479 protein-coding genes, 11 tRNA genes, 27 pseudogenes, 1 riboswitch and 1 other annotated feature (2 of these 519 running past the window's edge) are annotated in these 450053 nt (G+C 55.6%); of the genes and pseudogenes, 335 read left to right on the forward strand and 182 right to left on the reverse strand.

The window, feature by feature from the left end; genetic code table 11:
- A protein-coding gene (locus tag J4859_RS00570) for an O-acetylhomoserine aminocarboxypropyltransferase/cysteine synthase family protein (protein WP_212331715.1) crosses the window boundary here: on the forward strand, positions 1–887 show its 3' portion. The gene continues 433 nt to the left of window position 1, outside the view; only the last 887 of its 1320 coding nucleotides appear in the window; its start codon lies off the left edge, out of view; it ends in the stop codon at positions 885–887.
- Between the two features lie 18 nt (positions 888–905).
- Here the strand turns inward: J4859_RS00570 and nth are convergent, their stop codons facing one another.
- Entirely contained in the window at positions 906–1640 is a 735-nt protein-coding gene (nth, locus tag J4859_RS00575) for an endonuclease III (protein WP_212331717.1), read from the reverse strand.
- A gap of 178 nt (positions 1641–1818) precedes the next feature.
- On the opposite strand from nth, the gene glgB (J4859_RS00580) reads away from it, so the two are divergent.
- From glgB (J4859_RS00580) to J4859_RS00635, 12 genes are all read left to right on the forward strand, one after another.
- A complete protein-coding gene (gene glgB / locus J4859_RS00580; RefSeq protein ID WP_212331720.1) occupies positions 1819–4023 on the forward strand; it encodes a 1,4-alpha-glucan branching protein GlgB in 2205 nt (734 codons plus the stop codon).
- A gap of 28 nt (positions 4024–4051) precedes the next feature.
- Positions 4052–6517, forward strand: coding sequence for a glycogen/starch/alpha-glucan phosphorylase (locus tag J4859_RS00585; RefSeq protein ID WP_212331723.1), 2466 nt, complete (start codon positions 4052–4054; stop codon positions 6515–6517).
- Positions 6518–6571: 54 nt separating this feature from the next.
- On the forward strand, positions 6572–7714 hold the full coding sequence (locus J4859_RS00590; RefSeq protein WP_212331726.1) for a glucose-1-phosphate adenylyltransferase: 1143 nt from the start codon (positions 6572–6574) through the stop codon (positions 7712–7714).
- Between the two features lie 2 nt (positions 7715–7716).
- Complete coding sequence (gene glgD / locus J4859_RS00595) at positions 7717–8823, forward strand: glucose-1-phosphate adenylyltransferase subunit GlgD (RefSeq protein ID WP_212331728.1); 1107 nt, start codon at positions 7717–7719, stop codon at positions 8821–8823.
- Positions 8824–8873: 50 nt separating this feature from the next.
- Positions 8874–10340: a glycogen synthase GlgA gene (gene glgA / locus J4859_RS00600; RefSeq protein ID WP_249113698.1), complete on the forward strand. Its 1467-nt coding sequence runs from the start codon at positions 8874–8876 to the stop codon at positions 10338–10340.
- Between the two features lie 125 nt (positions 10341–10465).
- On the forward strand, positions 10466–13684 hold the full coding sequence (locus J4859_RS00605) for a 4-alpha-glucanotransferase (protein ID WP_249113699.1): 3219 nt from the start codon (positions 10466–10468) through the stop codon (positions 13682–13684).
- Between the two features lie 113 nt (positions 13685–13797).
- The gene (gene mfd / locus J4859_RS00610) at positions 13798–17268 is read left to right on the forward strand and encodes a transcription-repair coupling factor (RefSeq protein WP_212331737.1); all 3471 of its coding nucleotides are present in this window, start codon (positions 13798–13800) and stop codon (positions 17266–17268) included.
- A gap of 118 nt (positions 17269–17386) precedes the next feature.
- Positions 17387–18133: a septum formation initiator family protein gene (locus J4859_RS00615; RefSeq protein ID WP_212331740.1), complete on the forward strand. Its 747-nt coding sequence runs from the start codon at positions 17387–17389 to the stop codon at positions 18131–18133.
- Positions 18134–18139: 6 nt separating this feature from the next.
- Positions 18140–19126, forward strand: coding sequence for a phosphatase (locus J4859_RS00620; protein WP_212331743.1), 987 nt, complete (start codon positions 18140–18142; stop codon positions 19124–19126).
- Positions 19127–19199: 73 nt separating this feature from the next.
- Positions 19200–19284, forward strand: a tRNA-Leu gene (locus J4859_RS00625).
- Between the two features lie 168 nt (positions 19285–19452).
- Entirely contained in the window at positions 19453–21168 is a 1716-nt protein-coding gene (locus J4859_RS00630) for a UTRA domain-containing protein (protein ID WP_212331746.1), read from the forward strand.
- The gene (locus tag J4859_RS00635; protein ID WP_212331749.1) at positions 21161–22189 is read left to right on the forward strand and encodes a transketolase family protein; all 1029 of its coding nucleotides are present in this window, start codon (positions 21161–21163) and stop codon (positions 22187–22189) included. Before J4859_RS00630 ends, J4859_RS00635 begins: the two co-directional genes overlap by 8 nt.
- Before the next feature lie 59 nt (positions 22190–22248).
- Here J4859_RS00635 and J4859_RS00640 read toward each other — a convergent pair.
- Positions 22249–22323: transfer RNA gene (locus J4859_RS00640), tRNA-Glu, on the reverse strand.
- A 453-nt stretch (positions 22324–22776) separates the two neighbouring features.
- Here J4859_RS00640 and J4859_RS00645 point away from each other — a divergent pair.
- The 3 genes from J4859_RS00645 (at position 22777) to J4859_RS00655 (ending at position 25541) form a co-directional block, all read left to right on the forward strand.
- The gene (locus J4859_RS00645) at positions 22777–24003 is read left to right on the forward strand and encodes an iron-containing alcohol dehydrogenase (RefSeq protein WP_212331752.1); all 1227 of its coding nucleotides are present in this window, start codon (positions 22777–22779) and stop codon (positions 24001–24003) included.
- Between the two features lie 796 nt (positions 24004–24799).
- Complete coding sequence (locus tag J4859_RS00650) at positions 24800–25189, forward strand: ATP-binding protein (RefSeq protein ID WP_212331755.1); 390 nt, start codon at positions 24800–24802, stop codon at positions 25187–25189.
- The gene (locus tag J4859_RS00655) at positions 25155–25541 is read left to right on the forward strand and encodes an ATP-binding protein (RefSeq protein WP_212331758.1); all 387 of its coding nucleotides are present in this window, start codon (positions 25155–25157) and stop codon (positions 25539–25541) included. Before J4859_RS00650 ends, J4859_RS00655 begins: the two co-directional genes overlap by 35 nt.
- A gap of 213 nt (positions 25542–25754) precedes the next feature.
- On the opposite strand, the gene J4859_RS00665 is transcribed toward J4859_RS00655, so the two are convergent.
- The 4 genes from J4859_RS00665 to J4859_RS00680 form a co-directional block, all read right to left on the reverse strand.
- The gene (locus J4859_RS00665; RefSeq protein WP_212335466.1) at positions 25755–25991 is read right to left on the reverse strand and encodes a hypothetical protein; all 237 of its coding nucleotides are present in this window, start codon (positions 25989–25991) and stop codon (positions 25755–25757) included.
- Positions 25992–26565: 574 nt separating this feature from the next.
- Positions 26566–28038 carry a glycoside hydrolase family 1 protein gene (locus tag J4859_RS00670; protein WP_212331764.1) on the reverse strand — a complete coding sequence of 491 codons (1473 nt, stop codon included), beginning with the start codon at positions 28036–28038 and terminating at the stop codon, positions 26566–26568.
- 23 nt (positions 28039–28061) lie between these two features.
- Positions 28062–29948, reverse strand: a complete 1887-nt coding sequence (locus J4859_RS00675; protein WP_212331767.1) for a PTS beta-glucoside transporter subunit IIBCA — start codon at positions 29946–29948, stop codon at positions 28062–28064.
- 742 nt (positions 29949–30690) lie between these two features.
- Positions 30691–31389, reverse strand: a complete 699-nt coding sequence (locus tag J4859_RS00680; protein WP_212331770.1) for a hypothetical protein — start codon at positions 31387–31389, stop codon at positions 30691–30693.
- 143 nt (positions 31390–31532) lie between these two features.
- Between J4859_RS00680 and J4859_RS17325 the strand changes: the two genes are divergently transcribed.
- On the forward strand, positions 31533–31640 hold the full coding sequence (locus tag J4859_RS17325) for an IS3 family transposase (protein WP_212335040.1): 108 nt from the start codon (positions 31533–31535) through the stop codon (positions 31638–31640).
- Positions 31641–31886: 246 nt separating this feature from the next.
- Here J4859_RS17325 and J4859_RS00690 read toward each other — a convergent pair whose 3' ends face one another.
- Both J4859_RS00690 and J4859_RS00695 read right to left on the reverse strand, forming a co-directional pair.
- Entirely contained in the window at positions 31887–32087 is a 201-nt protein-coding gene (locus J4859_RS00690; RefSeq protein WP_212331773.1) for a hypothetical protein, read from the reverse strand.
- A gap of 270 nt (positions 32088–32357) precedes the next feature.
- A complete protein-coding gene (locus J4859_RS00695; RefSeq protein WP_212331776.1) occupies positions 32358–33893 on the reverse strand; it encodes a Mur ligase family protein in 1536 nt (511 codons plus the stop codon).
- A gap of 71 nt (positions 33894–33964) precedes the next feature.
- Here J4859_RS00695 and J4859_RS00700 point away from each other — a divergent pair.
- From J4859_RS00700 to nagB, 6 genes are all read left to right on the forward strand, one after another.
- Positions 33965–34040 (forward strand) — tRNA-Val (locus J4859_RS00700).
- Between the two features lie 69 nt (positions 34041–34109).
- Positions 34110–34280 (forward strand): hypothetical protein, encoded by a 171-nt coding sequence (locus J4859_RS15865; protein WP_249113700.1) that lies wholly within the window; start codon positions 34110–34112, stop codon positions 34278–34280.
- 30 nt (positions 34281–34310) lie between these two features.
- Positions 34311–34514, forward strand: coding sequence for a hypothetical protein (locus J4859_RS15870; protein ID WP_249113701.1), 204 nt, complete (start codon positions 34311–34313; stop codon positions 34512–34514).
- Positions 34515–34608: 94 nt separating this feature from the next.
- On the forward strand, positions 34609–34839 hold the full coding sequence (locus J4859_RS15875) for a hypothetical protein (protein ID WP_249113843.1): 231 nt from the start codon (positions 34609–34611) through the stop codon (positions 34837–34839).
- A gap of 26 nt (positions 34840–34865) precedes the next feature.
- Complete coding sequence (gene rdgB, locus J4859_RS00710; protein WP_212331778.1) at positions 34866–35495, forward strand: RdgB/HAM1 family non-canonical purine NTP pyrophosphatase; 630 nt, start codon at positions 34866–34868, stop codon at positions 35493–35495.
- Between the two features lie 145 nt (positions 35496–35640).
- A complete protein-coding gene (gene nagB, locus J4859_RS00715) occupies positions 35641–36375 on the forward strand; it encodes a glucosamine-6-phosphate deaminase (RefSeq protein ID WP_212331780.1) in 735 nt (244 codons plus the stop codon).
- 194 nt (positions 36376–36569) lie between these two features.
- Here the strand turns inward: nagB and J4859_RS00720 are convergent, their stop codons facing one another.
- Positions 36570–37649, reverse strand: a complete 1080-nt coding sequence (locus J4859_RS00720; protein WP_212331782.1) for a Xaa-Pro peptidase family protein — start codon at positions 37647–37649, stop codon at positions 36570–36572.
- A 197-nt stretch (positions 37650–37846) separates the two neighbouring features.
- On the opposite strand from J4859_RS00720, the gene J4859_RS00725 reads away from it, so the two are divergent.
- The 6 genes from J4859_RS00725 to J4859_RS00750 all read left to right on the forward strand — a co-directional run bounded on the left by J4859_RS00725 (position 37847) and on the right by J4859_RS00750 (position 43177).
- On the forward strand, positions 37847–38137 hold the full coding sequence (locus tag J4859_RS00725; RefSeq protein ID WP_212331784.1) for a Veg family protein: 291 nt from the start codon (positions 37847–37849) through the stop codon (positions 38135–38137).
- An 81-nt stretch (positions 38138–38218) separates the two neighbouring features.
- On the forward strand, positions 38219–39103 hold the full coding sequence (ispE, locus tag J4859_RS00730; RefSeq protein ID WP_212331786.1) for a 4-(cytidine 5'-diphospho)-2-C-methyl-D-erythritol kinase: 885 nt from the start codon (positions 38219–38221) through the stop codon (positions 39101–39103).
- Positions 39104–39180 (forward strand) — tRNA-Pro (locus J4859_RS00735). It abuts the gene before it with no gap.
- A 451-nt stretch (positions 39181–39631) separates the two neighbouring features.
- Positions 39632–39793, forward strand: coding sequence for a hypothetical protein (locus J4859_RS00740; protein ID WP_212331788.1), 162 nt, complete (start codon positions 39632–39634; stop codon positions 39791–39793).
- A 148-nt stretch (positions 39794–39941) separates the two neighbouring features.
- Positions 39942–40829 (forward strand): MurR/RpiR family transcriptional regulator, encoded by an 888-nt coding sequence (locus tag J4859_RS00745; RefSeq protein WP_212331790.1) that lies wholly within the window; start codon positions 39942–39944, stop codon positions 40827–40829.
- Positions 40830–41692: 863 nt separating this feature from the next.
- On the forward strand, positions 41693–43177 hold the full coding sequence (locus tag J4859_RS00750; protein WP_212331793.1) for a transposase: 1485 nt from the start codon (positions 41693–41695) through the stop codon (positions 43175–43177).
- Positions 43178–43344: 167 nt separating this feature from the next.
- On the opposite strand, the pseudogene J4859_RS00755 reads toward J4859_RS00750, so the two are convergent.
- From J4859_RS00755 to J4859_RS00765, 3 genes and pseudogenes are all read right to left on the reverse strand, one after another.
- Positions 43345–43800, reverse strand: a pseudogene (locus tag J4859_RS00755) (transposase); the annotation flags it as partial.
- A gap of 60 nt (positions 43801–43860) precedes the next feature.
- Positions 43861–44628, reverse strand: a complete 768-nt coding sequence (locus tag J4859_RS00760; RefSeq protein WP_212331797.1) for a hypothetical protein — start codon at positions 44626–44628, stop codon at positions 43861–43863.
- Positions 44629–44943: 315 nt separating this feature from the next.
- Positions 44944–46932 (reverse strand): PRD domain-containing protein, encoded by a 1989-nt coding sequence (locus J4859_RS00765; protein ID WP_212331800.1) that lies wholly within the window; start codon positions 46930–46932, stop codon positions 44944–44946.
- Positions 46933–47124: 192 nt separating this feature from the next.
- Between J4859_RS00765 and J4859_RS00770 the strand changes: the two genes are divergently transcribed.
- From J4859_RS00770 to J4859_RS00795, 6 genes are all read left to right on the forward strand, one after another.
- Positions 47125–47508 (forward strand): PTS sugar transporter subunit IIB, encoded by a 384-nt coding sequence (locus J4859_RS00770; protein WP_212331803.1) that lies wholly within the window; start codon positions 47125–47127, stop codon positions 47506–47508.
- On the forward strand, positions 47505–48791 hold the full coding sequence (locus J4859_RS00775; RefSeq protein ID WP_212331805.1) for a PTS transporter subunit EIIC: 1287 nt from the start codon (positions 47505–47507) through the stop codon (positions 48789–48791). The genes J4859_RS00770 and J4859_RS00775 overlap by 4 nt, the downstream gene beginning before the upstream one ends.
- Positions 48792–48859: 68 nt before the next feature.
- A complete protein-coding gene (locus J4859_RS00780; RefSeq protein WP_212331808.1) occupies positions 48860–49198 on the forward strand; it encodes a PTS lactose/cellobiose transporter subunit IIA in 339 nt (112 codons plus the stop codon).
- A 39-nt stretch (positions 49199–49237) separates the two neighbouring features.
- Positions 49238–50767 (forward strand): glycoside hydrolase family 1 protein, encoded by a 1530-nt coding sequence (locus J4859_RS00785; protein ID WP_212331810.1) that lies wholly within the window; start codon positions 49238–49240, stop codon positions 50765–50767.
- A 23-nt stretch (positions 50768–50790) separates the two neighbouring features.
- Positions 50791–51051 carry an HPr family phosphocarrier protein gene (locus tag J4859_RS00790; RefSeq protein WP_212331812.1) on the forward strand — a complete coding sequence of 87 codons (261 nt, stop codon included), beginning with the start codon at positions 50791–50793 and terminating at the stop codon, positions 51049–51051.
- Between the two features lie 70 nt (positions 51052–51121).
- Positions 51122–52600 carry a glycoside hydrolase family 1 protein gene (locus J4859_RS00795; RefSeq protein ID WP_249113702.1) on the forward strand — a complete coding sequence of 493 codons (1479 nt, stop codon included), beginning with the start codon at positions 51122–51124 and terminating at the stop codon, positions 52598–52600.
- A gap of 484 nt (positions 52601–53084) precedes the next feature.
- Here J4859_RS00795 and J4859_RS17330 read toward each other — a convergent pair.
- A pseudogene (locus tag J4859_RS17330) lies at positions 53085–53507 on the reverse strand (transposase); the annotation flags it as partial.
- 2 nt (positions 53508–53509) lie between these two features.
- Here J4859_RS17330 and J4859_RS16585 point away from each other — a divergent pair.
- Positions 53510–53641, forward strand: coding sequence for a hypothetical protein (locus J4859_RS16585; protein WP_256436783.1), 132 nt, complete (start codon positions 53510–53512; stop codon positions 53639–53641).
- 8 nt (positions 53642–53649) lie between these two features.
- Here the strand turns inward: J4859_RS16585 and J4859_RS00805 are convergent, their stop codons facing one another.
- The 7 genes from J4859_RS00805 to J4859_RS00835 form a co-directional block, all read right to left on the reverse strand.
- Positions 53650–53862, reverse strand: coding sequence for a hypothetical protein (locus J4859_RS00805; protein WP_212331816.1), 213 nt, complete (start codon positions 53860–53862; stop codon positions 53650–53652).
- A 36-nt stretch (positions 53863–53898) separates the two neighbouring features.
- On the reverse strand, positions 53899–54279 hold the full coding sequence (locus tag J4859_RS00810; RefSeq protein WP_212331818.1) for a hypothetical protein: 381 nt from the start codon (positions 54277–54279) through the stop codon (positions 53899–53901).
- A gap of 128 nt (positions 54280–54407) precedes the next feature.
- Positions 54408–54584, reverse strand: coding sequence for an integrase core domain-containing protein (locus J4859_RS00815; protein WP_212331255.1), 177 nt, complete (start codon positions 54582–54584; stop codon positions 54408–54410).
- A gap of 527 nt (positions 54585–55111) precedes the next feature.
- The gene (locus J4859_RS00820; RefSeq protein ID WP_212331821.1) at positions 55112–55573 is read right to left on the reverse strand and encodes a hypothetical protein; all 462 of its coding nucleotides are present in this window, start codon (positions 55571–55573) and stop codon (positions 55112–55114) included.
- 91 nt (positions 55574–55664) lie between these two features.
- Positions 55665–56141: a hypothetical protein gene (locus J4859_RS00825; RefSeq protein WP_212331824.1), complete on the reverse strand. Its 477-nt coding sequence runs from the start codon at positions 56139–56141 to the stop codon at positions 55665–55667.
- A gap of 72 nt (positions 56142–56213) precedes the next feature.
- The gene (locus J4859_RS00830) at positions 56214–56498 is read right to left on the reverse strand and encodes a hypothetical protein (protein WP_212331827.1); all 285 of its coding nucleotides are present in this window, start codon (positions 56496–56498) and stop codon (positions 56214–56216) included.
- 147 nt (positions 56499–56645) lie between these two features.
- Positions 56646–57122 (reverse strand): transposase, encoded by a 477-nt coding sequence (locus J4859_RS00835; RefSeq protein WP_212331830.1) that lies wholly within the window; start codon positions 57120–57122, stop codon positions 56646–56648.
- Positions 57123–57575: 453 nt separating this feature from the next.
- Between J4859_RS00835 and J4859_RS16590 the strand changes: the two genes are divergently transcribed.
- The 11 genes and pseudogenes from J4859_RS16590 (at position 57576) to J4859_RS00890 (ending at position 66090) form a co-directional block, all read left to right on the forward strand.
- Positions 57576–57701 carry a hypothetical protein gene (locus J4859_RS16590; protein WP_256436784.1) on the forward strand — a complete coding sequence of 42 codons (126 nt, stop codon included), beginning with the start codon at positions 57576–57578 and terminating at the stop codon, positions 57699–57701.
- Positions 57702–57735: 34 nt separating this feature from the next.
- A complete protein-coding gene (locus tag J4859_RS16595; RefSeq protein WP_256436785.1) occupies positions 57736–57885 on the forward strand; it encodes a transposase in 150 nt (49 codons plus the stop codon).
- A gap of 74 nt (positions 57886–57959) precedes the next feature.
- Positions 57960–58841, forward strand: a pseudogene (locus J4859_RS00840) (transposase); the annotation flags it as partial.
- Between the two features lie 363 nt (positions 58842–59204).
- A complete protein-coding gene (gene rhaB / locus J4859_RS00845; protein ID WP_212331838.1) occupies positions 59205–60674 on the forward strand; it encodes a rhamnulokinase in 1470 nt (489 codons plus the stop codon).
- Positions 60675–60731: 57 nt separating this feature from the next.
- A complete protein-coding gene (locus J4859_RS00850) occupies positions 60732–62000 on the forward strand; it encodes an L-rhamnose isomerase (protein WP_212331841.1) in 1269 nt (422 codons plus the stop codon).
- A gap of 29 nt (positions 62001–62029) precedes the next feature.
- Positions 62030–62863, forward strand: a complete 834-nt coding sequence (rhaD, locus tag J4859_RS00855; RefSeq protein WP_212331843.1) for a rhamnulose-1-phosphate aldolase — start codon at positions 62030–62032, stop codon at positions 62861–62863.
- A 1299-nt stretch (positions 62864–64162) separates the two neighbouring features.
- Positions 64163–64453: a hypothetical protein gene (locus J4859_RS00860; protein ID WP_212331845.1), complete on the forward strand. Its 291-nt coding sequence runs from the start codon at positions 64163–64165 to the stop codon at positions 64451–64453.
- Positions 64454–64635: 182 nt separating this feature from the next.
- Positions 64636–65259 (forward strand): annotated as a pseudogene (locus J4859_RS17335) (transposase).
- A gap of 18 nt (positions 65260–65277) precedes the next feature.
- Positions 65278–65430: pseudogene (locus J4859_RS00880) on the forward strand (transposase); the annotation flags it as partial.
- Positions 65431–65561: 131 nt separating this feature from the next.
- Positions 65562–65831: a type II toxin-antitoxin system RelB/DinJ family antitoxin gene (locus J4859_RS00885; protein ID WP_212331851.1), complete on the forward strand. Its 270-nt coding sequence runs from the start codon at positions 65562–65564 to the stop codon at positions 65829–65831.
- Positions 65800–66090, forward strand: a complete 291-nt coding sequence (locus J4859_RS00890; RefSeq protein WP_249113704.1) for a Txe/YoeB family addiction module toxin — start codon at positions 65800–65802, stop codon at positions 66088–66090. Before J4859_RS00885 ends, J4859_RS00890 begins: the two co-directional genes overlap by 32 nt.
- A gap of 376 nt (positions 66091–66466) precedes the next feature.
- Here the strand turns inward: J4859_RS00890 and J4859_RS00895 are convergent, their stop codons facing one another.
- The gene (locus J4859_RS00895; RefSeq protein WP_212331853.1) at positions 66467–66820 is read right to left on the reverse strand and encodes a 2-oxoacid:acceptor oxidoreductase family protein; all 354 of its coding nucleotides are present in this window, start codon (positions 66818–66820) and stop codon (positions 66467–66469) included.
- Positions 66786–67058 carry a 2-oxoacid:acceptor oxidoreductase family protein gene (locus J4859_RS16610; RefSeq protein ID WP_212331856.1) on the reverse strand — a complete coding sequence of 91 codons (273 nt, stop codon included), beginning with the start codon at positions 67056–67058 and terminating at the stop codon, positions 66786–66788. The genes J4859_RS00895 and J4859_RS16610 overlap by 35 nt, the downstream gene beginning before the upstream one ends.
- Before the next feature lie 556 nt (positions 67059–67614).
- Here J4859_RS16610 and J4859_RS00905 point away from each other — a divergent pair.
- The 5 genes from J4859_RS00905 to J4859_RS17340 all read left to right on the forward strand — a co-directional run bounded on the left by J4859_RS00905 (position 67615) and on the right by J4859_RS17340 (position 70253).
- On the forward strand, positions 67615–67782 hold the full coding sequence (locus tag J4859_RS00905; RefSeq protein ID WP_212331859.1) for a hypothetical protein: 168 nt from the start codon (positions 67615–67617) through the stop codon (positions 67780–67782).
- Between the two features lie 493 nt (positions 67783–68275).
- On the forward strand, positions 68276–68788 hold the full coding sequence (locus tag J4859_RS00910) for a transposase (RefSeq protein WP_256436900.1): 513 nt from the start codon (positions 68276–68278) through the stop codon (positions 68786–68788).
- 10 nt (positions 68789–68798) lie between these two features.
- Complete coding sequence (locus J4859_RS00915) at positions 68799–69386, forward strand: transposase (RefSeq protein ID WP_212331865.1); 588 nt, start codon at positions 68799–68801, stop codon at positions 69384–69386.
- 571 nt (positions 69387–69957) lie between these two features.
- Positions 69958–70140 carry a hypothetical protein gene (locus J4859_RS00920; RefSeq protein WP_212331868.1) on the forward strand — a complete coding sequence of 61 codons (183 nt, stop codon included), beginning with the start codon at positions 69958–69960 and terminating at the stop codon, positions 70138–70140.
- Positions 70131–70253 (forward strand): transposase, encoded by a 123-nt coding sequence (locus J4859_RS17340; RefSeq protein ID WP_371812272.1) that lies wholly within the window; start codon positions 70131–70133, stop codon positions 70251–70253. The genes J4859_RS00920 and J4859_RS17340 overlap by 10 nt, the downstream gene beginning before the upstream one ends.
- Before the next feature lie 606 nt (positions 70254–70859).
- On the opposite strand, the gene J4859_RS00925 is transcribed toward J4859_RS17340, so the two are convergent.
- The gene (locus tag J4859_RS00925; RefSeq protein ID WP_212331871.1) at positions 70860–71822 is read right to left on the reverse strand and encodes a diacylglycerol kinase family protein; all 963 of its coding nucleotides are present in this window, start codon (positions 71820–71822) and stop codon (positions 70860–70862) included.
- Positions 71823–71826: 4 nt separating this feature from the next.
- Positions 71827–72906, reverse strand: a complete 1080-nt coding sequence (locus J4859_RS00930) for a LacI family DNA-binding transcriptional regulator (RefSeq protein WP_212331874.1) — start codon at positions 72904–72906, stop codon at positions 71827–71829.
- Positions 72907–73495: 589 nt separating this feature from the next.
- On the opposite strand from J4859_RS00930, the gene uxaC reads away from it, so the two are divergent.
- The 8 genes from uxaC to J4859_RS15890 all read left to right on the forward strand — a co-directional run bounded on the left by uxaC (position 73496) and on the right by J4859_RS15890 (position 84781).
- On the forward strand, positions 73496–74917 hold the full coding sequence (gene uxaC, locus J4859_RS00935; RefSeq protein ID WP_212331876.1) for a glucuronate isomerase: 1422 nt from the start codon (positions 73496–73498) through the stop codon (positions 74915–74917).
- A 3-nt stretch (positions 74918–74920) separates the two neighbouring features.
- Complete coding sequence (locus J4859_RS00940; protein ID WP_212331891.1) at positions 74921–76438, forward strand: tagaturonate reductase; 1518 nt, start codon at positions 74921–74923, stop codon at positions 76436–76438.
- 8 nt (positions 76439–76446) lie between these two features.
- Positions 76447–77931: a UxaA family hydrolase gene (locus J4859_RS00945; protein WP_212331893.1), complete on the forward strand. Its 1485-nt coding sequence runs from the start codon at positions 76447–76449 to the stop codon at positions 77929–77931.
- Between the two features lie 30 nt (positions 77932–77961).
- Positions 77962–79554, forward strand: a complete 1593-nt coding sequence (locus J4859_RS00950) for a glycoside hydrolase family 28 protein (protein ID WP_212331895.1) — start codon at positions 77962–77964, stop codon at positions 79552–79554.
- 380 nt (positions 79555–79934) lie between these two features.
- Entirely contained in the window at positions 79935–81494 is a 1560-nt protein-coding gene (locus J4859_RS00955) for an MFS transporter (protein ID WP_212331897.1), read from the forward strand.
- A 79-nt stretch (positions 81495–81573) separates the two neighbouring features.
- Positions 81574–83715 carry a pectinesterase family protein gene (locus tag J4859_RS00960; RefSeq protein ID WP_212331899.1) on the forward strand — a complete coding sequence of 714 codons (2142 nt, stop codon included), beginning with the start codon at positions 81574–81576 and terminating at the stop codon, positions 83713–83715.
- 14 nt (positions 83716–83729) lie between these two features.
- Entirely contained in the window at positions 83730–84401 is a 672-nt protein-coding gene (locus tag J4859_RS00965; RefSeq protein WP_249113705.1) for an SGNH/GDSL hydrolase family protein, read from the forward strand.
- Between the two features lie 227 nt (positions 84402–84628).
- Positions 84629–84781: a hypothetical protein gene (locus J4859_RS15890; protein WP_249113706.1), complete on the forward strand. Its 153-nt coding sequence runs from the start codon at positions 84629–84631 to the stop codon at positions 84779–84781.
- Between the two features lie 1059 nt (positions 84782–85840).
- Here J4859_RS15890 and J4859_RS00975 read toward each other — a convergent pair.
- A complete protein-coding gene (locus J4859_RS00975; protein WP_212331903.1) occupies positions 85841–86617 on the reverse strand; it encodes a radical SAM protein in 777 nt (258 codons plus the stop codon).
- A 179-nt stretch (positions 86618–86796) separates the two neighbouring features.
- Between J4859_RS00975 and J4859_RS00980 the strand changes: the two genes are divergently transcribed.
- The 13 genes from J4859_RS00980 (at position 86797) to J4859_RS01040 (ending at position 98673) form a co-directional block, all read left to right on the forward strand.
- The gene (locus tag J4859_RS00980) at positions 86797–87627 is read left to right on the forward strand and encodes a biotin--[acetyl-CoA-carboxylase] ligase (RefSeq protein ID WP_212331905.1); all 831 of its coding nucleotides are present in this window, start codon (positions 86797–86799) and stop codon (positions 87625–87627) included.
- 175 nt (positions 87628–87802) lie between these two features.
- On the forward strand, positions 87803–88402 hold the full coding sequence (locus J4859_RS00985; protein ID WP_212331907.1) for a MarR family winged helix-turn-helix transcriptional regulator: 600 nt from the start codon (positions 87803–87805) through the stop codon (positions 88400–88402).
- Position 88403: 1 nt separating this feature from the next.
- The gene (locus J4859_RS00990; RefSeq protein ID WP_212331909.1) at positions 88404–89375 is read left to right on the forward strand and encodes a beta-ketoacyl-ACP synthase III; all 972 of its coding nucleotides are present in this window, start codon (positions 88404–88406) and stop codon (positions 89373–89375) included.
- 75 nt (positions 89376–89450) lie between these two features.
- Positions 89451–89699 carry an acyl carrier protein gene (locus J4859_RS00995; protein WP_212331911.1) on the forward strand — a complete coding sequence of 83 codons (249 nt, stop codon included), beginning with the start codon at positions 89451–89453 and terminating at the stop codon, positions 89697–89699.
- 45 nt (positions 89700–89744) lie between these two features.
- Positions 89745–90689 (forward strand): nitronate monooxygenase, encoded by a 945-nt coding sequence (locus tag J4859_RS01000; RefSeq protein WP_256436787.1) that lies wholly within the window; start codon positions 89745–89747, stop codon positions 90687–90689.
- A complete protein-coding gene (locus tag J4859_RS01005) occupies positions 90677–91609 on the forward strand; it encodes an ACP S-malonyltransferase (protein WP_212331913.1) in 933 nt (310 codons plus the stop codon). The genes J4859_RS01000 and J4859_RS01005 overlap by 13 nt, the downstream gene beginning before the upstream one ends.
- The gene (gene fabG, locus J4859_RS01010; protein WP_212331915.1) at positions 91609–92382 is read left to right on the forward strand and encodes a 3-oxoacyl-[acyl-carrier-protein] reductase; all 774 of its coding nucleotides are present in this window, start codon (positions 91609–91611) and stop codon (positions 92380–92382) included. The genes J4859_RS01005 and fabG overlap by 1 nt, the downstream gene beginning before the upstream one ends.
- Before the next feature lie 52 nt (positions 92383–92434).
- Positions 92435–93682 (forward strand): beta-ketoacyl-ACP synthase II, encoded by a 1248-nt coding sequence (gene fabF / locus J4859_RS01015; RefSeq protein ID WP_212331917.1) that lies wholly within the window; start codon positions 92435–92437, stop codon positions 93680–93682.
- 3 nt (positions 93683–93685) lie between these two features.
- Positions 93686–94204 carry a biotin/lipoyl-containing protein gene (locus tag J4859_RS01020; RefSeq protein WP_212331919.1) on the forward strand — a complete coding sequence of 173 codons (519 nt, stop codon included), beginning with the start codon at positions 93686–93688 and terminating at the stop codon, positions 94202–94204.
- Between the two features lie 15 nt (positions 94205–94219).
- A complete protein-coding gene (locus J4859_RS01025; protein WP_212331921.1) occupies positions 94220–94648 on the forward strand; it encodes a 3-hydroxyacyl-ACP dehydratase FabZ family protein in 429 nt (142 codons plus the stop codon).
- Positions 94649–94653: 5 nt separating this feature from the next.
- Entirely contained in the window at positions 94654–95994 is a 1341-nt protein-coding gene (accC, locus tag J4859_RS01030; RefSeq protein ID WP_212331927.1) for an acetyl-CoA carboxylase biotin carboxylase subunit, read from the forward strand.
- The gene (gene accA / locus J4859_RS01035) at positions 95987–97717 is read left to right on the forward strand and encodes an acetyl-CoA carboxylase carboxyltransferase subunit alpha/beta (protein ID WP_212331929.1); all 1731 of its coding nucleotides are present in this window, start codon (positions 95987–95989) and stop codon (positions 97715–97717) included. Before accC ends, accA begins: the two co-directional genes overlap by 8 nt.
- Positions 97717–98673: a DegV family protein gene (locus J4859_RS01040; RefSeq protein ID WP_212331932.1), complete on the forward strand. Its 957-nt coding sequence runs from the start codon at positions 97717–97719 to the stop codon at positions 98671–98673. Before accA ends, J4859_RS01040 begins: the two co-directional genes overlap by 1 nt.
- Before the next feature lie 68 nt (positions 98674–98741).
- Here the strand turns inward: J4859_RS01040 and J4859_RS01045 are convergent, their stop codons facing one another.
- Positions 98742–99638, reverse strand: coding sequence for a glycyl-radical enzyme activating protein (locus J4859_RS01045; protein WP_212331935.1), 897 nt, complete (start codon positions 99636–99638; stop codon positions 98742–98744).
- A 211-nt stretch (positions 99639–99849) separates the two neighbouring features.
- Between J4859_RS01045 and J4859_RS01050 the strand changes: the two genes are divergently transcribed.
- A complete protein-coding gene (locus J4859_RS01050) occupies positions 99850–102222 on the forward strand; it encodes a glycyl radical protein (RefSeq protein WP_249113708.1) in 2373 nt (790 codons plus the stop codon).
- 83 nt (positions 102223–102305) lie between these two features.
- Here the strand turns inward: J4859_RS01050 and J4859_RS01055 are convergent, their stop codons facing one another.
- The 3 genes from J4859_RS01055 to J4859_RS01065 all read right to left on the reverse strand — a co-directional run bounded on the left by J4859_RS01055 (position 102306) and on the right by J4859_RS01065 (position 104153).
- Entirely contained in the window at positions 102306–103064 is a 759-nt protein-coding gene (locus J4859_RS01055) for a DeoR/GlpR family DNA-binding transcription regulator (RefSeq protein ID WP_212331941.1), read from the reverse strand.
- A 501-nt stretch (positions 103065–103565) separates the two neighbouring features.
- Positions 103566–103949, reverse strand: a complete 384-nt coding sequence (locus tag J4859_RS01060) for a hypothetical protein (protein WP_212331944.1) — start codon at positions 103947–103949, stop codon at positions 103566–103568.
- Between the two features lie 12 nt (positions 103950–103961).
- A complete protein-coding gene (locus tag J4859_RS01065) occupies positions 103962–104153 on the reverse strand; it encodes a hypothetical protein (protein ID WP_212331947.1) in 192 nt (63 codons plus the stop codon).
- A gap of 212 nt (positions 104154–104365) precedes the next feature.
- On the opposite strand from J4859_RS01065, the gene J4859_RS01070 reads away from it, so the two are divergent.
- The gene (locus J4859_RS01070; protein WP_212331950.1) at positions 104366–105046 is read left to right on the forward strand and encodes a transaldolase family protein; all 681 of its coding nucleotides are present in this window, start codon (positions 104366–104368) and stop codon (positions 105044–105046) included.
- Between the two features lie 169 nt (positions 105047–105215).
- The gene (locus J4859_RS01075) at positions 105216–106628 is read left to right on the forward strand and encodes an MATE family efflux transporter (protein ID WP_212331952.1); all 1413 of its coding nucleotides are present in this window, start codon (positions 105216–105218) and stop codon (positions 106626–106628) included.
- A 464-nt stretch (positions 106629–107092) separates the two neighbouring features.
- Here the strand turns inward: J4859_RS01075 and J4859_RS01080 are convergent, their stop codons facing one another.
- Positions 107093–107488: a hypothetical protein gene (locus J4859_RS01080; RefSeq protein WP_212331955.1), complete on the reverse strand. Its 396-nt coding sequence runs from the start codon at positions 107486–107488 to the stop codon at positions 107093–107095.
- A 149-nt stretch (positions 107489–107637) separates the two neighbouring features.
- Between J4859_RS01080 and J4859_RS01085 the strand changes: the two genes are divergently transcribed.
- Genes J4859_RS01085 through J4859_RS01095 form a run of 3 tightly spaced genes read left to right on the forward strand, consistent with a single transcriptional unit; the run spans position 107638 to position 109577 of the window.
- Positions 107638–107793, forward strand: a complete 156-nt coding sequence (locus J4859_RS01085; RefSeq protein ID WP_212331958.1) for a hypothetical protein — start codon at positions 107638–107640, stop codon at positions 107791–107793.
- A gap of 40 nt (positions 107794–107833) precedes the next feature.
- A complete protein-coding gene (locus J4859_RS01090) occupies positions 107834–108400 on the forward strand; it encodes a hypothetical protein (protein ID WP_212331961.1) in 567 nt (188 codons plus the stop codon).
- Positions 108401–108425: 25 nt separating this feature from the next.
- The gene (locus J4859_RS01095) at positions 108426–109577 is read left to right on the forward strand and encodes a DUF3810 domain-containing protein (protein ID WP_212331964.1); all 1152 of its coding nucleotides are present in this window, start codon (positions 108426–108428) and stop codon (positions 109575–109577) included.
- A 75-nt stretch (positions 109578–109652) separates the two neighbouring features.
- Here the strand turns inward: J4859_RS01095 and J4859_RS01100 are convergent.
- Together J4859_RS01100 and J4859_RS01105 are read right to left on the reverse strand one after the other, a co-directional pair.
- Positions 109653–109826 (reverse strand): annotated as a pseudogene (locus J4859_RS01100) (IS3 family transposase); the annotation flags it as partial.
- A gap of 279 nt (positions 109827–110105) precedes the next feature.
- Positions 110106–110321 (reverse strand): annotated as a pseudogene (locus tag J4859_RS01105) (hypothetical protein); the annotation flags it as partial.
- 222 nt (positions 110322–110543) lie between these two features.
- On the opposite strand from J4859_RS01105, the pseudogene J4859_RS01110 reads away from it, so the two are divergent.
- Positions 110544–110807, forward strand: a pseudogene (locus J4859_RS01110) (hypothetical protein); the annotation flags it as partial.
- Positions 110808–110846: 39 nt separating this feature from the next.
- Positions 110847–111764, forward strand: a complete 918-nt coding sequence (locus J4859_RS01115) for a DMT family transporter (RefSeq protein WP_212331987.1) — start codon at positions 110847–110849, stop codon at positions 111762–111764.
- 91 nt (positions 111765–111855) lie between these two features.
- On the opposite strand, the gene J4859_RS01120 is transcribed toward J4859_RS01115, so the two are convergent.
- Entirely contained in the window at positions 111856–112317 is a 462-nt protein-coding gene (locus J4859_RS01120) for a hypothetical protein (RefSeq protein WP_212331988.1), read from the reverse strand.
- Between the two features lie 501 nt (positions 112318–112818).
- Between J4859_RS01120 and J4859_RS16615 the strand changes: the two genes are divergently transcribed.
- The 8 genes and pseudogenes from J4859_RS16615 to J4859_RS01150 all read left to right on the forward strand — a co-directional run bounded on the left by J4859_RS16615 (position 112819) and on the right by J4859_RS01150 (position 116722).
- Positions 112819–112950 (forward strand): hypothetical protein, encoded by a 132-nt coding sequence (locus tag J4859_RS16615; RefSeq protein WP_256436788.1) that lies wholly within the window; start codon positions 112819–112821, stop codon positions 112948–112950.
- 15 nt (positions 112951–112965) lie between these two features.
- Positions 112966–113067 (forward strand): annotated as a pseudogene (locus J4859_RS17345) (TIGR00730 family Rossman fold protein); the annotation flags it as partial.
- Positions 113068–113135: 68 nt separating this feature from the next.
- Positions 113136–113273 (forward strand): hypothetical protein, encoded by a 138-nt coding sequence (locus J4859_RS15900; protein ID WP_249113709.1) that lies wholly within the window; start codon positions 113136–113138, stop codon positions 113271–113273.
- A 144-nt stretch (positions 113274–113417) separates the two neighbouring features.
- Positions 113418–114278: a transporter substrate-binding domain-containing protein gene (locus J4859_RS01130; protein ID WP_249113710.1), complete on the forward strand. Its 861-nt coding sequence runs from the start codon at positions 113418–113420 to the stop codon at positions 114276–114278.
- A gap of 31 nt (positions 114279–114309) precedes the next feature.
- Complete coding sequence (locus J4859_RS01135) at positions 114310–114963, forward strand: amino acid ABC transporter permease (RefSeq protein WP_249113711.1); 654 nt, start codon at positions 114310–114312, stop codon at positions 114961–114963.
- Positions 114956–115732, forward strand: a complete 777-nt coding sequence (locus J4859_RS01140; protein ID WP_212331992.1) for an amino acid ABC transporter ATP-binding protein — start codon at positions 114956–114958, stop codon at positions 115730–115732. The genes J4859_RS01135 and J4859_RS01140 overlap by 8 nt, the downstream gene beginning before the upstream one ends.
- Positions 115729–116367 (forward strand): GIY-YIG nuclease family protein, encoded by a 639-nt coding sequence (locus J4859_RS01145; protein WP_212331994.1) that lies wholly within the window; start codon positions 115729–115731, stop codon positions 116365–116367. The genes J4859_RS01140 and J4859_RS01145 overlap by 4 nt, the downstream gene beginning before the upstream one ends.
- 85 nt (positions 116368–116452) lie before the next feature.
- Positions 116453–116722 carry a DUF1292 domain-containing protein gene (locus tag J4859_RS01150; RefSeq protein ID WP_212331996.1) on the forward strand — a complete coding sequence of 90 codons (270 nt, stop codon included), beginning with the start codon at positions 116453–116455 and terminating at the stop codon, positions 116720–116722.
- A 14-nt stretch (positions 116723–116736) separates the two neighbouring features.
- Here J4859_RS01150 and J4859_RS01155 read toward each other — a convergent pair whose 3' ends face one another.
- Complete coding sequence (locus tag J4859_RS01155) at positions 116737–117471, reverse strand: HAD family hydrolase (RefSeq protein WP_212331999.1); 735 nt, start codon at positions 117469–117471, stop codon at positions 116737–116739.
- Between the two features lie 241 nt (positions 117472–117712).
- Here J4859_RS01155 and tatA point away from each other — a divergent pair, with 241 nt between their 5' ends.
- The 22 genes from tatA (at position 117713) to rplL (ending at position 134627) form a co-directional block, all read left to right on the forward strand.
- Positions 117713–118060, forward strand: a complete 348-nt coding sequence (gene tatA / locus J4859_RS01160; protein WP_212332000.1) for a twin-arginine translocase TatA/TatE family subunit — start codon at positions 117713–117715, stop codon at positions 118058–118060.
- A 63-nt stretch (positions 118061–118123) separates the two neighbouring features.
- Positions 118124–118591: a transcription elongation factor GreA gene (greA, locus tag J4859_RS01165; protein WP_371812123.1), complete on the forward strand. Its 468-nt coding sequence runs from the start codon at positions 118124–118126 to the stop codon at positions 118589–118591.
- Positions 118592–118677: 86 nt separating this feature from the next.
- Positions 118678–121011, forward strand: coding sequence for a lysine--tRNA ligase (lysS, locus tag J4859_RS01170; protein ID WP_212332002.1), 2334 nt, complete (start codon positions 118678–118680; stop codon positions 121009–121011).
- A gap of 243 nt (positions 121012–121254) precedes the next feature.
- Positions 121255–123861, forward strand: a complete 2607-nt coding sequence (locus tag J4859_RS01175) for an ATP-dependent Clp protease ATP-binding subunit (RefSeq protein WP_212332004.1) — start codon at positions 121255–121257, stop codon at positions 123859–123861.
- Positions 123862–123998: 137 nt separating this feature from the next.
- Positions 123999–125099: a DNA integrity scanning diadenylate cyclase DisA gene (disA, locus tag J4859_RS01180; protein ID WP_212332016.1), complete on the forward strand. Its 1101-nt coding sequence runs from the start codon at positions 123999–124001 to the stop codon at positions 125097–125099.
- Between the two features lie 20 nt (positions 125100–125119).
- Complete coding sequence (ispD, locus tag J4859_RS01185; protein ID WP_212332019.1) at positions 125120–125899, forward strand: 2-C-methyl-D-erythritol 4-phosphate cytidylyltransferase; 780 nt, start codon at positions 125120–125122, stop codon at positions 125897–125899.
- A gap of 7 nt (positions 125900–125906) precedes the next feature.
- A complete protein-coding gene (gene ispF / locus J4859_RS01190; RefSeq protein ID WP_212335055.1) occupies positions 125907–126386 on the forward strand; it encodes a 2-C-methyl-D-erythritol 2,4-cyclodiphosphate synthase in 480 nt (159 codons plus the stop codon).
- A gap of 121 nt (positions 126387–126507) precedes the next feature.
- A complete protein-coding gene (gene cysS, locus J4859_RS01195) occupies positions 126508–127983 on the forward strand; it encodes a cysteine--tRNA ligase (RefSeq protein WP_212332022.1) in 1476 nt (491 codons plus the stop codon).
- Positions 127984–128084: 101 nt separating this feature from the next.
- Positions 128085–128639 (forward strand): NYN domain-containing protein, encoded by a 555-nt coding sequence (locus J4859_RS01200; RefSeq protein WP_371812124.1) that lies wholly within the window; start codon positions 128085–128087, stop codon positions 128637–128639.
- 21 nt (positions 128640–128660) lie between these two features.
- Positions 128661–128735 (forward strand) — tRNA-Thr (locus J4859_RS01205).
- A 230-nt stretch (positions 128736–128965) separates the two neighbouring features.
- Positions 128966–129049: transfer RNA gene (locus tag J4859_RS01210), tRNA-Tyr, on the forward strand.
- Between the two features lie 2 nt (positions 129050–129051).
- Positions 129052–129127: transfer RNA gene (locus J4859_RS01215), tRNA-Thr, on the forward strand.
- A gap of 15 nt (positions 129128–129142) precedes the next feature.
- A tRNA-Met gene (locus tag J4859_RS01220) sits at positions 129143–129219 on the forward strand.
- 88 nt (positions 129220–129307) lie between these two features.
- Positions 129308–130498 carry an elongation factor Tu gene (tuf, locus tag J4859_RS01225; RefSeq protein WP_212332026.1) on the forward strand — a complete coding sequence of 397 codons (1191 nt, stop codon included), beginning with the start codon at positions 129308–129310 and terminating at the stop codon, positions 130496–130498.
- A 211-nt stretch (positions 130499–130709) separates the two neighbouring features.
- Complete coding sequence (gene rpmG, locus J4859_RS01230) at positions 130710–130859, forward strand: 50S ribosomal protein L33 (protein WP_212332028.1); 150 nt, start codon at positions 130710–130712, stop codon at positions 130857–130859.
- A 15-nt stretch (positions 130860–130874) separates the two neighbouring features.
- Positions 130875–130950 (forward strand) — tRNA-Trp (locus tag J4859_RS01235).
- A gap of 69 nt (positions 130951–131019) precedes the next feature.
- Positions 131020–131418, forward strand: a complete 399-nt coding sequence (secE, locus tag J4859_RS01240) for a preprotein translocase subunit SecE (protein WP_212332031.1) — start codon at positions 131020–131022, stop codon at positions 131416–131418.
- Positions 131419–131421: 3 nt separating this feature from the next.
- Positions 131422–131973, forward strand: coding sequence for a transcription termination/antitermination protein NusG (nusG, locus tag J4859_RS01245; protein ID WP_212332034.1), 552 nt, complete (start codon positions 131422–131424; stop codon positions 131971–131973).
- 88 nt (positions 131974–132061) lie between these two features.
- On the forward strand, positions 132062–132490 hold the full coding sequence (rplK, locus tag J4859_RS01250; RefSeq protein ID WP_212332036.1) for a 50S ribosomal protein L11: 429 nt from the start codon (positions 132062–132064) through the stop codon (positions 132488–132490).
- Between the two features lie 119 nt (positions 132491–132609).
- Positions 132610–133317 carry a 50S ribosomal protein L1 gene (gene rplA, locus J4859_RS01255; protein WP_212332037.1) on the forward strand — a complete coding sequence of 236 codons (708 nt, stop codon included), beginning with the start codon at positions 132610–132612 and terminating at the stop codon, positions 133315–133317.
- A 146-nt stretch (positions 133318–133463) separates the two neighbouring features.
- Positions 133464–133601: a sequence feature (ribosomal protein L10 leader region), on the forward strand.
- 48 nt (positions 133602–133649) lie between these two features.
- Positions 133650–134171 carry a 50S ribosomal protein L10 gene (gene rplJ, locus J4859_RS01260; protein WP_212332039.1) on the forward strand — a complete coding sequence of 174 codons (522 nt, stop codon included), beginning with the start codon at positions 133650–133652 and terminating at the stop codon, positions 134169–134171.
- 81 nt (positions 134172–134252) lie between these two features.
- Positions 134253–134627: a 50S ribosomal protein L7/L12 gene (rplL, locus tag J4859_RS01265; RefSeq protein WP_212332042.1), complete on the forward strand. Its 375-nt coding sequence runs from the start codon at positions 134253–134255 to the stop codon at positions 134625–134627.
- Between the two features lie 126 nt (positions 134628–134753).
- On the opposite strand, the gene J4859_RS16620 is transcribed toward rplL, so the two are convergent.
- The 4 genes from J4859_RS16620 to J4859_RS01280 all read right to left on the reverse strand — a co-directional run bounded on the left by J4859_RS16620 (position 134754) and on the right by J4859_RS01280 (position 137335).
- The gene (locus J4859_RS16620) at positions 134754–134888 is read right to left on the reverse strand and encodes a hypothetical protein (protein WP_256436790.1); all 135 of its coding nucleotides are present in this window, start codon (positions 134886–134888) and stop codon (positions 134754–134756) included.
- Between the two features lie 374 nt (positions 134889–135262).
- Positions 135263–135988 (reverse strand): hypothetical protein, encoded by a 726-nt coding sequence (locus J4859_RS01270; RefSeq protein ID WP_212332045.1) that lies wholly within the window; start codon positions 135986–135988, stop codon positions 135263–135265.
- A 65-nt stretch (positions 135989–136053) separates the two neighbouring features.
- Positions 136054–136566, reverse strand: a complete 513-nt coding sequence (locus J4859_RS01275) for a hypothetical protein (protein WP_212332048.1) — start codon at positions 136564–136566, stop codon at positions 136054–136056.
- Positions 136567–136600: 34 nt separating this feature from the next.
- The gene (locus J4859_RS01280; protein ID WP_212332051.1) at positions 136601–137335 is read right to left on the reverse strand and encodes a hypothetical protein; all 735 of its coding nucleotides are present in this window, start codon (positions 137333–137335) and stop codon (positions 136601–136603) included.
- Positions 137336–137599: 264 nt separating this feature from the next.
- On the opposite strand from J4859_RS01280, the gene J4859_RS01285 reads away from it, so the two are divergent.
- Positions 137600–138955, forward strand: a complete 1356-nt coding sequence (locus tag J4859_RS01285) for an IS3 family transposase (RefSeq protein WP_212332054.1) — start codon at positions 137600–137602, stop codon at positions 138953–138955.
- 69 nt (positions 138956–139024) lie between these two features.
- Here the strand turns inward: J4859_RS01285 and J4859_RS01290 are convergent, their stop codons facing one another.
- The 3 genes from J4859_RS01290 to J4859_RS01300 all read right to left on the reverse strand — a co-directional run bounded on the left by J4859_RS01290 (position 139025) and on the right by J4859_RS01300 (position 140029).
- Positions 139025–139387: a hypothetical protein gene (locus J4859_RS01290; RefSeq protein WP_212332057.1), complete on the reverse strand. Its 363-nt coding sequence runs from the start codon at positions 139385–139387 to the stop codon at positions 139025–139027.
- A 79-nt stretch (positions 139388–139466) separates the two neighbouring features.
- On the reverse strand, positions 139467–139766 hold the full coding sequence (locus tag J4859_RS01295) for a hypothetical protein (RefSeq protein WP_212332061.1): 300 nt from the start codon (positions 139764–139766) through the stop codon (positions 139467–139469).
- Positions 139763–140029 (reverse strand): hypothetical protein, encoded by a 267-nt coding sequence (locus J4859_RS01300; RefSeq protein ID WP_212332063.1) that lies wholly within the window; start codon positions 140027–140029, stop codon positions 139763–139765. Before J4859_RS01300 ends, J4859_RS01295 begins: the two co-directional genes overlap by 4 nt.
- Before the next feature lie 1235 nt (positions 140030–141264).
- On the opposite strand from J4859_RS01300, the gene J4859_RS01305 reads away from it, so the two are divergent.
- From J4859_RS01305 to J4859_RS01315, 3 genes are all read left to right on the forward strand, one after another.
- On the forward strand, positions 141265–141456 hold the full coding sequence (locus tag J4859_RS01305; protein ID WP_212332066.1) for a helix-turn-helix domain-containing protein: 192 nt from the start codon (positions 141265–141267) through the stop codon (positions 141454–141456).
- A gap of 219 nt (positions 141457–141675) precedes the next feature.
- A complete protein-coding gene (locus tag J4859_RS01310; protein WP_212332069.1) occupies positions 141676–141852 on the forward strand; it encodes a hypothetical protein in 177 nt (58 codons plus the stop codon).
- On the forward strand, positions 141819–142001 hold the full coding sequence (locus J4859_RS01315) for a hypothetical protein (protein ID WP_212332072.1): 183 nt from the start codon (positions 141819–141821) through the stop codon (positions 141999–142001). Before J4859_RS01310 ends, J4859_RS01315 begins: the two co-directional genes overlap by 34 nt.
- Positions 142002–142344: 343 nt before the next feature.
- Here J4859_RS01315 and J4859_RS15905 read toward each other — a convergent pair.
- Positions 142345–142523, reverse strand: a pseudogene (locus J4859_RS15905) (transposase); the annotation flags it as partial.
- A 937-nt stretch (positions 142524–143460) separates the two neighbouring features.
- On the opposite strand from J4859_RS15905, the gene J4859_RS01325 reads away from it, so the two are divergent.
- Both J4859_RS01325 and J4859_RS01330 read left to right on the forward strand, forming a co-directional pair.
- Entirely contained in the window at positions 143461–146913 is a 3453-nt protein-coding gene (locus J4859_RS01325; RefSeq protein WP_249113712.1) for a DNA-directed RNA polymerase subunit beta, read from the forward strand.
- Between the two features lie 2 nt (positions 146914–146915).
- Positions 146916–151379 (forward strand): DNA-directed RNA polymerase subunit beta', encoded by a 4464-nt coding sequence (locus J4859_RS01330; RefSeq protein ID WP_212332084.1) that lies wholly within the window; start codon positions 146916–146918, stop codon positions 151377–151379.
- Positions 151380–151558: 179 nt separating this feature from the next.
- Here the strand turns inward: J4859_RS01330 and J4859_RS01335 are convergent, their stop codons facing one another.
- Positions 151559–151855, reverse strand: coding sequence for a flavin reductase (locus J4859_RS01335; protein ID WP_212332088.1), 297 nt, complete (start codon positions 151853–151855; stop codon positions 151559–151561).
- Positions 151819–151956 (reverse strand): hypothetical protein, encoded by a 138-nt coding sequence (locus J4859_RS01340; protein WP_212332091.1) that lies wholly within the window; start codon positions 151954–151956, stop codon positions 151819–151821. Before J4859_RS01340 ends, J4859_RS01335 begins: the two co-directional genes overlap by 37 nt.
- A 778-nt stretch (positions 151957–152734) precedes the next feature.
- On the opposite strand from J4859_RS01340, the gene J4859_RS01345 reads away from it, so the two are divergent.
- Both J4859_RS01345 and J4859_RS01350 read left to right on the forward strand, forming a co-directional pair.
- A complete protein-coding gene (locus tag J4859_RS01345) occupies positions 152735–152935 on the forward strand; it encodes a hypothetical protein (RefSeq protein ID WP_212332094.1) in 201 nt (66 codons plus the stop codon).
- Positions 152936–152980: 45 nt separating this feature from the next.
- Positions 152981–153130, forward strand: coding sequence for a hypothetical protein (locus J4859_RS01350; RefSeq protein WP_212332097.1), 150 nt, complete (start codon positions 152981–152983; stop codon positions 153128–153130).
- A gap of 728 nt (positions 153131–153858) precedes the next feature.
- Here the strand turns inward: J4859_RS01350 and J4859_RS01355 are convergent.
- On the reverse strand, positions 153859–154182 hold the full coding sequence (locus J4859_RS01355) for a hypothetical protein (RefSeq protein ID WP_212332100.1): 324 nt from the start codon (positions 154180–154182) through the stop codon (positions 153859–153861).
- Positions 154183–155162: 980 nt separating this feature from the next.
- Between J4859_RS01355 and J4859_RS01360 the strand changes: the two genes are divergently transcribed.
- Together J4859_RS01360 and J4859_RS17350 are read left to right on the forward strand one after the other, a co-directional pair.
- The gene (locus J4859_RS01360; RefSeq protein ID WP_212332103.1) at positions 155163–155930 is read left to right on the forward strand and encodes a sugar transferase; all 768 of its coding nucleotides are present in this window, start codon (positions 155163–155165) and stop codon (positions 155928–155930) included.
- Between the two features lie 707 nt (positions 155931–156637).
- On the forward strand, positions 156638–156910 hold the full coding sequence (locus J4859_RS17350; protein WP_212332106.1) for a transposase: 273 nt from the start codon (positions 156638–156640) through the stop codon (positions 156908–156910).
- Between the two features lie 276 nt (positions 156911–157186).
- On the opposite strand, the gene J4859_RS16625 is transcribed toward J4859_RS17350, so the two are convergent.
- The 3 genes from J4859_RS16625 to J4859_RS01375 all read right to left on the reverse strand — a co-directional run bounded on the left by J4859_RS16625 (position 157187) and on the right by J4859_RS01375 (position 158536).
- Entirely contained in the window at positions 157187–157309 is a 123-nt protein-coding gene (locus J4859_RS16625; protein WP_256436792.1) for a hypothetical protein, read from the reverse strand.
- Positions 157306–157572 carry an AbrB/MazE/SpoVT family DNA-binding domain-containing protein gene (locus J4859_RS01370; RefSeq protein WP_212332109.1) on the reverse strand — a complete coding sequence of 89 codons (267 nt, stop codon included), beginning with the start codon at positions 157570–157572 and terminating at the stop codon, positions 157306–157308. The genes J4859_RS16625 and J4859_RS01370 overlap by 4 nt, the downstream gene beginning before the upstream one ends.
- Before the next feature lie 637 nt (positions 157573–158209).
- Positions 158210–158536, reverse strand: a complete 327-nt coding sequence (locus tag J4859_RS01375) for a class I SAM-dependent methyltransferase (RefSeq protein ID WP_212332111.1) — start codon at positions 158534–158536, stop codon at positions 158210–158212.
- A 249-nt stretch (positions 158537–158785) separates the two neighbouring features.
- Between J4859_RS01375 and J4859_RS16630 the strand changes: the two genes are divergently transcribed.
- On the forward strand, positions 158786–158920 hold the full coding sequence (locus tag J4859_RS16630; protein WP_256436793.1) for a hypothetical protein: 135 nt from the start codon (positions 158786–158788) through the stop codon (positions 158918–158920).
- A 132-nt stretch (positions 158921–159052) separates the two neighbouring features.
- Here J4859_RS16630 and J4859_RS01380 read toward each other — a convergent pair whose 3' ends face one another.
- The 4 genes from J4859_RS01380 to J4859_RS01395 form a co-directional block, all read right to left on the reverse strand.
- On the reverse strand, positions 159053–159304 hold the full coding sequence (locus J4859_RS01380) for a hypothetical protein (protein ID WP_212332114.1): 252 nt from the start codon (positions 159302–159304) through the stop codon (positions 159053–159055).
- Positions 159288–159767 carry a hypothetical protein gene (locus tag J4859_RS01385; RefSeq protein ID WP_212332115.1) on the reverse strand — a complete coding sequence of 160 codons (480 nt, stop codon included), beginning with the start codon at positions 159765–159767 and terminating at the stop codon, positions 159288–159290. Before J4859_RS01385 ends, J4859_RS01380 begins: the two co-directional genes overlap by 17 nt.
- A gap of 698 nt (positions 159768–160465) precedes the next feature.
- Positions 160466–160645: a hypothetical protein gene (locus tag J4859_RS01390; RefSeq protein WP_212332116.1), complete on the reverse strand. Its 180-nt coding sequence runs from the start codon at positions 160643–160645 to the stop codon at positions 160466–160468.
- 291 nt (positions 160646–160936) lie between these two features.
- On the reverse strand, positions 160937–162877 hold the full coding sequence (locus tag J4859_RS01395; RefSeq protein ID WP_212332120.1) for a transcription antiterminator: 1941 nt from the start codon (positions 162875–162877) through the stop codon (positions 160937–160939).
- Between the two features lie 248 nt (positions 162878–163125).
- Between J4859_RS01395 and J4859_RS01400 the strand changes: the two genes are divergently transcribed.
- The 4 genes from J4859_RS01400 to J4859_RS01415 all read left to right on the forward strand — a co-directional run bounded on the left by J4859_RS01400 (position 163126) and on the right by J4859_RS01415 (position 167954).
- Positions 163126–163605 carry a PTS sugar transporter subunit IIA gene (locus J4859_RS01400; RefSeq protein WP_212332121.1) on the forward strand — a complete coding sequence of 160 codons (480 nt, stop codon included), beginning with the start codon at positions 163126–163128 and terminating at the stop codon, positions 163603–163605.
- Positions 163602–163925, forward strand: a complete 324-nt coding sequence (locus tag J4859_RS01405) for a PTS fructose transporter subunit IIB (RefSeq protein WP_212332124.1) — start codon at positions 163602–163604, stop codon at positions 163923–163925. Before J4859_RS01400 ends, J4859_RS01405 begins: the two co-directional genes overlap by 4 nt.
- 55 nt (positions 163926–163980) lie before the next feature.
- Positions 163981–165072 carry a PTS fructose transporter subunit IIC gene (locus tag J4859_RS01410; protein WP_212332127.1) on the forward strand — a complete coding sequence of 364 codons (1092 nt, stop codon included), beginning with the start codon at positions 163981–163983 and terminating at the stop codon, positions 165070–165072.
- Positions 165073–165206: 134 nt separating this feature from the next.
- A complete protein-coding gene (locus J4859_RS01415) occupies positions 165207–167954 on the forward strand; it encodes a glycoside hydrolase family 38 C-terminal domain-containing protein (RefSeq protein ID WP_212332129.1) in 2748 nt (915 codons plus the stop codon).
- 787 nt (positions 167955–168741) lie between these two features.
- Here the strand turns inward: J4859_RS01415 and J4859_RS01420 are convergent.
- From J4859_RS01420 to J4859_RS01435, 4 genes are all read right to left on the reverse strand, one after another.
- Positions 168742–168879: a hypothetical protein gene (locus tag J4859_RS01420; protein WP_212332130.1), complete on the reverse strand. Its 138-nt coding sequence runs from the start codon at positions 168877–168879 to the stop codon at positions 168742–168744.
- A gap of 440 nt (positions 168880–169319) precedes the next feature.
- Positions 169320–169967 carry a transposase gene (locus J4859_RS01425; RefSeq protein WP_212332132.1) on the reverse strand — a complete coding sequence of 216 codons (648 nt, stop codon included), beginning with the start codon at positions 169965–169967 and terminating at the stop codon, positions 169320–169322.
- 45 nt (positions 169968–170012) lie between these two features.
- Entirely contained in the window at positions 170013–170252 is a 240-nt protein-coding gene (locus J4859_RS01430; protein ID WP_212332133.1) for a hypothetical protein, read from the reverse strand.
- The gene (locus J4859_RS01435) at positions 170252–170422 is read right to left on the reverse strand and encodes a hypothetical protein (protein WP_212332134.1); all 171 of its coding nucleotides are present in this window, start codon (positions 170420–170422) and stop codon (positions 170252–170254) included. The genes J4859_RS01430 and J4859_RS01435 overlap by 1 nt, the downstream gene beginning before the upstream one ends.
- 638 nt (positions 170423–171060) lie before the next feature.
- Here J4859_RS01435 and J4859_RS01440 point away from each other — a divergent pair.
- The 3 genes from J4859_RS01440 (at position 171061) to J4859_RS01445 (ending at position 173584) form a co-directional block, all read left to right on the forward strand.
- Positions 171061–172440, forward strand: a complete 1380-nt coding sequence (locus tag J4859_RS01440; RefSeq protein WP_249113713.1) for an ATP-binding protein — start codon at positions 171061–171063, stop codon at positions 172438–172440.
- A 144-nt stretch (positions 172441–172584) separates the two neighbouring features.
- Positions 172585–172716, forward strand: coding sequence for a hypothetical protein (locus J4859_RS16635; RefSeq protein ID WP_256436794.1), 132 nt, complete (start codon positions 172585–172587; stop codon positions 172714–172716).
- 619 nt (positions 172717–173335) lie between these two features.
- Entirely contained in the window at positions 173336–173584 is a 249-nt protein-coding gene (locus J4859_RS01445; RefSeq protein ID WP_249113714.1) for a putative quinol monooxygenase, read from the forward strand.
- A gap of 756 nt (positions 173585–174340) precedes the next feature.
- Here J4859_RS01445 and J4859_RS01450 read toward each other — a convergent pair.
- Positions 174341–174604 carry a hypothetical protein gene (locus J4859_RS01450; protein WP_212332142.1) on the reverse strand — a complete coding sequence of 88 codons (264 nt, stop codon included), beginning with the start codon at positions 174602–174604 and terminating at the stop codon, positions 174341–174343.
- Positions 174605–174791: 187 nt separating this feature from the next.
- Positions 174792–174887, reverse strand: a pseudogene (locus tag J4859_RS15910) (IS5/IS1182 family transposase); the annotation flags it as partial.
- Positions 174888–175684: 797 nt separating this feature from the next.
- Between J4859_RS15910 and J4859_RS01455 the strand changes: the two are divergent.
- The 6 genes from J4859_RS01455 (at position 175685) to J4859_RS01480 (ending at position 181361) form a co-directional block, all read left to right on the forward strand.
- The gene (locus J4859_RS01455) at positions 175685–176344 is read left to right on the forward strand and encodes a YveK family protein (RefSeq protein WP_212332149.1); all 660 of its coding nucleotides are present in this window, start codon (positions 175685–175687) and stop codon (positions 176342–176344) included.
- A 1-nt stretch (position 176345) separates the two neighbouring features.
- Positions 176346–177050 (forward strand): CpsD/CapB family tyrosine-protein kinase, encoded by a 705-nt coding sequence (locus J4859_RS01460; protein WP_212332150.1) that lies wholly within the window; start codon positions 176346–176348, stop codon positions 177048–177050.
- Between the two features lie 344 nt (positions 177051–177394).
- On the forward strand, positions 177395–179386 hold the full coding sequence (locus tag J4859_RS01465; protein WP_212332152.1) for a DUF4012 domain-containing protein: 1992 nt from the start codon (positions 177395–177397) through the stop codon (positions 179384–179386).
- 165 nt (positions 179387–179551) lie between these two features.
- Positions 179552–179767: a hypothetical protein gene (locus tag J4859_RS01470; protein ID WP_212332155.1), complete on the forward strand. Its 216-nt coding sequence runs from the start codon at positions 179552–179554 to the stop codon at positions 179765–179767.
- A gap of 292 nt (positions 179768–180059) precedes the next feature.
- Positions 180060–180503: a hypothetical protein gene (locus J4859_RS01475; protein ID WP_212332157.1), complete on the forward strand. Its 444-nt coding sequence runs from the start codon at positions 180060–180062 to the stop codon at positions 180501–180503.
- A 492-nt stretch (positions 180504–180995) separates the two neighbouring features.
- Positions 180996–181361 carry a hypothetical protein gene (locus tag J4859_RS01480; RefSeq protein ID WP_212332158.1) on the forward strand — a complete coding sequence of 122 codons (366 nt, stop codon included), beginning with the start codon at positions 180996–180998 and terminating at the stop codon, positions 181359–181361.
- Positions 181362–181614: 253 nt separating this feature from the next.
- Here the strand turns inward: J4859_RS01480 and J4859_RS01485 are convergent, their stop codons facing one another.
- From J4859_RS01485 to J4859_RS01520, 9 genes and pseudogenes are all read right to left on the reverse strand, one after another.
- Complete coding sequence (locus tag J4859_RS01485; protein WP_212331378.1) at positions 181615–181791, reverse strand: hypothetical protein; 177 nt, start codon at positions 181789–181791, stop codon at positions 181615–181617.
- Positions 181792–182234: 443 nt separating this feature from the next.
- Entirely contained in the window at positions 182235–182417 is a 183-nt protein-coding gene (locus tag J4859_RS01490) for a hypothetical protein (protein ID WP_212332167.1), read from the reverse strand.
- 17 nt (positions 182418–182434) lie between these two features.
- The gene (locus tag J4859_RS16640) at positions 182435–182560 is read right to left on the reverse strand and encodes a hypothetical protein (RefSeq protein WP_256436795.1); all 126 of its coding nucleotides are present in this window, start codon (positions 182558–182560) and stop codon (positions 182435–182437) included.
- A gap of 229 nt (positions 182561–182789) precedes the next feature.
- Positions 182790–183131, reverse strand: coding sequence for an HAD hydrolase family protein (locus J4859_RS01495; protein WP_212332169.1), 342 nt, complete (start codon positions 183129–183131; stop codon positions 182790–182792).
- A gap of 257 nt (positions 183132–183388) precedes the next feature.
- Positions 183389–183541, reverse strand: a pseudogene (locus J4859_RS17355) (HAD family hydrolase); the annotation flags it as partial.
- Positions 183542–183688: 147 nt separating this feature from the next.
- Positions 183689–184342, reverse strand: coding sequence for a Crp/Fnr family transcriptional regulator (locus J4859_RS01505; protein ID WP_212332172.1), 654 nt, complete (start codon positions 184340–184342; stop codon positions 183689–183691).
- Positions 184343–184384: 42 nt separating this feature from the next.
- Positions 184385–184666, reverse strand: a complete 282-nt coding sequence (locus tag J4859_RS01510; protein WP_212332175.1) for a hypothetical protein — start codon at positions 184664–184666, stop codon at positions 184385–184387.
- Positions 184667–184714: 48 nt separating this feature from the next.
- Positions 184715–184945 (reverse strand): heavy-metal-associated domain-containing protein, encoded by a 231-nt coding sequence (locus J4859_RS01515; RefSeq protein WP_212332177.1) that lies wholly within the window; start codon positions 184943–184945, stop codon positions 184715–184717.
- A gap of 40 nt (positions 184946–184985) precedes the next feature.
- Positions 184986–186893, reverse strand: a complete 1908-nt coding sequence (locus J4859_RS01520; RefSeq protein ID WP_212332179.1) for a cation-translocating P-type ATPase — start codon at positions 186891–186893, stop codon at positions 184986–184988.
- An 848-nt stretch (positions 186894–187741) separates the two neighbouring features.
- On the opposite strand from J4859_RS01520, the gene J4859_RS01525 reads away from it, so the two are divergent.
- Positions 187742–188164: a hypothetical protein gene (locus tag J4859_RS01525; RefSeq protein ID WP_212332181.1), complete on the forward strand. Its 423-nt coding sequence runs from the start codon at positions 187742–187744 to the stop codon at positions 188162–188164.
- A gap of 6 nt (positions 188165–188170) precedes the next feature.
- Positions 188171–188407: a hypothetical protein gene (locus tag J4859_RS01530; protein ID WP_212332184.1), complete on the forward strand. Its 237-nt coding sequence runs from the start codon at positions 188171–188173 to the stop codon at positions 188405–188407.
- Positions 188408–188771: 364 nt separating this feature from the next.
- Here the strand turns inward: J4859_RS01530 and J4859_RS01535 are convergent.
- The 3 genes and pseudogenes from J4859_RS01535 to J4859_RS17360 all read right to left on the reverse strand — a co-directional run.
- Positions 188772–189339 (reverse strand): annotated as a pseudogene (locus tag J4859_RS01535) (transposase).
- A gap of 92 nt (positions 189340–189431) precedes the next feature.
- Entirely contained in the window at positions 189432–189602 is a 171-nt protein-coding gene (locus J4859_RS01545; protein ID WP_212332193.1) for a hypothetical protein, read from the reverse strand.
- Positions 189603–189745: 143 nt separating this feature from the next.
- A pseudogene (locus tag J4859_RS17360) lies at positions 189746–189886 on the reverse strand (ISL3 family transposase); the annotation flags it as partial.
- Between the two features lie 1395 nt (positions 189887–191281).
- On the opposite strand from J4859_RS17360, the gene J4859_RS01555 reads away from it, so the two are divergent.
- From J4859_RS01555 to J4859_RS01570, 5 genes are all read left to right on the forward strand, one after another.
- The gene (locus tag J4859_RS01555) at positions 191282–191752 is read left to right on the forward strand and encodes a hypothetical protein (protein ID WP_212332195.1); all 471 of its coding nucleotides are present in this window, start codon (positions 191282–191284) and stop codon (positions 191750–191752) included.
- 81 nt (positions 191753–191833) lie between these two features.
- Entirely contained in the window at positions 191834–192022 is a 189-nt protein-coding gene (locus J4859_RS01560) for an antitoxin VbhA family protein (RefSeq protein ID WP_212332198.1), read from the forward strand.
- Entirely contained in the window at positions 192012–192668 is a 657-nt protein-coding gene (locus tag J4859_RS01565; RefSeq protein ID WP_212332201.1) for a Fic family protein, read from the forward strand. Before J4859_RS01560 ends, J4859_RS01565 begins: the two co-directional genes overlap by 11 nt.
- A 43-nt stretch (positions 192669–192711) precedes the next feature.
- Positions 192712–192957 carry a hypothetical protein gene (locus J4859_RS15915; protein WP_249113715.1) on the forward strand — a complete coding sequence of 82 codons (246 nt, stop codon included), beginning with the start codon at positions 192712–192714 and terminating at the stop codon, positions 192955–192957.
- Entirely contained in the window at positions 192918–193433 is a 516-nt protein-coding gene (locus J4859_RS01570; RefSeq protein ID WP_249113716.1) for a type I restriction endonuclease, read from the forward strand. Before J4859_RS15915 ends, J4859_RS01570 begins: the two co-directional genes overlap by 40 nt.
- Positions 193434–193435: 2 nt before the next feature.
- Here J4859_RS01570 and J4859_RS01575 read toward each other — a convergent pair whose 3' ends face one another.
- The 3 genes from J4859_RS01575 to J4859_RS01585 all read right to left on the reverse strand — a co-directional run bounded on the left by J4859_RS01575 (position 193436) and on the right by J4859_RS01585 (position 194579).
- Positions 193436–193837: a transposase gene (locus J4859_RS01575; RefSeq protein WP_256436901.1), complete on the reverse strand. Its 402-nt coding sequence runs from the start codon at positions 193835–193837 to the stop codon at positions 193436–193438.
- 9 nt (positions 193838–193846) lie between these two features.
- Positions 193847–194068 (reverse strand): transposase, encoded by a 222-nt coding sequence (locus J4859_RS17365; RefSeq protein WP_371812273.1) that lies wholly within the window; start codon positions 194066–194068, stop codon positions 193847–193849.
- 217 nt (positions 194069–194285) lie between these two features.
- Positions 194286–194579 (reverse strand): hypothetical protein, encoded by a 294-nt coding sequence (locus tag J4859_RS01585; RefSeq protein WP_212332209.1) that lies wholly within the window; start codon positions 194577–194579, stop codon positions 194286–194288.
- 625 nt (positions 194580–195204) lie between these two features.
- On the opposite strand from J4859_RS01585, the pseudogene J4859_RS17370 reads away from it, so the two are divergent.
- Positions 195205–195318, forward strand: a pseudogene (locus J4859_RS17370) (hypothetical protein); the annotation flags it as partial.
- A 91-nt stretch (positions 195319–195409) separates the two neighbouring features.
- On the forward strand, positions 195410–195604 hold the full coding sequence (locus J4859_RS17375; RefSeq protein WP_371812134.1) for a hypothetical protein: 195 nt from the start codon (positions 195410–195412) through the stop codon (positions 195602–195604).
- Between the two features lie 746 nt (positions 195605–196350).
- Here J4859_RS17375 and J4859_RS01595 read toward each other — a convergent pair.
- From J4859_RS01595 to J4859_RS01605, 3 genes are all read right to left on the reverse strand, one after another.
- Positions 196351–196587, reverse strand: a complete 237-nt coding sequence (locus J4859_RS01595; protein ID WP_212332184.1) for a hypothetical protein — start codon at positions 196585–196587, stop codon at positions 196351–196353.
- 6 nt (positions 196588–196593) lie between these two features.
- Positions 196594–197016 (reverse strand): hypothetical protein, encoded by a 423-nt coding sequence (locus J4859_RS01600; RefSeq protein WP_212332181.1) that lies wholly within the window; start codon positions 197014–197016, stop codon positions 196594–196596.
- Positions 197017–197270: 254 nt separating this feature from the next.
- Entirely contained in the window at positions 197271–197414 is a 144-nt protein-coding gene (locus J4859_RS01605; RefSeq protein WP_212332213.1) for a DUF151 domain-containing protein, read from the reverse strand.
- Between the two features lie 394 nt (positions 197415–197808).
- Between J4859_RS01605 and J4859_RS01610 the strand changes: the two genes are divergently transcribed.
- The 3 genes from J4859_RS01610 (at position 197809) to J4859_RS01620 (ending at position 198915) form a co-directional block, all read left to right on the forward strand.
- Positions 197809–197979, forward strand: a complete 171-nt coding sequence (locus J4859_RS01610) for a hypothetical protein (RefSeq protein ID WP_212332134.1) — start codon at positions 197809–197811, stop codon at positions 197977–197979.
- Positions 197979–198218: a hypothetical protein gene (locus J4859_RS01615; RefSeq protein ID WP_212332133.1), complete on the forward strand. Its 240-nt coding sequence runs from the start codon at positions 197979–197981 to the stop codon at positions 198216–198218. Before J4859_RS01610 ends, J4859_RS01615 begins: the two co-directional genes overlap by 1 nt.
- A gap of 202 nt (positions 198219–198420) precedes the next feature.
- On the forward strand, positions 198421–198915 hold the full coding sequence (locus J4859_RS01620) for a transposase (protein WP_212332215.1): 495 nt from the start codon (positions 198421–198423) through the stop codon (positions 198913–198915).
- Positions 198916–199664: 749 nt separating this feature from the next.
- On the opposite strand, the gene J4859_RS01625 is transcribed toward J4859_RS01620, so the two are convergent.
- Positions 199665–200348 (reverse strand): DUF4230 domain-containing protein, encoded by a 684-nt coding sequence (locus tag J4859_RS01625; protein WP_212332217.1) that lies wholly within the window; start codon positions 200346–200348, stop codon positions 199665–199667.
- Positions 200349–201736: 1388 nt separating this feature from the next.
- Between J4859_RS01625 and J4859_RS01630 the strand changes: the two genes are divergently transcribed.
- From J4859_RS01630 to J4859_RS01640, 4 genes are all read left to right on the forward strand, one after another.
- Positions 201737–202318 carry a transposase gene (locus J4859_RS01630; RefSeq protein ID WP_212332219.1) on the forward strand — a complete coding sequence of 194 codons (582 nt, stop codon included), beginning with the start codon at positions 201737–201739 and terminating at the stop codon, positions 202316–202318.
- A 568-nt stretch (positions 202319–202886) separates the two neighbouring features.
- Entirely contained in the window at positions 202887–203030 is a 144-nt protein-coding gene (locus J4859_RS01635) for a hypothetical protein (protein ID WP_212332221.1), read from the forward strand.
- A gap of 29 nt (positions 203031–203059) precedes the next feature.
- Positions 203060–203182, forward strand: a complete 123-nt coding sequence (locus tag J4859_RS16645) for a hypothetical protein (protein ID WP_256436798.1) — start codon at positions 203060–203062, stop codon at positions 203180–203182.
- 688 nt (positions 203183–203870) lie between these two features.
- Positions 203871–205370, forward strand: coding sequence for an RNA-binding domain-containing protein (locus tag J4859_RS01640; RefSeq protein ID WP_212332224.1), 1500 nt, complete (start codon positions 203871–203873; stop codon positions 205368–205370).
- Positions 205371–205454: 84 nt separating this feature from the next.
- On the opposite strand, the gene J4859_RS17380 is transcribed toward J4859_RS01640, so the two are convergent.
- Entirely contained in the window at positions 205455–206090 is a 636-nt protein-coding gene (locus tag J4859_RS17380; protein ID WP_371812137.1) for an alpha/beta hydrolase, read from the reverse strand.
- A gap of 250 nt (positions 206091–206340) precedes the next feature.
- Between J4859_RS17380 and J4859_RS01650 the strand changes: the two genes are divergently transcribed.
- Positions 206341–206775 (forward strand): hypothetical protein, encoded by a 435-nt coding sequence (locus J4859_RS01650; RefSeq protein WP_212332229.1) that lies wholly within the window; start codon positions 206341–206343, stop codon positions 206773–206775.
- Positions 206769–207386, forward strand: a complete 618-nt coding sequence (locus tag J4859_RS01655; protein WP_249113846.1) for an aldo/keto reductase — start codon at positions 206769–206771, stop codon at positions 207384–207386. The genes J4859_RS01650 and J4859_RS01655 overlap by 7 nt, the downstream gene beginning before the upstream one ends.
- Positions 207387–207409: 23 nt before the next feature.
- On the opposite strand, the gene J4859_RS01660 is transcribed toward J4859_RS01655, so the two are convergent.
- Both J4859_RS01660 and J4859_RS01665 read right to left on the reverse strand, forming a co-directional pair.
- Positions 207410–207946 carry an HAD hydrolase family protein gene (locus J4859_RS01660; RefSeq protein WP_212332233.1) on the reverse strand — a complete coding sequence of 179 codons (537 nt, stop codon included), beginning with the start codon at positions 207944–207946 and terminating at the stop codon, positions 207410–207412.
- Positions 207947–208248: 302 nt separating this feature from the next.
- A complete protein-coding gene (locus J4859_RS01665; protein ID WP_212332235.1) occupies positions 208249–209499 on the reverse strand; it encodes an ATP-binding protein in 1251 nt (416 codons plus the stop codon).
- 363 nt (positions 209500–209862) lie between these two features.
- Between J4859_RS01665 and J4859_RS17385 the strand changes: the two genes are divergently transcribed.
- A complete protein-coding gene (locus J4859_RS17385) occupies positions 209863–209985 on the forward strand; it encodes a DUF4256 domain-containing protein (RefSeq protein WP_212332237.1) in 123 nt (40 codons plus the stop codon).
- Between the two features lie 83 nt (positions 209986–210068).
- On the opposite strand, the pseudogene J4859_RS17390 reads toward J4859_RS17385, so the two are convergent.
- The 3 genes and pseudogenes from J4859_RS17390 to J4859_RS01680 all read right to left on the reverse strand — a co-directional run.
- A pseudogene (locus J4859_RS17390) lies at positions 210069–210281 on the reverse strand (LemA family protein); the annotation flags it as partial.
- A 148-nt stretch (positions 210282–210429) separates the two neighbouring features.
- Positions 210430–210672 (reverse strand): annotated as a pseudogene (locus J4859_RS17395) (hypothetical protein); the annotation flags it as partial.
- An 8-nt stretch (positions 210673–210680) separates the two neighbouring features.
- Positions 210681–210774: transfer RNA gene (locus J4859_RS01680), tRNA-Ser, on the reverse strand.
- Positions 210775–211026: 252 nt separating this feature from the next.
- Between J4859_RS01680 and J4859_RS01685 the strand changes: the two genes are divergently transcribed.
- The 5 genes from J4859_RS01685 to J4859_RS01700 all read left to right on the forward strand — a co-directional run bounded on the left by J4859_RS01685 (position 211027) and on the right by J4859_RS01700 (position 213991).
- A complete protein-coding gene (locus tag J4859_RS01685) occupies positions 211027–212232 on the forward strand; it encodes an ATP/GTP-binding protein (protein WP_212332238.1) in 1206 nt (401 codons plus the stop codon).
- A gap of 112 nt (positions 212233–212344) precedes the next feature.
- On the forward strand, positions 212345–212797 hold the full coding sequence (locus J4859_RS01690; protein WP_212332239.1) for a hypothetical protein: 453 nt from the start codon (positions 212345–212347) through the stop codon (positions 212795–212797).
- A gap of 267 nt (positions 212798–213064) precedes the next feature.
- Entirely contained in the window at positions 213065–213367 is a 303-nt protein-coding gene (locus tag J4859_RS01695; RefSeq protein ID WP_212332241.1) for a hypothetical protein, read from the forward strand.
- 97 nt (positions 213368–213464) lie between these two features.
- Positions 213465–213587: a transposase gene (locus tag J4859_RS16650; protein WP_256436800.1), complete on the forward strand. Its 123-nt coding sequence runs from the start codon at positions 213465–213467 to the stop codon at positions 213585–213587.
- 143 nt (positions 213588–213730) lie between these two features.
- Positions 213731–213991, forward strand: coding sequence for a hypothetical protein (locus J4859_RS01700; RefSeq protein ID WP_212332244.1), 261 nt, complete (start codon positions 213731–213733; stop codon positions 213989–213991).
- Between the two features lie 166 nt (positions 213992–214157).
- On the opposite strand, the gene J4859_RS01705 is transcribed toward J4859_RS01700, so the two are convergent.
- Positions 214158–214571 (reverse strand): hypothetical protein, encoded by a 414-nt coding sequence (locus J4859_RS01705; RefSeq protein ID WP_212332247.1) that lies wholly within the window; start codon positions 214569–214571, stop codon positions 214158–214160.
- A 152-nt stretch (positions 214572–214723) separates the two neighbouring features.
- Here J4859_RS01705 and J4859_RS01710 point away from each other — a divergent pair, with 152 nt between their 5' ends.
- The 8 genes from J4859_RS01710 (at position 214724) to J4859_RS01745 (ending at position 223375) form a co-directional block, all read left to right on the forward strand.
- Positions 214724–215716 (forward strand): SIS domain-containing protein, encoded by a 993-nt coding sequence (locus J4859_RS01710; protein ID WP_212332250.1) that lies wholly within the window; start codon positions 214724–214726, stop codon positions 215714–215716.
- Positions 215717–215763: 47 nt separating this feature from the next.
- On the forward strand, positions 215764–216579 hold the full coding sequence (locus J4859_RS01715; protein WP_212332253.1) for a PfkB family carbohydrate kinase: 816 nt from the start codon (positions 215764–215766) through the stop codon (positions 216577–216579).
- 144 nt (positions 216580–216723) lie between these two features.
- Positions 216724–218370, forward strand: a complete 1647-nt coding sequence (locus tag J4859_RS01720; protein ID WP_212332255.1) for a peptide ABC transporter substrate-binding protein — start codon at positions 216724–216726, stop codon at positions 218368–218370.
- A 138-nt stretch (positions 218371–218508) separates the two neighbouring features.
- Entirely contained in the window at positions 218509–219495 is a 987-nt protein-coding gene (locus J4859_RS01725) for an ABC transporter permease (RefSeq protein WP_212332257.1), read from the forward strand.
- A 3-nt stretch (positions 219496–219498) separates the two neighbouring features.
- Positions 219499–220491 carry an ABC transporter permease gene (locus J4859_RS01730; RefSeq protein WP_212332260.1) on the forward strand — a complete coding sequence of 331 codons (993 nt, stop codon included), beginning with the start codon at positions 219499–219501 and terminating at the stop codon, positions 220489–220491.
- 5 nt (positions 220492–220496) lie between these two features.
- Positions 220497–221576 (forward strand): ABC transporter ATP-binding protein, encoded by a 1080-nt coding sequence (locus J4859_RS01735; protein WP_212332262.1) that lies wholly within the window; start codon positions 220497–220499, stop codon positions 221574–221576.
- Positions 221576–222517, forward strand: a complete 942-nt coding sequence (locus J4859_RS01740; RefSeq protein ID WP_212332264.1) for an ABC transporter ATP-binding protein — start codon at positions 221576–221578, stop codon at positions 222515–222517. The genes J4859_RS01735 and J4859_RS01740 overlap by 1 nt, the downstream gene beginning before the upstream one ends.
- Positions 222518–222541: 24 nt before the next feature.
- The gene (locus J4859_RS01745; RefSeq protein ID WP_212332266.1) at positions 222542–223375 is read left to right on the forward strand and encodes a GntR family transcriptional regulator; all 834 of its coding nucleotides are present in this window, start codon (positions 222542–222544) and stop codon (positions 223373–223375) included.
- A 172-nt stretch (positions 223376–223547) separates the two neighbouring features.
- On the opposite strand, the gene J4859_RS01750 is transcribed toward J4859_RS01745, so the two are convergent.
- The gene (locus tag J4859_RS01750; RefSeq protein ID WP_212332268.1) at positions 223548–224195 is read right to left on the reverse strand and encodes an IS30 family transposase; all 648 of its coding nucleotides are present in this window, start codon (positions 224193–224195) and stop codon (positions 223548–223550) included.
- Between the two features lie 390 nt (positions 224196–224585).
- Positions 224586–224828, reverse strand: a complete 243-nt coding sequence (locus J4859_RS01755) for a hypothetical protein (protein WP_212332270.1) — start codon at positions 224826–224828, stop codon at positions 224586–224588.
- A 476-nt stretch (positions 224829–225304) separates the two neighbouring features.
- Between J4859_RS01755 and J4859_RS01760 the strand changes: the two genes are divergently transcribed.
- Complete coding sequence (locus tag J4859_RS01760; RefSeq protein WP_212328833.1) at positions 225305–225481, forward strand: hypothetical protein; 177 nt, start codon at positions 225305–225307, stop codon at positions 225479–225481.
- An 845-nt stretch (positions 225482–226326) separates the two neighbouring features.
- Here the strand turns inward: J4859_RS01760 and J4859_RS01765 are convergent.
- The gene (locus J4859_RS01765) at positions 226327–226818 is read right to left on the reverse strand and encodes a hypothetical protein (protein ID WP_212332272.1); all 492 of its coding nucleotides are present in this window, start codon (positions 226816–226818) and stop codon (positions 226327–226329) included.
- Between the two features lie 515 nt (positions 226819–227333).
- Here J4859_RS01765 and J4859_RS01770 point away from each other — a divergent pair.
- Genes J4859_RS01770 through J4859_RS01830 form a run of 13 tightly spaced genes read left to right on the forward strand, consistent with a single transcriptional unit; the run spans position 227334 to position 241494 of the window.
- Entirely contained in the window at positions 227334–228233 is a 900-nt protein-coding gene (locus J4859_RS01770; protein ID WP_212332274.1) for a glycosyltransferase family 2 protein, read from the forward strand.
- A 3-nt stretch (positions 228234–228236) separates the two neighbouring features.
- Entirely contained in the window at positions 228237–229136 is a 900-nt protein-coding gene (gene rfbA, locus J4859_RS01775) for a glucose-1-phosphate thymidylyltransferase RfbA (RefSeq protein ID WP_212332276.1), read from the forward strand.
- 4 nt (positions 229137–229140) lie between these two features.
- A complete protein-coding gene (gene rfbB / locus J4859_RS01780; RefSeq protein ID WP_212332278.1) occupies positions 229141–230160 on the forward strand; it encodes a dTDP-glucose 4,6-dehydratase in 1020 nt (339 codons plus the stop codon).
- 12 nt (positions 230161–230172) lie between these two features.
- Positions 230173–231639, forward strand: a complete 1467-nt coding sequence (locus J4859_RS01785) for a sugar nucleotide-binding protein (protein WP_212332280.1) — start codon at positions 230173–230175, stop codon at positions 231637–231639.
- Positions 231640–231642: 3 nt separating this feature from the next.
- The gene (locus J4859_RS01790; RefSeq protein WP_212332282.1) at positions 231643–233046 is read left to right on the forward strand and encodes a glycosyltransferase; all 1404 of its coding nucleotides are present in this window, start codon (positions 231643–231645) and stop codon (positions 233044–233046) included.
- Positions 233033–234451, forward strand: a complete 1419-nt coding sequence (locus tag J4859_RS01795; RefSeq protein WP_212332284.1) for a hypothetical protein — start codon at positions 233033–233035, stop codon at positions 234449–234451. Before J4859_RS01790 ends, J4859_RS01795 begins: the two co-directional genes overlap by 14 nt.
- The gene (locus tag J4859_RS01800; RefSeq protein ID WP_212332285.1) at positions 234444–235379 is read left to right on the forward strand and encodes a glycosyltransferase; all 936 of its coding nucleotides are present in this window, start codon (positions 234444–234446) and stop codon (positions 235377–235379) included. Before J4859_RS01795 ends, J4859_RS01800 begins: the two co-directional genes overlap by 8 nt.
- Positions 235376–236146: an oligosaccharide flippase family protein gene (locus J4859_RS01805; protein WP_212332286.1), complete on the forward strand. Its 771-nt coding sequence runs from the start codon at positions 235376–235378 to the stop codon at positions 236144–236146. The genes J4859_RS01800 and J4859_RS01805 overlap by 4 nt, the downstream gene beginning before the upstream one ends.
- Complete coding sequence (locus J4859_RS01810; RefSeq protein WP_212332287.1) at positions 236116–237390, forward strand: hypothetical protein; 1275 nt, start codon at positions 236116–236118, stop codon at positions 237388–237390. Before J4859_RS01805 ends, J4859_RS01810 begins: the two co-directional genes overlap by 31 nt.
- Positions 237383–238786 (forward strand): oligosaccharide flippase family protein, encoded by a 1404-nt coding sequence (locus J4859_RS01815; RefSeq protein WP_212332288.1) that lies wholly within the window; start codon positions 237383–237385, stop codon positions 238784–238786. Before J4859_RS01810 ends, J4859_RS01815 begins: the two co-directional genes overlap by 8 nt.
- Before the next feature lie 59 nt (positions 238787–238845).
- Positions 238846–239685 carry a phosphorylcholine transferase LicD gene (locus J4859_RS01820; RefSeq protein ID WP_212332289.1) on the forward strand — a complete coding sequence of 280 codons (840 nt, stop codon included), beginning with the start codon at positions 238846–238848 and terminating at the stop codon, positions 239683–239685.
- An 11-nt stretch (positions 239686–239696) separates the two neighbouring features.
- Entirely contained in the window at positions 239697–240419 is a 723-nt protein-coding gene (locus J4859_RS01825; RefSeq protein WP_212335059.1) for a 2-C-methyl-D-erythritol 4-phosphate cytidylyltransferase, read from the forward strand.
- A gap of 7 nt (positions 240420–240426) precedes the next feature.
- Positions 240427–241494, forward strand: a complete 1068-nt coding sequence (locus J4859_RS01830) for an NAD(P)-dependent oxidoreductase (protein WP_212332290.1) — start codon at positions 240427–240429, stop codon at positions 241492–241494.
- Positions 241495–241763: 269 nt separating this feature from the next.
- Here the strand turns inward: J4859_RS01830 and J4859_RS01835 are convergent, their stop codons facing one another.
- The 3 genes from J4859_RS01835 to J4859_RS16655 all read right to left on the reverse strand — a co-directional run bounded on the left by J4859_RS01835 (position 241764) and on the right by J4859_RS16655 (position 242944).
- Entirely contained in the window at positions 241764–242216 is a 453-nt protein-coding gene (locus tag J4859_RS01835) for a transposase (RefSeq protein WP_249113860.1), read from the reverse strand.
- A gap of 418 nt (positions 242217–242634) precedes the next feature.
- Positions 242635–242784, reverse strand: a complete 150-nt coding sequence (locus tag J4859_RS01840) for a transposase (RefSeq protein ID WP_212332293.1) — start codon at positions 242782–242784, stop codon at positions 242635–242637.
- 34 nt (positions 242785–242818) lie between these two features.
- Positions 242819–242944: a hypothetical protein gene (locus J4859_RS16655; protein WP_256436784.1), complete on the reverse strand. Its 126-nt coding sequence runs from the start codon at positions 242942–242944 to the stop codon at positions 242819–242821.
- A 452-nt stretch (positions 242945–243396) separates the two neighbouring features.
- Here J4859_RS16655 and J4859_RS17400 point away from each other — a divergent pair, with 452 nt between their 5' ends.
- Together J4859_RS17400 and J4859_RS17405 are read left to right on the forward strand one after the other, a co-directional pair.
- Entirely contained in the window at positions 243397–244236 is an 840-nt protein-coding gene (locus J4859_RS17400) for a transposase (RefSeq protein ID WP_212332295.1), read from the forward strand.
- Positions 244136–244387 (forward strand): annotated as a pseudogene (locus J4859_RS17405) (transposase); the annotation flags it as partial. The gene J4859_RS17400 and the pseudogene J4859_RS17405, both read left to right, overlap by 101 nt.
- 1039 nt (positions 244388–245426) lie before the next feature.
- Here the strand turns inward: J4859_RS17405 and J4859_RS01855 are convergent.
- Together J4859_RS01855 and J4859_RS01860 are read right to left on the reverse strand one after the other, a co-directional pair.
- The gene (locus J4859_RS01855; RefSeq protein ID WP_212332297.1) at positions 245427–246161 is read right to left on the reverse strand and encodes a GntR family transcriptional regulator; all 735 of its coding nucleotides are present in this window, start codon (positions 246159–246161) and stop codon (positions 245427–245429) included.
- Between the two features lie 31 nt (positions 246162–246192).
- Positions 246193–246582: a hypothetical protein gene (locus J4859_RS01860; protein WP_212332298.1), complete on the reverse strand. Its 390-nt coding sequence runs from the start codon at positions 246580–246582 to the stop codon at positions 246193–246195.
- A gap of 105 nt (positions 246583–246687) precedes the next feature.
- On the opposite strand from J4859_RS01860, the gene J4859_RS01865 reads away from it, so the two are divergent.
- The 8 genes from J4859_RS01865 to J4859_RS01900 all read left to right on the forward strand — a co-directional run bounded on the left by J4859_RS01865 (position 246688) and on the right by J4859_RS01900 (position 252491).
- Positions 246688–247383 (forward strand): ribulose phosphate epimerase, encoded by a 696-nt coding sequence (locus J4859_RS01865; protein ID WP_212332299.1) that lies wholly within the window; start codon positions 246688–246690, stop codon positions 247381–247383.
- A gap of 148 nt (positions 247384–247531) precedes the next feature.
- Positions 247532–247960 (forward strand): PTS sugar transporter subunit IIA, encoded by a 429-nt coding sequence (locus J4859_RS01870; RefSeq protein ID WP_212332300.1) that lies wholly within the window; start codon positions 247532–247534, stop codon positions 247958–247960.
- Between the two features lie 15 nt (positions 247961–247975).
- The gene (locus tag J4859_RS01875; RefSeq protein ID WP_212335061.1) at positions 247976–248470 is read left to right on the forward strand and encodes a PTS sugar transporter subunit IIB; all 495 of its coding nucleotides are present in this window, start codon (positions 247976–247978) and stop codon (positions 248468–248470) included.
- A gap of 46 nt (positions 248471–248516) precedes the next feature.
- Complete coding sequence (locus tag J4859_RS01880; RefSeq protein ID WP_212332301.1) at positions 248517–249368, forward strand: PTS sugar transporter subunit IIC; 852 nt, start codon at positions 248517–248519, stop codon at positions 249366–249368.
- A 12-nt stretch (positions 249369–249380) separates the two neighbouring features.
- On the forward strand, positions 249381–250253 hold the full coding sequence (locus J4859_RS01885; RefSeq protein ID WP_212332302.1) for a PTS system mannose/fructose/sorbose family transporter subunit IID: 873 nt from the start codon (positions 249381–249383) through the stop codon (positions 250251–250253).
- 101 nt (positions 250254–250354) lie between these two features.
- Entirely contained in the window at positions 250355–251047 is a 693-nt protein-coding gene (locus tag J4859_RS01890) for a triose-phosphate isomerase (protein ID WP_212332303.1), read from the forward strand.
- Positions 251048–251119: 72 nt separating this feature from the next.
- Positions 251120–251584: a YjbQ family protein gene (locus J4859_RS01895; protein WP_249113719.1), complete on the forward strand. Its 465-nt coding sequence runs from the start codon at positions 251120–251122 to the stop codon at positions 251582–251584.
- A 31-nt stretch (positions 251585–251615) separates the two neighbouring features.
- Positions 251616–252491, forward strand: a complete 876-nt coding sequence (locus J4859_RS01900; RefSeq protein ID WP_212332305.1) for a class II fructose-bisphosphate aldolase — start codon at positions 251616–251618, stop codon at positions 252489–252491.
- Between the two features lie 963 nt (positions 252492–253454).
- On the opposite strand, the gene J4859_RS01905 is transcribed toward J4859_RS01900, so the two are convergent.
- The 4 genes and pseudogenes from J4859_RS01905 to J4859_RS01925 form a co-directional block, all read right to left on the reverse strand.
- Positions 253455–253769, reverse strand: coding sequence for a DDE-type integrase/transposase/recombinase (locus tag J4859_RS01905; protein ID WP_212332307.1), 315 nt, complete (start codon positions 253767–253769; stop codon positions 253455–253457).
- A 307-nt stretch (positions 253770–254076) separates the two neighbouring features.
- Entirely contained in the window at positions 254077–254259 is a 183-nt protein-coding gene (locus J4859_RS01910; RefSeq protein ID WP_212332309.1) for a hypothetical protein, read from the reverse strand.
- A gap of 452 nt (positions 254260–254711) precedes the next feature.
- Positions 254712–255173 (reverse strand): annotated as a pseudogene (locus tag J4859_RS15935) (transposase).
- A gap of 14 nt (positions 255174–255187) precedes the next feature.
- Positions 255188–255535 carry a transposase gene (locus J4859_RS01925; RefSeq protein WP_212332312.1) on the reverse strand — a complete coding sequence of 116 codons (348 nt, stop codon included), beginning with the start codon at positions 255533–255535 and terminating at the stop codon, positions 255188–255190.
- 299 nt (positions 255536–255834) lie between these two features.
- Between J4859_RS01925 and J4859_RS17410 the strand changes: the two are divergent.
- The 19 genes and pseudogenes from J4859_RS17410 to J4859_RS02015 form a co-directional block, all read left to right on the forward strand.
- Positions 255835–256017, forward strand: a pseudogene (locus J4859_RS17410) (transposase); the annotation flags it as partial.
- A gap of 103 nt (positions 256018–256120) precedes the next feature.
- Positions 256121–256225: a hypothetical protein gene (locus tag J4859_RS17415; protein WP_371812144.1), complete on the forward strand. Its 105-nt coding sequence runs from the start codon at positions 256121–256123 to the stop codon at positions 256223–256225.
- A gap of 461 nt (positions 256226–256686) precedes the next feature.
- Positions 256687–256863: a hypothetical protein gene (locus J4859_RS01935; protein ID WP_212332314.1), complete on the forward strand. Its 177-nt coding sequence runs from the start codon at positions 256687–256689 to the stop codon at positions 256861–256863.
- 76 nt (positions 256864–256939) lie between these two features.
- Positions 256940–257161: a hypothetical protein gene (locus tag J4859_RS01940; RefSeq protein ID WP_212332315.1), complete on the forward strand. Its 222-nt coding sequence runs from the start codon at positions 256940–256942 to the stop codon at positions 257159–257161.
- 152 nt (positions 257162–257313) lie between these two features.
- Positions 257314–257622 (forward strand): integrase core domain-containing protein, encoded by a 309-nt coding sequence (locus J4859_RS01945; RefSeq protein WP_212332316.1) that lies wholly within the window; start codon positions 257314–257316, stop codon positions 257620–257622.
- Between the two features lie 46 nt (positions 257623–257668).
- Positions 257669–258028 (forward strand): transposase, encoded by a 360-nt coding sequence (locus J4859_RS01950; protein WP_249113847.1) that lies wholly within the window; start codon positions 257669–257671, stop codon positions 258026–258028.
- A 443-nt stretch (positions 258029–258471) separates the two neighbouring features.
- The gene (locus J4859_RS01955) at positions 258472–259131 is read left to right on the forward strand and encodes a sugar transferase (RefSeq protein ID WP_212332317.1); all 660 of its coding nucleotides are present in this window, start codon (positions 258472–258474) and stop codon (positions 259129–259131) included.
- Positions 259132–259156: 25 nt separating this feature from the next.
- Positions 259157–261577, forward strand: a complete 2421-nt coding sequence (locus tag J4859_RS01960; RefSeq protein WP_249113720.1) for a glycosyltransferase — start codon at positions 259157–259159, stop codon at positions 261575–261577.
- Positions 261564–262601, forward strand: coding sequence for a glycosyltransferase (locus tag J4859_RS01965; RefSeq protein WP_212332325.1), 1038 nt, complete (start codon positions 261564–261566; stop codon positions 262599–262601). The genes J4859_RS01960 and J4859_RS01965 overlap by 14 nt, the downstream gene beginning before the upstream one ends.
- Positions 262598–263614: a capsular polysaccharide synthesis protein gene (locus tag J4859_RS01970; protein WP_212332326.1), complete on the forward strand. Its 1017-nt coding sequence runs from the start codon at positions 262598–262600 to the stop codon at positions 263612–263614. Before J4859_RS01965 ends, J4859_RS01970 begins: the two co-directional genes overlap by 4 nt.
- Before the next feature lie 69 nt (positions 263615–263683).
- Entirely contained in the window at positions 263684–264388 is a 705-nt protein-coding gene (locus tag J4859_RS01975) for a WbqC family protein (protein WP_212332332.1), read from the forward strand.
- A gap of 3 nt (positions 264389–264391) precedes the next feature.
- Positions 264392–265699, forward strand: coding sequence for a hypothetical protein (locus tag J4859_RS01980; protein WP_212332334.1), 1308 nt, complete (start codon positions 264392–264394; stop codon positions 265697–265699).
- A gap of 83 nt (positions 265700–265782) precedes the next feature.
- On the forward strand, positions 265783–267081 hold the full coding sequence (locus J4859_RS01985) for a hypothetical protein (RefSeq protein ID WP_212332335.1): 1299 nt from the start codon (positions 265783–265785) through the stop codon (positions 267079–267081).
- Positions 267065–267697 carry a VanZ family protein gene (locus J4859_RS01990; RefSeq protein WP_212332336.1) on the forward strand — a complete coding sequence of 211 codons (633 nt, stop codon included), beginning with the start codon at positions 267065–267067 and terminating at the stop codon, positions 267695–267697. Before J4859_RS01985 ends, J4859_RS01990 begins: the two co-directional genes overlap by 17 nt.
- A 39-nt stretch (positions 267698–267736) precedes the next feature.
- The gene (locus tag J4859_RS01995; protein ID WP_212332337.1) at positions 267737–269221 is read left to right on the forward strand and encodes a flippase; all 1485 of its coding nucleotides are present in this window, start codon (positions 267737–267739) and stop codon (positions 269219–269221) included.
- Between the two features lie 53 nt (positions 269222–269274).
- Positions 269275–270282 carry a glycosyltransferase gene (locus J4859_RS02000; protein WP_212332338.1) on the forward strand — a complete coding sequence of 336 codons (1008 nt, stop codon included), beginning with the start codon at positions 269275–269277 and terminating at the stop codon, positions 270280–270282.
- Positions 270283–270313: 31 nt separating this feature from the next.
- Positions 270314–271432, forward strand: a complete 1119-nt coding sequence (locus J4859_RS02005; protein ID WP_212332339.1) for a DegT/DnrJ/EryC1/StrS aminotransferase family protein — start codon at positions 270314–270316, stop codon at positions 271430–271432.
- Positions 271433–271545: 113 nt separating this feature from the next.
- Positions 271546–272289, forward strand: a complete 744-nt coding sequence (locus J4859_RS02010) for a DapH/DapD/GlmU-related protein (RefSeq protein ID WP_212332340.1) — start codon at positions 271546–271548, stop codon at positions 272287–272289.
- Positions 272290–272308: 19 nt separating this feature from the next.
- Positions 272309–273691 (forward strand): acetyl-CoA carboxylase biotin carboxylase subunit family protein, encoded by a 1383-nt coding sequence (locus tag J4859_RS02015; RefSeq protein ID WP_212332347.1) that lies wholly within the window; start codon positions 272309–272311, stop codon positions 273689–273691.
- Between the two features lie 19 nt (positions 273692–273710).
- Here J4859_RS02015 and J4859_RS16660 read toward each other — a convergent pair whose 3' ends face one another.
- Entirely contained in the window at positions 273711–273839 is a 129-nt protein-coding gene (locus J4859_RS16660) for a hypothetical protein (RefSeq protein ID WP_256436802.1), read from the reverse strand.
- A 467-nt stretch (positions 273840–274306) separates the two neighbouring features.
- On the opposite strand from J4859_RS16660, the gene J4859_RS02020 reads away from it, so the two are divergent.
- From J4859_RS02020 to J4859_RS02065, 10 genes are all read left to right on the forward strand, one after another.
- Positions 274307–274804 (forward strand): hypothetical protein, encoded by a 498-nt coding sequence (locus J4859_RS02020; protein ID WP_212332349.1) that lies wholly within the window; start codon positions 274307–274309, stop codon positions 274802–274804.
- Positions 274791–275459, forward strand: a complete 669-nt coding sequence (locus tag J4859_RS02025) for a hypothetical protein (protein WP_212332351.1) — start codon at positions 274791–274793, stop codon at positions 275457–275459. Before J4859_RS02020 ends, J4859_RS02025 begins: the two co-directional genes overlap by 14 nt.
- Before the next feature lie 458 nt (positions 275460–275917).
- Positions 275918–276760: a class II fructose-bisphosphate aldolase gene (locus J4859_RS02030; RefSeq protein WP_212332353.1), complete on the forward strand. Its 843-nt coding sequence runs from the start codon at positions 275918–275920 to the stop codon at positions 276758–276760.
- A gap of 45 nt (positions 276761–276805) precedes the next feature.
- Entirely contained in the window at positions 276806–277726 is a 921-nt protein-coding gene (locus tag J4859_RS02035) for a carbohydrate kinase family protein (protein ID WP_212332355.1), read from the forward strand.
- Positions 277727–277774: 48 nt separating this feature from the next.
- Complete coding sequence (locus tag J4859_RS02040; protein ID WP_212332357.1) at positions 277775–278245, forward strand: PTS sugar transporter subunit IIA; 471 nt, start codon at positions 277775–277777, stop codon at positions 278243–278245.
- 52 nt (positions 278246–278297) lie between these two features.
- Positions 278298–278597 (forward strand): PTS sugar transporter subunit IIB, encoded by a 300-nt coding sequence (locus J4859_RS02045; protein ID WP_212332359.1) that lies wholly within the window; start codon positions 278298–278300, stop codon positions 278595–278597.
- A gap of 64 nt (positions 278598–278661) precedes the next feature.
- A complete protein-coding gene (locus tag J4859_RS02050) occupies positions 278662–279969 on the forward strand; it encodes a PTS ascorbate transporter subunit IIC (RefSeq protein ID WP_212332360.1) in 1308 nt (435 codons plus the stop codon).
- A gap of 60 nt (positions 279970–280029) precedes the next feature.
- On the forward strand, positions 280030–280431 hold the full coding sequence (locus J4859_RS02055) for a hypothetical protein (RefSeq protein WP_212332362.1): 402 nt from the start codon (positions 280030–280032) through the stop codon (positions 280429–280431).
- Positions 280432–280473: 42 nt separating this feature from the next.
- On the forward strand, positions 280474–281088 hold the full coding sequence (locus J4859_RS02060) for an AAA family ATPase (RefSeq protein WP_212332364.1): 615 nt from the start codon (positions 280474–280476) through the stop codon (positions 281086–281088).
- A gap of 858 nt (positions 281089–281946) precedes the next feature.
- Positions 281947–282711 carry a GntR family transcriptional regulator gene (locus J4859_RS02065; protein ID WP_212332366.1) on the forward strand — a complete coding sequence of 255 codons (765 nt, stop codon included), beginning with the start codon at positions 281947–281949 and terminating at the stop codon, positions 282709–282711.
- A gap of 418 nt (positions 282712–283129) precedes the next feature.
- On the opposite strand, the gene J4859_RS02070 is transcribed toward J4859_RS02065, so the two are convergent.
- Complete coding sequence (locus J4859_RS02070; RefSeq protein WP_371812147.1) at positions 283130–283498, reverse strand: transposase; 369 nt, start codon at positions 283496–283498, stop codon at positions 283130–283132.
- 304 nt (positions 283499–283802) lie between these two features.
- Here J4859_RS02070 and J4859_RS02075 point away from each other — a divergent pair, with 304 nt between their 5' ends.
- The gene (locus tag J4859_RS02075) at positions 283803–284063 is read left to right on the forward strand and encodes a hypothetical protein (protein WP_212332370.1); all 261 of its coding nucleotides are present in this window, start codon (positions 283803–283805) and stop codon (positions 284061–284063) included.
- A 228-nt stretch (positions 284064–284291) separates the two neighbouring features.
- Positions 284292–284606, forward strand: a complete 315-nt coding sequence (locus J4859_RS02080) for an integrase core domain-containing protein (RefSeq protein ID WP_212332372.1) — start codon at positions 284292–284294, stop codon at positions 284604–284606.
- 292 nt (positions 284607–284898) lie between these two features.
- Here J4859_RS02080 and J4859_RS02085 read toward each other — a convergent pair whose 3' ends face one another.
- Positions 284899–285303, reverse strand: coding sequence for a hypothetical protein (locus J4859_RS02085; protein WP_212332374.1), 405 nt, complete (start codon positions 285301–285303; stop codon positions 284899–284901).
- A 167-nt stretch (positions 285304–285470) separates the two neighbouring features.
- Between J4859_RS02085 and J4859_RS02090 the strand changes: the two genes are divergently transcribed.
- Positions 285471–285632, forward strand: coding sequence for a winged helix-turn-helix transcriptional regulator (locus J4859_RS02090; RefSeq protein WP_256436803.1), 162 nt, complete (start codon positions 285471–285473; stop codon positions 285630–285632).
- Here the strand turns inward: J4859_RS02090 and J4859_RS02095 are convergent.
- Positions 285629–286771 carry an acyltransferase family protein gene (locus J4859_RS02095; protein WP_212332376.1) on the reverse strand — a complete coding sequence of 381 codons (1143 nt, stop codon included), beginning with the start codon at positions 286769–286771 and terminating at the stop codon, positions 285629–285631. The two genes, J4859_RS02090 and J4859_RS02095, sit on opposite strands and share 4 nt — an antisense overlap.
- A 182-nt stretch (positions 286772–286953) precedes the next feature.
- Between J4859_RS02095 and rpsL the strand changes: the two genes are divergently transcribed.
- The 29 genes from rpsL (at position 286954) to map (ending at position 305198) form a co-directional block, all read left to right on the forward strand.
- On the forward strand, positions 286954–287328 hold the full coding sequence (gene rpsL / locus J4859_RS02100; protein WP_212332378.1) for a 30S ribosomal protein S12: 375 nt from the start codon (positions 286954–286956) through the stop codon (positions 287326–287328).
- Positions 287329–287371: 43 nt separating this feature from the next.
- Positions 287372–287842 carry a 30S ribosomal protein S7 gene (gene rpsG, locus J4859_RS02105; protein ID WP_212332381.1) on the forward strand — a complete coding sequence of 157 codons (471 nt, stop codon included), beginning with the start codon at positions 287372–287374 and terminating at the stop codon, positions 287840–287842.
- A 29-nt stretch (positions 287843–287871) separates the two neighbouring features.
- On the forward strand, positions 287872–289974 hold the full coding sequence (gene fusA / locus J4859_RS02110; RefSeq protein ID WP_212332383.1) for an elongation factor G: 2103 nt from the start codon (positions 287872–287874) through the stop codon (positions 289972–289974).
- Between the two features lie 39 nt (positions 289975–290013).
- Entirely contained in the window at positions 290014–290322 is a 309-nt protein-coding gene (gene rpsJ, locus J4859_RS02115) for a 30S ribosomal protein S10 (protein WP_212332385.1), read from the forward strand.
- Positions 290323–290600: 278 nt separating this feature from the next.
- Positions 290601–291221, forward strand: a complete 621-nt coding sequence (gene rplC / locus J4859_RS02120; protein WP_212332387.1) for a 50S ribosomal protein L3 — start codon at positions 290601–290603, stop codon at positions 291219–291221.
- Between the two features lie 37 nt (positions 291222–291258).
- Positions 291259–291885 (forward strand): 50S ribosomal protein L4, encoded by a 627-nt coding sequence (gene rplD / locus J4859_RS02125; RefSeq protein WP_212332389.1) that lies wholly within the window; start codon positions 291259–291261, stop codon positions 291883–291885.
- A 1-nt stretch (position 291886) separates the two neighbouring features.
- On the forward strand, positions 291887–292204 hold the full coding sequence (gene rplW, locus J4859_RS02130; protein ID WP_212332391.1) for a 50S ribosomal protein L23: 318 nt from the start codon (positions 291887–291889) through the stop codon (positions 292202–292204).
- A 152-nt stretch (positions 292205–292356) separates the two neighbouring features.
- Entirely contained in the window at positions 292357–293193 is an 837-nt protein-coding gene (rplB, locus tag J4859_RS02135) for a 50S ribosomal protein L2 (protein WP_212332393.1), read from the forward strand.
- A 21-nt stretch (positions 293194–293214) separates the two neighbouring features.
- Positions 293215–293478, forward strand: a complete 264-nt coding sequence (gene rpsS / locus J4859_RS02140; protein ID WP_212332395.1) for a 30S ribosomal protein S19 — start codon at positions 293215–293217, stop codon at positions 293476–293478.
- A 14-nt stretch (positions 293479–293492) separates the two neighbouring features.
- Positions 293493–293849, forward strand: a complete 357-nt coding sequence (gene rplV / locus J4859_RS02145; RefSeq protein ID WP_212332399.1) for a 50S ribosomal protein L22 — start codon at positions 293493–293495, stop codon at positions 293847–293849.
- Between the two features lie 4 nt (positions 293850–293853).
- A complete protein-coding gene (gene rpsC / locus J4859_RS02150; RefSeq protein ID WP_212332401.1) occupies positions 293854–294564 on the forward strand; it encodes a 30S ribosomal protein S3 in 711 nt (236 codons plus the stop codon).
- On the forward strand, positions 294564–294977 hold the full coding sequence (gene rplP / locus J4859_RS02155) for a 50S ribosomal protein L16 (protein ID WP_212332403.1): 414 nt from the start codon (positions 294564–294566) through the stop codon (positions 294975–294977). The genes rpsC and rplP overlap by 1 nt, the downstream gene beginning before the upstream one ends.
- A 3-nt stretch (positions 294978–294980) precedes the next feature.
- Positions 294981–295196: a 50S ribosomal protein L29 gene (gene rpmC, locus J4859_RS02160; protein WP_212332404.1), complete on the forward strand. Its 216-nt coding sequence runs from the start codon at positions 294981–294983 to the stop codon at positions 295194–295196.
- Positions 295197–295212: 16 nt separating this feature from the next.
- Positions 295213–295479, forward strand: coding sequence for a 30S ribosomal protein S17 (rpsQ, locus tag J4859_RS02165; RefSeq protein ID WP_212332405.1), 267 nt, complete (start codon positions 295213–295215; stop codon positions 295477–295479).
- Positions 295480–295558: 79 nt separating this feature from the next.
- Positions 295559–295927, forward strand: coding sequence for a 50S ribosomal protein L14 (rplN, locus tag J4859_RS02170; RefSeq protein WP_212332406.1), 369 nt, complete (start codon positions 295559–295561; stop codon positions 295925–295927).
- 12 nt (positions 295928–295939) lie between these two features.
- Positions 295940–296257 carry a 50S ribosomal protein L24 gene (gene rplX / locus J4859_RS02175; protein WP_212332407.1) on the forward strand — a complete coding sequence of 106 codons (318 nt, stop codon included), beginning with the start codon at positions 295940–295942 and terminating at the stop codon, positions 296255–296257.
- A gap of 146 nt (positions 296258–296403) precedes the next feature.
- Positions 296404–297384 carry a D-2-hydroxyacid dehydrogenase gene (locus tag J4859_RS02180; RefSeq protein ID WP_212332408.1) on the forward strand — a complete coding sequence of 327 codons (981 nt, stop codon included), beginning with the start codon at positions 296404–296406 and terminating at the stop codon, positions 297382–297384.
- A gap of 208 nt (positions 297385–297592) precedes the next feature.
- A complete protein-coding gene (locus tag J4859_RS02185; RefSeq protein WP_212332409.1) occupies positions 297593–298582 on the forward strand; it encodes an alcohol dehydrogenase catalytic domain-containing protein in 990 nt (329 codons plus the stop codon).
- A gap of 297 nt (positions 298583–298879) precedes the next feature.
- Positions 298880–299440, forward strand: a complete 561-nt coding sequence (gene rplE / locus J4859_RS02190; protein ID WP_212332410.1) for a 50S ribosomal protein L5 — start codon at positions 298880–298882, stop codon at positions 299438–299440.
- A gap of 83 nt (positions 299441–299523) precedes the next feature.
- Positions 299524–299709: a type Z 30S ribosomal protein S14 gene (locus J4859_RS02195; RefSeq protein ID WP_212332411.1), complete on the forward strand. Its 186-nt coding sequence runs from the start codon at positions 299524–299526 to the stop codon at positions 299707–299709.
- An 87-nt stretch (positions 299710–299796) separates the two neighbouring features.
- Positions 299797–300195 (forward strand): 30S ribosomal protein S8, encoded by a 399-nt coding sequence (gene rpsH / locus J4859_RS02200; protein WP_212332413.1) that lies wholly within the window; start codon positions 299797–299799, stop codon positions 300193–300195.
- Between the two features lie 29 nt (positions 300196–300224).
- A complete protein-coding gene (gene rplF, locus J4859_RS02205; RefSeq protein WP_212332415.1) occupies positions 300225–300764 on the forward strand; it encodes a 50S ribosomal protein L6 in 540 nt (179 codons plus the stop codon).
- Positions 300765–300817: 53 nt separating this feature from the next.
- Positions 300818–301186, forward strand: a complete 369-nt coding sequence (gene rplR / locus J4859_RS02210; protein ID WP_212332417.1) for a 50S ribosomal protein L18 — start codon at positions 300818–300820, stop codon at positions 301184–301186.
- Between the two features lie 10 nt (positions 301187–301196).
- Positions 301197–301718 (forward strand): 30S ribosomal protein S5, encoded by a 522-nt coding sequence (rpsE, locus tag J4859_RS02215; RefSeq protein WP_212332419.1) that lies wholly within the window; start codon positions 301197–301199, stop codon positions 301716–301718.
- Between the two features lie 2 nt (positions 301719–301720).
- Positions 301721–301912, forward strand: coding sequence for a 50S ribosomal protein L30 (rpmD, locus tag J4859_RS02220; RefSeq protein ID WP_212332421.1), 192 nt, complete (start codon positions 301721–301723; stop codon positions 301910–301912).
- A 10-nt stretch (positions 301913–301922) separates the two neighbouring features.
- Positions 301923–302372 carry a 50S ribosomal protein L15 gene (gene rplO / locus J4859_RS02225; protein WP_212332423.1) on the forward strand — a complete coding sequence of 150 codons (450 nt, stop codon included), beginning with the start codon at positions 301923–301925 and terminating at the stop codon, positions 302370–302372.
- The gene (secY, locus tag J4859_RS02230) at positions 302366–303652 is read left to right on the forward strand and encodes a preprotein translocase subunit SecY (RefSeq protein ID WP_212332424.1); all 1287 of its coding nucleotides are present in this window, start codon (positions 302366–302368) and stop codon (positions 303650–303652) included. Before rplO ends, secY begins: the two co-directional genes overlap by 7 nt.
- Positions 303653–303681: 29 nt before the next feature.
- Positions 303682–304308 (forward strand): adenylate kinase, encoded by a 627-nt coding sequence (locus J4859_RS02235; RefSeq protein ID WP_212332426.1) that lies wholly within the window; start codon positions 303682–303684, stop codon positions 304306–304308.
- Positions 304305–305198, forward strand: a complete 894-nt coding sequence (map, locus tag J4859_RS02240) for a type I methionyl aminopeptidase (protein WP_212332428.1) — start codon at positions 304305–304307, stop codon at positions 305196–305198. The genes J4859_RS02235 and map overlap by 4 nt, the downstream gene beginning before the upstream one ends.
- Before the next feature lie 333 nt (positions 305199–305531).
- Here the strand turns inward: map and J4859_RS02245 are convergent, their stop codons facing one another.
- Entirely contained in the window at positions 305532–305885 is a 354-nt protein-coding gene (locus tag J4859_RS02245; protein WP_212332430.1) for a hypothetical protein, read from the reverse strand.
- Positions 305886–305901: 16 nt separating this feature from the next.
- Between J4859_RS02245 and J4859_RS02250 the strand changes: the two genes are divergently transcribed.
- Positions 305902–306222, forward strand: coding sequence for a hypothetical protein (locus J4859_RS02250; protein WP_212332432.1), 321 nt, complete (start codon positions 305902–305904; stop codon positions 306220–306222).
- Between the two features lie 315 nt (positions 306223–306537).
- Here J4859_RS02250 and J4859_RS02255 read toward each other — a convergent pair whose 3' ends face one another.
- The 3 genes from J4859_RS02255 to J4859_RS02265 form a co-directional block, all read right to left on the reverse strand.
- Complete coding sequence (locus J4859_RS02255; protein ID WP_212332433.1) at positions 306538–306846, reverse strand: transposase; 309 nt, start codon at positions 306844–306846, stop codon at positions 306538–306540.
- Positions 306847–306935: 89 nt separating this feature from the next.
- Positions 306936–307121, reverse strand: a complete 186-nt coding sequence (locus J4859_RS02260) for a transposase (protein ID WP_371812275.1) — start codon at positions 307119–307121, stop codon at positions 306936–306938.
- A gap of 16 nt (positions 307122–307137) precedes the next feature.
- Complete coding sequence (locus J4859_RS02265; protein WP_212332437.1) at positions 307138–308001, reverse strand: MurR/RpiR family transcriptional regulator; 864 nt, start codon at positions 307999–308001, stop codon at positions 307138–307140.
- A 323-nt stretch (positions 308002–308324) separates the two neighbouring features.
- Between J4859_RS02265 and J4859_RS02270 the strand changes: the two genes are divergently transcribed.
- The 8 genes from J4859_RS02270 to J4859_RS02305 all read left to right on the forward strand — a co-directional run bounded on the left by J4859_RS02270 (position 308325) and on the right by J4859_RS02305 (position 314079).
- Positions 308325–309182: a class II fructose-bisphosphate aldolase gene (locus tag J4859_RS02270; protein ID WP_212332439.1), complete on the forward strand. Its 858-nt coding sequence runs from the start codon at positions 308325–308327 to the stop codon at positions 309180–309182.
- Positions 309183–309198: 16 nt separating this feature from the next.
- Positions 309199–309624: a PTS sugar transporter subunit IIA gene (locus tag J4859_RS02275; RefSeq protein ID WP_212332441.1), complete on the forward strand. Its 426-nt coding sequence runs from the start codon at positions 309199–309201 to the stop codon at positions 309622–309624.
- A gap of 22 nt (positions 309625–309646) precedes the next feature.
- Positions 309647–310138, forward strand: a complete 492-nt coding sequence (locus tag J4859_RS02280) for a PTS sugar transporter subunit IIB (protein WP_212332442.1) — start codon at positions 309647–309649, stop codon at positions 310136–310138.
- Between the two features lie 41 nt (positions 310139–310179).
- Positions 310180–310998, forward strand: coding sequence for a PTS mannose/fructose/sorbose/N-acetylgalactosamine transporter subunit IIC (locus J4859_RS02285; RefSeq protein WP_371812150.1), 819 nt, complete (start codon positions 310180–310182; stop codon positions 310996–310998).
- A complete protein-coding gene (locus tag J4859_RS02290; protein WP_212332446.1) occupies positions 310995–311873 on the forward strand; it encodes a PTS system mannose/fructose/sorbose family transporter subunit IID in 879 nt (292 codons plus the stop codon). The genes J4859_RS02285 and J4859_RS02290 overlap by 4 nt, the downstream gene beginning before the upstream one ends.
- A 79-nt stretch (positions 311874–311952) precedes the next feature.
- On the forward strand, positions 311953–312315 hold the full coding sequence (locus J4859_RS02295; RefSeq protein ID WP_212332447.1) for a hypothetical protein: 363 nt from the start codon (positions 311953–311955) through the stop codon (positions 312313–312315).
- Positions 312312–313307, forward strand: coding sequence for a ribokinase (locus tag J4859_RS02300; RefSeq protein WP_249113723.1), 996 nt, complete (start codon positions 312312–312314; stop codon positions 313305–313307). The genes J4859_RS02295 and J4859_RS02300 overlap by 4 nt, the downstream gene beginning before the upstream one ends.
- Positions 313308–313887: 580 nt before the next feature.
- Positions 313888–314079, forward strand: coding sequence for a hypothetical protein (locus J4859_RS02305; protein ID WP_212332449.1), 192 nt, complete (start codon positions 313888–313890; stop codon positions 314077–314079).
- A 131-nt stretch (positions 314080–314210) separates the two neighbouring features.
- On the opposite strand, the gene J4859_RS02310 is transcribed toward J4859_RS02305, so the two are convergent.
- The gene (locus tag J4859_RS02310) at positions 314211–314390 is read right to left on the reverse strand and encodes a hypothetical protein (protein WP_212332451.1); all 180 of its coding nucleotides are present in this window, start codon (positions 314388–314390) and stop codon (positions 314211–314213) included.
- A 127-nt stretch (positions 314391–314517) separates the two neighbouring features.
- Between J4859_RS02310 and infA the strand changes: the two genes are divergently transcribed.
- From infA to truA, 9 genes are all read left to right on the forward strand, one after another.
- On the forward strand, positions 314518–314736 hold the full coding sequence (infA, locus tag J4859_RS02315; RefSeq protein ID WP_212332453.1) for a translation initiation factor IF-1: 219 nt from the start codon (positions 314518–314520) through the stop codon (positions 314734–314736).
- A gap of 80 nt (positions 314737–314816) precedes the next feature.
- Positions 314817–314930, forward strand: a complete 114-nt coding sequence (gene rpmJ / locus J4859_RS02320; RefSeq protein ID WP_212332459.1) for a 50S ribosomal protein L36 — start codon at positions 314817–314819, stop codon at positions 314928–314930.
- 14 nt (positions 314931–314944) lie between these two features.
- On the forward strand, positions 314945–315316 hold the full coding sequence (rpsM, locus tag J4859_RS02325) for a 30S ribosomal protein S13 (protein WP_212332461.1): 372 nt from the start codon (positions 314945–314947) through the stop codon (positions 315314–315316).
- A 10-nt stretch (positions 315317–315326) separates the two neighbouring features.
- Positions 315327–315725 carry a 30S ribosomal protein S11 gene (gene rpsK, locus J4859_RS02330; protein ID WP_212332463.1) on the forward strand — a complete coding sequence of 133 codons (399 nt, stop codon included), beginning with the start codon at positions 315327–315329 and terminating at the stop codon, positions 315723–315725.
- A 15-nt stretch (positions 315726–315740) separates the two neighbouring features.
- Positions 315741–316334 carry a 30S ribosomal protein S4 gene (gene rpsD / locus J4859_RS02335; protein WP_212332465.1) on the forward strand — a complete coding sequence of 198 codons (594 nt, stop codon included), beginning with the start codon at positions 315741–315743 and terminating at the stop codon, positions 316332–316334.
- Positions 316335–316357: 23 nt separating this feature from the next.
- A complete protein-coding gene (locus J4859_RS02340; protein WP_212332466.1) occupies positions 316358–317299 on the forward strand; it encodes a DNA-directed RNA polymerase subunit alpha in 942 nt (313 codons plus the stop codon).
- Between the two features lie 36 nt (positions 317300–317335).
- The gene (rplQ, locus tag J4859_RS02345; protein WP_212332467.1) at positions 317336–317863 is read left to right on the forward strand and encodes a 50S ribosomal protein L17; all 528 of its coding nucleotides are present in this window, start codon (positions 317336–317338) and stop codon (positions 317861–317863) included.
- Between the two features lie 90 nt (positions 317864–317953).
- On the forward strand, positions 317954–320377 hold the full coding sequence (locus tag J4859_RS02350) for an ATP-binding cassette domain-containing protein (RefSeq protein ID WP_212332468.1): 2424 nt from the start codon (positions 317954–317956) through the stop codon (positions 320375–320377).
- Between the two features lie 13 nt (positions 320378–320390).
- A complete protein-coding gene (truA, locus tag J4859_RS02355; RefSeq protein WP_371812153.1) occupies positions 320391–321194 on the forward strand; it encodes a tRNA pseudouridine(38-40) synthase TruA in 804 nt (267 codons plus the stop codon).
- Here truA and J4859_RS17420 read toward each other — a convergent pair.
- The 3 genes and pseudogenes from J4859_RS17420 to J4859_RS02370 all read right to left on the reverse strand — a co-directional run bounded on the left by J4859_RS17420 (position 321157) and on the right by J4859_RS02370 (position 322005).
- On the reverse strand, positions 321157–321477 hold the full coding sequence (locus J4859_RS17420) for a transposase (RefSeq protein ID WP_371812154.1): 321 nt from the start codon (positions 321475–321477) through the stop codon (positions 321157–321159). The genes truA and J4859_RS17420 overlap by 38 nt on opposite strands.
- Positions 321462–321836 (reverse strand): annotated as a pseudogene (locus J4859_RS02365) (transposase); the annotation flags it as partial. The pseudogene J4859_RS02365 and the gene J4859_RS17420, both read right to left, overlap by 16 nt.
- Positions 321837–321867: 31 nt before the next feature.
- Positions 321868–322005, reverse strand: a complete 138-nt coding sequence (locus tag J4859_RS02370; RefSeq protein ID WP_212332474.1) for a hypothetical protein — start codon at positions 322003–322005, stop codon at positions 321868–321870.
- A gap of 725 nt (positions 322006–322730) precedes the next feature.
- Between J4859_RS02370 and J4859_RS02375 the strand changes: the two genes are divergently transcribed.
- The 3 genes from J4859_RS02375 (at position 322731) to J4859_RS02385 (ending at position 325669) form a co-directional block, all read left to right on the forward strand.
- Positions 322731–323654: a putative manganese transporter gene (locus J4859_RS02375; protein WP_212332476.1), complete on the forward strand. Its 924-nt coding sequence runs from the start codon at positions 322731–322733 to the stop codon at positions 323652–323654.
- Between the two features lie 45 nt (positions 323655–323699).
- Positions 323700–324437, forward strand: a complete 738-nt coding sequence (locus J4859_RS02380; RefSeq protein WP_212332478.1) for a hypothetical protein — start codon at positions 323700–323702, stop codon at positions 324435–324437.
- 239 nt (positions 324438–324676) lie between these two features.
- Positions 324677–325669, forward strand: a complete 993-nt coding sequence (locus J4859_RS02385) for a glycosyltransferase family A protein (RefSeq protein ID WP_212332480.1) — start codon at positions 324677–324679, stop codon at positions 325667–325669.
- Positions 325670–325681: 12 nt separating this feature from the next.
- Here J4859_RS02385 and J4859_RS02390 read toward each other — a convergent pair whose 3' ends face one another.
- Positions 325682–326794 (reverse strand): glycosyltransferase, encoded by a 1113-nt coding sequence (locus J4859_RS02390; RefSeq protein ID WP_212332482.1) that lies wholly within the window; start codon positions 326792–326794, stop codon positions 325682–325684.
- Positions 326795–328617: 1823 nt separating this feature from the next.
- Here J4859_RS02390 and J4859_RS02395 point away from each other — a divergent pair.
- A complete protein-coding gene (locus tag J4859_RS02395; protein WP_212332484.1) occupies positions 328618–329610 on the forward strand; it encodes a glycosyltransferase in 993 nt (330 codons plus the stop codon).
- Positions 329611–329732: 122 nt separating this feature from the next.
- On the opposite strand, the gene gltA is transcribed toward J4859_RS02395, so the two are convergent.
- From gltA to J4859_RS16670, 5 genes are all read right to left on the reverse strand, one after another.
- Complete coding sequence (gene gltA / locus J4859_RS02400; protein WP_212332485.1) at positions 329733–331142, reverse strand: NADPH-dependent glutamate synthase; 1410 nt, start codon at positions 331140–331142, stop codon at positions 329733–329735.
- Entirely contained in the window at positions 331130–331972 is an 843-nt protein-coding gene (locus J4859_RS02405) for a sulfide/dihydroorotate dehydrogenase-like FAD/NAD-binding protein (RefSeq protein WP_212332486.1), read from the reverse strand. The genes gltA and J4859_RS02405 overlap by 13 nt, the downstream gene beginning before the upstream one ends.
- Before the next feature lie 168 nt (positions 331973–332140).
- The gene (gene pth / locus J4859_RS02410) at positions 332141–332716 is read right to left on the reverse strand and encodes an aminoacyl-tRNA hydrolase (RefSeq protein ID WP_249113724.1); all 576 of its coding nucleotides are present in this window, start codon (positions 332714–332716) and stop codon (positions 332141–332143) included.
- Between the two features lie 302 nt (positions 332717–333018).
- A complete protein-coding gene (locus tag J4859_RS16665; protein WP_256436805.1) occupies positions 333019–333237 on the reverse strand; it encodes a hypothetical protein in 219 nt (72 codons plus the stop codon).
- Between the two features lie 32 nt (positions 333238–333269).
- On the reverse strand, positions 333270–333554 hold the full coding sequence (locus J4859_RS16670; protein WP_212332488.1) for a nitroreductase family protein: 285 nt from the start codon (positions 333552–333554) through the stop codon (positions 333270–333272).
- Positions 333555–333829: 275 nt separating this feature from the next.
- Between J4859_RS16670 and J4859_RS02425 the strand changes: the two genes are divergently transcribed.
- The 4 genes from J4859_RS02425 (at position 333830) to J4859_RS02440 (ending at position 338551) form a co-directional block, all read left to right on the forward strand.
- Positions 333830–334855, forward strand: coding sequence for a MurR/RpiR family transcriptional regulator (locus J4859_RS02425; RefSeq protein ID WP_249113849.1), 1026 nt, complete (start codon positions 333830–333832; stop codon positions 334853–334855).
- A gap of 30 nt (positions 334856–334885) precedes the next feature.
- Positions 334886–335806 carry an N-acetylmuramic acid 6-phosphate etherase gene (murQ, locus tag J4859_RS02430; protein ID WP_212332489.1) on the forward strand — a complete coding sequence of 307 codons (921 nt, stop codon included), beginning with the start codon at positions 334886–334888 and terminating at the stop codon, positions 335804–335806.
- A 64-nt stretch (positions 335807–335870) separates the two neighbouring features.
- Positions 335871–337355, forward strand: coding sequence for a PTS transporter subunit EIIC (locus tag J4859_RS02435; protein ID WP_212332490.1), 1485 nt, complete (start codon positions 335871–335873; stop codon positions 337353–337355).
- A gap of 122 nt (positions 337356–337477) precedes the next feature.
- Positions 337478–338551, forward strand: coding sequence for a MupG family TIM beta-alpha barrel fold protein (locus J4859_RS02440; protein WP_212332491.1), 1074 nt, complete (start codon positions 337478–337480; stop codon positions 338549–338551).
- Positions 338552–338750: 199 nt separating this feature from the next.
- On the opposite strand, the pseudogene J4859_RS02445 reads toward J4859_RS02440, so the two are convergent.
- Positions 338751–339077, reverse strand: a pseudogene (locus tag J4859_RS02445) (IS30 family transposase); the annotation flags it as partial.
- A 129-nt stretch (positions 339078–339206) separates the two neighbouring features.
- Here J4859_RS02445 and J4859_RS02450 point away from each other — a divergent pair.
- The 3 genes from J4859_RS02450 (at position 339207) to J4859_RS16675 (ending at position 340576) form a co-directional block, all read left to right on the forward strand.
- The gene (locus tag J4859_RS02450; RefSeq protein WP_212332493.1) at positions 339207–339416 is read left to right on the forward strand and encodes a hypothetical protein; all 210 of its coding nucleotides are present in this window, start codon (positions 339207–339209) and stop codon (positions 339414–339416) included.
- A 162-nt stretch (positions 339417–339578) separates the two neighbouring features.
- Positions 339579–339812 carry a hypothetical protein gene (locus tag J4859_RS02455; protein ID WP_212332495.1) on the forward strand — a complete coding sequence of 78 codons (234 nt, stop codon included), beginning with the start codon at positions 339579–339581 and terminating at the stop codon, positions 339810–339812.
- Positions 339813–340453: 641 nt separating this feature from the next.
- On the forward strand, positions 340454–340576 hold the full coding sequence (locus J4859_RS16675) for a transposase (RefSeq protein WP_256436806.1): 123 nt from the start codon (positions 340454–340456) through the stop codon (positions 340574–340576).
- A gap of 1089 nt (positions 340577–341665) precedes the next feature.
- Here J4859_RS16675 and J4859_RS02460 read toward each other — a convergent pair.
- The 10 genes from J4859_RS02460 to J4859_RS02505 form a co-directional block, all read right to left on the reverse strand.
- A complete protein-coding gene (locus J4859_RS02460) occupies positions 341666–341806 on the reverse strand; it encodes a hypothetical protein (protein WP_212332496.1) in 141 nt (46 codons plus the stop codon).
- Positions 341807–342108: 302 nt separating this feature from the next.
- Positions 342109–342300: a hypothetical protein gene (locus J4859_RS02465; protein WP_212332504.1), complete on the reverse strand. Its 192-nt coding sequence runs from the start codon at positions 342298–342300 to the stop codon at positions 342109–342111.
- Positions 342301–342721: 421 nt separating this feature from the next.
- The gene (locus J4859_RS02470; protein ID WP_212332506.1) at positions 342722–343783 is read right to left on the reverse strand and encodes a galactitol-1-phosphate 5-dehydrogenase; all 1062 of its coding nucleotides are present in this window, start codon (positions 343781–343783) and stop codon (positions 342722–342724) included.
- 662 nt (positions 343784–344445) lie between these two features.
- Positions 344446–345807, reverse strand: coding sequence for a PTS galactitol transporter subunit IIC (locus tag J4859_RS02475; protein ID WP_212332508.1), 1362 nt, complete (start codon positions 345805–345807; stop codon positions 344446–344448).
- A 181-nt stretch (positions 345808–345988) separates the two neighbouring features.
- Complete coding sequence (gene gatB / locus J4859_RS02480) at positions 345989–346273, reverse strand: PTS galactitol transporter subunit IIB (protein WP_212332510.1); 285 nt, start codon at positions 346271–346273, stop codon at positions 345989–345991.
- A complete protein-coding gene (locus tag J4859_RS02485) occupies positions 346270–346734 on the reverse strand; it encodes a PTS sugar transporter subunit IIA (protein WP_212332512.1) in 465 nt (154 codons plus the stop codon). The genes gatB and J4859_RS02485 overlap by 4 nt, the downstream gene beginning before the upstream one ends.
- Before the next feature lie 263 nt (positions 346735–346997).
- Positions 346998–349091 carry a BglG family transcription antiterminator gene (locus J4859_RS02490; protein ID WP_212332514.1) on the reverse strand — a complete coding sequence of 698 codons (2094 nt, stop codon included), beginning with the start codon at positions 349089–349091 and terminating at the stop codon, positions 346998–347000.
- Between the two features lie 40 nt (positions 349092–349131).
- Positions 349132–350028: an aldose 1-epimerase family protein gene (locus tag J4859_RS02495; RefSeq protein WP_212332516.1), complete on the reverse strand. Its 897-nt coding sequence runs from the start codon at positions 350026–350028 to the stop codon at positions 349132–349134.
- An 11-nt stretch (positions 350029–350039) separates the two neighbouring features.
- Positions 350040–350975 (reverse strand): hexose kinase, encoded by a 936-nt coding sequence (locus J4859_RS02500; protein WP_212332525.1) that lies wholly within the window; start codon positions 350973–350975, stop codon positions 350040–350042.
- Between the two features lie 38 nt (positions 350976–351013).
- Complete coding sequence (locus tag J4859_RS02505; RefSeq protein ID WP_212335082.1) at positions 351014–351865, reverse strand: class II fructose-bisphosphate aldolase; 852 nt, start codon at positions 351863–351865, stop codon at positions 351014–351016.
- Positions 351866–352198: 333 nt separating this feature from the next.
- Between J4859_RS02505 and J4859_RS02510 the strand changes: the two genes are divergently transcribed.
- A complete protein-coding gene (locus J4859_RS02510) occupies positions 352199–352972 on the forward strand; it encodes a DeoR/GlpR family DNA-binding transcription regulator (protein ID WP_212332529.1) in 774 nt (257 codons plus the stop codon).
- Positions 352973–353298: 326 nt separating this feature from the next.
- On the opposite strand, the gene J4859_RS02515 is transcribed toward J4859_RS02510, so the two are convergent.
- The 5 genes from J4859_RS02515 to J4859_RS02535 all read right to left on the reverse strand — a co-directional run bounded on the left by J4859_RS02515 (position 353299) and on the right by J4859_RS02535 (position 354751).
- Positions 353299–353673, reverse strand: coding sequence for a hypothetical protein (locus J4859_RS02515; protein ID WP_212332530.1), 375 nt, complete (start codon positions 353671–353673; stop codon positions 353299–353301).
- Between the two features lie 6 nt (positions 353674–353679).
- Positions 353680–353826: a hypothetical protein gene (locus J4859_RS02520; RefSeq protein WP_212332531.1), complete on the reverse strand. Its 147-nt coding sequence runs from the start codon at positions 353824–353826 to the stop codon at positions 353680–353682.
- A 281-nt stretch (positions 353827–354107) separates the two neighbouring features.
- Entirely contained in the window at positions 354108–354311 is a 204-nt protein-coding gene (locus J4859_RS02525) for a transposase (RefSeq protein WP_212332533.1), read from the reverse strand.
- Positions 354278–354466: a transposase gene (locus tag J4859_RS02530; protein WP_212332535.1), complete on the reverse strand. Its 189-nt coding sequence runs from the start codon at positions 354464–354466 to the stop codon at positions 354278–354280. The genes J4859_RS02525 and J4859_RS02530 overlap by 34 nt, the downstream gene beginning before the upstream one ends.
- 51 nt (positions 354467–354517) lie before the next feature.
- Positions 354518–354751, reverse strand: a complete 234-nt coding sequence (locus tag J4859_RS02535) for a transposase (protein ID WP_212332536.1) — start codon at positions 354749–354751, stop codon at positions 354518–354520.
- Positions 354752–354921: 170 nt separating this feature from the next.
- On the opposite strand from J4859_RS02535, the gene J4859_RS02540 reads away from it, so the two are divergent.
- The 3 genes from J4859_RS02540 (at position 354922) to J4859_RS02555 (ending at position 356892) form a co-directional block, all read left to right on the forward strand.
- A complete protein-coding gene (locus J4859_RS02540; protein ID WP_212332537.1) occupies positions 354922–355530 on the forward strand; it encodes a transposase in 609 nt (202 codons plus the stop codon).
- Between the two features lie 559 nt (positions 355531–356089).
- Positions 356090–356272: a hypothetical protein gene (locus tag J4859_RS02550; protein WP_212332538.1), complete on the forward strand. Its 183-nt coding sequence runs from the start codon at positions 356090–356092 to the stop codon at positions 356270–356272.
- Between the two features lie 443 nt (positions 356273–356715).
- Complete coding sequence (locus tag J4859_RS02555) at positions 356716–356892, forward strand: hypothetical protein (protein WP_212332539.1); 177 nt, start codon at positions 356716–356718, stop codon at positions 356890–356892.
- Between the two features lie 90 nt (positions 356893–356982).
- Here the strand turns inward: J4859_RS02555 and J4859_RS02560 are convergent.
- Positions 356983–358397 (reverse strand): annotated as a pseudogene (locus tag J4859_RS02560) (ISL3 family transposase).
- Between the two features lie 480 nt (positions 358398–358877).
- Between J4859_RS02560 and J4859_RS02565 the strand changes: the two are divergent.
- The gene (locus J4859_RS02565; protein ID WP_212332543.1) at positions 358878–359432 is read left to right on the forward strand and encodes an IS3 family transposase; all 555 of its coding nucleotides are present in this window, start codon (positions 358878–358880) and stop codon (positions 359430–359432) included.
- Positions 359433–359446: 14 nt separating this feature from the next.
- Here J4859_RS02565 and J4859_RS02570 read toward each other — a convergent pair whose 3' ends face one another.
- Together J4859_RS02570 and J4859_RS02575 are read right to left on the reverse strand one after the other, a co-directional pair.
- Positions 359447–359605, reverse strand: coding sequence for a hypothetical protein (locus J4859_RS02570; protein ID WP_212332545.1), 159 nt, complete (start codon positions 359603–359605; stop codon positions 359447–359449).
- Between the two features lie 71 nt (positions 359606–359676).
- The gene (locus J4859_RS02575) at positions 359677–361044 is read right to left on the reverse strand and encodes an ATP-binding protein (protein ID WP_371812276.1); all 1368 of its coding nucleotides are present in this window, start codon (positions 361042–361044) and stop codon (positions 359677–359679) included.
- 271 nt (positions 361045–361315) lie between these two features.
- Between J4859_RS02575 and J4859_RS02580 the strand changes: the two genes are divergently transcribed.
- The 4 genes and pseudogenes from J4859_RS02580 (at position 361316) to J4859_RS02595 (ending at position 364884) form a co-directional block, all read left to right on the forward strand.
- Positions 361316–362536, forward strand: a complete 1221-nt coding sequence (locus J4859_RS02580) for an MFS transporter (RefSeq protein ID WP_212332549.1) — start codon at positions 361316–361318, stop codon at positions 362534–362536.
- 420 nt (positions 362537–362956) lie between these two features.
- Positions 362957–363354: pseudogene (locus J4859_RS02585) on the forward strand (heavy metal translocating P-type ATPase); the annotation flags it as partial.
- A 114-nt stretch (positions 363355–363468) separates the two neighbouring features.
- Complete coding sequence (locus J4859_RS02590) at positions 363469–364017, forward strand: HAD family hydrolase (RefSeq protein WP_371812278.1); 549 nt, start codon at positions 363469–363471, stop codon at positions 364015–364017.
- A 618-nt stretch (positions 364018–364635) separates the two neighbouring features.
- The gene (locus J4859_RS02595) at positions 364636–364884 is read left to right on the forward strand and encodes a hypothetical protein (RefSeq protein ID WP_212332555.1); all 249 of its coding nucleotides are present in this window, start codon (positions 364636–364638) and stop codon (positions 364882–364884) included.
- A 182-nt stretch (positions 364885–365066) separates the two neighbouring features.
- Here the strand turns inward: J4859_RS02595 and J4859_RS02600 are convergent, their stop codons facing one another.
- From J4859_RS02600 to J4859_RS02615, 4 genes are all read right to left on the reverse strand, one after another.
- Positions 365067–365342, reverse strand: coding sequence for a hypothetical protein (locus J4859_RS02600; RefSeq protein WP_212332557.1), 276 nt, complete (start codon positions 365340–365342; stop codon positions 365067–365069).
- The gene (locus J4859_RS02605) at positions 365309–365632 is read right to left on the reverse strand and encodes a hypothetical protein (RefSeq protein WP_212332559.1); all 324 of its coding nucleotides are present in this window, start codon (positions 365630–365632) and stop codon (positions 365309–365311) included. Before J4859_RS02605 ends, J4859_RS02600 begins: the two co-directional genes overlap by 34 nt.
- A gap of 73 nt (positions 365633–365705) precedes the next feature.
- Positions 365706–365897 (reverse strand): helix-turn-helix domain-containing protein, encoded by a 192-nt coding sequence (locus J4859_RS02610; RefSeq protein ID WP_212332561.1) that lies wholly within the window; start codon positions 365895–365897, stop codon positions 365706–365708.
- Positions 365898–366233: 336 nt separating this feature from the next.
- Positions 366234–366476 carry a hypothetical protein gene (locus tag J4859_RS02615; protein ID WP_212332563.1) on the reverse strand — a complete coding sequence of 81 codons (243 nt, stop codon included), beginning with the start codon at positions 366474–366476 and terminating at the stop codon, positions 366234–366236.
- Between J4859_RS02615 and J4859_RS02620 the strand changes: the two genes are divergently transcribed.
- The 9 genes from J4859_RS02620 (at position 366468) to J4859_RS02655 (ending at position 375412) form a co-directional block, all read left to right on the forward strand.
- Positions 366468–366761: a hypothetical protein gene (locus J4859_RS02620; protein ID WP_212332564.1), complete on the forward strand. Its 294-nt coding sequence runs from the start codon at positions 366468–366470 to the stop codon at positions 366759–366761. The two genes, J4859_RS02615 and J4859_RS02620, sit on opposite strands and share 9 nt — an antisense overlap.
- A gap of 459 nt (positions 366762–367220) precedes the next feature.
- Complete coding sequence (locus tag J4859_RS02625; protein ID WP_212332566.1) at positions 367221–367403, forward strand: hypothetical protein; 183 nt, start codon at positions 367221–367223, stop codon at positions 367401–367403.
- Between the two features lie 440 nt (positions 367404–367843).
- Positions 367844–368020: an integrase core domain-containing protein gene (locus tag J4859_RS15945; protein ID WP_249113725.1), complete on the forward strand. Its 177-nt coding sequence runs from the start codon at positions 367844–367846 to the stop codon at positions 368018–368020.
- A 348-nt stretch (positions 368021–368368) separates the two neighbouring features.
- Entirely contained in the window at positions 368369–368572 is a 204-nt protein-coding gene (locus J4859_RS02635; protein ID WP_212332569.1) for a hypothetical protein, read from the forward strand.
- 3 nt (positions 368573–368575) lie between these two features.
- Positions 368576–369277: an SAM-dependent DNA methyltransferase gene (locus J4859_RS02640; protein ID WP_212332571.1), complete on the forward strand. Its 702-nt coding sequence runs from the start codon at positions 368576–368578 to the stop codon at positions 369275–369277.
- A gap of 101 nt (positions 369278–369378) precedes the next feature.
- Positions 369379–370881 (forward strand): Eco57I restriction-modification methylase domain-containing protein, encoded by a 1503-nt coding sequence (locus tag J4859_RS02645; RefSeq protein ID WP_212332573.1) that lies wholly within the window; start codon positions 369379–369381, stop codon positions 370879–370881.
- A gap of 1 nt (position 370882) precedes the next feature.
- On the forward strand, positions 370883–374023 hold the full coding sequence (locus J4859_RS02650; protein WP_212332574.1) for a GIY-YIG nuclease family protein: 3141 nt from the start codon (positions 370883–370885) through the stop codon (positions 374021–374023).
- Positions 374024–374638: 615 nt separating this feature from the next.
- Entirely contained in the window at positions 374639–374773 is a 135-nt protein-coding gene (locus J4859_RS16680; RefSeq protein WP_256436807.1) for a hypothetical protein, read from the forward strand.
- 12 nt (positions 374774–374785) lie between these two features.
- The gene (locus J4859_RS02655; protein WP_212332576.1) at positions 374786–375412 is read left to right on the forward strand and encodes an IS30 family transposase; all 627 of its coding nucleotides are present in this window, start codon (positions 374786–374788) and stop codon (positions 375410–375412) included.
- A 1544-nt stretch (positions 375413–376956) separates the two neighbouring features.
- Here J4859_RS02655 and J4859_RS02660 read toward each other — a convergent pair.
- The 3 genes from J4859_RS02660 to J4859_RS02670 all read right to left on the reverse strand — a co-directional run bounded on the left by J4859_RS02660 (position 376957) and on the right by J4859_RS02670 (position 380439).
- Entirely contained in the window at positions 376957–377952 is a 996-nt protein-coding gene (locus J4859_RS02660; protein ID WP_212332578.1) for a ribose-phosphate pyrophosphokinase, read from the reverse strand.
- Entirely contained in the window at positions 377952–379361 is a 1410-nt protein-coding gene (glmU, locus tag J4859_RS02665; protein WP_212332580.1) for a bifunctional UDP-N-acetylglucosamine diphosphorylase/glucosamine-1-phosphate N-acetyltransferase GlmU, read from the reverse strand. Before glmU ends, J4859_RS02660 begins: the two co-directional genes overlap by 1 nt.
- 358 nt (positions 379362–379719) lie before the next feature.
- Complete coding sequence (locus J4859_RS02670; RefSeq protein ID WP_212332582.1) at positions 379720–380439, reverse strand: GntR family transcriptional regulator; 720 nt, start codon at positions 380437–380439, stop codon at positions 379720–379722.
- A gap of 223 nt (positions 380440–380662) precedes the next feature.
- Here J4859_RS02670 and J4859_RS02675 point away from each other — a divergent pair, with 223 nt between their 5' ends.
- The 4 genes from J4859_RS02675 to J4859_RS02690 all read left to right on the forward strand — a co-directional run bounded on the left by J4859_RS02675 (position 380663) and on the right by J4859_RS02690 (position 384354).
- Positions 380663–382069, forward strand: a complete 1407-nt coding sequence (locus J4859_RS02675; RefSeq protein ID WP_249113726.1) for a glycoside hydrolase family 1 protein — start codon at positions 380663–380665, stop codon at positions 382067–382069.
- A 37-nt stretch (positions 382070–382106) separates the two neighbouring features.
- On the forward strand, positions 382107–383570 hold the full coding sequence (locus J4859_RS02680; RefSeq protein WP_212332584.1) for a PTS sugar transporter subunit IIC: 1464 nt from the start codon (positions 382107–382109) through the stop codon (positions 383568–383570).
- A gap of 97 nt (positions 383571–383667) precedes the next feature.
- Positions 383668–383970: a PTS sugar transporter subunit IIB gene (locus tag J4859_RS02685; RefSeq protein ID WP_212332586.1), complete on the forward strand. Its 303-nt coding sequence runs from the start codon at positions 383668–383670 to the stop codon at positions 383968–383970.
- A gap of 42 nt (positions 383971–384012) precedes the next feature.
- Positions 384013–384354 (forward strand): PTS lactose/cellobiose transporter subunit IIA, encoded by a 342-nt coding sequence (locus J4859_RS02690; RefSeq protein ID WP_212332588.1) that lies wholly within the window; start codon positions 384013–384015, stop codon positions 384352–384354.
- A 209-nt stretch (positions 384355–384563) separates the two neighbouring features.
- Here J4859_RS02690 and J4859_RS02695 read toward each other — a convergent pair.
- From J4859_RS02695 to J4859_RS02720, 6 genes are all read right to left on the reverse strand, one after another.
- Positions 384564–384638 (reverse strand) — tRNA-Gln (locus tag J4859_RS02695).
- Between the two features lie 73 nt (positions 384639–384711).
- Complete coding sequence (locus tag J4859_RS02700) at positions 384712–385647, reverse strand: peptidoglycan-binding protein (protein WP_371812158.1); 936 nt, start codon at positions 385645–385647, stop codon at positions 384712–384714.
- A 90-nt stretch (positions 385648–385737) separates the two neighbouring features.
- The gene (locus J4859_RS02705) at positions 385738–386778 is read right to left on the reverse strand and encodes a polyprenyl synthetase family protein (RefSeq protein ID WP_212332589.1); all 1041 of its coding nucleotides are present in this window, start codon (positions 386776–386778) and stop codon (positions 385738–385740) included.
- Positions 386779–386780: 2 nt separating this feature from the next.
- The gene (gene galE, locus J4859_RS02710) at positions 386781–387836 is read right to left on the reverse strand and encodes a UDP-glucose 4-epimerase GalE (RefSeq protein ID WP_212332590.1); all 1056 of its coding nucleotides are present in this window, start codon (positions 387834–387836) and stop codon (positions 386781–386783) included.
- A gap of 223 nt (positions 387837–388059) precedes the next feature.
- The gene (locus tag J4859_RS02715; RefSeq protein ID WP_212332591.1) at positions 388060–388308 is read right to left on the reverse strand and encodes a hypothetical protein; all 249 of its coding nucleotides are present in this window, start codon (positions 388306–388308) and stop codon (positions 388060–388062) included.
- 51 nt (positions 388309–388359) lie between these two features.
- Positions 388360–388518, reverse strand: a complete 159-nt coding sequence (locus tag J4859_RS02720) for a hypothetical protein (protein ID WP_212332592.1) — start codon at positions 388516–388518, stop codon at positions 388360–388362.
- Between the two features lie 329 nt (positions 388519–388847).
- Between J4859_RS02720 and J4859_RS02725 the strand changes: the two are divergent.
- Positions 388848–389222 (forward strand): annotated as a pseudogene (locus J4859_RS02725) (winged helix-turn-helix transcriptional regulator).
- A gap of 148 nt (positions 389223–389370) precedes the next feature.
- On the opposite strand, the gene J4859_RS02730 reads toward J4859_RS02725, so the two are convergent.
- The 5 genes from J4859_RS02730 to J4859_RS02750 all read right to left on the reverse strand — a co-directional run bounded on the left by J4859_RS02730 (position 389371) and on the right by J4859_RS02750 (position 392754).
- Entirely contained in the window at positions 389371–389673 is a 303-nt protein-coding gene (locus J4859_RS02730; RefSeq protein WP_212332593.1) for a hypothetical protein, read from the reverse strand.
- Between the two features lie 71 nt (positions 389674–389744).
- Entirely contained in the window at positions 389745–390143 is a 399-nt protein-coding gene (locus J4859_RS02735) for an FAD/NAD(P)-binding oxidoreductase (RefSeq protein ID WP_212332594.1), read from the reverse strand.
- Between the two features lie 19 nt (positions 390144–390162).
- The gene (locus J4859_RS02740; RefSeq protein WP_212332596.1) at positions 390163–390549 is read right to left on the reverse strand and encodes an FAD/NAD(P)-binding oxidoreductase; all 387 of its coding nucleotides are present in this window, start codon (positions 390547–390549) and stop codon (positions 390163–390165) included.
- A gap of 435 nt (positions 390550–390984) precedes the next feature.
- Positions 390985–392211, reverse strand: coding sequence for an IS1634 family transposase (locus J4859_RS02745; RefSeq protein ID WP_212332598.1), 1227 nt, complete (start codon positions 392209–392211; stop codon positions 390985–390987).
- 60 nt (positions 392212–392271) lie between these two features.
- Entirely contained in the window at positions 392272–392754 is a 483-nt protein-coding gene (locus tag J4859_RS02750; protein WP_212332599.1) for a hypothetical protein, read from the reverse strand.
- Positions 392755–393179: 425 nt separating this feature from the next.
- Here J4859_RS02750 and J4859_RS02755 point away from each other — a divergent pair, with 425 nt between their 5' ends.
- Positions 393180–394136, forward strand: a complete 957-nt coding sequence (locus tag J4859_RS02755) for a 2-hydroxyacid dehydrogenase (RefSeq protein ID WP_212332600.1) — start codon at positions 393180–393182, stop codon at positions 394134–394136.
- A gap of 69 nt (positions 394137–394205) precedes the next feature.
- On the opposite strand, the gene J4859_RS02760 is transcribed toward J4859_RS02755, so the two are convergent.
- The 4 genes from J4859_RS02760 to J4859_RS02775 form a co-directional block, all read right to left on the reverse strand.
- Positions 394206–394343, reverse strand: a complete 138-nt coding sequence (locus tag J4859_RS02760) for a hypothetical protein (RefSeq protein ID WP_212332601.1) — start codon at positions 394341–394343, stop codon at positions 394206–394208.
- Positions 394344–394401: 58 nt separating this feature from the next.
- Positions 394402–394569, reverse strand: coding sequence for a hypothetical protein (locus J4859_RS02765; RefSeq protein ID WP_212332602.1), 168 nt, complete (start codon positions 394567–394569; stop codon positions 394402–394404).
- A 151-nt stretch (positions 394570–394720) separates the two neighbouring features.
- Positions 394721–395185, reverse strand: coding sequence for a DNA-3-methyladenine glycosylase (locus tag J4859_RS02770; protein ID WP_212332603.1), 465 nt, complete (start codon positions 395183–395185; stop codon positions 394721–394723).
- A 105-nt stretch (positions 395186–395290) separates the two neighbouring features.
- Positions 395291–395722: a TIGR04076 family protein gene (locus tag J4859_RS02775; protein WP_212332604.1), complete on the reverse strand. Its 432-nt coding sequence runs from the start codon at positions 395720–395722 to the stop codon at positions 395291–395293.
- A 169-nt stretch (positions 395723–395891) separates the two neighbouring features.
- Here J4859_RS02775 and J4859_RS02780 point away from each other — a divergent pair, with 169 nt between their 5' ends.
- Positions 395892–396527: a histidine phosphatase family protein gene (locus tag J4859_RS02780; protein WP_212332605.1), complete on the forward strand. Its 636-nt coding sequence runs from the start codon at positions 395892–395894 to the stop codon at positions 396525–396527.
- Between the two features lies 1 nt (position 396528).
- Here the strand turns inward: J4859_RS02780 and J4859_RS02785 are convergent, their stop codons facing one another.
- The 3 genes from J4859_RS02785 to J4859_RS02795 are packed head-to-tail and all read right to left on the reverse strand — an operon-like array spanning position 396529 to position 399095.
- Complete coding sequence (locus J4859_RS02785) at positions 396529–397311, reverse strand: SDR family oxidoreductase (protein WP_212332607.1); 783 nt, start codon at positions 397309–397311, stop codon at positions 396529–396531.
- A 7-nt stretch (positions 397312–397318) separates the two neighbouring features.
- Complete coding sequence (locus J4859_RS02790; RefSeq protein ID WP_212332615.1) at positions 397319–397924, reverse strand: SOS response-associated peptidase family protein; 606 nt, start codon at positions 397922–397924, stop codon at positions 397319–397321.
- Positions 397925–397964: 40 nt separating this feature from the next.
- Entirely contained in the window at positions 397965–399095 is a 1131-nt protein-coding gene (locus J4859_RS02795; RefSeq protein ID WP_212332617.1) for a GTP-binding protein, read from the reverse strand.
- A 191-nt stretch (positions 399096–399286) separates the two neighbouring features.
- Here J4859_RS02795 and J4859_RS02800 point away from each other — a divergent pair, with 191 nt between their 5' ends.
- Complete coding sequence (locus tag J4859_RS02800) at positions 399287–400132, forward strand: HAD family hydrolase (protein WP_212332619.1); 846 nt, start codon at positions 399287–399289, stop codon at positions 400130–400132.
- Between the two features lie 124 nt (positions 400133–400256).
- Here the strand turns inward: J4859_RS02800 and J4859_RS02805 are convergent, their stop codons facing one another.
- Positions 400257–400820, reverse strand: a complete 564-nt coding sequence (locus J4859_RS02805; RefSeq protein ID WP_212335090.1) for a ferritin family protein — start codon at positions 400818–400820, stop codon at positions 400257–400259.
- A gap of 355 nt (positions 400821–401175) precedes the next feature.
- Here J4859_RS02805 and J4859_RS02810 point away from each other — a divergent pair, with 355 nt between their 5' ends.
- Positions 401176–401619 carry a Fur family transcriptional regulator gene (locus J4859_RS02810; protein WP_212332621.1) on the forward strand — a complete coding sequence of 148 codons (444 nt, stop codon included), beginning with the start codon at positions 401176–401178 and terminating at the stop codon, positions 401617–401619.
- Between the two features lie 127 nt (positions 401620–401746).
- A complete protein-coding gene (locus J4859_RS02815) occupies positions 401747–402274 on the forward strand; it encodes a PTS glucose transporter subunit IIA (protein WP_212332623.1) in 528 nt (175 codons plus the stop codon).
- 82 nt (positions 402275–402356) lie between these two features.
- Here J4859_RS02815 and J4859_RS02820 read toward each other — a convergent pair whose 3' ends face one another.
- Both J4859_RS02820 and J4859_RS02825 read right to left on the reverse strand, forming a co-directional pair.
- On the reverse strand, positions 402357–403535 hold the full coding sequence (locus tag J4859_RS02820) for a phosphoribosylaminoimidazolecarboxamide formyltransferase (RefSeq protein WP_212332625.1): 1179 nt from the start codon (positions 403533–403535) through the stop codon (positions 402357–402359).
- A gap of 9 nt (positions 403536–403544) precedes the next feature.
- On the reverse strand, positions 403545–404186 hold the full coding sequence (locus J4859_RS02825; RefSeq protein WP_212332627.1) for an IMP cyclohydrolase: 642 nt from the start codon (positions 404184–404186) through the stop codon (positions 403545–403547).
- Between the two features lie 83 nt (positions 404187–404269).
- A riboswitch (ZMP/ZTP riboswitch) is annotated at positions 404270–404354 on the reverse strand.
- Between the two features lie 174 nt (positions 404355–404528).
- On the opposite strand from J4859_RS02825, the gene J4859_RS02830 reads away from it, so the two are divergent.
- The 6 genes from J4859_RS02830 to J4859_RS02855 all read left to right on the forward strand — a co-directional run bounded on the left by J4859_RS02830 (position 404529) and on the right by J4859_RS02855 (position 410442).
- Entirely contained in the window at positions 404529–405365 is an 837-nt protein-coding gene (locus tag J4859_RS02830; protein WP_212332628.1) for a bifunctional hydroxymethylpyrimidine kinase/phosphomethylpyrimidine kinase, read from the forward strand.
- A 270-nt stretch (positions 405366–405635) separates the two neighbouring features.
- Positions 405636–406385, forward strand: a complete 750-nt coding sequence (locus J4859_RS02835; RefSeq protein WP_212332630.1) for a DeoR/GlpR family DNA-binding transcription regulator — start codon at positions 405636–405638, stop codon at positions 406383–406385.
- An 87-nt stretch (positions 406386–406472) separates the two neighbouring features.
- Complete coding sequence (pfkB, locus tag J4859_RS02840; protein ID WP_212332632.1) at positions 406473–407381, forward strand: 1-phosphofructokinase; 909 nt, start codon at positions 406473–406475, stop codon at positions 407379–407381.
- A gap of 73 nt (positions 407382–407454) precedes the next feature.
- Positions 407455–409449, forward strand: coding sequence for a fructose-specific PTS transporter subunit EIIC (locus J4859_RS02845; protein ID WP_212332641.1), 1995 nt, complete (start codon positions 407455–407457; stop codon positions 409447–409449).
- A gap of 89 nt (positions 409450–409538) precedes the next feature.
- Entirely contained in the window at positions 409539–409931 is a 393-nt protein-coding gene (locus tag J4859_RS02850; RefSeq protein ID WP_212332643.1) for an acylphosphatase, read from the forward strand.
- Positions 409932–410022: 91 nt separating this feature from the next.
- Positions 410023–410442, forward strand: a complete 420-nt coding sequence (locus J4859_RS02855; protein ID WP_212332645.1) for a peptide deformylase — start codon at positions 410023–410025, stop codon at positions 410440–410442.
- 367 nt (positions 410443–410809) lie between these two features.
- Here the strand turns inward: J4859_RS02855 and J4859_RS17425 are convergent, their stop codons facing one another.
- The 3 genes from J4859_RS17425 to J4859_RS02870 all read right to left on the reverse strand — a co-directional run bounded on the left by J4859_RS17425 (position 410810) and on the right by J4859_RS02870 (position 411555).
- A complete protein-coding gene (locus tag J4859_RS17425; protein WP_371812280.1) occupies positions 410810–411022 on the reverse strand; it encodes a transposase in 213 nt (70 codons plus the stop codon).
- A complete protein-coding gene (locus J4859_RS02865) occupies positions 411023–411277 on the reverse strand; it encodes a hypothetical protein (RefSeq protein WP_212332647.1) in 255 nt (84 codons plus the stop codon).
- A gap of 62 nt (positions 411278–411339) precedes the next feature.
- A complete protein-coding gene (locus J4859_RS02870; RefSeq protein WP_212332649.1) occupies positions 411340–411555 on the reverse strand; it encodes a transposase in 216 nt (71 codons plus the stop codon).
- Positions 411556–412031: 476 nt separating this feature from the next.
- Between J4859_RS02870 and J4859_RS02875 the strand changes: the two genes are divergently transcribed.
- On the forward strand, positions 412032–412517 hold the full coding sequence (locus J4859_RS02875) for a flavodoxin (RefSeq protein WP_212332651.1): 486 nt from the start codon (positions 412032–412034) through the stop codon (positions 412515–412517).
- Between the two features lie 77 nt (positions 412518–412594).
- Here J4859_RS02875 and J4859_RS02880 read toward each other — a convergent pair whose 3' ends face one another.
- The gene (locus J4859_RS02880) at positions 412595–413215 is read right to left on the reverse strand and encodes a hypothetical protein (RefSeq protein ID WP_212332652.1); all 621 of its coding nucleotides are present in this window, start codon (positions 413213–413215) and stop codon (positions 412595–412597) included.
- Between the two features lie 29 nt (positions 413216–413244).
- Positions 413245–415044, reverse strand: a complete 1800-nt coding sequence (glgB, locus tag J4859_RS02885; protein WP_212332654.1) for a 1,4-alpha-glucan branching protein GlgB — start codon at positions 415042–415044, stop codon at positions 413245–413247.
- Between the two features lie 203 nt (positions 415045–415247).
- On the opposite strand from glgB (J4859_RS02885), the gene J4859_RS15950 reads away from it, so the two are divergent.
- From J4859_RS15950 to J4859_RS02900, 4 genes are all read left to right on the forward strand, one after another.
- Positions 415248–415388 (forward strand): hypothetical protein, encoded by a 141-nt coding sequence (locus tag J4859_RS15950; RefSeq protein WP_249113727.1) that lies wholly within the window; start codon positions 415248–415250, stop codon positions 415386–415388.
- Complete coding sequence (locus J4859_RS02890; RefSeq protein ID WP_249113728.1) at positions 415385–416446, forward strand: aminotransferase class I/II-fold pyridoxal phosphate-dependent enzyme; 1062 nt, start codon at positions 415385–415387, stop codon at positions 416444–416446. Before J4859_RS15950 ends, J4859_RS02890 begins: the two co-directional genes overlap by 4 nt.
- Positions 416447–416475: 29 nt before the next feature.
- The gene (proC, locus tag J4859_RS02895) at positions 416476–417258 is read left to right on the forward strand and encodes a pyrroline-5-carboxylate reductase (RefSeq protein ID WP_212332656.1); all 783 of its coding nucleotides are present in this window, start codon (positions 416476–416478) and stop codon (positions 417256–417258) included.
- Positions 417259–417390: 132 nt separating this feature from the next.
- Positions 417391–418260 (forward strand): putative ABC transporter permease, encoded by an 870-nt coding sequence (locus J4859_RS02900; RefSeq protein WP_212332657.1) that lies wholly within the window; start codon positions 417391–417393, stop codon positions 418258–418260.
- Positions 418261–418354: 94 nt separating this feature from the next.
- Here J4859_RS02900 and eno read toward each other — a convergent pair whose 3' ends face one another.
- Complete coding sequence (gene eno / locus J4859_RS02905; RefSeq protein ID WP_212332659.1) at positions 418355–419644, reverse strand: phosphopyruvate hydratase; 1290 nt, start codon at positions 419642–419644, stop codon at positions 418355–418357.
- Positions 419645–419835: 191 nt separating this feature from the next.
- On the opposite strand from eno, the gene J4859_RS02910 reads away from it, so the two are divergent.
- From J4859_RS02910 to J4859_RS02925, 4 genes are all read left to right on the forward strand, one after another.
- Positions 419836–420306, forward strand: a complete 471-nt coding sequence (locus tag J4859_RS02910; protein WP_212332661.1) for a dCMP deaminase family protein — start codon at positions 419836–419838, stop codon at positions 420304–420306.
- 373 nt (positions 420307–420679) lie between these two features.
- Entirely contained in the window at positions 420680–421084 is a 405-nt protein-coding gene (locus tag J4859_RS02915; RefSeq protein WP_212332663.1) for a PTS sugar transporter subunit IIA, read from the forward strand.
- Positions 421085–421141: 57 nt separating this feature from the next.
- Entirely contained in the window at positions 421142–422368 is a 1227-nt protein-coding gene (gene nagA / locus J4859_RS02920) for an N-acetylglucosamine-6-phosphate deacetylase (RefSeq protein WP_249113729.1), read from the forward strand.
- Positions 422369–422494: 126 nt separating this feature from the next.
- Positions 422495–423805 (forward strand): glutamate-5-semialdehyde dehydrogenase, encoded by a 1311-nt coding sequence (locus tag J4859_RS02925; RefSeq protein ID WP_249113730.1) that lies wholly within the window; start codon positions 422495–422497, stop codon positions 423803–423805.
- On the opposite strand, the gene J4859_RS02930 is transcribed toward J4859_RS02925, so the two are convergent.
- Positions 423802–425646, reverse strand: coding sequence for an elongator complex protein 3 (locus J4859_RS02930; RefSeq protein WP_212332665.1), 1845 nt, complete (start codon positions 425644–425646; stop codon positions 423802–423804). The genes J4859_RS02925 and J4859_RS02930 overlap by 4 nt on opposite strands.
- A 1243-nt stretch (positions 425647–426889) precedes the next feature.
- Here J4859_RS02930 and J4859_RS02935 point away from each other — a divergent pair.
- The 6 genes and pseudogenes from J4859_RS02935 to J4859_RS02960 all read left to right on the forward strand — a co-directional run bounded on the left by J4859_RS02935 (position 426890) and on the right by J4859_RS02960 (position 429240).
- Positions 426890–427129 carry a hypothetical protein gene (locus J4859_RS02935; RefSeq protein WP_212332667.1) on the forward strand — a complete coding sequence of 80 codons (240 nt, stop codon included), beginning with the start codon at positions 426890–426892 and terminating at the stop codon, positions 427127–427129.
- Positions 427130–427276: 147 nt separating this feature from the next.
- Positions 427277–427684, forward strand: a complete 408-nt coding sequence (locus J4859_RS02940) for a transposase (protein WP_212332669.1) — start codon at positions 427277–427279, stop codon at positions 427682–427684.
- A gap of 33 nt (positions 427685–427717) precedes the next feature.
- Positions 427718–427879, forward strand: a pseudogene (locus tag J4859_RS16685) (ISL3 family transposase); the annotation flags it as partial.
- Between the two features lie 40 nt (positions 427880–427919).
- Positions 427920–428111, forward strand: coding sequence for a transposase (locus J4859_RS16690; RefSeq protein ID WP_305852696.1), 192 nt, complete (start codon positions 427920–427922; stop codon positions 428109–428111).
- Between the two features lie 108 nt (positions 428112–428219).
- Positions 428220–428990, forward strand: a complete 771-nt coding sequence (locus J4859_RS02955; RefSeq protein ID WP_212332675.1) for a bifunctional 2-polyprenyl-6-hydroxyphenol methylase/3-demethylubiquinol 3-O-methyltransferase UbiG — start codon at positions 428220–428222, stop codon at positions 428988–428990.
- Between the two features lie 64 nt (positions 428991–429054).
- On the forward strand, positions 429055–429240 hold the full coding sequence (locus J4859_RS02960; RefSeq protein WP_212332677.1) for a hypothetical protein: 186 nt from the start codon (positions 429055–429057) through the stop codon (positions 429238–429240).
- Positions 429241–429255: 15 nt separating this feature from the next.
- On the opposite strand, the gene J4859_RS02965 is transcribed toward J4859_RS02960, so the two are convergent.
- From J4859_RS02965 to J4859_RS02975, 3 genes are all read right to left on the reverse strand, one after another.
- Complete coding sequence (locus J4859_RS02965) at positions 429256–429549, reverse strand: IS3 family transposase (protein WP_212332679.1); 294 nt, start codon at positions 429547–429549, stop codon at positions 429256–429258.
- A 984-nt stretch (positions 429550–430533) separates the two neighbouring features.
- Entirely contained in the window at positions 430534–430752 is a 219-nt protein-coding gene (locus tag J4859_RS02970) for a hypothetical protein (RefSeq protein ID WP_212332681.1), read from the reverse strand.
- Positions 430753–431671: 919 nt separating this feature from the next.
- A complete protein-coding gene (locus tag J4859_RS02975; protein ID WP_212332683.1) occupies positions 431672–432880 on the reverse strand; it encodes an NADP-dependent isocitrate dehydrogenase in 1209 nt (402 codons plus the stop codon).
- 107 nt (positions 432881–432987) lie between these two features.
- Here J4859_RS02975 and J4859_RS02980 point away from each other — a divergent pair, with 107 nt between their 5' ends.
- Positions 432988–433464: a hypothetical protein gene (locus J4859_RS02980; protein WP_212332685.1), complete on the forward strand. Its 477-nt coding sequence runs from the start codon at positions 432988–432990 to the stop codon at positions 433462–433464.
- A gap of 503 nt (positions 433465–433967) precedes the next feature.
- Here the strand turns inward: J4859_RS02980 and J4859_RS02985 are convergent.
- Positions 433968–434246, reverse strand: a complete 279-nt coding sequence (locus J4859_RS02985; protein ID WP_212332687.1) for a hypothetical protein — start codon at positions 434244–434246, stop codon at positions 433968–433970.
- A gap of 572 nt (positions 434247–434818) precedes the next feature.
- Here J4859_RS02985 and J4859_RS17430 point away from each other — a divergent pair.
- Together J4859_RS17430 and J4859_RS02995 are read left to right on the forward strand one after the other, a co-directional pair.
- Positions 434819–434899, forward strand: a pseudogene (locus J4859_RS17430) (hypothetical protein); the annotation flags it as partial.
- 339 nt (positions 434900–435238) lie between these two features.
- A complete protein-coding gene (locus J4859_RS02995) occupies positions 435239–435412 on the forward strand; it encodes a hypothetical protein (protein WP_212332689.1) in 174 nt (57 codons plus the stop codon).
- Positions 435413–435550: 138 nt separating this feature from the next.
- Here J4859_RS02995 and J4859_RS15965 read toward each other — a convergent pair whose 3' ends face one another.
- The 5 genes from J4859_RS15965 to J4859_RS17435 all read right to left on the reverse strand — a co-directional run bounded on the left by J4859_RS15965 (position 435551) and on the right by J4859_RS17435 (position 438668).
- Complete coding sequence (locus J4859_RS15965; protein WP_249113732.1) at positions 435551–435727, reverse strand: integrase core domain-containing protein; 177 nt, start codon at positions 435725–435727, stop codon at positions 435551–435553.
- A 584-nt stretch (positions 435728–436311) separates the two neighbouring features.
- On the reverse strand, positions 436312–436698 hold the full coding sequence (locus tag J4859_RS03005) for a hypothetical protein (protein WP_212332693.1): 387 nt from the start codon (positions 436696–436698) through the stop codon (positions 436312–436314).
- Positions 436699–436885: 187 nt separating this feature from the next.
- A complete protein-coding gene (locus J4859_RS03010) occupies positions 436886–437170 on the reverse strand; it encodes a hypothetical protein (protein ID WP_212332695.1) in 285 nt (94 codons plus the stop codon).
- A gap of 954 nt (positions 437171–438124) precedes the next feature.
- Positions 438125–438448 carry a hypothetical protein gene (locus J4859_RS03015; protein ID WP_212332697.1) on the reverse strand — a complete coding sequence of 108 codons (324 nt, stop codon included), beginning with the start codon at positions 438446–438448 and terminating at the stop codon, positions 438125–438127.
- A 73-nt stretch (positions 438449–438521) separates the two neighbouring features.
- Complete coding sequence (locus J4859_RS17435) at positions 438522–438668, reverse strand: helix-turn-helix domain-containing protein (RefSeq protein ID WP_212335098.1); 147 nt, start codon at positions 438666–438668, stop codon at positions 438522–438524.
- 486 nt (positions 438669–439154) lie between these two features.
- Here J4859_RS17435 and J4859_RS03025 point away from each other — a divergent pair, with 486 nt between their 5' ends.
- Complete coding sequence (locus J4859_RS03025) at positions 439155–439487, forward strand: IS30 family transposase (RefSeq protein WP_212332698.1); 333 nt, start codon at positions 439155–439157, stop codon at positions 439485–439487.
- 183 nt (positions 439488–439670) lie between these two features.
- On the opposite strand, the gene J4859_RS03030 is transcribed toward J4859_RS03025, so the two are convergent.
- Entirely contained in the window at positions 439671–440093 is a 423-nt protein-coding gene (locus tag J4859_RS03030; protein ID WP_212332707.1) for a hypothetical protein, read from the reverse strand.
- Between the two features lie 1589 nt (positions 440094–441682).
- Here J4859_RS03030 and J4859_RS03035 point away from each other — a divergent pair.
- A complete protein-coding gene (locus J4859_RS03035; RefSeq protein ID WP_212332709.1) occupies positions 441683–443680 on the forward strand; it encodes a heavy metal translocating P-type ATPase in 1998 nt (665 codons plus the stop codon).
- A gap of 59 nt (positions 443681–443739) precedes the next feature.
- On the opposite strand, the gene J4859_RS03040 is transcribed toward J4859_RS03035, so the two are convergent.
- The 4 genes from J4859_RS03040 to J4859_RS03055 all read right to left on the reverse strand — a co-directional run.
- The gene (locus tag J4859_RS03040) at positions 443740–444555 is read right to left on the reverse strand and encodes a tRNA (guanosine(46)-N(7))-methyltransferase TrmB (RefSeq protein WP_249113733.1); all 816 of its coding nucleotides are present in this window, start codon (positions 444553–444555) and stop codon (positions 443740–443742) included.
- 1346 nt (positions 444556–445901) lie between these two features.
- On the reverse strand, positions 445902–447578 hold the full coding sequence (locus tag J4859_RS03045; RefSeq protein WP_212332711.1) for a putative manganese-dependent inorganic diphosphatase: 1677 nt from the start codon (positions 447576–447578) through the stop codon (positions 445902–445904).
- 179 nt (positions 447579–447757) lie between these two features.
- Positions 447758–448774, reverse strand: a complete 1017-nt coding sequence (locus J4859_RS03050; RefSeq protein WP_212332713.1) for an asparaginase — start codon at positions 448772–448774, stop codon at positions 447758–447760.
- Between the two features lie 33 nt (positions 448775–448807).
- On the reverse strand, positions 448808–450053 hold the end of the coding sequence (locus tag J4859_RS03055; RefSeq protein WP_212332715.1) for an RNA helicase. 1337 nt of this gene lie beyond the right edge of the window; only the last 1246 of its 2583 coding nucleotides appear in the window; the start codon falls outside the window, past its right edge — the gene reads right to left on this strand; it ends in the stop codon at positions 448808–448810.

Genomic DNA, 450053 nt, shown 5'->3' on the forward strand with positions numbered 1-450053 from the left:
ACGATATCGACGCGTTCGTTAAGGCGACGGATGAGAAGACGAAGCTCTGGTACGTCGAGACAATCGGCAACCCGTTGGTCGACGTCGCGGATGTCCCGGCGCTCGTTGAGGCCGCGAACTCGCTGCCGTCCAAGGTGCCGGTATTCGTCGACAACACCTTTGCGACGCCGTACCTGTATCGCCCGGCAGAGGACGGGGCGGCGGTTGTGATCGAGTCTTTGACCAAGTGGATCGGCGGACACGGTGCAGCCCTCGGCGGCGCAGTCATCGACGCAGGCAGCTACGATTGGAAGGCCCAGGCGGACAAGTATCCGACGATCGCCGGACCGGACCCGTCCTACCACGATATGGTCTTTGCCGATGCGGCCCCGAAGAATCCGTTCTCGACGCGTGTGCTTGCCAACAAGCTGCGTGACTTCGGCCCGACGCTCTCCCCGTATGCGGCGCAGGTCATCGCGCTCGGTGCAGAGACCCTCTCGCTGCGCGTTCAGCGCCAAAGTGAAAACGCGCTCGCAGTGGCAAAGTATCTGAAGGACAGTCCGAAGGTCAGCTGGGTCCGCTATCCCGGCCTGGAAGATGATCCTACCCACGATATTGCGAAGCGGCTCCTGCATCATGGGTACGGTGGCGTTGTCGTCTTCGGCGTCAGGGGCGGCCGTCAGGCAGGCCTCAATGTGGTGAACAACGTGAAACTCTTCACACACCTGGCTAACGTCGGTGACGCAAAGTCCCTGATCATCCATCCGGCTTCCACCACGCACTCTCAGCTGACCCCTGAGCAGCTGAAGGAGGCGCACCTCTCAGAGGATCTGATCCGCCTTTCCATCGGAATCGAGAACATCGACGACATTATCGCCGACCTCGACCAGGCGCTGGCAAAGGCGTAACCGATCAGGCGACACAACCTAGTGCTGGTTTACGGCATTTCGCTTGCGCGAGCGAGATGCCGTTTTCTTTGAGGCGTGCTTGCCGTGCTTGCGGAACCGGTCGGGATTGCCAAACGAGGGGCATAGATCCGCCAGGGGACACCCGTCACAGTGCGGGTGCTGCGAGCTGCAAGTTTCACGCCCGAAGTGGATCCACTGCTCATTGACGGGGCTCCAGAGCTCCTGAGGGATGAGCTTCAGCAGATCCTGCTCTGCTGCCAGTGGCGTCGAGGCTTTGGTGAACCCTAGGCGCGTTGCGATACGGAAGACGTGGGTGTCGACCGCGATACCCTCGGTAATGTGGAAGGCTCTGTTCAAGACGATGTTGGCGGTTTTTCTGCCGACGCCCGGAAGTGACGTGAGTTCCTCCATCGTGTGGGGGACCTGCTCGTTGTAGTCGGAAACCAGGATCTGGGCCGTCTCAACGCAGTGCTCAGCTTTTGTGCGCCAGAATCCGATAGAGCGGATGACCGTCCCCACCTCAGCGGGATCGGCTGGCGCTAAGGAGGCGGGATCGGGCCAACGCCTAAAGAATTCGGGGGTCACTTTGTTGACGGAGGCGTCGGTTGACTGCGCGGAAAGCATGACACAGATCAACAGCGTGTAGGGATCCGTGTACTGGAGTGCACTCCTGACATCCCCGTAGAGAGCCTGCATGCGATGGCAAACTTCGATCGCTCTCGCACGCTTAACGGCGAATGACTCCTTAGACATAATTTACTCCTTCTGATAAACGGGAGTATGGTAGTTTATCTTCTAAATAAGATACGGTGACACAGGCTCACTATACCCGTTTAGAAGTCTCGTTACCCTCCGCTCGGGCAACATCTGCGCGGCGAGGGCGTCAAAGAGACGTAAGATAAATCGAGGCTCTCGAAAATGAGGAGGGTTTATGGCTCTTGAGACAAAGGATCCGACATATGTGATCAGCTCGGATGACTTGTATCTGATGGCTCAGGGAAACTGGTATCGCAGCTATGACAAGTTGGGGGTGCACCCCGCTACTCAAGATGGGCAGGATGGCTACAATTTTGCGGTATGGTGCCCCGACGTTGTTTCCGTCTCCGTCGTCGGAGAATTCAACAATTGGGATCCTAACGCCGACCACCTCTATGAGACGAAGACCGGTGGAGTTTGGACCGGCTTTATCCCAGGAGTACATCAGGATCAGTGCTATAAATACGCGATTGAGCCGCAGCAAGGGGCAGAGCTCATCCATAAAGCGGACCCGTATGCCTTCCATGCGCAGTGCCCACCCAACACCGCCTCGGTGACGACCGATATCAGCACCTATACCTGGAAAGACGACACCTGGATGAAGCGGCGCCACAAGCGCGTCATGCTCAAAGAGCCGCTCAACATCTTTGAAGTCCATCTGGGCTCCTGGAAGCGCCACGATGATGGACTTGAGGGTAACCATACGCAGCCGCCTGAGGGCGAGACCGCTGGCGGGTCATATCTGACCTACGACGAGCTCTCGGTCGAGCTCGTAGACTACGTCAAGAAGATGGGATACACCCACATTGAGCTGCTCCCGGTGATGGAGCACCCGTTCGATGGCTCCTGGGGCTACCAGGTCACCGGCTACTATGCCCCGACTTCACGCTATGGCTCCCCGACGGAGTTCATGCACTTTGTCGACGCCTGCCACCATGCGGGCATCGGCGTGATCCTCGACTGGGTTCCTGGTGGCTTCTGCAAGGACGCCCACGGCTTGGGACGCTTCAACGGCCAGAAGCTGTATGAGGAGAAGGAGCACCCCAACTGGGGTACCTACAAGTTCAATCTGGGCCGCGGTGAAGTCAGGACCTTCCTGATCTCCAACGCGCTCTATTGGATCGCTGAATACCATGCGGACGGCCTGCGCATGGATGGCGTGAGCTCCATGCTCTACATGAACTTCGGTATCGATGACCCGGCGCAGAAGCGCTACAACTCAAAGGGCACCGAGGAGGACCTGCAGGCTTCTGACTTCATCCGTAAGACCAACTCCGCGGTGGGACGCTACTATCCTGACGTTATGATGATCGCCGAGGAGTCCACGGCCTGGCCGCTCGTCACCTATCCGCCTGAGGTCGGAGGCTTAGGCTTCAACTTCAAGTGGGATATGGGCTGGATGAACGACACCCTGCACTACTGCCAGACCGACTTCCCGTACCGTCCAAAGAACCACCGGATGCTGACGTTCTCGATCATGTACACCTTCAACGAGAACTTCATTTTGCCGCTCTCGCATGACGAGGTCGTGCATGGCAAGTGTTCACTGATCGGCAGGATGCCGGGAGACTACTGGCGCCAGTTTGCCGGTATGCGTGCCCTGGCGCTCTACCAGATGACCCATCCGGGCGGCAAGCTCAACTTCATGGGTAACGAGATCGCCCAGTGGATCGAGTGGCGTGAGTATGAGGGCATCCAGTACTTCCTGACTGAGCAGCACGAGGCGCACAGAAAGCAGCAGGTCTTCATCGCGGCACTCAACCATCTGTTCACGAGCGAGCCTGCGCTGTATCAGCGCAACTATGACTCCGCAGGCTTTGAGTGGATCGACGCGGACGACGACAAACAGTCGCTCATCTCCTTCATCCGCAGAGGTGACGACCCGAAGGACGACCTCGTTATCGTTATCAACTTCGACGTCGCAGCGCATGAGGACTTCCGCATCGGCGTCCCGCGCTCCGGCATCTACAAGGAGATCTTTACGAGCGATGCGGAGAAGTATGGCGGCTCCGGCATCCACAACACCGGCAAGCTCAAATCTGAGGATGAGCCCTGGAACGGGCAGGACAACTCAATGGTCCTGCGTGTTCCGGCACTCGGCGGTATCGTGCTGAAGCGCACTGGTGACCTCCCGAAGCCCAAAAAAACTGTCAGGAAAACAGCGGCCAAAAGGGCCGGAACCGCAGCGAGAGCTGCAAGAAAGCAGAAGACCACAGCGACAAAAACTACCTCAACGAAAAAGCAGACTGAATCTTCGACGCGCTCTGGTGTATCCTCAACAAGGAAGACAAGAAGTGCAGCGGGTACGGCTGGCACAAAAAAGTCTTCCAAGACGAAATCACCCAAGACCGCGCGCCCCAGCAAAGGCAGTAAGGCTTAAGCTGCGCTGGTATAGAAGAAAGGTAGTTATGGCAAATCTCTTCAAAAGCAACAAAGCTCCTAAAGAGCCTGTAAACACGCTGTTTAAGAGCAAGCAGGATTTCATTGATCAGCTGCGGGATATGTGTCAGACCGAGCGGTCACGCACGTTTGAGGAGTGCACCGATCGCGAGCGCTTCCTGTGCTTAGCTCGTCTCATCTCGCAGAAGGCGCGCCACATTGAGGGTAGCTGCTGTGAGAAGGCCACGAAGCAGGTGTACTATTTCTCCCTCGAGTTTTTGCTTGGCCCGCTCCTGGACAACTATCTGATCAATTTCGGAATCCGCGGCTTTGTTGAGGATGCCCTGAAAGATATGGGGACAGACCTTGAGACGCTGTGCTCAAAGGAAGCTGACCCGGGTCTCGGCAACGGCGGCTTAGGACGTCTGGCAGCATGCCTGCTTGACTCCATGGCTGCCCTGGGGATCTATGGCAACGGCAACGGTATGCGCTACCACTATGGTCTTTTCCGTCAGGAGATTGTCGGCGGCCGACAGGTTGAGGAGACTGACAACTGGCTGCAGTACGGCTTCCCCTGGGAGGTCAGGAAGCTGGAGAGCAAGATCGTTGTGCGCTTCGGCGGTGAGGTTATCCGCCACCAGGAGGGTGGCCACTACTGGTACACCTGGGAAGGCGGACAGAAGGTCGACGCGGTGCCGTACGATGTGCCGATCGTGGGCTACGGCGGAAAGACCGTCAACAAGCTCCGTATCTGGGGCGCAAAGCCGCACACGCCTGACTTCGATCTGGACGCCTTCAACGCCGGCGACTATGCCAAGGCCTTCAAGTCCCGCTCGGATGTCGAGGCTATCTCGACGATCCTGTATCCGAACGATGCGGGAGAGCACGGACGCCTGCTGCGCTTAAAGCAGGAGTACCTGTTCGTCTCCGCAGGCATTCAGTCGATCCTCAGATACTATGAGAAGCAATATGGGGATGCCTGGAAGGACCTGCCCGACCACGTACGCATCCACACGAACGATACACACCCTGCACTGTGCGGGCCTGAGCTCATGCGTATCCTCGTCGACGAAAAGGGGCTCGACTGGGACAGCGCGTGGGATATTGTGACCCACACCGTGTCCTATACCAACCACACGATCATGCCTGAGGCGCTCGAGAAGTGGCCGATCAGCATGCTGCGCGCTCAGGTTCCGCGTACCTACATGTTCATCGAGGAGATCGACCACCGCTACCGTGAGAGTTTCCCGCACGACGCGCCGAACTGGAAAGACCAGCTCCAGCGCACCTCGATCCTGTGGGATGGCCAGTGCCGGATGGCGAACCTGTCCGTCATCTGCTCGTATTCTGTCAACGGCGTCTCCGCGCTCCACACCGAGATCCTGGAGACCTCGACGCTGAAGGACTTCTATGATCTGAACCCGGAGAAGTTCAACAACAAGACCAACGGCGTATCACACCGCCGGTTCCTGGGTGAGGCCAACCCGGCCTACTCAAAGCTGATCACCGATGCGATCGGTGACACGTGGATGGCTGATGCCAACGAGCTCGAGAAGCTGATCCCCTATGAGCAGGACGAGGGCTTCCTGAAGCAGGTCCATGAAGCAAAGCAAGCGATGAAGGTGCGCCTGTCGAACTACATCGCCAAGACCATCGACGTGAAGCTCGACCCAAACAGCATCTTCGATGTACAGGTCAAGCGGTTCCATGCCTACAAGCGCCAGCTTTTGAACATCTTCAAGGTGCTTGACATCTACAACCGCCTGCTGAATGATCCGGACTATAAGCCGCAACCGACGTCGTTCATATTCTCAGGTAAAGCAGCACAGAGCTACGATTTTGCAAAGGAGGTTATCCGTCTTATCAATTCCGTCGCAGATGTGATCAACCACGACGATCGTGTGAACGACACTATCCAGGTTGCATTTGTGCCAAATTTTGCGGTTTCCAATGCACAGCTGATCTACCCGGCCGCTGATATCTCAGAGCAGATCTCCACCGCTGGCACCGAAGCTTCCGGTACCTCAAACATGAAGCTCATGTACAATGGTGCGATTACGCTTGGGACCTATGACGGCGCGAACATCGAGATCGCAAAACTGGTAGGAGACGAGAACATCAAGATCTTCGGTCTCAGAACTGAGGAAGTGAACGACCTGAGGGCTTCCGGTTACTATGCGTGGGATGAGTACAACGCAGACCGTAACCGGTTGGGCAGGGTAGTCGACGAGCTGGTCGATGGCACGCTCAGCCACCTCTCCGGCAACTTCGAGAGCATCCATGACTACTTGATGGTCAACAACGACCCCGACCTTGTCCTGAAGGATTTCCACTCCTATGTGGATGCGTGGGAAGAGCTTTCCAACGATTATCCAGACACGATCAAATGGAACCGTGCGGCCCTCCACAATACCGCTAAGGCCGGATATTTCTCTTCTGACCGTACTATCCGGGAATATGCGCGCGATATATGGCATATAGATATTGAGGAGTAATGTTTTTCCATGCACTGAAAAGTGCTGAGTAAAGCTGAAAGGGGAGAAGTCAGCATGAGTAAGAAAAATGAATGCTTAGCTATGCTTCTTGCTGGCGGGCAGGGTTCCAGGCTCAAGGCTTTGACCAAAGAGGTCGCTAAACCTGCTGTTTCGTTTGGCGGAAAGTTCCGCATCATCGACTTCGCGCTGTCCAACTGCGCCAATTCCGGTATCACGACAGTCGGTGTCTTGACCCAGTATCGCCCCTATCTGTTGCACTCCTACATCGGATCCGGTGAGGCATGGAATCTCGACGTCAGAAACGGCGGCGTATCCATCCTTCCACCGTTCGCGACCCAGTCAGGTGGCGCGTGGTACGAGGGCACCGCAGATGCAGTGACGCAGAACCTCGGTTACATCGAACACAACGATCCTGACTACGTGCTGATCCTCTCTGGCGACCAGCTCTATCGCATGGATTACAACGATATGCTTGAGAACCACAAGCGCCATAACGCCGATCTGACGATCGCCGTTATGCCGGTAGCCTGGGAAGAGGCTCCGCGTTTCGGTATCCTTACGACTGACGACGATGAGCGCATCCTGAAGTTCACCGAGAAGCCGGCGCATCCGGATTCCAACCTGGCCTCCATGGGCATCTACATCTTCAACAAGGACCTGTTGGTTGAGACCTTAAAAGAGGATGCAAAGGATCCAAACTCCTCGCATGACTTCGGCAAGGACATCATCCCGAAGCTCTTAAACGAGGGCAAGCGCCTGTATACCTACCGCTTCGAGGGCTTCTGGCGTGACGTGGGCACCATCGCCTCCTTCCACGAGACGAACATGGAGCTTCTGGGCTCTGAGCCAGCCTTCGATCTGTACGATCAGGCTTCCCCGATTATGTCCAACACCGTCCCGATGCCGCCGCACTACGTCGGTTCCGACGGCTCCATCGATGACTGCATCGTGGACAATGGCTGCCAGATCTACGGAGCAGCGAAGCATTCAGTGCTTTCAAGCGGTGTCTATATTGGGCCACACGCGGTGGTGCAGGACTCAGTCCTGCTCCCGAATGCCCGCGTTGAGCGTGGTGCGCAGGTCGTGAACGCGATCCTCGGCGAGCGTGCGGTTGTCAAAGAGGACACCGATTTCGGTAGTAGTGACGAAGATACAGCAGTCGCCGGAAACGATGCTGTATGTGGAAAGGAGGAGTAACCGTGCCTAAGGTAGTTGGTTTAATCACTTCCAATTATTCAGTCAAAAATCCGAGCCCATTCGTAGAGGGCATTCGGCCGGTTGCCGCCGTCCCGTTCCTTGGCAGATATCGCATGCTGGACTTTACGCTGTCCAACATGGTGAATGCCGGTATCCGTACGGTCGGTCTCATTATGCCGGATAACTATCGTCCCATCATTGACCACGTCGGCGCAGGCAAGGACTGGGGGCTTGACCGCAAGAACGGCGGCCTCTTCCCGCTTCCGGGTTCCTCCTTCGGCACCAGCCGTATCGGCGTAGGAGGTCGCTTCCTCATCCGTGATTTTGAGTCGAACCGTGAGTTCTTCGAGCGTTCCAACGCCGACTATGTGATCCTTTCAAGCTGCAACTTCGCCTATACGACCGACTTGAACGAGCTCGTGAAGTCACACATTGACTCCGGCGCTGACATCACCCTGGTGGCCTACCGCTCCATCGAGGATTCCAAGGACGTCAACGCAATCGTGACCGACGACGACGGAAACTTCGCCGGTCTCAAGAGCGGCTGCGCCTTCGGTGAGACCGCCTTTATGGACCTGGCCGTCGTGAACGGACCGGTCTTGAGAGAGCTCCTCGACTGGTACAAGAACGTCGATCACCTCGATCTGTTCGAGGCAATGACGCAGGACCTCTCCATGGTCGATAGTAAGCTCCACGAGTATCAGGGCTACGTCGCCCCGATCTTCTCAAAGGCGGCTTACTTCAAGCGCTCCATGGAACTGCTTGACCCGAAGGTCTCCAAACAACTCTTCCAGCCGGACTATCCGGTCATGACAAAGGCGCACGACACCACGCCGGCCAAGTATGAGCCGGATGCCCATGTCTCCAACTGCCTGGTTTCCTCAGGCTCCAAGATCTACGGTACCATCAAGAACTCAATCATCGGCCGCGCCTGCGTCATTGAGCCGGGAGCTTCCGTCACCAATGCGATCCTGGTCCGCAGCGTCCATGTTGGAGCTGGCGCCCACATTGAGAACGCGATCATCGACCGCAGCAACGATATCGCTGAGGGCACTGAGATGCGCGGTACGCCTGAATCGGTGTTGGTGCTTCCAAAAGGCAACGACTAGAACAACAAGTAGGCGTAAGCGATACGTTCTCAAAACAAATGGAAGATAAGATGGGTGATTCAAGACAACTCAATGTACTCTTTGCCTCTTCCGAGGTTGTTCCGTTTGTGAAGACAGGCGGATTGGCGGATGTGGCAGGCTCACTTCCGCGGGCCCTCAAGGACGCCGGATGCAATGTGTCGGTGATCATGCCGAAGTACTCTCGCATCCCGGATGAGTACAAATACAATATGCAGCACATCTGTGAGTTCTACGTGCCGCTGAGCTGGAGGAACGTCTGGTGTGGCATCGATAAACTCGCCTACAACGGTGTGGACATCTACTTCGTTGACAATGAGGGATATTTCAAGCGCGACGGTATCTACGGATACTTTGACGACGGGGAGCGCTTCGCGTTCTTCTCCAAGGCGATCCTCGAGTGCCTGCAGTACGTCCCTGAGCTCAACAACATCGACATCCTGCACTGCAATGACTGGCAGACTGCGTTAGCCCCGGTCTTCCTGTGTGAGTTCTACCATGGGGTCGGGAACTACGACAACATCAAGACGGTCTTCACCGTCCACAATGCGAAGTTCCAGGGCCAGTTCTCCAACCGGATGCTCAACGATGTCCTAGGGCTCGGCGGTATCCCGGCTGCGGCAGATCAGCTCTACTGCGACCGCGACTCGATCAACTTTATGAAGGGCGCGCTGTGCTACGCAGACAGGCTCACGACGGTGAGCCCGACCTACGCTTGCGAGCTGCAGATGCCGTTCTACGGCGAAGGCCTTGACGGTATATTTCGCAGAAGGTCCAATGTGCTCTCCGGCATTCTCAACGGTATCGATACCCAGGCCTGGAACCCCTCCAGCGATTCGCAGATCGCCGCCTACTACTCTATCTACGATATGAGCGGCAAAGCGGAGTGCAAACGTGCGCTGCAGGAGGAGCTCGGCCTCAGACAGGATCCGTTGCGGCCTCTGGTCGCGATGGTCGGCCGTCTGACCGAGCAGAAGGGCATCGGGTTGGTCCGGTACGCAATGGACTACCTGATGAGCCGCAGTGTCCAGATCGCCGTCCTCGGCACCGGCGACAAGGATCTCGAAGATTCGTTCAAGTACTTCGATTGGAAGTACGGCGACATGATGTCTGCCCGTATCACCTTCGACAGCGCGTTGAGCCACCGCATGTATGCAGGTGCGGATCTCTTCCTGATGCCTTCTGAGTTTGAGCCCTGTGGCCTCTCTCAGATGATCGCAATGCGTTACGGCACCCTGCCGGTTGTCCGTGAGACTGGCGGCCTTAAGGATACCGTGAAGCCGTACAACAAATACACGGGCGAAGGAACCGGCTTCAGCTTCGCCAATATCAACGGCGATGAGATGGTGGGAGCCCTAATGGACGCCTGCGAGGTATTCTGGACTGACCAAGACGCGTGGAAGAAACTCCAATATCAAGCCATGACTCAAGATTTTAGTTGGAGAAGAGCTGCAAATGACTATGTAGGCTTGTATCATAGTCTCCACCCGGAAGTATAGAGGTAAAATATTTTCCGGAATTCATTCGGAGAGAAAGTTGAGTCAGTTTGCGCGTTCAACACACGAGCTCTAATGCGTATTTCCGCAATCCTGTCGGTGCTGTCCCTGTGGGCAGCACCGTTTACTTGTCTCTAGACATTTGGGATGACCCCAACGCCACAGCCCAGATCCGTACCTGGGTCGACGAGCGCGGAGAGACGCTGATTGATATGGATAGACATCAGGAGGGCGATCGCCTGCATTTCACTGGCACGATCACTCCTGATACGCCGGAGCTTCTTTGGTATTACTTCAAAATCAAAGCCGGAGATGGTGGGACGTGCTATTACGGCACGCTCAATAACGCTACAACTGGAGAAGGCATACTCTATGGGCATGAACCTTCCAGCTGGCAGGTAACGGTGTATCTGACCCGGCAGGTCAGACCAAAGTGGTGGTTAAACGGAATTGTCTACCAGATTTTCCCGGACCGGTTTAACCGCGGGAAGGATTGGAAGGCGCGTGTCCAGAAGGGACTCGTCGAGGACTGTAAGGACCGCAAAGGCCCCGGCCACTATCTTGTCGAGGATTGGAACCAACCGGTCCGCTATCAAAAAGATGGGGATGGGCGTGTCACCAGTTGGGATTTCTATGGGGGTACCTTGGAAGGCATCACCGAGAAGCTCGACTACCTGGCGGCGCTCGGTATCACGGTTCTCTACATCAACCCGATCTTTGAGGCCTCATCCAACCACCGCTATGACACCGCGAACTTTATGAAGATCGACCCATTGCTGGGCGACGATGAGAGCTTCGAGCGTCTGTGCTCCGAGGCTGCCAGATACGGCATCTCGATCATGCTGGATGGCGTATTCAACCACACCGGCTGCGACTCGGTCTATTTCAATAAGTACGGCAACTACCCGGATGTCGGCGCCTACCAGAGCGCTGACTCCCCCTACCGCAGCTGGTACCAGTTCGATGAGAACGGCAACTATGCCAGCTGGTGGGGCAACGGGGATCTGCCTGACGTCAATGAAAAAGACCCCGGCTACCATGAGCTGATCTGCGGCAAAGACGGCGTAGTCCGCCACTGGATGCGCCTCGGCGCCCGGGGATGGCGGCTCGATGTCGCCGACGAGTTGCCGGAATCCTTCATCCAGGACATCTACAGCGCGGCTAGAGCTGAAAAATCTGACGCCTGCGTGATCGGCGAGGTTTGGGAGGATGCCTCCAATAAGATCTCCTATGGATATCAGCGCCACTACCTCTTAGGTAACGAGCTTGACTCCACAATGAACTATCCCTTCAGGGGAGCGGTGCTCGACTTCCTGCTGAACAAGGTCGGTGCCCCGGAGACCGTGCAGCGTTTTGAGCAGCTGTTCGAAAACTATCCACACGACGCTTTCTACGGCGCCCTGAATCTGCTCGGAAGCCATGATCGGTCGCGTGTACTCACGCTTTTGGGTGGGGCGCCGAACCCGGATTCGATGGACGACAATGCGAAGTTCAACTTCCGTCTCAGCGACGGTCAGCTGAGCCTAGCGAAGAGTCGCCTGTGGGCTGCGGCGTTGATGCAGATGACGATGCCGGGTGTGCCGAGCGTCTACTACGGAGATGAGGCAGGCTGCCAGGGCTATACCGATCCGTACAACCGTGGGACCTTCCCCTGGGATCGCATCGATCGGGACTGCTTCAACATCTACCGCAACGCGATCGGCCTGCGCAAGACGCTCCCGGTTCTCACGAGCGGTGACTTCAAGCCCTTCGCAATCAACGACAACGTCTTCGGCTACACCCGCTACAACGACGACTGCTGCGTGATGGTCCTCGTCAACGCAAGCCTGAGCGAGCGTGCGGACTTCACCGTCGATATGCGCTACGACCTCGTCGATGACGTCGTGAGCGGCAAGAACGTCGAGGTAAAGGACGGCAAAGTCCAGGTCGGCATGTGGCCGCTGGGCACCGTGGTCCTCTATTTCCGTAAAGCCTCGACGCTGGCAAAGCCGCTTGAGCCCGGCGCCGGTGTCCTGTGCCACATCACCTCGCTTCCCAACAAAGCGGGGCACCAGGGCACGCTCGGCAAAAATGCACGGCGCTTCGTCGACTACCTCGCCGACACGGGGGTGCGCTATTGGCAAGTCTTGCCGGTGAGTCCCTGTGATCAATACGGGAGCTCGTATGCGGGACTTTCCGCCTTTGCGGGCAACACCGCGCTGGTTGAAGGCGGGGAGAAGGAGCTTAAGAAGCAGGCTGAGCGTATCAGCTGCCTTGACCCCGGCTTCAGGGACTTCTGCAAGCGTGAGGAAGTCTGGCTCACGCCCTATGCGCTCTTCAGGGCAATCAAACACCTGTGCAGAGAGCTTCCCTGGCAGAAGTGGCCTAAGAAGTGGCGCACCTATGATCCGGAGCTTGAGCACGATCCGAAGCTCAAAGCCGAGGTGGCAAAACACAGGAAGCGCCAGTACATCTTCTCCCGTGAGTGGGGGGATCTCCACCGCTATGCCAACAGTAAAGGCATCTCCATCATCGGTGACATGCCGATGTACGTCTCGCTCGACTCCTCCGACGTGTGGAGCCACCCTGAGTACTTCATGTTGGATGAGGACGGCTATGCCGCGGAGATCTCCGGCTGCCCACCTGATCAGTTCAGTCAGGAAGGGCAGGTCTGGGGCAACCCCTGCTACAACTGGCAGAAGCTGAAAGAAGACAACTACGCCTGGTGGCTCAACCGCCTGCACCATGCAAGCAGGCTCTACGATTACGTACGGCTTGATCACTTCCTGGGATTCTCGTCCTACTACACGATCGCAGAGGGTAAATCCGCTACCGAAGGGCAGTGGAAGTATGGCCCGGGAGCGGATCTGTTTATCCGCTACTGCAAAAAATACGGGCCGCTCAGTGCTATCGCGGAGGATTTGGGGAATATAACCCCTGCGGTGAGAGCACTGCTCGCCCGCACCGGATTTGCCGGTATCGACGTTATCCAGTTCAGCGATGAGGACGTGCGGCAGGGCTACACTCCAGCGCACCACAAGATCAGCTACACTGGCACCCACGACACGCAGACGCTCAGGGGCTGGGTCACCACCTGCTTTCCAGATGCGGATGCCGATGAGCTGACCGCTCAGCTGACTGAGCGGGTACTCAAGAGTGACGCTCCGGTCGCGATCATGCCCCTGCAGGATGTCTTGGGGCTCGGCGATGACGCGCGTATGAATGTGCCGGGTGTCGCCGAAGGCAACTGGGCATGGCAAGCTACCTGGGAACAGATTGACGGTGCCAAAGATCATCTGACTGAGTTGATCGAAGCATCGGGGCGTTCGACACACAAGCGCGAAGGCGCACCATCGGACGAACAGTGACTGTTTGGTATGGAGCCACAAACCGAAAGGCTTGTGGCTCTCGTGCCCCTGTCGGCCGTGAGAATCCGGCTCTAGAATATCTATGGAACCCTTAAGTGAGGTAATTCTTCTCTATGTTTATTAACCGTGTGGCGAGAAAGCTCTATACGGCTCCTGAACTGCGCAAAATCTTGCCGGATTTTGATCACGGAAACGACGTGACCCTCTCGGTCGGACAGAGCGCCCGACCTTTGGTCTTAGCTGCTCTCTGGTCGCGCAGTCCCCGCCCTACGCTCTTAGTTGTTTCAGGGGAGGAATCCGCGGAGCGCAGTGCCCACGCCCTCGCCGCTTGGCTCGGTATGGAAAACGTGCTGCGCTACCCCGAGCGCCCGGACTATCCCTGGTCTGACAGAGCGCCGGACATGGCGCTGATTGGCAAACGTTGCCAAGCGGTTGACGCGCTCTCCGAAGGCAAGCCCTGCGTCGTGGTGGCAAGCGCGAGTGCCCTGATGCGCCGCGTGCCGCCTAAAGGCTCAGGCTACTTCGCTTCGAGCACCTTTAAGGTGGGCGACGTGGTACCTCTCGAAGAGGTCTCACCCTTGCTGGTCGGTATGGGCTACGCGCAGGAGCGCGATGTGGATGCCCCAGGTGAATTCTACGTGCATGGGGACAGCGTCGATGTCCATCCCGCTCAGGCGACTTCGCCGGTGCGCCTGGAGTTCTTCGGGGATGAGATTGACCGCATCCGTCGCATGGTGCCTTCAACCGGTCAGACGATTGGTGAGCTCAAAGAGGTCACGATCCTGCCGTGTCGGGAGATGGCGTACTCGCCTAAGCGCATCGCCCGCGCCACTGAGAAGCTCTATGCGCAGGCGCAGATGAATACGAAGGTGGCGGAGGATCTTGAGCTGATCAAGCAGGCCTCGAGCGCCCCTGCGCTTGACTGCTATATGCCGGTGCTCTATGGGGGATCTGCCTCTCCTTTGGAGTTCATCGCGACCGACACCTTGGTGTGCCTCGCTGAGCCGCGGGCGCTCTTCGATAACTGTCAGCGAGCCTTCGACGATATCACCTCCGCCGCGCAGAGTGCGGGCGAGCATATCGAGGGGCTGTATACGGCTCCGCGTGAGATGGACTTCGGCAAGCAGCAGCGCCTGTCCTTTGCTTCGATCCTGCAGCAGAAGACACGCTTGAGTGCTACGCTTCGAGTCCATCATCCCAATATCGCGGGATCAGACACGAAGCTCATAGGCTCAGTGCGCCAGATGCTCAACGATAAGATGTCGGTGATCTTCGCGGTGCCTGACCGTGGGGCACGCGAAGCGTTGGAACTTACCTTCAACGACGAATCCATCCCCTTTATCGAGTCTTTGGGCGCCGATCCGAAGAACAGAGTTCCTGTCCTGGATCCCATGGCGAACACCGATGTGGTGCCGCTGCCGGAAGCTGAAGTCACCTTCTTTGACGCGCCGGTCCCGGCGGGCATCATTATTCCCACCGCCAAGTTGGGCGTGCTTTCGATCTCCGACCTGACGGCCCATATGGCCAAGCACCATCACCGCGTGCGCCGGATCGACCCGACGAGCGTGACCTTCCCATTTAAGCCGGGCGACTACGTCGTCCATGCGACGCACGGTATCGCCCTCTTCAGCAAGATCGTGCGTCAGGAAGTTGCGGGCAAGATGCGCGACTATTTCCTCTTGCAGTACGCCGGAGGGGACAAGCTCTACGTGCCGCTCGAGCAGGTAGACCGCATCACTCGCTATGTGGGACCCGACGGGGAAGCCCCACGGCTCACCCGGCTCAACACCGCTGACTGGTCACGGGCGACTGGTAAGGCGCGCAAGAGTGCCAAAAAGCTGGCCTTCGACTTGGTCGATCTCTACACCCGCCGTGCCTCGGTTGCTGGATTCGCTTTCGGTCCCGATACTCCGGCCCAGGAAGAGATGGAGTCAAGCTTCCCCTATGAGCTGACGCCGGATCAGAAGTCAGCGATCCAGGACATCAAAGCGGACATGGAATCCCCCAAACCGATGGACCGTCTTCTATGTGGGGACGTGGGGTTCGGGAAGACCGAGGTCGCGCTGCGCGCGGCCTTCAAGTGCTGCACCTACAAGAAGCAGGTCATGGTCCTCTGTCCGACGACGATCCTGGCTGAGCAGCACTTCCAGACCTTCTACGAGCGCTTCACGCCCTTTGACCTCACAGTCAAGGTCCTGAGCCGGTTTGTCACGCCGGCCCAGCAGAGAAAGACTCTGAAAGGCTTTGAGGACGGATCGGTGGACGTGCTGCTCGGAACGCACCGCCTACTCTCCAACGATGTGAACCCCCACGATCTGGGATTGGTCATTATCGACGAGGAGCAACGCTTCGGCGTGCAGGCAAAGGAGCAGCTCAAGAATCTCCGTGAGCAGGTCGATGTGCTGACCCTCACCGCTACCCCGATCCCGCGCACGATGCAGATGGCGATGAGTGGGGTGCGCGACATGTCGCTGATCATGACGCCGCCACTGGGAAGAAAGCCGGTCAAAGTGAGCGTCTCTGAGTGGGACCCTGATGTGGTGAGTGCGGCGATCAGGCGTGAGATCCAGCGCAAGGGACAGGTGTACTATGTCTCGAACCGTGTGCAGACGATCGACGATGCGGTCGAGCGCGTGCGCCAGGCGGTGCCGGAAGCGCGCATCGGTGTAGCGCACGGAAAGATGAGCCCCCGTGAGGTTGAGGATGTTATGATGCGCTTTGAGGAGCACGAGATTGACGTGCTTGTCTCAACCACGATCATCGAGTCCGGCATCGATAATCCCCACACCAACACTCTGATCATCGAGGACTCACAGCGCTTAGGATTGGCTCAGCTCTATCAGCTGAAGGGTCGCGTGGGCCGTGGCGGAACGCAGGCGTACGCCTACTTCATGTTCCCCGGAGCGGTGTCGCTCACCCCTGAGGCACAGGACCGCCTGACCGCGATCAATGAGTACCAAGATTTGGGAAGCGGCATGCGCGTCGCAATGCGCGACCTCGAGATCCGTGGCGCAGGTTCACTGGTGGGAGCCGAGCAGCACGGCAACCTTTCCTCGGTGGGTTTCGACCTCTTCACCCAGATGCTGGGTGAGGCGGTGAGCGAAGCGCGCGGAGAGGCGCCCTCGATGGATCAGGACGAAATCACGATCAATCTGCCGGCCGACTTCTATCTGGCTGAGGAGTACGTCCCGGCAATCGATAAACGTGTCCTCATCTACCGGCAGTTGGCTTCCGCACAGGAGCTGCGCGTCGTGGACGAACTGCAGGAGCATACCGAACATGGATTCGGGGCACTCCCGACAGCCGGAAAGAACCTCTTCGACCGGGCTCGGATCCGCATCCGTGCACAGCGCATGGGGATCTCGGCGATCTCGCTGATATCAGGCAGATTGGTCTTTCAGGGCATCGAAGTCCCACGGAACAAAGCGCGGGATTTACGGGCAAAGCACGCGCTCTACTACGCCAAAAGCAAACTGCTCCGCTATCCCTTCCACAAGGAAAGTGAGGACCTCCTCCCCGCCGCTTTGGGCATATTGGAAGACATTGGCGGAGGAGACGACGAGGACGAAGAGGCAAGCGCGTAGAATGCTTGCGGAGATCATCTCCACATACCCGTTCCTGATATACAGTAAGTAGGCACAGGCTGTAGACAAACACTAAACGAAGCAGGCAGCTATGAGTTTTAATGGGGATACAAACACGATGAGGCTCCCGCACCTGTCAGCCCAAAGCCGCAGTGATCGCAATGCGGTCTCCCGGCTCAGAGCAGAGGGTGGCACACAGAAGGAAATAGTTGGTTGGAGGCCCGCGGTTTTTGTGGGACCCAACAATCATGGAGTTCGGCTGTCAGGTGACCGCACGAGGTCTGTCCGACGTCCCCGTGAGCGGACGTCTGCCCGCGATGTTGATCCTGAGGTAGCTGAGCGTCGCTCACGTCGGCGTGAGCGTGCTGCCCAGCACCACGCGATGCAGGTGCAGACTCAAGACGGGACACGACGGGATACCAGAGGCGCCTCGCGGTCACGCACCCATCGGAGATCCTCACCGTCATTTTCTGAGATTGCCTCTCAGCACAAGGGGCTTGTCGCCCTCATTATCGCCGCACTGGTAGCTCTTTCGCTCTACGGGCCGTTGCAGGGTTGGTATGTCGCGCAGCGCCGGAATCAGGATCTCCAAGCACAGTTGGATGCGTTATCTGCTTCCAATGAGGATCTGCAGGCAGACGTAGAGGACCTGCAGTCAGAAGAGGGCATCGAAGACGAAGCCAGGCGGCGTGGCTATGTCCAGGAGGGGGAAACCCCAGTGGCGATTGAGGGCTCCCAAGGCCAAGACGCTTCAGACAACAGTGTGCAGGATAATTCCCTGGCGGACGGTCAGGCAACCCGCGCTCAGACGAATATCGGAACGGATATCTTGGACTTTATCTTCCAGTATCACTTTCAGGAGTGAAGGGCTATGAGAATCGCGGCCATAGACATCGGTACCGTGACAGCGCGCCTGGCGGTCGTGGAGCAGCTTGGAGCGGAGCCCCCGCAGCTGTTAGTCAAGCTCTCTAACATCTGCAATATGGGCGAAGGCGTCGCGAAGATCAGCAAGCTGGCTCCGGCGGCGATTGACCGGGTGCGTGCCTGCGTCGAGGACTACGTGGCTCAAGCTCGCAACTATAAGGCAGAATCCATCGCTTGTACACTGACCAGTGCGGCCCGTGATGCTTCAAACTCTGATGAACTCTTGGATGCGCTGAAGCAAGCCGGGGTAGCGCCCACGGTGATACCCGGTACCCTTGAGGGGCGCCTGGCGTTGCTCGGGGTCGCTCAGGATTTCCCTGATCAGGAGATTGCTGTAATCGATTCCGGGGGAGGCTCAACAGAGTTCTCGAAAGGCTGCCTCGATACGCACAACCACGAACTTTCTGTCGCTGACGTTATCTCCGCCCAGGTAGGAGCGCGTCGTTTGACTGAACTCTTTCTTTCAGAGGAGGCCCCCGACCCTGAGGCGATCTCACGGGCGCGTGACTTCTGCGATCAGGCCTTCAGAGGCGCGGTTGATACGTTGCGCAAATACCTGCCGCGTGCGCAGGTACCGGTGTTGGTTGGCGGCAGCGCAACGTCCCTGGTTGCAATGCGCGAAGCGCTTGACCCTTACGACAGCCGGAGGGTACATCTCTCAACGCTGACCCGTAGGGATATCGAAAAACAGATCAAGCGGTTGGCGGGAATGACAGTAGCAGAGCGTGCCCAAATCAAAGGGCTGCAAGCAAAGCGAGCCCCGGTGATCCTAGGCGGGTCCCTCGCGATCAGCGAGGCGCTCTCCTGCGGCGGCTTTGAGTCCGCCCGCGTCAGCGAACGGGACCTTCTGTGGGGACTTTCGCTCGTCTGCCTCGATGAGGCTCAAAGCAAACCCGAACCGCTCAAGTGGGCTCCGACGCTGCAGTCGCTGTAGAAATTCCGCCGTTTTGTTCGTCTGTGCTTCACCCAAGGCGCACACTTGCGCTATTCTTAAGCAGTGCGCCTGTGGGGGCGTGGTGAAATTGGCATACACAAGAGACTTAAAATCTCTCGCTGCAAAGCTTGTGGGTTCGAGTCCCACCGCCCCTACCAGCTTCTATTGTGTATAGAGCGCACTTCCCAAAGCCGGAGATATTGCGAACTTTAGCCGTGAGGCCCACGTGGAGCTGTGTTCACGCTATCATTTTCTGCAAGTTGTACAGAACCTGTCCTGTCCATAAGTTGTCTCTTCGAGAGACCAACCGGTAAGGGAGTGTTCGTATGGAAACAGAAAATATCGGAATACAGTCACACACTGTACCCGCCTTTGATCAACAGACTCCATCCAGCACAGCCTCAACGACGTTGAGAGCAAGCAATGAGAGCCAATTGCTGCATGAACTGCTTGCGCATGTGCTGAAGGATCGGATCATCTCAGGGGAGTGGCCTGCTGGCAGTCGCATCATGAGTGAGCATGCCCTCCAGGAGTGCTATGGAGTCTCTCGGGGCACGGTACGCCGTGCCTTGGCGCAATTGGTGCAAGAGGGGCTTTTGGTGCAGAGAAAAGGCAAAGGGACGTTTGTGACCCGCTCTGGCGTCGCCCATCCCGCCAGCGCCCGCCCGCTTTCGTTTGCCCGTGCCCTGAAAGAGCAGGGCTATGACTTTGTGACGCGCGTGCTGACCAAAGAGGTCCTCCCGGCACCAGCAGAGGTGACCAAAACCTTAGGTTTGGCTCAGCGTACCCCCGCGCTGTTCATGCGCCGCGTGAGATATGTTCAGGACCGCCCAGTGGTGTGCCAGGAGAGCTGGGAAAATCTCAACGCGTGCCCTGACCTGTCGACGCATGACTTTGAGCACGAATCGCTGTTTGATGCGGTGGAGAGAAGCTCGGGTCATACCATCGCTGCTTCACAGATTAAAAGTACCGCTCAGAAGGCTGGGCGTGAGCATGCGGGCTACCTGGGTATTGCACCTGATGAACCGGTCCTAGTCCTCGAGCAGGTTATCAGCCTGGACAACCATGTACCGATCGAGTGGAGCCTTACCTGGCTCTGTGGCGGACAGGGCGTGTTCGGGGTGGCCTCACAGCAGGAAATCAGCCCGGTAAAGGTACCGCACGCCGCAATGCCGCAACCTGCCGCAGAAGAGGGTCTCTCAAAAGAGAAAGAACAGGAACTGCGCCTTGCAGCCCTCGATATCAGGCAAGCTGTTGTCAACACCGCCCATCGCTATCGCGACCTCGCCTTCCACTTCGGTGGAGCGTTGAGCGCCGCTGAGATCTTTGCGGCCCTCTTCTTGGATGTCATGCACACCGGCCACGACGGAACACCGTGGGAGCAGCGTGACCGCTTTGTGCTCTCTAAGGCACACGCGGCGATCGGGCTGTATCCCGTGCTCCTCAAAGCAGGCTTTATCAGCCAGAAAGACATTGACCGCGGGCTCTTCGGAAAAGATGCGGTCCTCTTCAAGCATCCGCAGCGGGACCCGAGCCGAGGCCTTGAGACTTCTGGAGGATCTCTCGGTATGGGCTTAGGCTATGCTGCAGGATTGGCGTTGGCTCTCCGCAAGAAACAGCCAAAAGTACGGGTCTTCTGCCTGGTCGGTGATGGGGAGTGCAATGAGGGAAGCATCTGGGAGGCAGCCTCCTTTGCAGGGCACTACAAGCTTTCCAACCTCGTGTGTATCGTCGATGCAAACGGCATGCAGTTGGACGGTACGACGGCGAAGGTCTCAGATTCTGGACCGCTGGCGGCAAAGTTTGCAGCCTGCGGGTTTGAGGCTCTCGACGTCGATGGCCAATCGGTGCAGGAGCTGCATCGGGCCCTAACGCATCCACATACGCTTCCGCTGGCGCTGATCGCCCACACCACCAAAGGTGAGGGCTTGAGCTTCAGCGAAAACAAGGTGGAATGGCATGACCACAAGCTGGACGAGGGTCTCTTCGAGCAGGCCTGCGCAGAGATAGAGCGGCAACGGGAGGCAATCGAGCATGCTTAGTGTGGATACAAAAGAGTCGACCATGGATACTGCCCAGGCCCGGGCGCTCGACGCACTCGATGCCCGCGCCGTATTCGGCTCCACAATGGAAGAGCTGGCCAGACAGTATGAGGACCTGCGCGTCGTGGTATCCGACTATGGGAGACGCCTCGAGTTGGGTAAGCTGCAGGCACAGCATCCCGATATGGTGGTCCAATGCGGCATCGCGGAGCAGAACCAGATTGAGATCGCCTCAGCCTTAGCTAACGAGGGGTCACTGGTCTTTGCGGCTTCCTATGCCCCCTTTATCACAGCACGGGTGCTTGACCAGATACGGGTGAATTTGGGGATGATGAAAAGCCCGGTGATCCTGGTTGGATTGGGCGGTGGCTTTAGCTCAGGGGAGTTGGGAACCTCCCATATGGGTCTTGAGGATATCGCTGATCTGAGAGCGATCCCTGGTATCTCGGTGATTGCCCCCTCTGACAACGCCCAACTTAGCCTGGTCCTGAAGGATCTGGCACGGCATCCCCGTCCCTGCTACGTGCGTATCACTACCGGGCATGATGCAATAGCCGCCTCAAGCGAGGGGACTCGGTTTGGCTTCGGCAAAGCCCGTACCCTGAAGGCATTCGATACAGGAAAGCCCCACAGTGTCGCCATCCTTGCCACCGGTACGTTAGCCGGAAGCGCGCTCCGCGCGGCACATCAGCTCACAGACCAGAGTATAAACGTCTGTGTTACGGAAGTCGCTACGATCAAACCGCTGGATACTGCAGCGATCGCCTCGCTTACTCACGGTGTACGGTTGATCGTCACGGTTGAGGAGCACAGCATCATCGGCGGGCTGGGAGGGGCTGTCGCCGAATATCTTGCTGGCATCCCCGCAGGAGCACCGCTGCTGCGCCTCGGTGTGCCGGACACCTATCTGGAAGCGGATGTTCAGGAACATCTTCTAGAGCGCTGTGGCCTTACTGCTGATGGCATCGCACAGGCAATCAGCGCTGCTTTGGTCAAACAGAGCGCCCCTTCACTCCGATAATCGGAAGAAAAATGACCCCGGCAGATCAGAGATCTACCGGGGTCATTTGCGTTCGAAAATGGTGCCCCCAACGAGATTCGAACTCGTGTCGCCGCCTTGAAAGGGCGATGTCCTAACCGTTAGACGATGGGGACCGCGAAACAGAGTATACCAGAGTAGTGGACACAAACGAAGTGCGACTCAGCCGAAACTGAAGTTCCACAGACAGTTTCCCGTCTGTGGCACACGCGTATCCGGAATCTACTGTGATAGCAACAAGGGACAGTAGTTCCCACCGCACGGCAGCGCGAACGGTAGCGAAAGCCTCCGATATGTATACAGAAATGTGGTCATTTACCTGGTCTTATATATAGGTAAGATTCATATTATAGCGGACCCTATGCCAAAGCTCTATCCCACAACCGCTCGCCCAATAACGGAATAGAGGTGCATAAATCACCTGGGGTGGGATAAATAATAGTACTGGTGAGGATCTTGTGCATAGAACGTTATGCGCCTGGTCCTCGATTAGAGAGGCGCCGATCGCAGCGAGACGTATCGGCGTAAAGCCGTTGCACATGCAGCGGGTACGAAAGGATGGGCTGTATATGGGCCGTTATACCAATCCACGTGATATCTATTTTGGAGAGGGCTCTCGTCACGAAGTAAAGAATCTTAAAGGCAAGAAGGCATTTGTTGTCTCTGGCGGACACTCTATGCGTCGTGGGGGCTTCCTGCAGGAGCTGCAGAAGGACCTCGAGGATGCCGGCTTTGAAGTAAAGCTGTTTGAGGGCGTTACGTCTGATCCTTCTGTCGATGTTGTTATGGAAGGCGCCAAGGCAATGCAGGAGTTTCAGCCTGACTGGATCGTTGCAATCGGCGGTGGCTCCCCGATTGACGCTGCTAAGGCTATGTGGGTCTTCTACGAGTATCCTGATGAGAAGTTCGACAACATTCTTCAGCCGTTCAGCTTCCCTGAGCTCCGCCACAAGGCTCACTTCTGTGCAATTTCCTCTACGTCCGGCACCGGCACTGAGGTGACTGCATTCTCCGTCATTACTGACTACAAGAAGGGTATCAAGTACCCGCTGGGTGACTTCCAGATCACCCCGGATGTCGCAATCGTCGACCCTGAGCTCACCTACAGCATGCCTGCAAAACTCGCTGCCCACACCGGCATGGATGCACTGACGCACTGCATTGAGGCGTATGTCTCAACCGCCGCTTCTATGTTCACCGATGCAGACGCACTGCACGGCATTCGTGAGGTCACCGAGTGGCTGCCGAAGAGCTACACGGGCGATCATGAGGCTCGTCAGCATATGCACGGAGCACAGTGCCTCGCTGGTCTGGCATTCTCCTCTGGCCTGCTCGGCATCACCCATTCCATGGCCCACAAGACTGGTGCAGCCTTCAGCGGCGGCCACATTATTCACGGTGCTGCTAACGCAATGTATCTGGGTAAGGTCATTCAGTGGAACTCTCACGACAGCCGTGCGAAGGAGCGCTACGGCTACATCGCCAAGGAGATCCTGCATCTCCCGGGCGACACCGACGATCAGCGTGTCGCGAACCTCGTCCAGTATATCCGTGGTATGAACGATAAGATGAACATCCCTCAGGCAATTGACAACTACGCTGAGGGCGGCGTTAAGGCTGACGCAACTGGCAAGCCAGTCATGGTCTCTGAGAAGGAGTTCCTCGAGAAGCTGCCGAAGATCGCTGAGAACGCTGTCGGCGACGCCTGCACGCCTGAGAACCCGCGCAAGACTGATGCTGCTGACTTCGAAAAGCTGCTCAAGTGCTGCTACTACGATGAGCCGGCCAACTTCTAATTGAAGCTAGAGTATAAGCGCTAAACAAAAGGAAGGAATCCTCGTGGCAATGTCATTAAGTTAAGACATTGAAATTTGGAAACTGATCTTTTTAGGAATCGAATCATTTAGATTCGATTCCTTTTTTACAAAACTCGCTGTTAGACCATGATTGACCTGACGCCCCTGTCCTTCCAATAGCTCCAGAAGGGCTGCTCCATGTCTATGAGCGCACGCCTGGTATAGAACATACCTGCCTCCTGCAAGCTGGCCTGAGAGTATATCCTTCTTCTCCCGCTCAGAATGCCTTGCCTGCTCTATCCACAGGAAGCAGGCAAGACAAGTGCCCCAGCCACTTCGTAGAAGACCCCATGGGAAAAAGCAGGAACTCGCGCAGCCTTCGCTGCATCGCATTGACGAGGCTAAGCTCGCTGTGCACGGCCTTCTTCGCCACGCTCGCCGTGTGCTTGATGAGCCCTGTCCATTATATTGACAGGGCTCACCCAGCTGCCGCGGGGTGGCGGAGCGCATATTCCAGTCGTATGCGTTCGAGGAGCAGGCATTCAATGCGTGGCCTCGCAGTGCTGAGGCTCTCGCGCAGATACGGGAGCGCCCGGCTCGAGAGGGCATGCGGGATGGCGCTCGCATCCGGCAGGAGGTCGCCGCGCTACCGCGACATAAAGCCGGTCCTGAGGTCGGGGCAGGATTCGGCAGCGGTGCAGCAGCCAGCGCACGAGGAAGGCGGATGCCTCCGCGGAGAGGACTGGTACGGAAGGGATGGTGCACGATGAACATCGGATAGCAGACGCGCAGGAAGATGAGGGACATGGGAGCGGACGGGCTGCTCGAGGCGCTCCTTGCCCAGGACGATTCCGTCTGCATGGGGATGCCCCTCGAGCAGAAGATGCAGATGGCGGTCGGTAAGGCGCATGCAGGATATGTCGCCGACAAGATCTACAACCTCGTGAAGAGGGCGAACCTCAGATATCCGCAGGCAGACGTGCGCCGCATCGACTATGCAAAGGAGCGCGGGCTCGACCGCGTGCTCTCAGGCGAGCTCGCGACCTGTGGGTTCGCCACGAGAGGCCAGGACGTCGTGCTCTTCGGGCCTGCAGGCACGGGAAAGACCTATCTCGCCTGCGCGCTTGCAAAGGAGGCGTGCGCCTGGAAGGATGCGCACGAACTACATCAGGTGCCCCGACCTTAAGGAGGCCTGGAAGAATGCGCAGGAGCGTCCGGGAGGGGTCGCGAAGGCCGTGAGGAAATACGGGGCCTTCCAGGTCCTCGTCCTCGACGAATGGCTGCTCAGCAGGCCGGACGACGGCTTTTGCCGCTTCCTGCTCGAGATCTTCGAGCTGCGCTACGACGAGAGGTCGACGATCTTTTTGCACCCAGTACCGGCAGAAGGACTGGCATGCCCGCCTCGGCGCGGATGTGACTGCCGAGGCGGGCATGGGCCGCATCGTCCACAAGACGGCATGGGTCGACATGGGAGAGATGAACATGCGTGCTGCTGCCAGGGCTGCAGCATCTTCCGGTCCCAGATCCTGATGCAGTGAGCTGAGCCCTCATGAGGGGGCGGTGCTGCATGGCACTGCCCCCGGTGCCGATTCGCGACGCAGCCGGTGCTCAGCCGCAATAATCACTGGTGCCTACACGCGCAAATGCTCGACCTTCTGAATGAGTTCGCCGTTGCAAAAGCTATGAACACACAGGACAAAGTAAAGGCGGTATACAGAAAGTTTGACCTACTGATCAATGATGAATGGCTGCTAAGGCTGCTTCCGGAGGCTAAGGTGTATAATCTCCTTGAAATCATCGAGGCCTGCAGCCGCAAAGGGGCTATGATTCTTTGCACCCACTACGACACAGATGACTGATACCTCAGGATTGACTGTGACCGTGGAGAAGATGAAGACTGCGCTGTTGCTGAAGCCATCCTTGACCGGATTATTCACAACAAGTATTCGATCGATGTTCAAGGCAGAGTATCCATGCGCAAACGCCATGCCTTCTCAGAGTCATAATAAAGCGGTGGTCAATGCCTATCATAGTTAAGTAAGATTATGGCTGTTCTGCTTGGGTCGGCAAGAAATGCTTACTCAGGCAGAACTGCCGCTACTGATCTCTTGTCCATGACAAGTGATCTAAATCTCCGCTAAAGGTGATCTATTCGGCCGTGCAAAGTGATCTTCTCAAGCGGAATATACAAAGATCTGTGCCGATGCCTGGAAGCGGGATATCGGCGGGGCTGGATTGCTTTCTGCGAGCTCGTCCAGAAAAAGTACAACAGCTCATACGATGACACCTCGCTTCCCCTGAGGTCTGCAGGCTCATCTCGAATATCAAGGTATATGTCGAAGGAGTGTTCCACAGCCTTCCGAAGGCCCATATACAAGTCGTATGCCGACTCGTTCAACTAAAGATACAGCCACAGGGATTCTTTTGATGCTTGGTGCCGATCTCCTCCACGGGATGTGCCTCACACACATCCCGCTCGCAGACATCGCAACCACATCCACGGTGCAGCCAAAGTTGTCTAAGCAGCTTACAGTTCATGGAGCCTAGCTGTGCCGCAAGTCCTTAGTCATTTTCTAGATAAGCGGTGGGGATTTCGGTACCAAAGCTTAACAACTTCTGATACCAGTAATAGGAGTCTTTTAACGTCCTTGTGTAGCTACCATTACCGTTATCATCCAAATCCACATAGATTAAGCCATAGCGCTTTGACATTTGTGTCGTTGACGCCGAAACCATATCTGTTGACCCCCACATCAGATAGCCCATTAAGTCAATACCATCATTTTGGAGGGAAAGAAGCATTTGCTTAATATGCTGACGCAAATAATCTATCCGATATTGATCATGAACGTAATTATTTGAAGTTAAGGCATCTTTAGCACCCAAACCATTTTCTACAATAAACAGTGGCTTTTGATAACGATCAAATAGATTAATCAAGATAATTCGTAGACCGACTGGATCAATCTGCCAGCCCCATTCACTTTCAGGTAAATATTTATTGTAAACACCTGTCGTACGGTTAGCTTTAGTAATTTTCAATCCTGTCGTATCATATGCTGTGCAGACTGATGAGTAGTAGGAAAATGCAACAAAGTCAGCTGTATTAGCTTCAAGCAAAGCTTTATCTTCTTGAGTGATCGGGATGTCCACACCTATTTTTTTCATATGATCCAATAAAACTTTAGGATAAGCACCTCGAACTTGAATATCACTAAAATTATAGTTTTCGCGCATAGTCTCAGTGGCTTTAAACATATTTCGAGGGTCGCTATTGTAAGGGTAGACCATCGTACTAGTAATCATGCTACCAACTTTAGCTTCAGGATAATTCTTATGAATGTAAGCAGTAATCTTAGCTGAAGCAATAAATTGGTTATGCATTGCCTGATAAATTACTTGCGTAAAATTTTGATCAGGAAAACGATCTTCTACTAATCCTGCTGACGAGAAGGGGTGCCGAACAATGCTGTCGATTTCATTGATCGGAATCCAATATTTAACTAAATTATGATAACGATCAATAACTGTTTTAGAAAATTTAACGAAGTAGTCTGCTACCTTCTTGTCGAACCACGCATCATACTTCAACACGAGATTTAAAGGCATTTCATAATGCGATAAAGTTACGATAGGTTGAATGCCATAATCTTTCATTGTCTTAAACAATGAATCGTAGTATTCTAACCCCTTTTGATTAGGTTCAGAATCATCCCCATTCGGATAAATTCTGGTCCAAGCGATAGAAATTCTAAAGGCATTAATGTGTGCTTTAGCTAGTAACTTTAAGTCGGAGGGGTAGCGATGGTAAAAATCTACGCCGTGACGCTTGCCCCATTTTTTAGTGGAATGATCCTTGATAGCCTGATTTAATTCTGCAGTCGACATGCTATTGACTCTTTTATAATCATTCAAGTCTTGATGCGGATTGTATCTCTCACAATCAGCGATCGACATACCCTTGCCATCCTCATTCCAGGCACCTTCGACCTGATTAGCAGAAGTAGCAACACCCCACATAAAATCTTGCGGCACTGTATAACATTTCATATTAGCACCTACGCTAAGACCATAACATTATCGCCGGCTTTAACTGATTTAGTCATCTCTTTGTCTTGTAATGAGGGTAAAACTTCTAAGAAGTCCTTACTATTTAAGACAATCATAATGACAGTTGGATCATAACCTGCTTTTTTGATTTCATCAATATCAAAGTCAACTAGTTCTTGTCCCTTCTTAACATGATCACCTTTATTAACTAATTGTTTAAATCCTGTACCTTTCATTTGAACAGTATCAATTCCAATATGAATCAATACGTCAGCATCATTATCTAAATGTAATCCAATTGCATGGTGAGTTTCAAAAGTAGCTGTAACGATACCGTTATCTGGTGCAAAGATTTTACCTTCACTAGGAATAATAGCAATACCTTTACCCATCACTCCACTAGCAAAAGTAGGGTCATCAACCTTGGAAACATCTTTCAATGTACCATTAGCTGGACTATGTAATTCATGCTTTTGATGATCTTGTTTAAAGTTCTCTTTTTCTTTAGCTGCTTTCTTAATTTGATCCTCGTCAACTGGATCTTTGAATCCAATGATCCAAGTTGCAATAAAGGTTGCAATACTAGCAATTACAATTATATAAATTGCTTGAATAACAAAGTTTTCAGTCTTTGAAATCCACATTGGTAAGCTCAAAAATGCTGGAGTTACATAAATAAATGCTTTTAACTTTAAGAAACTTGCAACAACACCAGCAATAGCACCACCAATCATGGCACCGTACATTGGCTTCTTTAAACGAAGGTTAACACCAAACAAAGCTGGTTCAGTAATACCACCCAAGTAGGCAGTAGCACTTGATGAAAGAGCTAATGATCTTAATTTTTGATTTTTTGTCTTTAAACCAACTGCTAATGAAGCGGCAGCTTGTGACATGTTAGAACATAAAGCGACAACACGAATGATCGGATCAAATCCCTGCGTTGCAACTAATTGAATACTAATTGGACTCAGAGCTTTGTGGATACCGATAGAAACCAACCAAGGATAGGCAGCAGCCAAAATAGGAATAGCAACCAATCCTGCATTGTGGTACAACCACATTGCAATAAATCCAATACCTTGTGAAATCCAGTTTGAAATAGGTCCAAGAACTATGAATGTCAACGGTCCCATGATTAGCATAGTTAACATTGGTTCCAGGAAAACTTTGACCATTCCTGGTGTAATCCTACGTATAAACTTATAAACATAAGACATAATCCAAACTGACAAAATAGCCGTAATTAAAGTTGATGAGTATTGAATCAAAGGTACGTTAACGCCTAAAAAATGAAATGGCTTTTCAGCATTAACGATTTGCACCCATAAGGGATGCTCAGTTACTAAACCTAGAAAAGCGCCAAGCATTTGATTTGTGTTAAAGACCTTGGCAGCTGAGAAACCAACGTAAACAGGCATAAAGTAATATCCTGTGTCAAAGATCAAGTTAAGCATCTGGTAAGTTTGACTTTCATCTGACAAACAGCCAGTGATTGTCAAAATTAAAAGCAAAACCTTTCCCATACCAGCACCAGCCAGTAATGGAATAGCTGGCGCAATTGATCCAGTAATTACACTGATAATCGTATCAAAAATATTGCCCTTTTTCTTTGACTTGTTATCAGTAGAATCGGTATTGCTATTATCCAAATGGAGTAATTGCATTAAATCATCGTAAACATCTTCAACTGTATTACCGATAACTAACTGATATTGCCCGCCCTTTTTAACTACCTGTAAAACACCATCAATATTTTCGGCTTCACTATCGTTAGCTTTACTTTCATCTTTTAGAACAAAACGCAAACGTGTTGAACAGTGAACAACGGAGCTAATATTGCTTTCACCACCAACAGCCCTAATGATTTGCTCACACATTTTTTTATATTTCATTTCTTATTCCTCTCATCCTGTGCAATCTTATCGAATTGGCTGAAGTAGTGAGACACAGAAGCTCTATTCCTCCCGAGTCCCTGGCTTTCGCAACCTTACCATTGTAGGCTTATGCAGTCTCAGCTATGCCGCTCATGTACCATTTTCTTCCAGCGTGTCGTAGCTAAGCGTATAGTGGATCCGCCTGCTGTTGTAGAACTCGACGAACTTTGCGATAGCGTCCCTAAGCTCTGGCAGGCGTGCTGTATTTTGTCTGCCTTTAGGCATTCGCTCTTGAGGGTCTTAAACCGGTGCTTCGCCAGAGCGTTGTCCCTCCATCTCGCCCTGCCGTCCATGCTCTGGGATATTCCCTCTGGATGTGAGCAGGAAGACGTATTCCTTAGAGTCGGAAGCGCTCCTATGATGCCTTTCTAATTGTCAAGTCGTTTTGAGCATGCGACTCTGGGCAATGATGTCATAGTACAGCTCGCGCACTATGTATCGCTTGACGCATCGTATCGCCTCGAGCTTGGAATGCCCCTTAGACATCTTGCGGGCCACCTCAGCGCGAGTCCTGTCGTCCGTCCTCAGCCTTCCTGGTGCAGCGATGTGTATCGCGCTGTTCGCTGCCCTGCCAGCGCCCCTGTTGAGCCTGTGGAGTGTCGTGAGCCCCAACGACGCAGGACGCGCTGCCACCCCGCACAGCAATCGCGAACGACGACTCGTTGCTTGAGCCTCTCCGGATTGTCCCCCACTCTGATCATCAGCTGGACAGCGCCCTGCGAGCTGGCGCACTTCTCCTCGAGCAGGAGCGGCGCCACCTCCTCGAGGATGGCCCCGATGGCTGCATCGAGCTCGCCCACCTCGTCGAGATCCTGGTAGCGACTGGCGAGTGACTTGAGGGCGATGCGACCGGTGAGCGCGGGGCCACGCTAGCCGGACGCGCCCGGCCTTGATGCAGCGTGACCTGGGGACGAGGCGGGCGGTTGTCATCGCGCACTACTGGTCTCGCACAGCGTTGGGGGGCCGAGACGATCAGGGAGCGGATCTGCTCGATTGCGGCCTTGTGCGCCTTCAGTGCGGATGCCCTCGCCCTGGTCAGGACCCGCAGGCTCTCGACCATGTCGTCCCTACCCTTCAGCGTCGCGCACCACACCTCGCTCCTGGCGGCCTTATGCGCCATCGCGGCGTCGTCCTTGCCCCTGCTGCGCCTGACGAAGCGGTCGGGGGTGCTCACCTCGACGACCTGCACGTGCTCGCGCGAGAGGTGCTTAAAGCAGCTCCGGCACCGTAGGTCCCTGTGCACTCCACGCCGAAGCGGGCCACCTCGCCGCCTCGAGCGGGTCCACGCGAGCATCTCGGCGCACCCCCGCCTGCTCCTCGGGAAGAAGGTACGCTCGACCTCCGTCCCGCCGGTGTCGACGCCAATGTAGATGACCCTTTCCACCTGTCCTTGTTGCATGGGCGACTGCGATCCCACCTTGGCGGCGGGCCTCTGGCTCGCCCGCCTTTTACACCACTTTACGGACACGACCAACTTCTGAAGACGGAGATGTTCAGGAAGCGCAAGTGGGATAGCGTGACCCTTAAGGAGCTGGAAAACGCATCGACCGCTACATCGTCTGGTACAACACGACAAGGCGCAAGCGCTCGCTTAAAGGAGTGAGCCCGATGGAGTTCAGGCAGAGCCTCGGCCTCGCACTGGCAGCTTAGGTTTGTAGGTGGAATGGTACGGAAAGCAGTTACCACCCTCATCTGGCGCATTCCTCTGTCCTGATTGGCAGCTTCTAGATTGCCATTAACACGCTGCGGTGCTTGAGGGAGCACTGTCTCGAATGAGCCTGCCCCATCGTGGCCGGCCAGGCTCTTTGCGAAGTGTTTGCCGACGGCGCGCAACAACTTAAGCCTTAACGCTATCGCCTCACATGCGCGCTGGCACATGAACCAGGCGCTGTACACTCACCCGCCGCATCTCTTTGCACACCTGTGCAGTGTGAGCCTGCCAGCCAGGCACTGGGTAAGCTCCATCCACTGGGATGCTGCTGGCTTCGACTGCGCGAGCAGCTTGCCTGTCCCTGCTGTGAGTGAGCACCCGTGCCTGGTGAGCTGCAGGCATGTGGCGGACTTGTCGGCCTGCAATGTTAGCTTCTCGGCTATCATGCGCTTGAGATCGGCGGTAAGCGCGACCTTCTCCTTGCGGGTCAGCTACTTTGCTAGTTGTCGTATCGTGTCGAGCATGCGGGGCCTTCTTCAGGTCGGTTTCTTAGTCGAACCCGATTGTAGGGTGACCCCGTGACATCTTTTCGCTTCCCTATATCTACAGTGGTCTAACAGAGTCTAACTTAATGACATTGATCCCCGTAGATTCCTTCCTTTTTTATTGCGCGTTAACGAGCGAACAGTTGTAGGTGATAGCGAGGGCCTGTGAACTTAGGAGTGGCGTTTCACAGCGTCGTTGAAGAGGTCTGCATCGAGCGGGGCAGGTACCAGTTTGCCTTTGATGTGCTCAGCGCCTTCAGTCCCCCGTGCCAAGAGGCATACGAGGGTGGGCTGGTCGCACGAGTAGGCGAGATCGACGGCCCGCTGCACCGCATGTGCGCGGTCAGGGATGATCTCATAGTCAGCTCCTGCCGGGGTCGCCTCTGCCATTGTCCTACAGATGTCTTCCACCTTTTCATAACCCGGGTCATCGAGCGTGTAGATCAGTTTGTCCGCGTAGGGTGCTGCAGCCTTGGGCAGCTCGTAGCGCCGTTCGACTGCTTTGTCGCCAGTGGCCCCAAAGACCGCGATCACCTTGTAGCCCGGGAATTCCTTCTTCACATTGGGGAAGAACTTCTCAAAAGACATCTTGTTGTGCGCAAAGTCGACGATTCCCATCACCTGGCGGCCCGGGGTGGGGATAAGCTCCATCCTGCCGGGGACCTTCGTGTGGGCGAGGCCTTCAGCGACCTGCTCATAGGGGATATGCAGATACTCGCAGATCGCGATTGCGGCAAGCGCGTTATCGACGTTGAAGAGGCCGGGCATCACCAGTTTGATCGGGTCCTTCCAGCTGGGGGTGGTACACACGAACTGGATGCTTCCGAATGAGGATTGAATGTCGCGCGCTGAAACAGTCGCCGTTGAGTCCGTGGTGCTGAAGGTCAGTACTTGCGTACACTCGTGGGAGCGCGCCAGGATACGGTCCGCATGGTCCGAGTTGAGGTTGACGACCGCCGCCTGTGCATGGTCAAAGATCTTGAGTTTGCTCTGGAAGTAATCCTCCCAAGTGGGGTGCTCTAAAGGGGAGATGTGGTCATACCCAATATTGAGGAACGCGCCGACATCGAGACTTAAGTTATCCACACGGTTGTATTTGAGCGCCTGGCTTGAGATCTCCATTACCGCATAGGGAAGGCCGCTGTCACGCATATTTGCGATGTGGCGCCAGAGGTCCGGAGACTCCGGGGTGGTGTTGACCGCTTCCTCCTGCACGATCCCGTCGAAGTATTCGACCGAGCCGATTAAACCGCAGGTGGGATGCTGAGATCCCGCTTCAAGCACCGAGCGCACCATGTAGCCTGTGGTCGATTTGCCTTTGGTGCCGGTGATACCGATGGTGGTGAGCTCCCGGTCAGGGTGTCCGAAGGCCGCAGCGCTGACGTCTGCCATTGCGGGACGCAGCTGGTTGGTGACGAGCGCGGGAAGCGTCGGCTCTATCGCCTTGAGCTCGTCTGCGCGTTCCTCATCGCACAGATACGCTACAGTACCTGCCTGTTTGGCGGCGCTCAGATAGTTGCTCTTGAACTGTGCACCCTTACAGATAAAGAGGTGGTGGGGCTTAACGACGCGGGAGTCACAGTCGGCTCCGGTGATGGTCAGCGCCGCCTCTTCTGCAGTAAGGGGCTCACTGACCGGAGAAAGGGAGCCCTTCTCCTGCAGCAGACGGGAAAGGTCTGCCAGTGTAGGTGTCTTTGCAGTGTTCATAGTAATGAGTATATATACTTATGCGCGTGGATGACCTGAAACTTAGACTGTGATACACTGATTCCTCGTACGGGCGTTTGGCGCAGTGGTTAGCGCAGGTGCTTTACACGCACAAGGTCGGGGGTTCAAATCCCTCATCGCCCACCATATGATCTGATGAGAGGTTGGAAGCCACGTACGGCTTTCAACCTCTTTTGCTATGAGGGGGACCAATACATGGATAGTGGACGCTCCTACAACCGTGCCGCAGACGAGACACGTACGGTGACCATCACCCCAAAGGTGCTAGACAATCCTGCAGGAGCCTGTTTCACTGCGACCGGAAAGACCAAGGTTCTGTATACTGCAAACTTTGAGGCAGGCGTACCTCGCTGGCGGGAAGGGTAGGGCTTAGGCTGGGCCACCGCTGAGGTCGCGATGCTGCCGGCGGCCACCAATACCCGGACCTGGCGCGAGCACCTCAAACGGAAAGGGCGCTCCATGGAGATCGAGCGGTTGATTGGCAGAAGTCTGCGCAGCGCTGTGGATATAAAATCCTTCAGGAAGAACACGATTACGCTGGACTGTGACGTCCTGCAGGTGGATGGAGGTACGCGGACCGCTTCGATAACTGGAGCCTGAGTGATACTGAACCTGGCACTTCAGAAGGAAGTCGCCGCCGGAGCGGTGAAGCCTGGGGCTTTTGGTACAGGTTGCGGCAATCTCGTTGGGAAAGGTGGGTGGGAAGCTGCTGTGCGATCTGGACTATTCGCAGGACAGTCAAGTCGATGTCGACCTCAACGTGGTAGAGCAACCCAACGGCGGCATCGTGGAGATCCAAGACACCGGGGAGCGCTCACTGCTTACGCGTTCGGAGCTCACTTCCCTCCTCGATATGGCCGAACCTGCTCTCATAAAACTCCCTGAGAAACAGCGCGAGGTAGTCGCTGCCGCAGGCGTACAGTAGGGGTGAGAGACATCAGGAGGAACAAAATGAAGAGCGGATATACCCCAAACAACACGATTGTCGTGGCAACCGGAAACCTCCATAAGGTCACTGAGATTGAGGCGATTCTGGGCCCGATCCTGGCCGACAAACACTTTGTCGCGCTGGGGGAGCTGGGTGACTTCCCGGACCCTGAAGAGAATGGGACGAGCTTCGACGAGAATGCCTTGATCAAGGCACACGCCGCCCTCGATGAGACTGAATTTACCCAGGCGATTGCGGATGATTCGGGTCTGTGCGTCGACGCCTTAGATGGTGCGCCAGGAATCTTCTCTGCCCGCTGGGCCGGAGAGCACGGTGACGACAAAGCGAACAACGAGAAGCTCAAGCGTGCGATGCAGGAGGTACCTGACGGTAAGCGCCAGGCTCACTTTCACTCCTCAGTGGTCTTGGTGACCCGCGGTGAGGATGGGGAGGAGGATCTCTTCGGCGAGGGCGACTGTGTTGGCACGATCGGATACGAGTGCCGCGGTATGCACGGCTTTGGCTACGATCCACTCTTTCTACCGACGGATGCGCCGGGGAAAACTATGGCGGAACTGACACCGGAGGAGAAGAACACAGTCTCCCACCGATTCCACGCCCTGGTGGATTTGGCCCAGAAGCTCAAGGAATAGGCTAAAGAGACGGGTTTGCCTCTCGAACTCGACGAAATTGGTATTAAAAAGTGGAAACTTGGTTTATCGTGTTGCTTCGGATGTGAGCTCTCTATAATCAAAATTGATATGAGAGACGCCCACTAATTTCGTGAGAGGGGCAATCATGCGCGTCATTCGTTGCAAGGATTATCACGATATGAGCCGCAAGGCCGCCAACATTATCTCCGCTCAGGTCATCCTGAAGCCGGACGCAATCCTCGGCCTGGCAACCGGTTCTTCCCCAATTGGAACCTATCAGCAGTTGATCGATTGGTACAAGAAGGGGGACATTGATTTCTCCCAGGTCCACACCTATAACCTGGATGAGTACCGTGGCCTTACGTATGAGGATCCCCAGTCCTATCACTACTTTATGCGTAAGAACTTCTTTGACTCCGTGAACATTGATCTTGCCAATACCCATGTGCCTGACGGCGCGGATTCCGACATCGAGCATGCCTGCACAAGCTATGACGCAATGGTCAAAGCGGCAGGGTACGTTGACCTGCAGCTTCTGGGCATCGGACGCAACGGTCACATCGGTTTCAATGAGCCGGATGAGGTCTTCAGCAAGGGCACGCACTGCGTCGATTTGACCCCGAGCACGATTGAGGCTAACTCCCGTCTCTTTGATTCCCCTGATCAGGTGCCAAGACAGGCTTATACGATGGGCATCCAGACGATTATGCATGCCCGTCGCATCATCCTGGTTGCCTCCGGCACTGAGAAGGCTCAGGCGGTCAAGGATATGATTTACGGTCCGGTGACGCCGAAGGTACCGGCCTCAATCCTGCAGCTTCACACTAACTGCACCGTCGTCGCAGATGCTGCGGCACTGTCCCTGTGCCCCAATAGCTAAGTTTCTTCTGCGTATAAGGATTTGATCTCACACAGTGGATTCAACTCCCAGGTTCCGAATGCAAGCCTGGGAGTTTTCTACTGCAGAAGCCAGGTAGCCTCTCTCTTGACGCAATGAGTTAAAAAAGCCAATCTCACATTGAATGTGGGATTGGCCCTGAGATCCGAGGACAGTCTGAAGACCTATCCGTAGGGTTAGTCAACAGAGACGATCGTGAGGTCCTTCGGATAGGAATTGAGTACCTCGCAACCATGGTCAGTGACGAGGACTAGGTCCTCGATTCTGACACCGAAACGGCCGGGGATGTAGATGCCCGGCTCAATCGAAAAGATCTGGCCCGGCTCAACCGGATCAGTGTGAGTGGAGGACACATCCCCTGGCTCATGGTCGGAAAGGCCGATCTGGTGCCCTAAACGATGCGTAAAGTACTGCCCATACCCGGCATCGGAAATAATAGAGCGGGCACAATCGTCTAGTTCAGCGAAGGTGACGCCTGGCGCCACTAAACTCTCCGCAGCCTCATTTGCTCTGCGCACGGTCTCATAGGCCTTCTCTTGCTCATCCGTTGGTTCGGCGGTAAAGAAGGTGCGGGTCATATCGGAGCAGTACATATCCTTCTTGCAGCCGACATCGAAGAGTATCATATCACCAGGCTTGAGCTTGGTATTATCCGGCATATGATGGGGGTCAGCGCTATTGGCTCCAAAGCTCACAATCGGACTGAAGGAGTGGTTCTGTGCGCCGAGTGAGCGATAGGTCCCTAAGAGCCCCTCAGCGATCTCCTGCTCGGCCACGCCGACACGAATCTGGCCCTGCAGCCAGCCCATCGCTTTATCGTTGATGCGGGAGGCGTCACGCATCAAGTTCCGCTCTTCCTTATCCTTGTGGGATCGTGTGTCATCTACGGCGAAGGAAGCGAGGATGAACTGCTTTGCGACGTGGTTGTTGATCAACGGCAGCGTCCAGCGGGCTGGAAACATTTTATCCAAACCCAAGGTCTCATCCCTGTGTATGTGCTTTACCACGGCGGGCAGCGGGTTGTCCGTATCATCGTGAACCTCGATGCGGTCGCAGTACTGCTCAGCTGAAGGGAACAGCTTGTTGACAAAGAGAGTGCAGTCATCGGGGCTGATATAGAGGGCCAAAAAGCGCTCATAAGGCTCAGCGTAGTAGCCCGTAAGGTAAAAGATCGACAGTGGGTCGGCGATGATGGCCTGCCGGCAACCCTTTGTTGCAAGGTTGTCGAGTACGCGTTGAACACGATTCTGATACATAGTGTTCCTTCCTCTGCAGAGCCAGGTAGTTTCTCTGCCGCCGTAACTATATACCCGTTGCAGCGGGGTCCTACTTTGTGCATAAGAACCTTTAAAATCTCCTATAAATATGGAGAAATAGTGGGTAGGTGTAAACTAACAATTTGTGAAAAAATCAAACTTTTAGATAGAGCTCACTCGCACTCAAGGAGGTCGCTATGGATATCGACATGCCGCCAATCAATCGTGTCGATCAGATTCGTGAAAAGCTAGCTACCTTAGAAGGCAAACGCATCAAGGTACGCGCAAATATGGGACGCTCACGCATCAACGAGGGCACTGGTGTATTGGTACAGGTCCATCCCTCGCTGTTCGTCGTGGAGGTCGAAGAGCGCCGCGGCCGCAAGAGCCGTCAGTCCTACCAGTACGTTGACATTCTGACCGGCAGCGTAGAGGTCTTTGATGCAGATACCGGTGAGAAACTGTTCAACTACTCTGCCGAAGAATAAACCGCTGTGAAGGGTACCCCGGAAGCTGTGTAGCGACTTCAGGGGTATTTTTCTTCTGCCTGCACTTCGAAGGGCCCTCTGATGAGAAACCTGTTTGCCCCTGCAAAAATCAACCTCTATCTCGGCGTCCACACCGAGCGCGATGAGCGTGGCTATCACCGTGTCGATTCAGTAATGACAACACTGGATTTCGGTGATGAGATAACTATCGAGCCGTCAGATTCGCTGACGCTTAAGTTCAGCCCGGCGATCCAGGCCGCCACTGAGAAAACGACAACCTATCGGACGGTTGAGGCGTTGGGGAAGGCCTTCCAGCGTCCGACCAATTTCGAGATTCACGTGAAGCGCGGAATCCCCGAGCGCAGCGGTTTGGGCGGCTCTTCCACCGATGCTGGGGCAGTATTGAAGGCAATCTGTATGGGCTGGGGTATTGGCCCGCTTGACCCCCGTGTAGTTAAAGTTGCGCAGCGTGTAGGCGCGGATATCCCCTTCTTCCTAAGCCCACACACGAGCTATCTGGCAGGGACAGGGGATACCTTAGTAGAGCAGTTTGAGGCGCCGAAACTTTCGGTCGTAGTAGTGAGACCACCGATCCATGGATCCCATGCGCAGGAAGCCTACCAGGAGTTTGATCGGCACCCTGAGAAAGCCGGGGATCTCGAAGTGATGCTCGAAGCGTTGCGCGCGCATGACACGGCACGGATTATGGAGAACATCTCAAATAATCTGCAGACGGCGTGTGAGCGGCTGGAACCGGACCTTGCAGCGGTCGTGGTGTGGCTCAATCAACAGGAAGGTGCAGTCAGTGCCGCAGTCAGCGGATCAGGTGCCTGTTGCTTTGCTCTTTGTGAGAAAGATGAAATGGCAAAAGAGATTGCTGATAAAGCGCACAAAGTTCAGCATTGGTGGTCAAAATCTGCTAAAGTAGTCGACGCAGACAGTTTTGGAATAGGATGTCTGTCATAACGGGTTGTGGCTCAGCTTGGTAGAGCGCTCGGTTCGGGACCGAGAGGTCGCTGGTTCAAATCCAGTCAACCCGACCAGAAATGTTTGAAGCCAGAGGCGGTGAGCCTCTGGCTTTCGTTTTATACATAAGCACTACCCAAAATATGAGGGGAAATACGCGTATATCAGGTGCTCAAAGATCTAAGGCTCAATGCTGTATAGTCCGCTACGGCCTCGCAGATAGATACGTAATGCTCTCGTGGGTGAAATAAAACATAGGGCGACCATTGACTGCTGTAAGGCTCACTGTCAACGCTTAAACCTCTATGTGCCTATACGCTCTGATGGAGCATGTAGACGGCCTTTTATTAGACTCTGTTAGACCACTGTGGGTATAGGGAAGCGAAAAGATGTCACGGGGTCACCCTACAATCGGGTTCGACCAAGAAACCGACTTGAAGAAGGCCCCGCATGCTCGACACGATACGACAACTAGCAAAGTAGCTGACCCGCAAGGAGAAGGTCGCGCTTACCGCCGACCTCAAGCAGATGATAGCCGAGAAGCTAGCATCGCAGGCCGACAAGTCCGCCACATGTCCGCACTGCGGATGTCCTGAGTCCACCAGGCGCAACGGCGTCTACCACACCGCCCAGAGAGGCTACGTGGGTATGCCGATTGCGTTCCCTAAGCACTGGGAACAGGCGACATGACCTCATATCCACAGTGGTCTAACAGAGTCTTTTATTATGACAAGGCCTTACCCGAAGCCGTACTTGCGGCATTACAATCATGGGAGAGTGTACACGATAGATGGGGATGGGTAGTGACATGCAAGAGGGCAAAACCGTAAGCAGTTTGATGCTGGCAAATTATGATACGTTGACTGCTTCCGAAAAGCGTATTGCGGATTATATGTTGCACCATACGGCCGAGGCCACCACGCTCAATGCCTCAGAGATCGCCGAGCGCTGCTCCACGTCGAATACGACGGTCACGCGCTTCGTCAAAGAGCTGGGCTTTGAAAGCTTCTCACAGCTCCGTTTGAATCTCGCCCGTGAGACGGCCCGTGAAACCGTACCGCAGAGCGATGATGTGTCGTTTAGCAGCTTTGAAAGTTCGGTCAGACTGGTGCTGCGCAACAAAATTGCCGAGCTGAACGAAACTGTCGTAAACCTCGACGTCGATGCCTTAAAAGATGCTGTCCAGGTTATCGTGCATTCCGATAACGTGTTGGTTGCGGGCGTCGGCACTTCGCTTTCCTTTGCCCAAATGTTTGCCCTCAAACTCTCACACGTGGGGGTTAAGGCGGTTTCTAGTGCTAGCATCGACGCGGAGATGGTTTTGGCGCAGCTCTACTCCACAGAAGACTGCATCATCTTCGTCTCCAATTCCGGAAGTTCTCGTCGGCTCAGTACCCTGATGGGCATTGCTCAGGATGCTTCGATCAAGACCATCGCTATTACCGGAAACGGGGAGTCCCCGATCGCACAAGCAGCGGATATCTCCATCTCTGTCGTGAGACGTGACCGTATGCTTACCCCTGATTTTGATTCTTCCCACAATGCGCTTAACTTCATCGCCGACGTAATCGTGACCTTGCTCTTCCATATGAACCAGGACGCAAGCGAATATATCCGGCTGTTCCACAAGACCTTCGGCGAGGAGAAGAACGAAATGGGTGAGGAACAGGGCCAGTCTGAACAGGGCGTATCCCCACTCCGAGTGCAACAGGAAAATACGAGCTAGCCGTCCAGGCGCGACCTATGATGATGCTTGCAAAGACATGCATCATTGGAGGCACGATGGACGGCTACAGCCATCTTAGCATCGAGAAGCGCGAGGACATCATGGTTTGCTGGAAGGGTCACGAGAGGGTCAGCCAGATGCGAGGGAGCTTGGACGGGACAAGTCGACCATATCCCACAAGATCAGGCGCAACGGATGGGACGGCCCTGCCGCGCATCGAGCGCGCAAAGGGGTGCTCGAAAGATTGCTGGCGCCAGGTGGGGCACGACCAGCTCTGCCATACATCGAAGATAAGGGCGGATGGCTGGAGCGGCAAAGCTTGCCGGCCTCTCCTCGTTTTGCGGGCTCGTCTAAAGAAAGTACGACAGAGCGGACGGGGATGCATCCCTTCCCATGGTCCACAGGGTGATATCCAACTTCAAGGCCTACGTTGAGGGCGCCTTCCATGGCCTTCCCAAGGCCCACATGCACTCCTTGCGGACTCGTTCAGCTAAAGATACAGCCACAGGGATGTAAGGGATGGTTGCATGGAGCTGCTGCACGAGATGTGCCTTATCCATGTCTTGCTCTTCGGCATCGCAGCCACCGCGACGGTCCAGCCGAAGATGCCTTCGATCTTGCCTTAAGCCGCTTACAGTTCAGGGAGCCTAACTATGCTGGAGGTACTCAGCCATTTTACGTTAATAGGAACTGGGCTAAATCAGCCCTGATCTCTATAAATTCATCTGCCGACTTTCAGCAGGTGGTGAAAACACCTTGAAAATACGCTGTTTGTGCCATATGCAGTACTACTTTGTGTTGATTGAGAACTATATCTGAGGTGTATTTATTACGTAGATTACGTATATATGTGAGGTGTTGTAATGAGTATTCCAGAAGCTATTAAACAGAAGAGGCCTACCCAGTTTGGGGCGGTGGAGATCCGCTGTATCGGCGGTCATTACTATACATATCTTGTCTCCTCCAGATGGAATGCTGTGAAGCAGCGTCCTCAGAAAGTGACCGGACACAGCATCGGAAAAATTACCGAAGCGGACGGATTCATTCCGAACGCAAACGGCCTTCGTCTGATGCAGTCCATGAGGCTTACTCTGAATGTCGCTCCTTGCGTCAAGAACTATGGCGCTTATGAAATGTTGCAGCAGCTCTCGCCTGATCTTAACAAACAGCTAAAGAAACACTTTCCGGATACGTTCCGAGAGATAGAGACCATCTCGCTTCTGCGTCTTGTGGACAGTATCTCCTGTGTCAGGATGATCCAACCTATGTTCCTTGATTCCTACATGAGCGATATATGTGCAGATATCGCCGTCTCAAAGAACTGCGTAAGAAGGTTTGTGGCTGAACTCGGTTCGAAACAGGACCAGCTGGACGAATTCATGCGAGATCAGGTCATGCCTGTCTCGACACTTCTGTTCGATGGGACATCTATCTTCATGCGCGGTGCGGATTCACTTGCAGACAAAGGTCATAATCCTAACCATAGCCTGGATCCACAGGCAAGGATTGTGTATGTTTTTGAAAAGGATTCCCACCGGCCGGTATTCTGTCGTGTGGTACAAGGATCCATCGTCGATAAGACGGCCTTTATGGATACCGTGCAGGCTGCAGGATGCAGGAACTGCATCATCATTGCCGATAAAGGCTTCTACTCCAAGAAGAATGTTTCGGCACTGCTGAGTGCCGGAATGAAGTATATCCTTCCGCTTCGTAAAGACACCGTCAATGTCGAGACTACGTTTTACGAGAACAACGATGACAACAAGTGGGACGATGTCTTCACCTACAACAAGCGAGCCATATGGTATCGGAAGAAACCAAGCGGCAACAAGGGAAACTTCATCTACACGTTCCGCGATGATTCCAGGAAGGCAGAACTTGTAGGCCACTGTGTCGAGCGTGTCAAGAAGGACTATGGCGAAGAGAAGCACACGCCCAAAGATGTCATCCGGCAGACCCGGATGGGATATTTCTCGTTCTGCAGCAACCTTGATCTTCCAGCGAAGGAGATCTATCTCGACTACAAGAAGCGATGGGACATCGAGCAGTGCTTCGACTATCTCAAGAACAGCACTATTTCAAGTGCTTCCCATGCACACACGGATGATTACTTTCGTGGCTGGGCATTCCTGAACCACATCAGCCTGCTGTACTACTATGGTCTGCTGAACGCTCTCAGAAACGCAGGGCTTACGGATAAGTTTTCTGCGGAAGATGTCCTGAAACTCACAAAGAACATTTACCGTGTGGATAACGGAGACAAGCAGGGGTTCAAGGTATCCGCAATCCAGAAGAAGACAAAGAACGTGCTGGATAAGCTCGGCGTCGACTTATTACGTAAAATTTGAGGTTACAGTGTTACAGATAGGGTATCTTTCATCATGGCAGTATGAGCTGAGAAACCAATACGATTTGAATAAACTCTGTTAGATAGTTACTGCAGATGATTCATAGAGTCCTGCAATGCCGATTCCTTCATCTGGAGATATAGGACAAAATAGGCTCTTCGCTGTTTCTAGTGGGTAGCGCATGCCAGCTGCCTCTGGGCTGTGAAGTCCAGACGGCTTAGCCTGAGGAAGATCATCGTCCTGAAGTAGGCGATGCTCCTGAAGCCCCTGGCGATGCTGCGAACGGACTGGACGACCGAGTTGAGGCCTTCGAGGAACGAGTTGGTAGATCCCCTCTTCCACCAGTTCAGGATCCCCTCCCGCTCCTTCCTGAGGGTCCTCGCCACGCTCTTCATCTCGGCCACGGCAGAGTGCATCATCCACGAGCAGAGGCGCTCCAGGGCCCTGGCTGCCGATTGTCTGTCTGCGCATGAGTACACGTCCTGCAGCGCCTCTGCTATCTGGCAGGCGCGTGCCTCCCTGAGATGGGTCTTCGCGGGGTCGAGCTCCTCCCTCTTGGCGAGCTGGCGCTTTGTGAGCGACTCCTTCTTCTTCAGCCATACGTACTTCGTCTGGGCAAGCTGCCTTGTGCTTCTCGGCGGACTCGCGCCTCTCTTGGCACCTCACAGGGTCTGTCGCCCTCATCAGGAGCTGCACCACATGGAAGCTGTCCCACGCTCTGTGTGGCCTGGGGCATCTGCGCGGCGACCCCCAGCGAGTATGCCCCGGCCATGTCGCGTATGACCTCCTGGACCTTTGACCTGTCCCCTCCTGTGCTCCTTAAGCTCGGCGCAGAGCCTGCCTAAGGCCCCTTGTCCCTGCCTTGCGTGACGGCTATGGCACGCTGGTGGTCGAGGTTGGCCATGATGCTGATGTAGCTTTGGTTGCACCTTTTGGCGGTGTCGTCTGTACCCACACGCACGACATCCGAGTAGTCGGCGGCATCCCTCGCCTCGTCGACGGCCTTGCCCAGCAGCCTCCATATGCGCGTGGGCTGTCTCGTGCATCAGATACGCTATCGCCGCCACGGTCATTCCCGAGAGCGCCATCACGATCACCTGCGCCTTAAAGAGCGCTGTGAAGTGCGAGTTCGGCCGCACCTCCCAGGGCATCCTTGTGGCATGCACGCCGTCTTTGGGGCAGTCGGCCCTCGGCACGGCGCAGTGCACGATTGTCTCGTATTGCCAGATGCTAAGATGCCACAAGGTCCTCTCGCGCGTGTCACAGGTGCCGCACTTCCTGTGGCATACGGGGCTCACCACCACCTGGCCCTTCCTGTGCGCGACCCTCACATGGAGCTCGTCCTGCGCTTCCTCGCGCTCCTTAAACCAGACACCCGTGACCTCCCATTCGTCCTTAAGTCCCATCGACCTCTTAAAGAGCCTTGCCAGCATGCCTGCCTGAATATCCATATCGCGCCTCCAGAACGCAGCCTCCTGTCGGGGAAAATCCTACCGTTTAAAGGCCACGCCCTCAAGGGGATGCAGATATGCTACCCACCATAAGTAGCGAAGAGCCACAAAATGACTCCGATTATGTCTGGAATTCCTCAATGTGATATGCCTCATGCATATCCTACTCTTGGGTATCGTTGCTGCCATCGCTTTGCGGTAGAACCTGGCAGAGAAGCTTATAGTTCACGAGCATAGCCATGCCGCATGCCCCTCGTCAATCAACAGAAATCTAATATAAAGATACAGAGTCGTTAGCCCTGAATGGTACACGGATTAGTCTATTAGGGCATCAAGGAACTCTTCAAGAGTATCTGACTTCAGAGCGTGTGACATCACGCTAGTTGATGAGAATCGATCGACTAGGAAGTCGAATATGGGGCGGAACTGCTTCATGTCTTGTTGGGCTAGCCCTATAAGAAGGACGATATTTACACTGCTCCTGCCCCATGGAATCGGCGTGTCATTGTGCAGAATGCAAACGAACGAAGTACTGGGAAGGAGACTGATGCTATGTGGGATGGCAAGACCATCGACGAATGAGGTTGATGAAACCTTTTCGCGTAGTATGATATCCTCGATGAACGTTGCATCTATGAGTCCACACTGCTGTGCAATGCTGCCTAGATAGCGGATACAAGCTTCCGGTCCGTCGAAGTCGACATTTCGGACGAAGCAGCCTGGTTTGATGAGATGTAGGAGAAACTCCTTTGCATTGCGTGCTAGTTTTTCTGACTTTATTAGTTCGATTTCCTCACGAATGACGCGGATATCACGTATACCGAGAAGTGGGCTCACGAGCACCTTATGGGGGTGCATATATGGGATGTCGGTCGTCGTGATGAGCAGATCGGAATCGATGGGATAGGAAAGGAATGACCGGATGCCTCCTGTTCCTTCGATGATGAGGTCTTGACCGAACGAGCGCTCGATAGTGTTGATGAACTGCTGCCCAAAATCGTGGTATTGCTCTACAACGATTGAGCAGCTGATGAAGTCATGTATCCGTTCTGTACGCTCTATATAGGCGCCCATATGGAACGCAATGAAGGCTATCTCGTTTTCGGAAAGCTCTATGCCGTAAGCAGACTCGATTTGATGTGCAAAGTACACTGCCATGTCATAGACGGGTGCATAGCTCTTCTTGATTTGAGGTCCGATCGGATTTGCTATGCCGACATGATAGATTGCGCGCTGATAGGCGTTGTAAACATGCATAGCAAGCTGCAGATTGAACTCTTCTGTGAAGGCTGGTATGCCATAGCGCTCGCAGAGGTCTGTGCCGGCTGAGATGACACAGTCGAGGAAGGGCCTGTCGGTTATGCGTGCTACAGTATCGAAGTCGAGCTTGTCATAGTCGTATCGGTCGATGGACAGAGCAACTAGCAGAATGACCTCCTGAAAGTCGCGGTTGGGCATCGCAATGCCATATTCGTGTTCAAAAAGGGCGCTCATCGCTTCGGCGCATCGTAGGATGGCGGATTTCTGGGAAGAGTGTCGAAGCAGCTCAGGTATATCTGCAAACTCGTCAGTATCTTCGAGGGAATTGTGATCTTGGAGCCTAATTAGGATGATCAGGACATGAATCAGCAGGTTTTGGAGTGCATAGTTGTTGAGAAGCAGTCCGGAATCCTGACAGATTTTTACCAACCTTGCTAGCATATAGCTGCAGTCGATGTTGGGGAACATCGCCTCGATAGTGTGTTCAGAGCTGAAAAAGCCAGTTGCGTTGCTCCGTGCAAGATAACCCAGCACGCGTCTCTTATCGGTCTCCGTACCCTCGAGTGACAGACGGAAATCCTGTTCTATGAGCTTAATGTTGAAGCGCATCAGTATGGTCCGCATCTTCGGCATGACCTTTGTGAGAATGGTTGACTCGCTTACTGCAAGGCTATTCGCTATATCGAATATTGACAGTGTCTCCTTGCTTGAGATAAGCCTGACCACGATATCGCGTGCCCGACTGTCATTGTCGGCTGGGCTTGTTCGAACGGTGCCGTCAGGATCATCTGTTGGTGCGCTACCTTTATGAGACGATTCCCCAGTCAGCCGGTATCCAAAGGATGAGGATTCTATATCGTAGCGGGGGGTAAGCTCGTGAATGTAGTTGCGGATTGTTCGTTCGGTCGTGCCAAGCATCCGGGCAAGCGTCGCAGCTGAAACCCAAGAATCTGCAGTCGAAAGAAGGGCAATCAATCGGTTTTGCCGGTCCAGCTTTTTCGACATGTAGGTGCTCCCGGGATAGTCGTGTATCTCTGCGTACAAGTACCGCAGTCTTCATCTTAACATCTAGTTTCGTTCAACCGCAGACTAGGTGCGTATCTAGAATCTTCAGGGGATCAGGAAAAACCGGAGGATGTATTTAAGCGCTGAACGGTACTTTTCCGTTGGGCGGAAATTTCGAGAGTGGAACATGGCTGTGTATCTCCGTATCTTGAGCATCAACACAGGGGCCCAATGTTCGATGTACATCATGAACGAGCCGGAGTACTAAGGAGATGCGTTATGGCTGTGCAAGAAGGAACGATAAGGATTCTGCTTGCCTGCGGTATTGGAGCCTCAACTGGCTTCATGGCGGCGAACATGCGCAAGATGGCAAAGAAGAAGGGCCTGAACGTCTCGGTCCATGCAGTTAGCAAATCTGAAGTGATGGAGTTTGCGGACAAGATCGACGTTCTGTTACTGGGTCCGCACTTCTCTGGAGAAGTGCCTGAGTATCAGGAGAAACTCAGTCCTTATGGCGTTGTGGTTTCCTCTATCAATCCCAAATACTATGGCTCGCTGGATGCGGAGCACATCTTGGAAGATGCTGTCAAGCTTTATGGGCAGAGGGGTGCATGATGAGCGAATCAGGAACAGCTAAAACTGAAAGCAAGTTGCAACAGGCCATCGAAACCAAGGTTGTACCTGCACTCAACAAGGTGACATCGAATTATTGGTTTAGTCTCGTTGCCGATGCCGTTCTAATCATTGTACCTTTCTCTATGGTAAGCGCTGTACCGAGTCTCTGGTCGGTCATACGCAAGTTTCTCCTTCCGGATTCTCCCGATCTTACGCCAATCACCACTTACTCCTTTGGCCTCATCGGCCTTTTCGTCTCCTTCATCATCCCTTATAACTGCATGGTGAAGGAGGGGCGCAAGGAACGGAGCCTCATTGCCGGCTTCACGGGGCTAGGTACGTTCATGCTGTGTATGAAGGCCCAGACCACTGATGTGGGAACCGTCTTTACGATGGCACAGTTCGGAGCAGGCGGTATGTTCACCGCTATGTTCCTTGGGCTCATCATTGCGTTCATCTACAAAATTTTTGCTACTCGTTCGTTCTTCGGCGAGGATTCCCTCATCCCTGATTTTGTACGCAACTGGTTCGATAATATTATCGCTATCCTTATTAGCCTCTTCCTCGGATGGATTGTCACCTATCTTGCAAACGTCAACATCTTCTCTCTCATCACTTATGTCATGAGCCCGCTGACCTATTTCGCCCAGACGCTCCCTGGCGTCATCTTCATGACCTTTATCATGGACTTCTTCTATTTCTTTGGTGTCTCCGGCTGGGTCTTTACGCCAGTCACCCGCACCATCCAGCAGATGGGCATGGCTGAAAATATGGCTGCCGTGGCAGCCGGTGGCGTCGCTACCAATATCAATGCCTATGGTTTCACCCGTTACACCATGATTGGTGGTGAAGGTGCAACACTTCCGCTCGCTTTCTACTTAACCTTCCTTTCGAAGAGCAAGAAGAACAAGCTCGTGGGTAGGGCTACGTTCGTTCCGGTTCTCTTCAATATCAATGAGCCGATCTGGTTCTCAACAGTCGTTGATAATCCCTACATGCTTGTGCCGACGATTCTGGAATCGATTATTCTCCCCGCCAATGCTTGGATTTGGCAACACTTTGGATGGGCTGGCTGCCACTTCGTGAACTTCGATGCCAATCAGCTTCCGACTGCTGTTTCTGCATTCTTCATGTCAGGTGGCAACTGGGGCAATGTCGTGCTTGTGCTTGTAAATCTCGCACTTGCAGCAATCATCTGGTTCCCCTTCTTCAAGGTATATGACAAGCATCAATGCGAAATCGAAGCTAAAGAAGAGCAGGAGATTAGAGCGCAAGAATCGTAATACGGCAAAGACGCTGGCTTGCCTCTTGTGGGGCCAGCGTTTGCTCTTTCCAAAGAGACGAGTATTCCATGGAAGAAGAAACAGACTTGCTTACTCAGGTAGCCTTCCAAGTCATCCTGAATGCAGGCGATGCACGCAATACTCTCGACAAAGCGCTGGATGCTGCAGCTGAATTCAGGTTTGATGAGGTGCGGCAGATGATCGAGGATGCTGAGAGTCTCATAACGAAAGCCCACAATGCACAGACTGGTCTCATCCAGCGTCAGGCAGCAGGAGAGCAATTTCCGTATTCGCTTCTGTTTGTCCACGCACAGGATACGCTCATGACCATCGATTCGGAGATTCATTTCCTGAAGCGTCTCCTGCCCACGCTCGAGGCTCTCCATGTAGCAGCTATTAACCATTGAGATACATCTGATAACGCTATTCTCATGAAAGGATATTCTATGTCACAGCATGAATCTGTATTTCCCGAGGGCTTTCTATGGGGTGGTGCGACGGCTGCCAACCAGATAGAAGGTGCTTGGAATGAGGATGGACGCGGTCCTGCGGTCTCGGACTACGCAATTCTGCTCAACAAGGAGATGCGTGAGCGCGAGCATATCGTCGAAGGCGGCCCTCTTAATGCGGTGACACGTCAGTCCCTTTCCGAACGTATGGCCCACCCCGAAAAGTATGATTTCCCCAAGAGGAGGGGCATCGATTTCTATCATACCTATGCAGCCGACATTGCTCTTCTGGCTGAGATGGGTTTAAAGGTTTTCCGCATGTCCATATCTTGGAGCAGGATATTCCCGAACGGTGACGATCTGGAGCCCAATGAGCTCGGATTGGCGTTCTATGATAGGGTCTTTGATGAATGCCATAAGCATGGTATTGAACCGATGGTTACGCTCTCTCACTTTGACATGCCGCTTAACCTTGCAGTGAAATACAACGGCTTTGCGTCCCGCCATGTTGTCGATGCGTTCGAACACTTTGCTGAAACGCTGTTCAAGCGATATAAGGGGAAGATTCGCTATTGGATGACCTTCAACGAAATCAATCATGTGTATGCTAATCCTTGTACCTGTGATGGCGTTATTTGGGATGAGCTTCCGGACGGCGGCAACCCCTATGCGGGACGCTGGCCCAAAAAGTTCCAGATCGCTCACAACCAGCTAGTGGCAAGTGCGCGTGCTGTCATCAAGTGCCATGAGATTGATCCCAAAGCCAAGATTGGCAACATGCTCTGCAGGCTCGAGAACTATGCAGAGACATCGAAGCCTGAAGACGAACTGCAGGTGCTCTTTGAAGACCACTTCAACTGGTTCTTCACGGATGTCCAGGCAAGGGGAGAATATCCCTATTACATCAAGCGCTTCTTCAAGGACTATGGCGTTCATCTTGAAGTAGAGCAGGGAGATCTGGAGACCTTGAAGCGGGGGGCAATCGACTACATTTCTATCTCCTATTACATGACCTACATTATGCGCTACAAGGGAAAGATTTCGCCCGAGCCCTCAGGCCAGCTCCTCACGGTAATAAAAAATCCGTACCTTGAGCAGACTGCTTGGGGCTGGCCAATCGATCCAATCGGCCTGCGTATCACGCTAAATCATATCTATGATCGCTATCACCTGCCAATCTTCATCTCGGAAAACGGCTGTGGCCTCTATGAGCAGCCAGACGAGAATGGGCGCGTAATCGATGATGCTCATATTGAATATATGAAAGCGCATGTCGAACAGCTTGCCGAAGCCATCAGAGATGGAGTTGATGTCTTCGGGTATGCTTGGTGGGGACCGATTGACGTCGTATCGTCTGGGACCTCTGAGATGTCCAAGAGATACGGGCAAATATATGTCGATCTTGACGATTATGGGAAAGGAACCGGTAAGCGTCTCCGTACAAAGTCGTTCTACTACTACAAGAAGCTCATTGAGAGTAATGGGGCTGATTTGGAGAACGATATTCCTGAAGACTTTACCGTATAGCACACATCCACGATGGGAGGCTCATGAAATCCTGCACTGTCGTCGTGCATGATGTGCTTGGTCTTCATGCGCGGCCCGCTGCGCAGCTTGTCGAAGAGACATCGAGATTCGTATGCGATATAGCGCTTTGCCGGTACGGTGATGAAGCTATCATACAAGCAAATGCCAAACGGATATTCGATGTACTGAAACTCGATATCAGACGAGGGGAACGAATCGAGTTCATTGCTGATGGACTAGATGAAGATGCTGCCATTACTGCTCTTATAAAGCTCTTTGCTTGACCTGCAATCAGCCCCTTCTGGCTTCTCTGGCCGGAAGGGGCTTTGATGATGAAGAGAAAGATGGACGGAGATGTACCAGACAAATCAGATGGACTGTCTAAAGAATTTGGCTGCTAAGCCATTCGAGGGCTTTCCTGATGGCTTTCTTTGGGGAGCTGCTCTAAGCGCAAAACAGTATGAGGGAGAAGAGGGAAGAGGAACCACAGTTGCGGATTTACAGGAGTATGATTCAGAAAATACCAAAGGTGCACGAGGGGATTTGAGTTTAGATGAGATTGAGGAGCGGCTGGACCACCCAGAACGTTTCTGCTTTCCGAAAAAGCTTGGAATCGAGGGATTTAAGAGGTTTGAAGAGGACCTTTCGCTTCTCGGCACATTGGGCCTTAAGGCATTCCGATTCTCTCTAAGTTGGTCACGGATATTTCCGAATGGAGACGACAGGGTCCCAAATGAAGCTGGACTTGCATATTACGATAGGGTGATAGACTGCGCATTATCGCATGGCATGCAGCCAATTGTCACCATCTATCATGATGACATGCCAGTATCGCTTGCGCTCCGATATAATGGTTTCTTAGCTTCTGAGGTTGGCGATGCCTATATGCGTTTCGCAGAGCTTGTTCTCGATCGCTATGGCAGCAGGGTGCATTGGTGGATTCCCTTTAACCAGCCGAACCTGACCAGAATCAGTCTTTCATCTCTAGGCGTAGTCAAAGATCGAGTGCAGAATCTGGAAGAGGCTAAGGTGCAGGCATTGCATAATAAGCTGGTACTTGGCGCCCGGGTGGCCGCATATGGACGGGGCAAGCATCCTGATATTCATTTTGGCGCGATGCTGGCAGATTTTCTGGTTGACCCTCTTAGCTGTAAGCCTGATGATGTTCTGCTGGCAACTCAGAAGAATGAAGTTACCATGTATGCGTCAGCAGATATACAGTTGAGAGGCGGCTATCCAAGGTACTATTGCAGATTATTGGCCGACAGAGGCATTGAGTTACGCGTTGCACAACAGGATCTGGACATTCTGTCTGAGAATAAAATGGACTTCCTTGCAGTGAGTTATTACAACTCGAATGTAGTGGAAGCTGGTACGAATAGCATAGCAATTGGTGATGCTCTTCCGAATCCATATCTTGAAGCCACTCCTTGGGGTTGGACTATAAATGAGAAAGGGCTACTAGATCATTGCCTTAAGTATTGGGATCGATATGGAGTGCCCATAATGATTGCGGAGAATGGCATAGGGGAAGTCGAGACTCTCGGTATTGGTCGAACTGTGCATGACGGCTATCGGATTGACTACATGAAACGGCATCTGCTGAAGCTTGAAGAGGCGCTGCGCCAAGGGGTGGATATCTTTGCCTACTGCTGTTGGTCTCCTCTGGACATGGTCTCTTCGGGAACCAGCGAGATGAAGAAGCGTTATGGTCTCATCTTTGTCGACCAGGATGAATATGGAAATGGCACACATGACAGATACCCCAAGGACTCCTATGCTTGGTATAAGAAGGTTGTTGGAAGCAACGGCAAGGTTTTACATCTTGTGTAGAGGTAGATGCCCTTTCCCAGTATCATCCGTTAATCTACTTGTATTGTGAGGATATCGTCAGTTATCTGCATGTCTGTAGAACTAAATAAAAGAATGCATAGAGTGCTGTTTCTTGCGCTTAAAGGTACTCCGCTGCTTAAAGATAAGATAAAGTAGCCTCGATGGGACAAAGCTGAAAGAACCCTATTCCCTGAAGCCATGTGGGATAGGGCCCTCTGCCCCGCTGTAGCGGTCGTGTCGAGAATGACGCTCCTATGCTGTGTCAAGCCATTTTCAGGTTCGCTAACTTGCTCTTCATGAATGCGGAGTACCTATCGCGAATCTCGTAATGCTTGCTGGCCTCGCGCTCGATCTTACTTATGCGGATGTGGTCGGTGCCGAGTGCGGCGGCGACCTCTTCCTGCGTCATCGCGGCTTCGGCCCTTTTCGCCCTGAGCGACCTTTTGTCCTCGTGGGTGTTAGCTGTTGGGTTCATCAGTGCGCAATAGACTTCCCGGGCGATGTATCTCTTGAGGCATCTGATTGCCTCGCGCTTCGATGTGCCCTCGGCCATCCGCTTCGCGACATACTCCTGCGTGCGCCCATCGTACTTCATCCGGTTGAGAGCAATGGTGTGCAGGGCCCTGTTGGCCTGCCTGTTACCTCCCCGGTTGAGCCTGTGCCTGACGATCTTGCCGCTCGACGCCTCTATCGGCAAGGCGCCGCAAAGCGAGGCGAGTGCCGCTTTTGAGCGAAGCCTTTCGGGGTTGTTGCCCGCGGCGCCGCCGAGCGCCACAGCCGTCGATCTCCAGCAGGGCCGGCGCGTTGTCGCGCACCAGGTCGGATATGAGCGCCTCGAGCTCGTCGGCCCGTTGCTTGGCGTCGATCCACGTCTTCGCGAGAACATGGAGCGAAGTGTGCAGCGCATCCGTGACGGCACTGCCGGTTGCGGACCTTTTCCTGGCGAGCGACTTCATCATCGCCGAAACGCTCATCTTTTCGTACTTCGACCTTATGGGCTCCGGCGCGATGTTGACTAGACACAGCAACCAGGATTTCTAGGTAGACAGTCAGCATTTGGGGAGTACCTCCAATGGCGTGTTGAGCTTCTCGAAGAGCTCGACACGCCTCTTCTTGCAGTTGCAGGCCATCCAGACACCATGGCGCTTGGCAGCCTTGACCTTGCGGGCCTCGACGAGCATCTCGGGGAGCGAGATGCCGAGCTCCGAGACCTCCTGGTGGACGAGGGCGCTCACGAGCAGGATGAACGCCAGCCCCTGCATCCTGTGGTAGTCCTGCTGGCACAGGGTATGCGCGTCTTAGCCGTTCTTGAAGTAGTCGAAGTAGGTCTTAATCGCCCAGCGCTTCTTGTAGAGCGCGAAGACCTCCTCGGCAGGCGTGTCCTGCAGGCTTGTCTGCAGGACGCTCACGCCCATCAGGTCCTTGGCCTTTAGGAAGCCCTCCTGGGTGTAGGTCCTGTCGCCGCGCTTCATGTGGCAAAGGTAGTTCACCTTCATCAGCCCAGCCTCGGCGGTGTTACGGAAAACGAGGACGCGCCTGCTCCCAACACGGCACTGCTTGAACTCGACGCTCGCCGACTTGCGCCCCTGCTCCCAGACGAACGCGCCGGGGAGGGCCAGGCCCGAGGTTGCCTGTCTGCAAGCCGAGAGCCCCTTGGAGAGCGGGATGAGCCCTGTCAATATAATGGACAGAGGAATCTCAGATTTTTTATGCGGTCTGCATCGCCTTTGGATCGTACGCAAGGCCTCTCTCGAGGCGCTCGAAGAACTCCTGCATCACCTCTGCCGGTACGCGATCTCCTATGGACTTATGCGGGCGGAAGCGGTTGTAGTACGACTCGATTAAACTCGTGTGCCTTGTGCTTGGTCGTGGATGCATCGAAGAGGCGCTTATGGTAGTACCATTCGTTCTTGAGCGTGGCGAAGAGCGATTCGGCGAGCGCATTGTCGTGACAGCTTTCGGTTCTCCCCACGGAGAGCCTCACGTCGGGTACGGCTGAGCAGGCGGCCAGCTTTGAGCTTATGTACTGGCTGCCTGGGCTGCTTAGAATATGGCCCCTTTGGCCACGTATCCGCGCGAATATGCCATCTTCAGGGCAAAGACGACAAGGCCTGCCCTCATGTTGTCCTGTATGCTTCAGCCCACCACCATGTGTGTGCACAGATGGTGCACGACGGTAAGATATATAAAGCCTGCCGTGGTCCTGCGATAGGTTATATCACCCACGAGCTTGGCTGTCGGGACGGGACACGAAAAGCCACGCCGGGTGAGGGCAGCGCGCTCGGGGGTATCAGGTGCGGGCAGCGTCGTCTTCTTCGATGCATTGGATCAGATACCGCAGATGCCCAAGCTCGACCATGCACCTGCGCACGCGGTAGCGGGTCGTCACTGTAAATTTTGCGTAACTTTGGATCTCCTGTGAGCTTGGATCAGACCTAGCAAAAGCTAAAGCGCCTGTCGCTTTCCTCCCATATCGCGCAGATAGCTTCCTTAAGGGGACCCCACGGGTCCTCACCGCCTTTGGCCTTGAGCCATCTGTAGAAGTGAGCCCTGCTCACCTCCAGTACGCGTGCCATCATCGAGACGCTGTAGGTTGCCCTCTTCTCCAGCATGAGCTAAAACCTGTCCTTCGTCAGAGGCTTCCGGCGAAGAAGGCTGCCACTTTTTTAGGAACTTATTTTCGCTTTCGAGCTCGTGCATGTGCCTGTTTACTGCGTCGAGCTGCTTGTGCTCGTCTATCCTTTCCTGGGTGACCCTTCCGGTCTTTGAGTGCTTGATGATCCAGTCGTTTAAGGTCTTGTCGTTGGCCTCAAGCTTCGCGGCGCATCCTTTGATGCTCTTCTTAGGGTTGGCCTTACGTGCCTTCCTGTAGTAGTCGATAGCCTCGAGGCGGTACTCCTCAGTGTAGTGCCTGGGTGTTTCCGGCTTCGTGCGGGACTTTGCCTTCTCTATCTCGCTTGCGCTTAGCGACATCTCATCTCTTCAATCTGTTGACTGTGCTGGGTGGGTATCTGGACAGAGCATATCTGTTGTTAGTCCCTGAATCCCACTGTCTACCAAAAGATTACAGCTCAGGATGATGTAGTTTGAGCCGCCGGCGGTGAACAGGGCCAGGTTCTCCTCGCTGTAGAAGCCCCTGTCCACCAGGAACAGCAGATCGTGCAGGTCGGCCTGGTCCACGAGGTCGCCTACGCACACCCTGTCGGCGGCACCCCCCCTCGTAGAAGCGGGACATGAAGGGGATGGCGGTGTTGACGTCTAAGGCCATCAGGAGGTTGGCCTGCTCCTCGCCGAGCTTTACGAACTTGTATCCCTTGTCGGCGAGGTCCCCCTCCCAGGAGCGCGTGCCTATGGCGTGGCCGTCGATGGCGATCTGCCCCGAGCACCTGTCGATCAGGGCCTGCTCGAAGGACAGGACTTGAGCCCCTGCCTCCTCCCCAGGTCCCCATAAGAGGCACTCGAGCGCGTCGTAGCTAAGCCTGAGGCACGCACAGCGCAGCTGCAGCGCGCTCATCTCGTAGAGTGGCGCCACGTCGCGCATGTAGATGAAGCCCTGCACGAAGTGGATGAGGGCGATGGCATATATGCGCTCAGCGTCGCAGGCCGAGAAGTGCTAGCGCAGCATGGCGAGCGTCTTCTTCGAGTTCGCGAGCGCCACCGCCCACTCGCCGAAGTCGAGCGCCGAGACCTCCTCGTCGCGCAGGGACCCCGCATTGGGGACGAGCTCGCGCGCAAGGTCGATCTTTCCCACGCAGCGCCCCATCCTGTTGCGCCACTTCCCGTCGGGGCGCTTCTCGCATGCGTACTCGTAGACGTAGTAGCCGCCGGAGATGGCCTTGACCATCGTGTGCTGCGGCCTCATCGCCCTGATCTCGGCCGGCAGCGAGTATTTTCCCATGTCTGCTCTATTCACCACCTGAACTACTACCTATGCTATATCACCTCCGATAAGGAATGGGCCCTAAGATAAAAAAGAAAGGCCCACGTAAATGGGCTTTTCTTTGCAGAGGCAGCATGTGGAACAGGCCGACATCTACCTAGATATTCAAAAGGTTGTGTCCAGGGACTTCGCAGCGCTGGATGCCGCCGTCGGAGTCCTTACGCATAGCTCTCTTAAGTCCAGCAGTGCCCTGACGGCTTCGGACCACCCATCCCTCGACTTTAGGATACAGGTACCGTGCCCCGCTGCCGCGTTCCGCGCGGTGGTCCCCGCGTCTATGGCGTCGTTTTTGCTGGAGCCCCTGCGCCTCTTGTCGCGCTTGGACCGCAGGATCTCCATGACAGTGTAGCCGCGCTCACGCAGGTAAGAGCAGATCCCAGCGCCGTATAAGGCTGTACCCTCGATACCGACGAGCGCGCAGCGGCCGGCGTCGCTGATGGTGTGGGCGAGCGATCGGTAGCCGGCGCCGTCGGCGGCAAACCCGCCCTCGTAGACGAGCCTGCCGAGCGCGCCCAGCACACACAGCACGTGCGCCTCCTTGTGCGTGTCGATGCCGGCGTAAACGACAGACGTGCCTTCCATGCAGCTTCCCTGTCTTCACCGGGCACCCCGCCGGTGGGCCAGACATAACACTGAAAGGGGCGCTAGAATCAGGCTGTTCGGCCTGCTGGCAGCGCCTATGCTCCTGTGAAGTCATGGCGGGCCTTCGGGATGCCCGCGGCAGGGCGCGGCAAGTCATTTCAAGGTCAGTCCTTGTGACGACGGTTGGTGTATGGGCCAGCGCCCTGTCGCAAGCTACTACGATGGGAGTATGCGCTCCCACGGTCGACTTTGCGCGAGTGTTGGCGCAATTGCAACCGCGATATCATTATCAGTGTTGGTGTAAGCACCTGACTGCCTGAAGGGCATTCCTGCGGGAAAGAAGGAGGCCTGCGTCCTGGAATTTGGAATCGCAACATAACAGGTCTATGGAAAGGACAAAGACCAAAGGACAGCATAGCAAAGCAGGCCGTGTGCGCGGCCGCGGCGGCAGAGATGCCGAAGCTGGCAGACGGATCAATCAACCTCCAGGAGCTCTTCTGCCAGCTCGCCGAGATGGTGGTAAACGCCGTGATGGACGCCGGAGACGAAGGAGATATGCTCGGCCCGTGGCAACAGTAGGAACGCATAGCGTTCGAGGACGCTCAACACCTGTGTGGGAACACTGAACCTCAAAATCCCCAGGTTCAGGGGCGCAAGCTTCTTCCCCGACGACATCCTCGAGCACTACCAGAGGATGGACAGGGCGCTCATAGCCGCCGTGACCGAGATGTATGCGATGGGCACGAGCACCAGGAAGGTCTAAAGGATAGCCGAGAGGATGGGCACAAGACAGGCTCTCGAAGGACCAGGTGAGCAGCATAAGCCAAAAGCCTCGATGCCGATGTCGAAGAGCTGCTGGAACGTCCCCTGAAAGACCTTGACATGCCCTACATCTGGCTCGATGCTACCTACGTGAAGTGCAGACGGGAGGGCCATGTCTCTCCACGGCTATCGTCACTACCATAGGCTGCGATGCTAACGGCTGGAGGTACATCTTGGGGCCTTGCCGTCGTGGATAGCGAGTCGTACGGCTCCTGGAAGGGGTTCTTGGAGAAGATGCGCGACAGGGGTGTCTCGGGCGTGCAGCTCGTGACATCCGATGCCCATGAAGGCCTCAGGCAGGCGATATCGGAGGTGTTCCTGGGAGCTGCATGGCAAAGATGCGCCGTTCATCTCATGAGGAACTGCATAGCCGCCGCAGGCTCCAGGAGCCTGAAGAAGAGGGTGGCAAGGATCATGGCTCCCATCTTTCGTGCCAAGGACACCAACCAGGTGCGCGCCCTTTTCCACCTCGCGGCTAAGATGCTTGAGAAGTGCTGCCCCAAGGCGGCAGAGATCTGGGCGGATGCCGAGGTAGATGCCCTTGCCTACCTGGACTTCCCTGCATCCCACTGGAAGCGCCTGCGCACCGACAACCTACAAGAGCGCACCAACCACAAGATCAAGCGCCGCACGAAGGTCGTGCAGGTGTTCCCCTCGCAGAGGTCGCTCATGAGGCTTGTGGGATCGGTCCTCGCAGAGCAGGACGAGATATGGGCAGGCGAGCGCTACTTCTCTGAGAAGGTCATCGCAGAGCTCTTCGAGAAGCGCAGACCTTCTCTGCCTCCCACGCCGGAGAGGCTGGCAGAACTCAGGGAGCTCTCCAGGAAGTATTACGAGATTCGCGATAGGTACTCCGCATTCATGAAGAGCAAGTTAGCGAACCTGAAAATGGCTTGACACAGTATAGGAGCGTCAATTCCGACACGACCGACCAACGAGAACGCCAACGGCCTTCTCAGGGACTGGTTTTCGAAGGGCAAGAGCCACGACGATGTCGACGAAGACGAAGCGCAGAGGACATACGATTCACTCAACCAAAGATCGCGCAAGCGTCCGAAATGGAAGTATCCCTGGGAGGTCTACCATCACCAGTCGTTGCACTTGCTCTGAGGATTCGCCGCTGTTTACCCGGTGTTCATCAGAATTTATGTAAATATTAGTGAATAAAAATGAATACCGCAAAACGAATGTTTATAGAAAATCATTAACGTTCACACTACTCTGTACTTAGACAGCGATTCTCGGACTAAGGGGTGTGTGATGGATACAATACCTGAAAATTGCTACGCTGCAATTGATCTCGGAGCCTCAAGCGGACGTGTGCTCCTAGGCTGGTTTGACCAAGGCATGCTGAAGCTCCAAGAGGTTCATCGCTTTGATAACCTGCAGCAGCGATTGCATGGGCACCACTGTTGGAATATCGATGGGCTCTTTTCTGAGATCGTGAAAGGGCTTGCCCTCTGCAAATCCAAGTACGGAGTAGTGCCAAAGAGTATCGGTATCGGCACCTGGGGCGTTGACTTTGTCCTTTTGGATAAGGACGACCACATGCTCGGTGATGCGGTGGCCTATCGCGACTCCAGAACCGATGGTATCTATCCGGTAGCCGATGCGATCATGTCCGCCTCCGAAGTCTATGCGCGCACCGGTATCCAGCGCCAGACCTTCAACACGCTCTATCAACTGTTAGCGCTGTCAAAGGAGCATCCAGAACAGCTCGAGCAAGCCTCGACGTTCCTGATGATCCCGGATTACCTGAACTTCCTTCTGACCGGCGTCAAGCTCAATGAGTATACCGACGCTTCTACCACGGGCATGCTCGACGCCCGCATCGGTGATTGGGATAAGGACCTTATCTCCCAGTTCGGTATCCCCACCGACATCTTTCAGATTCCGTCTATGCCAAGCACCGTCGTTGGAGCGCTTACCGACGATGTTGCAAGCGACGTCGGCTACCAAACTACTGTTGTTCTGCCTGCTACACATGACACTGGATCTGCGTTCTTGGCGGTACCTGCCCGTGATGAGAAAGCCGTGTTCCTGTCTTCTGGGACCTGGTCGCTGATGGGCGTTGAGAATAAAGAGCCTATCACGACCGAGCAGGCGCGCGGCCTGAACTTCACCAATGAGGGTGGGTATGAGCGCAGATACCGCTTCCTGAAGAACATCATGGGCCTCTGGATGATCCAGAGCATCCGCCGTGAACTCAACGGCGTAAACTATGTCCAAGCCGGAGACGAAAAGGCTCCCAAGATAGCGCCGCAGCATACCTATGGCTTCGGAGAGCTCTCCGAGATGGCACGTCAGTCTGAGAGCTTCACCTCTGGGGTGAATGTGAACGACGAGCGTTTTCTATCACCAGACTCGATGATCGATGCGGTCAAGAGCTGGTGCAAGGAGTACGACGAAGCCATTCCTTCAACAACCGGGGAGCTTCTGCAGGTGGTCTACCGTTCGCTTGCGCATACGTACGCAATGACGGTGGATGAGCTGAAGCGGACTACCGGTAAGGAATTCACTTCAATCAACATCGTGGGCGGTGGTTGCCAGGACACCTATCTCGATGAGTTGGCCTCTAAGGTCTGCGGCATGCCCGTCTTTGCGGGACCGGTGGAGGGCACGAGCCTCGGCAACCTTGAAGTGCAGATGATCCGGGCTGGTGAGTTCAAAGATCTTCAAGAGGCGCGCGATTGCGTCGCGCGTTCGTTCAGTGTGAAACAGATTGGCTAGAGCAGCTCCGTACAAACAGAGCTTGAAAATAGGCTGCATGTGTGAGAGGAGAAAGTCATGGCAGATGTAGAGAAACAAGCGTATGAGCTCGCAAAAGGCAAGTACGCCGAGCACGGTATCGATGTAGAGGCAGCGATGGACAAGCTTTCAAAGAAGGCAATCTCCATGCACTGCTGGCAGGGCGATGACGTTATGGGCTTTGACCAGCCGGAAAACGCAGCCTCAGGTGGCATCCTGACGACCGGCAACTATCCGTACCGCGCCCGCAACTTCAAGGAGCTTACGGAGGACTTCGAGAAGGCTGCAAGCCTCATCCCAGGTAAGAAACGCATCAACCTGCACGCAAGCTATGCGGTCTTCACCGATGAGAACCCCTGGGTTGACCGTGACCAGATCGAGTACAAGCACTTTGAGCCCTGGATCATGTGGGCAAAGAAGAACGGCTACGGTATCGACTTCAATCCAACCCTCTTCTCCCATCCGATGGTCAAAGAGGGGCTGACGGTCTCCTCACCAGAGAAAGAGGTGCGTGACTTCTGGATTCGTCACTGCATCGCCTGCAGAAAAATCGCTGAGCGCATCGGCGAAGAGATGGACGATATGGTCCTCAACAACTTCTGGATCCCCGATGGCCTGAAGGATTATCCGGCTGACCGCTATGGCCTCCGCAAGCGCCTTAAGGATTCCCTGGATGAGATCTACTCCTTCGAGACCCCGCACGTAATCGACTCCGTTGAGCAGAAGGTCTTCGGCATCGGCCTTGAGGGCTTCACGGTCGGCGATCAGGAGTTCTACGTCTCCTACGCGGCAAAGAAGGGCGGCAACATTGTGCCGCTGATCGACCTCGGCCACTTCAACCCGATGGAGAACGTTCCTGAGAAGCTTTCCTCACTGGCACTGTTCTTCCCGTATCTTGCGCTGCACGTCACGCGCTCAATGCATTGGGATTCCGACCATGTGACGCTCTTCGACGACACGATGCGTGAGCTTTCCTACGAGATTGCTACAATTCCAGGCGCCTGGGGCAAGTCCCGTATCGGTATGGACTTCTTCGACGCCTCTATCAACCGTGTTGGCGCTTGGGCGGTCGGTATGAGAACTATGGAGAAGAGCCTGCTGTATGCGCTGCTCCAGCCTGCAAAGGAAATGAAGCACCTACAGGATACCTACCAGTTCTCTGAGAAGATGATGGTGTATGAGGCCGCCAAGACGATGCCGTTCGGTGCGGTGTGGGACAAGTACTGCCGTCGCCAGAATGTCCCGGCAGACTCGGATGTCTGGGCTGAGGTCAAGAAGTACGAGGATGAAGTGATGTCTCAGCGCTAATGCTGATTCGAGTGTGAGAGGACTTTACGATGTCGATTGAGGAGCTTGATTTTGTCAAGGGCTTCTGCAGAATGTGCGATGACGGATTCAAACAGGGCTGGCATGAGCGCAACGGTGGAAACCTCACGTATCTGATGGATTCAGACGAGGTTACAGCCGCAAAGCCTGACTTCCTGGAGCCGCATGGGTGGGTTGATCTGGGAATGCAGGAGACGAGCCTTGCGGGCCGCTATTTCCTGACGACCGGTTCTGGCAAGTACATGCGCAATGTGCTTGAGGATCCTGCGCACAATATCGGCATCGTAGAGATCAACGATTCCGGCACCGCATACCGGATTGTCTGGGGCCTGCTCAACGGCGCAAAGCCGACCAGTGAGTTCCCGACTCACTGTATGAACCATGCGGCCAGACTGGAAGTCGATCCGTCGAATCGTGTGATCTATCACTCCCATACCCCGGGCATCATCGAGATGAGCAACTTGGTCGAGCTTGACGACCGGACCTTCTCCCGTATCCTGTGGAAGATGATGACGGAGTGCGTCGTGGTCTTCCCGCAGGGCGTCGGCGTGGTGCCCTGGATGGTACCAGGTGGCGTCGATATCGCGAAAGCCACGAGCAAGCTGATGAAGAAATATCCCGCTGCCGTGTGGGCACAGCATGGCCTCTTCGCCTCCGGCTCTGACTTTGATACTGCCTTCGGCCCGGCGCATACGATCGAAAAGGCGGCAGAGCTCTACATCGCTTCCCGTGCTGCAAACGGTGGATCGGATAAGTTCCTGAACGCGATCACCGATCAGAACCTGAAGGACACTTGCTGTGACTTCCACGTCCAGATCAATCAGGACTTTGTCGACTGCAGATAACGACATAGATAAGCCAGACATAGGAATCTGATCGCAGGGCCCACGTGCATCAAAGCACATAGGCCCTGTACCTTAATAGCTAATCTAACCGTCAAGCACATGAGGGCTGATGCAGGCCGGCCGGCTAGCCCAGGTGATACAACTTTCCATGCCAAAGGGAGCTGTGCCCTGGAGCCTACTGGGCTCTGTGTTTGGTGACAACCTCTTCGGCTAGCCTTCAAGGAGAAAGTGGAACCGTCAGGATCCATGGTACGCAAAAGTCCCTTCCACACCCGCAGTGCCAAGGCCGAAGATACCAAGATCTGCCGGCCTAAGAAGGCCACAGTCGAGTGTTGCTGCTGTAAGCACATAGGCTTTGCTACCTTCGCTAAGCTAAGTGCCAAGATGGGAGTGTCCTGACTGCAGGCGCACGTACAGCTCGCTTACAGGGACAGTCTTTAAGCACACCAGGCACACACCCTGCCGAAGTAGGTATCACCCATCAGGCTCATGCGCTACAGTGTGCCCCTTAACTGCAAGAGACAAAGCGCTCAGATATCGCATCAAAAGCGCCTGGGGATGGTGGCATTGGGTCTTTCGTCCTCAAGGAAGTGCCTCTGGATCGACAAGGCCTACATCGCTGATGCGCACCTCTCCTGCGCCTTCGGGCAGGCGAGCAAGTATGCCCTGTCGGCGGGTTGGCACAGACGTCCACACGAGCCCCTATACCGTAGTCTGTGGCCACAAGCCGTCCACGGAAAGGATCAGAAGACCTTGCGGCCACTGAGCTGAAGGCACAAGCGCGCCCACAGTAGGGTTGATGAGGGATTCAGGGGCTGTCACTGAATCCTACAAGGCCAGTTGTGCGCGATCCGCACTATCTGGACAGCATGGCGCTTGTGGACAATCTCTGCTTTTGGCTCAAGAGATACCTGTGGCACCTCACAGGGATGTCCAAGGCCAACATGCAAAAGCTACCTCAACTGGTAGGTCTAGCTGTTTTGTGCCAAACAGGCAAGGCACAGATGGGTTGAAACTGCAAGGGCACCATATGCTTGTGGCCGATGTGGGTCTTCGCAGCTCGGCATGGGTCTAGCAGCCCTCATTTGCTTGACTGTTAGGCTAGGGAAACGATGATTAATTCGGCTCGATGAGGTCGCTGAGGCTGTACGCTGTATGCCGCCGGCTTAAAATGGGCTCTTCGCTACTTATGGTGGGTAGCATATCTGCATCCCCTTGAACACGTGGCGCCCGGACGGTAGGATTTTCCCCGACAGGAGGCTGCGTTCCTAAGGTGCGATATGGATGCTTAAGGCAGGGATGCTGGCAAGGCTCTTTAAGAGGTCGATGGGGCTTAAGGACGAGTGGGAGGTCACGGGCGTCTGGTTTAAGGAGCGCGAGGGAGCGCAAGATAAGCTCCATGTGAGGGTCGCGCACAGGAGGGGCCAGGCGATGGAGTGTCCCGTCTGCCACAGGAGGTGCGCTACCTACGACACGCGCGAGAGGACCTTGTGGCATCTCGACATCTGGCAATACGATACGATCGTGCACTGCGCGCTGCCCAGGGCCGACTGCCCCAAAGACGGTGTGCATGCCGTGAGGATGCCCTGAAAGGTGCGGCCGAAGACGCACTTCACCGCGCTCTTTACGGCGCAGGTGATAAGTGATGGCACTCTTTGGCATGAGCGTCTCCGCGATAGCGCATCTGATGCACGAGACAGCCCACGCGCATATGGCGTCTGCTGGGCAAGGCCGTGACCGAGGCGAGGGATGCCACCGACTACTCGGATGTCGTGCGCGTAGGCATAGACGACACCGCCAAAAGGCGCAACCAAAGCTACATCAGCATCATGGCCAACCTCGACTGTCAGCGTGCCGTGGCCGTCACGCAAGGCAGGGACAAGGGGGCCTTAGGCAGGCTCTGCAGCGAGCTTAAGGAGCACGGAGGGGACAGGTCAAAGGTCCAGGAGGTCACGCGCGACATGGCTTAAGGCATACTCGTTGGGGGGCGGCGCCAAGATGCCCCAGGCCACACAGAGCGTGGGACAGCTTCCATGTGGTGCAGCTCCTGATGAGGGCGACAGACCCTGTGAGGTGCCAAGAGAGGCGCGAGTCGGCGAAGAAGCACAAGGAAGCTTGCCCAGACGAAGTACCTGTGGCTGAAGAAGAAGGAGTCGCTCACAAAGCTCCAGCTCGCCAAGAGGGAGGAGCTCGACCCTGCGAAGACCCATCTCAGGACTGCAAGGGCCTGCCAGATGGCAGAGGCGCTGCAGGACGTCTATTCATGTGCTGACAGAAAATCGGCGGCCAGGGCCCCAGAGCGCCTCTGCTCGTGGATGATGCACTCTGCCGTGGCCGAGATGAAGAGCGTGGCGAGGACGCTCAGGAAGGAGCGGGAGGGGATCTTGAACTGGTAGAAGAGGGGATCTACCAACTCGTTCCTCGAAGGCCTCAACTCCGTCGTGCAGTCGGTCCGCAGCATCGCCAGGGGCTTCAGGAGCATCACCTACTTCAGGACGATGATCTTCCTCAGGCTAGGCCGTCTGGACTTCACAGCCCAAAGAAAGCTCGCATGCGCTACCCACTAGAAACAGCGAAGAGCCTCAATTTAGCATGGAGATTAATGCTAAACTACAGAGCAACATTACCACTATGTTGGCATTTGTATGGGTACACTATAGCATATGTAAAGCATTATGCTCTATTTGGGGGTGAGAATATGGCGTCTACAGTAATGGTAAATATCCGTATGGACCCAGAGACCAAAAAGGGTATGGAAGAGACTTGCCGTGATCTGGGCATGAGCATGACCACAGCGTTCGTGATCTATGCGAGAAAGGTGGCACGTGAGCACCGCATCCCTTTTGAGGTATCGGTAGATCCCTTCTACTCGGATGAGAACCAGGCACACCTTCGCCAGGCAAAGGTAGACCTCGATGCAGGCCACAGCATCGTCCATGAACTGGCAGCAGACGATGGCGCTGAATAAAGTCTGGGCCCCAGAAGCCTGGGATGACTACATATGGTGGCAGACGCAGGACAAGAAGACGCTCAGGCGGATAAACGCTCTCGTGAAGGATATCGAACGCAATGGCGTGTCCTCGGGCACAGGAAAGCCTGAACAGCTACGAGGCGATCTTTCTGGGTTCTGGTCAAGACGCATCGACTCACAAAACCGCCTGGTCTATCGCGTCGTCGGCGCTAATCTTGAGATTGCCCAGTGCCGTTCGCACTACGGAGATCACTAAGCAAATCATTTTTACGATGATCTTGTATCCAGATAAAACCTTATCGAGCTAATCCGTATTGGGCGCCTTCTTGAGCTGTTAGTCAGAAGCCGGAAATTTGCGAAAGCGTGGCATCGATGGCACCAAGCGCCTCGTCAACTAGGGGCGACATGCAGACGTGGTAAACTAACATCAATTGCGGCGTGTGGCTTCGGCCCACACCTGGAAGAGCCCGATGTGTCGGGCTCTTCTTATATCAAGGCAGCTTACATGAATGCATGACATGACAAGGCCCAGCCCGCCGTGTGCCGGACTGGGCCTCTTGATGCTTCTATGAGCTGCTTTGTGCTATCCCTCTACGACAGCACGGCCGCGACGGAAGGCTTCGATGTTCGCCTCAATCGTCTTGGGGGCACGCAGCGCCTGATGGCAGACTCCCAGGCTTCCTCGTCGAGGGGAAGCATCGTTGAGAGGGCGCCGACAAGCACGACATTGGTCGATTCCGACCCCCCCCTGCTGCACGTGCGATGACGCCAGCATTGATCTTCTTGGCTCCCAGAGCATCGAGCCTTGCTTCCACATCGTCCGGCATCTTGAACGTGCCGATGGCTACGGAGACCGGCGCAATCGTCTCGTCATTCACGATCACGGTGCCGCCCTCCTTCAAGTACTGCCAGGCACGAAGTGCCTCTATTGCCTCGAAGGCAACTATTGCATCAGCGCAGCCTGGATCTGCCCATCGAGTCCACATGGCTTCCCACGCGGATGACCGTGGAGACGGAGCCGCCTCTCTGGCTCATGCTGTGAATCTCGGAGATCTTCACGTCGAGATCAGCCTCTGCTGCTGTCATGGCCAGGATATTGCCTGCCAGGATCGTGCCCTGGCCGCCGACACCGACGAGCAGGACGGTACGGGTGCCTTCAAGCTCTACCTGCTTGCCGGTAAGCTCGACAGAGGAGCTCTTGGTAGATGCTGTTGCGTGCGGCATAGCTACTCTCCTCATATATTCTTTCTGCCACTTCTCGCGCAGTGGCCGCGCTCTTTTCCTGTAGATGTGAATATGGGATAAAGGGCGTGCATGGATCGCAGGGTGCTTGGCGTGTTCTGCTGGAGTTTGGCTCTTGCAGACGGCTGGTGCCTTTGGCCCGCAGCTGGACGCGAATTAGGCAGGATGTCGTTAGGCGATGGATGTCCCCGTGAGGTTGCGCCTGCAAAGACCAGAGGAAAACCTTAGCCCCTCAGTCAAGTAAGAGGTAGGAGGTAGCTGCATGGTATATATCGGCATAGACATCGCTAAGCGCTTCTATGTGCTGTCAGCCGTGAGTGAGGATGGAGGGACCCTCATCGAGTCACTCAGATTTGCCAACAGCGCCGGCAGGCTTCAAAAAGCTGCTCGAGCGGCTGAAGAAGGCCGGTATCGGTCCAGAGGGCAGCCTGGCTAGTATTGAGGCCACGGGGCACTACTGGGTTGTTCTGCTTAACTTCATGGCCGCTCATGGCTATGACGCTGCGCACGCTCAAGACCGATGCGATCGGTGCAGCCCATGATCGCAGAGCTTATGCGCTACAAGCGCTATGAGCCCTGCGCACTGGACGAGCGGAGAGCTGCTTGCGCTTGGGCGCACTACCGCGCGTCGCTTGCCGAAGAGCTCGACTATGCTCAAAAACCGCGCCACAGCCATCCTCGACGGCCTGTTCAGCGGCTCGTTTAGGCCCACCTGGGGAAACGATGATTGATTCGCCTCGATGAGGTCACTGGGGCTGCACGCTGTATGCCACCGGCTCAAAATGTCTCGAACCACGCAGTGCCCATACCCACATAGATGCCTATCTGTCTTCTGGATATGGTATAGCTACATCCACACATTCCAGCATATCCAAGAGGAAGATATGGATAGCCAGATGAGCTTTTAGGACCTTAAATCCTAAGGTCTGAGGAGAAAGATCAGACGAGAAGCACTCCTGGAGCGGATGGATGCGATCGTTGTGTGGGACAGCTGGATTGCACTGGTAGATACCAGCTACCGCTGACAGGCTCTTGTCAGGCATGTGCGCGCTGCAAAGACAAAGCTTTAGATAATATGAAGTGACCTCACATTAGTAGCAACGTGGATTTGCCGCTATACGATAGGTGTTTAACATAAAGTAAGCTGGTTTACCACATACAAAAGGAGATCACTAATGAATAGAGTACTCAAAATCGCAATGGATGTCCATAGTTCGAATTACACTTTGTGTGCAATGGAGCCTGTGGTTGGGGCAGAGGACAGGGTCTTTTCCAACATCCAGGTACCCCCTGATTATAAAAACGTTCTCCAATTTATTGAGAACCTTAAAAAGAAACTTGGCCTTACCGATACTTATTCTGTTGAATGCGGCTACGAAGCCGGATGTCTTGGATACTCCTTATACCATCAGCTAACGAACGCCGGTGTAAAATGCGTCATTCTTGCGCCGAGCACAATGCTAGCCCCTCAGGGCAAGCGGGTGAAGACGGATGCACGTGATGCCAACATGATCGCCCAGTGTCTTTGCTATGGCGGATATCTTGCGGTTCATGTTCCCACCGATAAGGATGACTCTGTAGAAGAATATCTCCGTATGAGGGATGACCACAAACTGGCACTCAAGAAGATCAAACAGCAGATCAATGCTTTCTGCCTGCGTCATGGCTTCTTCTATGATGGCAACAAATGGACAATCAAGCACTGGAGCTAGCTGAAGACACTTGGAACTGGATGATCTGCTGCGTAAGACCCTCGACGAGTATCTGGCATCCTATAAGGAACACTCATCAAAGATAGAACGCTTCGACAAACGGATCGAGGAACTTGCTGGCGATGATGATTACAAGGAAAGTGTCAAAAAGCTTGGCTGTCTTCTCGGTATAAAGACTCATACGGCACCTTCACTGATTGTAGAAACCGGCGATTTCAGTCGTTTTGCCAAAGGCAATACCTACGCTGCATTCCTCGGGCTTGCGCCGGGAGAATCTTCCAGTGGAACAAAGATCCAACGTAGCGGAATTTCAAAAGCTGGCAACAGTCATCTTCGTACGCTTCTCATTGAAGGGGCCAGAGGAATCTGCAAGGGACAGATCGGACATAAATCCAAGGAACTGCGCTGCAGGCAGGACGGGAATACAGCTGATGTCATTGCATATGCTGACAGAGCAAACACAAGACTTCGAAGCAAGTATTACCGGATGATCCGCCATGGGAAAAAAAGAAATGTAGCGGTTGCTGCAGTTGCCAGGGAACTTGCCTGCTTTATATGGGCAATGATGACAGGCACTATCGCTTTCAGAGAAGCCTAAAAGAAGGCAGCATGAGTAACATCTGGTCCATTTGTCTGTCAAGGGTGCTATGCACCGCTTACGCGGCAAGCCCTGTGACAGCCATCTGTCCATGATGTCTATGGGCAGCCAAGGCATAAATCCACAGGAATCTGCGGATTCATGCAGTAATAAACAAGATAAATACCTGACAGCATCTGGAGGGAGCTGTGATCACTGTAAGGTTTAAGCCATCCGCGTCCATCCTATGTTGGCACTGGAAACAGTAATCCACGCTTTTAGATCGCAGGGCTCACGGCAAAACCATTAGCCTGTTGGTAGCCAATCCACGTATAACAGAGTGGCCACATGCCGGGAACTGTTAAATCAGAGCTCTTTCCAGATGCTGTCAGAGAAACACAAATGTGGCCAGCCAGGGGGGGAGGAAAATTTCCTGAAATTGCCTCTTGACAACGGTCACTTCATAACAGGATGTATCTGTTACAGGTCATGCTTGCTCTCTTAAGACGAGAGAACCTAAAGATGCTATCCTGGATTGCCACTCCTGGCAGCGCTTCTGTGCACGCAGACCTCATGCAGGAGCAGGTGCCAGATGCAACGACGAGCGCGAAGATGCGCCATAGCCTTAAAGCGGGAGGAGTTCGGCAAGGCTTGTGCTTTACGCCTGAACTTAGAACTTAAGAAGGCAGGGATCACGGTACAAGGCGGCTCCATTGTGGATGCGACCTTCATCTGGGCCTTAAAGTTCCACAAAGAACAAGGACCATACGCGTAACCCTTAAAGCGCACCAGTCTAAGAAAAGGGGAGCCTGGCGTATCGGATACAAGGCGCATATCGGCGTAGACGCCGGTAGCGGCCTTGTGCATGCTGTGGAGACGACCGCTTAGAATGTATCCGACATATCCTGTGGCACACGTACTCGTAAGGGAGTATGACAGGTTCTGCTATGCAGATTCCGGCTATACCGGTATAGCGAAGCGCCCTTAAGGTCACAGCAGACCCACACCTCTCATCTATGCGCTAAAGCGTTGCTAAGGAAACCTTCGACCATAAAGGGTCTTGCCTGTGCGCTCGCATCCGAGAAGGGCATCGAGTCCAGGAAGGCATCCGTTCGCTCAAAGGTAGAGCATCCCTTCCTTATCGTGAAGCGCCGCTTCGGCCCCTTAAGGAAGCGCTACAGGGGGATAGAGAAGATGCCTGCACACTCAAGTCTTTCTCGTCCTTGCAAACCTTACCCATGTGCATCTTTTACCGGCAGGCTGCACCTCCCGGCTCCCAGCGTCGCTTGATCCGTCTTGGAGCCTCTGCCGGATACGGTGCATGGGGCAGGATAAATGCCAAGATGGCGGCTCCTGCACGTGCTAGATGAGCATCCTTCCCTGCCTTTCCCGCATGCCGGCCTAGAAAAGTCGTGTGGTCGGTCCCCTCTGGCACGTCATGGGCATTAATCATCGTTTCCCTAGCTGATGCATAGATGTTGGTTCCCTATACCTCTAGCGGTACCGCTTAGGTTCTGAGGGAGAGAGGATCGAAAGCTCATGGGGGAGCACATCGACCGTGAACCGTGAGCCGGCCAAGGGTTCCCCATCCACTTGGCAAGGAGGCTTGATCCCCAGAAAATCCGCCTCAAGATGCTCAAGCCGTTGCAAGTGCACGGTGTGGGAACGTGTATGGCCCCCGAAGCGTGCGAAGCAGAAGAGCTGCAGGAAGTGAGGAATGTTAGCATACTTCACGTTGAAGCAGGTATCGAGCTTCCCGTCGTCGATGTGTGCCTTCGGGCAGATGCGGAATCCTCCTCCGTAAGTCGGGCCGTTCTGCACAGCGAAGATCAGGATGGGGTAGCGATGGGGAGGCTGATGGTCAATCGATACATTGCAGACGATACCGTTTCTGCCGGTGGCGATGAGACGCAGACCTGAGGTAGCAAACAGGTGGGCCCCTCTAGCTGAGGTGTGCTCTTCTCGACGCTTAATCGTGTCCAGGCCAATCGCTGCATCGGTGCCAAAGGAGAGCGTTTCGATAAAGCAAGCGTGCTCACCGAAGTCGGTTTTCACTTCTCCTAAGTCAATCAGTTTTACCGTACTTGCATAGAGTTGCTGTAAGGCGTTGATCGGCTTATTGATGTACATGCCGATAGAGCGCGCAAAATCATTGCCGGAACCCATAGGGATTAAGCCTAAGGCAGGGCGGTGATCACGTGGAAGTTGCATCAAACCTGCGACGATCTCGTGCACGATTCCGTCTCCGCCCAGTGCGATCACACTGTCATACCTTGCAGCCTTCGCGACAAGTCTTTCAGCCTCATGTGGGCCTTGCGTAAGTACGATGTGCGGAGGCGTGAGCTCCGTGTGCTGATCGAAGTACTGTCTTATAGTGGTAAGCGCTTCAGCGCCCTTGCCACTGTGGGCGGCGGGGTTAGCGATGAGAAGGCTATGTTCAAAAGTGAATGAAGGCATAACGCTAATGGAGAGTGTGCTTCAGATCTGTGGACTGTCTGAGGCGCAAGGTCGTAGGGGTATAGATCTGCTGTTTTTGGCCATTGGGGTCCGCGATACGTTTGACGACGAGCTTTGCAGCCTCTTTACCCATCTCTTCTGGATCGGTCTCGTAGGTTGAGATGCCCTTGCCAAAGGTGGCGGACCAGTCCCACCCCATACGGCGGGCCCAGCCCCAGTCATCGGGGCCGCACAGGCCTATAGGGTCGGGGATTGTAAGGTTCATCTCGCGGATTGCATTGTAAGTGGCGATCATCGTTACAGTGTTTGTGGCGAGGATGCAGCAGGTCTCCAGTTTCCCGTCGTCCCCTTTGAGCTTCTCTATGAGCTTCTTGATGGCGATACCCGCACTGTTGGCATCCCAGGGGTCCACGATGTAGACATCCTCCATCGGCCTCTCCACACCGAAAGCCTCATTGTCGCACTGCACAAAAGCGTTGAGTCTGGTCTCTCGTGGTGAGTTCTCTTCGTAGGGCTGGGTGAACATCGCGATGTGTCGGTAGCCCTCGTTGTGTGCGTGCATCAGAAGGTCGATGGTTGGCTTGCTGTACGGGGCGAGCACAATATCAAAGTTGTGGTCCCTGATAAAGCGGTCGATCAGTACGATCGGGGTGCCTGCATTTGAGAGCTCGATCAGGTTGCGGTTATCCTCGGTGGTGGTGTTGACAATCAAGCCGTCCACCTGGTGCGACATCAGTGATTCCGTCAGCCTAAGCTCGGTTTCGGGTGAATCCTCTGCATCCGCGAAGATCGGGTTATAGCCTGCATCGCGCAGGCCCATGCTGATACCGTGGAGAAGCGAGGTCGCAAACGGCGTGGTGATGTTTGCGATAACGACACCGATGAGGTAGGAGCGCTGGGTCTTGAGCGAGCGCGCCACCGCACTGGGATGATAGTTAGAGAGGTGAATGGCCTTTTCGATGCGTTTGCAAGCAGCTGCGCTGATCATGTTCTGTTTGCCGTTGATGTAGCGAGACACGGTCGTTTTAGAGACGCCGGCTGCGATTGCGATATCGGAAATCGTGGTCTTCTTTCTTGCGGGCATACTGCTCCTCAGCCAATATTTGGTAACGGTCACATTGTTAGGGAGTCCTACTTAAAAAAGCAAGTGCAAATATGTGAGCGGTTAGAATATGCAGATGCATTGGGCGCCAGCAAGCTTTGGCATATACGCTTGAACGATAGTGCCCAAAGTCTATAGGGTGGTATACAGAAGCTCTTGTTCAGCACGGTAGGCAAGGGGATAGCGAAGACCGCGTGCAGCATCCATGCCCCGGTAAGGGCTGCCCGATCGCAGTGTGTGCTGTACTGTACGATGCAATCTATGCAGTGGAATTCTGGACAGAGCGCTGCGAGGTGTGCGGAAACTTCAGGTGGTTGAAACCTTGAAATAGATGTGAATATGAAACCGTTTGCATATACGGAGCCTCCACACTCGGGTGCCTCAGAGAGCACTGACACTAGTATTTCGGTTTTTTAAAGAAAATATCTTGCAAAAAACAAGGTACTTGGTATACGTTCAAAGTGTCAGAACTGACGTGTCAGTTTTCATCGGTCAAAGCAAGTGTAAAATAGAGCAAATGGAAACGGTTCCATAAAGGTACGAAACATCCACAAAAAAGGAGCGTGTGGGGATGAAAGAGTTTCTGAGCGACAAGGATTTCCTTCTTTCGACCAAGACAGGCGAGCAACTATTCCACGATTACGCACAGGGTATGCCGATCGTTGACTACCACTGCCACATCTCACCGAAGGAGATCTTTGAGGACAAGCAGTTCTCTTCGATCACCGAGGTCTGGCTGGGTGGCGATCACTATAAGTGGCGCCTGATGCGCGCAAACGGCGTGGACGAGCGCTATATCACCGGTGACGCTCCTGCCCGTGAGAAGTTCCAGAAGTGGGCTGAGACCCTTGAGCGCTGCATCGGCAACCCGGTCTATGAGTGGAGCCACCTGGAGCTCAAGCGCTTCTTTGGCTACAGTGGCATCCTGAATGGCAAGACCGCTGAGAAGGTGTGGAACCTCGCTCATGAGAAGCTCGCAACTCCGGAGTTCTCCTGCAGAAATCTCATCCGTCGCTCCAACGTCCGCCTTATCTGCACGACCGATGATCCTGCTGACTCCCTTGAGTGGCACAAGAAGATCGCGGCAGACAAGAGCTTTGATGTACAGGTGATCCCGGCAATGCGTCCGGATAAGGCTCTGGGCATTGAGAAGAAGGGCTTCGGAGCCTACGTCGGCAAGCTCTCAAAGGTGGCAGAGATGCCGATCAATTCCTTTGAGGACTTCAAGGAGGCCCTTTCAAAGCGCTTTGACTTCTTCAATGAGATGGGTTGCAAAGCATCCGACCATGCGCTCGACTATGTAGTCGACGTGCCGGCAACCGGTGAGGAGCTGGAGAATATCTTCCAGGCCCGTCGCGCCGGAAAGCAGGTATCTGAGCGTGACATCCTCAAGTACAAGACGGCATTCATGAAGTTTGCAGCGTCTGAATACGTCCGCCTTGATTGGGCGATGCAGATCCACTTCGGCTGCAAGCGCGACAATAACACCGCGATGTTCAAGCGGCTTGGCCCTGACACTGGCTATGACTCCATCCGCAACGGTCAGTCTGCGGCCGATCTGGCTGACTTCCTGAACGACGTTAATGGGACCTGCGGGCTGCCTAAGACGATCCTCTACAGTCTGGATCCGAACGACACTGAGATGATCGACACCGTGATCCAGTGCTTCCAGGAGGCTCCGATCCCGGGCAAGCTTCAGAATGGTTCCGCCTGGTGGTTCAATGACTGCGAGCAGGGTATGCGCGCCCAGATTACGACGCTCGCCAATGAGGCAGTCCTCGGAAACTTTATCGGTATGCTCACCGACTCTAGAAGCTTCCTGAGCTATCCGCGCCACGAGTACTTCCGCCGTGTCCTGTGCAGCCTGTTCGGTGAGTGGGTTGAAGACGGCAAGTATCCAAACGACCAAGAGGCGCTCAAGAGGATCATCAAGGACATCTCCTACAACAACGCTGTCCGTTACTTTGGCTTCAAGCTGGATGAGGAGAAATAACCGATGGAAAATCTGAGCTACGAGTTACTCAAGCGGCAGGGTTATCGGGGATATCTTGTTCCTCAGGATGCACCTGAAAAGGTACTCCAGATCGGTGAGGGCAACTTTCTGCGCGCCTTTGTAGATTGCTATTTTGATCTTGCCAATGAGAAGAGCGGTTGGAACGGCAAGATCGTGATGATCCAGCCGATCAAATCCTCACCGCGCTTCTCTGACGAGTTCAACAAGCAGCAGGGCCTGTACACGGTGCTGATACGCGGTAAGCTGGACGGCAAGACCTACAATGAGCCGAGGATCATCTCTTCCTGCAGCCGCAGCCTCTATCCATTCCGTCACGAGGATTACGAAGAGCTCCTTGATGTTGTCGAATCAGATGACCTGGAGATCGTCGTCTCCAACACCACTGAGGCAGGCATCGCCTATGATCCAAGCTGCAAACCGGACGATGAGCCGCCTGCGAGTTTCCCGGCAAAGCTGGCACAGCTGCTGCATGTGCGCTGGTCAGCCCATAAGGCGCCGGTGATCATCCTCTCCTGCGAGCTGATTGACCACAATGGAGCGGAGCTCTTGAAGATTGTGAAGCGCTACTGCGCTGACTGGGGGTGGGAAGACGAATTTATCTCCTGGCTCGAGAACGACTGCACCTTCTGCACGACGCTCGTTGACACCATTGTCCCGGGCCGCATCCGTGATCCGAAAGAGGCTGAGCAAGTCACTGAGAAATTAGGTTATGAGGACCCGTTTCTCAGCGTGCGGGAGCCCTTCCAGATGTGGGGCATCCAGGGCGATGATAAACTCGCGGAGAAATTGCCCTTCATCCAGGCAGAGATCCCAGGGGCGTTTGTAACTGACGATGTGACCCCGTACAAGAAACGGAAAGTCCGTATCCTGAATGGCGCCCACACCGGCTTTGCCCCGGGCGCTTGGCTTGCCGGCTTCAACATCGTGCGTGACTGCATGCACGACGAGGTCGTGAGCGGGTTCATGAAGTCAGTGTTGCACGACGAGATCATTCCGGTCCTCACCACAGATCTGGATAAAGATGACCTGGAGAAGTTCGCTTCTGAGGTTGAGGACCGCTTTGACAATCCATATATCGACCACCAGCTGCTCTCCATCTGTCTGAATTCGACCGCTAAATGGCGTGTCCGTGATCTTGTCAGCCTGAAGGATTATGTTGAGCAGAAAGGGAGACTCCCGACGTGTCTGACCATGAGCCTGGCAGCATTGATCGCCTTCTACACCACCGGATACAAGAGGTCGGATGACAGGGGCTTGGAGCTTGAACGCGCAGATGGCACCGGCTATACAGCGCAGGATGATCCGGCAGTCCTTAAGTTCTATGCCGAGCATCACGCCGACAGCGACGGGGATCTAGTGAAAGCCGTGCTCAGCAACCAGGACTTCTGGGGCGAGGATCTCACCACGATTGCCGGACTTCAGGATCAAGTCACCAAGGATCTTTCCTTCATCAGAGCAAACGGCACGGAGCAAGCCTTCGCGCAGTGCTTACAGAAATAGGTTTTCACATGAAATCATTACTGCGCATTAAACCTCAGGACAGTGTCGCCGTAGCGTTGAAGCCCCTGAGAGCGGGCGAGACAGTACAACTAGATGGTACGACGGTCCAGGTTAAGCAGGATATACCGCAGGGCCACAAGATTGCGCTGGTGCCCATAAAATCTGGTCAAGATGTTATCAAATACGGCGTTGTCATCGGACGTGCGACAGAGGACATCCAGCCTGGCTACTGGGTGCACACGCACAACATGAAGACAAACCTCGACGGGGAAGTGCACTACACGTATAAACCGAGTTTCCCTGAGCTACCGAAGGTGAGGCCAGAGACCTTTATGGGTTACCGTAGGTCTGATGGTCGTACGGCTACCAGAAACGAGATCTGGATTATCCCGACGGTAGGCTGCGTCAACGAGATCGGGCTCAGTCTGGCGAGACGCTGCCAGGATCTGGTGGGGGGCGCCGTTGATGGGATCTTTGCCTTCACGCATCCCTTTGGTTGCTCGCAAACCGGCAACGACCTTGAGACCACCCGTAAGCTGTTAGTCTCCCTTTCCCGCCATCCCAACGCCGGTGGCGTATTGTTCCTGTCACTCGGCTGTGAGAGCTGCACTCACCAATCAGTGCTCGACGAGCTTGGGGACTACGACCCTGAACGGGTGAAGTTCTTAACCTGCCAGGATGTGACTGACGAGCTCGAGAGCGGGCGCAAGATCATCGCGGGGCTCGCAAAGCGCATCGGAAGATGCGAGCGTGAGCCGATTCCAGTCTCTGAGCTTGTCATCGGTATGAAATGCGGCGGCTCTGACGGCCTGTCTGGCATCACCTCAAACCCCGTGATCGGCCATGTGAGCGACATGGTGGTCGAGTGCGGCGGATCTACAGTCTTAACTGAAGTCCCGGAGATGTTCGGCGCCGAGAGCTTCCTGCTCAATCGCTCTATCAACAGAAAGGTGTTCGACGAAGCAGCCGGCATGATCAACGGCTTCAAGGACTACTTTATCAGCCATGGGGAAAAGACGAGCGACAACCCGAGTCCCGGTAACAAGCAGGGCGGCATCACAACGCTCGAGGATAAAAGCTGCGGTTGCGTGCAGAAGGGTGGCACCGCTCCGATCATGGATGTACTCCCGTATGCAGGTATCGTCCACACCAAGGGCCTGAACCTGCTCTGCTCTCCCGGTAACGATATGGTCTCCACTACCGCGCTCTGCGCGGCGGGCTGCCACCTGATCCTGTTCTCAACCGGCCGCGGCACCCCGTTTGGGGCACCGGTGCCGACGCTTAAGGTCTATTCCAACTCAGCGCTTATGAAGAAGAAGCTGAACTGGATGGACTTCAATGCCGGCGTAGTCGCTGACGGTAAGCTCTCTATTGAGCAAGCAGGGGAAGAGCTCTACAAACTGGTACTTGAGGTAGCGAGCGGTAAAAAGACCTCTGCGGAACTTCGAGGAAGCCGCGATATCAGCATTTGGAAAGACGGAGTCGTGCTGTAGGCGAACGCCGGCTCTCTGTTTGGAGGAAACATGCAGGCAAGTGTTATCTGGAGGAATGCGCGTGCCGCCATCATTGAACTCAATGATGGCGGGTTCTTTGAGACGGACAGCACCTGGGACATTGAGGTCAATGGTAAGGAGGCCGGCACAACCGAGCGCATTGAAACCTTTATCTCAGACTTGACACCGGGCATCCGCAACGTCGTAAAGTTCACCCACGATAGGGAAACAGTCGAGGTCGGCGTCACGACTCCGGACGAGACCGCTACGATCAATGTGCGTGACTGCGGCGCCAAGGGTGACGGAAAGCACGATGACACGGTCAATATTCAGGCGGCGATCATGGCATGCCCGAAGGGCGGCCGTGTGCTGGTGCCTGCAGGTACCTACCTGGTGAAGTCCCTGTTCTTGGTGAGTGACATCAACATCGAGCTTCGGAAGGATGCACACCTACTCGCCAGCATCGACAGAAAGACGCTTGCCTATATTCCGGGCACGCTGCACGGTGAAGCCGGGAAGGGCTATACCCGAAGCGATCTGTATCCGCTAGGCCGCTGGGAAGGCGTCTCAGTCAACACCTACTGCTCGCTGATCACCGGACTCTCGGTGCACAATGTGAGCCTGTACGGCGAAGGAACCATCGATGGCCAGACTGACTTCGGCGACGATAACTGGTGGCACGATTTCAAGAATCTCTACCGTCCGGAAGAGGGCAGGGAGATTGCCCGTCCGCGTATGGTATTCCTGTCCCAGTGTTCCCATGTTTCACTGGCCGGCATTCACGTCCAGAATGCTCCGGCGTGGAACTTACACCCCATCCTGTCAGACCATATCGACGTCCTGTGCCTCAAGATCTCCGGTCCAAAGAACTCTCACAACACCGATGGGTGCAACCCGGAGAGCTGCAGCTTTGTGCGGATCATGGGCGATGAGTTCTCAGTCGGAGACGACTGCATCGCAATTAAGAGTGGCAAGCTCGGCATCGACGAGCAGCTGCGTCCTGCCACGCACGATATCCTGATCGCGCACTGCCTGATGCACGATGGGCACGGAGCCGTGGTCCTCGGCAGCGAAGCCGCGGGCGGTATCAAGGATGTTATGGTCCGTGACTGCGAGTTTGTGCGCACCGATAGGGGGTTGCGTATCAAGACTCGCCGTGGCCGTGGTGAGAAAGCGATCAATGAGGGAATCACCTTCAAACATATCCGCATGGACCATGTACTGACCCCGTTTGTCGTGAATGCCTTCTACTTCTGTGATAAGGACGGAAAGACTGACTATGTCCAGTCCAGAAAGCCGTTGCCGGTCGATGAACGTACCCCGGGCTTTGGACCTTTAACCTTCAGCGATATCAAGGCCACCAACTGCCAAGCTGCCGCTTCCTATATCACCGGCCTGCCCGAGCGCAAGATTCCGAGCCTGACCTTCGAGGATGTCGATATCTCCTTCGATCCGGATGCCGAGCCGTCAAAGCCCGCTATGGCCTCAGGTGTTGGTCCGATGGCGAAACAGGGGCTTATCGTGCAGAACGTCCATGACCTGGTGCTGCACAACGTTTCAGTGACGGGTCAGATCGGCGATGCTGTACAGGCGGAGAAGGTGGACAACATCATGAGACGCTAGAGTTCATTCAGCTCTCTGGGAGGCCCCTCCTCGCGGAACTTCTCCTTAATCCATCATATGAAATCGGTTTCATAAAATAGCAGGAAAACTCTTTCTGATCCCTTTGAAACTGATTCCATCAACCGTTTACCGGAAGATACACGAAGGGATCAGGGGATCAGTTGACGCATCGAAGCGATGCTCTTATAAATGAAAGTGCAGATAAAACCGGTTCTTCAACCACTTCATTCGATAGATAGAAGCTTTCTCTATCAATGTTTGAGTCTCTAAAATTCGGTGCAGCATGAGGGACAAAAAGCTCTGAAGAGAAGAAGAAAACGGTTTCATTAAATGTTCGGGAATGCGGGGCTTAACCGATTGGGGAGGAGCGAGTTAGGTATATGAGTAAGATCGGTAAGAAGAGGAAGATCACTAACTGGACGCGAATAGGCTTTGGCTTTGGTGGCATGGCCAACTCCGGTGCATTGACCTTCACACACAGCTACATGGTCATGTTCCTGTCTACACAGGTCGGCCTTTCAGCTGCTGAGGCGGCAATCATCGCATCAGTTGCGCTGTATCTGAACGCTTTTCTGCAGCCGGTCATGGGCTTCATCGCAGATAACTTCTATACGACAAAAGTTGGGCGTAAGTTCGGTCGTAGACGTTTCTGGATCCTGATCGCTATCCCAATGATGGTTGCAGAGCCGTTCATCTTCGTCGTGACGCCGTTCGGTGTGCCATACTATCTGACGCTCTACATCATTTACAACATCGCCTACTCATTCGTCGCAAGCAACCTCGCACCACTGACGATTGAAATGACCGATGACTACAAAGAGCGCTCACTGCTCACCGGTTACAAGCACATCTTCGGTAACGTCTCCGGTTTCGTGATGGCACTGCTCGTCGGCTTCGGCTTTGGTATGTTCGGTGAGGATAACGCTATCTCCTACTTCGTTATCGCTACCATCAACGCAACGATCATGGTTGTCTCCTGCATCATCGTTTACTGCTCCACTTGGGAACGTACGCCGGATGAGGTTGCAGATGAGACCATCACCAACCTTGGTCAGGCGATCAAGAAGTTCTTCATCGACCTCTTCTCCACGTTCCGTAACCGTTCATTCCGTCAGGTTCTTAGCGTTATCCTGAGCATGAAGATCGCTGCTGCCTGCTGGTCTGCCTGCTTGTCCTTCTTTATCGTCTACGTTCTCGGCATCGCAAAGTCCTATGAGGCCGTTATGGAGATGCCGGGCAAGATCGTCGCAATCGTCTTCACTGCTGTGTGGGTCGCATGGATGGCCAAGAAGGGCTTCCACACCCCGTGGACTGTCTCTACCCTTGGCGCTGCAGCCTGCATCATTGCCTTCAACTTCTTCGGCTTCGGCCGTGTCTTTGGTGGCTTCGATGTCTCTGTCGCAATGATCGCGTACCCAATCATCTTCGCAATCTGGAAGTTCTTCTACATCGGCTTCCAATATCTGCCTGATGTGCCTCTGAACTATGTCCCTGATATTGACGAGCTGATCACGCTCCGTCGTCGTGAGGGCATCTACAGCTCTGCAAACCACTTCGTCATTCAGATCGCTTCCGCACTGGCCTCCAGCATCTGGGCTGCTGTCATCGGTGCTTCCGGATTCATTTCCACCTCCGGTAGCCAGGCTGCAGACGTTGTCCAGCCGATCAGCGTTCCTATCTCCATCTGCGCTTACATGCTCATCGGTTGCGCCGGCTTCTTCATCCTTGCCTGCATCCTGGGCGCCAAGCTTCATCTGGACAAGAAGCAGTGCGACGTTATCACCGACGAGGTCAAGCGTGTCCGTGAGGGTGGCTTGATGGAGGACGTTAAGCCCGACGTCAGGAAGCTCTGCGAGCAGCTCAGTGGTATCCCGTATGAGAAGTGCTTCGCTCACAACAACATTGGTTACCAAGAGGAAGGCATTACTCCTGCTCAATGATGTGAGTGCGCACCGTATACAAGCCCGTGTCGTCGATGATGGCGCGGGTTTTTATTACAGAACCTAAGGAGCACTGAGTATGGCAGCATCAAGTTTCCTTGAAGTATCTCCCGCCGGTGAGGCCCCATATAACACGATCAACGCAGCGATCAATGCGTTGATCGAGGTGGCGCCCGATGAGACCCAGCCGGCCACCATCCATCTCAATCCCGGCACCTATCACGAGCGCGTTGAGATCAAGCGTCCGAACCTGACGCTTGAAGGTGAGGTAGCCAACCAGGTTACGATCACCATATCCTATGGGGCTAACGATCAGATGCCCGACGGCAGCAAGCGGGGTACCTTCCGTACCTTCACGGTCTTTGTCGATGCAGACAATGTGACCCTGCGCAACCTGACGATCGAGAATGAGGCAGGCCCGGGGAAGATCGTGGGCCAGGCTTTGGCGCTCTACGCCGATGGGGACCGGCTGGTCGTAGAGAACTGTCAGCTGATGGGGCACCAGGATACCCTCTTCTGCGGCCCGCTTCCTCCCAAGGAGGTCAAGCTCGGCGGCTTCATTGGGCCGAAGGAGTTCGCTGCGCGCATCGTCGGCCGGCAGTACTACCGGCGTTGCCTCATTGAGGGGGATGTCGACGTTATCTTCGGTGGGGCCTGCGCCTACTTCGACGGCTGTGAGATCCGTTCCCTCTCTCGTCATGAGCCCGTCAACGGCTACGTGACCGCACCTTCAGCGCCGGAAGGGGAGCCCTATGGCTTTGTCTTCCACGGCTGCTCCTTTACCGGTGAGGGCGTGGAGCCGAAGACCGTCTACCTTGCGCGCCCCTGGCGTGACTGGGGCCAGACGGTCTTGATCAACTGCTGGATCGGCCCCCATATCCGGGACGACGGATGGTGTGACTGGAACAAGCCCCACGCCCGTGAGTGCTGCCTCTTTGCAGGTTATGACCTGACCGGACCGGGTAGCGACACCTCTTCCTGGGCGAGCTTCGCAAAGGTCTTGACCCCTGAGCAAGCTTCTCACTATACCCGCCAACAGGTGCTGGCAGGCAACGATGGCTGGGATCCGCTCGGTGGCGCAGAGGAGGCAACCGAGACTGAGTCTCTCTCCGACAATGGTCGCACGCTGCACATCGGACAGTACTATGAGGACGAAGCGAGCATGCATAAGCGATTTGCGGAACAAGCCCGTCAAGATGCCTTCACAGGGACGACCAAGCAGGAGTTTGAGGATTGGCAGCAAGCAGCCCGCACCAAGCTCTCCGATCTTCTCGGTACCCGTAAGCTCACAAAGGCAGCGCTCCAAGTCAAGAAGCTCAGCCACACTGAACTCTCCGGGGGAATCGTGCGCACCAAAGTGTTACTGCAGGTTGAACAGGATGTCTGGATGCCGGCTTACCTGCTGCAACCAAAGCATCCTCGCACTGCTCCAGATGGGAAGATGGAGTGCTTCATCTGCCCCAATGGCCATCAGGGCGCCGGCGCAGCCTCCGTAGCAGGCATCATGGGCGTGCCTGCGGTTGACAGTGCCATCAGGATCTTCAACTATGATTACGGTTTAAGGCTTGCACGGATGGGCTACTTCGTTGTCTGTCCCGAAGCCCGCGGTTGGGGAGAGCGCCGTGACTACAGAGGGCAGGGAGACGATGAGCGGGAATTCCTGCAGGGAACCTGCCTCAATCAGGCACGCATGGCAGAACCGCTGGGCTTAAGCGTCTTAGGCCTTTTGAGCTGGGATCTGATGCGCCTGGTTGACTACCTGCTCAGCCGTGGGGATATCAGTGAGCAGACACTCGGCTGCTTCGGCTTCTCCGGTGGTGGCATGCAGACGCTCTACTTCACCGCACTGGACGAGCGCATCAAGAAGGTCTTTATCTCCGGGTATTTCTACGGGGTAAAAGATTCACTGCTGCACCTGAACGGCAACTGTTCCTGCAACTACGTACCGAACCTCTGGCGCTCGTTCGATGTGGGCGACATTGTAGGGCTCATCGTGCCACGCCCATTGATGGTGCAGAGTTGTCGTGAGGACCATCTGAATGGACCGCGGGGCCTCAAGAACGTCGAGGAGCAGCTTGATATCGTGCGTTCACTCTACAAGCTCGAGGGCGCTGAGGCCAATGTCAGCTGGGAGATCTGCCCCGGTGAGCACCATCTTGGTATCGCCCATCTCGCAGACGATGTGGCCTGGCTCGATGACAGAGCTAAACAGTCAAGATGAAAAGGGTGATAGACATGAGCCTTAAAGGAGAGAAAATCGCGTGCTTTGGAGATTCAACCACCTGGGGTGATAACGGAATCGGCACCGGTGGCAACCAGATCTCCTGGACGACGCAGATCAAGCCGCTTGTGAAAGCCTCTGAGGTTACCAACCTCGGCGTCAAAGGTTCCCGCATGGGTATCAAGGCGGACAGAACGGATAGTTTCGTCGAGCGCTGGCAGAGGGGCATCGACCTCTCCGGTGATGTGATCGTCGTCTTCGGTGGTGTCAACGACTTTGAGCGTGCGGTCCCGCTGGGCAAGATGGGATCTGAGGATCCGCATACCTTCTACGGGGCGGTGAATACATTGGTGACCGGCATCGTCGGACGTTACCCCGAAGCGCAGGTTGTATTCCTGACTCCGTGCAAATCAGGTGGTGTTGTCCGCAAGGGACTCCCTCCCTTCTACCAGAAGAATGAGGTAGGGGAGTACGAGGAAGCTTATGCTGACACTGTGCTCGAAGTCTGCGCACACTACGCAGTGCCGACCATTGACCTCTTCCGCACCAGCGGCATCTCGCCCCTGATTCCTGAGCAGCAGAAGCTCTACATGCCAGATGGGCTGCACTACTCCTGTGCCGGATACGGCAGGCTTGCACACCGCATTGCTGCGGGACTCAACGCGCTCACTTACTTTGAGGACTAGCTGAGAGTAATATACCTATATTAGAAAGAGCCGGGTACGTGCATGCGTACTCGGTCTTTGCTGTCTGTCTCCTAAATGATAGTGCGGACGTTGGGTACCTCAAACCTTCTCTGCGATACGGCGGACCAAAGCGAGTTTGTTCCACTGATCTTCTTCGGTGAGGACATGGCCCCCTCGGTAGAGGAGAAACCACATTGGGTGGGAAGGTGCAGCTGCTCTAAAGGCAGATGCTGCTCCACCTCATGGATCCGTTCGATCACTGCATTTTCGCCCTCCAACTTCCCGTCTTTAGAGGTGATGAGGCCGAAGACGACGGTGTGGTGATGCTCGGCAGCCTCTGCCAGTGTGAATCCCCCGGCACGGTCGGTGTCGTATTCTAAGAAGAATCCGTCATAGTTCAGCTGGAAGGGATAGGGTGCGACCGGGTCGTAGCCGCCGGAGCTGAATCAGGTGCCGCGGAAGTTGCTGCGACACACGTGTGTCGCGGTTGTCATGTCCTTTGGTTTTGCTTCAAGCGCAGCGTCGATCAGATTGACACAGCTTGCTTTCAGAGCGTCGAAATCGATGCCGGAGTGTCAGCAGGCTGTGCGTTTCTGCTTGTCGCAGAGCTCTCCTCCAGGTGGCGTCATCAGATTGCAGATAGCAGCATCCGAAGTCATAGAAGGCTTTCGCGTGTCGATGAGCGGGGACGATATCACGCAGGAGATCCGCTTCGGATTGGTAGCGCTCAATCGGCTCGTAAGTTGCCTTGCTGCGTGCGCGGGGGATCAGGTGCAGCATTGTAGGTGAGGGGACCGTTCGTTTTGTGGGGTAACCATCCGCAATTGTCTGCAAGTGCGGGAAGGCACCGGGGAAGGGATGGTCCGAAGTCGACCTTGCCAGTGAAGGTGAGCTGGGTCCCTTAGGCTTCAGCTCCCTTGAACTCGACAGACCAGTTCTTCGTGTCGATACGTTCGACGCCCTCGAGTGCCTCACGGAAGTTCAGCTGCCACATCGCGCGGCGGAATTCTCCGTCAGTGACGGTGTGAAGGCCCGCTTTCTTTTCCTTGCTGACAAGTTCGGTAATTCACTCATCCTCCACCTTGATGAGTTCTTTACAGCTGAGCTTTTCTGCTGCAAAACTGCCCGTGCCTGTTTCAGGCGCTGGGGACGTAGAAAGCCGCCGACAGTATCAAAAGTATGAGATGGCTCTTGGAGTTTCATGAGGTCGTGCCCTTTCGCTGTGGGTTTGTTCGATCCCAAAGTGTGACACGAACCTAAGTTTAAAGATACTATCTATATGCTATGTCTAGATATAGCTTGAGGCTATAGCAAAGGGTGAGACCTCTATCACAGTATGGATTTTCAGGCCAGCCTTACTGCAGGGAGAGCCTTGGCGCTGTGACCCCACCGCCAGGCAGGACATAAAAATAGCGGGGAACACGTCCTCGCTATTCTCACTAGTATGAAACGCTGCAGGCGATACCTGAGTCTTTAACCTGTTTCGCAATCTTATCGAGTACATCTTTAGGTGCCTTTTCCAAACTGGGTGCCGGCGTGTCACGCGCAATGGTGTAGACCGTGACCCCGGAAGGCTTGATCTCTTTGAGGGCCTCAAGCCAGGGCCGAACGAATCTTTGGGAGGTGTTATCGAAGTTTCGTCCGTTGTAGGTACCCCGCAGAAAGATCGTCTGGATGATTGCATGCCCATTAAAGGAAGCAAAGGTCTGGATCTGATGATGGATATCGTAGGCCACCTGTGGGCGGTCGAGCATCCTGATGTATTGGGGATCGACGGTGTCGAGCTTCAGGATATTGTCGTCCACCTTCAGCAATGCTCTGTGCACCTCAGGCCTTCCGGCGCAGGTACCGTTGGAGAGCACCGCTATCTTAGCTGAGGGGGCATACGCATCTCTGAGCTTGATTGCGGCATCGACCGCCTCCGGAAAGATGGGGCTTTCAGTCGGTTCTCCGTTGCCGGCAAAGGTCAGGACATCCGGAGTGATGTTCTGACCTTTGAGGTCTTTGAGTTTCTGCTCCAAGGCCTGTCTAAATTCATCGAGGTCAACATAGGTGTCGTCCGTTTTGCGCGACTCGTTAAACCCGTTTTCGCAGTAGATGCAGTCAAAGGTGCAGATTTTCCCTGTTGAGGGCATCAGGTTCAATCCGAGTGAGATGCCTAAACGGCGGCTGTGGACCGGGCCGAAGACAGGGCTGTCATTAAGAAACGTACTCATAGTTCCTTCCTGTATTGGTTGGGCAACAGTATCGAGCGCAACGCTCGCCTCTTCGTTGCTATAAACTTACACACTAGGCTACTTATCGGTAGAAGCGCAGAGAGTTCCCAGAGTTGTTACTTCAGCTTTAGAAGCGCTCTGTCACACGTAATGTCCGCATGCCAGCATAGAGGTGAGCTATGTCAGAACTGCTCAAAGTTGTCGAGGTAACAGATTCCACAAACGACGATGTGGCAGAGCTTGGCCGCCGTGGTGCTCCCCACGGCGCCGCTGTCGCCGCACACCGACAGCGGCGGGGCAGAGGACGGCGTGGCCACACCTGGGTCTCTCCCGCAGGCGGCCTCTACCTCTCGGTCCTGCTGCGCCCGCAGGTTTCCCCAACCTACTGGAGTGTGTTGCCTTTAGTGGCCGGGACGTTCGTGCTGCAAGAGCTTGGGTGTCTTTCAGCACAGAACTTAGCGCTTAAGTGGCCCAACGATCTGGTGATCGTGCCTGAAGGTGCCGATCCGCAGAAACTGGCGGGCATCCTCGTGGAACGTAAGCAGGATACGCATGGCCAGGATTATGCCGTCGTCGGTATCGGCATCAACCTCACCCATCCTGACCACGAGATCATTCGGCCTGAGCTGGTGCACGACGGGCAGGCGCATCCCTTATCCACCGGCTATCTCGAAGATTGTTTGGCCCACTCAGCAGATGTATCTGATCTCGAGGTATTTGATCAGCTGGCAGAGCGGGTACGCAGCGCAATTGTGGCCGGCTGTGACCGGTGGGTGCATGCGCTTACTGTAGATGCAGGCGTGGATCCCCTCGAGCCCCTCAAAAATATATATGAGGAGCATCTCTATCTGATACACCGGAAAGTGAGGGTGTACATTCCCGACAATAAGGTAGCTGAAACCGGTCAGTTTTTAGGGGTCGATGGATGGGGAAAAGCGCGGATACAGCGAGGCGACGGTACCTATCTGGCGCTGCTGCCCGAGCAAGGATCGCTGCGGAGTAGCACATAAAATATTTACCATACGTTTGAATGTGGAGCGTCTGTGTAAATACCGAGGAAGCAATATATCGTATACGGTGCATGTATTGCCCCCGAAGATTATTTAGTTAGACTAAATAAATGAAAATTTAAGAAGATGAGTGAGCACTTCTTTGGATGACTCACGCGTGTCAGGTGAGGCTTAAATGAGCAAGAGCATCGGGAGACATGCACAGGTGGTTATGCCGGCAAGCATTCCTGAGAGCGCTGACTCGACTGAGGAAAAGCATGTCGACGTAAGCGACGAGGCGGCTTTTATCGCCGAGATATCCCGCCTGCTCTCCCGTACCTATGACGTAATCGACAGCCTCGAAGACATTGTGCGTAAGTCGCATGGCATCGACCTCACGGTAAGTGAGCTGAACACGATCGAAATCGTGGGCCACACCGTGCTCCACGACAAAGGGGAGATGAGTGTCTCACAGCTCGCTGATTGCTTGCACGTGACTGCGCCGAGCGCTACTGCGGCAGTCAACCGTCTCGTGCGTAAGGGCTATCTGGCAAAACAGAGAAACAGAGAGGATGCCCGGCGCATCAATATCGTCCTGACGCGGGCAGGTGAGCGCGTCTTTCGTCTGCATGCAATATTCAATCGGCGGATGGAAGAGGAAGTCTCGCGGGGATTAACGCCTGACGAGCGTACAATGCTGCTCAAGGGTATAGCACGCCTCGAGCACTTCTACACCACGGTTCAGCAGGCAGAGGAAGAGCGCCTGAAGACCTCCAAATACGAGGGGAAGCGGTAGCGTGAGTTATACGATTATAGGAACAGGCTCCGCACTTCCCCAACGCGTCGTATCAAACGATGAGCTTTCCACCTTCTTGGATACCTCCGATGAATGGATCCGCACGCGCACCGGTATTGTCACGCGACACGTAGCGGCCACCGAGACCCTCGATGAGCTCGCGGAGGCGGCGTGCAAGCGCGCTTTGGAATCTGTCGGGGTCACGATCGACACAATCGACCTGATCGTGTGCTCAACTACCTCTGCCGACCATCTGATGCCGGCGGAGGCTTGCGCAATCGCCGAGCGCTTAGGCGCCCACGGCCCCGCCTTCGATGTCAGTGCAGCCTGCTCAGGCTTTGTATATGCGCTCGATGTCGCCGACGGTTACTTTGCGCGGGGACGTGCCAAGCGTGCGTTGATCGTCTCTGCGGAGAAGATGACGCGGATCATGGACTGGACCGACCGCTCCACCTGCGTACTTTTCGGAGACGGTGCGGGCGCCGTTGTCGCGCAGGCACAAGGGGAAAGCCCCCTGTGGACACGTCTCACGTGTGATCCCAATGTCGCCGCCCTGGAGGTTCCGGGTGTGGCAGGCAACTGCCCTTTTGATCAGGGCCGTGTGGATGCCCGACCCAGCGTGCTCTCTATGAAGGGGCCCTCCGTCTTCCATTTTGCGGTCAGCCACGTGGCGCGTGAGCTTCAGTGCATGGAACAGGAAACTGGCATCCCTTTAGATCAGATCGACCACTTTATTTTCCATCAGGCCAATGAGCGGATTCTCGACGCAATCGCAAAGAAGCTCTCCATCCCCAATGAGAAGATTGCCCATACGATTGCCGAAACCGGGAACATCTCAAGCGCCTGTATTCCGTATGCACTTGATCAACTCAATCGAGCCGGAAAGCTCAAGACAGGGGAGCTTATCGTGCTCGTCGGTTTCGGGGCCGGGCTCGATATCGGTTCGACACTTATCCGCTGGAAGACAAGCTAGAGGCCTCCGGTGTCAAGTGATAGTAGGTAAATCGCGCCCAGGAAGGGTAGGGCGCCGTCTAAAGGAGAACAAACCATGGCAGAAGAATCAACATTCGATCGCATCGTCAGCATCCTGAAGGATCAGGAGGGCCTCGACAACGTCGACCTTAAGCCGGACACCAAGCTCTCTGAGGTTGGCCTGGACTCCATGTCAACCGTTGAGGCAGTTATGGCGTGCGAGGACGAGTTCGGCATCGAGATCGACCCTGAGGCTAATCCTCAGACCGTTCAGGAGTTCGTCGACCTCGTAGACGAGCAGCTGAAGGACAAGGACAAGGACTAAGCCTCAGTAGTTTTAGGACGGGAAAAGCTTAAGGATTGCGCGACTATGATCAAAACTCCTCTGTGTGACCTTCTAGGGATAGAAAAACCCATTTTTCAAGGCGGAATGGCATGGATCGCTGACGCGGGGCTTGCCAGCGCGGTATCGAATGCGGGTGGCCTCGGCATTATCTCCGCAATGAACGCGAATGCGGACTGGCTGCGAGGACAAATCTGTGAGTGCAAGCGGCAGACCGACAAGCCGTTCGGCGTCAACATTATGCTTCAGAGCCCGTTTGCCGATGGGGTGGCGAAGGTCGTCGTCGAGGAGAAGGTTCCAGTGGTCGTCACCGGAGCCGGCAATCCGGCAAAGTACATGAAGGATTGGGAGGCCGCGGATATCAAGGTGATCCCGGTTGTCTCCTCCGTCGCACTTGCGCGGCTCCTGCAGCGGGTAGGGGCCTGCGCGGTTGTGGCGGAAGGTGGCGAGTCCGGCGGTCACATCGGCGATGTCTCGACGATAGTGCTGGTGCCGCAGGTCGTTGACGCCCTGAAGATTCCGGTCATCGCCGCTGGCGGTATCGCGGATGGCAGACAGGTTGCCGCCGCCTTGATGCTCGGCGCCGTAGGCGTCCAGGTCGGCACACGCTTCCTCGTCGCCAAAGAGTGTAGTGTCTCTAAGGAGTACAAGAAACGTATCCTCAAGGCCAACGACCTCTCGACGATCGTCACGGGCCGCTCAATGAACGGCGCGGTCCGCTGTCTCAAGACCCCGTTCTCCCAGCGCTTCCTGAAGGCAGAGAGAGAGGGCGCGAAGCCGGAAGAGCTAGCCCGGATGGGCGCAGGATCTCTGCGCAAAGCCGCGGTGGACGGCAACTACCAGGACGGCAGCTTCATGGCAGGTGAGGTTGCGGGCATGGTGAAGAAGGAGCAGACCGCACAGGAGATCGTCGATGATCTGATGAACGGCGCTGAAGCCTGCCTGAAGGGGGCTTCCAGATGGCTCGCATAGCATTTCTGTTTGCGGGGCAGGGATCCCAGAAGCCGGGCATGGGCAAAGCGCTCTATGACTCGAGCACGGCGGCGCATGACTTGTTTGACAAGGTAGAGGCAGTGCGCCCCGGTACGATCCACCAGTGTTTCGAGGGGACGGCCGAAGAGCTCAAGCAGACGATCAACACGCAGCCCTGCGTCTTCACGACCGATCTTGCCTGCGCCTATGCGGTGCAGGAGAGAGGGATTGTCCCTGAGACCGTCGCAGGACACTCCCTAGGTGAGATCGCTGCGGATACTTTCTCCGGCATCTTCACGCTTGAGGAGGGCGTCTCCTTTGTTATGGAGCGCGCCCGCCTGATGCAGCAGTGCTCAGAGGAGCATCCCGGTGCGATGCGCGCGGTGCTTAAGCTCAATGCTCAGCAGGTCGAGGAGCTTGCCCGTGAGGCAGGCGATGAGGCGTGGCCGGTCAACTACAACAGCCCCCAGCAGACTGTTGTAGCGGGGTCAGCTGAGGCCTGCAAGAAGCTCGATCAGCTCGTGAAGGAAACCGGGGGCAGAAGCCTTCCGCTGAAGGTCTCCGGTGCTTTCCACAGCCCCTATATGAGTGAGGCAACGGCCGGGCTCAAGGCATACCTGAAAGACCATGCCCCGCACAGCCCCAAGATCGAGACCTACGCCAACTACACCGGCGAGAGCTATGACACCGATCCTGAGGTTATCGCTCACACCGTGGCCAACCAGGTCTCCCACCCCGTGAAGTGGACCGGTGAGCTCCATGCGATCCGTGACGCCGGCATCGATACCTTTATCGAGGTCGGTCCGGGGCACACCTTAACGGGACTCGTAAAGCGGACACTCAAGGATGTCGCGACTTACAACGTGGAGACTGTGGAGCAACTGGATCAGGTTGTGGCAGCGCTGAGGGGGGACGAATAGTGGCAGATCAGGCAACAGGGACCCTTGAGCGGGACGCCTCAAGACGTGTTGCGCTCGTGACCGGTGGCTCCCGCGGTATCGGCAGAGCCTGTGCGCGCTCACTTGCCCGTGAGGGTTTTGATATCGCAATCATCTATGCCGGCAATAGAGAAGCTGCGGCAGACTGTGTGCAGGAACTTAGCAAGCTCGGCGCTACCGCGAAGGCCTATCAGTGTGATGTCGCGAATTCCGCTCAGGTCAACGACACCGTCAAAGCAATCATCGCAGATTTCGGTCCGGTCTGGGCCCTCGTTAACGATGCAGGTATCAACCGTGATGGCCTCTTGGCACGCATGAAGGACGAGGACTTTGACGCGGTTATCGACGTGAACCTCAAAGGTGCCTTCAATATGATCCGAGCGCTGAGTAGGAACTTTGTCCGCCTGCGCGGTGGCCGCATCATCTCGATCAGCTCCGTAGTCGGACTCTCCGGCAATGCCGGCCAGGCTAATTATGCCGCTTCAAAAGCCGGTTTGATCGGCTTGACCAAAGCGGTGGCCAAAGAGTTGGGCCACCGCGGTGTGACGGTCAATACGGTCGCTCCGGGCTTCATTAAGACGGATATGACGGACAAGCTGCCCGAGAAGACCGTCAAAGCGTACCAGGCTCAGATTCCCATGAATAGACTGGGAAGCGTCGACGAGGTGGGAGACGTTGTGGCGTTCCTCGTATCGGATGCCGCCAGCTATATCACCGGCGAAGTCATCCGCGTAGACGGTGGACTGAGCATGTAGCAGCACTCGTGCAAACAGCCAAACTATTCAGGTTTTGGAGGGGATATACAGGATGAAGCGCAGGGTAGTCATCACCGGTATGGGGGCAATCACCCCTGTAGGTCTTACGGCTCCCGAAACATGGAAGTCGCTGGTGGCAGGAAAGGTCGGTATCGGCGAGATCAAATCGTTTGACACGACTGATTTCCGCGTAAAGGTCGCGGCAGAAGTCAAAGGATTTGATCCGGTTGCCGCACTGGGCCGTGTGGAAGCAAACCACAACGATCGCAATGTACAGTTCGCGATGGTCGCCTCTGATGAGGCAATGAAGGATTCTGGACTCTCAGCGCCGGGCGCGATCGAGCCTGAACGCTTGGGCGTCTATGTAGGCTCCGGTGTCGGCGGCATTGGCACGACCGAGCAGCAGATGAAGCGCTTGATTGAGGATGGCCCCCGCAAGATTTCCCCGTTCTTTGTGTCGATGATGATCGCGAACATGGCAGCCGGCCAGGTTTCCATCCGCCACAAGGCAAAGGGCCCGACGCTTCCGGTCGTTACGGCCTGTGCAACGAGCACCAATGCGATCGGTGAAGCTTTCCGCGCAATCGGGGGCGGCTATGCTGACGCAATCCTCGCGGGTGGCACGGAAGCCGCTGTTGTTCCGGTGTCAATCGCGGGCTTCACGAATTGCCGTGCGCTCACGACCAACCCGGATCCGACTACGGCCTGCCGTCCGTTCGATAAGAACCGCAACGGGTTTGTTATGGGCGAAGGCGCCTGCATTCTGGTCCTTGAGGAACTCGAGCACGCTCGCAAGCGCGGCGCGCACATCGTGGCGGAGATCGCCGGCTACGGAAATACCGCAGATGCGTATCACATCACAAGCCCCGATCCGGATGCCGCCGGTATCACCCGCGCGATCAAACTCGCGGTTGAAGAAGCTGGCTTGGATCCGAAAGAGGGCCTCTACATCAATGCCCACGGCACTTCGACGAAGCTCAACGATTCCTCTGAGACCAAGGGCATCAAACAGGCACTTGGGGATGAGGCAGCGCATGCGGCACACGTTTCCTCGACTAAGTCGATGACCGGCCACATGCTCGGCGCCACCGGTGCGCTGGAGGCTATGGCTTGCGCCTGCGCGCTGAGGGACAGTGTGATCCCGCCGACCATGGGCCTCAAAGATTCTGATCCAGCATGCGATCTTGACTATACGCCAGGACAGTCAGTGAGCTTCGACGGACGCTGGGCGCTCTCCAATACCCTTGGATTCGGCGGCCACAATGCAGTCATAGCGCTGAAACGCTACGAGGAGGATTAATAGATGGATACCTCAATCGATAGACTCGATAAGATTGCGGCTATGATGCAACAGCGTGGCGTTGCGCGTGTCCGCATCGAAGAAGGGGATGCCTCCATCGAGTTGGAGGGACCCGGAGCATTTCCCGCTCCCGTAGCGCCTGCTGTACCTGTATCGACACAGCCTGTTGCTGCTGCAACGCCGGCAGGCGCTGCTCCGCAGGCTGCAACTGCAGCTCCGGCTGCCCCTGCGACCTCTGATGCGTCTCCGGACACGGGAGACGGCGAAGCGCCGCTTGATATGACCAAGGTTATCTCGGTGAAAGCCCCGATGGTCGGCATTTTCTATGCTGCACCCTCTCCGGGAGCTAAGCCCTTTGTACAGGTAGGCGACAAGGTCAAAAAGGGCGACGTCCTCTGCGTTATCGAAGCGATGAAAGAGATGAAGGAAGTCACCGCTCAAGCAGACGGCGAAGTCGTCGATATCTGCGTCTCAGACGGCGAGCTCGTTGAGTACGGTGCCGTTCTGATGAAGCTGTACTAGGGGGGAATGGTCGCGATGAACAAAAAGGAGCTTGAGACAATCCTCCCCCACCGTCCACCGATGCTTTTGCTCGATGATGCGACGGTCGAAGGGGATCACGCAATCGGTCATGTCACGATCACCGGTGAAGAGTTCTTTGTCCAGGGACATTTTCCGGGCAACCCGATTGTCCCCGGCGTCATCCAGTGCGAGATGCTCGCGCAGAACTGCTGCGTCCTACTTGCGGATGACCCCCACGCACACGATTCGATCCCGATGTATGCCGGGCTAGATACGGTGAGATTTAAGCACCCGATCCGTCCCGGTGACACGGTGACGCTCGACTGCACCCTGACCCGTTCCCACGGGATCTTCCATTTTGCCCATGGGGAAGCGCGCGTGGGTGACAACGTGTGCTGCACCGCTGATATGTCTTTTGCCTTGGTACCGAAGAAACAGGTCTAACGCTCATGTTCCAGAAGATATTGATTGCTAATCGTGGTGAAGTCGCGGTCCGTATCATCAGAGCCTGCAAGGAGATGGGGGTCAAGACAGTCGCCGTCTACTCAACAGCGGACGCTGAGGCGCTCCATGTGGCCCTTGCGGATGAGGCGTACTGCATCGGCGGCCCGAGACCTCAGGACAGCTACCTCAATATGAATGCCCTGATCACTGTTGCCCTTGAGGCGGGTGCCTCTGCGATCCATCCGGGCTACGGATTCCTCTCAGAGAACGCAGAGTTTGCCCGCGAATGCCAAGAGCACGGGCTGGTCTTCATCGGCCCGAGCCCTGAGGTGATGGAACTCATGGGCGACAAGGATGAGGCCCGCAAGACCGCAAAGAAGGTTGGCGTGCCGATTGTTCCAGGGTGTGAGCTGCTGAAGTCGCCTGAGGAAGCCGAACAGGAGGCGAAGCGCATCAGCTGTCCGGTTCTGATTAAAGCCCGCGCCGGCGGCGGTGGTCGCGGTATCCGTAAGGTTATGAAGCCCGAAGATGCCCCGGATGCCTTTGAGCAGGCGAGGGCGGAAGCCCAGTCTGCCTTCGGTGACGGTGAATGCTACATGGAGAAGTTCATCTCTCCAGCGCACCACATTGAGGTACAGATCTTAGCCGACAACTATGGCAACGTCTTTTCGCTGGGCGAGCGCGAGTGCTCGGTGCAGCGCAGAAACCAGAAGCTCCTGGAAGAGAGCTCGAGCCCTTGCCCGGAGCTGACTCCAGAGATCCGTGAGCACATGTATGAGTGTGCGCGCAATCTGGCTAAGGAGACTGGCTACTCCGGACTCGGCACCATCGAGTTCCTCTTCTCTGACAGCGGAGAGTTTTGGTTCATGGAGATGAACACGCGGCTGCAGGTTGAGCATCCGATCACGGAGTTTGTGACGGGTATCGATCTGGTGAAGTGGCAGATGAGAGTCGCCTCCGGCGTCAAGCTGGACACATGGAAGCAGGAAGATATCCACATCAGCGGCCATGCGATTGAGTGCCGTATCAATGCGGAGACTGCAGACTTTATGCCTTCGTGCGGCGAAATCACGATGTTGCACGTCCCGAATGGCCCTTGGGTCCGCTTCGATTCCGCTCTGTATGTCGGCTCTATCGTGCCACCCTACTACGATTCCCTGTTGGGGAAGCTCGTTGTCTACAGTCCCACCCGTGCCGAAGCCATCAGAAAGATGCGCTCTGCATTGGGTGAGCTCGTGATTGACGGCGTCGACTGCAACGCGGATCTGCAGCTCGATATCCTCTCGAATGAGGAGTTTTTGTCCGGGAACTACCATACGAATCTGATGGAGCATCTCTATGCGTGAGCGGCCAAATAGTACCAACGAACTGGAAGGTCCGATAACTGAGGTCCCGGTCGATATGCCTCAGCGCACCATGCTGGTGCGCTGCCCCCATTGCCGGCATGCGATCGACGCCCAGAAGCTCTCTGAGAACCTGGATGTGTGCCCCCGCTGCGGACAGCATATGCGTATCGGAGCGCGTCGGCGCATCGGGATCACAATCGACCAGGGAAGCCTCAAAGAGTGGGATGCGGATTTCACCACGGAGGATATCCTCCACTTCCCCGATTATCCCGATAAGCTTAAAGCTGCCCGGGAGCGTTCCGGAGGGGAGCGCGAAGGCGTCGTCACTGGTGAGGCGACGATCGTCGGGGAGCGTTGTGCCCTCTTTGTTATGAACGGCGACTTTATGATGGGGTCGATGGGAGCGGTTGTCGGTGAGAAGATCACCCGCTGCTTTGAGCGCGCGACGAAGGAGAAGCTTCCGGTTGTCGGCTTCACCGTCTCCGGCGGTGCCCGCATGCAGGAAGGCCTGACCTCCCTCATGCAGATGGCAAAGGTCTCCGACGCAGTGCGTGAGCACAGCGAAGCCGGCCTGCTCTACATCGCGGTCTTGACCGATCCTACCTCCGGCGGCGTCACTGCAAGTTTCGCGATGGAAGCAGACATCACATTGGCAGAGCCCAATGCCCTGGTGGCCTTTGCAGGACCGCGCATCGTCGAGCAGACCACGCACAAGCGCCTGCCGCAGGGGTTCCAGCGCTCTGAGTTTCAGTTGAAGCACGGCTTTGTCGATGCGATCATCGAACGCAAAGACCTTCCCCTGACCCTCGGTTATCTCCTGTACCTGCATGATGGAGAGGCCCTGGACTCCGACAAGGAGGCACCGAAGTGCTCGGCGGCCTTCCCGGATGAGCCACGTTGGCCGGCTCCGCGCCACCTGCAGGCACCGCTCAAAGAGGGCGCCTCTGCCTACGATAAGGTGAAGCGAGTCCGCGCCAATGACCGACCTTCGATCCCCACGATCGTGGAGCAGGTTTTCCAAGGCTTCTTTGAGCTGCACGGTGACCGTGAGTTCGGTGATGATCCGGCAATCGTCGGCGGCATCGGCCTTCTGGAGGGCAAACCGGTGGAGGTCATCTGCACTGACCGTGGGCGCGGTATCCGTGAGCGCCTCGAGCGCAACTATGGATCCCCTGAGCCTGAGGGCTACCGTAAAGCGCTGCGGCTTATGAAGCAGGCGGAGAAGTTTCACCGTCCGGTCGTCTACCTGATCGATACTTCGGGCGCCTACCCCGGTATGGAGGCAGAGGAGCGCGGCCAAGGTGCCGCAATCGCGGATAACCTGGTCGCAATGGGCGGCCTTAAGACCCCTGAGCTCGCCGTCATTATGGGCGAAGGCGGTTCCGGCGGTGCTTTGGGCCTCGCCGTGACGAACAAGGTTTTGATGCTTTCCGACGCGGTGTATTCGGTGGTCAGCCCTGAGGGTTGCTCCTCGATCCTGTGGAAGACCCCGAAGCGTGCGGATGAGGCGGCGGAAGCCTTGGGCATTACGGCAGACTTCCTGCAGCACATAGGCATCGTGGATGGGGTGATCGACGCGACGGGGTTAGGCACTCCGGAGTTCGCCGATACCTTCAGAGCGCGCATTGAAAGAGAACTGAGCGATCTGGAATCAATGGATTCTGATCAATTGATAGAGCAGCGTCACGATAAGTTTCGCGCTATCGGGAGGAACAGACAATAATGGGAGAGAAGAATGCATCGCCCGATGCAACTACGAGACGGGAAAACACGCCTGCTGAGGTGAATGCTGACGCACAAGTCACGCAGGGGACATCAGATAGACGTCCCATTGCGATTCTCTGTGACACTACAGCTCCACTGAGCAGAAAGGTGGCAGATGAGCTCGGCGTTACGTTGATACCGATGCACTATCTGGTCGATGGGGTTCGGCTCGCCGAGAACTATGAGGGGGAGAATGGGGACTACGATACCCTGTTCCGCAATGCCCGTATCCTCGGGACCGAAGCGGTCTATCAAAACGTCTTTGCGAAGCGCTTCTCGAAGCTTTTGGAGGCCGGATCTGACATCCTGTGCCTTACGATCAGCTCACGGCTCTCCGGAACCTATCGGAGCGCCCGGGCTGCGGAGGAGCAGCTGGTGCACGAGGGAGCCGAGGCTTCCCGCATGGCAATCGTGGATTCTTGGACCACCTCAGGTGGCTTGGAGTTCCTGGTCCGCCGCGCCCATGAGCGGGTTGAGCGGGGTGAGAGCCTCTCAGAGATCGCCGCAGGGCTGAAAGAGGACCGGAAAGACCAAGGCATCGTCTTTACCGTACCGGACATAGACGTGCTGCGTCGCAGCGGACGCTTAGGCGCGACCCGCGGGGCTGTGGTTGGTAAGCTCGACCGCTATCTGATCATGGCACTCAAAGAGGGCGGCATCGAGGACATCGATGTGGCGCACGGTATGCGCAGCACCGCCCGGGCGCTGGCCAAGCAGGTGCCCCATGAGCTTGCAAACAACGGATTGATTGTAACCGGGTACGGCGAGGCGACTGAGGTCAGCGACACATTGGTGAGCATCCTTCACCACCTGTATCCGGATGCCAACGTCGCCGTGCGCGACGGCAATCCGGTGGTGTCGCTGCACCTCGGCGTGGGTTCCATCTCACTGGCCTGGAGAGGCTATAAGAGCTGAGCGATATGCCTCTCTGCTCGAGAGGCATATCGGGCAAAGCATGAATTGTGGAGAGCTCGGCTGTGACATTAGAAGAAGCAGTCGAGCCCTTTTGCTGTAAAGATGCGCTGATAGTCTTTGAGATTCTCAGCTCTGAGAGGCTGCTGTCCCTCTAAGGCATAGTTGCGGTTGAGGAAATGGTATTTCTTCTCCCCAAGCTGGTGGAAGGGGAGGAGCTGTACCCGTGTAAAGTCAAGCTTCACCAGGAGATCAGAGAGACCCTGGGCATCCTCGAGGGTGGCGTTGAAGCCGGGAATGACCGGGATACGGGGCAGAATTGGGATCTGATGATCATGTGCCCAGCGCAGGTTCTTGAGGATCAGTTCATTCGTGACACCGGTTCCGACTCTGTGTTTGGCGGGGTCGTATTGTTTGACATCAAAGAGCAACAGGTCAAACTGTGGAGCCAGCTCGTGGAAGACCTCCTCGGGTGCATAGCCAATTGTCTCGATTGCGAGGTTGATTCCGTGTGCCTTGAGCGCCGCAAGCAGTTCCCGCAAAAAATCGGGTTGCGCCATCCCCTCGCCGCCGGAGATCGTGACGCCGCCGTGGCTCTCGTCGTAGAAGTCCTTATCCTGTAGGCAGACGTCGACCACCTCCTGTACGCTTTTCTTTTCCCCCTCGCTGGTCAGGGCACGGCCGGGGCAGCCTTTGATGCACTTGAGGCATCCGTCGCACTTTTTCTCATCGATATACACGTGGTTGTCCTCAAAGCGTACTGCCTGTACGGGACAGGTGTGGACACAGGTTCGGCAGTGCAGGCACTTCGATTCGTCGTAGAGCACCTCTACTTTGGAGAGCTGTGATTCAGGGTTTGCGCACCACCTACAGCGCAGCGGGCAGCCTTTCAGAAAGACCGTGGTGCGGATTCCTGGTCCATCGTGGATCGAAAACTTCTGGATGTTAAAGATGATGCCCTCAGTCATATACGTTCTCCTGATCGGTCTGTGAGTGGTTGCTGTATCCAGTATAGAGTATTACGAACGAAACAAAAGTAAACTTTATTAGAAAATATATGCACATCATATTGAAAAATATGATACAGTGTAGTCAAGAAAGAAAGAGAAAAGGCTTTTGTATGAAAGGTGAGTGACAGCCATGGAGAATGCGGAGCATTTTGGAAGGTTGACGCCCCGGATGCGGCACTTCCGGGAGGCGGTTCTCGATGAGAGACCGTATATCGATGAGGAACGGGCACTGCTGGCCACACAGACCTACGAGGAGCACCGCGATCTGCCGAGAGTGCTCCTGCGTGCGTACATGCTGAAGAACATCCTGGACCACATGACCATCTACATTGAGGACGATACCTTGATCGTCGGCAATCAGGCGACCAAGAACCGCAATGCCCCGATCTTTCCGGAGTACACAATGGAGTTTGTGCTCGATGAGCTCGATACCTTCGAGAAGCGCGATGGGGATGTCTTCTACATCACGGACAAGACGAAGCAGGCCCTGAGAGGGATTGCCCCTTTCTGGAGGAACAATACCTTGCGTGACCGCGGGGAAGTGCTGCTTCCGGATGAAGTCAAGGTCTTTATGGAGACCGGTTTCTTCGGTATGGAAGGCAAGCTCAATGCCGGGGATGCGCATCTCTCCGTCAATTATCCGCGCCTGCTCAAAGAGGGGCTGCGCGGCTACGAGGAGCGCGCAAAGCGCTACCAGGCTGACCTTGACCTGACCCAGCCAGAAAGCATCGACAAGAACGTCTTCTACAAGGCGGTGCTTGTCGTGATCCAGGCGGTCAAGGACTTCGCGCACCGCTATGCCGTACTGGCGGCTGACAAGGCTCAGAGCGCCACCGGACAGCGCAAGCGGGAGCTCGAGGAGATCAGCCACAGCTGTGACACGGTGCCTTACGAGCCGGCGCACTCCTTCCGCGAGGCGATCCAGTCGGTGTGGTTTATCCAGCTCATCCTGCAGATCGAGTCGAACGGACACTCTCTCAGCTATGGGCGCTTTGACCAGTACATGTTCCCGTACTATGAGCACGATCTGGAGTCGGGGACCCTCACCAAAGATCAGGCGCTCGAGCTGCTCGACAACCTGTGGATCAAGACCCTCACGATCAACAAGGTGCGCAGCCAGGAGCATACCTATAGCTCCGCAGGTTCCCCGATGTATCAAAACGTCACGATCGGGGGCCAGACGCCGGACAAGAAGGATGCAGTCAATGCAATGTCCTTTTTGGTCCTGCAGTCAGTCGTACAGACCCGCCTGACGCAGCCGAACCTCACGGTGCGCTACCACAAGAATATCGACAAGCACTTTTTCGATGAGTGTATCGAGGTGATGCGTCTGGGCTTCGGTATGCCTGCCTTCAACAGCGATGAGATCATCATCCCCTCCTTCATCGCCCACGGCGTCAAAGAGCAGGATGCCTACAACTACTCTGCAATCGGCTGCGTCGAGACTGCTGTGCCGGGCAAGTGGGGCTACCGCTGTACCGGCATGAGCTATATGAACTTCCCGCGGATCCTGCTCGTCGCGATGAACAACGGTGTCGACCTCACGAGTGGCAGACGCTTTGCGAAGGGGTATGGCTACTTTAAGGATATGAAGTCCTACGATGAGCTGATGCAGGCCTGGGACAAGACCGTCCGTGAGATCGCTCGCTACTCCGTGATCACAGAGAATGCGATCGACAAAGCCTCTGAGCGCGACGTCCCGGATGTTCTGTGCTCGACCCTTACGGATGAGTGCCTCGCCCGTGGCAAGACCATCAAGGAAGGCGGTGCGGTCTACGACTTTATCTCCGGCCTGCAGGTCGGTATCGCGAACATGGCGGACAGCCTAGCTGCGATCAGGTATCTGGTCTTCGAGCAAAAGAAGATCACCCCGGCCGAGCTCTGGGGCGCGATCCTCGACAACTTCACGTCGCCGAAGAACCAGAAGATCCAGGACATGCTGATCCACGACGCCCCCAAGTACGGCAACGACGACGACCGTGTCGATCAGCTTGTCGTTGACGCCTATGACTCCTACCTCGACGAGATCAAGAGATACCCGAACACCCGCTACGGCAGAGGCCCGATCGGCGGCATTCGCTACGGCGGCACCTCCTCGATTTCCGCAAACGTGGGGCAGGGTATGGGGACCATGGCGACACCGGACGGCAGGCGTGCACATGAGCCTCTGGCGGAAGGCTGCTCACCGGCGCACGGCTGCGATACGCATGGGCCGACCGCAGTTTTCAAGTCGGTCTCAAAGCTCCCAACTGAGAAGATCACCGGAGGAGTGCTGCTGAACCAGAAGATGGCACCCGCGATGCTTGCGACGGAAGAGAACCGGCAGAAGCTTGAGATGCTGATCTCGACCTTCTTCAGCCGCCTCAACGGCTATCACGTACAGTACAACATCGTGGATCGCGCAACGCTGCTCGATGCACAGAAGCATCCTGAGAAGCACAAAGATCTGATCGTGCGTGTTGCCGGCTACTCTGCGTTCTTCAACGTCTTGTCCAAAGCCACGCAGGACGACATTATCGCCCGTACTGAGCAGACCTTGTAAGACACAGAACAGTATCGGGCGAAACAGACAGCCGCATCCCCGATTTGAGAGGGTGCGGCCGTTGTTTAGAGGCTCTGACACAATCACTCTACCGTGATGAGGTCACATCCATGGGCTTTGAGGGTGTGCGCAGTATCCGGCTCGATGCGGCTGTCGGTGATAACCGTCGTGGGTCGGGAAGACACATTGAGCGGTACCGAACCGTGTTGGTAGAACTTCTCGCTCTCCGTGAGTATGATGAGCCGGTCGCACTGCTTTGCCATGTCACGCACCGCCTGAGCCCGCAGCTGATTGTTGTTGGTGAAGCCGGTGCGCTCGCTGTATCCGTCGGTCCCGATAAAGAAGGAGTGCACGAAGTAGTTCTGTGCGCACTGGCTGACAAGCGGTCCGGTCATCACCTGAGCGTCCTTCTCATAGATGCCGCCCAGACAGACAATATTGATATTATTGTAGTGGCGGATGAAGTCGGCGATAAAGGCACTGTTGGTGACGATCGTGACGTCGTGCTTTGTCTGGGCGAGCTCTTCGGCGAGCAGCGCACAGCAGGAGCCGGATTCGATCATCACGGTTTCTCCGTCGTGGACGAGCGTAGCGGCCCGTTTCGCGAGCTTGCACTTCGTATCGTAGTGGTAAGCGATGCGGCCTGCGACGTTGTCCCTGGACCTCAGGCGGGCAATTCCGTGCTCGCGCTGTATCAAGGTCTTCTCCTCAAGCTCGTTTAGGTCTTTCCGGATCGTGACGGGGGAGACCCCGAGCTGCTCTGAGAGGTCTTTGACCTCCGCCTCGCCCTCCTGTGCAAGAATCTCAAGGATCTGATTCAACCGTTTTGTTTTTGCAGACATCTCTCTACTTCCGATCGCAGTGTCACGTTTTCTATATTTTCTGTGCTCAGTATAGACGAATCGGTCTGCTCTTCTTTCAAAGAAAAATTATGAACGTTGCATATGAAATATTATTTTTGGCGGATTGTCAAGCTGAGTACAACATCTCCCTAAAGACCTTGTTGGCTGTCCTGTATTTCAGGGCCTTCCTCGCCCTGTCACAGATCAGCTCCACTGTATGCTGCACCTCCTCGTTCGTGACCTTGCCGAAGTCGCTGCCCTTAGGGGAAGAACTTGCGCAGGAGCCCGTTGGTGTTCTTAACTGTTGGCTTCTGCCATAGATGGTGAGGGTCGCAGAAGTAGAACTGCACGCCTCAAAGGGCATCTGTAACATCTGTATGCCCTGCGAGCTGCTTGCCCCACTTAGGCGTGAGCGTCTCGAGCGGGCGTCCCTGCAAAAGCCCGAAGGCGGCCTTAGAGACGCTCCCGCTGTCGTGGTGGCTCTTTCCGCGGCAAGCAGCCTCACTGCCCTGTCGGCAAGCACGAGCAGGCACACGGGTCCCGCTGCCACGAGCGTGTCGTCTGCCCACTCGCCGAGGCGAGACCTCTCATCGGCCTCTTGGGCCTCTCCTTTACGCTGTGTAAGATCTCGATCTTGCCCCTCGTCTTAGGCCTCTTGCTGCGCAGGTGGTGCCGCATCTTGCCTTCGGGGCCGGTTTCCGGCAGCTCGAGCGTGGTGACTATGGACCTCACGGTAGAATAGTCGAGAGGCTCAACGGTGCACCTGCCGCCACCCTCGAGCCTGAGATGTCGTCTATCTCCTCCAGGGACCAGTGTCTGTCCATGATGAGCAAGCGCACCTTCTGCGTAAGCGCAGGGTCTGAAAGCCGCCTTTTCGCCCTGCATCTCCTGCGGCGCTCATCCGCCCTCCTTTTGGGCAGCACATACCCTAAAGTGGCCGTGCCGGCCATTCCTCTTGAGCTTGTGGCAGATGCTGGAGCTGTCCCTGCCGATCTTTCCCGCGATATAGCCGATGGAGCTTCCCTTGTGCCACACAGCTCGGCTATGCAGTCCCTCTCCTGTGGGCTTGAGATGCTTGTAGTGGCACATTCCTTCCAGCTTTCGACGTTGATGTGGACAACCAACATCGTAGCCTTCCGGAGTGTGCCACGCTTGCATCCAGCGGGTCATTGTGTTGCACTTAGAATGCTAATCCACCTTTCAAAAAAGGATGTAAATTCATCGCTGGATGTGATACATTACGTACAGAAGGATATTTTATTACTAACGAAAGGATCTATAGAGGGGAAAGGTCTTTTGAAATGAAACTTTTGATTGATGATGCACACATTGATGAGATCAAACGCATAGAGGACCTCTATCCGATTGACGGGGTGACGACCAACCCGACGATCCTCTCCAGAGTCCACCAGGATCCGGTCAAGACGCTCACTGAGATCAGAGAGCAGATCGGTAAGGACGGTATCCTCTTCGTACAGGCTGTTCCCGACGATGCGGAGGGCATGGTCCGCGATGCCCGTGCGATCGTCAAGGCCTTCGGTGAGAGCACCGTTGTGAAGATCGCTTCAACCCCGCAGGGCTTCAAGGCGATCAAGCAGCTGACCGCAGAAGGCATCCACACCTGCGGCACTGTCGTCTACACTCCGTTGCAGGCCTTTCTCGCGGCAAAGTCCGGCGCAGACTACGTCGCGCCCTACATCAACCGTATCGACAATATGGGCTATGACGGTGTGGCTACCGCAGAGCAGATCCAGGACATCCTCGAGGTCAATGCGCTGGACTGCGAGGTACTCGCGGCTTCCTTCAAGAACAGCCAGCAGGTGCTTGAGCTTGCCCAGTACGGCGTCGGCGCTGCAACTGCCGCGCCGTCCGTGATTGACAGCTTCGTTAAGAATGCCGCCATCGACGCAGCGGTGGACCAGTTCAGGAAGGACTTTGATTCCCTGGCTCCAGGGAAGACCATGGCAGATCTACTGCAGTAGTCGTCGCTACGATCAATGGTTCTTTTTCGCCACCTCACACCGCGCCGGGGTGGCGTTTTTATGGTGAGAGTTTCTCTTGAGGGATATAAGCCCAGGAAACACCAATATACCTGCAGTGCATAGCGGATATTCAGTGGGTACCTGCATCCTTCGCGGTAGGATAAAAAGCATGAAGAATATCATTAAAGCAGCAACTGCCAAAAGCTCAGAGCAGATCTATAGAGAGATGACGGAGGGCCCAGTCGGTCCTGTTATTATCAACCAAGCCTGGCCAGCTATCTTGTCAAACATGGTCACTGAGGCCTACAACCTCGTCGATACCTACTTTGTAGGGCAGCTAGGTACCGCTGCCTCCGGCGCGATCGGGGTCTCTTTTGTCGCAATGGTCGTGATTCAAGCTGTCGGCTTCTATTTCGCGCAAGGCACCGGTACGGCGATGTCCCGCTACCTTGGCGCTAAGGAAGACGAAAAAGCCAATGTGTTGGCCTCCACCGGCTTGGTGTGCACGATTACGATTGGCCTAGCGATCGCAATCCTCGGCAATATCTTTGATGAACAGATCTGTCTGATTGCCGGAGCAACACCTACGATTTTGCCCTATGCCAGGACCTTCATCAGCATTATCTTCTTAGGTGCTCCTTGGATGTGCTCGGCGCTGATGCTCAACATGCAGATCCGTTTCGAGGGCGAAAGCCTCTCTGCGATGATCGCAATGGTCGCAGGCGCTATTATCAATATCTTCCTGAGCCCGGCGTTGATCTTCGGCGCGGGGTTTGGTATTGCCGGCAGCGCATTGGCCAATATTATCTGCCAGTTCATCAGCTTCGTTCTTCTGCTCTACATGATGCAGAACAGTGGGATCACCCCCTTCCGGTGGAAGTACGTGCGCCCTTCCAAGCGACTCTTCTGTGAGATCACCCAAGGCGGCGTGCCATCTTTCGTCCGCCAGTGCATGTCGGGGGTAGCGGCTACCTTGCTCAACAACGCTGCGGATCCGTACGGTGATGCGATGGTGGCGGCGATGGCAATCGTGAACCGCATCACGAGCCTCGGCAATTATGTGCAGATTGGTATCGGCCAAGGCTATCAGCCGGTTCTGGGTTACAACTTGGGAGCCAAAAACTATAAGCGCGTCCGTAAGGGATACTTCTTCTCCCTGCGCGCCGCTTCGATCTCGGTCTTTGCGATCGGCGTCGTGACCTCAATCTTTGCACCGCAGCTTATCAACTTCTTCAGAGATGACCCTGAGGTTGTGCAGGCAGGTACTCTGACGCTGCGCATGACTTCCTTCTCCATCGTGCTGACCGGCGCCTCCATGATCACCAACTTCCTGCTCCAAACTTCCGGCCACATGTGGAGTGCAACCTTCATCGGCGCCTGCCGACTCGGGCTTGTTCTGGGTTCTGTCGTTGTGATCCTTTCACACACGATGGGTATGCTCGGTGTGCAGATCGCTCAGCCGGTCTCCGATGTGATCACCGCTATCATCACGATCCCGTTTGCACTGTGGTGCCTGCATAACTTTGATGAGGCGGACAAACAGGAACAGGCGAAGGCACAGCCGGTGACGGATAAGCGCTGAGGTCAGCTGCGCCGGTGGTGTGGGAACCTCGATTCTTTTGCAGGCAAAATAGGGAGATGTTCATCTACACCTGCAGATAGCTCTGAATACTCTTGATCGCTCGCTGCTGTGATTCCCTGTCTGAGCGATTGACGATGCACACCTTGTCTTCGATGAGAAGCCTCACTGCACAGCCCCTGCACAGCGAAGCTTTAATTTCCTACTCTGCATCAAGAGCGTGTCGAGCTGCACAGGCGGGGAAATCGTGGCAGAGAGCTCAGAGCAGGTGTATCAGGCAATGAGGAAAGGGCCGCTTAGGCCCACCATCCTCAAACAAGCAGCGTTGGCCTGCCATCCTCTCGAGTCTCGCAGTGGTGCTCTATAACTTCGTCGATGCCTACTAGGTAGGGTAGTTGGATACCTCCGCCTCAGGCGCGATCGGTATCTCCTCTATAGCGATGGGTACGATCCAGACCATCGATTTTTTATTTTGCGCATCTGATCGGCAACGCGATATCTCGCCACCTCAGTACCGAGGAGAATGAACAGGCGGGTATGCTAGCCTCAACCGGATTAGGGTGCTCGCTTACGGTTGGGACGATCGTGGCGCTGTTCGGTAATATCTTCATGGAGGCGATCTGTTCGCTTGCCGGAGCAACTCCCTCGATCCTGCCCTGTGCCAAGGCCCTCATCGGGACCATCTTTTGGGGATGGTCCTGGATGTGCTTTGCGCTGATGCTCAACATGCAGATCCGCTTTGAGGGTGAGGGTCTCTCCGCCATACTCGCTATCATGTCAGGTGCCCACATCACGGTATTCTCGAATCCGTCGTCGGTGTTTGGTGCCAACTTAAGGGTTGTCGGCAGCGCGCTCTCAAACATAGCGTGCCAAGGTATCAGCTTTGTGGCCCTGGTCACGATTATGCAGTGCAACGGGCTTACGCCTTTTCACTGGAAGTATGTGCGCCTCTCGAAAGCCTTCTTCCACGGGATCAACCGGGGCGGCGCCCCCCTCTTTTGCCTGTCAGCGTATGTCGGCGGCTGCAGGTGCGTTGCTCAACAATGCTGCGACAGCCTTTGGGGATGTGGTGGTGATGGCGAGCGTGAATCGGATCACGAGCTTTGCCAACTATCTGCAGAGGGGAATCGGACAGGGCTTCCGGTCAGTTTTGGGCTACAACCTGTGAGCCAGAAATTTCAGGTGGACCGAGCAGGATTTTCTTCTCGGTGCATCTGGCGTTCTGTATCGTGCTTGCAGCCGGTGTTGCTACTGCGATCTTTGTCCCACAGCTGATCTATTTCTTCAGGAATGAAGAAGAGGTCGTGGAAGCCGGGACGCTCACGCTGCGCTTAACTTCGTTCACGATAGCGCTCAGTGGGGCTTCAATGACAGCGAACTATATGCTGCAGATCTCAGGATACATGTGGATTGCGACCTTTATCGGTACCTGTCGGTTCGGTCTTGTCTTAGGACTTGTGGCGGTGATCCTCTCCAGCGTCTTCGACCTTTTGGGTGTACAGACCGCCCAGCCAGTCTCCGATATCATCGCCACACTCGCCACCTTACTATTGGTGGTGAAGTGTCTGTACGGCTTTGATGCAGAAGAGAAAAAGGATCAGGCAAAGCGGCGCAAGGGAGCAGGGGGGACCGCACGGCGACGCTGCTCAGGCAGCTCTGATCTGCTTTGTGACCACAGTAAGACGAGTTGGCCAGAGGTTCAGTATGGTGGAGTGACTGCAGGGTTTAAGTATCCTGTATACGTCGATGGCTATAATGCGGTGTGTCTGATATGAACACAACGATACGGCGTGAAGGGCTATGGCACAAAAGCGCACACGAAAAAGAAAAGGCCGTAAGAAACGGCAGACCAAAAGACAGCTGAGGCTGTATTCGCGGATACGGTTCATCTGTGCCGCGGTGCTGTTAGCCTCCTGCCCGATCCTGATGGCACTGTTTCGGCAGTCGCCGGAGTCCTTCTTTCCCGTCTACCGGGAGGGAACCAAGCAGCTGGCGACCATCCTCGGCGCGATCAATGTCTGGTGCCCGATCGCGGTCTGGGACTGGCTCATCGCCTATGCGGTGGTGATGGCGTTAGTTACGCTGATCCGTCACCTGTGGAACAAGGAACTGGTCTGTGGATGGGCAAGCTGGGTGGTGCTCGTCACGAGCATGCTCATTGTCTGTGCCGTTGACGGCTGGGCGCTCAACCATTATGCCCCCACGCTTGCCTCTGAGATGGGCTTTTCAGTCCAGGAATACTCAACCAACCAACTTGCAGAGACAACCAGTTACTATCTCGATCAGGCCGCGCAGCGGGCGGACTCGGTGCGGCGCGATAAGGATGGAACCCTGCAGCAGCAGGACTTCTTCCAACTGGCGAAGGCTGCGGGAAGCTCCTACCAGAAGCTCTCAAAACAGTATCCGATCTTCCAGGGGCCGACAACGCCGGTGAAGGCGCTAATACTGTTTGGGAAACCCCTGCTGTATTCCGGTCACACCGGTATCTACTGGGCTGACTCCGGAGAGGCGAGCGTGCCGATCGATGATGCGAACGCAGAGATTGAGTTCGATATGTGCCATGAGGTGGCGCATCGCCTCGGGATCGCCCGCGAGGAAGAGGCCAACTTCGCTTCGTTTGTAGCTTGCACCACCAGTGAAGACGACCACTTTGTCTACTCCGGCTACTTCAGCGCATTCAACTACTGCTTCAATGCGCTGTGTAGGGAGGATCCTAATCTCGCACAGCAGGTTATGCAGACAGCGTTGGAACAGAACGAAGACGGGGTCATGCTTGTCGTGCACGACCGGCAGGAGACCCAGAAGCACTACCAACAGTTTCAAGGGCCCTTTGAAAACGTAGGGACGACCGTCAACGATTCCTATCTCTCAAGTTTTGGCGAGCGGGGCGGTATCCGCTCCTATGGGCTCGTCGTCGATGATCTGATCGCATGGCACGAAGCAGGAAACTAAATTCTTGCACAGACTTCTTACCTGTAAGTATCCCATGCATTTTGGAGTGGCAACGGGAATCCGTACCTGTCTTACCTAAGCCGCAAGCCCTAGGCTGCGCCTGTATTGGAGCGAGCTCATGCTCCCAAGTGACCTCTTCTGGCGCTTTTCGTTGTGCCAGACGATATATCCGTCCATCTTCACCCCCAGCTCATCCAGCGTCGCGGCAGACCAGTTCCTGCCGTAGAGCATCTCGTTTTCCATCGTCTCGAAGAAGCCCTCCTAGCAGGCGTTGTCAGAAGAGCAACGCTTGTACGACTGGGAGCAAGTAATTCTGGCCTTCTTACAGATGGCTATCCACTTCTGGCCAGCGCTAGTGGCAACTACAGTCTAAGTGGATCACCAGATGCCTGCGCTCTTGCTTGGTGGTGGTAAGCGCCGAGCCAAGCATGAAGTTGGCCATATCCGCATCAGATAAAGTAGAGGACGTCCAGCTTACAGTTGCCGCAGTCGAGGATAGGGCTCAGGCAGAGCTTGCCGGCAGGTATCTCAAACTGCGTGACGCCTGAGAGTCACAAGGAAGTTGGGAAGGCCTGCCGCAAAGTCTTGCCTCACCCTGTTGTTGGGATGCGCCGATATCTCACCCTCCTGCGAGCTGTAGCCGCACTTCTTCTTGGGCGTGCCCCGGGACATCAGGCCTTCCTTACCCATGATGCGCGCCACCCTCCACTCACCTATGGCGTGGCCTTGTGCCTTCAGCTCGTCGCTTACGCGCCTGCCCTACATGTCGTCGGCTCGCAGCGAAGCCGGCGTAGACGAGCTCGCAGGCCTTACCATCTCGGCTACCGGCTGGAGTGGCGCCTAGCTGGTAGTGGTAGCTCGAAGTGGGAAGCGAAAGGGCACACAGCAGCTCAAGAGAGCCTCCACTTCGGACACAGGCTATCGCTCAGCAGCGTCTTCTCCCTGTTCGTCAGCTCATTTTTTGGGGCTATCATGGAGAATCGGACGAGCTTCGCAATCGCGCACCGCCTCTCAACGATCATCGATGTGGATCTCATCCTCGCTATGGGCCATAGCACCATCATCGAGCAGAGAGCCCACAGGGAGCTTCCCGCTAAGGGCGGCGCGGAGCTTTACCGCAGCCAGTTTGCATACAGCAAGCAAACAACCACTACGCGTTGCAGGCACCTGGCCTCTGGTCGGGTGCTTTTTGAACCCGGGACACAGTGGATCTGTGCCTGCGTGCTATGATACGGACGCACTCAAACGCGCGAGCATAGGGAAGAGCCTGTGAGCACCGAAACGACGGGAACCGATAAACGACTTCAACGTGAGCGGCGTGTCAGCCGAGGGATCATCTGTACACTTCTGGGTGGGACCCTTTGGGGCCTCAATGGGGTCATATCGAAGATCCTGATGGATACCTATGCGGTCGATCCGTTGTGGCTCACCTTTATGCGTGAACTCGGTTCCTGTTGGTTCTTTATCGCGGCAGCGGCGCTGACCGATCGGAAGCGTCTTTCAAGCGCTGTTCACAGTGCACGGGCACTGCTCACGATTATGCTAGTCGGCGTCGTCGCGCTGCTCTTCTCCAATGTGTCCTACATCGAGGCGGTGAGTTGGACCAATCCTGCTACCGCGACCGTGATGCAGAGTTTGGGGATGGTCGGCGTTCTGGTCTACATCTGCTCAGTGTCGAAACGTGCTCCTCGTCGCCGTGAGGTCCTCGGAATCCTTCTCGCCTTGATCGGTACCTATCTGGTGGCGACGGGAGGCAATCCCGGAGAGTTGAACCTGCCGGTCGGCGGCTTCATCTGGGGCCTGCTCTGTGCCGCCGCCAGCGCATGCTTAGCGATCGTGCCGACAAAAGCCCTCAACAAGTGGGGCTCCTTCGTCGTGAACGGCTTCGGGTTCCTCTTCTCGGCGATCCTTTTGGGCCTCTTCATCCATCCTTGGACCAATGTACCGGCGCTTGACCTCCACGCAATTCTGCTTCTGATCGCAATCATTGTCCTCGGATCCTTTGGGGCTTATGCACTCTACCTGCAGGGCATAAAGGACGCCGGGTCACTCAAGGCAAGCCTGCTCGGCACGATTGAGCCGGTAGTCTCTACGATCGGCACCGTGCTTCTTCTGGGCTATCACTTCTCACTGGCGGACATCCTCGGCTTTGCTCTCATTATCATTATGGTCTACCTCACCGCGTAGCAATCCTGCCTCGAGGCACGTGTACGGTAACGAAAAAGCCGCATCGGCACTCTTGTCGATGCGGCCTGGAATGTACGCGGTTTGGAACCAATCAGTTGTCTGCCTGTTTGGGATTCTTGGGGAGCTTGCCCTCATCCCGGGCAATACGGATCGCATCCTCCATGTGGAGGTACAGCGTATCCGGGGATGTATTGTGGGCAAGGGCGTCCTGGGAGCACATATCCGGTTTTGAAAAATCCGGCTCGGGGAGTGGGTTTCCCTCATGGTCCACACCGAACACTCTCGCGACCAGATCTGGCAGCGGATTGAAGGCGGGCGCATCCTGGTCCATATCGCCTGAATAGCCCTCAACGGTGTAGCCGGCAGCTTCCAGCGCCATAGCGATGATCGGGATACCGATACCGAGTTCGTGGGCGAGCTCCGGCAGCGTCTTGGAGGTGTCGGGGATCGTGATATCGAGCTCTGAGAGGGTGTCCTTCAGTTCAGGGTTAGAAGCCAAAAGCTCAGAGATTGGCTTCGTGATGTCCAGTGTCTTGGTTGTTTCAGCAGCCATACGGCCCCTTTTCGTCTTCGCGTTCAAGTGGAGCAACGGTACCTATCACAGCAGTAAAAGAATAGCCTATCTAAGACAAATTCTCAATAATTTCTCAAAAACTGTATTAGACTCATAGTAAATACTGAAGAGAGGTTTGATATGAATTTTCAAACAAATACTACAGCTCGTGGTGATAAAGCTTCAGAGAGACCGAAAAAGCAACCAAACGCCTACCAAACTGAAAAAGTGCAGGTGCCGGGGGTAAGCAGCTCTACATCAGAGGCCCCATCCTCTTGCGGGGCGAGACGGCGCCTGAGCAGACTTCCTCACAGAAGTTCCTCGTAGCGCACAAGAACACAGACTGGCAGCATGAGGACCCACGGAGGGCCGGGCAGACAGAGTCTGTGGGTGACTTCGATGCACTCGCGAACCTCGGGCCTGCGATCGCCTGCTTTGGCTTTGCCCGGACTCCGCAGAGTTCGCCCTACTACAGGCAGGCGCAGGAGGCAGGCGTCAAACTTGGGCAGCACTGCGGCGATCACCGGCGGTGGCCCCGGCATTATGGAGGCCGCAAACCATGGGGCCTACGATGCGGGAGGTGTCTCAGTCGGCTTGGGGATCGAGCTGCCCCACGAGGAAGCGCTCAACTAGCGGGCCAATGTGGGTATGGTGTTCTGGTACTTCTTCGTGCGGAAGACCACATTCGTCAAATACTTCCCAGGCGCCCTGATCTTCCCGGGAGGCTTTGGGACCTTCGGTGGGATGGTTGAGTTCGTGACGCTGATTCAGACGCATGAGACCGGCTATGCCCTGCTTGTGCTGATTGGGCGTGACTGTTGGACCGGCTGGTTGAGTGGCTGCGCAATACAGTTGCCCAGGCGGGCGATATCTCTAAAGAGGAGCTTGACCAGCTGATCGTGGCAGACGATATCGAACAGGCGATCTCTATCGCTACCGGCAGCCAACGTGATTAGTTCCTTTACAGCTCTATTTCAGGACAGGCGTGCACGCTTGCGCCGCCTGTGAAGTTCGTGTATGCTCTACTGCACAGCTACTTTACTAGACTAAAGTACTACAGACAGCGATTGCAGAGGCGATCTTCGAAGGGGGTACGAGCCATGTCTTCAATGAGTCGTCGTCAATTTCTTTCACTTTCCGGCAGTGCGGTAGGCTGCGTGGCGCTTTTTTCGCTCGCAGGCTGTGGCGGCTCCTCGAGCTCCACGGCGGATGCAGGCTCAGGCAGCTCTGTTGCATTCACCGGCCCCTTCGTGCTCGGGTTTGACCAGGAGTTCCCGCCCTATGGCTACATCGGGGACGGCGGACAGATTACTGGCTTCGATATCGACCTGGCTCAGGCGGTCTGTGATAAGGAAGGCTGGGAGTTCCAGCCGACCCCAATCAACTGGGACGCTAAAGACGCAATGCTCAACTCTGGCCAGATCACCTGCATTTGGAACGGTTTTACGATCGAGGGGCGTGAGGATGACTACACCTTCACGGATCCCTACATGGAGAACCGCCAGGTGATTGTCACGAGCGCTGACTCCGATATCAATTCACTCGCGGATCTGGCCGGCAAGAACGTCTGTACTCAGACCGACTCGGCGGCCTACTACCTCCTGACCGAAGGGGGAGACCAGGCGGATCTGGGCGCCAGCTTCGCCAAGCTCGATACGATGGGCGACTACAATACCGCGTTCATGATGTTGCGGCAGGGAACCTACGACGCCCTGGCGGTTGACTACCCGGTCGCGGTCTTCAATATCGGCGGCTCAAAGGGCTTCAAGATCTTAGACGAGCCCCTCAACTCCGAGCACTTTGCGGTGGGCTTCCAGAAGGGCAACGACTCCTTGGCACACACCGTTGAGGCTGACCTGCAGCAGCTCGATTCCGAAGGTAAGGTTGAGGAGATCTGCAACAAGTACGCGGACCAGGGCGTCTCATACACCGCCTGGTGCCTGCCAAAGGTCTCCAATTAGTATGTGTGAACGATAAGGAGAGGGTGTAAGCGTGAGTATATCCACCATGGTTCCGATGCTGGCGCAAGGTTTCCTTGTGACCCTCGAGATCTTTGGGCTGACGCTCTTAGGTTCGATTCCGCTCGGCATTCTGGTCGCAATGGGCAGGCTCTCCAAGTGCAAGCTGCTTTCGGTGGTCCTGGGTATCTACATCTCGCTGATGCGCGGAACGCCGCTGATGCTGCAGATGTTCGCGGTCTTCTTCCTGCCATATTACGGCTTTGGGATTGTGACCGGCCCGAACTACATGTTTGTGGCCTGCATCATCGCCTTTATCGTGAACTATGCCGCTTACTTTGCCGAGATCTATCGCGCCGGTATCCAGTCGATCCCCCGCGGCCAGTATGAGGCCGCTGAGGTCTTGGGTTACCGCCCCTCACAGACCTTCTTCCATATTATCCTGCCCCAGATGTTCAAGAACATCCTGCCGGCGATGGGCAACGAGATTGTGACCCTGGTAAAGGACACCTCACTGGCCTTCTCGATTGGCGTTGCGGAGATGTTCACCGTGGGTCGTGCCCTGGTGGCAAGCCAGCGTACCATGGTCCCTTTTGTGATCGCGGCGATCTTCTACTGGGTTACCTGCCTCTTGATCGAATTTATTCTGCGTCGGATTGAAAACAACTTGGATTACTACCATGACTGAGGATACTACGTGCGCGGTGAGCTTCACCGGGGCCTATAAGTCCTTCGGCTCCAAAGAGGTTTTGCACGGACTGAATTTCCATATCGAGAGAGGTGAGGTCGTCTCGCTGATCGGCCCTTCAGGCGCCGGCAAGTCGACGACCCTGCGCTGCCTCACACTTCTCGAGCGTCTGGACCGCGGGCGCATCGCCTACGGGGATACGGTCGTGTGCGACAACGAGGGTTCAAAAGGTGCAGTCTATGACAGGACGGCTGAGCAGGCGGCGCGTATGCACTTCGGTCTTGTCTTTCAGGGCTACAACCTCTTCCCGCATCGCACGGTCCTTCAGAATGTCTGTGATGCGCCGGTTGTGGTGCAGAAGCGGGATGAGGAAGAGGTGCAAAAACAAGGGAAAGAGCTGCTTGAGCGACTCGATCTGAAAGAGCAGGAGAACATGGTCCCCTGTGAGCTCTCCGACGGCCAGCAGCAGCGTGTGGCGATCGCGCGGGCCCTCTGCATGAACCCCGATGTGATGTATTTCGATGAGGCGACAAGTGCCCTCGATCCGAAACTGACCTGGGATATGCGCGATCTGATCCGCCAGCTGGCGCAGCAGGGGATGGCCGTGGGGATCGTCACGCACGAGATGGACTTTGCCGAGACGGTCAGTGACCGCATCTGTCTTCTGATCGGCGGAGAGATCATCGAAGAGGGTAGCCCGCAATCCATTGTAAAGAGCGCCACAGACCCGCGCACCCAAGCCTTCTTAAGCTTCGCGAATAAGGCATGAGGGGAAAGAAGCACCCCGGTATTGCGCGATTTGGGAAAGCTGCTCTGATCCTGTGGGGCCTCTGCCTGGTTGTTGAATGCCTCATGTCGCTGCGTGACGCACTGCCGGCAGGGATCATCGACCCTGACCTATTCCTCATGGTGGGGCGGCAGACTCTTGTAGCGCTGCTGCCGCGCTACCTGGGGTATCTCGCAGCGATCCTGATCGTGTGGGCCTGCATCGCCTATCTGGCTGTCTCGCGGCCCCGTCGCCGGATCCGCCGGCTTGTGACGGGCTCCAGGAAGCTCACTCCCCAGCAATTCTTTCAGGTACGGCGCCCTCACGGCACCCTTGCCCCGGATTTCCCGGGCATCTATCTGATCTACAATGCTGACCGCCGCAGGTACTATGTGGGGCAGGCCCATCAGGTGCTGAGCCGTGTCAACCAGCACTTTACCGGCAGGGGAAACGGCGATGTCTACGCCGACTATGTGGCGGGGGATACGTTTACAATACAGCTGCTCGCCTTAAGGGGGAGCGGGTATCACAGCCTTGATGACTTTGAGCGCGATGCGATCGAGACGACCCACGCCTATACCGAGGGGTACAACAAAACTGCGGGGAACCGCCCCTGTACTCGCCATTTTATCCGTTAATAGAATAGTGCCACGCTCTGAGTCCGCCCACCGCTACACTGGATAGAACAAACCAAGACAAGAGGTGCATCAGAAAGGAATCTTCATGGCAAGCAACGAAGACGAAATTGACTACATTACCTTAGATTACGAAGATGGCACCTCAGAGGAATGCGAAGTCCTCGGTGTCTTTGAGAGTGGGGATTCCGAGTACGTTGCGCTCTCTCCGGAAGCCCATTCAGACGATGTATATCTCTATGGCTACAATGAGACGCCTGACGGGGATTTCTATGTAACGGAGATCCCGGATGCCGATTATCCGCAGGTATCGACTGATTTTGACAACCTGTGGTTTGCGGAACCTGACGATAACTAGGCAGGTCAGCGGGGCTAGATAACGTTAGATTTGAGGGTCGCATAGAGTTCCGGTGCGGTGTGCACTTCCCAGGTCGCCTTTGGGTGCGAGGTGGGGGCGTGGCGCAGCCGGTGGTTGTACCAGAGCGATTTTAAGCGGGCCCGGGTGGCGCCGATAACGTCGAGGGCAAAGGCATCCCCCACGTAGATGCTCTTTTCGGGATCCGCTCGCACCTGTCTGCAGGCGAGGCTGAAGATCTCAGGCTTCGGTTTGGCGACGCCCACGGCATCGGAGACAAAGATTCGATCTGCGCTGATCCATCTGTCCACCCCTAAGGCCTCTACTTTGGCAATCTGTCCGCGCAGTTTGCCGTTTGAGATGATCCCCAATCCGCGGTTGGTGTGGTGGGAACACCAGTCTAAGGCCCGTGCGATTGAGGGATCGAGGTGCATTGCGTCGGCGGTGTTGCCGGCATAGACTCGCTGCAGCTTGAGCGCGGTCTGATCATCCAGATGGATCCCGTAGTCCGCAAAGGTATCCTGCATCCGGTGGATGTACACCGTGTCGGTCGGGCGATAGCCACGTGCAAAGGCCGCAAAGACCTCTTGGGAGTGCAGGCGGCTCGTTTCAAAGAGCTGGGCCCCCGAGATCCCCTTCAGATCGCCGAGCACGTGTTTCACCGCATAGGCAAAGGGCTCAGACTGATCGTAGAGGGTATCATCGAGGTCAAAGAAGACCGCATCAAAGTGATATGAAGCTTTCGTAGTCACAATCGGGACGCTCCTCGAGCCGAAACGATACAGTTTTTTATCCTTGTATTGAAGTATGCGCAGTACCCGTGAGGATTGTATGCCGCATTGAGGAAACGCCAGCAATATCCTACAATTGTTTCATTCGTGAGAGAGCACTATCTGTGCTGTAATATACTAACTCTGGTTATACTATGGTATTCGATGCTGAATAGGGTCTCTGTAGAACACATATCACAGAGACGCAAGAGAGAGGGATTCCATGAACCTCGGACCAATGGAAGTTATTGTAATTCTTATTGTGGCTCTTCTTATCTTCGGGCCGAAGAACCTCCCGAAACTGGGGAAAGCCCTCGGTAAGACTGTTAAGAACGTCCGCGAAGGCATGAGCGGTGACGACGATAAGAAGAAGGATGAAGAGAAGGCAACTGAGACTGAGGCCCACCTCGAAGAGGCCTCCTCAGAGGAAGCAAGCACAGCTTCTGAGGCAGGGGTTGTCTTTTGTCCAAAATGCGGAGCGAAGAATCCAGCTGACGCCGCGTTTTGCTCCAAGTGCGGCGCGAAGTTGACAAAACCGGAAGCCGCAGAAACTGCGGACACTGAAGAATAACAGTACAGTGAAGGTGTTGAGCTTAAAAGCTGAACACCTTCTTTATGGAAGGGCTTTTAGATTATGACGGATGAGATCGTACTGACTCCGGAAGGCCGGGATAAACTCGTTGAGGAGCTCAACTACCGTGAGGGCCAGAAACACGATGAGATCGTAGAGCACATCAAGATTGCCCGCGGCTTCGGTGACCTCTCAGAGAACTCTGAGTTCGATGACGCAAAGGACGAGGAAGCAAAGAACGCCTCCCGCATCAATGAGATCCGCACCATCCTTGCGACGGCCCGCGTCGTCGAGAATGAGGACGCAATGGAAGTCTCCCTGGGTTCCACTGTGGAGCTCAAGAACGGCAGAGGCAGGAAGACGACCTTCACGATCGTTGGTACGACCGAGACGGATTCGCTCGCACACAAGATCTCCAATGAGTCCCCCGCAGGCAGAGCGGTGATCGGCCATGGGGTGGGGGACACCATCTCTTTCAAGTCCCCGGCGGGTAAGGTGCGCATCTACACGATCACCAAGGTGACGCGCTGACCAACAATCTGTGAGAGAGCCACGCCCCGCGCCTGTGGTGCAAACCATAGGACGGGGCGTTTATTTCTGCTAGGAGAACACGATACATGGCTGAGACAACAAGTACGGGACAGGGAAAGCCATCCCAAAACGACGAGCGCGCACAGCGCAGACAGCGCCGTACCGAGCTGATGCAGGAGGGCATCAACCCGTATCCGATCAAAAGTACCGTCACCGCCCATGCCGCTGACCTCGAGAAGAAGTACGCTGACCTGGCTTGTGGGGAGGACACGACCGATTCCGTGACCGTTGCGGGCCGCATCCGCGCGCTGCGCAAGCAGGGCAAGATCGCCTTCTTGATTCTGGAGGACTGCACGGGCTCGATCCAGCTCTTCTGCCGGATCAACACCATGGCCAAAGAGGACTGGGATCTCCTCTCTATGCTCGATATGGGCGATATCCTGCAGGCGAGCGGCTACGTCGTGCGTACTCGCCGCGGGCAGCTCTCCATCTCGCCGACCAAGCTCATCCTGCTCTCAAAGAGCCTGCGTCCGCTGCCGGAGAAGTTCCATGGCCTGCAGGACAAAGAGGTCCGCTACCGCCAGCGCTACGTTGACCTGATCATGAACCCGGAGATCCGTGAGGTCTTCCGCAAGCGCTCCGCGATCATCTCGCTGATCCGCCGCTATATGGAGGCCGATGGCTACCTCGAGGTGGAGACTCCGATCATGCATGCGATCGTGGGCGGCGCCAATGCGAAGCCGTTCGTCACGCACTTCAATGCCTTGAACCGCGACTTCTATCTGCGTATCGCCACCGAGCTTCCTCTGAAGCGTCTGATCGTCGGCGGTATGGAGCGCGTCTTTGAGATCGGCCGCCAGTTCAGAAACGAGGGCATGGACTTGACGCACAACCCGGAGTTCACCTCGATGGAGGCCTACTGCGCCTACTCCGACCTCGAGGGTATGAAGCGCTTGAGCGAAGGCCTCTTCAAGGCGATCGCCCGTGAGGTCTGTGGCTGCAAGGAAGGCCATGAGGTGATCACCTACCAGGGACAGACTATCGATATGTCCGGTACCTGGAAGAGCATGTCGGTAGCTGAGGTTGACTCGCAGGTTGTCGGCGAGCACGTCGATATGGACACCCCGATTGACCACCTGCGTGAAGTGTGCGAGAGAAATGGCGTTCAGACGGAGAAGAACTGGGGTGTCGGCAAGCTCCTCTTCACGATCTATGATCAGCTGGGCGAGGATACGATCGTCAATCCAACCTTTGTCTGCGACTTCCCGGAAGAGGTGAGCCCGCTCTCCAAGCGCAGAGAGGACGATCCGCGCCTCACCGACCGCTTTGAGTTGCTGATCGCCGGCCGCGAGTATGCCAACGCCTTCTCTGAGCTCAACGACCCCATCGACCAGGCTGGCCGCTTTGCGGAGCAGGTCGCTGCAAAGGACTTCGGCGACGACGAGGCTATGGGCTACGACTACGACTATGTCCGCGCCCTCGAGTACGGTATGCCCCCTGCCGGCGGTGTCGGCTACGGTATCGACCGCATGATCATGCTCTTCTGTGACCAACCCTCTATCAGAGATGTCCTGCTCTTCCCGCAGATGAAGCCGGAGAAGATCGCGAAGGAGGACATCGCCTCACAGCTGCCGGATACCACGGACAACCCTGCAGCCTCCGCCGACGCCCTCTTTGACAATGCAGAGAAAGGAGCCAGTGAGGATATGGCATCAGAAAAGAAAGAAGAGGCAGAGGCAAACCTGAGTGAGCCTGCTGTCGAGGACAACGGGCTCTCTGAGGCTGCCCGGGCGGCGATCGATGCCGATATGTCAGGCAAGCTTGAGGCGGGGATTTCCCGCGATCAGGCGATGAAGCTTCTGAAGAAGTACAACAAGGAGCCCTTCCACGTCGAGCACGGTGAGACTCTTGAGGGATTGATGCGCTATTTCTCAAAGCAGTATGACCCGGACAACGTTGACTTCTGGGGCATCGTGGGCCTGCTCCACGATCTCGATTGGGAGAAGTTCCAGGACGAGAAGAACCACACCGTCAAGACTGCAGAGCTCCTGGCTGAGGTGGGTGCTACGGCGCAGCTCGCGCATGCGATCATGACGCACAACTCTGACAACAACGAGGCGCTTCCGAAGCCGAAGCTGCAGATGGAGAAAGTCCTCTTTGCCTGCGATGAGGTGTCAGGCCTGATCCAAGCGGCCGCAAAGATGCGCCCCTCCGGCTCCGTCACCGACATGCCGCTCAAGTCACTGAAGAAGAAGTTCAAGGACAAGCGCTTCGCCGCGGGCTGCAACCGCGAGGTGATGCGTGAAGGTGCCCAGTACATGGGGCAGGAGATGAACGAGTGCCTCGACGCGGTCCTGACCGCAATGAAGGCGATCGCCCCCGTGGGAGATATCTACGCGAAGTCGAATGGCGAGCAGTAAATCTGGGTATATCTATCACCAGCACAAGGATAGTGGTGAAAAAGCTTCTGGGAGGTCGCAAGACTTTCGGAGGCTTTTTTCGACCCAGGTACCGCTGTGTGAGATGCCATGAAGTGAACAGAAGCGATGCGGTGGGATAAACAGGAACTGCCCGGGGTATAGAGAGAACAATCAACTGATGCCCCACATCTTCTCTCTCATGCAGTAGAAGATGGAGACCAATTTTAAGGGGGACTCAACCCAATGTTTGAAAAGTTTACTGGCAAGGCCCGCAAGGTCATATCCTTAGCCCAGGATGAGGCGCGAAACCTCGACCAGATGTATGTGGGCACGGAGCACCTTTTGCTGGCCCTCATCAAGGAAGGCGACGGTATCGCCGCCGAGGCCTTGAAGAATCTCGATGTGACCTATGACCAGACCCTTGAGGCGATCAAAGAGATCACCCGGGATGGCACCGAGCCAATCCCCGGTGGCCATATCCCGTTCACCCCACGCGCCAAGCGCGTGCTCGAGGGCGCGTATCGGGAGATGATGACGCATAGCGCCTCCTACATCGACACCCAGCATCTGCTTTTGGGCATCGTCGATGAGGGCAACGGTGTCGCTATGGAGGCCCTCTCCCGCATGGGTGTCTCCGGTGACGCGGTGCGCAACGCGGTGGACGAACTGACGCAGGACGAGGTACAGCCCCAGCAGCCGGGGTCGCAGGGTATCCCCAACATGGGTGCCGAGATGTTCAGCGGGATGGGACAGCCTCAGCAGCAACAGCAGGAAGGCTCCATGCTCAAGGAGTATGGCCGCAACCTGACTGAGCTTGCGAGCGAAGGCAAGCTTGATCCGGTGATAGGTCGCGACCGCGAGATCGAGCGCATCATGCAGGTACTTGCCCGCCGTCAGAAGAACAACCCGATGATCCTGGGTGATCCGGGCGTCGGCAAGACCGCAATCGTCGAGGGCTTGGCGCAGCTGATCGTCGCCGGCAACGTGCCGGATATCCTGCGCAACAAACAGATCTGGACGCTTGATGTCGCAGCCCTCGTCGCAGGCTCTAAGTACCGTGGCGAGTTTGAGGACCGCCTCAAGAAGGTTATCAACGAAGTTCGTGACTCCAAGAAGGACATCCTCTTTATCGATGAGATCCACACGATCATCGGCGCCGGCTCCGCTGAGGGCTCAATCGATGCTGCTTCCATCCTGAAGCCGCCTCTGTCCCGGGGCGAGATTCAGGTGATCGGTGCGACGACTGCTGACGAGTACCGCAAGCACATCGAGAAGGACTCCGCGTTTGAGCGCAGGTTCCAGCCGGTGTATGTGGGCGAACCGACCGAGGAGGATACCTTCAAAATCCTCAAGGGCCTGCAGAGCCGCTATGAGAAGCACCACCATGTAAAGTACACCGACGATGCGCTGCGCAGCGCTGTGTCGCTCTCAGTCCGCTACATCCAGGATCGCTTCCTGCCGGATAAGGCCATCGACGTTATCGACGAAGCAGGCGCGCGTACCCGCGTGAGAAAGATGACGACGCCGCCTGACATCGCAAAGGTGGACGAAGAGCTCACCCACGTGAAGCAGGAGAAGGACAAGGCTGCTGCTGCGCAGGAGTACGAGGAGGCCGCGCGCTACCGTGACCAGGAGAAAGAGCTCACTGACAAGCGCAAGAAGCTCGAGGGGACCTGGCACAAGAAGATCAACGAGCACGTGACGACCATCACGCCTACCGCTATCGCAGATGTCGTGTCTTCGATCACCGCTGTCCCGGTGTCCAACCTGACCGAGGCGGAAGCCTCCAAGCTGCTGCGCTGCGAGGAAGCATTGCATCAGCGTGTCATCGGCCAGGACGAGGCGGTCTCCGCGGTGGCCCGCGCCATCAGAAGAAGCCGCTCTCCGCTCAAGGACCCGCACCGTCCGGGTGGTTCCTTCATCTTTCTGGGACCCTCCGGCGTCGGCAAGACCGAGCTTGCGAAGGCACTCGCAGAGTTCCTGTTCGGCTCTGAGGATGCCCTGATCAGCTTTGACATGTCTGAGTTTATGGAGAAGCATGAGGTCTCGAAACTTGTGGGCGCTCCCCCTGGCTATGTGGGCTACGACGAGGGTGGCGAGCTCACCAAGGTAGTGAGACGTCGTCCGTACTCGGTCGTGCTGTTCGATGAGATCGAGAAGGCACACCCTGACATCTTCAATATCCTGCTCCAGATTCTGGATGAAGGACGTCTGACGGATGGGCAGGGCCGTACCGTCGACTTCTCCAACGCTGTCATCATCATGACCTCTAACATCGGCGCGCGCGATATCGCACAGACCACGACGATGGGCTTCACTGGTGGCTCTGACGGGCTCTCCGACAAGGAGATCAACTCCCATGTCATGAGCGAGCTCAAGCGCCTCTTCCGCCCGGAGTTCCTGAATCGTGTCGACGAGATCGTCGTGTTCAAGTCTCTGAACCAGAAGCAGCTGCGCGGCATCGTTGACCTTATGATCAACGGCCTGCGTGATCGCCTCATCGCTAACGGTATGTCCATCGAGCTCACCGATGCAGCGCGTGACTTGGTGGCTGAGCGTGGCACCGACAGGATCTACGGCGCGCGTCCGCTGCGCCGCGCGATCCAGACGATGATCGAGGATCCGCTAGCAGAGGAGCTGCTGCAGGGCAAGTGGAAGGCAGGCGACATTGTCCTGGTCGACGCAAAGGACGAGAAACTGACCTTTACGAAAACGACCGGCAAGATCCCCGAGCCGTCGAAGCACATCCACATGGATGCCCCGAAGGCGCACGACAGCTGGTCACTGCCCGATTCAACCAGAGCGGTATCCGGCGGCAATGACGGAGAACTTCAAACCTCAGAGCAGTGATAGGTACCTGCTTCTAAAGAACCAAAGGCTGACGAAAGGACCGCGATTTGGTGCTTTGCGTCAGCCTTTTTATTACACTAGAGAAGGAACAACTAGTAAACTTTCTGTGTCTTCTAGCAACACTTAAAGGGGTAGATATGGGCGCCACAGAACATGAGATCAAACACAGCGATGCGGCCTCCCAGGTGAAAGAGAAAACAAAAGAGGAACGGATTCACGACGCGGTCGTTGCGACGGCGCCGGGTACTTCCTTGCGCCGCGCACTTGATATGATCATAGCCGGCAACATGGGTGCCCTCATCTGCGTCGGCGACACCGATGCGGTGCTGGCAGCCGGCAATGACGGCTTCCCGCTCAACATCTCCTTCACTGCTAATCGTCTCTTCGAGCTCTCAAAGATGGACGGCGCAATCGTAATCGACAAGGGTATGACCCAGATCTACCGCGCTAACTTTTGCCTCGATCCGGACCCCTCGCTGCCGACCTCCGAGACCGGTATGCGCCACCGCACCGCGGCACGTATGAGTCTTTTGACTAAGGCGATGGTGATCTCGGTGTCCGAGCGCCGCCACGTCGTGAGCGTCTTTGTTGACGGGCACCGCTTCCAGCTGAGAAGCGTGCCGGAGATCATGAGCAGTGTCAATCAGCTCTTGGTGACCCTCCAGAATAGTCGCCAGACGCTTGACAGAAGCCTTCTGCGCCTGACCACTCTGGAGTTGGATAACTACGTGACCTTGGGGGATATCTCCGAGGTCTTCTACCAGTTTGAGGTGCTGATGACCTCGGCCGAGCAGCTCCAGAAGTGCATCGATGAGCTGGGCAGCGAAGGCAAGACCGTCGATATGCAGCGCGACGAGTTCGTGGGCGACATGGACGAAGAGTACGACCTGATGATCCGCGACTATGCGACGGACTCCTCAGAGGAGCATGCCAAGGAGATCCGCGTCAAGTTCCATGCGATGAATAACAAGGATCTCCGCTCCACCAAGCGGATCGCGGAGCTTCTGGGCTACCACGACAAGACTGAGGATTCGATCATGACGCCGTTGGGCTTAAGAACACTCTCGCGGGTGTCAGTGGTCCGTGAGGGCATGGCAGAGAAGATCGTCGATGAGTACGGATCGCTGCAGGAGCTCCTTGACGATATCCAAGATAACCCGTCCCGCCTCGATTCCCTCGGCGTCAAGAACCCCTCTCTTCTGGCGGCCAGCCTGTATCGTATGTGGGGTAAGCACTGATGTATGGTGTTTGCTCCGAGATGTGTACGAAGACTGAGACGCAGCGCGCAACAATCAACTTCAGCCGCACCACCAAAGACTGTGCGGGCGTGATCGTCGCCGCAGGTTCCGGCATCCGGTTCGGTCGAGAGAAGCAGTTTGTCAAGCTCTGTGGGTTACCGCTGGTCTCTTGGTCCATTTTAGCCTTCGATGAGGCGCGCTCGGTCGCACAGATCGTGGCAGTGTGCCCACCGGGTAAGCGCGACAAGATGATCGACGAGGCGATCGCGCCGCTGAGCCTGAACACCCCGATTGCCGTCGTTGAGGGTGGTGCCACCCGCCAGGAGTCAAGCTACCTCGGCATCCAGGCACAGGATAAAACCTTACCATACTGCGCGATCCACGATGGGGCACGCCCACTCGTGACCTCGGCGACGATCGAAAACACGATCGCCTACCTGCGGGTGGATCCCGATCTCGCCGGTACCATTGCCGCACACCGCGCTACTGATACCCTCAAACTTGTTGAAAAGCAGACTGTGCTTTCGACGCCGGACCGCTCGCTGTATTGGGTCGCCCAGACCCCGCAGGTCTTCCGTACCAAGCGGATCCTGGCCTACCATCAGGCGGCGGTAGCTGAGCGCTACGTGGGAACCGATGACGCAAGTCTGGCGGAGCACTACGGCGGCAAGATCCGCTGCGTGGTCTCACCGCGCAACAATATCAAGGTGACAGTGCCAGAGGATCTCTCCCTAGCTGAGGCAGTACTTGACCAGCGGCTGAGTCAGTGGCAGGAGAGAAGCCGGAAGAGCGGAGAATAATATCGTGATAGAGCGCATCGGGCATGGATATGACGTACACCGTTTGGTGGAAGGCAGAAAGCTGATCCTCTGTGGGGTGGACATCCCCTCTGAAAGGGGGCTTTTGGGTCACTCCGATGCGGATGTAGCGACCCATGCGCTGATGGATGCGATTCTCGGAGCTTTGCGCGAAGGGGATATCGGACAGCTCTTTCCCGACACTGATCCTGCCTATGAGGGGGCTGACTCGCTCAAATTGCTGAGCCAAGTGATGGAGAAAGTGCGAAGCCACGGTTTTGAGCTGATCGATTGCGATATCACGATCGCCGCCCAGGCGCCCAAGCTTGCACCCTATCGGGATGAGATGAGAAAACGCCTAGCTGAAGCCATGGACGTTGCTCCTGAGCAGTGCGGCGTCAAGGCTACCACGACTGAGGGATTGGGCTTCGTAGGGCGCGGCGAAGGCATTGCAGCGTGGGCCGTAGCGCTGCTTGGCCGCAGCGCTTGATGTACAGAAAGCCTGAATGTGTCTTGTTCTGAGATACAGCCGTACGTACAATAGCGGGGCAGACAGAGCCGTCGACCTTTGAGGCGAGGGACTGGTGTCGCAGATAAAGGAGAAGCAAAGCATGCTTATCTATAACACCCAAACCAGGAGAAAAGAAGAGTTCAGGCCGATTGAGAAAGGCAAGGTCCGCATGTACGTCTGTGGGCCGACAGTATACGACGAGATCCATATCGGCAATGCCCGTACCTTCCTGTGTTTCGACGTGGTCCGCCGCTACCTCACCTACAGAGGCTACTCGGTGACCTTCGCCCAGAATCTGACCGATGTGGATGACAAGATCATCAATCGGGCCAATGAGCAGGGGAGAGCTGCCAGAGAGGTCTCCGAACAATACGCAGATGCCTTCATCAAACAGATGCACCGCTTCGGGATCCTCGACCCTGATATCCGTCCGCGCGCAACGCGCGAGATCGCCGCGATGCAGGAGATGATCCAAGGGTTGATCGACCAGAAGCACGCCTATGCGGTGCCTTTTGGGGATGTGTACTTCTCAGTGAGAAGCGATCCGCACTACGGCATCCTCTCCGGCCGCAACGTCGACGAGCTGATGAGCGGCGCCCGCATCGAGAAAAACGAGCAGAAGAAGGATCCGCTTGACTTTGCGCTGTGGAAAGCCACAAAGCCGGGTGAACCGAGCTGGCCAAGCCCCTGGGGTGACGGCCGTCCTGGCTGGCACACCGAATGCGTCGCGATGATCCACCGTTATCTGGGTGTCCCGATCGATATCCACGGCGGCGGCCAGGACCTGATCTTCCCGCACCACGAGAACGAGACGGCGCAGTGCATGTGCAACTGGCATACGCCGCTGGCCAATGTGTGGATGCATACCGGCATGCTCACGATCGACGGTGAGAAGATGTCCAAGTCGCTGGGCAACTTCTACACGCTCAAAGAGGTCCTCGACAAGTATCCGGCGGACGCGCTGCGCCTGCTGATGCTGCAGACCCACTACCGCTCACCTCTGGACTTCAGCTTTGAGCGCCTGAGCGGCGCCATCGGAACCCTGGAGCGTCTCAAGAGCTGTGTCAAGAACCTTAAGTGGGCGGCAAAGAATGCCCCTCAGGACGGGGGGCTCAGCGATCATGACCGGGCCTTAACGAAGGCGGTCAAAGAGGCGCAGGCCTCCTTCACCGCTCAGATGGACGATGATTTCAATACCGCAGGCGGCCTTGCCGCGATCTTTGGGCTGGTCACGGCAGGCAATACCTACCTGTCTGAGGCAGGCAGCGACACCTCGACCGCCGCGGCACTGAGAGCTGCGGATGCTCTGGTAGAGCTTTCCTGCGTCCTCGGTATCGACCTCTCCTCGAAGGATCCTGAGGGGTTGCCCTCAGAGCTCATTGACCTCGCAAAGCGCTATACCGACTTCGACGGCGACGATCCCGTTGAAGCGGCGCAGGCGCTCATTGAGACGAGACAGAATGCCCGTAAGGCCAAACAGTGGGATACCGCAGACGCAATCCGCGACGGAATCGCAGGCTTAGGCCTTGTTATCGAAGACACGCAAGCCGGCGCTCGCCTGCGCAAGAAAGCATAGCCACCATCTATGAGCGCGTATCAGTCTCAGATGTGCTGATACGCGCTCATGCGGTGTACTGCGGTGCAGCAGGTATGGGTCGGATCTGAGAGAGCATGGACATGGACAAGAGCAAACGCGAGCTGCTGCTCGTGGACGGGTACAATGTAATGGGTGCAACCCCGCGCTATGAGGGGCTGATCGATGAGCACACCGACCCGAAGAGCTTTGACACTGACCCCTTTGTCCGCGCACGCGAAGCCCTGATCAGCGATGTGGCGACCTATGCTCAGGGCCGCTTTGATGCGGTGGTAGTCTTTGACGGAGCCAGCAACGCTGACCCTGACCGCAATGCGACCCACGAGGCAGGACTCACCGTCGTATTCTCCCGAACAGGGGAAAGTGCGGATTCCGTGATCGAGCGCCTTGCGACTCAAGCCCGGCAAGAGGGGAGGATGGTGAGCGTCGCCACCTCGGACAATACGATCCGTGCGACGATCGGCGCTGGCCCTGGAGATGTGACTGCAATCTCCTCAAAAATCTTTGTCCGCGAACTCGAGCGCATCGACACGGAGGTCGCGGTTGAGGAGCAGGACCGTTCCCACCACAAGGCGACGATTGAGGACAGAATCTCACCGGACATGCGCAAAAAACTCTGGCATATTTTACGTAGTTAGAGGTATCATTACCAGGTATATGCCAGCATGGCTCAATGGCAGAGCAACGGTTTTGTAAACCGTGGGTTGTGGGTTCGACTCCCTCTGCTGGCTCCAGAAGCTGCTGAAAGGACCGGGTGACCGCCCGGTCCTCTTTGATGGCGGGAGACCGTATAGGGGCCTGCGTTGGGCGGTTTTACTACTCTGAATACCCTGGCTGCAGATGTGTGGGAATCGTGTGTGGGTGACGCCCGGGTGGGTGTCATGTGTTGACAGTGCCATTCTAAGGACGTACTATCTTTTCCGCTGCTGGGGATTAGCCCTACAGCATTTGCTTGATTACATATGGGGATGTGGCACAGCGGCAACTGCGGCGGACTGTAAATCCGCTCCCTCTGGGTTCCATGGTTCGAGTCCATGCATCCCCACCATTGCCTGTGTAGCTCAGTCGGTAGAGCACTTCGTTGGTAACGAAGAGGTCACCGGTTCAAATCCGGTCGCAGGCTCCATACTCAAGCACCTATGGCGGTGTAGCTCAGTTGGTTAGAGCACGCGGCTCATACCCGCGATGTCATCGGTTCGAGTCCAATCACCGCTACCAGATCTACCACGGTGCCTCGGTGCCGTTTAGGATAGTGTATAGTTAGGAGAAACCAACCAAAGGGTTGATTTTTGAAGGAGGATGGCAAATGGCCAAGCAAAAATTTGAGCGCACTAAGCCACATGTAAACATTGGTACCATCGGCCACGTTGACCATGGTAAGACCACCCTGACGGCAGCTATCACCAAGGTCCTATCTGAAACTCCGGGTTGCAAAGCGACCTATGAGCCGTTTGAGGACATTGATAAGGCTCCTGAAGAGCGTCAGCGCGGTATCACGATTACTGTCTCTCACGTTGAGTATGAGACCCAGAAGCGTCACTATGCACACGTTGACTGCCCGGGCCATGCTGACTACATCAAGAACATGATTTCCGGCGCAGCACAGATGGATGGCGCAATCCTGGTCATTGCTGCTACCGATGGCCCTATGGCACAGACTCGTGAGCACATCCTGCTCGCCCGCCAGGTCGGCGTTAAGTATATCGTCGTATTCCTGAACAAGTGCGATATGGTCGACGACGAAGAGCTCATCGACCTCGTTGAGGAAGAGACCCGTGACCTGCTCTCTGAGTACGGTTACCCCGGAGACAAGATTCCTATCATCCGTGGCTCCGCGCTCGGCGCACTCCAGGGTGATCCGAAGTGGGTTGACTCCGTCAAGAAGCTGATGGAGGCTGTCGATACCTACATCCCGACCCCGAAGCGTGATAACGAGAAGCCGTTCCTGATGGCTATCGAGGACGTTATGACCATTTCCGGCCGTGGTACCGTTGCAACCGGCCGTGTTGAGCGCGGTACGCTGAAGATGAACGACCCGGTTGAAATCGTCGGTATCCGTCCGACCCAGAAGTCAACCGCAACCGGTATCGAGATGTTCCGTAAGACCCTGGACTTCTGCGAGGCGGGCGACAATGTCGGTATTCTGCTTCGTGGTATCCGTCGTGAGGACATCGAGCGTGGCCAGGTCATCTGCGCGCCGGGCTCCATCACCCCGCACCAGAAGTTCGAGGGCGAGGTCTACGTTCTGACCAAGGAGGAGGGTGGCCGTCACACACCGTTCTTCTCCAACTATCGTCCGCAGTTCTACTTCAGAACGACCGATATCACTGGCACCATCACCCTGCCTGAGGGCGTCGAGATGGCAATGCCGGGCGACCATGTGACGATCAGCGTTGAGCTGATCCACCACATCGCAATGGAGCAGGGCGACCGCTTCGCAGTCCGTGAAGGTGGCCACACCGTTGCTGATGGCCGTGTCTCCAAGATTATTGAGTAGCTTTAATCTGTGATTCACAAAGACCTGGTGCTATGCTTGCATCGGGTCTTTCTCTATCTTGGGTATGTGTGCTTGTATCTGCACGTTTTGTGCAATACTATAAATAGTTGGGAAGATAGTTGACAGCATTACCAACTCGATGGTAGCGTACACTCTTGCGTCATGGTCGAGGTTGTCCCGACGATGACCTTAGATCAGGAGGATACGATACATGCGTACTTTAGTTACCCTTGCATGCACCGAATGCAAGCGTCACAACTACACCACGACGAAGAACAAGACTAACAATCCGGAGCGTCTCCAGATGAAGAAGTATTGCCCGTGGTGCAAGAAGCACACGCTGCACAAGGAGACCCGCTAAGCGGGATAAGCATACAGGCCAGTAGCTCCAATGGTAGAGCGGCGGTCTCCAAAACCGTTTGTTGAGGGTTCGAGTCCTTCCTGGCCTGCCAGAAATTTCACCGGCTTTCCCGTATGGGTTAGCCGGTTTCTATGTACAAGCCTTACTTGAGGAGTGGGGAATGGCTAATAAGGAGCGTAATAAGCGGTCTGCTCGCAAAGCGCGCGCTGCGGAACGTGCTCAACGTGAAGCGGCCCGTAAGGCCGCAAATGGTTCCTTTGCGGCTACCCAGGATGCTGAGAAGCAGAAGAAGGCTCCGAAGTATGTGAAGAAGGCTCCCGATAGTAAGAACACGAAGACGACCACCGTCGCGGTCAAACCAAAGAAGAAGGGACGTATCCGCAGCTATTGGAACGATGTGAGGACCGAGATGCACCGCGTCGTGTGGCCCTCCAAGAAAGAGCTCAGAAATTATACGGGCGCGGTTATCGTCCTGCTCATTATCTTTGGTGTCTGCACCTGGCTTGTTGATACCGGTGTCGTTGCATTACTCGTCGGATTTACAGGACTGAGGGGCTAGATCATGGTTGCTAAGCATTGGTACGTGGTGCACACGTACTCAGGCTATGAGAACAAGGTTAAGACGGATCTCGAGCACCGCATTGAGACCTTCGGGATGCAGGACAGGATCGTCGACATCCAGATCCCGACCGAAGAGGTTACCGAGGTGAAGGAAGGCGGCAAGCGCGAAACCAAGGAACAGAAAGTCTTCCCGGGCTACGTGCTGGTCCGTATGGAGATGGATGACAACACCTGGACTGTTGTCCGCAACACCCCAGGTGTCACCGGCTTTGTCGGTCTTGACGGCTCTAAGCCCGCTCCGCTGCGCCGCAGTGAGTACAACAAGATGATGCACAAGGACGACGCTTCGAAGAAGGGGCCAGCACCCAAACGAGTTGCCTCGTCCTTTGAGAAGGGCCAGACGATCAAGGTCGTCTCCGGTCCGTTGGCTGATTTTGATGGTACGATATCAGAGGTCGACACGGAGGCCAATAAGGTTCGCGTGATGCTGACGATCTTCGGTCGCGAGACCCCGGTCGAGCTGACCCTCGACCAGATCCGCAGCATCGACTAAGGCTTCTTAAGCACGGCGCTGTTCGGTGAGGAAGCTTCTCTGCGTCAATGCTTACAATATAGGGCGTATAGATTATTGGGAGTTTATCATGCCTAAGAAGGTTATCAATTTTATTAAGCTGCAGATTCCAGCCGGCAAGGCAACCCCCGCTCCTCCAGTAGGACCGGCACTGAGCGCCGCACAGGTCAACATCATGCAGTTCTGCACTGCATTCAACAACCAGACCAAGGACAAGGCCGGTGACATTATCCCGGTTGAGATCTCCGTCTACGAGGACCACAGCTTCGACTTCGTCACCAAGACCCCGCCTGCAGCTGAGCTGATCAAGAAGGCCCTCAAGATCACGAGCGGCTCCGGCGTTCCTCAGCGTGATAAGGTCGGTGAGCTCTCTCAGGAGCAGCTTGAAGAGATCGCAAAGATCAAGATGCCGGACCTGAACGCAAACGACATTGACGCCGCCAAGAAGGTCGTCGCTGGCACGGCGCGCTCCATGGGCGTCACAGTCGCCGAGAACTAAGGTTGTAAGGGACTGAGGGACAACAGTTAAGGCTGCTGTCTGAAGTGAGCGAGCAATCGCTCATCCAATGTGGGAGGGCACAGATCGGTGCCCGTTGACCACAGAAGGTAGAAAGAACAATGGCAAAGCATGGTAAGACTTACCGCGAGAACTCCAAGAGGGTAGAGAACAAACTCTATCAGCCGAGCGAGGCAGTTACCCTCGTAAAGCAGCTCGCTAGTGCTAAATTCGACGAGACTATCGATGTCGCAATCCGCTTGGGCGTCGATACCAGAAAAGCGGATCAGAACATCCGTGGCTCCGTCTCACTGCCGAACGGCACCGGTAAGAATGTCCGCGTCGCCGTCTTCGCTGAGGGCGAGAAGGCCCGTGAGGCTGAAGAGGCAGGCGCCGATATCGTGGGCTCCGACGACCTCGTCAAGCAGGTCCAGGGCGGCGAGCTTAACTTTGACGCTGCGATCGCAACCCCGAACATGATGAGCAAGGTTGGCCGTCTGGGCCGTATCCTCGGACCCCGTGGCTTGATGCCAAACCCGCGTCTGGGCACCGTAACTATGGATGTCGCAAAGATGGTCAAAGAGCTCAAGGCTGGCCGGGTGGAGTATCGTGCAGACCGCTACGGTATCTGCCACGTACCTCTGGGGAAGGCTTCCTTCGACGAGCAGAAGTTGCTTGAGAACTACGCAGCGCTGATCGCTGAGATCGTCCGTATCAAGCCGGCAACCGCCAAGGGTAAGTACATCAAGTCCGTCACGCTCTCGAGCACGATGGGCCCGGGCGTCAAAGTCGATCCGACCGCAACCCGCAACCTGCTTCCGCAGGCGTAGCTGGTACACACCATATGAGTGATGCTGTGGGGGAGGGCTTGGAGCCTTCTCCCATTTTTGTGTGTATATGCTGTACGTGAGGCCACACTTAAGCGCTTTGAGCTTGACTTTTGTGTCCCATGTTGTATAAATATCTATTGTTGTAAACAAAAGCACGTCTACTGCCAGAGACAGCCGGTACCGAGAAGGTTTAAAAGGGATAGATGCCCTGCCTGCCGAGGTGGTCTTAGGTATTTGATTGAGACCCCGTCTGGTATGGACCAGGCGGGATTTTCTATGTGACCTGCCGCTCTTGTAGTTCGTGCCGAGAGGTATGCAGGGAGGTGTCATACATGCCAAACAAGAACAATGTCGAAATGCTCAGCAAGGTCAAGGAGTCCCTGGATTCTTCCGATGGACTTTTTGTCGTCGATTATCGTGGCCTGAGCGTGAAGGAGAGCCAGGAGCTCCGCCGCAATCTTCGTGATACTGACGCATCCATGAAGGTGTACAAGAACAACATCGTGAGGATCGCCCTCAAAGAGGCCGATATGCCCGATTTGGATCTGAGTGGAACCTGCGCTTATGTCTTCTTCCAGAAAGATCCTGTTGAGTCCGCAAAGGTCATCAAGGAGTGCGCTCAGAAAACGAAGAAGCTTTCCTTCGTCGGTGGCATCGCGTACGGTAAAGCACTCTCACCGGAGGATGCTAAGGCTTATGCAGATCTGCCGGGCCACGATGAGCTTATCGCTCAATTCACGCACGTGCTCGCAAGTCCGCTGCGTGGGATCGCTTCTGTCTGCGCGGGTCCGGCCCGCGGCCTCGCAACTGCACTGGATGCTGTTGCCAAGCAGAAGGAGAAGGACGCAGCATAACCTACGTGCTGCTGCCTGAAATCAGTAACGAATCAATTGGTGCACTCGTATAAGAGTGCCTAGACAAGAAGAGGAAAAACAATGGCTGTCACAAAAGATGAGATCATTGAGGCAATTAAAGAGATGCCGGCACTTGAGCTCTCTGAGCTCGTTCACGACCTTGAGGACACCTTTGGTGTCTCTGCTGCTGCTCCTGTAGCGGTCGCTGCTGCTCCTGCTGCAGCTGCTGCTCCTGAGGAGGAGAAGACCGAGTTTGACGTAGTTCTCGAGAGCTACGGCGACAGTAAGATCCCGGTCATCAAGGTTGTCCGTAAGCTTACCAACCTTGGTCTGAAGGACGCTAAGGACCTCGTTGAGGCTGCTCCTAAGGCAATCCTTGAGGGTGCCAAGAAGGAGGACGCTGAGGCCGCCAAGAAGGAGCTCGAGGACGCAGGTGCTTCTGTAACCCTGAAATAAGCTTGCGTTTCCAAACACAGAGCGTTGAACAAGAGGGAGATCAGGCTTCGTGCCTGGTCTCCTTTTTGCACGGCAGATTGTCAAGCTGAGTGCACCATCTCCCTGAAGGCCTCGTCTGCTACCCTGCTAAAGTCCGTCCCCTTCGAGAAGAACGCGCGCAGCAGCCCCGTCAGTGTTCTTAGCCGTCGGTTTCTGCCAGGGGTGGTGCAGCTTGCAGAAGTAGAGCTGCACGCCTGCAAGAGCCTTTGTGACCTTAGCCATGCCTTGTGAACCCCTTATCGCAATTCGCAGTGATGGTCTCGAGCGTAGCGGCCTGGGCCTGCCTGCAGAATAGTCGAGAGGCTCAACGACGCAGCTGACACCATACTCGGGTCTGAGATGTCGTCTATCTGCTTGGGGGACCAGCGCTTGGCTTATGATAAGCGAGCGCATCTTCTCTGTAAGCGCAAGGGACCAAGAGCCGCCTTTCCGCCCTCTCCCTGCCATGGGGCGGGCAGCTGCTCTCCTTTGGGCCGCACAGGCCCTAAAGCGTTTGCGCGCTCGTTTTTCTCGATCTTGTGGCAGATAGTGGATCTGTCCCTGCCGATCTTGCGTGCGATACACCTGATGAACTTTCCTTGTGCCACGCAGCTCGGCTATGCAATCTTCCTCCTGTGGGTTTGAGATGCTTGTAGTGCCGGACTTTGGTTTTTCGATCCCCGATATGGTGCTATGGGGCCCTTCAGCCGCGCTTCCTGCCGGCAGAGGGGCCCTTCCCTTCGCCGCGCAGCATGGGCGAGCGTGCATGAGGAGATTGCCTTCACGTCGCCTTCGGTGAGGTTGAAGTGCAGCAGCGGAGGCCCTGTCCTTGACGCCAGCTCCTCGATGATGGGGCTTCTCCTGGATATGTTGGCATATCTCCTGTCGGAGGTGCGGCACACATCGAGGCCGCGGCAGAGCCCCATGATGTCTCTGGAGGAGAACCTATCTCCCAGCACCTTCATCTGCAGGAGCCTCATGAGCAGCACGGCGATGTAGCACACGAGGAAGTGGCCCGTGATCGTGCTTTGCCTCTGGAGATAGACGGGCCTAGCATCGAGCTTGGACTTCATCACCCTGAAGCTCTCCTCGATCCTCCAGAGCCTGTGGTAGGTGCTGTATATGGCCAGGGGCTCCATCATGGTCTTCGAGGTCACGATCATGCTGTAGCCTGCCAAGGCCTTCGCCTTCCTGATGGCCTCGTGGTTTAAGGTGGCCGCGACCTTCATGTCCTTCCTGAGCTCGCCCTCGCCGTCGACGGGGGAGAAGGTGACATACTTCGCGCTGTCGCCATAGTCGGACCTTTTCGCGGCTGCCGCCTTAAGCGACCTCGCCTTCTCCACCTGCCGGTCTATCTCGTATTTCTGCTTCCTGGCAAGCGAGGGGCTGTACGTGACGACGCGTCTCTCTAGGAGCTCGACCTTGCGCCTTCGTCCACGAACGTGTACCTAAAGTCGTCGTCGGCCACCTTGTAGCGAAACGATGTCTCGCCCCTTCCGTCGGGGACGTCTGTCCAGCCGTCGCCGGAGAGCGCCCACGTGCGCTCCTTGGCGGGAAGGGTCTTCACCGACTTCGAGAAGATGTAGCCGTCCCCTGCAAGCACGGCCCTGGAGATGTTCGCCGCACAGCTGAGCCCCTTGTCGGTGACCCGCATGGTCCTGCCGGACATGGAGCTTCTCTCCTTCATCTGGGCGATGCACCTTCCGAGCTGCAGCCTGTCGCTCTCGCTTTTGGGAAACAGGCTCATGGCCACCGGGATGCAGTCCGCATCGAGAAGAAGCCCTATCGCGACTGTCGGCTCCGGCCTGTGCTCCTTGGAGGGCCCCTTCCTTCTGAAGGAGTCCTTGCGGTCTATCTCGAAGTAGAAGTTCGTGCAATCGAAGTAGGCCAAGGACATGTCGTGGCCGAAGGCCTCCTCCACGTGCGCATTGTAGATCTCGACGACCTTGTCGTACTCATCGCCCAGATAGGCGAGCCCGTCTCAGAGCTGGTCCAGCGTGAAGGATGCGTCCACGCCCTCCATCTGGGGCAGCACGTCCTCGAAGGTCCTGAGCTTGGAGCAGGGCCATGTCGCCTGCAGCTACAAGCGCCGTGTCCTCCGCCTTCAGGGCGAAGTGGCCGAGGTGCCTTGCGGCGGGGACATCGGAGATCTCCCGCACCCTCTCCCTCTCCATGCCGGCCTTCCGCTCGGCATTCATGCGGGCCACCTCGCGCTTGTAATGTGAGACGGGGTCGGCGATGCCCTTCTCCTTCAGCTCGTCCTCGTAGCCTAGCGCCTTCACCGACCTGTTCGCGGTATGCCTTCGCTCGGGGTCCCAGTGGCTCTCGTATATCTGGAGATAGAGCCCTTTCTTTGTTGCGCGTCCTCGTGAGGAAGTAGGCCATCTTCCACTCCCTGTCAGACGAAAGCACCATAGCACCGCATATAGATGACGCCAGGAAATTCCCCACAGATCAAGCATCGGAGTATAAAAAAGCCAGCTCAGGGCTGGCTTTTCGGGTTCCGGACCATGTTCCGGGTCCTGAAGAATCGTGGTGCTAAACGCTAAAGACGGGATCTGCTCGGCCGACTCCGCGAGCAGATCGGCGTTGAGCGACTTCTGCAGCATGAGCTTGAACTCCTCCCCACTGGAATCTTCGAGCAGCCGCATTATCTCGTCCTGGTTAAGTGTAATATTGATCTGAGCCATGTTCGGGCCTTCAAGTCTCCTTGTTCTCTGGCGATTGCAAATGATACTTGGAACCTGAGCCTCTGGCTCGTTCCTCTATTTACACCACTTTACGGACGTGACCGCACCGGTTATACTCAATGGTGGTGCTGATATGAGCTGCGACCTCGTCTTCGGCGTTCTTGGTGTTGGCAGCACTAAGAACCTTTGGCCACCAGTATAAACCCGCCCGCCTTATTTGAACTGCCTCCCATTTCCTGGACATAGGAAATGGGAGGCATATTCATGCATACCGATCTGAGGGTCAAGCACGACATCGAGGCAAGGAAGAAGGCGGCAGAGCTCTTCGGGAAAGGGCGTGGATACAAGAGCGTGGCGAAGGAGCTCTCCATGCCGCGCAGCACCGTGAGAAAATGGCAGCAGATATGGAAGGCGTTCGGAAGCGAGGCGCTGCTGTCGATGGACGGCAAGCAGGCAAGGTATACATACGGACAGAAGGTCGCAGCCGCGAAGGCCGTCGTCGAGGATGGCATGTCCAAGGGCGATGCGATGGCCAGCTATGGCATCATGTCGCTGGCCCCGCTCGACAGGTGGTGTAGGGCATACCGCGATGGAGACGCTGAGGCCGAAGCCCAAGGGACGCCCGAAGGGATCGGGGGCCGCAGCGAGGCCGCTCACGCGCGAGCAGCAGCTCGAGCGCAGGGTTCAGCAGCTCGAGGCCGAGGTGGCGTACCTAAAAAAACTGCGGTCCCTGGCCGGAAGGGGAAGGATCTGACCAGGGCGAAGGCAGAGGCCGTGCATGCGCTCGCGCAGGAGGGCTACAGGCTCGACGACCTGCTGGCGGCAGCGGGCCTCGCGAGGTCGACGTACCACTATGCGCTCTCCCATCCCGCCAGACCCACCAGGCCAAAGCTCTGGAAGCGCGTGGCGGAGATATTCTCGCGCTGCCCCAACGGATGCGGCCACAGGGAGATAGCCATGTGCCTGCGCAGCGAGGACGGAGCGCGCATAGCCGACAAGACGGTGCTCAAGATCATGCACGAGATGGGGATATCCTGCGACATCAGGCGCGAGACTGACTACCACAGATACAACTCGTACAAGGGGGTCGTAGGCAGCACCTTCGAGAACCTGCTGGGACGCGACTTCGCGGCCGAAGGGCCATGGGAGAAGATGGGGACGGACGTGACGGAATTCAGGTGCTCGTTCGGCAAGGCATACCTCGCGCCGCTCTACGACTTCTCGAGCAGGGAGATCGTCGCATGGTCCATATCGGAGCACCCCGACATGGCGCAGCAGATGGACATGCTCTGCATGCTCATAGAGAAGCTCCCCGCATGGAAGCATCCGCTGCTCCACAGCGACATGGGATGGCAGTACCAGCATGAGGCCTATTGCTCCAAGCTCGAGGGGGCAGGGATCGTGCAGAGCATGTCCAGGAAGGGCAACTGCCTCGACAATGCCTGCACCGAGGGCCTCTTCGGCCATATGAAGGACGAGTTCTTCCGCGGGAATGACTGGGACACGTTCGAGGCGTTCAAGGCAGACCTCGAGGCATATATAATCTTCTGGAACACCCGCAGGCGCCAGAAGGCGCTCGGCGGCCTGACCCCAGAGGAATTCCGGAACCAGGCCGTCTAGGTTCAGTCTCTATTAGGGCGTCCAGGATTTGGGGCGCAGTTCAATTCCGGTAGGGCGGGCTTTTTCTTTCTAATCGCAGACTAGTCGCGACGAGACCCTACGTACCACGTCGAGGTAGTCCCCCTCGACACCATCCTCGCAATACGTTATGGCCCTGACGCTCTGCATAACCCAGCGCTCCCGCACCAGGCGCGCCAGTGCCACTGGCTGTGCCCTGAACTCGTCTGCGCCCTCGCGCGCCTGCCACGTGCCGCGAGCCACGCGGACGTTGCCGTAAGGCTCCACGAAGGCACCCACGCGGTCGTACAGCTCGTCCGCTGTGGCCCCATGTGCGGCGGCCCTCTGCTCGTCGAACTCTATCTCGAAGCGCCACGGCCTCCTGCGCTCGACCTCCCCGGCCACGAGGCCGCTCACGTACTCGCCGAGGCTCACACCAGCCCTCGCGGCCTGCTCGGACGCCACCCGTGCCGTCCGCTGCGCAAGCTCGACCGAGACCGTCACCGTGCCATCGTCACATGCCATGCCGCTCGACCCCAAGCAGCTTGTCGGCCAGCGCCGCGCGGGCATACGCGCTCGTGCTCATGCCTGCACTCTTAGCCTCGCGCTCGACGGCCCTCTTCATACCGATCGGTACCTTGATCGAGATGACCGCCGTCCCCTCGGTCGAGAGCGGCGGGCGACCGTGCACGACACCACCCACGGTGCGCTCGCCCTCCGGGAACTCACCGCGCTCGTAGGCATCGCACCAGCGGTCTATCATCTCCTCGGTTATCTCCTGGCCGTTGGCGGCGACCCACGTCCGCTCGCTCATAGCGACTTCCTCTCTGTGTCCTCTATCTCTCTCGCGAACTTCCTCTGCACTGGCGCCATGGCGTGTATCACAAGCCAACCAGAGACCGTCTCGGCCGCTATCAGCTCAACGTCCCTCCCATCGGCCAGCCAGCCGACCATAAGCCATCTAGGGAGCTTCTGAGGGCTCTGGCGCATGATGCTCTTCGTCACTGACCCCCATGCCTGAAGCACCTCTCCACGGCTTAGGTGCTTCAGGGCGTTCGGATGAATCTCCGGCTTCATCACGCCCCTTTCGTCATACCTATAGTATACCCTTTTAGCACCACAATCCTAGCACACTAAAGCGTACCGAAAAGACCTCAATGGAGTAGTGCGGCGTTGCACCACCCCAGCGGTGTGCAAGATGTAGGAAGCGTACGTACAAATTCAACTTTAGTGGAGTTTGTATATACGCTTCCATCTTGCCCCGGCGGCGGGGTCTAGGGATGACGCGGCGGCGCGTCATCGAGGGTCAGCCGCGCCAGGCGTCGCACAGACGGCGCCACCGGCTCTCAAACTGGCCTAAAAATACGGCCACTCTGACCTGCGTTTGTCACCTGTCACAGACTATTTAGGTCGTAGTACCTAAATAGTCTGTAGCGGTCTTGTGCATGGTCACAATAACCGCAATACCATAGAAGACCTGCGAAACATGCACCCCAATTTAACTGGGAAAACTTTACGTTACCGCAGGTAAACAGGGTTCGGGGTTCGGATGCCCCCTGCGTGGGGGTCGTAGAAAGACCCCACGCAGAAAATCAAAAACGAACCCCCTCTGAGTGGTAAGTTCGTTAACACCCAGGGAAAGGGTCGATGGGAGAGGTGCGTCTCATCGACCCTTGCCACAGTCTCTCATGTAGCTCAACCGCTGCGTCAACTACGCAATCCACGGATCTGCGCCTAGGGAAACGATGATTAATGCCCATAACGTGTCAGAGGGGACCGACCACACGACTTTTCTAGGCCGGTATGCGGGGAAGGCAGAAAAGGTTGCTCATCCAGCACGTGCAGGAGCCGCTATCTTGGCATTTGTCCTGCCCCATGCACCGCAAGAAGGCTCCAAGACGGATCAAGCAACGCTGGGAGCCGGGAGGTGCAGCCTGCCGGCAAAAGATGCACATGGGTAAGGTTTGCAAGGGCGAGAGAGACTCGAGTGTGCAGGCATCTTCTCTATCCTTCTGTAGCGCTTCCTTAAGGGGTCGAAGCGCCGCTTCACGATAAGGAAGGGATGCTCTACCTTTGAGCGAACGGAGGCCTTCCTGGACTCGATGCCTTTTTCGGCTGAGAGTGCACAGTTAAGACCCTTTATGGTCGAAGGTTTCCTTGCGACACTCCAGCGCATAGATGAGAGGTGTGGGTCTTTATGCGTCGGTGGATTAGCATTCTGAGTGCAACACAATGACCCGCTGAATGCAAGCGTGGCACACTCCGGAAGGCTACGATGTTGGTTGTCTAGTCAGCGTCGAAAGCTAAAAGGAATGTGCCACTACACACATCTTAAGCCCTCAGGAGAGGGACTGCATAGCCGAGCTGCGTGGCACAAGGGAAGGTCAATTGTCTATATCGCGGCAGAGATCGGCAGGGACAGCTCCAGCATCTGCCGCGAGCTCAAAAGGAACGCACGGCACGGACACTTTAGGGCATGTACTGCCCAAAAGGAGGGCGGATGAGCGCCGCAGGAGATGCAGGGCGAAAAGGCGGCTTTCAGACCCTGCGCTCGCACGGAAGGTGCGCTTACTCATCATGGACAGACACTGGTCCCCCGAGCAGATAGACGGCAGGCTCAGGCTCGAGGGTGGCGGCAGATGCGTCGTTGAGCCTGCCGACTATTCTACCGGGAGGTCCATACAGGCGCCCTCGAGCTGCCGGGATCCGGCCCCGAAGGCCAGATGCGGCGCCACCTGCGCAGGAAGGGGCCTAAGACCAAAGGCAAGATCGAGATCTCACACAGCGTAAAGGAGAGGCCCAAGCAGGCCGATGCGAGGTCTTGCCTCGATGACTGGGCAGACGACACGCTCGTGGCAGCGGACCCGTGTGCCTGCTCGTGCTTGCCGACAGGGCAGTGAGGCTGCTTGCCGCGAAGAGAGCCACCACGACAGCGGGAGCGTCTCTAAGGCCGAGGTCGGGCTTTTGCAGGGACGTCCCCTTGAGACGCTCACTTCCGGATAGGGGCAAGCAGTTCGCAGGGCATACAGATGTCACAGATGCCCCTTGAGGCGTGCAGTTCTACTTCTGTGACCCTCACCATCTATGGCAGAAGCTAACAGTTAAGAACACCAACGGGCTCCTGCGCAAGTTCTTCCCCTAAGGGCACAGACTTCGGCAAGGTCACAAACGAGGAGGTGCAGCATGCGGTAGAGCTGATCTGTGACAGAGCGAGGAAGGTCCTGAAATACAGGACAGCCAACGAGGTCTTTAGGGAGATGTTGCACTCAGCTTGACAATCTGCCGTCCTTAAGGGCGCTTCGCTATACCTATATAGCCTAAAGTCTGCGCAGCAGAACCTGTCATCTTCCCTTAACGAGTGCATGTGCCTGGGATATGTCGGATACATTCTAAGCGGTCGTCTCTACAGCATGCACAAGGCCGCTGCCCGCATCCACGCCGATATGCGCCTTGTATCCGAAATGCCAGTTCTTCCCTTTCTTGGACTGGTGCGCTTTAAGGGTCGCGCGCATGGTCCTTGTTCTTCGTTAAGCTTTAAGGCCCAGGTGAAGGTCGCATCCACCATAGAGCCGCCCCGCGCCGTGATCCCTGCCTTTTCGAGCTCTAAGTCCAGGTGCAAAGCACAAGCTTTGCCGAACTCCTCTCGCTTTAAGGCTATGGCGGATCTTCGCGCTCGTCGTAGCATCTGGCACCTGCGCCTGCATGAGGTCTACGTGCACAGAAGCGCTGCCAGGAGTGGCAATCCAGGATAGCATCTTTAAGTTCCCTCGTCTTAAGAGAGCAAACATTACCTAAAGCAGGATACATCCTAAAGCTTTGTCTTTGCAGCGCGCACATGCCTGCCACGCGCCTGTCAATGGTAGCTGGTATCTACCAGAACAATCCAGCTATCCCACACAACGATTGTATCCATCCGCTCCAGGAATGCCTCCCGCCCAGTCTTTCTCCTTAGACCTTAGGATTTAAGGTCCTAAAAGCTCATCTGTCTGTCCATATCTGTCTTTTGGATATGCAGGAATGTGTGGATGTAGCTATACCATATCCAGAAGACAGATAGGCATTTATGTGGGTATGGGCACTGCGTGGTTCGAGACATTTTAAGCCGATGTCATACAGCGTGCGGCTCCACTGGCCTCATCGAGGCGAATTGATCATCGTTTCCCTAGAAACAGCGAAGAGCCCAAAAAATGAGAGGGTTAGGGTTTACACCCGGTTCCCTCTTTGGTATGCTTACGTATGTATCAAGGAGCCTCTCACAGCTTCTCCATATATGGACACTGACTATCTATACAGATTAAATAGGGTGTTCAGCTAAATATACTATTTTAATTTTTATGTCAAGCGCTGAGCTTGACTGTATTGGTATCTTTCTCTATATTACTAGCTTGCGGCATAATGCCGTGAATGTGACTGTATGAAGGAGGAAGTGCCTGGTGCATACCGCAAAGTCTTCCAAAGCCCAATTCCAAAAACGTCAGCGTGTAAGTTTTAGCAAGATTCCGCCAGTAATGGAGTTGCCGAACCTCATCTCTGTACAAAAAGAGTCTTACCATCGCTTCATGACTGAGGGGCTCGCCGAATCATTCGCAGAGTTTTCGCCTATCGAGAACAACGCAAATACCATGGAAGTCACCTTCGGCGATTTCCAATTTGGAGATCCTGCTCACACGATGGATGAATGTCGTGCGAAGGACATCACCTATCAAGCACCTCTGCTGGTCGATGTCAAATTCGTCAATAAGGTGACCGGCGAGATCAAAGAGCAGCTTGTCTTCATGGGCGATTTCCCGCTCATGACTGAGCGCGGTACCTTTATCGTCAATGGCACCGAGCGCATTGTTGTTTCTCAGCTTGTCCGTTCCCCGGGCGTCTATTTCTCCCAGGAGACCGATAATGGGGTACTCACCCATCATGCGCAGTTCATCCCTGCTCGTGGTGCCTGGTTGGAGTTTGAGGTCGATAAGCGTGGACAGCTTGTCGTCTCTATTGACCGCAAACGCCGCCAGAGTGCAACACTTCTGCTCCGCGCTCTTGGCATCGCTGAGAGCGACGATGAGATCATCAACCTCCTCGGTGATACGGATGTCATTCACTCCACGATCGAGCGCGATTCTGCAACGACGCGTGAAGACGCACTGCTTGAGATCTACCGCCGTCAGCGCCCTGGTGAGCCGCCTACAGTTGACTCCGCAAAGGCACTGCTGAATGGTCTGTACTTCAACCCGCAGCGCTATGACTTAGCCCGTGTCGGCCGCTATAAGATCAACAAGAAACTCGGCTTTGACTCCGAAACCCATACGGAGCGTACGCTCACCAATGAGGACATCGTCACCGCGCTCAAGTATCTGCTTGCGTTGCACGCTGGCGATACCACCAAGAAGACCGACGATATCGACCATTTCGGTAACCGTCGTGTCCGTACGGTCGGGGAGTTGGTACAGAACCAGTTCCGCATCGGCCTCTCCCGTATGGAGCGTGTCGTCCGGGAGCGTATGGCTTCACAGGATGCGGACGATATCACCCCGCAGAGCCTGATCAACATCCGCCCGATTGTAGCAGCTATCAAAGAATTCTTCGGTTCCTCTCAGCTTTCACAGTTCATGGACCAGAACAACCCACTGTCCGGTTTGACGCATAAGCGCCGTCTGTCCGCTCTGGGACCTGGCGGCCTGGCAGGACATAAGTCCGGGTCCAGCCGTCGTACCAATGTTCCTACTGCGGTCCGCGACGTCCACAACTCGCACTATTCCCGTATGTGCCCGATTGAGACCCCTGAGGGCCCGAACATCGGCCTGATCGGCTCACTCGCACTCTACGCGCACGTCAATGAGTACGGCTTCATCGAGGCACCGTATCGTCAGGTGATCGACGGTAAGGCAACCGACAAGATTGACTGGATGACCGCAGACGAGGAAGAGGACCACAACATCGCCCCGGCAAACACCCCGATCGACCCGAAGACCGGTCAGTTCGTCGAACGTGACCCCAAGACCGGCAAGCTTGCTTTGGCACAGCGCGTCGTTGCGCGTACCCGCGACTTCGACGGTTCCTTCGGTGCGCTGGCAGAGGTCGACGTCGATACCGTTGACTACATGGATGTCTCCCCGAGACAGTTACTCTCGGTCGCAGCTAACCTGATTCCGTTCCTAGAGCACGACGATGCTAAGCGTTCCCTCATGGGCGCAAACATGCAGCGTCAGGCAGTGCCCCTGATCCGTTCCCATGCTCCATTTGTGGGCACCGGCCTTGAGTTCAGAGCAGCCCTTGACTCTGGCGAACTGATCAGCGCTGAGCATGAAGGCGACGTCACGGCCGTCGATGCAGCGCATGTCGAGGTCACGACTGCTGACGGTCAGGTCGACACCTACAATCTGCCGAAGTATCAGCGTTCCAACCAGTCAACCTGCATCAACCACCGCCCGATCGTGCACGTGGGCGACCACGTCATTGAGGGCGAGCCACTGGCTGACGGCCCTTCTGTCGACCAGTCAGAGCTGGCACTGGGTACGAACCTCACCGTGGCGTACATGCCGTGGGAAGGCTACAACTACGAAGACGGCATCATCGTTTCCGACCGTCTTGATCGCGACGATCTTCTAACCTCCATCAATATCTCCCGCCACGAGATCGATGCTCGTGACACGAAGCTCGGACCTGAGGAGATCACCCGCGAGATTCCGAACCTATCTGAGGACATGCTCGCAAACCTCGACGAGGATGGCATCATCCGCATCGGCGCTGAGGTTGGACCGGGTGACATCCTGGTCGGCAAGGTCACCCCGAAGGGCGAGACCGCGCTCACCGCTGAGGAGCGCCTCCTGAGGGCAATCTTCGGCGCCAAGGCCCACGATGTCCGCGACACCTCACTGAAGATGCCGCACGGTGCCTATGGCCGTGTCGTCGACGTTGTCCGCTTCAGTCGTGAGGCGGGCGACGAGCTGTCGCCAGGCGTAAACGAGCTCGTTCGTGTCTTCGTGGCACAGCGCAGAAAGATCCAGCAGGGCGATAAGATCTCTGGCCGCCACGGCAACAAAGGTGTTGTGTGCCGGGTACTCCCGATGGAGGACATGCCCTACATGGCAGACGGTACGCCGATCGACGTGCTGCTCGACCCGCTGGGTGTCCCGTCCCGTATGAATGTCGGCCAGCTGCTCGAGTGCCACTTGGGCTGGGCTGCCGCACATGGCTGGGACCAGGAGTCCGATCACTCTGAGCGTTACGTCCCCGGCCCGACCTACGTGTCTACGCCGGTTCTGGATGGCGCAACCGACAAAGAGGTCGCCGACGTTATCCAGCGCACCAACATCAACCTGATGAATAAGGCCAAGCTGGACTACGGTGACCACATGATGAGCGAGTTCGTCCCGCAACTGAATATCCAGGGCAAGACGACCCTGTATGACGGCAGAACTGGTGAGCCTTTCAAGAACAAGATCACGGTCGGCGTGAGCTACATCCTGAAGCTCGGCCACATGGTCGACGATAAGATTCACGCCCGTGCAACCGGCCCGTACAGCCTGGTTACCCAGCAGCCGCTCGGCGGCAAGGCGCAGTTCGGCGGCCAGCGCTTCGGTGAGATGGAGGTTTGGGCACTGTATGCATACGGTGCAGCCAACGTCCTGCAGGAGCTCATGACGGTCAAGTCCGACGATACCAACGGTCGTGTGAAGACCTATGAGGCGATCGTCAAAGGTGAGAATGCCCCGAGGCCGGGTATCCCTGAGTCCTTCGAGGTACTCGTCAAAGAGGTCCGTTCCCTGGCGCTCGATATGGAGCCGATCTCCTATTCAAAGCGGGGGGACAAGGGCTCAGGGTTCCACGATCACACCTCGACCGAGAAGAATCCGGCAGAGGTCTTCGCGAACAACGATGCTGACGAGCTGATCGGCGGCAAACCGGAGAATACAGGTCACAAAAGTGACGAAATTTTAATTGGTAACTCTACGGACAAGAAGGAGTAACGGTGGCAGATTTCGATACCACAGATTTTGATGCGGTTAAGATCTCTCTCGCTTCTGCTGATACTATTCGCAGTTGGTCTCACGGTGAGGTTAAGAAACCTGAGACGATTAACTACCGTACCCTCAAGCCTGAGAAAGACGGACTGTTCTGCGAGAAGATTTTCGGTCCGACCAAGGACTGGGAATGCGCTTGCGGAAAATACAAAGGTATCCGCTTCAAAGGTATTGTGTGCGAGCGCTGCGGCGTTGAGGTAACGAGCGCGAAGGTCCGCCGTGAGCGGATGGGCCACATCGAGCTTGCCGCGCCGGTCAGCCACATCTGGTACTTCAAGAGCCCGACTTCATTCCCCCTGTCCCGTCTTCTTGACATCAAGAGCAAGGACCTGGAGAAGGTTCTCTACTTCGCTTCCTACATCATCACTGATGTCGACACCCAGGCCCGTGACACTGACGCCGCTGACCTGAAAGAGGAGCTCGCTGCTGACCTCGAAGAGCTCGACGCTGAGCGCGACGATCAGATCGACCGCGTCAAGGCGCAGGGCGCCGATCAGGGGGGCTCCGAGTTTGACGGCGTTGAGCCGCTCTCTGAGGATGAGATCAAGGCTGAGGTGGCTGACCTCGAAGCTGAGTATGAGGAGGAGAAGAAGCTCCGCCAGGATGCTTACAATCAGTTCATGCAGCTCGAGAAGCGCCAGCTCATCTCCGATGAGTCACTCTTCACCGAGATGAAGCGCTATTACTCCATCTACTTCAAGGGTGGCATGGGTGCTGAGGCTATCCGTGATCTGCTCAAAGGGATTGACCTTCAGGAGGAGGCCAAGAAGCTCCGTGAGATTGTCAACAACGAGAACTCCCAGAAGCAGAAGCGTGAGAAGGCTATCAAGCGCCTCGAGATCGTCGATGCCTTCATCAAGGGCGGCAACGATCCTGCGAACATGATTCTGGATGTTATCCCGGTTATCCCGCCTGATCTGCGTCCTATGGTGCAGCTCGACGGTGGCCGCTTCGCAGCCTCTGACCTGAACGACCTCTATCGCCGTGTCATCAACCGCAACAACCGTCTGAAGCGTCTGCTCTCTCTTGACGCTCCTGACATCATCGTCAACAACGAGAAGAGAATGCTGCAGGAGGCCGTCGACGCCCTGTTCGATAACGGTCGTCGTGGCCGCCCAGTCACCGGCCGTGGTGGCAGAGCGCTCAAGTCCCTCGCTGAGTCCCTCAAAGGCAAGCAAGGCCGCTTCCGTCAGAACCTGCTGGGCAAGCGTGTTGACTACTCCGGTCGCTCCGTCATCGTCACGGATCCGCAGCTCAAGATGCACCAGTGTGGTCTGCCGAAGACCATGGCGCTCGAGCTTTTCCGCCCGTTCGTGATGCGCCGTCTGGTGGAGCTTGGCAAGGTCGAGAACATCAAGGGTGCCAAGCGCGCAATCGACCGTCAGCAGCCGGCTGTCTGGGATGTGCTCGATGAGGTGATCAAGGACCGTCTGGTCCTCTTGAACCGTGCACCTACCCTGCACCGCCTGTCTATCCAGGCCTTTGAGCCGGTTCTGGTCGAAGGTGAGGCAATCCATCTGCACCCGCTGATCTGTGCACCGTTCAATGCAGACTTCGACGGTGACCAGATGTCCGTCCACGTGCCACTGTCTACCCAGGCGCAGACTGAGGCCCGTGTACTGATGCTTTCGACGAACAACCTGCGCTCACCGGCATCGGGCAAGGTGCTGACCGTTCCTTCACAGGACATGGTCTTCGGTGTCTACTATCTGACGACTGAGAAGAAAGGCGTCGCCGGGGAAGGCAATGTGTATGCCAACTTCGAGGATGCTGTCAATACGATCTCCAACGATGTTGACCTGGATATGCAGGCGAAAGTTACCGTGCGTGTGTATCCGGCTGACGCTAACACCGAAGAGGGCGGCAGAAAGATCTTCCGCGTCAAGACCTCTGCGCACGACGTGCAGGATTACGACGTGACCGATGGCCCGATCCACTTCGAGACCACCGCTGGCCGCATTGTCTTCAACCGTTCCTGCCTGCCTGCGGATTTCCCCTTCATCAACTACAAGATGGTCAAGAACGACATCTCACAGCTCGTCAACGAGTGCTGCGACCGCTATACCAACGCACAGGTCGAGCCGATCCTCGACGCAATCAAGTCCATCGGCTTCCACTATGCGACGATCTCGGGACTTACCGTCTCCGTGTGGGATGCTGTCATCCCACCTGAGAAGCAGGAGATGCTCGATGCCGCACAGGCGAAGGTCGACGAGATCAACGAGAACTACGAGGATGGCTTTCTGACCGAGGAGGAGCGCCACATCGAGGTCGTCAATGCGTGGACTGTCTGCACCGAGGCGCTCGGCACCAAGATGCTCGACGGCTTCAGCGAGGACAACCCAATCTACATGATGGCGGACTCCGGCGCTCGTGGTTCCAAGACCCAGTTGCGTCAGCTCGCCGGCATGCGTGGCCTGATGGCTGATATGTCCGGCGACACCATCGACCTGCCGATTAAGTCCAACTTCCGTGAGGGTCTGCAGCCGCTGGAGTACTTCATCTCCACCTACGGCGCCCGTAAGGGCCTGGTCGATACCGCGTCGCACACTTCTGATTCCGGTTATCTGACCCGTCGACTCGTCGATGTCGCCCAGGACGTTATCGTTCGCGAAGAGGACTGCGGCACCGATGAGGCCTGCACCTACAACATCTTCCTGCCCGGCACGAAGAACTTGAACACCGACCTGATCGGTCGCTGTACCCTGCACGATGTGGTTGACCCGAAGACCGGTGAGGTCCTTATCAAGGCCGGCGACTACGTCACGAGCGCAGACGATCTGCAGAACTTGGCAGACCACGGCCTGAAGAAGGTTGAGCTCAGAGCGTTGCTCACCTGCAAAGCCAGGAACGGCGTCTGCCAGAAATGCTACGGCTGGGATCTTTCTACCCGTCGGCCAGTCAACATCGGCACCGCTGTCGGCGTTATCGCCGCGCAGTCCATCGGTGAGCCGGGTACTCAGCTGACCATGCGTACGATTCACTCCGGTGGCGTCGCAGGCGCCGAGGATATTACCCAGGGCCTGCCAACCGTTGCTCGTATGTTCGACGTTGTCGGCAACATCAACGAGAAGATCTTGGGCCGCGAGGCTGACCTGGCTCCCGCCTCTGGCACGCTGCGCATCACGACCGAGGGCACGCAGTACCTGATGCAGATCGTAGATTCCGACGATAACAGCCGAGTTTTGACTGAGAAGCGGATCCCGGCATCCGTACGCTTCATGCCTGAGATCGAGGACGGCGTACAGGTGCGCGCTGGCGAACAGCTGACCCGTGGCTTCGTCAACTTCAGAAAGCTTCGTAAGCTGACTGACATCGAGTCGACGATGCACACCTTCGTCAACTCCGTCAAGGAGGTCTACAGCTCCCAGGGCGTCGATCTGAACGACAAGCACATTGAGGTTATCGCTCGTCAGATGTTGCGCCGCGTCCAAGTTACCAACTCCGGTGACTCCGACTACCTGCTCGGCCAGTACGTTGACCGCTATGTCTTCGCAGACAAGGTCCGCGAGATCACGCTTGCGGGCGGTACGCCTCCTGAGGCAGAACCGGTTATTCTGGGTACGCTCAAGGTCGCGAGCTCCATTGACTCCTGGCTCTCCAGTGCCTCCTTCATCCGTACTGCGGGTGTACTTACCGAGGCTGCTATCAAAGGCGAGGTTGATCACCTCCAGGATCTGAAGTCCAACATCATTGTTGGCAAGAAGATCCCGGCTGGCACCGGCCTTCCGGCTTACGAGGACGTCGAACTTACCTACAAGGGCAAGCGCGTTGAGCCGACGAGCCCGAATGCCAAGACGCTGCCTGAGTGGGCTCCGGATGACTTGAAGGCCATTGAGGATAAGCTGCCGAAACATGAGCTCTCCTGGGTCGGCGACGACTACAACGGATACGGCGGAGTCTATTCAAAGAACGGGCGTACGCTCAGCTCTGAGGACGCAAAGCTCTATCTGTACGATGACCTCGGCGTGTCACAGCGCTGGACCAATAAGTTCTCCGAGGAGGGCATCGAGACGGTCGGTGACCTGATCGGCAAGACTGAGGATGATCTTCTGAGGATTGACGGTATCGGTGCAAAGGCTATCGAGGAGCTCCGCGACGGCCTGCAGAAGCGTGGCCTGCTCTATATCCTGGAGCCGGACGACAATGAGGCGGACTCTGAGGATCTGACCCAGCTGCTGAACATCGTGTTCTCACCGGATGCGGACAACGACGTGATGCTCGGCCAGGCGGCACCGTCGACTCACCAGTACGACGATGAGCTGATCGGCGGCCCGACTCAGACCAAGAAGGAGGACGACAAGAACTCTGATGTTATCAACGAGGACCTGTCTTCCTTGGACGATCTGCTGAGCGAAGTCGTGAAGAACGAGGCTGAGCACGATAAGGAAGAGAAGAGGAACAACCACTAATCACTGATCCAGTTCTTGGTGTGTGGGACCTGCTGCGAATGCGGTGGGCCCCACGTTTATTTTGTGAAGCCTAGCCCGGCATTCCAGGCTTTGCCGATCTCCTCTCTGATCGCATAGTAGCCATTGCGTATCTGATCGAAGGCGAAGGCGCGTACCTTGCTGGCGTCGATCTCCCTCTCTCAATAAGTGCTGTAAGGCTGTGTCTGTACCTCGACGAGCTTGTACTCGAGTGTAATCGGGGGCTCCTCGATGATCGGTGCGTCTACACGCTCGCTCTTGTGTGCGTGGAGCTCTGAACGCTCAAACTTGTCCGGAGTGTTGCTCGAAGAGGCAGTGCCAAGGTAGTCGGACTGCTTGAGGGTGTCGGTATCGGGGACCGCTAGCGTGAAGGCCTTCTGTGCCTTGATATTCGTGAGCGTTTTGCGCTCTATTTCCAAGCTCAGGGCAACCATATTCTGCGCAACGACGCCGCCCATGCCATCATCATTACAGCGACGGTGTCATCCCTGTTGTAGGTCCCGATCATGTAGGTCGGCATCGGGAACCGGTAGGGCTGTGGTTTAAAGTCTTTTGCCATCGCTCGTCCCTTTCAATGGAGGCCAGACAGGTCCTTACCTCTATGTCCAGGGCTGTATGAGTGCAAAATCAAGTACGCACATTGAGGTTACGTACTCACTTAAAGGAAAGCGAACCATCGACAGAGCGATGGCATACCGGCCAGATTATTACGGTCGAAATCCCTTCTTGCAGTGTGCTGACATCTGTCCTGCCTAAGGGCCAACTAGGCTAATAACTGGATGCGAGAGCTTGGCCACCATACGAGAGCGCGATGGCGGGCAGCGGCGCTCTTGCGATGTGGTAGTCCTTGGCGGCACTGCTGACTAGCGCTGCCAAGGACTTATCACCCATCTATGGAAGATGGAGGATGCCCGCAGTGTCCACCACGCCCAGAGGCGGTACTGGTGAGTCTTCACTCACGCCTGCTTGAAGGCTCGCGATGGGATGGCAAAAGGAGCACTACGAAAGGCTGCATCGGCAGGGTGGAGAGGCCGAGGCGGCGCTCTTTGATGCCTTTGAGCACAGTTCCTGCCCGAGGTGTGGTTCGAGGTGAATAGCGATGCTCGGCCATGAGCTCCAAAGGGTGCGCCGCTGGCGCTGCAATGCGTGCGGGTGCACCTTCATACCGACCAGCAGGATGATCTTCGAGGACAGAAAAGCTCTCTGTCCAGGGATGGGGAGAATTCCTGCTTACCCTCATATCCTTCGAGAGCCTCTCCGGCATAGCTCGGTGCAACCGCAGGTCCCAAACCACCCCTCCCTATCAGCTCGTCAAGCTCTTCGTCCAGATAGACGAGATGATGTATGCCGTGCCCATCTTCGAGAGAGCTCTCGTGCTCGAGGGCAGGCATACCGCTAGGTACTTAAGGAACAACACCTGCATCACCCTCGCTTATAAGGAGCAAGACAGAGGGCCCGTCGGCCTTCTGCATGGCTTAAGACAGGGCAAGCCGAGCGGCGAGTGCGCCTGTGTCACCTATTGCTCCACTCTCACGTAGGGCCTCACTCTCGTCTATGACAAGAAGTACTCTTACAGCACCATCGTGAGGAAGCTCGATCTTACAAGTGAGGCCTGCGGCTCTTACATCATCAAGAAGCTTGCCGACAGTGAAAACCCGCTCTGGAAGGTGGAGCGGCTCTGCTTCCTCTTGAGGCTTGTCTTCGATACCCACACCGGCTTTCAGCAGCTCTAGCCTTACAGGCTAGCTCGATCTCTTCTTGACCATGATGGATCTGTCGAAGACAGGCTCTAGAAGGCAGCGATGGTCCTTGCCCAGGCAGTGTCTTTCCCAAATACGCTTGGATGCCGTGACTGCTGGGGATAGAAGCTCCGCTCAGACGAATAGGCGGCAGCCGGATTATCAACACGTTGCAGGAAGGGATTTGAGCTTGCTTTGTCTGGTGGTTCTGTCGAAACCAGCACGCCAGACAGAGACAAAGAGGTCGCACAGCGCAGCGATATCACACAAACACCGGGAGCCGAGCTCTACTTCTGCCTGCCCCATCACCTATGGCAAAAAGCGACTGTTGAAAAACACCTGCGGTCTTATCCGGGAGGTGGTCGAACCTGTAAGACAGGGAAAGCCTGATCTTTTCTGAATCCCCTCCCGTCCGGGCAGCACCATTGAAGGGCACGCAGCCTCGCAGACGATGCTCCTGTACCATTTGTGCCGGCGTATCGCAGCTAAACCCATAGTGGATCCGCTCTTCGTTGTACCACGTAACAAGCTTCTCGATGGTCGCCTTTAAGCTCTGGCGAGCGTACTGTACTCCTCCTGCCGCAGGCATTTGCCCTTGAGCGTCTTGAGCTATCTTTTCATGAGGGCGTTGTCCCTCCATTTGACCCTTTCTGTTCAGGCTCTGCTCCACATGCATAGAGGCGAGCAGCGACTGCGTACTTATAGAAGCCAAACATACCTCCCTACCCAAAGTTCATGATGGAGAGGGTCACGTGCTTTACGAAGGCCTGCCTGGCGCAGGCGACAATCTCTTTGGCACGCATGGTGTCAAAGGGCCTCCAGGAGACGATGTAGCGGTTGAACCGATCGATGACGGTCGCCAAGGTAGGTATGCCTTTCCTCCCTGTCTGGACGTTTGTGGAGCAGACCTGGTTGGAGAAGAGGACCTTCTTGCCCTTCAGCAGGTACGAGACCCACCTCGACTCCCTGCTGGGCGCCGAGAGCAGGCAGCAGGGGCAGATACCTATGAGCTTTCTCAGCCTGTAAGCGGGTGGCGCATACCTCACCCTGCCTCTTTAGCATCCTCGTGCCGAATGTGGGGCTCACGATATGGATGTGGTCTATCTCGGCCGCGCGCCGCTCGTCCTTTACAGACCATATATCCGCGCCACTGCCTTCTTCCCCTGCCATATCGCGCTAGGCACTTACCCTGCTCACGCCGGATAGCTTGCAGGAGAGCTGCCTGAAGAGGCCTTCCGGAAGCTCTCCTGTTGCCTCACGCCTTGGGGTTCTATCCGTTCCTGTCGCAAAACCGCTAAAGGGAAGTCGTGTTTCAACGGTAGAGCTGCCCAATCGGCGTCCGGGCTTTATCGTATCGCCTTCGCGCGGTCTTCTTTTGCTCTCTCGTCCTGTTGAATACGGTGTAGGCAGTGCCAAGCAGCTCGTCTTTTCGTGAGGGTGTAAGCGACGGGTTCACGTCTGTGCTTTACGGCAACCTGTAAGAGTGTCTTTTGCTTCTTCGCCACCTCCAGCGCGACTGCCATCTTGAAGCTCGCACTGTATGCCTGTCTTTCTTATGGTCTTCTACATCCTTGCTGTACAGTCTGTGTCCTTTGGAGACATCTTTGCGGGATTTGAAAGGATGGTCAAATCGATGTCTCAGAATCGCCAGCCATATCACTCATACGGCTTGTGGCCCTGTCTTACTTGAGCAAGACGATACCCACCAACTGAATCGCTGCATGTTCAGTCAAACAACCTATCACACACCTATGGTTCTGACGTACGAGAGAACCTCTCATCTATTGCAGAAGAACAACAAGCGCCTCTGGCCACTTGAGGAAGGAGATTGTGCGAAATTAATTTACATACAAAAAGGGCTTTACTTGTCTATGCAGGGGCTATAAATTGAAAACAGGTAAAACTTCCTGAATACAGTCTCAGAGCAACGAAGCGATTTTCCATATAGCATTGAAGGTCGCTCTTGGATGTGCCGACGTGCGAGGAAGGTTGCCGCGCGGGGATATCTGAGAGGAGGCACAGATTCATGGGACAGGATGCTGCAGGCGTTCTGCAGAGGCAGGATGCCGGGTCCCGCAGGGCAGAGGGGAAGCATCCCGGATCTGCCTTGAGATATGCAAGCGAAGAAGATGGACAGTACAGCTGCCTGGATTACGAGGCAGCAGCTGCTGCAAAGAAGCTCGAGGGCCGCTATGGCTACCGCATCGCGAAGCGTGCCTTCGATATCGCATTCAGCCTCCTCGTGATTGCCCTCTTCGGTTGGGTCTACATCATTACGGCCATAGCGATCAAGTGTGATAGCGAAGGCCCTGTCCTCTTCAATCAGGAACGCATCGGGAAGGATGGTAAGCCCTTCAAGATGTACAAGTTCCGCTCGATGTATACCGATGCAGAGGAGAGGCTCGAGAGTCTCAAGGACCTGAATGAGAAGGATGGACCGGTCTTCAAGATCAAGAACGATCCGCGCATCACCCGTGTTGGCCACTTCATCAGGAAGACGAGCATCGACGAGCTGCCGCAGTTCTTCAATGTCCTCAAAGGTGACATGTCCATCGTGGGCCCGCGCCCGGCGCTTGCCCGCGAGGTCTGCCAGTACACGCCCTACCAGCACCAGCGTCTCCTCATCAAGCCGGGCATCACTTGCTACTGGCAGACGCGCAGGAACAGAGACGACATCAGCTTCGACGAGTGGGTCGGGCTCGATCTGCTCTATATCAAGAAGTGCAGCGCCTGGTCAGACATCAAGCTCATCGTTGAGACGGTAGGTGCCGTGCTGATGGCGCAGGGAAACTAGGAAATCGAAAAGCGGAAGTCATGGATGACCTCCGCTTATTTTAGGCTCTTCGAAACTTCTAGTGGGTAGCACGACAGCGCCGCATTGAGTTCGCAGGTCCCCAACGGCAGTATTTCCCCAACAGATGGTTCTTGTCGGGGAAGTCAAAGATGAATACGCAAGCAGGCATGCCAGCACAGCTCTTCGAGCGCTCGATGGAGCCTTGGAGAGGAGTGGAAGATCTGCGATGTCTGGTTTAAGGAGCGCAGGGACACACCCGATGAGCCCCACGTCAGGGTCGCCCACAAGAGAATCTAGGCTGTGGAGTGTCCCGTCTGCCACAGGAGCTGCACTACCTGTGGCACCCGCGAGAGGACCTTGTGGTACCTCGACATCTAACAATACGATACCATCGTGCACGGAGCAGTCCCCAGGGCAGACTGCCCTGGGAGGTGGCGTCCCTACTCCCACATCAGCGCCCTTTTCAAGGCCCAGCTGATCGCGATGGCGCTCTTTGGCATGAGCGTTACGGCGATAAGCCAAGCAGCTCAAGCAGCCCGACAGCCGCATCTAAACGATGCTCAGGTGCGCTGTCCTTGAGGCAGGCAGTCCTTAAAGACTACTTAGATGTCAGCAGGGTCAGCCTCGACAAAGAAAGGGTGGTAGCCATCATTGAGGAACCAGCTACGATATGGGCTAAGGCCTACTCCTGAGGGGTTGGCGAGAAGATGCCCAATGCCTCTCAAAGCGTCGAGCGCTTCTATGTGATGCAGCTCTTCTCAAGGGCCACAGACAAAGTGAGGTGCACAGAAAGGCGCAAGACAGACGGGAAGCGTCGTATGCTTACAGGGACCGACTACGTCTGGCTCAAGGGCGAGGAGAACCTGACAGAGCGCCACAGGGCCAGCAGCTCGACCCAAGAAGGAGCCACCTGTAGCGTGTGCTCCTGCCAGATGGCAAAAGGCCATGCACGTCTGTACGTCCCCAAAGCGTGCGTCTGACACCGCAGCTCCAGACAAGCACATCTTTTGGATCATGCACTCCAACGTGGAGTAGATGAAGACGCTGGCCAAGACCCTCAGAAAAAGAGCGCGAGGTGATCTTAAACTGGTGGGACAAAAAACTCCACCAACGCGATCCTAGAGGGTCTCAACTCTCCTGTCCAGAGTCCATCAAGCGGGCAGCAAGAGGCTTTAAGGACACGTCCTACTTTGAGACGATGATCTTGCTCAGGCTGGGAAAGCTCGACTTCTTAGCTCAGACATCCCTGGCCTGTGCTACCAACTACAAACGCGGAAGAGCCCGATTTTCCCGTCAACCACCGCTTCAAGGACTTTCCTCGGGTTACCGCCAAAGAAGGTTCCTGAGATGACCACGTTGGTGTCAATCACTATTCTCACGCGTGCCTCTTTGCTCTAACGGACTTGATAACGTCGTCTACGTCAGACTCCTGGTAGCCAACCGACTTGGTCCATGCCTGCGCCTCGTCCAGCCTGGCACGGAATTCCTCGGCGGTGGGCATCTGAATCCTCTTGAGCATGATGACATCACCAGAGGTGTATATGGCAAGTTTGTCGCCACTCTGAATCGAAAGCTCCTTGCGCAGCTTTGCAGGCAGCACAACTTGGCCTTTGGAAGAAACAGTAAGAACGTCTGCGCTCATGATAACTCCTTAGGTAAGAAATTCTTACATATAGTATACCCATCGCAGAACTGTCCAGTCATGAACGTGGAATTGTGAGTAGAAATGAGCCGAATGCGTCCTGTTCTACACCGCTGACGAGAGGTTGGATCAAGTATGCCGGTCGTCCGCTGACTTTAGGCCCCTGCCATCGCGACGGTCGAGGTGGCGCTCAAGCAGGCGGTGGCAAATAGCATGGGGACGATATGCCTCGCGTCGGAGGGACACGCGAAGGCCGAGTGCACGGGCGTACAGCCCGTGCAGCGGTAGACCACACCCGCCGAGGGGGGCTGTCTGCATCGCCGGTCCCGACCCAAACACACCGGCATTAGCAGCCCGAACGAATATATCCGCGCCCGATGTTCGGCGGGTCCCTCCCATTCCCTGGCGAGCACGCACAGGCGGTGCCGTTACGGGTCATGGTCCACCGTGACCTGCGAGAACCCCGCCTGTGCCAGGTAGTCGTGGAGCTGCCCTGCCGTGTAGATCTGCAGGCCGTCGATGATCTTCTTCCATTGTCATCGGAGGGGTCCGTGTCGTCCGACTTGTCCACGATGAGAAACGCTCTGCTGTCCACGAGCACGCGATACACCTCCGCAAAGCTCTCGACCGGACCCGGTCAGAAGTATACGGTCTCGAACGTCGTCGCTAGGTCGAGGGTGCCTCCCAACGGCAAGTGACTGACGTCTTCCTCCAGCAGCTCACAATGGCCCTCCGTCACGGAGGCCTGGTCGACCTGTGCAGTCTTTGCGAGTGATTCGGTGGAATAGTCGACGGCTACCAGGTGCGCGGCGGGGTACACCTGCAGCAGTTTTCCAACGTTGCAGCCACCTCCGCAACCCAGCTTGACGATGCTGCTGGCATGAATGCTACTCAAGTGGCCCATGCCCCAGTCCGGCACCTGGGCGTGCTTTCGGTTCATGCCGGCGAGTACGCTCCTGCCCAAGACACCTTCAGACTTGCATGTGTTGTTGAAGTACGTACGAAGAAGGCCCCATGGCGCCGCTTCCGATTGGTGTGCTGTTGTCAGTCTAGGCTAACTATCATTGTATACGAATGCGTGCCCGTGTCGTTCCGAAGGTCCCCGCGGCTTGTTCGGCCCTTTGGGTTAACCCCTGCATCGTCTGGTGCGGGGAAGCCTGCTACTCCTCGATATGCTCAGGCAGCCGAAGTAAAGAATGCAGTTTCCCTAGCGATGGCAAAGTACAACAATAAAATCCCATCTCTACAAATAGTGAAGGACTGCGAGAGGGTTAACTGTCGGCGAAGGAGGAACGCGGTTCTCGACGTCGTTGTCGAGACGGCGCGTGATGCAGGCGACTCCAGGTGAAAAATCGCGAAATTCCCTCTACTCGATGATGCTGGCACTAGTGAGAGCTCCTCGCGGCAATCGTCATGTATGTCTGTGTCTTTTCCATTTCTCGTTTCGTGGTCGGTCGTGAGCGTCACAGAACTCTCCTTGTTAGTGGTACATATCATTGACCTGCGCAAAGCGCATCTTCACATCGGTCTCGTGTGCGAGTCGTGAGAGCTGTTTTGCCTGTTCATGCGATGCGACAAAGAACATGTAGTCGTCGCTGTCAATATCAAAGTATCCCAAGGAAAGCCCACGCAGCGCCAGTTCGTGTTGCGTTATCGACTGCGTCCATGTCTCGGTGCTCCCGTTGGGTATCGTGCGGTTAAGCTTGCGCTCGACCTTATCCCCACGCGACACCTAAATCTTCCACATGATGCAGATGGGCAAGGCCTGGGATCAGCTCGTCCAGCTCCACCTTCCAGTTGAGTTCGCAGACATAGTCGGCATCGTACAGCATGTCGATAAGCATGATAATCAAGCTGCCATCGATTTTGTATAGTTCGGCCTTATCGCTATCGACTCCAATCATGCCGCACTCGTAGAGCTCATCTTCGTATCTGGCTATGAATTCCTCAGGGGTGTCGAAGTACAGCTTGAGATCGGACGCGACCCGCTCGTCTTCTCCCGAGATGAGACGCGCCATGCCCATGAAGCGCTCCTTGAAAAACGCACGGCAGTCACGCTCGATATCGGCGTACACCTTGTCACATTCCCCCCAGGAGAACAGGGCCGTATAAAGCTCACTTTTCCCTTCGAAGCGGTCTTGAATGGCAGGGAGGTAGATGGGATCGTAGTATACGTCGACAAAGCCGTGCACCACCGGATGCCGCTGCAGTAAAGTTTGCCATCGAGCATTAAGTTGAGATAGGCATAAGGCGTGTCCTCGCGCCTGCGCACGCTATCTTGCAGCCTCTGGCTTTCCTCGTCGTAAGGCTCGATGAAGTCGTGCGAGATGAGCCAGTTCACAAAGCAGCTGATGTACAGGGCGCTGCTCTCCCAGATCCTTTCGTCGTCCTCATCAGTGATGTCATCGGGACCCTTGCGGTGACGAGCGCGGTAGGCACTCAGAGCGCTGTCGTAGTGCCACTCGTAGGAATCCATCGTGAAGGGCTCGACCTTTTCGTCGGCCTGCGAGCCGATACTGTCGTAGAGACCAACGGATGCCGCTGGTCTCGAAGTACTTGACGACCCCGCAGTCACTTCTCCCTTCGCAGCCGACCCTTCTCCCGAACCGGCCGCTGTGAGCTTGCCGAGCTTGCCGCGGCGATAGTATGTCGTGCACGTAAGCGCGCCGATGAGAAGGACGAACGAGATTCCAATCCCGGCAAAGTATGCGTATCCCATCGGGGTATCTGCCCAGATGCCGTTGGGGGTTGGCATAGAGTTCTCCACCGCTTTCGCAGGCAGTAATGGTAGTGCCCCCTGTAGCCCAAGAGCTGTTCTTAAGCTATCGGGTGACCTGTCATATTTGACAGTGACAATGGCGGACGGTGTAATTTTGCCATTGAAGAATGCCTACTAGAGATGTTCTCGTCTCACACTGACCACACGTACCTCAACCTCGGTATAGCTGACCTGAGAGGATTCTGCCTGGAGCCTCAAGAACACGGTTCCGCAGACGACAAGTGCCACCAGCACCCATGCGACGATTGTCGCCGACAGGGTACCCTGCGTCCCAAACGATTTGCTTTCATGCAACTCCCATCCTTCAGGAAGATGATTTGAGCACGGGAATATTGGAAGCGCATTCTAGCATGCGCAAGCAATTCCTGTTCCGAGCTGAAGGCGACAAACGATGATATCCCGCTGAGCGCACGAGAGGGATACCTCGGTATCAGGCCAATAATGAAGGGGCGTATGGCTCAAGTGCTTGCAAATTGCACTAGGAGTTGTCTTGAACTGTTGAGGCCCGTTTTCCAATCATGACGTATGAATCAGCACACGTCTCGCCTTCACTTTCTACTGGTTGGCGCAGGCGCACATTGTGCTCTATTGTGTGTGGTCACGGTTCTTCAGGACCTGAATGAACTCGTCGAAGTCCTTTGCTGCGACGATGCGCTGCTGGTTTCGGCGGCTGTTGGTGACGTCAATGAGAAGGTCGTACAGGCTCTCTATGTTCGTCTTGTCACCTAGCTTCGCAGCGAGGAGGAAGACGATGCGCACCTCAGGGGAATTCTCGTCCCAGTAAATAGGGCTGAGCAGGATGGCAACCGCGACCATGGTCCTGCGACTGACGGGTCTCATCGAGTGGGGGATGGCGAAGGAGGCGCTCATTCCCGTGCTCGAGAGCTCCTCTCTCTTCATTACGAGTGGCAGGAAGCTTTCATCGACGTCGCCGGTCGACTCCAAACGTTCCGCGAGTCTGCCGAGGACCTCATCCTTGGTGAGTGGTTCGCTGAGCTGCAGGAAGAGCCTTGAGTCGAAGAAGCCCGTAATATCGGACTCTCGCGATTCATCAAGTGTGCCAAGCGCGCGGTCGACCTTTTGCACATCGGAGGGGCCAATCGTGAAGTCTACGAGCACGCTGGGTACAGGGAACCCCTCCAATGGCACAGTGGAAATGACGAGGTCAATCTCGCTCAGGGCATCTTTGGGGAGGTCGTTGAGCTCGTGGTAGGAGAGCACGCCCATTACTTGCACCTTGTTTCCGAACGATGATTCGACTCTGCTTTCTAACATCTGTGAGATGGACCTTCTCGAGCTGCACACCACAAGAACCCGATATTTCCCCTTAGGCTCCTCGCTTTTGCGCTCGATGGACGCTCCAAGATGGAGAGCAACATATCCGACCTCGTCTTCTGTGAGCTTGTAAGGATCGGTGTCGAAGACTTTGCTCGTGCTTGTGAGGGCAATCTCGAATGCGAGGGGGAAATTCGTCTTGATTGTGTTGAGCATGGGGTTTCTCTTGATGATCTTGTAGTCCCTCGCCCCAAAGGTGAGGGAGAGATGTTGGAGGAGGTTCTTTCTCAGCATCATGTCGTCACGTAGATCGAACCCGTAGTCCTCCCAGATGATCTGGAGCATCTTAGTGATGTCTGCTTGGAAGAGCCTGCCATCTGCGTCCGAGGCGGCGAGTTCGGTGTTGGCGAGCAGGTGGAGATGCAGATAGTCCCTCTCTGCGTCGTTGATGCGAATCTTAAACTCGGACTCCAGCCTGTTGCAGAGATCGTTTACGAGGAGTGCCGTTCGTCCCGATGAATTGAGTATGCCAGTCGACTCGACGGTGTGGCCATTCTTGATTCTGTTAACCATCAGAGCCACATGGATGAGGAAGTTCTTGAACCCGTAATCGGTGGTTATCACGTTCGCCTGGGACAGGTACTCAGAGACGACCCTCTCAATGCGGTCCAGGTCGAGGTTGGGGAAGAGGCACTTCTCGTCATTAGTGAAGCCCTTGACGTAGGTTTTCGAGTTCCTGACGATTACCTTGTCGACATAGCAGCGGCGCTTGTCGCATTCCATACCGATTACCTTGGTGCCAAGACCCGGCTTGTTTACCAGCACGAGGTCGTACGGCGAGAGCAGCCCTCGTAGCTGGCGCACGTAACCCTGCAACGTGTTTTCCTCGACGAACACCATGTCGGCGAGGCTCTCGTAGGAAATGTATGTCGAGCTCTCGAGGAGCGCTCTGAGTAGGAACCGAATCCGATCGTCAACATCGGAAAGGTCGGGTTGCCCTCTGGTGGAGTGTAGGCTTTGGGAGAGAAAGCACTCGTACGAGACTTGGTCGTCAATCACGAGGTGATAGCCGCGTTCCCGCTTCATGATGATGCTCCCGCCCTGTCCCTCGAGAGCTTGGTTGATCTTGGCAATGTCCGAACGTACCGTGCGCTCAGTGACGCCAGAGGTCTTTGCGAGCAGGTCGGCGGGGGTGTAGTCAGAGTTTTGGATCGTTTCGAAGGTCCTGTCTAATCGCTTGTTACCGAACATCGTGGCCCCCCTCCACGGTAAACGTCCTAATTGCTCATGGTGCATCGCCACACTTCTACTCAGACCAAGTATAGGGGCCATTCTCCTACTCTGAATATCCCGATCTTCCACTTGCAACTGGAAAACGATAGCACTTATGCGTTTTTGACTTCCGGCATAAGTGGAAGTCCGGAAGCTTGAAAGAGGGTGCATCTCAACCCATCATCTGGATGTAAGGAGAAGGACTTCCGCCTTGGAGAGGGGATCTGGTGAGCAAGAGCAACGAAATCTTTACACCTGACCACGTGTTTCTTGACCTTGACGCCAAGAGCAAGCGCAACGTCTTCGAATGCGTTTCGAAGATGGCCGAGAAGGTGGGCGTCACCAACTCCGCTTCCAGCCTTTGCGATGCAATTGCCGAACGTGAAGAGGAGGGCATGACGGGGCTGATGGACGGATTTGCGATACCGCATGCCAAGACTAGCGTGGTGAGTCGCCCCTCCATGTTCTACGTGAGGACCAAGCATCCATTGGAGTGGGAGACCCTCGATGGCGAGGGCGTCTCGAGCCTCTTCGCGTTGGTCTCACCGGATGGCGACGAGGGAGGCTCGCATCTGAAGATGCTTTCCGCATTGGCGACGTGCCTTCTAGAAGACGATTTCAAAGAGACGGTCAAGAGACTCGGAACAGCGGATGAGCTTGTCTCATACGTCAACGATTGCATTGCAAAGGAGAGTGACGAGAGATGAAGGTCGTAGGAGTGTCTGCCTGCCCGGCTGGTCTCGCGCATACGCCAATGGCCGCGAAGGCGCTCATGAAGGCCGGCGAGAAGCTCGGTTGGGACGTGAAGATCGAGCAGCAGGGTGCCATGGGGTCCATCAACAAGGTGTCTCGCGAGGAGGCGAGCCAAGCCGACTTCGTCGTGATTGCATCCGACCAGAAGATCAGGGAGATGGACCGCTTTGAAGGCAAGCCGACAATGCGCGTGGACATCAACACCTGCATCAAGGCTCCGGAGGCTGTGTTGAAGAAGTGTGCCAGCGCCGCGAGAGCATATCAGGGCAAGTAATCCCTTCGGCAGTTATTGGGCGGGCCCCGGTCCGCGGGACGAAAGGTGAGGAAATATGAAGCAGTTCTTTAAAGAGGCGAAAGGCCACCTGATGACGGGCATTGGCTACATGCTGCCAATGATCATCGGCTCGTCGCTGGTCGTCGCAATCCCAACGCTTATTGGGCTTGCAATGGGAGTTACCTCTCTTACGGATGATTTGACAGGTTTCCCCGGATTCCTATATCGGCTTCAGCAGGTTGGCTGGACAGGCATCGGTCTTGTCAATACCGTTCTCGCCGCATTCGTTGGCTACTCGATTGCGGATAAGCCCGGCCTTGCCGCGGGTCTGGTCGGCGGAGCCATGGCTACTTCCACGAAGGCCGGCTTCATTGGAGCCGTTATCTACGCCTTCATCGGCGGCTACACGGTGCGCTGGGCAATCAAGCGCATTCACGTGCAGGAGAAGTACATGGCAGTCATGCCAAATGTTGTCCTTCCATTTCTGGCCACTGGGCTGGTTGCCATCGTTGCTGTAATCCTTGCCACTCCACTTTCAGCAATCAACAATGCGATTGTCGCCTGGCTTGAGACCATGTGCAAAAGTGGTACCAGCAAGGTTATCATGGCCGCTGTGCTCGGTGCGATGATAGGTTTCGATATGGGCGGCCCCGTCAACAAGGCTGCCTGGATGGCAGGCAACGTACTTCTTGCCGAGGGTATCTACACCCCGAGTGTGTTCATCAACTGCGCAATCACCATCCCGCCCTTGGGTTATGCAATCGCTGCCGTCATCCGCAAGGCTCGCTTCTCTGATTCCCTGCGTGACTCTGCCTCTGGCAACTGGGTTATGAGCTTCATTGGCATCACCGAGGGTGCCATCCCATTCACTCTGGTCAAGCCGTCACGCCTGATTCCGATCAACGTTATTGGCTCCGCGCTTGGCGCCACTGTCTGTGCCCTCCTTGGCTCTGATGCCACGATTCCTCCCTTAGGTGGTTGGTATGGTGTAATTACGATGCAGAATCCTTGGGGTTACCTCATCGGCATCGCGGTTGGTGGCCTGTTCATTGCCCTTGTTGCTACGGCGTTGGTTGACTTCAACGTTGACCCTGACGCCGAGGAGGAGAGCGTCGACGAGGATGATATCGAGATCTCGTTCGAGTAGTACGGCCGAGGTTCTCGGAAGCCGATTGTAAGTCGGCACGGCTTTGCGGTCTGCATGGTCGGGGCCGTGCCGCCTTTGTTGGATCTGGCAACGAAGCGTGAGATGGGGTGAGTATGAGAAGGACTATCCACGTTGTGCCTCACTCGCACTGGGATCGCGAGTGGTACTTCACGACTTCGAGATCGAAGGTCTATCTCATGAAGGACCTCGCCGACGTCCTCGACACCTTGGAGAAGAATCCCGATTTCAAGACATGGATGCTCGACGGTCAGGCCTCTCTCCTGGATGATTACCTCGCCTGGAGACCGCAGGACGAGAGTCGCATTAGAACCCTGGTGTGCGACGGTCGCCTGGTGGTTGGGCCTTGGTACACGCAGACCGATGAGATATTGGCAAGCGGTGAAAGCATCGTCCGGAATCTCTTCTACGGGATGAGGAGGTGTGAGAAGCTTGGGCCATACATGCGCGTGGGCTACATGCCAGACTCGTTTGGCCAATCGGGCAACATGCCCCAGATTTATCGCCAGGCGGGCTTCAAGGATACCCTCTTCTGGCGTGGTGTGTCGAATGATATGGTCGAGAAGCTAAACTTCATGTGGCGTGGGGATGATGGCACCGTTGTGTTCGCGACGCAGATGCCGAATGGCTACTACATCGGCGGCAATGTGCCCGAGGATCCTGACCAGAACGATGTGTGGTGGCGCGAGCAGTGTCTGGACAGGCTTGCTCCACGATATGCTACCGAGCACGTCTATTTTCCCTGCGGCTTCGATCAGGCTCCTATCCGCCGGAACCTTCCCGAGCTTGTTGCGGAGCGTGCGAAGCGCGATCCCGACAACACGTACAAGATGAGCAGCATCCCCGAGTATCTTGCAGACCTTCGCGAGGCGGTGGACCGGGAGGGCGTGAAGCTTGAGGAGGTGCACGGTGAACTGCTGAATGCCAAGCACATGCGCATCCACCGTTCAATCTGGTCCTCGCGCTCGGACCTCAAGAGGCTGAACACGAAAGCCCAGTTCTATGTCGCGAACGTACTGGAGCCGACGCTCTCGCTCTCGGCCAGCCTCGGAAACGAATATCCAAAGAGGGCCGTTGAGCATGTCTGGAAGCTCCTGCTCGAGAATGCAGCCCATGACTCGATGGGGTCATGCGTAGCGGACTTCGTCAATGCGGACGTCGGGCTTCGCTACAGGCAGGCGATGGACATTGCCACGAGCCTCGTCGAACTTCACAGCCGCCTGATTGCCACGAGCGTGGACTCGGGTGGTGCCCCAATGACCGTCACGGTCTTCAACTCCGATGCGCGTCCGCGCGGCGGCGTAGTCGTTGAGCACATGTATCTTCCAGGTGAGGACTTCAAGATTCTGGACGAGAAGGGCAATCCAGTCGTATACACGATCCTGAGTAGCAGGGACCTGACGGATTACGTGCTTTCCCAGATGATAAGGTTCGATCCCAGTAGGAAGCCATACGTTCCAAACAAGGTTCTCGATGCAGAGGTGGCAATCGAGGCGCATGGGGTTCCCGCGATGGGTTACGCGCAGTATCGCCTGGTGCTGAACGAGTGCTCCGCTCGTCCGCTAAGGAAGCTTGACAGGGACGACGTACTGGAGAACGAGTACTACCGGATCTCTATCAACGCTGATGGCACGCTCAGGGTCGAAGACCGTGCGAACGGCTACGTCTACGACCACCAGGCCGTCCTAGTTGAGAGCGGTGATGACGGCGACTCCTTTAACTATTCCCCTCCGATGCAGGATCTGGTGGTCCGCTCGGACGAGGGTAGACCGGAAGTGTCGATCGAGGGCTCCGATATCTACCAAAGGGCCACAATCGACTTCTCCATGAGCGTTCCCAAGGACCTGGGCGAGAGGGCGAGGGGCATCCGCTCTGCCAACCTCTCCGTTCGACTCACCGTTACACTTAGGCGTGGCTCCCGTATCATTGACCTCGAGGTTCATGTCGAGAACCATGTTCTCTCGCATCGCCTGTGCATCCTCTTCGACGCCCAGATGGCGACGAAGTTCAACTTTGCCGATGAGCAGTTCGGGGCCATCAGACGTGAGAACGTGCACGCTCGCGAGATGGCGCTCTACAACGCCTCCCTCGGCAAGGAGAATGAGGACGCGACCGAAGGCGAATCCGCGCTTCCTGCCAACTGGCGTCAGAACGCAGAGACCTGGCAGGAGATGCCGGTTGCGATTGAGCCCACACAGAGCTACGTGGCGCTTGGCAATGGGACGAGAGGCATCGCAGCGCTGCCAAGGGGGGTTCGCGAATACCAGATCGTCGGGGACGAGGAGAACAAGATATGTCTCACCCTGTTCAGGACCTATGGGTTCATGGGAAAGGAGGACCTTCTCTATCGTCCTGGGCGCGCCTCGGGCGAGAGGACGATGGAGACGCCTGACGCACAGCTGCAGGGGCCAATAAACTTCGACCTTGGTTTGCTTCTATTCGACGGTAGTGTCGACGACGAGCGCGTGGCCGAGGAGGCTCGCTCCTACGACGGCGAGCTCCGTGCCTATGAGTATGCCGAGTTCCTCAACGGAAGGCTGATCTTCTCGGAGCCCGAGGTCGACGGGTGGCGCTCTCGGACGGGCTCGCTCTTTGAGCTCGAGGGAGATTCAATCGTCTCCGCGGTGAAGGTTTCAGAAGACTGTGAATCTGATGGGTTCATCATTCGCCTGTTCAACGGCTTCTTTGATAAGGACTCAACAGCGACCCTGAAGTTCTCGCGTCCGGTGAGAGAAGCCTATCTGTGCGACCTCAGGGAGCATCGCAGCGGAGACGTCGCGTTCGAGGACAATTTGGTCAGCTTGCCGAGTCTTGGGCGCTGCAAGTTCCTGACGCTATTCGTGCGGTTGGTCTCCGCAGATTAAAAAAGTGCTGGTGGGGTAGATATTGTGGCACGACGCCTATGGTGTCGCGCTTCGCTCTCAAACGAGAGGCCGCTTTCGAAATCATCGGTGGCGTAAGCCACTTTGGTCTTTTATTGAAACGTTGCTTTGGTCGTAACTGGAAATCTCGCCACGCTCGTGCTCCAGTCGCTTGCGGATGTGGTGCTTCTCTCCCTAGGGAAACGATGATTAATTCCCAATAATGTGCCAAAGTGGACCAGCCATGTGGCCTTTTGCGGCCGGCATGGGCATTAATCATCGTTTCCCTAGGCCGTCCGCTGGCTCGTGGCGTGGAAGTTGTACGATATATGCTCGCGTACGCATGCCGCGCCCCTTCGCATTCAGAATCTCCCCGGCGAACATCCAATGCGGTTCCCATCCGCCGTAGACGCCGTCGCCGATCTGCCATTCCGGCGCTACCGGCTATCGAATATCTCGAAAGCTTTGTAATCCTCTGCCTCGAAGCCACGCATGCCGTCCATCCTGCCAGGCCTGCTCTCACATGGACGCTATCGCCTCTGCGACGGGTGTATTGCCATTCGATATCTTGATGATTTTCCCGTAGGTGTTCCTGGCTTCGAGGACGCCGGCGAGCGCTGCCGCCACGTTCGGGGTTGCATTCGGGACGGACTTTTCCGCTGACGGGCTCGTCCACGAGGTCCCCGGGCTGGACGATCGTGTAGTACAGGCCCGAGTTGCGCATGAGCCACTGGTCGGCGAAGAACTTCGCGATGCTATAGTTCGCGATGCCTGCGAGCACCGGGTTGTCCTACTTCTCCGGCTCGTCGACAAACACCGAGCTGAACAGGGCAAAGCGCCTGATGTAGGCTTTTTGGCAGCTTCCATCAGCTTGACCGCTCCTTGACAGCTGCTTGAGATAGGAGGGTATGAATAGGTTTGGCTCCATCTGCGAGACTGCATGCTCTACAGCCGGACATTTGAGGTCGTAAATGGGCAGCTGATAGTGCAGCAGATCAGGCCCACGAAGGTGGCTGATCCTCCTATTGCCCCAGGTGATTGCTACAGACGACAGAGATGAGCCGAGGTGGTCGAGATCAAGTTCCTATGAACGCCCTGCCGGCTCTACCATTCTCGATGGCTCGCTTCTTTTGCTGCAAGCCCCTGTGCAGGGTCAAGAGCCGGAATGTTTTTGTGTTGTCTCCCAGCTCTTCGAGACAGATGCCCGCACCAGCTCTGCGCATGCCAGTCACAGGACGTGAGGCAGCGGGAGAGATGTGAGAAGGGAAGGCAGGGGAAGCGACCCTATGTAGGCGTATGCCATCTGAAGGTCCATGAGCGACTGGGCATGCTCCGTGCCGAAGTGGGGGGGGTGTCCCTATAGTCCTGTCAAGCCATAGCAGGTGATTTTTCTACATTGTCCACTGGCGGCTCCACATATGGCACCCGGTCGCGCATCACTGCATAGATGACGCGCAACCTCTTGCGGGCCACTGCCTTGAGCGCCTTGTTGTACCTCATGCCCCGCGCCACGCAGGCATCGTAGTACCTCCCGAAGCGCCTCTTCGTCCCCACGAGGGAGTTGCAGCTGAATATGAGGAGGTTCTTGAGCGCCTTGTTGCCTCCGCGGGCATCCTTCTGCGACCTGATGGACGATCCTGAGTCGTGGTCCGCAGGCACGAGGCCGCAGTATGCAGCGAGCTTGCTGTCTCTTAGGAAGAGCGAGGTGGCGAGCGCCGAGGCGCTCTTGGGGCCTATCCCCAAGATGGTGAGCAGGCAGCGGTAGGTCTTATCGTCCTGGAGCAGGCGGCCCAGCTTGGAGAAGAGCTTTGCCCTCTCGGAGCTGGCCGCAAGGATCTCCCTGGCAAGGCTACTTGCCAGCATGTCCTTTGCATCGGGATGGAAGGACGAGGGGAAGAGCGCGGACAGCTTCCAGAAGGCATCCCTTGCCTGTACAGGCACGCCCTGTCTCGCGCACAGCGTGCAGTAGTACCTCCTGCCTGCAGCGGCAAGCCCTGTTGCCCCTCCGTCGGCCATGGCCACGAGCTGCCATGCGCTCGAGAGGTCCGCTGCGGCTCGGACTTAAGAAGCACCGCATGGAGCCTGTTGCAGGCCGGAGCGCCTCGTGGCATATGAGAGCTGCAAGGACAGCAGCGAGACGCAGGTGCTGAGGTCGTCGGTCTCGGCGATCGGCCTGATGGCCGTCCTGCTGCCGATCCCTGCCTGCGCGATGAGATCGGTATCTGTTCGGTCGTTCTTGACCGTTCCGGGAAACATCTCCCGGGCGTACTTCATCGCCTTCCCCGGGAAGGTATCTAACATCAATCCTTTTCGCGCACCACCTGTACACGATAAGCAAGCCGATGTTGTTCTTCTGGTCCACAATTGACCAGGGCGCCCGATCCTGCCTCGTCGAGCAGCGCCTCGATGTTCTCCTGGCACCTGTCCTGCCTGCGGCTGATCGCGATGGTGCCACCCAGTTTCAGGTTCACTGCCCGGAGGAATGGCCTCCCGACATCTATCCCGAGATAGAAGCGCTGCGGCCCGAACTAGTCTTTCTGCTTGCACTCCATGGTGGTCATCTCCTCTTTTGCCGGCAGGCCAGCGTGTCTGAGGGACGACATCCACACTACCCTGCTTATCGTGTGGCACATCCCTATCAGCCGTTCTCAGACAGACCACCATCCCTTGGCAGCAACATCCCCTCGGGCCTTCGTAAGAGACAGGGGCACACGGCTGTCCGGGGGAGGTCGGCCAGCAGCCCCTTCAGGGGCTATATACAAGGTTAGGGAATCCGCAGGCAATGCATTGTCGAAAACCCCAAAGCTTGGAGAGGCTCCTAGGGACCGTCTCTCACTGTAATGGGCGTGAGCTGGGCCATCTGCGGACAGATGGGAGTGCATCCGAGGCCGAACGGCACGATGCCTGCTGTGAGAAGGAGCAGAGAGCCTGCGAGAGCACCATTGTGGCTCATATGCAAAACCTGGAAAAGGTAAGCGATATTGCGAAGAAATAAGGCAACAGAGGTGGTTGATTTTGCAGTAAATTGGGGAGATATAGGTGACTGATATTGCAGTAATCCCATATAATGAGTGATATCTACAATGGCTAACGTGACGGAGCAATGATCATGTTCGAGAGAAAGCTCTATAGAACGCTGCTCGACTGGAAGAACGAGTCGAATGGCAGAAGCGCGCTGTTGATAGAAGGTGCTCGACGGGTGGGCAAGACCACGCTCGTCAAGGCATTCGCAGCCAATGAATACGAATCGAGCCTCTTCATTGATTTCTCGCAGGTTGATAAAGATGTGCGGGATATCTTCAACGAGCATCGAGGGGATATCGATACGCTCCTGCGCATGCTTCAGCTCTATTTCGGTGTTGAACTGGTTCCTCGTCATTCGCTGGTCGTCTTCGATGAAGTGCAGCGTTTTCCGGTTGCTCGTGAAATGATTAAGCATCTAGTCGCTGATGGCAGATTTGATTACATGGAGACGGGTTCGCTGATTTCCATACGCAAGAATGTCCAGGACATTGTCATTCCTTCGGAGGAGGAGCGTGCGGAGCTGTGGCCGCTTGATTTCGAGGAGTACCTGTGGGCATTAGGGCGCAGGAATCTTGCAGACGAGATTCGCCGCTGCCGAGATGCCTTCGAGCCGCTGCCAGACAGCCTGCATCGTCAATGTACACGACTCTTTAATGAATACATGCTGGTAGGGGGTATGCCGCAATCAGTCAGCGATTTCATTGAGAACGCAACCTTCATGCAAAGCGACAAGACCAAGAGACAGATATTGGCACTCTACGCTGAAGACATCGAGAAATTCGGTGCAAAGGATGCGCGCAGGGCTTACTCCATCTTCATGGGTATTCCGGGTCAGCTCTCTCAGGGGAGCAAACGCTTCAAGTTCTCTTCCTTAGGCAAGGGAAGCCGCTATCGTCAATATGAATCAGCGCTTCGGTGGCTTGAAGACGCACACTATGTGAACATTTGCCGACTATGCAACGATCCAAACGTCGGATTCAAGCTTACCGCAGATGAAGGCGAGGACAGCTCGCTCAAATGCTATATGGGAGATACCGGACTTCTTGTGTCGAGCGTTTTCGACGAGGGAGCAGAAACCGAGCAGATCTATCGTGCTCTGCAGTTTGGCAGGCTCTCCATCAATCGGGGCATGTTCGTAGAGAACGTTATAGCCCAACAGCTACGCGCAGGAGGACGGCCTCTTTACTATTATTCATGGAACGAACCTCCGCGCGAGGAGAGAAAGCGCCCGCGACCGCGAGAGATAGATTTTCTGATAACAAAGGGCTTTTCAGATGCTGCCGGCAAGCCGCGCATTGCACCCATTGAGGCTAAATCCACCAAGACGTATTCGATCATCTCCCTTGATGACTTCCAGAAGCATTTTGCCAGTCGCATTGGCAACGAATTCGTCTTGCACCCGGGCCAGTTTAAAAGACTTGGCAACCGAGTTTATCTCCCGCTCTATATGTCTTTCTGCATCTGATGCCGAGCCATACATGGGCGGCACATCATCCGAGGATCAAGAATCAGAGCTTTTCGAGTCGTTCTGGTGGTCGGGGCGTGGTTTGGGAGACGCACAACTAAGCTCTGCCAGGAGCTTGCTGAAGTTTACTCCTGCTATTTTCAGATGACACGTGCCTGTGGGCTCAATCCGCTCGAGATCATGCGTGTCAAACCCTGCGTGAACGAACAGAAGCATCCGGTCGCGCTCAGCCGTAGCTGCTCGAAGAAGTACACAGAGCTCGGGACTGGGCAATAGATGTAGTGCGAGGCAGGCTCGTTCAATCTGGCGAGCCGTATTTTCTGCAGCTCGCCATGCCCAGCTGAAAAAGCGCTAGGCGATAGTGCAGTAAAATCGGTCTATAGAGGTGGCTGATTCTGCTATTGTCCCAGGTGATTGCTGCAGACGGCAGAGACGAGCCGAGGTGGCCGAGACCAAGCTCCCATGAACGGCCCCGCCGGCTCTGCCATTCTCAATGGCTCGCTTCTTTTGCTGCAAGCTCCTATGCAGGGTCAAGAGTCGGAATGTTTTTGTGTTGTCTCCCAGCTCTTCGAGGCAGATGCTCGTGCCAGCTCTGCGCATGCAGTTGCAGGACGTGAGGCAGCGGGAGAGATGTGAGAAGGGAAGGTAGGGGAAGCGACCCTATGTAGGCGCATGCCATCTGAAGGCCATGAGCGACTGGGCATGCTCCGTGCCGAAGTGGGAGGGCGTGAGCTGGACCATCTGCGGACAGATGGGGACACATCCGAGGCCGAACGGCACGATGCCTGCTGTGAGAAGAGACAGAGAGCCTCGAGGCGCGAGGATGAGGCAAAGGACGCCTGCGCTGATGATGCCCTCGTCAAGATGCAGAAGCTGCTGCCCTGTCATACGCAAGGTGAGGTATACGGGGACAAACGACAGCGCGAGGAAGTTCGTCCAGGAAATGGAGACGTCAGGCACGGTCGACACTATCCGCAAGGAGCCTGGCAACCTGAGGTACGAGTACTGGATTTCCTTCGACGACCCCGAGACGGTCCTTCTGATCGATTTCTGGGTCGAACAGGCGGCGATCGATGCGCACTATGTCTCTCCGATGGTGAAAAGGCCATTGCGGGTCTGCACGACAAGTACGATCTGCACATGACGTTCGAGCACTATGTCTCGGAAGAGGCGGGCATGCCTGCTGTGGACCAGAAGCTCATCAGGAGGTAGAGGGGAGTATCGGCGAGCTGCCGAGGGGGGCCGGTTCCGATGACGATGGGATACTCATGGACTGTGCGGCTGGCGGGCTGACGTACATCGGCGATGCCATGTACGAGGGGGACGATGAGAGGCCAGGCATTGGGAGAAGCCGACCTGCTGCACAGTGCCGGACGACCCACTCGGCTCGAACGGCGTAGGGGAGAGGGAGGTCCTCGTTGCCAGTCATGGCAATGCCTGCGTGAACGACCTTGTTGCCATCGCCTTCCCCAGAAGGTTCAACTCCGTTGCCCAGTCGACCGGGAGCGCCGCCAGGGGCTTCAGGATCACGGTCTACTTCAAGACCGTGATCTTCTTCAGGCTCGGGAAACTAGACTTCACCGCCCGGATGCAGCTGTCATACGCTATCCACCGAAAGCAGCAAGGAGCCCTTTTTGGATCTTTTGGACATGCCGCATCAGCTTCTTTTTGCAGCGTGGAAACGGACCGGCCTCTACGGCCCCCACGTCACAGGTTCTACCACCCATCCGAACATGTACAGCTGTCTTCCGGAGCTGTTCGCTTGAAGTCTGAAATCTAGGGAAACAATGATTAATTCCCAATGATGTGCCAGAAAGGACCAGCCACGTGGCCTTTCTAGGCCGGAATGCGGGAAAGGCAGGGAAGGATGCTCATCCAGCACGTGCAGGAGCCGCTATCCTTACATCTGTCCTGCCCCATGCACCGCAAGAAGGCTCCAAGACGGATCAAGCGACTCTGAGAGCCGGGAGGTGCAGCCTGCCGGCAAAAGATGCACATGGGTAAGGTTTGCAAGGGCGAAGCAGACATTGAGTATACAGGAGTTCTTCTCTATCCTTCTGTAGCGCTTCCTTAAGGGGCAGAAGCGGCGCTTCACGATAAGGAAGGGTGCTTCTGCCTTTGAGCGAACGGATGCCTTCCTGGACTCGATGCCTTTCTCGGACAAGAGTGCACAGTTAAGGCCCTTTATGGTCGAAGGTTTTCTTAGCAACGCTTTAGCGCATAGATGAGAGGTGTGGGTCTGCTGTGACCTTAAGGGCGCTTCGCTATACCTATATAGCCTAAAGTCTGCATAGCAGAACCTGTCATCTTCCCTTACGAGTGCATGTGCCACAGGATATGTCGGACACATTCTAGGCGGTCGTCTCTACAGCATGCACAAGGCCGCCTGCGGCATCCACGCCGATATGCGCCTTGTATCCGATACGCCAGGCTCCCCCTTTCTTGGACTGGTGCGCTTTAAGGGTTACGTGTGTGGTCTTTGTTCTTCGTTAAGCTTTAGGGCCCAGATGAAGGTGGCGTCCACAATAGAGCCGCCCCGCGCCGTGATCCCTGCCTTTTCAAGCTTCTAAGTTCAGGTCGTGAAGCATAGCTTTACCGAGTCCCTGCCGCTTTAAGGCTATGGCGCATCTTCGCGCTCGTCGTAGCATCTGGCACCTGTGCTTGCATGAGGTCTGCGTGCACAGAAGCGCTGCCAGGAGTGACAATCCAGGATAGCATCCTTAGGTTTCCTCGTCTTAAGAGAGCAAACATTACCTAAAGCAGGATACATCCTAAAGCTTCGTCTTTACAGCGCGCACATGCCTGACAAGAGCCTGTCTGTGGTAGCTGGTATCTACCAGTGCAATCCAGCTATCCCACACAACGATCGCATCCATCCGCTCCAGGAATGCCTCTCGCCGGGTCTTCTTCCTAAGACCTTAGGATTTAAGGTCCTAAAAGCTCATCTGGCTGCCCATATCTTCCTTTTGGATATGCTGGAATACGTTGCTGTAATTATAACATATCCGCAGGCAGATAGGCATTTATGTGGGTATGGGCACTGCATAGTTCGAGACATTTTGAGCCGATGTCATACAGCGTGCGGCTCCACTGGCCTCATCGAGGCGAATTAATCATCGTTTCCCTAGGGCTGCTAGATATTGCGCTAACTTTAAGAATCAACCAATGATTTTTACGATGTGGACTAGAATAAAAAAACACGTTTGAAAATAAGCACCGCCGTTTTCATGAGAGGGTCCAATAGATGACCTTGCTAGAACTGTTCCGCCTGCTGAAGAAACATCTCAGGCTTGTGATCCTTTTGCCTGTGGTCTGCGCCCTCGTTGTCGGGCTCTATTCCGTCTTCTTCGTGCGCAATACCTATACAGCAACGGCCAGCATGTACGTGTTGGCACAGGGTGAGAGCTCGAGCTCCACGAACCTCTACTCCGACCTCAATGCTTCACAGATGCTCACGAACGATGTCGCGAAGCTCCTGAAGAGCGACCGTATCGTGGACCAGGTAGGTTCCGAGGTGGGCGTGGAGGAGCTCAAGGGCTACAAGGTGGACGTTACGAGCGAGACCACATCCCGTGTCATCACGCTTTCCGTCACTGGGTCCGATCCACAGACGGCAGCAGACATCGTGAACAAGATGATAAAGGACGTCTCAGACGTCGCCCGTTCTGTCATGAACATCCGGTCCGTGAACCCGATCAACCAGGCACAGGCACCGATCTCTCCGTCCGGCCCAAACCGTCTCCTTTATACTGTAGTGGCATTCCTGGTAGGCCTCTTTGCCGCAATCGTAATTGTCGTCGTGGCAGACATGCTCAATACCCGTGTCCGCGGGCCTGAGGATCTTGAGGAGCTCATCGATGTGCCCGTGATCGGCCGCATCCCGACCATCGAAGGGGGACGATGAGATGCCCAGGAAGAATGGCTCTGCCGGCAAGGTCGTCATGCAGAATGCGCCCAGGACCCTTGCTGCAAACATCCGCTTCTCGTCGGTCGACAAGCCGATCCATACGCTTGCCGTCGTCTCGTCTGTGCCGTCCAAAGGTAAGACAACTGTAGCAGTCGGCCTCGGCAAGGCCTTTGCTGCCAGTGGCGCTCCTGTCCTTATGATCGAGTGCGACATGTGTCGTCGCTCCCTTGCCAGTGTGCTTGCAACCCACGGGAACTATGGACTCTACTCTGTCCTTTCCGGGCGCCGTTCCGTGCAGGAGGCAGTTGTCATGGCAGGTATGCCGAACCTGTATCTCCTCGATGCAGAACCAAGCATCCCGAATCCGGCAGCTGTCCTGCAGTCGCGGAGGTTTCACGAGCTTGCAGATATACTGGCATCGATGTATTCCTACGTTATCTTCGATACGCCGCCTGTGAACGCGTTCGTCGATGCGGCTATAGTCTCCTCCATCGCTGATGCGACGCTTCTCGTCGCGTGTCAGGGCTATGCTCACCACGAGGATGTGGCTGATGCCCGCACGCAGCTCCAGCAGGCAGACGCCCACGTGATCGGTATGGTCTTGAACTGCGCTGACGTGGAGAACTCGGGCAAGTACTACGGCTACTACCACGAGAAGAGGAATGTCTCCTACGGGATGCTTGCCGGAAACGAGGCGTCGTAGAGCTTCAGGACCACAGCCCCTGCTGCACGCAAAGTTGAGGCGGTACATGAGGAGGTGGCTACTCCGCACCTGAAGCCGCTGCCGCAGAAGAGGAGCCACCTTGCCGGTAAGCCGCATCCTCGCCGGACGAGACGAGCGAGTTTCTGAAGAGCGCTGGATACGGAATCAGGATGCCGTATGGAACGTGGAGTCAAAAGAGGTAGGACTGTGCTGCCGTACTGAGGAAGAGCTGCAAGAAGGGCTGGCGGCATGCTGCTGCCAGCCCTTCTTGATGTGACAGCAGCTTCCTTGATACGGGAGCGTGTTTGATGAGTGCCAGACATGAGTGGAAGGGAACGTATCTCATGGCAGAGCATATGCAGCATGACGGACGGCACAATGTGGGAGCGGGAAAGCACTCCCGTGGGCGGGAAGAGGGACAGACGCAGGCCCGCATCGTGAGACCGAAGCCCGTTCGAGCAGTCTCCAATGCGCATGGAGAGGCCGAAGGCGGGAAGTCAGGCCAAAGCCGCGCTGGCACAACTATGCCGGGCGTGCAGACCGATTGGGACCCCTATACGGCAGCTGGCTTCAGCAAGGTCCCTCACGACCATCACCACCACAGGTCACACAGGACCCTCATCACGGTGCTCTGCGTCGTGGCCGCACTCGTCGTGGTACTTGGCGTTTCAGGCTATCTCTTCTACAAGAGTGCCAAGGCCGTGGCGGCAGATGCCTCCTCCCTTGTGCCCGAGGCCACGGCATTCTCGAAGAGCCTCACCTCAGGTGACACCTCCTCGCTTCAGGCAAGCGCAGAGAAGATAGAAGGTCTCTCCTCGTCCATGGAGGAAGAGACGCGCAGCCCGCTCTGGAGCGCAGCAACGCTTGTCCCGGTCGTCGGACCCGATATCTCGAGCGTGCGTACGCTTACCTCGGCCGCACATGACCTTTCCTCGAAGGTCGTGACTCCCGCTGCGCAGGAGCTCTCAGGCATAACGATGAAGTCGGTCTTCAGTGACGGAAAGATCGATATCGCGACGGTCCAGACGCTCTGCAATACGGTCTCGAAGCTCCAGCCCGAAATCGACTCTGCTGCAAAGCGCGTCGATGCGCTCGGTACAGCAAAGCTTGACCAGCTGAAGGACCCGATCGGGAAGGCAAGGACGACACTCGATGAACTTGATGCAGCAGCGACGGGTGCAGCAGCAGTTGCGCCGACCTTGCCTGCCATGCTCGGCGCCGACGGGGCGCGCACCTATCTCGTCGTTGCCCAGAACAACTCTGAGATCCGCTCTACAGGCGGCTTCCCGGGTGCGCGCATGCTTCTCACGATCGACAACGGACGGATCACCCTCGGCAATTTCGAGGCAGTGGGCACTCACTTCGCACCAGGTACGATTCCTCTCACGGACGAGGAGTACCATATCGTGAATGACATCATGCAGACAGGCGCCACGTTCGCACCGGGAGACGTGAATGCCGTGCCGAGCTTCCCGCGTGCAGCCCAGCTCATGAAGTGGTGCTGGGAAGCAGAGGGAAACGACAAGGTCGACGGCGTTGTTGCAATAGATCCGGTGTTCCTTCAAAGCCTCTTGAGCCTCACGGGCGGCGTAACGACGGATGATGGGTCGGTTGTGGATGGCACGAATGCCGCAGAGGTCCTTCTCAACAAGACGTACTACCTGCCTACGGACGAGCAGGATCCCTTCTTCACTGAGGTTGCCAGCCTTGCCATGAACAAGGTCATGAGCTTACTCGGATCTGTCAGCACGGCAGATTTGGCGCAGACCGTAGAGGATGGCGTCTCTCAGGGTCGCTTCCTCATCTACATGGATGATACAGATGAAGAGTCGGCCATCACGGCACTCGGTGCAGAGGGGGAGGTCAACAAGGATTCCCACAACCTCGTCACAGGCTTCTATATCTATGACAAGACGGGCTCCAAGCTTGACTGGTACCTCGACATGCGGAGCAACGTGAGCGAGCCTACCGTGAATGCTGACGGCACGAAGAGCTACCAGGTTACAGTCACGCTGCACAACACGACGACACTCGAGCAGATGAAAAACGAGCTTCCTGCTTATATCACGGGCCTGCTGCCCGAGTCCCACAACTACTCGATGGTGACATCGTACCTGGCCATGGCGCCAGCGGGAGGGACGATCACAGACTTCAAAGTGGATGCTGACGAAGTGAACTCCGAGGCGGAGGCAACACTTTACGGCAACGACGTGTGGGCAGGCTATGTGAACATCTATCCCTCTGCCACAGCGACCTTCACCTACACCGTGACTTGCGCTGCTGGAGCGAGCGATCTCTCGATGTGGATGACGCCAACAGGACGCAGCTTCGAATAGGGGCATGGCTCATAGCGGAAAGCGAGCAAGCTCTGGCATATCCCAGGATGACGTACAGTTTCTTTCGCACTTTTGAAACCGGATAGCCGCATAGAGAGGCATGGCTCCGTCTCGCTACGATTGGAAGCGACCAAGCAAACCACTCGAGACGAGGAAGCGGAAACCATGCCACACGAGACAGTATCATTCGACGAGCCGAAGCTTCAGGGCTACCTCGGAGAGCTCGTCAGAAAAACCGTACAGGACTCACTGAATGCCCTGCTGGATAAGGAGGCAAACCAGATTGCCAACGCCGGCCGCTACGAGCGGCAGGCCTGCTGCTTCGGCCACTACAGGCAAAACCTCACCACGACCTTAGGGGACGTGACGCTCAGCATCTAGTCACAACAATCCGGATTCTTAGGTAACAGCATATAGCACATGCGTTTGCATCGAGAGAGGAATGCCCCATTTGCCAGGCATTCCTCCCTCTTCCTGTCTTGGTTTCCTGCCTTTCCGCCGCTGTGATATAGCTATGGTGTTAGATATGCTGTAAGGCTCCATGGGAAGGTACTCCGTGCCGGTAAAGATCCGCGCGATGAAGCCGAAGGGCACCATGGTCAAGGCGATATCGAGCCACTACTGTGTCTGCGAGTACTGAAGCATACGAGAGGGCAAAAGACGCAGGACAAAGATGGGCCGCTGCATCGGCAGGATCACCGAGGCGGAGGGCTACCTCAGCAATGCGGAGACGAAGGTCGCAAACAGCGAGCTTGCCTGCGTCGAGTTCGGCCAGTATGCAGTTGCGCTTGCCTGCTTACAGGGGACCCTTACCCTGCTCAGGGAGCATTTTACACGCGCCGATGCCGACAGGATATATGCCTGCGCGCTCATCCACTTCGTCGAGGGCTTCCAGCGCATGGGGGCGCTCGCGAGGCTCTACAAGATGAGCGTACTCTCGCTTCAGGATGCTGGGGCTGAAGATGGGATACGATGCGCTCGCCGGCCTCTACGGGGACCTCGGCAGGAGGCAGGGGCCGCTCATCTCCTTCGAGCAGGACCTTGTCGAGCCGTGCTCGGGCGAGGTGGCCACAGACGGCCACGTGATAGGCTCGCGCTCCTGCGCCAACTCGCTTAGCGAGAAGGGGTACAGGCTCTAAAAGCTCGGCGAGCCGCAGGTCAGCATGCTCATGGCCTACGACGTGCGCAGCGGCATGCCGTTGCTGTCGCGCATGTATAAGGGAGGGGCTGCGGACGCCGTCTTCGTGAGGGAGCTCTTTTGGCAGGCGCATCTTGCGGGCATGCTCTTCCTCGCGGATAAGGGCTTTCTCAGCGAGGAGAACATAGCGCTCTTCACGTCGGACAGCCAACCAGTACGTGATCGAGCTTTCCAAAAGCGACAGGCGCTGCAGGGCATCGGTCGCTCTCGAGGCGAAGGTGGGCTCCTAGGGGCGCTTCGTCTGGACGCGCTACAGGAAGGCGTGCGTCGTCGAGTGGTGCGACGACATGCTCGCAGGCAGGCGCGCTCTGCACTTTTGCGACCTCTTACAGCAGGCGCAGATCCAGGAGAGCTACCTCAGGCACATGGAGATGGGCACGTCTGGATACACGCAAGGAGAAGCTCGATGCGATGCTGCCCTACATGGGCGTGACGCTGCTGCAGACGAGCCTCGGGGCCAAACGCTCTGCCCAGGACATATGGGCACTCTACAAGAGGCGCTGGTCCATCGAGACTCTCTTCGACTACTGCCACAAGCAGGGGCTGGCGTCCGTCCTGCTTGTGAGCGCCCTCATCATGTGGGAGGTCTCTGACGCCGCGCAGGCATCGGGGCTGGGGATGTCTGTCGGCGACATCCTGCTCGATGCCAGGATGGTCAAGGCATGCAGGCGCTTCGGGAAATGGGAGGCGCTCAGCTGCAAGAAGAAGCGGCTCGAGCTCTTCTCGAAGATGAAGACGGACTTGGAGGTCGTCCCCAGGCCCGGGCAGCATACCTAGCAATCCGGATTGTTGTGTCTAGAAGCTTTAGGGGTGCGACCTTCGCGTCGAAGGTTATCGAGCGCTACCGCAGACAGGAGAGCTTCCTCGAGGAGGCGATGATGGAGATGTATGACCCCTGTCAATATAATGGACAGAGGAATCTCAGATTTTTTATGTGGTCTGCATCACCTTTGGATCGTATGCAAGGCCTCTCTCGAGGTGCTCGAAGAACTCCTGCATCACCTCTGCCGGTACGCGATCTCCTATGGACTTATGCGGGCGGAAGCGGTTGTAGTATGACTCGATTAAACTCGTGTGCCTTGTGCTTGGTCGTGGATGCATCTAAGAGGCGCTTATGGTAGTACCATTCGTTCTTGAGCGTGGCGAAAAACGATTTGGCGACCGCATTGTCGTGGCAGCTTCCGGTTCTCCCCACGGAGAGCCTCACGTCGGGTACGGCTGAGCAGGCGGCGAACTTTGAGCTTATGTACTGGCTGCCTGGGCTGCTTAGAATATGGCCCCTCCAGCCACGTATCCGCGCGAATATGCCATCTTCAGGGCAAAGACGACAAGGCCTGCCCTCATGTTGTCCTGTATGCTTCAGCCCACCACCATGTGTGTGCACAGATCGTGTGCGACGGTAAGATATATAAAGCCTGCCGTGGTCCTGCGATAGGTTGTATCGCCCACGAGCTTGGCTGTCGGCACAAGACACGAGAAGTCGCGCCGGGTGAGGTCGGGGCGCTCGGGGGCGTGCAGATCGGGCAGCGTCGTTCTCTTGGAGGCATTGGATCAGATGCCGCCTATCCCAGTTCAGCCATGCACCTGCGCACGCAATAGCGAGTCGTGCCTGTAAATTTTGCGTAACTTTGGATCTCCTGTGAGCTTGGATCAGACCTTGCAGGAGCTAAAGCGCCTGTCGCTTTCCTCCCATATCGCGCAGATGGCTTCCTTGATAGGACCCCATAGGTCCTCACCGCCTTTGGCCTTGAGCCATCTGTAGAAGTGAGCCCTGCTCACCTCCAGTACGCGCTCCATCATCGAGACGCTGTAGGTTGCCCTCTTCTCCAGCATGAGCTAAAACCTGTCCTTCAACAGAGGCTTCCGGCGAAGAAGGCTGCCACTTTTCTTGGGAACTTATTCTCGCTTTCGAGCTCGTGCATGTGCCTGTTCACTGCGTCGAGCTCCTTGTGCTCGTCAATCCTTTCCTGGGTCACCCTTTTGGTCTTTGAGTGCTTGATGATCCAGTCGTTTAAGGTCTTGTCGTTGGCCTCAAGCTTCGCGGCGCATCCTTTGATGCTCTTTTTCGGGTTGGCCTTACGTGCCTTCCTGTAGTAGTCGATAGCCTCAAGGCAATACTTCTTCAGTGTAGTGTTTGGGTGTTTCCGGCTTCGTGCGGGACTTTGCCTTCTCTATCTCGCTTGCGCTCACCGACATCTCATCTCTTCAATCTGCTGGTGTTGGTAGGTGGGTATCTGGACAGAGCATATCTGCTGCCAGTCCCTGAATCCCACTGTCTACCAAAAGATTACAGCTCTGCACCAGGCTGATGCCCAGGAGCTCGGCCAGCTGCCGCAGACCCGCGCCCTTGTCGACGCCCGCAGGGTTGAACTCCAGGTAGCGCTCCGATCTGAAGGTCGTGGAGGTTCCCGCCTCGAGGTTAGAGGGTATGCCCCTCTCGATGGCACGTAGCTCGTCCATCCCATTGGGGATGCAGTAGAGCACCTTCGTGATGGGGACGTCCCTAAGGAAGTCGAGGGTGGACTCGTCCGTAGGCTTGTAGTCCATGTGGTTCTGGAGGCAGCTGACCTTCTCGGGCTACAGCCTCCAGGCCCAGACCTTGCCGGACACCTCGCAGAGGTGCAGGCTGACGCTGCCCAGGCCCATGCCGTAGAGAAAGAGCGCCTCCGCCTTCTGGTGTGACAGCGTGTGGTAGGTGCGGGCCTGGGGTCACCGATGCGGTTCAGGCAGCCGCCATTGTAACTATAAGGTAGGATATAAGGTAGGAGCCCCCAGAGGAGCTCGGGTGGGATGGCGGCAAGGGAGCTCATGACCGGGCTGTAGGCGCGGCCGGACGCCGGAACAAAGAGGCAGCCAAGCTCGCGCATCTCGCGGATTGCCACGATGTTGGCCTGGGGCACCTCATGGTCGGAGCCCAGGAACGTCTGGTCCATGTCGCTTGCAACGAGCTTGTGCATGCGTCGCGTCCTTCCCTCGTCGATGCCACCTCAGTATGGCATGTACGCCGAAAGCCCGCCGACGAATTGCCGGCGGGCTTGCGAGCAGGGGACGGGGGAGCGCTCGCCACGCGCGAGCAGGGGCGTAGAAGCGCTCACACCGTATGGTCAGAGGTCCAGGAGCGTGTCCGAGTCCAGTATCGTGACCTTGCGACCAGACCGTGCGATAAGCCTGTCCTCCTCCAGCTGGCGGAACTTGCGCGAGAGGGTCTCGGGCGTGGTTCCCAGGTACCTGGCGAGGTCCTTCATCTGCATGGGGATGGTCAGCATGTCCGTGCCCTTCTCCTCCATGAGATCGAGCAGGTAGGCAGCGATGCGCTGCTCGACGCGCTCGAGGGAGACAATCTGCACCTGTCGCTCCGTCTGCGCCCACTTCTGCGAGCTCAGCTCGAAGAGCCTGAGGGCGATCGCGGGGTCGGCCAGGAGCACCTGGTTGAAAGCCCGCTTGCCGAGGCAGCAGATCTCGGACTCCTCGAGCGCCTCGGCGTAGAGCGTCTGGTTGCTAACGCCGAAGAGCCTGCTCTCGCCTTCGTAGCCTCCGGGGCGCACGACGCGCAGGAGCTGCTCGTGGCCGCTGGGGGAGAGCTGGTAGACCCTCATGCTGCCGCGCTCAACGATGTCGAACTCCTCGCTGCCGGGCTGGAAGACGAGCTCACCCTTCTGGTACGTCTGGTGGCGCAAGAGTCCCTCGATCTTCTCCTGCTCGTCCTCAGGAAGCTGGTTGAACAGGGGGACGAGCGAAACGCACCTGTGCCTTGCCATGCTCTCCTCCTCTGATGGTCGTGGGTATTGTCGGTGGCTGCCCTATGCCCGGGACAGCGCGTCGAGCTGCTGGAGCAGCTGGTAGGTCAGGGCGAGAGCACCGCAGGCATCGTCCGGGATGGCGTAGCCGTGGGTGAGGGTGCGCAGCTGCGCGAACTCCTCTGCCAGGTCGGTCCTACCGGCGCGGAACTTGCGCTGCAGCTCCTCGTAGACCTTCCTCACGCCGAAGATCTCGGGGTGGTGCGCGCCGTGCGCCTTCGTGATCGCCTTGGTGTAGAGGTCCAGCGTCTCGTCCTGCTGCTCGAAGAATTGCCTTGCGTTCATGATTGTTCCTCTTCCTAGTCTATCCGTCTATCTAACGCGTGTCGTGTCTCATCGCTCGGAGACCCTGAGGACGTCGTAGCCGATTGCCTGCACTGCATCCGCTATCTGCTGCGCGCTGGTCTGCGCCGGGTCGAACTCCGCCTTTGCCTTGCTGGCGTTGAAAAGGACCTTCGCGGATTCGCCGACGATCCCGGGGACGCCCTTGATGGCACCCTCAATCTTCTGCATGCAGGTGGGGCAGGCCAGGGTCTCAAGCTGCAGGGTTGCCTTCTTGTTCATGGTCGTACTTCCTTTCTGGTTGGTTTCGTTGCTGTGCACACTATCGCGCGGATTGCGGCTGCGGGAATTGACGTCTGTCAAGTGCCATGGACTTTTTTGGGTCTCTGCCGTACCCCAAGAGGCGCATCGCGTTCAGGATGACGACAAGGATACTGCCCTCGTGCACGAACATGCCTATGGCCATGTTCATCCACGTGCTTGCCACAAGGTTCACCAGCAGAAACGCCACGGTCACCAGGGCAATCGAGATGTTCTGAACCATGTTTTGCTGTGTGGCCCGGGCCAGGCCCAGAGCGTGCGGAATCCTGTGGAAGTCCGAGCCCGTGAGCACGACGTCGGAGGTCTCGATGGCCACATCTGTGCCGCCGCCCATGGCGATGCCGATGTCGGCTAGGGCTAGGGAGGGGCTGTCGTTGATGCCGTCGCCCACGAAGGCCACGGTCTGGCCCTGCATCTGGAGCCTCTTCACGTACTCGGCCTTGTCCTCGGGCAGGAGTCCGCCGTGTGCCTCCGTGAGGCCCAGCTGACGTGCCACCAGGTCGACCGTGCCCTGGTTATCGCCGGAGAGAAGCACCAGGTTCTTCACGCCTAGCCTGCGCAGGACCATAAGGACATCCTTTACCTCGTCGCGGGTGCGGTCGCGGATTCCAACTGCCAGCGCCAGACTGCCGTCCAGGGCGAGAAGGACAATGGAGTCCCCCTCCGCCTCGCGGCCGGCGAGGTCGGACTTAGCACGCTCGTCGAGCACGACGCTATGGCGCCGCAGCAGGCGTTCGTTGCCCACCAGCACCTGGTGGCCCTCCACCTGGGCGGCGATGCCCTCTCCGCGGACGGCCTCCGTGGAGCCCACCTTGTGCCTCTGCACGTCGGCATAGTGGCCGGCGATGGCCCGCGTCAGCGGGTGGTCGGACTCCGCCTCGACGCTGGCGAGAATGACCTCGGCTTCGGTCGGATCGTCCACGTAGGGGATGGTCCTTGCCACTTGTGGGGTGCCGTACGTGAGTGTGCCCGTCTTGTCAAAGAGGATGGTATCGACATGACTGAAATTGGTGATCACGTTGCTGCCCTTGAAGAGGATCCCATTGCGCGCGCCGTTGCCGATGCCCGCTACGTTCGAGACGGGTACGCCTATCACGAGCGCGCCGGGGCATCCCAGGACCAGAATCGTGACGGCCAACTCCACATTGCGCGTGACCAACCAGACGAGCGCGGCGATGAGAAGGACCGCGGGGGTGTAGTAGCGCGAGAACCGGTCGATGAAGCGCTCCGCCTCGGACTTGGAGTCCTGGGCTTCCTCCACCAGCTCGATGATCTTGCCGAACGTGGTGTCCTCGCCCACCTTCTGGGCGCGCAGCTGGATGGTGCCGTTCTTCAGAATGGTGCCGGCGTAGACCTGGCTGCCGGGTGACTTCTCCGCAGGCAATGGCTCGCCCGTGATGCTGGCCTCGTTTGCCAGTCCAGAACCCTCGACTACGACTCCGTCCACCGGGACCTTACCGCCGGTCTTCACTCGCAAGACGTCGTCCACGTCGACCTCATCGACGTCCACCTCCTCGAAGTCGCCGTCATCCGTCAGTCGATACGCGGTCTCGGGTGCCATTTGGGTGAGGCCCTTGATGGCCGAGCGGGTCTTTGCCAGGGTCCGCTGCTCGAGCCACGCACCAAAGAGGAAGAGGAATGCGACGACCGCGGACTCCGCGTACTCCTGGATGGCAATGGCGCCGAGCATTGCGATGGTCACCAGAAGGTCGATGCTCACGACCCTGACCCTTAGCGCCTTCAGCGCTTGGATCAGGATGGGTAGGCCTCCTGCGATCGATGCCGCCAACAGCAGCCAGGCGGCCGCCTGCTCGTTTGTCAGGACAAACCTGGCCGCGAATGCTACCGCAATGAGTATACCCGTCGCCGCGGTCAGCCCGATGCGGTGCTGTAATATAAGCCTTTTCATCTGCTCTACCTCCGTCCGAACTCCTTTGACGATTCGTAGAGTAGGAGCAGGGGAACATTTGCGAATTGACCTCCGTCAAGTTCGGAGAAATGAATTAAGGGAGGGGGAATTGGGTACGGGGGGAACGCCCGACAAGCAGGCCCTAACGCTTAAGTGAGTTCACTGTACCAAGGCGCGGGTAATGGGCGTCTGGCTCGGGTTTTGCGTTCGAGACCGATGAAGCTTAGACGGCCGGCAACTTCCGAGGGGTACGGCGTCACCGTCCCGTAGCCAAGAAAGTGTCACACAGCCTCTAGGGAAACGATGATTAATGCCTATGCCGGCCGCGAAAGGCCACGTGACTGGTCCTTTCTGGCACATCATTGGGAATTAATCATCGTTTCCCTCCTAGCGAGAAGGCTTTGCAACAAGAAAGGATGCCACACATGCGCTAGTTGAATTCATTGAGGGCTACTACAACAGAAAACGTCCCCACTCAACGACCAACAACAAAATTCCAGCGAAGGTAATGGATGCTTTCTTTGAAAGAACGAAATCTATATCAGAAGAGGACCAGATATCACCATCCAATGCAGCGGCGGATTAGCATTCTGAGTGCAACAGGATAGCCCGCTGAATGCAAGCGTGGCACACTCCGGAAGGCTACGATGTTGGTTGTCCAAGTCAACGTCGAAAGCTAAAAGGAATGTGCCACTACAAACATCTTAGCCCTCAGGAGAGGAACTGCATAGCCGTACTGTGTGGCACAAGGGAAGGCCAATCGCCTATATCGCGGGAAAGATCGGCAGGGACAGCTCCAGCGTCTGCCACAAGCTCAAGAGAAACGCACGCCACGGACGCTTTAGGGCATGTACTGCCCCAAAGGAGGGCAAGCCCGCCCACGGCAGATAAAGGCCGAAAAGGAAGCGCTCAGACCCTGCGCTTACGCAGAAGGTGCGCTTGCTCATCATGGACAGACACTGGTCCCTGGAGCAGATAGACGACATCTCAGGCTCGAGGGTGGCGGCAGGTGCACCGTTGAGCCTGCCGACTATTCTTACCGGCAGGTCCAGGCCGCCACGCTCGACCTGCCGGGATCCGGCCCGCAAGGCCAGGTGCGGCGCCACCTGCGCAGCAAGAGGCCTACGACGAGGGGCAAGATCGAGATCTTACACACCGTGGATGAGAGGTCCAAGAGGCCGATGCAAGGTCTCGTCTCGGAGAGTGGGCAGACGACACGCTCGTGGCAGCAGGACCCGTGTGCCTGCTCGTGCTTGCCGACAGGGCAGTGAGGCTGCTTGCCGCGAGAAGATGCCACCACGACAGCGGGAGTGTCTCTAAGGCCGCCTTCGGGCTTTTGCAGGGACGTCCCCTCAAGACGCTCACTTCCGGATAGGGGCAAGCAGTTCGCAGGGCATACAGGGCTCACAGAGGCCTTGGGAGGCGTGCAGTTCTACTTCTGCGACCCCCACCATCTATGGCAGAAGCTAACAGTTAAGAACACCAACGGGCTCCTGCTAGAGTTCTTCCCCTAAGGGCAGCGACTTCGACAAGGTCACAGACGAGGAGGTGCAGCATACAGTGGAGCTGATCTGCGACAGAGCGAGGAAGGTCCTTGGATATAGGACAGCCAACGAGGTCTTTAGGGAGATGGTGCACTCAGCTTGACAATCTGTCGCTGCATTGGATGGTGATATCTGGTCCTCTTCTGATATAGGCTTCGTTCTTTCAAAGAAAGCATCTACTACCTTCGCTGGAATTTTGTTGTTGATCGTTGAGTGGGGACGTTTTCTGTTGTAGTAGCCCTCAATGAATTCAGCTAGCGCATGTGTGGCGTCCTTTCTTGTTGCAAAGCCTCCTCGCTAGTACATCTCACCTTTAAGAGGCTCTTCGCTGTTTCTAGTGGGTAGCGTATGCCAGCTTCTTCTGGGCCGTGAAGTCCAGACGGCCTAGCCTGAGGAAGATCATCGTCCTGAAGTAGGCGATGCTCCTGAAGCCCCTGGCGATGCTGCGGGCGGACTGGACGACCGAGTTGAGGCCTTCGAGGAACGAGTTGGTGGAGCCCCTCTTCCACCAGTTGAGGATACCTTCTCGCTCCTTCCTGAGGGTCCTCGCCACGCTCTTCATCTCGGCCACGGCAGAGTGCATCATCCACGAGCAGAGGCGCTCTGGGGCCTCTGCGGCCGATTTTCTGTCAGCACATGAATAGACGTCCTGCAGCGCCTCTGCCATCTGGCAGGCGCGTGCCTCCCTGAGATGGGTCTTCGCAGGGTCGAGCTCCTCCCTCTTGGCGAGCTGGAGCTTTGTGAGCGACTCCTTCTTCTTCAGCCACAGGTACTTCGTCTGGGCAAGCTGCCTTGTACTTCTCCGCCGACTCGCGCCGCTCTTGGCACCTCACAGGGTCTGTCACCCTCATCAGGAGCTGCACCACATGGAAGCTATCCACAATCTGTGTGGCCTGGGGCATCTTGGCGCCGCCCGCGAGTATGCCTTAAAGCCATGTCGCGCGTGACCTCTAAGACCTTCGTGCGGTCCCCTCCTGTGCTTCTTAAGCTCGTCTCAGAGCCTGCCTAAGGCCCCCTTGTCCCTGCCCTGCGTGATGGCCACGGCGCGCTGGTGGTCGAGGTTGGCCATGATGCTGATGTAGCTTTGGTTGCGCTTGCGGGCGGTGTCGTCTATCCCTACGCGCACGACATCCGAGTAGTCGACGGCATCCCTCGCCTCGGTCACGGCCTTGCCCAGCAGCCGCCATATGCGCGTGGGCTGTCTCGTGCACCAGATACGCTATCGCGGAGACGCTCATGCCAAAGAGCGCCATCACTTATCACCTGCGCCTCGAAGAGCGCCGTGAAGTGCGTCTTCGGCCGCACCTTTCAGGGTATCCTCACGGCATGCACGCCGTCTTTGGGGCAGTCGGCCCTGGGCACGGCGCAGTGCACGATCGTATCGTATTGCCAGATGTCGAGGTGTCTCCAGGTCCTCTCGCGCGTGTCACAGGTGCCGCACCTCCTGTGGCAGACAGGGCACTCGAGCGCCTGCCCTTCCTGTGGGCCACCCTCACATGGAGCTCGTCTTGCGCTTCCTCGCGCTCCTTAAACCAGACACCGCAGACCTCCCACTCGTCGCTGAGTCCCCTGGGACCTCTTAAAGAGCCTTGCTAGCATCCCTGCCTGAATATCCATATCGCACCTTAGGAACGCAGCCTCCTGTCGGGGAAAATCCTACCGTTTAAAGGCCACGTCCTCAAGGGGATGCAGATATGCTACCCACCATACGTAGCGAAGAGCCCTTTAAGAGTGGCAAAGACTTCGCCACGGCATTATCGCAGCAGGTGCCCCAGAGGTTGCAGGAGAGCCTCACATCGTTTCTCTTAAGCCCACAGAGCAGACAAGCCTAAGAGGTGTATTGGGCACCTTTGTCTGAATGAAAGGCTGCATTTTCTGCCACATATCCTCGACACTGAGCCACTTTCAGTGTATCTAGCACACTATCGGCTCCCGCTCTATCTGACAGCGACCAAGCCCACCACCATGTAGGTGTTTAAGCCTCACACAGCAAGAAAGATAGAGCCAGCCCTTTTCCGTGAAGAGATAGGTAATATCTCCAACAAGCTTATAGGTGGAGTCAGGGCTTTATGAGGTCACAATGTATAAGATCAGGCTTTGGTTTGGCATATCTGTCAGGGACAGTGGTTCTCTTCTGATCTGTAAAGGGGGTGAGCCCTTTATTCTTAAGCTCGCGCATGCATTTTCTTACCCTGTAGGGGGTAGTGTGGGAAAACTCATCAGCTAGATAGCAGTGGGTGTAAACCTAGTCCCAAAACCTCTGTCAGAGTCCACCCACAAGCGCCTGATAGCCTCTGTAAGCTCACCTCACCCGTTTTCTGGTGCTCCTGCGAAACACCCATGAATAAAAGCTTGAGCGCAATACCTTAAGGATTAAAGCCTGTATCTTGATCGGGAGGTTTTCCTTCTCCTTAAGCACCTGCTTGTAACAATCTATTGCACTTGATCCTTTGCGAAGAAGGCCGCGGCTACCTTTAAGCAGGCATGTTCCATCTCAAGCTCTTTGCTGCGCTTAGCATAAGGCTTTTGAGCTTTTCCTCTTTAGCCTCGCTGCGCTTAAGCACCTGATAGCCTATCTCTGTACTCTTTTACCCAGCGGATCTGTGTTTTGGGACTTAAGCCCTAATTCGGTGGTAAGGTGGGCTATCGACTTGCCGGTGGAGATAGCACACTCAGCTGTTTTCAGGCGCTACTTATCGCTGTATTTGGTAGCAAGATTGTTTGTTACCTGTAGTCCTTTCGGTCGGCTTGTCTTGCAGTTAAGAGGAGTCTCATAATTCCTCAAGCCGCACTGTCCGAAAAAATGATACAGGTCATAAGCTGGGAGACTTCGCTACTAAGGTGATGAGGAAAAACTCAGATCTTGCCACCAGCGAGACGTTCACCAACTCCGCCGAGCTAAGCGTGGTGAGCCAGCTCGACTACTTCGACCATGGTATCATGAAGGGCGAGAGCATTGGCAACTACACCGTGGTCGAACCTGACGACTTTGTGTACAACCCGCGAATCTCGGTCGCTGCACCTGTGGGTCCCATCAACAGAAACCGCCTGGGTAGAGCTAGAGTTATGTCTCCGCTCTATACGGTTTTCCGGACAGATGAAACCATTGACAAGTGCTTCTTGGAACATTATTTCGAGACGACGCTTTGGCATGGCTTCTTGAACTTAGAGGGAAATTCGGGGGTACGCTCCAGCAGATTTTCGATAGCTGAACCGGCCTTCTTCGAAATGCTGATTTCTTGCCCGATAAAGGCCGAGCAACAGAAAATCTCATCATTGCTGGAACACCTCGACTCCCTCATCACCCTTCATTAGTGTAAGCTGGACTTGCTCAAAAAGGTCGAGAGGTTCCTGCTCGAGAGGATGTCCGTCTAGACAGTCAGAAGGAGGATTGGTATGGATCGCAAGACGCTCGTAGAGGAATCGATTCACTCGGGCGAGATGGAAGGCGCCTACGTTTCCGCGGAATTCCGCAAGGACGCCGACGAGTACGTGAAGGGCAACATTCCCATAGAGGACCTCATGCGGCGCACCAAGCGGCGCTGGGACCCAAAGCGCAAGAAGGGTGCACCCCATGTCGGATGAGTTCGTGGACCCCTACATCGACCCGGAGACGGGGGTACTCCGCAATCTCGTTGGTGCGACCTCGTACGACGAGCTGGCCAACGCCGAGGGGGAACTCGTGTCATCCCGCGCTGCCGAGTTCGTGAGCAAGTTCTCGCCTCACGTCGTAGGGACGCTTGACGACTTGAAGATCATCCACCATTACCTGTTCCAGGACATCTACGACTGGGCCGGGGAGATCAGGACCGTGGAGATACGGAAGAACGAGGAGGGGTCGCAGTTCTTCCTCCCGTCGGTGAATATACCCATGGGTATTGTCTGGTCCCTGTCCGAGTTGGAAAAGGATGACCACTTGAGAGGAATGGGACGTGACGAGTTCGCACGATGTCTCGCCTACCACTACGACAACTACAACTTCGCGCATCCCTTTCGTGAGGGGAATGGTCGCACGCAGAGGCTCTTCTGGACACTCGTGTGCCACGATGCGGGATACGATCTCATGTGGAGGTCGGTGTCGGGCGAGGAGAACGACCGGGCCAGCCGCGACGCGGCGGAGAAACGCGACTACGGCGGCCTCATCGACATGTTCTTGAGGATCGCCATTCCGTGCGACCCTAAGATTCCTCTCAACGCGGGGCTTGTGGATGCCAGGCACCTTAATGGATGAGCCAACGGCCCATTATCAGAAACAAGGAAATCGGGTAGGTTAAATGGCTGACGCATTCAAATCCGAAGCCGCCTTCGAGGACGCAGTCGTGCAGCGCCTCAAGCCCTACGGTTGGAGGGGAGGCGTTCTGCATAACCCTACCGAGCAGGACGTGCTGGACAACTGGGCCCACATCCTCTACGAGAACAACAAGGGTATCGACCAGCTCAACGGCTGCCCCCCCTCACGCAGGACGAGATGGGGCAGCTCATGGAACAGATCACGGCCTCGCGCACTCCCATGCGTCTAAACGGCTTCATCAACGGCAGAAGTGTCTTCATCACCCGCGACAACCCCGATGGTACCCTGCACTTCGGCCGTGAGGTGAGCCTCTACGTCTACGACCGACGCGACATCGCTGGCGGCAGGAGCGTCTACCAGATAGCCGAACAGCCCGTCTTCGCCGCTAAGTCGGGCCGGCTCAACAGCCGGCGGGGCGACCTGACCCTGCTTATCAACGGAATGCCGCTTATCCACGTGGAACTCAAGCGTAGCGGGATTCCGGTGGCCCAGGTCTGCAACCAAATAGAGAAGTACGCTCATGAGTGCATCTTCACCGGGCTCTTCTCGCTCGTACAGGTCTTCGTAGCCATGGAGCCCGCCGAGACGCTCTACTTCGCCAACCTCGGGGAAGGCGGTGACTTCTCCCTCGATTGTGTCGAGTTTTGTGGTGTAAGAGTAGGGCCGCGCCAGTCTCGATATCGGCAGCCTCCTGCGTTGGCGTAACTTTATGCCGCTCTCTCGTACTTATCAATCGCTAGCTTCATGATCACCCTCGCTTCGGAGTGCGCCTCCTCGCCCTCCTCCAGCTTCCCGATGCGCATCTTTGCCCTCTTAAGGGAGAAAACGGGCTCTAGTGACTCCTTCGACATGAACAGCCTTCCGCACTCCCACTCGGCGTTGAGCTTGCCGATAATGCCGGCGAGAAGCCGCATGACTGACCCCGTCGACGGGAACACCTGCACGATACGGCCCCTGCGCTTGAGCTTGCCGTTCATGCGCTGCATCACGTTGTTGGTGCGGATCTTCAGGCACTGCTGCCTGGGGAAGGACAGATACGCGAGGGCGGCAAGCTCGGCGTCCTTGACCACCCTGGCCCCCGACGGGGCGTCCTCCCTTAGCTCGTCGATGGCGCGCCGTCAGGTGCTCCCCGGAGTCGATCCTGGCGAGTACGTCGCGCTTGACGTGCGCGAGGCCGCGCTACCAGGTCGCCCACCCAGGGCGTCTGAGGTGACCAGGCGCACGTTGTGCACCCCGCGCTGCTGCAAAAACCCGCGCCAGGAGGCGTAGCTCTTCGAATTCGCACACGCGAACCCCACGAAGTGGCGCTGATCGTCGTCGCCAACGCCGATCGCCACGATGAAGGCCTCCCTACACCACGCGCCAGCTCACGTAGGTGGCGTTAAGGAACAGGTAGGCGAAGCGGAGCGGCGAGCACCCCCTCGCCAGCAACGCATCCACCTTACCCTCTACCACCGCGCACAGGCGTAAGAGCTAGTCCTTGGACAGGGAGTCCCTTGGACAGGGAGTCCACCTTCTCGACCTTGCGCGTGGAGGTGGCGGTGACATACATCTCGGCTAGCGCACGGTCGGTGCGCGATGCAGCGCTCGAAGAGGTCGGTCGGGAAGTACGAGCCGCAGCGCAACTTGGGCACCATCAGCGGGAGCGTCCCGACCGCGGTCGCGATAGCCGCAGCGGGTGGCGCCCTCGGCCCCGCACGCCTCGTTTGCCTGGATGGACATGATCTCGTTGAGCACGGCGGCCATGGTGGTACTCATCATGTCGCACAGGCTCGAGACGCTGTCCAGAAAACCGAGCAGGACCTCCTTCAGCTGCGGGTCCCCACGCTGTATTCTGTTTAAGCTGACCATCGTCGTTCCCTTCTGTCGTCATCGATGCAACCGACATTCTAGGACCGGCGATGGTCTTCTCGTAGCTTCCCTCTCATACACCACTTTTTTCGACACAACCCATTCTAACATCGGGGCATGGACGGCGCAGGAGTGCTTCTGAAAGCCTGCCATCGGCGTCTTGCGAGGCAGGCTGCACGAGACTTGTCCCTGCCGGATACTCAAGACTAAGGATGTAAAGGTCGTGCCCATAGCGCCCTCAAGGATGTCCACCTTCTGCCTACTCCCGCACGAGGGAAAACGACAGGAACGACTCCATGAGGCTCACAAGACATGGCAGATGCAGACAAGCTTTACAGGGTGTGGGTGCCCACACAGGAGATAGCAGAGCTAAAGGGACGCGGTGTGTGCCCTTAAGGACCTCAAGGAACAGCAGAAGAAGGCACATCAGCGCGTGCTCGCCCTGCTTGCCGCCACGGGATCGTCTGGGTGGAGAGGACGCCCGCAGACAGGCAAAAAGAGGCTTTGGGGAGTCGACTTCTGGGCATGGCTGCGTGCCTGCGCCCTTGTCAATCCAGGCTCGCAAGCGACGCTTCTTGCCGACATTCGGGCTGCGAAGTCCGCAGACGAGCAGTACGGCGCGATGATGGAGAGGGTGCATCCCCTTGCATCCTCATGCACGCTCGCCCCTGCCCTTAAGGTGCTCTTATGCCTTTCGGGCGTCGGCTTCAGGTGCGCCTTTACCTTCTGCGCAAAGATGTGTGACTTCTCCAGGTTCTGTTCGGGGAGGAGGGTCACATCCTGGCTGGGGCTCGCTCCCGTCGCAGTCGTCAAGCGCCGCCTCCCACAGGATGGCAGGCATATCGAAATGCGGCCCCAGGCTGCTGAGGGCGCTCCTTATGGGATGTGCCTGGGCGTGCGCAAGGGCGAGACCTACTTTTTCGAAGAGCTGCCCTACGTCGGTGGATCTACACATCAGGGAACGTGCACGGCTGCTCTCGGAGGAGGCAGTTGCTCGAGAGGGACGTCTTACCCTGCAAGGCTAATGCCGCCACGGCAGCCGAGCTGGGAAGGTTCATGCTCTTCATCGGCCAGCAGGTACAGGAGCGGGCCTCAACCCAGGCTGCATAGCGCCACGCCGCCATCCATCCGCTCCCTTCGTTGCCTTATACTGCCAATCTCCACGAAAGCCCTGAATGCCGCTGTGTGCGTGAGACTCAAGGCGGCAGGGACGCCCGCATGTCTCATATACAGGATGCGTCCGCAGCGGAATTCGTCGAATATCCTTCATCCCTGCAGTTCAGGAAGCCTTGTAGGCGCCTGTTTCGCGACTGCATTGCCACTTGACAGGGGTTTAAGACGTATGAGAATCGCGGAATTACAGGTTCGTGGAAAGGACGAAAGACCAATGGAAAGCATAGCAGAGCAGCTCATAAACGCTGTGATGGACGTGGAGGCGAAGGAGATGTGCTCCGCCTGCGGCAACAGCAGGAACGCATAGCGCCCGAGGACTCTCAGCGCCTGCGTGAGAACGATGAGCCTTAGGATCCCGGGATTGAGGAAGGAACGCTATTTTCCGGTACTTCCTGATGCACTCAATTGCTGATTGAAAAGACTGTTATTGCTAGCTGTGCGAATAATCATTGGGGCGACAGATTGTCAAGCTGAGTGCACCATCTCCCTAAAGACCTCGTTGGCTGTCCTATATCCAAGGACCTTCCTCGCTCTGTCGCAGATCAGCTCCACTGTATGCTGCACCTCCTCGTCTGTGACCTTGTCGAAGTCGCTGCCCTTAGGGGAAGAACTCTAGCAGGAGCCCGTTGGTGTTCTTAACTGTTAGCTTCTGCCATAGATGGTGGGGGTCGCAGAAGTAGAACTGCACGCCTCCCAAGGCCTCTGTGAGCCCTGTATGCCCTGCGAACTGCTTGCCCCTATCCGGAAGTGAGCGTCTTGAGGGGACGTCCCTGCAAAAGCCCGAAGGCGGCCTTAGAGACACTCCCGCTGTCGTGGTGGCATCTTCTCGCGGCAAGCAGCCTCACTGCCCTGTCGGCAAGCACGAGCAGGCACACGGGTCCTGCTGCCACGAGCGTGTCGTCTGCCCACTCTCCGAGACGAGACCTTGCATCGGCCTCTTGGACCTCTCATCCACGGTGTGTAAGATCTCGATCTTGCCCCTCGTCGTAGGCCTCTTGCTGCGCAGGTGGCGCCGCACCTGGCCTTGCGGGCCGGATCCCGGCAGGTCGAGCGTGGCGGCCTGGACCTGCCGGTAAGAATAGTCGGCAGGCTCAACGGTGCACCTGCCGCCACCCTCGAGCCTGAGATGTCGTCTATCTGCTCCAGGGACCAGTGTCTGTCCATGATGAGCAAGCGCACCTTCTGCGTAAGCGCAGGGTCTGAGCGCTTCCTTTTCGGCCTTTATCTGCCGTGGGCGGGCTTGCCCTCCTTTGGGGCAGTACATGCCCTAAAGCGTCCGTGGCGTGCGTTTCTCTTGAGCTTGTGGCAGACGCTGGAGCTGTCCCTGCCGATCTTTCCCGCGATATAGGCGATTGGCCTTCCCTTGTGCCACACAGTACGGCTATGCAGTTCCTCTCCTGAGGGCTAAGATGTTTGTAGTGGCACATTCCTTTTAGCTTTCGACGTTGACTTGGACAACCAACATCGTAGCCTTCCGGAGTGTGCCACGCTTGCATTCAGCGGGCTATCCTGTTGCACTCAGAATGCTAATCCGCCGTCCGAAATATTGACACAGGTCAAGCGTTTTTTTCCGGAGACTGCACTGATGATGACGGAATCGAGCTGGGCACCGAGGGACTCGATGACATTGATCAGAAGGTTGTGCGTCATGGACCTGTCCATCGTGCGGTGAGAGTCGTTCACCCATTACAGTGAGAGACAGTCCCTAGGAGCCTCTCCAAGCTTTGGGGTTTTCGACAATGCATTGCCTGCGGATTCCCTAACCTTGTATATAGCCCCTGAAGGGGCTGCTGGCCGACCTCCCCCGGACAGCCGTGTGCCCCTGTCTCTTACGAAGGCCCGAGGGGATGTTGCTGCCAAGGGATGGTGGTCTGTCTGAGAACGGCTGATAGGGATGTGCCACACGATAAGCAGGGTAGTGTGGATGTCGTCCCTCAGACACGCTGGCCTGCCGGCAAAAGAGGAGATGACCACCATGGAGTGCAAGCAGAAAGACTAGTTCGGGCCGCAGCGCTTCTATCTCGGGATAGATGTCGGGAGGCCATTCCTCCGGGCAGTGAACCTGAAACTGGGTGGCACCATCGCGATCAGCCGCAGGCAGGACAGGTGCCAGGAGAACATCGAGGCGCTGCTCGACGAGGCAGGATCGGGCGCCCTGGTCAATTGTGGACCAGAAGAACAACATCGGCTTGCTTATCGTGTACAGGTGGTGCGCGAAAAGGATTGATGTTAGATACCTTCCCGGGGAAGGCGATGAAGTACGCCCGGGAGATGTTTCCCGGAACGGTCAAGAACGACCGAACAGATACCGATCTCATCGCGCAGGCAGGGATCGGCAGCAGGACGGCCATCAGGCCGATCGCCGAGACCGACGACCTCAGCACCTGCGTCTCGCTGCTGTCCTTGCAGCTCTCATATGCCACGAGGCGCTCCGGCCTGCAACAGGCTCCATGCGGTGCTTCTTAAGTCCGAGCCGCAGCGGACCTCTCGAGCGCATGGCAGCTCGTGGCCATGGCCGACGGAGGGGCAACAGGGCTTGCCGCTGCAGGCAGGAGGTACTACTGCACGCTGTGCGCGAGACAGGGCGTGCCTGTACAGGCAAGGGATGCCTTCTGGAAGCTGTCCCACGCTCTTCCCCTCCTCGCCCTTCCATCCCGATGCAAAGGACATGCTGGCAAGCAGCCTTGCCAGGGAGATCCTTGCGGCCAGCTCCGAGAGGGCAAAGCTCTTCTCCAAGCTGGGCCGCCTGCTCCAGGACGATAAGACCTACCGCTGCCTGCTCACCATCCCGGGCATAGGGCCTCAGAGCACCTCGATGTTCGCCACCTCGCTCTTCCTAAGAGACAGCAAGCTCGCCGCATACTGCGGCTTCGTGCCTGCGGACCACGACTGCAGATCCTCCATAAAGTCGCAGAAGGACGCCCATAAAGGCAACAAGGCGCTGAAGATCCTCCTCATATTCAGCTGCAACTCCCTCGTGGGGACGAAGAGGTGCTTCGGAAGGTACTACGATGCCTGCGTGGCGCGGGGCATGAGGCACAACAAGGCGCTCAAGGCAGTGGTCCGCAAGAGGCTCCGTGTCATCTATGCGGTGATGCGCGATGGGGTGCCGTATGTGGAGCCGCCGGCTGAAGATGTAGAAAAGTCACCTGCTACGGCTTGACAGGACTATAGGGACACTCCCCCTGCCTGTTGTCATGGCCTCCACAGGGTCGATCTTGTTCGGCAGCTGCGCGTCGTGTGGAACCTCTTCGAGACACGGGGCTTCAGCGCCAGGAGGGAAGCCACGGGACCTCCGCCTACCACAATCGTCTGTATGTCCATCTGTATCAATGCCATGCTATCAGCCTCGTTCATATGCTTCTTTGCGGAGATATGGTACCTGTCTTCAAGCCTTTGCCGAGATGCTGTGGGAATGCATGGTGTGCCAATGCCCGTGTGGTTTCCACGGTGGCAGACCTTTCCTGCTGCTCGTAAGAGACTCGTCGATATACATCCAGCCTGTCTGGCACGAGACAGAAGAGCCGTTTCAGAGTGGCTGCAGGACTGTCTCCATCGCCTTGAAGCGAGTCCGTCAACAGTGCGTCAACAGTGGGATTTAGGATTTTCATGCAACCCGCGTTGCTTCTGGACCCAACGAGAATACTCTTTCGAAGCGCCCGTAGAACTCTGTGCGTGTCTGTCGGCAGTTGCAGGCACCCCTTGATACCAGAGACTTTCCATTCATACCTGAGTTTCATAGGACTCTCGAGGAGTTCTGCCGGCATGCAACAAAAGAGCGCGGCAGCTGCTCCCAAAGTAGGAACGCTTGCCGCGCTTCTTGCTATAAATAGAGTGTCAAGGGAAAGTGAATCTGTCCAGCCTATCTGCCCTTATCCCCTGATGTTACTGATTGCTTGTATTGTCTGTGGCTTACGAATCTGCGTTGCGGTAGGTGAAGTTGATTGTGTAGTAATCCTTGCCGAAAGCTGCATTGTAGAGGTTCGTAATTTCCTTCTCTGCATTGGTTTTTGCGTCGTCCAGGAGTCCCCCTGCGGTAGCTTCCTGCTCACTTCTCTCGATGCATTTCTTTTGGAAAGCATCAGACTCTCCGATGCTTATCGGATTAAGAAGGTTGTTGTTCTCTTCCAGTACGCCTGACAGATCCATATTGGGGGTATTCGAGACTATCGACGGCTGGTCGAGGGTGACATTGAGTACGTTTGAATTCTCGGAATCCTGTTCAATGGAGGCGGTCTTCAGGTTAACGCCGGCTTTGAGTGTCCCAGAGTAGCGGTACCAGAAGCTGTTCTCGGTGAAGGGGACATCGAACTTGTTGAAGAGGTCACGATTCGAATCGGTGACCTTGTCGACGTATGTATAGTCCTGCGACGCGCTGACGAGTTCGCCCTGGTCTTGGACACGTGAGAAGACAACGGTCGGCGAGAGCGTCTCGACCTGTGCAGTCGTCCCCTCTTTGGAGGACACGGCGAAAATGTAGTAAATGACTGCGCCACATGCCACTGCTCCTAATACCAGGCCGATGAGGAACATGAAAATACCGTGCTTGATGTTCTTGGCCTTGGTAGTCTTGGCCGGTTCTTCTTGCGTTGCCATGGTGGGTCTCCTTATCCGTAAAGTTTCCTTCTCACTATATGGCATGTTATTTTCGCGAGGATGTGACCATACGTGACATAAGTGACGATTTTATCTCAGAATTGCAGCGATTCTTGTATGGAATTTGGAGGTGCCGGCAAAAAAATCTGTACATCTGACTCAAAGATTGGAATGTCAGATATATCAAGAAGATCAAAAGAAATGCTTCATTGAAGAATATGAGTGTAACGGTCACTTCATTGGCAAAGCAATGCAGACGCTAGGGTATCCACGTGATAGGAAAACAGCGCACAAGTTCTTACAAGGACACAATGTGGATTATGTTCTCTGTTGCAAGAAGGCGGCGTGAGCATCTCTCTTAGGGAAACGATGATTAATTCGCCTCGATGAGGCCAGTGGAGCTGTACACTGTATGACATCGGCTCAAAATGTCTTGAACCACGCAGTGCCCATACCCACATAAATGCCTATCTGTCTTTCTGGATATGGTATAGCTACATCCACACATTCCAGCATATCTAAAAGGCAGATATGGACAGATAGATGAGCTTTGGGTACTTTAAATTCCAGGGTCTGAGGAGAAAGACTGGGCGGGAGGCACGCCTGGAGCGGGTGGATGCGATCGTTGTGTGGGATAGCTGGATTGCACTGGTAGATACCAGCTACCACTGACAGGCGCGTGGCAGGCATGTGCGCGCTGCAAAGACAAAGCTTTAGATAATATGAAGTGACCTCACATTAGTAGCAACGTGGATTTGCCGCTATACGATAGGTGTTTAACATAAAGTAAGCTGGTTTACCACATACAAAAGGAGATCACTAATGAATAGAGTACTCAAAATCGCAATGGATGTCCATAGTTCGAATTACACTTTGTGTGCAATGGAGCCTGTGGTTGGGGCAGAGGACAGGGTCTTCGCCAACATCCAGGTACCCCTGATTATAAAAACGTTCTCCAATTTATTGAGAACCTTAAAAAGAAACTTGGCCTTACCGATACTTATTCTGTTGAATGCGGCTACGAAGCCGGATGTCTTGGATACTCCTTATACCATCAGCTAACGAACGCCGGTGTAAAATGCGTCATTCTTGCGCCGAGCACAATGCTAGCCCCTCAGGGCAAGCGGGTGAAGACGGATGCACGTGATGCCAACATGATCGCTCAGTGTCTTTGCCTCAGTGTCTTTGCTATGGCGGGTATCATGCGGTTCATGTTCCCACCGATAAGGATGACTCTGTAAAAGAATATCTCCGTATGAGGGATGACCACAAACTGGCACTCAAGAAGATCAAACAGCAGATCAATGCTTTCTGCCTGCGTCATGGCTTTTTCTATGATGGCAACAAATGGACAATCAAGCACTGGAGCTAGCTGAAGACACTTGGAGGTGGATGATCTGCTGCGTAAGACCCTCGACGAGTATCTGGCATCCTATAAGGAACACTCATCAAAGATCGAACGCTTCGACAAACGGATCGAGGAACTTGCTGGCGATGATGATTACAAGGAAAGTGTCAAAAAGCTTGGCTGTCTTCTCGGTATAAAGACTCATACGGCACCTTCACTGATTGTAGAAACCGGCGATTTCAGTCGTTTTGCCAAAGGCAATACCTACGCTGCATTCCTCGGGCTTGCGCCGGGAGAATCTTCCAGTGGAACAAAGATCCAACGTAGCGGAATTTCAAAAGCTGGCAACAGTCATCTTCGTACGCTTCTCATTGAAGGGGCAAAAGGAATCTGCAAGGGACAGATCGGACATAAATCCAAGGAACTGCGCTGCAGGCAGGACGGGAATACAGCTGATGTCATTGCATATGCTGACAGAGCAAACACAAGACTTCAAAGCAAGTATTACCGCATGATCCGCCATGGGAAAAAAAGAAATGTAGCGGTTGCTGCGGCTGCCAGGGAACTTGCCTGCTTTATATGGGCAATGATGACAGGCACTATCGCTTTCAGAGAAGCCTAAAAGAAGGCAGCATGAGTAACATCTGGTCCATTTGTCTGTCAAGGGTGCTACGCACCGCTTACGCGGCAAGTCCTGTGACAGCTATCTGTCCATGATGTCTATGGGCAGCCAAGGCATAAATCCACAGGAATCTGCGGATTTATGCAGTAATAGACAAAGTAAATACCTGACAGCATCTGGAGGGAGCTGTGATCACTGTAAGGTTTAAGCCATCCGCGTCCATCCTATGTTGGCACTGGAAACAGAAATCCACGCTTTTAGATCGCAGAGCTCATGGCAAAACCATTAGCCTGTTGGTAGCCAATCCACGTATAACAGAGTGGCCACATGCCGGGAACTGTTAAATCAGAGCTCTTTCCAGATGCTGTCAGAGAAACACAAATGTGGCTAGCCAGGGGGGGAAATTTCCTGAAATTGCCTCTTGACAACGGTCACTTCATAACAGGATGTAGCCTGCTTTAGGTCATGTTCGCTCTCTTAAGACGAGGAAACCTAAGGATGCTATCCTGGATTGCCACTCCTGGCAGCGCTTCTGTGCACGCAGACCTCATGCAAGCGCAGGTGCCAGATGCAACGACGAGTGCGAAGATGCGCCATAGCCTTAAAGCGAGAGGGACTCGGTAAGGCTTGTGCTTCACGCCTGAACTTAGAGCTTGAAAAGGCAGGGATCACGGCGCGGGGTGGCTCCATTGTGGATGTGACCTTCACCTGAGCCTTAAAGCTCCACGAAGAACCACGACCATGCGCGCGACCCTTAAAGCGCACCAGTCTAAGAAAGAGAGAGCCTGGCGTATCGGATACAAGGCGCATATCGGCGTGGATGCCGCAGGTGGCCTTGTGCATGGTGTGGAGACGACCGCCTAGAATGTGTCCGACATATCCTGTGGCACACGTACTCGTAAGGGAAGATGATAGGTTCTGCTGCGCAGACTTTAGGCTATAGAGGTATAGCGAAGCGCCCTTAAGGACGCATAAAGACCCACACCTCTCATCTATGCGCTAAAGTGTTGCAAGGAAGCCTTCGACTACAGAAGGCCTTGCCTGTGCACTCTCAGCCGAAAAAGGCATCGAGTCCAGGAAGGCCTCCGTTCGCTCAAAGGTAGAGCATCCCTTCCTTATCGTGAAGCGGCGCTTCGATCCCCTTAAGGAAGCGCTACTAGGGGATAGAGAAGAGCTCCTGTATGCTCGAGTCTCTCTCGCCCTTGCAAACCTTACCATGTGCATCTTTTGCCGGCAGGCTGCACCTCCCGGCTCCCGGAGTCGCCTGATCCGTCTTGGGGCCTTATTGCGGTGCATGGGGCAGGACGGATGTAAGGATGGCGGCTCCTGTACGTGCTGGATGGGCATCCTTCCCTGCCTTTCCCGCATTCCGGCCTAGAAAAGTCGTGTGGTCGGTCCCCTCTAACACGTTATGGGGCATTAATCATCGTTTCCCTAGAGGCCACAAAGCGATGTTCGAGTCGAAAACTCGATAACTCGACGTTATTGTCGAATATTCGACGATACTTGCATCGAATATTCGGTGAATATATCATCGAGCTACCGAGTTTTATTGGACCTGCGAGAGCAGGGGGAGGTCCCTATAGCGATACCCATCAACTTCAAGGAGCTAGTGAGTGGTTCCGTTGTCGAGTCGTCTCGCATCGAGGCAAAGGAGGACTTCAATCCCGAGCGCGTCGTGCATACGATTTGTGCTTTCGCCAATGATATCGACAACATCGGTGGCGGTTACGTGCTCATAGGGGTTGCTGAGAAGAACTCTTTGCTCCAGTTGCCACCGAAGGGGATATCACGCGAGCAGGTCGACAGCGTTCTCAAGAGGCTGTCCCAGCTATGCCGGGGGATCGAGCCTCACTACGAGCCTATCGTGGAGCCGAAGCAGGTTGCCGAGAACAGGTATGTAATCGTCATATGGTGTCCCGGCGGACAGGGTAGGCCATACAAGGCGTACAAGAACGTTTACAAGAAAGGCTCGACCGAGAGGCTCTACTACATTCGAAAGATGGCCAGCACTCCTGTGGCTACGTCCGAGGAGGAGAGAGAGCTTTACTATGTGTCCAGCACCATTCCCTTCGATGATCAGGCCAACCTTGCCGCTTTTCCCAGCGACCTGAGCCTTGCGTTGATGCGTGATCACCTAAAGGAAATTGGAAGCAGCCTCTACGAGCAGTCCGAGCACGCAACTCTTGAAGAGCTTGCTGACGACCTGCAGCTGCTGTCAGGGCCACCTGAGAGCCTTCGTCCGCGCAACGTCGGTATCCTCATGTTTTCGGACCACATCCATACGTATTTTCGTTACGCGAGAATCGAGGTCGTCGATCTGCCCGACCCCACGGGTCAGAATATGGTCGAGAAAACCTTCACCGGACCTATCCAGCGCCAGCTGCGAGATGCTCTTACTTACATCAAAAACTACATGCTTGAGTCCAAGATCGTGAAGTTCGCCGATAGGGCAGAGTCTCAGACCGTGTTCAACTATCCCTATGCTGCTGTAGAAGAGATACTCTCCAACGCCGTGTACCACCGGTCCTACAAGGTCAGTGAGCCAATCACGGTGCGAAAGACGCCTGACGCGCTCGAGATCACCAGCTATCCCGGATTCGACCGCAGTATCAAGGATAGCGACATCCAGTCTCGCAACATCCGTGGGCGCATCTACCGTAACCGCCGTATCGGTGACTTTCTCAAGGAGCTCCACCTCATCGAGGGAAGGAACACAGGGTTCCCCACGACGTTTAGGGCTCTGGCGGACAACGGTTCTCCCATGCCCGACTTCCAGATGGACGAGAATCGCAACTACCTCTCGGTAATACTGCACGTCCACCCGGCGTTCCAGCCGCAGGAAAGCAGGAGGGACGCGGGGCGGCGGGAACTGGAGCAGCGGATACTCGACGCGCTGCCGGAACGACCGGTGCTCATCTCTGAGCTCGCGAGGCTCCTGGGCTATAAAGGCATCACGAAGAGGCTCCGCATCACGGTTGATGCGATGCTGTCGGAGGGAACTCTTCGATCCGTGCGGGACGGTGCTAGGAATAGGATCGCCAGGCCATAGAGCAGAGATGGGCGCAGGAGTCTACCGCCCGTCAAAGCTACGCTCCGTTGCTGGAGGTGACGGTAGCGGAAGAGAAGGACTTCCCTACGCCGCCTGCATGAACTTGGCCACCGCGCCGGCCGTCTGCTCTTGCTGATCCTCGGCGCTCACGATCATCGTGCCGCCTCCGTCCTGTGTTCCGTAGTCTCCAAACTGTGTATGGTTGTCGCCCTCAATGACCACCTCGGTGTAGTCGTCTGGGCGCAGGCCGGCGTACACGGTGGCCATGGTGCCTCCCAGCGAGTGCTCGCCTACGCACCAGTGCAGGTAGTGGTATGCGCCGCTGTCAATCACCCTGTCGGCTGCGTCTATGTCCAGGAAGGCGAAGTTCAGGGGCGTGCGTACCAGGAACACGTCGGTGCCCCTCTGGGCAATGGCCAAAAGCTGGGCGGCGTAGGTCTCGCACTGCACCTTGCCGCTGGGGTAGAACACCAGCGCGTCGTCGCTGCCGGCAAGTGCCGCCTCGGCCCGCGGTATCGCCCAGGAGTACGCGCTCGTGTATGTAAGGAACACTACAATTAACACGGTGATGGCGGTCAGGACACTGATCGCGACGCGTCGCAGAATCGTCCTGGGTCTCAATGGCTTTGTCCTCCGCGCGCACTTCTTGGCGCCTATGTATTCTCTTTCGCCTGTAAAGTCAGCTCGTGGTATCCGACCCAGATGATTTTGTGATAACACAGATGCTCTTTTTGGCTGCGAGAAACCCCGCTATCTGCACCTTAGATACTCGAAGACGAATTCAGCAGTGTATTTCTTTCCCCATAGCCCCAATGCTAATGGATAGCAGGGGAAACGCGGACATGGCCAAAGCATGGGCTGAGACATCCGAACGAACGCCAGAGTGCGAAGTGCCCACAGGGGAGGACCATGAGGGAATCGATTACTCGCAGGCAGCTTCTGCGCGGCACTGTGATAGATGTCATGGGGCTTGGGGTTAACGAGAGCCCTGGGGGCCTGCTCGTTCAACACAGTTGACGAAAGCGTCCCGGTGGTATCCGATAGCGGCGTGCAGGCTACCGATATCGTCTCTACGGCAGGTGTCCCCCTGCTGGACCTTTCGAACCAGGCGCAGCTCCCGCAGTTTGGACTGAGTACACAGGCGCAGGCGCTCGAGTCTGACTCGAGTGAGTCCGGTCGTGACCGCCTGAACGAGACTGTCAGACAGTCGGTCGTCACCGCGCTGTCGGTGGGGATCACCACCTGGACACAGTCCATGGCTACTACAACGAGCGATACGTGGGACAGGGAATCATTGACAGCGGTGTTCCTCGCGAGTAGATTTGGCTTACGAGCAAGCTTTAGCCCAGTGACTACGCTAACGCCTCTCGAACTATCGACGAAAGGCTCGACCGTCTGCTGGTAAACTACCTCGATTGTCTGTACTTGCACCATCCGGCTGGCGACTACATGGGCACCTGGCAAGCCTTAGAGGATACCTATCGCCACGATAAGATGCGTGCTCTGGGTATCAGCAACTTCGACAACCTGCCGGGCGCCTTCCAGCAGGTTGTGAACAAGGCACAGGTAAAGCCACAGATCATGCAGATCGGATGCCATCCCTACGCCCAGCGTCACCAGACGCAGCAGCTGGCGTCACAGTATGATATGCAGGTGTATTTCCTGGGCCATGCCGACCCAGCCCTGCTGGGCAACGACACGCTCATCGACATAGTTCAGGAGTACAACAAGAGTGTGGTACAGACAATCTTACGCTGGCACCTGCAGGAGAGCTTCTCCGCCATCCCTGGGCTCACGAATCCCGACCACATCCAGAAGCATATCGACGTCTTTGACTTCGAGCTCACCAACGACGACATGGCGCACATCAGGGCGCTGGACCGGGGAGAGGGAGGTCGGTACTTCAACATCGACTATCGCACTGCTGGCATCTTCTTCATGTCGCTGAACGAGCAGAGGGATGCATGGGGTCCTCTTGCTGGAGATCTCGTACGCATTCATGTGGATGGACTTTGACGTACAGGAGTAGGAACCGTGGGCTACTCGCCAGCCGCGGGCAGGACGATCTTCTCGAGGATCTCCTCCAGCACGCCGTCGTTGTTGGTCGACTGGGCTTGGTAGTTCGCCACCTGGTCCAGGCCGTCGCGGGCGCTAGCGACGCAGACGCCCACGCTGGCGGTCGCGACCATGCTGGCGTCGTTAGCGGCGCCGCCCGCGGCTATTGTGTCGGCGAGGTCGACGCCCAGGAGCTCTGCGAGCTGTTGAAGGCCTGCGCCCTTGTCGACGCCCTTGGGGTTGAACTCCAGGTAGCGCCCCGATCTGGAGGTCGTGGAGGTGCCCACTTTGAGGTCAGCCGGTATGCCCTTCTCAATACACCACAGCTCATCGGTGCCGTCGGGGATGCAGTAGAGCACCTTCGTGATGGGCACGTCCTTCAAAAAGTTGAGGGTGGGCTCGTCCATCAGCTCGTAGTCCATGTGGCCCGCCAGGTAGCTAATCTCATCCGGCTGCAGTCTCCAGGTCCAGGCCTTACCGGACACCTCGCAGAGGTGCAGGCTGACGCTGCCCAGGCCCATGCCGTAGAGAAAGAGCGCCTCCGCCTTCTGGTGTGACAGCGTGTGGTAGGTGCGGGCCTGGGGTCACCGATGCGGTTCAGGCAGCCGCCATTGTAACTATAAGGTGGGCCCTCTAGGGAAACGATGATTAATTCCCAATGATGTGCCAGAAAGGACCAGCTACGTGGCCTTTCGCGGCCAGCATAGGCATTAATCATCGTTTCCCTAGAGGGACTCTCGGTAGCATGAGTCAGTAGCTAAAATAGGTATGCCGTGGATCAGATTTCTATACTTCTTGGTATTTGAACGACTACGAGTAACGCCTACGCTAGTTTGTACTTAGATGCCCTAGCCTTTCCGATGCGTTTGACAGTGCCGTCTTTGATGAGGGCTCGTATAGCTGTGAGCGTGCGATCTCGGGTGAGGTTGCACACGACCTGTAATTGCGCACGGGAGAGTTCTGTGCCACCTTGAAGTGCCCGCACGATATCTTGTTCATCTTTTGTGCCCTTGTGTGCTGTTACAAATGGCAGCATAACTGAGATACTCTCTGGTCCAATCCGAAAGCTTGGAGTACATGATGTCTCTTCGTATGCGGCTTTTATTCGAGGTATTCCTGACCCCAAACTCTCAATGAGCTGTAGGCGCAAAAACAGTCCGGCCAAGATAGGGTTTCTGAGAACGGATACTCTGCCTTCTCGATACTCGAATTCAGTTATGCCAGAAGGAAGTCCTCCAGGGGAAGTGATGGAGACCTGCCCATTGTTGATGGCAACTTGTACATTTGCGTTGACATCCCATGTCCTGTGGACGATGGCATTAACGTAGGCTTCACGAAACGCACGTGCTGGCACTAATTCCCGCCGCTCTCTGCGGGTTCTGTCTATCACTTCGACAACGCAGTATGTCTCGTAATAGTCTAAAGCTAGTTGATACTGCTGGAGAACAGAGACGCCAGAGTTGCTGGAACGGGAGGCAATCACATCAACTGTCGAGCCATATCTGACAAAATCTGTGCCTGGGAAGGAATTCTTATCTGCTACAAGTGCGGCTGCGTTGGTATAACCGTCTCTGTTGAGCAGGCCCAGCGACTTCAGAACGTTGTCATCTGTATTCTCGATGTTTAGAGACTCTCGCAACGTGGAATCCAAAATCGAAAAAGATAGATCTTGCTGGGAGGAGGGAAGCGAGTCGAATGTTCTATTTTCCCCTTCTAGCACAAGACGAGATAGGGCAAGACGATCTACTGGCGCCGACGCTGAGTCGTTTCTGCAATATGCCTTGCCATGATAGAGGTAGGGCTTATCTAGGCCCTCTTCTACTGTGAGCGTTACAATACTCGATTGCAGATCGGGAAGTAGGCTGAAACGGGGTCGTGGCTCGATTGAATCATTAATTTTGTTTTCTATGTCCAGGCAAGCTTGAATCGGATTGGCAAGAGGCGCAGGGGAGCCATCGTCAGCGATGCCAAAGATTATTTTCCCGCGCCCATAGTTGGCATATGCGCTTACTGTTTTTAGAAATGATGATGTGATGGCAGCTTTGTATTCAAGGCTCGGTCCCTCACGGTTCATGGGTGCTCCTATCTACTGGGGATAGCATCGTAGAGAATCATAGCATACGATAGCTACGATAAAGCGCATCGTAGCTATCGTATGCCTACGAAACTGAGATTCGTATGAATGTGGAGAAAGACAGTACAGGGCATTTACTGCTGCGTGGCGATCCTAGGGAAACGATGATTAATGCCTATGCCGGCCGCGGAAGGCCACGTGGCTGGTCCACTTTGGCACATTATTGGGAATTAATCATTGTTTCCCTAGGAGCTTGCAGAGGCTCATGGGCTTGAGCTCGTATCGGAGGAGATGTATCTCACACTCGAAGAGGTAGAGCCACTCGACGAGAAGACGACGAGCTAGATCCTGAGACCTCGGGATATGCGGGAGCAGGGAGCTGCTCTCTTCGGATCCAGGAGATATGGCCGTACCTTCATCTGCTGCAATGGCGCCGATGTCTACTATGCGTCGCGCGGCTTCAGAGCCTGCCTGCCGCTTGGATAGGCGAGATCAGAATAGCGAACCATGAAGAAAGGGCACCCGCCTCTGCGGACGCTCAACGTGTGCACTACGGTATGTCGCGGATCCTAGAACTTGATGAGCGGAGTCTGTCGGGCTGCCGCATCTCCTACCTTGAAGCCTTCACACTCCTGGAAGGAGGAGCCGACAACGATGTTGCCCGGGGAGGTCTGGGCTGCATTGTCGTAGGAGAGCATGCAATCGTTGTAGCTCTGGCGAGCATAGAAGACACGGTTCTCGGCGTCGATGAGCTCTGCCCGGAGCTGCTGGAAGTTTGCATTGGCCTTGAGGTTGGGATAGGCCTCGGAGACGGCGAAGAGCTGGCGGAGGACCGCAGTGAGTTAGTTGTCGGCAGCAAGGTACACGCTGGTCGTCGTGGTGCTCGTCGTTAGTGGCACGTGCTGCCACCACGGCCTCAAGCGTCTCGGACTCGTGCTTCGCATAGCCTTTGACGGTCTCCACGAGGTTCGGGATCTGGAGCTGGGTGTCGATTGTCTTCAGCGCATTGTTGCACTGGCTGTTCTTCTCGACGATGCCATTGCGTAGAGTGATGAACCAGATAGCGAGGATAATTACGATTGCAGCGATGATGAGTGCGGCTGCCGTCGAACGTCCTTTCTGACTGGGACACCGCGTGATGCAGTACCTGTGACATACAACAGGTAGCTGCATTGCAAAAATGACGGAGGGGGGGGAGGAATTTGAACCCTCGAGATGGCTAGGCCGCCTGGCGGTTTTCAAGACCGCTGCATTCAACCGCCCTGCCATCTCTTCGTGGGCGTTTAACATCGTGCCCCAAACAGCATGTCTTCAGAACAGGCATCTGCTGTAGGGGAGTTCTGTACAGATTCCTGAATCCGCTCAGTGAAAATTGCTGGCCGTTCGCAGACTGAACTGAGGCGATTCCGAGAAGGGGCTCGATGTTGTGCTTATAAACAAAAAATATGTTTATAATATCTATATGCTCGGCTTTGAAACAGTATTTTTGACTGCTTGAATACAGAGAAATGGTGGGCGGAGGCTACAATGAGGATTCTAAAATTCGAGATTGACGGTGACAGGCTTTACAAGGATGGAAAATTCTTGATGGATCTCTATGCGACCGATCGCGTTGCACAGCCAAGAGATGGGAGTGCGCTGCGTGGTGTCATGCGTTTAGGCAATTCGAATATCTATACGCAGAATGTCATCGCGCTTTCCGGTATAAATGCTTCCGGCAAGACTACCACTATCAACCTGCTGAGGATGGTTGCTGATTACCTCTCTGTGTCTTCTGACATGCGTTACGATCGGTATTCCTCTGCGACAATTCCGGCAAAGCTAAATAAAAGCTTTGGACTGAAGGCAATATTTTGGCACAGGGACAAGTACTATGCGCTGGATGCAGAACTTGGCAGAGGCGCGGCAGATTCGATAGTCCCGTATGTCATCCAGGACGAAAGGCTCTACAGATTTAAAAAGTCGTATCCGACAAAAAAAGAACTAGCTACGTTTGATGGCTTCATTGCTCAATCCGAACTGCTGATACATCGCGCCGCGCAGGATAATGAACCTGGTGCGCTTTCTGCCGCAGAGAAGACGTTCCTGCAGGACAACATGAGTGTCGTTTCCGCAATTATTGGCAAACGCGTGAAGAAGTACGGGATTGTTACAGGGCATCTCGAGGAAAAATCATACGCAACACCCTTGGTCAATGCCTTCGATGGAAGTATCGAGTCTCTTGGATGGGATCCGGAGAGCGAAGTATATCGTCTCAAGTTCTACAGAGAGCCAGAACGTCAGCTTAGCCGCAATGCCGCAGAGAGCCAGCTTTCAAGCGGCACCTTGGTTGGTGCCGATCTCGTTCAGCATGCAATCTATGTTCTCAATCATGGCGGCATCATGATTGTGGATGAGATTGAGAGGGGACTCAACAAGTCTCTGGTCGAGACTATCATGAACATCTTTCTCTCTCCCACAATCAACAAGAATGGCGCCCAGCTCGTCTTCACGACGCACTATCCGGAAATCATTGATGGGCTGCCCAGGAAAGACAACGTGTACCTGCTGGTACGCGATGAGTCCTATAGGACAGAGGTCGTCAAATATTCTGACCGGGTCCACCGCATCGAGAACAAGAAGAGCGAAGTCATTCTCTCGAACCTTATCAGGGGCTCCATGCCCAGCTATCCCAAGGTACGCGATCTCATGGCTTATGTCCTTGCTTCTGTGAAGGACGGTGTCAATGAATAGTAGAAGAGAACAGCTCCGAAGCGAGCTTTCATCAAAATATGTTCTCTTCAGTTGCGAAGGCACAGCCGAGGCAGTGATCGTACAAAAGCTACTGGAAGACGATGCGTTGGTTGTGCCTCATGACAATGTTGTGTTGGATTTCGATACGCAGAAACCTTATACGCGGCTCAGGAAAGCAAAGGACATTGAGAGCAGGTTCTTCGGATACGATTATCCGAACGGACTTCTCATAGCCAGGATTGTCGACGTCAATCCTGACAAGTTTGTCATTTCGAAATGCTATAAGGATACGGTTGTGTACCATGACATCATTACGAGACAGGAGATCGAAGTCCTGATTCTTGTCAGCGAAGGTGAGTATGACGAATGGTATAGGCATGGCAAACAGAAGGTGAAGGCCAGCGACTGGTGCAAGCAGAAGCTGAAGATGGGTAGAGTCAAGGAACGCGTATTCCTGGAGGATTACTGGCAGCAGCATGACCTGGTTGCTGCCATTCACGGCTACACGCATCATCTAGGCAGCCAGAAGAATGCGCAGTTCAACCTCGAGGACCTGCTGAAGTGAGACAAATCACATCTAGTGAAGAAACGATGATTAATTCGCCTCGATGAGGTAGCTGGAGCCGCACGCTGTATGACATCGGCTCAAAATGTCTCGAACCACACAGTGCCCATACCCACATAGATGCCTATCTGCCTGCGGATATGTTATAATTACAGCAACGTATTCCAGCATATCCAAAAGGAAGATATGGACAGCCTGATGAGCTTTTAGGACCTTAAATCCTAAGGTCTTAGGAGAAAGACCAGGCGAGAGGCACACCTGGAGCAAATGGATGTAATCGTTGTGTGGGATAGCTGGATTGCATTGGTAGAACCCAGCTACCACGGACAGGCTCCTGTCAGGCATGTGCGCGGTGCAAAGACGAAGCTTTGGATGTATCTGTTGCAGGTCATGTTTGGGCTCTTAAGACGAGGGAACTTAAAGATGCTATCTTGGATTGCCACTCCTGGCAGCGCTTCTGTGCACGTAGACCTCATGTCTGAGCAGGTGCCAGATGCGACGACACTTGCGAAGAGGCGCCATAGCCTTAAAGCGAGAGGAGTTCGGCAAGGCTTGTGCTTCACGACCTGAACTTAGAACTTGAAGAAGCAGGGATCACGGCGCGGGGTGGCTCCATAGTGGATGTGACCTTCACCTGGGCTCTAAAGCTCCACAAAGAACAAGGACCATGCGCGTAACCCTTAAAGCGCACCAGTCCAAGAAAGGGAAGGAGTGGCGTATCGGATACAAGGCACATATCGGCGTGGATGCCGCAGGTGGCCTTGTGCATGGTGTGGAGACGATTGCTTAGAATGTATCTGACATATCCTGTGGCACACACACTCGTAAGGGAAGATGACAGGTTTTTCTGCGCAGACTTTAGGCTATATAGGTATAGCGAAGCGCCCTTAAGGACGCATAAAGACCCACACCTCTCATCTATGCGCTAAAGCGTTGCTAAGGAAGCCTTCGACTAGAGAGGACCTTGCCTGTGCACTCTTCTCCGAAAAGGACATCGAGTCCAGGAAGGCATCCGGCCGCTCAAAGGCAGAAGCACCCTTCCTTATCGTGAAGCGGCGCTTCGACCCCTTAAGGAAGCGCTACAGGAGGATAGAGAAGATGCCTGCACACTCAAGTCTTTCTCGCCCTTGCAAACCTTACCCATGTGCATCTTTTGCCGGCAGGCTGCACCTCCCGGCTCTCAGCGTCGCTTGATCCATCTTGGAGCTTTCTTGCGGTGCATGGGGCAGGACGGATGTAAGGATAGCGGCTCCTGCACGTGTTGGATGAGCAACCTTTTCTGCCTTTCCCGCATGCCGACCCAGAAAAGTCGTGTGGTCGGTCCCCTCTGACACGTTATGGGGCATTAATCATCGTTTCCCTAGATACTATCGTCGCTTGCGGCAAGGTCCGGGCGCTCCTCCGAGATGCGCCCTGCTATCTCCTCCGAAGACCAGTGCTCGTCCCGCATGAGCCCCACGGACCAGCGAGCACCTATGTGGATCGTCCATGAGCCTGAGGGGCCTGCAGCGTAGCCGTGAGGGGCCTGCAGCGTAGCCGCCTTACATCCGCACGCCTTTGCGCGCTCGATGCGCGGCAGGGCCTTCCCACCCATTGCGCCTGATCTTGTGGGATATGGTCGACTTGTCCCGTCCGAGCTCCCTTGTATCTGGCTGACCCCCTCCTCATGGCCCTTCCAGCAAACCATGATGTCCTCGCGCTTCTCGATGCTAAGATGGCTGTAGAGCCGTCCATGGTGCCTGCAATGGATGCATGTCTTTGCAAGCACCATCATAGGTCGCGCCTGGGCGGCTAGCTCGTATTTCCCTGTTGCACTCGGAGTGTAGATTCGCCAATGTTTCGTCACCGATATTTATGTTGACAAAGATAATGCGAGGTAATATAAAGTCATATAACGTAATATAACAATAAGGAGGTATAGACAGGATGAAGCAGGAACACATGCAGCAGATAGCGGCAGCTCGTCAGGCGATCGAAGGCCGCATGAAGGAGGGGAAGATATCGCGCATCTATTTCGTGGCATGTGGCGGTTCACAGGCAGTCATGATGTCAGCTCAGTACATGTTTGACCGTGAGTTGAATATCCCGTCTGCTACCTACACATCCAATGAGTTTAACTACGGTACTCCGAAGGCATTTGACGCAAGCTCGATCGTTATCACAATCTCGCATTCTGGGGCGACACCGGAAACCGTTGCAGCTGCTCAACGTGCTACCGATAGCGGTGCACTTTCGATTGCATTCAGCAATGTTGTCAATTCTCCGCTTTGGAGAGCTGCAGGATATCCTATCCATTATGATCACGGCGAGGAAGCTGACGAGGTCGACAAGGGAGGAACCGTCGAGCTCAGGGCATGGTTCGAATTCCTGAAAGCGCTGGATCCGCAGAATGTTGCCCGTTGGCAGGCTGCTTCAGATGCAGTCGAGAGCCTTCCTGACCTCAAGGCGAAAGCTGCAGAACTGTATCGTACCAAGTGCACAGAATATGCAGACAGAACAAAGCGCGAGAAGCTTATCTATACCATGGGCTCTGGCGCAAACTACGGTGAGATGTATTCGCTTGCTATCTGCTGGCTTATGGAGATGCAATGGGTCAATTCTAACTGCATTCATTCGGGAGAGTATTTCCATGGTCCCTTTGAAGTGACGGACTTTGATGTCCCCTTCATCATTTCAGTCGGAAATGGCGCTACTCGCCATCTTGATGAACGTGCACTGGCTTTTGCCAGCGAGTTCTCCAAGGAACTCCTTGTGATTGACGAGCGGGCCTTCGACTATTCTGGTGTGCCCGAAAATGTGCAGGAATACTTTGCGCCTGAGCTGCTTGGCGCTGTCATCCGCGTGTTTGTTGAAGCTCATGCACATGACACTGGACATTCGCTTTCTGTCCGTCGCTATATGTGGCAGATGAAGTACTAGAACATACTATACAGCATGAGAGTGCGCAAAGGAGGGAGGGAATTGCGATGAAGCTTATATCGGTTGGCGACTGTGTCTGCGATTGCTACCTGGATGATGGAATCTACTATCCAGGTGGTCAGGCAGTCAATATTGCCGTCGACGCACGTCGCTCCGGTGCGGAGGCTTCAGAGTTCATTGGAATCTTCGGCAATGATGACGCTGCGCGCCATATTGAGTCTTCCTTGATGGAGGAAGGAGTTTCCACCGGGCGCTGCCGGAGAGCCATAGGCGCCACTGCCATGCCTGGAGTTCGCATTATTGATGGCGACAGAGTGTTCTTCAGAGGAAAGCGAGATACCGTTGCCCATCTGTTGCGCATGAGGATTTCGCAGGAAGATCTGGACCGTATTGCAAGGTTCGATGTCTGCCACGCTACCAATGAAGCGGGGATTGACGATGAGCTCGCCCGTATCCACGGTGTCACTTCTCTTTCATATGACTTTTCAACCGAGTACGAGCGCTCGATGCTGGAGAGGCTCTGCTCCACGGTTGACATCGCCTTCTTCTCTGGTGCAAGCCTGCGTGAAGAGGAGTGCGAAGAGCTCGCAAGAACGGCGGAAGGCTTCGGATGTACTGTTGTGATCGTGACACGTGGAGCTGAAGGCAGCATTTGCCTTGCAAAAGACGGTATGCATCATCAGGGCATTGTGAGCTGCGATGCAATCGATGCGATGGGTGCTGGAGATTCCTTTGCTGCGGCATTCCTTGTTCTCTATTTCGAGACGCATGATGTCGATAGGGCACTTGCATTTGCAGCCGAAAGAGCGGCCCTGACCTGTACTTACCACGGAGCCTTCGGCCATCCTCACCCTTGCAATTAACTGTTATTCAATAAATTGCCCAACTGGGTAGGCGGAGTCTTTCTGCCTGTTTTTGATAGCTATTTTTATTGCTCTGACCAAATGATCGTTAGGCTCGTTGGCAGATTGGAGTACAAGATGAACTTCAAGTATGGTATACCCACTATGAGTAGGCGTGACTTCCTGAAGGTAGGCTCTACTGTCGGTCTTGTGTTTCTGGGCGCGGGACTTGCTGGATGTGGTGGCGGTACAAAATCGGGAACCTCTGCGAACATATCAGCTCAAAAGACGGTGAATATTGCCGTATCAAGTGCTGTCATGGCGCTCGATCCTATTGTTGCAGGAGATTCCGTCTCGATGGGCTTAATCTCGAACTGCTGTGAGGGGCTCTTCGTCAAGGATATCGACAATCAGTCGGTAAATGGCCTCTGCGACACGTATGAAGTGTCGGATGACCAGATGACGTATACATTCCACATTCGCGATGGTGTGAAATGGAGCAGTGGCGATCCTGTCACTGCAGCTGATTTCGTCTATGCCTGGCAGCGCAATGCCGAGGCGGAGAATGGTGCTGCTGACTTCCAGTACCAGATCGAAATGGCGGCCATCAAGGACTACAGTGACGTCCTTGCAGGCACAAAGGATGTGAGCGAGCTTGGTGTAGAGGCCAAGGATGGCAGCACCATCGTCATGACCCTTGAACACCCTGTGCCTTTCCTGCTTGACCTGCTTGCATTTACGCCTTGGGCTCCGGTCCAGCAGAAATTCCGCGAGGACAAGGGAAGCAGCTTTGCGCTTACGAAAGATGACATGCTGTGCTGCGGCGCTTATACGCTGACGCAATACGATATTTCTGGTAATACCATTACGCTTACAAAGAATCCTGATTATTGGGATGCCGTGAACGTCGATGTCGATGTCATCAATCTGCAGGTCATCTCGGATACCCAGCAGGCAGTCATGGCATTTGAAAATGGCACGGTAGACTATGTGCAGCTGACGGGAGACCTTGTCAACCAGTACAAGGATACTGATGGATTTGTAAAAGAAGCAGGCAACTTCAACTACTACCTGATGATCAATACGACGCTTCCGGGTCTCAGCAACCTCAATTTCCGCAAGGCAATTGCATATGCCCTGAATCGTGAGGATATCTGCAACAACGTCTTGAAGGACGGATCCACTCCGGTCAATCAGATGTGCATGGTGGGGCTCTTTGCCAAGGAAGATGGTACAGACTTCGCAGCGGCAAGCCCGCAGCTCTATACATACGACGTGGAAAAGGCACAAGAAACCTGGAAGCAGGCGCAGCAGGAGACTGATGTGAGGGAATTCACGATTCTTTACGATCAGGAGAAGGACTTCGCTCAGACAACCTGCGCCTATATACAGGACACTCTGCAGAAGACATTGGATGGTTTGACCATTAACCTGGAATCCACGCCGAAGAAGAATAGGATTGCCCGGGAGGGAACGCATGATATTGAGGTCTGCTTCCACGCCTGGGGTCCTGACTACGCCGATCCTACAGCAATTCTTGCCATGTATGAATCTGATCATCCTTCCAACTATTCGTGCTGGAAGAACGACGAGTTTGACAGCGCCTATGAGAAGGCCAACACGACTGATGCTGGCAATGCCGATGCGCGCTGGGATGAGCTTATGCGTTGCAATGAGATCTGCACCGAGCAGGCGGTCTGCATCCCTATCTATCAGACAGGGGCTGCAACCATTACGCGCAGCGGTATCGAAGGAGTGACGCAGCATATCACTGGCATTCCTTGCTACTATAAGTTCGTGACTTCGAAGTAGCAGTTTCACTCCAATAATCTGCCGGATCATGCTGGCGGGCAGAGCAGATTGATTGCTACTGCTCGCTAGCTATTGCAGAGGGGCATTGCGGTTTGCCAGGAGCGTTGAGCATCTCGGCATAAATGCAAGGAGGGCTTCATGACAGCTAGAGCCATAAAACAGGAGAGAAAGTTTGTCAGGCGTAATGGCATGGGACGCTATATAGTGAAACGACTCAGCATAGCAGCGATTACGCTGTTCCTCATCCTTTTCATCCTGTTCTTGCTGCTGTCATTCATGCCAGGATCTCCATTCAACAACGAGGAGAAGCTGTCGTCCGATCAGATAGCCGCGCTTAAGGCGTATTATGGGCTTGATAAGCCTCTACTTGAACGGTTCTTCATCTATATCGCTAATATGTTACATGGCGATTTTGGTGTGTCCTATAACATCCAGATCAATATGCCTATTTCGGCAATGGTCGGGCCCAGAATCTGGACTTCCGTCTCCATTGGTCTCGAAGCCGGTATCTTGGGAGCGCTTGTTGGCCTGGTGCTCGGCGTTATTGCGGCACTGAAACAGCACACTGGCTGGGATACAGCTGCAACTATCATTGCTGTTCTCGGTGTGAGCCTGCCGTCATTCGTCTTTGCGCTGGCGCTTTCTTATTTCCTTGGATTCAAGGCAAAGCTCTTTCCTCTGATCTTCGATTCAACGCATCCCTTCATCTCGTCAGTTCTGCCTGTGATCGCGCTTTCGATGTTTACTCTCGCCAGTGTCGAGCGCTATACGCGTTCAGAAATGGTAAGCATCATGGAATCGGATTTCATGCTGCTCGCTGAATCGAAGGGCCTTTCGAGGGGGAAGCTCATCCTGCATCATGCGCTGCGGAACACGCTTATCAGCGTGATAACGGTGCTTGTACCGCTGTTGGTGAGCCTTATGACAGGATCGCTAGTCATCGAGAAGATATTCTCGATTCCAGGATTGGGAAGCCTCTATATCACTGCAATCCAGTCGAACGACTACAATGTCGTCCTTGCAATCAGCTTCATCTATAGCGTGGTGTTCATTCTTGCCATGCTGCTGGTCGATGTCTTCTATGTGGTTATCGATCCACGCATCCGTATCACTGGAGAGGAATAGCGCATGGAAACCACTAATGACCTGTTCCGACTGAGCACAGCATCTCATGAAGAGGCAGACAACCGCGAATATACAAACTACTCATTTGCGAGAGAGACCATCAATCGCTTTCTCGCAAATAAGGGTGCAACTGTCGCCGTTGTCATTATCTTTCTGATCATTCTGCTCGCTATCATATGCCCTATGCTGAGCCCCTATACCTATTACGATGTGGATTCCTCTCAGGCGAACCTGCCTCCACGTATCCCTGGTATTGAACAGCTTGGAATCTTTGATGGCACACGCAATGAAGTCGACTATTATGCTACTTGTGACGCTCAAGATGCCTACCACTATTTCGGCACAGATTCGCTGGGACGCGATATCTGGACCAGAGTCTGGTGCGGCACGCGCATTAGCTTGGCCATCGCATTGGTTGCCGTCATAGTCGATGTGGCAGTCGGAGTCGTCTATGGACTTGTGAGCGGATACTTTGGTGGCAAGGTCGATCTGGTCATGCAGCGAATCTGCGAGATTCTGAGCTCCATTCCGCAGCTTGTCATCGTCACTCTGATGATTGTGGTGCTTCAGCCTGGTCTCGGCAACATTGTTATAGCCCTCTTCATTACAGGATGGATAGACATGAGCCGCATCGTGCGTGCTCAGGTGCTCAAGCTCAGGAATCAGGAGTTTGTGCTGGCTGCAAGAACCTTGGGCGTGAAGCCGCATGACATCATCCTCAAGGAGATACTTCCCAATACACTTGCGCAGATTGTGGTCACCTTCATGTTCAGCATCCCGAACGCAATCTTCCTTGAAGCCTTCCTTGCGTTTGTCGGTCTGGGCGTGCCAGCACCCACAGCTTCACTGGGCACGCTCATCAATGATGGCTACAAAGCAGCGACCATCTTCCCGTATCAGGTAGTCGCTCCTGTTGTAGTGCTTGCTGTGCTCATGCTCGGATTCAATCTGTTCGGCGATGGGCTTCGCGACGCTATCGATCCGGAAAGGTCGTGACGAGCATGGGAAATGCACGGCAGCAGGTTCTGAAAATGCGCGACCTCAAAGTGTCGTTCAAGACGGCAAATGGCATCGTGCATGCTGTCAGAGGTGTCAATCTCGATGTATACCGTGGCGAAACTGTCGCTATTGTTGGGGAATCGGGCTCAGGCAAAACAGTTACCGTCAAGCAGGTTATGGGCATCAGGTCGCATAACGAGATTGTTGAGTCCGGAACGATTGAGTTTACCTATACAGCAGACAATGGCAGTATTAAGATAGTCGATCTTATGAAGCTTTCAAACCGGGAGCTTACATCGCTCAAAGGCTGCCATATCGCTATGGTCTTCCAGGACCCGCTGACTTCTCTCGATCCAACTATGACCATCGAGCGGCAGCTGGCAGAAAGCATCGTAGGGCATACCGATCTGCATGGAGACAAGCTGCATGAACGCTGTGCGGAGCTTCTTTCTTTGGTCGGTATCACTGATGTGGAAGCACGCTTGAAGAGCTATCCCCATCAGCTGTCAGGTGGCATGCGTCAGCGTGTTGTCATTGCTGTTGCACTGTCCTGCAATCCAGATCTTCTTATCTGCGATGAGCCGACCACTGCCTTGGATGTGACCATCCAGGCACGCATACTCGAGTTACTACTGGAGCTCCAAAGAAAGCTCGATATCGCGGTCATCTTTATCACGCACAATCTGGGTGTTGTCGCAAAAGTGGCTGACTATGTGAATGTGATGTATGCAGGGAAAGTCATCGAAGCCGGAACAACTGAGGATGTCTTTTTCAATCCCCTGCATCCCTATACGTGGGGGCTGCTGTCCAGCATGCCGTCAGTTACTGCCAGCAGGGATACGCGCCTCTACACCATCAAAGGCAATCCACCCAACCTTCTGAATGAGATTGTCGGAGATGCGTTTGCACCGCGCAATCCCTATGCACTCGATATCGATTTTGTTCAGGAACCACCTGCATTCAAGGTAAGCGATACGCATTGGGCGGCGACATGGCTTCTTGATCCAAGAGCGCCCAGAGTCGAGATGCCTGAACAGCTGAAGCAGCGTATTGCTACGATGCGCAGGGAAGGAGAGCAGTGATGTGCGAGACGAAGAATGATGGCACGAAGGCCCTCCTGTCCGTACGCGATTTGAAGCAGTATTTCGAGATTCCTGGTGGACACATCGTCAAAGCGGTCGACGGCATCTCGTTTGATATCTACCCAGGAGAGACCTTTGGGCTGGTAGGTGAGTCCGGTTCCGGAAAATCTACAACGGGTCGGGCAGTGATCCGGCTCGATGACATTACATCGGGATCTATCACGTTCGAGGGGATGGATATATCAGGCAGGCTGATGCCTGATGTGGAGCAAAAGCTCCGCACTGACATGTCGATGGTCTTTCAGGATCCCATGGCTTCGCTCAATCCCTATCACAAGGTCATCGATACCATAGCAACTGGATTGGACGCTCATTTTCCACATATGAATCTCAAAGAACGGGAGACGAAGGTCTTCGAGATGATGGATCGTGTCGGTCTTTCGCACTCGCAGGCAAACCGCTATCCCAGTCAGTTCTCAGGCGGACAACGACAGAGGGTCGGCCTTGCGAGAGCCCTCATTATGAACCCGAAGCTTCTCATTGCCGATGAAGCCATATCGGCACTTGATGTCTCGATCCAGGCTCAGGTCGTCAATCTCATGAAAGATATCCAGGAGGAGACGGGAACTGCCTATCTCTTCATTGCACACGACCTGTCTATGGTCCGCTACATTTCTCAGCATATTGCCGTCATGCATTTGGGCCATATCGTGGAGCAGGGGACCACTGATGAGATTTTCAGGAATCCTATCCACCCCTATACAAAGTCATTGATATCGGCAATCCCACGTCTCAATCCCATCACTGAGCGCATGAGAAAGCCTCTCTCATATGACAAGGATGACCTTGGTATAAAATACGAGGAGGGCTGCTATCATCTGGTGGCTACTGGACATGCTGTACTGGGTACAGATGATGAGCTTACTCAATGGGTGAATTGAAGTTCTTCTCTCACGGGAGGATATGTGAATAGCATCAGGCAGGGGCACGAGCAGGAAGCGAGATCTCATACCTTCGATTCCAATACCAATGGGCTTCTGTATCTCCAGCTTGAGACAGAGCTCAAGCAGGCAATTCTGGATGGAAAGTACGGCGTAGGAGAGCGCATACCCACAGAGCAGGAACTCTGCGATATGTTTGGCATGAGCCGCATCACGGTACGGCGGGCTGTGCAGGACCTTGTGGAAGAGGGCCTCTTAAACAAGGTCCGTGGCCGTGGCACGTTCGTTGCAGTGCCCAAGCACATACTCGGTGCACAGCCAGCACCTGAACGCGGCTTTGGCGATATGTCGAGCACCGGAAAACGAACTGTTCATAAGGTTCTTGAGAAAAGTGTCGAACATGCAGATACAGATTTGGGCAAGCTTCTTGGGATAGCTCCTGGAGCCGAGGTGTACTACATACGTCGTCTAATCCTCGAAGAGAACTTCCCGATGGCAATTGACAATCTCTTTGTTTCGGCGAAACGCTTCCCTGATCTTCCTGATCTCCTGCATGATGACACGTCGTTCTATGAACTTGTAGACGAGCACTATCAGTATAAGTTTGGGATGGAGAGTCTTACACTGGATGCCTCTACGGCGCGTGGAGACGAAGGAACTCTCTTAAGGTGTCCTGTCGGATCCCCCCTCTTCATTTTGCGCAAGAAGATGTACTGCGCCAATGGAGTCCCGATGCACTATTCGAAGAGCATCGTACGGGCGGATAGGATTTCGTATCACTTCGAAGTCGATCGTGATGGACATGTTGTCAACCAAGGCAAGGAGTTCTCTCTGACAGTTGGAGGATCAGCCGTATAGCTGTGCCTGACCTGTGTCAATATTTCGGACGGCAGATTGTCAAGCTGAGTGCAACATCTCCTTAAAGACCTCGTTGGCTGTCCTGTATTTCAGGACCTTCCTCGCCCTGTCACAGATCAGCTCCACCGCATGCTGCACCTCCTCATCCGTGACCTTGCTGAAGTCGTTGCCCTTAAGGGAAGAACTTGCGCAGGAGCCCGTTGGTGTTCTTAACTGTCGGCTTTTGCCATAGATGGTGAGGGTGGCAGAAGTAGAACTGCACGCCTCCCAAGGCCTTTGTGAGCCCTGCATGCCCTGCGAGCTGCTTGCCCCACTTAGGCGTGAGCGTCTCGAGGGGACGTCCTTGTAGCAGCCCGACCTCAGCCTTAGAGACACTCCCGCTGTCGTGGTGGCATCTTCTTGCGACAAGCAGCCTCACTGCCCTGTCGGCAAGCACGAGCAGGCACACGGGTCCCGCTGCCACGAGCGTGTCGTCTACCCACTCTCCGAGGCAAGACCTCGCATCGGCCTGCTTTGGTCTCTCCTTTACGCTGTGTAAGATCTTGATCTTGCCCTTTGGTCTTAGGCCTCTTGCTGCGATCCTCTTCCCCTTCCTGCGCAGGTGGTGCCGCACCTGGCCTTCGGGGCCGGATCCCGGCAGGTCGAGGGTGGCGGCTTGGACCTGCCGGTAAGAATAGTCGGCAGGCTCAACGACGCACCTGCCGCCACCCTCGAGCCTGAGATATAGTCTATCTCCTCCAGGGACCAGTGTCTGTCCATGATGAGTAAGCGCACCTTCTGCGTAAGCGCAGGGTCTGAAAGCCGCCTTTTCGCCCTGCATCTCCTGCGGCGCTCATCCGCCCTCCTTTTGGGCAGTACATGCCCTAAAGCGTCCGTGCCGTGCGTTCCTCTTGAGCTTGTGGCAGACGCTGGAGCTGTCCTTGCCGATCTCTGCCGCGATATAGGCAATTGACCTTCCCTTGTGCCACGCAGCTTGGCTATGCAGTTTCTCTCCTGTGGGCTAAGATGTGTGTAGTGGCACATTCCTTCCAGCTTTCGACGTTGATTGAGACAACCAACATCGTAGCCTTCCGAAGTGTGCCATGCTTGCATTCAGCGGGCTATCCTGTTGCACTTAGAATGCTAATCCGCCGTGGCAAAGAAAGACCTCGCCACGGCACTATCGCAGCAGGTGCCCAAGCGGCTGCAGGAGAGCCTCACATCGTTGTTTTTAAGCCCATAGAGCAGGCAAGACAAGTGCCCCAGCCACTTCGTAGAAGACCCCATGGAAGAAAAGCAGGAACTCGCGCAGCCTTCGCTGCATCGCATTGACGAGCCCGAGCTCGCCGTGCACGGCCTTCTTCGCCACGCTCGCCGTGTGCTTGAAGACCCCAGGCGAGGAGAGCCACGCGCGCATATCCTGCATGGTCGTCAGTGGCGACCCATAAGCTGTCGATGATGCCTGAAAGGGCATCTGTCAGCTCTTCTGAGCTGTAATCTTTTGGTGGACAGTGGGATTCAGGGACTGGCAACAGATATGCTCTGTCCAGATACCCACCTACCAACACCAGCAGATTGAAGCGATGAGATGTCAGTGAGCGCAAGCGAGATAGAGAAGGCAAAGTCCCGCACGAAGCCAGGGACACCCAAACACTACACTGAAGGAGTATTGCCTCGAGGCCATCGACTACTACAGGAAGGCACGTAAGGCCAACCCGAAGAAGAGCATCAGAGGATGCGCCGCGAAGCTTAAGGGTCAACGACAAGACCTTAAACGACTGGATCATCAAGCACTCAAAGACCAAAAGGGTCACCCAGGAAAGGACCGACGAGCACAAGCAGCTCGACGCAGTGAACAGGCGCATACACGAGCTCGAAAGCGAGAATAAGTTCCTAAAAAGTGGCAGCCTTCTTCGCCGGAAGCCTCTGACGAAGGACAGGTTTTAGCTCATGCTGGAGAAGAGGGCAACCTACAGCGTCTCGATGATGGAGCGCGTACTGGAGGTGAGCAGGGCTCACTTCTACAGATGGCTCAAGGCCAAAGGCGGCGAGGACCTATGGGGTCCTATCAAGGAAGCCATCTGCGCGATATGGGAGGAAAGCGACAGGCGCTTTAGCTTTTGCTAGGTCTGATCCAAGCTCACAGGTGACCCGAAGTTACGCAAAATTTACAGGCACGACCCGCTACCGTGTGCGCAGGTGCATGGCTAAGCTAGGCATCTGCGGTATCTGATCCAATGCCTCCAAGAGAACGATACTGCCCGCACCGGATACCCCCGAGCGCCCCGCCCTCACCCGGCGCGACTTTTCGTGTCTTGTGCCGACAGCCAAGCTCGTGGGTGATACAACCTATCTCAAGACCACGGCAGGCTTTATATATCTTACCGTCGCGCACCATCTGTGCACACACATGGTGGTGGGCTGAAGCATACAGGACAACATGAGGGCAGGGCTTGTCGTCTTTGCCCTGAAGATGGCATATTCGCGCGGATACGTGGCTGGAGGGGCCATATTCTAAGCAGCCCAGGCAGCCAGTACATAAGCTCAGAGCTGACCGCCTGCTCAGCCGTACACGACGTGAGGCTCTCCGTGGGGAGAACCGGAAGCTGCCACGACAATGCTGTAGCCAAATCCTTCTTCGCCACGCTCAAGAACGAGTAGTACTACCACAAGCGCCTCTCGGATGCATCCACGACCAAGCACAAGGCACACGAGTTTATCGAGTCGTACTACAACCGCTTCCGCCCGCATAAGTCCATAGGAGATCGCGTACCGGCAGAGGTGATGCAGGAGTTCTTCGAGCGCTTCGAGAGAGGCCTTACATACGATCCAAAGGTGATGCAGACCGCATAAAAAATCTGAGATTCCTCTGTCCATTATATTGACAGGGCTCAATTTGCTTCAAGTTCTCTGCCAGCACAGAAAGTGCCCGGCAGATGTGGTGGACATCGCAGGAGGGTCCTTCTGTCAGCTCACGTGCGAACTGTGCAGTCGCCCTTTTGGACGAGGGCTCTATCACACGTCCGTATATGAGTCTGGACAGGATCGAGTCCAGATCGTCTGGACAGGATCGAGTCCAGATCATATTCGGCCTTGCTTCGCGACTGTATGCCCTTGCATATCTCAGGAAGCCCGAGTGCTGTGTAGATATCCTGCAAGAAGAGGTAGCCACAGTTGAACGTACGTCGTTTGCCGGCCTCTATCTGTCTTGTGGGGTCATAGAAGATAGTGACTTTGCGGGTGAGTTCGCCCTCCTGCTCTGTCATCCGCCTTGCCTCTTCCCTGGCCCAGCCCATCACGTCCGTGCCCGAGGGGAGCATCCCCTCGAGCTCGGATCTGGTCCCAAGTCTCCTTACGATCTTTGAGGTGGACCTGCCGGTCCTCCTGTCCCGATAGGTCTTGGCTATATAGAAGGTCTCGCTGGCCTTGGTCCTTGTTAGCTGAACCTTCATATCTTTACCCAATCCACATGCAACTGACACCAAATACCACAGATACATCTACCATAAACCGACGCATAAGAAAAGCCACAAATCCCAGGTAGATCCAGAAATTTGTGGCTTGAATTAGTTCGATGATTGTCGGCTAAGTGTCAAAGTCCCGGGATGCAGCAGCAGAATGATGTGTCTTGGCATAAAGGCACTTTGGGCATGTGGCCACGATAATCTTTGTGGCGTTTTGTGTAGCTCAAGTGCAGACATGATATGGAAACGGCTTAATTGCCATGCTGGCCTATAATTCTTCTAGCTGGTATTTAAAAACAAACAAGCAAATCGCTGTGCCGTTCATATGGAAGCTGGCTTGCGAATTGCTCCCGCTGCATGGGTGGACCAGTCTGCGAGGCATATGTTTTCTGGCGTTATAGATATCGAGGTTCTTCTGTCCTCTCAGGAAGGTAGCGGATATGCTTGCAATGATGCTTGTACGGATGGATGTGGTGTGAGTCGTTCATGCGCCAGGCGTCTGCGCGAGGTGGAAGATGAGTGACGCCATCTCGCTTGTCATTCCTACACTGAATGCAGAGTCTGAGATTGTCGCTTTGCTGGAAAAGCTGTGCAGTCAGACCCGCCATATCGATGAAATTGTGGTTGTTGATTCATCCTCTGACGATGGAACAGCTGAGAAGGCCGCAGCTTTTGCAGCAAAGCATGATCAGGTATCCGTGCACTCAATCGACCGCAAGGACTTCCGCCATGGCGGAACGAGAGACCTTGCGTTGCGCGAATGGACGACTGGCGACTTTGTGCTGTTCATGACACAGGATGCGGTTCCGGCTAATGACAGATATGTTGCAAGCATTCTTGCACCCTTCGAGGATGAAGCAGTTGCGGTATCTTCTGGCAGGCAGCTGCCTAAGGCTGATGCACGTTGCTTCGAGCGTCTGGTGCGAGGATTTAACTACCCAGAAGAGTCCTTCGTTCGTGGCAAGGATGATCTGCCGATATACGGAATCAAGACGTTCTTCATTTCTGATGTTTGCTCAGCCTACCGGCGTTCTGCTTATCTGGAATGCGGCGGCTTTGCCAAAGAACTTATGATGAGCGAAGATATGTACATGGCAGCAAAACTCGTTGTAGATGGCTATCATGTAGCTTATGCGGCTGATGCGCAGGTATACCACTCTCACAATCTCACTCCGAAACAGCAGTACTCGCGCAATTTCGCTATCGGGAAGTTCTTGGAAGAAAACAAGGACATCCTGATGGGTACATCGGAGATTGGCGACGGCAAGAAGCTTGCGACTCATGTAGCAGGTGAGCTTCTTCGCAGCGGACATATCGGCGAGCTCTGCGCATTCGGCGCCGATTGCACGGCTCGCTTTCTCGGAAACAGAGCCGGGCGAAAAGCTGCCCGCAAAGACATGACGGAAGGACGATAGGATTTGAAAGGCATCATCCTGGCAGGCGGCTCCGGCACGAGGCTCTACCCGCTCACTACGGTCACGAGCAAGCAGCTTCTGCCAGTCTACGACAAGCCGATGGTCTACTATCCGCTGAGCACGCTTATGCTGGCAGGGATCAGGGACATCCTGATCATCTCCACCCCACAGGACCTCCCGAACTTCGAGAGACTGCTGGGGGATGGCAGCCAGTTCGGGATTGGCCTTTCCTACGTGGAGCAGCCCGAGCCCGACGGCCTGGCGCGCGCCTTCCACTACGGGAGGGGGTTTGTCTCAGGGGATGCTTGCGCCCTCGTGCTGGGTGACAACATTTTCTACGGCAACGGTCTCTCCAGGCATCTGAGGAGGGCCGCAGAGAACGCCGGGAAGGGGCGCGCCACGGTCTTTGGATACCGCGTGGACGACCCCGAGCGCTTCGGCGTTGTGGAGTTCGACACTAGCTACAATGCAGTCTCCATCGAGGAAAAGCCGGTGCATCCCAAGTCGAGCTATGCCGTAACGGGCCTCTATTTCTACGACGAGAGAGTTACGGAGCTCGCAGAGAGGGTCGTCCCCTCGGCGCGTGGCGAGTACGAGATCACTGACCTCAACAGGATATATCTCGAGGACGGATCGCTCGACGTCGTGACGCTGGGGCGCGGCTATGCCTGGCTCGACACTGGCACTATGGAGTCGCTCTACGAGGCAGGCGAGTTCGTGCGCACCGTGGAGCGCGCCCAGGATCTTCCGGTCTCCGTCCCTGAGGAGATAGCCTACGAGAACGGCTGGATTTCAAAGGAGAGCCTCCTTGCATGCGCGGAGCGCTACGGCAAGAGCAACTACGGGAAGCACCTTATGGCCGTCGCCGAGGGCGGTATCGTGCCGGACGGCAGGAAGGGATAGATCAATGCCAGATATCTTCGAGCCGACAAATATCATCGTCACGGGCGGCTGCGGCTTCATAGGCTCCAACTTTGTGCGCTGGGTGGTGAAGAACCATCCGGAGTGCCACATCACGGTCCTCGACAAGCTCACCTATGCAGGGAACCCTGCAAACATTGCGGGACTTCCTGAATCGCAGGTGGAGCTCGTCGTGGGGGATATCTGTGATGCGGAGCTGCTGGACCAGCTGGTCCCCGGACACGACGCGATCGTCCACTATGCAGCGGAGTCCCACAACGACAACTCAATAGCAGACCCTGAGCCCTTCGTGCAGACAAACGTTGTGGGGACCTATAGGCTGCTGCAGGCGGCAAGGAAGCACGATGTTCGCTACCACCACATCAGCACGGACGAGGTGTATGGGGATTTGGCACTCGATGAGCCGCGCCGCTTCGAGCCGGACGACCCGTACAGGCCAAGCTCGCCGTATTCCTCCACAAAGGCATCCTCCGACCTCTTGGTCCGTGCCTGGGAGAGGACCTACGGGATCCGCGCCACAATCTCTAACTGCTCCAACAACTACGGACCCTACCAGCATGTGGAGAAGTTCATACCGCGCCAGGTTACAAATATCCTCTGTGGGATACGCCCCAAGCTCTACGGCACGGGCGAGAACGTACGCGACTGGATACATACCGAGGACCACTCCCGCGCCGTCTGGGACATCCTCACGAAGGGGAAGATAGGCGAGACCTACCTCATAGGTGCCAACGGTGAGAAGAGCAACATAGAGGTCCTGCGCGAGATCCTCTCCCTCATGGGCCAGACGGAGGATGCCTTCGACTGGGTGCGTGACCGCCCTGGCCACGACAGGAGATACGCTATCGACCCGACGAAGCTGGAGCGAGAGCTCGGCTGGAAGCCCGTCCACACTGACTTTGCGGAAGGCCTTGCCCAGACCATAGAGTGGTACCGCACGCATGAGAGCTGGTGGCGCCCTGCCAAGGAGGCCACCGAGCGTAAGTACTCCGAGCAAGGGCAGTAGGGAGACAGGTACATGTCTGAGTTCGCATTCGAAAAAGATCTTGAAGTCCACGAGACCGACATAGACGGCCTCAAGGTCGTGGAGCTCTCCGTGCATGGAGACTCGAGAGGCTGGTTCAAGGAGAACTGGCAGAGGGCCAAGATGGTGTACTTGGGAATCCCCGACTTCCATGTCGTGCAGAACAACATCTCCTTCAACGCGGAGAGGGGCGTCACGCGTGGCATCCATGCGGAGCCATGGAACAAGTTCATCTCCGTCGCCACGGGTTCCATCTTTGGCGCATGGGTCGATCTCAGGGCCGGCTCTGCCACCTTCGGGAAGGCCTACACCACGACGCTCGATCCCTCCCGTGCCATCTATGTCCCGAGAGGCGTTGGCAACTCCTTTCAGGCCCTGGAGGACGGCACGGCCTATACCTACCTCGTGGATGCGTACTGGTCGGCGGAGCTCAAGCGCACCTACACCTTCGTGAACCTAGCGGACCCCGATCTTGCTATCAAGTGGCCCATCCCGCTCTCTAAAGCCATACTCTCCGAGGCAGACCTCCACCATCCGTATCTCAAGGATGTCGTCCCCATGGTCCCGAAGAGGACGCTCGTGACAGGATGCAGGGGACAGCTGGGACGGGCCGTGCGGCAGCTCGCCGAGAGCAGGGGCCTCCTCACCTCCTTCGACTTCTGTGATATCGATACCTTCGACTTCTCGGATCCTTCTTCCTACTCCGAGTACGACTGGGACCTCTATGGTACCGTGATCAACTGCGGTGCCTGGACAGCGGTGGATAAGGCGGAGACCCCAGAAGGCCGCGTCTCCTGCTGGGAGGCGAACGCCCAAGGCCCGGCCCTGCTCGCACGCACCTGTGCAGAGCATGGCATCGTGCTCGTTCACATCTCCTCCGACTACGTCTTCGACGGGACGAAGGAGCCCCACACGGAGACAGAGCCCTTCAGCCCGCTTTCCGTCTACGGCCAGTCCAAGGCAGCAGGAGACCTCGCCGTCGCAGGATGTCCGAAGCACTATATCCTGAGGAGCTCTTGGGTCATAGGGGACGGTCACAACTTTGTGAAGACCATGGCTTCGCTCTCCGACAGGTGCGCAGACCCCGATGATACCCTTGACCACGTCACCGTCGTGGACGACCAGCTGGGACGTCTCACCTTCACGCGTGACATGGCGGCAGCTATCTTCCATCTTCTGGACACCCATGTGGCATATGGCACCTACGGCTGCACAGGATCGGGGGCTGTGAAGAGCTGGGCGGACATAGCACGTGCCGTCTTCCAGCAGAGGCACGGCAACGGCAGTGCTGTTGTGCCCGTCTCCACCAAGGAATACTACGCATCCGCTAAGGGACCCATAGCCCTCAGGCCGGTGCACTCTGCCCTTTCGCTCGCCAAGCTCGAGGCTGCAGGCTTCCACATGCCCGACTGGGAGGAAGAGCTCACGAAATACCTTTCTTCACTTCTGGAGAGCCGTTAGAAAATGAAATACGTACAGATAAACGCCTACTCTGGCGGATGGGCAGAAAACATCGTATTCAAGAAGCACAAGGAGCTCATCGCCAACGGCAACGAGTCTTGGGTCTTTTGGGCACGCGGTGACCATGAGCAGGATGAACACATGCAGAGGATTGCGTCTCTGCCCGAGGTATGCCTGGATGGCGGGCTGACACGCCTCGACGGTAGGCCTGGTTTCCACTCTAAGGGAATCACGCGGCGTCTGCTTTCAAAGCTTGATAAGATTGATCCCGATATCGTCCATCTTCACGTGCTCACTGGCTATTACATCAATGTGGAGATGCTCTTCGAGTGGCTTGCTCGCCATCGTTGCAAGGTCATCTGGACTCTCCATGATTGCTGGGATTTTACAGGTCACTGCACCCACTTCACCTATGTAAAGTGTGACCAGTGGAAGAATGGTTGTGCGTTCGCTGCATCTTGTCCCCAGAAGCGGGAGTACCCGGAGACCATTGCGGGTGACGCTGCCGTGCAATGGTCCTACGAGCACAAGAGGAAGCTCTTCACAATGTTGCCTCCCGAGCGGGTGCAGCTCATCACACCATCGCAGTGGCTAGCTGACCTTGTGAAGCAGAGCTATCTTGCCAAATACGATGTGGAGGTCGTGCACAACACCATCAACACGGACATCTTCAAGCCGACGCCCTCTGACTTCAGAGAGCGATACGGACTGGGAAATCGCTTTGTCGTACTTGGTGTCGCTTCCAAGTGGAGTGAACGAAAGGGCCTCAAAGACTTCGTGCGATTGGCGAATGATCTCGACTCTGAACGCTTTGCTATCGTTCTCGTTGGGCTTTCTGAGAAACAGATCAAGCAGATTAAGCACGAGGCAGAGAACATTGTGGCCCTGCCGCGTACGGAGAGTCAAGAAGAACTCGCGAAGGCTTATACGGCGGGAGACGTCCTCCTCAATCCGAGTGCGGAGGAAACCTTTGGGATGAATGTTGCCGAGGCGGAAGCATGCGGTGCCGACGCTGTCGTTGTTGAGGGTTCAGCTTGTGCCGAGGTAGCTGACCCGGCCAAGACTGTGACCATTCCCATGGATCTTTCGGGCTTGGAAGTCACCATTGTAAAACTCGCGAGGGGGGGTCGCATGATTCTGATGCCTAAGACACAGAATGGATTGCAGCTGGCGGCTATCTACAGCGCAGTGGATGTGCTCTTCAACCCGACGGTAGAGGACAACTATCCAACTGTCAACTTAGAGGCCGAGGCTTGTGGCACGTCCGTAGTGACTTATGACACGGGCGGGTGTCGGGAGACTGTTGCTCGATATCCCCTATCGTCGTATGTGGTGGATGGTTACGAGCCTGCGCTAAGGGTTCTTTTTTTACTGATGACCGGAACGGTGAATTATGGACAATGCTAAAGGTTTGATGCCATGCGAGGCCTTGCCGCCTTCCTTCGTCGGTTCTGGAGGAAGGCACTCTTTGACTTGTCGTAAGTCTGCCAATGCTCGTTTCGGCGACGACACAGCGGTACTTTCCGCGTTCATAATTCTTTCGACGCTATCGTCTACTTTCATTGGGGCGAAGTTCCTGGGCATATCTGTCCCTGTTGCCCTTCAACTTCCATTCATCATCTATGTCACGGTGAAGTACGGTGCCAGCCTTAGGATTCCATACAAGCAATCTCTTTTTTGGTTCGTTTGTCTGGGTCTTTTTTCCTACCTTTATTCGTTGCTTCTCTCTTACGCTGATTTGAAAGGTTACGTGTCCGACCACATTACCTACTGCGTCGAATACACCATCTGTATCATTCCTCTCATAGTGTGCTATAGCAATATTCCAGATGGTCGAGATCGCCTTCGATGGGGAATTGTCTGGGCGTGCAGACTCGAATGCATATGGGGAATACTGCAGCTCCTTCTCTACACTATCGCGGGCGTCAATATCAGCCAGGTTGTGTTTGGCGATTTGCTACACCTCACCAATACTAACGACTGGCTAACTACCTATAATGCAGGAGACGCCACTCACATTCGAACTGAATTGCGGCTCACTGGTACCACATCGGATGGAGCTTTTCTAGGACTCTTCCTTGTTGTGGGCCTTGTACTCGACCGTTCATTACTCATGAGAGTCGTTTACATTATGGCCGCCATGCTGAGTGTACAGCGTGCAACTGTTGTTTGCATGGTAGTTGTAATTGCGGTCTATGTTTATAGACGGATTAAAGCCTCGTTGAGCGAACAGAAAAAACGCTCGCACCTGCGAGTTAGGAATATCGCAATAGTCCTTGCGATTAGTGTAATCATTATTTTTTTCTTGTATCGATACTCGGATATTGTTATTTCTCGTTTCGGGCTGATGCTGGCCCGATTTAACACCTCAGGTACAGATGGAACCTACAGGCACGTGATGTATATACCTTGGGTCTTACAAGCGCTCATCTCCACGAATCCATTCGTGGCACTTTTCGGTGTTGGCTTAAGATCATCTGGTGTGCTGCTTTCTGATCCGGATGGCCCTTTCTGGCAGTATCTTAATGCCTACATGCAGAGTGGTAGGAGCTGGGCAATCGAATCTGACATCGCCTGCGTCTTTGGTGGATGTGGGCTTGTTGGAGGTCTTGTATATCTATACATGTTCGGCATGTTTTTTAGCCGATGCAGCAATGATTACAGAGTATTGGTACTGGCGGTCTTCTGCTTTGCATTTATGTACGACTTCAGCTCTCTTATTGTTGGCTACCTAATCTACACGCTTTTGATGCTTGATTCGATGCGAAATAGCGGTTACAAAATCAGATATGAGGGGATTGCTAGTGTTTAATAGCCTTGTCCTCTCCACCTACAACGGGGCACGATATGTACGTGATCAGCTTGATTCGCTGGTTGCGCAGACGCTGCCTTTCGACGAAGTACTCGTCTCGGACGACTGTTCAACCGACGAAACGGCCGAGATTGTGCGATCCTGCATTTGCGAGCGCGAACTGAACAATTGGTTTCTCTCGGTAAATCCGGAGAACAGGGGTTGGAAGCGGAACTTCCATGACCTGATCCGCCGGGCCTCTGGGGATTATGTGTTCCTCTGCGATCAGGATGACATCTGGCTTCCCGAGAAGGTCGCGTGCATGGTGGGGGTCATGGAGACCCATTCTGACATTGATTTACTCGCCTGTGACGTCGAGCCCTTCTACGAGGAGGGTTCGCAAAAGCTGACAGATATGCGGGGGACACTCTGTGATTGTGATGGGCGTATTGAGGCCGTTCAGGTGGACAACCATGCGGTGTACGTGCAGCGTCCGGGCTGCTCCTACTGCGTACGCGGTAGTTTCATCGGCCAAGTCGAGCCTTACTGGGACGAGAGCTGGGCCCATGATGCCGTCCTGTGGATGCTTGCTGAGTCCAAGGGATCGCTAGCACTCTATCGCAAGCCCTTGGTGCGGTTTCGACGGCATGAGGGGAATGCCTCTGCTCGCAAGAAGATGACCCGCGAGGCGAGGACTGCCGATATCAGGGACCTTCTCTCTCGAGTTGATAAGATGGAGATGTTCTCTCGTGACCTCGGGTGCTTGACACCAGAGAAGGAGGAGACGCTCGAGAACTTCCGCGCGTGGCTTGACGCGCGGGAGGGGCTTTTGGAATCGAGACGACTTGACCAGCTGGGGAAAGTCCTCAGTGGTCATTCACGATATGTGAGCACCAAGGGGATGCTCGTTGACCTTATACTGACCCTGTTCAGAAACGCAAGATTATGAATAAGCATGCAATCCTGCAGAACATGTCAGTGGCCTTCTTGGCTCAAGGCGTGAGCCTATCGCTGTCCGTCTTGCAAACTTTACTGGTACCTAAGCTGCTGGGTGTAGAGCAGTACGGCTACTGGCAGCTTTACATCTTCTACGTAAGCTATGTTGGCTTTTTCCATCTTGGGCTCTCTTCGGGCGTGTATCTGGCCACGGGTGGGCAGACGCGTGAGGAGATGGACAAGGCCTCCATCAAGAGTCAGATGCTCTTCGGAGCCTTCTACGAAACGATCATGGCCGTGGTAATCGTCTTGCTTTCGACTTTTCTACGGGCGGGTGCTGAGCGCACCTTCGTCATTGTGATGACGGCCATCTACTTGGTGCTGCAGAATCTGGCTACGTTCATGATGAATGAGCTGCAGTGTATGAACGAGACCAAGAAGTCGTCCTACTCGACCATCATTGAGCGATTGGCCTTCTTGGTACCGTTGCTTGTATTCCTGGTGATGAAGGTCGATAGCTTCTACCCCTACGTCTTCGCCTATACGGCCTCGACTGTAGTGCAGCTGGCCTACTGTGCCTGGAATCTGCACGACTTTTGGAAGGCCTCTTGGCTGGGAATGCGCCGAGCGGCAGAGTTGAGCTGGGAGAGCATCAAGATAGGATTTCCCATGATGCTAGCCAACATCATGAGCATGCTGATACTGGGCATCGGTCGTTTCTTGGATGTAACGAACCAAAGGAGGTGCCCATGCTTGAAGCGGCATTCTGGGCAACGTTAGCAGTATGGCTTTTGACCGTCTTCTTCCGGCGGAAGCGCTTCAAGATATACGGCATCAACAGTCTGATGCTTGTTGGTGTCGTCCTGCCGCTTGTCCTCTACTTCGCTGACTGGTCCATCCTCATTGACCCTATTGTCAGCCCTAACTTCTACATCATCTTCCTGTTGGTCAACCTCAGTATGATAGTCTATTCTCTGGTGGCGGATGAGACCCTCCCCGATAGTACGAGCAACATGCTCTCGCGGATGTCCGTTCGCTACCTCGATGGCATCAACATCGTGTTCCTATTTCTGTACGTCCTCGAGACATATCTCCTCTCTGGGCAGTTTGCCCCAGCGCTGCATGGGGTGGATGTGCACACTGCCTCCTTCCCCGTGGTCTCCTTTGTGACTAGGAATCTTGCTGTCCCTGCCCTTCTCGACCTTATCTGCTTCAGAAACACGCATAGGAAGCGCTATCTTTTCTATGTTGCCGCCATCGTCCTTTTGCCAATCCTCACACGAAATGCCCGCATGGTCTCATTCGAGGTCCTGCTTGCGCTCGCAGTCATGGCAGCGGTCATGTATTCTACGTCACCTCACAAGTGTTTGCGCAATATCCTTTACGTTAAGGTTCGCAGAATCGTCGGGGTCTTCGTTGTCTGCGTAATGGCAGTGAGTCTGGTTTTGTACGCCGTACAGCTCACGAACGAGCGCACGATAAGGAACGGCGCCGTTGGCTTTGACTATGGTGACTCGATAGGCTATACGGGTCCTCTCGGTAACGTTGGGGCAGTCTACTATGGATACTTCCCAATCTCCTATAACAACCTCAATATGCGGCTCAAGTACGATGTGTCGAACCCGAACCCACTCGGGTTCTACAGCTTTGCATCGCTGTGGTTTGGCGTGCTCGAGATCGACAACGTGTTCGATATATCGACCACGCAAGACGTGGCAAACCGCATCGTTACGACGAGTTCCGCCACCGTGCCCACGGCGTTCTGGACCTATTGGTATGACTACGGTATCTTCGGGTTTTTCCCAGTGTTAGTGATGGTGTGGCTCACCTACACCGTACTTACGAAGTGCAGAAAGAACGCGCGCGCGGGGGGTTCTCTCTTAGTCTATACCTTTCTTGGCTCGAAGATCTTCTTTGAGTCTTTCCAGAATACCTACTTTGCTACTCCTGTAATTTGGGGTGTCTTCATCATCTGGGTTATCTGCAAGCTTTGTGTGACGTACGAGGGCAATACGCATGAATAAACGATATATCCTGCAGAACATGTCAGTGGCCTTCTTGGCTCAAGGCGTGAGCCTATCGCTGTCCGTCTTGCAAACTTTACTGGTACCTAAGCTGCTGGGTGTAGAGCAGTACGGCTACTGGCAGCTTTACATCTTCTACGTAAGCTATGTTGGCTTTTTCCATCTTGGGCTCTCTTCGGGCGTGTATCTGGCCACGGGTGGGCAGACGCGTGAGGAGATGGACAAGGCCTCCATCAAGAGTCAGATGCTCTTCGGAGCCTTCTACGAAACGATCATGGCCGTGGTAATCGTCTTGCTTTCGACTTTTCTACGGGCGGGTGCTGAGCGCACCTTCGTCATTGTGATGACGGCCATCTACTTGGTGCTGCAGAATCTGGCTACGTTCATGATGAATGAGCTGCAGTGTATGAACGAGACCAAGAAGTCGTCCTACTCGACCATCATTGAGCGATTGGCCTTCTTGGTACCGTTGCTTGTATTCCTGGTGATGAAGGTCGATAGCTTCTACCCCTACGTCTTCGCCTATACGGCCTCGACTGTAGTGCAGCTGGCCTACTGTGCCTGGAATCTGCACGACTTTTGGAAGGCCTCTTGGCTGGGAATGCGCCGAGCGGCAGAGTTGAGCTGGGAGAGCATCAAGATAGGATTTCCCATGATGCTAGCCAACATCATGAGCATGCTGATACTGGGCATCGGTCGTTTCTTCATTGACGCAGCGTGGGGTATCGAGACCTTCGGGCGTCTCTCGTTGGCGCTCTCTCTGGTGAGCTTCTTCCTCGCCTTTGTGAGCCAAGCCTCGATGGTGCTTTTCCCGTCGCTGCGCCAGGCGAGTGGGGGCGAGGTCCGAGGCTTCTATAAAGCCGCACGGGATGCGATGGGCCTCCTTTTTCCGATGGCCTACGCGTTCTACTTCCCGCTGGCGTGGATTTTGTCGCTCTGGCTTCCCGCTTACGCGGACACTTTCGTGTACCTGATTTTTCTGTTGCCCATATGCGTCTTCGATAGTAAGTACAACATAACTGGTGTGACCTACTACAACGTGTTACGGCGCGAGCGGACGATGCTGGTCGTAAACTCGGTTGCTGCTGCGGCGTCGCTCGTGCTGACATTGTTGGCGGTGTATGTGGTGAAATCGGTCTTCGCGGTAATAGCGACGATGACTTTTGTAATAGCTGTGAGAAGCGTGTGGTCTGAGCTATATATGAACCGGCTCCTCAGTGTGGCTGCGAGCAAGATTGGGGTCGTAGAACTAGCACTGACGGTGGAGTACATAGCTGTGGCATACTTGCTGCCAGCGGTGCCGGCGTTTGCCGTGTATACAGCAAGCTACACGGTGTTCCTGGCGGTGTTCCGACAGGAACTGACAGAGACGGTGCAGAAGCTGCGAGCGTCATAGGCTTCCTGCTGCCTATTGATATGGTGGACGCGGGTCCCGAGATCTGAGGAGTGATTGCAATGTTACAGGAACAAGTTCCGTGCGTGAAGGGCGAGCTTTCCCTGCGTGAGGTCCAGCTGGCATCGCTGGCCATACTGAAGCGCATAGACGCTATCTGCCGGGCTGAGGGTATCAGGTACTGGGTGATGTACGGAACGCTCATAGGCGCCATTCGGCACCACGGATTTATCCCTTGGGACGACGATCTGGATATAGCCATGCCGAGACCTGACTACGAGCGATTCCTGGCATACTTTGCGGAGCACTCTGACGAGCTGCGGCCCCTGGTTGCCCTACGCGGTGACGGGTCGCCGACGCTGCCTTTCCTCATCACGCGGGTGAGCGACACTACCTACAGGATGGTCGGTGAGTACGGAGATGAGGTACCTGACCTCGGTGCGTTTGTTGATGTATATCCGATGGACGGAGCTGGAGACACGCTGGAGGGGGCACGAAAACACAAGGTTGAGTGTATGAAAGCCAGTCACAAGTACCTCCAGGCGGGAGATTTTTCTTATAACAACCGTGAGAATGGCGCGTTGAAACGCACCTTCAAGAAAATCCACTCGACGATGCTTGGAGATGCCAGTAAGTGGGCAAATCGTGTGGTTGAGATGTCGAAGAAGCTCTCCTTTGACGAATCGACTTTTGTGGCGTGCCTTGAGTGGGACTGGGCGCTAGAGGAGATTTATCCTTCAAAGCTTTTCTCCAAGGTGGATGACGTCACCTTCGAGGACATGAAGGTCTCTGTCCCTGTTGGCTACGATAAGATTCTTACCGCTGATTATGGTGACTATATGCAGCTGCCTCCCGAGCCAGAACGCGTGGGACACCATTTCTATGCGATTGTGAGGCGATGACGTTGAAATACATGGTAATTGCCGTTATTTTTGCTGGGGGTGTAGGGACGCGTATGCGCTCCAAAGATACGCCCAAGCAGTTCCTCGTGGTACACGGGGAACCCATTATCGTACGTACGGTGCGCCACTTCCATGAGCACCCTTGCATCGATTCCATTGTGGTCGTGAGCGTGGCCGATTGGCTCGGCTATTGTCGCGATTTGCTGGCCAGTTACGGTATGAGCAAGGTCACTGCTGTGGTACCGGGCGGGACTACAGGGCAAGAGTCGATATACAAGGGCCTCTGCGAGGCAGAGCGTAATGCGGACGGTAAAAGAGCCGTTGTTCTTGTCCATGATGGCGTGCGTCCACTCATCGATAAAAAGACAATTACTGCTAATATCAAGGCTGTTGAGAGGACGGGCTCCGCTGTCACCTGCGTGCCCGCCAAGGAGACTGTGCTCATGCGCGATGCATCGAGGGATGTCGTCTCGATACCGGACCGTTCGGCATTGGAACTGGCGCGTGCTCCGCAGAGCTTCTGGTTGGATGAGCTTCTGACCGCTCATCGCGACGCCATTGGCCGTGGTAGATGTGACTACATCGACTCAGCTTCGATGATGTTCGAGCGTGGCGTACACCTCACGCCTGTTGAGGGGCCCGATGAGAACATGACGGTAACGACGCCGGATGACTTCTTCCTGCTGCAAGCTATCCTCAATGCTCAAGAGAATCGGCAGATCTATGGGATATAGGGGAACCATGAGGTCAGAGATACTCGACAATCTTCTGGGCGACTTAGACGGCGCCCTCCTCGAGCCCTTCCGAGACAAGGCGGTCGTGGTGACTGGGGCCACGGGGCTTATAGGCTCGCTCGTCTGCAAGGCGCTCCTGTTAGCCGACGGGAATATTAGCCTGGGGTGCGTGGTCGTGGCCGTAGTGCGCAATAGAAAGAAAGCGGAGGACATCCTCGGAGACTATGCATCCCTGGGCGACCTTCGCATAGTTGTCTGCAACCTCGCGGAAGGTGAGGCTCCTGAGTTAGCTGAGTTAGATGGCGCAGATTTCATATTACATGCGGCTTCTGTGACCAAGTCCAGGGTGATGGTCGAGAGGCCCGTAGACGTTATTCGCACCTCCTTGAACGGTACTAAGGCCATGTTGGGACTGGCTCGTGACGCGGATGCTCGTCTGGTGTACCTCTCCTCCATGGAAGTCTATGGAACTCTTGTAGAGGGGCAGGTGGCCGACGAGTCATCTCTGGGCTGGATTGATCTCACAAGCCCCCGTACCTGTTACCCTGAGTCTAAGCGTATGTGCGAGTGCCTCTGTGCAGCCTATGCCAGCCAGTATGGGACGCAGGCGTGCTCCGCTCGCCTCGCACAGACCTTCGGAGCGGGTGTACTGCCGGGGGAGAACCGTGCCTTCGCGCAGTTCGCCCGGTCAGCCATGGCGGGCGAGGACATAGTGCTTAGGACGCGAGGCCTATCTGAAGGCAACTACGTGAACTCAATTGACTGTGTGGCCGGACTCCTCGTTCTGCTTGCGAGGGGGGAAGCCGGGCAAGCTTACAATGTGGCCAATGAGGAGTCGCATGGGACTATTCGTGAGGTGGCACAACTGGCCGCTGATGTGCTGGGCGACGGACATTCCAATGTTGTCATCGATGTGGACGGGGAGAACTCAGCTGGCTACGCGCCCGACGTACATCTGCGGCTCTCGTCCAAAAAACTCCGTAGACTCGGCTGGGAGCCTAAGATTTCGCTTACAAGCTCTTTCCGTCAGCTGGGCACTTACATGACTGAGCAGGAAGATGACTGTATAGACTGACGACAACGGTGTCAAGCATTCTCGATAAGACCGTCAGATTGTCAAGCTAAGTGCAACATCTCCCGATAGACCTCGTTGGCCGTCCTGTAGTCTAATACCTTCCTTGGTCTGTCGCAGATCAGATCGAAGACATGTTGTACCTCCTATCTTTTAGTTGTTGCATTTGAGAGCTGGGTCGTGTCGAGAATGTTGGTGTAGGTCTGATTCTGCCCGGGGCGAGGAGGCCGTCCTGGATCTGGAATGCTAGGCGCTACTCTATGCCGACTCCATCACGTCCACAAGCTCAAGGCTGGCATTATTGCCTTCCTGGCGAGCTCCCTGAGCTCTGCCAGCCTCTCCGGCGTGGGAGGCAGCGCAGGCTTCCGCTTCTCGAAGAGCTCTGCGAGGACCGATCCCACAAGCCTCATGAGCGACTTCTGCGAGGGGAACACCTGCACGACCTTCGTGCGGCGCTTGATCTTGTGGTTGGTGCGCTCTTGTAGGTTGTTGGTGCGCAGGCGCTTCCAGTGGGATGCAGGGAAGTCCAGGTAGGCGAGGGCATCCGCCTCGGCATCCTCCCAGATCTCTGCCACCTTGGGGCAGCACTTCTCAAGCATCTTAGCCGCGAGGTGGAAAAGGGCGCGCACCTGGTTGGTGTCCTTGGCACGAAAGACTGGAGCCATGATCCTTGCCACCCTCTTCTTCAGGCTCCTGGAGCCTGTGGCGGCTATGCAGTTCCTCATGAGATGGACGACGCACCTTCTGCCATGTGAGAGCTCCCAGGAACACCTTCGATATCGCCTGTCTGAGGCCCTCGTGGGCATCGCTTGTGACCAGCTGCACGCCCGAGACACCCCTGTGTCGCGGATCTTCTCCAAGAACCCCTTCCAGGAGCCGTACAGCTCGCTATCCACGACGGCAAGGCCCCAAGATGTACCTCCAGCCGTTAGCATCGCAGCCTATGGTAGTGACAATAGCCGTGGAGAGACATGGCCCTCCCGTCTGCACTTCACGTAGTAGCATCGAGCCAGATGTAGGGCATGTCAAGGTCTTTCAGGGGACGTTCCAGTAGCTCCTCGACATCGGCATCGAGGCTTTTGGCTTATGCTGCTCACCTGGTCCTCCGAGAGCCTGTCTTGTGCCCATCCACTCGGCTATCCTTTAGACCTTCCTGGTGCTCGTGCCCATCGCATACATCTCGGCCACGGCGGCTATGAGTGCCCTGTCCGTCCTCTGGTAGTGCTCGAGGATGTCGTCGGGGAAGAAGCTTGCGCCCCTGAACCTGGGGATTTTGAGGTTCAGTGTTCCCACGCAGGTGTTGAGCGTCCTCGGACGCTATGCGTTCCTACTGTTGCCACGGGCCGAGCATATCTCCTTCGTCTCCGGCGTCCATCACGGCGTTTACCACCATCTCGGCGAGCTGGCAGAAGAGCTCCTGGAGGTTGATTGATCCGTCTGCCAGCTTCGGCATCTCTGCCGCCGCAGCCGCGCACACGGCCTGCTTTGCTATGCTGTCCTTTGGCCTTTGTCCTTTCCATAGACCTGTTATGTTGCGATTCCAAATTCCAGGACGCAGGCCTCCTTCTTTCCTTCGGGAAGCCCTTCAGGCAGTCAGGCGCTTACACCAACACTGATAATGATATCGCGGTTGCAATTGCGCCAACACTCGCGCAAAGTCGATCGTGGGAGCGCATGCTCCCATCGTAGTAGCTTGCGACAGGGCGCTGGCCCATACACCAACCGTCGTCGCAAGGACTGACCTTGAAATGACTTGCCGCGCCCTGCCGCGAGCATCCCGAAGGCCCGCCATGACTTCACAGGAGCATAGGCGCTGCCAGCAGGCCGAACAGCCTGATTCTAGCGCCCCTTTCAGTGTTGTGTCTGGCTCACCGGCGGGGTGCCCGATGAAGATGGGGAGGCTGCATGGAAGGCACGTCTGTCGTTTACGCCGGCATCGACACGCACAAGGACAAGTATGTGCTGTGTGTGCTGAATGCGCTCGGCAGGATCGTCTACGAGGGCGGGTTTGCCACCGACGGCGCCGGATATCGATCGCTCGCCCACACCATCAGCGACGCCGGCCGCTGCGCGCTTGTCGGTATCGAGGGTACAGCCTTATACGGCGCTGGGATCTGCTCTTACCTGTGTGAGCGCGGCTACACTGTCATGGAGATCCTGCGGTCCAAGCGCGACAAGAGGCGCAGGGGCTCCAGCAAAAACGACGCCATAGACGCGGGGACCACCGCGCGGAACGCGGCAGCGGGGCACGGTACCTGTGTCCTAAAGTCGAGGGACGGGTGGTCCGAAGCCGTCAGGGCACTGCTGGACTTAAGAGAGCTATGCGTGAGGACCTCGACGGCGGCATCCAGCGCCGCGAAGTCCCTGGACAACATCGCGCCGGAGCCCATAAGGTCGAAGTACGAAAAGATGAGCGTTTTAGCGATGATGAAGTCGCTCGCCAGGAAAAGGTCCGCAACCGGCAGTGCCGTCACGGATGCGCTGCACACTTCGCTCCATGTTCTCGCGAAGACGTGGATCGACGCCAAGCAACGGGCCGACGAGCTCGAGGTGCTCATATCCGACCTGGTGCGCGACAACGCGCCGGCCCTGCTGGAGATCGACGGCTGCGGCGCTCGGCAACGCCGCGGGCGACAACCCCGAAAGGCTCCGCTCAAAAGCAGCACTCGCCTCGCTTTGCGGCGCCTTGCCGATAGAGGCGTCGAGCGGCAAGATCGTCAGGCACAGGCTCAACCGGGGAGGTAACAGGCAGGCCAACAGGGCCCTGCACACCATCGCCCTCAACCGGATGAAGTACGATGGGCGCACGCAGGAGTATGTCGCGAAGCGGATGGCCGAGGGCACATCGAAGCGCGAGGCAATCAGATGCCTCAAGAGATACATCGCCCGGGAAGTCTGCTGCGCACTGATGAACCCGACAGCTAAAACCCACGAGGACGAAAGGTCGCTCAGGGCGAAAAGGGCCGAAGCCGCGATGACGCAGGAAGAGGTCGCCGCCGCACTCGGCACCGACCACATCCGCATAAGTAAGATCGAGCGCGAGGCCAGCAAGCATTACGAGATTCGCGATAGGTACTCCGCATTCATGAAGAGCAAGTTAGCGAACCTGAAAATGACTTGACACAGCATAGGAGCGTCATTCTCGACACGATCGTGGATGCCGGCAGCGGCCTTGTGAATGGTGTGGAGACGACCGCTTAGAATGTATCTGACATATCCCAGGCACACGTACTCGTAAGGGAGGATGATAGGTTCTGCTATGCAGACTCCGGTTATACCGGTATAGCGAAGCGCCCTTAGCAGACCCACACCTCTCACAGATGCGCTGGAGTGTCGCAAGGAAACCTTCGACTAGGGAAACGATGATTAATGCCTATGCCGGCCGCGAAAGGCCACGTGGCTGGTCCTTTCTGGCACATCATTGGGAATTAATCATTGTTTCCCTAGAGAGGGCCTTGCCTGTGCACTCTTGTCCGAGAAGGGTATCGAGTCCAGGAAGGCATCCGTTCGCTCAAAGGTAGAGCATCCCTTCCTTATCGTGAAGCGGCGCTTCGACCCTTTAAGGAAGCGCTACTAGGGGATAGAGAAGATGCCTGTATGCTCGAGTCTGCCTCGCCCTTGCAAACCTTACCCATGTGCATCTTTGCCGGCAGGCTGCACCTCCCGGCTCCCAGCGTCGCTTGATCTGTCTTGGAGCCTTCTTGCGGTGCATGGGGCAGGACAGATGCCAGGATAGCGACTCCTGCACGTGCTGGATGAGCAACCTTTTCTGCCTTTCCCGCATACCGGCCCAGAAAAGTCGTGTGGTCGGTCCTCTCTAACACGTTATGGGGCATTAATCATCGTTTCCCTAGCGTATGAACCAAGAGCTCCACGAGGGGACGGTACTGTCCGATACTGGTGCTTGCACGTGCAAATACTCAGCTGTAGATATACTATGCGCGTTGTAACACGGAAACTAATACGTATTTATTTGCAGGCAGCCATATGTTACCCCATTCTGTAGATGAATTATCTTCTAGATAGCAGATCTGATCAATATTCAAGACCGGAGCTGTTTCATCGCAGTTCAATAACTTGCCCAGCATCTTGCCGGCTATCCTTGCGCCATAGCGTACCTTCGCATATCCAAGTTTTTTCCCAGAAACTTCTTCGATGGCGCTGAAGAGTGTTTTGTCCGCATAGTCAAACTTATCTATGCCGGGGCAAGTCAGCATATTGATACGGCTTTCCATATAGAGAAGGGGTCCGTCAGAGGTAGACCGGACACGCCTCAGATAATACACTGGTGCGTTTAGGGGGATGCCTAGACGTTGCGAACATGTCTTGTCAGCAGGAATGACTTCTGATCCAATGACCTCGGTTGAAAAATCTATGCCTTGCATACGTAATGATTCAGCAAAAGAAAGCAAGCTATTGCCGGTGAGGTGCTCGATATTGGGCTTTATTACGAAACTTCCCTTGCCTTTGACCTTCGTTATGAGGCCCTCGTTGACTAATATTTGAATTCCCTTTTGCACGGTACCTCTGCTGTACCCGAATTCATTCATGAATTCGTGCTCTGATGGAAGCTTCGTGCCTTCGGGCCATTCCTGAGAATAGACTTTATCCCGAATGTAGTCAGCTAGTTGGACGTGCAGAGGCGAAGAGCTATCAGATGAATATCCCATTTTATATCACTCACTCAATCCAATGTTGAGCCTAGGTCATTTCTGTAACAGCCCAAATTATAAGAGTAACCCCTCCAATAAAGAGGAGGAGAATAGTCAGGCCATTCAACCCTAAGAAAGTTGAATGGATAGCATTATACAATCCACTCTGCCATGTTTCTCCAGGCAGCGTGTTGCCTTTAATGACAACGATACATGCGCGAATCGCGAAGATAATAATAGCAATGCCAAGCGCAATGCGCACAACTCCCAAGGCCGTTTTCTCTTGTGCCAATGAGCGTACGTCAATGCCATAAATGTTAGGCAAGACATATGCAAGCAAGGCAATGATCGTCAAGGATGCCGCAAGATACGACAGCCCCCTCTGCATGCTATGGTCAAATTCTTTTGTAACGCCCTGCTGCTGGCGATTCGATTTCATAGTTGCCTCCACCTGCTGAATATAAATACATAGTCAAGTTGATATGGTTTCAACATAGATATAATTGTCCACAAATAAAAGAACAAGTTAGGGAGGTTTAGGTAAATGGTAAAGATTGCACCTTCACTAATGAACATGAGCTTGCTCCAAGTAAAAGCTGACTTGGAGCAATTGGACGCCATTGCTGATCTCTATCATGTTGACATCATCGATGGCCACTACGTCCATAATATGTGCCTAACTCCACACTTCATAGAGCAGATTCGGCCAATCACGTCGAAGCCGATAGAAGCTCATCTCTATGTTGAGGGCGTAGATAGGCAAATGATAGATGCGTGCATTGATGCCGGCGCTACGCTGCTCACCTTGCCTGCAGATGATGTCGCCCGGTCCATTCATAGAATGGCTGACTATATACATAAACGGGGAGCCGAGGTTGGAATCTTTCTAAACCCAACAATCCCGGTAGAGTCGATTATGGAATATGCCATTGAGCTTGATTCTCTTTTGATACTCTCAGTGGATCCTGGATTTACTGGCCAGAAGTTTCTTGAAGGGACGTATCGCCGTATAAGGAAGGCAAAAGAGATCCGAGTGCAGACCAAGGCACACTACAAGATTGCTATTGACGGAGGCTGCAATTCTGAGAACTTCTTTCAGCTCATTGAAGCAGGATGTGATGTGCTGAATCTCGGGAGAGGTTTATTTGAGAATGGAAGTAATCTCAAAGAGGCAGCCTACCGTACGAAGAAGGGGATAGAGGTTGCTGAGTCGCAGGTTCTGCGTGAGCACAAGGTATAGATGCCACAATGTTACAAAAACGTAGACAGGAACCATCCATCTTCAAATTGCAGCCGTCTACAGAATATCAAACATGACTATGAAATAATATACAAGAATATACACAGGTGCGGCACATTAGAAAGTCGACGAGGAGGTGTGTAATTTAATGGTAGGGATTGTCATCGCATCGCATGGCAGTTATGGGGACGGTCTTGTTGATGCATTGGAGCTGCTGACTGGCAAGCAGGAGAGGGTATGCGCCGTAGGTCTAAGGCGCGGCGAGGTACCCGACGATTACAAGCGAAAGCTGCAAAATGCAATCGCTGGTGTAGACGATGGCGACGGAACGCTCGTGCTAGTCGATTTGTTCGGAGGCACACCGTCAAATGTTACTGCGCAAAGCCTGCTGGATCCAAATGTAAGCGCAATAGCTGGAGTAAATCTAGCAATGCTGCTGGATGTTGTGTTCAGCCGCGATGAAATGAACCTCTCTGAGCTGACAAGCGAGGCATTGACTGCTGGGCACGGAGGCATCGTTGATATACGTCAGAAGCTTTCTGAGGTAGATGCAGAGAATGACGATGCCGATTTCTAAGGGAGCGTGGTGTTTATGCAGGCTGTAGGTATGAATAATGTCGTTTTGACACGAGTAGATGATAGGCTCGTTCATGGCCAAGTTATGACTTCTTGGCAAAAGGCGACTGGTGCGAATAAGTTCATGGTGGTTGACGATGAAGTCGCTGCCAATGACTTGATGAAGACCGTTTTGAAAGGCGTGGTCTCGAGCAACGTGAAGCTTGGCGTCTTCACTATTCAAAAGGCTGCTGACAGGTTAATTAAGGGGTTCAAGCCAACTGACAAGGTCATCATTTTGGTTAAAACACCTCTCACAATTCTTGAGCTTTCGGATGCAGGGATAGATTTTAAGACCCTGAATATCGGTGGTATGGGCATTTCCGGAAACCGCAAGACCTTCTACCAGAATATTGCTTGCTCTGATGAAGAGCTCGATGCGATGCGCACTCTTATCAAGAGAGGCTGCAACATCACGGTTCAGATTGTGGTTGACGATCCCAAGAAGGACGTCGCTGAACTTCTGAAGTAAGCGCTTGTCTTATTGGTCATGGTAATAAAGGGAGGTGCTCTGATCTATGCAGATTACTCTGTTACAGGCATTCTTGGTTGGTGTCGTGTACTACATGGGTTTTGTCGGCACGCCGTGGTTGATCGGTTGCCTTGGTAGCCTTTCGACAATCCAAAAGCCACTTGTGGCTGGCGTATTGGTCGGGGTAATTCTGGGTGACCCAGTACAGGGGTGCATCATTGGTGCAGCTGTGCAGATGCCGTTCATTGCTTATATCTTTGCTGGCGGTGCGCAGCCTAACGATCCTGGTCTTGCCGGTACTCTGGGCGTGGCGCTTGCTTTGGCAGCAGGTCTCGAACCAGACGCCGCGGTGGCAATTTCCGTGCCTATTGCGCTTGTTGGCACTATCGTTAACGTTATTCGCATGACTTTCGACGTAAGCTTCGTGCATATGATTGATCGCGCATGCGAACGTGGCGATATGAAGCGTGCGGTATTTCTCCACATTGTTCCTCCTCAGATTCTTTGCTTCATCCTCTGCGTTGTGCCGGTTACTTTGGGCTGCTATTACGGTGTCGATGCCGTTACGAGCATGATTAATGTCATGCAGGGAAGGCCGCTCTATACCCTCGAGGTTATCGGCGGAATCCTTCCTGCGCTCGGAATCGCTATGAATCTTCGCACCCTTGATCGTCCGGGTACGCTGCTTTGGTTTGTCTTCGGATTCGTCCTTAGCTCCTACCTCGGATTGGGCTCTATGCCTGTTGCAATCATCGGCTTCATCATTGCGTTCTTCTATGTCCAGCTTGAGATGAAGGCAGAAGAAGATCGTTCGTTGACTGAGGTACCAAAGCAGATTGTGACATCCGCTTCGACTTCCAGCGTCGCATCTGAAGATTCCGATGACGACTTCAAATAGGAGGAGATTGTCATGGCAGAGAATGTTGAGAATGTAGCAGTTACCGCTAATGCAGGAACCGGCCACCATCTTGACAAGAAAGATGTAACTAAGGCTTGGTTCAAATGGGTATGCTTGTCGAATACGAATTACAACTATGAGCGGTTGATGGCATCTGCCTTACTAGCATCGTTCTCTCATGTTCCAGACAAGCTTTATCCTGGTGACAAGCAGAAAAAGATTGAATTCATGAAGCGCCAGATGGAGTTCTACAATACAGAGCCTCACTTTGGATGCATTATTAATGGTCTTGCCCTTTCGATGGAAGAGGAGATGGCAAATGGCTCTGCGGTGACTCCAGAGGCAATCACTGCAGTGAAAACCGGCCTCATGGGACCATTTGCCGGAATCGGCGACACTCTGTGGCAGGGAACCCTCACGCCAATTCTCCTTGCAATAGCGATGCCGCTTGCTTCCCAAGGCAATCTTCTTGGCCCACTGCTCTACTGTATCCTGATGTACGCAATCATGCTCTTTATTTCTCACTCTATGTTCTTTACGGGTTATAACTCGGGCAAGGAAGGTATTGAATCGATGATGGCATCGGGTTCGATTAAGCGCCTGATTGCCACTGCATCTACAATGGGCGCTATCGTTCTTGGCTGTTTGGCGAATAGCTACGTCACCTGCACGTCCTATCTGCAAATTCCTGTCGGTGAGGGATACATCGATCTCCAAACTACCCTTGATTCAATCCTGAAAGGTGGAGTGCCGTTGGCAATTACACTGCTTGCGTGGTATCTTCTCAAGAAGAAGAACATGAATTCTACTCTTGTTCTTGTGATTCTTGTAATTATCGGTATTATTCTTGGCGCGACTGGCCTGTTTGGCGGTTCTGCTGCATAAGTAGAAGGGCCTGGCCTTGGTTGATTCCAAGGCCAGGCCCATGTAGATGATGATTCAGCTGCTATATACCATCTCAATATAGATGAGAAACGGTGCATATCATGGATAAGATCACGCTTAAGCGTCCATTCTTTGTAGTAAATCCCAAATCGTATCTTTATGGTGAGAAACTGCATCAGCTCGCAAAGAAGACGGATGAGCTTTGCGAAAAGTATAATCTCCAGTCACTATTTACCGCCCAACTTGTTGATTTGCCCTGGGTAGTTGCGAATTGTTCACATGTTATCCCCTGTGCACAGACTATGGAAAGCCTCAAGCCAGGTAGGGGTATGGGACATGTATTGCCTGAGGCGTTGGCGGCGGCTGGCGTAAGAGCGACGTTTCTCAATCATGCAGAGAACCCAATGACAATCGGTGAGCTTGCACGAACCATACAACGTGCACGTGAAGTGGGAATACTTACATGCGTTTGCGCCGACTCTGTTGAGGAGGCCCGTGCGATTGCAGAACTGCACCCAGATATTGTGACATGCGAGCTTAATAATCTGATTGGTACCAGTCAGATAGCGGGTAAGGATTACATTCGTAAGTCTACCGAGGCTGTAAAATCGGTGTCCCCACAGACAATGGTCCTTCAGGCTGCTGGTATCTCCACTGCGCAAGATGTCCACGATGCAATCTTCTATGGCGGCGATGCAACGGGCGGAACATCCGGCATTGTATGCGCGCCGGATCCGCTTGTAAAGCTGGATGAGCTGTTTGCCGTACTCGACCAGGTCCGTAGCGAAATTTAAAGGTGAATACGAACGATGAGCATATATAAAGATGAAGTAATAGTAAAGACAGCCGCAGACAAACCGACATATGTGAACATCACAATTGATGTATCGCAGGCTGTTGAAAAATCTGGAATTAAGGAAGGTATCGTTGCGGTAATCAGCGAGCATACTACCTGTGCTGTCTACTCGGATGAATATGATCATGACCGTACTCCAGATGGAGATACATTCTTGCAGGCAGATCTTTCTGACGGGCTGGAAAAAATCTTCCCAGAACAGCATGACTGGAAAACATATAGATATCCAGGAGTGGTGCATTTCAGCGAAGTTGAATCATGGCCCAATGTGGATTCCTATCTTCCAAATGGCGATCGCACGATGCTTTGGAATGGAGATGCTCACCTCCGCTCTACGCTGATTGGCGGGAGCCAGATATTCGAAGTCGCAAAGGGCAAGCTGCAGATGAATGGACTGGCAAGCATATTCTTTGCTGATTTTGATAGAACGCGTGAGCGTGTGAGAAAGATCAGAGTAATTGTACTGGGCGATTGATTGCTCGCCAAGAAGAAACGAGGAGCATCCTATGCTTATAAATCTCAAGGACATGTGCACAATTGCTGAACAAAACAATATGGCAATTGCTCAATTTGACACTCCAAGTTTGGAAGCAGTTAGAGCTGCATTGGATGCCGCTGAAGAGCTCGGCTATCCTGTTATATTGGCACATGCTGAGGGGCATGAACCTTTCGTTCCCCTTGATGCTATTGGTCCAGTAATGGTTGAGCTGGCAGAGCGTTCGAGTGCGTTTGTTTGTGTGCATCTTGACCACTGTGAGCGTCTTTCCTATATGCGGCGCGCGCTTGAGCTTGGCTTCAATGGAGTTATGTATGACGGATCATATCTTCCATATGATCAGAATGTTGAGAATTCGCAGTATGCAGCCGAGATGTGCGCTGGCTTTGATGCTGGCCTGGAATGCGAACTGGGCTCAATGGGTTCTCGAGAGGCTGGCCAGCGTGCTGAGGGTGGTACCGCAGAGGAATCAGGCGCAATATACACTGACCCGAAGCAGGCAATGGACTTCATTACATCCACAGGCCTTGATGCTCTTGCATGTTCGTTCGGAACTGTTCATGGCTTATACAAAGGAAAGCCCAATCTCAATTTCGATGTTCTGAGGAAAATAAGAAAGCAGTGCAAAATTCCGCTTGTTATGCATGGCGGGTCTGGGGTTTCTGATGATGACTACGTCAAGTCTATAAATGTGGGAATCAGGAAGATCAATTACTACACATACGGGGTATTGTACGCAGGCAACGCGGTCAAAAAGATTGTCAATGAAGCTGGCGAGGAGCCTGTTTATTGGCATGATATGACAATGGCTGCTTATGATGCGCTCTTGGCTGATTTCAAGTCTACAATGAAGGTATTTGCGAACGGGGCCAAGCCGCTGGTTTAAGCTATCCATGGAAAGTAATTGACTGAGCTTTAAGTGAGCAGTGAGGCAGGAGTCGCACCAATCGTTTGAAGCAATTGACTGATGTCTTTCATTCCCAATAGAGATGGAAGGCATTATTATGTCATAAGGACATATATTACATATGCCTGATGGATGCTTCGAAGTTCTTTGAACGTTCTTCTGCACCGATATGTTGTTGGCGCCGGGCGATAATCGCCAGCGGGGGTGGTAACGAGAATCCGTACATGCCTCGGTCCCGTCAATAGTCTTTCGCACTTTCTCCAGCCGGGGTCCCGCCCCGGTAGTCGAAGCTAGCCTTCCTGTCTCTTGAGCACCTCTCTGTCGTCCCATCTGTCCAGCAGGTCGGTGTCGAGGTAGCGCCTGGAGCCCCAGCCGCCCTCGGCCACGTACTTGCACTTCGCCGCCGCCAGCTTCCCCGCAGCGTCTTCCGCCGGGAAGCTGCCCACGGCGGCGCTGCGCCTCTTGATCTGCCAGCTCAGCCGCTCTATGCCGTTGTCCGTGCGGATCCTCCTTCAAGTGCTCCGGCATCAAGAGCACGTAGGTGAGCGTCTCCTCGACGCCCTGAGCTCTAAGGCTACCTCCTTTGCCTTTGCCAGGTACTTCGCGTAGCTCTTTTGTGATCGCCTTGAGCAAGGCCGCGACGGCCTTGTAGCGGGTCCTGGGCAGCTTGTCGAGCACGGTGCGCGTGGGTGGCAGCGCTGCTACATCGCGTGCAGGGACACCTCCTGTATTGCCCCAGCATACCTGCGGAGTTGTCGGCGCTGAACATGCACACTCCCGACAGGGCGCGCTCGTGCAACCTGACCCCTGTCAATATAATGGACAGAGGAATCTCAGATTTTTTATGCGGTCTGCATCGCCTTTGGATCGTATGCAAGGCCTCTCTCGAAGCGCTCGAAGAACTCCTGCATCACCTCTTCCGGTACGCGATCTCCTATGGACTTATGCGGGCGGAAGCGGTTGTAGTACGACTCGATTAAACTCGTGTGCCTTGTGCTTGGTCGTTGCTGCATCGAAGAGGCGCTTATGGTAGTACCATTCGTTCTTGAGCGTGGCGAAAAGCGATTCGGCGAGCGCATTGTCGTGGCAGCTTCCGGTTCTCCCCACGGAGAGCCTCACGTCGTGTGCGGCTGCCCAGGCGGTCAGCTCTGAGCTCGTGTACTGGCTGCCACGGTCACTGTGGAATATGGCCCCTTTGGCCACGTATCCGCGCGAATATGCCATCTTCAGGGCAAAGACGACAAGCCCTGCCCTCATGTTGTCCTGTATGCTTCAGCCCACCACCATGTGTGTGCACAGATCGTGTGCGACGGCGAGATATATAAAGCCTGCCGTGGTCCTGCGATAGGTTGTATCGCCCACGAGCTTGGCTGTCGGCACAAGACACGAAAAGCCGCGCCGGGTGAGGGCGCTGCGCTCGGGGGTATCAAGTGCGGGCAGCGTCGTTCTCTTGGAGGCATTGGATCAGATGCCGCAGATGCCAAGCTCGACCATGCACCTGCGCACGCGATAGCGAGTCGTCACTGTAAATTTTGCGTAACTTTGGATCTCCTGTGAGCTTGGATCAGACCTTGCAAAAGCTAAAGCGCCTGTCGCTTTCCTCCCATATCGCGCAGATGGCTTCCTTGAGGAGACCCCATAGGTCCTCACCGCCTTTGGCCTTGAGCCATCTGTAGAAGTGAGCCCTGCTCACCTCCAGTATGCGCGCCATCATCGAGACGCTGTAGGTTGCCCTCTTCTCCAGCATGAGCTAAAACCTGTCCTTCAACAGAGGCTTCTGGCGAAGAAGGCTGCCTCTTTTTAGGAACTCGTTCTCGCTCTCGAGCTCGTGTATACGCCTGTTGGCCCTGTCGAGCTGCTTGTGCTCCTCGGTCCTTTCCTGGGTCACCCTTTTGGTCTTTGAGTGCTTGATGATCCAGTCGTTTAAGGTCTTGTCGTTGACCTCAAGCTTCGCGGCGCATCCTCTGATGCTCTTCTTCGGGTTGGCCTTACGTGCCTTCCTGTAGTAGTCGATAGCCTCAAGGCAATACTTCCTCAGTGTAGTGCCTGGGTGTTTCCGGCTTCGTGCGGGACTTTGCCTTCTCTATCTCGCTTGCGCTCACCGACATCTCATCTCTTCAATCTGCTGGTGTTGGTAGGTGGGTATCTGGACAGAGCATATCTGTTGCCAGTCCCTGAATCCCACTGTCCACCAAAAGATTACAGCTCACATCTCGGCGAGCTTACTGCACAGCCCGGCCCTGAGCCCCTTCGGGGCGGCCTCGGCCACGTTGCGCGAGAAGTGGCCCCGGGCAGCGCCGAGTGGACGGCCGCCACCAGCCCCTCGCAGGCGTCGGAGGTGACCACGCGCATGCTCGCCAGGCCGCGCGCGGCGAGCGAGGACAGGAAGCTCGACCAGGCCCCTTAAGTCTCGCCGTCGGCGAGCTCGACGCCGAGCACCTCCTTGCCACCCGTCGGCGTCAGCCCGGCGTCCACGAGCAGCGCCTTCGGCTTGACGCGGTCGTCCTTGCGCGCCTTGAGGTAGGTCGCGTCGACCATAACGAAGGGGTGGGCGCCCTCTATGGGGCGGTTGCGAAACCTCTCGAGCGCTTCGTCGAGCTCGGAGCAGGCCTGCGAGACGGCCTGCTTGGAGAAGCCCCTGCCGCAGATCTCCTCCATCATACGGCCGACCTTGGCTATCGAGCGCCGCCGACGACCATCTCGGCCATCACGAGGACCAGGGCGGCCTCGGCACGCCTGTAGTTGTCGAACACGAGCGTCTTAAACGAGACGTTGCGGTGGCGCGGGACGGCGAGCTCGACCGTGCCGACCCTGGTGACGAGGGAGCTCTTGCGGGTGCCGTTGTGGAAGTCAGTCCGCTCCTGCGTTTGCTCGTAGGGCTCGGCGCGCAGCTGCTCGGCGGAGTTTGCCGACAGGATCGCGTTGAGAAACTCCTGCAAGAGGAGCCGAAACGCGTCCCCTCTAGAATCCGTAAGGACCTGCGCTATCTTGTCGCTTTCGAGGGTAATATTGATTCGAGCCATGCCCGGCCTTCGATTCTCTGTGCCTTTTGGTGATTGCAAGTTTACTTGGAAGACGGGCCTCTGGCTCGCTCCCGTTTTTACACCACTTTACGGACGTAACCCCGAACATGGCTCAGATCAATAGTACACTTTAACCAGGACGAGATAATGCGGCTGCTCGAAGATTCCAGCGGGGAGGCGTTCAAGCTCATGCTGCAAAAGTCGCTCAACGCCGATCTGAGGGCGGAGTCGACCGAGCAGATCGGTGCGGGGCGCTTGCGAGCGCGCCGACAGCCGCAACGGCACGAGGGCGGCGCAGTGTGCCCTTCAAGACCAGGGTGTTCGACAACTACAAGCGCAGCGAGGCCGCCCTTGTGACCACCATGGCGAAGATGGTCTTGGGCGGCGCATCGACGGCGAAGGTGGGCAAGCTCATGGAGACAATCTGTGACAGGGGCTTGCCCAACTCGACGGTCGCCGAGGCCTGCGCCACGCTCGACGGGGCCGTCGAGGAAGTTCCACACGCAGCGCATCGAGGGCGACTAGCTGTTTGTCATGGTGGACGCGACCTACCTCAAGGTCAGGGTCGACCACAGGACCCGCCCGATGGCGCTCATGATCGCGACGGGGATGACCATGGACGCGATGAAGGAGCTCATAGGGTTTAGGCTTAAGGCCTGCGAGTCGCGTAAGACCTGGGGGAGGTTCTGAGCTGTAATCTTTTGGTGGACAGTGGGATTCAGGGACTAGCAACAGATATGCTCTGTCCAGATACCCACCTACCAACACCAGCAGATTGGAGAGATGAGATGTCGGTGAGCGCAAGCGAGATAGAGAAGGCAAAGTCCCGCACGAAGCCGGGGATACCCAAACACTACACTGAAGAAGTATTGCCTCGAGGCTGTCGAGTACTACAGGAAGGCACGTAAGGCCAACCCGAAGAAGAGCATCAAAGGATGCGCCGCGAAGCTTAAGGATCAACGACAAGACCTTAAACGACTGGATCATCAAGCACTCAAAGACCGGAAGGGTCACCCAGGTAAGGACCGAGGAGCACAAGCAGCTCGACGCAGTGAAGAGGCGCATGCACGAGCTCGAGAGCGAGAATAAGTTCCTAAAAAAGAGGCAGCCTTCTTCGCCGGAAGCCTCTGACCAAGGACAGGTTTTAGCTCATGCTGGAGAAGAGGGCAACCTACAGCGTCTCGATGATGGAGCGCGTACTGGAGCTGAGCAGGGCTCACTTCTACAGATGGCTCAAGGCCAAAGGCGGTGAGGACCTATGGGGTCCTATCAAGGAAGCCATCTGCGCGATATGGGAGGAAAGCGACAGGCGCTTTAGCTTTTGCTAGGTCTGATCCAAGCTCACAGGAGATCCGAAGTTACGCAAAATTTACAGGCACGACCCGCTACCGCGTACGGAGGTGCATGGCTAAGCTGGAGATACGCGGCATCTGCCCGAATGCATCGAAGAAGACGACGGTGCCCGATCCGGACGCCCCCGAGCATCCCGACCTCATCGGACGGGACTTCTCGTGTCCCGTTCCGACAGCCAAGCTCGTGGGCGATACAACCTATCGCAGGACCACGGCAGGCTTTATATATCTCGCCGTCGTAGACGATCTGTGCACGCGCATGGTAGTGGGCTGAAGTATTCGGGACAACATGAGGGCAGGGCTTGTCGTCTTTGCCCTGAAGATGGCATATTCGCGCGGATACGTGGCTGGAGGGGCCATATTCTAAGCAGCCCAGGCAGCCAGTACATAAGCTCAAAGCTGACCGCCTGCTCAGCCGTACACGACGTGAGGCTCTCCGTGGGGAGAACCGGAAGCTGCCACGACAATGCTGTAGCCAAATCCTTCTTCGCCACGCTCAAGAACGAATGGTACTACCACAAGCGCCTCTCGGATGCAGCAACGACCAAGCACAAGGCACACGAGTTTATCGAGTCGTACTACAACCGCTTCCGCCCGCATAAGTCCATAGGAGATCGCGTACCCGCAGAGGTGATGCAGGAGTTCTTTGAGCGCCTCGAGAGAGGCCTTGCGTCCCGATCCGGAGGTGATGCAGACCGCATAAAAAATCTGAGATTTCTCTGTCCATTATATTGACAGGGCTCACGTCGCGCGCAACGTCTCCGACGCGGCCCCCAAGCGGCTGCGGGCGGGGCTTTGCTTAGAGCTCGTGGAGATGTTCAACTGCGCCACGCTTAAGGAGGCCAGGGCCCGCCGCGACGAGATCGCCGAGGAGGCGCCCGAGGCGGTGGCGCGCCTGGACGCCGGGTTCGAGGATGCGATGACGGTCATGGCCCTTCCACCGGCGATGCGCAGGTGCACCAGGACGTCGAACTACCTCGAGAGGCTCAACACAGAGGGGATGCGCCGGGCGAAGGTCATCAGCGTGTTCCCGAGCGAAGGCTCGCTAATAAGGCTCGTGGGGACCTACCTCATCGAGGAGAACGACAGGTGGGCCGCCAAGAGCAAGCAGTACTACCTGCCGGCGGTCGAGGAGCTATGAGAGGAGGAAGGGGGATCTCGAGGAGATAGCCCGCACACAGCGGCGGATGAGGTTCGCTTCGTGACGGCTCGCAGGGGCGTTTGCTTATGAGGCAATTTACACACGATTTCGGACTTGACTTGACTGAGCCATGACAGGGGAATGATTCCCCCATAGTGCCCTATTGACAGTTTGGCAAGGCGAGTATAGCGTTATAAAATAGACTCTGGTACACGTCTCCCAGAAGATGGCGATATAAGGACATGTATTTCGGCTGGGGCTGGCTGTGCCTATATTTTTTCGTGGGTGAAACACAGTGCTGTTCTTTTTTGTATGCATATTGCTATGGTCTTTAGTGGGGGTTGGGGTTCTGTTGAGACGGCCTGACAATCACATCGTGTCGTTTGACGGGCGAGAATAGACAGAAGGGCAATCATACTCTCATCATGAAGTTCGAGGATTCTGTGACTAAGCTTGAAAACTGTGGGGACACGCTTGTCGTGGCGCATAATGGATCCCATGGTGCCTACGAAGTGGGCAAGCGTACCTTTGACGTCCTGTCCCCCCTCTTTGTGATTGTGGAGTTCTCGTGGCTCTTCGCTCTGATAGCCCTTGCCATCAAGTTGGATGATTCCCAGGGGGTCGTTATCTTCAGGCAGACACGCGTGGGAAAGAAAGGGGACAGGACCTTCAGTATGTGGAAGTTTCGTTCCATGTGTTCCGATGCGAAGGAGCGGCTTGCGGGGCTCATGCGTTACAACGAGAAGGATGGTCCCGCCTTCAAAATGGCGCACAACCCTAGGGACACACGTGTCGGTCACTTCATATGTAAGACATCCTTGGACGAGCTCCCCCAGTTCTTCAACGTACTCTTTGGACAGATGCCAATCGTGGGGTCTCATCGGGCGCTACCCAGCGAGGTTGCCCAGTACGCGCCTTACCAGCCCCACCGCCTCCTCTGCGATGCTGGTATCACCAGCTACTGGCAAGTCCAGCGCAACCGTGACAGTCTTACCTTCAATGAATGGGTCGGCCTCCTCTACGTGAAGACCCGATCCTTCTTCACCGACTTGAAACTCATATTTCGGACAGTGGGCATGATCCTCATTGCGCGGGGATGCTAGCTGGCCTGTGGGTATGAGGATTGCCATGCTGGGACATAAACGCGTGCCATCGCGCGAGGGTGGCGTGGAAGTTGTAGTGACAGAGCTTGCCACGCGGATGGCCGCCCTCGGCCACGATGTGACCGTCTACAATCGCCAGGATCATGACGTGGCCGGCAGAGGCCTGGATCCCGTGGCGCCGGAGGAGTACGAAGGCGTTCGGATCAAGACGGTGCCCACTGTCGACGTGAGGGGACTTGCCGCTGCAAGTTCTTCGTACTTCGCGGTCCGCGCTGCCGTCGCCGACAGGCCAGACGTCATCCACTTCCATGCGGAGGGCCCCTGTGTCATGATTCCTCTGGCCCGTCGCGCGCACATCCGCAGCGTTGCCACGATACACGGACTCGACTGGCAACGTGCCAAGTGGGGCAGGCTCGCCTCGGGCTATCTGAGGCATGGGGAGCGTCTCGCCGCCGCCCAGGCCGATGAGCTTATTGTCCTCAGTAGGAACGTCCAGGACTACTTCCGTGACACCTACGGTCGCGAGGCGCACTACATCCCCAACGGAGTGACGGTGAAGGCACCGGTTCCTGTGCAGACCATCGCGTCCAAGTATGGTCTCTCGGCAGCCTCCTACGTCCTTTTCGTGGGACGCATCGTTCCCGAGAAGGGCGTCCACTACCTCATAGAGGCCTGGCGAGGCGTGCGGACGGACAAGCGTCTTGTTATCGCTGGTGGCCCATCCGACTCCCAGGCGTACTTCAACCGGATGAGGGACCTTGCGGGTGATGACCCTTCCATCCTCTTCACGGGCTTCGTGCAGGGTCGCGAGCTCGAGGAGCTCTACAGCAACGCCTACCTATACGTGCTTCCCTCAGATCTCGAGGGCATGCCTATGAGTCTCCTCGAGGCGATGTCATATGGCAACTGCTGTCTCACAAGCGACATAGCGGAGTGCGCCGAAACCCTCAGTAGTGCGGGAGCCATGTTTCCGAGGGGGGACGTGGTGGCGCTGCGGAGCTCCCTCATTCAACTACTCAAGAATCCGGCGCACGTCTCTTCGCTAGGCATCCAGGCGCGCATGTACGTGTCGTTTGCCTATGGGTGGGACGCCGTTGTAGCACGGACGCTTGCCCTCTATCGGGGGGGGGGGGGGGGGGGGGGGGGGGGTGAGCTCCTCGCCTATATGAGAGTGCTGCTCGTGAACAAGTTCCACTATCCTAAGGGAGGGGCAGAGACCTATTACTTCGCACTCGGCGAGCGACTGGAGCAGATGGGCCATGATGTGGCCTACTTCTCCATGCGGCACCCTTCGAACGTGCCCTGTGCGCAGGATGCGTACTTTGTCACCCAGCGTGAGTACAATGAGGCCCAAAACCCCATCAAGACATTACGGGACGGATGGTCGTTGGTGTATTCCCGCGAGGCTCGCAACAGCTTTGACGCGCTCCTGCGGGACTTCAGACCTGATGTGGTCCACCTGAACAACGTGCATCGCCAGATCACCCTCTCGATACTCGATGCACCCTCGCTTGGGGCCACTCCCGTTCTCTATACGGCACACGATTACATCACCGTGTGCCCCAATTACCTCATGCTCGATGGCGCCGGCGAGGTCTGCGACGCCTGCCTTGGTGGCCGTTTCGGCCAGTGCGTAGCACGATGTTGTATCAAGGGGTCGCGTGCGAAAAGCGTCCTCGCCGCCGTCGAGGCCAAGTACATTCAGCTCCACAGGCTCAACGAGAGAATCGACAGGGTTATTGCTCCCTCGCGCTTCATGCGGTCGAAGCTGGTCGAGGGGGGATGGCCCGATGACAAGGTCGTATGGATGCAAAACTTCGCGAGCGATGCCATCTACGACCAAGCTCGGGCACAAGGTGCCGACAACACGGACTACGAGCATCCCTACCTGCTCTTCTTCGGGCGCATCTCAAAGGAGAAGGGCGTGGACGTCCTTGTCAGGGCGTTTCAGGGCGTCATCGACACGCTTCCGGACAGCTGGCACATGGTCATCGCGGGCGAGGGTCCCGAGCGGACGGCGGTTGAGGCACTGTCCAAGAACATGCCAGGGGCCAATCGCGTCGAGTTCGTTGGCTTTCAGCAGGGAGATGCCTTGCGCGTAAATATAGAGAGAGCCTCCCTTGCCGTCACCGCCTCGCGTTGGCGCGAGAATATGCCCTATTCGGTCATCGAGGCATTTGGGGCGGGCACACCGGTCATCGGTTCGCGCATCGGCGGCATACCCGAACTCGTGATGGACGGTAAGACGGGTCTGCTCTGCGAGCCCGGTGACGTACGGTCGCTTGCGGACGCCATCATGCGAGGCGTGCAGCTCTGTTCGGACATCGTCGACTACCATGCCATGCAACAGCGTTGTAAGGACTATGTGCTCGACCATTGCTCGCAGGATGCGTACATGGAGTCCCTAGTCCATCTGTATGAAGGGCTTATCGATGCCGAGAGTTAGTGTCGTGGTGCCCATATTCAATACCAGACAGTATCTTCCCCAGTGCGTGGACAGCCTGCTCGGCCAGACGCTCGACGACATTGAGATTATCCTGGTCGATGACGGTTCTCCCGATGGCGCAGGGGAGGTCGCTGACGCGTATGCATCGTGCCATAGGAACATCAGGGTTGTCCATCAGCCCAACGAGGGCCTTGGTCCCGCGAGGAACGTGGGCATTCGCCGGTGCATGGGCGACTACGTCGCCTTTGTCGACTCCGACGACTGGGTCGAGCCCACGATGTACGAGCGCCTTTACGGCAAGGCGATGGAGTTGGGGTCGGACATCGTGGTGAGCGGACACTGTGATGTGACCAATGGACGCAAGACCTTTGTCAAGCCTCATCCCCTTGCGGGCAGGACGCTGGAGGACAAGCAGGACATTCTTGGTGTGCGCAGGGAGCTCTACGGGCACGCTCCCGGTGATGCGGCTGTCGAGTCATTCCCGATGTCCGTGTGCATGTCACTGTACAGAAGATCCCTCATCGAGTCCTGCGGGCTCGCCTTCAGAAACGCGCTTTCCGAGGACACGTTATTCAACCTTGATGCATATGGATCTGCCCGGAGGATTTCGTTCGTGGGATCGACCGACTACTGCTACCGAAAGGATGACCAGAGCTCCATTACCAAAACGTTCTCACGGGAGAAGCTGGGCCTCTATTCAGACTTTGTCGACGCCCTTGCCGCCCTCGCCCGCATGGAGCCCGATAGCGAGGACTGCATGCTGCGCGTAAGACGGACGGCGGTCGATTATGCCCGTCTGTACGTGGGCCTCGTGGCCACCAGCGACCTGGCGCCCCGAGAACAGCGCAGCGAGGTCCTCGGACTCATCGACTCGACGATGTTCCGGAGTTATTGCATGGACTTTCCCATCGATACCCTCCCCGTCCAGCAGCGTATCTTCCAGAGGAGCCTTGTCGGGAGGCACACGCGCACGGCGCTGTTTCTGCTGAGGATGAGACTTGCGATAAAGAAAGGCGGACGATGATGGCAGGTCATATGAATCTCAGACGAGTATCCCATCGCGTTGCCGAGGAACTTCATGCGACACGCGCCATCGCCGGCGAGACCTCATGGCGAGATGCCCTCGACACGCTACGTGCCAAGGTGGACATCCAGGTGATGAACCGCAACGGGTTTCAGGAGCCCCCCGCAGTCCGCAACCGTCTCATACGTAAGCATGAGACGGTACTCGAGTATCTCGAGGCGAGATCCCACGGCTACTACGAGTCGTATGAATATGCGGCAGAGTTACCGCCGGGCGACCCAGACTTGGAGGGAAGAATCTGGCTGTGCTGGTGGCAGGGCATCGAGTGTGCCCCTGCCATCGTGAGAGCCTGCGTTGAATCCATATGCCGCAATGCGGACGGGCATACTGTGACCATCATTACGGACAGGAACTATCGCGATTATGTGCATATCCCCGACTGGGTGATGAGAAAGGTGGCGGAGGGGATCATTACGAGGACCAACCTCTCCGACCTCTTGAGGCTCAGTCTGCTGGCGGAGCACGGAGGCCTCTGGCTCGACGCTACCTTCTTCTGCTGCGGCCCGTTGGGGGACCTGGCCTTTGGACAACCCCTATTCTCGATCAAACGGCCTGACTACCTGCACGCCTCCGTCGCTTCGGGCTATTTTGCGGGCTATTCGCTCGCCTGTAACACGGCGCACAGGAGGGTGTTCGCAACCATCAGGGACTTCTTCCTCGAGTACTGGCAGAAAAACGACTTCATGGTCGACTATCTCCTGGTCGACTACATGATCGTCCTGGCACAGAGGCATGACCCCTCCATAGCCGGGGCTTTCGATGCCATACGGCCGAACAACCCTCTCTGCGATGAGCTGGGCAAATGCTTGGGAGAGCCCTTCGACAGACAGAGATGGCGGGAGCTTTCGAGCAACACGAGCCTATTCAAGCTCACGTGGAAGCAATCGTTCCCCGTCCGCAAAGGCGAGGTACAGACATTCTATGGAGCTTTGCTAGGGGGAGATCTTACATGAACGTTTATTTATTAGAATAATCTGGTTGGCCTTGCACCGTTGGCCCGCTGCACCACTGAGGGGGATATCTTGATTGCCGGAATACATCAGCCATACTTCATGCCGTACCTTGGTTACTGGCAGCTGATAAACGTGGTCGATGTCTTTGCGTCCGCAGACAACTACAACTTTATCAGGGGAGGCTGGATACACCGGAACAGGATTCTGCGCCAGGGCAACATATGCTACTTCAACGTCACCATAAGCCACATGTCTCAGAACAGGTATATCTGTGACCACATGATTAAGCCTCTTGACGTGGGGGAGAGGCTTGGTATCCTGCGCGAGTACTATCGCAAGGCCCCCAACCTCGAGACGGGCCTGGACGTCATGCGCGATGCCTTGACCTGTGACACCCTTAACCTGGCGGATTTCCTATTTCATACCATCTCGGTTGTCTGTACCTACCTCGGCATCACTACGCGATTGGTGAAGACGTCTGACTATCCGCAGGATCCTACCTTGCGCAAGGAGGGTAGGATCTTCGATTACTGCAGGCAGCTGGGGGCTGACACCTACTACAACGCCATCGGGGGGCGGGAACTCTACACTTTTGACAGCTTCAGAGAGCATGGCCTGGCCCTCGGCTTTCTGGAATGCATCCCCGTCGCCTATCGGCAGCAAGCCCAGGAGTTTGTGCCTCGCCTCTCCATTATCGACGTCATCATGAACACCTCCCAGAAAGAGTCACAGGATATGCTTGCAAGCTGCAGGATCATCACGGAGCGCAACTAGCTCATGGGCGAACGGTACATTGACGTCTCCTATGACGAGGACAACGGCATCCGGTTGGGTGACGCCTTCAGGGTCGTGGGCAAGCATCTGCTCGTGTGCCTGCTAGCGGCTGCCACCTTGGGGATGCTCACCTTCGCGTACACGACGAGGCAGATTACCCCGCACTACCAGTCTTCCTTCACGGTGTATATCACCAACCGTCCTGCCAACCAGCAGGTGGCCACGGAGTCTCCCACCACTAACTACCTGAGCAGTGGTGACGTCGACGCCTCGAGCGCCCTGGCAAACACATACGCCTTCATCTTCGAGAGTAGTGAGATGGTCTCGAGGGCCGTCAAGGGCGCGGGCCTGGACGGCTATGATTCTCGGATACTCGATGGCACGCTTGTCGCCACCAAAGTCGAGCAGAAGACTCCCCTCGTGACCGTGACCGTGACAGCCGATTCCCCCCAGGATGCCTATGACATTGCGGTGTCCCTTATCGATATCGCACCAGACTACATCTCGGGTATCATCAAGGAGAGCTCAATGGCGGTAGTGGAGTCGCCAAGGGTGAGTACTACGCAGAGCTCGCCCTCCCTCCTGCTCAACACGGTGGCCGGCTCCCTCGTTGGGTTTGTAGTGGCGGCTCTCGTTGTCGTGGGTAAGGACGGCAAGAACAAGAACGTCGGGAGCAAGGAGGAGTTGAAGGAGCGCTTTGGGATACCCTCCGTCGTCGACGTTGGCGAGCTCTTGCCCCTGCTGCCGCGCCATGCCTCACGCACGATTGGAGTGATGGACGTTGACGGCAAGGGTTTGGCCGCATCGAATGCCATCGCGCTTGCGACGTCGTTTGCTGCGAGGGGCGCGCGGGTTCTCCTCATCGACTGTGATGTCAGTAGCGATGCCTGCAGCAAGGCGCTGGGGGCGAGACGGTTCGGCGGGCTGACGGATCTTCTCCTCAAGCATGGCCAGGCCTCCGAAGTCGTGCAGGAGGTAGGACAGGGGATTGACTTCCTTGCGTCGGGAAGGCCGATTGACGGCTTTGGAAGGCGCGTCCAGGATGAGCGCATGGCGTTGCTGCTTAGGGGGTTCGAAAAGAGCTACGACTATGTCGTTGCGGTCGTCCCCTCCGCTCTCTCAGATGACAGCGCCTTGGTCTTGGCGGACTTGTTCGGCAAGGTCTTTCTCTCGGTCTGTGCGGGAAAGACGAGGAAGGCCGACGTTGCCGAGACGCTGAGGCGCCTGCGGCTCGCAGACGTGCAGATTGTCGGCTTCATATACGGCGAGCGTCACCAGCGTGCCGGACACGTACCCTTACACCAGCGCTAGCCATGGCGGATGGTATGCACAGCGCTGGTGTCGAGCTACGATCATCACCCAGGAGGATGGAGGGTGCGGGTCGGTGGCTGACCATGCGCCGTCTGAGGGATGTCTGGATTGGGAGGAAGAGCGGGACCCTGATCTGGGGTGAGGCGTGCCTGCTGGCAACCTTTGGGTTCCTGCGTGATATCCTCGGCGCCCCAGCGATGATTACTTATCTTTTCGACGTCATCAATGTGTTCCTCTTCGTCGCTATCCTCGTGCGGAAGAAGTACGACAACAACGGGAGGTACTATCGTTCTGCTTTTGCACTCGTACTGGTGTTCCTGTTCCTTACGCTGCTAAGAGCCCTCACGGTTGGTGGTTCTGCGGTGCTGTATCTGTGGGGCCTCAGGAATACGTTCCGGTTCTATGTGTTCTTCACCTGCTGCGTGGCACTTTGGGGCGCTCGGGATGTCCTGCGTATATCTGACTTCCTCAAGGTCCTCTTCTTCCTGAACGTGCCCCTCTGCATGCTCGAATACGCCATGGGTTACTCCGGGGACTACATCGGCGGCTCCTTTGGCGTGCAGCAGGGGGGTAACGGTTATCTCAACATCCTGCTCGTCATCACGACGACCATCTATGTTACGGAGTATCTGGCAGGAAGGACGTCCATCTTCAAGCTCTCATTAGTGCTTGCCCTATCCTTCTATATGATGGCCGTCGCGGAACTCAAGGTATACTTCCTTGAACTGATGATTGTCGTGTTCGTGGCGACCCTCAGCGAAAGCCTGACCGTGCGTTCGCTGACCCTTGCCCTTGTTATGCTGGCGGGCATTATCGTCGGTCTGTATATCATGCAGTTCTTCTTCAGTGGCTCGGGCATCGACTTCTTCACAAGTGACGCGCTGGCGGCCTACATGGGAGACGCAGGCTACACAGGCACAGGTGACCTCAGTCGCATGAATGCACTGTCGCGTATCACGTCGATGTTTTTCTCGGGAGACCCGATGAGGTTCCTCTTTGGCTTTGGTCTTGGCAACTGCAGCTATTCCTCGAACTTCGCGATGCTAACGAGCTCTTTCTACCATTACTTCAGCTGGCTACATTATGCGTGGTTCTCGGATGCATACGTGTACCTCGAGACAGGGCTCGTTGGCCTTGTGTGTTTCGAGGCGTTCTTTGTCCTCGTTCTCGTCGTGAGCCGACTCAGGCGATACAGGGACTCGGGCTTGAGAACAGCGGTCAATTGTACCAGCGTCATTGCGCTGATGGCGATATTGCTCTCGGTCTACAACAGCTCCCTGACCGTGGAGTCGGGCTATCTGGTATATATGTTCCTTGCTGTGCCATTCATCTTGGACAAATACAGAAAGACGGGAGATGCTACGCATGGTTCCAGCGTTTAGTGGCGGCGTCTGGTATATGGTCGCCTATATTATCGGAGACGTCCTCACATCAATCTACCAGCCATTCCTGTTTGCGTTGACACTCACGGTTTTCGTCATGTTCTTCTTCATCTATACCCACGAGCACGGGTGGTCCCTGCATGAGTCCGCATCACGTGGGGCGAGGACGTGGATCGAGGCGTTCCGGACGTCGAAGCTCTTCAGGATAGAGTTCCTCCTTGTGCTGTTCGTCGTGCTGGTGCTCTTCAAGACACTGTATTCACGCGATATCTGGTTCGACCCGCTCTCCGACGTCTTAGGTGGTTGGGGGCTGTACGACAGAGACGGCAAGTTCACGGCCGAGGCGGTCGAGAACTTCATCCTGTTCGTGCCGTTTGGTCTGCTGCTCTCCGACGTGTTGTGCAGGAGGGGGAGTGTCGCCGGCACAGAGGCCCGCGCCTCTGCATTCATGAAGTCGGTCCAGGCCTCGGCGCTCCTCTCCCTCTTCATTGAGTGTTCCCAGTTGCTGTTCCACCTGGGAACCTTCCAGCTCTCCGACCTCGCGTACAACACGGCAGGCGGGCTTGTGGGTGCGGGCGCTTACTATCTCGTCTCCAGGCGGAGAGAGGGCCGTTAGCGTGGTTGTGGCAGCCGCGGAGAGCAGACGCGAAGAGGCTTGTCGTCGGACAGGAAGACGGAGGAGCGCGTGAAAGAGGAACAGCTCTCACCAAAGATATCGCTGGCCACCAACGCAGCGTTCAACGTTCTGTACAAGGTGCTCAACGTGGTCTTTCCGCTTATCTCGGCCGTGTACCTCGCCCGCGTGCTACTGCCTGCGGGCGTCGGCAAAATCTCGTATGCGCAGAACATCGTCTCGTACATGGTGCTGCTGGGCGCCTTGGGAATCCCGACGTATGGCGTGAGGGAGGTCGCCAAGCGGAGGAACAGCCGGGAGGCTACGGACAAGCTGTTCAGCGAGGTGCTGGTCATCAACTTCTGCTCGACAAGTGTTGCCCTCCTGCTCTACGCGTATCTGGTGGTCACGTACTTCTCCAGTGACGTCCCACTCTATGTGGCTTGCGGTCTGCCCATCGTCTTTAACTACATCAATGTTGACTGGTTCTACCAAGGCAAGGAGGAGTATGTCTACATCGCCGTCAGGAGCATCCTGATCAAAGGACTCTCTGTCGTGGCAATCCTCCTCTTCGTGCGCAGCCAGAGTGACTACGTGACGAGCGCCCTTATCTCATCGCTCGCGATTTGCGGAAACTACGTCTTCAACATCGTGCGTGCTCGCAGATATGTCACATTCACGTTCCATGGGTTACAGCTCAGGCAGCATCTGCGTCCCATCTTCGTCCTGGTGGCCTGCGCTGCCGGTGCCCAGCTTTACAACAACATCGACGTGCTCATGCTGGGCGCCTCCCAGAGCTCCAACGTGGTCGGCTGGTACAACAACGCACAGAAGGTCATCGGGTTGGTACTGACGCTCGCTACGGCCATATCCGAGGTTTTCCTGCCCAGGATTAGTTATCTGTACGAGACGGACAAGGAGCGCTTTGACAGGCTCGTCTCTATGGGCTTCCGGATTGTGCTCTTCTTTGCCCTGCCGCTGACCGTTGGAACCGTGCTTGTTGCCAACGATTTGGTGGTGGTCATGTTCGGAGAGCCCTTCAGGCCTGCTGCACTCACGATACAGCTGCTGGCGCCTCTGGTCCTCATCAAGGGACTTGGGGATATTGTGTCATACCAGGTTATTATCAGCTCCGGCCAGGAAAACAGACTCCTCGCTGCATACTTCCTAGCGGCGGCGGTCAACGTGGCGCTAAACATGGTGCTGATACTCCGATTCGCGCAGAACGGGGCTGCCCTCGCCTCCGTTGTCACCGAGCTCCTGGTAAACGCCATTCTGCTGCACTACTCGAGAAGGATTCTCAAGGTGAGCCTGGACTGGCCGTTCATGATAGGCACGTTCTTGGCATGCGTCGCCATGGCCGTGCCCATGCTCGTCGCAAACTTCCTTGTGCACAATGTCTTTGTCGGGCTTTTCGTGGACGTGGTTCTGGCCGTCATCACCTACTTCGCCTTCTGCCTGGTAACCAAGAACGAGGTTCTCCTCATGATTATGGACCTGGTCAGAAAGAAGAAGAGGCCCGCATGACGGAGGGCTTGGAATCTACGTGCGTTGCGGGGAAAAGGAGAAGTGAGGGAAGAATGGAGTACGGCGAGGTGGTGGTCACAGTCCTTTGCGTTTGCTACAACCACGCAAGGTCACTGCGACGCGCGCTGGAGAGTCTCGTGTCGCAGAAGACGGACTTCGCGTACGAGTTGCTCGTCCACGATGACGCGTCGACGGACGGCTCGCAGGATATCATCAGGGAGTTCCAGCGTAGATATCCCCAGATAGTGCGTCCCATGTTGGAGGAGGAGAACCAGTACGGGCAGGGCCGGAACTTCCTGGGCAAGATGCTCGCCGAGGCACGGGGGAGCTACATCGCCTACTGCGAAACTGACGACTTTTGGTCCGACTCCCTCAAGCTCCAGCTGCAGGTCGATGCTCTCAGGACCCATCCGGAGTGCTCGTTCTGCGTACACAACACCCAGGGAGTTAATATCAGGGGCGACCGGCTTCCGCAGCACTTCCCGCCCATCAGGGTAGACGCCGGCGCTATCACGCCCGAGGAGTATCTCCACCACGAACTGTTCGAGGACAAGTGGATGTTCCAGCTCAGTAGCTTCATGTCTCGGCGCGAGACGATGGTGGAGTACGAGGAAATCTCCGCTAGCGAGTTTCCCAGCAAATACTACCAAGTGGGCGACCAGCCGCTGTTCCTGTTCTGCCTGACGAAGGGGTCCGCCTGGTACATCGATAGGGACATGTCGTGCTACACTGTAGATAGCGGCGGGTTCATGACGAGCCTGGGGAAGGGCGGCTCGTTCTGCGAGAGGGTGCAGCTCGGATATATACAGGGCCTTGAGGCGTTTGATGCCTATAGTCATGGAAGATTTGCCACTGCGATACAGCGGGCCGTCCTTAGGCGCAAGTTTCTGTACGACCTCGCGACGCACAACTACCGTGCGATCTCTAATGGAAAGTACAAGGATCTCAACAGCGAGCTCGGCAGCCTCCGGAGGCTGCGCTACCGCTTCCTCGGCCGTTTGCGCCACGGTCGACTCCAGGACCATTCCGCCGAGGAACCCCCACACGAGATCGTAAGATAGCGACAAGGACGATTTGGAAGTACGATGTCATATGGACAACAAGACGTTGGTCACGCGCCCCTCTATACCCACGCTCGACGAGTACGTCGAGGAGATACACGACATCTGGGACTCGCGGTGGCTGACGAACATGGGCGAGAAGCACGAGCGGCTGCGAGGACTCTTGCGAGACTACCTGAGCGTGTCGCACATCGACCTGCTCACGAACGGGCATATGTCACTGGAGTTAGCGCTGCAGGCCTTGAAGCTCTCCGGCGAGGTCATCACGACCCCGTTCACCTTTGCCTCGACTACACACGCGATTGTCCGGAACAACCTAACCCCCGTCTTCTGCGACATCGATCCTACAGACTTCACGATTGACACGGCAAGGATTGAGGACCTCATCACTGACCAAACGAGTGCGATTATGCCCGTTCATGTGTATGGGAACGTCTGCGACGTGGAGGAGATTCAGCGTATCGCGCGCAAGTACGGCCTGAAGGTCATCTATGATGCTGCACACGCCTTTGGGGTCCGCTACGGGGGGAAGGGCATCGGCAGCTTTGGTGACGTCTCCTGTTTCAGCTTTCACGCAACTAAAGTGTTCAATACCATAGAGGGCGGTGCCGCCTGCTACGATGACGAGGACTTTGGTCTGGAACTCTACCGTCTCAAGAATTTCGGCATTCGCGGACCAGAGAGAGTGGATGGCGTCGGGGCCAACGCAAAGATGAACGAGTTCTGCGCGGCTATGGGCATCTGCAACCTGAGGCACATCGATGACGAAATAGCCAAGAGGGGCGTGATCGTGGAGCGCTACCGAAGTCACTTGGCTGACGTAGGGGGCATCCAGCTGAACCCCGTCCAGGAGGGTGTCACGCCCAACTATGCCTACTTCCCCATCGTCGTGGACGAACGGGCTTTTGGTGCAAGCAGGAACGAGATTTTCGACGAACTCCAGCGTAACGGGGTCATGGCGCGCAAGTATTTCTATCCCATCACGAGTTCGTATGACTGTTACCACGGTCGCTTTAACTCCAATCTCACCCCCGTCGCCCTCCACGTGAGTAAGCGAGTGCTCACCCTGCCGCTCTATGCTGACATCAGGCTTAAAGAAGTGGATAGAATCTGTGACATCATCTGCGGTCTCCGCAGGATGTGCTACTAATCCGTCCACAATTGAATAGGTGTCAGTGTCCCCTGAAGGGGAATGGCTTACCCCTGGATGCGTGTCTATTGTGCACGCCGAGGGTCCACAGACGATTTGAACGGAGCACGACCATGTTCTTGACCGAGCTTGCAAAGCGTGTCGTCCTTCGTGAGAGGCGCAGCTCCGATGCGTACTGCGACTTCCTAAGGGACAAGGGTATACGGGTGGGGAGGGGGACCGAATTCTTCTCTCCCGGCAGTGTGCTTGTCGACCTCACGAGGCCTTACATGATTTCCATCGGGGACAATGTCCAAATCACCAGCAACGTGACCATCCTCACCCACGACTACAGCTGGTCGGTGATCAAGGGAATGTACGGCGACGTCTTAGGATCCTGTGCTGAGGTCTCCATAGGCAGTAATGTCTTCATCGGCATGAACACTACCATCCTGAAGGGGACCCACATTGGCGACAACGTGGTTATTGGCGCGGGGTCTTTGGTCAACCATGACATAGCCTCGGGGTGCGTCGCGGCGGGATCGCCCTGCGAGCCCATCTGCACCATCGAGGAGTACGCTGAGAGGTATCGTGCGCGACAGGTTGACGAGGCCTACTACCAATACCGCGGATACGTCTTGAGGTACGGTCGCCCCGCCCGCAAGGAGGAGTTCAGGGAGTTTTTCTGGCTCTTTTGCGATAGGGGGGAGGTCGTCGCCACGCCCGAGTTCGATGCGGTGATGGATCTTGTCGAGGGTTCGCGTCCCCTGAGCGAAAGGCGCTTCAACATCGTCGCGCCCACCCGCCCCTTTGAAACGTTCGAGGACTTTGTGGCATACTGTGATAGCCGCATGGCCGAGGAACTCCGCGGCGCATAGGTGCTTGCTAATTTGATAGGTGACGAGTCCGGGGCTGACGGGGAGGTTCTCAGTTCCGATCCAGGAAGGATGTACGTTGAAGAAACTGCTGATGCTAGGCACATCTTTGGGAAGCCTTGATATCGTCCGTACGGCACAGGCCCTGGGTTGCCATGTCATCGTGACCGACTACCTGCCACCCGAACTCTCACTAGCCAAACGGGGGGCGGATGAGCAGTGGATGATCAGCACGGGGGCGGTGGACGAGCTTGAGCTGCGATGCCGCAAAGAGGGCGTTGATGCCGTGTTCGCGGGCGTAAGTGAGTTCAATCTCGATCGCGTGCTCGACCTGTGCGAGAGGCTGGGTCTGCCTTGCTACTTTGACCGAAACGCTTGGGAGTATGCCCGCAATAAGGCGAGGTTTAAAGAGCTGTGCCGTGTGACGGGCGTGCCTGTTGCGGGCGAGTTCAGGCTCGACGAGGGTGATATTATCGCTCTGCACGCCGGTTCTCCGGAGGCACCCGACGCGTCGCTACGCTTCCCCGTTGTGGTCAAGCCCGTGGACGGCTGTGGCAACCAAGGCGTGAGTTTCTGCCATGACAGGACGGAGCTCCTCGAGGCATGGCAGCTGGTGAGAGAGGTCTCGGACAATCCGCGCGTGCTCGTCGAGGAGTACGTGAGCGGCGTGGAGTACTGCAACGTCTACGCCTTAGCCGACGGCGAGGCATCACTGCTGTGTGTGCGTACGGGATTCAAACAGCCTGGTTATCCCACCAACCTGTACATCCTTGGCACGACCGTCGCGGAACATGTGGAGGAATACGTGCGTGACATCAACCCCGCCGTGACCCGCATGCTCAAGGAGGCTGGCTGTCATGACGGCCTTGCCTGGATACAGACCATCCGTGATAATGAGGGCAGGTACAGCGTCCTCGAGATGGGTCATCGCCTCAGTGCGGACATGGTGTTCGATAAGATGGTTACCATGACAGGCTTCGATGCCGTGAGGTGGATGGTGGAGTGCCAGCTCGGGGTGAGGCATACTGCCGACCAGCTCCCCCAGTCGCAGGAGCATGCGTTCAGGGACTGTGCGAGCGCCTACTTACTGTTTGCGGAACGGGCAGGGGTCGTCTCTCAGATAGTGGGTGTAGAGACAGTTGCCAACTGGGCGGGGCCCTTGACCCGCCAGGAGGAGTCCGTCTCCGTGGAGCTGCTCATCCATCCCGGTGACGCGGTGAAACAGCACCAGCTTGTGGGGAAGGTCACTTTCCACTCGGTGGACTGTGACGGGCTTTGCGAGATGGTGCGGTTCATCAACCGTGAGTTGAGGATTGTCGATGATGACGGGCACAACATGTTCGTTCGCTTCACCGATCTTGGGCGTGTGTCCGCGACCTACGAGAGGTCCCTGGAGTCTTGGTAGATTATCCTACGCTTGCCAGTCACAGGCGGGTCTGCCATCTGCCATGGCGGCCCTCTCCCGGATTGAGGGCGCTGATGTGCTCAAACTCTGTCGAGAGCCAGTGTTCGCCGTCCTGGGGCGGCCATATCTGATTTGCGCGGCGCTCCAAATCATGCGTACTTCCGCGACCTCGTGCGGAAGCTCTTCTTGTAAGATGCACAGATATCAAGTGCGCTGCCACGGTGCTGGAGTCTGTATGGGCTTCGGTGCCGCTTGGCGTGGAGTGGTGCTGAACCCTCGAAAAGTGGCAAGCTGGACTACTCACTACGCTAGCTGCACCTTCTCCCGTGCGATTCGCGGGCTGTCAAGTGAGCCAACTGCATTGCTGCTAAACTTGACACAGATATATGAGTGCGTAGCCAACCTTGGACAGGGGCGATGGACATTCGACGCACGCTTATGGGTAGGCTCCGCACGCACGAGTGGCGGGAGTCGCTTTCTCTTTGGATGCCTTGGGGTGAAAGAGTTCCGTACGGGAGACGAGAAGGCTTCCAAAACCGATGGTGCCGTCATCCACGCGTCCGACGGGCATCTGCATTTCCAGTTTGCCTGTGAGCCATAGGGGGCTGACGGCTGGTGGAAGTGCGCCTTTGCGCCCAGCCCGGCGGCGCCACACCGGAGTGCAGGGCGCTCGTGCTTGCACGTTTCCGCAATGTATCCGCAGACCCTTCTCGCCCGAGGCGACGCTCTCGGGTGTGGGACGTCAGCACCAGCCGGATGAGCATTTGTGGTATCGGCGAACGTTCGATGCGTCCCCTTGGGACGAACGAGTGGCTATTGCTTCACTCTGATGCTGTTGACTACGCTTGCGCCTGCTTTGTAAACGGACGTTTTGCTGGTACGCATACTAGTGGCTACCTGCATCTCTACGTAGTGACCGACTCCGCTACGAAGGTCTACGACGAAACACTGCTCACGAGCGATACGGCACAATTCGAGTTCGACCTGCCTGCAGTCGATGGCCTCTCTGCCAAGGCGACAGGATTCATCACCGATGTCGGCCTAGCGCCCGTATCGTCGATTACGGAATGGGACGCTCCACCGACTATGAGACTATGGCGTGATAGACGGTAAGGTCGGCACGCTCGAAGTGACGCTGGCGGCCGCTGCCGTGACGGCCGAATCTGCCACGAAGCCCTATGATGGCACGCCTCTTATGGCAGGTACTACGCTTGAAGGCTTCGCCGGCGGCGAGTCTGTGACGGTTGCTACAACAGGATTTCAGACCGATGTCGGGTCGAGCACCAACACCTATTCTGTAGATTGGAACGGCACAGCAAAGGAGAAGAACTACATGCTTTCCGAGAGCCTGGGCACGCTGACAGTGGAGAAGAATTCGTCGCTTGTGGTCATCGTAGTACCGACGCTTACGAAGAGCGGAGGACCACTTACAGCAACTGAAGCGGTCGCAGAAGGACTCTCCGATGTCCGTAGTGCCAAGACTACCTTTTCTGGTTCGCAGACCGATATCGGATCATCTGAAGTCGCTGCCGAGGGCTATCAGATCCTCGACAGTGAAGGAAAAGATGCTATGGCAAACTTCACGAATGTCTCTACGGAAATGAGTTTGCTCACGGTGACGCCTGCTTCGCTCACGGCCGTGACGCCTTCTACAAGCAAGGTGCATGACGGCGTGGCGCTCACGATGACAGAAGGATCCGAACTTTCATGCCTTGTTGCCGCAGACGAAGACAAGACGACCCTCATCATTATCGGTTCGCAGACCTAGGGAATCCGCAGACAATGCATTGTCGAAACCCTAAAGCTCGGAGAGGCCCCCAGGGGCTGTTTCTCACTGCAATGGGATTGCAGCTTCCTTTCCGTAGGGCCAAATAGCGCAGGAGAGTGGAGTGGAAGCGAAATAGGGTTTGGATTGTGCGGATGCCTCACGTTGGACGACGCTTTGCTCCCACGCGTCTTTCCGGAATCTAGAAGAACATCATCAGTTGCAGATGGGCAACGTCTGCTTATTTCTATGGTGCAGAGCAAGCACTTTCATGCCGAACAACAACGATTTACTACCGTTTACAGAAAAGCGATCCAAAGGGTAGCGGTAGCCCAAAAATCCGCTTGAAACGCAAGCTCAATGAGTGTAGAAATGTACCTAAGCGGTAATTGTACGGACAACCGAACAATCAGTAATCGTATCAATAAACATGCGATGATGAGTGGATGGAACGGAAGGACATGTACACCACACTAAAGAATGTTCTTGCCGAAGCGTCAGAGCTGAATATGGCAATTGGTGCTTTTAACACGCATAACCTTGAGATGGTTCAGGCGATTGTTAAGGCTGCAAACAACCAAAAGACCCCTGTCATCATCCAAACTTCCGAGGGAACCGCCATGTATGTTGGAATGAAGACTCTCGTTGCGGTGTGCAAGTCTCTCGCAGATGAGTATGGGGTCGATGTCGACCTTCACCTCGATCACGCCAAGAAATGGGACAACATTCGCGAGGCTGTGGATGCTGGCTTTGGCTCTGTTATGTATGACGGATCCGCGCTTCCCTTCAAGGAAAATGTCCTTGGCACTAAGCGTGTTGTTGAGTACGCCCACGCTGCTGGTGCTTCGGTTGAGGCTGAGCTTGGTACGGTTGGTGGGACCGAGGATGGCGTCGTTGTAGACTCGGACGCTGTTCGCCTCACCGAGCCGTCCCAGGCAGTCGAATTCATTGACAAGACTGATATCGATGCTCTTGCAGTTGCTATTGGTACGAATCACGGTCAGTACAAGTCCAAAACTCACATCAACTTTGAAGTTCTAAAGTCGATCTATGAGGTGGCCAAGCGTCCGCTGGTCATTCACGGCGGAACTGGCGTTTCAGACGAGGACATTCATCACGTGATTGATCTTGGCATCCGTAAGTTCAATGTTGGCACTGAGCTCCTGGTGCAGTGGAACAGGAAGTCCAAGGAGCTCTATGACACCAACAAGGAGAACACCTCAAACAGGAATAATGTCATTCCTGCCCTTGAGGCGATCACCAAGGTTGTCGAGTATAAGATCAGCCTGTTTAAGAATATCTAGTTGGTGCTGGTGCAAGCGGAGAACGGAAACTTTGGGGATGGAAACATGAGCATTTTCTGCGTCGGCCAAGCTGCGTATGACATTACTGCGCGGGTAGATGAAGACATCGTCCCTGACCAAAAATACCGCCTTACGACGCACACTGAGTGCCCAGGTGCTCCAGCTCTCAATGGCGCATGTGTTTGTGGCAAGTGGGGTGCGTCTTCCTATCTGGTTGCTCGCATCGGCGAGGATGCTTGCGGTACGATAATTAAGAATCAGGTGCGTAGCTGCGGCGTCAATCTCGACTATCTGCTTGATGCGCCAGGAGTGTCGACTTCGTTCAGCTTCATCGTTGCTAATGGTAAGACGGGAACCCGCACCATTTTTAACTTCCCGTCCCAGTCAATCGAGGCAAACGTTCGGTTCCCAGAGGAAGCGCCAGACGTTATTCTCTGCGATGGACACGAGCCAGAGGCAACCATTGCATTTACGAAGCGGTTCCCTCAGGTAGCGGTAGTGGTTGACGCGGGGACTTGCTGTGAGTCCACGATGCAGACCGCGTGTGTATCAGATTACATTGTCAGCTCCAGGGCATTTGTCGAGCAGTACACAGGTAAGTCGCTCCCTCAAGACGACGAGGGGATTGTAGAGGTTCTGCATGCCCTGGGGGAGATCAATCCAGGATGCAAGGTAGCGGTGACGCTTGGTCCTGAGGGGCTTGTCTACCTCGAGGACAACGAGCTTGTTCGGATGCCGGCGTTCCCGGCAAACGCTGTCGATTCTACTGGCGCAGGCGACATCTTCCACGGGGCGTTTGCATACGGGCTTTCACGCGGACTGAGTTTTGCCGATTGCCTGACTCTGGGATCGATGACGGCTTCCATCTCCGCCGCGAAGATGGGTAGTCAGCGTTCGATTCCCGAGCTTGACGAAGTGCTTGACGCCCTTGAAGCGCACGGTATTGCTATCGCAGGGCTTCGCTAATTCCATCTCTACCAGGACTTATGAGAAAAGACTGAAAGGACGAGATTCATGTCGGATAAGTTTGACATGAAGGACATGGTTAGGCTCCAGAATATCCAGATTATGGACTCTGTGGATACTTGGGAAGATGCCGTGAGGGCGAGCCTAAAGCCCCTCGTAGACGGAGGGTATGCCGAGCCGCGTTATGCAGAGAATGTTATTGCTGACATCGAGAGCGTGGGCCCATACATTGTCCTGACTGATGACATTGCACTGATTCATGCGCGTCCCGAGGAAGGGGCAATTAAGACCCAAATGGGTCTGACACTCCTTCGCAATCCCATCCGGTTTGAAGGGTCTGACAGTGACGTGACTTTGCTGTTTGCACTTGCGGCACAGGACTTCACATCACACGTTGACGCGATTCGCGTCCTTGCCAATCTCTGTATGGACGAGTCAAAGGTAGAGCAGCTCAAGTCCTGCTCTACTCAAGAAGAAATCTTTAATCTGCTCATGGACGAGTCTGAATCTAGCAACTGAGCGGGGCTGACCTTGCTAATAGAGATCGATTAGATACGAAGGGAGGTACATCATGGTAAGAATCGTGGCAGTGTGTGGCGCTGGCCTTGGTAGCAGCTTTGCCTGCCAGATGGCAATCGAGCAGGCGATGCAGGCCCTTGGCGTAAACGCGAAGGTTAGTCACACCGATACTTCGACAATTTCTGCAATCATCGATGACGCAGATGTTGTTGTCTCTGGTAAGAACTACCAGAAGCTCATGGAAAAGAAGAACCTTCATAAGCCTGTGGTTTTCCTTGATCGTCTGGTCGACAAGGTCGAGATTACTGAGAAGCTCACTCCGATCCTTAAGGAGATGAGGGAGCTCAAGTAGTGTAGCCAGAAGGTCTTCGTTTTTTGATTGCAAGCTCTCATTTTACTAGAAGAAAGAGGATGAAATGGCTGTCCTGAATTGGATTGTTAGCAACATTTTGACTCAGGCGTCAATCATCATCGCCCTCATCGCCTTCCTTGGTCTTGTGCTTCAGAAGAAGCCTGCCAACGAGGTATTCGCGGGTACGATGAAGACGCTCTTCGGCTTCATGATCCTGTCTGCCGGCTCCAGTGTACTTCAGGGTTCGCTGCAGTACTTTGGCAACGTGTTCAATTCTGCGTTCCAGATTGGTGCAAGCGGAGGGGCAGTAGTTGCTTCGATTGAGGGCATTAACGGCCAGGCTATGACCAATCTTGGCCTGGGTTCCGAGATTTCGATCGTTCTGCTCGGTATCTTCATTGTGAACCTGATTATTGCTAGGTTCACCAGGTTCAAGTACATCTTCCTAACCGGACAGGCCCTGCTCTGGGAGTCTACGCTCGCGGTTGTCTTTACATGGTTCCTTGGTCTGCGTGGTCTGCCCCTGATTCTCCTCGCCTCTCTCGTTGGCGGCTGCTTCGCAACCTTTATGCCGGCAATCGCTCAGCCGGTGGTTCGTAAGATCACAGGTAGTGATGACATTGCCCTTGGCCACTTCTGCACCATTGGCTACATGGTTACTGCTGGCGTCGCAAAGCTCTTTGGCGATTCGAGCCACTCCGCCGAGGACGTGAAGATTCCCGAGAAGCTGGACTTCCTGAATGATACGTACCTCGCTGTCTTTACCATCATGCTGCCGTTCTATATCATCGCTGCAGCAATTGCCGGTCCTGAGGCCTGCACAAGCGTAGCGGCTGATCTTGGCCTTTCGACCAGTCTTAACTTCATCGTCCAGGCATTCCTCGAGTGTTGTACCTTCGTTATTGGCCTCTATATCCTGATGATGGGCGTCCGGCAGCTCCTCGATAACATCGTGCCTGCCTTCCAGGGCATCTCGATGAAGCTCGTCCCTGGTGCCAAGCCCGCTCTGGACTGTCCCGTGCTATTCCCCTATGCTCCGAACAGTGTCATCCTCGGCTTTATCTTTACTACCATCGGCTCCATCATCGGCATGCTCATCTCTCCGGTTACTGGCTATTTCGTAATCCCCGGCGTCATGTCGAACTTCTTCGCTGGTGGCACTGCAGGCATCTTCGGCAACGCTGCCGGTGGTCGCCGTGGTCTGGTCATCGGCTGCATCGTGCATGGTATCTTCATCATGCTCATGCCCGCCCTTCTCACCCCGATGCTCGCGCAGATTGGTTTTGTCAATCTCACCTGTACCGACGTGGACACCGTGTCCACTGGTTTCCTGCTTTACGGCATCAAGTGCCTCGTTGGGCTCTTTGCCTAGTTTTATCTGTAGGGGGCTGGTCGCAATTCATGGCCAGCTCCCTCTTCCCGTTTTGGAGGTTTGAGTGAAATGATTTTTTCCCGCAGGAAGAGCAAGGAGTTCAAGCCCGAGGAGCCCGCCACCGAGGCTGAATCCAAGCCTGATCACGACGAGTTAGTTCGCCAGGCGGATGACTTGATTTCTCAAATAGAGAATGTAGGCGGAGTAGAGAAGTGCAACTTGCTTGAACGTCGTGGCGAGGCTCTCATGTCTGCAGGTGAGGACGATGCTGCTATCGAGGCGTTCGAAGGATGTATCAAGGCCGGAAGGCGCATGGGTGTTCCGTACCGTTCTCTCACAGCACTTTACAACCGCAAGCGCAGGATTGCAGCGGAGCAGGGAGACGAGGAAGGTGCAAAGCTCTACCTTGACAAGTTGCAGAGCCTCATGCAGAGTTCGAAGGACTTGTTGCGTGGCAAGTAACACGTAATTAGACATCAGTATGAAAATGAGGATGGGCATTGAATGAGAAAGATGCTGATTCTTCTCGCGGGTTATCCGGCAACGGGTAAGTCGACGTTCTGTAAGGAGCTGCTTGGAAGGCATCCCGAACTGCCTGTGATTGCTCCCGATGATATTAAGGAGCAGGTTTGGGATGAGTTTGGCTTTGATACGGCAGAGGAGAAGGCCAAGCTGGAAAAAGTGGTATGGGAGCGTTACTACAAGAAGCTCGAAGAATGTATGCCACAGGGGGAGAGCCTTGTTAGCGACTATCCCTTCTCCGATAAGCAAAGGCCGACGTTGGCCAAGCTCGTTGCTAAGTATGGTTACCACGCCATCACGGTGCGTTTTGTGGGGGGCTTGGACGAGATTTACAAGAGGTCGCTAAAGCGCGACCTGTCTCAGGAGAGACACCTGGGGCATCTTATGAACCATTACCGTAAGGGCGATTACCTTGCGGATAGAACAAAGGCAGATGCGCTGGTAACGCGCGAGCTGCTGGAACGCCGTTGCATAGAAAAAGGCTACAGTTCATTTGTGCTAGGGGATTTGGTTGAAGTGGACGCAACTGATATCGCCTCGGTTGACGAGGCGGCCGTGGTTGATCAAGTTGAGGCGCTTGCAGAGAAGTATGCATAGACTGATATGCCCCATGCGTTTTATATGCCCATCAGCCTGCCAATCGGCAATGGCGTCCCAGATCCGGATGGTTGGTCCGGATCTGGGGCCAGGGCATGTCTGCAGCCGTGGCATGCAGCCTTTCTGCTCTCGCGGACTCCGTGTCGCCATCTCCGCATTTGCGGATACAGCGAGAAATGCGCTCTCGGGGCCCACGTCCGTGAGGCAGGAGAGCGGGGTCGCATGGGGCTTCCATCTTGTTCCGGATCCGGAGGCGAGTGCCTGGTCGCCGAGCTATGTAGCCCATGGCACGCGGCCGCCGGCGCACTTCCGGAGAGCGGCGTTGCGTCCGTCCCATATAGCGAGGCGGCGCTCCCACCGAGCCATGTATCGTGCTGCTTGCTCCATGCAGGCCTGAGATTCCCGCTTGGACGGCTCCTGTTCGCAGGGCGTGTAGGGTTTGCTCCGAAGTCCCCGGCGCTGCCCATTCCGCTGCATCCGATGCTCCAGGACTGCCGGAGAGCCTTCCCAGGGCTGTCTCGCCGGCCTTCGTGCCAAGAGCCGCGATAGCTATCAATCTAGCATGCACATCTATCGCCGCGGAGTTGCCATGGCCGGCGGCGCCGAACCTGCCCATCCGACACCTTCCGCCTCGCCGGTCCCAACCATATCTCCGGTGCAAGGGGGTGGGATGGCATCGGGACCGGATGCTGATGGACATATCGTCTACTGGACTTATACTTGTATATTATGCTTGTAAATTAAAGATATCTGAGTATTGATTGGTACATGGTTAACCAACTGGAAGTTTGATAATACAGCTGTAGTGTACAAAAGCATTTGTATTCCATAAGTCGAAAATGTAAGCGAGCATGCATCATGGGAATAGCAATAACTGAGACAAGGTCCCTCGATCCAACTTCTCATGAGCAGCTGTACTACCAGCTGTATGACATACTCTTCCAGGAGATAACGGGGGGTTCTCTGGCGGTTGGCGACTTTGTCCCGTCAGAGACAAAGCTCGTAGAGCAGTTTGGAATTAGCCGAGAAACGGCTCGTAAGGCCATGCAGATGCTGGTGGAAGATGGCCTTATTGAGCGCAGGCGTGGAGTTGGATCGGTTGTTGTTGCAACTCGCCCCAAGACAGCCCTTAACTGGGCCTCTTCTGCTCTTAAATTGATAGATGACCAGCCTACCAATGCAGTCGGGAAAGTTGAGAAGCACATATTGAGTTCTGGCGTGGTTCTTGCGGACTCCAAAGCCTCAGGGGCCCTCAATCTTCCTCTTGATACGCCGCTCTTTCGCCTTGATCGAGTTAGATGCAAGGGGGAAACGCCATACTATCGCGAGACCGTTTGCTTGGAGGCAGGCTATGTCCCTAATGCACCTGAGCACGACTTCTCAAAGGAGTCGCTTCGTGCGTATTACAAGAACGTGCTTCATGTATCTTGGACTCGAGCTACCCAGATAATGAGGTCCACGGGGGCCGACGAGGAGACGGCAGTAATTCTGCATGTAGAACCCGGCTTTCCTCTTCTTGTTGTTACACGTGTCTCCTTTGATGCTAATGGCATTCCTCGTGAGTACGGTGTGTGGAAGTATCGCTCGGACCTGTACTATCTTGAAATGTCTCTAGTTAAGTAAAGCGACATGCCATAGCTCTGTAGGTAGGTATCTGACAACTAGAGAAACGATGGTTAATTCAGCTCGATGAGGTCGCTGGGGTCACACGCTGTATGTCGCTGGCTCAAAATGTTTCGAACCGTGCAGTTCCCATACCCACATAGATACCTATCTGTCTTCTGGATATGGTATAGCTACATCCAGCATATCCAAAAGGCAGATATGGACAGCCAGATGAGCGTTTAAGACCTTAAATCCTAAGGTCTGAGGAGAAAGACCCGGCGAGAGACATTCCTGGAGCGGATGGATGCAATCGTTGAGTCAAGTCCGAAATCGTGTGTAAATTGCCTCATAAGTAAACGCTCCTGCGAGCCGTCACGAAGCGAGCCTCATCCGCCGCTGCGTGCGGGCTATCTCCTCGAGATCCTCTTTCCTCCTCTCATAGCTCCTCGACCGCCGGCAGCCAGTACTGTTTGCTCTTGGCAGCCCACCTGTCGTTCTCCTCGATGAGGTAGGTCCCGACGAGCCTTATTAGCGAGCCCTTGCTCGGGAACACGCCGATGACCTTCTCCTGGCGCTTCACCTCTGCGTTGAGCCTCTCGAGGTAGTTCGACGTCCTGGTGCACCTGCGCATCGCCGGCGGGAGGGCTGAGCTGTAATCTTTTGGTGGACAGTGGGATTCAGGGACTGGCAACAGATATGCTCTGTCCAGATACCCACCTACCAACACCAGCAGATTGAAGAGATGAGATGTCGCTAAGCGCAAGCGAGATAGAGAAGGCAAAGTCCCGCACGAAGCCGGAAACACCCAAACACTACACTGAAGAAGTATTGCCTCGAGGCTATCGACTACTACAGCAAGGCACGTAAGGCCAACCCGAAGAAGAGCATCAGGGAGTGCGCCGCGAAGCTTGAGGCCAACGACAAGACCTTAAACGACTGGATCATCAAGCACTCAAAGACCAAAAGGCTGACCCAGGTAAGGACCGACGAGCACAAGCAGCTCGACGCAGTGAACAGGCGCATACACGAGCTCGAGAGCGAGAATAAGTTCCTAAAAAAGCGGCAGCCTTCTTCGCCGGAAGCCTCTGACGAAGGACAGGTTTTAGCTCATGCTGGAGAAGAGGGCAACCTACAGCGTCTCGATGATGGCACGCGTACTGGAGGTGAGCAGGTCCGGCTTCTACAGATGGCTCAAGGCCGGAGGCGGTGAGGACCTATGGGGTCCCCTCAAGGAAGCCATCTGCGCTATATGGGAGAAGAGCGACAGGCGCTTTAGCTTTCGCAAGGTATGGACCAAGCTCACAGGAGATCCGAAGTTACGCAAAATTTACAGGCACGACCCGCTACCGCGTGCGCAGGTGCATGGCTGAACTGGGATAGGCGGCATCTGATCCAATGCATCGAAGAGAACGACGCTGCCCGCACCTGATACCCCCGAGCGCCCCGACCTCACCCGGCGCGGCTTTTCGTGTCTTGTGCCGACAGCCAAGCTCGTGGGCGACACAACCTATCGCAGGACCACGGCAGGCTTTATATATCTCGCCGTCGCGCACGATCTGTGCACACACATGGTGGTGGGCTGAAGCATACAGGACAACATGAGGGCAGGGCTTGTCGTCTTTGCCCTGAAGATGGCATATTCGCGCGGATACGTGGCCAAAGGGGCCATATTCCACAGTGACCGTGGCAGCCAGTACACGAGCTCAGAGCTGACCGCCTGGGCAGCCGTACCCGACGTGAGGCTCTCCGTGGGGAGAACCGGAAGCTGTCACGACAATGCTGTAGCCGAATCCTTCTTCGCCACGCTCAAGAACGAATGGTACTACCTTAAGCGCCTCTTAGATGCATCCACGACCAAGCACAAGGCACACGAGTTTAATCGAGTCGTACTACAACCGCTTCTGCCCGCATAAGTCCATAGGAGATCGCGTACCCGCAGAGGTGATGCAGGAGTTCTTCGAGCACTTCGAGAGAGGCCTTGCATACGATCCAAAGGTGATGCAGACCGCATAGAATCTGAGATTTCTCTGTCCATTATATTGACAGGGCTCAGAGCGCGAGCCTATCACGTGGCCGTCTGTGGCCACCTCCCCCGAGCACGGCTCGACGAGGGCCTGCTCGAAGGAGATGAGCGGCCCCTGCCTCCTGCCGAGGTCCCCGTAGAGGCCCGATAGCGCATCGTATCCCATCTTCAGCCTGGGCATCCTAAAGCGAGAGCACGCTCATCTCGTAGAGCCTCGCGAGCGCCCCCATGCGCTGGAAGCCTTCGACGAAGTGGATGAGGGCGCAGGCATATATCCTGTCGGCGTCCGCACGCGCGAAATGCTTCTTGAGCAGGGTAAGGGTCCCCTGTAAGCAGTCCATCGCGACTGCATACTGGCCGGACTCGACGCAGGCAAGCTCGCTGTTTGCGACCTTAGTCCCCGCATTGCTGAGGTAGCCCTCCGCCTCCGTGATCCTGCCGATGCAGCGGCCCATCTTTGTCCTGCGCCTTCCGCCCTCTCGCACGCTTCGGTACTCGCAGACGTAGTAGTGGCCCGATATCGCCTTGACCATCGTGCCCTTCGGCTTCATCGCGCGGATCTTTGCCGGCACGGAATACCTACCCATGGAGCCTTACAGCATACCTATACCACAGCGGCGGAAAGGCAGGAAACCGAGACAGAAAGAGGGAGGAATACCTGGTAGATGGGGCACTCCTCCCTCGATGCGGCTGGGCATGCTGTATTCGGTAACCTAAGAATCCGGATTGTTGTGGCTAGACTGTTAGAAAGATATTGAATGCGAATCTCAAAGCTTTGGAAAAGGACCAGCTGGTGCATCGCGAAGAGTACCCGCAGACTCCTCCGAAGGTGGAATACAGTCTCACAGAGCGCGGGAAGCCGCTCACACAGATCTTGGATGTAATGTGCGATTGGGGAGAGGAGTACCAGCTTTAGCGCCTCTGTGATGAGCGTGTGTGTTTGCGAATGAGGTTAAAGAGCGGAATACGGATCAGCTGATCGAAGAGGGTTGCCACTGCGATAAAGGCGGCTGAGAAGAGGATGCCGATCCCGAAGAAGCTGCCCCAGGAGGCCGGAGCTGAGGCTAGGATACTGGCCAAGACAGCCCCGATGAAGGCTTGCCAACTGGTCCAGCTGAGTGACTGAATGATATAGAACGCTAAGGTTGACTGTGCGGTCTTCAGAATGATAGTGGTTCCAACAGATTGTTTCGGCTGGTTTGTATAGGTCCGTGCGAAGCAGAAAGCTGTGAGTGCGAGCAGAAATGAGATCAGCGAGGTCGATTTGTAGGAGAGTGCGATGAGCACGTCAATACTGTTGCTGACAGCGTAGATACCACATACCACAATGCTGAATGCTGCTACAACGATCAGGGCTGTTCGGCATTTGCGGCGTGAAAGCGGACGTTTTCTAGTCCAGTCAGAAAGTGCGGCTCCTCCGACATAGGTCATACAGTAGGTCCAGCCGCTCATCAGTTTCTTCCAGGAGAGGAGTGAGCGCGCCGCATCATCCGGTGAGACGAAGGCGATGTAGCCGTTGATCAGATAGGTAAGCACGAAGAGCATGAGAACAATCATGCTGCGATGCTTTGGAGCGGCCTGCCACAGGAGCGCTACGATCGGCGTGATCGCTATGAACACGATATAGAGCCAGATAAATTCCAGGTTCATGCCGAGCCAGGAGAGCGAAGCTGCTGAGATTTCGGGAAGCGGGACGATCCAGGTGCTGATCGCAAGCAGGATCAGGGCATAGAAGAGCAGGATTGCTAAGAGCCTGAGGGCGCGGCCAAAGCTTTTGGCGCACTGCACTCTGAAGGCTGCCCATGAGGGATGCGTGAGGGCCTGTGCACAGCGGGGAATCAGGAAGTATCCTGAGATCAGGAAAAAGACGTGGTTGCCTGCGGCTCCGAGAAACCCGATCCAGCCCAGTGCGGTGAGTGCCCCTCCGTTATAGATATGTGAGAGTGCCTCTGCCGTCTCGTTATAGGGCAGGAAGGTATGGAAGATTGCGATAGCGGTGATCGCAACCGCGCGGAGCAGCTCTATAGAATATTGACGGGTGGAACGCTGGGCCATGAAATGACTTCCTCAAGTTGTGGTGGGTCCATGTAGGATGGATACGCCTGGGTGCGTGGTATTTTGACAACAGCGGCCGAGGATCGTAAAGTATCTGCTTGCGCCTATTCTGGGCGATGTCGTGCTGTATCGCCTCTATCATAAGCGTGATGACAATCTTAGGTTCAAGAAGGAGAACAACTTTGCCTACTATTAATCAGCTTGTTCGCCAAGGTCGCGCGAGCGTTAAGAGTAAGTCGAAAAACGCTGCATTGCAGCACAATCCTCAGAAGCGTGGTGTGTGCACCCGTGTGTTCACCACGACCCCGAAGAAGCCGAATTCTGCGCTTCGTAAGGTTGCCCGTGTCCGCCTTGTCAACGGCATCGAAGTAACCGCCTACATTCCGGGTGAGGGCCACAACCTGCAGGAGCACTCGATCGTCCTCGTCCGTGGTGGACGTGTCCGTGACCTCCCAGGTGTCCGTTACAAGATCATCCGCGGTGTCTATGACTGCGCGGCAGTGCAGAACCGTATGAAGGCACGTTCCCGCTATGGTGCTAAGCGCCCGAAGGACTAGAACGTACCCGGGCTATCTGAAAATCGATTGAAGGAGATATACCATGCCGCGTCGTGCAGCAGCTAACCACCGCGAGGTTCAGCCAGATGCGAAATACAATAATCGCTTCGTGACTCAGTTGATCAACAAAGTTCTTCTTGAAGGCAAGAAGGCAACCGCAGAGCGCATCGTCTATGGTGCGTTCGATATCGTTGCCGACAAGACCGGTCAGGACGCTTTGACCGTGTTCAAGAAGGCGATGGACAACATTCGCCCGACCCTCGAGGTCAAGCCTCGCCGTGTCGGCGGCGCAACCTATCAGGTGCCTATGGAGGTCAACTCCCGCCGTGCAACCACCCTCGCGATCCGTTGGATGGTGAACTTCTCACGCGCCCGTAAAGAGAAGACCATGGCAGAGCGTCTCGCAAACGAGATCGTCGACGCTTCTAATGGTGTGGGCGCTTCCGTCAAACGCCGTGAGGACCTCTTCAGAATGGCAGAGGCAAACCGTGCGTTCTCTCACTATCGCTACTAGTTGAGAGTCAAGGAGCTAAAAGATAGATTATGGCAAAAAAGGTTAAGTATAAACTCGAAGACCTACGTAACATCGGTATCATTGCCCACATCGATGCAGGCAAGACTACGACGACCGAGCGTATCCTGTACTACACTGGCAAGACCCACAAGATCGGCGAGGTCCATGACGGTGCAGCCACGATGGACTGGATGCCGCAGGAGCAAGAGCGTGGCGTGACTATCACCTCCGCTGCAACCACCTGCTTCTGGAAAGATCACATCATTCAGATCATCGATACCCCGGGCCACGTTGACTTCACCGCTGAGGTCGAGCGCTCCCTGCGTGTTCTCGACGGTGCAGTCGCTGTCTTCGACGCCGTCGCTGGTGTACAGCCGCAGTCCGAGACGGTGTGGCGCCAGGCTGAGACCTACCACGTACCGCTAATCGCTTTCATCAACAAGTACGACCGTGTCGGCGCTGACTTCTTCCACGCTATCGACACCATGAAGGACCGCCTGGGTGCCAACGCTGTCGCCGCTCAGATCCCGATGGGCTGCGAGGCGAACTTCTGGGGCCTCATCGACCTTGTCACCATGAAGGCGTGGGACTTCAAGGAAGACGACAAGGGCATGATTTACCCCGAGGTTATGGACGAGATCCCTGACGAGTTCAAGGACACAGCTAACGAGAAGCGCGAGGAGCTCCTTGAGGCTGCTACCAACTACGACGACGACCTGATGGAGAAGGTCCTCGAAGACCAGGAAGTCCCGGTACCGCAGCTCAAGGCTGCGCTTCGTAAGGGCGTCCTGAAAAACGAGCTCAACCTCGTCTTCGTCGGCTCTGCCTACAAGAACAAGGGCATCCAAGAGCTGCTCGATGCTGTCGTCGACTACCTGCCGAGCCCGCTCGATATCGGTAAGACTGAAGGCACCGACCCGAGAACCGGCGAGAAGATCTACCGTAAGGCTGACTTCTCTGAGCCGTTCTCGGCACTGGCCTTCAAGATCATGACCGACCCCTACGTCGGCAAGCTGACTTACATCCGCGTCTACTCCGGACAGGCTGAGGCTGGCTCCTACGTCTACAACGTTAACAAGGACACCCGTGAGCGCTTGGGCCGCATCCTTGAGATGAATGCAAACGACCGCGTCGACCGTGACGAGTGCTCCGCAGGCGATATCGTTGCCTGCGTCGGCCTCAAGAACACCGCAACCGGCAATACCCTCGCCGACGAGAAGCACCCGATCCTGCTTGAGTCCATCACCTTCGCGAAGCCGGTTATCGACGTCGCCGTTGAGCCGAAATCCAAGGCTGAGCAGGAGAAGATGGCTGTCGGCCTTGAGAAGCTGGCTGAGGAGGACCCGACCTTCCAGGTCCACACCGATCAGGAGACCGGCCAGACCATCATTGCCGGTATGGGTGAGCTGCACCTCGAGATCATCATCGACCGTCTGCGCCGTGAGTTCCACGTCGACTGCAACGTCGGTAAGCCGCAGGTCGCCTACCGTGAGACCGCAGGACACGCCGTCAAGCATGCCCAGGGCAAGTTCGTCCGTCAGTCCGGCGGCCGTGGCCAGTACGGTGACGCAATCATCGATATGGAGCCCAACGAGGAGGGCAAAGGCTATGAGTTCGTCGACGCAACCGTCGGTGGATCCATCCCTAAGGAGTACATCCCCTCTGTTGATAAGGGTATTCAGGAGGCGCTGCAGTCCGGAGTTATCGCCGGCTACCCGGTTGAGGACATCAAGGTCACGCTCGTCGATGGCTCCTACCATGAGGTCGACTCCTCTGAGGCGGCATTCAAGATCGCCGGTTCCATGGCGATCAAGAAGGCCCTCGAAGAGTCCGATCCGGTGCTGCTTGAGCCGATCGAGCGCGTCGATGTCGAGACCCCTGAGCAGTACATGGGCGATGTGATGGGCAACCTTTCCAGCCGTCGCGGTAAGATTGAGGGCATGGAAGACCGCAGCAACACCAAGGTCATCCGTGCGAAGGTGCCCTTGGCTGAGATGTTTGGCTACGCGACAGACCTTCGTTCTGAGACGCAGGGCCGTGCGAGCTATACGATGCAGTTTGATAGCTACGAGCCGGTTCCGAAGAACATCAAGGATGAAATCGTAGCGAAGAATGCAGGAAAGACCGAGTAATAGACTCGTGCGTCTATGCTCTAAAATGGAGGTACCACCGTGGCAAACGAAAAGATTAGGATTCGCCTGAAGGGCTATGATCACGAAGTGGTCGATCAGTCCTCAAAGCTGATCGTGGACACTGCACAGAAGACGGGCGCCCGGGTTTCCGGCCCTATCCCCCTGCCCACTGAGCGCTCTCTGTACACCGTCATCCGCTCACCGCACAAGGATAAGGATTCCCGTGATCAGTTTGAGATGCGCACCCACAAGCGTCTGATCGATATCCTCGATCCGACCAACTCGACCGTCGATTCCCTGATGAGGCTTGAGCTGCCGGCGGGCGTTGAGATTGAGATCAAGCTCTAACGGCTGTTCCATATAACCAGGCAGGAGAGAGGATCTTCCACAGGCTGGGAGATCCTCTTTTTTGGTGCTGGTACACGCGCCCTAGCATCTGTTGATTTTCTCACTTTAAATGCGTATATATTGTGAAACTCACAGATTGAGTGTAAAGTAAAAAAGCTGCTGCTAGGGGACCTCTGTGTCAAGTCTCGCTGCAGCGTGAGAAGAGGATGTAGTCCGCTGGGGAGGACGTTAGTGTACGTCTTTTGGGTCCCATGACTACCGAAGGGTAAGGATTGAGTATGGTCACTACGATTCTCGGCCGTAAGCTGGGAATGACGCAGATCTTCGACGAGGATGACAACTTCGTCCCGGTCACCGTTGTTCTCGCTGGTCCCTGCACCGTCTCTCAGGTGAAGACTAAAGGCACTGACGGCTATGAAGCCGTTCAGATCGGCTTTGGCGACATCAAGGACAAGAAGGTCAACAAGCCTATGTCCGGCCACTTTGAGAAGGCAGGTGTCAAACCGATGCGCTATCTGCACGAAGTGCGCGTAGACGACGCAAGCCAGTACACCGCTGGCGATCAGGTTACCGTCAAGGACTTCGCCGATGTGAAGGCTGTCGACGTAACCGGAACTTCTAAGGGCAAGGGTTTCCAGGGTACCGTCAAGCGCTGGAACTTCTCACGCGGACCTATGGCCCACGGTTCTCGCAACCAGCGTGAGCCGGGCTCCATCGGCCAGTGTGCGTATCCCGCACGTGTCCGCTTAGGCCTTCATATGTCAGGCCACATGGGCGATGAGCGCGTCACGGTCAAAAATCTCAAGCTTGTGCGTGTTGACGCTGAGCAAAATCTGATGCTCATAAAGGGCGCTGTCCCCGGCGGCAAGAACGCTTTAGTTTCTATCCGTATGGCCTAAGGCCAAAACGCCACTTTAGGCTAATAAGGAGGACAGGATGTCCCGCATTGATATAAAGAATATGGCAGGAGAGAAGGTTGATGCTGCAGATCTTGCAGAGGCAGTCTTCAGCGTTGAGCCGAATATCCCTGTAATCCATCACGTTGTGGTGTGCCAGGCAGCATCCCGCCGCCAGGGCACCCATTCTACCAAGAACCGCTCAGCCGTCTCTGGCGGCGGCGTCAAGCCGTTCCGTCAGAAGGGCACCGGCCGCGCCCGTCAGGGCACCATCCGCGCACCGCAGATGAACGGCGGTGGCGTAGTCTTCGGGCCGACCCCGCGCTCACATGAGCGTCGCGTGAACCGCAAAGAGGTCAAGCTCGCACTTCGCGGCGTGCTCTCCGGTAAGGTGAAGGACTCCGAGCTCGTGCTCGTCGACGAGTTCAAGTTTGACAAGCCTTCCACCAGGCAGGCTAAAGAGACCCTCGCAAAGCTCGGTCTTGCTGACAAGCGTGTCACCCTCGTCGTAAACGACGAGGACGTAAACACCTATCTGTCATTCCGCAATCTGCCCAAGGTAGTAGTCATTGGTCAGACGGAGGCGAATGCGGAGTATCTTATCGACAACGATGCTCTCGTAATGCCTGTGGATGTCGCAAAGCATTTCGAGGAGGTGCTCGCGTAAGATGGACTCTCAGTACAATGTGCTCGTCCGCCCGGTGATCTCCGAGCGTTCATTTGACCAGATGGAACAGGGGAAGTATACCTTCGAGGTCGCTCCGAAGGTCCCGAAAGAGGAGATCAAGGGTGCGGTCCAGAAGCTCTTCAATGTCCATGTGGTGAAGGTCAACACCCTGTGGGTCAAGCCGAAGACCAAGCGTGTCCGCTATCAGCCCGGCCAGACCCGCACCTGGAAGAAGGCTATCGTCACCCTAAAAGAGGGAGAGACGATCGAGCTTTTCTCCAACCAGCAGAAGCAGGACGACGATTCAGCGTCTGAGTAGGTAATGATGCCCTCAGATATACTTGGGGGCTCAATGTTTGGTGCCGTATAGATACGCGCGGTACCGTGGTAATCCGGTGTCAGCATGCTTTGAGGCATGAAGCCTCATTCCCTTAAGTGTGTTGGCCAACGGAACAGAAGGGAACAAGAGTTATGGCTGTAAGGCACTTAAAGCCAACAAGCGCAGGCAAGCGCTTCCAGACGGTATATGACTTCAAGGACATTACCGTTAAAAAGCCCGAGAAGGCACTTCTCGAGCCACTGCCAAAGAAAGCCGGACGCAACAGCTTCGGCCGTATTACGACCCGTCACCAGGGCGGCGGACACAAGCGTCAGTATCGTGTTATCGATTTCAAGCGCCGCAAGGACGATGTCCCGGCAAAGGTCGCCGCAATCGAGTATGACCCGAACCGCTCCGCTCGCATCGCCCTGTTGCACTATGCGGATGGCGCCAAGTCCTACATCTTGGCCCCCAGTGGCCTCGAGGTCGGTGACACCGTCATCTCCGGCGATCACGATATCGATATTCAGCCGGGCAATGCGCTGCCGTTGTCTGAGATCCCCGTCGGTACTTTGGTCCACGCGGTGGAGTTCAAGCCTGGCAAGGGCGCCGCAATCGCCCGCTCCGCCGGCACCTCCATCCAGCTGATGGGCAAAGAGGGCAACTACGCGATCCTACGCATGCCCTCTTCAGAGATGCGCCGCGTGCTGCTCACCTGCCGCGCCACGATCGGTGAGGTCGGCAATGCTGACCACTCCAACATCGTGATCGGCAAAGCGGGCCGTCAGCGCTGGAGAGGCGTTCGTCCGACGGTCCGTGGTACGGTCATGAACCCAGTCGACCACCCACACGGTGGCGGCGAGGGCAAGAACCACACTTCCGGTCGTCCGTCTGTGACCCCGTGGGGCAAGCCGACCAAGGGCTACAAGACGCGTGATCCTAAGAAGGCTTCGAATTCTTTGATCATCCGTCGTCGTAGAACGAAATAACCGTCGAGAAGGAGTGAATAAATGAGCAGAAGTCTCAAGAAGGGACCGTTTGTGGAGACGCGCCTCCTCGAGCGGGTTACCGCAATGAATGAGTCAGGCAAGAAGGATGTTATCAAGACCTGGTCACGTTCAAGCACCATCTTCCCGGAGATGGTCGGCCACACGATCGCGGTCCACAATGGCCGCCAGCATGTCCCTGTCTACATCACCGAGTCCATGGTCGGCCACAAGCTGGGCGAGTTCGCCCCGACCCGTACGTTCCGTGGTCACAGAGTTGCAGAGTAGGAGGTCACGACTAGATGAAGCAGATTGAAAACGGAGCCTTCGCCACCGCGAAATACGTGCGTATGGCTCCCCGCAAAGTCCGTTTGGTTGTTGACCAGATTCGCGATAAGTCCGTCAACCAGGCACTCGAGCTGTTGCAATTCGCAAACGTTGCCGCTGCAACCCCGGTCGAGAAAGTGCTGCGCTCAGCTGTCGCCAATGCGGAGAACAACAACAATCTTCGTGCGAACAACCTCGTAGTTACCAAGGCCTATGTGGATGAGGGACCGACGCTGCGCCGTATCCGTCCGCGCGCAAAGGGCTCTGCATCACGTATCAACAAACGCACGAGCCATATCACGATCGTTGTCGCTTTGCGAAAGGAGGCGTAAGGGGATGGGCCAAAAGGTACAGCCTACAGGATTCCGTTTAGGTATTACTGAGAATTGGCGTTCCCGTTGGTACGCTGGAAAGGACTACTCCAGCAAGCTTGGTAACGATTTAGCAATCAGAGGATTCCTCGAGAAGAGACTCGCCCGCGCAGCCCTCTCCCGCGTCGAGATCGAGCGTTACGGGGACAAGATCCGCATCCAGATCTTCACCGCACGTCCGGGCATTGTCATCGGCAAGAAAGGCTCTGAGATCGATGCCCTCCGCAATGACCTTGAGAAGGTCGCCGGCGTCAAGAAGGGCCAGATCAACGTCGACGTCGTCGAGGTGAAGCGCCCTGAGCTCGACGCAAACCTGACCGCTCAGTCCATCGCCGAGCAGCTTGAGGGCCGTGTCGCCTTCCGCCGCGCGATGAGAAGAGCAGTGCAGTCCGCCCGCAAGGCAGGTGCCCTGGGCATCCGTATCCAGTGTTCCGGCCGCCTCAACGGCGCTGAGATGAGCCGCCGTGAGTGGTACCGTGAGGGCCGTGTCCCTCTGCACACGATGCGCGCAAAGATCGACTTCGGTGAGGCTACCGCACACACTCAGATGGGTTCCTGCGGCGTGAAAGTCTGGATCTATCTCGGCGAGAAGCTTCCGGGACAACCGGTTCCGAACCCGGCGCTCGAAGGCCCGTCGCGTCCTCGCCGTCGGAATAACGAGAGGAGGGGCAGATAATGCTAGCTCCAAAGCGTGTAGCACACCGTAAGGTTCAGCGTGGCTCTATGAAGGGCCAGGCAAAAGGCAACACCAAGATTTATAACGGTGAGTGGGGCCTCAAAGCTCTCGAGAGACATTGGATCACCAACCGCCAGATCGAGGCTGCCCGTGTCGCAATCACCCGTTGCATGAAGCGTGGTGGCAAGATCTGGATCACCATTTTCCCGGACAAGCCGATCACCAAGCACCCGGCCGAGGCCCGTATGGGTTCCGGCAAAGGTAACCCCGAAGAGTGGGTCGCAGTCGTCAAGCCGGGCCGCATTATGTTCGAGGTCGGCGACGTCGATGAGGCGACCGCCAAAGAGGCGCTGCATCTGGCACAGTACAAACTGCCGATCAAAACCAAGATCGTTAAACGTGGGGAGGAATAAGACATGAAGCCAAGCGAAGTCCGCGCACTTTCAGACGAGGAGCTCTCTCAAAAGTTCCACGACGCTCGTGCCGAGCTCTTTAACCTCCGCTTCCAGATGGCGACGAGCCAGCTGGACAACACCGCACGTGTGAAGCAGGTTAAGCACGATATCGCGCGTGTCCTCACCGAGCAGCGTGCCCGTGAGCTCGCAGCACAAACGACAGCAGACAAAGATTAGATCGTAGGAGATACAAATGGCTGAGACCGTTACAAGGAACTCTCGTAAGGTCCGTACCGGCGTCGTCTGCGCTATCTCTGGCGACAAGACGGTTGCTGTTGAGATGGCATACAGAAAGCGCCATCCTAAGTACGGCAAGATGATGACGATTCATAAGAAACTGCACTGCCACGACGAAAAGAACGAGTGCCACGTGGGAGATCGTGTCCGCGTCATGGAGACTCGTCCCCTGAGCAAGACAAAGCGTTGGCGCGTAGTAGAGATCGTTGAGCGCGCTAAGTAAGCATTGTTTTGGTAGATCACCCGGTGCGTCCTACAGATGAGGGCGCACCTCTGGTGAGGTGTAATTCGGAGGAACTTTCATGATTCAGATGGAGACTGTCCTCAACGTCGCCGACAACTCCGGCGCTCGTCGAGTGAAATGCATCAAAGTCATGGGCGGCTCCAAGCGTCGTTACGCAGGAATCGGAGATACCATTCGCTGCGCCGTGCAGGATGCTACGCCCGGTGGCAATGTAAAGAAGGGTGATATCGTCACCTGCGTTGTCGTCCGCACTGTCAAGGAGACACGTCGCAAGGACGGCAGCTATATCAAGTTTGATCAGAACGCATGCGTCTTGGTCCAAAATGATGGCACCCCGGTGGGCACCCGTATCTTCGGGCCGGTTGCGCGTGAGCTTCGTGACCGCAAGTACATGAAGATCGTCTCGCTCGCACCCGAGACGCTGTAAGGAGACGAAGTCATGGCAAAGATGAACATCAAGAAAGGCGATACCGTCGTCGTCCTTTCCGGCAAGGATCGCGGCAAGCAGGGGGAGGTCCTGCATGCCTATCCTGCTGAGGGGAAGGTCATCGTCGAGGGCGTCGCCAACACAAAGAAGGCACAGCATCCCGATCAGCAGGGCCAGAACGGCGGCTTTGTGACGCGCGAAGCAAAGATCGACGTTTCCAACGTTGAGCTCATCTGTCCGAGCTGCGGCAAGCCGACCCGTGTGGGCCACGATGTGGATGCCAATGGCAAGAAGGCCCGTGTCTGCAAGAGATGCGGAGCACAGTTCTAAGTTCGTTGCAGAGATGCTTTCAAGACGCTCTGAGTGCAAATGCGCGCCGGAGCGCCTTTTTTGTTACCGAGTACGGGTGCAAGCTGATAGAGTAGGGAGAGTCATGAAGCAAGGGAAGAGGAGCACAGCGTACGGCACTCAATATCTTGGTCGTTCTTCCGGTAAATGAAAAAGAAGCGCAGCGGTTTCAGGCGATGGCACCCCAGGCGCATTTCACTTTTGCTGCTCAGGTGGAGCACCCTGAGCAGCTCTCCAAGACGCCTGATGCGGTGTTAGACGGGACAGATATCGATACTGCGGACATTATAATCGGCAATGTAGCGTCGAGGCTCCTGACCCATGCAGATAAGCTGCAGTGGATCCAACTAGGAAGCGCAGGCGCCGATGCCTATGTGAAGCCGGGCGCGCTCCCGGATCGTACCCGCATCACCACGAGCGTGGGCGCCTATGGTCAGGCGGTCGCCGAGCATGCATTGGCGCTGCTCTTGTCACTGATCAAGAAGCTTCCCGAGTACCGCAAGATGCAGGAGGACCATGCCTGGGAAGATCTCGGACCCGTGACGACACTCGCCGATGCACAGGTGCTCGTGATGGGAGCCGGGGATATCGGCCTGCACTTTGCAAAGATGGCCCACGGGCTGGGCGCCCACTGTATCGCCTATCGTCAACACAAGCCACAGGAGCTCTTTGATGAATATACGAAGGCCTTCGACCTCACGATCACCAAGGAGCACCTCCTACACGTCCTGCCTGAGATCGACTGCGTCGCGAGCTTCCTGCCATCCACCCCTGAGACCCAGGGGCTAGTCAACAAGGAGTTCATCGATGCGCTGCCCAAGAGGGCCTATATCGTGAATGCTGGCAGGGGCGATCTGATTGTAGAGCAGGATCTGATCGACGCATTGACGAGTGGGGATCTTGCCGGAGCTGCGCTCGATGTCACACCAGAGGAGCCGCTGCCCAAGGAAGATCCGCTCTGGGAGGCGCCGCACCTGCTGATCACGCCGCACATCGCGGGATACTGGCACCTGCCGCAGACGCGTGAGCGCGTGGTTTCCATCGCACAGAGGAATCTCAAGTCCTATATATCGGGCAAACCGTTGCGCAACGAGGTGACCCGTGAGTGAGCCTTACGTGGCATATCAACGTTCTCTGCACCAGATAGGAGGGTTTCTCTCGGGGAGCCGCTCCTTTTTACTATCAAATGGGTACCAGTGATTGCTGGCGGGCGGCAGACTACGACGTATGCCCGAAGACCGATGTGGTGCTTCTTCACATTCCTGGATGATGTTTAATGGGGATGACATTCTCTCTGATACAAAGGGGTGTTCGATCATGGCAACAATGCAAGCGATCAGACTAACGGGGCCCTGCTCAACCAAGGAGCTTGTACCTACTACCGTTGAGAAGCCGACGATCAAACCAGGCTATGTCCTGATCAAGGTCAAAGCCTTTGGCGTGAACGAGTCGGAGATCACGAGCCGTAAAGGGGGATCCTCGTCGGACTTCAGCTATCCCCGCGTCCTCGGTATCGAAGGCGCAGGCGAAGTTGCTGAGGTAGGTGAAGACAGCCCCTTTCACGTCGGGCAAAAGGTGGTCACAATGATGGGCGGCCTGGGACGCGGGATCGACGGCTCCTATGCGGAGTACACGTTGGTCAGAGAGGACAGCGTGATTCCGGTCAACGTCGATGCCCCCTGGGATCTGATTGGATCCCTTCCGGAAATGCTCCAGACCGCTTACGGGTCACTTACAGAGGGGCTTGCCGTACAGGCAGGCGACATCCTGTTTATTCGCGGTGGCTCCTCAACCGTCGGCCTCATGGGGATTATCGTCGGCAGACTGCTCGATGCCCGGGTCATTGCGACAACGCGGCAGGAGCAGAAGCTGGCACCGCTCAAGGACTATGGCGCAGAATGTGCGGTGCTCGACGACGATGAGCTGCCGGAAAAGATGGCGGCGATAGTGCCGTGTGGCGTTGACAAAGTACTTGAGCTGGTCGGATGCTCGACGCTCTTCCAGGATCTGGGCTTCATGCGGCAGGGTGGCTACGCCTGCTTTACCGGAGCGTTGGGTGGTCAGTGGACGGTACCGGACTTCTCTCCCTTCAGCATCCCTAAGGGGTGTTACCTCACGAGCTATGACGGGGCTGCGAATGATCTTCCCGCCAGCTTCTTCAACTTTGTGTTGGGTAAAGCGGCAGCAGGGGATATCAAAATCCCGATCGCGCAGGTTTACCATGGCCTCTCCGAGGTAGGCAAAGCGCAGGGGAACCTCGAATCCGGGAAATTCATCGGTAAGCACGTCGTGGTGTTGGACGACTAGCTTGCAATAGCTTAAAGTGGGAAAACGCGCAGCAGTGCGAAGGGCATTCGCTGTGCGTTTTTTGTGTCTTGACTGGCATACCCTGTTCGCAGATTTTGGCCAAACATTGCGACAAGATGGTGAATTCTTTCTTTAGATGAGTTGCCACTAGCAATTCACGCAGCAAAACCGTATGATAGTAGTCTGTGTCTCTGTGCTGGTATGCTCCCGGTGCATAGGCATAGCTGGCTCCTGGCACCCGGCCAGGAGGCGTGAGGTTAGAAATCCCACGCTTAAAACCCCAAGATAGGAGCCTAGATGGCAGAAGAGAAATATGTTCCTCGCCTGAAGGAGAAGTATTACGCCACCGTGCGCGATGATCTTCAGAAGAAGTTCAACTACCCCAACCCGATGATGATCCCGAAATTCGAGAAGATCGTCGTTAACATGGGCGTCGGCGAGGCAGCGACCGACTCAAAGGCGATCGATGGCGCAATCGCCGACCTGCGCGCTATCACCGGCCAGCAGCCGATGATCACCCACGCCCGCAAGTCAATCGCTACCTTCCACCTTCGTCAGGGACAGGCAATCGGCGCTAAGGTGACCCTGCGCGGCGACCGTATGTGGGAGTTCCTGGATCGTCTGATCTCCATGGCTATCCCCCGCATCCGTGACTTCCGCGGTATCTCCCTGAAGAGCTTCGACGGTCGTGGCAACTTCTCCATGGGCGTCACCGAGCAGCTGATCTTTCCTGAGGTTGATTTCGATAAGGTTGATCACACCCGTGGTATGGATATCACGATCGTGACGACTGCACAGACTAACGAGGAGGGCAAGGCCCTGCTCGATGAGTTCCACTTCCCGTTCAGAGAGGAGTAGGGGACTCAAAAGGACGGTTTCAGTCCGTACATTCGGTTTCAACATTCATGTGAGTACGTGAGTGTTTTTGGTTAGGAGGATTTGTGGCTAAGACATCGATGATCGTCAAAGCTCAGAGAACACCGAAGTTTTCTACGCGCAAGCAGTACCGCTGCCAGAGATGTGGCCGTCCACGCTCTGTGTACCGCAAGTTCGGCCTGTGCCGTGAGTGCTTCCGTGAACTCGCGAACAAAGGCGAGCTTCCTGGTGTCACCAAGGCCTCTTGGTGACACCAGGGCTCTCGCGGTTAGGCACGCCTGCCACGGGTGGGCATGAACCAATCGCGCAGCTTCATCTCGAACAAAGGAGAAACATCAATGAAGATTACCGATCCCGTTTCAGATATGCTGACGCGTATCCGCAATGCGAATGCTGCCGGTAAACCGACCGTCAGCATGCCTTCAACCAAGGTATTGGCTGAGATCGCACGCGTTATCACTGAAGAGGGCTATGTGGAGGGCTATACAGTAGAGGACACCAAGCCTCAGAAGACCCTCACTATCACCTTGAAATATGGCAAGCGCAGGGCCCGCATTCTCCGCGGCATCAAGCGCATCTCTAAGCCGGGCCTTCGTATCTATAGTTCAGTCAAAGACCTTCCCCGTGTCCTGGGTGGATTGGGCACTGCTGTGATCTCCACCTCCAAGGGCATGATGTGCGACCGTGACGCCCGTAAAGCAGGCGTGGGCGGCGAGGTCATCTGCTACATCTGGTAGAACGCGACAGGAAAGAAGGGAGACGGCGTATGTCCCGTATTGGTAAGCAGCCTGTCACGGTTCCATCCGGTGTCACCGTGACGATTAACGGCTCTGATGTACAGGTCAAGGGACCCAAGGGTCAGCTTGAGCGTACATTTTCAGATTTAGTGGCCATCGATCAGAAAGACAATGTTGTCACTGTCACCAGAAACGACAAGGAGGACCCTGAGTCCAACGTGATGCAAGGCCTCGTCCGTGCCCTCATCAACAACATGGTGGTGGGCGTGTCTCAGGGCTATGAGAAGAAGCTCGAGCTCACGGGCGTCGGCTACCGTGCGCAGCTCAAAGGCAAGACCCTTGAGCTCACCGTCGGCTTCTCTCACCCCGTCGACTATGAAGCTCCTGAGAACATCACCTTTGAGGTCCCTGACAACACCCACATCACGGTCAAGGGCATCTCTAAAGAGCAGGTCGGCCAGGTCGCCGCTGAGGTCCGCATGACCCGTCCGCCTGAGCCATACAAGGGCAAGGGCATCCACTATGAGGGTGAGCACATCCGCAGAAAGCTCGGTAAGGCAGCTAAGTAGTGAGCCAAAAAGACCATTACCCTGTCAGGTGATGGCATGAAGAAGGAGTATCAATGGATAAGAGCCAGAAGAAAAGAGCGGGACTCAAGCGCCGTGAGCGCCGTGTCCGTGCCAAGATCTTCGGAACTGCGCAGCGCCCTCGTCTGAGCGTCCATCGCAGCAATGCTAACATCTACGCTCAGGTCATCGACGACGCAGATTCAAAGACTATCTGCAGCGCTTCAACTCTTGACCCTGAGTTCAAAAAGTCCGGCAAGATCGGCTCCAACAGAGAGGCTGCTGATATGGTCGGCAATCTGATCGGGAAGCGCGCCGTGGAGAAGGGCGTTACCGAGGTCACGTTTGACCGCGGTGGCCACATCTATCATGGCCGCGTCAAAGCTCTCGCTGAGGGTGCCCGCAAAGTGGGACTGAAGTTCTAGGAGGAATCGAATGCCACGTGATCGTAGACGTCAGGAGGACTCCGATCTTCAGGAGCGCGTCCTGTTTATTCACCGTGTGTCAAAGACAGTCAAAGGCGGACGCCGTATGTCCCTGCTCGCACTTGTCGCAGTAGGGGACGGCAAAGGTAAGATCGGCCTTGGTCTCGGCAAATCTGCTGAGGTCCCGCAGGCCATCGCCAAGGCTGTCGAAGATGCCAAAAAGCAAATGTTCAAAGTCGCCGTCACCGACGAAGGAACGGTACCCCACGAGGTTGAGGGTCACTTTGGTGCAGGCGACGTATTGATTAAACCGGCTATCGAAGGTACCGGCGTTATCGCCGGCGGACCTATTCGTCCGATCTTCGAGCTCGCCGGTGTGACGAATGTCTTGTCCAAGTCCCTGGGCACCACTAACCCGCTTAACATGGCTAAGGCGGCAGCCGTAGCCCTGCAGCAGCTGGAGCTTCCTGAGCAGACCGCTGAGCGCCGTGGCATCACCGTCTCTGAGATGTTCGCCGGAAAGGAGAACTAAGGATGGCTGAAGCAGAAACACTCAAGGTCAAGCTGGTACACAGCGCAGTCGCATCGAGGCGCAAGGACATGACGGGTACCTGCCACGCTCTGGGCCTGCGTAAGATCAATGACGTTTCCATACTGCCTGACAATCCAAGCGTTCGTGGGATGATCTTCAAGGTCAAGCACCTTGTTGAGGCAGAAGAGAACTAGGAGTCGCCAAATGCAATTACATGATCTTTATCCCGCGAAGGGCTCCAAGAAGGCTCGCAAGCGTATTGGCCGCGGAAATGGTTCCGGCCATGGTACGACCGCAGGTCGTGGCACCAAGGGCCAGCTCTCTCGTTCCGGTGGCGGCAAAGGCGCCGGTTTTGAGGGCGGCCAGACGCAGCTTGCCATGCGCCTTCCGAAGCTCCCGGGTTTCAAGGACCACAATCGTGTTGCGTATGTCCCGGTCAATGTGTCGCGTCTCGACGCCCTGTTCAACGACGGGGACACCGTTGATCCTGAGTCCCTCGTCACAAAGGGCGTTATCAAGAAGGACTTCATCCCGGTTAAGGTCCTGGGCGATGGCGATCTGACCAAGAAGCTCACCGTGAAAGTTGATGCCGTTTCTCAGTCCGCCCAATCCAAGATTGAGGCAGCCGGTGGAAAGGTAGAAGCAGTGTGCTAAAGGGAATTGTCAACGCGTTCCGGGTATCGGAGTTGCGCAACAAGCTTCTGATCACGATCGGCATCCTGGTGCTGTATCGTGTGGGAGCGTATATCCCTGTGCCGGGCATCCCCTTCCAGGGGATGCTCTCCGCTTATGCTGCGGCGGCTTCAGGTTCCGGAGCACTCGCTGTCCTGAACTTGTTCTCAGGCGGCGCACTTTCCCGTGTGTCCGTCTTCAGTTTGGGCATCATGCCGTACATCACGGCACAAATCATCATCCAGATGCTGCAGGCAGTTGTCCCGTCCCTCTCCGCAATGGCTGAAGAAGGCGAGGCCGGTCAGCGCAGACTCACGCAGTACACGCGCTATCTGACCGTCGCCCTGGCAATTCTTTCCGGCATCGGCTATCTCTTCCTCTTCACCAGCCCGCTCTACGGTATCACCTTTGAGGGGATGGGCATCCCGGTCTGGCTGGAGAACACTATCGTCGTCGCGACGATGGTCGTCGGTGCCATGATCATCATGTGGCTCGGCGAGGTCATCACCCAGCGCGGTATCGGTAACGGTATGTCGCTGATCATCTTCGTGAACATCATGGCCGGCTTCCCCGCTGCGCTGATCTCGTCGGTGCGAAACTCTGAGAACGGTTGGTTGATGACGATCATTACGTTAGCGATCATCATCGTAGTCATCCCGTTCATCGTCTACATCGAGCGTGGTCAGCGGCGCATCACGATCCAGTACGCGAAGTGCGTCGTCGGTCGCCGTATGATGGGTGGTCAGGCAACCTATCTGCCGATCAAGGTCAACACTGCCGGTGTTGTGCCGATCATCTTCGCTTCCGCGATCCTGTATCTCCCGGCGCAGATCGCCGTCTTCTTCCCGAGCGTGGGTTGGATGACTGCGTTTGCGAACGCTGTTTCCTCCGGCTGGCTGAACTGGGTTCTGTCGGTCGCGCTGATCGTCTTCTTCGCCTACTTCTACACGGCGATGATCTTCAATCCTGATGAGACTGCGGATATGCTCCGCAAACAGGGTGGCTTCATTCCGGGCGTGCGTCCGGGCAAGCCGACGGCGGCCTACATCAAAAACGTTATCGACCACATCACCCTGCCGGGTGCGCTGTTCATGGCAGTGATCGCTGTCGTTCCGTCGATTATTTTCGCCTTTACATCCAATTCATTGATCCAAGCCTTTGGCGGTACGTCTATCCTGATTATGGTGGGCGTCGGGCTCGATACGATGTCCGCTCTTGAGGGTCAACTCAAGATGCACAACTATGAGGGGTTCTTCAAGTAGTCCTTTTCTAGCGAAGGTGAGGAGTCACTATGAAAATCGTTCTGCTCGGTGGTCCTGGGGCCGGCAAGGGTACACAGGCTCAACGCCTGGTTGCTGAGTTCGGTGTCGCTCATATCTCAACGGGCGATCTTCTCCGTGCTGCCGTGAAGGCAGGTACCCCTTTGGGCAAGCAGGCCAAAAGCTATATGGACAAGGGACAGCTCGTCCCTGACAGCCTGGTCGTCGACCTGGTGAAGGAGCGTTTGCAGGAGGAGGATGCCCAGAGGGGCTTCATCCTCGACGGGTTCCCGCGCAACACTGCGCAGGCAGTGACACTCGACTCCGAGCTGAACACTATGGGCATCAAGCTTGATGCCGCGATTCTGATCGATGTGCACCCCGACGTCATCGTCAAGCGCTTGAGCTCCCGCCGCACCTGCAAGAAGTGCGGCTACACCGGTGGCGCGGATATGGAGGTATGTCCGCGGTGTAGTGGCGAGATGTATCAGCGCGACGACGATAAGCCTGAGACCATTCAGCACCGCCTCGCTGTGTACCAGTCACAGACTGCACCTCTGGTTGAGCACTACAAAGGCCACAGAATTCTGAAGACCGTGAACGGTGAGCAGTCGCAGGACAAGGTCTACCAAGACATTAAGGATCTGCTGAACTTATGATTACGTTGAAATCCCCCGAAGACATCAAGACGTACCGACAGAGCGCAGGGAAGCTCTCAAAAGAGGTCCTGCGTATGGTTGGTACCATGATCAAACCGGGCATTTCCACCCTCGAGCTCGATAAGGCCGCAGAAAGTTTTATCAGAGAGCGCGGCGGGGAGTCGGGCTTTAAAGGCTTCGAGGGATTTCCGTCTACCCTGTGCACCTCGGTCAACGACCAGTTGGTGCATGGTATCCCATCTCCGAAGGTCATTCTCAATGAGGGTGACATCATCTCCATAGACACCGGCGCTGACGCCGATGGGTGGGCAGGCGACAATGCCTGGACCTTCCAGGTCGGTGAGGTCTCCGACGAAGTAAAGGCGCTGTGTGAGTGCGCTCGCGATTGCTTAGCCGCCGGTATCCAACAGGCGTCGCCGGGCAATACGCTTGGTGACATCGGCCATGCGATCCAGAGCTTAGCAAAGGAAAACGGCTATGGTGTCGTACGTGACTATGTCGGCCACGGTATCGGACACGATATGCACGAAGACCCTAATGTCTTGAACTATGGGAAACCGGGTCGTGGCGTATGCCTGCAGGCTGGTATGCTCTTAGCGATTGAACCGATGCTGACCTTGGGGTCTGCCCGTGTCCACATGCTGAGTAACGGTTGGACAGTAGTGACCGACGATGAAAAGCCCTGTGCTCACTTTGAGAATGTCGTTGCCGTGACTGAGGATGGACCGGTGATTCTGAGCGCTGATGAGAAAGGGCCCTGGTGCCCGATGGTTGGTGGTCCTGATGCTGAGATCGAAGTGCCGGCATCATTCAGAGAGAATGAGGAAGGTACTGAGGTTTCAGAGGAGGAGAACAGTTCCTCTGAGGCTGAAAGCACCGATCAGCAGTAACTGAATTTAGCAACTAAATCAACTGTTGGAGGCCTCGCTTTTACGAGCGAAGCCTTTCTCTTTAGCCGACATCTACTCCACAGGTTCCTGGCTTTATGGTCTGTTGCCGGTTTCATAGCTGGTGAATCCACACTCTAAGTGTAACAACTAGTTACGAGGTAGCGACTCACGCACGACCTAAGTTGGTGTTTGCGGAGACATCATCTTGGAGGCAGGCATGGGCCACTACAGCTATCTTAGCGTCGAGGAGCACAAGAACATCATGGGATCCGGAGGATTCAAGTTCGAAATCGTGTGTAAGTTAGCTCATAAGCAACTACCGCCTGCAAGCCATCACGAATCAAGCCTCATCTGCCGCTGCGTGCAGGCTATCTCCGCGAGCGCCTCCTTCCTCCTCTTTAGTTCCTCGACCGCCAGCAGGCAAGTACTGTTTGCTTTTTGCCGCCCATCTGTCGTTCTACTCGATGAGATAGGTCCCCACGAGCCTGATGAGTAAGCCCTCGCGGTTCCGTCAATAGTCTTTGGCACTTTCTCCAGCCGGGGTCCCGTCCCGGTAGTCGAAGCTAGCCCTGCTGCTTCTTGAGCACCCTCCCTGTCGTCCCATCCGTTCAGCAGGTCGGTGTCGAGGTAGCGCCTGGGGCCCCAGCTGCCCTCGGCCACGTACTTGCACCTCGCCACCGCCAGCATCCCCGAGGCGTGTGTCTTGCGCTTTATTTGCCGGTTCAGCCGCTCTATGCCGTTGTTGGTGCAGATCCTCCTCCAAGTGCTCCGGTGGGAAGAGCACGCAGGTCAGCGTCTCTTCGACGCCGGACTCGATCAGCCCGGCAGCGGACTCGAGCTTGGACGCCTTGAGCGAGGCGGCTGCTTCCTTCCTGCTGCTTACCACCTTGTCGAGCACGTTGCGGTAGAAGTGGAGCGTGCAGCGCTGCTACATCGCGTGTGGGAAGACCTCCTGGATGGTGCTGAGCACACCCGCGGACTTGTCGCCGGTGCCATGCGCACGCCCGAAGCCCTTGCTCCCTGAGCTTGAGCAGGAAGGCTTTCCAGCTCTTCTTTGACTCCACGTAGCCCTCCTTACAGCCGATGACCTTACGGAAAGTCCCAGGCGCTGGACGCCTATGGTCACAAGCACACCCACGCCCTCCTAGGCCCCTACCCAGTTCCTCTTCATGTACGTGCCGTCCAGCTAGACGTAAAGGGGTACTTGCCCGTGAGGGGACGGCATCGCCACTCGCCGAAGGCCTCGCGCATGAGCTTTAAGAGCGTGGTGGACGAGACGCTTAAGCCCCCAGAGGATCTCTGAGACCTCCTGTATCCTTTTGGTGGAGACGCCCGCCAGCTACATCTCCATCATCGCTTGCCTGAGGAAGCTCTCCTGCCTGTGGTAGCGCTCGATGACCTTCGAGGCGAAGGTCGCACCTCTTAAAGCTTCTAGATGCTTAAGCGTCACGTCCCTTAAGGTCGTGGTGAGGTTTTGCCTGTAGTGGTCGGAGCAGCAGGCCTGCCGCTCGTAGCGGCCTGCGTTGACGATCTGGTTTGCCTGCGCATCCAGCAGAGCGTTCAGTGAGTCCTGCACGGTTTTTCTGACGAGCTCCCCGAGGTAGTCCTGAAGCTTCGGCTCGTCGAATGATACTATCTGGTGTGACATGGTCCCGCTTCCTCGTCTCGAGTGGTTTGCTTGGTCGCTTCCAATCGTAGCGAGACGGGGCCATGTTTCTCTATGCGGCTATCCGGTTTTCAAAAGTGCGAAAGAAACTGTACGTCATCGCCTTCGCTCGGGAATATAGTGATGAGCTTCGAGGTGCGCTTCACCTCGGCGTTGAGCCTCTCCAGGCAGTTTGAGGCCCTGGTGCACCTGCGTGCCGCCTGCGGGAGGGCCATGACTTCCAATTGCGTCCTTAACCCGGTGTCCAGGCAGTTCAGCGGTGGCTGCCGTTTTCTATTTCCGTTCCTGGGGCTCGACGTCGCTCTTTGCGGACTTCCAGAACATGAGGTTCTTCTCCTTCACGTCCTCGGAGTCATGGGAGAGAAAGAGGAAGAGTGTCTCGATGACGAAGTTGAGGGAGTTCTGCGAAAAGCTCAGGTCTGAGAGCATTCGATCTCTGTTGGCAGTTTCGATTACGATATCTGCCCTGCTTGCAAGGTCTGACTCTGGGTTACTCGTGATGGTAATGATCGAGGCTCCCGCGTCGTTGGCATTGTCTATGACGGGGATGAGTCGCCTAGAGTATCCCGAGCTTGATAAGACAACCAGACAGTCGTGGTTTGTGAGCTGTAGGGAGAGTTGAACGCTTCCATCTGTCGAAGCTGGGGCGGCACTGCGATAGCCAGCTTGCCAGAGCTTATAGGCTGCATTCTGTGCAATGGGAATGGTGTTTCCGACTGCGGCGAACATAGTTAGGTCGGCAGATTCGATTGCGCTGATTGCCTTCTTTAGTGTCGACTGATCCAGCATTGCCGCAGTGCTCTTGAGCTCATCCACCTTTGCTTTGAGGATGTAGTCCATCGACTCGCGAACGTTGTCTATCGAGATTTCAGTCTGAGCAGGATTTGAAGGCGAGACCGATTGCTCGTCGTGTGCCAGCGCAACTCTTAGCTGAGCAAAGTTGTCGAAGCCCAGTGAGCGCACGAACCGAGACATGGTCGCTCGCGATGTGCCTGACTTAACTGCAATCTCATAGGCATTAAGTGAAGAGACCTCATGCCGATTCTCGGCGATGAAATCCGCTATGCGCTTCTCCGAGGCGGAAAGGTTCTCATATCGCGAAAGGATAGCGTCGATAACGCTAACTCCACTGTCCATTGTTTCTCCCATCAGCTCGAGGAAATGGCGCGCCATACTCTGGGGTACGCCACCCTTCGAGTGCAAGCCAAACATAGCATTAAGGCACTTCTCAGCTGAAGTGAAATTGCATTTCGGGATTCTGAGCGCACAAACAACATCAACGGTTTGTCAGTTTAAGAAAATATGAGTTAAAACCCATTGATATAACTACGTTCAACCGAAAACTCATACCGAATACGGAAATATATTCCAAAAAATATTGCTTTAAATGAAATTAGATTTACTATTCCCGTAGTCGAAGAGGTACGACGGCAAGCCTCGCATAAGAGAGAGGAAGAGAAATGGCATTGATAAAAGTGAAGGATCTTCTGGAGCATGCGACCAAGCACCACTACGGGGTCCCTGCAATAAACTCCGTCAATCCCGAGACGGTTCGCTTTGCAATAGAGGCGGCCGAGCATGAGAGGCTCCCGATTATCGTGCAGTACTTCCCGGGATTCGCTGACTATATGCCTGTGAATGTAATGGCGTTCGCTGCTTGCCAATATGCTCGCAAGGCCAGCGTTCCCGTTGCGGTTCACCTGGACCACTCAAAGGGCTACGACATTGCGGTCGGTGGCATTAAAGATGGTTTTCCCTCTGTCATGGTGGACGGGTCCTCGCTTCCCTATGAGGAAAACGTCAAGCTCACGCAGGATGTGGTGAACATCGGTAGGGTGTTCGATGTGGACGTTGAAGCGGAGCTGGGGCATGTGGGCGAGGGCTCTAGTGTGGATGACATCAAGAACAGTGACCACTACACCAAGCCTGATCAGGCGGTTGACTTTGTGGAAAGAACCGGGTGCGGTTCGCTTGCGGTTGCAGTTGGCAATGCGCACGGACCCTATTGCACTGAGCCTAACTTGGATTTTGAGCGCATCAAGGAACTGCGCGCCGCGGTAAATATCCCCCTGGTTATGCATGGCTGCTCGGGCATTCCCGATGATCAGTTGCAGGAGGCCGTTAACCTTGGCATGAGCAAGTTCAACATCGCCACTGAGTACTTTCGTGCCATCTATCACTCGATGGAGAGGCACATGGCAAGTGGGAAGATCTATGACGGGGATGGAGTGAGCCTCGGGTCTTGTGCACGGGACGACGCCCATGAGTTTGTGGCGAAGAAGCTCCAGCTCCTCAACCCCAACCACTTCAGTCTCTAGATGGAGGGGAAGTGCGATGAGGCGGATTCTCCTAGCTTCACATGGTCACTTTGCCAGTGGCCTCAAGAGCTCAATCGACATCCTCGCTGGTGAAAGCTCTGGAGTTACTGCAATTGATGCCTATGTGGACAACAGTGACTATACAGCCGCTATTCGAGAGTTCATTGACTCCTGCACTCCAAATGATGAGGCGGTCATCTTCACGGACATCCTCGGAGGCAGCGTCTTTCAAAAAGTTGCGCTAGAGCAGCCGGAGCATCACGGTGTCATGCATGTGACTGGAATGAACCTCGCGGTGGTCATGGAGTGTCTTCTGACTCCAGAGAAACTGACGAAGGAATCTGTCGACGAGATTTGTGCTGCTGCTGCGAGTCAGCTCCGGCGAGTGCAGGTTCTGAACGAAGAAGCCACTGACAACTCAGGAGAGGGTTTCTTTTCATAGGGGACGACGAGAGGAGGTTCAAATGATCGAACAATTGCGCGTTGACGATCGACTCATACATGGACAAGTTGCTCTCATGTGGTCGAAGGCGCTGAATACCAGGGGTATCATCGTCGCAAATGATGGTGCTGCGAAGGATAAGATGGTTGCCTCTACCCTTAAAATGGCTTGCCCGAGCTCTCAACATCTTCTCATTAAGAGTGTTAACGATGCTGAGGAAGTCATCAACGACTCACGCAGCAAGGCAATGCCTATCTTTGTCCTCACCAACTGCGTCAAGGATGCCCTTGCATTGGTGGAGTCATGTTCTGGGATGATCAAAGAGGTAAATATCGCAAACGTAGGAAGGTTCGTGAACAGTGAGAAGACTCGCGTGATGCCAAATGTCGAGCTGACTCCCGAAGAGGTCGAGGCCGCCCGAGAGCTATGCAAGCGTGGTATTCCAGTGTTTCACCAGGTCACCCCGAATGATGCGAAAACCGGTGTTGAGACGGCGCTGGAAGACATTAGGTAGCTGGCCCTTCGTGGGTTGAAGATACGAGTCAAGGAGGAACAATGCTTGGTACAGCTCTACTCGCTATGCTGTCTGCATTCATAAGCATCGGCAGTAATTACATGTTCGGACAATGCATGTCCGAGCGACCCCTCGTAGCCGGCATGGTTGCTGGCCTTCTCTTTGGAGACGTGACCACTGGTGTCATCGTGGGCGCTGCGCTCGAAGCAATATTCATGGGTGCCGTTAATGTTGGCGGCGCAGTTACGGCAGAGCCGGTCACTGCCACAACGCTTGCCGTGGTCTTCGTTGTGGTGATGCACATGGATCAGGGTGTGGCAATTGCCCTTGCGGTTCCTATTGGCCTTCTCGCAGGTTTGGTGTATGAGTTTATCCACCTGTCGCTTTCCAGCCTTGGCGCGCCGTTCATCGATCGCGCGGCAGCTTCCGGCAAGGAGAGGAACATCAAGCTCGTTCACTTCTTGGGATGGGTCATAAAATATGGAATCTGCTGCATTCCCACCTTCCTGGGTGTGCTTCTCGGTGCTGAGCCTGTGAGCCAGATGATCAACCAGGTGCCTAAAAATGTTATTGCGGGATTCTCCGCCTCTGGCAACCTGCTTCCTGCTATCGGTATGGCAATGCTCCTGAAGATGCTCTGGGACAAGAAGCTGTCCATCTACTTCTTGCTGGGCTTCATCCTGGTTTCGTATCTGGGACTCGACATGGTCGGAGTTGCGGCATTTGCCGCTGTGGTCGTTGTTGTTACTGCCCTGAGGGATAAGCAGACGCTGGATCTTCAGCATGAGTGCGAAGGCCGTAGGCCCGCGCTGGAGTCCAGTCCTGATGCAGATAATGAGGAGGAGGCGTTCTTCGCATGAGTGACGAGATTGAGAAGACTTCCTCGCCAGACGAGATGAAAGTCAACATCAGTGCCAAGGGTCTCTCGCCCGAGGACAGGAAGATGCTCAACAGCATCTATTGGAGATCGTTCACGGAGTACTGCTTCTGGGCGGGCGAAGCTGAGGCAGGTTCGGATGGCTTCATCTATTCGCTGATGCCTGCCTTCAAGCGCTTCTACAAGAGTGATGAAGACCGCACCAAGGCAATGGTTCGCCACACCACGTGGTTCAACATGACCGAAAATGTGTCCACTTTTGTCATGGGCCTTGTCGCAGCAATGGAGCGAGAGAACAGTGAAATTGAGGATTTCGATGTCAGCTCCATCAACGCGGTGAAAGCGTCTCTCATGGGACCGCTTTCGGGCGTGGGCGATGCAGTGTTCTGGGGCGTGCTCAGGGTCATCGCAGCCGCTGTGGGTATTTCCATCGGAGCAACGGGCTCCGTGCTTGGACCCATTCTTTTCCTGCTCATCTACAATATCCCCTCGATGCTCTGCCGCTGGTGGATGCTGATTCTGGGTTACAAGCTGGGATCCTCGTTCCTCTCCAAGGCGTACGAGTCTGGAGTCATGGGAATCATCATGAAGGCGGCAAGCATTCTTGGTCTTATCATGATTGGCGCAATGTCTGCAAGCTTTGTCAAGTTCAGCTGCGCCCTTAGCATTCCGGTTCCCAATACGGATGCCGTAAAGGTCCAGACGTACCTGGATGCAATTTTCAAGGGACTCGTTCCCATTTCGCTCACCCTATTCTGCACATGGCTTCTACAGAAAAAGGTCAATGTGGTTTGGCTCATCCTTGGTATCATGGCACTTGGTCTGCTCTTCGGAATGACTGGTGTTGTTTCGGCATAGCATTGTTCTACGAGGTCAGGCGAGTGCGGCAATGGAGCCGTGCCCGCCTGTTTCCGATTGTTGGAAAGGGGAGATCGCGATGACAGGGAAGTCAGAGTGCTCTCATATCCGTGAGACTAAGGCTAAGCCTGTAGGTGTGCCGACATACGACGAGAAGTCGGTGAAAGCTGTAGCCGACATCAAAGTTGCCTCAGTGATGCGTCGGGATCGGTCGATGCTCTGCGTCCTATGCGGATTGCTCTGCATTGCTTATGTGACCCTGTATAGGCAGACCTCAGCGATTACATGGGTCATACTTGCTATTGCCACGGGTGTGGCGATGGTCTGGTTTGGCATGACTGCGATGGCAGCGCGAAAGTCGGTGAAGAAAGCTGTGCTTTCGATCGATCAGTCCACTGAGGACGGAGTTGGTGCTACTACTGCAGGGGAGGGAGCTAAGTGACGCGTGAAACTAATAGGGGCTTCGATGTGGAATCCCTTATCAGGGGTGTCTCCTCCTCGAACGGTATCGTTTGCGTCTTGGGTTCCATGAATGCCGACTATACCGTTACGACCGAGCGGCTCCCCCTCCCGGGGGAGACAGTCCCGGGTGGCCCCATTGCCCTGCTTCCTGGGGGAAAGTCGGGCAATCAAGCGGCATCTGCCGCGCGAATTGGTGCAAACGTAAGGATGTTTGGCGCCCTTGGCAAAGATGAAAATGCTGACTTCCTTGCTGGGAAACTCATGGAAGCTGGAGTGGACGTCTCTCATGTGGCAAGACTCGAAGGGGCCAGCGGCTCCACTCTCATAACGGTCGACGCCGCTGGAGAGAATACGATTGTCTATTCGGCAGGATCGAATGCACTTCTCTCGCCATCATATATTGACTCTGTGCAATGCGACTTGACGGAAGGGGCGGTATTGGGGCTTTGCCTCGAGAGCCCAATGGATGCCGTTGTCGAAGCGGCTACCATCTGCCACAGCGCAGGAATGACAGTGCTCCTGAACGACTCGCCCTTTACCGCGTCATTGCCAACTGATTTGATAGAAGCTTGTGATGTGCTGCTGGTAAACGAGCATGAGATCACTCAGTTCCTTGGTGCGGAGAAGCTGGCTGGTGTCGATACGGACTGGCATGAGATCTCTTACCGTATGGCAGAAATCGGGTTTGAACGAGAGATCATTACGTTGGGCTCCGCAGGTTCAGTGGTCATAGATTCCGGCGAGATTGAACACGTAGATCCTGTAACGGTCAAGGCGATTGATATGACTGGGTGCGGTGATGCGTATATGGGCGCCATCCTTGCTGGTCTTGTCGCTGGGTATAACTTAGGAGATTCTGCACATATGGCGTCTGCTGTCTCGGCTTTTGCTGCAACGGGAAGGGGTGCCCAGTCATCTTATGGGAGTGGGGATCAGATAATAGATGCGCTCATGGGAGGATTCAGCGCCTAGAGTGTGCAGCTGGCTTTCGTGCTGTCGGTCAAACAAATCAATGATCAACTGTGCCTGTATGTGTCGATGGTTATTGCGGTGGTCTCCTTTTGGTGGCTGCCGCTTCCCATTTGTATGCGGCTTGCGAACAAGGGAAGTGGTATGTGTTGCCCGTATAGAAAACTCTATTTTGAGGGGTGAATCTACGCTCTGAGTGTAACAACTAATTACGAGGTAACGACCTACGTACGACCTAAGATGGTACTTGCAAAGACATCACCTTGGAGGCAGGCATGGGCCGCTACAGCCATCTTAGCATCGAGAAGCGCGAGGACATCATGGTTTGCTGGAGGAACCAAGAGGGCATAAAGTCAGATCGCGAGGGAGGTCGGCCGTCTCCAGGTAGATCAGACGCAACGGCAGCGTGACGAGCAGCGGGCGCTGGTACAGGGCCTCCCCGGCAAGCGCAGGGTCGACACCAGGCACAACCGCTCGAGGTGGCAAAGGCTCATGGACGGCCTAGGAGGTGCTCGCTTGTCGTTTGCTCCATGCGCGATAAGCATTGGTCCTACGAGCAGATATCGGCCCACATCAGGGCCGAGTGGCCCTCTCCGTAAGCGACACCACCATCTACCGTACCGTGGAGTCGGGCTCGCTCAACTGCGAGCTTGCCGGCCACCACAAGGCCGCTCAGACACCCAACTCAGAGGCTATCAAAATACACGCCACAGACGCCGAGGTCCAGAAGGCCTACGATTCACTCAACCGAGGGCTGCGCAAGCGTCTGGGTTAGAAGTGCCTCTGGGAGGTCTATCACCACAAGACGTTGTACTTGCTTTGAGGATTCATCCTCCTTCGTCCTGTTGAATATGGTGTAGGCAGCGCCAAGCAGCTCGTCTCTTCGTGAGGGTGTAAGCGACGGGTTTACGTCTGTGCTTTACAGTAACCTGTAAGAGTGTCTTTTGTTCCTTCGCCATCTCCAGCACGGCTGCCATCTTGAAGCTCGCACTGTATGTCTTCCTCATGGTCTTCTACATCCTTGCCGTACAATCTGTATCCTTTGGAGACATCTTTGCGGGATTTGAAAGGATGGTCAAAATCCATGTCTTAGAATTACCGGCCATATTATTGCTCTGTGGACATTCATAAAACTTTGTATTTTTCAGAAGTTTTTGCTAGTATTATAATTCACTGTCATTGTGGAGCTATATGACGTGAAAGGTTGTGAAACTTGAGTAAGCAAGATGCAATTGAGCTTGAAGGTACTATCCTCGAGCCCTTGCCAAATGCGATGTTTCGAGTTGAGCTGGAGAATAAGAAGACGATTCTGTGCACCATTTCCGGGAAGATCCGTATGAACTACATCCGTATCCTTCCGGGTGACAAGGTGACCGTGGAGATCTCTCCCTATGATCTGACTCGGGGCCGCATAACATATCGTTACAAATAGAGAGCAATTTTAGAGAGCAATTTTCGCCTGCGGCTGGGCGTCTATATAGAACCTGTAGGAAACAATCGAAGGGGATTGCAATGAAGGTACGTCCTTCGGTAAAGAAGATGTGCGACAAATGCAAGATTGTCCGTCGCCATGGTCGGGTTTACGTTATTTGCGAAAACCCTCGTCATAAGCAGCGCCAAGGTTAAGAGAGGAGCAAAAGTTGCCACGTATTAATGGTGTTGACCTCCCGCGTGAGAAGCGCGTTGAAGTTGGCTTAACCTATCTTTATGGCATTGGCCGTACGTCCGCTACCAAGATTTGCAAAGAGAGTGGGATCAATCCGGACACTCGTGTCCGCGATCTCACTGAGGGAGAAGTAACAAAGATCCGCGAGTACATCAACGCGCATTACACTGTCGAGGGCGATCTTCGCCGTGAGCGTCGTCAGAACATCAACCGTCTCATGGAGATCGGTTGCTACCGTGGTCTTCGTCACCGTAAAGGTTTACCTGTTCATGGACAGCGCACCCACACGAACGCTCGCACCCGCAAGGGTCCGCGTCGCCAGATCGGTGCTAGGGCGAAGGCTTAAGGAGTAGTAGATGCCACAGAAGAATCAGCGCACGACGCGCGTGAAGCGCTCTGAGCGCAAAAATATCGCTGTGGGCCAAGCCCACATCAAGAGCACCTTTAACAACACGATCGTCTCTATCTCCGATGCACAGGGCAATGTCATTGCCTGGCAGTCCGGCGGCACGGTCGGCTTCAAGGGCTCCCGTAAATCCACCCCGTTCGCGGCACAGATCGCAGCTGAGCAGGCTGCCAAGGCCGCTATGGAGCATGGTCTTCACAAGATCACCGTCTTCGTGAAGGGTCCCGGCTCTGGCCGAGAGACCGCTATTCGTTCACTTCAGGCAGCAGGCCTGGAGGTTTCAGGTATTCAGGATAAGACACCCATCGCGCACAACGGTTGCCGTCCGCGCAAGCGTCGTCGCAACTGAGGAAGGACAGTAGCTATGGCAGTAGATAGGACGCCTGTCCTTAAGAGATGCCGCCAACTCGGCATCGAGCCCACGATTATGGGCATCAATAAGAAATCGAATCGTCAGCCGAAGCAGCGCCGCCGTCAGGAATCTGAGTACGGCCAGCAGCTCCGTGAGAAGCAGAAGGCAAAGTTCATCTACGGTGTGCTCGAAGAGCAGTTTCACGGGTATTATGAGAAGGCCCTGAGAATTGAGGGCGTCACCGGTGACAACCTGATGATCCTGCTTGAGACCCGCCTTGACAACGTTGTGTTCCGTCTGGGCTTTGCTCGTACGCGCAAAGAGGCCCGTCAGACCGTTCGTCACGGCCACATCACGGTCAATGGTAAGCGCGTCGACATCCCCTCTTACCGCGTGAAGGCGGGGGACGTTGTGGCAGTCGCGCAGAAGGCAAAGGATCTGCTCCCGATCAAGGAGGCAATCGTCGCCTCTGAGCACATGGCCGTTCCCTCTTGGCTTGAGGTAGACATCGAGAAACTTTCTGGTACGGTGCTGACCCTCCCGACGCTGGATCAGATCGATACTGGTATTGACCCGCGGCTTATCGTCGAGCTCTACTCCAAGTAATAGGAAACGGTTGGAGGTTATACATGTCCGATTTCATCCGGCCAACTGTGTCGGTAGAAGAGGTCAATGACAAAATTGCCCGTGTCACTGCTGAGCCGCTTGAGCGCGGCTACGGTGATACCCTCGGTAATTCTTTGAGGCGTGTCCTGCTTTCCTCACTTAAAGGAGCTGCGGCAGAGTCTATCAAGATCGACGGTGTACAGCATGAGTTCACCACGGTTCCGGGCGTCTACGAGGATGTCACGGACATTGTCCTGAACATCAAGGGTCTGGTCTTCCATTCCATGGGGATGGGCGATCATGCGATCGCGACCATCAACGTGGACGGTCCGATGACGGTCACCGGCGGAGATCTGCAGGTCCCTGCTGAGTTCGAGGTCGTCAACCCAGACCATGTGATCTGTACGCTCGATGACGGCGCCCATCTGAAGATGGGGATCAACATCGGCATGGGTCGTGGCTATGTCTCTGAGGCAGACCACGACAACCCTGATGACCCGATTGGCACGATCGCGGTCGATTCCCTGTATTCACCGGTGCGTCGTTGTGCGAAGGTCGTCGAGCCCTGCCGTGTCGGGCAGCGGACCGACTATGACAGATTGATCCTTGAGGTCGAAACCGACGGGTCTGTGACCCCGCAGGATGCGGTCGTTGAGGCAGCGAATATCATCGATCAGCACATGAACGCATTCATGGGCCTGGGAGAGAAGCCCGAAGACGAAGAGGACGCTTCCATCTTCGTTCAGAAGAAGGAAGATGACAACACTGAGCTCGACAAGAAGATCGAGGATCTGGACCTTTCGGTCCGTTCCTACAACTGCCTGAAGCGTGCAGGGATCCACTCTGTCCGCCAGCTTGTTGAGTTCTCTGAGAATGACCTGCTCAACATCCGCAATTTTGGTGTTAAGTCCATCGAGGAAGTCAAGGATAAGCTAGAGTCCATGGGACTCTCATTAAAGCCTTAAGACTCATCGAACGTTGTTAATAGGAGCATATATACCATGAGACACAATAAGAAACATGGCATGAAGCTCGGGACTGATGCGAGTCATACCAAGGCCATGAAGAAGAGCCTCACCTGTGCTCTTCTGGCCAATGACCGTATCAAGACCCTCGAACCGCGTGCTAAGGCAATCCGCCCTGATGTCGATCACGTTATCACCTGGGCAAAGAAGGGCGATCTGCACTCTCGCCGTCTCGCAATCAAGACCGTCGGCGACAAAGAGGTCGTACGTGAGGTCTTCGAGAAGGCTCAGCAGGGCCTTTGGAAGGACCGCCAGGGTGGCTACACCCGCATCATGAAGCTCGGCAAGCGCAAGGGTGACAATTCCGATGTCGTTATCATCGAGCTTGTCAACGAGGCAGTGAAGCCGAAAGCTACTGCCGATACTGTCAAGCCTGTCGCTGAGCCTGAGCCGGTTGCGGCTGAGGACAGCAAGGATGACGCTGCTGAGGCTGCGAAAGACGATGAGCCCGCAGAGGATTCTGTAGAGGATGACACTCCTGCTGAGGAAACTCCTACAGAGTAGTCAAGCGCAACATGTGGTTATTGGCAGAGGCCTCGGACGTATATTCGGGGCCTTTTTGCTGCACAAATATAGGACAGGGGAGGGGGATCAATGCTGGCATTTCAAGACGTAGGATTCAGCTATGACAGCGATACGGACGTCTTACACGACATTAGCTTCAGCGTGGCCCCTGGATCCTGCGTTGCCGTGGTTGGCGCCAACGGTTCAGGGAAGTCGACAGTAGCCTCCCTTGCCAATGCTACCTATCTGCCGAGTATAGGGAAGGTTAGTGTCGATAAAGACTCGACTGCTGATACTTCAGAGCTTGAGATCAAGCAGCGCGTTGCGATCGTGAGGCAGGATCCTACTACTCAGATTGTCTCGAGCCGGGTTGCCGACGAAGTGGCCTTTGGTCCGCACAACCTTGGAATGACCGGTGCAGCTCTGCGTGAGCGGGTTGACTACGCGCTCAGGGTAGTCGGGCTTGCCGACAAGGAGGATGCGGATACCGAGGGGCTCTCCGGGGGAGAGCAGGTGTGCCTTTCAGTTGCAAGCGCCCTTGCGATGAAACCCAGGTATGTGGTGCTCGACGAGGTCGGGGCCCAACTCGATGTCACGATGCGCGAACGGGTCCGCTCACAGTGGGTCGCCGCCAAGTGTGCGGGCACCGGTATCTTGCTGATCACCCATGAACCCACCGACTTGCTCTGGGCTGACACCGTTGTGGTTCTGCATGAGGGAAGGATTGGATGGAGCGGATCCTCCGATCAGTTCTTCTCTGATGCAAAAGCACTCACTATGGCTGAAATGGACACTCTTCCATTTGCGCAGGCGCTACATATGACTCTCGGCAATGGATTGACCTGCAGCCAATTGGCTAGTGACGATGGAACCGTGAAGATCGACGGGCTCGCTAGCTTCGCTCCTCAGCATAACCTGACTGCAAAGTTGCGTGCGTGTTTTGAACGGGCACACCACTATGAGCCCTCGCACAAGAGAACACCTCTATTGGAGCTCAAGGGCGGCTGCGCCTGCTTTGGGAAGCAGCAGGTTCTCAACTCGATTGATCTCACGATCCACTCCAAGGAGATCCTCCTCGTAGCCGGAAGATCGGGAAGCGGGAAGAGTACCCTCGCGCACTGCTGTGCAGGTGTACAACCCTTGTCATCCGGTCGCTGCACATTGAAGGGCCGGCCGGTACACGCCGGTGAGATTGGCCTCAACTTCCAGCGGCCGCACTCACAGCTCTTCTGCGATATAGTTTCTGAAGATATAGGGTTTGGCCCCACCAATATAGGTATGTCCCCCGAGCGTGTGTCTCAGGCGGTTCAGGACTCCTGTGAGAGTCTCTCTATCCCGTCCACGATGCTTCCCCGGCATCCCCTCACCCTTTCGGGCGGCTATCAGCGCCGTGTCGCAATCGCCGGTGTGGTGGCGATGCAGCCTCCTGTCTACGTGTTCGATGAGCCGGGAGCCGGACTGGACGCGGCGGGAAAATCCCAGATCCATAGGCTGCTCCACAGCCTTGCTCGACAAGGGGCGGGGATTCTTTTGGTCTCCCACGATCTAGATGAGTGGATCCCTGAGGCGGATCGGGTCGCACTCCTTGCACAGGGTACGTTGGTAGGCTTGTATCCGGCGCATGAGGTTGTTCAGCGTCCGGAACTTCTACGGCAGGCGGGGCTCGCCGTGCCCCCTGAGCTTGCATTGTGTTCGTATTTGGAGGGGCGTACAGTGCCGGCTGCTCCTGCGGCACAACCAGATGGAAAGCCTATAGTGTCAGGCCAGCTGTCTGCTCTTGAGCTTTGCGACGCTCGCATCAAAGCGCTTGCACTTATCCTGGTGACGGTGGCTACGTTTATGGCACAGGGACCAGTGGCCTTTGCGGCGCTCGCAGGAATCCTTGTTCTCGTCTGTGCACTGAGTCCGATCCATTCCTGCGATATCGCACACGGGGTCCGTCCCACCTTGATCATTCTGATCGTAGTGTTGCTGATCAACTCCCTCAGGTTTGATAGGACGGGGGATCTGCAATTGGGGTATCTCTCGGCGAGCAGTATTGGGGCGCTGAGGGGCGCCTGTGCGGTTCTACGGATCGTTCTGATCGTCGGCTTTGCCCTCGTCGTAGCTTCGAGCACAACCCCTCCTGAGGGGGCTGACGGGGTAGCGCGGCTTCTACAGCCGCTGCGAAACCTCGAAGTTGCGGTTGACGATGTGAGCATGACGATGGCACTGGCGTTACGGTTTCTGCCGGTCAGCGCACACGAGTTTGCGCGAATCAAAGATGCGCAGGAGGCTCGGGCGCTTGATTTCAGTAAAGGAAACATCGCGGAGCGGTTGGGGCATTGGAACGCGGTTCTGGTGCCTGCGATCGTGGCACTCTTCCGGAGGTCGGACGAGGTAGCGCTTGCCCTCAATGATCGGGCCTATGGGGCACATGCGCGGATTCCTGAGACAAAGCCGCTCGGTGTGCGTGACATTGCGCTTCTCGTGGTGAGTTGTGGTGTGGTAGTGATAGCAGGAGGTGGGCTATAACATGCAGCCTGAGATGGATACAACATTGGTGTTGAAGATCGGATACCGCGGGGCCCAATTTGCGGGCTTTGCGGCGCAGCCAAACACAAGGACCGTGGCAGGGGAACTTGGCCGCGCCCTCAAGACCTTTCTGCGAAGGCCGGTCGAGCTCACTTGTGCCGGTAGGACGGATACCGGCGTCCATGCCCAGGCTCAGTATGTGAGCCTGCCGGTTACCGCACAGGAAGCGTGTATCAACGCCGGCCGCATTCAGCGTGCTCTGAATGCCCTCACCCCGGACGATATCTCTATCCGTGGGGTCTTCCGGGCTTCAAAGGATTTCTCTGCCCGCTTTGAGGCGACCTCCCGCCACTATATTTACCGCATCGTGGCTGGGCAGGCGCGGCCGGTACTCTCATGGGACTATGCCTGGTGGTACCGTGGCGCGCTCGATCCGCTTGCAATGAACCAGGCCGCACAGGCACTGGTAGGGGAGCACGACTTTGTCAGCTTCTGCAAGGTGGAGTCGGCGCAGCTCTTGCAGCAGGCGGGGCTCTCGACCTGCCGCAATATCCAGGAGGTCAAGGTCTACCGGACTCAGGAGACCGGAGAGAACCTGATCTGTGTATCGGTTAAGGGCAACGCCTTCCTCCACAATATGGTCCGCATCATCGTCGGCACCTTAGCCGAAGTGGGGCGGGGTCATCGGGATGTGAGCTGGGTGCAGAAAGCGCTGGCGGCCCGTGACCGGAAAGCTGCCGGCCCGACCGCACCGGCGAGGGGGCTGACCTTTGTGGACGTCACCTATCCCAAGGGCGCACTCCTGCCCTGGGACTAGAGGGCTGTGCTCCTTCTTTCGGCTCTTCGACATCTCTAGTGGATAGTGCATGCCAGCTGCCTCTGGGCCGAGAAGTTGAGTTTCCCAGTCTGAAGAAGATTATCGTCCTGAAGTATCCGGTGTTCTTGAAGCCCCTGGCGGCGCTCCTCGCTGACTGGACGAGGGAGTTGAGCCCTTTGAGGAACGAATTGGTGGATCTCTTCTTCCACCAGTTCAAGATCCCCTCACGCTCCTGCCTAAAGGTACCTGCCATCCTCTTGATCTTAGCTACGGCAGAGTGCATCGTCTACGAGCAGAGCCGGTCTGAGGCTTTGGTTGTAGATTTTCTGTCGGGGCAGCCATAGGTGTCCTGCATCGCTTTGCCGTCTGGCAGGCACGCGCCTCCCTGAGATGTGTCTTCGTGGGGTCGAGCTCCTCTCTCTTCGCAAGCTGGCACTCTGTGAGGCTCTCCTTTTTCTTCAGCTGCGAGCTGCCTTGTGCTTCTTCGCTGGCTCGCGCCTCTCCGCGCACCTCACAGGGTCTGTCGTCTTTGTGAAAAGCTGCCACCACATGGACGCTGTCCAGGATCTGGGCGGCCTGGGGCATCGCTGCCGCTACGCCGAGCGAGTATGCCTTTGCCATGTCGCGCATGACCTCTAAGCCCTTCGTCCTGTCCCCTGTATGCTCCTTAAGCTCATCTCAAAGCCTTCACACCGCTCCCTTGTCCTTTGCCTTCCGTGATGGCGTGGGTGCGCTGGCAGTCGAGGTCGGCCATGATGCTGATACAGCTTTGGTCGCACCTTTTGGCGGTGTCGCCTGTACCCACACGCACGACTCTGGAATAGTCTGCTGCATCCCTTGCCTTCGATGTCGCCTTCCCAAGCAGTCTCCATATGCACGTAGGCTGTCTCGTGCAGAGGCCATGGCCACAACACTCATGACAAACGATCAGCTGGGCCTCAAAGAGCGCCGTGATGCGTCTTCGGGCACACCTTTCAGAGCATCCTTGCGGCAGGCACGCTGTCCTTAGGGGCACTCGGTACCGCGCAGTGCACGATGGTCTCGTATTGCCAGATGTCGAGATGCCACAAGGTCCTCTCGCGCGTCGTAGGTGCTATAGCGCCTGTGGCAGACAGGGCTCACCACTGCCTGGCCCTCCCAGTATGCGACCCTCACATGCAGGATGCCCTGCGCTCATCTGCGCTTCTCAAATCAGACATCGAAGAGCTCCATTCGTCTCTAAGCCCCATGGGATCTCTTAGAGAGCCTTGTCAGCATACCTGCCTTAAGCATCTATATCGCACCTTAGGACCGAAGCCTTCCGCCGGCAAAATCCTTCCATCCGGGCGTCCTACGCTCAAGGGGATGCAGGAGTGCTACCCACCATCAGTAGCGAGCTTCTTTTCTAATGGCTGTATGGGGGCGTAACTCTGTGGTTCTCCTCTGCCTGAGGCATAGTGTCAAGTGCATGTGGGCATACATATACATTGTTTGTATCAGTGAACAATTTTCTTCGATCATGACGTGGCTGGTCGGGGCCAGCCACAGGAGGTAGTTTTGGATCTCTTTGTGGACACATTGCTGGACAGTCTGGGCGACACCCTCCAGCTCATCCCCTTCCTCTTCGTGACCTACTTTGCGATGGAGTGGTTAGAGCATGCGGCGGGCTCCAAAACGGAACAGGCGGTCAGTAATGCCGGGAAAGCAGGCCCTCTGATCGGATCGCTTCTGGGTGCGATCCCCCAGTGCGGGTTTTCAGCGATGGCGGCAACGCTCTATTCCGCCCGCATGGTTACGCTAGGCACCTTGGTTGCGGTGATCCTCTCGACGAGCGATGAGATGCTGCCGATCTTTGTGGCTGCCCAGCAGCCGCCTGCGCGCCTCTTGTCGATCATGGGCATTAAGATTGTCTGCGGTATTATCTTTGGCTTTGCAATCGATGGAATCATCCGCCTGATCTGTCGCGGAAAAGAGGGGGATGGATACTTCCATATCCATGAGTTGTGCGAACGTGAGCATTGCGAGTGCGATGAGGAGAGCAGCGCTCAAGAGGGTACCGACGATCATCCGGCGCACAACAAGTGGTGGCGCATCACGCGCAGTGCCCTGATCCACACGGTGCGGATCTCGCTTTTCGTGTTGGTGATCACCTTCGCGTTCGGCCTCCTGATCGCGGCGATCGGCTCCGATACGGTGACGAGTATGGCTGCCTATCACCCGGTCCGTGCGGTATTCGCGACGGCGCTGATCGGTCTGATCCCGAACTGTGGAGCCTCGGTTGCGATCACCGAGCTCTTCCTCGAGGGGTTGCTGCCCACCGGCTCAATGTTGGCCGGACTTTTGACGGCAGGCGGTGTCGGATTGTTGGTACTCTTCCGCACCAATGAGCACGTGAAGGAGAATCTCGCAATCGTCCTTGCCATCTATCTGATTGGTGTGCTTGTGGGTTTGGCCTTTTCCGCTGCGGGTATTACACTTTGATTGTTATTCTGACTCTGTTTCAACTGCGGCTCTAAGAGGGTACCTATGCGACGAAGAGCAAGATTCGAAAGAACGGACGTCCCGACACCGAGCCCGAGACGCGATGCGATCGCTGTCGCCGCAATCATCGTTGTCGCTATCGCTTCCATCCTTATTTTTTCGTATTGCTATACTCGCGCTGAGAGCTATGCGCACTTCAACAATCCGAACCTGGAGGATGCCCGAGACAACCAACATACCCCGGATATCGCTGCGTTGAGCGCATCCGCTCGAAAGGTCGACGGGATTGATACCTACCTCGTGCTGACCCGTAGCGAAGATGGCAGCAGCCTTAAGTGGGCCAGCATCTTTGCCCTCAATACGAATAACGGGATGATGACAAGGGCAGAGCTGCCGGTCGATCTGGCGATCTCCACGAACAGCGGAACCACGACGCTTTCCGCGCTCTTCGCAAGCAACGGAGGCCCTGACTGTGTCGTACCGGTGAGCGATGTGGCCTCAATCAGGTTCACCCACATTATGGTTGTGAACCATAACTTCTGGGACCTGTTGAAGACCTACTGCAACACCCCGGAGGATCAGGCCCGCGAGATTGCAACCTCACTGCGCGCCTCGATTACGACCGACCTCAGCAACCGCAGCGCCGACGATATGCTCTCGCAGTTCCACACGGGGGATGCAGGCGATGTGGCAGGTGTCTCCTACACGACCGCGGAGGGAGCCAGCGGCTCCACGATCAACGCGCTTGAACTCAACGTAGCGCTTGGGGTCCTCACTGCATAGGCACGACCGACGGTTTCAAGAGAAGTGATGGAACCGTGTCCAATATTTGTAGGTGTCTTGTTAGTTCTGTTTGTAAATTATGGGAATGCCCACTCCTTTCAACACGTGTATAAAAAGCTGATAGAGTAATGAAAATACAGCGCACAGTCTCTGTGCGCATGAGCCTTGTAATGTAGGGTGGAGGCTTCAGTAAGTTCATGTCAGTCAGCGGGCGAAGCATACCCAAGGTAAGTGTGATCGTGAGGGCGCACAATGCTGCCACAACACTGCCGCGCCTGTTGGACTGTCTTGCCGCTCAGACACTCGATAAGCTACAGATTATGGTGATCGACGCCGCATCGACCGATGCGACCTTACGTGTCCTGTCCATGGCGCAGGAGCGGGATGTGACGCTGGAAGCTGCCCACATCGAGGCGGCCGAGTACCCCCATGCCTACAACCTAGGGATTGAACGGGCCCGGGGCACCTATCTCTTCTTTATGGACGGGTCGGATACCATGGCGAGAGGGACGCTCGAGCGCCTCTACACGCTGTGCGAGGACCACAACCTCGATCTGGCGATGGGATCTGTGGGTACCTCTGAGCGCAGCTTCTCCGGCCAGCTGAGTACGCGGGTCCTCTACGATAGCAACGATCAGTTCCACCGGGATGCCTGGCGGTTCTTCGCCTTGGGATTGCTCCCGTATCCGGAAGGCAAACTGATGCGCCGCTCCTGTGTCAAACAGGCCGGCTCCCTCTTCTCCTGTGATGGCGGGATGTCGTTCATGGTGAGCTTTCTGAAGGAAGCCTCAGGCGTCGCCTTCGATCCGCTCGCGATCTACAACGCGAATACCCTCTGCGATCCGGTGGGCTGGGGTATCACCGACTGCATGGAGGATGGCAGTCAGGATATGCTCGATGAGCTCTTCGCCTCGTGGGGGCTCTCACAGGATGCGCAGACCCAGTCCATGCTTCAGAATCGCTATCTGGCCGGGTTGATCACCTCGATCATCCATACCTGCAGCCCCGCCTGTGAGCTTGATGGGGCGCAGAAGCGCGCCCACATTGAGAAAGCGATTATGGATGATCGCACGCAGAAGGTCGCCCATGGGGACCGCTCGCTCAGGAGCCTGATCGCTCGGATGATGCTGGCGGCCATCCGCCGCAAGGATGTGACGATGACGATGAAGGAGGGGGAGCTCTTCTCCTGGCTCACCCGTCGCTATCCCAACCTCAAGATGGATCTCGTCTAGATTTTCCTTCCGTTACCGTTTGTCGTTCTCAGAAGCCTTAGAATCACGCTGATTCGGGGCGTGGCGCAGTGCGCCGAACGTAAAGCGGGGCCCGTCGGTCACGAGCCGATAGGCGGTTTCGCTCATCACATGGGGCAGGTAGCTCAGATCAGAGATATTGGGAGCTTCGATTCCCACGATCGCGCAGTATCTGCGCTTGGCCCCTGGGGCAATGATTGAACTATTGAGGACAATCTCAGAATCCAACCTTCTATAGCAACGCTCGATTGCGTCGTAGAGCCCAGGGTAGGTAAGCCCTGCTGCGTTGACTGAAAGCTGCGCATAGTTGAGGGCGCGTACCGTGAGCGCCTCCTGTACTTTTGATTCATGGATTTTGAGCCGATCCGCCACGTCGAGCATATCTTCGATGCGCTCCATCGGCATGAGCGGATGCTTGCGCAGCTGTGCCTGCGCCTGCTGCGCGCTGTTCTCGTGGTAGCGGTAGTAAGGCTTGTCCACATAGGCGATGCGATCGGTCTGACAGAGGGTCTCAATCAGGAAGGGGTTGTCTGACCAACCTGCACCGGGGATGGGGAGGAAGCGGATGTGTTTCTCCTCAATCCAGTCCCTGCGGTAGAGCGCCGACCAGATCGCGGGGTGGTGGAGCAAAAACTCCTGCGCCTCAGTGATTGCGAAGGGTTGCTGCAGGGGATGGATCCGATGGTAGTACGCGCAGGGGATCCGCATCGGCTTGCCGCCGTTCTCACCCTCAAAGAGGCGCCAGTAGGCTGCTTTGATAACGTCGACGGGCTTCGGGAAGGTATCCGCGAAGGCCAGCAGGTCCGAAAAGAAGTCAGGCTCCACACTGTCATCCGGCTCTAAGATCGCCAGGTAGTCGCCGGTGGCCTGCTCAAAGCCTAAGTTACAGGTTGCGCCGTAGCCTGAGTTCGGTCTGTCGATCACGCGGATGCGGGGGTCCCGGTCGGCCTGCGCCTGCAGGTGCGCCAAGGTCTGATCGGTGGAGCCGTCGTTGAGCGCTAGGATCTCGAGGTCGGAGAAGCTCTGATCCTTAAGCGATTGGAGCGCCACATCGACCGTTTGTTCGACATTCATGCAGGGAACAATGACCGATACCTTGTGTTTCATAGCAACCCTCGCTGTGCTTGCGTGTTCTTGCATCGGTCTGTATGATACGCCAAGCCGATGCCCCCTCGTCTTGTCCGGGATATGGAGTATGCTTGGCATTCCCGTAAACTACAGTTTACGGGATTTTGGCGTGACCCATGTCTTAATCGACGTGAATTTGTAGAGGTATTGCCACAACACCTCTACACAGTTGCCGCTCTGCCGGCTTTTGTTTGTGTGCAATGTTTACGGCAGCGTTGATGTCTGCGCTTCACCAAGATACTACCTTTGGGTTCGCTATAGGCCGCCTCAGATGCGCTTGTCTAAGAAAAGGTGTGCTTACTTGTCAGCGGGCTTGTATTCGATCCCCACCCATACAGGATGCTTTGGACGTGTAGGTCTCTTTCTGCTGTATGTATCGGTATGTAAGCTAGCGTTCGAGTAGCCTACAGGGAATCTGTATGAGCGCTTGATCATTCTTTCTGCCGTGGCTGCTCCCTGCTTGCATCCCATGTTGGATCCAACAATCAGGGTGTCTGTGTTCTTCTCTATGCACAGGTTGGTGATGGTGCGCGGCGCTTTGAGCGTGCAGTCTCGCACACGCCGACTCCCTTTGTCGGCTACCTGTCGGATCTTGCCTGTGTCTAGTCGGCTTTTCAGATACGCCAAGTGCCTGTTGCAATAGTGGTTAGCTGACTTGAGTTATCGCCTGCCAACTAAGCGCCCATGCTCTGGGGTGAGCCGTACGGCGAGATTGTCAGCTTCTATATCCACTCCCATAATACAGCACTCATTCAAGCTAAGGGGCTGCTGGCTGTTTAGAGAGAATACCCTTGATATAGTGCCCATCCAAACGTTCGACATGGCCCGGATAGGTTTGTAGAAGCTACCTGCTTTTGGGCAGTCTCTACAACCCGTTCGTGGGAAGTATCAGCAAAAACACGCCGCCTTTTGCCCTGTAGTGTGAGATCAACACTTGAGAGTAGCTGTAGTCGCCACTCTTGCATCTTCTCAATAGTATAGGGGAAGCTTTCAAGCTATAGGCGACACCCTTTATCGTGTGTAGGGCCCCTTCGGCTTGCAACATCTTGTAGGTATCGTTGGTTTTGCACAGATGATAGTTGGTCTTTCAGCTGAAAAGCCCGCCTGCAATGAAGAGATGCTGCCTTGTTTGATACAAAGCCTTGCTGTAGAGGTTGTTCGCATATAGGCAAAGACATTTCAACCCGCGATAGTGGTTGGCGCTGAGATGGCAGCTGTAGTTGGTTTGCGCTCCATACTGCACCCTTGTCTTACCTGCCTAAATATCGATAGCTTGCTGTATGCAATATATTCACTGACACCTAAGAGCAAGAAGTGCCACTTTAAACAATCACTGTGAGCCAGAAAACCCTTCGAGATACCTGCTTTGCTTCCACCTCATCCTTTCCACCAACTAGCAAAGGAAGACACTCATCGTTTAACTCTCAACAAAAAATCGCTCTGAAGCACACCATCCAGATACTTCACATGCAAACCGACAAAGACCATATCCACTACATGATCCAAACACTCGTGCGTACTTTGTATGCACTCACCGCCTTCCACATATGGAAGGTCCACGCATCATAGTTGTGCCATGTCTGCTGGCATAAACATACGTTCTGGTCAAGTGGACAGCTCATTGTCACCACAGGTGAAGTCAGCGCTGAAACCCTCAAACACTTGAGAGCTAAGGCAGACATGATCGGACAGCGTTTCATCCCGCGAACTGAAGTCCCATGGGTTTTCACGCCACAAATCTTCTATAAACTGATGGCTGGTATAATCATGAGGATGCAGATACCTACTCGAAGGGTTGAATCATGGAGCGATTGGCACTGGTGACTGTCACGTACAAACGACAGGACCTGCTGCGCCGCTTATTTGATTCGATCCTGAAGCTTAAGCAGGCCCCTTGGCGCATCGTCGTGGTCGACAACGAGAACAGCCCAAAGACCGCTGGTATGGTCTCAGAGTTCACCCAACAGGTGCACGACGCCTGGGGTGACACGCCCTCAGACCCTGATAGAGAGGGCGGTGTGAAGCGGGTTGTGTACTTCCCCCAACGTGACAACTGCGGGGGCTCAGGCGGCTTTTCACGCGGTGTGGGGCGCTCCTATAAGTTAGGGGCGGAATGGTTCTGGCTGATGGACGACGATGTCACGGTCCTGCCTGGTGCGGTCGATGCCTTCGACAGGTGGAGTCACCAGTTCCAAGCCATCCAGGGCCAGCGCTACGACACTGACGGCGGGCACTTCTATTGGCAATATCGGTTCTGGACGACGCTGGCGATCTACAATCCTTTCTCCCGGGACAGCTGGCGTGAAGGGGAGACCTACAAGAGCTGCAATGCCCTGTGCTTTGAGGGCAGCTGTGTGAGCCGCAAAGTGGTCAAGCAGATTGGTTTGCCCGACGAGCGGTTCTTCGTGTATCTCGATGACGCGCTCTATGGCTATTTGGCAAGCAAAGTGTGCGAGGTGGCGCTCGTTCCTGACTACGTGCTGCGCCGTGAACGCGCGGTGCCTGACAAGGAGCTCGGCGTGCGCCAACTGAACTCTACGAGCGATATGACGCGCTACTATGTGACGCGCAACCGCGGTTACTTCGCGCGGTACCTGATGCTCTATCACGACTACAATCCAGTCGGCTATGGCTTTGGGACGCTCCTCACCTTCCTAAAGGAATTCATCCGCCTGGTGGCGGTCGATCGAGGACACTTAAAGACCGGTTGGGCACGCCTGTGGGCGGGCTATCAGGATTCCAAGCAGATCCTGCACGACCCCACCTGGAAGCCGATGCCACCGCTTGAGGATTAATCCGGTCGAGATACCAACACGGTCATTTATAGTTTCTTTCACAACACTGCAGGAGCAGAAGAGGGACCCATCTATGAGGACGGGTCCCTCTTCACAACTCAAGCAATGCTGAAGTATCAAACCTATGCGGTCGCAACCAGCTTCTTGGTCATATCAGCTGCGGCAGCCTTGCCTGCGCCCATAGCCAGAATGACAGTGGCTGCACCAGTGACGATGTCGCCGCCTGCCCAGATACGAGGGTCTGAGGTTTGGCCGGTCTTCTCGTCTGCCTCGATGTAGCCCCACTTGTTGATCTTCTCAGGGCCAATCAGCTTGGAGATCGGGTTGGCGTTCGTGCCGATTGCGGAGATGCCCAGATCGCAGGGGAGTACGTCGACGGAGCCCTCGATTGGGATAGGACGACGACGGCCGGACTCATCCGGCTCACCGAGTCTCATGTTCTGGACCTTGACTTGGGCCACGGAGCCATTCTCGCCGGCGATGAACTCGATCGGGGAGGCAAGTTCGTGGATCTGAACGCCCTCTGCCTTTGCGTGCTCGATCTCAGCACGACGGGCTGGCATCTCTTTCTCAGTTCTGCGGTAGCAGAGCATGACGTTCTCAGCGCCGAGGCGCAGCGCGGTACGGACGGAGTCCATTGCGACGTTGCCGCCGCCGAAGACCACGACGTCCTTTGCGTGCTTGGTCGGGGTGTCGTACTTCGGGAACTCGTTTGCCTTCATCAGGTTGACACGGGTCAGATATTCGTTCGCAAAGAAGACATTCGGGAGGTTCTCGCCCGGGATGTTGAGCATCTTCGGGAGACCTGCACCGGTTGCGATATACATCGCGTCGTAGCCCTCGTCGAAGAGCTCCTCTGCGGTGGTGATACGGCCGACAACCGAGTTGTACTCGAACTTGACGCCGAGCTGCTCAAGGCCGTCGATCTCACGCTTGACGACCGCTTTCGGCAGACGGAACTCAGGGATGCCGTAAGCAAGGACGCCGCCACCGGTGAAGAAGGCCTCAAAGACGGTTACGTCAAAGCCGTTGCGGGCAAGCTCGCCTGCGCAGGTGATGCCGGACGGGCCGGCGCCCACGACGGCGACCTTCTTGCCGTTCTTCGGGGCAACCTTCGGCGCGGAGGCAACCTCAGGCATATCGCCCAGGAAGCGCTCGAGCTGACCGATTGCGACCGGCTCGCCCTTCTTGCTGCGGATGCACTTGCCCTCGCACTGGTTCTCCTGCGGACAGACACGGCCGCAGATTGCGGGGAGCATAGACTGTTCGTGGATGATATCGAGGCCACGGCCGAAGTCCTCGTTGCGGATAGCCTCGATGAACTTCGGGATATCGATGCCGACCGGGCAGCCGTCAATGCAGAACGGCTTCTTGCAGTCGAGGCAGCGGTTAGCTTCTTTGATGGCCATCTCTTTGGTGTAGCCCTTATCAACAGGACGGAAGTCCTTTGCGCGCTCTTTCGGATCCTCTTCGTTGGCCGGAGTGCGTGGAGATTTCATATCCGGTACGTAACGACCATTTACTTGTGGCATGCGCAGATCTCCTCCTCATAGGCGTGAAGTGCCTGTCCCTCTTCGGTATGATATGCAGCCTGACGGGCACGCAGATCGTTCCAGTTGACTTTCGTGGCATCGAAATCAGGGCCGTCGACGCATGCAAACTTGGTTTTGCCATCGACCTCAACACGGCAGCAGCCGCACATACCGGTGCCGTCTACCATGATCGGATTGAGCGATGCGGTGATCGGGCAGTTGTACTTTTCAGCAGTGAGTGTTGAGAACTTCATCATCGGTACCGGGCCGACGCAGAAGATGTGGTCGATGTCGCCAGCCTTCAATAGACGCTCCTCCGGAGCGGTGACAACGCCCTTCTCGCCGTAGGAGCCGTCATCCGTTGTGATGTGGATACGGTCATCCGGCAGGATGGAGCGGAACTGATCCTCGAGCAGAAGCAGGCCCTTCGTGCGGGCACCCATGATCGCATGGACGTCCTTGCCATCCTTGACGAGTTTGCGGGTGATCGGGAATGCGATAGCGAGGCCAACGCCGCCGCCGATGACACCCCACTTGCCATCGGCGAACTCGCTCGGCCGGCCGAGCGGACCCGTGACATCCTCCAGCGAATCTCCAGCCTCATAGGTAGAGAGCATCTTCGTAGTCTTGCCGACCACCATGAAGATGAACTCGACCCAGCCCTCTTCAGGATTCCAGTCCGCGAACGTGAACGGGACACGCTCGCCCGTCTCGTTGGCGCGCACCATCAGGAACTGACCAGCATGTGCATGCTTTGCTATCTGCGGTGCCTCGACGCGGAACTTAAACACCTTCTCGGAGAACTGCGTCTTTTCAAGGATCTTGTACATTGATAAACTCCTCTCCAAAAACGTCCATAGGATGGTTGAGCCCCTTCCCTTGGGCCTGGCCATCAATTCACCAACATGCCCATTGTAGCGGTCAAATAAGCATGTCTTCTGCATGATTTGCAGCAATCGGTGCCATATATGCAGATTGTGGTACCGATATTGTGTACCTCATCCGAGGCGTGCAGCTTCTGCTGCAAAGCCCTTCGCAACGGTGCGCTCCACGACATCTGCAGCGTCCTGGGCCTCGATTGCGAACGACTCGAGCTGGGTGCCCTTCAAGGGACGCAGCGTATACTGGGCGACGCTCATGCGTCCGGGAGGCCTGCCCACGCCGAACCGCAGGCGGCAGAAGTCGCGGCTCCCCATCTTCTGGATGATGGAGCGCAGGCCGTTGTGTCCGTCATGGCCTCCTCCGAACTTGAGCTGTAGCTTCGTGTTTGGCACATCGACATCGTCGTGCACGACGAGGAGCTCCTCCGGGGAGATCTTGAGCTGCCGGACAAGCTTCGAGATGGGCCCTCCTACCTCGTTCATGTAGGTCTGGGGTCGGGCGAGATAGATATCTTTTTCTGCAATCTTCACCCCTGCCACCATCATGCCGGCCTGGCTCTTCCAGTAGCGCACTCCTGCATGCTTTGCCAGCATATCGATCGTGGCATAGCCAGCGTTGTGGCGGGTCTTCTGATATTCGGTGCCCGGGTTTCCGAGGCCGACGACGAGTCGTATGTCTTTGGGCTCTGCCATAGCAACCTTTCCGCTTTGGACCCTGACCATCATCTCAAGCATATACTCCTGGCGGGAGGGAGAGGTGGGACTAAATGGCCGGAGTCCTTCCCTTCTCCAGAGGATGAAGGCATCGAAAGCCGTATTCGGGAAGGAAGCTCTCCCAGTCGTCCTCCCACGCGAAGTGTCCACCTGAAGTTGCGGCGCCGATTTCGAAATGGAGAAGGACGATATCGAGGTCTGCGGCAGAGAAAAGGCTACCTTTCGAGCGGATCGAGACGACAGGCGTCGCGTCCTGCGTGGTGCGACCGCACCAGCCGATCTTAAAGCTCTACTGGTTGGTGGAGGTGGGGGGCAAGAAGGGTGGAAGAGACGCCCGCCTTGAACCAGGCAGGAGACTCTGTTCCTTCCGGGATGGATGTGACATCTTCTTCGCTCTTCGAGGGGTGTAGATGTCCTGTGTCTGTACCGTGTCTCAGGGCTACGACGAGCACGAGACGGTCTTCAGGCTCGACCATGCGCTTCTTGAACGTGAGCGCCACCCAGCAAGTGGCAAAGCCCAGCTCTTGTGCCGTCAGTACGATGCGCTTGCCGAAACATCCCCTGCACACTGCTTGAGCGAAGGGGTGGGGGTGTCGGCAAGCAGAAGATAGCTTGAGACATTGTGGAACTTCCCGTGGTGGGCAAGAAACGAGCTGGGGGCTTCCGGCTCGGTGATGGCGAGGCTCATATGCAGGCTGTCTGCCTCATTCGAGTGGGCAATCTCCTGGCCGAAGGCAGAGCGCTCCTCTTCTGTGAGCAGGGAGGACGTGAAGCTTCTGATAGAGTGTCTGGCCTCTTGTGCGTCATGGAAATCCATGAGGGTCCTTTCTGTCTTGTGGCTATCTGGTGTCTACGCGGAAGTGCTTTTCGCCGCGCCGTTTCTCCCCTGTTTCACGAAGTGTCCGGAACAGGGGAGAAGGGATGTCTTGAGGTGGATGAAATGCCCCGGGTGCGACCGGTGGCACGCGGGCGGTAGGCGGTGCTGAGACAGCCTCATCCGGCTGTCTTCGTACCATGCTTTGAAACGAAAGTGTCAGATAGAGCGTATCCCATGATTAAGACATAACATATACATAAATCGTCGGAAACTTGATGGAAGCAGTTGCCTGCAACGATGGGACGACGAAGGAATCGGGATACAGAAAGGGGAGCCAGATGCCTTTGGTACGCAGTCATAAAGCGCAGGGAGGCAGAAGTTCCTCCGAAAGTTCGGCGGCGATGCGCGGCTTCCGCGTGCATCTCGAAGAGTATCGGCCGCTTGCAAGCTCGGCAGAGCGCAATATCGTGAACTTCCTGCTCGAGCATCCGAGGGGCGCTGTCGGCGTCTCGGCACATCGTCTCGCAGAGCTTACCTATACCTCTCCTTCGACGGTTGTGCGCCTCTCGCGCAAGCTCGGCTTCACGGGCTACAAGGAGCTCCAGCAGGCACTGCTCTACGAGCTTGCCGTGGCAAACAAGAGCAGAAATATCGTCTCCGAAGGGGTCATGTCAACCGATTCAACCCAGGAAATTATCGACAAGATCACAGCCCGTAACGCCTCGACGCTTGCACTCACACGCGACGGGCTCGACCCTGCCGCAATTGACCGGACGGTCGAACTCATCCACACGGCGCCGCGCATCAGCCTCTACGGTATCGGCGCATCGCTTATGGTTGCCCACGATCTGCAGCTGAAACTCCTGCGTCTCGATATCCCGGCAGACCTTATAGACGATCTGCACTCCCAGCTCGTCTATGCAAAGAATGAGCGTCCCGGTGACCTCGCTATCGTCATCTCCTATTCGGGTATGACGGAAGACATATTGAGGTGCGCTCGAGCTGCCAAAGCAAACGGCGCCACGATTGTTTCCATCACGCGCGGCAGCTTCTCGTCGCCGCTCGTAAAGATGTCCGATGTGGTGCTTGGGGTCGCAGCAACAGAGCTCGTGCTCAGAAGCGGGGCGATGTCCTCGAGGATCGCACAGCTCAATGTTGTGGATGTGCTGTTCACGGCCTATGTGAGCAGGAACTACGAGAAGAGCATGGAGCATCTCTCGAAGAACTGGATCAAGAGGAGCGAGGTGCCGGAGGAAGAGGCAAGCATCGAGGACGGTGCCGAGCTCGGATGGAAGGACTGAGAAGGGCACAGGAAAGGAGAGGAACAGACAATGGAGACAGGAGATGTGCCCGCGATCGATCTCGATAAGCTCGCGACGGAAGCGCGCAACCCCAGGACTATGCATCTCGATGAGATGAGCCCGCGCGAGCTTGTCGAGGTCATGAACTCCGAGGACACGAAGGTTGCGGGTGCCGTGCACGAGGTCCTGGACGATGTGGCCGTGGCGGTCGAATGGGCACGCGATGCCCTTCAGGCTGGCGGCAGGATCGTCTACTTCGGAGCAGGCACCTCGGGTAGGCTCGGCGTGCTCGATGCAGTCGAGTGTCCGCCGACCTTCGGTGTCTCGCCCGACGTCGTGGTCGGCCTCATCGCAGGCGGCGAGAAGGCATTCGTGCGTGCCGTCGAAGGAGCGGAGGACTCGCTCACACTCTGCGCAGAGGAGCTCGATGCGCTTCATCTGGAGCCACGCGATCTTGCTGTCGGAATCGCTGCCTCGGGGCGCACGCCCTACGTGATCGGCGGCCTCAAGCATGCGCATGAGCTCGGCTGCCGCACGGTCGCGATTGCCTGCAACAAGGGGTCCGATATTGGCAAGGTCGCAGATCTCGCGATCGAACCCTGCTGCGGGCCTGAAGTTCTGACGGGATCGACCCGCCTCAAGGCCGGTACTGCCCAGAAGATGGTCCTCAACATGATCTCCACCGGCGCTATGGTCGGCTGCGGCAAGGCCTATGAGAACCTGATGGTCGATGTGCAGCAGTCAAACGAGAAGCTCGAGGTCAGGGCCCAGAATATCGTTATGACGGCGACTGGCTGCGAAAGAGCGGAAGCAGGGCGTGCGCTCGCCGAGGCAAAGGGCTCCGCGAAATGCGCGATCGTGGCGATCCTGGCGGACGTCACGGCAGACGAGGCGAAGTGTCGCCTCGATGCAACGGGTGGCAAGGTTCGCCAGGCTCTCAAGGGAAGCTGATAAGGGTACTGAGCGGATGGTGTAGGGGGACCATCTGCGAGGTATAGCACAACAAGGAGGAACAATGAGCAAGGATTTCGAAGGGATAGCCAAGAGTGTCCTTGCCGCAGTAGGCGGCAAATCCAATGTCGTGGGCAACATGGCATGTATGACAAGGCTGAGGGTCAAGGTAGTCGATTCTTCTAGGGTCGATGAAGCAGCCTTGAAGCAGGTCGACGGCGTCATGGGTCTTGTCGCTGACGGCGACCGCTATGAGATCGTCTTCGGGCCGGGTGTGGTGAACAAGGTTCTCGAGCCGTTCGCGAAGCTTACCGGCATCAAGCCGGACGATATGGCCGATATCGTGAACGATGCTGCTGCGAAGAACAAGGCAGCGCAGAAGGCGAAGCACGACAAGCCGGTCCAGCGCTTCCTCAAGAAAATCGCGAACATCTTCGTACCACTGCTTCCTGGTATCATCGCCGCAGGCCTCATCAACGGCATTGCCAATGTCATCAACGTCTCGAGCGGCAACGCCTTTGCAGGCGTCTGGTGGTACCAGTGCATCCGCACGATGGGCTGGGCTCTCTTCCTGTATCTTCCGCTCTTTGTCGGTATGAATGCCTGTAAGGAGTTTGGCGGCTCCGGCATCCTCGGTGCCATGGCAGGTGCCCTTTCCATCTCGAACACGGCTATGCCGCTCCTGCTCAAGACGTCTGATGGTGCTGCAGCCGTGAATCTGCCGATCGCGCTTCCGGTCCCAACCTTCGCTAATGGCGCCTTCACGATCAACTTCTCGACGGTCTACAACCCGTCTGCAGGTGGCCTTTTAGGTGCCCTCATCTGCGGCATCTTCTTTGCGTGGCTCGAGAAGAAGTTCCATAAGGTCATGCCGAGTGCGCTCGACACGTTCCTAACCCCGCTCTTCACGGTCTGCATCGGCTCGGTCGTCGCCGTGCTCGTCCTGCAGCCGGTCGGCGCATTCCTGACCCAGGGCATCTTCTTCATCCTGTTCTTCTTCTACAACACGCTCGGCGTTGTCGGCGCCTATCTGCTCTCTGCCACATTCCTGCCGCTCGTCTCTGTGGGCCTGCACCAGGCGCTCACACCGATCCATGCAATGCTCAACGATCCTTCTGGCCCGACCGGCGGTATCAACTATCTGCTCCCGATCCTCATGATGGCAGGCGGCGGACAGGTCGGCGCTGGCCTTGCCCTCTATGTGAAGACCAAGAACGAGCGCGTCAAGACGTACCTGCGCGAGTCCATCCCTGTCGGTATCCTCGGTATCGGTGAACCTTTGATGTATGCCGTGACGCTGCCACTCGGTAAGCCATTCGTGACGGCCTGCCTGGGAGCTGGCATCGGCGGCGTCCTTGCCTGGCTCTTTCATCTTGGTACGGTCTCCCAGGGCGTCTCGGGCCTCTTCGGTCTTCTGATTGTCGTTCCGGGCACGCAGGGATTCTATGTCGTCGCGATGCTTGCAGCCTATGCAGCAGGCTTTGCCTTCACGTACTTCTTCGGCGTGGATGAGGACCGCATCAACGATGTCTTCGGCACCGAAGCTTAAACTTCACTATCTCCGGCGGTTCCATGTCCCGCCGGAATGCAGGGGAGCGGGTCTGCGGCTTGGCTGCAGGCTCGCTTTTTAGGAAAAACACAACTGGATGCAGATGAGCAGGAGGGACCTTCATGGAGTGCGGCATATCGCTCTATCTCTCATCTGGGGCAGACTTTGCGTCGAAAATCGTGGAAAAGGCATCGCTTGCTGGTATCCACTACGCCTTCACGTCGCTTCAGATACCGGAGGAGGATGGCATCGACGATGCGGCGGGGGCGAAGAAGCTCCTTGCGCTCTGCCGTGATCACAACATCAAGCTCATCTGCGACATATCGCCGGCGACGCTCGCAAAGCTCGGATGCCGCGACTATTTCGAGCTCAGGCGCCTGGGTATCGAGTATGTGAGACTCGATGACGGGTTTGATGCCAGACAGACGGTGGAGCTCTCGGGCAGCTTCCATGTGGTCTTCAATGCTTCGACAATTACGGAGGAAGATATAGCGGCCTGGCGGCGCGCAGGAGCAGACTTCACGCGCTTCAGTGCCTGCCACAACTTCTATCCGAAGCCGCTCACGGGGCTCTCGATCGACTACGTGGCTGCTGTGAACAGGAGGCTCAAGGACCTCGGTTTCAAGACGATGGCATTCGTGCCGGGAGACGAGACACTGCGCGGACCTCTTATGCAGGGCCTTCCTACGGTCGAAGCACATAGAGGGGATACTGGTGATGAGCTCGTGTGCGACATGCTCGAGCTTGGCTCTGTTGCGACGGATATCGTACTCATCGGCGATCCCGATGTATCCGATCATGTCTGGCAGCGCATTGGTGAGCTTTCCTGCGGATACGTGAGCCTTGGCTGCGAGGTCGAAGAGCCTTTCCACTACATTTTCGACCGCGCGCAGCATGACAGGCCGGACTCCTCGCCCTGGGTCTTGCGCTCGCAGGAGTCGAGGTGCTGGAAGGATGTGCCGGAGGCGCCCGAGGCAGACAGGCACGGTGAGGTCCAGGTGCAGCCGGGAGACATCCTTATGAGCACGAAGGCGTATGGCCGCTACACAGGAGAACTCGAGATTGCACGCCAGAGCTTTGCGCTCGATGCACGTGACAGGATTATCGGCCATATCGCAGAGTCAGACCGTATCTTCCTGCCGTATCTCGTGCGAGGAGCAGGCTTCAGGCTTCGGAATGTGAGAAGAAGTCTCTGATAAACATGGAGTACCGGGAAACAGTTGCCTTCCGGTACTCTTCTTAGGCAAGGCCTGGCATCGGCATTTCGGAGGCCAGACAGTATCGGAGCATGCACAAAAGGGCTCCTCGGTAGTTTCTATGGGTGAGATTCGCTCAAGGGCCCAGATGAGAGCGCGATATTAAGGGGCAGATTGTCAAGCTGAGTGCAACATCTCCCTAAAGACCTCGTTGGCTGTCCTGTATTTCAGGACCTTCGACCTTCCTCGGCCTGTCGTTGATCAGCTCCACCGCATGCTGCACCTCCTCGTCCGTGACCTTGCTGAAGTCGGTGCCCTTGGGGAAGAACTCCCGCAGGAGCCCGTTAGTGTTTCCCACTGTCGGCTTCTGCCAGGGATGGTGAGGGTCGCAGAAGTAGAACTGCACACCTCCCAAGGCCTTTGTGAGCTCTGTATGCCCTGCGAACTGCTTGCCCCTATCCGGGGTGAGCGTCTCGAGGGGACGTCCCTGCAGCAGCCCGACTTCGGCCTTAGAGACGCTCCTGCTGTCGTGGTGGCATCTTCTCGCGAGACTCGCTGTTAGACCATAATTGACCTAAGAAGGGCCCAAAAGTGTCCGGGCCTTTGCCTACAATGTATGTCGTCAAACAAAGACATCGAGGATCAAAGGACCCGGATGGGTCCAATGATACTGCAGCAGATCAAAAAGATGGGGATCGCCGAGAAGCGCGAGCTCTTAGAGAGACTGGAGGCGCTCATAGCCAAGAAGATGGCAGGCTCTGCACTTGCGGGAACACCCAAGAGGTGCCCGAGGTGCAAATCGCTCAGCTTCTATTGCAAGGGCCACGACGCGTGTGGCCTTAAGAGATGGAAGTGTTGCTCGTGAGGCAAGACCTTCTTTGTAAAGACAAGATCTGTCCTGGCTATGTCAAAGCCCACGGCCGCCACATGGGCCGCATATGCAAAGGGCACGCTTGCAGGCATGACGCTTGAAGGAGCTTGCCGAAAGCTGCCATGTGAGCCTTAAGGACATTGTGGTTTTATGCACATGAGGCTCTTCGAGGTGATGCAGGCAGCGCTTGGCGCCTTCAGGTATGGACCCACCGTCTCCTGCCAAAAGATTGGGATCTACATCGACGAGTCGCTTGCAAACAACAGGGCAAGGTCGAACATCCAGATGCTGAGGGAGGCGCACACGCACGGCCATGTTGTGCATTGCCGTGGCATATCGAACAAGAAGGTCTGCGTGGAGTGCTGCGCGAATGACCTAGGGAAACGATGATTAATTCGCCTCGATGAGGTAGCTGGGGCCACACGCTGTATGACATCGGCTTAAAATGTCTCGAACCACGCAGTGCCCATACCCACATAGATGCCTATCTGTCTTTCTGGATATGGTATAGCTACATCCACACATTCCAGCATATCCAAAAGGCAGATATGGACAGCCAGATGAGCTTTTAAGACCTTAAATCCTAAGGTCTGAGGAGAAAGACCAGGCGAGAGGCATTCCTGGAGCAAATGGATACAATCGTTGTGTGGGATAGCTGGATTGCACTGGTAGATACCAGCTACCACTGACAGGCTCTTGTCAGGCATGTGCACGCTGCAAAGACAAAGCTTTAGGATGTATCCTGCTTTAGGTTATGTTTGCTCCCTTAAGACGAGGGAACTTAAGGATGCTATCCTGGATTGCCACTCCTGGCAGCGCTTCTGTGCACGCAGACCTCATGCAAGCGCAGGTACCAGATGCGACGACACTTGCGAAGATGCGCCATAGCCTTAAAGCGAGAGGAGTTCGGTAAAGCTTGTGCTTCACGACCTGAACTTAGAGCTCGAAAAGGCAGGGATCACGGCGCGGGGCGGCTCCATGGTGGACGCGACCTTCACCTGGGCCCTAAAGCTTCACGAAGAACAAAGACCTTGCGCGCGACCCTTAAAGCGCACCAGTCCAAGAAAGGGGGAGCCTGGCGTATCGGATACAAGGCGCATATCGGCGTGGATACCGCAGGTGGCCTTGTGCATGGTGTGGAGACGATCGCCTAGAATGTATCTGACATATCCTGTGGCACACACACTCGTAAGGGAAGATGACAGGTTCTGCTGCGCAGACTTTAGGCTATATAGGTATAGCGAAGCGCCCTTAAGGACGCATAAAGACCCACACCTCTCATCTATGCGCTAAAGCGTTGCTAAGGAAACCTTCGACCATAAAGGGTCTTAACTGTGCACTCTTGTCCGAGAAGGGTATCGAGTCCAGGAAGGCATGCGTTTGCTCAAAGGCAGAAGCATCCCTTCCTTATCGTGAAGCGGCGCTTCTGCCCCTTAAGGAAGCGCTACAGGAGGATAGAGAAGATGCCTGCACACTTAAGTCTTTCTCGCCCTTGCAAACCTTACTCATGTGCATCTTTTGCCGGCAGGCTGTACCTCCCGGCTCTCAGCGTCGCTTGATCCGTCTTGGAGCCTTCTTGCGGTGCATGGGGCAGGACAAATGTAAGGATGGCGGCTCTTGCACGTGCTGGATGAGCAACCTTTTCTGCCTTTCCCGCATACCGGCCGCGAAAAATCGTGTGGCCGGTCCCCTTTAACACGTTATGGGGCATTAATCATCGTTTCCCTAAGGAAACGATGATTAATGCCTATGCCGGCCGCGAAAGGCCACGTGGCTGGTCCTTTCTGGCGCATCATTGGGAATTAATCATCGTTTCCCTAAGGGACGAATATGCCATCCTCTGTGGCAGGGACAGGCCCACGGACGGGAAGCTGACAGATGCCCTTTCAGGTATCGTCGACAGCTTATGGGTCGCCACTGACGACCATGCAGGATATGCGCGCGTGGCTCTCTTCGCTTGGGGTCTTCAAGCACACGGCGAGCTTAGCCTCGTCAATGCGATGCAGCGAAGGCTGCGCGAGTTCCTGCTTTTTCCCATGGGGTCTTCTACGAAGTGGCTGGGGCACTTATCTTGCCTGCTTTCTGTGGATAGAGCAGGTAAGGCATTCGCAGCGGGAGAAGAAGGATATACTCTCAGGACAGCTTGCAGAAGGCAGGTATGTCCATACCAGGCGTGCGCTCATAGACATGGAGCAGCCCTTCTGGAGCTATTGGAAGGACAGGGGCGTCAGGTCAATCATGGTCTAACAGCGAGTCGCGGCAAGCAGCCTCACTGTCCTGTCGGCAAGCATAAGCAGGCACATGGGCCCGGCTCCGACGAGCGTGTCGTCCTCCCAGTCTCCGAGACGAGACCTCTCATCGGCCTGCTTTGGCCTCTCATCCACGGTGTGGGATATCCTGATCTTGCCTTTGGTCTTAGGCCTCTTGCTGCGATCCTCTTCCCCTTCCTGCGCAGGTGGCGCCGCATCTTGCCTTCGGGGCCGGATCCCGGCAGGTCGAGGGCGGCGGCTATGGACCTCCCGGTAGAATAGTCGAGAGGCTCAACGACGCACCTGCCGCCACCCTCGAGCCTGAGATATAGTCTATCTGCTCCAGGGACCAGTGTCTGTCCATGATGAGTAAGCGCACCTTCTGTGCAAGCGCAGGGTCTGAAAGCCGCCTTTTCGGCCTGCATCTCCTGCGGCGCTCATCCGCCCTCCTTTTGGGCAGCGCAGGCCCTAAAGCGCCCGTGGCGTGCGTTCCTCTTGAGCTTGCGGCAGATGCTGGAGCTGTCCTTGCCGATCTCTGCCGCGATATAGGCAATTGACCTTCCCTTGTGCCACGCAGCTTGGCTATGCAGTCCCTCTCCTGTAGGCTTGAGATGCTTGTAGTGGCACATTCCTTCTATCTTTCGACGTTGATTGAGACAACCAACATCGTAGCCTTCCGGAGTGTGCCACGCTTGCATTCAGCGGGCTATCCTGTTGCACTTAGAATGCTAATCCGCCACCTAAAAATCCGGATTGTTGTGGCTAAATACAGTTTCAGGAAGGCAGGTCTCAGTCTCTGAGGGAGATACCCCAAGAAGGGTTGCCACTCCAATGTACGCTCGCGAAGAATCTGGAGAACCTGACGGAGTATCAAAAGGGACTCTCGGAGCTGAAGCGCGCAGAGGACCATTTCGCCCGCGCATGGACACTCAAGGAGGACCTCAGGGCCGTCTTGAGCGCGGAGGATGCGCAAAAGAGTAGCAGACTGTCTAAGCTGCCTGCCACTCTGAAACTACAACCGCTGATGTTTACACGATTCAGCGCTGCCTTTTATGTTTCACTGTCTATTAGAATTTTGCCTTTAACAGCTCCACGCATGCGGTACATATCAAATGCCCGATCGATCTGGGAGAGGGGGAACTTTTTAAAGATAATTCCCTCATCAAAAGGAATCATGCCAGTGCGATAGGCATCTGCTGTAAGGGTCCACTCGTGTCCCGGGAATGGAGCACTGTAGCTCATCCAGGAACCTGTAAGTGTGAACTCTTTACGGTTGAGGCATTCCCATTCGTCGACAGAGAATTTAATCTCTGAGGTTGGGGTACCAATCAGACATGCCTGACCTCTGTTGCAAACTAACTGAAAGAGCATCTTAGCAGTAAGAGCACTACCAGCGGTTTCATATACGTAGTCATAACCACGACCACCTGTTAAAGCGAGTGCTTGGGCCAGCCAATCCTTATCTTTTGAATTGATAGTACTGGTAGCTCCGAGCTCCCTAGCAAATTCAAGCTTTTCAGGAACAACATCAAACACCGTCAGTTCACGAGCACCAAATGCTTTTGCCCACAGCATGGTGAACATACCAATAGTACCGCCACCTACGATTGCAACATTTTTACCACCATGGTAATCGAGCCGTTCAAGACCGTGTAAGGCAATAGTCGTTGGTTCAAAGAGTGCAGCTTGCTCAAAGGAGACTGAATCATCGAATTTAATTACATTCTGTTCAGGTACGCAGACATATTCAGCAAAGCTGCCAAACTTACGAGAACCAATGAAAATATAGTGCTTACAGAGTGAGAAATTACCTCGTTTACAATCCTCACATTTCATACAGGGAATCAAAGGTACTCCGGCCACGCGATCTCCGGGCTTTACCGACTCAACCCTGTCTCCTACTTCTGAGACGACACCAGAAAATTCGTGACCCAATACATTGGGATAGAAGTGGCAGGCGTCACCTAACACGCGTGGTACATCGGAACCACAGATGCCAGTGTATTTAACCTTTACAAGAACTTCGCCCACTTTTGGCTCTGGCTTGTCAATTGCTTCGTAGCGGATATCGTCATTTGCGTGGACGACACCTGCCATCATTTTTTCCGTCATGGATTTGCTCCTTCAGAGAGGTGGCAGTTTTACTGCTTAACCTCTCTATTGATGTAAAATTCGTTGTCTTGAGATTACTCTGCTTCTTGTGTGATTATTCTCCGCGTTTAGCACCACCGCTCTCGGCAGATGCACCGCCTAGCGCCGACTCATCAATCTCGCAATCAGCACCGCCCCCTAGTCTTCTTTCCTTTCTAGGGCCACCAACCTAGGAAAGGACAGTGATGGCCAACAAGGCACGGGCGACGCCCGTTTTCGGGTACAACCTTTCGCGGCATCCCTGCGACATGCACGCCGTCTTTGGGGGGCACTTAGCACTGCGCAGTGTACGATCGTCTCATATTGCCAGATGTCGAGATGCCTTTAGGTCCTCTCCCGTCTGTCACAGGTGCCGCAGCGCCTGTGACAGACCGGGCTCACCACTGCCTGGCCCTGACGTGTGTCACCCTCACGTGCAGGATTCCCTGCGCTCATCTGCGCTTTTCGAACCAGACGTCTGTGACCTCCATTCATCCCTAAGCCCCCTGGGACCTCTTAAAGAGCTTTGCCAGCATACTTGCCTTGAACATTCATATTGCGCTTTAGGACCGAAGCCTTCCGCCGGCAAAATCCTACCGTCTAGGCACCACGTGCTCAAGGGGATGCAGGAGTGCTGTCCACCATCAGTAGCGAAGAGCTGCAAGTTCAGCAGCACGTTGGCGTGAAGTGTGAACCGCAAAGATCCAGCAGATGATGTAAATTACTGCAATTACGATCATACCTGGCATGTTTTCTTGAGTAAAAATCTGTGTGAAGACATACGTGATCGGGTTGCCACCTTGATCGAGAGAAGCGATGGTAGAGCCTGCTTCGATAGCACCAACTGAGACACCGAGTGCAGTAAGCCAAGGGATAGTCTGGTTGGAGATCCAGATGGTCATATACATGATAAAGAAACCAGAGATTATCGTACGGAACAGGTTACCTCTGTGCACTGCCACTGCCATTGCGATGAAGAAGCCAATGGTAGCAAGGTCCGCGAAGGGAAGAACACGGTTGCCAGGGACAAGGACAGCAATGAATAGCGTTAAGGGTACAAAAATGAGACCAGCAGTTACAACTTGTGAGTCGCCGAGCAAAATAGCAGGATCTAGACCAATATAGTACTGTTCTCCGTGGAAACGTTTATTCATAACTTCACGAGCACGTTCAGTAAGTGGAACAAGGCCATCCATAATGCACTTGACGATCTTCGGCATTAAGACCATAACGGCAGCCATGTTGATACCTAAAGGAAGGAACTCTGAGGGAGTATATCCTGCTAAGAGGCCGATTACGGCACCTAAGATAAAGCCCATAACAACCGGTTGGCCAAATGGCCCAATCTTATCTTGCAAGTTATCTGCATTGATATCGATCTTATTGAGGCCAGGGATCTTGTCGATGATTGCATCGACAACGCAAGCGATTGGTGCCATTGTTGCACTGGTTCCGTGTGGGATGGTAATACCATCGAGTTCGAAGTAGTCAGTAGTAAGCGGAGCCCAGAGATCGCCGAGTTTATATGCAATGATTGCGTGTACAACAACGCCTAAGATACCAATCCAGAAGTTTCCAGTGACTACATAGGCGATTGCTCCCGTACAGGTCATGTGCCAGATGTTCCAGATATCAATATTTACTGTATGAGTCCACTTTAGAAGGAGCATCAAGATATTGACACCGATGGCTACAGGTATTGCGATTGTAGCGATCTCGCTTGCCCAAACGATTGGGGAGTTGCCTGGCCAACCAATATCAACAACACTGAGTGACAGGCCGAAACGTTCACTCATAGCTTCTGCCGCAGGTCCTAGCTGGTTATTCATTAAGCCAACGATTAAGCCAAGGCCTACAAAGCCAACTCCTAATGTAAGTGCTGCAGGTAGAGCTTTTCCGGGCTTAACTCCAACGATTATAGAGATGATGAAAATTACTATGGGTAGCATAACAGACGCACCCATATCGACTATATAATTTATAATGTTTGATATAATTTCCCACATGATTTCTCTCTTTCTTTAGTAAGTGGGTCAGCTAACTCCCAAATAGAGGAATTTAGAAGTTGTATGGGGGGTTGAGCGCGAATTCTGTTGCCGCAGGTTCGCGTTTTTTTATGTGTTTGGGATGTAGGATAGCTTACGGTTCGATGCCTTCAGGTTTCTTTGATCTCAAACATGATGTACTCTAACTTTTATTGAGTACAGCAAGAATTGCTCGTTCAGTCTTCTCTACTCCAATTCCAGAAATAAATGGCATACCAGTTATGCAGGGGATTCCATAGTCCTTCTTAATGCGGGATGTAGGAACAATCAGCACTGCATCATCTAGATGGGAAGGGATTTCAGAAATACGACATTGACATATATCGACATCGATGTCGTTCTTTTTTGCAAGATCCTTTACATGGTTGGCAGCAATAGTTGAAGTTGCAACTGCGCCGCCACAGGCTACAATGACTTTCTTTTTCATAATGTTTGCTCCTTTTCTTTGATGGTATCTATGACGCTTTCTTCACTAGCACTATTCAAAATCTTGGTCAGTGTATTGCCATCCTGAAGAATTTGAATGATGCGCTGTAACTCTTCTATATGTTCATGAGGATCAGTGACTGCAAGCACGAATACGAGTTGTACATTTACATCACCTTCTGATCCCATATCTTCGAAGATGACTGAATGTTTTAAAGTAGCAATAGCGATGCCACTTTTGTTGACATGCTCTACTTCAGTGTGTGGTATTGCAACACCTACTCCATTGATATCAAGACCAGTAGGATACTCTCGTTCACGGTCAATGAGGGCTTGAACATAGCTCTCTTTACCGTATCCCAGTTCAATCAGTTTGCCGCCCACGGTCTGCATGACATCTTCCATGCGGTTCGCATCCGTATTAAGTAAAATTCGATTGGTTTCGAGTTCTTCCCAAATCATGTGTCATCCCCTTTATTCATGATTACATTATAGATGTGCAGGTAGACGCCTTGTTGGTTCATTGTTCTGCAATTTGATTGCAAAGGGGTTGTCAAATCTTTAAGCAGTGGTAGTGTAATTAAAATAAATTGTGTGTTTATGCTCGGCACCATTCACTGTAAAAAATAAACCGCTCACCAGGTATCAAGCGTGAACGGTTTTGGTATATGTAACTAAACAAAAGAATATGTACTTGAGGCTTCACAGCATTTTACAGCCCTAGACTACTTGCTTAGACCAATCTCTTCCATCTGAAGGATAAGCGCTGCCTCATCAGGCGTAGTAGCTTCACGGAGTGACTCTCTGACCCCAGGTTTCCTCATCATGTTAATGAGATTAAAGAAGGCATGGAGATGCTTTTTATGGTCCACAGCAGAGAAGCAACAGACGAACTCGACAGGGTCGTTCTCCTCTGATCCAAAATTGATAGGTTTTGCTAACCGAATCAGTGAGAAGCCAACTTCAAGTGAACCTTGATCGATTCCTTCATGAGGCATTGCAAAACCTGGACACAGTACGATGTAAGGTCCATTTTCTTCAACGTTTTTAATGCAAGCATCTACGTAGCGTGGTTCTATATAGCCACCCCTTACTAATACCCGAGCACTCTCACGGATGGCTTCTCTCCAATCACTACACGCAACGTCGAGACGAATATGTGAGGGTCTCAAAAAATCATGTGCAGCAGGAGAGGATGGATTGTCGGTGTGTTGCGTATCTTCGGCAAAGTAACTATTGACTGCCCGGCGGATAGCGCGCATCAACTGCGGAGCGTGACTACTATCTAAATCGTAGACAATTGGCGCTATTGTACTCACTACCCCTTGAGCAGAAGGCTCAGTATTGTTTCTCGATTTCGATGCTGTAGCAGAAAGGCTTTGCGCGCTGCGCAATAAGTCAATAGTTTGAGAGAGCTTTAGTTGGTCTGTTTCTTTAAGAAGTGGGGATACCTGTGTCCATCCGACTGCGCAAGATTCTAAAGGTACAGTCGAGATGACAAGATCAGCATCGGTAGGAGAAAGCTTCTCAGCTTCATGCGCGGTAACAGTACTTGAAATCTGTATATTGAAACGATGCCGTAGTTCTTGTATTAAGAGTTGAGATGTACCAACACCAGCGTTACTAGCAAGTATGATGCGAAGGTCTGGATTTTGTTCCTTTTTGCGCTCAATAGCTGCGCAAACATGTAAAGCAATATAGCCTATCTCTAGATCTGTCAGTTCGCGGTGAATATGTGAGCGAACTGTATCGTCACAGGCACGTACTGCATCTACGATTGGCTTGTTCTGTTGTACAACCTCACGCACTAAAGGAGTGTCTGGATATTCAACGGGATCGGGTTTTAGAACGGATTCTAAGTGATTCGAGAGATTTTCAAAGAAGATGAAATCATCATTCAAATTGATGCCTAGCTCATCTGAAAGGCGTTCAATGAGAATCTTTGTCAGCAGCTGTACCTTTGGAGCACTGGAAGGTTGAAGGTCACGACGGATGTACCGTTGCTTTTCTAGTAAATCCGCAAGCGTATCTACTTCTGCTTCATCGTGTTCCAGTTTGTACATTTGTACGATACTGATCCAAATATTACATGCCATATCATGCAAGATACTGTCACTATGTTGAGCCTGTGTAATCTGCATACCTTTGGAGCTGCGCATTTGTGCAATGCAGAGATAGCTCAAGACATGGTGGTGCGCATAGCCAGTTAATACACAACCCCACTGCTCTTCTTGTTGAGAGAGGATAGCATCGATAGAATCTCTTTTTTCTTTGTCAAGATCCGGCTGAATTGGCAACAGTGTTGCCGCAGGACTTTCTTTTAAATCTAAGAAGAGTTGCAACAAGAGATGACGTTTTGAGCGCTCGTCACCTTTAATCGTAATACCTTTGCTTGCCTGTGAGCGAAAGGTAAGTCCAGCCTCACTGACTTTGGTACGGATCTCTGGTAAGCTTTTAACTAAAGTATTACGGCTAATATGCAGTTTTTCTGCCACTTCTGCAATGGTTGTTGGTTTATCGGTACAGAGGATGTGGATACATGCAAGACTAACACGCTCTGTAGGTGTTGGCTGATAGTTTGAGGTATCGAGTGGAATATCCTCTGTTAATAGGTGCGAAGGGTCTTCTGGGCATACAACTGCACCTGAACGTTCGAGCGTTACGCCCGCGCGTCCAGCGTGTAGTAGTGAGTCATTGAGACTTGCTATATCATTTCGTATTGTGCGCTCGGACACATTAAAGTGTTGAGCAAGGCCAGAAAGTGTCAGCTTGGATCCCTCTGCAAGAAGCTGGACAATTTCTGCCGTCCTATGGTTCATAGTTCCCTCATGTCGTGCAATTTAGTTCTTATATCAATTATTAGAATACGTTAATAGTGAAACTACGGGAAATACTCTCGTTGGGGGGTGCAATAAGGCAACCATGCTTATGCTCGAATACATTGTCTTCATCTGAGCAGGTAGAAAGTCCTCCCCAGGGTTCAAGTGCAACAAAATCCGCTTGAGGTTTAGACCAGATAATCAGATAGGGGAATTCGGGGAAACTCAGATGAATTCCGTGTGTATGTTGTTTATCAGAGTATTCGAGTTGACGACTATTAAGCGTGTCATAGATAGTTTCGGCTTTTGCAAACAACTCGTGAGAAAGGGCGACGACCCGTCCTTTGCGTGGGGAGGTTACATTGTTTTGAGGCGCTACCATGCGGCGATCTACATCGATAAGACCACTTTCTGCAAGGGGTGTTGGAACTGACTGTGGTTCTTCCTTCTCAAACGTCACCTGATAGTCGTAGTAGCTCTTTCCAATTTCAAGGGGGCATCTGAATGCAGGGTGTCCTCCGATATAAAATGGCAGGTCTTTGTTACCGTGGTTGATAACCTCAAAGGTCACAGTGAGCGTTGCATCTGCTATCTGGTAGTGGGAACGGAACTCAAAATCAAAAGGATATTGTTCTTTGAGGATGGGCGTGGTCGCAAGTGCAAAGGTTGCAGAATCTTTAGTCTGATCAATCAGTGTGAATTCTTGTTTTCTCGCAAAACCGTGACGAGGCAGATTGATGGTATCCCCATCAAGAGTTGTGGCAGTATTGTTTCTCAGAGACCCGCAGATAGGGAAGCAGATTGGAGCCTGTCCACTCCAGACCGTCGGATCTCCCTGCCACAGATACTCCAGGCCTCCTGCTTTGATAGAGATAAGAGTACCTCCCTTCGTTGTGAGTCCCACTGTAAGTTTCCCAGATGTAATGCTCAATTCCATGGTTTCCTCTCCTAAAACTCTTCTACGGTTGTGTGTGCGAAGATATCGTCCCAGCTATCCATCTTCAGATGTCCTGTCTGTAGATCCATTGCATTTAAAGTGCCGCAGACGTTTCCGATTTTTAAGGTTGTCTTTTCATCAGCACCACCAGCAATTGCATGTGCAAAGCCTGCGATCGTTGAGTCTCCTGAGCCTGTTGCGTTGACTGCTTTGATTGAAGCTGAATGAGCACGCAATCGTTTCCCGTTATGAAGAGCGATAGAACCATCCTTGCCCATTGAGACAACGACCCACTCGATCCCTGCAAAACGATTATCCTGTGTCAATGTATCCATAAGTTTGTCTGTCTCGTTTGATGCAAAGGATGTGTTGAGCAGGCCGTTGATCTCTTTCAGATTGGGCTTAACAAGGGTAGGTTTTGTGTCTATCACAAGTGCTGCTTTCAAAGAGGTACCAGAGGTATCGAGAAGTACCGGGACGTTGTTCTGGCGTGCGATAGCAACAAGTGTTGCATAGGTGTTGGCGGGAAGACCACGAGGAAGACTGCCGGACATGGTCACAACGGAGGCTTTCTCTACGAGCTTAGTGAAGTGTGCGATAAAAGTGTTAAGTTCTTCTTCGCTTACAACAGGTCCACTCTCCAAAAGTTCGGTTTGATTACCTTCGTGTAAGATACTCAAGCATGTGCGGCTTTCACCTGCAATGGGTGTGAAGTCATTGGGAATATTGTCTTCTTTCATAAGATCAGAAAGTAGGGCTCCCATATGACCACCGAGAAGGCCGGTAGCTAATACTTGATCTCTTAACTGAACAAGTACACGGCTCACGTTCAATCCCTTGCCACCTGCGGTCTTGTGCGGAGCCACATGGTTCACATCGTTAATTGCAAGATGATCAAGCGAGTAAGCGGTATCGATTGAGGGATTCATAGTGACTGTGAGAATCATGTGTTCCTCCTCCTTTGCTAGGGTGGTAAATATAGCTTTTAAGCCTTATTGGTTGAGCCTAAGTTGTCCATATGCGAACAAACTACTTGATAGATGTTATGCATACCTTCTTTGCTCGGCTTCTTCGGATCAAAGCATGCAGGATTTTGGATCATATAGCCCATAAATCCTTTAGTAAATGCTTGGCGCAACTCGGTTGCATAGTTGACTTTGCAGATACCGTTTTGGATGGCCTCTGCTACTTGATTGTCAGGTACTCCAGAGGTTCCATGTAAAACTAAGGGGATATCGACATGTTTGCGGATTTCCTTTAAGATTTCCTGCTCGATGTGTGGGGTTCCTTTGTATATACCATGAGCGGTTCCCACCCCAACTGCAAGTGAGGTGCAGTGGGTGCGCGCAACGAACTCCTCGGCTTCTGCTGGATCAGTGAAAGGGTTTTCTCCCTCTACTGCCGGTCTGTCATCTTCCTTACCACCAACTTTACCGAGTTCTGCTTCTACAGGAACTCCCATAGAGCCTGCTACTTTGGTGACGGAGGAAGTGAGGATTATGTTGTCTTCAAAGGGTACATGTGAACCGTCGATCATAATGGAGGTATAACCTGCACGGAGTGCTTGCATACAGCGTCCAAAGCTATCACCATGATCAAGATGCAGCGCTATCGGAATACGTACACTCTTTGCTGCGGTTGTGACCATTGCGACAAAGTAGTCCAGATTTGCGTACTTTATCGTCCCTGGAGTGGTTTGCATTATGACAGGAGAGTTTTTATCTTCAGCGGCTTTAATGACTGCCATTACAAACTCAAGGTTCTCGACATTAAAGGCACCTACTGCGTAGTGACCGGCTTGTGCGTTCAAAAGCATCTCTTTTGTTGTGGTAAGCATACTGTTCTCCATAGTCTCCTATGACTTACTGTTTTGCTTTTAGAAACTTTGATTTTGACCGGTCTTTTTATTTGTTTGAATGCATTCTAAGTGTAAACGACCTAATACATGCAGGTAAATAGGTAAAAATAATGCTCATGAGTGTAAAATGAGGAAATACATTTGCTTGTTTTTTGATATATAAAGATCAAAAAATCTTTTTATGGCAAATAAAAGATATAAAAAGAAACATGTTATAGTGGGACTGGATAAGATTCTATCGTCACAATTTATTCACATATTGATTTGTAAGCACTGTGGTCAGATAGTTGCATAAGTAGAGATTGGGAAATCATGACAGAATTCGCTGAGGAACGCCGTACAGAAATTCTCAAGCTTCTGGATAAGAATGCCTCAGTACAGGTCTCAGAGATTGCACAGCAGTTCGGTGTGTCTCGAGTGACTGCACGCTCAGATTTAGATACTCTTGCAAAGGATGGAAAGCTTCGCCGTACACACGGTGGTGCTGTCTCACTCGGTCGTGCACTTACTGTCTCTGTTCAGGATAAACGTATGAATGTTAATGTGGAAGCGAAGCGTCTTATTGCCGAACGAGCAGCAGAATTTGTACAAGATTCTATGTCCGTTTTGGTTGATACCGGTACAACAGGGCTTGCTCTTGTTCGTGCTTTGCGTGAACGTAGAGGCCTTATGATTATTACTGCAGACCTAACCATTGCAGATTATGTAGATAGATCGCTACCAGAGTCAGATGTCTTCCTACTTGGGGGCAAGCTGCGTAAAGGTCATCGCTACGTAACTGGCCCTGCTACTGTACGTGCGCTCTCTACACTCCACCCTGATATTAGTTTTGTGTGTCCTACGGCTTATTCATCACAGAATGGCTTTGCTACAAACTTTGAAGGCATGGCACAACTGAAGCAGGCTTTCTTGAAGTGTGCTGCTGTTACCTACGTGATGATGGATGCGGAGAAAATAAATGCACCCGGGCTCTTTAGTTTCGGTTTCCCTAAGGATGCAGATGCAATCATCTGCGACAGTGATCCTATTGGCATCATGGCTGATGCTACAGAGGATATCTCGACGCGACTCATCTTAGCGAAATAGTTATAAGTTTGGATGGGTGTGAACGGGCTGGGTTTGTTCGACATGGATTGGCTCTTGCTACCGAAAGCCCGCGTCCGATGGTGTCCCCACCCTAGGGAAACGATGATTAATGCCCTATGACGTGCCAGAGAGGACCGACCACACGGCCTTTCTAGACCGGCATGCGGGAAAGGCAGGGAAAGATTGTGATGCCCTTCTAATTGTCAAGTCGTTTTGAACATGCGGTTCTGGGCAATGATGTCATAGTACAGCTCGCGCGCTATGTATCGCTTGACGCATCGTATTGCCTCGAGCTTGGAGTGTCCCTTAGACATCTTGCGGGCCACCTAAGCGCGAGTCCTGTCGTCCGTCCTCAGCCTTCCTGGCGCAGCGATGTGTATCGCGCTGTTCGCTGCCCTGCCAGCGCCCCTGTTGAGCCTGTGGCGCGTTGTGAGCCCCGACGACACAGGACACGCTGCCACCCCGCACAAGCATCGCGAACGACGACTCGCTGCTTGAGCCTCTCCGGATTGTCCCTCCACGGTGATCATCAGCTGGACAGCGCCCTGCGAGCTGACGCACTTCTCCTCGAGGATGGCTCCGATGGTCGTACCGAGCTCGCCCACCTCGTCGAGGTTCTGGTAGCGATCGGCGAGCGTCTTGAGGGCGATGCGCCCGTCCTTGACGCAGCGTGATCTGGGGACGAGGCGGGCGGTTGTCATCGCGCACTACTGGTCGCGCACGGCGTCAGGGGCCGAGACGATCAAGGAGCGGATCTGCTCGATCGCGGCCTTGTGCGCCTTCAGTGCGGACGCCCTCGCCCTGGTCAGGACCCACAGGCTCTCGACCATTCTGTCCTTGGCCTTCACTGTCACGCACCACACCCCGCTCCTGGCTGTGTTGTGTCAATAGGTCTTGCGCGAAATTCACATCGGGATTTGAGCGGAATTCCCGCGTGAGGTGAGCGGACCCTGCGCAATTGTGCCAGGGTCCGCCCCCGTCAGAAGCGGAGGTGTGGGTCCCTAATCCGAGCCTCCCGCGTCGCCGACCGCGGACATGAGGGCGTGCTCACGCGGTATGGGCCCTGTCAATATAATGGACAGAGGAATCTCAGATTTTTAGAGTCTTCGGTAGTTTCTGTGGGTGAGAAGTTCATCTAAGCAGCCTTCTTCTTCGTGCTTTCCTCGGCCCTTCCCGGAAGCGTCGGCCTGCTGTCGGAGCACCTCAATATGAGCACTCCGATGAGGTTGTCGGTGTTGCGGAAGCCATAGCCCATCCTGACCGTCATCTTGATCTTGTTGTTGATCGCCTCGACGCGGCCGTTGCCTATGCCAAGCTCGGCCGTCCCTGCCCTGAACACGGCCCGCAGGTCCTCTTTTTAGCTCCCAGGCCCTGAACAAGCGCGAAGCGGCTGCCCTTGATCGCGTCGGCGGCCTTCTTCGCAACCTGCCATTCCTTACAGCGCACCTCGTCGAGCGTATCGGTTATCCCTTGCACGACATGGAACGGGTCCATGACCCACCGCGCGCCGTCGGCGGTGATAACCTCGATAGCGCGCCTCTGCTCTCAGGTGAGCTCGTCGAAAAACAGATTCAGCACATCCTTGCCGTACTCCTTGTGGGCCCATATCAGCCATCTCCGGTCGTGGTCGATAACGACAATCAGGTACTTGTGGTCCTTCTTGTAGGAGGTCTTATCGATCCCGATGCGCCTTGCGCCCTCGAAGCGCCCCTTGCCGCGCGCGGCCTGCAGATCGGTGTAGACGCGCGCGCACACCTCACCGAGCGTGTGCCACTCCACGCGCGAGCGCCGCGACAGTGCTGGCCGGATCCGTGCAGCGCCAGGCACGCCACCCACTCTCAAAGTTGTACGTGAAGCGCGATTTGCGCCTCGCCCAGGGCAGCGACTGGTTACGTCCGTAAAGTGGTGTAAAAACGGGAGCGAGCCAGAGGCCCGTCTTCCAAGTAAACTTGCAATCACCAAAAGGCACAGAGAATCGAAGGCCGGGCATGGCTCGAATCAATATTACCCTCGAAAGCGACAAGATAGCGCAGGTCCTTACGGATTCCAGAGAGGATGCGTTTCGGCTCCTCTTGCAGCAGTCCCCCAACGCGATCCTGTCAGCAAACTCCGCCGAGCAGCTGCGCGCCGAGCCCTACGAGCAAACGCAGGAGCGGACCGACTTCCGCAACGGCACCCGCAAGAGCTCCCTCGTCACCAGGGTCGGCACGGTCGAGCTCGCCGTCTCGCGCCACCGCAACGTCTCGTTCAAGACGCTCGTGTTCGACAACTACAGGCGCGCCGAGGCCGCCCTGGTCCTCGCGATGGCCGAGATGGTCGTCGGCGGCGTTTCGATAGCCAAGGTCGGCCGCGTGATGGAGGAGATCTGCGGCAGGGGCTTCTCCAAGCAGGCCGTCTCGCAGGCCTGCTCCGAGCTCGACGAGGCGCTCGAGAGGTTTCGCAACCGCCCCATAGAGGGCGGCCGCGTCAGGCCGAAGGCGCTGCTCGTGGCCGCCGGGCTGACGCCGACGGGCGGCAAGGAGGTGCTCGGCGTCGAGCTCGCCGACGGCGAGACTTAAGGGGCCTGGTCGAGCTTCCTGTCCTCGCTCGCCGCGCGCGGCCTGGCGGGCGTGCGCGTGGTCACCTCCGACGCCTGCGAGAGGCTGGTAGCGGCCTGAGCTGTAATCTTTTGGTGGACAGTGGGATTCAGGGACTAACAACAGATATGCTCTGTCCAGATACCCACCTACCAACACCAGCAGATTGAAGAGATGAGATGTCGCTGAGCGCAAGCGAGATAGAGAAGGCAAAGTCCCGCACGAAGCCGGAAACACCCAAACACTACACTGAGGAAGTATCACCTCGAGGCCATCGACTACTACAGGAAGGCACGTAAGGCCAACCCGAAGAAGAGCATCAGAGAATGCGCCGCAAAGCTTGAGGCCAACGACAAGACCTTAAACGACTGGATCATCAAGCACAACAAGACCGGAAGGGTGACCCAGGCAAGGACCGAGGAGCAGAAGGAGCTCGACAGGGCCAACAGGCGCATACACGAGCTCGAGAGCGAAAATAAGTTCCTAAAAAAGAGGCAGCCTTCTTCGCCGGGGTCCTCTGACGAAGGACAGGTTTTAGCTCATGCTAGCAAAGAGGGCAACCTACAGCGTCTCGATGATGGCACGTGTACTGGAGGTGAGCAGGGCTCACTTCTACAGATGGCTCAAGGCCAAAGGCGGTGAGGACCTATGGGGTCCCCTCAAGGAAGTCATCTGTGCGATATGGGAGGAAAGCGACAGGCGCTTCGGCTTTCGCAAGGTCTGATCCAAGCTCACAGGAGATCCAAAGTTACGCAAAATTTACAGGCACGACCCGCTACCGCGTACGGAGGTGCATGGTCGAGCTGGGATAGGCGGCATCTGATCCAATGCATCGAAGAAGACGACGCTGCCCGCACCTGATACCCCCGAGCGCCCCGACCTCATCGGACGGGACTTTTCGTGTCCCGTTCCGACAGCCAAGCTCATGGGCGATATAACCTATCGCAGGACCACGGCAGGCTTTATATATCTTACCGTCGCGCACCATCTGTGCACACACATGGTGGTGGGCTGAAGCATACAGGACAACATGAGGGCAGGCCTTGTCGTCTTTGCCCTGAAGATGGCATATTCGCGCGGATACGTGGCCAAAGGGGCCATATTCTAAGCAGCCCAGGCAGCCAGTACATAAGCTCAAAGCTGGCCGCCTGCTCAGCCGTACACGACGTGAGGCTCTCCGTGGGGAGAACCGGAAGCTGCCACGACAATGCGGTCGCCGAATCGTTTTTCGCCACGCTCAAGAACGTGTGGTACTACCACAAGCGCCTCTTAGACGCATCCACGACCAAGCACAAGGCACACAAGTTTAATCGAGTCGTACTACAACCGCTTCCGCCCGCATAAGTCCATAGGAGATCGCGTGCCGGTAGAGGTGATGCAGGTCGCATAAAAAGAGGTTCAGTCATAATTCCTGTTGATAGATAACCTCAGAGGTCATGAGAATTTCCTGCTGGCATCAATGATCTTCAGGAAGAAATATTCATCATCCGGATAGCCGTATCCTTTGCGTCTCAGTGTCTTGATCATCTGGTTGGTTCCTTCAACTTTGCCGGATGAGATATGAACTCGTGCATGAGAGATAATTCCTTTCATGTGGTTCTTAAGCAGCTTGGCAAACCACATGAAATGCTTGTTCTTAGTTGCTTTGCAGGTGCGTATGATCCGGTTAATATGAATCTTCATGCCTCTTTCGGTATTTGCTTTGTATGCTTTATTAAGCTGTTCTTCTACCAGATCCATGGTGAAGAACAGCTTGTTTTCATCCAACAGCTTCTTGTATTCTTCTTCAATTCCTGCTTTTTTGCTTCACCTTTGGCTTTTTGAACAGATCGCTTCCTTTGGCAATGATTTTGCCCGCTTTGGCAGCTTTCTCTTTCTGCTTGCTGGTCTCAGTATTTGTCATCAGGACATATTTGGAGCCTTTGAGAACTTTGACAGCTTCTGTATTGCCTTCTTCTATCAGGCGTTTCTGTTCCTCTTTACGGACTTTTGATACCACCTTGTCATTGAAGTTTTTGATCAGATGGAGATGGTCATAGACAATATCTAGCCACCCACAGCGTTTCTTGAAAGCTTCTTCAAAGTCACTGTTCATATCACAGACCACAGCCTTGACGTTTTTCATCCAGTCGATGCCGATCCAGTCAATAAAGTCATATACAGTCTGTTTCTTCTTGCCACAGGCAAGGTAGAGCACATCTCCGCTCTTCATGTCCATGATCAACGTAGCGCATCTATGGCCTTTATGAAGAAGGAATTCATCAATGCCAAGATACTTTGAGTATTCTGTAGGCTTCTTCAGTTCCTTACCTTTACCGTTGACGGTATACAGTTCCTGAAGACGCTTCTTATCGATTCCCTTGACGCTATTCTTGCTTAAAACCGGCAATGATGGATATTTCCTTCATTGTCAGTTAAAAGCGAAGCAGATCGCATGTATAGTTCTCAAGAGCAGCTCTAATCAGATGTCCCTGAGCCTTGAAATCTACGGGTTCTGTATAAGTGCTAGCCGCACAGTTCTTATTCTGGCAGAGTGCTCGCTGCTTGGATACAACGATGTGAGTATAGATACCTCCCATAGCAATGTGTTTCAAGTCAACCTCGGCTGTGCCGTTATACACCGTCTTCTGGCTACACAAGCTGCACTAGATCGGCTGTCCGTTCAGACGATTCAGCTTTCCCTTAAAGAAGTATTCAGTGACTTTGCGCTTGGCAGGTCTAGATGATGTGCCCACAGAGATCTCTTTAACGGCCATCTCCGGCATACCAACCTGGGTAAAGGAGGGCAGACCTGATGAGAATGTTAAAATGCCACTCAGGAGCTGTATATCAGAAATTGAATCAATCAGATCATAGGTATCAGCACGAAGATCTTCTGATCTTGTATCAAGCAATTCTCCCTGAATAAGCGGCTGTGTGTTAACATGCATATGGATCTCCTATTTTGTATGTTTGGTCACACACAATTATACGAGATCCATTTTTATATTCGTACTATATCTCCGTCCCACATGGCGTCATATCAACAGGTTTTGGGATTGAGCCAAAAAATCTGAGATTCCTCTGTCCGTTATATTGACAGGGCTCAAGCAGCTATGAGTATGCCTCCCATACCCTGGAGCGTGGCGAGAGTGGAGCGCACACGCAGGCCCGCGCCTCGGTCGTTGTCTCCTTCGACAGCAGCCAGGGGAGATACGGATACCGCCGCATCGCCTCGGAGACCGGCCTCGGCGAATGGACCGTGAGGAAGATCATGAAGGAGGAGGGCCTCGAGGCGAAGGCGGCGAAGAGGCGCAGGCGCTACAGCTCCTATGCAGGCGAGATATCGGATGCCTCGGACAACCCTGCTCAGGGGCGCAAACGGCGCCCACCATTTCGGCGCCGATGCCCCCAACGAGGTATGGATCACGCACGTCACGAAATTCAGGATCCCTGCCGGCAAGGCCTACCTCTCTCCCATAGTCGACTGCTTTGACGGCATGCCCATAAGCTGGAGCATCTCCTGCTCTCCCGATGCCGAGATGGCCAACTCGTCGCTTCTCGGCGCATGCAGCCAGCTCGGGGAGGGCGAGCATCCGATCGTTCACAGCGACTGCGGCTGCCACTACAGGTGGCCCGGATGGATCGGCATCTGCAGCGAATATGGCCTCAGGAGATCGATGTCGCGCAAGGGCTCAAGCCCCGACAATGCCAGGGCGGAGGGACTGTCCAGAAGGCTGAAGGTGGAGTTCTTCTACGGATGCGACTGGACGGGAGTCACGATGGAGAGGTTCATGGAGCTTCTGGACGAGTATCTGGTATGGTATCGGGACGAGAAGATCAAGAGCGATCTCGGATACAGGAGCCCCATGCAGTACCGGAAGGATCTGGGGCTGGCAGCGTAGGAATCAGGTCCAAATTAACCACCGCAGTTCCGGCATACATTGAGCGACCAGACGGGCATGATGGCTTTCACCATGTCGCTTGCTGGCTTCCCGATGATGTCTGGGAAGGCAATTTTGGATTCTCCGAGGACGACGTTGCCCGCTTCAAGGACATAGTGCATTCCTGCGCTCATCTGCTGCTCGAGTTTGCGGCGGGCGGAAGATTTGAGAACGTCTGAGACTTCTGGGCGGGTACTGCTTTTCGTTAGGCTCTCCGCGAATACTTCGTCCCTCTGCCTCTTCCACTGCGTTCCACCAGGTTTTTCTGCTCGAGCGAAGCAAGGAGACGTCCTGTCGTCGAAAGGCTCATGTCGCAGGCGTTCGCAATCTGCTTTCGAGACATGAGCATTCCTGTGGGCAATGCATTCAGGACTGCTTTTTCTTCTACTGTTGTGGCAGGATGGGAGCCGAACGTGGGAAGCGTTACACGGATGCTCGCATCGAGCACATCGAAGCGAGGAGGCAGTTCCCCCTCTGGATAGGCTTCCCGGATGCGCGGAACTCCGGACCCGAAGAGTTCGATATAGCCCAGTCTGAACATGACCGTGGCAAGGGTCGGATTTCTAGGTACAGATAGACCACCTGCAAGGTAGGCCTCTCTCTCGATCCCTGAGGGGAGCGAGCCAGGAGATGTTACCACAACACGGTCAGGGTGCATCGCGACTGTAATGGTAGCCAGCATATCCCATGCGCGATGCGCAATTGCGTCGGCGAGCGTCTCCCGGAGAGCATCCAGAGGCAATCTTTCGCTCCGCTCTCTGGTGGTTGCTGTTACTTTTTCGAATGTATAGTTTCTTTCGGCAATGCCTATTGTCCTATCGAGTTGGTCGAGCACCGAGCATCCCCCTATGCGCGCTCTCTCGAGAATCTCCGATGTGCTCTCGCCGAACCTCATGATATCGATTCCAGGAAAGGGATTGGAATCGGACAGAAGTGCAGCAGCATTCACGAGCTGGCCGTCTGCATCCGCTAGCCCAAGCGTCCGCAAGGTGTTCCTGTCGAATCTGTCGACCCCGAGTCTGTCATGCAGACGCTGCTTGAGGGAGCCGAACTCCATCTTCTGGTTGTCTGCCGGCAGCTGATCGAAAGACATGTGCTTACCGGCGAGCACGAGCCGTTTCAGCTCCAGCGGACCTGCCTCTATGGTCGAAGAGTCGTTTCTGATGTATGCCTTCCCTTCGTAGAGGTAAGGCTTGTCCGGCCCTTCGAATACGGTAAGGGTCATAGTGCCAGATCTGCTGTCAACCTCTATTGTGTAGCGGGGTCGTGGATCGATGGAGTCATGGATCATGTGCTCCACGCGCAGACAATCTTTATCGATGTCAGGAAGGCCCACGATAGTGCCATCATCCGCCATGCCGAAGATGATGCTGCCTGTCCGGTAGTTTGCATATGCGCTGACTGTTTTAAGGAAAGACTTGGATACCGAGATTTTGAGCTCTCGGTCTTTAGACTCGGGCAGAGCTATGGTACGACCTCCTGAGCACAGCGAATGGACTAGAAAAAAATTATCTTGACCAATTATAATCCTATTTATAGTCCCAGTATTGCTTGGTAATTGACCAGAAAAAATTAGCTAGTCAATCAGTCTGAACGGATATAGCCATTGTCTATGCTGTCACGCAGGGGACACTGGCATCAGAAGAGGACGCTACCTGGCAAGCCATATTTACGTCCGCCTGGGTGCGTGCTAAGATGGAACGCCTGGACAGGGTAGCATCTGGACAATGTATTCCAGAGGCAAAAGGGATCTGTCACAGCATAGCCGGAGGCGGAGTTTCCGCCACTGAACTGATGGATCCGTCCGTATCCTATCTGCAGCTTCCTGTCCCTTGGAGGAATACTTGCCAGAGTATCTATCGAAGCCTTCCGAGGGGGCATATGCCCTCCGTCTAGCCTTCACCACCTTCTTTCGTGCGCTGGGTTTCCAGGCTACCTACTTTGTCGGCATCATCGGCTCTGCGACCTACCTTCTAGGTGCTGATGCGATGGAGGCCTCCTTGCTCGTCGTCCTCCTCAATGTCACGTTTGTGGCTGCAGGGGCCGCAGCAGGCGTCGTTGTCGACCGTATCGGGCCGAGGATGACGATGCTTTTCTTCCTTGCTCTCCTGGGCGTCACCGGCATCATCGGTGTCGCCTTCCCGATGGGCATGATGTTGCTTGTGGTCGTGAATGTGCTCGAAGGGATTGCCGGGGGCTTCTGCATGACGGCAAGCTCTGCCTATCCGCGCTATCTCGCAGATGATGCTGCCGTGCTCCAGAAGATCAACAGCTACAACAATACGGCCCTCTGCGTTGCCGTTATCGCAGGGCCACTCATCGGCGGCTGGCTCACGGTGCTCTTCACGAGCCAGATGGTGTTTGCGGTCCTGCCGGTCTCGTCGTCGATATCGGCGCTCTTCGTCTGGAAGCTGCCGGAGCTTTTGCATCCTGAAGGCACAGAGAAGAGGGAGGGGGAGGGCTTCTGGAAACAGCTTGCCGAGGGCATCCATATCGTGTTCTCCCACCCGGTGATCGCAGCGCTCTTCCTGATCTATTTCCTCGGCTACTTTGCCTACGGCGCCTTCGACTCGCTCGAGTCGCTCTTCTACCGCGATGTGCTCAGGGTGGGCTCTGAGTGGATGGGATGGCTCTCTTCAGCAGCAGGTCTGGGATCGACGGTAGGTGCCTTGGCGGTGTTGCGCTTCTCCACAAAGCGGCTCTCTCTCGAGACGATCGCCCTTCTCCTTGTCGTAATCGGCGTGGGCTCCATGGTGTACGTAGGAACGGCTTCTGTCGCTATCGCTCTTATAGGCCAGCTCATCGCTGGCTTCGGCTTTGGCGCCATGGGGCCCGTGAAGGACACGGTGCTCCAGAGGAACTGCGACATCCGCTACATAGGGCGTGCCACCTCGGTCCTCTCTGTCGGCATGAACTCTGCTGGTACGCTGCCGCTCCTGATCGCTCCTTCCGTGGCGGATGTCTTCGGTGTGCAAGCAGCCCTCTTTGGTGTCTCCACCATCGCTGCTGTCATAGGCGCTCTGGCTCTTGCCTGGACGCATGTGGGCAACCCGAAAGAGGCATAAGGACGCCACGCCTGCTGGAAGCGGTGCTGCCGAGTCTCCAGCGACGCCGCTCGCCCATTGGGATGCACAGGGCGCATACATGTTCATCCAAATCTAGGGGCCGATCTGCTTATCGTCGCCCCATTCAGAGAGCAGCGCGGCGATGCCCTCTGCATTCAGCATGGCACGATAGGCCTCCGATGCAAGGTTCTCTTAGGGAGGTTTTCCCACCTTCGGGTTGAAGGGGAGACCTCCGGCTGTGACTGACTTGGTTAGGAACATGCTGATAGCATCGGAGAGGCTTGGCTCCTGGCGAACAGAGATTTCTGTTGCGTCTTCTCTTGGATGGTGGCAGTGCGTACCGTTATCCCGGCCCTTCTTATCGCTGCGGCTCTCATTGTGCTCCCCATCTCCCTGTCCCTCGTGTGCCCGAACTGAGACATGGCCGAGGTGGAGCCGGGAGATGTGGTCCAGGTCCGGACAGGCGGCAAGATTTCGGCCGACGGAACGGTCCTTTCCAGCTCGGAGACCGTGGACGAGTTGAGCATCACGGGGGCGCCCATACTGGTGGCAAAGCAGGCGGGAAGTCCGATCTTTGCCAGCGCTATCCTCGGCAATGGCACGCTTGAGCTCACGGCCGAGAAGGCCAGCGAGGATACCGCATTCGGGAAGATCGTCGAGCGTGTGGAAGAGCCCAGGACTCCAAGACGCCGACAGAGCACTTCATAGACCGGTTCCCGAAGCGCTATACGCCCGCAGTGCTGGCAATCGCCGTTCTCGTCTGGTTTGTCACACGCAATACAGAGCTTGTGATCACAATCCTTGTACTCGGTTGCCCCGGTGCCCTCGTGATAGGCGTGTCGGTATCGAATGTGGCCAGCATCGGCAATGGTGTCCGCCATGACATTCTCTTTAAGGCGAGCGATACGGTCACGAGATTCAACCAGGTGGATATGGTGCTCTTCGACAAGACGGGAGTGCTGACCTATGGGGCGTCGCAGTTCGTGCGGGAGCTGCTCTTCGGCGACAGCGAGGATCCTGAGGACAGGGAGAGTGCAGAGGCCCTGCTTGCAAGCGTGGAGAGGGAATCTGGGCACCCGTTTGCACATGCCTTCGCAGGGTGTCTCGAAGATCTGCCACCCCTCGAGGTGGAGGCGATGGATGCGATCTGGGGTCAGGGCATTGCCTCCCAGGTGGTAGGGCATGAGGTGCTCGCAGGAAACCGCCTCCTTGTGGAGCGCTTGGGCATTGTGCTTGCCGATGAGGTGAAGAAAGATCTCGATGCTCTGGAGACAGAAGAAGGCCCCCTTGTTCTTGCTGCAGTGGATGGCAGGCTCGTGCTTGCCCTCGGCATTCGCGGCGAGGTCAGCGAGGGTATGGGGCAGGATCTAGAGGCGTCCAGAAAGCTCGGCGTCCTCTCGGGAGACAGCCAGAAGACTGCAGAGCGCGTCGGACGCGAGCTCGGACTCGACGAGGTTCGGGCGGGGAGGCCTCCTTCCTGAAGATAAGGCTGCCTATGCACGGTAGCACCAGGAAGCGGGCGAGGTTGTCGCCTTCGTCAGTGACGGGATCAATGACAGTTCCCCCTGCGGTAGTAGATATCGGCATCATAAAGGATAATGGTACCGATGTCGCAATCGAGGCACCCGATGTCGTCCTGGTGGGATCGGATTTCCCCAGGATGGCTCATGCCCTGGGGCTTACAAAGGTAACCCGATGGAACATGGCGGAAAAACATCACGATCGCTCTCGACATCGTTGCCTTCCTGCTCGTGGGCCTCGTTGCTAGCGCCTGGATGAACATGGCTCTCGGCATGCTCGTGCATGAAGGTAGCATCCTCGTCGTGATCCTGAATGCGACGCGACTCATGAGATTCTGTATTTGATAGCCTCTGAGTTGGGGTTCTGAGCGCCGGAAAGCTACGGCTTTCATCACGAAGATTTTTCGGGTTTGCGCATGGGCATGCTGCCCATCCCCAGGATGCCCCTTTCTGTCGCTGCTTCGGTATAGACAGAAAGGGGCAGAAGGAAATGATCGGCGTGGACAAGATTTAAGATATACGAGAGATGTACAGGAACAAAGAGCCTGATCGCCAGGATCGCGAAGAAGGTCGGAGTGTGTGAGCCCACTGCGAGGAAGTACGCGAAGATGGAGGACCTCTCGCCAAAGATGCCTAAGGAACAGGGAGGCGAGGCACTCCTCCCTCGAGGGGTTCGGTCGCTTCATCGACGAGATGCTCGGGCAGGAGCGCAGCTGCTGGCGCAAGCAGCGCCACAGTACCGTGCGCATCCTCGACAGGCTGAGGAACGATCACAGCTTTAAGGGCTCCTTTCCCACCGTGCAGCGCTACGTGAAGGAGAAGCGCTAGAAGATGGCGGCCGCGAGGGGCCTTGCCGGCTTTTTGCCCTGGCAGATTGTCAAGCTGAGTGCAACATCTCCCTAAAGACCTCGTTGGCTGTCCTATATTTCAGGACCTTCCTCGCTCTGTCGCAGATCAGCTCTACCGCATGCTGCACCTCCTCGTCCGTGACCTTTCCGAAGTCGCTGCCCTTAGGGGAAGAACTCTAGCAGGAGCCCGTTGGTGTTCTTAACTGTTAGCTTCTGCCATAGATGGTGGGGGTCGCAAAAGTAGAGCTGCACGCCTCCCAAGGCCTTTGTGAGCCCTGCATGCCCTGCGAGCTGCTTGCCCCTATCCGGAAGTGAGCGTCTTAAGGGGACGTCCCTGCAAAAGTCCGACCTCGGCCTTAGAGACGCTCCCGCTGTCGTGGTGGCTCTTTCCGCGGCAAGCAGCCTCACTGCCCTGTCGGCAAGCACGAGCAGGCACACGGGTCCTGCTGCCACGAGTGTGTCGTCTGCCCACTCTCCGAGGCAAGACCTCGCATCGGCCTCTTGGGCCTTTCCTTTACGGTATGTAAGATCTCGATCTTACCCCTCGTCGTAGGCCTCTTGCTGCGCAGGTGGCGCCACACCTTGCCTTCGGGGCCGGTTTCCGGCAGCTCGAGGGTGGCGGCTATGGACCTGCCGGTAAGAATAGTTGGCAGGTTCAACGACGCAGCTGCCGCCACCCTCGAGCCTGAGATATAGTCTATCTCCTCCAGGGACCAGTGTCTGTCCATGATGAGTAAGCGCACCTTCTGTGCAAGCGCAGGGTCTGAAAGCCGCCTTTTCGCCCTGCATCTCCTGCGGCGCTCATCCGCCCTCCTTTTGGGCAGCACATGCCCTAAAGTGTCCGTGGCGTGCGTTCCTCTTGAGCTTGTGGCAGACGCTGGAGCTGTCCCTGCCGATCTCTCCCGCGATATAGGCAATTGACCTTCCCTTGTGCCACGCAGCTTGGCTATGCAGTCCCTCTCCTGTAGGCTTGAGATGCTTGTAGTGGCACACTCCTTTTAGCTTTCGACGTTGATTGAGACAACCAACATCGTAGCCTTCGGACGTGCGCCACGCTTGCATTCAGAGGGCTATCCTGTTGCACTCAGAATGCTAATCTGCCCCTCGAATGGCTACCCGGTAAGTGCCAGGTCGACTTCGGTAAGGCCGACTTCAGGGTGAGGGGCTTGCCGATGTGTTCGAGTTCATAGGCGACCTGCCGGAAGCGCGCGGTCTTTGACAACGCGCTCGGCATAGGAAGGATGGTCGGCGACGAGATCCGCCTGAAGCGAGCTCTTCTGCCTGTTTTGCGCCCACTATGGCCTCTCGTGCTCCTTCACGAATCCCTATTTAGGCAACGAGAAGGGCAATGTGGAGAACAAGGTAGGCACCCATTGCCGGAACATGTTCGTGCCCATGCCGGCCGTGGGCGACGTGGAGGCCTTCAACAGCAGGCTCCTTCAGCAGAGCCTTAGCCTCTCGTAGGGCAAGCCCCACTGGAAGAAGGGCACGCCGAAAGGACAAGGCGGCCCTCTCGCCGCTCGCGCCGCAGAGGTTCTCCTGCAGGAGGTAGGAGACGAGGAAGTGCAGCAAGGCACGTTCACGCTCGGCGGCATACAGCGCTACTGCGCAGACCCCGCCTGGGCGGGAAAGAAGGTGGCGGTCTTCTTCGGCGCCTTCCATGTGGAGCTCTTCGATCCCAAGACGGGAGATAAGATCGCCAGCTACGAGAGGGAATGGGGCCAGGTCCCGACGGACAGCGCGGATCCCGTGGCGCAGCTGTGCATAAGGCCGGGCGGCTGGAGGGACTGCGTCGTGAGGAAGTCCCTGCCGGAGGAGCTCGTCGCATTCCTGGACGCTAAGCCGAAGGAGTCGTAAGCTGTAATCTTTTGGTGGACAGTGGGATTCAGGGACTGGCAACAGATATGCTCTGTCCAGATACCCACCTACCAACACCAGCAGATTGAAGCGATGAGATGTCGGTGAGCGCAAGCGAGATAGAGAAGACAAAGTCCCGCACGAAGCCGGAAACACCCAAACACTACACTGAAGAAGTATTGCCTCGAGGCTATCGACTACTACAGGAAGGCACGTAAGGCCAACCCGAAGAAAAGCATCAGAGAATGCGCCGCGAAGCGTGAGGTCAACGACAAGACCCTAAACGACTGGATCATCAAGCACTCAAAGACCAAAAGGGTGACCCAGGAAAGGACCGACGATCACAAGCAGCTCGACGCAGTGAACAGGCGCATACACGAGCTCGAAAGCGAAAACGAGTTCCTAAAAAGTGGCAGCCTTCTTCGCCGGGGTCCTCTGACGAAGGACAGGTTTTAGCTCATGCTGGCAAAGAGGGCAACCTACAGCGTCTCGATGATGGCACGCGTACTGGAGGTGAGCAGGGCTCACTTCTACAGATGGCTCAAGGCCGGAGGCGGTGAGGACCTATGGGGTCCCCTCAAGGAAGCCATCTGCGCGATATGGGAGGAAAGCGACAGGCGCTTTAGCTTTCGCAAGGTCTGATCCAAGCTCACAGGAGATCCGAAGTTACGCAAAATTTACAGGCACGACCCGCTACCGCGTGCGCAGGTGCATGGCTAAGCTTGGGCATCTGCGGCATCTGATCCAATGCCTCCAAGAGAACGACGCTGCTCGTACCTGATACCCCTGAGCGCCCTCACCCGGCGCGGCTTTTCGTGTCTTGTGCCGACAGCCAAGCTCGTGGGAGACACAACCTATCGCAGGACCACGGCAGGCTTTATATATCTCGCCGTCGCACACGATCTGTGCACACACATGGTGGTGGGCTGAAGCATACAGGACAACATGAGGGCAGGGCTTGTCGTCTTTGCCCTGAAGATGGCATATTCGCGCGGATACGTGGCCGGAGGGGCCATATTCTAAGCAGCCCAGGCAGCCAGTACATAAGCTCAAAGCTAGCCGCCTGCTCAGCCGCGCACGACGTGAGGCTCTCCGTGGGGAGAACCGGAAGCTGCCACGACAACGCTGTAGCCGAATCCTTCTTCGCCACGCTCAAGAACGAGTGGTACTACCACAAGCGCCTCTCGGACGCATCCACGACCAAGCACAAGGCACACGAGTTTAATCGAGTCATACTACAACCGCTTCTGCCCGCATAAGTCCATAGGAGATCGCGTGCCCGCAGAGGTGATGCAGGAGTTCTTCGAGCGCCTCGAGAGAGGCCTTGCGTACGATCCAAAGGTGATGCAGACCGCATAGAATCTGAGATTTCTCTGTCCATTATATTGACAGGGCTCAGGGACGTCATGGGGCGACGGTCGCGAGGCGGCGCACCGACTCGTGCGGATAAAGTGCCGCGCGTGTGCGCCGCGGACCTCTAACTTGGACGGTGCGTACAAGTTAGGCTACTTGCTGCTGTTCAGGGTCATGTAAGCTCTATCATTCAGTTTTTTGTTAGAATGTGCGTATATTTATTGCATTTCGCTTGCTGGTGCAAGGAGGACGAAGTGAAGTGCTCCGATCTCGTTGAATCTGGCGCGACGCAGATGCAACGCATGGACTATCTCTTCGAGGGCGAGCCGATCCCTATCACGCTGCGCGTCCCGAGAAATCTCAAGGAGGTGGCGACTGAGACGGCGTGCCTACGTGGGGTAAGCTTCTCGGCCTTCGTCCGCTCATGCATCATTAACGAGCTATCCGAGGGGGAATAGCGATTGTCACAGCAAGTCAAATCAAAGGAACGCGTCCAGGAGCACGGCGAGGTGTTCACGAACGAGCACGAGGTCAACGCCATGCTCGACCTGGTGAAGCCAGAGACCGAGCGCATCGACTCCAGGTTCCTCGAGCCGGCTTGCGGTGACGGTAACTTCCTCGCCGAGGTGCTAAGGCGGAAGCTTGCGGTCGTCACTTCGCGCTACCGTAAGTCTCTCCACGAATGGGAGAGGTACTGCTTCGTGGCCGTCGGCAGTGTATACGGCGTCGAGCTCCTTCCCGACAACGTTGCCGCATGCAAGGAGCGTCTCTACGGGATCGTAGAGGACGAGTATGAGAAGGTCGCAAAGAAGGACGCCAACCCTGCCTTCCTCGACTCGATACGTCTCGTGCTCAGGCGCAATATCCTCAACGGCAACGCCCTCAGCCTCAAGGCGGTGGATTGGGACGGCAATGACACCGCGGAGCCCATCGTCTTCTCGGAGTGGTCGGTCGTCATGGGCGACAAGGTGAAGCGCCGCGACTTCCGCCTCGACGAGATGCTCGAGGGTAACGTGGATGCGGATCAGACGCGTTCGCTCTTCGGAGCGGACTATAGCTCGGCGGTCGACTGGGAGTACGACAAGGAGACGAAGTCGTTCATTCCTAAACCAATGCGCGAATCCCCACTTGTTAGCATCTACGAGATAAGTGGAGCGAAATGAGGTTCCGAAGATTTGAAACGTTGGCAACTACACCCTCAGAGCTTTCTGTTACATGAGATGGTTGGCTGCGTGGGCGATTGGCTTTATGGAATGGAGAAGGGATGAGTAACCTCTTCGAGACGACATACAACCCCGATGTACTGAGCTGTCTCGCCAACCTCTCGAACGACGAGGTCTTCACGCCGCCCGAGCTTGCGAACCAGATGCTAGATCTGCTTCCAAAGGAATTGTGGAGCGATCCTGGCGCGACCTTCCTCGACCCCGCCTGCAAGTCCGGTGTCTTCCTGAGAGAGATAGCGAAGCGTTTGATAGACGGTCTTAGGGATGAGATTCCGGATCAGCAGGAGCGTCTCGATCACATATACAAGAAGCAGATCTTCGGCATCTCCATCACAGAGCTGACGAGCCTGCTTTCGCGTCGAAGCCTGTACTGCTCGAAGTATCCGAACAGCAAGTACTCTGTCGTGCGGTTCGACGATGTCGAGGGCAACATTGACTTCAAGCGGTTGAAACATACATGGCGTGATAAACGGTGCATCTATTGTGGCGCATCGCAGGATGCGTATGACTGTGACGATTCGCTTGAGACATATGCCTATGAGTTTATCCATCTTGATAACCCCGAGAAGGTATTTCATATGAAGTTCGATGTCATCATTGGCAACCCCCCGTATCAGCTTGATGACGGTGGGGCACGGCGTAGTGCGGTTCCCATCTACAACAAGTTTATCGACCAGGCAAAGAAATTAAATCCTCGGTACCTTGTCATGATCGTTCCTGCCCGCTGGTACGCCGGTGGGCGTGGACTTGATGCATTTCGCAACGAAATGCTGCACGATACCAAGCTAAAAGAACTTCACGACTTCCCAGAGACAAACGACTGCTTTCCTGGCGTGAATATTCGCGGGGGAGTTTGCTATTTCCTTTGGAGTCGCGATTATAACGGCAAGTGCCACGTCGTAAATCACTTTAAGAAAACCCTCTCGGAGTCAAACCGATTTCTGCTCGACGGAAATGGCGAGTATTTCATTCGCTGGAACAAGGGAATCGAAATCATTAAGAAGGTTCAGGCAAAGCACGAGGCTAGCTTTTCCGAGTTTGTTAGTGCCTCTAAGCCTTTTGGTCTCAGGGCCGCATTCAAAAACTTCTCCGAGTCGAGAGACTCAACACATGATGTTAAGCTCTACCGATTCGGTAGTGACGGCTACATCAACACTAGTCAGATTATTAAGAACGCCGAACTTGCAAGCCAGTGGAAGGTAATAGTGCCAGAAGCTAGTCCAGGTGCTGACGAGTATCCGCATCTGGTTCTATCAAAGCCGATTGTGTCTGAGCCAGGTTCAATTTGCACAGAGACATACCTATTGATAGGGCCATTTGACAGTAAACGGACTTGCGACAACGTGTGTTCCTATATCGTCACGCGTTTTTTTCGCTTCCTCGTCCTTATGCTGAAGAATACGCAGCACACAACTAGACGCGTGTACTTCTATGTGCCCGTTCAGGACTTCTCGCATGCGTGGACAGATGAAGCACTATATACGAAATACGGCATAACATCTGAGGAAGCAGCTTTTATCGAGAGTATTGTGAAGGAGCGTTAACTTGTCTGCCAACGACTTCTTCCCACAACGACCTGACGACAAGCCAATCATCTACGCCTACCGAGAGCCTGGCAACCGTGAGCTCAAGGGACTGCTCAAGGTCGGCTACACAAGCCGGTCAATAGAAGAGCGCATGCACGAGCACTACCCGACCCTCAAACCCGGCGAGAGGCCCTACAAGGTCGTGTTCACCGCGCCCGCGATGCGCTCCGACGGTACCACCTTCATGGACCACGAGGTGCACGCCAACCTCGAGGCGAACGGCTTCCGGCGCATGCGGGACCGCGACGGGAAGAAGACCGAGTGGTTCCGGTGCACCGTGTCAGACGTCAAGGCGGCCTACATCGCAGTCCGCGACCGTTCCGAGAACGTCGAGCGCCGCACGCGCGACTTCAGGATGCGCCCGGAGCAGGAGGCGGCCGTCCACAAGACGGAGGAATACTTCCGCTCGGTCGAGGAGGAGGGCGGCACCCATACGCCGAAGTTCCTCTGGAACGCGAAGATGCGCTTCGGCAAGACCTTCGCCACCTACGAGCTCGCGAAGGACATGCACTTCACGCGCGTCCTGGTCCTCACCTTCAAGCCCGCGGTCCAGTCTGCCTGGGAGGAGGACCTCGCCACCCACGTCGACTTCGAGGGCTGGCAGTTCGTCAGCCGCCCGAAGGAGCCGGGGAGGCCTAACATCGCTGAGCAGTACGAGGCGGCGGACAAGTCGCGCCCAATCGTGTGCTTCGGCTCGTTCCAGGACTTCCTGGGACGCGAGAGGGACGGTCGTATCAAGCCCCAGCACGAGTGGGTGCGCGAGGAGGACTGGGACCTCGTCGTCTTCGACGAGTACCACTTTGGCGCCTGGAACGAAAACTCGAAAAGCCTCTTCGAGCCCGAGGAAGAGGATGAGGCAAACACGCAGGAGGACATGGACACCCGCGTGGGCCACGTCAACACCGGCAACGAGATGGACGAGGGCGACCTGCCCATCGTGACGCGCTTCTACCTCTTCCTCTCGGGGACGCCGTTTCGCGCCCTCAACTCCGGAGAGTTCATCGAGGAGCAGATCTTCAACTGGACCTACTCCGACGAGCAGAGGGTCAAGGAGGCCTGGCCCAGGAAGCATCCCGGACAGCCGAACCCCTACGAGTCGCTCCCGCGCATGGTGATGCTCACCTACCAGATGCCCGAAGAGATTAGGAGGGTCGCGCTCGGCGGGGAGTACAACGGCTTCGACCTCAACACGTTCTTCGAGGCGAGGGGCCAGGGCGACGATGCCGAGTTTGTGCTCAGGGACTCGGTCCAGAAGTGGCTCGATCTCATCCGGGGCTCCTACAAGCCCTCGACCGTGGACGACCTCAAGCTGGGTGCAGAGAAGCCGGCGCTCCCATATGCCGACACGAGGCTGCTGCACGTCCTCAACCACACGCTCTGGTACCTTCCCCGCGTGAATAGCTGCTACGCCATGAGGAACCTCCTGCGCGAGCCGCAGAACACCTTTTTCCACGACTACACGGTCAACGTGTGTGCCGGCCCCGAGGCAGGTGTCGGCGAGGCGGCGCTCGACAGGGTGCGCGAGAGCATGCAAGACCCGCTGCACTCGCGCACGATAACTCTCACCTGTGGCAAGCTCACGACGGGCGTTACCGTGAAGCCCTGGTGCGGCATCTTCATGCTCACGAACATGAGGAGCCCCGAGACCTACTTCCAGGCGGCCTTCCGCGTTCAGTCGTCCTGGACGATCAGGAATGACGCCGGCGAGACCGAGATCATGAAGCGGGAGTGCTACGTCTTCGATTTCGCGCTCGACCGGAGTCTGCGCATGGTCAGCGACTACAGCTGCCGGCTCAAGGTGGACGAGAATGTCGGCCCCGAGGAGAAGGTTGGGGAGTTCATTAACTTCCTGCCAGTGCTCGCCTACGACGGCAGCACCATGCGCCCAGTGAGCGCGGCGGACATCCTCGACATCGCAATGGCAGGCACGTCTGCGACGCTCCTTGCCCGCAGGTGGGAGAGCGCGCTCCTCGTGAACGTTGACAACGACACGCTCAGGAGGATTCTCGCCAACGAGGATGCGATGCGCGCTCTCATGAGCATCGAGGGCTTCCGCAATCTCAACGAGGACATCGAGACCATCGTCAACCGCTCCGACGCCATCAAGAAGGCGAAGCGCGAGAGAGGAGACCTCACCAAGAAGGAGAGGAAGGAGATCTCCGAGGAGGAGAAGGAACTCAAGAGCAAGCGCAAGCAGATCCAAGAGAAGCTCATCAAGTTCGCGACGCGCATACCGGTCTTCATGTACCTCACGGATTACAGAGAGCAGACGCTCAAGGACGTGATCACGCAGCTGGAGCCGGGTCTCTTCAAGAAGGTTACCGGCCTCACCGTGAAGGACTTCGAGCTCCTGGTATCGCTCGGAGTCTTCAACGACGTGCTCATGAACGACGCCGTGTACAAGTTCCGCCGCTACGAGGACTCCTCGCTCACCTATGCAGGCGTCGATAGGCACGCCGGCGAGCGCGTCGGCCTCTTCGACACGACGCTCTCTGACTTCGAGTACATGCAGATGGCTCAGCAGGAGTCCATGGTGGCTCCGAACGGGCTCGCAACATCTCCCGATGCTCGGACTTCGCGAGGGGACCGGAATGTGAAAGATGCGGCTTCTACATTGGTAAAGGCGCGATCGCATGAGACGCTAACAGCTGCGCAGGCTCCAAGACGCGACTGGGTTCTCGATGCGCTTGACGACGAGGGAATCGACTACGTCGACCGTCGCGCGGGCGGCGGCTGCCTCTGGGTGCCCGGGGGCAGCAGCATCGAGGAACGCCTTGGTCCTGTGATAAAGAGAGGTGCGGGCTTCAAGTACAGCACGACGGGTGGCAGGGTCACGCATGGCAGGCCCGCTTGGTGGCTCAAGGGCTACCCCGAGGCGCGCGACGGCGAACCGGATGGCCCGCTCGTCTTGAAGGTGGAGCTCGATGCCCTCGACGTGGGTGACACCGTGTTCCACAAGGCGTTCGGTTACGGGGAGGTCGTCAACCTGAGCGACAAGTACGTGATGGTCTCCTTCGAGAATGACAACCACAAGAAGAAGCCGTTCAGGCAGTTCGGGTTCCCAAGTGCCTTCTATCAGGGGCTGCTGAGGATTGTGTAGATAAAGATGATTTCGACTGATCGAATAGTCCGTAAGCCAACAGAAATTGGGCCCTTCGCTGTTTCTAGGGAAACGATGATTAATTCGCCTCGATGAGGTAGCTGGGGCTGTACGCTGTAGGCCGCCTGTTCAAAATGTCTCGAACCACGCAGTGACCATACCCACATAAATGCCTATCTGCCTGCGGATATGTTATAATTACAGCAACGTATTCCAGCATATCCAAAAGGAAGATATGGGCAGCCAGATGAGCTTTTAGGACCTTACATTCCAAGGTCTTAGGAAGAAGACCCGGCGAGAGGCATCCCTGGAGCGGATGGATACAATCGTTGTGTGGGATAGCTGGATTGCACTGGTAGATACCAGCTACCACGGACAGGCGCGTGGCAGGCATGTGCGCGCTGCAAAGACAAAGCTTTGGATGTATCCTGCTTTAGGTAATGTTTGGGCTGGCAGATTAGCATTCTGAATGCAACAGGATGGCCCGCTGGATGCAAGCGTGGCACACTCCGGAAGGCTACGATGTTGGTTGTCCACATCAACGTCGAAAGCTGGAAGGAATGTGCCACTACACACATCTTAGCTCTCAGGAGAGGGACTGCATAGCCACGCTGCATGCACAAGGGAAGGTCAATTGCCTATATCGCGGCAGAGATCGGCAGGGACAGCTCCAGCGTCTGCCACAAGCTCAAGAGGAACGCACGCCACGGCCGCTTTAGAGCCTGTACTGCCCAAAAGGAGGGCGGATGAGCGCCGCAGGAGATGCAGGGCGAAAAGGCGGCTTTCAGACCCTGCGCTTACGCAGAAGGTGCGCTTACTCATCATGGACAGACACTGGTCCCTGGAGGAGATAGACTATATCTCAGGCTCGAGGGTGGCGGCAGGTGCGTCGTTGAGCCTGCCGACTATTCTTACAGGCAGGTCCAAGCCATCGCCCTCGAGCTGCCGGGATCCGGCCCCGAAGGCAAGGTGCGGCGCCACCTGCACAGCAAGAGGCCTAAGACGAGGGGCAAGATCAGGAGCTTACACAGCGTGGATGAGAGGCCCAAGCAGGTCGATGAGAGGTCTTGCCTCGAAGACTTGGTAGACGACACGCTCGTGGCAGCCGGGCCTATGTGCCTGCTCGTGCTTGCCGACAGGGCAGTGAGGCTGCTTGCCGCGAAGAGAGCCACCACGACAGCTGGAGCGTCTCTAAGGCCGAGGTCGGGCTGCTGCAGGGACGCCCCCTTAAGACGCTCACTTCCGGATAGGGGCAAGCAGTTCGCAGGGCATGCAGGGCTCACAAAGGCCTTGGGAGGCGTGCAGCTCTACTTTTGCGACCCCCACCATCTATGGCAGAAGCTAACAGTTAAGAACACCAACGGGCTCCTGCTAGAGTTCTTCCCCTAAGGGCAGCGACTTCGGAAAGGTCACGGACGAGGAGGTGCAGCATGCGGTAGAGCTGATCTGCGACAGAGCGAGGAAGGTCCTGAAATACAGGACAGCCAACGAGGTCTTTAGGGAGATGTTGCACTCAGCTTGACAATCCGCCGCTCTTAAGACGAGGGAACTTAAAGATGCTATCCTGGATTGTCGGTCCTATCAGCGCTTCTGTGCACGTAGACCTTATGTCTGAGCAGGTGCCAGATGCGACGACACTTGCGAAATTCCGCCATAGCCTCGAGCGGCAGGGACTCGGCAAAGCTTGTGCTTCACGACCTGAACTTAGAAGCTCGAAAAGGCAGGGATCACGGCGCGGGGTGGCTCCATGGTGGATGCGACCTTCACCTGGGCTCTTAAGCTCCACAAAGAACAAGGACCACGCACGTAACCCTTAAAGCGCACCAGTCCAAGAAAAGGAAGAGTGGCGTATCTGATACAAGGCGCATATCGGCGTGGATGCCGCAGGCGGCCTTGTGCATGGTGTGGAGACGAGCGCTTAGAATGTATCTGACATATCCCAGGCACATGCACTCATAAGGGAAGATGATAGGTTCTGCTATGCAGATTCCAGTTATACCGGTATAGCGAAGCGCCCTTAAGGTCACAGCAGACCCACACCTCTCATCTATGCGCTACAGTGTCGCTTAAGGAAGCCTTCGACTAGAGAGGGCCTTGCCTGTGCACTCTTGTCCGATAAGGGCATCGAGTCCAGGAAGGCATGCGGCCGCTCAAAGGCAGAAGCATCCCTTCCTCATCGTGAAGCGGCGCTTCGACCCCTTAAGGAAGCGCTACAGAAGGATAGAGAAGATGCCTGCACACTCGAGTCTGTCTCGTCCTTGCAAACCTTACCCATGTGCATCTTTTGCCAGCAGGCTGCACTTCCCGGCTCCCAGAGTCGCTTGATCCGTCTTGGAGCCTTATTGCGGTACATGGGGCAGGACAGATGTAAGGATAGCGGCTCCTGCACGTGCTGGATTTCCACATGCCGGCCGCGAAAAGTCGTGTGGCCGGTCCCCTCTGACACGTTATGGGGCATTAATCATCGTTTCCCTAAGGTCTTGTCGCTGACCTCAAGCTTTTTGGTGTACGCCCTGATGCTTCTCTTTAGGTCTGCCTGCCTGGCCTTGTCGCAGTGCTGGTAGCCTTTAAGCGCTACTCATCTATATACTGTTTGGGAAGCCTCGACTTCAACTTTGCCTTCTTCTGCCTTGCTTGCACTCACTGGCATCTCATGACTTAAATCTACAGGTGGTGTTGGGTGGGTATCTGGGCGAAGGATACTTGCCACCAGTTGCTGGCGTACAGCTGTTCACCAAAGGCTTACAGTTCAGCGGTCGGCCAGCAGTCCCGTCAGGGGCCATCTACAAGGTTAGGGAATCCGCAGGCAGTGCCTTGTCGAAACCCCAGAGCTCGGAGAGGCCTCCAGAGTCTAGCTCTCACTGTAGTGGGAAGGCATAAAGAAAGGGCTGCCTCGTGGCGGCCCTTGCAGGTAAGTGTATCTGAGACGAGGCTTACATCTCAGAGTTACCACCTGCGATATCGGAGACAGAATGGTTCACGTAGACTGCGTAGATTGCGTCAGCGAGCATCTTGGCAACTGAGATCGACTTGATCTTGGAGCCCAGCTCGTTGGCGACCTTACAGGGGATGCAGTCAGTAACGACACACTCGACGATCGGAGCATTCTGCAGACGCTCGATTGCATTGCCGGAGAAGACGCCGTGGGTGGCGGAGATGTAGATGTCGCCCGCGCCCATCTCCTTCAGCTTGTTGATGGAGCCGATCAGCGTGCCGCCGGTGTCGATCATATCGTCGTTGATGATGCAGGTCTTGCCGACGATGTTGCCGATGATGCCCATGACCTCAGCGGCATTGTGCTTCGGTCTGCTCTTGTGGGCGATTGCGACCTCGCAGCCGAGGTAATCGGAGAGTTTCTTGGCGACCTTGGCGCGGCCCATGTCCGGGGAGACTACGACGGTGTTGCCCCAGTCGAAGGGCTTCTGCTTGAAGTAGTCGCCGAACTGATAGAGGGCGGTCAGGTGTGTGACTGGGATATCGAAGAAGCCCTGGATCTGGTTGGAGTGCAGATCGATCGTGATGGCACGGTCAACGCCTGCGGCCTCAAGCAGGTTGGCGAGCAGACGTGCGGTGATCGGCTCACGGGAAGCGGCCTTTCTGTCCTGACGAGCATACCCGTAGTGGGGGATAACCGCTGTGAAGCTTGCGCAGGAAGCGCGCGAGGCTGCGTCAGCGACAATCAGGGTCTCCATAATGAGGTCGTTGACGTTCTGTCCGGCGAGCGACTGGATAAAAAAGACCTCGCAGCCACGTACGGTCTCCTCGAAGCGTGCATAGATCTCGCCGTTGGCAAACTTCTCAATCTTCAATCCCGAGAGGGGAAGATGCAGGATATCGCCGATCTTTGTGGCGAGCGCAGGATTGCTGGTACCGGAATAGAGGCGAATATTCTTCTCGACCTTGATAGGGTTACAAAGGTTCTCGTACATTAATCCTCTTTCTCGAGACGTTTCCAATACGCATCAGCCCATCCCTCTTTGATGATCTGATGATTGCGTTCTAGGGCCAATGCGCCTGCCGGGACGTCTTTCGTGATACAGGAGCTCGCGCCGATGAGCGCGTTATCGCCGATCTTGACCGGGGCCACCATCATCGTGTCAGAGCCGATGAAGACATGGTCGCCCAACTCGGTGTGACTCTTGTGCTTCCCATCGTAGTTGCAGGTGATACTGCCGCCGCCGATATTGACGTTCTTGCCCATCACGGTATCGCCGATGTAGCTCAGGTGTGGCACCTTGGAGCCTTCGCCCACGGTGGAATTCTTGAGCTCGACATGTGTGCCGGCCTTGGAGCCGTTGAGCATGTGGGTATGGCCGCGCAGATAGGCGCGCGGGCCGATATTGACATCGTTCTCGACGATCGACTCGACGATGACTGACTCATCGACGGTGCACCCGTCACCGACCTGGGCGTTGACCAGGCGGGAGTTCGGGCCGACCGTACAGTTGGAGCCTACGGAAGATTTGCCAAAGAGGATCGTTTGGGGGAGCAGGGTGGTGTCCTGGCCGACGGTGACCTCAGGGCCGATCCAGACCTGATCTGGATCGAGCATCGAGACGCCGGAGAGCATCAGTTGCTCATTGATGTTGTGCTGGATAACTTTGGTGACCTGCGCAAGCTGGACGCGGTTGTTGACGCCCAAGACCTCGTGGTAATCGGGGCAGTGGATCCAGCCGACCGGCTCACCCATCCCAACAAAGATCTTGATCATGTCAGGGAGGTAATACTCACCTTGCGCGTTGTCGTTGGTGATCTTATCGATGTTCTCGCTTAGCCGACGCCCACAGAAGCAGTAGATTGAGGAGTTGCACTCTTTGAGGGTGGCGCACTGCTCCGGCGTGCAGTCCTTGTCCTCGATGATGGCTTGGACGTGGTCCTTATCGTCGACGACGACACGGCCATAGCCCGCCACATCGTCCGGCGTCATGGTCAGCACCGTGCACGCATCGTGCTCTGCTTTGGCCTTCTCGACGAGGGACTGAATGGTTTCAGGTTTGATGAGCGGGGTGTCGCCGGCGAGGACGACAACCGGACCTGAGAAGGCGCCGAGCTGGTCGCGGGCGACCTTGACGGCGTGGCCTGTACCCAGGCGCTCTTTCTGCTCGACAAACTCGACAGGGGTTGTGTCTGTGCTTGTCTCTTCCTGCGCGAAGAAATCCTTCACCTCTTGGGCACCGTTGCCGATAATTACGACAATGCGGGAAGCGCCTGCTTTACGCGCAGCCGTAACCGGCCACCATACCAGTGGCTTGTCCAAAACTTTATGCATTACCTTGGGGTGACGAGACTTCATACGCGTTCCCTCGCCTGCAGCGAGGACAATCGCGGTAAATGGCATAGAACGGCCTCCGAGTAGTACTATGCATGAATCCGTCTTTACAAATAGGCTTTTGTTTACATGCAAACAAAAAACCAAGTACCCTTATATTAAAGCACTTAGAAATTATTTTGGGGCAGCACCCACCGATGATCATTACGGACACACAATAACGGGACAGATCAGGCGCTTTATAAGGCCCAAAGGGACGGTTTATGAACTACCCTGTGTGTAGGCTTTGTTTTATATCAATTTGTTAAGTAAACAGTCCAGCTGCCTGCAACCCTGCAGGCCCATGGTCGGGCTCTCTGTCCTGTATGACCTGTCTCGTCGCTATATATATCGGCACTGCGGCATCTGAAGGCACTGCAGTCGTACCTTAGCGTGTTGAAATCGAGTGGAACTCATAGTCGTGTACGTGGCGTGAGATGGAGTACTCAAATGGCCTTCCATCGTCCAAATACCCGATCTGTTCTACCTCGAGCAGCGGTTCCCCCTCAGGTACATTGAGCCGCTCACGCTCCTCTGCCGTCGGCATGACCGCGCGGATTGTACGGTGGGCGCTCGCGATCTTGAGGCCCAAGTCTTTCTCAATAAAGGAGTAAATCGAAGTCTCGACATTCTTGAGTTTGAGGTCGCGGATTATGTCGATAGGCATGTAGGTGTACTCGATCACTCGGGGCTTGTCATTGGCCCGTCTCACGCGGCACACATGGTAAGTGAAGGAGTCGTCGTCCACATCGAGCGCTTCAGCCACGTGATGCGCAGGATGCACCACAGAGAAGTCGTACACATCGCTCTTTACCGTTTCGCCGCGGGCCTCATGTTCGGCCGAGAAGCCTGTCATTTGGCCGGAGGTGTCGTTCGCGTTCGGAATGTCTGAGGAAGTTTCAACCTTTTTGACAAAGGAGCCGGATCCCCGACGCCGTGAGATGAGACCCTGGGCTTCCAGTTCACCTAAGGCTTTGTTGATAGTGATCTTGCTCACGTCGTACTGCTCGCAGAGCTTGCTGACTGAGGGAAGCTGCGAATAGGCGGGATAGGTCCCGTTTTTTATCGCGAGACGTAGATCGTCCATAACAATCTGATACTTGGACACGCGCTTGCCTCCTTCGGTTGTTGTTAGAACAACTGTACCCCTATGGAATAGCTCAAATTGCCGCTTTAGCCGCTTACCATTAAATGACTACCGTTCGAATCAGACAGGTTAGATATTCTTATGGAACCGTTTCAAAAATAAAGTAGACATGTTAAATTATAAATAGAACATGTTATAAGAACATTCACGCTCGGTGTTTTGCCGGAACGAGTGGAGGGAAACCGTGGCACAGCAGACCTACAGATTGCCTGACGACTTTTTCTTTGGCGCTGCAATGTCCGGTCCACAGACTGAGGGCCATTGGCGTAGCGGGGACAAACTCGAGAACCTGTGGGACACCTGGTCCAACCTTAGGATTGAGGACTTCCACAACCGGATTGGCTCCTATGGCGGCAATGACTTCACGAACCGCCGCCACGAGGACTTGGTATCGCTCAAGTCATTGGGGCTGGACTCGGTCCGCACCTCCATCCAGTGGAGCCGGCTGCTCGATCAAGACGGCAATATCAACCCGGCAGGGGAGCAGTACTACCACGATCTTTTTGCCGACGCCCGTGAGGTGGGCATCGAGATTTTCGTGAACCTCTACCACTTTGATATGCCGACCTACCTCTTCCGCCGCGGCGGCTGGGAGAACCGTGAGGTTGTGGAAGCCTATGCGCACTATGCAAGCAAAGCCTTCCGCACCTTCGGCAAAGAGGTCCATTACTGGTTTACGTTCAACGAGCCGATCGTCGAGCCTGAGCAGCGCTACACCTCCGGCTACTGGTATCCGTTCATTAAGGACTACGCGCGCGCCTGCGCGGTCCAGTACAACATCTCGCTGGCCCATGCGCTGGCAGTGCGTGAGTACCGTGCCGCAAAGGAAGAAGGTTACCTGCACGACAGTTCCCGTATCGGCCTGATCAACTGCTTCACACCGCCCTACACCCATAAAAACCCGAGCAAAGCGGATCTCGAGGCGGTGCGCATGACCGACGGGGTTTCCAACCGCTGGTGGCTCGACCTCGTGACCAAAGGAGAGCTTCCCCAGGACGTGATCGACGCCCTGAACTCTCGGGGCATCGAGCTCCCAACTCGCCCGGAGGATAAGTACATCCTCGCTGACGGTAAAGTCGACTGGTTGGGGTGTAACTACTATCACCCCGAGCGTGTCCAGGCCCCCGCAAGCGACACAGACGAGAACGGGATCCCCAAGTTCGCTGACCCTTACGTGTGGCCGGAAGCGGAGATGAACACAAGCCGTGGCTGGGAGATCTACCCTAAAGGGCTCTACGACCTGGCTTGTAAGTTCCGCAATGAATATCCTGACCTCGAGTGGTTCGTCTCCGAGAACGGAATGGGGGTTGAGCGCGAGGACCTCAAGAAGGATAAGAACGGCGTGATCCAGGACGATTACCGCATTGACTTTGTCCGCCGTCACCTCGAGTGGCTCGCCCGCGCCATCCAGGAAGGGGCCAAGTGCCGCGGCTACCACTACTGGGCCGTGATTGACAACTGGTCCTGGAACCATGCATTCAAGAACCGCTACGGATTTGTCGAGGTTGACCTCGAAGACAACTACAGAAGACGTCCAAAGAAGTCTGCAGCGTGGCTCAAAAAGGTAGCAACGACCCACATGGTCGAGTAACAACGATTCGAAAGAACTAGCTGAAGGGGGAGGTACCATGGCCGAGGATAGTGCCGAGAAGAAGTCATTTCTCGATAGCTTTGCGGAATTCTCCGCAAAGATCGGTAACCAGGTTCACCTAAGGAGCCTGCGCGACGCATTCGCCACCGTCATGCCGATCTACATTCTGGCGGGCATCGCAGTCCTTATCAACAATGTCGTGCTCCCGCTGTTCCTACGTGGGGATGTCCTGCTCAACGCCCAGTACTGGGGTACTGCAATCACTCAGGGCTCGCTCAATATCGCGACGGTCGTGCTTGCTGGCATCTTGGGCTACTGCTTAGCCAAGAACAAGCGCTTTGAGAACGCGATCGCCTGCGTCGTCGTGAGCATCGCCGCGCTCTGCATCATCATGCCCCAGACCATCAGTGGCGCTGCAGTGACCATCCAAGACTTTACCGAGCTTTCCTATTCCGATCCGAACGACTCACTCTCTGAACCCTACACCGTGTCCCGTGAGGACATCGAAAAGAACCTCGATATCCCTGAGGGCTACGAGCTCACTGAGGTTGACTCTGACACCGTTTCCGGTGTCTTCTCCAAGACCTATACCGGCACTAATGGCCTCTTCGGCGCTATCATTGTCGGCCTGCTTTCCACGACTCTGTTTATTAAACTCTCTGAGAATAAGAAGCTTCAGGTGAGCTTGGGTGAGGGGATTCCACCTGCGGTCGGTGACTCTTTCAATACGATGTTCCCAATGCTGATCACGCTTGCGATCTTCGCACTCGGCGCGGCAATCCTGCACGGCTTATGGCAGACGGATCTTATGACCATCATCAACACCGCTGTCGCAGAGCCGCTCAAGGGCTTCGCAAACGCCGGTCCTTGGTATATCATTCTCGTCTACACCCTGGCTAACCTGCTCTTCTGCTTGGGCGTCCACCAGTCCACGATCTCTGGTGTCTTGGCTGAGCCGATCCTCACCATCCTCATCACTGAGAACATGGCTATGTTTGCGGCCGGCCAGCCGATCCCGCCCGATCACTACATGAACATGCAGATCGTGAATACCTTTGCTCTGATCGGTGGCTCCGGCTGCACCCTGATGCTCCTGCTCGACACCTTGCTGTTCTCCAAGAGCAAGGCTTCCAAGGACGTCACCAAGCTGGCACTGCTCCCGAGCATCTTCAACATCAATGAGCCGGTCATCTATGGCTACCCGATCGTCTACAACCTGCCCCTGATCATCCCGTTCGTGCTTGTTCCTGACCTCTTTATCGGCCTCACCTACTTCTTGACTGCTGCCGGCATCCTTGCCCCCTGTGTGGTTATGGTTCCTTGGACGACCCCGGTCTTCATCTCCGGGTTCCTGGCCGTCGGTGGTGGCTCCGCCGGTGTCGTCGCAATCATCTGGCAGGCCATCGAGGTCGCTCTCGGTATGCTTATCTACTTGCCGTTCATGAGGGTCTCTGAGCGCGCTCAGGCCAAGCAGGCAGAGCTTGCCGATGAGGAAGTCTAAACTGAACTGACCAGTGCAGTTTCACTGCGCTAACGCAAGACATACACAATAGGTCCTAGCAGGGTCCTGCCGGAACCTTCAAAAAAGGAGATTAATCATGAAAACGATTATACTTGCCTGCAATGCCGGTATGTCCACCAGCCTGCTCGTCCAGAAGATGCAGAAGGAAGTCAAGGCACAGGGATTAGATGTCGAGATCAAGGCCGGCCCACTCAACAAGGCACTCGAGCGGATCGACAATGCAGATTGTCTGCTCTTGGGACCTCAGATCGCCTACGCGAAAAAAGATGCCGTCGAGGCTGCCAAAGGTAAGCCGGTAGCAGTGATCGCAATGACCGACTACGGCCGCATGAACGCTAAGAAGATCCTTGCTGACGCAATGAAGCTCATGGGTGAGTAACGCCTACCGATGAATTCGCGCAACCGCGCAGAAAGGTGTGATATGGTCACAGAAGATGAGGACCTCGAGAAAATCCAGGAGATAGCAGTCCAGATTATCGCCACCGTGGGTTCCGCAAAGTCCCACTACATCGAAGCTATCCAGACGGCAAAGAGGGGCGATATCAAGGGTGCTCGGGCGATGATCGAGAGCGGCACCAAGGAGTTCAACAAAGGCCACTCCGCCCACCTGAAGCTTCTCCGGCAGTCTGCAATCGACAACAAGAACGTTGCTTTCTCACTCATCTTGGTGCACGCGGAGGATCAGCTGATGGAAGCTGAAACCTTCAGGGTTGTCGCCCAGGATTTCATCGACGTGTACGAGCGCCTAGATGAGAAACAATAACGAGATAACCCCCTTCAGCTGATAAGGCCTCCCACTGTCGCCTTTCACTCCCGCTGGCCTTGCGCTGGCGGGAGCTCTCTTAGGTAGGAGCTAGATATCGATAGGGATTGCGATAGTAGCAATAATGCTAGGGCTCGCGGCTAACGACGTAGCTGTGAAACGCGAAAAGGCCCCGTCCCCTAAAGGAGGGCGGAGCCTTGGGCCTACAGTGGCTGGTGCAAAGGGATTCGAACCCCTATTGCGGGCACCAAAAACCCGAGTCCTAGCCATTGGACGATGCACCACTGTATCAACTGAAGAAGAATTTCAGCGCTTCCTTAGTGTAGCAAAGGTACCTCTCTTGCGCTACACCAGGGTTCAACCATTTTGGGCAAAGGCAGAGCAAATCGCGTCAAGCAGAAAGACCGCTAAGGTCTGCGCATCGCTCGTGGTAAAGGTGCCATTGTAGTGGTCTCCCACTGGCAGTTCAACGCGCAAGAGCGGCTGTTTCTCGACGGAGGAAGCAAGCGCAGTGTGGATACGTCTACCCAGCGTGTCGATATCATCGAGCACAATATTCGGCACATTGGTGGAGTTTTCCGGAAGCGGTTTTGAGCTAATCATGAAGATTGCCTGGCAGTCTTTTGAAACGTGGTCCGGGTCATCTACGAGCTCCAAGCCGGAGTCGTTGGCGGTGGCGCTGGCGAGGTTGAAGATACGGCCTGCCACATTTCTGCTGATCGGGTCATCACCGGTGATCGCGATATGTACGCTCTCCAACACATTAGCGGCGCGGGCATAGCCGATAGCGCCCATCGGATGGGGGCCCGCGGCCGGCTTGCCGGCCCAGACATGGTGGAGGCGCTCGATTGCGTCAAAGGTCTCCGGGAAGGCCATGCCGTCAGCGAGTTGGCCCACGCTCTCCTGAAAGGATTTCACTGCCGCTTCAGTGTGTGCATCGTAGTAGCCACCCGCCTCGCCGCAAGAGAAGCCGAGGATGTTGAGGGCATTCTGGAGCTCTCGCACGTCGTTGCCATGGAAGTTCGGCAGGCGCAGATAGAGGGTACGGTCGCCCATCTCATAGCACTCATCGACGAGCGTGATCCAGGTGTCCTTATCCACCTCCTGCCCGACGGGCAGATTGTGCTCCACTCTGAATTTCACAATCGCGTTGGCGGTTGAGGGGCCAAAGTACTTGCTGTCTCGCTCCTTCTTGTCAATCTCGTAGTGCAGATGGGTGAGACGGTCCTGAATGTCTTCGACGGCGACGCCTTTCATGCCCTCAAGAATCGGGTCCATTTTATTTTCTTTCATAGTTCTTAAAGACACCTCGCATATCAAGGCTGGAATGGGGTGGCTGTCCGCATACAAATCAACAAGGTCGTTGCATATGGCTAACGTAAATCATGCGCGTCGGCTGATGAAGTAGTTGGTCATTGCCACCAAAATGTCACGGGTATTCCCCTCAAAGTGTACGCCTTCCAAGCGGTTCTGTGCGGAGTGAACGAGCTTGAGCGCATAGTTGCGCACCGCGTCGATGGCGCCCACGCCTTCGATCAGATCGAAGGCACGGTTGAGTTCTTTGGGGTCGGTGGTATGGGAGGAGAGCAGCCCAATCAGTTCCTGCTTGTGCTGCTCGTCGAGGTGGGAGAGTGCCCACACGACCGCGAGCGTCCGCTTGCCTTCGGTGAGGTCGCTTCTGAAGTCTTTGCCTTGGGACTCCTCATCCCCCACGAGGTTCAAAAGGTCATCCTGCAGCTGGAAGGCAAGGCCGGCGTCCAGGCCGAATCCGTGGAGCGTCTCGATCTGTTCTGCTGTGCCCTGTCCGATCAGGGCCCCCAACGCCAACGGGGTAGCGGCAGAGTAGTAGGCAGTCTTATGCCTCGCCATGCTCAGATAATCTTCGCAGGTGAGGTCCCAGCGCCCATCGCGGACCCAGCCCAGATCGAGTGCCTGACCCTGCACTGTGCACTCCTCCATGGTCGCGAGATAGCGCAGGGCGTCGAGCTTGGTCTCCGTCGGGAGGCTGTCGTCCTCGATCACGCCCGCAAAGGTGCGCACGATCCCGAGATCGCCCACATTGATTGCGACACCCACGCCCTCGGTGAGATAGGTGCAGGGCTCACCGCGGCGGATCTGCCCTTTGTCGGCGATATCGTCGTGGATGAGGGCGGCGGACTGGAAGTACTCCAGCGCCTGTGCGCAGGAGAGCGCCTGCTCGTCCTTTCCACCGACGGCCTCACAGCCGAGCAGTACCAGCGCGGGGCGGGTCCGCTTGCCGCCGCTTGCGGTGAAGCGGCGCAGCGGACCATACGCGTAGCGGTTCATATCTGAGGCGGTGCGGTCCTCAGAGTTGGGGATTGCGGCATGGGTCTCGAGATAGTCTTCGATCAGGGGACGTTTCTGAGCCAGGTAGGCTACAAACGGTTCACTTTCTGATCCCACAGCTAGTCTCCATAGCCATTCGGATTCTTAGACTGCCAGTTCCAGCTGTCGCGGCACATATCGTCGATGTTGTACCTGGCGGTCCAGCCCATCTCACGTTTAGCTTTTGAGCAGTCAGCGTAGTTGGCAGCGACGTCGCCGGCGCGGCGTCCCTCGATCTTGTAGGGGATATCGTGGCCACAGGCCTTGCTGAAGGCCTTGATGATCTCGAGGACTGAGGTGCCCCTGCCGGTACCCAGGTTGAAGATCTCAACGCCGGTACGGCCGTTCATCCATCTGAGCGCTGCCACATGGCCGGTGCCGAGGTCGCAGACGTGGATGTAGTCGCGCACGCCAGTGCCGTCTGGGGTGTCATAGTCGTCGCCGTAGACATGGACGTACGGACGCAGGCCGATGGCGGTCTGTGCGACATAGGGGAGCAGGTTGTTGGGAATGCCTTTCGGATCCTCACCCATGAGTCCTGAAGGATGGGCACCGATCGGGTTGAAGTACCGGAGCAACACGACGTTCCACTCGGGGTCTGCGGTGTGGAGGTCGGTCAGGATCTGCTCGATCATCCACTTGGTCCAACCGTACGGGTTGGTTGCAGGCTTCTTAGGGGACTTCTCGGTCAGGGGAAGCTTGTCAGGCACCCCGTAGACGGTTGCGGAGCTTGAGAAGATGATGTCCTTGCAGCCGTGCTTGCGCATCGTATCGACGAGTACCAGGGTGTTGCCGAGGTTGTTGGAGTAGTACTCAATCGGCTTCTGCACGGACTCACCGACTGCCTTGAATCCTGCAAAGTGGATGACGCGCTCGATTGGGTTTTCATCGAAGATCCGATTCATTGCGTTGCGGTCATTGCAGTCTGCCTTATAGAAGGTCAGGTTCTTTGCCTTGTCCGGTCCGACAATCTGATCGATGCGGTCGATGACTTTTTCCGATGCATTGGAGAGGTCGTCGACGATTACGACCGTGTAGTCATTGTTGAGCAGCTCTACCACCGTGTGACTGCCGATAAAGCCTGCTCCGCCGGTAACGAGTACGCAGGTGTCCTTGGGGTCCTTCTTCTGACTCATATGCCCTCCTTCGAGATTATTTAAGGTCTGATTGCCCGAAAGCTCCTTTCAGTTCCTCTCAGTATATCAAGTGCCTCACTTGGGCGACGCGATTACGACAGGGGCGTGCAGAATTTGGGGAGAGAAACCAAATATGGCCAGCTCTCAGGACTCAGCACACTACACGGCGACCACCTGGCCTGTCGCTATGCCGCTGGCTCAGGCCTTCGACGAGAGAAAAGCCTTACTTCTCTACGGCAAAGATGCGCTTCTGGATGGAGGCACCATCGGTGTGCTCAGCCTCGTCGACCACCGTGATTGCATAGTCCGCATAGCTGATCTGGGACTTGCTCGCTGCATTGTATGGAACCTTCTCGCCGCCGAGCTGATAGGAGCCGGGACGCTTGCCGTCAGCCTGGAAGTCTGCAGTCGGGGAGATGTGGGTCCACTTGACGTCGGTGCGCTTGTGCAGCTCAGCCAGCGTCTTCGCCATATTGGTTACCAGCGGCTTGAAGGTGTTTGGGAAGTCAGGGCTGTCTGCGAGCTATTTGGTCAGTGCGCCATCCACATAGAGACTGCCGGCGTCGCCGACAACGATAAGGTGGACATTGGCACCAGAAAGGATATCTGTAAGGTGCTTGAGGGGGATCTGGTGCTGCGACAGGGTCTCGGGGGTCCTCTCGCCGAAGGCGCCGACGATCACGTCGAAGCCCTTGAGGTCATTGGTCGTCAGATCGAAGAGATCCTTCTGCAGGGCGTGCTGTGCCTGCGTCTTACTCTCGCGGCGGATAAGCGCGGTCGCATCGTGTCCGCGCTTGACGGATGTCCAGTCTTCCCGCTTTGTCGTTCGCTGCTACAACTGCGTAGCGTGCCTCCTCTCTGTTTGCTGTGCTCTTTTGAGCTAATTGATAGTTTGCCCTCAAAGGCATACAAACAGAAGTAGGCACAATAGAGCGCTGTAAATATCTAAAAGAAACTGATGAGGTAGGTATAAGAGAATCCTCTTCACAGACCGCGCACAGATTCGCCTTAGTGCCAAAACCGGCGCCGAAATTCCTGCCAGAGAAGCTCTTGGCCTGCTCAGTCGAGACCACGCTTACGCTTATCTCAAAGCGTTGGCGCGTCCTGATCATCTGGGAGCTCCTGAACGGCAAGATGCGCTTCGGGGAGCTCAAGAAAGCGGTCGAGAAGATCTTCCAGAAGGTCTCGACGCAGAGCCTGCGTGCGATGGGGGGCTGTTGACCCGCACGGTGTTATCCGGAAGTCTCTTTTCGGGTGGAGTATGAGCTTACTGATCCGGGCTACGCACTGCGCCCCGTGCTCGACACGCTCAACGTGTGGGGAGAAGACTATCAGCAGGCGGTCGCTGAAGCGAGAGAGGATGAAGCTCAGGCGCAGGTACTGTAGGGCAGCTAATCGTTGCGTTGAGTTGTGAACCTCGGGGCTCAGCACAACACCTGAAGAGAACCCAGACCACCACAAGAGAACAGGCGCGGGAACCGAAGAGCTCCTGCGCCTGCAGATGGGGTACACATGGAAGGTGTCGAGTTGGGGGCTAACCCTTCAACACTGCCTGATACGATACCATCCTATAGTAGTTATAGGGCTGATTGAAGGGCGGCAGGAAGAAGATATCCGTGAGCGCCCGTCTATCGATGGTGAGATGCTCCTGGGGCACCAGTGAGAACATATGGATGTCTGCGGGCATGTCGTACGTTGACGCTACCTGCGCACCCAGAAGACGTCTCGTCGTCGCGGCGTAGACGATGCGGACTGTGAACTCCAGGTTCGAGGTCTCGATGAAGGTAGCCTTCTGGACCTTGGTGTAGTCGGAGATCACCGCGTTGTAGTCCGCCACGTCCCGCGCCCTGGGCCAAGCCGGTGGAGACCATCTTGAAGTCGTAGATGCAGATGCCGGAGGAGTCGTTCTCACCTAGATTCTCGAGCGCGGTGTCTGCCGCCGCTGTGGCCCATGCCGGAACAGGCTGCGTGGGTGGCCAGAGCGATGTAGGCGCGCTCGCCGTCTTTTGCGTTGTCGAAGCAGGAAGAGCAGTTGCCGATTGCGTAGACACCTGGCTTTGAGGTCTCCTGATGATGGTTGACAACGAGCGCCCTGTTCGGCGGCACCGTGAAGTCGGCGTCCTCATAGAGCGCGCTGTTGGGCTTGAAGTTGACGCAGAGTGTCACGATGTCCGCAGGATAAGTGCCCTTGTCGGTGACGACAAGGGCGACCTTGCCGTTCTCACCGAAGGCGAGATTGATACCGTGACGACTACGCCAGCGTTCTTGATGCCACCTCGTCGAGCTTGTTGGTGGCGGCTTGGGCATCCTGGAATAGCTTCACTTTCTAGATATTCTCGAGGTTGCAACCTGGGAACTTGGGGAGCGCCGGGAGGGATCCGGTTGCGAAGATGAGCTTGTCGTAGGACTCGCCGAAAAAGTCCCCGTCGCTCTCAACGGCGTGGACGACCTTGTTGTCGTAGTCGATGGACTCCACATGGATCTCCATGTGGATCGTAGCACCCTTAGCTCTGAAGTCATTGGCAGTCTGGTAGAGTAGGCCATCAGGCTTCAAGATCTGTTTGCCGATCCAGAGGGCCATGTCGCCGCCGGGGGAGCTGATGTTCGTGTTCTCATCGAGAATAGTGACCTCGTCTCTGGGATGGCTATCGAGAATCGCATTGGCTGCAGCCGTTCCTGCATGGTTGGCGCCAACGATGACAATCTTGCCCATAAGTCTTGTCCTATCCTGGAGGTATAGTTATCGTATCCTGCAATGACGGAATACGCCCGGTTATCTTCAAGGTGGAGCGAATCGATATGGCGGCCGATACCTGGAATGAAGGCCTTGACCACTGCCGGGGAGAGCATCACGATCCCACAGATACCTCGACAAAGAGGGCATGCTAGTGTGGCTTTCTCTCGTCTGTTTGATGGACGGCTGTGTCGCCTCGTGTGATCTGGCGCGATCCGTATGCTTGGCGATCATGGATTTTGATCGGGGACAGTCAGGACACACGTGTGGTGGGAATAGCGTAGGTGGTGGAGCCCTTTAGGGAAGGGCGCACACTCAAGGAGGCACAATCTCATGCGTATTGTACTTTTGGAACCGCTCGGCATCTCACCGGACTTTGGTTTTTCGATCCCCGATATGGTGCTATGAGGCCCCTCAGCCGCGCTTCCTGCCGGCAGAGGGGCCTTTCCCTTCGCCGCGGAGCATGGAGAGCGTGCAGGAGGAGATCGCCTTCACGTCGCCCTCGGTGAGGTTAAAGTGAAGCAGCGGAGGCCCTGTCCTTGACGCCAGCTCCTCGATGATGGGGCTTCTCCTGGATATGTTGGCATACCTCCTGTCGGAGGTGCGGCACACATCGAGGCCGCGACAGAGCCCCATGATGTCCTTGGAGGAGAAGCTATCTCCCAGCACCTTCATCTGCAGGAGCCTCATGAGCAGCACGGCGATGTAGCACACGAGGAAGTGGCCCGTGATCGTGCTCTGCCTCTGAAGGTAGACAGGCCTCGCATCGAGCTTGGACTTCATCACCCTGAAGCTCTCCTCGATCCTCCAGAGCCTGTGGTAGGTGCTGTATATGGCGCGGGGGTCCATCGTGGTCTTCGAGGTCACGATCATGTTGTAGCCGGCAAGGGCCCTGGCCTTCCTTATCGCCTCGTGGTTGAGCGTGGCCGCGACCTTCATGTCCTCCCTGACCTCGCCCTCGCCGTCGACGGGGGAGAAGGTGACATACTTCGCGCTGTCGCCGTACTCGGACCTCTTCGCCGCTGCCGCCTTAAGCGACCTCGCCTTCTCCACCTGCCGGTCTATCTCGTATTTCTGCTTCCTGGCAAGCGAGGGGCTGTACGTGACGACGCGCCTCTCTAGGAGCTCGACCTTCCTCTTCCTTCCGTCCTCTCCCTCTACCGTGTACTCGAAGTCGCCGTCCGCCATCTTGTAGCGAAACGATGTCTCGCCCTTCCCGTCGGCGACGTCCGTCCAGCCATCTCCCGAGAGCGCCCACGTGCGCTCCTTGGCAGGGAGCGCCTTCACCGACTTCGAGAATATGTAGCCGTCCCCTGCAAGCACCGCCTCCGCGATGTTGGCTGCGCAGCTGAGCCCCTTGTCGGCGACCCTCACGGTCCTGCCGGATATGGAGCCCCTCTCCTTCATCTGGGCGATGCATCTCCCCAGCTGCGGCTTCTCGCTCTCGTTGCCGGGAAACAGGCTCATCGCCACCGGGATGCAGTTGGCGTCGAGGAGAAGCCCTATCGCGACTGTCGGCTTTGGCCTGTGCTCCTTGGAGGGCCCCTTCCTCCTGAAATCGTCCTTGCGGTCGATCTCGAAGTAGAAGTTCGTGCAATCGAAGTAGGCCAAGGACATGTCGTGGCCGAAGGCCTCCTCCACGTGCGCATTGTAGATCTCGACGACCTTGTCGTACTCATCGCCCAGATAGGCGAGCCCGTCTCAGAGCTGGTCCAGCGTGAACTGCGCATCGATGCCCTCCATCTGGGGCAGCACGCCCTCGAATGTCCTGAGCTTCGAGCAGGGGGCGACGGCCCTCGCATAGACGAGCGAGGAGAGGAGATCGTGCAGCGAGAAGCGCAAGCCCGAGGGGGTCTGGAGCAGGGCCATGTCGCCTGCAGCTACAAGCGCCGTGTCCTCCGCCTTCAGGGCGAAGTGGCCGAGATGCCTCGTCGCCGGGACATCGGAGATCTCCCGCACCCTCTCCCTCTCCATGCCGGCCTTGCGCTCGGCATTCATGCGGGCCACCTCGCGCTTGTAATGGGAGACGGGATCGGCGATGCCCTTCTCCATCAGCGCGTCGGCATAGCCCAGCGCCTTCACGGACCTGTGCGCGGTATGCCTTCGCTCGGGGTCCCAGTGGCTCTCGTAGATCTGGAGATAAAGCCCCTTCTTGTTGCGCGTCTGCTTGAGGAAGTAGGCCATCGCAGCCTCCCTGTCAACGTAAAGCACCATAGCACCATGTATATATTCTATCAGGGAGCGATTTCCGGATCAAGCATACAGGCATGAAAAAAGCCAGCTCAGGGCTGGCTTTTGCGGTTCCGGGCCATGTCCCGGGTCCTGAAGAATCGTGGTGCTAAACGCTAAAGACGGGGGAATGAAGGCCTTGACCACTGCCGGGGAGAGCATCACGATCCCACAGATACCTCGACAAAGTAGGGCATGCGCGTATGGCTTTCTCTCGTCTGTTTGATGGACGGCTGTGTCACCTCGTGTGATCTGGCGCGATCCGTATGCTTGGCGATCATGGATTTTGATCGGGGACAGTCAGGACACACGTGTGGTGGGAATAGCGTAGGTGGTGGAGCTCTTTAGGGAAGGGCGCACACTCAAGGAGGCACAATCTCATGCGTATTGTACTTTTGGAACCGCTCGGCATCTCAGAAGAGAAACTCAATGAGCTGGCACAACCGTTGAAGGATGACGGCAACGAATTTATTGCTTATCCGGATAAAACTAGTGATGAGGATGAATTGGTATCGCGTGCCCGTGGTGCTGAGATCGTAATGATCGCAAACAACCCGCTACCTGATTCTGTGATCACCCAACTCCCACAGCTGAAATACATCGCAGTCGCTTTCACTGGGATCGATCACGTGGGGCTCAACGCCTGTAGGAAGCAGCATGTTGTCGTGAGCAACTGTGCTGGGTACTCTGACACGAGTGTGGCAGAGCTCACCGTAGGGCTCACGCTCGATGTTCTGCGCAAAGTGCTGTTGGGAGATACCGCAGCCCGTATGGGGAAGACCTCTGCAGGGCTTGTTGGGCAGGAGATCACCGGCAAGACGGTAGGTCTGATCGGGACCGGTCACATCGGCAGCGCGGTTGCCAAACTCTTTACTGCGTTCGGCGCAACAGTGCTCGGGTATGCGCGCCATACTTCTCAAACCGCGATCGATGCAGGAGTCACTTTTGTTTCAGAAGAGGAGCTCCTGAAGCAGAGCGATATCGTGTCGCTGCACCTGCCGCTCAATGATCAGACAAAGAAGAGCTTTGGTGCGGCTCAGTTTGCTCAGATGAAGGATGGCGCGGTCTTTATCAACTGTGCCCGTGGTGCAATCGTCGATAACGAAGCGTTGGCATACGCGCTAAGGAGTGGGAAACTCGCGGGTGCCGGCGTCGATGTCTTCGATGTGGAGCCACCCCTGCCTGCTGACTATCCGCTGCTGCATGCGCCGAATCTGGTGCTCACACCGCACGTTGGGTTCCTCACGAAAGAGGGGCTGGAGAGAAGAGCCCAGATCGAGTTCGACAATGTACAGAACTATCTGGCAGGGAGACCCACCAATGTCTGTGAGCTGTAGTTTCTGAGAGAGCTGTCAATATAAATACATCCATGAAATCAGGCAGCAGAAAACTGCTGCCTGATGTGGTTAAAGGCCCAATTGCTCTTTCACGTCGCCTGCGTCGATCGGCCCATCGTCGAGGGCATGGTAGAGATAGCGGGAAGCGTAGGAGCTGTAGGGATTCCAGAGATCGCAGACGACAAGCTGTACCTTTTCGTCGGTCATTGAAGCACCATAGAGCCACTCAAATGGTTGACTCTGTTAGACCGTTGTGGATATGAGGTCATATCGCCTGCTCCCAGTACTTAGGGAACGCAGTCGGCATGCCCACGTAGCCTCTCTGGGTGGTCTGGTAGACGCCGTCGTGCCCGCGCCTGGTGAACTCAGGGCATCCGCAGTGTGGGCATGTGGCGGACTTGTCGGCCTGCGATGTTAGCTTCTCGGCTATCATGCGCTTGAGATCGGCGATAAGTGCGACCTTCTCCTCGTAGGTCAGCTACTTTGCTAGTTGTCGTATCATGTCGAGCATACGGGGCCTTCTTCAGGTCGGTTTCTTAGTCGAACCCGATTGTAGGGTGACCCCGTGACATCTTTTCGCTTCCCTATATCCACAGTGGTCTAACAGGGTCAAATGATTTGCGGAAGGTAAGGTCACTTACCGGCAAAATGTCCAGGCGGTTCAGATGGAAGATCATGAACATGTGCACGGTCCACTCATCGATGTCCGGCAGTGCGGTGAGCCACGTGTAGACTTCTTTATCATCTTTGCCTGTCAAGGTGTTCAGATCCTCGTTGGTCACATGGGCCGCCAAGTAATTCAGATTCTTGGCCTTACGCATGGACACCCCGATTGTCTTAATTTCCTCAGGGGAGTGCGCGCTGAGTGTTTCCGGCGTGATTTCGCCGCCACAGAGCGTTTTCAGCCGTTTCTCTATCATGGTTGCGACTTTGGTAGAGAGAATTTGCTCGATAGTGGAGCCGACCAGGTTGAGAAATCCATCACGGTCGATGCATCCTTGATGTATCCAAAGTGACCGATCAGTTTTGCAAGACGAAATCCCGTTCACGCAAGTAGTCGATGCGCTGTTGACTGGTCGAAGTTGTCGTACCTCCCACATATTATAGTACCTGCTTTTGAAAAAAGATGTTAGATGGAGTTGGCAATAAGGCTATCAGCCTGTATAGGCGTCATTGGCGCTATTCTTGAAATTCTGTTGGGACAACCCTTCCTTTTCCTGCTCGTTCTCAGGGATGTCGATACGCTCCAGCTTGAAGATGACGGGACGGGTGCCATCGTTGCAGCAGGTGATCATAACGCGCTCGTCGTTAGTCCATCTGTGCATGATGGAGCCGCCTTGCAGCGCTGTGTAGATGTAGCGTGAAACGCAGTCCCAGGCTTCACCACAGGGGAAATCGCCGCCATCCGTACGGGTATGGCGGCCCAGGTGGTAGAAGCTATCGTCCTCCTCGTCGCGCTTGAAGAGGAATTCCTGCCCCGGTTTGAAGCAGGGGCACGGTCCGCTCTTGGGATCGGCGAGATACTTTTTCTGCAGTTGAGGAAAGCATTTGGCGTCAAGTACTGTTACCTTGCATTGGTATTTCATAGTCGTCCCCTCTCACATGTTCCCCGATATTATATTCAAGCGTATGGGCGTGCCGAGGGATTGTGTCGGCGACTGACACAGGTTTTTGAAACCGTGGTGAGGATGCGCAGAGCAGCGCAGACCTCACGTATTTAGGTATATAGTCCAGTTGTTTTAGGAAAGGTGGACCATGAGCAAGAAAGTCGTGTTTTACTACGTCCGGCACGGGGAAACCCTGTACAACAAGGATCACATTATCCAAGGCGGAAGGGTCGACTCAGAGCTTGCCCCGCAAGCCTATCCGGTTCTCGATGAAACCGCTCAGGCGCTCAACAAAATCAAGCTTGCTGCCTGCTATTGCTCGCCCCTGCCGCGTGCGGTTGCCTCTGCGAAGCGCCTCATCCAGAGCCTCGATCTCCCGATCAAGAAGATGGATAATCTGGCAGAGTTTGATTTCGGGGAGCTGGACGGTAAACCCTACAAAAGGAATCGGCGTGCCTTTGTGCACTGCTTTATGCAGCAGGACTTCTCTGAAGTCGGGGGAGAGACCGGCGAGCAGGTACGTAGACGGGCCCGCAAAGCTTTCAAGAAGATGTACCAGCAAGCTCACAGCGGGGACAGCATCCTCGTGGTGGGGCATGGGGCGTATCTGCGCTCAGTTCTGAGGGAGTTTAGCGAGATGACAAAGACGTCGCGGTTGCTCACGAGTCTGACGATGCGGGTGCCAAACGGGTCGATCACCACGATCGTGGGTCAGAACAGTGAGATCCTCGTGACCCAGATGCCCCAGAGAGCGAAGAATTTTTTTCCGACGTTTGCGGGTTGATCTAAATCCTGCGGAGTCCTTCCCAGATCCACATGATCGCCGGGTTGGGGAGGATCTTGTCGCATATGCGCATCAGGAATGCCGGGACACAGCAGGTTGCGATCGGGTAGTTGGTTGCATTGATCTTCATGGACCAGCTCACCACATGCTTGGGGTTAAGCATGGGCCATGGGTGCTTGACGGTCTGTCCGTTCTGTGTCTCGCGGGCGACCTTGATGAACTCAGTTTTGACCCACAGGGGGCATACCGCCGTGAGGTGGATGCCTTTCCCCATCAGCTCAAACCGCAGTGCTCTCGTGTAGAACCTTACGAAAACCTTTGAGGCGGCATAGACATTGAGCCCCTGCAGTGGCTGGAAGGAAGCGCTCGAGGCAACCTCGATGATGCGGGACCCTTTGTGCATGAAGGGAAGGGAAATCTGTGTCAAGTCCACGAGCGCGCGGCAGTTGAGGTCGACCATCGAGTCCACCTCTTGCCGGGTCATATCCGCATAGGTACCGAACTTACCGAAGCCGGCGGCATTGATCAGAAACGAAACATCGAAAGCAGGGTCTTTGGCGGCGCTCTCTCTGAGCATATGCTCGACGGTGTCGATGGAGTGGGTGTCGGTCAGGTCGAGCGGGAGTGGCTTAGTTGTCGTCTTGAGTTCCTTCTTGAGCTCTTCGAGGCGCTCAGCCCTGCGGGCGATGATCCAGATCTCATCGACATTTCCGTGCTCGTCGATCCAACGGGCATACTCTCTCCCGAGGCCTGAAGAGGCTCCGGTGACTATTGCGATACGCATACGGCTATTACTCCTTCTCTACTGCATAGGTAAGGTTGATGCCGCTTCTGTCGGCTAAATCCGCGAAGTTGGGACTCAACCAGATACTCGACTCCCCGGGACCCAAGACGAGCGGCATGCGGTTATGAAACTGATTGACGGCGGCGTTCGGCGTCGTAGTGATTATTGAGCACAGTCCATCCTGGCGGATGCCCGCAAGCAGGAAGAACTTGAAGCCTGCCAGGCTGAATTGCACCTGGCTGTGTGCAGAGGGCCGCTCTTTGCTGGGGCGGGTCCAGGCTTCATAGAATGAGCGGACCGGAATCAGGCAGCGTCCCTGTGAGATCGGGTCGGCCCACATCCCGTAGTCTCCCCGCTGCTCTTTCAGAGCGGTATCGAGCCGGGTATTGAAGATGCGGCGGCTCGGTTGCTTAGGGGAGGGGAAGCCCCAGGTGTCCTCGACCGCTACCAGCTGTTGCTCATCGCCCGGCGCAATCAAGGGCAGTTTGGAGCCGGGATAGGCGTCCTTCGGAGGATCTGGAGCCGGCTTGACCCGAGCATGCCCGGTCTTTCGATACAGATCGAGTGCCATCTGGAGCTGCGGCAACCTGAGTGGCTGCACACGGTAACACATGACAGAATCCCTTCCTTAAGCAATAAATATGTATGTCTGATTACGCCTCGTCGGCCTCGGGGGTCCAGGCAACCAGGCAACCGTCGAGGGCTTTGGTGATTGCATCTTGGTCCATATCGCGGCCGATGAAGCAGAGCTTGGTCTCACGGTCTTCGGTGACGGGGTCCCAGTCATCGAGCAGCTCAGGGGTCTCTTTGATCATGGCTTCCTGCTCCTCTTTCGGGGCGCAGGCTACATAGAGCCCGTTGTCGGTCAGTGAAACCTGATGACCCGCCTGCTCAAAGATGTAGGACATATCGGGATCCTGCGCGCACCAGAACTCACCCTTGCAGCGGATGATCGCGGAGGGCCACTGCTGCAGGTACTCATTGAACCTGTCGACGTCCACCGGCTGGTGACGCTGATAGATGAAGGTGGAGATGCCGTACTCCAAGACTTCCGGATTCTCATGCTCCTCGGGGTGATCCATCGCATCGAGCCAGGCAGCAGAGGTATAGGCCTTTGAGAAGTCAAAGCGGCCGGTGTTTAAGAGCTCGCCCATCGGGACGTTGCCATGGTCAGCCACAACGATCTTCGCATCCTTCTGCAATCCCCTGACGATCGCTTTGAGCTCTTTGATCTGCTTCGGGGTCACGAGATCGGACTTGTTGAGCACCACCGTGGTACAGAACTCGAGCTGCTGAATCAGCAGTGACTCGATATCATCGTCGTCGATGTCCTTGCGCAACAGATCTTTGCCACCGCCGAACTCGTCGTACATGCGGGCGCAGTCGACGACTGCCACGATATTGTCGAGGGCAAGCGGGGCCGCACCGGTCGCCTCATCGCAGAAACTCGAAATCGTGTAGGCGATGGGGATCGGCTCGCAGATGCCGGAGGCTTCGATAATGATGTAATCGAAATCGTTGGACTGGGCGATCGAGTCCAGCTGCTTCTGCAGGTCCGCGGAGAGCGTGCAGCAGATGCAGCCGTTGGTGAGTGGGATCAGCTTGTCAGCCTTGGAGAGCCCGCCGGAGCTGATCAGACTTGCGTCGACGTTGACTTCGCCGATATCGTTGACGATGACGGCCGCACGAATCCCCTGTTCGTTGTTGAGGATATGGTTGAGGATCGTGGTCTTGCCGGCACCGAGGTAGCCGGTCAGTAGGATGATCTTTACCTGTTTAGCCATGGATACATCCCCATCTGTTGCCCGCGTATCATAGGAATGTGGACATACGTATAGTTACTGCTACGCATGATACCCAAATGTATTCTTGTGGTCTTTGTTAAAGCGGCAATATCCTCCAAATCTGTGCCAATAGGCATCAGAATGGGTGTAAGAGACTAACTGCATCTCACCGGTGTTGAACGGAGGTAGTTGTGATCAAGCTTGTGCTGACTGACCTGGACGATACACTCATTCCCCATAGTGCACCCGGCATCTCACCTCGCGCTGCAAAGGCGATGCATACGTTGCTCGATGACGGGGCCTGCGTCGGTCCGGTGTCCGGTAGGGTACCGAAGGCGATGGGGTGGATGTTGGGCGGCGACGAGTCGCTCTACCAGACTGGCGCCTTCTGCAACGGACAGATCGTCTACCTGAATGGCAAAAAGCTCGCCGAGGTCCCTGTCGACTCGGACCTGCTCACGCAGGTCGTCTCCTATCTCGATGAGCTTGGGGACGCAGCACTCGGTGTCTACGGCGTGGCGGCAGATAAGGGGGCTACCCTGATCACACAACATCCTGAGCGTCTCTATGGCCACCCGGTCATCTTCTCTGAATCAGAAGGGGAGGTGAGCACGAAGGTACCTGAGCGGGTAATCAAGTGCAACGTCCACATCGAAGGGGACTACCAGCACCGCTGCGAGGTCCGTGATCAACTGTGCGAAGCCTTCCCCGACTTGAGCTTTGTCCTGCCTTCGCTTATCGCCCCTCTGATCGATATCTGCCCGGCTGACTGCGACAAAGGGACTGCCGTCAAGACTCTGATCGAGGCTCTGGGCATCGACAATGAGCAGGCTGTGTGCTTTGGGGACTCAGAGAACGATCTTGCAATGCTCGATGCGGTCACGAACAGTGTTGGGGTAGCCAATGCGGATGAGACTGTCGCTTCCCGGGTGAAGTGGCATATCGGCCCTAGTGACCAAGACAGCGTCGCTCAGGCCATGGAGCAGATTGCAACAAGTATCGAAACAAAAACAGTTCCCAGTTTTATGAGGGAATAGTGAATTATGGTAAGTCAGTAACATTTTTTTAGTACTGGGAGGAACTACAAATAATGTACTGTAACAAATCAGCTGTGGCACGTTTGCTCTAAAAGGGCCGAATGGAGGAGGTAGTCAGGAGCGCTTACTCGTTGAAATAGCGCTTCAGTAGACCCTCAAAAGCACGACCGTGGCGCGCCTCGTCCCGAGCCATCTCGTGGACGGTGTCATGGATTGCGTCAAGCCCTGCAGCCTTCGCACGTTTAGCCAGATCAGTCTTGCCGTTGGTAGCGCCATTCTCGGCCTCAACGCGCATCTCGAGGTTCTTCTTGGTGGAGTTGGTGAGCGCCTCACCGAGCAGTTCTGCGAAGCGGGAAGCGTGATCTGCCTCCTCGCTGGCTGCCTGACGGTAGTACAGGCCGATCTCGGGGTAACCCTCGCGCATTGCGACGCGACTCATTGCGAGGTACATACCGACCTCAGAGCACTCGCCGGTGAAGTTGGCGCGCAGGTCATCAACGATGTCCTGCGGGACGTTCTTGGCCTTGCCGATGCCTAACACATGCTCGGAGTCCCAGGTGTTTTTGTCGTCCTTCTTGGTGAACTTGTCACCAGGGCAGCCACATTGGGGGCACTTGAAGTTGGCCGGAAGCTCGTCTCCGTCGATCTCTTCCACATAACCGCAGATTGGGCATACAAACTTCATAATTCAATCCTCTCTTCTCTGGGGCACCTTGTGCTTCAGGTTTGGGGTCGCAGCAGTACCTCTGACCTGAGGTTCTGTAACTGCCCCTTCTTTCATTAGGAATGATTATTATAATAGATAAAATAAAGAATTAGTCAAGCAATATTTTTTCTGGAATAAAAGCATGGCATTATTTCTCTAGAGAGGTATGTTATTAGTACTGAGAAACGCTATTCTCGCCTAGGGAAATGATGATTAATGCCTATGCCAGCCGCGAAAGGCCACGTGGCTGGCCCTTTCTAGCACATCATTGGGGATTAATCATCGTTTCCCTAGTTTTAAGTGACCGTTTTAAGTGACCGAAAGGAGTGTGAGCGTTTTGACTGAGAGAAGGAATACGCGACAGCGCCGGCTCGTCCTCGAAGAGGTCCGTTCACGTACCGATCATCCGACTGCAGAGCAGGTTTATATCTCTGTGCATGAAAAGGATGAGCATCTGAGTCGTGCCACCGTCTATAGAAATCTTCACCTTCTGGCGGAAGAAGGTTTGATTCTCTCGATTAAAGCTCCTGGCGGGGAACGTTTTGACCTGAGAACCGACAACCATGCGCATGTGATCTGCATTGAGTGCGGAAGGGTGTGGGATGTGCCGCTGAAAGAAGACACGACTCTCGACTCCCAGGCCACGGCGGCCCTAAGACCGAAGGCCAAAGGCGGTTATCCGTGGACCGTTTATTCGCACACGACCATCTTTAACGGCCTCTGTCCGGAGTGCGCTGCCAAGAAAGAGGCTGCCCGCCATGGAGGGAAGAAGAACGAATGACCTATCTTTACGATTGGTTAACTATTTTCACCATCCCTGGGCACATTTATCGCTGAGACTGTGAAAAGTTGGTTTACACTGAGATCAGTGGTATAGACGGCGCACATAAGAGAGTAGGGTGAATGCCATGGGGTTCTTTGATCGGTTCAAAAAAGCGTCTAAGCCTGCTCGCCCGGAAGCGTTGAGCGTATCCGCTGCTGCAGGAGAAGTCCTGGCTCCAGTAAATGGCGATGCGATCGAGTTGGCGAAAGTATCCGACCCTGTGTTCAGCGGCGGTGTAATGGGTAAAGGCTGCGGCATCAAGCCATCGGGCGAGACTGTGTACGCACCGGTGGCTGGCGAACTTGCGGCTATCGGAGCTCCTAACCTCCATGCGATCGCGATTAAAGGCGATGACGGAGCTGAGGTATTGATCCATGTCGGTGTCGATACCGTTGAGATGAAAGGTGACGGTTTTACGGCGTTCGCCAAGCAGGGTGACCACGTCGAGGCAGGCGAAGCACTGCTGACCTTCTCAGACGATAAGATCAAGAAGGCCGGTTACGACGATGTAGTCGTTATGGTCATCACCAACACTGACGATCTCAAGTCTGTCGATCAGATCAAGACCGGTACAGTTCAGGCAGGAGAAGCTGTCCTCACCTATAAGAAGTAGTCGTAACGACTCAGATTGAGACAAGGAGGGGCGCCGTTCCGATGAACTGCGCCCCTCAATGTAGGTATCGGTCATCCATATATTAGTGATGGAACAGGCGCAGCCCGGTGAAGCACATGACCATGTTGTACTTGTCGCAGGTCTCAATCACGTTGTCGTCTCTAATAGAGCCACCCGGCTCTGCGACGTAGCTGACGCCCGACTTGTGGGCGCGCTCGATATTGTCGCCGAAGGGGAAGAAGGCATCGGAGCCCAGCGTGACGCCGGTCTGGGTGGCCACCCACTCCTCCTTCTCTTCCTGGGTCAGTACCTCAGGCTTTTCGGTGAACCACTTCTGCCACTCACCGTCACGCAGCACGTCGTCGTGCTCGTTTGAGATATAGATGTCGATTACATTGTCGCGGTTGGCGCGGCGGATGTCGTCGACGAAGGGGAGCGCCAACACTTTCGGATGCTGACGCAAGTACCAGGTATCGGCCTTGTTGCCTGCGAGACGCGTGCAGTGGATGCGGCTCTGTTGTCCGGCGCCCACGCCGATCGCCTGTCCGTTCTTCACGTAGCACACTGAGTTGGACTGCGTGTACTTGAGCGTGATGAGGGAGACGATCATATCGCGCTTGGCTTCAGGGGTCAGGTCCCTGTTCTTTGTGACGATATTGGTAAGCAGGTTCTCATCGATCTTTGAGGTGTTGTGGCCCTGCTCAAAGGTGATGCCGAAGACATCCTTCTGCTCAACTGGGGCAGGCTTGTAGGAAGGATCAATCCGCACGATGTTGTAGTTGCCCCTCTTTTTCTGTTTCAGGATGGTCAGTGCCTCATCGGTGTAGCCCGGGGCGATGATACCATCTGAGACTTCATGCTTGAGGTACTGGGCGGTGCGCTTGTCGCAGACTTCAGAGAGTGCAGCCCAGTCGCCGTAGGAGCTCATGCGGTCCGCGCCGCGGGCGCGGATATAGGCAGAGGCGATCGGGGTAAGTGGTCCCTCCTCGTCGACGAAGTAGATCCTCTTTTCAGTCTCAGAGAGGGGTAGGCCGACCGCGGCTCCGGCGGGGCTCACGTGCTTGAAGGAGGCTGCGGATGGCAGACCGGTTGCGGCTTTGAGCTCACCTACGAGCTGCCAGGAGTTCAGGGCATCGAGGAAGTTGATGTAGCCGGGTTTGCCGTTCAAGACTGTGACCGGCAGATCGGAGCCATCCTTCATAAAGATGCGGGACGGTTTTTGGTTGGGGTTGCAGCCATATTTAAGCTCGAGTGAATTCATGCGTGTCTCCTAGTCTCCCGTGTGGGCATTGAACAGCGTGACGTTGCCATCAACATTGGCATACAGGCTCACTTTGTTGTCCTCATCGAGGGCTTCCCAGACCTCTTTCGGTTCGCCCATACGGATGTGGATAGGCTCTCCCGCAAAGCTCGGGAGAGGATCGCCGTCGTGTTGGTAGGTGCTGATAAAGTAGCCTTCACCTGCATCGACGCCCTCATAGAAGAAGAACTGCCGCTCGCAGCGGTCGGCCTCTCCTGCCTGATGCTTCAGGATAGAGATCGCAAAGGAGCCGTCGGAGTGCAGGATGGAAGAGATCCGTGGGGTGAAGTTCGGCGCATCCGGCTCAAAGCGGCGTGCCCGGCAGCCGGCGACGAAGTCCTTTTTCTCGACGATCGTGTCCGTTTGATTGCCGTTCGTAACGACGAGATCATCGTCCATAGTCCGTACTGGATGATAGATGATCAGTGAGGGGTCTTCGAGCTTTGAGGGGTCGTAGGCTTCAGTCTTGATTCCGTCACCAGTGAGGGTAAAAACACGGTTCCGGCTGTTGACGCTGCGTCCCATGATCCAGTAGTAGACGCGATTGTATCCGACCACAATACCGCGGCCCGGATAGGAGTTGGCGCGAAGCAACTCACATAAGTCCTGCATGGTCTCCCTTTCTGTGTTGTGCGACACAATGCAACGAAGACACGTAGAGACATTCCCCTCTGAGCTTCATCGTATTGTGTACAAGAGATTGCCCAGACGGTCGGCTTGTTTTAGTGTGCCGTTTCCCCATGGTAGCCCACGTTTTATCCGTCAGTCGCGGCACGCCTTTCACAGTTCAGCCTAGCACGAATAAGGCGATAAACTTGTGCCGTTTCGTTTGATTTTTGTGGCTGTGGGTACAATGCGGGGGTCCGTGGGATGCCAAGACCAAAAAGATGCGTTAACCTTGAAAAGTTATAGGGAATAGTGCATCATCCTCTTCACGCGTAAGGAAGGTTGGTTTTGAAACAGCGCATTTTGCTCATCTCAGATTACTGCAGCTATGGAACGATCTCTCTGGGAGCCTCAATCCCTATCCTGGAGCGGATGGGATTTAGGGTGTCGGTGTTGCCGACCGCACTCGTGAGCTCGACCTTCTCAAAGGAAAAAGTAGCTCAGATGGATACGACTCTCTATGTGCGCGACGCCCTCGCCGCATGGGACGCGATGGGCTTCCAGTTTGACGCTATCTTCTCCGGCTTTGTGGTCTCCGACGAGGAGTCCAAGATTATTGCTGATTTCTGCGAGCGTAAGGGAATTGAAGGTGCCCGCATCTACGTCGACCCGATTATGGGGGATGACGGGGCGCTCTACGACGGAGTATCCAAGTATGCGGTCGACAGAACGCGGCGCATCATGGAGGTCGCTGACTACGCGATCCCTAATGTGACGGAAGCTTGCCTGCTGTCAAGCCGGGATCCTTCGAAGGCAAAGCACTCCTTCAGCCAGCTTCACGCTAACTCGATCGTGGACAATCTGCGCTCTCAGGGCGTCCGCTCAGTGGTGATCACGAGCTGCATTGTCGAAGAGCAGCCTTCGGTGGTGGGGTACGACGCGGAGAGCGAGCAGTACTTTACCTATCCGATCCACGTCGTCCCAAAGTATTTCCCGGGAACCGGTGACATCTTCTCGAGTCTGATCATGGGGCTTACGATGTACGGTGACAGCCTCCCGGTAGCCACGCAGAAAGCGATGGATGCGGTCCATACCTTAGTTGAGCGCAACAAGGATGTGGAAGACACCGACAACGGTATCGATCTCAGTGCCTCCATGGACGTTATCGATGCCCTCATCAAATAGATAACTTGCTCATTCTTGAAATAATTTGCACGAATTTGCAAAGAATCGGTGAATGGTTGAAAAAATACCGCCAAATACTTGTCAAAAGTGCGCAAAAGTAGTCGAATATAGCCAATGGACGTTGCTCATCCGATGGATGGGAGTTGGCATGGCTTTGCGTACACATTTTGCCCTGGTACCGGTGACGGCGGTTGGCTCTGTGATGCACAAAAAGCCATCCGTGTTGGACTTTGTCAGTGCGTTTTTTATGGGATGGTGGGGGTGGTCGCTATGATTGCGCGCCAACGCCAAAACGAAATCCTTCATTCCCTCAAAGAGGAGGGCACGGTCTCTGTCTCCGAACTCGCCGACAAGCTGGGCGTTTCAGAGTCTACCGTCCGGCGTGATCTGGGCGAGCTGTCCTCCATGGGGCTGCTTGAAAAGGTGCACGGCGGGGCGACTGCGCTCGATGACGAGCAGGCACTCAGAGATCTGACGCTTGATGAGCGGGTAGGCCTGCATAAGGATGACAAGCAGGAGATTGCCCGCTTTGCCGCGAAACTCGTCGGCCCTAACGACTGTGTGTACCTGGATGCGGGGACGACGACCCACCTGATTGTGGAAGCGCTCGATGGGACAAAGGCACGCTATGTCACCGATTCAGTGACCAATGCGCTTTCTCTCGCTGAGAAGAACATGAAGGTCGTGCTTGTCGGTGGGGAGCTCAAGAGCGCAACCGAAGCCCTCGTGGGCCCGGAGGCGTTGGAGACCCTGCTGCGCTACCATTTCACCCTTGGCTTTTGGGGCTCCAACGGGATCGACGCGACGCAAGGTTTTACCACCCCTGACTGCTCTGAAGCGATGGTCAAGCGGATCTCGCTTGAGCACTGTGAGCGCCCCTATGTGGTAGCGGATCCGAGCAAATTCGGTCACTGTGCTGCAGTCTCGTTTGGGGACCTTGAGAAAGCGACCGTCCTCACGACGCAGGTACCCCCTGCATTTCAGCGGTTTAAGAACATCAAAACCGTGCTTAAGGGCTAATATCTGCACGGCTGCGGAGTTGTGCGCCGATTGGCGTATATGGTGCGTTACTGTTGGATACAACTGGGAGGCTTTGGAGGAAAAGACATGATTTATACTGTCACGTTCAACCCATCGATCGACTATATTGTTCGCCTCGACAATATGCAGGTAGGTGAGATCAACCGCGTCACCTACGAGGACATGCTGCCAGGCGGCAAAGGCATCAATGTCTCCATCGTCCTTTCCAACCTCGGCCACGAGTCCACTGCGCTCGGCTTTGTCGCGGGCTTCACGGGTAAAGAGATCGAGCGTATGATGGGCAACTACGGCGCCAAGACCGACTTCATCCAGGTCAAAGAGGGCAGAAGTCGCATCAACATGAAGATCAAGGCCAAGGAAGAGACCGAGATCAACGGCATCGGCCCCAAGATTACCGATGAGGACATCGAGGCCCTCTACCAGAAGCTTGATACGATACAGAAGGGCGACACCCTCGTTATCGCCGGCAGCGTCCCCTCGATGCTTCCGAGTGACATCTATGAGCGCATCACAAGCAGGCTCGACGGCCGCGGCATCAACGTGATCGTCGATGCCGAGCGTAACCTACTGGTCAACGTTTTGCCGTTCCACCCGTTCCTGATCAAGCCGAACAACCACGAGTTGGGCGCCATCTTCAATGTTGAGCTCAACGACCGTGACTCCGTCGTACCCTACGCAAAGAGACTCCAGGAGAAGGGTGCCCGCAACGTGCTCATCTCTATGGCCGGCGAGGGCGCAGTGTTGGTCGCAGAGAATGGTGACATCCTCAAGAGCGAAGCTCCGAAGGGCAGCGTTGTAAACTCTGTCGGCGCTGGCGACTCGATGGTCGCAGGCTTCATCACGGGATTCGAAGAGAGTAAGGGCGACTACGAGACCGCCTTCAAGATGGGTCTGTGCACGGGTTCCGCAAGCGCCTTCTCCTCGAAGCTGGCAACCCGTCCTGAGGTCGAGGCGCTGCTGAAGACGCTCAAATAAGCTTTATCCAATCGTATCTGCAAAGAGCGAATGAAGGATAGAAAAGCAAAGCGTGGTGAAAGGAAGGAGCATCGTGAAGATCACTGATCTGCTCAAGCCTGAAGGCATCAAGATCAACGCTTCGGCGAAAGATCAAGATGACGCAATCAACCAACTGGTTGCGCTGCAGGACGCTTCAGGCAACATCAATGATAAAGTCGCCTACAAAAAGGCAATTCTGGCCCGCGAGTCAGAATTTTCGACAGCGGTCGGGGATGGTATCGCAATCCCGCATGCAAAGACGGCTGCGGCGAACCGTCCCGGTTTGGCAGCGATGACGCTGCCGGGCGGCGTCGATTGGAACTCCCCGGACGGGGATCCGGCCACCCTGGTATTTATGATCGCCGCCCCGGAGGGCCAGAACAACACGCACCTGGAGATGCTCGCGCAGCTCTCAAGACTCCTGATGCATCAGGAGTTCGCGGATGCCCTGCGTGCTGCCAAGACCCCAGAGGAGTTCTTGGCTGTGATCGATAAGGGTGAGAAGGAGCGTGATACGCAGGAGGCCGCCAAGCAGCAAGCCTCTCAGAAGGCCGAGCAGCAGGCTCAGGTGACCAGCTCCGACTCAGGCTTCCCTGAGGTCCTCGCAATCACCGCCTGCCCGACCGGCATTGCGCACACCTACATGGCGGCAGAGAACCTGGAGAAAAAGGCTAAGGAGATGGGCGTTACCCTCAAAGCTGAGACTCAGGGTTCCGTTGGCGCCAAGAACGTGCTGACCCAGGAAGAGATCGAGCACGCAAAGGGCATCATCATTGCCGCAGACAAGGACGTCGACCGCTCTCGCTTTGCGGGCAAGCAGGTGCTCTCCACCAACGTCTCCGCCGGCATCAATGAGCCGGAGAAGCTGATCGATGACATTCTGCAGAACAAAGCTCCGATCCAGGAGGGCAGCGTTGTCCACGCTACCGAGGGTGAGGAGAAGGATTCCGCCTGGCACGTGATCTACAAGCACCTGATGAACGGCATCAGCCACATGCTCCCCTTCGTTATCGGCGGCGGCATCCTCACAGCTATCGCCTTCCTGATCGACCAGCCTGGTTTGGGTACTGCAAACTACGGCTCTTCAATCCCGGCGGCAGCCTTCTTCAAAACGATCGGCTCTGAAGCCTTCAATATGATGCTGCCGATCCTTGCGGGGTTTATCGCGATGTCCATCGCAGACAGACCGGGCCTTGCCCCTGGTATCGTCGGCGGCCTCTTCGCCCGTACCGGCTACAGCATCGCCTACCTCTCCGTTCTGAACGGGGATCCGGATGTAGCGGCTGCCACCTGCGTCTCCGGTGGCTTTATTGCGGCGCTCTTTGCCGGCTTTGCTGCAGGCTATATCACCTTGGGTATAGAGAAGATGTGCGATAGAATGCCCTCCTCGCTTGAAGGCATCAAGCCGATGCTCATCTATCCTTTGCTCGGCACCTTGGCAATCGGTGCAGTCATGTTCATCCTGAATCCGCTCTTCGGTGCGATCAACACTGGACTGAATAACTGGCTGAACGGCATGGGCACCACCAACATGGTCCTGCTCGGCGCTATCGTCGGCGGCATGATGTCCATCGATATGGGTGGCCCGTTCAACAAGGCAGCCTATGTCTTCGGCACCGGTGCACTTGCTGCCGGTACCACCTCCGGCCAGATCATTATGGCTTCCGTTATGGTCGGCGGCATGGTTCCGCCTCTGGCAATCGCCCTTTCCACCACCTTCTTCAAGAACAAGTGGTCTGCGGCTGATCGCAACGCAGGCATTGTGAACTACATCATGGGCCTCTCCTTCATCACCGAGGGCGCTATTCCATTCGCCGCAGCTGACCCGGGCCATGTCCTTCCGTCCTGCATCATCGGCTCCGCAATCGCCGGCGCTCTGTCGGCAGCCTTCGGCTGCACGAGCCCTGCTCCTCACGGCGGCGCGTGGGTTGTCGCCGTTATCGGCAACCCGGGCATGTATCTGCTCGCGCTTGCAATCGGCTCCATCGTGGCAGCACTGATCCTGTCACGTTGGAAGAAGCCCTATGCCGGCCAAGAGACCGCATAAGCGACACTAAGAGATAGAACCGTACAGGTTCGTTTGGTGGGGATATCCTGGAAGGGGTATCCCCACTATGGTCTAAGAGGGTGATTGGTATGGTTGGATTTCATTTTCCGTGGAGCCGTAAACGCCGCGCACAGGCTTCAGATACGTCCTCAACAACAGAGCCCCAACACAAACCGATCCGCTACACAGGGCCACTGCGGCGGGTGTCACTCAGGTACCGCGGCAGGGTACAGGCCGTTGGGTTCCGCTACCAAGCGGAGATATTGGCCCAATCTGTCGGGGTGACCGGTTGGGTCAGAAACGAGGACAACGGCGACGTGCTGCTCCACGTCCAAGGAACCCCTCAGCAGATTGAGCGGTATAAGGAGGGCATCCAGGAGCTCTCTGCCAGCCGCAACACCTGGATTGAGGCGGCGCTCGTCGAAGAGAAACCGCTCGGGGTTGTGGATGGGGAACGGAAGTTTTCGGTCGCCTATACCTGAGTGTTTTTGCCCCTCTACCTGCTTTCTTTGAAGATGTGCGCTCCGCGTGTCATACTAGGAGGGCTAACACAACAAGGAGGGGAATCTGGAGATGGTATGCGACTTAGTGAAAGACCGGGCAGAGCTGACGAAAGCGGCGCAGCCTGCTACAGCTGAAGACAGCGCAGTAGCCCAGGATGTTGAGGATACCCTGGTCTCACTGGATGACGCTTCATGCCTCGCGGCGAACCAGATCGGGTACCCGAAGGCGATCGGCGCATACCGGGACAACCGGGGACGCATCCACGTACTGTTCAATCCGACGATTACCTTCAAAATGCAGCCCTTCAAGACCCAGGAGGGGTGTCTCACGAAGGATGAACCCTCACGGGTGACTCGCTATCGCAGGATCCGCGTGAGCTATGACGCTTTAGAGGCGGGGAAGCTCGTTCACCATGAAAAAGCATTCGGTGACTGGTATGCCGAAATGGTACAGCACATTGTAGACCATATCGCAGGTGCCTACGTCTAGCGCAGATGCAGGGCTTTGGCTCCAGAGCGGCTCAGATTTGAATCAGAAGAAAGACCTGTTATTTAAAGTCAAGGGGTAAACCCAAGATTTTCGATAGGAACCTTGAGAAGTGAATATGGGATAAAGAGCAGACATACTGACGCGCGCCCCGCTGGGAGCGCAAGCGCGATTCAGATGTAGAAAAGGCTACTTGCCGCCCTCCTGAAGATGTTCGGGTTGATGGTGCCTAGAAGGCGTGGGCTCCCAGGGGCGCTGCTCCTTCATGAGGGCTAGACACACGCCCATGAGCTTGCAAGCAACACCTGCGAGGGCTACGCAGTGGTGTTTTTTGTCTTCGCCTTCCCTTCTGGCGTAGTAGTCGCCGAAGTTATGGGTCGTATCTGCGCACACAGTCTGTAGCCTGCATGAGGGCCCACCTGAGATCTGCCGCAGCGCACTTGGACATGCTTTTACCCGATGCCACACTCTTACCGGACTCACTTTTGGTAGGGTCCATGCCAACATAGGCCAAGGACCTGATGGGCACCATCGAAGCGCTCAGCGCGCCGATCTCGCCTGCGATAATTAAGGCCAGCGCGATTCAGATGCCAGGGACGCTGAGCAGCCACCTACCGCTTGCCTTGTCGAGCAAGCGGGTAAGTTCAAATTCCACCTCGTCGATCTGGCTGCAGACGAGCTCAGACTCCTCATGGAAGAGTCTGAGCTCGAAGGTGAGCGTCTTTGAACCGAAGCCGACTGCAACCGACGCTTTCGTGGCGGCCTTCAGCTCCTCGGCCTTCTTTTGGCCGCAGTTGGAGCAGAAAGCTTCCTTCAGTGTGCACTCGAGCGTGCACATGTCGCTTGAGTGTGTCTGCTGCGGCGTGGCACAATGTTTGAGTAGCGAACCGCTGGGTGGGCCTAAACGAGCCGCTGAACAGGCCATCGAGGATGGCTGTGGCGCGGTTTTTGAGCATGGTCGAGCTCTTCGACGAGCGAGGTGCAGTAGCGCGCCCAAGCGCGAGCAGCTCTCCGGTCGCTCAGCGCGCAGGGCTCATAGCGCTTGTAGCGCATAAGGTCTGCGATCATGGCTGCGTCGATCGCATCGGTCTTGAGCGTGCGCTGCGTCATAGCCATGAGCGGCCATGAAGTTAAACAGGGCAACCCAGTAGTGCCCTGTGGCCTGCATACCGGCCTTCTTCAGCCGATCGAGCAGCTTTTTGAAGCCTGCCGGCAATGTTGGCAAATCTGAGTGACTCGATGAGGGTCCCTCCATCCTCACCCACGGCTGACAGCACATAGAAGCGCTTAGCGATGTCTATGCCGATATATACCATACAGCTATCTCCTACCTCTTACTTGACTGAGGGGCTAAGGTTTTCCTCTGGTCTTTGCAGGCACAACCTCATGGGACATCCATCGCCTAACGACATCTTGCCTAATTCGCGTCCAGCTGCGGGCCAAAGGCGCCAGCTTCTGCTCAAGCCAAACTCCAGCAGAACACGCCAAGTGCCCTGCGTCCCATGCACGCCCTTTATCCCATATTCGCGTCTACAGGAAAAGAGCGCGGCCACTGCGCGAGAAGTGGCAGAAAGAATATATGAGGAGGATACATGCCTCATCGTGAAATAGTGACATACTTTTCCATCACCGGAACCACCGGAAGGATCGCGCAGAGCATTGCGAAACTGCGCAATGCGGATATTGCGGCGATCTTCCCGCAGGTGCCGTATAGCGTAGAGGACCTCAGATGGCCTGATTCAGCGAACTGCCGCAGTGCCCGGGAAATGAAGGACCTGAACGCCCGGCCGGCGATGGAGCCGCTTGCCACTGATCTTGCTTCCTACGACGTGGTGTTTTTGGGCTACCCCATCTGGTGGGGTATGGAGCCCCGCATCATCGACGCTTTCCTGGAAACCTATGACTTTAAAGGGAAGATCATCGTCCCCTTTGCGACCAGCAATGGTTCAGGCATGGGCGACGGCCCGGCCCGCATTCAGGCTCTGACACCTGGATCGACCGTGCGCAGCGCCCGCCTGATTCCGGGGGATGCGACTGACGACGCACTGCAGGCGTGGATGCACAGCATGCGCCTATAAGTACATAGTAAAGCATGAAAGGATGGGGCCTGCACCGCTCAGCGGTGCAGGCCCCACTGCAAACTCTGTAGTGTAAGCTATTTAAGCTGCGGATCGTAGGCGCGGGCGTACTGCGTAAAGAACCGGTCGAAGAAGTAGGTCACACCGAAGGTCGCAAAGATCCGGTGGAGCGCGGAGCCTTCCCGCGCGCTGTCGCCGAGCTGTAGGACCTGGTTGAAGTGTGAGTGGAGTTCAGGGTCTGAGTTGGCAGTGACGATCGCCTTGTAGGCCATGCTCGCCTCGATGCGCTTTTGCTGGCGGCGGGCAAACCCGTTTGAGGTCGTCACGACGATCAAAAGGTCGCTCGGCATCATCGCTCTCACGCTGTTGATCTCGGAGGAAGACTCGGAGACGAGGCGGATCGTCTTGCCCTCGGCGAGCATCGCCTGCTGGAACTCACGCAGGGCGAGCGTTGAGGCGTCCGTCGCAAAGACCACGGTGTGAGCGGATTGGTTCATCGTCGAGACTAGGCGCAGGATGTCCCCATTTTCCGAAAGCGCATCGATCTGGCTGTAGATCGTGTCCAGATCCTTGTGCAGGGAACGGTGCTCGTCGCGTTCTGCCTTTGCGTAGACGAGGTAGTGCTGACGTAAGGCTTCCCTCTCTTCGTCAGACAGCGGTTGCGGGAGGACTTCGATCTTAAAGCCAATCTCACTCATGTGTGTCTCCTTGGGTAGGGCCGACAGATCTATTTGATGCTGATCAGGATGCTTCCGAAAGCCGGAAGCGTGCATGCTATTTCCTGGGTCTTTTCATTATAGGTGATATCGGTTTTGCCCTGCGGCGTCGCTCCGTTGAAACGCTGCCAATCGGTATCCAAGAGGACGGAGATGCTCTTCGCATTCTTCAGCGGGACACGGTAGTCCTTTTGGGCGGCACCGGAGAAGTTCATCAACGCCGCGACGCGCTCACCCCGCTTGCTGGTGCGCTCAATCGCGTAGCACACGCGGGTCTTAGAATCGACGTCGAGCCACTTGAACCCGGCCTGCTCGTAGTCCTGATCCCAGAAGGCGGCAAGCGTCAGATAGAGATGGTTGAGCTCACAGCAGTAGTGATAGAAGGCGTCGTGGATCGGGTACTTGCGCAGGAACCAATCCTGCTCGCGGTCCTCATCCCACTCGCGCAGCTGCGCGATCTCAGAGCCCATGAAGTTCAGCTTCTTACCTGGGTGAATCATCATATAGAGGTAGAGCGTGCGCGCTTGGGGGAACTTCCTGTCGTAGTCGCCCCACATCTTCTGCGCGGTAGTTGCCTTACCATGCACATTCTCATCGTGCGAGAGCGGCAGCAGGTAGCGCTCGTTCCAAAAGTACATCATTGAGAAACTCAGCTTGTTGTAGTTGCCCGCGCGGAAGTAAGGGTCGGTCTGCATGAAGGAGAGGGTGTCGTGCATCCAGCCTAAGTCCCACTTGTAGTCGAAGCCCAAGCCACCCTCGTCGGTCGGTTTGGTGATGCCCTCGTAGTTCGTGGAATCCTCTGCGACAAGGAAGCTGCCTGGGTTGAGCTGCTTGAGTGCGGCATTCATCGTACAGATGAACTTGACGTTGTCGTTGTTCACCCCACGGTTCTCGTCACCCTGCCAGTAGATGATGCGGCTGATTGCGTCCATGCGCAGGCCGTCGAAGTGGTAAGTCTTGAGCCAGAAGTTGGCGGAGGACTGCATGAAGCTCCTCGACTCACCGCGTGAGTACATGAAGTTGTGGCTGCCCCACTCGGAGATGCCCACCGCGTCGTTGGGGTATTCAAAGAGGGCGGTGCCGTCGTAGTCGGCCAGGCCGTAGGAGTCCTTTGCGAAGTGGACTGGGACGATATCGAGGATGCAGCCGATGTTGGCCTGATGCAGCGTATCGATAAGCTTCATCAGCTGCTTCGGGGTGCCGAAGCGGGAGGTCGGGGCAAAAAAGCCGGTTGGCTGATAGCCCCAGGAGCCGTCAAAGGGATACTCGTTGAGCGGCATGAACTCAACAAAGTTATAGCCGGTCTCAGTAAGATACTTCGTGAGCGGCTCAGCGAGCTCCTCGTAGGTGTACCAATCCCTCGGATCCTGGGACTCTTTGTCGCCGGACTTCTTTCTCCAGGAGCCTAGCTGGATCTCGTAGATATTCATCGGCTTGTCCGCAGCGTTGCTGCGCTGCTTCATCCAGGTAGCGTCGTGCCAGGTGTAGTCGTCGAGGCTTACGATGCGGGAGCGGTGCGCAGGGCGCAGCTCCATTGCAAACCCGTAGGGGTCGGCGTGGTCGACAGTGTTGCCGGCGTGGTCGATCGCATAGGTGTAGGCATCGCCGGGCTTGACTTTTGCCTGTGCCTCCCAGAAGTTGCCGTCCTCGATCTTGTGCATCGGGACTGAGGCGTCCTCGAGCTTGAGCACGATGGACTGCGCCGCCGGCGCGAAGGTCCTGAAGACGTAGGTGTCATCTTGGATCTTGTGGGTACCGAGGAAGTCCTCAGCATTGAATTCGGTTCCGGCATAGAAATTAGAGAGTCTCATGGGATGTGCCTCGCTTGTTGTCTGTGGGCGTGCTACTTGATCTCCTTGAGGATACGACACTGTATTTGTAACAGTACTGCTTCATGGTTGTTTAGAGCGTATAAGTTTGCCTACGGTAGCAGCTGATACAAGCGTATCCTCTAAAGAGAACGATACCAAAAGAACGCCAAACTGCTCTGGGCGTTTCGGGAAGGAAACAGAGCATGAGTGAAGTGTTCGATTACACCACGGATCCAGAGCGTGTCGGCCACGACGCAATGGCAGTCGACATTCTGGGGAAACGGGGAGCGCCGGGAGCTTCAAAGAGGGGTTTGACCCGGTCCTCATGTGGGTGGCGGATATGAACTTCAAAGCCCCCTCCTACATTCCGGACGCGATGGTGGACAGGATCAAGTATCCGTTCTTCTGCTACGCTGCCCCACGCGATGAACACTCTGACACAATCATCAACTGGCAGCAAAATGGGGTTGAGGGCCTCACCCGTGAGGCGATCGGCTACGAGGGCGGTGTCTTGGGTGGTGTGATGTCTGCAAGCGCCGCCTTCACCGCTGCGGGTGACGCCGTCTTGGTGCACAGTTTGGCTTACATCGGTTTTACCGGCTGCCTCAAGCGTGTAGGATGCAGGATCACCCACTTACCGCTGGTGCGGGACAGCGAGGGCGTCTGGTGGATGGACTGTGAGGATATGGACCGCAAGCTCGAGGAGTACAAGATCCACCTTATGATCTTCTGCAGCCCGCAGAATCCGGCCGAACGCGTGTGGACCACAGAAGAGCTCGAGAAAGCAGGCGAGGTCTTCGCAAAGCATCACTGCATCGTGCTCTCCGATGAGATCTGGTCAGATCTCATCATGCCGGGCTACCGTCACATTTCCTATCAGTCAATCAACGAGGATGCCAAGATGCGCTGCATCGCCCTCTATTCCTCCTCCAAGCCCTTTAGCCTTGTGGGATTGGTGGGCTCCCGTCACACTATCTATAACCCCTATCCGCGTGACCGGATCGAGTCCGTGGCGGAGGGTACCCGCTACAACAAGATGGATATCCTTTCGAGGTATGCCCTGATGGGGGCCTACAGTGGCAAAGGGGCGGAGTGGATCAAAGGGCTGGTGTCGGTCTTGAGCGAGAATGTGGACATGGCTGGGCAGTACCTGCGTCCCTACCATATCCACGTTGCCCGTCCGGAGAGTATCTGCCTGCTCTTCCTTGACTGTTCAGGCTACCTGAAAGAGCATGGCATCACGATCAACAAACTGATTCGCGCAGGTTGGGACGTGAGCGTGATCTGGCAGGACAGACGTCTGCTCCACCCGGGTAACACGATCCGCATGAGCCTGGCCTCACCGACCGCACGCGTTGAAGAGGCATTCTCATGGCTCGATAAGTACGTGTTTACAGATTAACTGTCACTACGAAATAAGAGGAGCTTAAGATGGCAAAACTCGGCTTTATCGGAATGGGCAACATGGCGCTCGCGCTCACCGCGGGTTTTATCGAGACAGAGGCACTCAAGCCACAGGAGATCGCAGCCTTTGCCCCGCACCAGGACAAACTGAAGAAGAATGCGGGGCGTCTCGGGTTTGTCCCCTGCACCTCCTTGCAGGAGCTTACGCAGTCAAGCGAGGCGCTGGTGATGGCCTGCAAGCCGGTGCAGGTGGAGGGGGTGCTCAAGGAGCTGGGGGAATCCCTCTCTGGGAAGGCGCTGCTCTCCATTGCCTCAGGGTGGGACTTTGAGGCCTATGCGAAGCATCTGCCTCAAGGCGCGCGCCTCCAGTTCATTATGCCCAACACCCCGGTCAAGGTGCACGAGGGGGCGCTGCTCTTCGAGGACAAGAACAGCCTCACGGAAGAGGAGCATGCTTGGGCAGTCAAGCTCTTCTCCTCAATCGGTAAGATCGTCGAGATCCCGAGCGACCAGATGGATATCGCAAGCGCCATCACCGGTTGCGCTCCGGCCTTTGTTGATCTTTTCATTGAAGCCTACGCGGACGTCGCGGTAAAGTATGGGGTGAACAGGAGCCAAGCGTATACCTTGGTCTCCCAGATGATCGAAGGGAGCGCCGCACTCCAGCTTGCCACGGGCGAGCATCCCGCCGCACTCAAAGATGAGGTCTGCTCACCGGGCGGCACCACGATCCGCGGAGTCTGTGCGCTTGAGGAGCACGGGTTCCGTGCGGCCTGCGAAGCTTCCATTGACGCGATCATGAACTCCTGAGAAGGGTGAGGAGATACACTTCTTATGAGACGTCTCCGCTACGGTTAGGACTGATACGTGTTTTGGTCATTACTTTCCCTTGTCGTGCTCTTACTGCTCATCAGGTTCGGCTTTTGGGTCGTCAAATCCTTCATGGCTTGGCTGGGCCGCGGTGAGCCGGTCAAGCGCGCAGTCAGAAAGCGCACTGTCTCCCCAGAAGTGATCGAGGCGGTCAACAACCTCGCCAAATATCGGGCAGCCAAGCATCTCGGCCAGCAGACAAAGAAGCCCGTGCACCTGGCCTGGAAGCAGATCGTGGGGATTCAACGCTCCGAGCGTCTGGTGCGTGATGATTACGTCGACCACATGCACATGAGCTGGTACCAGTGTGTGATCATCTTTTTGCTCTGCGCTTTTGGTGGCCTCGTGCTTGAAGAGGTGTGGATGTTCATCTCTGCAGGGCTCACTCAAGGCCGCTACGGCCTCGTGTGGGGCCCCTTCTCACCGGTCTACGGCATCGGTGCGTTGTTCCTGACGGCTGCGGGCACGTTTGTGAGAAGAAAGAACATCAAACCGTGGGTTTTGTTTATCTCCTGCATGCTGATCGGCGGGGCGCTCGAGCAGCTGACTGGCTGGCTGATGGAGACCTACATGGGCGCGGTCTCGTGGGACTACATCGCCGGGCACGTCCCTGGTGCGATCACCAAGTGGGTTGCGGTCCCGTACCTCTTTGTATGGGGCATCCTGGGATGCCTCTGGACCTATATCATTATGCCCTGGTTCCTCTTCACGATCGGAGAGCCGACAACGAAGCGTCAGGTGGTCTTTGTCGCCCTCCTTATGATCTACGTTATTGCCGACTTTGCAATGACGCTCGTGTGCTTCAACCGCCGCACGGCACGCGATGAAGGCATCCCGCCGCAGAACAGCCTTGAGGAGTGGGTGGACGGACACTACTCCAATGAGTTTATGTCGCAGCGGTTCGAGAACATGGTGATCGAGCAGCGCGATCCTGATGAGTAGTGGCGTCTGATAGCTGCGGTTACCAGAAGAAGCCGGGGCGCCTCATGAGAGATGCTCCGGCTTCCTCATGTGTACAAACTTCTAAGCGTTCAGCCTAGCGCAGGTTGTAGAAAGCCTCCCTGCCGCGGTAGGTAGCAGCGCTGCCCAGTCTGTCCTCGATGCGGAGCAGCTGGTTGTATTTCGCGACGCGGTCGGTTCTGGCAGGAGCACCGGACTTGATCTGGCCGGTGTTCATAGCCACGGAGAGGTCGGCGATCGTCGTGTCTTCGGTCTCGCCGGAGCGGTGCGACACGATCGCGGTGTAGCCGGCTTCCTTTGCCATCTCGATTGCGTCTAAGGTCTCAGTCAGGGAACCGATCTGGTTCACCTTGATCAGGATCGAGTTGGCAGCGCCGAGCTTGATGCCCTTCGCGAGGCGCTTAGTGTTCGTCACGAACAGGTCGTCACCGACGAGCTGGATCTTCTTACCGAGGCGCTGTGTGAGCTTCACCCAGCCATCCCAGTCTTCTTCGTCCAGACCATCCTCAATGGAGATGATTGGGTAAGTGGCGATCAGATCCTCCCAGTAGTCGATCATCTGATCGGAGGTGAGGGAGCGGCCTTCACCCTTGAGCTCATAGAGCTTCTTGCCCTTGTCGTAGAACTCAGAGCTTGCGGGATCCATTGCGAAGATAAAATCCTCACCTGGAGTGAAGCCGGCAAGCTTGACGGCCTTCATCAGGTACTCGAAGGGCTCTGCGTTGGTCTTGAAGTCCGGGGCAAAGCCGCCTTCATCGCCGACGCCCGTCGAGAGGCCGGCATCCTTAAGGACCTGCTTCAAGGTGTGATAGACCTGGCTGGCCCACTGAAGGCCAGTGTGGAAGTTCGGAGCGCCGACCGGCATGATCATGAACTCCTGGAAGTCCACGTTGTTGTCGGCGTGTACACCGCCGTTCAATATGTTCATCATCGGCACCGGCAGGGTGTGGGCACCGACCCCGCCCAGATACTCATAGAGTGGCATACGCAGTGAAGTTGCGGCGGCACGGGCGACTGCGAGTGAGGCACCGAGGATTGCGTTGGCACCGAAGTTACCCTTGTTCGGGGTGCCGTCGGCGGCGATCATTGTCTCATCGATTCCACGCTGGTCGAGGGCATCGCGACCGACCAAGAGCTTCCTGATCTCATGGTTCACGTGTCCGACTGCCTTGGTGACTCCTTTGCCGAGATAAGCCTTCGGGTCGTTGTCTCTGAGCTCGACGGCCTCAAACTCACCGGTGGAGGCGCCGGACGGGACGAGGGCACACGCACGGGTGCCGTCGTCGAGTGTGACTTCCACTTCAACCGTGGGGTTGCCGCGGGAATCCAGAACTTGGCGTCCGTATACATCTGCGATGGTCTTCATGAGTGCAATCCTTTCACTCGTTACTACGATTACCTGACAACAGAATGCTTTAACAGTTAACCGTAACTAACTACCTTATCAATCATCATACCCACTGAGCGGCGCACTATACAGAAGAATCAACTAGTATGGGAAAGAATAAAAAATTCTGAGACGATCACACCTGATACGGCTGCAGAGAAGGGGTAAGCATGCCGAACAAGCGCAAAGATTATATATCGTGGGACGAGTTCTTTATGAAAATGGCAATGGCGGCACAGCAACGCTCTAAGGACCCCAACACACAGGTCGGGGCTTGCATTGCGGATACGAACCACCGGATCTTGAGCGTCGGATACAACGGGACCCCTTCTGCCTTAAACGACGATGACTTCCCCTGGGGGCCTTCGGACGATCCTCTAAAGGACAAGCACTCCTACGTGATCCATGCGGAAGCCAATGCGATCCTGAACTTCAGAGGCTCCCTCAAGGATATGCAGGGAGCAACGGTCTATGTGACGCTGTTCCCGTGCCACGAGTGTGCGAAGCTTCTGGTGCAGGCGGGCATCGGGGAAGTGGTCTACCGGGACAATAAGTATGCCGGCTCGATCGACAACCAGATTGCCTGCCGTATCTTTGACACTTGCGGTGTGAAGTACCGCCAGATGATCATCGACGAGTAGTGGCGCACCCAAAACAAATCTGATATTCCAACTGCGGCGGCCTTTGGACCGCCGCAGTGCTGTAGAGATCCTAGGGAAACGATGATTAATGCCTATGCTGGCCGCGAAAGGCCACGTGGCTAGTCCTTTCTAGCACATTATTGGGAATTAATCATCGTTTCCCTAGATGTAGTAGGGGGAGAGGAAACGGTATTCTAGAACGGATGTTGACAAAACGATGGAGTTTCTACCGCACACCGAAAAATAGGAGACTTGGCAGGTGGCACAATCTCGCTTCAGCTTCCTCGATTTATGGGAAAGCGTAGTATCAGGGTTACGTCTGTTATTGACTTAAAGGTTTTGATCCGCTGTGTGACGAAACGAGGTAACGCACATGGTTGGCTATGTTGTAACGGGGCACGCAGAGTTTGCGCCGGGACTCGCAAGCTCGCTGAACCTTTTAGTATCGTCGCTTCCAGACTTTGACGCAGTGCCGTACCGCCTCGGTGAAGAATCAAGCTACCTCCAGCGTCTGACTGAAGCCGTGTCCCGTGTCGGACAGGATGAGGAAGGTGTCATTATCTTCTGTGATCTGATGGGGGGAAGCCCTTTCAATCAGGCGATGGCGCTGGCAAAACAGACTGACGGCGTCGAGGTTATCACCGGAGCAAATCTCTCGATGCTGCTTGCCGCCTACAATGCGCGCGCCGAAGGTGTAACGATTGAGGAGCAGGTCGCGACGGCGCTCAAGGCCGGTAAAGACGGGATCAATAACCCCACTGCAAAGGATGACGCATAGCCAGATACAATCAGGCGTGGCCATATAAGGTCTTGGAAGTACAAGAGGTTGCAGCGGATGCCCCAAGGACGGATACTGCAGCTGATAGTTTTTGACGCTGACCGAGAGGGGACCGGTATGGCAGGCTACGCGCTTCACGCTCAACACGTTGTTCTTCCTTCGCATCTGAGTGGTGCAGGGTATCTGAGGATTGAGAATGGCAAGTTCCGGGAGTTCTCAGAAGAGAAGCCGGACTGCGATATTGTCGAGTTGGGCAATGCGATTGTAGGGCCCGGCCTCGTGGATACCCACATCCACGGTTTCTTCAATCACGCTACGACCGATGCGGATGCGGCGGGCCTGAACGAAGCGAGCCAGAGACTTGCAGAGCGCGGCACTACCAGCTGGTTGCCGACGACTTTCACCGATTCGGTCGAACACATCACCGATCAGTGCGCGGCGATCTATCAGGCTACACAAGCCCGCGATGGTTCGTTCCTAGGCGCCCGTATTGCAGGTATCTATCTTGAAGGCCCCTTCTTTACCTCAAAGCATGTGGGAGCGCAGAATCCCGAATACCTGATTGCCCCGAACTATCGGGATTTGGAGCAGTGGCAGCTGGCTTCCCACAACATGGTGGTGAAGAGCGCACTGGCTCCAGAATACCCGGAGGCAAGTGCCTATATCGAGCAGGCGACTGCTTCAGGCGTGGTCTGTTCATTGGGGCACAGCGATGCCACCTATGATCAGGCGATGCGCGCGATTCACGCAGGTGCCACCTGCTTTGTGCATACTTACAATGGGATGCGTGGTCTCCACCACCGTGAGCCGGGTATCTTAGGCGCGGCGATGATCAGCAAAGAAGCCTACGCGGAGCTCATCTGTGACGGGCATCACGTAGTGCCCGCAGCCTGCGAGGTCTTGGTGCGCGCGAAAGGTTGGGAGCACGTGGTGCTGATCACCGATTGCCTGGGCTGCGGTGGACTTCCCGAGGGTGACTACATGAGCGGCGGCCTGCCGGTTGTCCTGAAGGACAATCTCTGCTATCTAAAGAATGAGGATGGAACCCTCGGCAACATTGCGGGTTCGGTCCTGACCTTGGCAGAGGGCGTCAAGAACATGGTGGATCGGGGCATCGTCACTCCGGAGCAGGCGATCCGCATGGGCTCTGAGATCCCCGCACGCTCCGCGCATCTGGATCGCACCGCAGGCTTTATCCTGCCGGGACGCAATGCCGACTTCAATGTCTGGGTACCGGATCTGTCACTTGAGGCCACCTACATCGGCGGCGTCAAGGTTGCTTGATTGATCTAGCTACCTCTGCTGTATAAAAACAGACCGCTTTTGGCGGTCTGTAAGTCTGTAATAGGGTTGTGATGTTCCTTTGTTACACTAGGCGCAACTCTTGTAATAGCTGAAAGGATACATCCCGTGGAAATCGTAAAGACTGTTCACGCAATGCGTGGTGTCGCGCCCGCGCTTGCGGCCTCCTCACTCGAAGCTAGAAACCAAGCGCTCGACAATATCGCCGAAGGACTCAAGAACCATGCACAGGCGATCTTTTCGGCTAACCGGGCAGACTGCAGCAACGCCCAGGCTGTGGGTATCGCTCCAACTATCTTGCATCGGCTGAAATACGATGAGAAGAGACTGCAGGAGAGCTTAGATCAGCTTGAGGAGCTCAAAGGGCTTGAAGACCCTATCGGCCGCCTCGAGATGGAGCGCAAGCTGGATAACGACCTGGTGCTGCGCCGGGTTAGCTGCCCGATCGGCGTCTTAGGCGTTATCTTTGAGGCACGTCCGGATGCGCTGATCCAGATCGGTTCGCTGTGCCTCAAGAGCGGCAATGTAGCTATCCTCAAAGGTGGCAGCGAGGCGAAGCGCACCAACGAAGCGCTGTTCGAGATCGTCCACGACGCCTATGTGTCAGCAGGATTGCCTGAGCTCTCCTTGTCCCTGGCGCAGACGCATGCTGAGATCGATGAGCTGTTGGCGTGTGACAAGGATGTTGACCTGCTGATCCCGCGTGGTTCCAACGCCTTTGTCCGCTACATTATGGACCACACCAAGATCCCGGTAATGGGACACGCAGAGGGCGTCTGCCACATCTATGTACATAAGGATGCGGATCCTAAGAGAGCCATCTCCATCGTGGTTGATTCAAAGACCCAGTATCCGGCGGTGTGCAATGCGGCAGAGACCCTACTGATCGATCGAGCGGTTGCCCCTGAACTGCTGCCGAAGATTGCGCAGGCGCTCGCACAGCGGGGAGCGCGTCTGAGAGGGACCCAGGAAGTCGTCCACCTGCTCAAGAGAACACCGGACATCCCGGCGGTGGAGCTGATGGGGGACAACGAGTTCCACACCGAGTACGGCGATCTTGTTATGAGCTGCAAGATCGTGGAGAATATCGAGGAAGCTGTCCAACACATCAACCGCTGGAGCTCCCACCACACCGATGCGATTGTCACGGAAGACGAGTGCGCCGCCCAGTTCTTTATGCGCTTTGTCGACTCTGCCGATGTATACCACAACTGCTCAACCCGGTTTGCGGACGGTTTCCGTTATGGCTTCGGCGCTGAGGTAGGCATCGCGACCGGTAAGCTGCAGGCCCGCGGGCCGGTCGGCCTGGAGGGGCTTGAGAGCTATAAATATCTGTTGGAAGGCAACGGCAACATTGTGGCTTCCTACGCTTCGGGGAAGCGCCACTTCCACTTCAAGGACATCAAGCCGCTCTACTAATCGGTGAGGTCGATGCGCTGGTAGAGCCCATTGTCTTTAAAGCCCAGATGGCGGTAGTACTCGCGGGTTCCGACAGCGCTCACGACATTTAACTTAGAATATCCGGCGCCTCGCGCAATCTCTTTCGCGCGATCGATCAGCTGTCTGCCGAGCCCGCGGTGTTGAGCCGAAGCATCCGCTTTACCTAAGTGTGCTTCCTGTCCGTAGACGTGGACCTCGCGGATCATCGCTTCGCCGGGCTCGGTCGGCACTTCCTCGGCTGTGACATTGAGCGTGTGCGTGGCAAGCTCATCCCAGTGGGGGAGGGAGAGGCGCAAAAAGCCCACAATATGGTTGTCTGGCGTGACCCACTGCAGGAAATGCTCGCTTGAGGTCAGTGTCTTATAGGGCACATCGTCGAGCGTAAGCTGTGAGAGATCGACCGCTTTGCGGGCGATTTCACGGTAGCGGATATCGTGGATGAGGCCGGATTCTCCAGCTTTCTCAATCTTCTGCTCCACCATTTGACGCAGGTTGGTTTTCTTGTTGCCGACCATAATGTCCTGTGCACTGATGTCGCGGATCATGCGGGAGATTCTGACATAGGAAGGTGTCACGAGGGTGTCGTGCACAAGGACATCGAGGAGCTCGTCTTCGCTGTACGGCTTCCAGTGTTCCTCTTCATATTCCTTCACCAGGGCGGTCCCCTGAACCAAAGTGCAGGGGTAGAGCTTGATCTCGTCGGGTAGGAAGCGCTTGTCCTCAACGAAGGTCTCGAAGTCCTTTTTATCTGCCTCGGGGTCAGATCCCAGTAAGTTCACCATCAGATGCGTATGGATCTTGAAGCCGTAGAGCCGGATCAAGTTGAGTGTCCGGGAGATCTGCTCGATCGTCGTAGCGCGGTGGTTGATATCGAGGATCTGCTGACGGGTGGATTGGATACCCACCTGCACTTTGGTGCAGCCGAGGGTGCGGAAGAAGCGCAGGCTCTCGGGAGTGATCGCATCGGGACGGGTTTCGATTACGAGGCCGACCATACGCTGGGCGGCAGTCTCGTTCTTCTTCTGCTCTGTTTTGAGCTCCTCAAGGCTTGCTGCCATGCGTCTCCACACGGTCTGGTAGGGGACCGCATGGTCGTAGAGCTTGTGCCAAGCCTGATTGAAGGTCTCCTTACCCTGATAAACTTTCTCTTGTTCGGTGGAGACGAAGTCCTGCAGCATAGCATCCTGATTGGAGAGCCCGGAGCCACGGTAGACCTGATAGCGGGAACGGATCGTGCCAATATCGTTGGGCCACTCGTTGAGGGCTCGGAAGAGTTCCTTTATGAACCAGATCTGATAACTTTGGGGATAGTCGCTCCAGGTGCCGCCGAGGACGATCAGCTCGATCTTGTCGGTTGCGTGGCCCATCTGGCGCAGGGCACGCAGACGCGTAGTGACCTGTAGGTAAGGATCGAAGTAGTTCTGCTCAGCCCGCTGACAGGCCGGCTCGTGGTAGAGGTAGCTTTTCGGCATCCGTAAATCGCACGGGCAGTACAGGCAGTTGCTCGAGCAGGTGTAAGGGCGGGTGATTACGGTGATGGTGGAGACGCCTGAGGCGGTGCGCCGTGGTTTCATGCGCACACTCAGCAGGAAGCGGTGCTCCAACTCCGGATCGATATGCCAGCTTTCCCACAGCTTTTTGCTGTGTTCTTTGATATGGAGGTAGGCGGGCAGGATATTGCGCTTCTTGTAGCGGTGATTTCCGTTGAGCTCACGGCTGTGTTTGCGGATCAGGTGATCCAACTCATCAGGAGTGAGGGGACGGGAGGTATTGCTCGTTGCTCGCAGTGTGGCAAATATGTCTTCTATCAGTGATTCCATAGCAACTCATTATAAAGCCCTGACTGTACGCTCAGGAAGGCCAGCCGGGAAAAGTCAGGCCCTTTACAAGTCCCTGGAATGGACGTCCGTCTTGAGGATCGTGATAAGGGATGCGAATCCTCATTGCTAGTGCAACAGCAAGGATTAAAGAACAGCGACCCGGGGTCTCTCACAATGTGATGGTATCCGCGAAAAAACAATCAAAGGAGGCTGCCCTGGGCTGCTACCATCATCTTAGCTTAGAGAAGCGAAAAGATGTCCCGCTTTCCCACACTGAAGGCAAAGACACATCCCAAGATTGTCAGAAAGCTACACCGCAACAAGTCGACCATAGCTTGTAAGCTTGCAGCAAACTCATGCAACCAAGAAGTATCCGATATACGATACAGAGGCATCTGTTGTACAGGGGCACTGCAACAGGCACAGGCAGTGAAGTCTCAAAGAGCCTCTGTGCCTGTGTGCAGGACAAGACTGTCAACTGTCAGCTATCACCACAACAGATCACAGGAAGGCCCACACTAAAGAAGGGATCATCTCCTGTAGCCTGTGCCACGCTCTGCAGAGCTATCAGTGATCGCACACTTAAAGATAGCTTGGCCTTGTACGTATCAAGTTCCCCGCGATGTCGCTGACAGACCTGATAAGGCAGATGAGCGCTTAAAGGATCAAAGGCTGAGAAGGCAGATAGCACACTGTGGGGAAAGATAAGGGGCCTCACACTTGTCGGCAGGAAGCACAAGATACCTAAGCGCTACCTCTTGGCACAGACACATACAGCACAAGCTGTAGCTAAGACAGGAAAGCTTGCTGTATTTGGTTGTCCTGTCAAGACCAGCACACCAAAGAGAGACAAAAGGGTCTGCACAGCACAGAGATGTCACACAGACACTGAAAGCTGAGCTTCTCTTCTGTCTGCCTTATCACCCGTGGCAAAAAGCGAGCGTTGAAAGACAGCTATGGCCCTATCTAAGAGTATCTCCCAACGCGTACAAGCTTTCGTGATACCACCTTATCTGAAGTCAGACAGCTCTATACGAATGCTACCAACCTAAGACCGAATAGATGCCTCGCTAACAAGACACCCTGGGACGTCTTTCACTTTCAGACGTTGCAGTTGGTAGGGGAATTAAAGGGGCTCTTCGACACGATGTGTGAATGAAAAATATGCGAATGTACAGGTGACACGGCACGTTCTCCTGTAGGTTTTAGGTGTGAAGTAAAGACCCGGCAAAAGGAGCGCACCGTGCGCGTCTCAAGCTTAGCCAAGATCATGATCGGCATCGAGAATATCGTCGTAAAGGATGTGTCCTTCGACGAGGACGCACAGGCGATCGTGATCGACGCCAAGGCCCCACTCCTGCAGATGCGGCAAGTGCGGGCAGAAGGCCCCCCTGCTACGATGCAGGCAGGGGAACCAGGCGCTGGAGATGCCCCGATGTCGTCGGGACGAAGGTGTATGTGCAGGCGGATACATTCAAGGTGAGGTGCCCGAAATGCGATACCGCGGTGCGGAAGCTGCCCTGGGCAGACCATGGTAGCTGGCAACCCGTGCCTTTGAGGACACCTGCTGCTGGCTTGTGCTGTCGATGAGCAAGCTTGCCTGTCAAAGGCTTCTGCGCATCTTGTGGAGGTGGGTGGGCGCGATATGCTCGCGCGTGCTGACAAGGCTCAATCTGGCGCAGCCGCCAAAGACGGCAGACCTCAGGTGGATAGGTGTGGACGAGACAAGCTACAAGAAGGGCCACAGCTACATGACGGGCATAGCCGCAAGGTCTTCGACGCCTTCTTCGAGCAGATCGCCGTTAAGGGAAGGGAGCCCATCGACCTTGTGAGTGCGGACGGAGCGCGTTGGGTGGACGATGCGATGAAGGAGTGGGTGGCACATGCGCTGCGCTGCACAGACACCTTCCACATCGTCCAGTGGACAGCAGAGCTGCTCGACGAGCTGTGCCGCCAGTCATGGAGGGCGGCCGTGCAGAAGGCCAAGGCAGCACCAAAGGGGAGGCGAGCCCCGAAAGGAAGGCCGCAACATCCGTGAAGGGCCCAAGGGACCCGCTCCTTCAAGAACCCAGAGAGCTTGACCGAAAGGCAGAAGGCAGCGCTTCAGCTCACTGCGATCTTGCAGCCGCGCCTCCACAGGGCATATCTGCTGAAGGAAGGGTTGAGACTTGCCCTGAAGCTGCCTGCTAACGAGATCAGGGAGGGCATCGGGAAGTGGAGGGGCAGGGCCTAGCGCTCGAGGATCCCCTAAGTTCGTCGAGCTCTAAAAGAAGATCAGAAGGCATCTGGATACCATCGTCGCCACCTTGGAGAGCGGCCTGTCCAACGCACGCGTGGAGGCCATCAACAACAAGATCAAGCTGACCGTGAGGATGGCCTATAGCTTTCGCAGCCTCGACAACCTCTTCGCGATAGTGATGCTCATATGCTCGGGGCTCCAGGTGCCGCTGCTGGGGAGGGCCTAAAGCTTACATTTCGGTTCACACATTGTGCAGGTGCCTCCAATAAAATGGCCTATTATGAATCAGGAGTTTCGAGAAGAATCCGTTGACGGGGAAAGGCACCACGACAGTATGAACAACCAGGTAGCCCGACGCTTGGATGCTCTGACTGAGGAGTTTTATCAGCGTAATGCAGTGAGCTTTGATGCGACGCGGCAAAGCTCCTGGCCGGGATGGTCAAAGTGCCTTGAGGCAGCGGGACTGCAAGGACAGAATCCTGAGCGTCTGAAGGTCCTGGATGTAGCTGCGGGTAATCTGCGCTTCGCCCGTTTTCTGAATGATGCCTTTCCAGACACAGAGCTGATCTATACGGCGGTTGATTCCTGTGAACCATTGCTGGCGAATTCAAAGCCGATTTCGCATGGACGGGTAAACGTCCAGGTTATCGATCTGATCGAGGAGCTCCTGAAGGGGAATGAAGATTTGTTTAGTGCCTGTGGGCAGCAGGATTTAGCCGTTTGTTTCGGCTTTCTGCACCATACCCCCACTGAAGAGGCGCGTATACATCTATTGCAGTCAATTGTGGAAGCACTGAAGCCCGGCGGCATCGCTGCGATCTCCTTTTGGCGGTTTATGGAAGTGCCTTCACTTGCAAAGAAGACTCAATGGACAACACAGAAAGCGCTGCAGAAGCTCTGTCTCTCCGAAAGTGATCTAGATCAGGGAGACTATTTGCTCGGGTGGGGAGAGACCTCTGATTCCTGGCGGTATTGCCACAATTTTAACGATGCAGAACTCAAGCGCTACTGTGAGGCACTGACGGGGAGCGCAGAGCTTGTACAGCATTTCCGCTCCGATGGTAGACCTGGAGATCTCAATTCATATCTGGTGTTGAGGGCGTAATATCAGGTCAATCGAAGCATAGGAGAAGTATCTTGCACAATAAGCCATAAATGGGGAACGATGTATGACTCCTAAGGCAGAGAAGTTCAGTATGTACATACCTCCTCAAGAGAAGAAAGAATTGGAAGCGCTGTTTGGTAGCCGGGGGATGACACTGCCGGAAGCAGTCAATATCCTCTTCTATAAGTCTCTTATGGTCGATGACATGCCTTTGATGCGCAGGGGACTCCAGACATTTTTCCGGATCTAGGCTGCATATGCGCAGCTAAGGCCCCTCCTGTGCTCCCTGAGCGTCCTCCACCCACAAGGCACGCTTGAGCTTGGTCAAACAATACCACTCGATGTAGCTGTCAAGACAGCTCTTGAACTCCTCGAATGTGCTGTCAGCCCAATCCATGCCGGAAAAGAGGTCAGACTTGAGCGTGCCGAAAAAGCCTTTGGCACGGGCATTGTCAGGGGGCTTTTGTCCTTGGGCGACATCGAGCGGGCGGCGTTGCCCCCTGCTGCAGGCATCTGCCCGTTCGTCTGTCATATAGAGCGCACCGGTGTCCGTATGCACGACGAGGGGGCCTTCCCTCGAAGAGTCCTATCTTGCCCACCAGATCCTCGAGCATGTCGACCGCAAGCTCACAGTCGGGATGCATCGATACCTTCCAGCATACAAGCCAGCCGTTGAAGCAGTCGATGGCGGAAGAGAGATAGGCCTTGTAGCCATCCAGGGCGAACTTCGCCTCAGCGTTGACCACGAGCAGCCCTAGCTCCCCTGCGTGGAAGTCGTGGATGCCATCCTGTTTGAGTGGTACGTTCTCGGGCCTCACCGCCGCACTCACCTGCCTCGCTGCCTGGACCTGCCCTGGACTTCTCCGGGCTCGTTAAAAAGCCAGGGTCTGCTGCTTTTAGGGTATCCAGTACCGCCAATGCCCTACGAGCTTGACTTCGCTCATCTAGGCTCTCTCGGCCAAATCGTCGGGCAGCTTACGGCGAAGGCGCACCATGTGGTGTGCACGGGGTACCTATCGATATCTGATGCGGTCTGCCTGCCGTCTTGGACATGCGCTGTCACGGCGAGTATATCATGTCAGCCGTACCCATAGTTGGGACTGCCCTGTCCGTGGGTACAGTACATGCTGCTGTGTACAGGCCCGCCTCCTCCATGGGCAGCCAACCGCACAGAACGCTTGTGCTGGGCAAGCAGGCGCAGTGTGCGACAGACCTCCCCAGTCAACAGGCCGCTCTCGTAAAACTCCCGGAGCAATCCCCTTGCGCTCTTCTTTGGTATACATCCCGGACTCCGATTCCAAACCAGCTGGTCCGACTTTTTGTCCGGGGTCCCCATAAGGCCAAATTTAATGAAGAGAATGAGGAGGCTTTGCAGGAAGCTAGAGATATTAAATTCCGGTCTCTCTGTTAGACCACGATTGATCTGAGAAGGGCCCAATGTTGTCCGGGCCTTTGCCTACAATGCATGTCGCCAAACAAAGACATCGAGAAACGGACGGGCCGGACTCAATGATACTGCAGCAGATCGAGAAGATAGGCATCGCTAAGAAGATGGCAGGATCCGCTCTCGCAGGTAAACCCAAAAGATATCCGAGGTATAGGTCTGCAGACCTCTTCTGTAAGGGGCACTCTGCACAAGGCCATCATGGAAGTGTCGCTCCTGTGGCAGGACCTTCTCGGTGAAGATAGGATCGGTCACAGCGATATCGAAGCTTTTCACCACCACAGGGACAAAGTATGCAAAAGACACGCTTGCGGGCATGTCACTTAAACCAGCTTATGAAGAGCAGCCATGTGAGCCTTAAGGACCTCGTGGGTTCCATGCACATGAGGCTCTTTGAGGCAGTGGGGTCTGCCCTGAAGTCTCCCAGGAGCGCCCATGTCGTCTGCTGCCAGGCAGAGGGGCTTGCCCTCGACGAGTCGCTTGTGGGCAGCAGGGCAAGGTCGGCTGTACAGATGCGCGATAGCACACAGGCCACGGCCATACCGTGCACTCAAGCAGCATATCAAGTCTCAAGGTTTGCAAAGAGTGCTAAGCGAGTCGGGAGAGCGAGTATACAACACTTCAGGGGGCCCACCAATTCAAAGTTAAAGGTTGCCCTTTCAGGCATCGCCGACAGCTCTTGGGTCGCAACAGACAACCATGCAAGGTATGCGCGCATCCTTTCCTTACTCGGCGTTGTTGAGTACACGTCAAGCGTGGTGAAGGAGTCCAGGGACAGTGAGAAGCGACCTTGTCAATGCGATGCAGCGAAGGCTCAGGCAAGTTCTTGCTTTCCCTCTATGGGGTGTCGACGAAATGGCTGCAGTGCTTGCTTCGCCTGCTTGCTGTGGACAAAGCAGGCGAAGCATTCGAAGCAGGACAGCAAGGCGATGTCCTCAGGACAGCCCACAGAAGGCAGCTATGTACACACGAGGCGCACTTGTCGACATGCCCTAGCCTCTCTGGGACTGGTGGAAGGCAAGGGTCGATGTCAATGGTGGTCTTACAGAGAGTTTCCGGTAAGAAAGAAGCAATGTCGTATCGCTCTGCAAAAGAACTGTTTGAAGATTTGGGGATCTAAGCCTATTGACATGTGCTATCGCAGCACAGTTAGAAATATATTGCTGAGATAGTGAAAATGAGAGGGAAGATACTCCGCTGGGAGTATCTTCCCTCGAACTGGTCCTATGTAGCCAAATTACATACGTTTGTCGAGCTCCTCTCTGATTGCCTTGATGAACTTCTCGGTGGAAAGCTTCTGCGGGTTGGGGAGTTTGGTGATACGTGTCAAGTCGCCGGTCATTCTCCCGCTTTCGATAGTGGCAAGTGTTGCCTTTTCGAGCTTGTCGGCAAAAGCTGCGAGGTTCTTGAGACCATCCAGCTCTGCGCGCTTTCTCAGAGCACCGGTCCAGGCAAAGATCGTGGCGACGGAGTTGGTTGATGTTTCCTCACCTTTGAGGTAACGATAGTAGTGGCGCTGGACGGTGCCGTGCGCTGCCTCGTACTCGTAATAGCCGTGTGGGCTCACCAACACTGACGTCATGAGCGCCAAGCTGCCAAAGGCGCTTGAGAGCATGTCGGACATCACATCGCCGTCGTAGTTCTTACAGGTCCAGACGAAGCCGCCTTCGCTTTTCATGATTCTTGCCACTGCGTCGTCGATCAGCGTATAGAAGTAGGTGAGGCCGTTCTTCTCGAAATCCGCTTTGTACTCTTTGTTGTAGATCTCTTGGAAGATGTCCTTGAAGCGGTAGTCATAGATCTTGGAGATCGTGTCCTTGGAAGCGAACCATACGTCCCGCTTATTCTGCAGGCCAAAGGAGAAGCAGCTGCGTGCGAAGCTCTCAATTGAAGCATCGAGGTTGTGCATGCCTTCTACAACGCCGGGCTCATCGAAGTCGTGGATGAGGACGCGCTGCTCTTCACCCTTCTCGGGGGTATAGACGAGCTCAACTTTGCCCGGACCGGGGATGCGCATCTCCACGTCGCGGTACACATCGCCGTAGGCGTGACGGGCAATTGTGATTGGCTTCTTCCAGGTGGTTACCACCGGCTCGATACCCTTAACGATGATCGGGGTACGGAAGACAGTGCCATCCAAAATGGCACGGATCGTGCCATTGGGGCTCTTCCACATCTGGTGCAGGTTATATTCCTTCACGCGTGTTGCATTTGGGGTGATCGTCGCACACTTGACAGCGACGCCGAGGCGCTTAGTAGCGTTGGCGGCGTCGATCGTGACCTGATCTTGTGTCTCATCGCGGTGTTTGAGCCCCAGATCGTAGTATTCGGTCTTGAGATCGATGTAGGGCTCGAGCAGATTCTCCTTAATGAGCTTCCACATGATACGGGTCATTTCGTCGCCGTCCATCTCGACGAGCGGCGTCTTCATCTGAATCTTGGCCATAGTCCCTCCAGAAATCGGTGTCAAGTGCATTACTCTTCAGTGTATATGCAAATTTGGCACAGCGGCAAACCTGTTGCCAGAATGTAAACCTTGCGAGGGGACTTACGATGAGTGAGCTTATGGAGTACCTCAAGAAGAAGGGTACCGTCGTGGTGTTCGATATCGACGGAGTGTTGGCCGCCTATGAGTTCGGCTATCACTGTCATGCTGCGGTACCTGGTGGGGACTGGAGAAGCTATGTTGAGATCTACCACCCCTATCTCAGCGCCAAACCCCTGCCCGCACTTGAGGACTTTGTCGTGCAGAAAGACCCCGATGAGCTCTATATCTGCTCGGTGGCAGCAGACTTTGAACAGCAGGATAAGAGAGTGTTCTGCGAGCGATGCTATGGGATCAACCCTGGCCACATCCACTTTGTGGCGAGCAAAGCGGAGAAGCTGCGGTATGTCACGGATTTGGCCGAGCAACTTAAGATCCCGCAGGAGCGTGTCGCGCTCGTTGAAGATAGTGTGAAAACACTCGATCAGCTTGCCGCTTTCTCGCGCTGCACAACTGTACATATTACTTCATTCTTCTACGGATAGCGTATCCTATGGGTAGGGCTGAAGGCAGTAAAGGGCATTGAGACGGTCGTGTGTACAGGAGTGTCCCCCTGGACATATGCCCTGGTTTCAGACTCATTGTGGCGGTAGATTACCGTTTGCCGGCATATTCAATCCATAAGCCAAGTTCTGATTCCAGTTCAGATTTTGAGACTAGTGAACTGCGCCCAAATCCTGGACGCCCTAATAGAGACTGCGCCTAGGCAGCCTCTCTCTTTCCGGTCTTTCCGGACCTCCCTAGGGCAGGCTGCACCCGGCACGCAGATCCTGCCTTGCCTGATGCGGAGATGGCCCCTCACGGGGCCATCTCCGCATCAGCCGTCTTTTCCTACTCTCATCTGGGTGTCTGTTGGAGATTCACCCACAGAACTATCGAAGATCCAACAAAATAGCCTCCTTTGGTTGTTGGGCCCGAGAAGGTGTTTGAAAATTCGTCCTGTTTGTTCGCGTGAAAGTATTCTTAGCAATAAGCGAACTGAAATGGTTTATTCAGCGAGCAATGCCTCTGCAAGTAAAGCACGTGCATAATTGCTGGTCGAAGTACCATGGCGCTTAGCCTCGGCAGCGATCTTTTGCTTCATTGCTACTGGGACCTTGATGGAGAGAGTAGCTGTCCCACCTACACTCAGTGGTGGTTTCCCATAAACAATATCGCTGCGATTCTTCCATCCCTCAGGCCATTCGTCGTGATCGAGGGCATCGCACCAGCCATTAATCATATCTTCTGTAACCACTGTGCCGTCAGCTGCCTTGAAATCCGCCATGTTGCTCATCTCCTCATCATGCCGAGCTCGTACCTGAATTTCTTGGTGGGAGGGGCCATTGCATGGAATATGTGCCATCATCCCTGATTGTCTTCGAGTGCTACTAGCTCTGCCATACACCGGTCTGATAGTACACCGGTCTGATAGTACACCGATTGCGATCCAAATAGGAGGATCGTTCTCAGCGCTTCGCTGCCTGCAGGCGATTGGGGTATCCCATGCATACCGAATTTCTTCTGCGTTCAAACCATGTTTGAACGCATGTGGCTCGACGATTACTTCTCCAATCATTCTGCCCCCATCCGATATGCTGTAATTAGTATACCCATTAGAGTATAAAAAGAGATAACCACAATGTAATACAATGGCGAATTCTCAGAGCAAGTGCAACAGGGAAATACAAGGTAGCCGTCCAGGCACGACCTATGATGGTGCTTGCAAAGACATGCATCCATTGCAGGCACCATGGACGGCTACAGCCATCTTAGCATCGAGAAGCGCGAGGACATCATGGTTTGCTGGAAGGGCCATGAGGGCATCAGCCAGATACGAGGGAGCTCGGACGGGACAAGTCGACCATATCTCGCGAGATCAGGCGCAACGGATGGCAGGGGCCTACCGCGCATCGAGCGCGCAGAGGCGTGCGGATGTAAGGCGGCTGCGCTGCAGGCCCCAGGCTCATGGACGATCCGCATAGGTGCTCGCTGGTCCGTGAGGCTTATGCGGGACGAGCATTGGTCTTCGAAGGGGATATCAGGGCTGCATCGCGATGCAGTACTCAGACCTTGCCGCAAGCGACGACAGCATCTAGCGCACCGTGTGGTCGTGATCGCTCGACTGCGAGCTTTCAGGGCGCAGGAAGGCCACAAGGTTGCTCAGCCGTCACGGCAAGTGCAGGCACAGCAAGGGCAGCCAGAAGCGCACAGGCAAGCTGCGCATCACCCACGACATCTCGAAGCGCCCGAAAGAGGCATCCTTCAGGAGCCGGATCGGTGACTGGGAGGGCGATACTGTGGCAGGAAGGCGCCTGCCTTATCACCCAGGTGGATCACCTGAGCGGATACCTTGTCGGCGGCAAGGCGACCAGGGTCAACAAAGCCACGAAGAAGGCGTTTGCCGGTGAGGTTGTGCTGACCGTGACGCTCGACAGGGGCAAGGAGCTCTGAGCCCTGTCAATATAATGGACAGAGGAATCTCAGATTTTTTATGCGGTCTGCATCACCTTTGGATCGTATGCAAGGCCTCTCTCGAAGCGCTCGAAGAACTCCTGCATCACCTCTTCCGGCACGCGATCTCCTATGGACTTATGCGGGCGGAAGCGGTTGTAGTACGACTCGATTAAACTCGTGTGCCTTGTGCTTGGTCGTTGCTGCATCTAAGAGGCGCTTGTAGTAGTACCACTCGTTCTTGAGCGTGGCGAAAAACGATTCGGCTACAGCGTTGTCGTGGCAGCTTCCGGTTCTCCCCACGGAGAGCCTCACGTCGTGTGCGGCTGAGCAGGCGGCCAGCTTTGAGCTTATGTACTGGCTGCCTGGGCTGCTTAGAATATGGCCCCTCCGGCCACGTATCCGCGCGAATATGCCATCTTCAGGGCAAAGACGACAAGGCCTGCCCTCATGTTGTCCTGTATGCTTCAGCCCACCACCATGTGTGTGCACAGATCGTGTGCGACGGTAAGATATATAAAGCCTGCCGTGGTCCTGCGATAGGTTGTATCGCCCACGAGCTTGGCTGTCGGAACGGGGCACGAAAAGCCGCGCCGGGTGAGGGCGGGGCGCTCGGGGGTATCAGGTGCGGGCAGCGTCGTCCTCTTGGAGGCATTGGATCAGATGCCCAAGCTTAGCCATGCACCTGCGCACGCGGTAGCGGGTCGTCACTGTAAATTTTGCGTAACTGCGGATCTCCTGTGAGCTTGGATCAGACCTTGCGGAAGCCGAAGCGCCTGTCGCTTTCCTCCCATATCGCGCAGATGGCTTCCTTGATAGGACCCCACGGATCCTCACCGCCTCCGGCCTTGAGCCATCGGTAGAAGCTAGGAAAACGATGATTAATGCCTCATAACGTGTCAGAGGGGACCGACCACACGACTTTTCGCGGCCGGCATGTGGGAAAGGCAGGGAAGGATGCCCATCCAGCACGTGCAGAAGCCGCCGTCCTGCCCCATGCACCGCAATAAGGCTCCAAGACGGATCAAGCGACGCTGGGAGCCGGGAGGTGCAGCCTGCCGGCAAAAGATGCACATGGCAAGGTTTGCAAGGGCGAGGCAGACTCGAGCATACAGGAGGTCTTCTCTATCCTTCTGTAGCGCTTCCTTAAGGGGTCGAAGCGCCGCTTCACGGTGAGGAAGGGATGCTTCTGCCTTTGAGCGGCCGGATGCCTTCCTGGACTCGATACCCTTCTCGGACAAGAGTGCACAGGCAAGGCCCTCTCTAGTCGAAGGCTTCCTTAGCAACGCTTTAGCGCATAGATGAGAGGTGTGGGTCTTTATGCGCCCTTAAGGGCGCTTCGCTATACTTATATAGCCTAAAGTCTGCGCAGCAGAACCTGTCATCTTCCCTTACGAGTGCATGTGCCACAGGATATGTCAGATACATTCTAAGCGATCGTCTCCACACCATGCACAAGGCCACCTGCGGCGTCTACGCCGATATGCGCCTTGTATCAGATACGCCAGGACCCCCCTTTCTTGGACTGGTGCGCTTTAAGGGTCGCGCGCATGGTCCTTGTTCTTCGTTAAGCTTTAGGGCCCAGGTGAAGGTCGCATCCACCATGGAGCCGCCCCGCGCCGTGATCCCTGCCTTCTCGAGCTCTAAGTTCAGGCGCAAAGCACAAGCCTTACCGAGTCCCTGCCGCTCGAGGCTATGGCGGAATTTCGCAAGTGTCGTTGCATCTGGCACCTGCTCAGACATGAGGTCTGCGTGCACAGAAGCGCTGCCAGGAGCGGCAATCCAGGATAGCATCCTTAGGTTTCCTCGTCTTAAGAGCCCAAACATGACCTGCAGCAGATACATCCTTAAGCATCGTCTTTGCACCGCGCACATGCCTGCCACGCGCCTGAGAATGGTAGCTGGTATCTACCAGAACAATCCAGCTATCCCATGGCACGATTGTATCCATCCGCTCCAGGTGTGCCTCTCGCCTGGTCTTTCTCCTCAGACCTTAGGATTTAAGGTCCTAAAAGCTCATCTGTCTGTCCATATCTGTCTTTTGGATATGCTGGAATGTGTGGATGTAGCTATACCATATCCAGAAGACAGATAGGTATCTATGTGGATATGGGCACTGCGTGGTTCGAGACATTTTAAGCCGATGTCATACAGCGTGTGGCCCCACTGGCCTCATCGAGGCGAATTAATCATCGTTTCCCTAGACCTGCTCACCTCCAGTACGCGCGCCATCATCGAGACACAGTAGGTCGCCCGCTGCGCCAGCATGAGCCGAAACCTGTCCTTCGTCAGAGGCTCTTGGCGAAGAAGGCTGCCACTTTTTTAGGAAGGCGGATTGTCAAGCTGAGTGCAACATCTCCCTAAAGACCTCGTTGGCTGTCCTGTATTTCAAGACCTTCCTCGCCCTGTCGCAGATCAGCTCCACCGCATGCTGCACCTCCTCGCCTGTGACCTTTCCGAAGTCGCTGCCCTTAGGGGAAGAACTTTCGCAGGAGCCCGTTGGTGTTCTTAACTGTTAGCTTCTGCCATAGATGGTGGGGGTCGCAGAAGTAGAACTGCACGCCTCAAAGGGCCTTTGTGACATCTGCATGCCCTGCGAGCTGCTTGCCTCACTTAGGCGTGAGCGTCTCGAGGGGACGTCCCTGCAGCAGTCCGACCTCGGCCTTGAAGACGCTCCTGCTGTCACGGTGGCTCTCTTCGCGGCAAGCAGCCTCACTGCCCTGTCGGCAAGCACGAGCAGACACACGGGACCGCTGCCACGAGCGTGTCGTCTACCCACTCTCCGAGGCGAGACCTCTCATCGGCCTGCTTTGGCCTCTCATCCACGCTGTGTAAGATCTCGATCTTGCCCCTCGTCTTAGGCCTCTTGCTGCGCAGGTGGTGCCGCACCTGGCCTTGCGGGCCGGATCCCAGCAGGTCGAGGGCGGCGGCTATGGACCTGCCTGTAAGAATAGTCGGCAGGCTCAACGGTGCACCTGCCGCCACCCTCGAGCCTGAGATATAGTCTATCTCCTCCAGGGACCAGTGTCTGTCCATGATGAGTAAGCGCACCTTCTGCGTAAGTACAGGGTCTGAAAGCCGCCTTTTCGCCCTGCATCTCCTGCGGTACTCATCCGCCCTCCTTTTGGGCAGCGCATGCCTTAAAGCATCCGTGGTGTGCGTTCCTCTTGAGCTTGTGGCAGACGCTGGAGCTGTCCTTGCCGATCTTTCCCGCGATATAGGCAATTGACCTTCCCTCTGCATGCAGCGTGGCTATGCAGTCCCTCTCCTATAGGCTTGAGATGCTTGTAGTGGCACATTCCTTTTAGCTTTCGACGTTGATTGAGACAACCAACATCGTAGCCTTCCGGAGTGTGCCACGCCTGCATTCAGCGGGCTATCCTGTTGCACTCAGAATGCTAATCCGCCGAACTTATTTTCGCTCTCGAGCTCGTGTATGCGCTTGTTGGTCCTGTCAAGCTCCTTGTGCTCGTCTATCCTTTCCTGGGTGACCCTTCCGGTCTTTGAGTGCTTGATGATCCAGTCGTTTAGGGTCTTGTCGTTGGCCTCAAGCTTCGCGGCGCATCCTCTGATGCTCTTCTTCGGGTTGGCCTTACGTGCCTTCCTGTAGTACTCGATGGCCTCAAGGCAATACTTCTTCAGTGTAGTGTTTGGGTGTTTCCGGCTTCGTGCGGGACTTTGCCTTCTCTATCTCGCTTGCGCTTAGCGACATCTCATCTCTTCAATCTGCTGGTGTTGGTAGGTGGGTATCTGGACAGAGCATATCTGTTGCCAGTCCCTGCTGTCCCACTGTCCACCAAAAGATTACAGCTCATTCTTAGATGCAGAAGAGCTCCAGGAGGCGCTGGGGGCTCCCGTATACTTCTGCCATCCCCACCATCTCTGGGAGCGAGGAATCAATGAGAACACCAACGGCCTTCTCAGGGACTGGTTTTCGAAGGGCAAAAGCCTCGACGATGTCGACGACAGAAAGGTACAGGAGGTGTACGACTCGCTCAACCAAAGACCGCGCAAGCGCCTGGAGTGGAGGTGTCCCTGGGAGGTCTACCATCACCAGTCGTTGCACTTGCTCTGAGGATTCGCCATTAAAATCCCTCCTTGCAGTCTGGAGGTATCCTCACTCCGTTGACCTGGGTTTCACGTTGTAGAAGCTGCGGAATCTGAGCGTTTTAGGGCATCGCATTGCTCTGTCGAGCACGAAGGCGGCCTTCTCCATCCTGTCTTTGGGCGGGTTCGAGATCACTTAGAACAGCTCCAGCTACCCCTGCAGGTCGCCCCTGTCGAACCCCGGATGAGAGCCGAGGAAGCATGCTCGGTTCACCGGGCGCAACGGGTTGAGGTCATCCGGGCCCTCTTCAAAAGCTTGGGCACTGTAGCTTTCGCTCGACAGCCCCAGGTCCTCCATGTCGTGGAGAAGCGTCGATCCCCTCTCGATGCGCACACCGAACGTGGCGCGCGTCTTGGCCTTGCTGGTCTTGCCGAAGCCCTCGTGGAGGTAGATAGAGGTTCCCGAGTCGTCCACCCCGGCTCCTATGCACATCTGGTTGGCCGAAAGCCCCCAAAGCAGCTTCCTGACAGCATCTTTGGCGGTAAGCGGCCAGTACGTCTCGTCGATCCAGACCCTGCCCGACAGCACGATGCCCTCCTGGACACCCTCGAGCACGGCGAATAGCTTTCCCATCCAAAAGGTGGCATCAGACCTCCTTTCCTCTCTGCTCATTGACGCGAAGCTGTCACAGGAGAATACCTGGAGCAGGAAATCGAAGCACACCGACAGCGGGAGCTTGCGGTCCTCGAAGATCGTGCCCGTCTGCGGGAAGAACGACTTCTTGCAGGCTGAGCAAAAAAATAGCGCTGGATGCCGGTCGCGTCCTTGCCGCGCTTGGACACCTCGGCGCTGTTGCATCTTAGGCAGGCGCGCCGTTCGCATCGCCGTTGAGGTGGCAATGCCTGAACGAGTACATGCTTCTATGGCTCGCATCCACGAGCGCCTGGGTTGGTTTCAAGCTCGCTTTCTGCAAGGCCGTCCCAAGGCGTGACCGAAGCGGCGAGCCTTCGCTTCGCGTGTTCGCCCTTTGTGGTAGTCTTTGGCGGCCCGGAAGGATAGCGGGGGCCAGGGCTACCACATCTGCAAGAACCCCGCTGCCCATCCGGGCTTTCTTGTGGATAGACGAGCAATTCCCATGATTGTAGACCTGCTCTTATTAATGGGCTGCCCAGATTAGACCTCCAGACTGCAAGGAGGGATTTACAATTTAATAGGGACTTCGTCAGCTTCTGTAGGTAAGGAGTTCATCTAGGCAGCCTCTCTCTTTCCGGTCTTTCCGGACCTCCCTGGGAGCGTCGGCTTGCAATTGGAGCATCTCAGTATGGGCAGCCCGACGAGGCTGCCGGCATCGCGGAAGCTGCAGCCCATCTTGACCGTCACCTTGATTTTGCTGCTGACCGACTTGACACGACCGTCGCCCCGAGCACGGCGTGCAGGCCCTGGACAACCTCGACCCCGCCTTCTTCAGTGACTCGGTTTCGGCGCGTTGGACGCTGGCGAGTTCCTCGAGGCTCTTGACGAGTGTGGAGCTGCTGCCCTTGATCGCCCTGGTCCTGGGTGGCGTCTCCCGCCCTTCCGGGGCCAGGGCGGCCGTGTCTGGAGATCGCCGGTGGTGTGCTGCTCCATGCGCGTAAGCCCCACGACGGCGCTGGCCGTGCAGCACGCCGCCCAGCCCTCGAAGCCACGAGCGAAGCGGGACCTGTGCCTGGCCCACGGGACCGGCTCGACGAGTACGTTGTGCTCCGTGCACATGGCCCGCCTCGTGGCGTATTCCAGGAAGCACATCGGCCTCGCCATGTCCATCGCCTCGGGGCCGGCGAGGCGTCACAGCACTCGTATCTGCGCCCGCACGCCAGACAGCGCAGGCCGTCCCGCTTCCACGGTCGCACCCCGACGACGGTCCGATCTCCGCCGATGCGTACGTATCCGATCGCGGTGTGCGCCAGTGTGAGCGCGTAGCGTAGCATCCTGTTCATGTGCCGGGGCAGGCTGCGCCCGGCACGCAGATCCTGCCTTGCCCGATGCGGAAGCCCCTCACGGGGCCATCTTCGCATCAACCGTCTTTTCCTACTCTCATCTGGGTGTCTGTTGGAGATTCACCCACAGAGACTATCGAAGAGTGTAACTTTCTTATATACTCATGTATGAATATATGAGCAAATGGTCATATACTCAGATAAGGGGATAAAGTCTCATCAGAGGTATCCAAGAGAAGGAGGGCTATGGCTTCGCAAACGGACACCGAACAGTATCCGAAGAAGGTGCCGAAGTCGGGCAGTTGCTCTTGCGCTACGGATACACAGACGCATGAATTTGAGGAAGAGGAGGACGAAGACAAACTGGAGCCTGCAGTCCTCAAACGCAGAATTATCATCTCCGCAATCCTTCTAGTTGCAGCAATGCTGATCCAGCATTTCACTGATTTCAAACTGTTTATTCAGTTGCTGCTGTTTCTGCCGGCCTACCTTGTAGCAGGCTGGAACGTGTTGATGGCAGCGGGGAAGAACCTGGTTAGTGGGCACCCTTTCGATGAAGACTTTCTGATGTCGATCGCTACGATCGGTTCACTTCTGATCGGTTTCATCCCGGGCGGCGAGCCGATGTACGCAGAGGCCGTCTTCGTGATGCTCTTCTTCCAGGTCGGAGAGCTCTTTGAGGCTATTGCAGAAGGCAATTCCCGTAGATCAATCAGCCAACTGATGGATATCCGCCCGGACACAGCCAATGTGCAGCGTAACGGTAAAGTTGAAGTTGTGGATCCTAATACAGTCCAGGTCGGCGAGACTATCACAATCAGACCGGGTGAAAAAGTTCCGATGGACGGTGTCGTTCTTACTGGCAATTCAAGTCTGAATACTGTTGCAATCACCGGTGAGTCTGCTCCGCGTGACATCGCTCCGGGGGACCAGATTATCTCTGGTTGCGTCAATGTCTCCGGCGTTCTGACCGTGAAGGTCACGAAGGCCTTCGGCGAGTCAACGGCTGCCAAAATCTTGGATTTGGTGCAGAATGCGGGCAACAAGAAATCAAAGAGTGAGCATTTTATCACCCGCTTTGCCCGCGTCTACACCCCGATCGTGGTCTACGCCGCTATTGCGGTTGCGATCATCGGGCCGCTTGTGAGCGGTGACTTTGCCGCCAACTTCGCTACCTGGTTGCTCCGTGCATTGACCTTCTTGGTTGTCAGCTGCCCCTGCGCGCTGGTACTGAGCGTTCCGCTGGCATTCTTCGGCGGCATCGGCGGTGCTTCTAAGCACGGCATCCTGGTCAAGGGTTCTAACTTTATGGACCTTCTCGCTAACACTGACACCGTGGTCTTCGATAAGACCGGTACCCTTACCCGTGGCACCTTCGTCGTCAATACGGTGCATTCTGAGAGCAGCCTTCAGAAAAAGAAGCTCCTGCATCTGGCGGCACACGTTGAGCAGTACTCTACACATCCGATCGCGGCAGCGCTGCGCAATGCGTACAAGTGCGTGGGCGATGGCTGCGAGGTTAAAGATACTCACGAGATCGCGGGTAAAGGTATCGTCGCGACCGTATCCGGACAGCGTGTGGCAGTTGGCAATTCTGAGCTGATGGAGGCAGAAGGCGCCAAGTGGCACGTCTGCAGAGGGGATGTCGGCACGATCATCCACGTCGCAATCGACGGTAAGTATGCTGGCCATATCATCATTTCTGACGAGATAAAGGAAGATTCCAGGCAGGCTATCCAGGACCTCAAGAAGGAGGGTGTCCACAGAGCGGTGATGCTGACTGGTGATCGTAAGGACGTTGCTGAGAAGGTCGCCACCTCACTCGGGCTCGACGAGTACCACGCTGAGCTGCTCCCGACTGACAAGGTCGATCAGATGGATAGGCTCATGGATATCAAGAGAGATGACACCTCGCTTGCCTTTGTCGGTGACGGTATCAACGACGCGCCGGTTCTGGCTCGCGCTGATGTCGGTATCGCAATGGGTGCGATGGGTTCTGATGCCGCAATCGAGGCCGCAGATGTAGTACTTATGGACGACAAGCCCTCTAAGATCGCACTGGCGATTAAGATTGCCCGCCGTACGACCAAGATCGCGCATGAGAACATTGTCTTCTCGATCGCAGTCAAGATCGCAATCCTGATCTTGGCCCTCTTCGGACTCGCTCCGATGTGGCTTGCGGTCTTCGGTGACGTGGGCGTGATGATCCTCTGCGTGCTGAACTCCACCCGTACGTTGATCTGAGAACCTGCGTGACACAGTGGCGGCAAAAGGGCAGCTCTGCGGGGCCGCCCTTTTGCTGCCTATCGGTTATGTTTAAAATAGTTTTCGTGATGTTTGTGTTCGTAGTTCTTGAGGTTCACCACGGTGTTCTCCATCCCATAGGGGATGTAACCGAGATCATCCAAGTTCTCAGGCAGATACTTTGAGAGTGAAAGCTCTGCGGTCTGGACCGGATGCTCCGGAGCCGGATCCTGCGGGGTCGCCTTGAGCCCCAGGACATGGGCGCCCTGTGCGACAAGCCGCTCCTCGTACTCCGTTACTGGTTCGTCGGGCAACTTGCCTCGCGTGAAGCGGGTCTGCCAATCGAGGTGGTAGTTCACGAGCTTAAGCTGGGTCAGCGTGAAGTCGAAGTAGGGTTGGCTATCAGTCTTGAGAATCAAGCTACAGCCGGGCTTCAAGATTTTGCGGTAATCCAAGAGGCGCTCGAGAATCGTCAAGCGATACTCTGCGAGGCGTTTCTTGGGAAACGGTGTCGGGAAGTTGATGCGGATGGAGTCAAGCTCGTGCGGTCCAAAAAACTTTGTTACATCGGAGCCCATCCCCGGCACCATCACTGCATTGGTGAGGTGGTGCTCACAGACATTCTGCGCTGCATAGGCGATACAGACGGGCTCGGTGTCCATTCCGATAAAGAGGATGTCAGGATGCATCGCAGCCATGCCGCAGGCAAAAGTGCCTTTGCCGCAGCCGAGGTCGAGTACGACCTTTTTATACGCCTCTCCGTCGTCCAGAGGATGGCAAGCTTGAGCCCAATGCCCTGCAAAGTGCTCCGGCTTGGTTTCAATTGCCGCAGCATAGCGGTTAAGGCGCTCCTCGAGGTTGAAGTTTTTCGGCATCCGTGCATGTCCTTTATGCAGCTTGTGCATCCAATGACTCCCTGTAATTCTTTATCTCGCTGTTAGACCACGATTGACCTGAGAAGGGCCCAAAAGTGTCCGGACCCCCGTCTACAATGCATGTCGCCAAACAAGGGCATCGAGAAGCGGAAGGGTCGGACTCAATGATACTGCAGCGCGTAGAAGAGATAGGCATCGCAAAGAAGCGCGAGCTCTCAGAGAAGCTCAAGGCCCTCATCGCTAAGGAGATGGGCGGGGTCTGCGCTTGCAGGTAAACCCAAGAGGTGCCTAAGATGCGAATCGGCCGACTTCTGCTGCAAGAGGTACGTTTGATATGGCCTCCAAAGATAGAAGTGAAGGTCGTGTGGAAGGACCTTCTTAGCCAAGACAGAATCCGCCATCTCGGCGTCGAAGCCCTTCGCCACCACAGGGACCACGTATGCAAAAGGCACCCTTGCAGGCATGACACTTAAGGAGCTTGCCTTTGTCTGCCATGTGAGCCTTAAGGACCTCGTAGGTTCCATGCGCATCAGGCACTTCGAGGTGATGCAGGCACCGCTTCAGTCACCCAGGAGCGCCCATGCCGTCTGTTGTTGCCAGGCAGGCTCTATCTCGGCGAGTCGCTTGCGGGCAACAGGGAAAGGTCGCATGTGCAGATGCCCTAAAGGCACACAGGCCACGGCCATACCGTGCACTCGCGCACGATATCGAACGAGAAGGTCTGCGCAGCGTGTGCCACAGATGACCTTAGAGACGAATATGCAACGCTTCACGGGAGGGGAAGGCCCAACGAAAGCTAAAGGTTGCTCTTTCAGGCATCACTGACAGCTCCTAGGCCGTAGCAGATAACTATGCAGGATATGTGCGTATCCTTTCCTCACTCGGGATCACGCAGCCTGCGGCCACGTCCAGAGACGGTGAGAGCAGCCTTACCAATACCATGCAGCGAAGGCTCAGGCAAGTTCTTGCTCCTATTCCATGAGGTGTCGACAAAATGGCTGCAGCACTTACCTCACCTGCTTCCTGTGGACAAAGCAGGCGAGGCATGCTACGCAGGACAGCAAGGAGATCCTTTCCGGCCAGCTTGCGGAAGGCAGCTATGTCCATACGAGGCGCGCTTGTCGACAGGTCCCAGCCCTCTCTGGGACTGGTGGAAAGCAAGGGCCGAGGTCAATCGTGGTCTTACCGAGAGTTCTTTATATATGTGGTTGTCTGCGGGCTATGGCAGCGAACGTTGTGGGGCGAACCAGATAAGACCCATGAATACCCTGATTGCAGAACAGAAGAGAGCGCCTTGCTTAGGAAAAGCGAGGCGCTCTCAGAATCAATGTTCCCTCAGTTGGAGACTAGGCTCTGTCTTCCTGCATCGACTGGATTGTTGTCATCAATGCCGGAATCACCTGTTTCTTGCGGCTCACGACACCCGGAAGCACGGCCATGTGGTCCTTGGTCTTCACGTTGAAGGCGCGCTCCACGATCTCATCGGTGTTCGGACCGGAGTACATAAACTCGGTGGTTTGCGACTTGACGTCGGTGAACATGTAGAACACTATCGGCAGATCGTTGGCCTCGGCACCCTGTGGCAGGTACGGCCCGACAAGGTCCTCGGCAGCCATACGGCTCGCTTTTGTCATGAACGAAGACTGGCCGACGCCGAAGCGGGCATGCCCACGGCTGAAGACTTTGAAGTCGCTCGAGAAAACTTCCTCGGCGGTACGCCCGGTCAGGTCGGCGCCTGCGTCGAACATCTGGTCCGCATAGGAATCGATGTCTACATCTGCGATCTTTGCGAGCTGCTTGCCCACGTAGACGTCACGCGGCGTACAGGTGGGGGAGCGGAAGGCCAGGGTGTCGGAGAGGATAGCGCTCAGCATCAAGCCTGCGATCCGCTTCGGGATCTCGACATTCTGCTCCTGGTAGATGCTGTAGATGATCGTGCAGGTGCAGCCCACAGGCTCGTTTCTGAAGAGTGCCGGGGAGTCGGTCTCAATGCTGCCGATACGGTGGTGGTCGATGATCTCCATGATGGTTGCCTGCTCAAGGCCGTCGACCGCCTGGCTGCGCTCGTTGTGGTCGACCAAGATCACGTGCTTTCTTCTAGGGGAGAGCAGGTTGGGACCGCTCACCATGCCGGCGTAGTTGCCGTCCTCATCGAGCACCGGGAAGAACCGGTGGCGGCTCGTGGACATCGTTTTTCTCGCGTCGTCGACCGTGGTGTTGACGGAGAAGTGCAGCACCTTGTCAACGGGGAGCATCTTGGCGCGCACCGGGATGGACATCGAGATCAGGCGGGCAGCCGCGTAGGTGTCATAGGGGGTGGTAATGATGGAACAGCCGTTGTCCTTGGCGGCTTCCTGCACCACATGGCTCGGGTGGGCGCCGTTGCAGATAATGAGACAGCCCGCATGGGACTCCACCGCGAAGCGCTGGGTCTCATAGCGGTTGGTGACGAGCACCATATCGCCCGGCTCGACGAGCCCTTCCATCATCTCCGGAGAGGTGCCGACACAGACGCGGCCTTGGTCGACGGTGTCGTCGGGGTCGCCCAGGATCAGCTCACCCTTGAGGGTCTCTACGATGTTGCGATACCGGGTGCGCGCTTCGCTGATCACCTTGTTATCGAAGATATCCATGTTGGCATTCGCGATATCTTTGACCGCGATGATGCCTGACAGGTTGTTCTCATTGTCGGTGATGCTCAGGGTATCGGATTTGCCTTCCTGCATCGTGTTCCAGGCCGTAAAGAGGGACATCTCCTTATCGATACCGGGGACGCTCTGTACTGTGATATCTTTGATCTGCGGGCGCACCGAGGTGATGAGCGAAGGCTCCGTGAAGCCGAAGTGCTTCAGGACGAACTGCGTCTCACGGTTGATAGCGCCGGCGCGGCGCGCTTCGTAGTAGGTGTCGCCGAGCTGGTTTTTCAGATAGGCATAGCTGATAGCCGCGCAGATACTGTCGGTATCCGGATGAAGATGGCCAATGATGTTAACTTTACGGATGCTCTCAGGCTCAGAAGACATGGCGCCACTACTCCTTTACCACTGTACGAAAACCTTCTTACCTGCTTGGCGACGAGTTGGGATTCCTCTTAGCCAGATACAAGTTTTGCACTATTGTATACCACCTAAAACTTTGAACAGGCATCGATATGGTGAGGACAAGCCCTGTTCGTGTGGGAAAACATCCGATTGACACGATCTTAGCTCGTCGGGGTGTGGTCGTGGTTGATCACCTGTGAAAAGAGGCCTTCGATCGCCTCACGCTCGCGGCTCTGTCCCAACGCCCACATAGTCTTCGCGACGATCGCCTCGGTGGTCATGTCTTCCCCTTGGAGGATCCCCGGGTGGTGGGCAAAGGCGTGGCCGACTTCATAGACCCCTAAGTTGAGGCCCTCTTCGGGGACTTGGGTGGTGAGTACGACAGTCTTGCCGGAGTCAGTCCACTCAAAGATCGCACGCCGGAAGGCGTGGTGGTTGTAGTCGGGAATGCCGCCGACCCCGAAAGTCTCGAGGATCACCGCATCGTAGTCGTCTTTCAGAAGCCCCAGGATTGAGGGTTTGAGCTCCGGGGTAAGCTTCAAGACGATCACTCGCTCGTCGAGCTTGGTGTAGCGCTTGAGTGCCCGCCTTGTGCGTGCCGCAGGGTCAGGCTCCATCAGTCCAAACCAGACCACCTTGTCCCCTCTGATGTAGGCGAGCACCGGATAGTTCATCGAGGAGAAGGCGTTGAAGCTCATGGTCCGCTGCTTGTGGGCGCGGGTACCTGCGATCACCTGGCTCCCGAAGACGACGTTCACGTCGAAGGAACAGGGATTGAGCGCAAAGATAATTGATTGGTAGACGTTGAGCTGCGCATCGGTGAACGGTGCCGCCATGGGCTGCTGTGAGCCGGTGAGCACGATCGGTTTGGGGCTGTCCTGCAGAAGATAGGAGAGCGCCGCCGCGCTGTACGCCATCGTATCCGTCCCGTGGAGGATTACGAAGCCGTCGAACTCATCGTAGCGCTCGGCGATCACTGAGGCGATCGTGAGCCAGTCACGTGGGTGCATGTTGGTGCTGTCGATGTTCATCGGCTGCACGGTCGTGATGTCACAGAGCCCCTTGAGCTCGGGTACCCGCTGGATCAGGTCCTGACCTGAGAGCTCGGGCGCCAACCCATCCTCCTGAGGCATCGAAGCGATGGTGCCGCCGGTCGCGACGATCAGTATCTTTTTCATGGCTCCACCTACACCTTTCCTTTGGTGGTGCTCTTATCCCAGCGTGATGCCCTGCTCGAGGAGGGCCTGTGCGAATCCGACATGGTAGTCGGAGAAGACGCACTCGCCTTCCTCTTGGGAGCGGTCGAGATCGACCGCTCCTGCGATCCCGAAGTCGTGGTCGTCGTCGCTGTCCCGAAAGATCTGGTGCACTGACCAGGTGTGCTTCCCCTTTTCGTCGCCGGTGTTGAGGATGAAGTACTTGGTGGAGCGGGCATCCTGGTCAAGCAGGATATCCTCGTGTGCCTCATGGAACTCATCGAGCAGGCGCTGCCACACGACTTCACGGTACCCATAGGGCGCATCGAGCTCACCCAGCGCTTCAGCGTCGTCTGCCTGGGCAAGGCGCACGCGGTGCCACAGGGCGTTACGGACCAGGATCGTAAGGCCACGCCGGTCGTGGACCACCCCGTCCTTATCCGGTGGGGTCGTATCCTCAGGCAAGGTGCCCGCCGCTTCCCACTCGTCGAAGAGCGAGGAGTCGATGGAGCGTACCTGCAGCGACAGCCAGGCGATGATGTCTTTGAGGTGATCGTCGAGCTTGGCTGTCGGGACGGTCCTGTCGAGCACACGGTAGGCTTCGGAGAGGTAGCGCAGGAGGGTGCCCTCAGAGCGGGACATCTTGTAGCGCTGGATGTAGCTCTTGAAATCAGCGGCGGACTCGATCATATCCCGCAGAACACTCTTTGGGTGCAGGCTGTAGTCGCCTGCCCAGGGCACCTTGGCGCAGTAGCTTGCAAAGGCCTGATTGAGGAGATCTTCGAGAGGTTTGGGGTAGGTGACGTCCTCGATGCGCATGGTGCGCTCTTCGTAGTCGATTCCCTCGGCCTTCATCTCCGCTATCGCCTTATCCCGCGCCTCATGCTCCTGGGCGCGCAGGATCTGGCTCGGATCTTCGAGTGTGGCTTCCACCATCGAGATCAGGTCTAAATCATAGGTGTCCGATTGAGGATCCAGAAGCTCGAGCGCAGCGAGCAGGAAGGGGGAGAGGGGCTGGTCGAGCGCGAAGTCGTCCGGCAGATCCACCAGGGTGGACCATACCTCCTTGCCGTCTTCGGTGTTGTGTTGAATCACGCCAGCGTCGAGCAGGGTCGCCAGGATCTCATCGACGCGGGCATGGAGCTCCTGCTTCTGTTCGTCAGTCTGCGCGGAGTTGTCCACGAGTTCATGCAGGCGCGCCTGCGCGTCCCCGCCCTGCTGGATCTCCGAGAGCACCATCGAGTTCGTAATCTGCAGATGG

It is taken from the genome of Atopobium sp. oral taxon 416, assembly GCF_018128285.1.
Lineage (GTDB): Bacteria > Actinomycetota > Coriobacteriia > Coriobacteriales > Atopobiaceae > Olsenella_L.

Excerpts from the sequence above, each read along its gene's own strand:
- nth (WP_212331717.1), bottom strand. The coding sequence starts at position 1,640 with ATGTCTAAGGAGTCATTCGCCGTTAAGCGTGCGAGAGCGATCGAAGTT.
- glgB (WP_212331720.1), top strand. The coding sequence starts at position 1,819 with ATGGCTCTTGAGACAAAGGATCCGACATATGTGATCAGCTCGGATGAC.
- J4859_RS00585 (WP_212331723.1), top strand. The coding sequence starts at position 4,052 with ATGGCAAATCTCTTCAAAAGCAACAAAGCTCCTAAAGAGCCTGTAAAC.
- J4859_RS00590 (WP_212331726.1), top strand. The coding sequence starts at position 6,572 with ATGAGTAAGAAAAATGAATGCTTAGCTATGCTTCTTGCTGGCGGGCAG.
- glgA (WP_249113698.1), top strand. The coding sequence starts at position 8,874 with ATGGGTGATTCAAGACAACTCAATGTACTCTTTGCCTCTTCCGAGGTT.
- mfd (WP_212331737.1), top strand. The coding sequence starts at position 13,798 with ATGTTTATTAACCGTGTGGCGAGAAAGCTCTATACGGCTCCTGAACTG.
- J4859_RS00615 (WP_212331740.1), top strand. The coding sequence starts at position 17,387 with ATGAGGCTCCCGCACCTGTCAGCCCAAAGCCGCAGTGATCGCAATGCG.
- J4859_RS00620 (WP_212331743.1), top strand. The coding sequence starts at position 18,140 with ATGAGAATCGCGGCCATAGACATCGGTACCGTGACAGCGCGCCTGGCG.
- J4859_RS00630 (WP_212331746.1), top strand. The coding sequence starts at position 19,453 with ATGGAAACAGAAAATATCGGAATACAGTCACACACTGTACCCGCCTTT.
- J4859_RS00635 (WP_212331749.1), top strand. The coding sequence starts at position 21,161 with ATGCTTAGTGTGGATACAAAAGAGTCGACCATGGATACTGCCCAGGCC.
- J4859_RS00645 (WP_212331752.1), top strand. The coding sequence starts at position 22,777 with ATGGGCCGTTATACCAATCCACGTGATATCTATTTTGGAGAGGGCTCT.
- J4859_RS00650 (WP_212331755.1), top strand. The coding sequence starts at position 24,800 with ATGAGGGACATGGGAGCGGACGGGCTGCTCGAGGCGCTCCTTGCCCAG.
- J4859_RS00655 (WP_212331758.1), top strand. The coding sequence starts at position 25,155 with ATGCGCACGAACTACATCAGGTGCCCCGACCTTAAGGAGGCCTGGAAG.
- J4859_RS00665 (WP_212335466.1), bottom strand. The coding sequence starts at position 25,991 with ATGGCGTTTGCGCATGGATACTCTGCCTTGAACATCGATCGAATACTT.
- J4859_RS00675 (WP_212331767.1), bottom strand. The coding sequence starts at position 29,948 with ATGAAATATAAAAAAATGTGTGAGCAAATCATTAGGGCTGTTGGTGGT.
- J4859_RS00680 (WP_212331770.1), bottom strand. The coding sequence starts at position 31,389 with ATGCAACAAGGACAGGTGGAAAGGGTCATCTACATTGGCGTCGACACC.
- J4859_RS00690 (WP_212331773.1), bottom strand. The coding sequence starts at position 32,087 with ATGATAGCCGAGAAGCTAACATTGCAGGCCGACAAGTCCGCCACATGC.
- J4859_RS00695 (WP_212331776.1), bottom strand. The coding sequence starts at position 33,893 with ATGAACACTGCAAAGACACCTACACTGGCAGACCTTTCCCGTCTGCTG.
- J4859_RS15865 (WP_249113700.1), top strand. The coding sequence starts at position 34,110 with ATGGATAGTGGACGCTCCTACAACCGTGCCGCAGACGAGACACGTACG.
- J4859_RS15870 (WP_249113701.1), top strand. The coding sequence starts at position 34,311 with ATGCTGCCGGCGGCCACCAATACCCGGACCTGGCGCGAGCACCTCAAA.
- rdgB (WP_212331778.1), top strand. The coding sequence starts at position 34,866 with ATGAAGAGCGGATATACCCCAAACAACACGATTGTCGTGGCAACCGGA.
- nagB (WP_212331780.1), top strand. The coding sequence starts at position 35,641 with ATGCGCGTCATTCGTTGCAAGGATTATCACGATATGAGCCGCAAGGCC.
- J4859_RS00720 (WP_212331782.1), bottom strand. The coding sequence starts at position 37,649 with ATGTATCAGAATCGTGTTCAACGCGTACTCGACAACCTTGCAACAAAG.
- J4859_RS00725 (WP_212331784.1), top strand. The coding sequence starts at position 37,847 with ATGGATATCGACATGCCGCCAATCAATCGTGTCGATCAGATTCGTGAA.
- ispE (WP_212331786.1), top strand. The coding sequence starts at position 38,219 with ATGAGAAACCTGTTTGCCCCTGCAAAAATCAACCTCTATCTCGGCGTC.
- J4859_RS00740 (WP_212331788.1), top strand. The coding sequence starts at position 39,632 with ATGATAGCCGAGAAGCTAGCATCGCAGGCCGACAAGTCCGCCACATGT.
- J4859_RS00745 (WP_212331790.1), top strand. The coding sequence starts at position 39,942 with ATGCTGGCAAATTATGATACGTTGACTGCTTCCGAAAAGCGTATTGCG.
- J4859_RS00750 (WP_212331793.1), top strand. The coding sequence starts at position 41,693 with ATGAGTATTCCAGAAGCTATTAAACAGAAGAGGCCTACCCAGTTTGGG.
- J4859_RS00760 (WP_212331797.1), bottom strand. The coding sequence starts at position 44,628 with ATGGATATTCAGGCAGGCATGCTGGCAAGGCTCTTTAAGAGGTCGATG.
- J4859_RS00770 (WP_212331803.1), top strand. The coding sequence starts at position 47,125 with ATGTTCGATGTACATCATGAACGAGCCGGAGTACTAAGGAGATGCGTT.
- J4859_RS00775 (WP_212331805.1), top strand. The coding sequence starts at position 47,505 with ATGATGAGCGAATCAGGAACAGCTAAAACTGAAAGCAAGTTGCAACAG.
- J4859_RS00780 (WP_212331808.1), top strand. The coding sequence starts at position 48,860 with ATGGAAGAAGAAACAGACTTGCTTACTCAGGTAGCCTTCCAAGTCATC.
- J4859_RS00785 (WP_212331810.1), top strand. The coding sequence starts at position 49,238 with ATGTCACAGCATGAATCTGTATTTCCCGAGGGCTTTCTATGGGGTGGT.
- J4859_RS00790 (WP_212331812.1), top strand. The coding sequence starts at position 50,791 with ATGAAATCCTGCACTGTCGTCGTGCATGATGTGCTTGGTCTTCATGCG.
- J4859_RS00795 (WP_249113702.1), top strand. The coding sequence starts at position 51,122 with ATGTACCAGACAAATCAGATGGACTGTCTAAAGAATTTGGCTGCTAAG.
- J4859_RS00805 (WP_212331816.1), bottom strand. The coding sequence starts at position 53,862 with ATGCAGGGGCTGGCGTTCATCCTGCTCGTGAGCGCCCTCGTCCACCAG.
- J4859_RS00820 (WP_212331821.1), bottom strand. The coding sequence starts at position 55,573 with ATGTCGCTAAGCGCAAGCGAGATAGAGAAGGCAAAGTCCCGCACGAAG.
- J4859_RS00825 (WP_212331824.1), bottom strand. The coding sequence starts at position 56,141 with ATGCGCGACGTGGCGCCACTCTACGAGATGAGCGCGCTGCAGCTGCGC.
- J4859_RS00830 (WP_212331827.1), bottom strand. The coding sequence starts at position 56,498 with ATGGGAAAATACTCGCTGCCGGCCGAGATCAGGGCGATGAGGCCGCAG.
- J4859_RS00835 (WP_212331830.1), bottom strand. The coding sequence starts at position 57,122 with ATGGAAGGCACGTCTGTCGTTTACGCCGGCATCGACACGCACAAGGAG.
- J4859_RS16590 (WP_256436784.1), top strand. The coding sequence starts at position 57,576 with ATGCCGAAGCTGGCAGACGGATCAATCAACCTCCAGGAGCTCTTCTGC.
- rhaB (WP_212331838.1), top strand. The coding sequence starts at position 59,205 with ATGGATACAATACCTGAAAATTGCTACGCTGCAATTGATCTCGGAGCC.
- J4859_RS00850 (WP_212331841.1), top strand. The coding sequence starts at position 60,732 with ATGGCAGATGTAGAGAAACAAGCGTATGAGCTCGCAAAAGGCAAGTAC.
- rhaD (WP_212331843.1), top strand. The coding sequence starts at position 62,030 with ATGTCGATTGAGGAGCTTGATTTTGTCAAGGGCTTCTGCAGAATGTGC.
- J4859_RS00860 (WP_212331845.1), top strand. The coding sequence starts at position 64,163 with ATGCTGGCAAGGCTCTTTAAGAGGTCGATGGGGCTTAAGGACGAGTGG.
- J4859_RS00885 (WP_212331851.1), top strand. The coding sequence starts at position 65,562 with ATGGCGTCTACAGTAATGGTAAATATCCGTATGGACCCAGAGACCAAA.
- J4859_RS00890 (WP_249113704.1), top strand. The coding sequence starts at position 65,800 with ATGAACTGGCAGCAGACGATGGCGCTGAATAAAGTCTGGGCCCCAGAA.
- J4859_RS00895 (WP_212331853.1), bottom strand. The coding sequence starts at position 66,820 with ATGTGGACTCGATGGGCAGATCCAGGCTGCGCTGATGCAATAGTTGCC.
- J4859_RS16610 (WP_212331856.1), bottom strand. The coding sequence starts at position 67,058 with ATGCCGCACGCAACAGCATCTACCAAGAGCTCCTCTGTCGAGCTTACC.
- J4859_RS00905 (WP_212331859.1), top strand. The coding sequence starts at position 67,615 with ATGATCGCAGAGCTTATGCGCTACAAGCGCTATGAGCCCTGCGCACTG.
- J4859_RS00910 (WP_256436900.1), top strand. The coding sequence starts at position 68,276 with ATGGATGTCCATAGTTCGAATTACACTTTGTGTGCAATGGAGCCTGTG.
- J4859_RS00920 (WP_212331868.1), top strand. The coding sequence starts at position 69,958 with ATGCAACGACGAGCGCGAAGATGCGCCATAGCCTTAAAGCGGGAGGAG.
- J4859_RS00925 (WP_212331871.1), bottom strand. The coding sequence starts at position 71,822 with ATGCCTTCATTCACTTTTGAACATAGCCTTCTCATCGCTAACCCCGCC.
- J4859_RS00930 (WP_212331874.1), bottom strand. The coding sequence starts at position 72,906 with ATGCCCGCAAGAAAGAAGACCACGATTTCCGATATCGCAATCGCAGCC.
- uxaC (WP_212331876.1), top strand. The coding sequence starts at position 73,496 with ATGAAAGAGTTTCTGAGCGACAAGGATTTCCTTCTTTCGACCAAGACA.
- J4859_RS00940 (WP_212331891.1), top strand. The coding sequence starts at position 74,921 with ATGGAAAATCTGAGCTACGAGTTACTCAAGCGGCAGGGTTATCGGGGA.
- J4859_RS00945 (WP_212331893.1), top strand. The coding sequence starts at position 76,447 with ATGAAATCATTACTGCGCATTAAACCTCAGGACAGTGTCGCCGTAGCG.
- J4859_RS00950 (WP_212331895.1), top strand. The coding sequence starts at position 77,962 with ATGCAGGCAAGTGTTATCTGGAGGAATGCGCGTGCCGCCATCATTGAA.
- J4859_RS00955 (WP_212331897.1), top strand. The coding sequence starts at position 79,935 with ATGAGTAAGATCGGTAAGAAGAGGAAGATCACTAACTGGACGCGAATA.
- J4859_RS00960 (WP_212331899.1), top strand. The coding sequence starts at position 81,574 with ATGGCAGCATCAAGTTTCCTTGAAGTATCTCCCGCCGGTGAGGCCCCA.
- J4859_RS00965 (WP_249113705.1), top strand. The coding sequence starts at position 83,730 with ATGAGCCTTAAAGGAGAGAAAATCGCGTGCTTTGGAGATTCAACCACC.
- J4859_RS15890 (WP_249113706.1), top strand. The coding sequence starts at position 84,629 with ATGCTGCTCCACCTCATGGATCCGTTCGATCACTGCATTTTCGCCCTC.
- J4859_RS00975 (WP_212331903.1), bottom strand. The coding sequence starts at position 86,617 with ATGAGTACGTTTCTTAATGACAGCCCTGTCTTCGGCCCGGTCCACAGC.
- J4859_RS00980 (WP_212331905.1), top strand. The coding sequence starts at position 86,797 with ATGTCAGAACTGCTCAAAGTTGTCGAGGTAACAGATTCCACAAACGAC.
- J4859_RS00985 (WP_212331907.1), top strand. The coding sequence starts at position 87,803 with ATGAGCAAGAGCATCGGGAGACATGCACAGGTGGTTATGCCGGCAAGC.
- J4859_RS00995 (WP_212331911.1), top strand. The coding sequence starts at position 89,451 with ATGGCAGAAGAATCAACATTCGATCGCATCGTCAGCATCCTGAAGGAT.
- J4859_RS01000 (WP_256436787.1), top strand. The coding sequence starts at position 89,745 with ATGATCAAAACTCCTCTGTGTGACCTTCTAGGGATAGAAAAACCCATT.
- J4859_RS01005 (WP_212331913.1), top strand. The coding sequence starts at position 90,677 with ATGGCTCGCATAGCATTTCTGTTTGCGGGGCAGGGATCCCAGAAGCCG.
- fabF (WP_212331917.1), top strand. The coding sequence starts at position 92,435 with ATGAAGCGCAGGGTAGTCATCACCGGTATGGGGGCAATCACCCCTGTA.
- J4859_RS01020 (WP_212331919.1), top strand. The coding sequence starts at position 93,686 with ATGGATACCTCAATCGATAGACTCGATAAGATTGCGGCTATGATGCAA.
- J4859_RS01025 (WP_212331921.1), top strand. The coding sequence starts at position 94,220 with ATGAACAAAAAGGAGCTTGAGACAATCCTCCCCCACCGTCCACCGATG.
- accC (WP_212331927.1), top strand. The coding sequence starts at position 94,654 with ATGTTCCAGAAGATATTGATTGCTAATCGTGGTGAAGTCGCGGTCCGT.
- accA (WP_212331929.1), top strand. The coding sequence starts at position 95,987 with ATGCGTGAGCGGCCAAATAGTACCAACGAACTGGAAGGTCCGATAACT.
- J4859_RS01040 (WP_212331932.1), top strand. The coding sequence starts at position 97,717 with ATGGGAGAGAAGAATGCATCGCCCGATGCAACTACGAGACGGGAAAAC.
- J4859_RS01045 (WP_212331935.1), bottom strand. The coding sequence starts at position 99,638 with ATGACTGAGGGCATCATCTTTAACATCCAGAAGTTTTCGATCCACGAT.
- J4859_RS01050 (WP_249113708.1), top strand. The coding sequence starts at position 99,850 with ATGCGGCACTTCCGGGAGGCGGTTCTCGATGAGAGACCGTATATCGAT.
- J4859_RS01055 (WP_212331941.1), bottom strand. The coding sequence starts at position 103,064 with ATGTCTGCAAAAACAAAACGGTTGAATCAGATCCTTGAGATTCTTGCA.
- J4859_RS01060 (WP_212331944.1), bottom strand. The coding sequence starts at position 103,949 with ATGCAGGGCGAAAAGGCGGCTTTCAGACCCTGCGCTTACGCAGAAGGT.
- J4859_RS01065 (WP_212331947.1), bottom strand. The coding sequence starts at position 104,153 with ATGTGCCACTACAAGCATCTCAAGCCCACAGGAGAGGGACTGCATAGC.
- J4859_RS01070 (WP_212331950.1), top strand. The coding sequence starts at position 104,366 with ATGAAACTTTTGATTGATGATGCACACATTGATGAGATCAAACGCATA.
- J4859_RS01075 (WP_212331952.1), top strand. The coding sequence starts at position 105,216 with ATGAAGAATATCATTAAAGCAGCAACTGCCAAAAGCTCAGAGCAGATC.
- J4859_RS01080 (WP_212331955.1), bottom strand. The coding sequence starts at position 107,488 with ATGTTTGAGAGCGCGCTGCCGACAACCCTTAAGTTGGCACCAAACACC.
- J4859_RS01085 (WP_212331958.1), top strand. The coding sequence starts at position 107,638 with ATGTCGGCGGCTGCAGGTGCGTTGCTCAACAATGCTGCGACAGCCTTT.
- J4859_RS01095 (WP_212331964.1), top strand. The coding sequence starts at position 108,426 with ATGGCACAAAAGCGCACACGAAAAAGAAAAGGCCGTAAGAAACGGCAG.
- J4859_RS01120 (WP_212331988.1), bottom strand. The coding sequence starts at position 112,317 with ATGGCTGCTGAAACAACCAAGACACTGGACATCACGAAGCCAATCTCT.
- J4859_RS01130 (WP_249113710.1), top strand. The coding sequence starts at position 113,418 with ATGTCTTCAATGAGTCGTCGTCAATTTCTTTCACTTTCCGGCAGTGCG.
- J4859_RS01140 (WP_212331992.1), top strand. The coding sequence starts at position 114,956 with ATGACTGAGGATACTACGTGCGCGGTGAGCTTCACCGGGGCCTATAAG.
- J4859_RS01145 (WP_212331994.1), top strand. The coding sequence starts at position 115,729 with ATGAGGGGAAAGAAGCACCCCGGTATTGCGCGATTTGGGAAAGCTGCT.
- J4859_RS01150 (WP_212331996.1), top strand. The coding sequence starts at position 116,453 with ATGGCAAGCAACGAAGACGAAATTGACTACATTACCTTAGATTACGAA.
- tatA (WP_212332000.1), top strand. The coding sequence starts at position 117,713 with ATGAACCTCGGACCAATGGAAGTTATTGTAATTCTTATTGTGGCTCTT.
- greA (WP_371812123.1), top strand. The coding sequence starts at position 118,124 with ATGACGGATGAGATCGTACTGACTCCGGAAGGCCGGGATAAACTCGTT.
- lysS (WP_212332002.1), top strand. The coding sequence starts at position 118,678 with ATGGCTGAGACAACAAGTACGGGACAGGGAAAGCCATCCCAAAACGAC.
- J4859_RS01175 (WP_212332004.1), top strand. The coding sequence starts at position 121,255 with ATGTTTGAAAAGTTTACTGGCAAGGCCCGCAAGGTCATATCCTTAGCC.
- disA (WP_212332016.1), top strand. The coding sequence starts at position 123,999 with ATGGGCGCCACAGAACATGAGATCAAACACAGCGATGCGGCCTCCCAG.
- ispD (WP_212332019.1), top strand. The coding sequence starts at position 125,120 with ATGTGTACGAAGACTGAGACGCAGCGCGCAACAATCAACTTCAGCCGC.
- cysS (WP_212332022.1), top strand. The coding sequence starts at position 126,508 with ATGCTTATCTATAACACCCAAACCAGGAGAAAAGAAGAGTTCAGGCCG.
- J4859_RS01200 (WP_371812124.1), top strand. The coding sequence starts at position 128,085 with ATGGACAAGAGCAAACGCGAGCTGCTGCTCGTGGACGGGTACAATGTA.
- tuf (WP_212332026.1), top strand. The coding sequence starts at position 129,308 with ATGGCCAAGCAAAAATTTGAGCGCACTAAGCCACATGTAAACATTGGT.
- rpmG (WP_212332028.1), top strand. The coding sequence starts at position 130,710 with ATGCGTACTTTAGTTACCCTTGCATGCACCGAATGCAAGCGTCACAAC.
- secE (WP_212332031.1), top strand. The coding sequence starts at position 131,020 with ATGGCTAATAAGGAGCGTAATAAGCGGTCTGCTCGCAAAGCGCGCGCT.
- nusG (WP_212332034.1), top strand. The coding sequence starts at position 131,422 with ATGGTTGCTAAGCATTGGTACGTGGTGCACACGTACTCAGGCTATGAG.
- rplK (WP_212332036.1), top strand. The coding sequence starts at position 132,062 with ATGCCTAAGAAGGTTATCAATTTTATTAAGCTGCAGATTCCAGCCGGC.
- rplA (WP_212332037.1), top strand. The coding sequence starts at position 132,610 with ATGGCAAAGCATGGTAAGACTTACCGCGAGAACTCCAAGAGGGTAGAG.
- rplJ (WP_212332039.1), top strand. The coding sequence starts at position 133,650 with ATGCCAAACAAGAACAATGTCGAAATGCTCAGCAAGGTCAAGGAGTCC.
- rplL (WP_212332042.1), top strand. The coding sequence starts at position 134,253 with ATGGCTGTCACAAAAGATGAGATCATTGAGGCAATTAAAGAGATGCCG.
- J4859_RS16620 (WP_256436790.1), bottom strand. The coding sequence starts at position 134,888 with ATGGCTAAGGTCACAAAGGCTCTTGCAGGCGTGCAGCTCTACTTCTGC.
- J4859_RS01280 (WP_212332051.1), bottom strand. The coding sequence starts at position 137,335 with ATGGCTCAGATCAATATTACACTTAACCAGGACGAGATAATGCGGCTG.
- J4859_RS01285 (WP_212332054.1), top strand. The coding sequence starts at position 137,600 with ATGCATACCGATCTGAGGGTCAAGCACGACATCGAGGCAAGGAAGAAG.
- J4859_RS01295 (WP_212332061.1), bottom strand. The coding sequence starts at position 139,766 with ATGAGCGAGCGGACGTGGGTCGCCGCCAACGGCCAGGAGATAACCGAG.
- J4859_RS01300 (WP_212332063.1), bottom strand. The coding sequence starts at position 140,029 with ATGAAGCCGGAGATTCATCCGAACGCCCTGAAGCACCTAAGCCGTGGA.
- J4859_RS01305 (WP_212332066.1), top strand. The coding sequence starts at position 141,265 with ATGTGCCACTACACACATCTTAAGCCCTCAGGAGAGGGACTGCATAGC.
- J4859_RS01310 (WP_212332069.1), top strand. The coding sequence starts at position 141,676 with ATGCGGCGCCACCTGCGCAGGAAGGGGCCTAAGACCAAAGGCAAGATC.
- J4859_RS01325 (WP_249113712.1), top strand. The coding sequence starts at position 143,461 with ATGGAGTTGCCGAACCTCATCTCTGTACAAAAAGAGTCTTACCATCGC.
- J4859_RS01335 (WP_212332088.1), bottom strand. The coding sequence starts at position 151,855 with ATGGGCGGCGTCGTTGCGCAGAATATGGTTGCCCTGAGCTTGGAAATA.
- J4859_RS01340 (WP_212332091.1), bottom strand. The coding sequence starts at position 151,956 with ATGGCAAAAGACTTTAAACCACAGCCCTACCGGTTCCCGATGCCGACC.
- J4859_RS01345 (WP_212332094.1), top strand. The coding sequence starts at position 152,735 with ATGATGTATGCCGTGCCCATCTTCGAGAGAGCTCTCGTGCTCGAGGGC.
- J4859_RS01360 (WP_212332103.1), top strand. The coding sequence starts at position 155,163 with ATGGGACAGGATGCTGCAGGCGTTCTGCAGAGGCAGGATGCCGGGTCC.
- J4859_RS17350 (WP_212332106.1), top strand. The coding sequence starts at position 156,638 with ATGCCCAATGCCTCTCAAAGCGTCGAGCGCTTCTATGTGATGCAGCTC.
- J4859_RS01370 (WP_212332109.1), bottom strand. The coding sequence starts at position 157,572 with ATGAGCGCAGACGTTCTTACTGTTTCTTCCAAAGGCCAAGTTGTGCTG.
- J4859_RS16630 (WP_256436793.1), top strand. The coding sequence starts at position 158,786 with ATGGCAAAGTACAACAATAAAATCCCATCTCTACAAATAGTGAAGGAC.
- J4859_RS01395 (WP_212332120.1), bottom strand. The coding sequence starts at position 162,877 with ATGTTCGGTAACAAGCGATTAGACAGGACCTTCGAAACGATCCAAAAC.
- J4859_RS01405 (WP_212332124.1), top strand. The coding sequence starts at position 163,602 with ATGAAGGTCGTAGGAGTGTCTGCCTGCCCGGCTGGTCTCGCGCATACG.
- J4859_RS01410 (WP_212332127.1), top strand. The coding sequence starts at position 163,981 with ATGAAGCAGTTCTTTAAAGAGGCGAAAGGCCACCTGATGACGGGCATT.
- J4859_RS01420 (WP_212332130.1), bottom strand. The coding sequence starts at position 168,879 with ATGGAGCCAAACCTATTCATACCCTCCTATCTCAAGCAGCTGTCAAGG.
- J4859_RS01425 (WP_212332132.1), bottom strand. The coding sequence starts at position 169,967 with ATGGCCGACGGAGGGGCAACAGGGCTTGCCGCTGCAGGCAGGAGGTAC.
- J4859_RS01430 (WP_212332133.1), bottom strand. The coding sequence starts at position 170,252 with ATGTTAGATACCTTCCCGGGGAAGGCGATGAAGTACGCCCGGGAGATG.
- J4859_RS01440 (WP_249113713.1), top strand. The coding sequence starts at position 171,061 with ATGTTCGAGAGAAAGCTCTATAGAACGCTGCTCGACTGGAAGAACGAG.
- J4859_RS16635 (WP_256436794.1), top strand. The coding sequence starts at position 172,585 with ATGACACGTGCCTGTGGGCTCAATCCGCTCGAGATCATGCGTGTCAAA.
- J4859_RS01455 (WP_212332149.1), top strand. The coding sequence starts at position 175,685 with ATGACCTTGCTAGAACTGTTCCGCCTGCTGAAGAAACATCTCAGGCTT.
- J4859_RS01460 (WP_212332150.1), top strand. The coding sequence starts at position 176,346 with ATGCCCAGGAAGAATGGCTCTGCCGGCAAGGTCGTCATGCAGAATGCG.
- J4859_RS01465 (WP_212332152.1), top strand. The coding sequence starts at position 177,395 with ATGGCAGAGCATATGCAGCATGACGGACGGCACAATGTGGGAGCGGGA.
- J4859_RS01470 (WP_212332155.1), top strand. The coding sequence starts at position 179,552 with ATGCCACACGAGACAGTATCATTCGACGAGCCGAAGCTTCAGGGCTAC.
- J4859_RS01475 (WP_212332157.1), top strand. The coding sequence starts at position 180,060 with ATGGGCCGCTGCATCGGCAGGATCACCGAGGCGGAGGGCTACCTCAGC.
- J4859_RS01480 (WP_212332158.1), top strand. The coding sequence starts at position 180,996 with ATGCTGCCCTACATGGGCGTGACGCTGCTGCAGACGAGCCTCGGGGCC.
- J4859_RS01490 (WP_212332167.1), bottom strand. The coding sequence starts at position 182,417 with ATGCTGGAGAAGAGGGCAACCTACAGCGTCTCGATGATGGAGCGCGTA.
- J4859_RS01495 (WP_212332169.1), bottom strand. The coding sequence starts at position 183,131 with ATGGACTACAAGCCTACGGACGAGTCCACCCTCGACTTCCTTAGGGAC.
- J4859_RS01505 (WP_212332172.1), bottom strand. The coding sequence starts at position 184,342 with ATGGCAAGGCACAGGTGCGTTTCGCTCGTCCCCCTGTTCAACCAGCTT.
- J4859_RS01510 (WP_212332175.1), bottom strand. The coding sequence starts at position 184,666 with ATGAACGCAAGGCAATTCTTCGAGCAGCAGGACGAGACGCTGGACCTC.
- J4859_RS01515 (WP_212332177.1), bottom strand. The coding sequence starts at position 184,945 with ATGAACAAGAAGGCAACCCTGCAGCTTGAGACCCTGGCCTGCCCCACC.
- J4859_RS01520 (WP_212332179.1), bottom strand. The coding sequence starts at position 186,893 with ATGAAAAGGCTTATATTACAGCACCGCATCGGGCTGACCGCGGCGACG.
- J4859_RS01525 (WP_212332181.1), top strand. The coding sequence starts at position 187,742 with ATGTACTGCCCCAAAGGAGGGCAAGCCCGCCCACGGCAGATAAAGGCC.
- J4859_RS01555 (WP_212332195.1), top strand. The coding sequence starts at position 191,282 with ATGAGGAAAAACTCAGATCTTGCCACCAGCGAGACGTTCACCAACTCC.
- J4859_RS01560 (WP_212332198.1), top strand. The coding sequence starts at position 191,834 with ATGGATCGCAAGACGCTCGTAGAGGAATCGATTCACTCGGGCGAGATG.
- J4859_RS01565 (WP_212332201.1), top strand. The coding sequence starts at position 192,012 with ATGTCGGATGAGTTCGTGGACCCCTACATCGACCCGGAGACGGGGGTA.
- J4859_RS15915 (WP_249113715.1), top strand. The coding sequence starts at position 192,712 with ATGGCTGACGCATTCAAATCCGAAGCCGCCTTCGAGGACGCAGTCGTG.
- J4859_RS01570 (WP_249113716.1), top strand. The coding sequence starts at position 192,918 with ATGGAACAGATCACGGCCTCGCGCACTCCCATGCGTCTAAACGGCTTC.
- J4859_RS01585 (WP_212332209.1), bottom strand. The coding sequence starts at position 194,579 with ATGGTCAGCTTAAACAGAATACAGCGTGGGGACCCGCAGCTGAAGGAG.
- J4859_RS17375 (WP_371812134.1), top strand. The coding sequence starts at position 195,410 with ATGGCAGGCATATCGAAATGCGGCCCCAGGCTGCTGAGGGCGCTCCTT.
- J4859_RS01600 (WP_212332181.1), bottom strand. The coding sequence starts at position 197,016 with ATGTACTGCCCCAAAGGAGGGCAAGCCCGCCCACGGCAGATAAAGGCC.
- J4859_RS01605 (WP_212332213.1), bottom strand. The coding sequence starts at position 197,414 with ATGGACAGGTCCATGACGCACAACCTTCTGATCAATGTCATCGAGTCC.
- J4859_RS01615 (WP_212332133.1), top strand. The coding sequence starts at position 197,979 with ATGTTAGATACCTTCCCGGGGAAGGCGATGAAGTACGCCCGGGAGATG.
- J4859_RS01620 (WP_212332215.1), top strand. The coding sequence starts at position 198,421 with ATGCTGGCAAGCAGCCTTGCCAGGGAGATCCTTGCGGCCAGCTCCGAG.
- J4859_RS01625 (WP_212332217.1), bottom strand. The coding sequence starts at position 200,348 with ATGGCAACGCAAGAAGAACCGGCCAAGACTACCAAGGCCAAGAACATC.
- J4859_RS01635 (WP_212332221.1), top strand. The coding sequence starts at position 202,887 with ATGCAACGACGAGTGCGAAGATGCGCCATAGCCTTAAAGCGAGAGGGA.
- J4859_RS16645 (WP_256436798.1), top strand. The coding sequence starts at position 203,060 with ATGCGCGCGACCCTTAAAGCGCACCAGTCTAAGAAAGAGAGAGCCTGG.
- J4859_RS01660 (WP_212332233.1), bottom strand. The coding sequence starts at position 207,946 with ATGGGCCTGGGCAGCGTCAGCCTGCACCTCTGCGAGGTGTCCGGTAAG.
- J4859_RS01665 (WP_212332235.1), bottom strand. The coding sequence starts at position 209,499 with ATGAACCGTGAGGGACCGAGCCTTGAATACAAAGCTGCCATCACATCA.
- J4859_RS17385 (WP_212332237.1), top strand. The coding sequence starts at position 209,863 with ATGCGGGAGCAGGGAGCTGCTCTCTTCGGATCCAGGAGATATGGCCGT.
- J4859_RS01685 (WP_212332238.1), top strand. The coding sequence starts at position 211,027 with ATGAGGATTCTAAAATTCGAGATTGACGGTGACAGGCTTTACAAGGAT.
- J4859_RS01695 (WP_212332241.1), top strand. The coding sequence starts at position 213,065 with ATGGATGTAATCGTTGTGTGGGATAGCTGGATTGCATTGGTAGAACCC.
- J4859_RS16650 (WP_256436800.1), top strand. The coding sequence starts at position 213,465 with ATGCGCGTAACCCTTAAAGCGCACCAGTCCAAGAAAGGGAAGGAGTGG.
- J4859_RS01705 (WP_212332247.1), bottom strand. The coding sequence starts at position 214,571 with ATGATGGTGCTTGCAAAGACATGCATCCATTGCAGGCACCATGGACGG.
- J4859_RS01710 (WP_212332250.1), top strand. The coding sequence starts at position 214,724 with ATGAAGCAGGAACACATGCAGCAGATAGCGGCAGCTCGTCAGGCGATC.
- J4859_RS01715 (WP_212332253.1), top strand. The coding sequence starts at position 215,764 with ATGAAGCTTATATCGGTTGGCGACTGTGTCTGCGATTGCTACCTGGAT.
- J4859_RS01720 (WP_212332255.1), top strand. The coding sequence starts at position 216,724 with ATGAGTAGGCGTGACTTCCTGAAGGTAGGCTCTACTGTCGGTCTTGTG.
- J4859_RS01725 (WP_212332257.1), top strand. The coding sequence starts at position 218,509 with ATGACAGCTAGAGCCATAAAACAGGAGAGAAAGTTTGTCAGGCGTAAT.
- J4859_RS01730 (WP_212332260.1), top strand. The coding sequence starts at position 219,499 with ATGGAAACCACTAATGACCTGTTCCGACTGAGCACAGCATCTCATGAA.
- J4859_RS01735 (WP_212332262.1), top strand. The coding sequence starts at position 220,497 with ATGGGAAATGCACGGCAGCAGGTTCTGAAAATGCGCGACCTCAAAGTG.
- J4859_RS01740 (WP_212332264.1), top strand. The coding sequence starts at position 221,576 with ATGTGCGAGACGAAGAATGATGGCACGAAGGCCCTCCTGTCCGTACGC.
- J4859_RS01750 (WP_212332268.1), bottom strand. The coding sequence starts at position 224,195 with ATGCAGGGCGAAAAGGCGGCTTTCAGACCCTGCGCTTACGCAGAAGGT.
- J4859_RS01755 (WP_212332270.1), bottom strand. The coding sequence starts at position 224,828 with ATGCCCTTTCAGGCATCATCGACAGCTTATGGGTCGCCACTGACGACC.
- J4859_RS01760 (WP_212328833.1), top strand. The coding sequence starts at position 225,305 with ATGCTGGAGAAGAGGGCAACCTACAGCGTCTCGATGATGGAGCGCGTA.
- J4859_RS01770 (WP_212332274.1), top strand. The coding sequence starts at position 227,334 with ATGAGTGACGCCATCTCGCTTGTCATTCCTACACTGAATGCAGAGTCT.
- rfbB (WP_212332278.1), top strand. The coding sequence starts at position 229,141 with ATGCCAGATATCTTCGAGCCGACAAATATCATCGTCACGGGCGGCTGC.
- J4859_RS01785 (WP_212332280.1), top strand. The coding sequence starts at position 230,173 with ATGTCTGAGTTCGCATTCGAAAAAGATCTTGAAGTCCACGAGACCGAC.
- J4859_RS01790 (WP_212332282.1), top strand. The coding sequence starts at position 231,643 with ATGAAATACGTACAGATAAACGCCTACTCTGGCGGATGGGCAGAAAAC.
- J4859_RS01795 (WP_212332284.1), top strand. The coding sequence starts at position 233,033 with ATGGACAATGCTAAAGGTTTGATGCCATGCGAGGCCTTGCCGCCTTCC.
- J4859_RS01805 (WP_212332286.1), top strand. The coding sequence starts at position 235,376 with ATGAATAAGCATGCAATCCTGCAGAACATGTCAGTGGCCTTCTTGGCT.
- J4859_RS01810 (WP_212332287.1), top strand. The coding sequence starts at position 236,116 with ATGCTTGAAGCGGCATTCTGGGCAACGTTAGCAGTATGGCTTTTGACC.
- J4859_RS01815 (WP_212332288.1), top strand. The coding sequence starts at position 237,383 with ATGAATAAACGATATATCCTGCAGAACATGTCAGTGGCCTTCTTGGCT.
- J4859_RS01820 (WP_212332289.1), top strand. The coding sequence starts at position 238,846 with ATGTTACAGGAACAAGTTCCGTGCGTGAAGGGCGAGCTTTCCCTGCGT.
- J4859_RS01825 (WP_212335059.1), top strand. The coding sequence starts at position 239,697 with ATGGTAATTGCCGTTATTTTTGCTGGGGGTGTAGGGACGCGTATGCGC.
- J4859_RS01830 (WP_212332290.1), top strand. The coding sequence starts at position 240,427 with ATGAGGTCAGAGATACTCGACAATCTTCTGGGCGACTTAGACGGCGCC.
- J4859_RS01835 (WP_249113860.1), bottom strand. The coding sequence starts at position 242,216 with ATGAGGAACTGCATAGCCGCCACAGGCTCCAGGAGCCTGAAGAAGAGG.
- J4859_RS16655 (WP_256436784.1), bottom strand. The coding sequence starts at position 242,944 with ATGCCGAAGCTGGCAGACGGATCAATCAACCTCCAGGAGCTCTTCTGC.
- J4859_RS17400 (WP_212332295.1), top strand. The coding sequence starts at position 243,397 with ATGGAAGGCACGTCTGTCGTTTACGCCGGCATCGACACGCACAAGGAC.
- J4859_RS01855 (WP_212332297.1), bottom strand. The coding sequence starts at position 246,161 with ATGGGATATTCATCTGATAGCTCTTCGCCTCTGCACGTCCAACTAGCT.
- J4859_RS01860 (WP_212332298.1), bottom strand. The coding sequence starts at position 246,582 with ATGAAATCGAATCGCCAGCAGCAGGGCGTTACAAAAGAATTTGACCAT.
- J4859_RS01865 (WP_212332299.1), top strand. The coding sequence starts at position 246,688 with ATGGTAAAGATTGCACCTTCACTAATGAACATGAGCTTGCTCCAAGTA.
- J4859_RS01870 (WP_212332300.1), top strand. The coding sequence starts at position 247,532 with ATGGTAGGGATTGTCATCGCATCGCATGGCAGTTATGGGGACGGTCTT.
- J4859_RS01875 (WP_212335061.1), top strand. The coding sequence starts at position 247,976 with ATGCAGGCTGTAGGTATGAATAATGTCGTTTTGACACGAGTAGATGAT.
- J4859_RS01880 (WP_212332301.1), top strand. The coding sequence starts at position 248,517 with ATGCAGATTACTCTGTTACAGGCATTCTTGGTTGGTGTCGTGTACTAC.
- J4859_RS01885 (WP_212332302.1), top strand. The coding sequence starts at position 249,381 with ATGGCAGAGAATGTTGAGAATGTAGCAGTTACCGCTAATGCAGGAACC.
- J4859_RS01890 (WP_212332303.1), top strand. The coding sequence starts at position 250,355 with ATGGATAAGATCACGCTTAAGCGTCCATTCTTTGTAGTAAATCCCAAA.
- J4859_RS01900 (WP_212332305.1), top strand. The coding sequence starts at position 251,616 with ATGCTTATAAATCTCAAGGACATGTGCACAATTGCTGAACAAAACAAT.
- J4859_RS01905 (WP_212332307.1), bottom strand. The coding sequence starts at position 253,769 with ATGAGGGCAGGGCTTGTCGTCTTTGCCCTGAAGATGGCATATTCGCGC.
- J4859_RS01910 (WP_212332309.1), bottom strand. The coding sequence starts at position 254,259 with ATGCTGGAGAAGAGGGCAACCTACAGCGTCTCGATGATGGCGCGCATA.
- J4859_RS01925 (WP_212332312.1), bottom strand. The coding sequence starts at position 255,535 with ATGGCTCGAATCAATATTACCCTCGAAAGCGACAAGATAGCGCAGGTC.
- J4859_RS17415 (WP_371812144.1), top strand. The coding sequence starts at position 256,121 with ATGGCGCTCATGATCGCGACGGGGATGACCATGGACGCGATGAAGGAG.
- J4859_RS01935 (WP_212332314.1), top strand. The coding sequence starts at position 256,687 with ATGCTGGAGAAGAGGGCAACCTACAGCGTCTCGATGATGGAGCGCGTA.
- J4859_RS01940 (WP_212332315.1), top strand. The coding sequence starts at position 256,940 with ATGGCTAAGCTGGAGATACGCGGCATCTGCCCGAATGCATCGAAGAAG.
- J4859_RS01960 (WP_249113720.1), top strand. The coding sequence starts at position 259,157 with ATGCTGGGACATAAACGCGTGCCATCGCGCGAGGGTGGCGTGGAAGTT.
- J4859_RS01965 (WP_212332325.1), top strand. The coding sequence starts at position 261,564 with ATGCCGAGAGTTAGTGTCGTGGTGCCCATATTCAATACCAGACAGTAT.
- J4859_RS01970 (WP_212332326.1), top strand. The coding sequence starts at position 262,598 with ATGATGGCAGGTCATATGAATCTCAGACGAGTATCCCATCGCGTTGCC.
- J4859_RS01980 (WP_212332334.1), top strand. The coding sequence starts at position 264,392 with ATGGGCGAACGGTACATTGACGTCTCCTATGACGAGGACAACGGCATC.
- J4859_RS01985 (WP_212332335.1), top strand. The coding sequence starts at position 265,783 with ATGCGCCGTCTGAGGGATGTCTGGATTGGGAGGAAGAGCGGGACCCTG.
- J4859_RS01990 (WP_212332336.1), top strand. The coding sequence starts at position 267,065 with ATGGTTCCAGCGTTTAGTGGCGGCGTCTGGTATATGGTCGCCTATATT.
- J4859_RS02000 (WP_212332338.1), top strand. The coding sequence starts at position 269,275 with ATGGAGTACGGCGAGGTGGTGGTCACAGTCCTTTGCGTTTGCTACAAC.
- J4859_RS02005 (WP_212332339.1), top strand. The coding sequence starts at position 270,314 with ATGGACAACAAGACGTTGGTCACGCGCCCCTCTATACCCACGCTCGAC.
- J4859_RS02010 (WP_212332340.1), top strand. The coding sequence starts at position 271,546 with ATGTTCTTGACCGAGCTTGCAAAGCGTGTCGTCCTTCGTGAGAGGCGC.
- J4859_RS02030 (WP_212332353.1), top strand. The coding sequence starts at position 275,918 with ATGTACACCACACTAAAGAATGTTCTTGCCGAAGCGTCAGAGCTGAAT.
- J4859_RS02035 (WP_212332355.1), top strand. The coding sequence starts at position 276,806 with ATGAGCATTTTCTGCGTCGGCCAAGCTGCGTATGACATTACTGCGCGG.
- J4859_RS02040 (WP_212332357.1), top strand. The coding sequence starts at position 277,775 with ATGTCGGATAAGTTTGACATGAAGGACATGGTTAGGCTCCAGAATATC.
- J4859_RS02045 (WP_212332359.1), top strand. The coding sequence starts at position 278,298 with ATGGTAAGAATCGTGGCAGTGTGTGGCGCTGGCCTTGGTAGCAGCTTT.
- J4859_RS02050 (WP_212332360.1), top strand. The coding sequence starts at position 278,662 with ATGGCTGTCCTGAATTGGATTGTTAGCAACATTTTGACTCAGGCGTCA.
- J4859_RS02060 (WP_212332364.1), top strand. The coding sequence starts at position 280,474 with ATGAGAAAGATGCTGATTCTTCTCGCGGGTTATCCGGCAACGGGTAAG.
- J4859_RS02065 (WP_212332366.1), top strand. The coding sequence starts at position 281,947 with ATGGGAATAGCAATAACTGAGACAAGGTCCCTCGATCCAACTTCTCAT.
- J4859_RS02075 (WP_212332370.1), top strand. The coding sequence starts at position 283,803 with ATGCTGGAGAAGAGGGCAACCTACAGCGTCTCGATGATGGCACGCGTA.
- J4859_RS02080 (WP_212332372.1), top strand. The coding sequence starts at position 284,292 with ATGAGGGCAGGGCTTGTCGTCTTTGCCCTGAAGATGGCATATTCGCGC.
- J4859_RS02085 (WP_212332374.1), bottom strand. The coding sequence starts at position 285,303 with ATGGGTAGGTATTCCGTGCCGGCAAAGATCCGCGCGATGAAGCCGAAG.
- J4859_RS02095 (WP_212332376.1), bottom strand. The coding sequence starts at position 286,771 with ATGGCCCAGCGTTCCACCCGTCAATATTCTATAGAGCTGCTCCGCGCG.
- rpsG (WP_212332381.1), top strand. The coding sequence starts at position 287,372 with ATGCCGCGTCGTGCAGCAGCTAACCACCGCGAGGTTCAGCCAGATGCG.
- fusA (WP_212332383.1), top strand. The coding sequence starts at position 287,872 with ATGGCAAAAAAGGTTAAGTATAAACTCGAAGACCTACGTAACATCGGT.
- rplC (WP_212332387.1), top strand. The coding sequence starts at position 290,601 with ATGGTCACTACGATTCTCGGCCGTAAGCTGGGAATGACGCAGATCTTC.
- rplD (WP_212332389.1), top strand. The coding sequence starts at position 291,259 with ATGTCCCGCATTGATATAAAGAATATGGCAGGAGAGAAGGTTGATGCT.
- rplW (WP_212332391.1), top strand. The coding sequence starts at position 291,887 with ATGGACTCTCAGTACAATGTGCTCGTCCGCCCGGTGATCTCCGAGCGT.
- rplB (WP_212332393.1), top strand. The coding sequence starts at position 292,357 with ATGGCTGTAAGGCACTTAAAGCCAACAAGCGCAGGCAAGCGCTTCCAG.
- rpsS (WP_212332395.1), top strand. The coding sequence starts at position 293,215 with ATGAGCAGAAGTCTCAAGAAGGGACCGTTTGTGGAGACGCGCCTCCTC.
- rplV (WP_212332399.1), top strand. The coding sequence starts at position 293,493 with ATGAAGCAGATTGAAAACGGAGCCTTCGCCACCGCGAAATACGTGCGT.
- rpsC (WP_212332401.1), top strand. The coding sequence starts at position 293,854 with ATGGGCCAAAAGGTACAGCCTACAGGATTCCGTTTAGGTATTACTGAG.
- rplP (WP_212332403.1), top strand. The coding sequence starts at position 294,564 with ATGCTAGCTCCAAAGCGTGTAGCACACCGTAAGGTTCAGCGTGGCTCT.
- rpmC (WP_212332404.1), top strand. The coding sequence starts at position 294,981 with ATGAAGCCAAGCGAAGTCCGCGCACTTTCAGACGAGGAGCTCTCTCAA.
- rpsQ (WP_212332405.1), top strand. The coding sequence starts at position 295,213 with ATGGCTGAGACCGTTACAAGGAACTCTCGTAAGGTCCGTACCGGCGTC.
- rplN (WP_212332406.1), top strand. The coding sequence starts at position 295,559 with ATGATTCAGATGGAGACTGTCCTCAACGTCGCCGACAACTCCGGCGCT.
- rplX (WP_212332407.1), top strand. The coding sequence starts at position 295,940 with ATGGCAAAGATGAACATCAAGAAAGGCGATACCGTCGTCGTCCTTTCC.
- J4859_RS02185 (WP_212332409.1), top strand. The coding sequence starts at position 297,593 with ATGGCAACAATGCAAGCGATCAGACTAACGGGGCCCTGCTCAACCAAG.
- rplE (WP_212332410.1), top strand. The coding sequence starts at position 298,880 with ATGGCAGAAGAGAAATATGTTCCTCGCCTGAAGGAGAAGTATTACGCC.
- rpsH (WP_212332413.1), top strand. The coding sequence starts at position 299,797 with ATGAAGATTACCGATCCCGTTTCAGATATGCTGACGCGTATCCGCAAT.
- rplF (WP_212332415.1), top strand. The coding sequence starts at position 300,225 with ATGTCCCGTATTGGTAAGCAGCCTGTCACGGTTCCATCCGGTGTCACC.
- rplR (WP_212332417.1), top strand. The coding sequence starts at position 300,818 with ATGGATAAGAGCCAGAAGAAAAGAGCGGGACTCAAGCGCCGTGAGCGC.
- rpsE (WP_212332419.1), top strand. The coding sequence starts at position 301,197 with ATGCCACGTGATCGTAGACGTCAGGAGGACTCCGATCTTCAGGAGCGC.
- rpmD (WP_212332421.1), top strand. The coding sequence starts at position 301,721 with ATGGCTGAAGCAGAAACACTCAAGGTCAAGCTGGTACACAGCGCAGTC.
- rplO (WP_212332423.1), top strand. The coding sequence starts at position 301,923 with ATGCAATTACATGATCTTTATCCCGCGAAGGGCTCCAAGAAGGCTCGC.
- J4859_RS02235 (WP_212332426.1), top strand. The coding sequence starts at position 303,682 with ATGAAAATCGTTCTGCTCGGTGGTCCTGGGGCCGGCAAGGGTACACAG.
- map (WP_212332428.1), top strand. The coding sequence starts at position 304,305 with ATGATTACGTTGAAATCCCCCGAAGACATCAAGACGTACCGACAGAGC.
- J4859_RS02245 (WP_212332430.1), bottom strand. The coding sequence starts at position 305,885 with ATGCTGGCGGTGGCGAGGTGCAAGTACGTGGCCGAGGGCAGCTGGGGC.
- J4859_RS02255 (WP_212332433.1), bottom strand. The coding sequence starts at position 306,846 with ATGTCACACCAGATAGTATCATTCGACGAGCCGAAGCTTCAGGACTAC.
- J4859_RS02265 (WP_212332437.1), bottom strand. The coding sequence starts at position 308,001 with ATGGACAGTGGAGTTAGCGTTATCGACGCTATCCTTTCGCGATATGAG.
- J4859_RS02270 (WP_212332439.1), top strand. The coding sequence starts at position 308,325 with ATGGCATTGATAAAAGTGAAGGATCTTCTGGAGCATGCGACCAAGCAC.
- J4859_RS02275 (WP_212332441.1), top strand. The coding sequence starts at position 309,199 with ATGAGGCGGATTCTCCTAGCTTCACATGGTCACTTTGCCAGTGGCCTC.
- J4859_RS02280 (WP_212332442.1), top strand. The coding sequence starts at position 309,647 with ATGATCGAACAATTGCGCGTTGACGATCGACTCATACATGGACAAGTT.
- J4859_RS02285 (WP_371812150.1), top strand. The coding sequence starts at position 310,180 with ATGCTTGGTACAGCTCTACTCGCTATGCTGTCTGCATTCATAAGCATC.
- J4859_RS02290 (WP_212332446.1), top strand. The coding sequence starts at position 310,995 with ATGAGTGACGAGATTGAGAAGACTTCCTCGCCAGACGAGATGAAAGTC.
- J4859_RS02295 (WP_212332447.1), top strand. The coding sequence starts at position 311,953 with ATGACAGGGAAGTCAGAGTGCTCTCATATCCGTGAGACTAAGGCTAAG.
- J4859_RS02310 (WP_212332451.1), bottom strand. The coding sequence starts at position 314,390 with ATGGATTTTGACCATCCTTTCAAATCCCGCAAAGATGTCTCCAAAGGA.
- rpmJ (WP_212332459.1), top strand. The coding sequence starts at position 314,817 with ATGAAGGTACGTCCTTCGGTAAAGAAGATGTGCGACAAATGCAAGATT.
- rpsK (WP_212332463.1), top strand. The coding sequence starts at position 315,327 with ATGCCACAGAAGAATCAGCGCACGACGCGCGTGAAGCGCTCTGAGCGC.
- rpsD (WP_212332465.1), top strand. The coding sequence starts at position 315,741 with ATGGCAGTAGATAGGACGCCTGTCCTTAAGAGATGCCGCCAACTCGGC.
- J4859_RS02340 (WP_212332466.1), top strand. The coding sequence starts at position 316,358 with ATGTCCGATTTCATCCGGCCAACTGTGTCGGTAGAAGAGGTCAATGAC.
- rplQ (WP_212332467.1), top strand. The coding sequence starts at position 317,336 with ATGAGACACAATAAGAAACATGGCATGAAGCTCGGGACTGATGCGAGT.
- J4859_RS02350 (WP_212332468.1), top strand. The coding sequence starts at position 317,954 with ATGCTGGCATTTCAAGACGTAGGATTCAGCTATGACAGCGATACGGAC.
- truA (WP_371812153.1), top strand. The coding sequence starts at position 320,391 with ATGGATACAACATTGGTGTTGAAGATCGGATACCGCGGGGCCCAATTT.
- J4859_RS17420 (WP_371812154.1), bottom strand. The coding sequence starts at position 321,477 with ATGCACTCTGCCGTAGCTAAGATCAAGAGGATGGCAGGTACCTTTAGG.
- J4859_RS02380 (WP_212332478.1), top strand. The coding sequence starts at position 323,700 with ATGCGACGAAGAGCAAGATTCGAAAGAACGGACGTCCCGACACCGAGC.
- J4859_RS02390 (WP_212332482.1), bottom strand. The coding sequence starts at position 326,794 with ATGAAACACAAGGTATCGGTCATTGTTCCCTGCATGAATGTCGAACAA.
- J4859_RS02395 (WP_212332484.1), top strand. The coding sequence starts at position 328,618 with ATGGAGCGATTGGCACTGGTGACTGTCACGTACAAACGACAGGACCTG.
- gltA (WP_212332485.1), bottom strand. The coding sequence starts at position 331,142 with ATGCCACAAGTAAATGGTCGTTACGTACCGGATATGAAATCTCCACGC.
- J4859_RS02405 (WP_212332486.1), bottom strand. The coding sequence starts at position 331,972 with ATGTACAAGATCCTTGAAAAGACGCAGTTCTCCGAGAAGGTGTTTAAG.
- pth (WP_249113724.1), bottom strand. The coding sequence starts at position 332,716 with ATGGCAGAGCCCAAAGACATACGACTCGTCGTCGGCCTCGGAAACCCG.
- J4859_RS16670 (WP_212332488.1), bottom strand. The coding sequence starts at position 333,554 with ATGGATTTCCATGACGCACAAGAGGCCAGACACTCTATCAGAAGCTTC.
- J4859_RS02425 (WP_249113849.1), top strand. The coding sequence starts at position 333,830 with ATGGAAGCAGTTGCCTGCAACGATGGGACGACGAAGGAATCGGGATAC.
- murQ (WP_212332489.1), top strand. The coding sequence starts at position 334,886 with ATGGAGACAGGAGATGTGCCCGCGATCGATCTCGATAAGCTCGCGACG.
- J4859_RS02435 (WP_212332490.1), top strand. The coding sequence starts at position 335,871 with ATGAGCAAGGATTTCGAAGGGATAGCCAAGAGTGTCCTTGCCGCAGTA.
- J4859_RS02440 (WP_212332491.1), top strand. The coding sequence starts at position 337,478 with ATGGAGTGCGGCATATCGCTCTATCTCTCATCTGGGGCAGACTTTGCG.
- J4859_RS02450 (WP_212332493.1), top strand. The coding sequence starts at position 339,207 with ATGGGTCCAATGATACTGCAGCAGATCAAAAAGATGGGGATCGCCGAG.
- J4859_RS02455 (WP_212332495.1), top strand. The coding sequence starts at position 339,579 with ATGAGGCTCTTCGAGGTGATGCAGGCAGCGCTTGGCGCCTTCAGGTAT.
- J4859_RS02465 (WP_212332504.1), bottom strand. The coding sequence starts at position 342,300 with ATGTGCCACTACAAGCATCTCAAGCCTACAGGAGAGGGACTGCATAGC.
- J4859_RS02470 (WP_212332506.1), bottom strand. The coding sequence starts at position 343,783 with ATGACGGAAAAAATGATGGCAGGTGTCGTCCACGCAAATGACGATATC.
- J4859_RS02475 (WP_212332508.1), bottom strand. The coding sequence starts at position 345,807 with ATGTGGGAAATTATATCAAACATTATAAATTATATAGTCGATATGGGT.
- gatB (WP_212332510.1), bottom strand. The coding sequence starts at position 346,273 with ATGAAAAAGAAAGTCATTGTAGCCTGTGGCGGCGCAGTTGCAACTTCA.
- J4859_RS02485 (WP_212332512.1), bottom strand. The coding sequence starts at position 346,734 with ATGATTTGGGAAGAACTCGAAACCAATCGAATTTTACTTAATACGGAT.
- J4859_RS02490 (WP_212332514.1), bottom strand. The coding sequence starts at position 349,091 with ATGAACCATAGGACGGCAGAAATTGTCCAGCTTCTTGCAGAGGGATCC.
- J4859_RS02495 (WP_212332516.1), bottom strand. The coding sequence starts at position 350,028 with ATGGAATTGAGCATTACATCTGGGAAACTTACAGTGGGACTCACAACG.
- J4859_RS02500 (WP_212332525.1), bottom strand. The coding sequence starts at position 350,975 with ATGATTCTCACAGTCACTATGAATCCCTCAATCGATACCGCTTACTCG.
- J4859_RS02505 (WP_212335082.1), bottom strand. The coding sequence starts at position 351,865 with ATGCTTACCACAACAAAAGAGATGCTTTTGAACGCACAAGCCGGTCAC.
- J4859_RS02510 (WP_212332529.1), top strand. The coding sequence starts at position 352,199 with ATGACAGAATTCGCTGAGGAACGCCGTACAGAAATTCTCAAGCTTCTG.
- J4859_RS02515 (WP_212332530.1), bottom strand. The coding sequence starts at position 353,673 with ATGACAACCGCCCGCCTCGTCCCCAGATCACGCTGCGTCAAGGACGGG.
- J4859_RS02530 (WP_212332535.1), bottom strand. The coding sequence starts at position 354,466 with ATGGACCCGTTCCATGTCGTGCAAGGGATAACCGATACGCTCGACGAG.
- J4859_RS02550 (WP_212332538.1), top strand. The coding sequence starts at position 356,090 with ATGCTAGCAAAGAGGGCAACCTACAGCGTCTCGATGATGGCACGTGTA.
- J4859_RS02565 (WP_212332543.1), top strand. The coding sequence starts at position 358,878 with ATGCCTCGGACAACCCTGCTCAGGGGCGCAAACGGCGCCCACCATTTC.
- J4859_RS02570 (WP_212332545.1), bottom strand. The coding sequence starts at position 359,605 with ATGAGCGCAGGAATGCACTATGTCCTTGAAGCGGGCAACGTCGTCCTC.
- J4859_RS02590 (WP_371812278.1), top strand. The coding sequence starts at position 363,469 with ATGGTGCTCTTCGACAAGACGGGAGTGCTGACCTATGGGGCGTCGCAG.
- J4859_RS02605 (WP_212332559.1), bottom strand. The coding sequence starts at position 365,632 with ATGGACAGACACTGGTCCCTGGAGGAGATAGACTATATCTCAGGCTCG.
- J4859_RS02625 (WP_212332566.1), top strand. The coding sequence starts at position 367,221 with ATGCTGGCAAAGAGGGCAACCTACAGCGTCTCGATGATGGCACGCGTA.
- J4859_RS02645 (WP_212332573.1), top strand. The coding sequence starts at position 369,379 with ATGAGTAACCTCTTCGAGACGACATACAACCCCGATGTACTGAGCTGT.
- J4859_RS16680 (WP_256436807.1), top strand. The coding sequence starts at position 374,639 with ATGCACAAGGGAAGGTCAATTGCCTATATCGCGGCAGAGATCGGCAGG.
- J4859_RS02655 (WP_212332576.1), top strand. The coding sequence starts at position 374,786 with ATGCAGGGCGAAAAGGCGGCTTTCAGACCCTGCGCTTACGCAGAAGGT.
- J4859_RS02660 (WP_212332578.1), bottom strand. The coding sequence starts at position 377,952 with ATGTACGAGAACCTTTGTAACCCTATCAAGGTCGAGAAGAATATTCGC.
- glmU (WP_212332580.1), bottom strand. The coding sequence starts at position 379,361 with ATGCCATTTACCGCGATTGTCCTCGCTGCAGGCGAGGGAACGCGTATG.
- J4859_RS02680 (WP_212332584.1), top strand. The coding sequence starts at position 382,107 with ATGGCCGAGGATAGTGCCGAGAAGAAGTCATTTCTCGATAGCTTTGCG.
- J4859_RS02685 (WP_212332586.1), top strand. The coding sequence starts at position 383,668 with ATGAAAACGATTATACTTGCCTGCAATGCCGGTATGTCCACCAGCCTG.
- J4859_RS02690 (WP_212332588.1), top strand. The coding sequence starts at position 384,013 with ATGGTCACAGAAGATGAGGACCTCGAGAAAATCCAGGAGATAGCAGTC.
- J4859_RS02700 (WP_371812158.1), bottom strand. The coding sequence starts at position 385,647 with ATGAAAGAAAATAAAATGGACCCGATTCTTGAGGGCATGAAAGGCGTC.
- galE (WP_212332590.1), bottom strand. The coding sequence starts at position 387,836 with ATGAGTCAGAAGAAGGACCCCAAGGACACCTGCGTACTCGTTACCGGC.
- J4859_RS02715 (WP_212332591.1), bottom strand. The coding sequence starts at position 388,308 with ATGGCGAAGACGCTGGCTGAGCTGCACAAGCGCACCGACGTCAAGTGG.
- J4859_RS02735 (WP_212332594.1), bottom strand. The coding sequence starts at position 390,143 with ATGCCCAAGCCGCCACCAACAAGCTCGACGAGGTGGCATCAAGAACGC.
- J4859_RS02740 (WP_212332596.1), bottom strand. The coding sequence starts at position 390,549 with ATGGGCAAGATTGTCATCGTTGGCGCCAACCATGCAGGAACGGCTGCA.
- J4859_RS02750 (WP_212332599.1), bottom strand. The coding sequence starts at position 392,754 with ATGGCCTACTTCCTCAAGCAGACGCGCAACAAGAAGGGGCTTTATCTC.
- J4859_RS02755 (WP_212332600.1), top strand. The coding sequence starts at position 393,180 with ATGCGTATTGTACTTTTGGAACCGCTCGGCATCTCAGAAGAGAAACTC.
- J4859_RS02760 (WP_212332601.1), bottom strand. The coding sequence starts at position 394,343 with ATGACCGACGAAAAGGTACAGCTTGTCGTCTGCGATCTCTGGAATCCC.
- J4859_RS02765 (WP_212332602.1), bottom strand. The coding sequence starts at position 394,569 with ATGATAGCCGAGAAGCTAACATCGCAGGCCGACAAGTCCGCCACATGC.
- J4859_RS02775 (WP_212332604.1), bottom strand. The coding sequence starts at position 395,722 with ATGAAATACCAATGCAAGGTAACAGTACTTGACGCCAAATGCTTTCCT.
- J4859_RS02780 (WP_212332605.1), top strand. The coding sequence starts at position 395,892 with ATGAGCAAGAAAGTCGTGTTTTACTACGTCCGGCACGGGGAAACCCTG.
- J4859_RS02785 (WP_212332607.1), bottom strand. The coding sequence starts at position 397,311 with ATGCGTATCGCAATAGTCACCGGAGCCTCTTCAGGCCTCGGGAGAGAG.
- J4859_RS02790 (WP_212332615.1), bottom strand. The coding sequence starts at position 397,924 with ATGTGTTACCGTGTGCAGCCACTCAGGTTGCCGCAGCTCCAGATGGCA.
- J4859_RS02795 (WP_212332617.1), bottom strand. The coding sequence starts at position 399,095 with ATGGCTAAACAGGTAAAGATCATCCTACTGACCGGCTACCTCGGTGCC.
- J4859_RS02815 (WP_212332623.1), top strand. The coding sequence starts at position 401,747 with ATGGGGTTCTTTGATCGGTTCAAAAAAGCGTCTAAGCCTGCTCGCCCG.
- J4859_RS02820 (WP_212332625.1), bottom strand. The coding sequence starts at position 403,535 with ATGAATTCACTCGAGCTTAAATATGGCTGCAACCCCAACCAAAAACCG.
- J4859_RS02825 (WP_212332627.1), bottom strand. The coding sequence starts at position 404,186 with ATGCAGGACTTATGTGAGTTGCTTCGCGCCAACTCCTATCCGGGCCGC.
- J4859_RS02835 (WP_212332630.1), top strand. The coding sequence starts at position 405,636 with ATGATTGCGCGCCAACGCCAAAACGAAATCCTTCATTCCCTCAAAGAG.
- pfkB (WP_212332632.1), top strand. The coding sequence starts at position 406,473 with ATGATTTATACTGTCACGTTCAACCCATCGATCGACTATATTGTTCGC.
- J4859_RS02850 (WP_212332643.1), top strand. The coding sequence starts at position 409,539 with ATGGTTGGATTTCATTTTCCGTGGAGCCGTAAACGCCGCGCACAGGCT.
- J4859_RS02855 (WP_212332645.1), top strand. The coding sequence starts at position 410,023 with ATGGTATGCGACTTAGTGAAAGACCGGGCAGAGCTGACGAAAGCGGCG.
- J4859_RS02865 (WP_212332647.1), bottom strand. The coding sequence starts at position 411,277 with ATGTGCACGCTCGAGTGCACACTGAAGGAAGCTTTCTGCTCCAACTGC.
- J4859_RS02870 (WP_212332649.1), bottom strand. The coding sequence starts at position 411,555 with ATGGCTATGACGCAGCGCACGCTCAAGACCGATGCGATCGACGCAGCC.
- J4859_RS02875 (WP_212332651.1), top strand. The coding sequence starts at position 412,032 with ATGCCTCATCGTGAAATAGTGACATACTTTTCCATCACCGGAACCACC.
- J4859_RS02880 (WP_212332652.1), bottom strand. The coding sequence starts at position 413,215 with ATGAGTGAGATTGGCTTTAAGATCGAAGTCCTCCCGCAACCGCTGTCT.
- glgB (WP_212332654.1), bottom strand. The coding sequence starts at position 415,044 with ATGAGACTCTCTAATTTCTATGCCGGAACCGAATTCAATGCTGAGGAC.
- J4859_RS15950 (WP_249113727.1), top strand. The coding sequence starts at position 415,248 with ATGAGTGAAGTGTTCGATTACACCACGGATCCAGAGCGTGTCGGCCAC.
- J4859_RS02890 (WP_249113728.1), top strand. The coding sequence starts at position 415,385 with ATGAACTTCAAAGCCCCCTCCTACATTCCGGACGCGATGGTGGACAGG.
- proC (WP_212332656.1), top strand. The coding sequence starts at position 416,476 with ATGGCAAAACTCGGCTTTATCGGAATGGGCAACATGGCGCTCGCGCTC.
- J4859_RS02900 (WP_212332657.1), top strand. The coding sequence starts at position 417,391 with ATGGCTTGGCTGGGCCGCGGTGAGCCGGTCAAGCGCGCAGTCAGAAAG.
- eno (WP_212332659.1), bottom strand. The coding sequence starts at position 419,644 with ATGAAGACCATCGCAGATGTATACGGACGCCAAGTTCTGGATTCCCGC.
- J4859_RS02910 (WP_212332661.1), top strand. The coding sequence starts at position 419,836 with ATGCCGAACAAGCGCAAAGATTATATATCGTGGGACGAGTTCTTTATG.
- J4859_RS02915 (WP_212332663.1), top strand. The coding sequence starts at position 420,680 with ATGGTTGGCTATGTTGTAACGGGGCACGCAGAGTTTGCGCCGGGACTC.
- nagA (WP_249113729.1), top strand. The coding sequence starts at position 421,142 with ATGCCCCAAGGACGGATACTGCAGCTGATAGTTTTTGACGCTGACCGA.
- J4859_RS02930 (WP_212332665.1), bottom strand. The coding sequence starts at position 425,646 with ATGGAATCACTGATAGAAGACATATTTGCCACACTGCGAGCAACGAGC.
- J4859_RS02955 (WP_212332675.1), top strand. The coding sequence starts at position 428,220 with ATGAACAACCAGGTAGCCCGACGCTTGGATGCTCTGACTGAGGAGTTT.
- J4859_RS02960 (WP_212332677.1), top strand. The coding sequence starts at position 429,055 with ATGACTCCTAAGGCAGAGAAGTTCAGTATGTACATACCTCCTCAAGAG.
- J4859_RS02970 (WP_212332681.1), bottom strand. The coding sequence starts at position 430,752 with ATGCCCGCAAGCGTGTCTTTTGCATACTTTGTCCCTGTGGTGGTGAAA.
- J4859_RS02975 (WP_212332683.1), bottom strand. The coding sequence starts at position 432,880 with ATGGCCAAGATTCAGATGAAGACGCCGCTCGTCGAGATGGACGGCGAC.
- J4859_RS02980 (WP_212332685.1), top strand. The coding sequence starts at position 432,988 with ATGAGTGAGCTTATGGAGTACCTCAAGAAGAAGGGTACCGTCGTGGTG.
- J4859_RS02985 (WP_212332687.1), bottom strand. The coding sequence starts at position 434,246 with ATGGCGGATTTCAAGGCAGCTGACGGCACAGTGGTTACAGAAGATATG.
- J4859_RS03015 (WP_212332697.1), bottom strand. The coding sequence starts at position 438,448 with ATGGACAGACACTGGTCCCTGGAGGAGATAGACTATATCTCAGGCTCG.
- J4859_RS03030 (WP_212332707.1), bottom strand. The coding sequence starts at position 440,093 with ATGGGAAAGCTATTCGCCGTGCTCGAGGGTGTCCAGGAGGGCATCGTG.
- J4859_RS03035 (WP_212332709.1), top strand. The coding sequence starts at position 441,683 with ATGGCTTCGCAAACGGACACCGAACAGTATCCGAAGAAGGTGCCGAAG.
- J4859_RS03040 (WP_249113733.1), bottom strand. The coding sequence starts at position 444,555 with ATGCCGAAAAACTTCAACCTCGAGGAGCGCCTTAACCGCTATGCTGCG.
- J4859_RS03045 (WP_212332711.1), bottom strand. The coding sequence starts at position 447,578 with ATGTCTTCTGAGCCTGAGAGCATCCGTAAAGTTAACATCATTGGCCAT.
- J4859_RS03050 (WP_212332713.1), bottom strand. The coding sequence starts at position 448,774 with ATGAAAAAGATACTGATCGTCGCGACCGGCGGCACCATCGCTTCGATG.